General features: G+C 43.3%; 331 protein-coding genes, 3 tRNA genes and 14 pseudogenes (2 of these 348 cut by a window edge). 140 read left to right on the forward strand and 208 right to left on the reverse strand.

Going from position 1 to position 461,373, the window contains the following annotated elements:
- The 3 genes from ACZ48L_RS09525 to ACZ48L_RS09535 all read left to right on the forward strand — a co-directional run.
- Window positions 1–752 carry the 3' portion of an adenylosuccinate synthase gene (locus ACZ48L_RS09525; RefSeq protein WP_025790755.1) on the forward strand. The gene continues 526 nt to the left of window position 1, outside the view, so 752 of the gene's 1,278 nt are visible here — the last part of the coding sequence; the start codon falls outside the window, past its left edge; it ends in the stop codon at window positions 750–752.
- Window positions 753–1,329: 577 nt separating this feature from the next.
- Complete coding sequence (gene hisS / locus ACZ48L_RS09530) at window positions 1,330–2,688, forward strand: histidine--tRNA ligase (protein WP_025790754.1); 1,359 nt, start codon at window positions 1,330–1,332, stop codon at window positions 2,686–2,688.
- A 114-nt stretch (window positions 2,689–2,802) separates the two neighbouring features.
- Entirely contained in the window at window positions 2,803–3,825 is a 1,023-nt protein-coding gene (locus tag ACZ48L_RS09535) for an XAC2610-related protein (protein ID WP_025790751.1), read from the forward strand.
- 472 nt (window positions 3,826–4,297) lie between these two features.
- On the opposite strand, the gene ACZ48L_RS09540 is transcribed toward ACZ48L_RS09535, so the two are convergent.
- Window positions 4,298–5,506, reverse strand: a complete 1,209-nt coding sequence (locus tag ACZ48L_RS09540; RefSeq protein ID WP_025790749.1) for an L-serine ammonia-lyase — start codon at window positions 5,504–5,506, stop codon at window positions 4,298–4,300.
- A 139-nt stretch (window positions 5,507–5,645) separates the two neighbouring features.
- On the opposite strand from ACZ48L_RS09540, the gene ACZ48L_RS09545 reads away from it, so the two are divergent.
- The 3 genes from ACZ48L_RS09545 to ACZ48L_RS09555 are packed head-to-tail and all read left to right on the forward strand — an operon-like array spanning window position 5,646 to window position 7,749.
- Complete coding sequence (locus ACZ48L_RS09545) at window positions 5,646–6,314, forward strand: DUF4230 domain-containing protein (RefSeq protein ID WP_025790748.1); 669 nt, start codon at window positions 5,646–5,648, stop codon at window positions 6,312–6,314.
- A 4-nt stretch (window positions 6,315–6,318) separates the two neighbouring features.
- On the forward strand, window positions 6,319–6,990 hold the full coding sequence (locus tag ACZ48L_RS09550; RefSeq protein ID WP_025790746.1) for a DUF4230 domain-containing protein: 672 nt from the start codon (window positions 6,319–6,321) through the stop codon (window positions 6,988–6,990).
- 60 nt (window positions 6,991–7,050) lie between these two features.
- Window positions 7,051–7,749, forward strand: coding sequence for an MATE family efflux transporter (locus tag ACZ48L_RS09555; RefSeq protein ID WP_025790745.1), 699 nt, complete (start codon window positions 7,051–7,053; stop codon window positions 7,747–7,749).
- Here ACZ48L_RS09555 and ACZ48L_RS09560 read toward each other — a convergent pair.
- The gene (locus tag ACZ48L_RS09560) at window positions 7,729–7,977 is read right to left on the reverse strand and encodes a hypothetical protein (RefSeq protein ID WP_025790743.1); all 249 of its coding nucleotides are present in this window, start codon (window positions 7,975–7,977) and stop codon (window positions 7,729–7,731) included. The two genes, ACZ48L_RS09555 and ACZ48L_RS09560, sit on opposite strands and share 21 nt — an antisense overlap.
- Before the next feature lie 47 nt (window positions 7,978–8,024).
- A complete protein-coding gene (locus ACZ48L_RS09565) occupies window positions 8,025–8,594 on the reverse strand; it encodes an NUDIX hydrolase (protein ID WP_025790741.1) in 570 nt (189 codons plus the stop codon).
- Window positions 8,595–8,860: 266 nt separating this feature from the next.
- Here ACZ48L_RS09565 and ACZ48L_RS09570 point away from each other — a divergent pair, with 266 nt between their 5' ends.
- The 4 genes from ACZ48L_RS09570 (at window position 8,861) to ACZ48L_RS09585 (ending at window position 13,629) form a co-directional block, all read left to right on the forward strand.
- Window positions 8,861–8,983, forward strand: a complete 123-nt coding sequence (locus ACZ48L_RS09570) for a hypothetical protein (protein ID WP_257882146.1) — start codon at window positions 8,861–8,863, stop codon at window positions 8,981–8,983.
- A 773-nt stretch (window positions 8,984–9,756) separates the two neighbouring features.
- Window positions 9,757–10,074 carry a 50S ribosomal protein L21 gene (gene rplU / locus ACZ48L_RS09575; protein WP_008823177.1) on the forward strand — a complete coding sequence of 106 codons (318 nt, stop codon included), beginning with the start codon at window positions 9,757–9,759 and terminating at the stop codon, window positions 10,072–10,074.
- Window positions 10,075–10,090: 16 nt separating this feature from the next.
- The gene (gene rpmA, locus ACZ48L_RS09580; RefSeq protein ID WP_025790739.1) at window positions 10,091–10,381 is read left to right on the forward strand and encodes a 50S ribosomal protein L27; all 291 of its coding nucleotides are present in this window, start codon (window positions 10,091–10,093) and stop codon (window positions 10,379–10,381) included.
- Between the two features lie 860 nt (window positions 10,382–11,241).
- Entirely contained in the window at window positions 11,242–13,629 is a 2,388-nt protein-coding gene (locus ACZ48L_RS09585) for a TonB-dependent receptor (protein ID WP_025790738.1), read from the forward strand.
- A gap of 624 nt (window positions 13,630–14,253) precedes the next feature.
- Here ACZ48L_RS09585 and queC read toward each other — a convergent pair.
- Entirely contained in the window at window positions 14,254–14,907 is a 654-nt protein-coding gene (queC, locus tag ACZ48L_RS09590; protein WP_008823182.1) for a 7-cyano-7-deazaguanine synthase QueC, read from the reverse strand.
- 182 nt (window positions 14,908–15,089) lie between these two features.
- Between queC and ACZ48L_RS09595 the strand changes: the two genes are divergently transcribed.
- Both ACZ48L_RS09595 and ACZ48L_RS09600 read left to right on the forward strand, forming a co-directional pair.
- A complete protein-coding gene (locus ACZ48L_RS09595; protein WP_025790736.1) occupies window positions 15,090–16,340 on the forward strand; it encodes a phosphoglycerate kinase in 1,251 nt (416 codons plus the stop codon).
- A gap of 379 nt (window positions 16,341–16,719) precedes the next feature.
- Entirely contained in the window at window positions 16,720–17,091 is a 372-nt protein-coding gene (locus ACZ48L_RS09600; RefSeq protein WP_148295427.1) for a hypothetical protein, read from the forward strand.
- A gap of 450 nt (window positions 17,092–17,541) precedes the next feature.
- Here the strand turns inward: ACZ48L_RS09600 and ACZ48L_RS09605 are convergent, their stop codons facing one another.
- The 22 genes from ACZ48L_RS09605 to ACZ48L_RS09710 all read right to left on the reverse strand — a co-directional run bounded on the left by ACZ48L_RS09605 (window position 17,542) and on the right by ACZ48L_RS09710 (window position 41,933).
- Window positions 17,542–19,179, reverse strand: a complete 1,638-nt coding sequence (locus tag ACZ48L_RS09605; RefSeq protein ID WP_025790734.1) for a dipeptidase — start codon at window positions 19,177–19,179, stop codon at window positions 17,542–17,544.
- Window positions 19,180–19,195: 16 nt separating this feature from the next.
- Window positions 19,196–20,833 carry a M23 family metallopeptidase gene (locus ACZ48L_RS09610; RefSeq protein WP_025790732.1) on the reverse strand — a complete coding sequence of 546 codons (1,638 nt, stop codon included), beginning with the start codon at window positions 20,831–20,833 and terminating at the stop codon, window positions 19,196–19,198.
- A gap of 87 nt (window positions 20,834–20,920) precedes the next feature.
- A complete protein-coding gene (locus ACZ48L_RS09615) occupies window positions 20,921–21,127 on the reverse strand; it encodes a hypothetical protein (protein ID WP_025790730.1) in 207 nt (68 codons plus the stop codon).
- A 2-nt stretch (window positions 21,128–21,129) separates the two neighbouring features.
- Window positions 21,130–22,074 carry a DUF4296 domain-containing protein gene (locus ACZ48L_RS09620; protein ID WP_025790728.1) on the reverse strand — a complete coding sequence of 315 codons (945 nt, stop codon included), beginning with the start codon at window positions 22,072–22,074 and terminating at the stop codon, window positions 21,130–21,132.
- Window positions 22,075–22,082: 8 nt separating this feature from the next.
- Window positions 22,083–22,733, reverse strand: a complete 651-nt coding sequence (locus ACZ48L_RS09625; RefSeq protein ID WP_008823189.1) for a lipoprotein signal peptidase — start codon at window positions 22,731–22,733, stop codon at window positions 22,083–22,085.
- Window positions 22,733–23,116 (reverse strand): TraR/DksA family transcriptional regulator, encoded by a 384-nt coding sequence (locus ACZ48L_RS09630; protein WP_008823190.1) that lies wholly within the window; start codon window positions 23,114–23,116, stop codon window positions 22,733–22,735. Before ACZ48L_RS09630 ends, ACZ48L_RS09625 begins: the two co-directional genes overlap by 1 nt.
- Window positions 23,117–23,214: 98 nt before the next feature.
- The gene (gene ileS / locus ACZ48L_RS09635) at window positions 23,215–26,880 is read right to left on the reverse strand and encodes an isoleucine--tRNA ligase (RefSeq protein WP_025790726.1); all 3,666 of its coding nucleotides are present in this window, start codon (window positions 26,878–26,880) and stop codon (window positions 23,215–23,217) included.
- A 345-nt stretch (window positions 26,881–27,225) separates the two neighbouring features.
- Window positions 27,226–27,510: an STAS-like domain-containing protein gene (locus tag ACZ48L_RS09640; protein ID WP_242401675.1), complete on the reverse strand. Its 285-nt coding sequence runs from the start codon at window positions 27,508–27,510 to the stop codon at window positions 27,226–27,228.
- Window positions 27,511–27,550: 40 nt separating this feature from the next.
- Window positions 27,551–28,441, reverse strand: a complete 891-nt coding sequence (locus tag ACZ48L_RS09645; RefSeq protein ID WP_025790723.1) for a hypothetical protein — start codon at window positions 28,439–28,441, stop codon at window positions 27,551–27,553.
- A 112-nt stretch (window positions 28,442–28,553) separates the two neighbouring features.
- A complete protein-coding gene (locus ACZ48L_RS09650; protein WP_278575443.1) occupies window positions 28,554–28,985 on the reverse strand; it encodes a Fur family transcriptional regulator in 432 nt (143 codons plus the stop codon).
- 721 nt (window positions 28,986–29,706) lie between these two features.
- Window positions 29,707–30,684, reverse strand: coding sequence for a F0F1 ATP synthase subunit gamma (locus ACZ48L_RS09655; protein WP_025790722.1), 978 nt, complete (start codon window positions 30,682–30,684; stop codon window positions 29,707–29,709).
- A gap of 12 nt (window positions 30,685–30,696) precedes the next feature.
- Window positions 30,697–32,280, reverse strand: a complete 1,584-nt coding sequence (gene atpA, locus ACZ48L_RS09660; RefSeq protein ID WP_008823195.1) for a F0F1 ATP synthase subunit alpha — start codon at window positions 32,278–32,280, stop codon at window positions 30,697–30,699.
- Window positions 32,281–32,292: 12 nt separating this feature from the next.
- Entirely contained in the window at window positions 32,293–32,829 is a 537-nt protein-coding gene (locus tag ACZ48L_RS09665) for a F0F1 ATP synthase subunit delta (RefSeq protein WP_008823196.1), read from the reverse strand.
- Between the two features lie 6 nt (window positions 32,830–32,835).
- Window positions 32,836–33,348 carry a F0F1 ATP synthase subunit B gene (gene atpF / locus ACZ48L_RS09670; protein WP_008823197.1) on the reverse strand — a complete coding sequence of 171 codons (513 nt, stop codon included), beginning with the start codon at window positions 33,346–33,348 and terminating at the stop codon, window positions 32,836–32,838.
- 52 nt (window positions 33,349–33,400) lie between these two features.
- Window positions 33,401–33,640 carry an ATP synthase F0 subunit C gene (atpE, locus tag ACZ48L_RS09675; RefSeq protein WP_008823198.1) on the reverse strand — a complete coding sequence of 80 codons (240 nt, stop codon included), beginning with the start codon at window positions 33,638–33,640 and terminating at the stop codon, window positions 33,401–33,403.
- 212 nt (window positions 33,641–33,852) lie between these two features.
- On the reverse strand, window positions 33,853–34,953 hold the full coding sequence (gene atpB / locus ACZ48L_RS09680; protein WP_025790720.1) for a F0F1 ATP synthase subunit A: 1,101 nt from the start codon (window positions 34,951–34,953) through the stop codon (window positions 33,853–33,855).
- A 3-nt stretch (window positions 34,954–34,956) separates the two neighbouring features.
- On the reverse strand, window positions 34,957–35,364 hold the full coding sequence (locus ACZ48L_RS09685; RefSeq protein WP_025790718.1) for a hypothetical protein: 408 nt from the start codon (window positions 35,362–35,364) through the stop codon (window positions 34,957–34,959).
- A gap of 32 nt (window positions 35,365–35,396) precedes the next feature.
- Window positions 35,397–35,636, reverse strand: coding sequence for an ATP synthase F1 subunit epsilon (atpC, locus tag ACZ48L_RS09690; RefSeq protein WP_025790717.1), 240 nt, complete (start codon window positions 35,634–35,636; stop codon window positions 35,397–35,399).
- Between the two features lie 34 nt (window positions 35,637–35,670).
- Entirely contained in the window at window positions 35,671–37,197 is a 1,527-nt protein-coding gene (gene atpD, locus ACZ48L_RS09695) for a F0F1 ATP synthase subunit beta (RefSeq protein WP_008823202.1), read from the reverse strand.
- Between the two features lie 73 nt (window positions 37,198–37,270).
- Window positions 37,271–38,248 carry a 6-phosphofructokinase gene (gene pfkA / locus ACZ48L_RS09700; RefSeq protein WP_025790715.1) on the reverse strand — a complete coding sequence of 326 codons (978 nt, stop codon included), beginning with the start codon at window positions 38,246–38,248 and terminating at the stop codon, window positions 37,271–37,273.
- Window positions 38,249–39,447: 1,199 nt separating this feature from the next.
- Window positions 39,448–40,440: a glycosyltransferase family 2 protein gene (locus ACZ48L_RS09705; protein WP_464722069.1), complete on the reverse strand. Its 993-nt coding sequence runs from the start codon at window positions 40,438–40,440 to the stop codon at window positions 39,448–39,450.
- The gene (locus ACZ48L_RS09710) at window positions 40,437–41,933 is read right to left on the reverse strand and encodes an oligosaccharide flippase family protein (protein WP_025790713.1); all 1,497 of its coding nucleotides are present in this window, start codon (window positions 41,931–41,933) and stop codon (window positions 40,437–40,439) included. Before ACZ48L_RS09710 ends, ACZ48L_RS09705 begins: the two co-directional genes overlap by 4 nt.
- A gap of 56 nt (window positions 41,934–41,989) precedes the next feature.
- Between ACZ48L_RS09710 and ACZ48L_RS09715 the strand changes: the two genes are divergently transcribed.
- From ACZ48L_RS09715 to ACZ48L_RS09725, 3 genes are read left to right on the forward strand one after another with little or no spacing between them, the layout of a single operon-like run.
- Complete coding sequence (locus ACZ48L_RS09715; protein WP_025790711.1) at window positions 41,990–42,886, forward strand: glycosyltransferase family 2 protein; 897 nt, start codon at window positions 41,990–41,992, stop codon at window positions 42,884–42,886.
- Window positions 42,835–43,818, forward strand: coding sequence for a glycosyltransferase family 2 protein (locus ACZ48L_RS09720; protein WP_081767843.1), 984 nt, complete (start codon window positions 42,835–42,837; stop codon window positions 43,816–43,818). Before ACZ48L_RS09715 ends, ACZ48L_RS09720 begins: the two co-directional genes overlap by 52 nt.
- Before the next feature lie 29 nt (window positions 43,819–43,847).
- A complete protein-coding gene (locus ACZ48L_RS09725; RefSeq protein WP_025790707.1) occupies window positions 43,848–44,963 on the forward strand; it encodes a glycosyltransferase family protein in 1,116 nt (371 codons plus the stop codon).
- Between the two features lie 255 nt (window positions 44,964–45,218).
- On the opposite strand, the gene tilS is transcribed toward ACZ48L_RS09725, so the two are convergent.
- The 3 genes from tilS to ACZ48L_RS09740 are packed head-to-tail and all read right to left on the reverse strand — an operon-like array spanning window position 45,219 to window position 48,495.
- Window positions 45,219–46,571, reverse strand: coding sequence for a tRNA lysidine(34) synthetase TilS (gene tilS, locus ACZ48L_RS09730; protein WP_025790705.1), 1,353 nt, complete (start codon window positions 46,569–46,571; stop codon window positions 45,219–45,221).
- A complete protein-coding gene (locus ACZ48L_RS09735; RefSeq protein ID WP_025790702.1) occupies window positions 46,561–47,763 on the reverse strand; it encodes a class I SAM-dependent rRNA methyltransferase in 1,203 nt (400 codons plus the stop codon). Before ACZ48L_RS09735 ends, tilS begins: the two co-directional genes overlap by 11 nt.
- A gap of 57 nt (window positions 47,764–47,820) precedes the next feature.
- On the reverse strand, window positions 47,821–48,495 hold the full coding sequence (locus ACZ48L_RS09740) for a 3'-5' exonuclease (protein WP_025790700.1): 675 nt from the start codon (window positions 48,493–48,495) through the stop codon (window positions 47,821–47,823).
- A gap of 107 nt (window positions 48,496–48,602) precedes the next feature.
- Between ACZ48L_RS09740 and ACZ48L_RS09745 the strand changes: the two genes are divergently transcribed.
- The 3 genes from ACZ48L_RS09745 to ACZ48L_RS09755 all read left to right on the forward strand — a co-directional run bounded on the left by ACZ48L_RS09745 (window position 48,603) and on the right by ACZ48L_RS09755 (window position 53,283).
- Window positions 48,603–51,062, forward strand: coding sequence for an FtsK/SpoIIIE family DNA translocase (locus ACZ48L_RS09745; protein ID WP_025790699.1), 2,460 nt, complete (start codon window positions 48,603–48,605; stop codon window positions 51,060–51,062).
- A 72-nt stretch (window positions 51,063–51,134) separates the two neighbouring features.
- Window positions 51,135–51,749 carry an outer membrane lipoprotein periplasmic chaperone LolA1 gene (lolA1, locus tag ACZ48L_RS09750; protein ID WP_008823218.1) on the forward strand — a complete coding sequence of 205 codons (615 nt, stop codon included), beginning with the start codon at window positions 51,135–51,137 and terminating at the stop codon, window positions 51,747–51,749.
- Between the two features lie 34 nt (window positions 51,750–51,783).
- Window positions 51,784–53,283, forward strand: coding sequence for a DUF5687 family protein (locus tag ACZ48L_RS09755; RefSeq protein WP_464722070.1), 1,500 nt, complete (start codon window positions 51,784–51,786; stop codon window positions 53,281–53,283).
- A gap of 287 nt (window positions 53,284–53,570) precedes the next feature.
- On the opposite strand, the gene ACZ48L_RS09760 is transcribed toward ACZ48L_RS09755, so the two are convergent.
- The 3 genes from ACZ48L_RS09760 to ACZ48L_RS09770 are packed head-to-tail and all read right to left on the reverse strand — an operon-like array spanning window position 53,571 to window position 58,481.
- Entirely contained in the window at window positions 53,571–54,203 is a 633-nt protein-coding gene (locus ACZ48L_RS09760) for an AbgT family transporter (protein ID WP_025790697.1), read from the reverse strand.
- Entirely contained in the window at window positions 54,193–54,918 is a 726-nt protein-coding gene (locus ACZ48L_RS09765; RefSeq protein ID WP_008823222.1) for a DUF5932 domain-containing protein, read from the reverse strand. The genes ACZ48L_RS09760 and ACZ48L_RS09765 overlap by 11 nt, the downstream gene beginning before the upstream one ends.
- A gap of 20 nt (window positions 54,919–54,938) precedes the next feature.
- Entirely contained in the window at window positions 54,939–58,481 is a 3,543-nt protein-coding gene (locus ACZ48L_RS09770; RefSeq protein ID WP_025790695.1) for an ATP-binding protein, read from the reverse strand.
- Between the two features lie 148 nt (window positions 58,482–58,629).
- Between ACZ48L_RS09770 and ACZ48L_RS09775 the strand changes: the two genes are divergently transcribed.
- From ACZ48L_RS09775 to ACZ48L_RS09785, 3 genes are all read left to right on the forward strand, one after another.
- Window positions 58,630–59,697: a LacI family DNA-binding transcriptional regulator gene (locus ACZ48L_RS09775; RefSeq protein ID WP_008823224.1), complete on the forward strand. Its 1,068-nt coding sequence runs from the start codon at window positions 58,630–58,632 to the stop codon at window positions 59,695–59,697.
- A 15-nt stretch (window positions 59,698–59,712) separates the two neighbouring features.
- Window positions 59,713–61,005: a Na+/H+ antiporter NhaC family protein gene (locus tag ACZ48L_RS09780; protein ID WP_025790694.1), complete on the forward strand. Its 1,293-nt coding sequence runs from the start codon at window positions 59,713–59,715 to the stop codon at window positions 61,003–61,005.
- A 63-nt stretch (window positions 61,006–61,068) separates the two neighbouring features.
- The gene (locus tag ACZ48L_RS09785) at window positions 61,069–61,884 is read left to right on the forward strand and encodes a hypothetical protein (RefSeq protein ID WP_025790692.1); all 816 of its coding nucleotides are present in this window, start codon (window positions 61,069–61,071) and stop codon (window positions 61,882–61,884) included.
- Window positions 61,885–62,295: 411 nt separating this feature from the next.
- Here ACZ48L_RS09785 and ACZ48L_RS09790 read toward each other — a convergent pair whose 3' ends face one another.
- Genes ACZ48L_RS09790 through ACZ48L_RS09815 form a run of 6 tightly spaced genes read right to left on the reverse strand, consistent with a single transcriptional unit; the run spans window position 62,296 to window position 71,795 of the window.
- On the reverse strand, window positions 62,296–65,115 hold the full coding sequence (locus ACZ48L_RS09790; RefSeq protein ID WP_044113764.1) for a M16 family metallopeptidase: 2,820 nt from the start codon (window positions 65,113–65,115) through the stop codon (window positions 62,296–62,298).
- A gap of 36 nt (window positions 65,116–65,151) precedes the next feature.
- On the reverse strand, window positions 65,152–66,768 hold the full coding sequence (locus ACZ48L_RS09795) for a DUF6850 family outer membrane beta-barrel protein (protein WP_025790688.1): 1,617 nt from the start codon (window positions 66,766–66,768) through the stop codon (window positions 65,152–65,154).
- Complete coding sequence (locus ACZ48L_RS09800; RefSeq protein ID WP_025790687.1) at window positions 66,768–67,883, reverse strand: DUF4876 domain-containing protein; 1,116 nt, start codon at window positions 67,881–67,883, stop codon at window positions 66,768–66,770. Before ACZ48L_RS09800 ends, ACZ48L_RS09795 begins: the two co-directional genes overlap by 1 nt.
- Window positions 67,884–67,911: 28 nt before the next feature.
- The gene (locus ACZ48L_RS09805; protein ID WP_025790685.1) at window positions 67,912–68,418 is read right to left on the reverse strand and encodes a T9SS type A sorting domain-containing protein; all 507 of its coding nucleotides are present in this window, start codon (window positions 68,416–68,418) and stop codon (window positions 67,912–67,914) included.
- A 39-nt stretch (window positions 68,419–68,457) separates the two neighbouring features.
- Window positions 68,458–68,841: a hypothetical protein gene (locus ACZ48L_RS09810; RefSeq protein ID WP_025790683.1), complete on the reverse strand. Its 384-nt coding sequence runs from the start codon at window positions 68,839–68,841 to the stop codon at window positions 68,458–68,460.
- Window positions 68,841–71,795 carry a TonB-dependent receptor gene (locus tag ACZ48L_RS09815; RefSeq protein WP_025790681.1) on the reverse strand — a complete coding sequence of 985 codons (2,955 nt, stop codon included), beginning with the start codon at window positions 71,793–71,795 and terminating at the stop codon, window positions 68,841–68,843. Before ACZ48L_RS09815 ends, ACZ48L_RS09810 begins: the two co-directional genes overlap by 1 nt.
- Before the next feature lie 226 nt (window positions 71,796–72,021).
- On the opposite strand from ACZ48L_RS09815, the gene ACZ48L_RS09820 reads away from it, so the two are divergent.
- From ACZ48L_RS09820 to ACZ48L_RS09880, 13 genes are all read left to right on the forward strand, one after another.
- Window positions 72,022–72,255, forward strand: a complete 234-nt coding sequence (locus ACZ48L_RS09820) for a helix-turn-helix transcriptional regulator (RefSeq protein WP_008823233.1) — start codon at window positions 72,022–72,024, stop codon at window positions 72,253–72,255.
- Window positions 72,252–72,587 (forward strand): HipA N-terminal domain-containing protein, encoded by a 336-nt coding sequence (locus ACZ48L_RS09825; protein ID WP_025790679.1) that lies wholly within the window; start codon window positions 72,252–72,254, stop codon window positions 72,585–72,587. The genes ACZ48L_RS09820 and ACZ48L_RS09825 overlap by 4 nt, the downstream gene beginning before the upstream one ends.
- Window positions 72,584–73,531, forward strand: coding sequence for a HipA domain-containing protein (locus ACZ48L_RS09830; protein ID WP_025790678.1), 948 nt, complete (start codon window positions 72,584–72,586; stop codon window positions 73,529–73,531). The genes ACZ48L_RS09825 and ACZ48L_RS09830 overlap by 4 nt, the downstream gene beginning before the upstream one ends.
- A 737-nt stretch (window positions 73,532–74,268) precedes the next feature.
- Window positions 74,269–75,489 (forward strand): HD domain-containing protein, encoded by a 1,221-nt coding sequence (locus tag ACZ48L_RS09835; protein WP_025790676.1) that lies wholly within the window; start codon window positions 74,269–74,271, stop codon window positions 75,487–75,489.
- A gap of 55 nt (window positions 75,490–75,544) precedes the next feature.
- The gene (gene lpxD, locus ACZ48L_RS09840; protein WP_025790675.1) at window positions 75,545–76,585 is read left to right on the forward strand and encodes a UDP-3-O-(3-hydroxymyristoyl)glucosamine N-acyltransferase; all 1,041 of its coding nucleotides are present in this window, start codon (window positions 75,545–75,547) and stop codon (window positions 76,583–76,585) included.
- 5 nt (window positions 76,586–76,590) lie between these two features.
- Window positions 76,591–77,979: a bifunctional UDP-3-O-[3-hydroxymyristoyl] N-acetylglucosamine deacetylase/3-hydroxyacyl-ACP dehydratase gene (locus ACZ48L_RS09845; RefSeq protein ID WP_025790673.1), complete on the forward strand. Its 1,389-nt coding sequence runs from the start codon at window positions 76,591–76,593 to the stop codon at window positions 77,977–77,979.
- Window positions 77,980–77,995: 16 nt separating this feature from the next.
- Window positions 77,996–78,766, forward strand: a complete 771-nt coding sequence (gene lpxA / locus ACZ48L_RS09850) for an acyl-ACP--UDP-N-acetylglucosamine O-acyltransferase (protein ID WP_008823239.1) — start codon at window positions 77,996–77,998, stop codon at window positions 78,764–78,766.
- A gap of 10 nt (window positions 78,767–78,776) precedes the next feature.
- The gene (gene miaA / locus ACZ48L_RS09855) at window positions 78,777–79,688 is read left to right on the forward strand and encodes a tRNA (adenosine(37)-N6)-dimethylallyltransferase MiaA (RefSeq protein WP_464722071.1); all 912 of its coding nucleotides are present in this window, start codon (window positions 78,777–78,779) and stop codon (window positions 79,686–79,688) included.
- A 59-nt stretch (window positions 79,689–79,747) separates the two neighbouring features.
- Entirely contained in the window at window positions 79,748–82,276 is a 2,529-nt protein-coding gene (locus ACZ48L_RS09860) for a transglycosylase domain-containing protein (RefSeq protein WP_464722072.1), read from the forward strand.
- Window positions 82,277–82,300: 24 nt separating this feature from the next.
- Window positions 82,301–84,076 carry an AAA family ATPase gene (locus ACZ48L_RS09865; protein ID WP_464722073.1) on the forward strand — a complete coding sequence of 592 codons (1,776 nt, stop codon included), beginning with the start codon at window positions 82,301–82,303 and terminating at the stop codon, window positions 84,074–84,076.
- Window positions 84,077–84,079: 3 nt separating this feature from the next.
- The gene (locus tag ACZ48L_RS09870; protein ID WP_025790670.1) at window positions 84,080–84,640 is read left to right on the forward strand and encodes a hypothetical protein; all 561 of its coding nucleotides are present in this window, start codon (window positions 84,080–84,082) and stop codon (window positions 84,638–84,640) included.
- Window positions 84,641–85,176: 536 nt separating this feature from the next.
- A complete protein-coding gene (locus tag ACZ48L_RS09875; RefSeq protein WP_025790669.1) occupies window positions 85,177–85,593 on the forward strand; it encodes a helix-turn-helix domain-containing protein in 417 nt (138 codons plus the stop codon).
- Window positions 85,593–86,036: a hypothetical protein gene (locus tag ACZ48L_RS09880; RefSeq protein ID WP_025790667.1), complete on the forward strand. Its 444-nt coding sequence runs from the start codon at window positions 85,593–85,595 to the stop codon at window positions 86,034–86,036. The genes ACZ48L_RS09875 and ACZ48L_RS09880 overlap by 1 nt, the downstream gene beginning before the upstream one ends.
- A gap of 246 nt (window positions 86,037–86,282) precedes the next feature.
- Here the strand turns inward: ACZ48L_RS09880 and ACZ48L_RS09885 are convergent, their stop codons facing one another.
- Complete coding sequence (locus ACZ48L_RS09885; protein ID WP_008823246.1) at window positions 86,283–87,554, reverse strand: DUF3078 domain-containing protein; 1,272 nt, start codon at window positions 87,552–87,554, stop codon at window positions 86,283–86,285.
- 864 nt (window positions 87,555–88,418) lie between these two features.
- On the opposite strand from ACZ48L_RS09885, the gene ACZ48L_RS09890 reads away from it, so the two are divergent.
- The 4 genes from ACZ48L_RS09890 (at window position 88,419) to ACZ48L_RS09905 (ending at window position 95,853) form a co-directional block, all read left to right on the forward strand.
- A complete protein-coding gene (locus ACZ48L_RS09890) occupies window positions 88,419–90,029 on the forward strand; it encodes a CTP synthase (protein WP_008823247.1) in 1,611 nt (536 codons plus the stop codon).
- Window positions 90,029–91,954 (forward strand): membrane protein insertase YidC, encoded by a 1,926-nt coding sequence (gene yidC / locus ACZ48L_RS09895; RefSeq protein WP_025790665.1) that lies wholly within the window; start codon window positions 90,029–90,031, stop codon window positions 91,952–91,954. Before ACZ48L_RS09890 ends, yidC begins: the two co-directional genes overlap by 1 nt.
- A gap of 2 nt (window positions 91,955–91,956) precedes the next feature.
- The gene (gene dpp5, locus ACZ48L_RS09900) at window positions 91,957–94,122 is read left to right on the forward strand and encodes a dipeptidyl-peptidase Dpp5 (RefSeq protein ID WP_025790663.1); all 2,166 of its coding nucleotides are present in this window, start codon (window positions 91,957–91,959) and stop codon (window positions 94,120–94,122) included.
- Window positions 94,123–94,230: 108 nt separating this feature from the next.
- Complete coding sequence (locus ACZ48L_RS09905) at window positions 94,231–95,853, forward strand: MFS transporter (RefSeq protein ID WP_025790662.1); 1,623 nt, start codon at window positions 94,231–94,233, stop codon at window positions 95,851–95,853.
- A gap of 384 nt (window positions 95,854–96,237) precedes the next feature.
- Here the strand turns inward: ACZ48L_RS09905 and ACZ48L_RS09910 are convergent, their stop codons facing one another.
- Complete coding sequence (locus tag ACZ48L_RS09910; protein ID WP_025790660.1) at window positions 96,238–96,777, reverse strand: TFIIB-type zinc ribbon-containing protein; 540 nt, start codon at window positions 96,775–96,777, stop codon at window positions 96,238–96,240.
- Window positions 96,778–97,069: 292 nt separating this feature from the next.
- Here ACZ48L_RS09910 and ACZ48L_RS09915 point away from each other — a divergent pair, with 292 nt between their 5' ends.
- Entirely contained in the window at window positions 97,070–98,764 is a 1,695-nt protein-coding gene (locus ACZ48L_RS09915) for a putative transporter (protein ID WP_008823252.1), read from the forward strand.
- A gap of 508 nt (window positions 98,765–99,272) precedes the next feature.
- Here the strand turns inward: ACZ48L_RS09915 and ACZ48L_RS09920 are convergent.
- Window positions 99,273–100,064 carry a DUF4738 domain-containing protein gene (locus ACZ48L_RS09920; protein ID WP_025790658.1) on the reverse strand — a complete coding sequence of 264 codons (792 nt, stop codon included), beginning with the start codon at window positions 100,062–100,064 and terminating at the stop codon, window positions 99,273–99,275.
- A 3-nt stretch (window positions 100,065–100,067) separates the two neighbouring features.
- The gene (rfbC, locus tag ACZ48L_RS09925; RefSeq protein ID WP_008823254.1) at window positions 100,068–100,622 is read right to left on the reverse strand and encodes a dTDP-4-dehydrorhamnose 3,5-epimerase; all 555 of its coding nucleotides are present in this window, start codon (window positions 100,620–100,622) and stop codon (window positions 100,068–100,070) included.
- Window positions 100,623–100,761: 139 nt separating this feature from the next.
- Here rfbC and ACZ48L_RS09930 point away from each other — a divergent pair, with 139 nt between their 5' ends.
- Both ACZ48L_RS09930 and ACZ48L_RS09935 read left to right on the forward strand, forming a co-directional pair.
- Entirely contained in the window at window positions 100,762–101,751 is a 990-nt protein-coding gene (locus tag ACZ48L_RS09930) for an HU domain-containing protein (protein WP_008823255.1), read from the forward strand.
- Window positions 101,752–101,776: 25 nt separating this feature from the next.
- On the forward strand, window positions 101,777–102,322 hold the full coding sequence (locus ACZ48L_RS09935; protein WP_025790654.1) for an FHA domain-containing protein: 546 nt from the start codon (window positions 101,777–101,779) through the stop codon (window positions 102,320–102,322).
- A gap of 1,043 nt (window positions 102,323–103,365) precedes the next feature.
- Here the strand turns inward: ACZ48L_RS09935 and ACZ48L_RS09940 are convergent.
- The 6 genes from ACZ48L_RS09940 to ACZ48L_RS09965 form a co-directional block, all read right to left on the reverse strand.
- Window positions 103,366–103,869 carry an Lrp/AsnC family transcriptional regulator gene (locus ACZ48L_RS09940; protein ID WP_008823257.1) on the reverse strand — a complete coding sequence of 168 codons (504 nt, stop codon included), beginning with the start codon at window positions 103,867–103,869 and terminating at the stop codon, window positions 103,366–103,368.
- Between the two features lie 98 nt (window positions 103,870–103,967).
- Window positions 103,968–104,441, reverse strand: coding sequence for an ExbD/TolR family protein (locus tag ACZ48L_RS09945; protein WP_025790651.1), 474 nt, complete (start codon window positions 104,439–104,441; stop codon window positions 103,968–103,970).
- Complete coding sequence (locus tag ACZ48L_RS09950; protein WP_025790649.1) at window positions 104,438–104,989, reverse strand: ExbD/TolR family protein; 552 nt, start codon at window positions 104,987–104,989, stop codon at window positions 104,438–104,440. The genes ACZ48L_RS09945 and ACZ48L_RS09950 overlap by 4 nt, the downstream gene beginning before the upstream one ends.
- Window positions 104,986–105,501 carry a hypothetical protein gene (locus tag ACZ48L_RS09955; protein ID WP_025790647.1) on the reverse strand — a complete coding sequence of 172 codons (516 nt, stop codon included), beginning with the start codon at window positions 105,499–105,501 and terminating at the stop codon, window positions 104,986–104,988. Before ACZ48L_RS09955 ends, ACZ48L_RS09950 begins: the two co-directional genes overlap by 4 nt.
- A 377-nt stretch (window positions 105,502–105,878) precedes the next feature.
- Window positions 105,879–106,697 carry a MotA/TolQ/ExbB proton channel family protein gene (locus tag ACZ48L_RS09960; protein ID WP_025790645.1) on the reverse strand — a complete coding sequence of 273 codons (819 nt, stop codon included), beginning with the start codon at window positions 106,695–106,697 and terminating at the stop codon, window positions 105,879–105,881.
- A gap of 559 nt (window positions 106,698–107,256) precedes the next feature.
- The gene (locus ACZ48L_RS09965; protein ID WP_025790644.1) at window positions 107,257–107,730 is read right to left on the reverse strand and encodes an Lrp/AsnC family transcriptional regulator; all 474 of its coding nucleotides are present in this window, start codon (window positions 107,728–107,730) and stop codon (window positions 107,257–107,259) included.
- A 166-nt stretch (window positions 107,731–107,896) separates the two neighbouring features.
- On the opposite strand from ACZ48L_RS09965, the gene ACZ48L_RS09970 reads away from it, so the two are divergent.
- Window positions 107,897–109,021, forward strand: a complete 1,125-nt coding sequence (locus ACZ48L_RS09970; RefSeq protein ID WP_219491804.1) for a 5-methyltetrahydropteroyltriglutamate--homocysteine S-methyltransferase — start codon at window positions 107,897–107,899, stop codon at window positions 109,019–109,021.
- Window positions 109,022–109,450: 429 nt separating this feature from the next.
- Here the strand turns inward: ACZ48L_RS09970 and ACZ48L_RS09975 are convergent, their stop codons facing one another.
- On the reverse strand, window positions 109,451–110,158 hold the full coding sequence (locus ACZ48L_RS09975; RefSeq protein ID WP_025792647.1) for a response regulator transcription factor: 708 nt from the start codon (window positions 110,156–110,158) through the stop codon (window positions 109,451–109,453).
- 84 nt (window positions 110,159–110,242) lie between these two features.
- On the opposite strand from ACZ48L_RS09975, the gene ACZ48L_RS09980 reads away from it, so the two are divergent.
- The 8 genes from ACZ48L_RS09980 to ACZ48L_RS10015 all read left to right on the forward strand — a co-directional run bounded on the left by ACZ48L_RS09980 (window position 110,243) and on the right by ACZ48L_RS10015 (window position 118,908).
- Complete coding sequence (locus tag ACZ48L_RS09980) at window positions 110,243–112,459, forward strand: FAD-dependent oxidoreductase (protein WP_025792648.1); 2,217 nt, start codon at window positions 110,243–110,245, stop codon at window positions 112,457–112,459.
- Between the two features lie 169 nt (window positions 112,460–112,628).
- A complete protein-coding gene (locus tag ACZ48L_RS09985) occupies window positions 112,629–113,102 on the forward strand; it encodes an Ig-like domain-containing protein (protein ID WP_008823266.1) in 474 nt (157 codons plus the stop codon).
- Window positions 113,102–113,671, forward strand: a complete 570-nt coding sequence (locus ACZ48L_RS09990; protein ID WP_025792649.1) for a calycin-like domain-containing protein — start codon at window positions 113,102–113,104, stop codon at window positions 113,669–113,671. The genes ACZ48L_RS09985 and ACZ48L_RS09990 overlap by 1 nt, the downstream gene beginning before the upstream one ends.
- Before the next feature lie 13 nt (window positions 113,672–113,684).
- Window positions 113,685–114,470 (forward strand): HmuY family protein, encoded by a 786-nt coding sequence (locus ACZ48L_RS09995; RefSeq protein ID WP_025792651.1) that lies wholly within the window; start codon window positions 113,685–113,687, stop codon window positions 114,468–114,470.
- 9 nt (window positions 114,471–114,479) lie between these two features.
- A complete protein-coding gene (locus ACZ48L_RS10000) occupies window positions 114,480–116,435 on the forward strand; it encodes a TonB-dependent receptor plug domain-containing protein (protein ID WP_464722074.1) in 1,956 nt (651 codons plus the stop codon).
- A gap of 167 nt (window positions 116,436–116,602) precedes the next feature.
- Entirely contained in the window at window positions 116,603–117,538 is a 936-nt protein-coding gene (locus ACZ48L_RS10005; RefSeq protein WP_025792652.1) for a hypothetical protein, read from the forward strand.
- A 402-nt stretch (window positions 117,539–117,940) separates the two neighbouring features.
- Window positions 117,941–118,186 (forward strand): hypothetical protein, encoded by a 246-nt coding sequence (locus ACZ48L_RS10010; protein ID WP_025792654.1) that lies wholly within the window; start codon window positions 117,941–117,943, stop codon window positions 118,184–118,186.
- Complete coding sequence (locus tag ACZ48L_RS10015) at window positions 118,183–118,908, forward strand: SDR family NAD(P)-dependent oxidoreductase (RefSeq protein WP_025792656.1); 726 nt, start codon at window positions 118,183–118,185, stop codon at window positions 118,906–118,908. The genes ACZ48L_RS10010 and ACZ48L_RS10015 overlap by 4 nt, the downstream gene beginning before the upstream one ends.
- Before the next feature lie 303 nt (window positions 118,909–119,211).
- Here ACZ48L_RS10015 and ACZ48L_RS10020 read toward each other — a convergent pair whose 3' ends face one another.
- Window positions 119,212–120,186: an alpha/beta hydrolase gene (locus ACZ48L_RS10020; RefSeq protein WP_199897305.1), complete on the reverse strand. Its 975-nt coding sequence runs from the start codon at window positions 120,184–120,186 to the stop codon at window positions 119,212–119,214.
- Window positions 120,187–120,960: 774 nt separating this feature from the next.
- Between ACZ48L_RS10020 and ACZ48L_RS10025 the strand changes: the two genes are divergently transcribed.
- Window positions 120,961–122,166 (forward strand): MFS transporter, encoded by a 1,206-nt coding sequence (locus ACZ48L_RS10025; protein ID WP_219445161.1) that lies wholly within the window; start codon window positions 120,961–120,963, stop codon window positions 122,164–122,166.
- A 232-nt stretch (window positions 122,167–122,398) separates the two neighbouring features.
- Here ACZ48L_RS10025 and ACZ48L_RS10030 read toward each other — a convergent pair whose 3' ends face one another.
- From ACZ48L_RS10030 to ACZ48L_RS10075, 10 genes are all read right to left on the reverse strand, one after another.
- Window positions 122,399–123,556, reverse strand: coding sequence for a purple acid phosphatase family protein (locus ACZ48L_RS10030; protein ID WP_025792660.1), 1,158 nt, complete (start codon window positions 123,554–123,556; stop codon window positions 122,399–122,401).
- An 81-nt stretch (window positions 123,557–123,637) separates the two neighbouring features.
- Window positions 123,638–125,896 (reverse strand): beta-glucosidase BglX, encoded by a 2,259-nt coding sequence (gene bglX / locus ACZ48L_RS10035; protein ID WP_464722075.1) that lies wholly within the window; start codon window positions 125,894–125,896, stop codon window positions 123,638–123,640.
- Between the two features lie 19 nt (window positions 125,897–125,915).
- A complete protein-coding gene (locus ACZ48L_RS10040) occupies window positions 125,916–128,423 on the reverse strand; it encodes a glycoside hydrolase family 2 TIM barrel-domain containing protein (protein WP_464722076.1) in 2,508 nt (835 codons plus the stop codon).
- Between the two features lie 519 nt (window positions 128,424–128,942).
- Window positions 128,943–130,961 carry a cadherin repeat domain-containing protein gene (locus ACZ48L_RS10045; RefSeq protein WP_314694083.1) on the reverse strand — a complete coding sequence of 673 codons (2,019 nt, stop codon included), beginning with the start codon at window positions 130,959–130,961 and terminating at the stop codon, window positions 128,943–128,945.
- A 15-nt stretch (window positions 130,962–130,976) separates the two neighbouring features.
- Window positions 130,977–132,665: a RagB/SusD family nutrient uptake outer membrane protein gene (locus tag ACZ48L_RS10050; protein ID WP_314694082.1), complete on the reverse strand. Its 1,689-nt coding sequence runs from the start codon at window positions 132,663–132,665 to the stop codon at window positions 130,977–130,979.
- A 25-nt stretch (window positions 132,666–132,690) separates the two neighbouring features.
- Window positions 132,691–135,501, reverse strand: a complete 2,811-nt coding sequence (locus ACZ48L_RS10055) for a SusC/RagA family TonB-linked outer membrane protein (protein ID WP_025792665.1) — start codon at window positions 135,499–135,501, stop codon at window positions 132,691–132,693.
- Window positions 135,502–135,535: 34 nt separating this feature from the next.
- Window positions 135,536–137,296 carry a RagB/SusD family nutrient uptake outer membrane protein gene (locus ACZ48L_RS10060; RefSeq protein ID WP_025792667.1) on the reverse strand — a complete coding sequence of 587 codons (1,761 nt, stop codon included), beginning with the start codon at window positions 137,294–137,296 and terminating at the stop codon, window positions 135,536–135,538.
- Between the two features lie 10 nt (window positions 137,297–137,306).
- Window positions 137,307–140,741, reverse strand: a complete 3,435-nt coding sequence (locus ACZ48L_RS10065) for a TonB-dependent receptor (protein ID WP_025792668.1) — start codon at window positions 140,739–140,741, stop codon at window positions 137,307–137,309.
- A 29-nt stretch (window positions 140,742–140,770) separates the two neighbouring features.
- Window positions 140,771–141,736, reverse strand: a complete 966-nt coding sequence (locus tag ACZ48L_RS10070; protein WP_025792670.1) for a FecR family protein — start codon at window positions 141,734–141,736, stop codon at window positions 140,771–140,773.
- Between the two features lie 134 nt (window positions 141,737–141,870).
- Window positions 141,871–142,440 carry an RNA polymerase sigma factor gene (locus ACZ48L_RS10075; protein WP_025792671.1) on the reverse strand — a complete coding sequence of 190 codons (570 nt, stop codon included), beginning with the start codon at window positions 142,438–142,440 and terminating at the stop codon, window positions 141,871–141,873.
- Window positions 142,441–143,056: 616 nt separating this feature from the next.
- On the opposite strand from ACZ48L_RS10075, the gene ACZ48L_RS10080 reads away from it, so the two are divergent.
- A complete protein-coding gene (locus ACZ48L_RS10080; RefSeq protein ID WP_025792672.1) occupies window positions 143,057–143,464 on the forward strand; it encodes a MoaF-related domain-containing protein in 408 nt (135 codons plus the stop codon).
- A gap of 666 nt (window positions 143,465–144,130) precedes the next feature.
- Here ACZ48L_RS10080 and ppdK read toward each other — a convergent pair.
- Window positions 144,131–146,854: a pyruvate, phosphate dikinase gene (gene ppdK, locus ACZ48L_RS10085; RefSeq protein WP_025792674.1), complete on the reverse strand. Its 2,724-nt coding sequence runs from the start codon at window positions 146,852–146,854 to the stop codon at window positions 144,131–144,133.
- Window positions 146,855–147,059: 205 nt separating this feature from the next.
- Between ppdK and rlmD the strand changes: the two genes are divergently transcribed.
- The 3 genes from rlmD to ACZ48L_RS10100 all read left to right on the forward strand — a co-directional run bounded on the left by rlmD (window position 147,060) and on the right by ACZ48L_RS10100 (window position 150,151).
- The gene (gene rlmD, locus ACZ48L_RS10090; RefSeq protein ID WP_025792675.1) at window positions 147,060–148,484 is read left to right on the forward strand and encodes a 23S rRNA (uracil(1939)-C(5))-methyltransferase RlmD; all 1,425 of its coding nucleotides are present in this window, start codon (window positions 147,060–147,062) and stop codon (window positions 148,482–148,484) included.
- A gap of 247 nt (window positions 148,485–148,731) precedes the next feature.
- Window positions 148,732–149,847 (forward strand): porin, encoded by a 1,116-nt coding sequence (locus ACZ48L_RS10095; protein ID WP_025792676.1) that lies wholly within the window; start codon window positions 148,732–148,734, stop codon window positions 149,845–149,847.
- 136 nt (window positions 149,848–149,983) lie between these two features.
- Entirely contained in the window at window positions 149,984–150,151 is a 168-nt protein-coding gene (locus tag ACZ48L_RS10100) for a hypothetical protein (RefSeq protein ID WP_156098281.1), read from the forward strand.
- A 454-nt stretch (window positions 150,152–150,605) separates the two neighbouring features.
- Here ACZ48L_RS10100 and ACZ48L_RS10105 read toward each other — a convergent pair whose 3' ends face one another.
- Entirely contained in the window at window positions 150,606–151,688 is a 1,083-nt protein-coding gene (locus ACZ48L_RS10105) for a hypothetical protein (RefSeq protein ID WP_025792678.1), read from the reverse strand.
- Window positions 151,689–151,841: 153 nt separating this feature from the next.
- Here ACZ48L_RS10105 and ACZ48L_RS10110 point away from each other — a divergent pair, with 153 nt between their 5' ends.
- From ACZ48L_RS10110 to ACZ48L_RS10125, 4 genes and pseudogenes are all read left to right on the forward strand, one after another.
- A complete protein-coding gene (locus ACZ48L_RS10110; protein ID WP_219445201.1) occupies window positions 151,842–153,026 on the forward strand; it encodes an ATP-binding protein in 1,185 nt (394 codons plus the stop codon).
- A gap of 81 nt (window positions 153,027–153,107) precedes the next feature.
- Entirely contained in the window at window positions 153,108–156,686 is a 3,579-nt protein-coding gene (gene nifJ, locus ACZ48L_RS10115) for a pyruvate:ferredoxin (flavodoxin) oxidoreductase (protein ID WP_025792679.1), read from the forward strand.
- Between the two features lie 921 nt (window positions 156,687–157,607).
- Window positions 157,608–159,197: an IS21 family transposase gene (gene istA, locus ACZ48L_RS10120; protein ID WP_025792683.1), complete on the forward strand. Its 1,590-nt coding sequence runs from the start codon at window positions 157,608–157,610 to the stop codon at window positions 159,195–159,197.
- 6 nt (window positions 159,198–159,203) lie between these two features.
- Window positions 159,204–159,806 (forward strand): annotated as a pseudogene (locus tag ACZ48L_RS10125) (ATP-binding protein); the annotation flags it as partial.
- A gap of 18 nt (window positions 159,807–159,824) precedes the next feature.
- On the opposite strand, the gene ACZ48L_RS10130 reads toward ACZ48L_RS10125, so the two are convergent.
- Window positions 159,825–160,751, reverse strand: coding sequence for an IS982 family transposase (locus tag ACZ48L_RS10130; protein ID WP_006045714.1), 927 nt, complete (start codon window positions 160,749–160,751; stop codon window positions 159,825–159,827).
- Between the two features lie 103 nt (window positions 160,752–160,854).
- Between ACZ48L_RS10130 and ACZ48L_RS10135 the strand changes: the two are divergent.
- A pseudogene (locus ACZ48L_RS10135) lies at window positions 160,855–161,046 on the forward strand (ATP-binding protein); the annotation flags it as partial.
- A 113-nt stretch (window positions 161,047–161,159) separates the two neighbouring features.
- Here the strand turns inward: ACZ48L_RS10135 and ACZ48L_RS10140 are convergent.
- The 5 genes and pseudogenes from ACZ48L_RS10140 to ACZ48L_RS10160 all read right to left on the reverse strand — a co-directional run.
- Window positions 161,160–161,273 (reverse strand): annotated as a pseudogene (locus ACZ48L_RS10140) (Cas9 inhibitor AcrIIA9 family protein); the annotation flags it as partial.
- A gap of 22 nt (window positions 161,274–161,295) precedes the next feature.
- Window positions 161,296–161,757 carry a hypothetical protein gene (locus ACZ48L_RS10145; RefSeq protein ID WP_257879373.1) on the reverse strand — a complete coding sequence of 154 codons (462 nt, stop codon included), beginning with the start codon at window positions 161,755–161,757 and terminating at the stop codon, window positions 161,296–161,298.
- A gap of 353 nt (window positions 161,758–162,110) precedes the next feature.
- On the reverse strand, window positions 162,111–162,458 hold the full coding sequence (locus ACZ48L_RS10150) for a hypothetical protein (RefSeq protein WP_025792222.1): 348 nt from the start codon (window positions 162,456–162,458) through the stop codon (window positions 162,111–162,113).
- Window positions 162,459–162,598: 140 nt separating this feature from the next.
- Complete coding sequence (locus ACZ48L_RS10155) at window positions 162,599–163,066, reverse strand: DUF1896 domain-containing protein (RefSeq protein ID WP_025792221.1); 468 nt, start codon at window positions 163,064–163,066, stop codon at window positions 162,599–162,601.
- A 27-nt stretch (window positions 163,067–163,093) separates the two neighbouring features.
- Complete coding sequence (locus ACZ48L_RS10160; protein WP_025792220.1) at window positions 163,094–164,326, reverse strand: site-specific integrase; 1,233 nt, start codon at window positions 164,324–164,326, stop codon at window positions 163,094–163,096.
- Window positions 164,327–165,210: 884 nt separating this feature from the next.
- Between ACZ48L_RS10160 and ACZ48L_RS10165 the strand changes: the two are divergent.
- The 10 genes and pseudogenes from ACZ48L_RS10165 to ACZ48L_RS10210 form a co-directional block, all read left to right on the forward strand.
- Window positions 165,211–165,435: pseudogene (locus tag ACZ48L_RS10165) on the forward strand (site-specific integrase); the annotation flags it as partial.
- A 187-nt stretch (window positions 165,436–165,622) separates the two neighbouring features.
- Complete coding sequence (locus tag ACZ48L_RS10170; protein WP_025792218.1) at window positions 165,623–165,910, forward strand: DUF3853 family protein; 288 nt, start codon at window positions 165,623–165,625, stop codon at window positions 165,908–165,910.
- The gene (locus tag ACZ48L_RS10175) at window positions 165,907–166,137 is read left to right on the forward strand and encodes a hypothetical protein (RefSeq protein ID WP_025792217.1); all 231 of its coding nucleotides are present in this window, start codon (window positions 165,907–165,909) and stop codon (window positions 166,135–166,137) included. Before ACZ48L_RS10170 ends, ACZ48L_RS10175 begins: the two co-directional genes overlap by 4 nt.
- Window positions 166,138–166,448: 311 nt before the next feature.
- Window positions 166,449–166,682, forward strand: coding sequence for a hypothetical protein (locus ACZ48L_RS10180; protein ID WP_219524779.1), 234 nt, complete (start codon window positions 166,449–166,451; stop codon window positions 166,680–166,682).
- Between the two features lie 25 nt (window positions 166,683–166,707).
- Window positions 166,708–167,289: a hypothetical protein gene (locus tag ACZ48L_RS10185; protein WP_025792215.1), complete on the forward strand. Its 582-nt coding sequence runs from the start codon at window positions 166,708–166,710 to the stop codon at window positions 167,287–167,289.
- Between the two features lie 250 nt (window positions 167,290–167,539).
- Window positions 167,540–167,977 carry a hypothetical protein gene (locus ACZ48L_RS10190; protein WP_025792214.1) on the forward strand — a complete coding sequence of 146 codons (438 nt, stop codon included), beginning with the start codon at window positions 167,540–167,542 and terminating at the stop codon, window positions 167,975–167,977.
- A gap of 197 nt (window positions 167,978–168,174) precedes the next feature.
- Complete coding sequence (locus tag ACZ48L_RS10195) at window positions 168,175–169,479, forward strand: ATP-binding protein (protein ID WP_025792213.1); 1,305 nt, start codon at window positions 168,175–168,177, stop codon at window positions 169,477–169,479.
- Window positions 169,480–169,799: 320 nt separating this feature from the next.
- The gene (locus ACZ48L_RS10200) at window positions 169,800–170,153 is read left to right on the forward strand and encodes a hypothetical protein (RefSeq protein ID WP_025792212.1); all 354 of its coding nucleotides are present in this window, start codon (window positions 169,800–169,802) and stop codon (window positions 170,151–170,153) included.
- Entirely contained in the window at window positions 170,150–171,154 is a 1,005-nt protein-coding gene (locus tag ACZ48L_RS10205) for a toll/interleukin-1 receptor domain-containing protein (protein WP_025792211.1), read from the forward strand. Before ACZ48L_RS10200 ends, ACZ48L_RS10205 begins: the two co-directional genes overlap by 4 nt.
- Before the next feature lie 27 nt (window positions 171,155–171,181).
- The gene (locus tag ACZ48L_RS10210; RefSeq protein ID WP_159102213.1) at window positions 171,182–173,203 is read left to right on the forward strand and encodes an ATP-binding protein; all 2,022 of its coding nucleotides are present in this window, start codon (window positions 171,182–171,184) and stop codon (window positions 173,201–173,203) included.
- 358 nt (window positions 173,204–173,561) lie between these two features.
- On the opposite strand, the gene ACZ48L_RS10215 is transcribed toward ACZ48L_RS10210, so the two are convergent.
- Window positions 173,562–173,646 (reverse strand) — tRNA-Ser (locus tag ACZ48L_RS10215).
- Window positions 173,647–174,444: 798 nt separating this feature from the next.
- Window positions 174,445–175,383, reverse strand: a complete 939-nt coding sequence (locus ACZ48L_RS10220; protein WP_025792208.1) for a ribose-phosphate pyrophosphokinase — start codon at window positions 175,381–175,383, stop codon at window positions 174,445–174,447.
- 331 nt (window positions 175,384–175,714) lie between these two features.
- Between ACZ48L_RS10220 and nspC the strand changes: the two genes are divergently transcribed.
- Together nspC and ACZ48L_RS10230 are read left to right on the forward strand one after the other, a co-directional pair.
- On the forward strand, window positions 175,715–176,881 hold the full coding sequence (gene nspC, locus ACZ48L_RS10225; protein ID WP_025792204.1) for a carboxynorspermidine decarboxylase: 1,167 nt from the start codon (window positions 175,715–175,717) through the stop codon (window positions 176,879–176,881).
- A 59-nt stretch (window positions 176,882–176,940) separates the two neighbouring features.
- Entirely contained in the window at window positions 176,941–177,633 is a 693-nt protein-coding gene (locus ACZ48L_RS10230; RefSeq protein WP_025792203.1) for a DnaJ domain-containing protein, read from the forward strand.
- A 6-nt stretch (window positions 177,634–177,639) separates the two neighbouring features.
- Here ACZ48L_RS10230 and crcB read toward each other — a convergent pair whose 3' ends face one another.
- The 5 genes from crcB to ACZ48L_RS10255 all read right to left on the reverse strand — a co-directional run bounded on the left by crcB (window position 177,640) and on the right by ACZ48L_RS10255 (window position 186,130).
- Window positions 177,640–178,023, reverse strand: a complete 384-nt coding sequence (crcB, locus tag ACZ48L_RS10235) for a fluoride efflux transporter CrcB (protein WP_008823892.1) — start codon at window positions 178,021–178,023, stop codon at window positions 177,640–177,642.
- Between the two features lie 425 nt (window positions 178,024–178,448).
- Window positions 178,449–180,980 (reverse strand): DUF5686 and carboxypeptidase-like regulatory domain-containing protein, encoded by a 2,532-nt coding sequence (locus tag ACZ48L_RS10240; protein WP_464722080.1) that lies wholly within the window; start codon window positions 180,978–180,980, stop codon window positions 178,449–178,451.
- A 289-nt stretch (window positions 180,981–181,269) separates the two neighbouring features.
- On the reverse strand, window positions 181,270–182,577 hold the full coding sequence (locus ACZ48L_RS10245; RefSeq protein WP_025792199.1) for an inositol-3-phosphate synthase: 1,308 nt from the start codon (window positions 182,575–182,577) through the stop codon (window positions 181,270–181,272).
- Between the two features lie 53 nt (window positions 182,578–182,630).
- On the reverse strand, window positions 182,631–184,439 hold the full coding sequence (locus ACZ48L_RS10250) for an HAD-IA family hydrolase (RefSeq protein WP_455099187.1): 1,809 nt from the start codon (window positions 184,437–184,439) through the stop codon (window positions 182,631–182,633).
- Between the two features lie 167 nt (window positions 184,440–184,606).
- Window positions 184,607–186,130: a sugar phosphate nucleotidyltransferase gene (locus tag ACZ48L_RS10255; protein ID WP_464722077.1), complete on the reverse strand. Its 1,524-nt coding sequence runs from the start codon at window positions 186,128–186,130 to the stop codon at window positions 184,607–184,609.
- A 728-nt stretch (window positions 186,131–186,858) separates the two neighbouring features.
- Between ACZ48L_RS10255 and ACZ48L_RS10260 the strand changes: the two genes are divergently transcribed.
- The 3 genes from ACZ48L_RS10260 to ACZ48L_RS10270 all read left to right on the forward strand — a co-directional run bounded on the left by ACZ48L_RS10260 (window position 186,859) and on the right by ACZ48L_RS10270 (window position 191,248).
- Window positions 186,859–187,020 (forward strand): hypothetical protein, encoded by a 162-nt coding sequence (locus tag ACZ48L_RS10260; RefSeq protein WP_199897301.1) that lies wholly within the window; start codon window positions 186,859–186,861, stop codon window positions 187,018–187,020.
- 73 nt (window positions 187,021–187,093) lie between these two features.
- The gene (locus ACZ48L_RS10265) at window positions 187,094–189,400 is read left to right on the forward strand and encodes a hypothetical protein (protein WP_025792197.1); all 2,307 of its coding nucleotides are present in this window, start codon (window positions 187,094–187,096) and stop codon (window positions 189,398–189,400) included.
- A gap of 1,035 nt (window positions 189,401–190,435) precedes the next feature.
- Entirely contained in the window at window positions 190,436–191,248 is an 813-nt protein-coding gene (locus ACZ48L_RS10270; RefSeq protein WP_025792193.1) for a hypothetical protein, read from the forward strand.
- 1,029 nt (window positions 191,249–192,277) lie between these two features.
- Here the strand turns inward: ACZ48L_RS10270 and ACZ48L_RS10275 are convergent.
- The gene (locus tag ACZ48L_RS10275) at window positions 192,278–192,892 is read right to left on the reverse strand and encodes a DNA alkylation repair protein (protein ID WP_025792192.1); all 615 of its coding nucleotides are present in this window, start codon (window positions 192,890–192,892) and stop codon (window positions 192,278–192,280) included.
- 309 nt (window positions 192,893–193,201) lie between these two features.
- Here ACZ48L_RS10275 and ACZ48L_RS10280 point away from each other — a divergent pair, with 309 nt between their 5' ends.
- Window positions 193,202–193,456, forward strand: coding sequence for a hypothetical protein (locus ACZ48L_RS10280; protein WP_008823880.1), 255 nt, complete (start codon window positions 193,202–193,204; stop codon window positions 193,454–193,456).
- 940 nt (window positions 193,457–194,396) lie between these two features.
- Here ACZ48L_RS10280 and ACZ48L_RS10285 read toward each other — a convergent pair.
- Complete coding sequence (locus ACZ48L_RS10285; RefSeq protein ID WP_036868157.1) at window positions 194,397–194,687, reverse strand: DciA family protein; 291 nt, start codon at window positions 194,685–194,687, stop codon at window positions 194,397–194,399.
- Window positions 194,680–195,795 carry a DNA replication/repair protein RecF gene (gene recF / locus ACZ48L_RS10290; RefSeq protein WP_025792191.1) on the reverse strand — a complete coding sequence of 372 codons (1,116 nt, stop codon included), beginning with the start codon at window positions 195,793–195,795 and terminating at the stop codon, window positions 194,680–194,682. Before recF ends, ACZ48L_RS10285 begins: the two co-directional genes overlap by 8 nt.
- A gap of 142 nt (window positions 195,796–195,937) precedes the next feature.
- Here recF and ACZ48L_RS10295 point away from each other — a divergent pair, with 142 nt between their 5' ends.
- Together ACZ48L_RS10295 and ribH are read left to right on the forward strand one after the other, a co-directional pair.
- Window positions 195,938–196,612: a tetratricopeptide repeat protein gene (locus tag ACZ48L_RS10295; protein WP_008823875.1), complete on the forward strand. Its 675-nt coding sequence runs from the start codon at window positions 195,938–195,940 to the stop codon at window positions 196,610–196,612.
- A 6-nt stretch (window positions 196,613–196,618) separates the two neighbouring features.
- Window positions 196,619–197,095 (forward strand): 6,7-dimethyl-8-ribityllumazine synthase, encoded by a 477-nt coding sequence (gene ribH, locus ACZ48L_RS10300; RefSeq protein WP_008823874.1) that lies wholly within the window; start codon window positions 196,619–196,621, stop codon window positions 197,093–197,095.
- 394 nt (window positions 197,096–197,489) lie between these two features.
- On the opposite strand, the gene ACZ48L_RS10305 is transcribed toward ribH, so the two are convergent.
- Window positions 197,490–198,152 (reverse strand): RloB family protein, encoded by a 663-nt coding sequence (locus tag ACZ48L_RS10305; RefSeq protein WP_242401733.1) that lies wholly within the window; start codon window positions 198,150–198,152, stop codon window positions 197,490–197,492.
- A 26-nt stretch (window positions 198,153–198,178) separates the two neighbouring features.
- Window positions 198,179–199,426: an AAA family ATPase gene (locus ACZ48L_RS10310; RefSeq protein ID WP_025792185.1), complete on the reverse strand. Its 1,248-nt coding sequence runs from the start codon at window positions 199,424–199,426 to the stop codon at window positions 198,179–198,181.
- Window positions 199,427–200,106: 680 nt separating this feature from the next.
- Here ACZ48L_RS10310 and ACZ48L_RS10315 point away from each other — a divergent pair.
- From ACZ48L_RS10315 to ACZ48L_RS10325, 3 genes are read left to right on the forward strand one after another with little or no spacing between them, the layout of a single operon-like run.
- Complete coding sequence (locus ACZ48L_RS10315) at window positions 200,107–201,336, forward strand: site-specific integrase (protein WP_025792183.1); 1,230 nt, start codon at window positions 200,107–200,109, stop codon at window positions 201,334–201,336.
- A 28-nt stretch (window positions 201,337–201,364) separates the two neighbouring features.
- Entirely contained in the window at window positions 201,365–202,660 is a 1,296-nt protein-coding gene (locus tag ACZ48L_RS10320; RefSeq protein WP_315090018.1) for a tyrosine-type recombinase/integrase, read from the forward strand.
- Window positions 202,657–203,073 (forward strand): hypothetical protein, encoded by a 417-nt coding sequence (locus ACZ48L_RS10325; protein WP_025792181.1) that lies wholly within the window; start codon window positions 202,657–202,659, stop codon window positions 203,071–203,073. The genes ACZ48L_RS10320 and ACZ48L_RS10325 overlap by 4 nt, the downstream gene beginning before the upstream one ends.
- Before the next feature lie 181 nt (window positions 203,074–203,254).
- Here ACZ48L_RS10325 and ACZ48L_RS10330 read toward each other — a convergent pair whose 3' ends face one another.
- The 8 genes from ACZ48L_RS10330 to ACZ48L_RS10365 all read right to left on the reverse strand — a co-directional run bounded on the left by ACZ48L_RS10330 (window position 203,255) and on the right by ACZ48L_RS10365 (window position 213,790).
- Complete coding sequence (locus ACZ48L_RS10330) at window positions 203,255–203,734, reverse strand: hypothetical protein (protein ID WP_025792179.1); 480 nt, start codon at window positions 203,732–203,734, stop codon at window positions 203,255–203,257.
- A gap of 18 nt (window positions 203,735–203,752) precedes the next feature.
- A complete protein-coding gene (locus tag ACZ48L_RS10335) occupies window positions 203,753–205,954 on the reverse strand; it encodes a peptidase domain-containing ABC transporter (RefSeq protein ID WP_008446692.1) in 2,202 nt (733 codons plus the stop codon).
- A 56-nt stretch (window positions 205,955–206,010) separates the two neighbouring features.
- Window positions 206,011–207,516 carry a DUF6734 family protein gene (locus tag ACZ48L_RS10340; protein WP_009434704.1) on the reverse strand — a complete coding sequence of 502 codons (1,506 nt, stop codon included), beginning with the start codon at window positions 207,514–207,516 and terminating at the stop codon, window positions 206,011–206,013.
- A 212-nt stretch (window positions 207,517–207,728) separates the two neighbouring features.
- Entirely contained in the window at window positions 207,729–208,985 is a 1,257-nt protein-coding gene (locus ACZ48L_RS10345) for a DUF6734 family protein (RefSeq protein WP_008446699.1), read from the reverse strand.
- A 7-nt stretch (window positions 208,986–208,992) separates the two neighbouring features.
- Window positions 208,993–210,351, reverse strand: coding sequence for a radical SAM/SPASM domain-containing protein (locus ACZ48L_RS10350; RefSeq protein ID WP_008446465.1), 1,359 nt, complete (start codon window positions 210,349–210,351; stop codon window positions 208,993–208,995).
- A 97-nt stretch (window positions 210,352–210,448) separates the two neighbouring features.
- Window positions 210,449–210,604 (reverse strand): hypothetical protein, encoded by a 156-nt coding sequence (locus tag ACZ48L_RS10355; protein ID WP_009434700.1) that lies wholly within the window; start codon window positions 210,602–210,604, stop codon window positions 210,449–210,451.
- 83 nt (window positions 210,605–210,687) lie between these two features.
- Window positions 210,688–212,982, reverse strand: a complete 2,295-nt coding sequence (locus ACZ48L_RS10360) for a TonB-dependent receptor (protein WP_257898478.1) — start codon at window positions 212,980–212,982, stop codon at window positions 210,688–210,690.
- A gap of 178 nt (window positions 212,983–213,160) precedes the next feature.
- Window positions 213,161–213,790, reverse strand: a complete 630-nt coding sequence (locus ACZ48L_RS10365; RefSeq protein WP_008446642.1) for a hypothetical protein — start codon at window positions 213,788–213,790, stop codon at window positions 213,161–213,163.
- A 190-nt stretch (window positions 213,791–213,980) separates the two neighbouring features.
- On the opposite strand from ACZ48L_RS10365, the gene ACZ48L_RS10370 reads away from it, so the two are divergent.
- The gene (locus ACZ48L_RS10370) at window positions 213,981–214,736 is read left to right on the forward strand and encodes a response regulator transcription factor (RefSeq protein ID WP_008446719.1); all 756 of its coding nucleotides are present in this window, start codon (window positions 213,981–213,983) and stop codon (window positions 214,734–214,736) included.
- 9 nt (window positions 214,737–214,745) lie between these two features.
- Here the strand turns inward: ACZ48L_RS10370 and ACZ48L_RS10375 are convergent, their stop codons facing one another.
- From ACZ48L_RS10375 to ACZ48L_RS10385, 3 genes are all read right to left on the reverse strand, one after another.
- Window positions 214,746–215,495 carry a ThiF family adenylyltransferase gene (locus ACZ48L_RS10375; RefSeq protein WP_008446518.1) on the reverse strand — a complete coding sequence of 250 codons (750 nt, stop codon included), beginning with the start codon at window positions 215,493–215,495 and terminating at the stop codon, window positions 214,746–214,748.
- A 127-nt stretch (window positions 215,496–215,622) separates the two neighbouring features.
- On the reverse strand, window positions 215,623–215,913 hold the full coding sequence (locus tag ACZ48L_RS10380; protein ID WP_009434701.1) for a helix-turn-helix domain-containing protein: 291 nt from the start codon (window positions 215,911–215,913) through the stop codon (window positions 215,623–215,625).
- A gap of 27 nt (window positions 215,914–215,940) precedes the next feature.
- A complete protein-coding gene (locus ACZ48L_RS10385; RefSeq protein WP_007574553.1) occupies window positions 215,941–216,228 on the reverse strand; it encodes a helix-turn-helix domain-containing protein in 288 nt (95 codons plus the stop codon).
- A 431-nt stretch (window positions 216,229–216,659) separates the two neighbouring features.
- On the opposite strand from ACZ48L_RS10385, the gene ACZ48L_RS10390 reads away from it, so the two are divergent.
- From ACZ48L_RS10390 to ACZ48L_RS10415, 6 genes are all read left to right on the forward strand, one after another.
- Window positions 216,660–217,925 (forward strand): virulence-associated E family protein, encoded by a 1,266-nt coding sequence (locus ACZ48L_RS10390; RefSeq protein WP_025792167.1) that lies wholly within the window; start codon window positions 216,660–216,662, stop codon window positions 217,923–217,925.
- A gap of 182 nt (window positions 217,926–218,107) precedes the next feature.
- Window positions 218,108–219,082 (forward strand): toprim domain-containing protein, encoded by a 975-nt coding sequence (locus ACZ48L_RS10395; RefSeq protein ID WP_025792165.1) that lies wholly within the window; start codon window positions 218,108–218,110, stop codon window positions 219,080–219,082.
- 2 nt (window positions 219,083–219,084) lie between these two features.
- Window positions 219,085–219,519: a DUF3408 domain-containing protein gene (locus ACZ48L_RS10400; RefSeq protein WP_025792163.1), complete on the forward strand. Its 435-nt coding sequence runs from the start codon at window positions 219,085–219,087 to the stop codon at window positions 219,517–219,519.
- Between the two features lie 338 nt (window positions 219,520–219,857).
- Window positions 219,858–220,283, forward strand: coding sequence for a plasmid mobilization protein (locus ACZ48L_RS10405; RefSeq protein ID WP_025792162.1), 426 nt, complete (start codon window positions 219,858–219,860; stop codon window positions 220,281–220,283).
- The gene (locus ACZ48L_RS10410) at window positions 220,273–221,334 is read left to right on the forward strand and encodes a relaxase/mobilization nuclease domain-containing protein (RefSeq protein WP_025792160.1); all 1,062 of its coding nucleotides are present in this window, start codon (window positions 220,273–220,275) and stop codon (window positions 221,332–221,334) included. Before ACZ48L_RS10405 ends, ACZ48L_RS10410 begins: the two co-directional genes overlap by 11 nt.
- 84 nt (window positions 221,335–221,418) lie before the next feature.
- Window positions 221,419–221,700: a hypothetical protein gene (locus ACZ48L_RS10415; RefSeq protein WP_023926014.1), complete on the forward strand. Its 282-nt coding sequence runs from the start codon at window positions 221,419–221,421 to the stop codon at window positions 221,698–221,700.
- Window positions 221,701–222,115: 415 nt separating this feature from the next.
- On the opposite strand, the gene ACZ48L_RS10420 is transcribed toward ACZ48L_RS10415, so the two are convergent.
- The 26 genes from ACZ48L_RS10420 to flxB all read right to left on the reverse strand — a co-directional run bounded on the left by ACZ48L_RS10420 (window position 222,116) and on the right by flxB (window position 248,032).
- Entirely contained in the window at window positions 222,116–223,435 is a 1,320-nt protein-coding gene (locus tag ACZ48L_RS10420; protein WP_464722078.1) for a class I adenylate-forming enzyme family protein, read from the reverse strand.
- Window positions 223,425–223,655, reverse strand: a complete 231-nt coding sequence (locus ACZ48L_RS10425) for a phosphopantetheine-binding protein (protein WP_008823870.1) — start codon at window positions 223,653–223,655, stop codon at window positions 223,425–223,427. Before ACZ48L_RS10425 ends, ACZ48L_RS10420 begins: the two co-directional genes overlap by 11 nt.
- A 9-nt stretch (window positions 223,656–223,664) precedes the next feature.
- Window positions 223,665–224,924 carry an alpha/beta hydrolase-fold protein gene (locus tag ACZ48L_RS10430; RefSeq protein WP_025792156.1) on the reverse strand — a complete coding sequence of 420 codons (1,260 nt, stop codon included), beginning with the start codon at window positions 224,922–224,924 and terminating at the stop codon, window positions 223,665–223,667.
- Window positions 224,925–224,939: 15 nt separating this feature from the next.
- Window positions 224,940–228,464 (reverse strand): 1-acyl-sn-glycerol-3-phosphate acyltransferase, encoded by a 3,525-nt coding sequence (locus ACZ48L_RS10435; protein WP_025792154.1) that lies wholly within the window; start codon window positions 228,462–228,464, stop codon window positions 224,940–224,942.
- 2 nt (window positions 228,465–228,466) lie between these two features.
- The gene (locus ACZ48L_RS10440) at window positions 228,467–229,591 is read right to left on the reverse strand and encodes a lysophospholipid acyltransferase family protein (RefSeq protein WP_025792153.1); all 1,125 of its coding nucleotides are present in this window, start codon (window positions 229,589–229,591) and stop codon (window positions 228,467–228,469) included.
- A 245-nt stretch (window positions 229,592–229,836) separates the two neighbouring features.
- Window positions 229,837–230,706: an alpha/beta hydrolase gene (locus tag ACZ48L_RS10445; RefSeq protein WP_025792151.1), complete on the reverse strand. Its 870-nt coding sequence runs from the start codon at window positions 230,704–230,706 to the stop codon at window positions 229,837–229,839.
- Between the two features lie 240 nt (window positions 230,707–230,946).
- On the reverse strand, window positions 230,947–232,452 hold the full coding sequence (locus ACZ48L_RS10450; protein ID WP_025792150.1) for a phytoene desaturase family protein: 1,506 nt from the start codon (window positions 232,450–232,452) through the stop codon (window positions 230,947–230,949).
- Window positions 232,449–233,951 carry a phytoene desaturase family protein gene (locus tag ACZ48L_RS10455; RefSeq protein ID WP_025792148.1) on the reverse strand — a complete coding sequence of 501 codons (1,503 nt, stop codon included), beginning with the start codon at window positions 233,949–233,951 and terminating at the stop codon, window positions 232,449–232,451. The genes ACZ48L_RS10450 and ACZ48L_RS10455 overlap by 4 nt, the downstream gene beginning before the upstream one ends.
- Window positions 233,948–235,438, reverse strand: a complete 1,491-nt coding sequence (locus ACZ48L_RS10460; RefSeq protein ID WP_464722036.1) for a glycosyltransferase — start codon at window positions 235,436–235,438, stop codon at window positions 233,948–233,950. The genes ACZ48L_RS10455 and ACZ48L_RS10460 overlap by 4 nt, the downstream gene beginning before the upstream one ends.
- Window positions 235,435–235,830, reverse strand: coding sequence for an ApeI family dehydratase (locus ACZ48L_RS10465; protein ID WP_025792146.1), 396 nt, complete (start codon window positions 235,828–235,830; stop codon window positions 235,435–235,437). Before ACZ48L_RS10465 ends, ACZ48L_RS10460 begins: the two co-directional genes overlap by 4 nt.
- On the reverse strand, window positions 235,814–236,293 hold the full coding sequence (locus ACZ48L_RS10470; RefSeq protein WP_464722037.1) for a hypothetical protein: 480 nt from the start codon (window positions 236,291–236,293) through the stop codon (window positions 235,814–235,816). Before ACZ48L_RS10470 ends, ACZ48L_RS10465 begins: the two co-directional genes overlap by 17 nt.
- The gene (lolA2, locus tag ACZ48L_RS10475; protein ID WP_008823859.1) at window positions 236,268–236,891 is read right to left on the reverse strand and encodes a flexirubin biosynthesis/transport protein LolA2; all 624 of its coding nucleotides are present in this window, start codon (window positions 236,889–236,891) and stop codon (window positions 236,268–236,270) included. Before lolA2 ends, ACZ48L_RS10470 begins: the two co-directional genes overlap by 26 nt.
- Before the next feature lie 16 nt (window positions 236,892–236,907).
- Window positions 236,908–237,261, reverse strand: coding sequence for an EamA family transporter (locus tag ACZ48L_RS10480; RefSeq protein WP_219496779.1), 354 nt, complete (start codon window positions 237,259–237,261; stop codon window positions 236,908–236,910).
- Window positions 237,249–239,027 (reverse strand): beta-ketoacyl-[acyl-carrier-protein] synthase family protein, encoded by a 1,779-nt coding sequence (locus ACZ48L_RS10485; RefSeq protein ID WP_464722038.1) that lies wholly within the window; start codon window positions 239,025–239,027, stop codon window positions 237,249–237,251. Before ACZ48L_RS10485 ends, ACZ48L_RS10480 begins: the two co-directional genes overlap by 13 nt.
- Before the next feature lie 42 nt (window positions 239,028–239,069).
- Complete coding sequence (locus ACZ48L_RS10490) at window positions 239,070–239,339, reverse strand: phosphopantetheine-binding protein (protein ID WP_262498452.1); 270 nt, start codon at window positions 239,337–239,339, stop codon at window positions 239,070–239,072.
- A gap of 39 nt (window positions 239,340–239,378) precedes the next feature.
- Complete coding sequence (locus ACZ48L_RS10495; RefSeq protein ID WP_025792144.1) at window positions 239,379–241,112, reverse strand: beta-ketoacyl synthase N-terminal-like domain-containing protein; 1,734 nt, start codon at window positions 241,110–241,112, stop codon at window positions 239,379–239,381.
- A gap of 29 nt (window positions 241,113–241,141) precedes the next feature.
- The gene (locus tag ACZ48L_RS10500; protein ID WP_025792142.1) at window positions 241,142–241,570 is read right to left on the reverse strand and encodes an acyl-CoA thioesterase; all 429 of its coding nucleotides are present in this window, start codon (window positions 241,568–241,570) and stop codon (window positions 241,142–241,144) included.
- Between the two features lie 23 nt (window positions 241,571–241,593).
- Window positions 241,594–242,061, reverse strand: a complete 468-nt coding sequence (locus ACZ48L_RS10505; protein WP_025792141.1) for a hotdog family protein — start codon at window positions 242,059–242,061, stop codon at window positions 241,594–241,596.
- 16 nt (window positions 242,062–242,077) lie between these two features.
- The gene (locus ACZ48L_RS10510) at window positions 242,078–242,920 is read right to left on the reverse strand and encodes an LpxL/LpxP family acyltransferase (protein ID WP_025792140.1); all 843 of its coding nucleotides are present in this window, start codon (window positions 242,918–242,920) and stop codon (window positions 242,078–242,080) included.
- 22 nt (window positions 242,921–242,942) lie between these two features.
- Window positions 242,943–243,185 carry an acyl carrier protein gene (locus tag ACZ48L_RS10515; RefSeq protein ID WP_004353718.1) on the reverse strand — a complete coding sequence of 81 codons (243 nt, stop codon included), beginning with the start codon at window positions 243,183–243,185 and terminating at the stop codon, window positions 242,943–242,945.
- A 20-nt stretch (window positions 243,186–243,205) separates the two neighbouring features.
- Window positions 243,206–244,300, reverse strand: coding sequence for a FlxJ family methyltransferase (locus tag ACZ48L_RS10520; RefSeq protein ID WP_025792138.1), 1,095 nt, complete (start codon window positions 244,298–244,300; stop codon window positions 243,206–243,208).
- 2 nt (window positions 244,301–244,302) lie between these two features.
- Window positions 244,303–244,818: a hypothetical protein gene (locus ACZ48L_RS10525; protein WP_231553518.1), complete on the reverse strand. Its 516-nt coding sequence runs from the start codon at window positions 244,816–244,818 to the stop codon at window positions 244,303–244,305.
- Between the two features lie 26 nt (window positions 244,819–244,844).
- Window positions 244,845–245,408: a DUF4410 domain-containing protein gene (locus ACZ48L_RS10530; protein WP_025792136.1), complete on the reverse strand. Its 564-nt coding sequence runs from the start codon at window positions 245,406–245,408 to the stop codon at window positions 244,845–244,847.
- Between the two features lie 40 nt (window positions 245,409–245,448).
- Window positions 245,449–245,991 carry a hypothetical protein gene (locus ACZ48L_RS10535; protein WP_025792134.1) on the reverse strand — a complete coding sequence of 181 codons (543 nt, stop codon included), beginning with the start codon at window positions 245,989–245,991 and terminating at the stop codon, window positions 245,449–245,451.
- Between the two features lie 33 nt (window positions 245,992–246,024).
- On the reverse strand, window positions 246,025–247,254 hold the full coding sequence (locus ACZ48L_RS10540) for a beta-ketoacyl-[acyl-carrier-protein] synthase family protein (protein WP_036868105.1): 1,230 nt from the start codon (window positions 247,252–247,254) through the stop codon (window positions 246,025–246,027).
- Window positions 247,255–247,303: 49 nt separating this feature from the next.
- Window positions 247,304–248,032, reverse strand: coding sequence for a flexirubin biosynthesis SDR family reductase FlxB (flxB, locus tag ACZ48L_RS10545; protein WP_036868102.1), 729 nt, complete (start codon window positions 248,030–248,032; stop codon window positions 247,304–247,306).
- A gap of 552 nt (window positions 248,033–248,584) precedes the next feature.
- Here flxB and ACZ48L_RS10550 point away from each other — a divergent pair.
- Window positions 248,585–248,794 (forward strand): hypothetical protein, encoded by a 210-nt coding sequence (locus ACZ48L_RS10550; RefSeq protein ID WP_025792132.1) that lies wholly within the window; start codon window positions 248,585–248,587, stop codon window positions 248,792–248,794.
- Between the two features lie 1,860 nt (window positions 248,795–250,654).
- Here the strand turns inward: ACZ48L_RS10550 and ACZ48L_RS10555 are convergent.
- From ACZ48L_RS10555 to ACZ48L_RS10690, 28 genes and pseudogenes are all read right to left on the reverse strand, one after another.
- A complete protein-coding gene (locus ACZ48L_RS10555) occupies window positions 250,655–253,165 on the reverse strand; it encodes a TonB-dependent receptor (RefSeq protein ID WP_025793066.1) in 2,511 nt (836 codons plus the stop codon).
- 258 nt (window positions 253,166–253,423) lie between these two features.
- Window positions 253,424–254,641, reverse strand: a complete 1,218-nt coding sequence (locus ACZ48L_RS10560) for a transposase (protein ID WP_025793006.1) — start codon at window positions 254,639–254,641, stop codon at window positions 253,424–253,426.
- A gap of 421 nt (window positions 254,642–255,062) precedes the next feature.
- Complete coding sequence (locus ACZ48L_RS10565) at window positions 255,063–255,191, reverse strand: hypothetical protein (protein ID WP_257881951.1); 129 nt, start codon at window positions 255,189–255,191, stop codon at window positions 255,063–255,065.
- Between the two features lie 46 nt (window positions 255,192–255,237).
- Complete coding sequence (locus ACZ48L_RS10570; RefSeq protein ID WP_025793008.1) at window positions 255,238–255,675, reverse strand: hypothetical protein; 438 nt, start codon at window positions 255,673–255,675, stop codon at window positions 255,238–255,240.
- A gap of 14 nt (window positions 255,676–255,689) precedes the next feature.
- Window positions 255,690–256,349, reverse strand: coding sequence for a hypothetical protein (locus ACZ48L_RS10575; RefSeq protein WP_025793010.1), 660 nt, complete (start codon window positions 256,347–256,349; stop codon window positions 255,690–255,692).
- Between the two features lie 61 nt (window positions 256,350–256,410).
- A complete protein-coding gene (locus ACZ48L_RS10580) occupies window positions 256,411–257,013 on the reverse strand; it encodes a hypothetical protein (protein WP_025793013.1) in 603 nt (200 codons plus the stop codon).
- Window positions 257,014–257,122: 109 nt separating this feature from the next.
- On the reverse strand, window positions 257,123–257,296 hold the full coding sequence (locus tag ACZ48L_RS10585; RefSeq protein WP_159102226.1) for a hypothetical protein: 174 nt from the start codon (window positions 257,294–257,296) through the stop codon (window positions 257,123–257,125).
- A gap of 30 nt (window positions 257,297–257,326) precedes the next feature.
- Window positions 257,327–257,548, reverse strand: coding sequence for a NucA/NucB deoxyribonuclease domain-containing protein (locus ACZ48L_RS10590; protein ID WP_455094294.1), 222 nt, complete (start codon window positions 257,546–257,548; stop codon window positions 257,327–257,329).
- Between the two features lie 84 nt (window positions 257,549–257,632).
- A pseudogene (locus ACZ48L_RS10595) lies at window positions 257,633–258,223 on the reverse strand (RHS repeat domain-containing protein); the annotation flags it as partial.
- A gap of 66 nt (window positions 258,224–258,289) precedes the next feature.
- Entirely contained in the window at window positions 258,290–258,730 is a 441-nt protein-coding gene (locus tag ACZ48L_RS10600) for a hypothetical protein (protein ID WP_025793017.1), read from the reverse strand.
- 29 nt (window positions 258,731–258,759) lie between these two features.
- Window positions 258,760–260,265: pseudogene (locus tag ACZ48L_RS10605) on the reverse strand (RHS repeat domain-containing protein); the annotation flags it as partial.
- A 134-nt stretch (window positions 260,266–260,399) separates the two neighbouring features.
- Complete coding sequence (locus tag ACZ48L_RS10610) at window positions 260,400–260,660, reverse strand: hypothetical protein (protein ID WP_373272919.1); 261 nt, start codon at window positions 260,658–260,660, stop codon at window positions 260,400–260,402.
- Between the two features lie 182 nt (window positions 260,661–260,842).
- Window positions 260,843–263,104, reverse strand: coding sequence for an RHS repeat-associated core domain-containing protein (locus ACZ48L_RS10615; RefSeq protein ID WP_242401771.1), 2,262 nt, complete (start codon window positions 263,102–263,104; stop codon window positions 260,843–260,845).
- 1,084 nt (window positions 263,105–264,188) lie between these two features.
- Window positions 264,189–264,746, reverse strand: coding sequence for a hypothetical protein (locus ACZ48L_RS10620; protein ID WP_025793021.1), 558 nt, complete (start codon window positions 264,744–264,746; stop codon window positions 264,189–264,191).
- A 157-nt stretch (window positions 264,747–264,903) separates the two neighbouring features.
- Window positions 264,904–265,830: an IS982 family transposase gene (locus tag ACZ48L_RS10625; protein WP_006045714.1), complete on the reverse strand. Its 927-nt coding sequence runs from the start codon at window positions 265,828–265,830 to the stop codon at window positions 264,904–264,906.
- Window positions 265,831–266,901: 1,071 nt separating this feature from the next.
- Window positions 266,902–267,324: a hypothetical protein gene (locus ACZ48L_RS10630; RefSeq protein ID WP_025793038.1), complete on the reverse strand. Its 423-nt coding sequence runs from the start codon at window positions 267,322–267,324 to the stop codon at window positions 266,902–266,904.
- A gap of 220 nt (window positions 267,325–267,544) precedes the next feature.
- Window positions 267,545–268,099: a hypothetical protein gene (locus ACZ48L_RS10635; protein WP_148295470.1), complete on the reverse strand. Its 555-nt coding sequence runs from the start codon at window positions 268,097–268,099 to the stop codon at window positions 267,545–267,547.
- A 2-nt stretch (window positions 268,100–268,101) separates the two neighbouring features.
- Window positions 268,102–271,416 (reverse strand): RHS repeat-associated core domain-containing protein, encoded by a 3,315-nt coding sequence (locus ACZ48L_RS10640; protein ID WP_081767881.1) that lies wholly within the window; start codon window positions 271,414–271,416, stop codon window positions 268,102–268,104.
- Between the two features lie 1,135 nt (window positions 271,417–272,551).
- Window positions 272,552–272,975, reverse strand: a pseudogene (locus ACZ48L_RS10645) (RHS repeat-associated core domain-containing protein); the annotation flags it as partial.
- Window positions 272,944–273,390 carry a hypothetical protein gene (locus ACZ48L_RS10650; RefSeq protein ID WP_044114087.1) on the reverse strand — a complete coding sequence of 149 codons (447 nt, stop codon included), beginning with the start codon at window positions 273,388–273,390 and terminating at the stop codon, window positions 272,944–272,946. The pseudogene ACZ48L_RS10645 and the gene ACZ48L_RS10650, both read right to left, overlap by 32 nt.
- Window positions 273,356–282,544 (reverse strand): SpvB/TcaC N-terminal domain-containing protein, encoded by a 9,189-nt coding sequence (locus ACZ48L_RS10655; protein WP_464722039.1) that lies wholly within the window; start codon window positions 282,542–282,544, stop codon window positions 273,356–273,358. The genes ACZ48L_RS10650 and ACZ48L_RS10655 overlap by 35 nt, the downstream gene beginning before the upstream one ends.
- An 83-nt stretch (window positions 282,545–282,627) precedes the next feature.
- A complete protein-coding gene (locus ACZ48L_RS10660) occupies window positions 282,628–284,187 on the reverse strand; it encodes a T9SS type A sorting domain-containing protein (protein WP_464722040.1) in 1,560 nt (519 codons plus the stop codon).
- Window positions 284,188–284,223: 36 nt separating this feature from the next.
- A complete protein-coding gene (locus ACZ48L_RS10665; RefSeq protein WP_464722041.1) occupies window positions 284,224–285,414 on the reverse strand; it encodes a porin family protein in 1,191 nt (396 codons plus the stop codon).
- A 16-nt stretch (window positions 285,415–285,430) separates the two neighbouring features.
- A complete protein-coding gene (locus ACZ48L_RS10670) occupies window positions 285,431–286,153 on the reverse strand; it encodes a porin family protein (protein WP_025792489.1) in 723 nt (240 codons plus the stop codon).
- A gap of 386 nt (window positions 286,154–286,539) precedes the next feature.
- Window positions 286,540–287,118, reverse strand: coding sequence for a hypothetical protein (locus ACZ48L_RS10675; protein WP_025792491.1), 579 nt, complete (start codon window positions 287,116–287,118; stop codon window positions 286,540–286,542).
- Window positions 287,119–287,121: 3 nt separating this feature from the next.
- Window positions 287,122–287,532: a protein-export chaperone SecB gene (locus tag ACZ48L_RS10680; RefSeq protein WP_242401742.1), complete on the reverse strand. Its 411-nt coding sequence runs from the start codon at window positions 287,530–287,532 to the stop codon at window positions 287,122–287,124.
- Between the two features lie 2 nt (window positions 287,533–287,534).
- Window positions 287,535–287,792, reverse strand: a complete 258-nt coding sequence (locus tag ACZ48L_RS10685; RefSeq protein WP_025792495.1) for a hypothetical protein — start codon at window positions 287,790–287,792, stop codon at window positions 287,535–287,537.
- An 845-nt stretch (window positions 287,793–288,637) separates the two neighbouring features.
- Complete coding sequence (locus ACZ48L_RS10690; protein ID WP_025792497.1) at window positions 288,638–289,837, reverse strand: MFS transporter; 1,200 nt, start codon at window positions 289,835–289,837, stop codon at window positions 288,638–288,640.
- Window positions 289,838–290,796: 959 nt separating this feature from the next.
- Between ACZ48L_RS10690 and ACZ48L_RS10695 the strand changes: the two genes are divergently transcribed.
- Window positions 290,797–291,498, forward strand: coding sequence for a CPBP family intramembrane glutamic endopeptidase (locus ACZ48L_RS10695; RefSeq protein WP_025792499.1), 702 nt, complete (start codon window positions 290,797–290,799; stop codon window positions 291,496–291,498).
- Window positions 291,499–291,548: 50 nt separating this feature from the next.
- On the opposite strand, the gene sov is transcribed toward ACZ48L_RS10695, so the two are convergent.
- From sov to ACZ48L_RS10765, 14 genes are all read right to left on the reverse strand, one after another.
- Window positions 291,549–299,099, reverse strand: coding sequence for a T9SS outer membrane translocon Sov/SprA (gene sov / locus ACZ48L_RS10700; protein WP_464722042.1), 7,551 nt, complete (start codon window positions 299,097–299,099; stop codon window positions 291,549–291,551).
- Window positions 299,100–299,119: 20 nt separating this feature from the next.
- Window positions 299,120–299,737, reverse strand: coding sequence for a Holliday junction branch migration protein RuvA (gene ruvA / locus ACZ48L_RS10705; RefSeq protein WP_025792501.1), 618 nt, complete (start codon window positions 299,735–299,737; stop codon window positions 299,120–299,122).
- 634 nt (window positions 299,738–300,371) lie between these two features.
- Window positions 300,372–301,256, reverse strand: a complete 885-nt coding sequence (locus tag ACZ48L_RS10710) for a DNA-methyltransferase (protein WP_373274231.1) — start codon at window positions 301,254–301,256, stop codon at window positions 300,372–300,374.
- Between the two features lie 99 nt (window positions 301,257–301,355).
- The gene (locus ACZ48L_RS10715) at window positions 301,356–302,084 is read right to left on the reverse strand and encodes a hypothetical protein (protein WP_025792504.1); all 729 of its coding nucleotides are present in this window, start codon (window positions 302,082–302,084) and stop codon (window positions 301,356–301,358) included.
- Between the two features lie 891 nt (window positions 302,085–302,975).
- On the reverse strand, window positions 302,976–304,121 hold the full coding sequence (locus ACZ48L_RS10720; protein WP_008823831.1) for a DUF1735 and LamG domain-containing protein: 1,146 nt from the start codon (window positions 304,119–304,121) through the stop codon (window positions 302,976–302,978).
- 30 nt (window positions 304,122–304,151) lie between these two features.
- Window positions 304,152–305,279, reverse strand: coding sequence for a glycoside hydrolase family 18 (locus tag ACZ48L_RS10725; protein ID WP_025792505.1), 1,128 nt, complete (start codon window positions 305,277–305,279; stop codon window positions 304,152–304,154).
- 18 nt (window positions 305,280–305,297) lie between these two features.
- The gene (locus ACZ48L_RS10730) at window positions 305,298–306,938 is read right to left on the reverse strand and encodes a RagB/SusD family nutrient uptake outer membrane protein (protein WP_025792507.1); all 1,641 of its coding nucleotides are present in this window, start codon (window positions 306,936–306,938) and stop codon (window positions 305,298–305,300) included.
- Window positions 306,939–306,945: 7 nt separating this feature from the next.
- The gene (locus ACZ48L_RS10735) at window positions 306,946–310,056 is read right to left on the reverse strand and encodes a SusC/RagA family TonB-linked outer membrane protein (protein WP_025792508.1); all 3,111 of its coding nucleotides are present in this window, start codon (window positions 310,054–310,056) and stop codon (window positions 306,946–306,948) included.
- A 754-nt stretch (window positions 310,057–310,810) separates the two neighbouring features.
- Window positions 310,811–313,318 carry a zinc-dependent metalloprotease gene (locus tag ACZ48L_RS10740; RefSeq protein WP_455078086.1) on the reverse strand — a complete coding sequence of 836 codons (2,508 nt, stop codon included), beginning with the start codon at window positions 313,316–313,318 and terminating at the stop codon, window positions 310,811–310,813.
- Between the two features lie 100 nt (window positions 313,319–313,418).
- Window positions 313,419–314,117, reverse strand: a complete 699-nt coding sequence (locus tag ACZ48L_RS10745; RefSeq protein WP_455078087.1) for a peptidylprolyl isomerase — start codon at window positions 314,115–314,117, stop codon at window positions 313,419–313,421.
- Between the two features lie 906 nt (window positions 314,118–315,023).
- Window positions 315,024–317,441: a translocation and assembly module lipoprotein TamL gene (tamL, locus tag ACZ48L_RS10750; protein ID WP_278539063.1), complete on the reverse strand. Its 2,418-nt coding sequence runs from the start codon at window positions 317,439–317,441 to the stop codon at window positions 315,024–315,026.
- Window positions 317,422–322,548 carry a translocation/assembly module TamB domain-containing protein gene (locus ACZ48L_RS10755; RefSeq protein WP_025792509.1) on the reverse strand — a complete coding sequence of 1,709 codons (5,127 nt, stop codon included), beginning with the start codon at window positions 322,546–322,548 and terminating at the stop codon, window positions 317,422–317,424. The genes tamL and ACZ48L_RS10755 overlap by 20 nt, the downstream gene beginning before the upstream one ends.
- 613 nt (window positions 322,549–323,161) lie before the next feature.
- The gene (locus ACZ48L_RS10760) at window positions 323,162–325,807 is read right to left on the reverse strand and encodes a thiol protease/hemagglutinin PrtT (RefSeq protein WP_311563207.1); all 2,646 of its coding nucleotides are present in this window, start codon (window positions 325,805–325,807) and stop codon (window positions 323,162–323,164) included.
- Window positions 325,808–326,607: 800 nt separating this feature from the next.
- The gene (locus tag ACZ48L_RS10765) at window positions 326,608–327,201 is read right to left on the reverse strand and encodes a hypothetical protein (RefSeq protein ID WP_025792512.1); all 594 of its coding nucleotides are present in this window, start codon (window positions 327,199–327,201) and stop codon (window positions 326,608–326,610) included.
- Between the two features lie 324 nt (window positions 327,202–327,525).
- Between ACZ48L_RS10765 and ACZ48L_RS10770 the strand changes: the two genes are divergently transcribed.
- The 4 genes from ACZ48L_RS10770 to ACZ48L_RS10785 all read left to right on the forward strand — a co-directional run bounded on the left by ACZ48L_RS10770 (window position 327,526) and on the right by ACZ48L_RS10785 (window position 332,823).
- Window positions 327,526–329,613: a M3 family metallopeptidase gene (locus ACZ48L_RS10770; RefSeq protein ID WP_025792514.1), complete on the forward strand. Its 2,088-nt coding sequence runs from the start codon at window positions 327,526–327,528 to the stop codon at window positions 329,611–329,613.
- A 566-nt stretch (window positions 329,614–330,179) separates the two neighbouring features.
- Window positions 330,180–330,611 carry a dCMP deaminase family protein gene (locus ACZ48L_RS10775; protein WP_025792516.1) on the forward strand — a complete coding sequence of 144 codons (432 nt, stop codon included), beginning with the start codon at window positions 330,180–330,182 and terminating at the stop codon, window positions 330,609–330,611.
- A complete protein-coding gene (locus ACZ48L_RS10780) occupies window positions 330,608–332,281 on the forward strand; it encodes a S41 family peptidase (RefSeq protein ID WP_025792517.1) in 1,674 nt (557 codons plus the stop codon). Before ACZ48L_RS10775 ends, ACZ48L_RS10780 begins: the two co-directional genes overlap by 4 nt.
- Entirely contained in the window at window positions 332,281–332,823 is a 543-nt protein-coding gene (locus ACZ48L_RS10785; protein ID WP_025792519.1) for a 5-formyltetrahydrofolate cyclo-ligase, read from the forward strand. The genes ACZ48L_RS10780 and ACZ48L_RS10785 overlap by 1 nt, the downstream gene beginning before the upstream one ends.
- 782 nt (window positions 332,824–333,605) lie before the next feature.
- On the opposite strand, the gene ACZ48L_RS10790 is transcribed toward ACZ48L_RS10785, so the two are convergent.
- The 19 genes and pseudogenes from ACZ48L_RS10790 to ACZ48L_RS10880 all read right to left on the reverse strand — a co-directional run bounded on the left by ACZ48L_RS10790 (window position 333,606) and on the right by ACZ48L_RS10880 (window position 364,731).
- Window positions 333,606–336,320, reverse strand: coding sequence for an AAA domain-containing protein (locus tag ACZ48L_RS10790; protein ID WP_025792521.1), 2,715 nt, complete (start codon window positions 336,318–336,320; stop codon window positions 333,606–333,608).
- A 67-nt stretch (window positions 336,321–336,387) separates the two neighbouring features.
- Window positions 336,388–336,549, reverse strand: a complete 162-nt coding sequence (locus tag ACZ48L_RS10795) for a hypothetical protein (protein ID WP_159102219.1) — start codon at window positions 336,547–336,549, stop codon at window positions 336,388–336,390.
- A 509-nt stretch (window positions 336,550–337,058) separates the two neighbouring features.
- The gene (gene carB, locus ACZ48L_RS10800; RefSeq protein WP_008823811.1) at window positions 337,059–340,283 is read right to left on the reverse strand and encodes a carbamoyl-phosphate synthase (glutamine-hydrolyzing) large subunit; all 3,225 of its coding nucleotides are present in this window, start codon (window positions 340,281–340,283) and stop codon (window positions 337,059–337,061) included.
- A gap of 2 nt (window positions 340,284–340,285) precedes the next feature.
- Window positions 340,286–341,362, reverse strand: a complete 1,077-nt coding sequence (gene carA, locus ACZ48L_RS10805; protein ID WP_036870726.1) for a glutamine-hydrolyzing carbamoyl-phosphate synthase small subunit — start codon at window positions 341,360–341,362, stop codon at window positions 340,286–340,288.
- 41 nt (window positions 341,363–341,403) lie between these two features.
- A complete protein-coding gene (locus ACZ48L_RS10810) occupies window positions 341,404–343,314 on the reverse strand; it encodes an amidophosphoribosyltransferase (RefSeq protein ID WP_025792523.1) in 1,911 nt (636 codons plus the stop codon).
- Between the two features lie 95 nt (window positions 343,315–343,409).
- The gene (gene glmS, locus ACZ48L_RS10815; protein WP_025792524.1) at window positions 343,410–345,257 is read right to left on the reverse strand and encodes a glutamine--fructose-6-phosphate transaminase (isomerizing); all 1,848 of its coding nucleotides are present in this window, start codon (window positions 345,255–345,257) and stop codon (window positions 343,410–343,412) included.
- 168 nt (window positions 345,258–345,425) lie between these two features.
- Window positions 345,426–346,226 (reverse strand): polysaccharide biosynthesis/export family protein, encoded by an 801-nt coding sequence (locus tag ACZ48L_RS10820; RefSeq protein WP_025792526.1) that lies wholly within the window; start codon window positions 346,224–346,226, stop codon window positions 345,426–345,428.
- Window positions 346,227–346,354: 128 nt separating this feature from the next.
- On the reverse strand, window positions 346,355–346,561 hold the full coding sequence (locus ACZ48L_RS10825; protein ID WP_148295454.1) for a hypothetical protein: 207 nt from the start codon (window positions 346,559–346,561) through the stop codon (window positions 346,355–346,357).
- 254 nt (window positions 346,562–346,815) lie between these two features.
- Window positions 346,816–348,105: a histidine-type phosphatase gene (locus ACZ48L_RS10830; protein ID WP_025792528.1), complete on the reverse strand. Its 1,290-nt coding sequence runs from the start codon at window positions 348,103–348,105 to the stop codon at window positions 346,816–346,818.
- 169 nt (window positions 348,106–348,274) lie between these two features.
- Complete coding sequence (locus ACZ48L_RS10835; protein WP_025792530.1) at window positions 348,275–349,435, reverse strand: OprO/OprP family phosphate-selective porin; 1,161 nt, start codon at window positions 349,433–349,435, stop codon at window positions 348,275–348,277.
- A 487-nt stretch (window positions 349,436–349,922) separates the two neighbouring features.
- Window positions 349,923–350,714, reverse strand: a complete 792-nt coding sequence (locus ACZ48L_RS10840; RefSeq protein ID WP_025792532.1) for an acid phosphatase — start codon at window positions 350,712–350,714, stop codon at window positions 349,923–349,925.
- Window positions 350,715–350,872: 158 nt separating this feature from the next.
- On the reverse strand, window positions 350,873–354,046 hold the full coding sequence (locus ACZ48L_RS10845) for a hypothetical protein (RefSeq protein ID WP_464722043.1): 3,174 nt from the start codon (window positions 354,044–354,046) through the stop codon (window positions 350,873–350,875).
- Between the two features lie 362 nt (window positions 354,047–354,408).
- Window positions 354,409–355,330, reverse strand: a pseudogene (locus tag ACZ48L_RS10850) (IS982 family transposase).
- A 772-nt stretch (window positions 355,331–356,102) separates the two neighbouring features.
- Window positions 356,103–358,613 carry a TonB-dependent receptor gene (locus ACZ48L_RS10855; protein WP_025793066.1) on the reverse strand — a complete coding sequence of 837 codons (2,511 nt, stop codon included), beginning with the start codon at window positions 358,611–358,613 and terminating at the stop codon, window positions 356,103–356,105.
- Between the two features lie 261 nt (window positions 358,614–358,874).
- Window positions 358,875–359,796, reverse strand: a pseudogene (locus ACZ48L_RS10860) (IS982 family transposase).
- A 272-nt stretch (window positions 359,797–360,068) separates the two neighbouring features.
- The gene (locus ACZ48L_RS10865; RefSeq protein WP_025792904.1) at window positions 360,069–360,278 is read right to left on the reverse strand and encodes a hypothetical protein; all 210 of its coding nucleotides are present in this window, start codon (window positions 360,276–360,278) and stop codon (window positions 360,069–360,071) included.
- Between the two features lie 12 nt (window positions 360,279–360,290).
- Window positions 360,291–362,390 (reverse strand): adhesin, encoded by a 2,100-nt coding sequence (locus ACZ48L_RS10870; RefSeq protein WP_148295468.1) that lies wholly within the window; start codon window positions 362,388–362,390, stop codon window positions 360,291–360,293.
- A 329-nt stretch (window positions 362,391–362,719) separates the two neighbouring features.
- Window positions 362,720–364,465: a hypothetical protein gene (locus tag ACZ48L_RS10875; RefSeq protein ID WP_025792901.1), complete on the reverse strand. Its 1,746-nt coding sequence runs from the start codon at window positions 364,463–364,465 to the stop codon at window positions 362,720–362,722.
- Between the two features lie 62 nt (window positions 364,466–364,527).
- Complete coding sequence (locus ACZ48L_RS10880; protein WP_025792899.1) at window positions 364,528–364,731, reverse strand: hypothetical protein; 204 nt, start codon at window positions 364,729–364,731, stop codon at window positions 364,528–364,530.
- A gap of 909 nt (window positions 364,732–365,640) precedes the next feature.
- Between ACZ48L_RS10880 and ACZ48L_RS10885 the strand changes: the two genes are divergently transcribed.
- The 6 genes and pseudogenes from ACZ48L_RS10885 (at window position 365,641) to rbr (ending at window position 370,006) form a co-directional block, all read left to right on the forward strand.
- Entirely contained in the window at window positions 365,641–366,039 is a 399-nt protein-coding gene (locus ACZ48L_RS10885; protein ID WP_148295467.1) for a hypothetical protein, read from the forward strand.
- Window positions 366,040–366,144: 105 nt separating this feature from the next.
- Window positions 366,145–366,612, forward strand: coding sequence for a D-Ala-D-Ala carboxypeptidase family metallohydrolase (locus ACZ48L_RS10890; protein ID WP_008823801.1), 468 nt, complete (start codon window positions 366,145–366,147; stop codon window positions 366,610–366,612).
- A gap of 64 nt (window positions 366,613–366,676) precedes the next feature.
- Complete coding sequence (locus ACZ48L_RS10895; protein WP_008823800.1) at window positions 366,677–367,177, forward strand: HU family DNA-binding protein; 501 nt, start codon at window positions 366,677–366,679, stop codon at window positions 367,175–367,177.
- Between the two features lie 137 nt (window positions 367,178–367,314).
- Window positions 367,315–367,407 (forward strand): smalltalk protein, encoded by a 93-nt coding sequence (locus ACZ48L_RS10900; RefSeq protein ID WP_155815699.1) that lies wholly within the window; start codon window positions 367,315–367,317, stop codon window positions 367,405–367,407.
- Window positions 367,408–368,325: 918 nt separating this feature from the next.
- Window positions 368,326–368,424: pseudogene (locus ACZ48L_RS10905) on the forward strand (ORF6N domain-containing protein); the annotation flags it as partial.
- 928 nt (window positions 368,425–369,352) lie between these two features.
- Window positions 369,353–370,006: a rubrerythrin gene (gene rbr / locus ACZ48L_RS10910; RefSeq protein WP_025792895.1), complete on the forward strand. Its 654-nt coding sequence runs from the start codon at window positions 369,353–369,355 to the stop codon at window positions 370,004–370,006.
- A 449-nt stretch (window positions 370,007–370,455) separates the two neighbouring features.
- On the opposite strand, the gene ACZ48L_RS10915 is transcribed toward rbr, so the two are convergent.
- The 4 genes from ACZ48L_RS10915 to ACZ48L_RS10930 all read right to left on the reverse strand — a co-directional run bounded on the left by ACZ48L_RS10915 (window position 370,456) and on the right by ACZ48L_RS10930 (window position 378,315).
- Window positions 370,456–372,780, reverse strand: a complete 2,325-nt coding sequence (locus tag ACZ48L_RS10915; protein ID WP_464722044.1) for a bifunctional dihydroorotate dehydrogenase B NAD binding subunit/NADPH-dependent glutamate synthase — start codon at window positions 372,778–372,780, stop codon at window positions 370,456–370,458.
- A gap of 248 nt (window positions 372,781–373,028) precedes the next feature.
- Window positions 373,029–374,318, reverse strand: coding sequence for a serine--tRNA ligase (gene serS, locus ACZ48L_RS10920; protein ID WP_025792893.1), 1,290 nt, complete (start codon window positions 374,316–374,318; stop codon window positions 373,029–373,031).
- A 1,108-nt stretch (window positions 374,319–375,426) separates the two neighbouring features.
- Window positions 375,427–378,075 carry a fimbrillin family protein gene (locus ACZ48L_RS10925; protein WP_025792892.1) on the reverse strand — a complete coding sequence of 883 codons (2,649 nt, stop codon included), beginning with the start codon at window positions 378,073–378,075 and terminating at the stop codon, window positions 375,427–375,429.
- A 48-nt stretch (window positions 378,076–378,123) separates the two neighbouring features.
- A complete protein-coding gene (locus tag ACZ48L_RS10930; protein WP_025792890.1) occupies window positions 378,124–378,315 on the reverse strand; it encodes a hypothetical protein in 192 nt (63 codons plus the stop codon).
- 331 nt (window positions 378,316–378,646) lie between these two features.
- Here ACZ48L_RS10930 and ACZ48L_RS10935 point away from each other — a divergent pair, with 331 nt between their 5' ends.
- Window positions 378,647–379,693 (forward strand): type I asparaginase, encoded by a 1,047-nt coding sequence (locus tag ACZ48L_RS10935; RefSeq protein ID WP_025792889.1) that lies wholly within the window; start codon window positions 378,647–378,649, stop codon window positions 379,691–379,693.
- Between the two features lie 1,419 nt (window positions 379,694–381,112).
- On the opposite strand, the gene ACZ48L_RS10940 is transcribed toward ACZ48L_RS10935, so the two are convergent.
- The 3 genes from ACZ48L_RS10940 to ACZ48L_RS10950 form a co-directional block, all read right to left on the reverse strand.
- Entirely contained in the window at window positions 381,113–382,828 is a 1,716-nt protein-coding gene (locus ACZ48L_RS10940; protein ID WP_464722045.1) for a fimbrillin family protein, read from the reverse strand.
- Window positions 382,829–382,858: 30 nt separating this feature from the next.
- On the reverse strand, window positions 382,859–383,041 hold the full coding sequence (locus tag ACZ48L_RS10945; RefSeq protein ID WP_148295466.1) for a hypothetical protein: 183 nt from the start codon (window positions 383,039–383,041) through the stop codon (window positions 382,859–382,861).
- Between the two features lie 4,074 nt (window positions 383,042–387,115).
- The gene (locus ACZ48L_RS10950) at window positions 387,116–387,523 is read right to left on the reverse strand and encodes a hypothetical protein (protein WP_278576771.1); all 408 of its coding nucleotides are present in this window, start codon (window positions 387,521–387,523) and stop codon (window positions 387,116–387,118) included.
- A gap of 1,835 nt (window positions 387,524–389,358) precedes the next feature.
- On the opposite strand from ACZ48L_RS10950, the gene ACZ48L_RS10955 reads away from it, so the two are divergent.
- The 8 genes from ACZ48L_RS10955 (at window position 389,359) to ACZ48L_RS10990 (ending at window position 396,239) form a co-directional block, all read left to right on the forward strand.
- Entirely contained in the window at window positions 389,359–390,087 is a 729-nt protein-coding gene (locus tag ACZ48L_RS10955) for a hypothetical protein (RefSeq protein ID WP_081767869.1), read from the forward strand.
- Between the two features lie 224 nt (window positions 390,088–390,311).
- Window positions 390,312–391,052, forward strand: a complete 741-nt coding sequence (locus ACZ48L_RS10960; protein ID WP_044113970.1) for a hypothetical protein — start codon at window positions 390,312–390,314, stop codon at window positions 391,050–391,052.
- 79 nt (window positions 391,053–391,131) lie between these two features.
- A complete protein-coding gene (locus tag ACZ48L_RS10965; RefSeq protein WP_008823782.1) occupies window positions 391,132–391,794 on the forward strand; it encodes a ParA family protein in 663 nt (220 codons plus the stop codon).
- 17 nt (window positions 391,795–391,811) lie between these two features.
- On the forward strand, window positions 391,812–392,423 hold the full coding sequence (locus ACZ48L_RS10970; RefSeq protein WP_025792579.1) for a hypothetical protein: 612 nt from the start codon (window positions 391,812–391,814) through the stop codon (window positions 392,421–392,423).
- Between the two features lie 422 nt (window positions 392,424–392,845).
- On the forward strand, window positions 392,846–394,084 hold the full coding sequence (locus ACZ48L_RS10975) for a replication-associated recombination protein A (protein WP_025792577.1): 1,239 nt from the start codon (window positions 392,846–392,848) through the stop codon (window positions 394,082–394,084).
- Between the two features lie 120 nt (window positions 394,085–394,204).
- Window positions 394,205–395,155, forward strand: a complete 951-nt coding sequence (locus ACZ48L_RS10980; RefSeq protein ID WP_025792576.1) for a D-2-hydroxyacid dehydrogenase — start codon at window positions 394,205–394,207, stop codon at window positions 395,153–395,155.
- 257 nt (window positions 395,156–395,412) lie between these two features.
- The gene (locus tag ACZ48L_RS10985) at window positions 395,413–396,057 is read left to right on the forward strand and encodes a trimeric intracellular cation channel family protein (protein WP_025792575.1); all 645 of its coding nucleotides are present in this window, start codon (window positions 395,413–395,415) and stop codon (window positions 396,055–396,057) included.
- Between the two features lie 108 nt (window positions 396,058–396,165).
- Window positions 396,166–396,239 (forward strand) — tRNA-Arg (locus tag ACZ48L_RS10990).
- Here ACZ48L_RS10990 and ACZ48L_RS10995 read toward each other — a convergent pair.
- From ACZ48L_RS10995 to ACZ48L_RS11020, 6 genes are all read right to left on the reverse strand, one after another.
- Complete coding sequence (locus ACZ48L_RS10995) at window positions 396,205–396,585, reverse strand: hypothetical protein (RefSeq protein WP_081767868.1); 381 nt, start codon at window positions 396,583–396,585, stop codon at window positions 396,205–396,207. The genes ACZ48L_RS10990 and ACZ48L_RS10995 overlap by 35 nt on opposite strands.
- A gap of 873 nt (window positions 396,586–397,458) precedes the next feature.
- Complete coding sequence (locus tag ACZ48L_RS11000) at window positions 397,459–397,998, reverse strand: beta-class carbonic anhydrase (protein WP_025792573.1); 540 nt, start codon at window positions 397,996–397,998, stop codon at window positions 397,459–397,461.
- Between the two features lie 126 nt (window positions 397,999–398,124).
- Entirely contained in the window at window positions 398,125–398,436 is a 312-nt protein-coding gene (locus ACZ48L_RS11005; RefSeq protein ID WP_008823775.1) for a helix-turn-helix domain-containing protein, read from the reverse strand.
- An 18-nt stretch (window positions 398,437–398,454) separates the two neighbouring features.
- Entirely contained in the window at window positions 398,455–399,003 is a 549-nt protein-coding gene (locus ACZ48L_RS11010) for a hypothetical protein (protein WP_008823774.1), read from the reverse strand.
- 223 nt (window positions 399,004–399,226) lie between these two features.
- Entirely contained in the window at window positions 399,227–400,324 is a 1,098-nt protein-coding gene (locus ACZ48L_RS11015; RefSeq protein ID WP_008823773.1) for an Mrp/NBP35 family ATP-binding protein, read from the reverse strand.
- A gap of 146 nt (window positions 400,325–400,470) precedes the next feature.
- A complete protein-coding gene (locus ACZ48L_RS11020; protein ID WP_219447460.1) occupies window positions 400,471–400,830 on the reverse strand; it encodes a hypothetical protein in 360 nt (119 codons plus the stop codon).
- 685 nt (window positions 400,831–401,515) lie between these two features.
- On the opposite strand from ACZ48L_RS11020, the gene ACZ48L_RS11025 reads away from it, so the two are divergent.
- The 5 genes from ACZ48L_RS11025 to ACZ48L_RS11045 are packed head-to-tail and all read left to right on the forward strand — an operon-like array spanning window position 401,516 to window position 410,569.
- Window positions 401,516–404,824, forward strand: a complete 3,309-nt coding sequence (locus ACZ48L_RS11025; protein ID WP_464722046.1) for a SusC/RagA family TonB-linked outer membrane protein — start codon at window positions 401,516–401,518, stop codon at window positions 404,822–404,824.
- A gap of 21 nt (window positions 404,825–404,845) precedes the next feature.
- Window positions 404,846–406,459 carry a RagB/SusD family nutrient uptake outer membrane protein gene (locus ACZ48L_RS11030; protein ID WP_464722047.1) on the forward strand — a complete coding sequence of 538 codons (1,614 nt, stop codon included), beginning with the start codon at window positions 404,846–404,848 and terminating at the stop codon, window positions 406,457–406,459.
- A gap of 20 nt (window positions 406,460–406,479) precedes the next feature.
- Window positions 406,480–407,379 carry a zinc-binding metallopeptidase gene (locus ACZ48L_RS11035; RefSeq protein ID WP_025792571.1) on the forward strand — a complete coding sequence of 300 codons (900 nt, stop codon included), beginning with the start codon at window positions 406,480–406,482 and terminating at the stop codon, window positions 407,377–407,379.
- A 17-nt stretch (window positions 407,380–407,396) separates the two neighbouring features.
- Window positions 407,397–409,130, forward strand: coding sequence for a DUF4302 domain-containing protein (locus ACZ48L_RS11040; RefSeq protein ID WP_025792570.1), 1,734 nt, complete (start codon window positions 407,397–407,399; stop codon window positions 409,128–409,130).
- Window positions 409,131–409,141: 11 nt separating this feature from the next.
- Window positions 409,142–410,569 (forward strand): BACON domain-containing protein, encoded by a 1,428-nt coding sequence (locus ACZ48L_RS11045; RefSeq protein WP_025792569.1) that lies wholly within the window; start codon window positions 409,142–409,144, stop codon window positions 410,567–410,569.
- A 2,000-nt stretch (window positions 410,570–412,569) separates the two neighbouring features.
- Here ACZ48L_RS11045 and ACZ48L_RS11050 read toward each other — a convergent pair.
- Window positions 412,570–413,034: a MaoC family dehydratase gene (locus tag ACZ48L_RS11050; RefSeq protein WP_008823766.1), complete on the reverse strand. Its 465-nt coding sequence runs from the start codon at window positions 413,032–413,034 to the stop codon at window positions 412,570–412,572.
- Between the two features lie 328 nt (window positions 413,035–413,362).
- Between ACZ48L_RS11050 and feoB the strand changes: the two genes are divergently transcribed.
- Window positions 413,363–415,849 carry a ferrous iron transport protein B gene (gene feoB / locus ACZ48L_RS11055; RefSeq protein WP_025792567.1) on the forward strand — a complete coding sequence of 829 codons (2,487 nt, stop codon included), beginning with the start codon at window positions 413,363–413,365 and terminating at the stop codon, window positions 415,847–415,849.
- A gap of 937 nt (window positions 415,850–416,786) precedes the next feature.
- Here the strand turns inward: feoB and ACZ48L_RS11060 are convergent.
- The 3 genes from ACZ48L_RS11060 to ACZ48L_RS11070 form a co-directional block, all read right to left on the reverse strand.
- Window positions 416,787–417,392 carry a DUF4738 domain-containing protein gene (locus ACZ48L_RS11060; RefSeq protein ID WP_025792566.1) on the reverse strand — a complete coding sequence of 202 codons (606 nt, stop codon included), beginning with the start codon at window positions 417,390–417,392 and terminating at the stop codon, window positions 416,787–416,789.
- A 68-nt stretch (window positions 417,393–417,460) separates the two neighbouring features.
- Window positions 417,461–418,684, reverse strand: coding sequence for a BaiN/RdsA family NAD(P)/FAD-dependent oxidoreductase (locus tag ACZ48L_RS11065; protein ID WP_464722048.1), 1,224 nt, complete (start codon window positions 418,682–418,684; stop codon window positions 417,461–417,463).
- A gap of 29 nt (window positions 418,685–418,713) precedes the next feature.
- Window positions 418,714–419,205, reverse strand: coding sequence for a pyridoxamine 5'-phosphate oxidase family protein (locus ACZ48L_RS11070; protein ID WP_025792565.1), 492 nt, complete (start codon window positions 419,203–419,205; stop codon window positions 418,714–418,716).
- Window positions 419,206–419,616: 411 nt separating this feature from the next.
- On the opposite strand from ACZ48L_RS11070, the gene ACZ48L_RS11075 reads away from it, so the two are divergent.
- Window positions 419,617–419,811: a hypothetical protein gene (locus ACZ48L_RS11075; RefSeq protein WP_025792563.1), complete on the forward strand. Its 195-nt coding sequence runs from the start codon at window positions 419,617–419,619 to the stop codon at window positions 419,809–419,811.
- Between the two features lie 285 nt (window positions 419,812–420,096).
- On the opposite strand, the gene ACZ48L_RS11080 is transcribed toward ACZ48L_RS11075, so the two are convergent.
- Both ACZ48L_RS11080 and ACZ48L_RS11085 read right to left on the reverse strand, forming a co-directional pair.
- Window positions 420,097–421,983, reverse strand: coding sequence for a hypothetical protein (locus ACZ48L_RS11080; protein WP_464722049.1), 1,887 nt, complete (start codon window positions 421,981–421,983; stop codon window positions 420,097–420,099).
- 42 nt (window positions 421,984–422,025) lie between these two features.
- A complete protein-coding gene (locus tag ACZ48L_RS11085; RefSeq protein ID WP_025792562.1) occupies window positions 422,026–422,223 on the reverse strand; it encodes a hypothetical protein in 198 nt (65 codons plus the stop codon).
- 1,329 nt (window positions 422,224–423,552) lie between these two features.
- Between ACZ48L_RS11085 and ACZ48L_RS11090 the strand changes: the two genes are divergently transcribed.
- Together ACZ48L_RS11090 and ACZ48L_RS11095 are read left to right on the forward strand one after the other, a co-directional pair.
- Window positions 423,553–427,323: a T9SS type A sorting domain-containing protein gene (locus ACZ48L_RS11090; RefSeq protein ID WP_025792559.1), complete on the forward strand. Its 3,771-nt coding sequence runs from the start codon at window positions 423,553–423,555 to the stop codon at window positions 427,321–427,323.
- Between the two features lie 10 nt (window positions 427,324–427,333).
- Complete coding sequence (locus tag ACZ48L_RS11095; protein WP_008823754.1) at window positions 427,334–427,495, forward strand: hypothetical protein; 162 nt, start codon at window positions 427,334–427,336, stop codon at window positions 427,493–427,495.
- Window positions 427,496–429,242: 1,747 nt separating this feature from the next.
- On the opposite strand, the gene ACZ48L_RS11100 is transcribed toward ACZ48L_RS11095, so the two are convergent.
- The gene (locus ACZ48L_RS11100) at window positions 429,243–430,946 is read right to left on the reverse strand and encodes a thiol-activated cytolysin family protein (RefSeq protein ID WP_025792557.1); all 1,704 of its coding nucleotides are present in this window, start codon (window positions 430,944–430,946) and stop codon (window positions 429,243–429,245) included.
- A gap of 408 nt (window positions 430,947–431,354) precedes the next feature.
- Between ACZ48L_RS11100 and ACZ48L_RS11105 the strand changes: the two genes are divergently transcribed.
- The 3 genes from ACZ48L_RS11105 (at window position 431,355) to ACZ48L_RS11115 (ending at window position 433,412) form a co-directional block, all read left to right on the forward strand.
- On the forward strand, window positions 431,355–431,846 hold the full coding sequence (locus ACZ48L_RS11105; protein ID WP_025792555.1) for a MarR family winged helix-turn-helix transcriptional regulator: 492 nt from the start codon (window positions 431,355–431,357) through the stop codon (window positions 431,844–431,846).
- A gap of 685 nt (window positions 431,847–432,531) precedes the next feature.
- The gene (locus ACZ48L_RS11110; protein WP_025792552.1) at window positions 432,532–433,014 is read left to right on the forward strand and encodes a hypothetical protein; all 483 of its coding nucleotides are present in this window, start codon (window positions 432,532–432,534) and stop codon (window positions 433,012–433,014) included.
- A 5-nt stretch (window positions 433,015–433,019) separates the two neighbouring features.
- A complete protein-coding gene (locus ACZ48L_RS11115; protein ID WP_008823750.1) occupies window positions 433,020–433,412 on the forward strand; it encodes a hypothetical protein in 393 nt (130 codons plus the stop codon).
- 77 nt (window positions 433,413–433,489) lie between these two features.
- Here the strand turns inward: ACZ48L_RS11115 and ACZ48L_RS11120 are convergent, their stop codons facing one another.
- A complete protein-coding gene (locus tag ACZ48L_RS11120; RefSeq protein ID WP_025792551.1) occupies window positions 433,490–434,401 on the reverse strand; it encodes a hydrogen peroxide-inducible genes activator in 912 nt (303 codons plus the stop codon).
- A gap of 205 nt (window positions 434,402–434,606) precedes the next feature.
- On the opposite strand from ACZ48L_RS11120, the gene ahpC reads away from it, so the two are divergent.
- Complete coding sequence (gene ahpC / locus ACZ48L_RS11125; RefSeq protein WP_008823748.1) at window positions 434,607–435,173, forward strand: alkyl hydroperoxide reductase subunit C; 567 nt, start codon at window positions 434,607–434,609, stop codon at window positions 435,171–435,173.
- A 102-nt stretch (window positions 435,174–435,275) separates the two neighbouring features.
- The gene (ahpF, locus tag ACZ48L_RS11130) at window positions 435,276–436,835 is read left to right on the forward strand and encodes an alkyl hydroperoxide reductase subunit F (protein WP_464722050.1); all 1,560 of its coding nucleotides are present in this window, start codon (window positions 435,276–435,278) and stop codon (window positions 436,833–436,835) included.
- A 338-nt stretch (window positions 436,836–437,173) separates the two neighbouring features.
- Here ahpF and ACZ48L_RS11135 read toward each other — a convergent pair whose 3' ends face one another.
- Window positions 437,174–438,715 carry a DUF438 domain-containing protein gene (locus ACZ48L_RS11135; protein WP_025792550.1) on the reverse strand — a complete coding sequence of 514 codons (1,542 nt, stop codon included), beginning with the start codon at window positions 438,713–438,715 and terminating at the stop codon, window positions 437,174–437,176.
- Between the two features lie 207 nt (window positions 438,716–438,922).
- Between ACZ48L_RS11135 and ACZ48L_RS11140 the strand changes: the two genes are divergently transcribed.
- The 6 genes from ACZ48L_RS11140 (at window position 438,923) to ACZ48L_RS11165 (ending at window position 446,476) form a co-directional block, all read left to right on the forward strand.
- On the forward strand, window positions 438,923–439,822 hold the full coding sequence (locus tag ACZ48L_RS11140) for an HAD family hydrolase (RefSeq protein ID WP_081767867.1): 900 nt from the start codon (window positions 438,923–438,925) through the stop codon (window positions 439,820–439,822).
- A 548-nt stretch (window positions 439,823–440,370) separates the two neighbouring features.
- Window positions 440,371–440,443: transfer RNA gene (locus ACZ48L_RS11145), tRNA-Met, on the forward strand.
- Between the two features lie 393 nt (window positions 440,444–440,836).
- Complete coding sequence (locus ACZ48L_RS11150) at window positions 440,837–442,633, forward strand: M6 family metalloprotease domain-containing protein (RefSeq protein ID WP_025792547.1); 1,797 nt, start codon at window positions 440,837–440,839, stop codon at window positions 442,631–442,633.
- A gap of 450 nt (window positions 442,634–443,083) precedes the next feature.
- Window positions 443,084–443,812, forward strand: a complete 729-nt coding sequence (locus tag ACZ48L_RS11155; protein WP_036870557.1) for an HAD family hydrolase — start codon at window positions 443,084–443,086, stop codon at window positions 443,810–443,812.
- 676 nt (window positions 443,813–444,488) lie between these two features.
- A complete protein-coding gene (locus ACZ48L_RS11160) occupies window positions 444,489–444,704 on the forward strand; it encodes a hypothetical protein (protein WP_464722051.1) in 216 nt (71 codons plus the stop codon).
- 44 nt (window positions 444,705–444,748) lie between these two features.
- Window positions 444,749–446,476: a fimbrillin family protein gene (locus ACZ48L_RS11165; RefSeq protein ID WP_464722052.1), complete on the forward strand. Its 1,728-nt coding sequence runs from the start codon at window positions 444,749–444,751 to the stop codon at window positions 446,474–446,476.
- Between the two features lie 87 nt (window positions 446,477–446,563).
- On the opposite strand, the gene ACZ48L_RS11170 is transcribed toward ACZ48L_RS11165, so the two are convergent.
- Window positions 446,564–447,145: a DUF417 family protein gene (locus tag ACZ48L_RS11170; RefSeq protein ID WP_008823725.1), complete on the reverse strand. Its 582-nt coding sequence runs from the start codon at window positions 447,143–447,145 to the stop codon at window positions 446,564–446,566.
- Window positions 447,146–447,351: 206 nt separating this feature from the next.
- On the opposite strand from ACZ48L_RS11170, the gene ACZ48L_RS11175 reads away from it, so the two are divergent.
- Entirely contained in the window at window positions 447,352–448,251 is a 900-nt protein-coding gene (locus ACZ48L_RS11175; RefSeq protein WP_025792539.1) for a Cbp1 family collagen-binding glycoprotein adhesin, read from the forward strand.
- A 1,073-nt stretch (window positions 448,252–449,324) separates the two neighbouring features.
- Here ACZ48L_RS11175 and ACZ48L_RS11180 read toward each other — a convergent pair.
- A pseudogene (locus ACZ48L_RS11180) lies at window positions 449,325–449,653 on the reverse strand (transposase); the annotation flags it as partial.
- Between the two features lie 389 nt (window positions 449,654–450,042).
- Here ACZ48L_RS11180 and ACZ48L_RS11185 point away from each other — a divergent pair.
- The gene (locus ACZ48L_RS11185; RefSeq protein WP_025792977.1) at window positions 450,043–450,471 is read left to right on the forward strand and encodes a hypothetical protein; all 429 of its coding nucleotides are present in this window, start codon (window positions 450,043–450,045) and stop codon (window positions 450,469–450,471) included.
- Between the two features lie 16 nt (window positions 450,472–450,487).
- Here ACZ48L_RS11185 and ACZ48L_RS11190 read toward each other — a convergent pair.
- A pseudogene (locus ACZ48L_RS11190) lies at window positions 450,488–450,808 on the reverse strand (transposase); the annotation flags it as partial.
- 297 nt (window positions 450,809–451,105) lie between these two features.
- Between ACZ48L_RS11190 and ACZ48L_RS11195 the strand changes: the two are divergent.
- The 6 genes from ACZ48L_RS11195 (at window position 451,106) to ACZ48L_RS11220 (ending at window position 454,370) form a co-directional block, all read left to right on the forward strand.
- Window positions 451,106–451,612: a hypothetical protein gene (locus ACZ48L_RS11195; RefSeq protein WP_242401769.1), complete on the forward strand. Its 507-nt coding sequence runs from the start codon at window positions 451,106–451,108 to the stop codon at window positions 451,610–451,612.
- A 199-nt stretch (window positions 451,613–451,811) separates the two neighbouring features.
- Window positions 451,812–452,048 carry a hypothetical protein gene (locus ACZ48L_RS11200; protein ID WP_025792973.1) on the forward strand — a complete coding sequence of 79 codons (237 nt, stop codon included), beginning with the start codon at window positions 451,812–451,814 and terminating at the stop codon, window positions 452,046–452,048.
- 10 nt (window positions 452,049–452,058) lie between these two features.
- Entirely contained in the window at window positions 452,059–452,670 is a 612-nt protein-coding gene (locus tag ACZ48L_RS11205) for a hypothetical protein (RefSeq protein ID WP_219524907.1), read from the forward strand.
- 243 nt (window positions 452,671–452,913) lie between these two features.
- Window positions 452,914–453,492, forward strand: coding sequence for a hypothetical protein (locus ACZ48L_RS11210; RefSeq protein ID WP_025792972.1), 579 nt, complete (start codon window positions 452,914–452,916; stop codon window positions 453,490–453,492).
- Window positions 453,493–453,654: 162 nt separating this feature from the next.
- The gene (locus ACZ48L_RS11215; protein WP_159102223.1) at window positions 453,655–453,831 is read left to right on the forward strand and encodes a hypothetical protein; all 177 of its coding nucleotides are present in this window, start codon (window positions 453,655–453,657) and stop codon (window positions 453,829–453,831) included.
- Complete coding sequence (locus ACZ48L_RS11220; RefSeq protein ID WP_044114048.1) at window positions 453,828–454,370, forward strand: hypothetical protein; 543 nt, start codon at window positions 453,828–453,830, stop codon at window positions 454,368–454,370. The genes ACZ48L_RS11215 and ACZ48L_RS11220 overlap by 4 nt, the downstream gene beginning before the upstream one ends.
- Before the next feature lie 37 nt (window positions 454,371–454,407).
- On the opposite strand, the pseudogene ACZ48L_RS11225 reads toward ACZ48L_RS11220, so the two are convergent.
- The 5 genes and pseudogenes from ACZ48L_RS11225 to ACZ48L_RS11245 all read right to left on the reverse strand — a co-directional run.
- Window positions 454,408–454,641, reverse strand: a pseudogene (locus ACZ48L_RS11225) (transposase); the annotation flags it as partial.
- Between the two features lie 26 nt (window positions 454,642–454,667).
- Window positions 454,668–455,009 (reverse strand): hypothetical protein, encoded by a 342-nt coding sequence (locus ACZ48L_RS11230; RefSeq protein ID WP_025792968.1) that lies wholly within the window; start codon window positions 455,007–455,009, stop codon window positions 454,668–454,670.
- A 113-nt stretch (window positions 455,010–455,122) separates the two neighbouring features.
- Window positions 455,123–456,166 (reverse strand): T9SS type A sorting domain-containing protein, encoded by a 1,044-nt coding sequence (locus ACZ48L_RS11235; protein WP_025792966.1) that lies wholly within the window; start codon window positions 456,164–456,166, stop codon window positions 455,123–455,125.
- Window positions 456,163–456,399: a T9SS type A sorting domain-containing protein gene (locus ACZ48L_RS11240; protein ID WP_148295469.1), complete on the reverse strand. Its 237-nt coding sequence runs from the start codon at window positions 456,397–456,399 to the stop codon at window positions 456,163–456,165. The genes ACZ48L_RS11235 and ACZ48L_RS11240 overlap by 4 nt, the downstream gene beginning before the upstream one ends.
- 332 nt (window positions 456,400–456,731) lie before the next feature.
- A pseudogene (locus tag ACZ48L_RS11245) lies at window positions 456,732–457,051 on the reverse strand (transposase); the annotation flags it as partial.
- Between the two features lie 625 nt (window positions 457,052–457,676).
- Here ACZ48L_RS11245 and ACZ48L_RS11250 point away from each other — a divergent pair.
- From ACZ48L_RS11250 to ACZ48L_RS11260, 3 genes are all read left to right on the forward strand, one after another.
- Window positions 457,677–458,423 (forward strand): hypothetical protein, encoded by a 747-nt coding sequence (locus tag ACZ48L_RS11250; protein WP_242401768.1) that lies wholly within the window; start codon window positions 457,677–457,679, stop codon window positions 458,421–458,423.
- A 54-nt stretch (window positions 458,424–458,477) separates the two neighbouring features.
- Entirely contained in the window at window positions 458,478–459,167 is a 690-nt protein-coding gene (locus ACZ48L_RS11255; protein ID WP_025792962.1) for a hypothetical protein, read from the forward strand.
- Between the two features lie 685 nt (window positions 459,168–459,852).
- Window positions 459,853–461,373 carry the 5' portion of an outer membrane beta-barrel family protein gene (locus ACZ48L_RS11260; protein WP_314696290.1) on the forward strand. The gene runs 768 nt beyond the window's last position, so 1,521 of the gene's 2,289 nt are visible here — the first part of the coding sequence; it begins with the start codon at window positions 459,853–459,855; the stop codon falls past the right edge of the window.

The raw sequence follows: 461,373 nt of genomic DNA on the forward strand, positions 1-461,373 counted from the left end.
TTGGTTGGACTGACTTTGAGGGCTTTGAAGAGACTGAAAAGCTGTGGATGGAAGGCATAGAGTACATGAAAGGCTTCCAATTCGTCGACTCTGAGCATGAGATTAACAACCTCTTACGCAGCGGAAAGAACATCCTTTGCGAAGGAGCACAGGGCACAATGCTTGACGTTGACTTTGGTTCTTACCCCTTCGTAACCTCCTCTAACACCATTTGTGCTGGTGCTTGCACAGGCTTAGGCATTGGTCCTAACAAGGTAGGGAACGTATATGGCATTATGAAAGCTTATTGTACACGTGTCGGAGCAGGTCCTTTCCCAACGGAATTGTTTGATGAAACAGGTAAGAAGATACGTGACCTTGGTCATGAATATGGTGCCGTTACAGGGCGTGAACGCCGTTGTGGATGGATTGATCTTGTACAACTTCGCTACTCAGTGATGGTTGATGGCGTCACAGAACTCATCATGATGAAGAGTGATGTGTTAGACAGTTTCGAGACAATCAAGGCTTGTGTAGCTTACGAACTGCCTGATGGTACACGCACAGAGGAGTTCCCTTACGAGATAGATGACGTCAAACCAATCTATAAAGAGCTGCCAGGTTGGAAGCAAGACATGACCAAATGCAAGTCGGAAGATGAATTCCCACAGGCATTCCGTGACTATGTGAGCTTCTTAGAACAGTATCTTGAGACGCGAATCGGCATCATCTCTATCGGTCCTGACCGTGAGCAGACGATTGTAAGGAAGTAAAATAACTGTGAATAGTTGACGAGTTGACAGGTTAATAAGTTGGTAAGTCAAGTGTTTAGTAGCTCAATTGGCAGGTAAATAGTCGACAAGTTGATGCTGAATAAGTGGATAAGTCGAGTCTTTAGTTGGTTAATTGAAGTGCGAAAAGCTGATAAGTAGACAGACAAAATGTACAATTGAATCTGCAAAATACAGTAATCAGAAACACAGAACAAGGCATTTGACGGAACATCCATAGCCCTTTCGAGTCCTCAACAACAAGGAAAGAGGATATAAAACAAGGCTTTTAGCGGAACATCCATAGCCCTTTCGAGTCCTCAACAACAAGGGAAAAGGATATAAAACAAGGCATTTGATGGAACATACATAGCCTTTTCGAGTCCTCAACAACACGGGAAAGGGATATAAAACAAGGCTCTTGATGGAACATCCATAGCCCTTTCGAGTCCTCAACAACAAGGGAAAAGGATATAGAACAAGGCTCTTGACGGAACATCCATAGCCTTTTCAACTCCTCAACAACCAAAGAAAAAACCTCCAAGAGGCTTTCTTTAACTTCAAAAAAATAATAAAAAGAATGGCAAACAAACCCTCCATACCCAAGGGAACACGTGATTTCGGTCCCGAGGAAATGGCTAAAAGAAATTATATCTTCGACACTATAAAGCAAGTTTATGCCCTTTACGGCTTCCAACAGATTGAGACTCCAGCAATGGAGACCCTCCATACGCTGATGGGAAAGTACGGTGAGGAAGGTGATAAGCTGCTTTTTAAGATTCTAAACTCAGGAGATTACCTCAAATCGGTCAGTGATGACGAGCTGAAAGAGCGTAATACGCTCAAGATGCAGACCAAACTCTGCGAGAAAGGACTACGTTATGACCTCACAGTTCCCTTTGCTCGCTATGTTGTTATGCATCGTGAAGAGCTCCAACTGCCGTTCAAACGCTATCAGATTCAGCCCGTTTGGCGTGCAGACCGCCCACAAAAGGGACGTTATCGTGAGTTCTATCAGTGTGATGCAGACGTCGTTGGGTCCGACTCTTTGCTCAATGAAGTGGAGCTAATGCAGATTGTTGACACCGTATTTACTAAGTTTGGCGTACGCGTTCAGATAAAGATCAACAACCGAAAAATACTCACCGGCATTGCAGAAGTAATGGGTGAGAAAGATAAGATAGTAGATATCACCGTTGCAATAGACAAACTTGACAAGATAGGACTCGACAATGTCAATGCCGAACTACGTGAGAATGGTATCTCAGAGGAAGCCATTGCCAAGCTACAGCCCATCATTAAGCTTGAAGGAAGCAACGATGAGAAGCTTGATGTCATTGCAGAAGTACTAAAAGAGAGCGAGATTGGACTCAAAGGCGTTGAGGAAACGCGCTTCATTCTTGACACTTTGAAGACATCATGGTTGAACAATGAAATACAACTTGACCTCACTTTGGCTCGCGGACTGAACTATTACACAGGTGCAATATTCGAAGTTAAGGCACTGGATGTGCAGATTGGCTCCATAACTGGTGGTGGTCGCTATGACAATCTCACGGGAATCTTCGGCATGCCAGGGCTCTCTGGTGTTGGCATTAGCTTCGGTGCAGACCGTATTTATGATGTTCTTAACACCTTAGACCTCTACCCTAAAGAGAGTGTTCAGGGTACTCAACTCCTCTTTATCAACTTTGGTGAGAAGGAAACAGCCTACTGTCTGCCTATCATTGCAGCTGCTCGACGTGCCGGAATACGTACGGAGATGTTCCCAGACAGTGCAAAAATGAAGAAACAGATGAGCTATGCCAATGCCAAAAACATTGGTTTCGTTGCCCTTGCAGGCGAAACTGAAATGCAGGAAGGCAAGATAACACTGAAGAATATGTCCACAGGTGAACAGGAACTAGTCACACCTGAGGAGCTAATCAATAGATTTTAAAGGTTCTCCCCCTCCCTAATTTAAGGGAGAGGGGGGCTTTTTTTTTGAATAATTTGTATCCATATAGTTGATTAACAAGATACAAACGGCAACAAACTACATTAACCTCTACCAATGAAGAAAGCCCTTTTACTTTGTTTTCTATTATCGGGTTGGATACTTTCAGCCCTCGGTCAGGCATCATTTAACATCGATGGCTTTTCAAAACAATACTATGGAAAGGTTTATTTTGCTGATACATCCGCACTTACTTCTGCTGGTTGGGTAGAAGTTTATGACCGTATTACGAACAAGAAACTCATCCACGTGGATGCAGATGAGCTCTCATTCGACCTTCATGATGGGGAGATTAAGCCTAACATAGCTGAGATTCCTTATGGAGAATACAGTGTCTTGCTCTATCAAGATTATAATTTTGACGGTAAAAAGGACTTTGCCATCATGGACGGGTTCAACAGTTGCTATCAAGGACCATCCTTTCTGATCTATTTAGCAACGGAGAATGGCTTTCAATTTAGTGGCGATTTCACGGAATTAGCCCAGGATTTCTGTGGAATGTTCAGCGTAGATTATAAAGAAAAGACGTTATCTACGATGACGAAAGATGGTTGTTGCTGGCACCAGTTCTCAAAATATATTGTAGAGGATAACAAGCCTAAACTTATCAGAACATTCACTGATAACCTAAAAAACGACCCTCTTCGCATTCAAACAACTGAAGAATGGGATGGTAAAAAGATGGTTGAGAGCGTATCAACTAGCATAAACCTTAAGAGTGAGAGCGTTGAAAACTATTTCAAGTTTCATGTAGATGCGATGAACAAGAGTATCATTCTTTATAATAAGAATGGTCATACGCTCAATTATGCCATCATGGATGACAAGAAAAATGTAGAGTTCTACTATCCTTCTGATGATTCCGACCAATCAGAAGAGTTCACCTATAACAAGGAAACGGGCAGCGTTTCTTTCGAGAATAAGGATACCTCTTACACCATTTATGAGAAGTCTGGCAAGTTAGGCATCAACATTACCTATAAAGGGAAGACCCATCAGTGGGTTGGAAATCCCAAAAGTAGAAAAGGAAGCATCGGGAAACTGTTAAGAGTTAAGTTGGATAATGTCGTCTATCAATAATCAAATGGTTAGTAATCCCTCAGTTGTCACTTCTCAAACTCCGCATTATCTCACCACACATGACAGCCGATAAGGAAGAGAAAACGTACAGCGAATCCCGCATGAAAGACCCTTTCAGAACCCAAAGACAAAGAAACACCAACAGGGAAAACAACTTTACAAAAATCAATCGACGATTAGCAGTAAAACGAAAGAAAACCAATAAAAACCGACTTTGTAACTCATAGGATATCAAAGGGTTATGAAGAGGCTTTCAAAAGACGCCCTTTTGCATTGTAAAAGGGCGTCTTTTACATGTCAAAAGGGCATCTTTTACAACGTAAAAGGTGCCCTTTTGCAACGCAAAAGAGCACCTTTCAAAATATAATTGTGAATTAATCTTACATTGATTACTTCTTAAACCGTTTTCAAACGTATAGAGAACAACATCAGAATGGGTCAGGTATCCTTCGGAAGAAGACCTGACAAGTCGTTACATCTCATAATCCTTAGCCAGTCCACCAGCACTTGTCTCCTTATAAAGGGACGGAATGTCATGTCCCGTCTGCTTCATAACCTCAACCACACGGTCGAAGGAAACACGGTGTTGACCGTCACTGAACGTTGCATAAAGCTGTGCATCAAGAGCCCGACAAGCAGCAAAGGCATTGCGTTCGATACAAGGAATCTGCACAAGACCACACACTGGGTCGCACGTCATACCAAGGTGATGCTCCAAACCCATCTCTGCTGCATATTCAATCTGTGAAGGACTACCGCCAAACAGTTGGCAAGAAGCAGCTGAAGCCATGGCACATGCCACACCAACCTCGCCTTGACAGCCCACTTCAGCACCTGATATGGAAGCATTATACTTCACTATGTTACCGAACAATCCAGCTGTTGCTAGTGCGTGAAGAACCTTTGTTTCAGAGAAATCATGTCCCTTTGCAAGATGATAAAGTACTGCTGGAACAACGCCACATGCCCCACATGTCGGTGCAGTAACAATCGTTCCGCCTGATGCATTCTCCTCACTCACAGCCAAAGCATAGGAATAAACCATTCCACGACTTTGCAAAGACGGTTTGTAACCACGTGCCTTAACATAATAAGTTGCTGCCTTACGTGCAAGATTCAATGGACCGGGCAAAGCCCCTTCACTGTCCAATCCCCGTTCAACAGCAGCCTGCATGGTGTACCAAACCTCACGAAGATAATCCCAGAAGTCGTCATCTTCACACTGTTTCACATACTCCCAGTAGCCACGTCCGTGATGTTCGCACCATGCTTGTATGTCTTTCAGCGTGTGAAGGTCGTATACTGAGGTGGTAGTAAAGTAATCTCCCTCTGCTTTTCCTTCTGAAAGAGCACCTCCACCAACGCTATATACCGTCCATTCATCCGTTGGTTTAGCATCAGAACCAAACGAACGGAAAAGCATACCATTAGGATGATAAGGCAGAAAGACCTCGGGTTCCCACACAATCTCCACTGGTGCCACCTTCTTCAGTACGTCAATGATAGCCTTATCCGTCATGTGTCCCTTTCCCGTAGCAGCCAGGCTGCCATACAAAGTCACCTCAAAGCGCGCTGCTTCGGGGTGTCTACCAGCGAAAATGACGGCTGCTCGCTGTGGTCCCATCGTATGACTGCTTGACGGTCCCTTACCTATTCTGAATATTTCGCTTAATGATTCCATTCTTCTTTATCCTCAATACAATTCTTTTATTGGGTTACAAAAATACAAAAAAATACATCAATACGACCGATATATAGGGAAAAAGATAAGTAACATCATATCTTTTTAGTACCTTTGCGCCGTTCCATACACTATAAAAATGAAACGGATAACAGTCATAATGCTATGTACGTTGTTGCTGACAAGCGCATGTACAAACAAAAAAGCTACCGAAGAACCTAAGAAAGAGGTTCTCGACACCATTCCAATGCTGGTGACGCAGGTGCAACAAAGCTCACGTCTCTACACTACGGAATATCGTATTCACAAGATTATCACACATGACGACGAGATGAAACTGTCTGGTTCGATCATGAAAAAGGACTTCAGTGTCAACCTTCCGTTGGGCGAACGCCGCATAGCTATCCCTATGGATGCCACGCTGAAGGCATATATTGACATGTCAACCTTCAGTGAAAAGAACATACAAAAGGATGGAAAGAAACTCATTGTCACCCTACCCGATCCGAAGATTGTGCTCACTTCAACGAAGATTGACCACAAGGGGGTGAAGGAATACGTTGCTCTGACGCGCCGAAACTTCACCGATGCCGAGCTGACAAGCTATGAAGCGCAGGGAAGGAAGCAGATATTGAATGCTATTCCACAAATGGGTATCATCCAGCAGGCACAGGAAAGTGCTGCACGACAACTCGTTCCGATCTTCACAACGATGGGATATAAGGATGCAGACATCACTATTTCGTTCCGAAAGAAGTTTACTCTGCATGATCTTCCATCATTACTTGACACAAGAAAGGAGGGCTAAAACGATGGAAAAGAAAACTGAAAAAGAAACCAGAAAGCAGAACCAGAACAGTCTGCAAAGCTATAAAGAACGCTCGTCGAAGGGTTTTACACCTCGACTATTGGCTATTTTGCTTACCCCATTGGTTATCATTGCCATTGTGGGAGGTGTCATCTGGTATCTCAACTCCAGCAATTCACTGGGCTTAAGTACTGATGATCACATCGATATCACGCCTACACAGATACAGGAAATACAGAATATAGGACAGTGGGAGTTCCTTTCTATTAACGATGAAGAGCTCATTGACACCGTCAGTCGTGGCTTTTTCTCTGACAGTGAGCTGGTTCGTATCTATTACGGAACCGTTCGTCTGGGTATAGACCTTCGTCAGGCAGGTCCCCAATGGTTACATGTTGAAGGTGACAGCATCATCGCTATGCTCCCACCGATCACACTTCTCGAGCGAAACTTCATTGATGAAGCACGCACACGGTCGTTCTTTGAGAAAGGAACATGGACCGATGGCGACAGAGAACAGCTCTACAAACGTGCTTACAGGAAGATGTTAAAACGTTGTTTTACACCTGAAAACATCAAGATAGCAGAAGAAAATGCACGTCAACAGTTCATGCAGTTCCTCCGTTCTATGGGATATAAAAAGATAAGAGTTGGTTTTGCAACCGACAGAAAATGATGTAAGTCATTGTAATACCACATCATTAGCATCATAAGACAAGGAGAATAACAAAGGATAATGTCACTGTCAGAATCACAACAACACGTAGAAAGCATGACAGAAGGCGCCCCTTCACGCGCCATTATTAGGTTTGCCATACCGCTCATTCTCGGTTATTTATTACAACAAATGTACCTGATTATTGATGCTGCAATAGTGGGTCGATGGATAGGGGTGGGTGCATTGGCTGCCGTGGGAGCATCCAGTAGTATCATGTTCCTTGTCATGGGCTTCTGCAACGGGTCCTGTGCAGGCTTCGCTATACCTGTAGCACAGGCGTTCGGAACGCGTAAACTCCAACGAGTAAAGACTGGTGTGAATGATTCTATGTGGATTATGCTGGCATATTTTGCCCTTACCGTCATCATCATCTACCCCTTTGCAGACGAGATGATGATGCTTTTCGTCAATGGAAATGAGCAGGAAGTAATCAACAATGCAGCACGATTGATGCGTATTTGTAACTGGTTCTATCCTTCTTTGGGCGTTCTTGTTATCCTCAGATACAGTATTCAAGGCCTTGGATACAGTAACTTAAGCATGATGAGTGGCGTCATGGAGATGATAGCACGCTGTGGTGTGAGTATCTGGTTGGTACCTGCACTGGCATGGACGGGCGTTTGTTATGCCGATCCTGTAGCCTGGGTAATGGCTGATCTGTTCCTTATTCCTGCCTATTTATGGCTCATGAGAAGACTAAAGAGACAACTCGGATAGTGTTTTTATCGCCTCTTTCATGTCTTCAGCAAACCTGTTATGCGTGAGAAGGAACTCCTCTCGCCCATTGGCTAACCGTTTATAAAGCTCAGGACTCATCTCATCAACATACGAACTGATGGCATATTCAATGTCATCCTTTTGTCGTTCACTGTGTGAATAGGCATAAACCTGATACTTCTGATGGAAGAAACAGTAAGCCGACTCTATACTATCTTTTGTTATCATAAGCTCATTCTTAAAGGAATTACTCCTTATCTGATTTATAAAACGAATCAAAACTCGGTTGAAAAGAACTTCCAAAGCGGTGCAACCATCAGTGCTTGGATGAACTCACCACGTATCAACATCTGTTTAACTTCCTGCTTTGGACATAAGAGAACATCAATATCTTCCGTATCATCCAGATGCTGTTCGCAGGTTTTTCTCACCTTTTTGGCATAGAAACAATGGCAAAGATTATCCATAACACCAGGGTTTGGAGCTACAGTCATTATCTCTTTCCACTCTCCACCAGTGTAACCTGTCTCCTCTTCAAGCTCACGTTGTGCTGCCTCTAAGGGTGTCTCACCTTCTTCCATCACACCAGCACAGATCTCAGTAGACACTATGTCCAGTCCATGTCGGTACTGTCTCTCTAAGATAATATCCCCTTCTTCGGTCTCTGCAATGACATTTACCCATGAAGGATATGACAGAACGTAATATTCTTCATGCACTCTGCCGTCTGGCAACTGCACCTTATCACATCTGACTCGCATCCATGGACGGTCAATAAGCTGCTTGGAAGAAAGCGTTTTCCACTTCATTTCCTCGTTATTTCTTAGCTTTTTATCCTTTGTCATGCCTACTAACATTGTTCTTTTGTTGGTACAAAGATATCATTTCCTACCTTAATAAACAAATAAATCAATGCTTTAAAGAGGGGTAAAGGGGGTATTTTATAGAAAGAAAGAGGTAAAATGTCGAAAAGATTTCGCATTAATTGACAACCAACTCACGACATTTTCACTATCTTTGTACAGGAGATAATAGGGGGAAATCTGCTATCCCATATACTCAAACCTAACCATTTAGCCCTTGAAACATAGGGAAAAGAAAGGAGAACTCTATGATGAAACGCAAAGCAAAGATGCACAATGAACATGAATTCGACCTGGATAACATCTATCAAGACGATGAACGCCAGATTGATATTGCGACCGATCATCCGTTTGAAGTGCTACATAGATAGACATCTGATACTATGTCATGTCGCATTTCTGTAAATCAGACCTTCGTCTTCGGATGAGATAACTGTCTGTGCCCTGCACTTTTACCATAATATACGGCAGTAACAGTACAATGATGTAAGGCCTTCTGAAGAAGTATTGGCTCCTCTTTCAACAGGAAAGAATTATGATGGAGCCCTTCACGGCATTCGTTTCTGATGTCATTATTGTGGAGTGTACAGGGCATTTGTTTGTATAATACGTAGCTTTAGCACCATTTCTGTATTGTCCCAAATGGTGTTTTAAATGCCAATGAACCAACAACACACTGTTCTAATGTTGTTTTTCCTATTCCTTTTTTATATGTTTTAAAGACCAATAGACCAATAAAACACAATCATCGTCTGCTTATCCAACGTCCTTTTTTCGATATTTTGAAGACCAATAGACCAACAAAACACTATCATTATCTGCTTATTTTATCCCATTCTTATGGTGTTTTCAACCCTAATAAACAGACAACACTTGATGAAAATACAAGGAAAATCACATGAATAAATATGAAAATACATTTATATAAATACTTATTTATATGATAAAACCACACCTTTTAACGACCAAAAGTAGACAATAATACACTAATTATTGTTAATAACACACAAAAACAATATATCTATTAAGTTCCATAACATTATTTTTTATTAACTTTGCAGCCGATTATGCCGTCTTAGGCTCAGAACAAGTGCTGGAAAGATGCTCAGCCGCCTGACGGTAAAAACCCGTTTACAATAATAAAATGTACGCAATTGTAGAAATTAACGGTCAGCAGTTCAAGGCTGAGGAGGGCAAGAAGCTCTTCGTAAACCACATCAAAGATGCGGAAGAAGGCAAGACTGTTGAGTTTGACAAGGTGCTGTTGGTAGATAACAACGGTGCTGTCACAGTAGGTGCACCAACTGTTAATGGTGCGAAAGTAGTAGCTGAGGTAGTAGCTCCTTTGGTAAAAGGCGACAAAGTTATCGTGTTTAAGATGAAGCGTCGCAAGGACTACAGAAAGAAGAATGGTCATCGTACACACTTCACTCAGGTAGAAATTAAATCAATTAACGCTTAAAAAGGAGGACTCAAGAATGGCACATAAAAAAGGTGTAGGTAGTTCTAAGAACGGCCGTGAATCAGCTTCAAAGCGTTTAGGTGTTAAGATCTGGGGTGGCCAGAAGATTGTTGCGGGCAACATTATAGTACGTCAGCGCGGCAATAAGCACTTCCCAGGCGAGAATGTTGCACAGGGTAAAGATGACACTTTGTATGCTCTTGCAGACGGAGTTGTCTACTTCCACAAAGGAAAGTTCAACAAGAGCACTGTCTCTGTCCTTTCTGAGGAGGTTTACGCTGCGAAGACTGTAAAGCCTGAAGCTTAAGCGAACAACAAAAAAAACTATTCCAAACAAACAACATAGTCCCGGTTCTCTGCACAGAGACCGGGATTTATGCGTTTATAAGGGCGACGTTTAAAACCTAACTTGACTACTACAAGCATACACATAAGCGGAAACTACTACCCTCCTGCTATCCAATAACAACTCTACTGATAAAGAAACTGTGATTCAATAGATAGAAAACCACGATGTTACAGATGAGAAACTGCTATGCTACAGATAGAAAACAGTGATTCAATAGATAGAAAACTATAACGCGACAGATGAAGAGATAGATATCCAATTGATGGAAAACAGCTATGTTATAGATGGGAAACTGTAACACCGTAGATGAGGAGATTGATATCCAATAGAAGAGAAACTGTAGTGCAACAGATGGGAAGAGCGACACCCACAGATGGGAAACAATGACATGAAAAACCAAGCGTAAGATGATAATTATAGACAGAAGCAACAGCCAATAAGTAATGCTTAAATTGAAGAAGAACACAGATTATGTAAAACTTATTCATGGTATCAAAAGTAGAAGGGCGTCTTTCACATTCTAAAAGATGCCCTTTTGTACTTCAAAAGGGCATCTTTTACCATGCAAAAGGGCGTCTTTTACTATGCAAAAGATGCCCTTTTACTTTGCCCTCTATAACCTATTGATTATCTGAACATTACAAATCGAGAAATTGATCATTTCCTCGTAAAACAGACATGTAGACAGATTGTATTCTGTAAGTATTTTATCAAGCCATTCAAAGAGCCCCTCACCATCATTTTCCAGCAAGAAAACGAACGTGTTACTTTCTGTGTTTATATCACAATAATATCTATAAGTGCAACGTTATAAGTACATGATAAGCAAGAATTTCCCCAAATATATACTCCTACTGCTGTGCTTTGTGAGCAGTCAGATAGCCTTTGGACAATCATTCACACTACAAGGAAAGGTAGCAGACAAGGACGGTAACCCCATTGAACTGGCGTCTGTAATGGTCGTTTCACAAGGAAAACTCTCCATGACCAACCTCAAAGGCGAATTCACTATGCAGCTACAGAGTGAAGACTCTGTCAAGATTCGCTTCTCAATGGTTGGATATAAGACCAAGACAAGGGTACTTCATTGGCCAAAAGGGAAGCAGACTTTACTCGTACAACTCTCTGATGACAGTCAGTTACAAGAGGTAGTTGTTGAGGGAAAAGCCAAACAACACGGTACGACAGAGGAACTTGACGTGAAGAAAACGAAGCAAGGTCCATCGGCAACAGGCAATGCTGTTGAAGAATTAGTACAGACTCAAGCCGGCGTTTCCACCCATTCGGAGCTTTCATCACAGTATAATGTTCGCGGAGGAACCTTCGATGAGAACTCCGTATACATCAATAATGTTGAAGTTTTCCGTCCTTTCCTCGTCAGAAGTGGGCAACAAGAAGGCTTATCAGTCATCAATCCTGACATGGTTGACGGCATCGGATTCTCCACAGGAGGCTTCGAAGCAAAGTATGGGGACAAGATGAGCTCTGCTTTGGACATCACTTACAAACGTCCGAAGAAGACAGAAGCATCCGTTTCAGCCTCCCTTTTAGGTGCCAGTGCTTACCTTGGACTGGCTACAAAGAAGTTTACTTGGACCAATGGTGTGCGCTATAAGACCAATCGTTACCTCCTTGGATCACTCCAAACAGAGGGAGAATACCGCCCATCGTTCCTTGATTACCAGACATATTTATCATGGCAGCCGAACAAACGATGGCAGATTGACTTCATTGGAAATATCTCTGACAATCATTATAACTTCAAACCAGAGGACAGAGAGACCAACTTCGGTACGCTACAGAACGTAAAGAAGTTCAAAGTTTACTTCGATGGACAGGAGAAAGACCTCTTCCGAACCTTCTTCGGATCACTTGCTATCACTCGACATCTTACTCCCCGAACTGACATTTCACTGCTTGCTTCAGCGTTCACAACCCGCGAGCAGGAGCGATATGACATACAAGGACAGTATTGGCTCACACAGACTGAGACGTCAGAGAACCTTGGTGTAGGAACATATATGCAACATTCACGAGACTATCTCAATGCAAACGTGAAGAGCTTGAAGCTCATGATGCAGCACAGAGCAGGCAAACACAAGATTGAAGGTGCGTTGACGTATAAGTTGGAGAAGATTACAGAGAACTCTGCAGAGTACGAATATCGTGATTCAGCAGGCTATAACATACCACATACGGGTAAGGATCTGAAGATGATCTATGCCCTTCGTGCACGTAACGAACTGAATGCTAAACGCTTCGAGACGTATCTTCAGGACACATGGAACTTCCAGACACGTGATTCCATACCCACTCTCTTCACACTGAACTACGGTGTTCGCTTCTCACATTGGAGCTTTAACGGCGAGAGTCTGGTGTCTCCACGTGCAGCACTGACCATCACTCCGGGCTGGAATCGTAACCTTAGCTTCCGCATTGCGGGTGGTCTTTACTATCAAGCTCCGTTCTATAAGGAGTTGAGAGACACCTCTTTGATAAACGGAATCACCTATGCTACACTCAATCAGAAGATAAAAGCGCAGCGTTCTATCCATGCCATAGCCTCTATGTCATACCGTTTCCAGATGCTCGGACGACCGTTTAAGTTCACTGCCGAGGCTTATTACAAAGCTATGTCACGCCTTATCCCCTATTCTGTGGACAATGTGAAGGTCACTTATTACGGCGATCAGAATGCTACAGGCCATACTGCCGGACTCGATTTGAAGCTCTTCGGAGAGTTTGTCCCTGGTGCTGACTCATGGCTAACATTAAGTTTCATGAACACAAGGATGAAGTTGAATGGCAAGACTATCCCTCTTCCAACCGACCAACGATATGCGTTGAACCTCTACTTCACCGACTATTTCCCAGGAACAACACGTTGGCGGATGTCACTGAAGCTTGCATATGCCGACGGATTACCATTCTCTGCACCGCACAAGGAACTGGAAGCAAACCCATTCCGTGCTCCAGCATACAAAAGAGCAGACATAGGTATGAGTTACAGACTGCTGGATAACAGTGACGGAAGCCGTAACACAATCTTCAAAAACATATGGTTGGGCATTGATTGTCTGAACCTTTTCGGAATCAATAACGTCAATTCATATTACTGGGTGACCGACATTGCAGGGCAACAATACGCCGTTCCGAACTATCTTACAGGCAGACAGATCAACGGTAGGGTTACTATCGATTTCTAAAACATACCCTATTAAAAGGTAGCGACTCCATCGTCAACTATCTAAAAACATAAGCAGAGAAAACGAGATGTATGTGTTTTACATATCGTTTTCTCTGCTTTTCTTTTGCTTTCTCCAGTACTTCATGTTGCTTTTGTGCGTGTATAACCATATTATCTAAGCGTGATAAAGTATTATCTAAGCGTGATAATTAATTATCTAAGTCTGATAATACTTTATCACACTTAGATAATTTGAAAACATACACGCCTTATAAAGACAAAACAAGGGCATAAAGAAGACACAAAACGGTATAGACCAGAACAAAAGACCACATATAAACGCAGAAAGGAATACACTTTAAACAGGCGTTAATACCCACTTCCTTGCTTCAACACATGCTTAAATACCATTCGAAAGCTATTCATAAGAGGCAAGAATATGGACAAAAACAAAATAAATCAGGCATATACGCTGGCTTTTATACCATCAGAACACAAAGCTGATCAGACTGTTATACCTTCTCTTATACCATCCAAAACAAATCAAGCTGCAGTAGATTCACTGCAGCTTGATCGTATTTTCACTCATTCAAGTTTTACATTTCAGAAGAGAAAGCACATGCTTCCACCATCCAACACCGTGTTATTCCTCATAGACAGTAGGGTCATTGACACCCGCGTCAGCAAATGCCTCCTTGCGTTCCACACATGTTCCGCACTTGCCACAATGGACATCAGAGCCCTTATAGCAGCTCCATGTCTTGCTATAATCAATCCCTAAAGCAGCGCCACGACGCACAATATCAGCCTTTGTGATATTCGTATAAGGAGCTTCAACCCGTACATTGACAAACGTACCAGCCTCTGTTGCACCATTCATAGCACTGATAAACTCCGGTCGACAGTCTGGATAAATAACGTGATCACCACCATGATTGGCAATATACACCCTCTTCAGCTCATGACTCTCCGCTATTCCCGTTGCTATCGCCAGCATGATTCCGTTTCGGAAAGGTACCACCGTCGACTTCATATTCTCCTCTTCGTAATGTCCTTCAGGTATTGCTGCAGCACCATCCAGCAACGAACTCTTGAAATATTGATGCATAAAAGAGAGCGGAATGGTGATATGTGGGATGCCCAACTTATGACAATGATACTCAGCAAAGGGCAATTCCTTTGCTCCATGGTTCTGTCCGTAATCAAAAGAGATAGCTAAGGCTATCGTTGAAGCCTTGTCATAAAGCAACGTTATGGAGTCGAGTCCACCACTAACGATAATAACTGAATCCTTCATTTCAATCCTATTAAAATTCCTAACACTACACCCAATAACAAAGAAGACCAGTCGTCACCTTGTCAAGTGTAGCCTATTTTAGTACAAAATTACAAAAAAGACAGTATAACACTTCCCTAATCCGCTAAAAATTAGTATTTTTGCGGTAAGATAATTATTACATAATAAATAATAAACAAGACATGAAAATTAACGATTTCAACTTCGCTGGACACAAGGCTATCGTCCGCGTAGACTTCAATGTGCCATTGGATGAGAATGGTAACGTAACCGATGATACCCGTATCCGTGGTGCATTGCCAACTCTTAAGAAGATTCTTGCTGACGGTGGTGCGCTCATTATGATGAGTCACATGGGCAAACCAAAGGGTAAAGTGAAGCCAGAGCTTTCACTCAGCCAGATTGTTAAGAACGTAAGCAAGGCTCTTGGCGTTGACGTAAAGTTTGCTAAAGACGCAGGAAATGCTGAAGCTGAGGCTGCAGCCTTGAAGGGTGGAGAGGCTCTTTTGCTTGAGAATCTTCGCTATTATCCTGAGGAAGAGGGTAAGCCAGTTGGTGTTGAGAAGGGCACACCAGAGTATGATGCTGCAAAGAAGGAGATGAAAGAGCGTCAGAAAGAGTTCGCTAAGAAGCTCGCTTCATACGCTGATGTATATGTAAATGACGCTTTCGGTACTGCACACCGTAAGCATGCTTCTACTGCAGTGATAGCTGATTACTTCGATGCAGACCACAAGATGCTCGGTTATCTTATGGAAAAAGAAGTTACAGCCATTGAGAATGTGCTGAAGAATGCTAAACATCCATTCACAGCTATCATCGGTGGATCAAAGGTTAGTTCAAAGCTTGGTGTTATTAAGAACCTCCTTGACAAGGTTGATAACCTCATCATCGGTGGTGGTATGGGCTATACTTTCATCAAAGCACAGGGTGGTAAGATCGGTAAGTCACTCCATGAGGATGACTTGATGCCTGAGGCATTGAACGTAATTGCTGCTGCTAAGGAGAAGGGTGTAAACCTTTCACTGTCTGTTGCTACTGTTTGTGGTAAGGATTTCTCAAACGATACAGAGCGTAAAGTATTCCCAATCGATCAGATTCCTGATGAATGGGAAGGTATGGACGCATCTGAAGAGAGTATCGCAGCATGGAAGAAGATCATCATGGACTCTAAAACAATCCTTTGGAATGGTCCTGTTGGTGTCTTCGAGTTCGAGAACTTCGCAAAGGGTACTGGCGAAATCGCTAAGGCTGTAGCACAGGCTACACAGGAGAATGGTGCTTACTCACTCGTTGGTGGTGGTGACTCTGTTGCTGCTGTCAATAAGTTCGGTCTTGCTGATAAGGTTTCTTACGTTTCAACTGGTGGTGGTGCAATGCTCGAAGCCATTGAAGGTAAGGTTCTTCCAGGCGTAGCTGCTATTGAGAAGTAACATTAAAGAAGGAGAATTAATCCTCTCATCATAACGGAAAAGCCGCTACTTCATCACGAGGCAGCGGCTCTTTTTATTCTTATAAAAGCATAAATCAATCTGTCTTTACCTTACTTGAATCCCTCCTTCTATCCTTACTGTGAAAGCAAGTTCAGCTTGTTTACAAAAGAAATATTTATTCAACAGGTAAGAATGGATTATATATTAGGACCGATTATAATACGCTCTGAAAAGAAAACATCCCTCAGTCTACATTAGATATTCATAAAGTAACTACAAGTTTAAATCTTTAAGGTATAACAAAGGAAAGATAATAAGATTCCAACAGCTTAATACCAAATTCTATTCTATCATGGAGAAAGGAAAAAACATAAGAACAATGGATAAGTGGACATTGTTTAATAAGACAAATAAGAGTAAACTATTTGTTCTCATAAACAGTTTTGCAGTAGTACTTCTGCTAACAAGTTTCTTTGCAGAGAAGATATTTCCAGGCTTGAAAGATGCAAATATATTCATGAAAGGTATATGGGAAATAGGGCTATGGGTGGCACTTATTATCATGTTCCTAAGAGAACTCTATGTTTTAATAAGGGATTTATGCACTGAAGAAGAACGGTTGTTGCATATGGTAGCTTGGCTAAGATTCTGTATAATGACAGCTATATATAGCGGTTTTGCCTATTGGAATATCACAACTTATGGTAATATAGATAACTTCCTAACATTAATCAGAAGTTATTTCTCTTGATAATAGGAGGTAAGTCTGTTTATTTTGCTGTATTTTGTAGCATATATCTTCTTCGTTTCTTTGCAGGAATGAACAACTTCAGTAGAGCTTATGAGGAGCAATATTAGATTTGCTGTCACTACTGTCATGTGATATACCTATTAAAACATACTTATTATCAGCATATTACACAATATGTTAAAAGTGACAGGAAAGTAAATTAAAACATTGTTGACCTTTAAGCTGGTTATCAGATATAATTTAAGGCTGAACTCCTCATATGGAATTCAGCCTTTTGGGTAGTCTTTATACAAAAGCAGAAGATGCCCTTTTGCGTTGCAAAAGGCTGTCTTCTACAATGCAAAAGGGCATCTATTAAATTTGAAAGGAGATTTGATTTTACAATAAGAACTTATTAAGTCCTTTCTCCACTATGGTGACTGATCGTGCAGAACAGTCTCAGCCGTCACCTTACTTAGTAGGCATGAGGAATCTATCTCCTGTCTGCTTAACGATCTGTTGCTTGAAATAATTGCTGTAACCAGGACGCTTAACACGTTCGCCAAGCCCCGTCTTCGTACGAAGGAACTGACCATCTTTCTCTGGTTTGATAGTCATATCATTGAATTTCACAATGAGATAGGTTGCCAACTGGCGCCAACGAGCTATCATCTCATCACTCTTCTCAACAGAATAGTCATTAAGATACTTCACGGCAGCTGCCTTGTCAGAGTTATAAAGCGACAAAGCTTTCTCTTCAACACCCTTTTGTGCTGCGAAATAAGAGTTCTCCAAAGAGTCACGAACCTCCTTTAAGGCTGGGAAAAGCTGTGAATAACGTGGATAAACCATGTTACTTACCCAGTTGCAAACCCAGAAAGCATTCTTATCAGAGAAGGTAACGGCGTCAGCACCAGGTGTATTGAAGCACTCAGCACGAACAGTATTGCTACAATAGATAGGAACGTAAGCAACCATATTCCCATCATCATTGCCAAACCACAGTATACCACCGATCTCACGAGGCAACCATGAACGCAGTTGGGCTACATAAGAGAAGCCGGTCTGCTGTGTTGAAGTTGGTCGTTCGTTGAAGTATTTCTTTCCATCCACCTCATATTGCAGTGGTGTTGGACGATAAGGACAATCCCAGATACCCTGTGCAATGTCATTGTCGAGTGCTAAAGCTGTTCCCTCATAGTGGTCGCGCATGCAGTTTTCCATGATGGCTACATCCAGCTTCTTGTCTGGTTGAATCCACAAAGGCATGTCTTCAGCCTTCGGATCCTTGCCAAGTGCCCATGGCAACCAATGTGACATGTCCTTGAAATGATTGAAGAAGCTCCATACACGGGCATCACACCAACGCCGACCACCAAAGGTTGGCTCAGCATATGCCATCTTCCAGTTGAAATCTTTATCCTTTCCGGTGAACCAACCCTTTGAACGTGCAAAGCTGATGCAGTTCTTTGACGTAATGACTTCAGTATTATAGGTTGAGAACTGACCGATACGGCTCTGGTTAGCATGACCAGAAATCATACCATCAGGTATACGAACAGCAACCCAAACCACCTTTTGTTTCTTGTCGCCACCGCATCCTTGCATCTCAAGCAACCATACTTCATTAGGGTCAGCAATAGTAAATGTCTCGCCTTCTGAGTTATATCCATAGGTCTCAACCAATGAAGTCATTACCTTAATGGCCTCACGTGCAGTCTTACTGCGCTGCAATCCGAGGTACATCAATGAACCATAGTCAATCGTTCCGGTCTTATCAACCATCTCTTCCCTACCCCCGTATGTTGTTTCACCAATGCTTACCTGATACTCATTGATGTTTCCAATGACGTTATAGGTCACTGGTGCTTCAGGGATAAAGCCATGACTCTCATGCGTATCATAATCGATAATCTCCCGACGGTCACCTTTTGCATGCGTTCCGGCAGGATAATGACACAGATTTGTAAACAAACCATAGTCATCAGCATTGTAAGTTACGAGGACAGAACCGTCCTTTGTTGCTCCTTTTGTCGCAATGAAGTTCGTACATGCATTGGCATACGACATCAATGACAGGAAAAACAGTGTGATAAATGTTTTCTTCATAATCTTGATTTTAACGTTAATACTTTATCTTTGTTACAAATTCTCGACGATTGTCACGGTTGTCTACGGCTGAAACCTTCAGTGTTCGCTCCTTACCAGTGCGCTGAACAGGTGTCTCAGTGAGGTCGCAGAAGAAGACTTCCTTGTTCTTTCCGAACTCAAGAAGAATAAATTCTCCGTCTACAGAAGCCTGATAAGCTTTCAGTCCACTGCCTGAATCGGTTATTTTAAAGAACAGATGGCGTGGATCAAGGTTCATCTTTGTAATCAAAGGTGCCGTCTCATCAGATGTAAGGAAGTAGATATCTGACAGTTCACGGAAGCGTCCTTTGACCCAACCATTGGTATAAATGCCGCCACAATAGGCTGACGGACCACCTCCTGCAGCACTATTTCGGGCTGCAATGTAAAGCTTTTCAGGATTACGGATACCATCTTTTGCCTTGATGTTTATCTCTGCATAATTGAATAAAGGATAGGGAGCTTTCGAGAAACTATAGCCCATAGAGAGCGCATTGCCCATTGGAACAGTACGCATCAGCAACCATCCGTCCTTAGCAAGAAGCCCTTTCTGAATGTTCAATCGCACACCATCAGCATTAATACGATTATCTTTCTTACAATAAAGAGGAAGTTCTCCCTCTGGTTTTGCCACAGATGGTATTGCTTGTGGCTCACCATGGACCGTAAATTCCTTCACTGTCTGATTACCAAAGGCATCACTAACCACATAACGAAGGTGATAATCACGTTGCTGATTGAAGTTAATGATACCTCTGTCAGCACCAGCCCGAAGGATGGGAAGCGTGTTTCCAGGTTCAATGAATGACTTCATAAACCATATTTTCGTATGAAGGAAATGGTCATAGTCGCCCCATGAGTTCACCATACGGTTACAACTGACAGGGATATTATTCACATCTGAAGAAAAAACGAGCTTTCCGTCGCAGTAAAGGCGGGTGTAACGCACACCATAATTATTATAAACAGAATCCATATGGTCATTGGCTCTTATGCCAAAGCCCACCTTTCCCCATGCCTGGAACCGTCCTTTATCAAACGTAAAGATACGAGAATCAGAGGAATGTTGGAACACTCCCTCCCCAGGTTGTGGGTAAGACTTAAAAGAATAGACTGCTGGTGCTGTCTTATCCGTGATAAAAGACTTGAGAAAATTGAGTGGATCACAAAGATTATTGCTCTTTGTTTTGTGCATTTCTAAGTGGATATGTGGTCCTTTGGATGCTCCGGTATTACCACTTAAGGCTATAAACTGCCCCTTCGCAACAGGGAATTCACCCGGTCGGAAGTGTATTTCGGCAGCAAACTGATGGTGTGCATACTGCCATTTCTTCACAGCTGCTTCAATCTGAGGTGCGAAACGGTTCAAGTGAAAGTAATAACTGGTATAGCCATTGGGGTGTGTTACCATCAAAGCATGCCCATAACCGAACTTCTCAACGATAGCTCCTGAGACATAACCATCGGCAATTGAATAGACACCGAGGTTCACTTCTCGCTCTGTTTTCACGTCTACTCCACCGTGAAAATGGTTCGGACGCGGTTCACCAAAGTTACCTGCAAGCTGTACAGGAACATGGACTGGAGAGCCAAAAGACAATGCTGATAAAAGAAAACCTAAGAAAAAATTCATTCACTTATTATCAAACTCACTATTATATCATTTATATTAGAGATGTGTATGGCATAGATAATACTCTGTCAGGTAGTCTTCAAAGTTCTATACCAAAGGATTTCCATCCATATAAGCACGTCGTTTACCTTCAGAATCAGGCTTTACGACAATCGTGCCGACGTACCATTCCGTCATAGGAAGCTCTTCTTTAAGAGACATTATAGAACAAACAACACTATTCTCTATCGTCACAACTCCTTGTTCTGTCCGCCCTTCAGGAGCAAGAACAACATTAGCAGCAATCCTCCTCATCGTCATGGATGGTTTGGAATACCCCTCTCACGCATGGCATCCGATGGTGTTCTCGTTGGTGGAGCAGCGTCTGGAGTAGGTGGTGCAGGCGTCGGAGTGACTGGTGCTCCACCTATCGTACGGATTGGATCTTGGTTATTCACAGAGTCATTGGGCGTTGTTGACTCCCCTTTACGTACATGCATACGCACAAGATGAATGTTCCTCAATATCAAAAGCTTGAAAGTTGTAGTGGGTTGTTGGCCCTTCAGCATCAGGAAATAGCCCCGAATGTGTTTTATTCGGAGAGAGTCGCCACTGTCAATGGTCAGTGTCTGATGTGAATCCGACGATATTTGTTGATACTGAGTATTGATACTATCATTCGCATAGGTGACAGATAGCACAACAACAGCATTACGCATACCCTCCTGAACGATAAACTGTGAATCGAAACTGAGCACAAGACGGTCGCCTTTATGGTAAGCAGTATCTGCCTTTATGTCGAAGACTTCACGGTCAACTGAGGCATAAGGCGATAAGATCAGTGTACGATTACCACGCCAAACATCCGTTGTGTCACCCTTAGAGGTTATATCTCCGTATTGAGAAAGCTCACTTTCAGACGCTCCTTGTGCCCTAGCCTCATTCTCAAGACGCTTTGCAAGGTCCTCATAGATGTCATGTAACTTATCTGTATGCCGCATATAATAAAGGAGAGAGGCATCAAACTTCTCTTCAGACACGTCATACTTCTTCATTACTGCTAACTTAAAAGCTTTCTGTCTGACGTCAGAAAAGCCTGTCTGATTGACCATTGCCATCGACAAATGGTAGTCATAAAGCATATCTTCCATCTCAGATGGCTGAATAATATCTGATGGGATAGATGGTTTACAGCCAACAAATAACATTAAAACTGTAAACAGACAGCTAAGAGTAATGAACTTTATGCAGTTACTTTTCATTTGTTTTCTCAATCAACCTTTGCCTCTTTAACGGGTGTCCAACCATTAAAATCCTTGCGGAAAGCAAGTAATATGGCAAATACACCTACTGAAATACAAGAGTCAGCGAAGTTAAATACGGGTGAAAAGAATATGAACGACTCTCCACCCCATAATGGAAACCAATCGGGAAAGGTACCATGAAACAGTGGAAAATAGAACATATCAACAACCTTTCCCATCATCATAGGAGCATACCCTTCGCCCCATGAGACCAATGTAGAGGGTGTTGCACCCGGTAAATAATAAGGTGTCGATGCCGTAAAGATCTGACCGTAAATCAAGGAATCAAAGATATTACCAGCAGCACCAGCACATATCATTGACAAAACAATGATATATCCCATACGCGCTCCACGTTTGATACGGTCGGATATGTACCATATAAGGAAGCCAACGGCAACAATTCGGAAGATGCTCAAGAAGAGTTTACTCCCGAGTTCCATTCCCCATGCCATTCCATTGTTCTCTACAAACTCTATCTGAAACCAATCAAAGACATGGATTGCCTCCCCTAAATTCATGTGAAGCTTGACAGTCACCTTGATGATCTGGTCTATAATCAACAGCAGAACAATCAATGATGCGGCTGTCAAGCTCTTCTTTTTATTGCTATACATTAATGGTTTTTGTTTGCTTCTTTGGATGCAACACTAAGTGTTGCATGTGGAACGATGCGCAGACGCTCCTTTGGAATGAGCTCACCTGTGATGCGATCGATACCATATGTCTTGTTATTGATGCGCACAAGAGCTGCCTGCAATGCCTGAATAAACTTCTGTTGACGTTGTGCCATTTGGACTAATTCCTCCTTTGTTTGGTTAGAACTGCCCTCTTCCAACGCCTTATACGTAGGTGATGTATCGTCTACATCATTCGTATTCTTGTTCATCAGAACCTTCATTGTCTCCTCATAATCCGACTTAGCTACGGCTAATTTATCATTTACTATCGAGCGAAACTCCTCGAGTTCCTCATCGGTATAACGCTTTTTTGCTTCCATAAGTTAAATTGAATTAGGTTATTTAAAGTTTTTATAGCTCTTATGTAAAGAGGGGATCGACTCTTGTTAAGAGTCAATCTCCCTATTCTTATTTATATTTATATCTTCTTTATCTCGATATGAAGCTTGAATTCATCGAACTCAACCTCAGCTCCTGCATTCTCAGCAAGCGTGATTTCATCCGCAAGAACTTGTGTCTTAATCAGTTCACCGAATGATTCTACTGCATCTTGAGCCTCCTTGCGTGGTTCGATAGTTACCGAAATACGGTCCGTTATCTCCAAACCAGTCTCCTTACGGAGATTCTGTATACGGTTAATGAGCTCACGTGCCATACCTTCACGACGTAGTTCATCCGTCAGTTCCACCTCAAGTGCAACCGTTAAGTTGCCTTCGTTGCTTACCAACCAGCCTGGAATATCTTCTGAAATGATGTCTACATCAGCTGCTTCAACAGTGATTGGCTGACCATCAAGCTCGAAGTTGAATACTCCAGAAGTCTCTAATGCTGCAATTTCATCCTGTGTCAGAGCATCCATACGTGCTGCAACCTGCTTCATGAGTTTACCAAACTTCTTACCCATGACGCGGAAATTACACTTCACCTTCTTCACTAAGAGACCTTGACCTTCAACAAATGTAAGGTCTTTAACGTTCACTTCGTGTTTGATAAGGTCGGATACAGCTTCTATATGCTTCTTTTGTGTAGCATCAACTGCAGGAATCATGATCTGAGCTAATGGCTGGCGAACCTTGATATTCACCTTACGACGGAGTGCAAGTACCATAGACGTGATGCGTTGTGCCATATCCATGCGTGCTTCAAGGTCGCTATCGATAACTGATTCATCAGCTATTGGCCAACGATCAAGGTGAATACTCTCCTTCGAACCACCCAGATCCTGATACAACTGGTCAGCATAGAAAGGTGCAAACGGTGCCAAGAGGCGTGCAACTGTCATCAGACAAGTATACAATGTGTCATAAGCACTCTTCTTATCAGCGCTCATCTCCTTACCCCAGAAGCGTTTACGGTTCAGACGAACATACCAGTTACTGAGGTCATTGTTAACGAAAGCATCAATAAGACGTCCTGCACGTGTTGGGTCAAAGTCCTCTAATTCAGCTGTAACACCCTTGATAAGAGAGTTGAGTTTAGAGATGATCCAGCGGTCAATCTCGGGTGCATCAGCCTTAATAGGTTCACATTTAGCTGCATCGTAACCATCAACATTGGCATAAAGTGCGAAGAAGCTATACGTATTATATAATGTACCGAAGAACTTACGACGACATTCATCAACACCTTCTGGGTCGAACTTCAAGTTATCCCATGGCTCACTGTTCGTCATCATATAGAAACGTACAGGATCAGCACCGTACTTATGCAGCATCTCAAATGGGTCTGTAACATTGCCGACGTGCTTACTCATCTTGTTACCCTTGGCATCCAGCACAAGACCAGATGATATAACGTTCTTGAAAGCAACGGAGTCGAACACCATTGTAGCAATGGCATGGAGTGTAAAGAACCAACCACGTGTCTGGTCAACACCCTCATTGATGAAGTCAGCAGGGAAGAATGCTGGTGGAACAGCTACCCCTTTATAGGAAGAATGTACGAGCTGATCACGATATTCTGCCTCTGTCAGCCCCGTCTTCTTTAGTCCTTCAGCATTGATTTCACCCTCAAATGGATAGTGAAGCTGTGCATATGGCATAGAACCACTATCAAACCACACGTCGATAAGGTCGGCTTCACGATGCATTGGCTTACCTTCTTCGTTTACAAGGACGATATCATCAACGTAAGGACGGTGCAAATCAATCTTGTCATAGTTCTCCTGACTGAAGTCGCCAACCACGAAACCTGCCTCCTTCAGTGGGTTCTTATCCATCACACCAGCGGCAACAGCCTTCTCAATCTCTGCATAGAGCTCCTCTACAGAACCAATACATTTCTCACCACGGTTCTCATCTCGCCATATAGGCAATGGTGTTCCCCAGAAGCGTGAACGGCTAAGATTCCAATCATTAAGGTTCTCAAGCCAGTTACCAAAGCGTCCTGTACCTGTTGATTCAGGCTGCCAACGAATCGTTTTATTGAGTTCAACCATCCGTTCCTTCTTCTCTGTATCCTTGATAAACCAACTATCGAGTGGATAATAGAGTATAGGCTTGTCCGTACGCCAGCAGTGTGGATAGTTATGTACGTGCTTCTGAATGTTGAAAGCAGAACCTTCCTGCTTCATTTCCATACAGATGATGATGTTCAGGTCCTCTGCTTTCTCTGAAGCTTTCTTATCCCATACACCATCAGGGTTGAACTTTGGATCATAAGAATTCTTCACATAGTCACCTGCATGATGGCCGTATGCCTTCTCATCAACACACGCCTTGACGAAATTCTTGTCGAGTTCGTCTATTGGATAGTACTTACCTTGCAGGTCAACCATCGGACGTGTTTCGCCTTTCTTTGATATAAGATAGAGTGCAGGGATATTAGCATCCTTGGCAACCTTGGCATCATCGGCACCAAACGTTGGTGCAATGTGCACGATACCCGTACCATCTTCAGTCGTTACATAGTCACCAAGGATGATACGGAAGGCTTCACTCTCCATCTCAACGAACTTATCACGTCCGTCTTCACCTGTGAATACTTTCTCTGGATGAGCCTGTGCATAGTCATTTACAAACTTTGGAGCAAACTCTCCAGCCTTTTCAACAGGCTTGATCCAAGGCATGAGCTGCTGATAATGCAGTCCTTCAAGCTCTGTACCCATCACTTTGCCTACGACACGATAAGGAACATACTTGTCACCACGCTCATAAGCAGGCAGCTCACCACCGTCTGTTATCTCGCCTTCTGGCTTCAGATAGGCTGAAACGCGGCTTGAAGCGATAACGATAGTCAGTTTCTCAGCATCATAAGGGTTATATGTTTCAACAACATCATACTCAATCTTCGGACCGACACACAATGCTACGTTTGAAGGAAGGGTCCAAGGTGTTGTGGTCCATGCCACGAAACAAGGCTTACCCCATGTCTCCTTAGGCAGCTTTGCCTTCTCTGCCAGCGTCTTCCAGTCGGCAGATGGGATAGCAAACTGTGCTGTTACGGTTGTATCCTTCACATCACGATAGCAGCCAGGCTGGTTCAATTCATGGCTTGACAGTCCTGTTCCAGCACCTGGAGAGTAAGGTTGAATGGTGTACCCTTTGTAAAGCATCCCTTTATTATAGAGCTGTTTCAAGAGCCACCATAGTGTTTCGATGTACTTATTATCGTAAGTAATGTATGGGTGCTCCATGTCTACGAAGTAACCCATCTCCTCTGTCAACTGTTTCCACTCTGCAGTGAACTTCATTACGTTCTCTCTACACTTGTGATTGTAGTCCTCTGTGGAGATATACTTATCTGAATTATGGTTGTCGATATCCTTCTTTGTGATACCCAACTCCTTCTCTACGCCCAGTTCGACAGGTAATCCGTGCGTATCCCAACCCGCCTTACGGTGAACCTGGAATCCTTGCATGGTCTTGTAGCGGTTGAAAGTATCTTTAATAGAGCGTGCCAGAACGTGGTGAATACCAGGGTGTCCGTTGGCAGAAGGAGGTCCTTCAAAGAAGATGAACTGTGGTTCACCCTCTCGCTCGTCAATACTCTTGTGGAAGATGTCATTCTTCTCCCACTCTTTCAACACTTCTTGATTTGTGCTTACAAGGTCAAGTCCCTTGTGTTCGGCGAATTTCTTAGCCATTTTTCTATCTTATTTTGCTGATTTTCTAAATGTATGCAAAGATACAAATAACTACTGAAACTACCAAACTTTTTGGTTGTATGAAAGATAAAGGCGTCCATTTAAGATAATGTAACATAGTAGGGTAAAAATAGAGATATGACCAATTACGATTTATTTACATCAAATATTTAAAACAATGGTAAGTATTAGAGCTTTCAAAAAGAATTTGTTACCAATGAAATATGATGTTATGAGAAAAGAAAAACCGCACCCCTTGAAACAGGATACGGCTATAAGTCTATGGTGAAATACTTTATTATAATTACAATTTTATATATAAACAAAGATTATATCTTCAAAGGATTACGCATCTTTTGGGGTTTCATCATAGCGAAGTAGATAATCTTTCAATCTATCTGCTTGCTGCTTTGTTATCTTTAAAAACATGATATGTTTTTTTAAAGTAGCCATATCATATTCATCAATGATTCTGCCGATTGACACGTTTAAGAACATAGAAGGTAATGAACTTACTCCTTCCATATTTGCAACAACCTTCTCATCAGATGCAATTGCACCTACAATAGTATTGTAAAAAGTGTTTCCAGCCTCTGGCAAACTATTATGTGAAGCTAAAACTTCTTTCATATTCACTGTACACATAATCGTCTTGATTTAATTAAAACATCTAAAACTCAAACGAATCAAGTATTTCCACATCATCCATTTGGGAAATATCAACTTCAAAATATAACAGAGTTCCAGGGAAATCAAAGTCAATATCATAAACTCTTTTATTCCCTTGCATATCATATTTATCTTTTTTCTTATATAAAAGGAGAGCACGACCACTGCATAGCCTAGAGGAATCTGTACTTGATAAGATATTATCTAATCCCTTTCCTTTATTCCATTTTGCTGATTTAACTGTGAAATTGTTCTCAATTGCTTTCAGTAAAGCTTGCTTATCATCTATAATCGAAGGAACATACTTCTTTACTGATCGGACAATCCCAATCCCGAAATCTGATATTGCTGCGTATAATACATGCGTATCTTTATCATAAAAAATCAAAGAAAAAGCATTATTACCTGCCGAAGCATGGTCAAATACATTATAAAAAGCTTCTTTCAAACTTAAGCTAATGGCACTTAAATCCTTATTTCTGAAGTAATTGTTTTTTAAATATTCTTCAACTCGCGCTGCAAAAGGTTCTTTTTCTCCATCAACAATCCGCCATAGATTAAAAATATGAGAGGAATCTGCCGTATCAACATGATTCTTTTGCCCTGACCAATAATCTCGGAAGCGTAGTTCATTATAAATATAATTAGCTACAGATGGGTTGTTCCAAAACAAATTAGCTTGCCAATTATGATCTGAAAGAAATTGTATAAGGCACGCTAAAGTAACCAAATGCATTGGCATCAAGTCCTTAACCGCTATATCAGTACCAAAGGAAATGAAGACTTGAATACCATTCCCTTGGGAATTGTACCTCTGATAAGAGTCAACTATCAGCTTTAACCATTTTGGCTTATCAGGTGTTGCGAAAAAGATGTTGTTTTCTTGCGGCATAAGAATGCATTTTTGCAAAGATAACAATAATACCTTAATTACACAACACTTTAATTTAAATACCTCCTTTAACTATATAAATAATCTAAATTTGCAGTTATCTTATAGTTGATTAGCTGACTTTCTCTACAGCTTCCATAGCTGCTAAGCACTTAGGGCAGAGTCCTTTGTAATAAAGCTGGGTGTCATCAATTCGGAAACCTTCGCCAATTTTGCCTGTGTACTTCGGCATTGCCATTGCTTCAAAGTCATAAACCTTCTCACATTTCTTGCAGAAGAAGTGAGCATGAGGCTCTGTCACACCATCGTAACAAACGCGATGATCATCAATGGTTATCATTGATACGGCATGATATTCGGACAACATGCGCAACGTGTTATAAACAGTTGTACGGCTTACTGTCGGCAACTGTTTCTTCAATGCAAGGAACACATCCTCCACTGTTGGGTGGGTATGATGCGTCAAGAGATACTTCATAATGGCTACTCGCTGTATTGAAGGGCGAATACCTAACTCTATAAGTCTGTTATATGCAGAATCCACACTTTATTCTTTTAAGTTTCTAAAAAACGATACACGTGATTTTACCTTGTTAATATACGAATTCTAAGGACAGTGGCACGTAATTACTTGGTGCAAAGATACAAAAAAGTAATGACAGATAGATATAAACAATTGAAAAAAATACAAAATAATAGAATTTACTTGACGCTTTGTCACATACAGATTGCATATATAGCTCTATATGAAAGCAACATACATGGTTATCAACAAAGCATTTTACATAACGAAAAGCTGTATTTAACGGATTAATATCTGGCAGGAAACATAAGATAAAATATCAGTGTTTGAAGTGCCATCTACGTCTTCTTAATCATGATTGGACAGACACTTTTTTGTAAGAACAAATTACATTCGGTTTTTAAACAAGGCTCTTTTACATTCTAAAAGGGCGTCTTTTGCATGGTAAAAGATGCCCTTTTGACGTGTAAAAGGTGCCCTTTTGCAACGTAAAAGACGCCCTTTTAGAACGTGATTTGCAACTTGTTGACTGTCTGATGGTTACAAAGCAGTTTTTAGAGTCATTTCTTCTGAAATCTACTTTATGCTCTATAAGTTTTTGTAAGGTTATTTCTTTAAGAGCAATTGACTGACTAAGAAAGGACAAAACACACTTTAAGAACACGAAAAAAGAACCGTATCAACAGTTAAAACCATTGATACGGCCCTTATAATATAGGTTATAAACCTCCCGAAAAGAGGATTAATTGTTTACTGTACCACCAACAATATCGAGCAATTCCGATGTGATGGCTGCCTGACGAGACTTGTTGTACTGAAGACTTAGCTCTTTAAGCAACTCATCAGCATTGTCTGTTGCAGTCTGCATTGCCACCATTCGAGCTGCATGCTCAGAGGCATTGCTATCAAGAAGTGCCGTATAAACCATCAGATGGAGCAACTTCGGGACAAGCGTTTGTAAGACAGTGTGCAAGTCTGGCTCAACAATGAAGTCATCATTCAGCGGAGTAACAGTGCTAGAATCATTCTTCTTCTGCGCTGCCACGCCCTTCTTCTTCATATATTCCTGCGCCTCCTTGCTCGTAAGAGTTGAAGTAAGATCACGTTCTTTGTCTGCATTCAGCTCTTCAGTGAGGTCAATAGGAAGGAAGACCTTACGTGTAAGAATCTGACTACCAGCACTCTTGAAGTGATGATAAATCATCTCTACCTTGTCAAACTCACCCTTAAGCCACTTCTGCCCCACCTCTTTGGCAATCTCCCGGCAATCTTCTGCATTAGGTTTCTCAGCCAATTCAGGATAAGGACAGACACAGGTAAGACCACGTTTCTTGGCTGCTTCTGCTACTTTACGCCCTATAGGATAGATAACTATATCCTCATTGGTCAGTCCTTTAGAATGATATTCATCCACAACCTGCATCAAAAGCTTGATGACATTGGCATTGAATCCACCGCAAAGAGAACTGCTGGAGGAGAAAACGAGCAATGCGACACGCTTAACAGGTCGTTGTACGTCGAACTGAGTATCAGTGTTTGGCGTAGAAACGAGGAACGTTTTCAGTATATGCTCGAGCATTGCTTCGTACGGAAGCATGTTCTCTATGGCATTCTGGGCATGGTGCAACTTACTCGATGCAACCATCTTCATCGCACTTGTTATCTTACGAGTGCTCTGAACACTTGCCATACGAGTCTTGATTTCCTTTAAAGATGCCATTCTCTATACCTTTTATTTATATTGTCCGTCAATATTTGCAATGACTTCTTCAATGACTTTGATTGAATTGTCTGACAGATTACCTGCTGCAAGGTCGTTAAGTACATCAGCATGGGTTGAACGCATGCTCTCAAGGAACTGATCCTGACACTGGCGAACCTTATCAACTGGGACGTCACGCAGCAAGCCATGCACACCACAATAGAGGATTGCAATCTGCTCACCTACTGGCATTGGACTGTATTGTGGCTGGATAAGCAACTGAGTATTCTTACGTCCACGGTCAAGAGTCATCTCTGTGACCTTGTCCATATCGGAAGAAAACTTAGAGAAAGCTTCCAACTCACGGTACTGTGCCATGTCAATCTTCAACGTTCCGGCAACCTTCTTCATACTCTTTACCTGTGCCGAACCACCTACACGGGATACAGATATACCTACATTGATGGCTGGACGGAAGCCTTGATTGAAGAGATTGGTCTCCAAATAGATCTGTCCGTCGGTAATAGAGATAACATTCGTTGGGATATAAGCTGATACGTCACCAGCCTGTGTCTCAATGATTGGCAGGGCTGTTAACGATCCACCACCCTTTACATGACCCTTCATACACTCTGGAAGGTCGTTCATCTTCTCTGCAATCTCCTGCTGATTATTGATACGTGCAGCACGTTCCAACAGACGAGAGTGGAGATAGAAGACGTCACCAGGGTATGCTTCACGACCTGATGGACGACGAAGAATCAATGAAACTTCACGGTATGCAACCGCTTGTTTTGACAAATCATCATATACAACGAGGGCTGATAGACCTCTATCGCGGAAGTATTCACCGATAGCAGCACCTGCAAACGGAGCATAATACTGCATAGCAGCTGGATCAGCAGCCGTTGCACTGACAATAATAGTATAAGGTAATGCACCGCGTTCCTTTAAGTTTTGAACCAGAGTTGCTACTGTTGAAGCCTTTTGACCAATGGCAACATAGATGCAATAAACAGGATTTCCCTCTTCATAGAAACGCTTCTGGTTGAGAATTGTGTCAACGGCAATGGCAGTTTTACCCGTCTGGCGGTCACCAATGATAAGCTCACGCTGACCTCTACCAATAGGAATCATTGAGTCAACAGCCTTCAAACCAGTCTGCAGAGGCTCCTTTACGGGCTGACGATAGATAACACCTGGAGCCTTACGGTCCAATGGCATCTCGAAAGAATCAGTCAAATCAATATCGCCTTTACCATCTATAGCCTCGCCAAGTGGATTCACTACACGTCCCAAGAAGTTATCATTGACACGGATAGAAGCAATACGGTGAGTGCGCTTCACGCTCTCTCCCTCCTTAATGCCCACCGTTGGACCAAGGAGAATACAACCAACATTGTCTTCTTCCAAGTTCATGGCAATCGCCATGGTGCCATTTTCAAATTCAAGCAACTCATTGGCTTCAGCATTACGAAGTCCATAGACACGTGCAACACCATCACCGACAGTGAGAACTGTGCCGACTTCATCAAACTTTTCCTCTGAGTTGATGCCTTGAAGCTCCTTTACGAGAATCTCAGACACCTCACTTGGTTTAATTTTATCTGACATGTTATTACTTATTTACTTTTTTAATTGTGTGAGGATAGCATTCAATTCACTCTTAACACTGGCATCCATCCTGTATGTATCATACTCAAGTATGAAGCCACCAATGAGTGATGGATCGGTTTCTGTGATGAATTCAACTGTACCATGTGCTCTATCTTGCACCAAAGCCTTCATCTTGTCTTCCATTTGGGCGGAGACAGGAGTGGCAGTGATTACCTTTCCGCTAATGATATTTTTCATTTTACGGTACAGAGTGACATAGTCATTTGCCATAAACTGCAACAAATCCTCTCTATCTTCCTTCATTACAAGAGAGAGAAAACTCCGAATTAGTTCAGGACAGTTGTCACCGCAGGCCGTTTCCAGTAGTTTACGCTTCTTCTCTTTAGAAAGCATCGGGTTCTCTATCGTCATGTGGAGTTCAGGAATCTGCAGGAAATTCTGGGCTAAAGTCTGCATAACAGCAAACACCTTATCCTCTATTCCCTGCTCACATGCCGCCTTCAAGAGTGCACGAGCATATCGAACAGATATTACACCTGTATTCATAAGCGATTATTTACTTTCCGTTCCTTTAGAAGAAGCAACTTCATCCAATAAGCTATCGATAAGCTGTGACTGCTCAGCTGAGGTAGACAGTTGCTTACGCAATATCTTTTCAGCTATCTGAACAGAGAGTTCTGCTACCTGTGACCGTATGTCACGTATGGCAGCTTGCTTCTGATTCTCAATCTCAGCCTTTGCTTCAGAAAGGATACGAGCACTCTCTTCGTGTGCTTTCTCCTGTGCCTGACCAACTATGGCATCACGTGTCTCAGACGCTTCACGTAGTATCTGCGCCTGCTTTTCACGTGCCTCCATAAGCAGCTCCTCACCTTGTTTCTGAATATTAGCAAGCCTCAAGTTGGCTTCCTCAGCCTTGGCTAAGCTCTCATCTATATACTCCTTACGCTCATTCACCATCTTGATAATAGATGGGAAGCCCCATTTCCATAAGATGAAGAAGACCACAAGGAAGACAAGAGTCATCCAAAAGAGCAAGCCAGCATCTGGCAATAATAATGACATAAGCTGCTAAATTACTTTACTTACTAAGTTGTTAAATCTCTCTTTGCGTGGTTTAAAATACGCAAAGAAGAGCAATAATTGCTGCGAAGAAGGCAACACCCTCAACCAATGCAGCTGCAATAATCATTGAAGAACGAAGGTCTCCGATCTTTTCTGGCTGGCGTGCTATTGCATCCATGGCCTGACCACCAATACGACCAATACCAAGACCTGCGCCAACGGCTGCGATACCTGCACCAATAGCGGCGCCTAACTTTGCAGTTTCTGCTGCTAATAACAATGAAGTCAACATAGTTTTCTTTCTTTTAATTTATTAATTACTTTGTTTTTAATTTCTTTTTAATCTGTATCTGCTGCAACAACAAAATGAACTTACTACTCATTAACAATGAAAGAATTATCCTTTTATGCCCAATTACAACATATCTATTGTAGAATCACAGACCAAATACTTTGGACTAATGACCTATTTATTCTCTACTTCATCAACTACACTTCCGTTTATTACTCAGCTTCAGCCTCGTGTACACGTGCTAATGAAATGAAGACAGCACTCAACATGGTGAATACCAGTGCCTGAATGAAGCTTACAAGTATCTCAAGTAACATCATGAAGATACTCATTCCCACACTGACAACCGTCATTGACGAACTGAGTATTACACCCATCGTCGCCATGATAAAGATGATACACGTCAAAGCAAGTGCTATTGCGTGGCCTGCCATCATGTTGGCAAAGAGACGGACCATCAATGCAAACGGTTTAGTAAAGATACCAAATATTTCAATTACCGGCATCAATGGCACAGGAACCTTCAACCATGCAGGTACATCAGGCCAAAAGATATCTTTCCAATAATGCTTTGTTCCAGAGAAATTCGTTACTAAGAACGTACATATAGCAAGGAAGAATGTAATGGTAATGTTACCCGTTAGGTTACCACCACCCGGTGGGAAAGGTACTATACCCATGATGTTTGCAACGAAAATAAAGAAGAAACAAGTAAGCAAATACGGTGCATACTTATCTGATTCCTTACCCAATGTAGGCTTGATCACCTCATCATAGACATACATTACAAACATGTGCATCAATCCTGTAAAGCCTTTAGGAGCCTTATCCGTAACCTTATGTTTACGACACCAGCTTGCTGGAATCAAAATACACAGCACAAGAAGGATTGCATCAATGAAAAGCACACACACCGACTTGGTGATTGAGAGGTCCAAAGGTCGTATTTCCGTCCCATCTGGTTGTAATTCAACAATCCTACGTTCGTAGTTACCTTTTGTAGCAATGAACAAATTCGGATTGTTCTTACAAGGACGATACCCTGCATGTGGACCTTTCTCTATTGGTTCTTCGGCAAAATCTTCAGCCCAACCAGTGTACCAACCGTCTGATGTTTTCACAATTACAGGCAAATTGATAATCACAGGCTTGTCACCAATATTGGTTACATGCCACTCATAAGAGTCTTTGATGTGTCCCCACAATATACCTTGTAGGTCAACTCCACCTCCTTTGCTCTCTGACGCAGCTGCACCAGGAACCAAAAGGAAAAGCATCAGTATCATACAAAGTAAATGCTTGAGATATTTCATGCGTTAGTTTTTAATTTTATTGTTCTTTTCCAATCTCGCGAAATAGATCGTATCAAATGCCAGAAGCACAAGATAGAATATCATAAAGATAACTGCAAAGCTGATAATCTCCTGTCGATTCTTTACTACCAAGGCATAAACCAAGATGACTAAGAATGCCAACAACATGCGTAAAGCAGATGCTGCAAGATAAAATTTACCCAGAACAGCAGGAGACTGTATGGCGATTGCCTTCCAAGCTCCACCATAGATGGAAGCCGTAAGGAGTGAGAATACGGCACTAATGGTCAGCATATGAATATAAGAAGAGCGCATAACGCACTGCACAACGAGCATGCCAATGAGATAAAGTGCAGCTATCAGCCACAGACTTATCTTATAATACTTCTTATATACCTTATTATAATCCATTTAAGCTACGCCTTCTTATCAGTCAGCAACCTTTATACTTCAACACAAAGGCTCACTTCATTCTTCTTTACCTCGACGAAACCGCCAACGATATGAAGCTCCTTCTTCGTGCCTTTTACGCTATATACTACCCTACCAGCATCCAGTGTAGAGATGATTGGTGCATGGTCTGTGAGGATTTCAAACTCCCCTAATGTTCCAGGAACCAACACACTATCCACCTCACCACTGAAGATTATCTTCTCGGGAGAAACTATTTTAAGTGTCAACATAGACAATTCAACTTTTATTTCGTCAGAGAAGTAATTATGCCTTCGTTGCTTCCAAAAGTTGCTTAGCCTTCTCCTTAACGTCTTCTATCGTACCAACATTAAGGAAAGCCTGCTCAGGAAGGTCGTCAACCTCACCGTTAAGGATAGCATTAAAACCCTTGATGGTTTCTTCGATAGGAACCATAACACCCTTAACACCCGTGAACTGCTCAGCAACAGTAAATGGTTGAGACAGGAAACGCTGTACACGACGGGCACGGTTTACAACGAGTTTATCATCATCTGACAACTCATCCATACCCAAAATAGCAATAATATCCTGCAACTCATTATATTTCTGCAACAACTGCTTTACTCTTTGTGCACAGTCATAATGTTCCTTACCAACAATCAGTGGGTCAAGGATACGTGAAGTACTACCTAATGGGTCCACAGCTGGATAGATACCAAGCTCCGTTATCTTACGACTCAACTCGGTTGTAGCATCCAAGTGCGTAAAGGTTGTAGCTGGAGCAGGGTCAGTCAAGTCGTCAGCTGGCACATAAACAGCCTGTACTGATGTAATTGAACCATGCTTTGTAGAAGTGATTCGTTCCTGCATTGCACCCATTTCACTTGCTAAAGTTGGTTGATAACCTACGGCTGAAGGCATACGACCCAACAAGGCAGACACCTCAGAACCAGCCTGTGTGAAACGGAAGATATTATCAATGAAGAACATGATGTCAGCTGCTTCACCATTCTTACCACCATGATCGCGGAACTCCTCTGCAACAGTCAGACCAGACAATGCCACTGATGCACGTGCCCCAGGTGGCTCATTCATCTGTCCATAAACAAGTGTTGCCTGTGATTTCTGCAGTTCTTCGGAATCAACAAGTGACAAATCCCACTTTCCTTCATCCATTGCCTTACGGAACTTTTCACCATAACGGATAACACCAGATTCCAACATATCACGAATCAAGTCATTACCTTCACGTGTTCGTTCACCAACTCCGGCAAATACAGAGTAACCATTGTGTCCCTTTGCAATGTTGTTAATCAACTCCATGATAAGCACGGTCTTACCTACACCAGCACCACCAAAGAGACCAATCTTACCACCTTTCATATAAGGCTCAAGCAAGTCAATCACCTTAATACCCGTCTGTAGCATCTCCTTATGTGTAGAAAGATCCTCAAACTTCGGTGCCTCACGGTGAATAGGATAAGCTCCCTCCATCTGCAATGCAGACATACCGTCAATTGGCTGACCAATAACATTCATCATTCGACCCTTGATCTGCTCGCCGGCGGGCATGACGATAGGACTACCTGTTGGTACAACCTCTAATCCACGTTGCAAACCATCAGTGTTGTCCATAGCTACACAGCGTACAGTATCTTCACCAATCTGCTGCTGAACTTCGATAATCAAATCTTGCCCATCAGCCTTCTTTACGCGCAGGGCATCATAAATATTAGGCAAAACCTTCTCTGGATTCTCTCCCTTTGTATCGAAATAGACATCGATAACAGGACCGATAATCTGGGAGATACGCCCATTAATCTGTGACATAAATATCTTTATTGTTTTTTATTATTATTTCCTATATATAATAAGGTGACAGCCACGCTTATTTGATTCGTCATCAGATACTCAGTTCATCAAGAACCTTAATGAGTTTTCTGTCGAATGGCTTGTCCGAACGAATGGCTTCAGACAGTGGGACATAGACTACTTCGTTGTTTCTTACACCAACCATAATATTACGCTGTCCCTGCATGATGGCTTCTACAGCCCCAACGCCCGTACTACTTGCTAGGATACGGTCACGTGCTGACGGACGTCCACCACGCTGAAGGTGCCCAAGTATGGATACGCGCACATCATAATCAGGGAATTCCTTGCGTACACGATCCGCATAATACATGGCTCCACACTTTGGACTCTCAGAGACAATGACAATACAGCTTCTCTTAGACTTTCTGATACCACGTTCCATGAATCGTGCTAACTGGTCTACATCCGTTGAATCCTCCGGGATAATAGCAGCTTCTGCACCACTTGCGATAGCTGAATTCTGTGCAAGGAAGCCCGCATCACGACCCATCACCTCAACAAAGAAGATTCTTTCATGGCTCTGAGCAGTATCACGAATACGGTCAACACACTCCACAATAGTATTCATCGTTGTATCATAACCAATGGTACTGTCCGTACCGTAGAGGTCATTGTCTATCGTACCCGGCAAACCGATACAACAGAAATCATGTTCCTGTGCGAACTTCATTGCACCCGTCAACGAACCATTACCACCAATAACCACCAAGGCATCAATACCTTCTTTTACAAGATTATCGTATGCTGTCTTACGTCCTTCAACAGTTGCAAAGGCTTTTGAGCGTGCAGTCTTGAGGATTGTACCTCCCTGACCAATGATGCCACTGACATTTTCTGTAGTGAAAGGCTTAATATCATCTGTTATCAAACCATCATATCCACGATAAACAGCCTTTATTTCAAAGCCATTGTAAATACCAGCTCTGGTCACTGCACGTATAGCAGCATTCATTCCTGGTGCATCACCGCCTGATGTCAGAATACCTATTGTCTTTATCTTTGCCATTTCCGTACTCTTTATCCTTTTAAATAAATCTTGCACAAAGATAAGAAATAAATGACATATAAACAACACTGATTACAAAAACTTAAGAATAAGTCCCAAAATAAACGTTGTACCTATGGTAAAATAGGGCTTCTTCTCATAGAAAAATCTTTGTAAAATACTTCTCTATCCTTCCAGTTTACTTACCTTTTAATGATGATTAAGCAACAAACTCTCATCAGGACAAGCCATCATCTACACATAAATTCAGCTTTCAGACATGATAGCATCATAAAGACTACACTTCTGGATAGAAGGGAAAACAGAGAAGTGTGATGTGCATTATACTTGCAAACACTGCCCATATTATTACTATAAAACCCCTAATTTAGTTTTAATTATAGTTGCTGTCACTTTTAACACTTCGTGTATTCAGTTTATTATCAGGTGTTTAAAAGCAAATAAGGCATGACAGAAGTGACAGTAAAACTGAAAAATGAGTTTTCATCTGCCCTCACTACTGTCAAAGATAAGCATACTTATCACAGTATATATCCATTGAACATTTAGCAGACAGAAGAAAATCATGTGCTATAAAACCGCTTAGGGTATTGTCTTCAAAAAGGTAATGACATCTTCTTCTCATCAGAAACCAACTCTCTATGCCCAACACCTGGTGGAAACTATGGCTGAATCACCCTTCCTCTAACAACAAAGTTACTTGAAAACAGCAAGATTTTACAATGTGTTAGCCCTCCCGAACAATTGGTGTTTACCATCAGCTCCACTGGTGCGGAGCATCAACACCAGTGGTGCGGGGCTGCAGCACATAAGTAAAAGACCGTAAAACATACCGTACTTTATCGACATGACATAATAAAAAGAGTAATCTTTCAGAATAAAAAGAGTATTTTTCAAAAATAAAGAAAGTACCCTTCGGAATAAAAAGAGCACTTTTTAAAAATAAAGAAGACAACCTTTCAGAATAAGAAGAGCAACCCTTCAAAAATAAAGAAAGCACCCTTTAGAATACAAAAGGGTAATCCTTCAGAATAAAGAAGAGCAACTTTCAGAAAAAGAAAAAGCAATCTTCAGAATATAAAAGAGCATGCATTGTTGTGTCAAAGAGAACAAGCTCAACAACACAGAGCTATTTTGTACCGTACAAATATGGGTTATAAGCATTGAGATCAAGGATAATCAAGGACCCGAAACAAGTCTTAAACCTTTTGTTCTATGTTCTTATTAAAACATCCTCTTAGCCAGAAATATAACTCTTCTTGCATACAAAACAACTTCCATGAGCATCTAAAGGGTATATAACCGAACTTCCGACGAATATTATTGTCCAATAAACGTATGTCTATCGACTGCCAAACATGCTTCATTATCTCCTTTCCATACAGTCTGTCAGCCATAGATAGTTCCTCACGATGCAGGTAATAGAAGAAATAAAGCCCCACAAGATTCAGCCAACGCACGTTCTCATAACGACGAATCACATCAGATGATGCACCGATATTTATAAGTTGATTACGTAAAAGCTCCTTAGCAAGAAGGGAATCAAAGCGTCTTACACTTGCACGATGCGTCACCGAACCCCCATGCTGACGGTAAAAATACGTACCATCACACTGCTTCACTATCCTGGAACGCAAATAATGAATGTGTGTTACATTCTCATCGCTGTATGCTTTTAGTGTCTCATCATAAGGAAACAACTGATGAAGCTCGCGCCGAACGGCATAAACACCATGTATTTTCCATGTCAGACTCTCCTTGAAAGCCTCTTCTCCCGTCAGCGTTTCAAAGGGTTTCATCTTGTATTCCTGCTCTCTTCCGTCCGTAAAATGCAGGACAACACGAAACAGAACCGTGTCAACTCCGTCCTCAAAGGTATCATAAACCTTCTCAAGGGCATCCCTTGCAAGCCAGTCATCACTGTCAACGAAACAGACATACTCACCCGTTGCCTGGCGAAGTGCCACGTTTCGTGCATGCGCAAGTCCTGTATTCTCCTTCAAGAAAGTAGGTTTAACACGCTGATCCCGCTCTGCATACTGCTGAAGGATAACTGGGGAGGCATCAGTCGACCCATCATCAACGCACAAAACTTCAATATCTGTCATCGTCTGTGCCAACAAAGAATCCAAACACTGTGGCAGATAATCAGCCGTATTGTAGACTGCAACGAGTACACTAACCTTTGTCATGACCGAGAAAACTTGTTTCTTATTTTACTAACCAGAGTGTTCCACATACCAGTCTTAGACTTTATGACACGCAAAGAGACCACTGAACTGGCACAACACAGTACACTTGCAACACCCCACCTTATCCATTGTACATCAGAACGCACACAAAAGAAGACAAGGATGCCCAATGTTAGCTGCAGGAAAGCATAGAACAGAACCACCGTCGACATGCGATAAGCATAATGATGATGGGCATAGACATAGACAAGGATGAAATGTAAGAAGCCCGTCAGTGCTATTCCAACACCTGCACCGAGTATTCCCCACTGTCGAAAGCCGATAATGACCAAGACAACAAGGACTACATCATAAGCTGATTCCAACAATAAATAAGAACGGGAGTCACCCTTTGCCAATGGGATATACTCTACAGGGAGGCGTACCGCACGCATATACATGGCGAGGGTGAGCACCTGTGCCATGCCAAGGGCAGGCAGAAACTTATTTGAATAAAGTGAGAGTATCAGCTGAGGAAGAAACAACAAGAAGAAAGAAAGCAGTGGTGAGATAAGAAGAAGCGTCACTTCTACTTGCCTATTAACAGTTTGATTAAAGGTAAACTTTAAGTTATTAACTCCTGAAAGACGTGGGAAATAATCGGTTTCCATAGCCGAAAAGACCATTCCAGCATAGACCATCGTCATCATATAAGCGGAGTTATAGAAGCCAACAGCCTCTATGTCGGCAACATTATTAAGGTAACTACGAATCAGAAGGTCAGCTCCCGATCCCAAGATACCTGCTATCACAAATGCCGTTCCCAACCGAATCATTCCCCAACCCTTGCTTAAGACTGTCCAACGGAGCGATACACGAAGTGGATAAAGACGATAAGAGACAAGGATTGTCAGTATCATCTGTACCAAAGCAACCAATATCAGCGATGGAACAATGGCTGCATTGCGGAAGAAATAGTAAAGAGGAACCGTCAGAACAAGTGCAAAGAGAACGTTCAACACGGATATTACAGCCAACGAACGTAGCTTTCTGACAGCTTTAAGGATGGCAAGTTCACCGCCAGAGAGCGCCGTTAGCGCAACAACGGGCGCCAAAAGAATGAAATGTAACGTGTGTCCGTTCCACGAAAAGGTGTATTTACTAAGCAAAGGACTTAGTATTATACAAACAAAAAAGCCCAATAAGGCAGTCAACAAGCTCCAAGAACGAACGAGGGTGATACCTTCTTTCAGTTTTTCTTCATCCTTTCGGTCATAATCTTCTGATATATTGCGCACTGCACTCATAGAAAGACCGAAGTTAGTGGAGTCACTTATGAAGCGAACAGTAGTGTTAAACAAAGAGATAAGACCAACCCCCTGTGGTCCTAACAGCACTGCCACCAGTTTGTTCCGTACGATACCAATCAGCACGTTAAGCCCTTGTACACCACCAAAGAGGCCCGTGTACTTCAAAATATGTAGATATCCGCCTGTCTTAGGACTATTTTTCATTACTTCATCTAACGCATATAAAAGTTTTTTATTATATTTGCAAGAAATATATATGTATGCTTTTATCCATCATCATACCCATTTATAACGTTGAGGACACGCTCAGACGATGTCTGATGAGCGTCCTTCCACAGGTTGATGACACGATGGAAGTGGTGCTCATTGACGATGGTTCGACGGATTCTTCTGCACTTATTGCTGAAGAAATGATACGAAACAGGACGGACTGCACACTCATTCACCAGGCAAACGGTGGACTTTCAGCAGCAAGGAACGCCGGTATAGAGCTGGCAAAGGGGGAGTTTATAACCTTTGTCGACTCTGATGATTTCGTTGCTGACGGTACTTACAAGGACTTGGTGGCTGTGCTTACTGCTCATCCCACCTATGATATCCTTGAATATCCTGCCCTGGTGCATTACGGAAGCAAGTCGAAGGAGCACTTGTTGACCTTCTCTGATGCCGTAATCAGCGATATTCGGGACTACTGGTTGGCTGGAGGTCATCGCCATACATACGCTTGCAACAAGGTTTTCCGGCGTGAGCTGTTCAACGAAATACGCTTTCCTGTGGGCAAAGTGTTCGAAGATACGTTCACTTACCCCTACCTTCTGCAGCGTGCAAAGACTGTAGCAACTACCTCAAAGGGACTCTATTACTACTGTCAGAACGACAAAGGCATCACGGCAAGAGCCAAAGGGAAGGAACTAAACAACCTTCTTGAGGCACATCTCACGCACCTTCATCTGTGGGGAGAGCTGACTCCAGCCTACTATCAGGCATTGGTCAACATACAGATGGATGTCTATGAAGCCACACATGCCGACCCCATCCTCCCTCTTCTACCCTATAAAGGAACATTAAAACTCTCTATTCTCCACTTAATAGGATTAAAACGCTTATGTCAACTCAACCAATTTATACACAGGATGATGAGAAGAAACCGCTCGTAAGTTTCATCATCACGTATTATAACGAGTCTGTTGACATGCTGAAAGAGTGTGTCAACAGCATCCTATCACTAAGTCTTAATACAGCAGAAAGGCAGATCATCGTCGTTGATGATGGCTCTGACGTGTCTCCAATAGACCTTCTCATTGAGCTTTCTTCGGACATTATCTATGTCAGGCAGCCCAATCTGGGACTCAGTCGGGCACGTAACAGGGGAATAGGCATAGCGGAAGGTAGCTTCATACAGTTCGTTGACGCTGATGATTACCTGTTGACAAACACCTATGAGCAATGCCTTGACATCATCAGATACAAAGAAACAGACATGGTTCTCTTCCAGTCTACTGGTTCAACAACGTCCACTCCACACTCTGAAGCGGACGGACCGATGAGTGGAACAGACTACATGGCACATCATAACCTACGTGGTAGCGCCTGTGGATACGTCTTCAGGAAAGCCATTCTGCATGACTTGCGCTTCCGGGAAGGTACGTTGCACGAGGATGAAGAGTTCACTCCGCAGCTTATGTTACGTGCAGAGAACATCTATTCAACCGAAGGAAAGGCTTATCACTACCGTGTACGCAAGGACTCCATCACACATAAGACGGACAAACGGTGGCGCATGCGACGGCTGATGGATGCTGAACAGGTCATCTACAGACTCAAGAATAAGGCTGACCATCTGCCCGTCAGCGAACGGATAGCAATGGAACGACGCATCGCACAACTGACAATGGACTATATATATAATGTCATCCGAATGACACATGACGCCACTCACCTCGACAGAGTGCTGCAACGTTTGACAAAACATGACCTCTTTCCGCTGCCCGACAAGCATTATACGAAGAAGTACCAATGCTTCCGTATGCTCGTCAACACGGCTATGGGAAGAAAGATACTCATGCTGGCACTACGCGTAAAGGGATAGAAAACGGAAAAATAAAGCAAGGAGCAGCCATGAAAATATTACTCATTGGTGAATACAGTAACGTACATAACACGCTGGCACGTGGACTTCGGGAACTCGGACACACCGTGACTGTCATCTCAAATGGTGACTTCTGGAAGAATTATCCACGTGACATTGACGTCAGCAGACGCCCTGGGAAGTTAGGAGGAATGCTCCTTCTGGCAAAGATCTATGCGCTTCTGCCCTGCATGCGAGGCTATGACATCGTGCAATTCATCAATCCTTTGTTCTTCGAACTTAAGGCGAAACGCCTCTATCGGATATTTAAATACCTCAAAAGGCACAACCAGAAGACCGTATTAGGCGGTTACGGAATGGATGCTTATTGGGCTTATGTCTGCTCAAAGGACATGCCTTTGCGTTACAGTGACTTCAATATAGGGAAGGAACTGCGACAGAATGAGGAGGCAATAGCCGAGAGAGAAGACTGGATTGGTACGGATAAAGGACGTCTGAACCTACTGATGGCTGACCAATGTGACGGGATTGTGACGGGACTCTACGAGTACTGGCGGTGCTATGAGCCGTTTTTCCCAGAGAAAACAACCTTTATTCCTTTCCCCATTGTCATTGGAAAGGAACCCGACATACCACAAGAAACACCCGAAAAGCTGAACCTTTTTATTGGAATAAGCAAGAACCGGTCAGCCTATAAAGGTACAGATATCATGCTGCGGGCTGCAGAAAAGGTGAAGAAAGACTTCCCCGACAAGCTCAATCTTAAGGTTGTGACGGGCTTACCATTTGATGAATACGTACGAACCATGATGGGCTCGGATGCCATCATGGACCAACTCTATAGTTATACTCCATCTATGAATCCCTTAGAAGCTATGAATCATGGGGTTATATGTATTGGTGGAGGTGAACCAGAGAGCTATGAAATACTCGGAGAGACAACCTTAAAGCCCATCATCAACGTCCTTCCAACCTATGAAAGCTGTGTGGAAGAACTGACAAAACTCGTCACAGACCTGCCACGCATCCCTCAACTGAGACGTGAAAGCTATGCATATGTGCGCAAACACCATGATCATATCAAAGTGGCAAAACAGTACATTACCTTCTATGAATCACTGTTCAGCAAAGCAAAGAAACGCTGACAGAAATAGCATCAGAATAGGATTATGTAATGAAAAATACCATATAAGAAAGTAATACATGCTCTTTTGCATTGTAAAAGGTGCCCTTTTACAACGCAAAAGGGCGTCTTTTACAAGCCTATTCATAACTCCTTGATTATCTAAATGTTACAAAGCTGATTTTTCTTGATTATCATTCATTTTGTCGCTTACCAACTCTTTATTTTTGTAAGGTTATTTCTTACATAGTAAATGCATTACCTTACAGTGTTGAAATCAAAGAGAAGATGCACTTTGGAGTAGTTCTATTCGGAGTCTGTCCGTAGTCTTTGGCGTGATTTTAAAACGGTCATTGATGCGCAAACCAACAACCCACACAATCTCATCTGCAGCATTAACCAGTACCATCTGGTCACGTTTCTCAAAACGATTGCGCTTAAGATTGGTGAGAAAGTTGCTCACCAACTGACTACCCTGCATACCCAACGGTACGAAACGGTCGCCCTCCTGAGTGCGGCGCAGCGTCAATGGGAAACGAACAAGCGATGCATCAAGGTCGGCAACCAAAGGATTTCTGGAAAAAACAGTCCCCTCTTCCCCCCGAATAGCAGTCTCTGACAGGCGAAGCGAGTATTTATCATCAAAGACATAACGTCCCTTTTCAGGCAGAACAAGCTTTGAACGCCCCTCCGTCTGGCGCTGATGCACATAAATAAACCCACGGTCGTGCGTCAGTTCATGCGTCGTTGAGGTCCATATCTGTCCCGTCTGCCCATCCGTATGTCGACCAATCTCTTCAATCTGTGCCGTTGTGAAGCCCATAGGCTTCAGTACATGGAAAAGGAAATAAGTAGGAACAGGAAATGATTTGACAACTGACAAATCAATTTTTATGGATTCTCCAGACTGCAGGACACCCTTCTTCACAGTCTTTTCAAGTGAGTCCTGGAGAATGATATTAGCATCTGTGAGGTGCTGGGCAGTGGTTAGAATAGCATCATTTACCGATGGATTAATCTCTTGAAGTAAAGGTATAATGTTCAAACGTATCTTGTTACGCACTACATCATCAATCATATTTGTACTGTCAGTGACATAGTTTACTTTTCGTTCTTCAAGATATTGCTCAATCTCCTGACGTGAGACGGAGAGCAAAGGACGAATGATACTGTTTGCATCAGGACTGATACCCATCATTCCAGACAGTCCTGTACCCCGCAGAAGATTGATAAGAATAGTCTCAACAGAATCCTCTTTATGATGACCCACACAGATAGCGGCAGCCTGAAGGTCATCCTTCAACTGGAAAAAGTATTTATAGCGTAAGTCACGTGCTGCCATTTCGATACTTACCTTATGCAAGTCAGCATACTCCTTTGTATCGAAATGGGCAATATGAAGCGGTATGTTCTCCCGTTCGCAAAGCTCTTTGCAATACTGCTCGTCCCTCAAACTCTCCTCACCACGTAGATGAAAATTGCAGTGAACAGCCTCTATGGAATAGCCCAACTCCTTGAGAACGAGAAGCAATGCCACACTATCTGCACCACCAGAGAGCGCAACAAGATAGAGACCATCAGCCTTCAGCAGGTGCTTTTCAGCAATAAATTGCTTTACTTTATTCAACATAGAGCACCAATCCCTTCAGATATTCGCCTTCAGGATGATATATATTAATAGGGTGATCAGCAGGTTGATGAAGCTGATGAAGTATCCGCACCTTACGTCCAGCCTGTGCTGCAGCCGTGAAAACAGCCTGTCTGAAATTGTCTTTCGTCACCACTTGCGAGCAACTGAACGTGAAAAGGATACCTCCAGGTTTGATTTTCTCGAAGCCTTTGACGTTCAATCGGGTGTAACCGCGCAGTCCGTTCTTCAGCGCTTTGCGGTGTTTAGCAAAGGCAGGAGGGTCCAAAACAATGAGATCATACTTACCATCATGGTCGTCAAGATACTTAAAAGCATCCTCGCAGATAGCCTCATGGCGTGAATCACCAGGGAAATTGAGATCTACATTCCTATTGGTCAGCTCGATAGCCTTCGCTGAACTGTCCACGGAATGTACCACTTCAGCCCCACCACGCATAGCATAAACGGAGAAACCACCCGTGTAGCAGAACATATTCAGAACGCTTCTGCCCTTTGCATAACGCTCCAACAGACTGCGATTCTCACGCTGATCAATGAAGAAACCTGTCTTCTGACCCTTCAACCAGTCTATATGGAACTTCAAACCATTCTCTATTGCGATGTTGTTATCCGTATCCCCATAGATGAAACCATTCTCTTGACCCAGTTCAGCCTTATAAGGAAGTGTCGTTTCACTCTTATAGTAAATGCCATCCAACTGATCATCCATCACCTTCACGAGTGCTTTTGCAATCACTTCACGGCACACATGCATACCCACGGAATGAGCTTGCATGACTGCAGTCTTGCCATATATATCGATGACAAGCCCCGGAAGGTTATCGCCTTCACCATGTACAAGACGGTAAGTGGTGTTCGGATAAGGTCGGATCTCATCCCCTTGTTCACGTACAACACCTATAGAACGACGCACAAGAAGCGCTGCACGCAGTCGGTTTTCCCAAAACTCATCGTCAATAGCTACGTCATGGAAAGACAAAACACGCACGGCGATGGAGCCAATCTGGAAGTGTCCGATGGCAATGAACTTGTTATCGTGCGTCATTACACGGACAATGTCACCTTCCTCAAGCCCTTCTTCAATCTTATTAATAGCTCCAGAGAAGATCCAAGGGTGGAAACGAAGAAGGCTATCTTCCTTTCCCCGCTTCAGATATACTTGCTTATACATAAATGAATGGTCTTATATTATCAACAAAAAAAGGCCGCTTAACCCTTTTGTTAAGGATTAAACAGCCGCTGTTTTCTTATTTTCTTCAGTTTCAACAGGTACATTCTGCTCCTTTGGAGGAACGACAATGAGTTCGTAATCACCCGTACATTTCAGCTCGTGGAGCCGTTCATAGAGTTTGATACACGTCCATGCATCCGTTGAAGCATAGATTTTCTGCTTGTCATTGAGTATCTCATTCTCCCAGTTTGAGAGCTGTTCACGCTTTGTAATACGCTCATGGAAGACGTTCGCATAGAGCTTTTGCAGGCTCATATCCTCTATTCCCAAAGACTTTACATAGTCTTGTAGGTCGATAAAGTAGCCCGGTTTGAAGTCACAACGTTGGTGTAACATCAGCATATCATCCGTCAGAGAGAGTCCGACTTTGGGCACTGTTGTATCTTCAAGGAAGCGTTTGATGCAGTCAGGGATACCTATCAGGTTGAGACGGAAGAGGAAACAGACCTCTCTGTCACATGCCTGAAGGAGTGCAACCTTGCGATGTTGCCCCTTCTTAAACACGGGTCTGGTCTCTGTATCAACACCTAGGATGTCTCTCGACAGCAGGTAATCGACAGCCTTCTCAGCCTCTGTTTCAGTCAGAACAACAACAATTTTACCGGGGAAGGTAACCCTTGGCAATTGAGAAATCTTGCTTTTATCAAACTTATTGTAAAGTACTGTATTCATTTCAGATTGCATACTGATTTGCAAAATTAAAAAAAAAGTCTGAAATCGTATGCTTATATGGCACGAAATTATTACTTTTGCAGGGATATAAAACTAAGTATTGGTAAATGGCAAGGAAAAAAACTGAACGCAAAAGCAAAACTTTCAGCGAAGCAATAGGAATAAATAACATTATTAACGACAAGACTGGATTCGTCATGGGACTGATTCTCCTGTGCGTAGCGTTGTTTATTTGCATTGCTTTCTTTAGTTATTTCTCCACTGGACAGGCTGACCAAAGCTTAGTAACTGACCTCCGACCGGGTGAGGTTGAGAACACCGGAAGAGAGTTTCAGAACTATTGTGGATCCATAGGAGCACTCCTTTCCTATGCACTTATCTCACGTTGCTTCGGTATTCCAGCGTTTATCATCCCTATGTTCATCATTCTTTGTAGTGTAAGAATGATGGGTGCATACAAGAAACTGAACCTTTGGAAATGGTTCTTGGGCATGGCTTTGGTGATGATATGGCTATCCATTACCTTTGCAAAGTTCCTCACTCCACTCATGGGAGACCAGGTTTTCAACCCAGGAGGAGACCATGGTGCCTTCTGTGTGCAGTACATGGAAAACCTTATTGGACCTCCCGGACTGGTCGCTATACTTGTTATTATCATGATAGCCTTCCTTACTTACATCACATCTGAGACCATTACAGTGGTCAGGAAGGTGCTGAACCCTATTGGATATATCCGTGATAAGGTGAAGTTTACTGTGGTAAGCCATGATAATAAGGAAGCTAATGATGCTTATGATACCATCATTCCTGCAGCAGAACAGGATGATGTGCAGGATGAAACAGAGGAAAACAACCATACGGAAGCCATAGAACTGATGGATGAAACGGTTTCTGAGCCAGTTGAAATGGAGCCTATCATCAGCAAAAAAGCCATAAACAAGCGTGAAAAAGAGGCTGAAGAAGATGGTCTTACGATGACTGTTGACACACCAAACAACGAAGAAAAGGCAAGCGGACGTACTGTTGCAGATAACAATATGCCTATGACTCCTATCAATCCTCGTGAGCCTTTCACACGTTGGAAGTTCCCAACACTCGACTTATTGAAGGAGTATGACTCTGATTCTAAGACCAGTTACGTGGATAAAGAGGAGCTGGAAGCCAACAAAGACCGTATCATCAAGGTGCTGAATGACTTTGGTGTACAGATCAGAAGCATACGTGCTACGGTTGGACCGACCATCACACTCTACGAAATAACGCCTGCACAGGGTGTAAGAATATCCAAAATAAAGAACCTTGAGGATGATATTGCGTTGAGCTTAGCAGCCATTGGTATCCGAATCATTGCTCCTATGCCGGGTAAAGGTACCATTGGTATTGAGGTACCAAACGCTAAACCAAACATCGTCTCTATGTTTTCAATCCTCAATTCCAAGAAGTTTCAGGAGTCAAACATGGAGTTACCCATCGCATTGGGTAAGACAATCACCAACGATGTGTACATGGTTGACCTCGCAAAGATACCCCATTTGCTCGTAGCAGGTGCTACTGGACAGGGTAAATCAGTGGGATTGAATGCCATTATCACCTCTTTGCTCTACAAAAAGCACCCCAATGAGCTTAAGATTGTCCTCGTTGACCCTAAGAAAGTGGAGTTCAGTGTGTACGCACCTATCGCTGATCACTTCATGGCAGCAGTGGAAGAGAACGAAGAAGAACCCATCATCACCGACGTACAGAAGGTTGTTAAGACACTCAAAGGGCTCTGTGTGTTGATGGATGAGCGTTATGACCTACTCAAAGCAGCTGGTGCACGTAACATAAAGGAATACAATAAGAAGTTCCTGAACCATCAACTCAACCCCGAAGAGGGCCATGACTTCATGCCATACATCGTCGTTATCATTGATGAGTTTGGTGATTTGATCCTCACAGCAGGTAAAGAAATAGAGATGCCTATCACCCGTATCGCTCAATTAGCACGTGCTGTAGGTATTCATATGATTATAGCTACACAGCGACCTACCACAACTATCATCACTGGTAACATCAAAGCGAACTTCCCAGGACGTATTGCTTTCCGCGTAGGTGCCATGATGGACTCTCGAATCATCCTCGATAGACCAGGTGCTCAACAGCTTGTTGGACGTGGAGACATGCTCTATCTCAACGGAGGAGAGCCTGCCCGCGTGCAATGTGCATTCGTTGACACACCTGAAGTAGAGAATATTACGAAGTTCATAGCCAACCAATCAGGTCCAGTAAGCCCTATGGAGATTCCTGAACCAGCATCAGATGATGCAGCAGGAGGCGGCGGTGCGCTCGATACTCATAGCCTTGACCCTCTATTTGAGGATGCTGCACGTGCCATTGTGCTCAATCAACAAGGGTCAACAAGTATGATTCAGCGTCGTTTCTCTATCGGTTACAACCGTGCAGGACGCCTTATGGACCAGATGGAGAAGGCTGGAATCGTTGGAGTTGCACAGGGTTCAAAGCCTCGTGAGGTACTTATTGGTGACGAGATGAGCCTCGAAGCCCTCCTGACAACGCTGAGAGGATAATCCAAACGACCAACGCAAGAACAGAAAAAGGATATTTTAGAAACACAAGATAAACTTAAAAAGGTTCAGAAAATGAAACAGATTAAGTATTTATTGATGATTGTTGCCATCGTAATAAGCAACAACATCTTCGCACAGAATGCCATTAAGGCTAAAGAATGCTTAGACAAAGCAACAGCAATCGTGTCCAATCAGGGTGGTTTAACAGCGCGTTTCGCCCTCTCACAGACAGGACATGTAGGTAGGATATCAGGCACAATCTCCGTGAAAGGAGCAAAGTTTGTTGCTGCAACACCACAGACAACCATTTGGTTTGATGGTAAAACACAATGGTCATATATGAAGTCTACCAACGAAGTAAACGTCTCTAACCCCACAGAGGCACAACGTTTGTCAATGAATCCATATAGCTTGATGACCATGTACAGGCAGGGTTACACTCTTAATATGACCTCTGAAGGTGGTGCATATGTTGTTTACATGAAGGCAACGAACCCTAACAGAAGTGTCTCTGAGGCGTATGTGACTGTGAGCAAAGCCTATCAACTGCAGAAGATCAGAATGAAACAAGGCAAGAAATGGACCACTATCACAGTGTCAAACATACAGAAGAAGAACCTATCAGATGGTATCTTCACCTTTAATAAGAAGAGATATCCTTCAGCAGAGATTGTCGATTTAAGATAATCTCGCTGCCTTTTCAGAGCCTAAGAAACACACTATGACATACTGGGATGCTATAAAAGTCCTACATAAACACCTCCTTCTATCAGACAGAAGGTCGTTAAAATGGAAAGCCAACACGCTAGCTAAGTTCTTTTACTACGTGTTGGCTATCATTTTTTGTGGTTATCTGGGGCTTATGGCTATGGTGTTTGCAACCATGGCAAGGGAGGAAAACACAGCAGGATACCAGTTTGTATTCTTCATTCTTCCACCTCTTCTTATCCTCGACTACGTCATAAGGACAGGATTCAACCAGAAAACGATTCTTCTCGTACGCCCCTATCTCTTGCTCCCCATACCGAAATATGCAAGTGTAGACTATCTTATCATCCGTGAAGTAACACGTCTTTATAACCTCTCATGGCTCTTTTTCATTATTCCCTTTGGTCTTTTATCAGGAATAAGCCATCAAGGCATTGGCTTTATGATAGGTTATACGGTGGTTTGTTACCTCTTTTTCCTCATCAACGGACTCTTTTTCCTGCTTACACAGACACTTACAACACGTCACTCCATTTGCTGGTTGCTGCCAGCAGGCGTCTACACACTCCTTACTGTCCCACCCTTCCTGACTGAATTCTTAGGAAACAAAGCTGATTTCTATAGCCAATTAGGCTATAATATGGCAACTCACAGTCTACCAACCTGCGCCATTCTCCTTCTGATATTGGTACTTCTTGCCTTTATCAACCGTAAAATCATCTTCCGTTACGTATATGAAGAACAGTTCAATGGGGAGAAGAGCAAGGCAAAAACAAACCTTCACCTCACCTTCTTAGAGCATTTCCATGAGACAGGAGAGTTCCTTAAGCTGGAAGTACGAAGCATTATGCGTAACAAAAACATCCGTAAAGCGTTCTTTATGGGTACCTTAGCAGTGATCATCTACAGTTGTTTGATTATTTTCAACAATGATGTAGACCTCAATACCAACTCTTTCTATCTCACTTACAGCTTTAGTATCTATGGAGTGACAATTCTTAGCAAAATAATGTGCTACGAAGGCAACTACATGGAATGCCTTATCATGCAGCGAAAGAGTATCTATCAACTGCTATTAGCCAAATATTACTTCTATTCGGTACTGCAAATCATCCCGTTTCTGGTGTTCCTTCCTGCTGTTTTCATGGGTAGACTGAACTTTGGGACACTCCTTTCTTATGCCCTTTTCGCAACGGGAGCCTGTTATTTCATACTCTTCCAGATGGCTATATATAATAAGGTGGCAATACCATTGAACCAAAGTCTGACGGGAAAGACACGTTCGGAAACACCATACATCCATATTTTTGTCACCATAGGCGTACTTCTCGTGCCCCTACTCCTCATCGTTATTGGTAACAAACTACTCAAAATGCCAACCGCAACAAACCTTGTTATGGCACTCATCGGACTCTTCTTCATTGCTACACACCAACTTTGGATAGCCCGAATATGCAGGAGAATGGAGAAAAGGAAATACGAACAACTGGAGGGTTTCCGCACTTCCCGATAGCTACTGACAGTCCTTCCTACTTCATTTAGCCAATGATTGTGTTTTATGAAACAATCTTACAAAAAAGAAAGGATACTCAACGGTTGAATGAACGAAAACCAATAAAAACCGACTTTGTAACCTATGGATAATCAACGGGTTACAAACAGGCTTGTAAAAGACGCCCTTTTGCATTGTAAAAGACGCCCTTTTACACATCAAAAGATGCCCTTTTGCAATGCAAAAGGGCATCTTTTACTACCTCAAAGGGCACATATTAAAAACAGAAAGGGATTTTTTATTACATATTAAGTAGATACTCCCACTTGGAAAACATAAAGAACCGACATGTAAAGCTCCACGCCAAACACATAAATGGGAAGATATTTCGCCGTAGTCTCAAGTCCTACAGCCAGCATTTCCTGCAGTTTCTGTACGCTGTTTATCGTTCCGCTTGTCACACCATAGGACAATGACATAACCAATAGTATGAAAGACAACGTTGGAATGAGACTCACCGAGAAGTTACTTGGGAACAACTGCCCCGTAACACTCAGCAAAATGGCATGCGGAACAACTGTAAGTAGAAGCATAATGACGATTGCCAATAAGAATTCAACCAATGCCAGGCGAAGTCCGATACGCTCCCGATAAGCCAATTCGGTGTTAACCCGCCCCTTAGAGAAAGCATTTCGCAGTGCATCATAGAACTTACTATGCACAAAAACACCACCCGCGATGCTTGCAGTGATAAAGTAAACGAGCAATGGTGTCAGCTGATTAGCCACGAAAGAACCAAACAACCAACGCACTCCCTCCGTACTAAGCAGGGAACGCAACGGCAAATCAATGGCTGCTGCAGTGATCAGCCACGACAGAAATATTAGTAATATCTGAGCTATTGCAAGTGTAAGGACAATGTATCCAAGCTTACTCTTCATCAGAATGTAGGTTATCAATATCTATGATTCTCAACTCCAAGGCACGCACAACAAGTCTTGTTGCGTTGACACTCATGCCGTTGTTTCCTCCAGGGAAGAGCTTCTGAACCAACTCATTCTGCCTTTTCTCCAGACTCTTCACGCCGAAAGGCATACCACGAAGGTTCGTTATCTGCTCCTTTGTATAGCCAAGAGCAAGGTGACGGAGGAACCTTTCGTCGTATTCATCAATCTCATAGCTCACCATTGCTTCCTGATGCATCAGCAAACTGTTCACACTCTGTTTGAAACGACCGACGATTTTCTCCAGAATGGGTTGGTTAAAGACCATTCTTTTCCCCGAAATGACACTCGCAACATCGCTACGTGTGAGCAACTCACCACTTTTCAGACAGATTCCATCGGCACCTGCATCAAGAACATCGACCCATAGCTTCTCATTTAGTATCTCTCCCGTGAAGATAAGCACCTTAACATTAGGGTGAAGTTCCTTTGTCTGTCGGCAGATCTCCACTCCAACCGTTGTTGAACCACCCAATCCTAAGTCAAGAAGAACCAAGTCTGGCAGTTGCTGCTTAATCAGTTTCCAGTATGCAACCTCGTTCTCTGCTGTTCCAATGACCTCCGCTTCAGGGATTTCATTACGGAAAATACCTTCCGTTCCTTTGAGTTCCAAGGGTACATCCTCGACAATAATTACTTTAAACTTCTCCATTTCTGTATATCTTTTTATGTTTATTTTGCTTTCGACAATACGATGTCAATCATTGTTCCATCCTCTGTTCGTGACGCAGAAATGCCACATCCTCGCTTATTAGTAGCCTCTCCGTTATCTCTTGCAATCTGTCTGCAGATGTAAAACATCAGGTTTTCTGCCGATGGAGAGAAGAGATTCCGACACGCTTCATCCGTCAGTCGTAAGGCAGACATGAGCACATGCAGGATGATATATCCTCCCTTCTTCTCTTCAGAAGTAACAATCAAAGGCTGATTATCATTCTTCAGGAAAAGAATGTCAAACATATAAACCAGCAGGTCAGGGTCGCCCAAGATGGCTGGGACAGGTGTTTCAGGTGTAATGAACTTATTGGCAGAAACCAAATCAGCAAGGATGACAGGGTGAGCAACCAGCTTTGTGTTCTCAACCTGGTGCATAGCCTGCTGGCTAAGGATAGAGTAAAGCTCCTTATAGTAGACTGCCAGCTCGTCAATCGACTCCAATTGTTTCTCCCTTTGGTCCACAAGTTGACGGATACGGGAGGGATAATACATCGTCTCATGCTTCAAAGTAGAGAGACAATTGTCCAGAATACTATTGCTAATGTGCAGACGTTCGTTCTCATATTCCACACATCGAGCCTCATCTTCAAGCAGTTCGATGTTCGATTGGCTCTTTTGATTCTTCTCATTTGCCTCGAAAAGAGTCTCTTGAATCTGTGAAATGATGTTCTTAAGACGCTCTGGGAAACGGCCGCTGTCGACTGATTCCACACTTCGGAGCTTCTCTTCAACACTCACATTGCTAAGCAGTACGGTGTTGATATGCTTCACTTGCTCTACACTGAACTGATAAGAGAGACGCCGACGGTAATACATCAGATAGTAAACAGGGAGGATGAGGAGCAGCAACAGTACGAGCAAGACAATCGCTACATTCTTGTTCGTCTCTGATTTCATCATCATCCGACAATAAGCAGCTAAGGTGTTATCAGCCGATTTCTCCTTGAAAAGATGCGTAAAGACGGAGTTGTTGTACTTATATAAATCCCACTTGTGCAGTGCAAGCGCCGCTATGGCACTCTCATTGCGCAGGTCGAGGATGATATCATAGTTCATTGGAATACTGTCATGATACCATTTTATCTCGGCAGGGACGTTAGACAAACTGCCAATCTTCTCTAAAAGCAACTTCCCATGAGGATGTAAACGAAGGTATTGCTTGTTCAAATAGTTCCTACAAGTATCTGCATAGGCAAGGGCAAGGGCATAATCGCCATTGATATTACAGAAATAAGTGGAGTCAGCATAGATACCTGCTAACCCTATATAATCGTGTTCGGCAAGGGCTTTCACCTTGTCTGTTGTATGTGTTGGGCGCTCTCCATAGCTCAATAAGGAACTTACTGAGAGTAAAACAACCAATAAAAGTCTGCTGATTCCTTTGGGTAAACGGAAGAAGAAACGACTTCCAACACCCAATTTACTATCAACGCCAATTGTACAAACAGAGAAAATCTGGCTAATTTTCTTGTATTTATTAATGATTCCGTTGCAGTTCATCAGTCCGAAACCATGTGAAGTATTCTCTGGAAGGTCGAGGATTATCTTGTGATCAAAGATGTTTTCCTGCTGATCCTGCGACAATCCGCAGCCTGTATCACTGACAGATATCTCGACATAGTCGGGTTCTTCGGTCGAACTTATCGTCACTTCACCACCTGCTTCAGTGAACTTTCGGGCATTATCAGCCAACGTATTGACCATGAAAAGCGTCAACACCTGGTCTGCTTTCACCACAGCACGGGTGTTATCAACCCTCAATTTCACTCCTTTCATTGCAAAACCCATGCGTCCTTTCTTCACAATATCAAAGATATTCTGCAATGGGAAGCTCTCAATATGCAGTGAAAGATGTCCCTGACGGAGCTGAATCCACTCGGTAAGAACCGTGTTCAACTCATCAATCTTATCCGTTAGCTCCTGGATATAGGTGTAACGCTCCTGCTGAATGGCTGCATCCTCACCGCCTTTCTTAAGCTTATTGATCTCATGAAGCATCCGATCGATAAACGGAGTGACGTTATTGACAAGCGTAACCTTAGCCCGTTGCTCCAGATTCTTACGTTTATTGTCAACAAGATGGAGCTTACTGATGGTTAATTGTTCGGAAACTTCGTCGTACTCGTCCTCCAATTGCGCCATATATTGCTCATTATCGCGCTTCCATTGCTCCAAAGGAACAAGCAAATCATCCAATGATTTACGGCTATCATTGCGTCTTCTGAGATAATGAAGGACCAATAAGAGGAAGATAATGAAGACAATTGCAAGTCCAATGGCCATGATCATCAGGTTCAACTGCTTGGAAGTCTGCTCCAATTGACCTGCTCGTGACTCAAAGTAACGGTCCTGACGTGTCTGTTCCTGTAGGTCCAGATAGGCATTTCGGTTGAAATCACTTGCCTGTTTGTCGTTCATTGAAGAATAAACAACACTCAACTGCTCACGAATAGACGCCACAAGGTCGGGTGCTTGTTCGATAGCTCGGTTCTTACGGAGGGCATTCTGCAGACAGATTAACGCTGATGGATAGTCATGTATATGCCAATAGCAAGACGCTAACGTACGGTATGAACCCGCAATCTGATATACATCACCATACTTTTGGAACAGATCCAACGACCGTTGTGCCAGGTTTCCTGCAAGTAAACTGTCTGGCATGTGGTCTATATTGATGTATTGTATGGAAGGAAGGTTATGCTCTATGAGTATATCCCGGCTTGCTTTGTTCTGCAGATGTTCACTAAGTCCCTGCAAAGAGTTCGCCTCCCAGTAGGGATAATTGTGCTGTCTGGAGAGCATATAACAACGTATCAGATAGTCAAACTCCTTCTGATTGATTTCTTCCTGTGTCCCATTGGTAATGATTCCACCTGCTCCGACGTTGTAAAGGTACGACAGGAACTGTCCAATATCCGTCTGAATCTCTCCATCTGGGTTGATATTCTTCAGTGCATTGACGGAAGGTTGCTCCAAACCAACGTAGAAATAATAGATAGAAGTGACTATATAAAACTCAGAACGGGCATAGACCATACGCCTTTTCATGCGCTCTGACAGCAGACGTTCGTCTTCTTGGATACGCCGAAGACGCCATACTGCCTTCTCATAGTAGTCATAGAACTCCTTATTTCGTGACTCTCGCTGACACAAACGCATGAATTGTACGTCCGCAATCAGCAGTTCCACTTGGTTATCGGTACTGTTTAACACCTCTTCCAAGCGTTCATAAGCCTTTGAAAAGTCCATCCGCATCAGGTCACAGAAGACCAGATTGTTCAGTGCTTCAGCCTTTCCAGCACTGTAACCATCGGAAAGTGCGAGCGCTTTCTTGGCATAATACCTAACGGAATCAAGGTTTCGATAATGGGAAACATAAGCTTTGTCATTGAGTTCATCCACTTCCTGACTGTGTTGTGGCGTACATGCCGCAACAAAAAAGAAGAGAATGAGTATCAATGTCCCACCAATAAACTTATGTAACCTGTCTTTATACATTGAAATAGAAATAGAACGCAAATGTACAAAACTTTCTCCAAACTGCCATCAAAAGTCCTTCTTTTCATCAAAAACTATGACTGTGCTTTCACACATTCCAACAATTATTATTAATTTTGCAACATAAATATAATCACTATATGGTATTATGGCTGAGAAAATAAGGATAAAGGACATTGCAGAGCGGGCAGGTGTGAGTGTAGGAACAGTGGATCGAGTACTCCACAAACGCCCTAATGTATCGGCTTCAGCACTAAAAAGAGTTGAAAAAGCACTCGAAGAGATGAACTATCAACCCAACATGTATGCCAGCGCATTGGCATATAACCGCAGCTACAAGTTCTATTGTTTGATTCCGAAGCATGCCAGTGAGGCGTATTGGGACGAGATTGAGATGGGAGCCATGAAGGCTATAGAGCAGAGAAGAGACTTTTATCTCGACCTGGAGATAATGTATTACAGTCGACTCAGCCCAGATTCGTTCATCGAAACCTATAAGAAATGTCTCTCTTATAACCCTGATGGTGTGATATTAGTGCCTACAACGTTAGAAGTAACACGCCAGTTCACAGACGAATTACACGACCGTAACATCCCGTTTGTACTACTTGACTCCTATATGCCAGCCCTTCAGCCACTGTCATTCTATGGTCAGGACTCTATCCAAAGTGGACATTTCGCTGCCCACATGCTCATGCTTATTGCACGTCAAGAGACGACAATCATGCTCATGAAGCAGACAAAAGACGGAAAGATGGCGAGCCGTCAGCAGGAAAACCGTGAGGTTGGATTCCGTGATTATATGAAAAATAACTTCCCAGAGGTGAAGATTGTGGAGGTAAACCTCCCTCTTGACGAGGAGAAAAAGCAGTATGACGGAATCTTAGAGAAGTTCTTCAGCAAGCATCCGGAGGTCCATCACTGCGTTGCACTGAACTCTAAAGCACACATAGTAGGCGAGTTTCTCCTGAAAACAAAGCGTCATAATGTTCAGATTATGGGCTATGACATGGTGCATAAGAATGCCGATTGTCTTCGTGCTGGTAGTATTTCCTTCCTCATAGCACAGCATGCTTACCAGCAAGGGTACTTCAGTGTTGATTCACTCTTCCGTGCAATCGTACTTAAAAAGAAGGTAGAAGCCGTCAATTACATGCCAATAGACTTACTAACACAGGAGAATATTGATTTCTATCATCGCTCTTGGGTACAATAAATAAAGATAAAGAAAGTGACAGAAAACAGAAAAGGACTCTTAGCGCTCAGTCCACTTGTAGTATTTATCATACTCTATCTGGTGACATCTATCGTCTCCGGAGACTTCTATAAGGTACCGATAACCGTGGCTTTCATGATTGCGAGCATCTTTGCAATAGCCATTTCGGGTCGTTATCCACTAAATAAACGCATTGATATCTATAGTAAAGGTGCCAGTACGGACAACATGATGATGATGCTATGGATATTTGTACTGGCTGGTGCATTTGCTAATTCGGCTAAAGAGATGGGTAGTATTGACGCAACTGTCAATCTTACGCTGTCCATTCTCCCTGACAACATGCTGTTGGCGGGGTTCTTTCTTGCTGCTTGTTTCATCTCTATAAGCATCGGAACGAGTGTAGGTACGATCGTAGCTCTCACCCCTATCGCTGCAGGAGTGGCTACTTCCACGGGTACACCACTACCTTTTGTCGTCGCAGTAGTTGTTGGTGGCTCGTTCTTTGGCGATAACTTGTCGTTCATCAGCGACACAACGGTGGTCGCAACACGTACACAAGAGTGCCGAATGGCGGATAAATTCAAGGTAAACTTCTTCATTGCAGCCCCTGCAGCAGTCGTTATACTCATTGCTTACATCTTCTTAGGAACTGATATCCACCTCCTTCATCAGGCAGGTAGCATTGACATACAGAAGATTATCCCCTATATGGCGGTTCTTATCTGTGCCGTTCTGGGGATGAATGTCATGGCTGTACTCACCATTGGCATACTCCTGACGGGTGTCATCGGCATAGCTGACGGCACTTATGACGTCTACGGATGGTTCGGAAGCATGGGAACAGGTATCACAGGGATGGGCGAACTGATCATCATCACTATGATGGCAGGTGGTATGTTAGAGATAATCAGGGAGAACGGGGGTATTGATTACCTCATAAAAATCATCACACGCCATGTCAATAGCAAGCGGGGAGCAGAGCTGACAATAGCTTTTCTCGTCAGTCTGGTGGACATCTGTACTGCCAACAACACCGTTGCCATCCTCACAGTGGGGGGAATAGCCAAGCAGATAGGCGACAAATACGGTGTCGACAACCGTAAGGCAGCCAGCATTTTGGATACTTTCTCCTGCTGTCTGCAGGGTATTATCCCTTACGGAGCACAGATTCTTATGGCAGCAGGATTGGCAAAAATAAATCCGGTAAGCATTGTTCCTTACCTTTATTATCCGTATGTCTTAGGCGTTTTTGCCCTACTCTCCATCCTTTTCCAGTATCCACGCCGATACTCAAGGGCACAATAATCACACAAGAAGTAACACTCATAGAAAGGAAAACGAGATATGCAGTCTACAGAAACACCAGGAATGGATGTCATACAGCGTAACTTCTTCCGCATACTTAGCTCGGGAGCATTCAACAGTCAGTCAAATATTGAACCGATGTCACCCTTCAAATGGCGTCGATTGATGCAGATGGTGGATGCCCAACAGGTTATCCCTGTCTTCGTAAAGGGTATCAATAAGCATTCACTTGACGAGGGATTGCGCCTGCCTGACAGTATCATAGCTGATATAAAAGCAAGGATGAATGATAACAGAACGCTCTCAGCGAAGGTTCCTGAGAAGGTTAGGCTGAGCAGCAGACTGCTGAATCATCGTCTGAAGGGTATCATTCACAACGAATTGCACAGCATTGACACGTCAATAGAGGCGCTCGACATTCTGAAACTCATTGTCTCTAACTCACAGTCTATGCTCACACGGGGAATGGACCTCGACGGAATCATCACCCTTGGACAGTATTTGAGGACACGAGGGGATAAGGTTGACTTTGTGAAACTGGATGCTTGGCTGAGTAGTCTGATGCTTCATCCCATGGCAGAACTACAAGGAAACATTCTTATTTCGGTGTTCGGATTCGATGAAGACGAGCTTCCTTTCGTCACGAAATATGACCAGAAGGCTTATAAACTGACCCTTCGTAGTGTCTCCGACCTTGCTAAAGACACGGCACAGGAGTGGCATTTTAAGCAGAACTCTGCTGGTTTTGTCCGTAACAACGGGGCTGTTTTGCGCCGTAATCTTCGCCGAAGTCTGCGTTATGTGGGCTATGCACCACTTGAAACGGTCAGCAATTTCGCCAATAACTTCGTCAGAAGTCTGTCTGAAATAGAGGAATAACGGGCATAAACCACCAAGAGCGGAGCCTCCAAAGCTACTTCACTGAAGAGGAATCTGTCTAACTAATACGGTGTAAAACACCTATTCTTACAGGTCAACACGCCCTCTCCTATCGTACAAAAGGTATTGCTGCAGTAATCAACACCAGGTGCTTCTGTCCCACAAGATGACGATGATTAGACTTTAAGAAATAACCTTACAAAAGGTAAGCTACCATGAACGACAAAATAAACCAGAATCAAGAAAAAACGACTTTGTAACCTATAGATTATCAAGAGGTTACAAACAGGCTTGTAAAAGGTGCCCTTTTGCAATGTAAAAGACGCCCTTTTACACATCAAAAGATGCCCTTTTACATTGCAAAAGGGCATCTTTTAGAAGCCAAAAGGGCATGTATTGTTTTCCCTACTACTATTTATCTTTACAAGAAACCATTGTAACCTCAATGCGACGTTTGCTATTGAGGAGGTTACGGGCTACTTGTTGCACATCAGATGACGTGATGTTACGCACCAAAGACTTATAATCCTTATCGAAGTCTATGCCATGGCGCAACTGATTATAAGCCACAAAGAGCCAGTAATCATTCGTTATGGCAGCCTGGTCATACTGCTTCAGAAGGTATTCCTTCACCTTCTGCAAGCTGACAGCTTCTGGTCCTTTGCGTGCAATATGCTCAATCTGTCCCGTGATAATAGGCATGACAACGTCATACTTATCAGGATCGGTGTCGAAAGCAATCTTCAATAGTGCGTGAGGATTGCTTGATTGCTCAAGACTCTCCTGCAGTTTGACACCATATACTCCACCCTTTTCCTCACGAACGGAATCAGTATAGGCAATGGACAGTACCCGTTTGAACACATCCAACGCCAGATCAGCCTTTGCAGTGTATGGTTCATCCCACGTATAGAAGATGCTTACGCGTGCCAAAGGTGTCTTCATCTGCTTCTCAAAGCGATGCGTCTCATTGCAGTTACGTACATCAGGATAGCTTTTCACGAACGATTCCTTCTTACCTGTTGCTGGTAGCGATGCAATATACTGCTCCAAGAGAGGCTGAAGCTGACTCAATTCTATGTTACCCATGATGATCATCTTGAAGTTTGACGCATTACTGAAGCGCTCCTTATAGATCTGCAGTACACGGTCATAGTTCACCTTATCTATAGAAGAAGCCTTGACGGGCTGCACACGGGGTGAGTTTCCATAGACGATAGAGGCTATAGAGTCATTGTAACTGACGTTAGGACTTGCCTCACGGTTGGTCAGGAACGAGCGCATTCGGTTGAGTTCGGCATTGAAAGCCTGGTCATCACGACGCAGATGGGTGAAGTAGAGGTAAGTGAGTTCGAAGAGTGTACGCACGTCTTTGAGGGATGATGACCCACTGATGGACTGTGTCTCTATGCCTACACCAGCGTTGATACGTACTGTTTTGTCAGACAGTACCTTGTTCAACTCCGTAGAACTGAAACGCCCTACACCCCCTTCCTTCACGGCAGTGGAGATGAACTTCGTATTGAGAACGTCCTTATCAGGATAGAGAGAGCTACCTCCTTCCCCGAAGAAGTTCATCACTACAGCATCTTTCTGGTAGTCGGTCTTCTTGAAATAAACCTTCACACCGTTGCTCAAGGTGAGCTCTGTCATTCCGTGCAGGGCTGGTTTCTCACTCACGATACGTCCTTTCTTTGGCAAGACTGGGATGAGCTTCTCGTCCAAACGCTTCTCAACGTAAGCGGGATAAGTCTTTTTCTGTGCATCAAGAACCATCTTTTCCAGTTCAGCATCAGATGGAATCTTCACCTCAGGCTTGTCAGGAGCATAGACAACCAGCACCTGATTGCGGTCAGTGATGGCTTCACGCATAGCGGCATTGACCTCTTTCAGTGTCACTTCACGTGAGAACTGCTCGTCAAGTTGCTTGTTATAAGCCTCAGAAGTGATGGGTTCAGCATCGAGGAAGTTATATTGTGCACGTCGAACGTAATAGGAATTACGACGATCATTGCGTTCATTGAACTGTCTGTCAATAACTTTCCGACGGAAAGCCTTGGCTCTTTCGAGTTCAGAAGGGGTGAAACCGTGTTGGCGAATCTGCTCAATCGTACCGATTGCAGCATCAAATGACCCCTTGATGTTCTCCTGTCGTGCACCGAAAGAGAGCGTAAAGGCATCCTTTGTCCTACTGACAAGGAACTGCCCGATGCGTGCTGAAGCACTCAAACAAGGCTTTGGGTTACGGTCCTGCATCTCATCAAGGCGTTCACCAACCATGTATGCTATCAAATCATCCACATATCCGTCACGCTGATAGCGTATTGTAGACTTCTCAGCATCAGGTGTTGCATCCCGTTTCATGTAGAGTGTGACAAGCATGATGGGTTGTTCGGAGTCTTTCAGCGATGCAACAATCATCTTGTCGTTGTCATTTACAGGGTAATAGTTGCGCTTTGCGGCATTAGCAGGCATCGGAATAGAAGAGAAAACAGCCTGAATCTTCTTCTCCATCTGGTCTACATCCACATCACCTACAACGATAATAGCCTGCAGATCGGGGCGATACCACTTGTGATAGTAGTCACGTAGCACCTTATAAGGGAAGTGATCAACAATCTCCATCGTACCAATTGGCATGCAGTCTTCGTATTTTGTCCCCTTATATATAATAGGTAGAGCCTGCTCCATCAGTCTTTGTGATGCCATACCAGCCCTTCTCGTTCGCCATTCCTCATGAATCACACCGCGTTCCTTGTCTATTTCCTTGTCATCAAGGTCCAAGTAATGGCTCCAATCATGCAGAATGAGCAGCGTTGAGTCAACAACTGCAGGGTTCTTTACGGGTACTGCGCTGACGTTATACACCGTTTCGTCAATGGAAGTATAGGCATTCAGATTCGTACCGAACTTGATTCCGTGGGCTTCACACCAATGTACGATGCTCGGAGAGGCATCTGTATTCTTGAAATTCTTACTCCCGTTGAAAGCCATATGCTCAAGAAAGTGAGCCAGACCACGCTGGTCAGGGTTCTCAAGGATACTCCCTACACGTTGTGCAATGTAGAAATCGGCAATCCCTTTCTCCTTGTTATTATGTCGAATATAGTAGGTCATACCGTTCTTCAGACGTCCTATTCGGAAGCTGTTGTCGGTGGTGACGTTCTGTGCCAGTGCTCCTGTGACCAGCAGAAGGAGTACGAAAGCATTGAAAAATCTTCTTTTTATCATTGTTACTTATATCTTTTTGCGTTTAGAATAGCCTCATCAGAAGGTGCACCCAACGGTCAGCCGCCCCACGGTATGGTTCTTCCCGACAAGGAAAACATTGTCATCGCAGGCGTGACGATGGCTGAAGTCGAGGGCAATATAAGTCTTCATACGCGTTGAAGGAAGAACGAAGGCATACTTAACACCCATGTTGAGTGCATATTGTGGTGCCGTAAGATACTTGTATTCACGATACATGAAGGCTTCCATGACGGAAAATCCCTTCTGTTTGTCTGATGGTTTAGCCATCGTTTCATCCTCGAAAGCATCTCCAGAGCCCGTTTTGTAAGCATAACCAGCCTGTAAACTGAACACTCCTTTACGCATGATAACATTACGAGAGAGGCTCATATAAGGTTCAGTTGTACGTAAATCCTGTCGGCGGAGGTATGGATAGAGGTAGCCAGTCTGCTTTCTTTGTGAGAAGTTAAGTCCTGTTTGCACCGTCCATAACGGCAGTTCTCTTACGATTCTGTAATATCCTGTATAGCCAATGTGCACCTCATTCCATGCTTTGTTCACACTTTTAACAGGGTTAAGATACTCATAATAACTTGCACCCTGGGTATTCCGATTCATACGATAGGCTGTCATGTCATTGACAAGATTCTCACTTGAGAAGCTAAAGTCAAGGTTATGCACCTGACGGGACAGCTTCAGAGAGAGTCGGGAATGGTAATTGAAGAGGTGACTGTGGTGGTTAGCATAGACAATCGTGTAGGGTGACTTGCGTCCGTAATAGCCTTTCCGATAAGAATAGTCCATATCATTGAACCAAGAAAGGCTGGGTAGGATATCCCAACCAGCCTGTATTCCTATGCCATGGTACTCACTTAACAGTGGTTGTTCCCTACTATTATCAGTGAAACCAGTATTTCCGAACTGTTCAAGGGTCCCAATCCAAGGACCATAGTTGATGTATGACACATAATCTTGCGCACTTGTGGCATACGTACTGAATGCTAAACTCTGCGTATTGCGCCTATATGCGTAGTTCAAACCAATGCTTACAGCATGTAAAGGGACATAGACACCTGCTGAAACGGTCATATCCATCAGCTTTGTCTTGTGTCTTAGATCCTTGTATTTAGCTATGTTTGCAGCCGTAAAGTCGAACTTTGCACCCAGGGAAAGCCCTTTATAGAAGTCCCATGACAGTGCTCCAACGAGCTGATAGGTATCCCGATGCTTCGTACCAGCATGTGTCAGAGAGTCCTCAACGATGTCAAATGGCAAGCGAGAGGTCTGCGCAAAGGCTGAACCTGACATGTCATGACCAGAGAAATTGTCGTATTTCATACTCCCTGACATGACGATCTTATCCGTCAAACGATAGAAAGAAGCCACCTCAGCACCAGCTTGTAGGACACGAGGGGAGGCATCATAATTGACGAAACCACCCTTCCCGTACTGTACATACAGCTCAGCCATGGAGACATTCTGCGTCTTGAAGCGTGATAAAGCAGCTGCATTACGACTCAAAAGCCATGGGTCAGCATTGCTGATGAAGCTGAAATCACGGTGAAGCAGACTGTCTCTTAACGGTTCTTGTGCGTTGATACCGATTGAGAAGAGTGTTCCTGCCAGTACGATTGATAGGAGTCTACGCTGCATTACTTAAGAGAAGACTGTGTACGTTCGTGGAAATCGTTTGATGAATTGTTTGTATCCATGTACACAATCTTGGCACCTTGCTTCATAGAAGCTTCTGCATCAATATGGCTGGGGTCGTTACCAAGGGTGTAGTTGTAGACTAATTTACCCTCATTACCAGCAATCTTCTTCGTTGCATCAGCATCAACATTGCGGTAAACAGTGTGCCCTGTGCGGTAAGTCTGTACTACATAACCAGCGTCAACATCGTCTCCAAAGCGCTTTTTGCTTGTACCTACGTTAGTATCTTGGTACACTTCAACACCATCAAGGATCCATTCTGTCGGCACTTTCAGCACTGCATTCACTGGAGTCTTAGCCTTTCCAGGTGCATAAACAATGTTATCTACATTCTTAGCAAAGGCTTCTGGCGTTGTATTCTTCGTCTGGAAGATGAAGAAAGCAGGTGAAGTCTGACTCAAAGGCCATGCATTTCCCTGTCCAAAGCGCACTGCTTTCAGGTAATGAGACGCTGGAATGACCTCAGAAGGTGTAGGATAATACATCTTATTGTCATATCCTGAATTTGGATCGTACATGGTGTAGTAGTCTTTATTTGCATAATTGACACTCTTAGAGTAAGTCTTTGTATTGTCAATTGCGCCCATACAGCTCACAACAACCTGTGAATAAGGTTCAATAACAAGTGAATTAGGGAAATACCAGATACCATTTGTTGCTGGAACCCACCCTTCTGCGACGTAAGAAGGCTGTGTTGCATTTGCAGTATACCAATTATTGGCTACGGAATGAGCGTTATAAGGGTCTAATATGCCCACAGCAAGGTTGCTGATGACCACCTTTTCACCACTATTGTTATACAAAATGAATCCTTTGTCACTCTGAAAAAACTTCTTAGCATCCGTATTATACGGTACACCTGTGGTATAAAGTTCCTTTATTATGACCTGATCAGCATTCTTATCTGTGGTCTGGAACGTCACATTCTTTACCTCTGAAGCAGGGAAAACCTGTACTGTACCGTCCTTATGTGTCACAACCATGTTCCATGACTGTGCGTTAATGTTGCAGACAAAAGCCATTATTGCAACAAAGAGAAGTAATATTCTTTTCATATTCTGTTTGTTTTTATTCCTTTAAAGATTACTGATTAACGAACTTAAAGCTCCTGGTTGGGGTGCGAAGGATGTAGATTCCTTTAGGCAGAGACGACAGATTGAGTGTCACATGACCTGCTGCATCAGCACGAACGGCACTGATAAGCCTTCCATTAAGGCCATATATACCCACGTTAGCACCCTCTTTCAAACCGCTGACTTCAGCATTATGGAAAGAGAACGACGGTGTTGCAGCCTCTTTATCAGTGCCTTTACCAGGCAGATTATTGATACCTGCCGTCACATTCCTTTGTATAAAGCTATACTCTAACACGTCTGTCAGTGCCGTGGAAAGTGTCTTTCCGTTACAGGTAACAACCAGATTGTTCTGTTCAAAGGTAACTACAGGCTGTGAATCCAGCGGAAATTCCGTCTTCGCACCATTCGTTTCGGTCAATACAAGAAAGGTTGCTAACCACTCTTGTGCATGACTTTGCAATGGCATGAGCGACAAAAACAGGGCTATAAGCCCCATAAAACTTACTTTATTCATAAACTTTGAAATTAATTATCCTAATGTTTTATACTCCTATCAATGGACGATTCGCTTCTTCGACATCACCAATGGCAGTGTAACCACACGTGATGAGTCAGACGAAACAACAACTTGTGCCCTGCTTCCATTGAAGAAATAACGATAGTCATACGTCTCTTTACGGGCTGAACAACTGATCTTGTACAGTCCAGATGGTACACGAAAGTGGGCTACACCAGCAGCATCCGTACTGTCGACGAAGGTACTTGCCACCCCATCCTGCAGTTCAACACGCAGTCCGTTATGTGCTCCATCATAGGAAGAGGGGAACTCTAACTGCACATCCAAGCTGAGAATATTGAGCCCTTCATCGTAGTCGGCACACGAAACAGCCACCATCAACACCATGAAAGCTACAAACCAATAACTTATTTTCCTCATTATATCTTCAGTCTTAACGATAGTCCATAATAGAAACTTGGTACATAGCCACTGCCAAAGAGGCTCGTCTCGAGTCCAGTCTGTGTGGAATGAACCTGTGAAAGGGTGTTGAAGAAGTTGTTCGCATAGAACGATACCGACACATGACGCCCTATTTCCTTCGTCACACTGAGGTTTGCCGACCAGTAAGCACTCAGTCTGTTGGGGTTCAATGTATATGGATAATTCGTGCGAACCACCAACTGTGCCAGGTCATTAAACAGTCCTCTGTCATTCGTTTCAGCCCAACGTAGCTTCTCCGCAAAGGGTATCAGCACATCAGGAGCATCCCATGTACTGTAATATTCAGGGTAAACGATCACCGTCTGGTTCTCCGTTTTACCATCATAAGGTACTCCGAAATATTCATTTCCACTACTTACAACATACCCACGACTGCTTGTTGCCCTACTGAAAGCATAGAGAGAGCTTTCTAAACGCAGTGCTACGATGAGGCGAATCTTAGGAATATGCGTCGTAATAGTGGCATTAAGGTCCACCTGACCACTCACTGAACCATTCGAAGCAGAAGCATTTGCAGTGTAATTGGTTGTTGTTGCCGCTCCACCTCGGTAGTATCCGACGTATTGATACAGTATTCCGTCACTCTGACGGGTGTTAAGTCCTACAGGAACATCGGCAAAGAGGGTCTCATCCTGTGCCTTATAGTGATAATATTTACCATCCAGCCGCACCTGCGTGCGCAGTGTTTTGATCTGTTTGAAGTCTACTATCCACTCCAAACCATACCTCTGCAGGGCATCAGCATTGACATAACGGGTATTGGTAACATAGGTATTACGCTCCTCATAACCCAATGTTACAGGCGACTTCACCCCACTTGCATCACTCACCGTTACTATTCCCGTCTGCGGATCAATGCTGAAACGGCGGTCAGCAACGACTATCCCACTCCTTTGAAGCATTGCTGGAGAAGTGTATTTATAGGTGAATGGTGTGTAAACATCCGTCGCCATATAAGGATTAGACACCTTACTACGGAAGAAAGACAGACTGACATCAGCTATCTTCGTGCGCCATTCCACACCCAAATCCCACTGATCAGCCCGCTGCCATTTAAGATTAGCATTGTAACGAGCCATGGATGGATAGGTGTAAAAGGCATAATAGGAACGGTTATCGGCATCACTCGTGGATGCAAAAGCCAACATATCACGATAAGAAGGGGATGGATAGAGCACCTGGAAGCTTGGAAGTTTCACGCTTCTACCCCATCCTGCGTGCAAAGTCATACTGTTAAGCCAGCTGTTCTGCCCAAAACGGAAGACATAACGAGCGTTCATTCGAGGGGAGAAACTACCTACAGAGCCGTATTCCGACCCTGGAACAGAGGTTATATCCTCACGTATTCCGGCTGTCAGCTCGGCATTCTGCCGTTCGTTCACATCCATAGAGAGCTTGTCTTCAGCATAGATTGCGATGTTATTCAGCGATGGTAAGGCATCATAACGATACTCCCTCCACGAAGGAGCATAGCGCATATCGGCATAATAAGTGCCACGTCCACGGTTCATACTACTGGTCCATTCGCCACCAACAAGCAGTCTGTTGCGGAACTTACCGAATGCTTTACTCCAGTTAGCTTTCATCTTCAGACTGTAATTCAACGGTTTAGAATCATTGAATCCACGCAGATACCAATAGCCAGTAGGTCCGAGAATGATGTTTGCCGATGGGTTTCTGTCGTAGTCTTCAGCAATGTTATACCCCTCTGTCAGCGTATGAATATAAGGTTGTGTGGCGTTACTGCTCTCATTGGTATAGCTCTCAGAGAGTCGATCAGCATAGGTAAAAGCTGCCGTAAGGTCAACGTTCGTAATCCAACGCTTATTCAACAGCCATCCAAGGTGTATGCTTCCACCAACGTTATTGTCCTTTACCTTATTATAATCATCGAGACTTCGGTCGGGATCAGCTTTCGAATTATATCCTCCGATACTACCATTTAATCCCACTTCCAGCGTCAATGGCAACGACTTCTTCATGAAAACATTCATGTAACGCAGTGAGAGGACATTGCGTTGATAGGCTGTATAAGGTGAAGCAGCATCCAAGAAGGAGCGTGCATGCTCTATAGAGAAGTTCAATAAGCCTGCATTACCACCCAGGTCTACGCCCTTGTGCAATGCTATCTGGCGTGTATGCTGGTTGATGCTACCCTCAACGATGAAGGGGGAACTGCCCCTACGCGTCTTCACCTTTACCACTCCGTTGGTCAGATCACCGTATTCTACGGATGCAATACCAGGCACTACCTCCACACTCTCTATGTTTGAGGTACTCACACTACGTGTACTTACACCTGCCGTCTCGCCCATTGCAGCGTTGTTACTCAGTCGGATGCCATCTACTTCCACGGCTGTTCCAAACGAAGCATTGCCCCTTTCCAATGTCCCACTACGTAAGGTCAGCTTGCTATCGTTCATCAATGAAGGGTTCACACTCTTACCTCCCGGCAACAATTGGGCTATATCACTGAGGGTCATAATCTGCTGATTATCCAGCGTTTTACGGTCAATGGTGTAGGAAGTGGTTATCTCATCCTTCTTCCGATGGGCAACAACCTGTACCTCATCCAGCAGCAAATTGTCTTCAGCAAGGCGCACATTCTGCGTTGCACCACCAGCATTGACCATGACAACCACGGTCTGATTCGCATAACCCATGCAGGAAAATACTGCCGTATACTTTCCTTTAGGTACGTTTTTTATCGTGTAATTACCCTTTTCGTCCGTAAAAGCATAGAGCCGATTCTCCTTTAATGTGACAGTAGCATAGGCTATTGGCTTGTCATCAGCCTTGCTTGTGACATGTCCAGTGAGGTCTTGCGCCATAGTATTAATGCTCAAAACACAGAAAAGGATAGACGTTATAATCTTGTAAATAGGGTTCATCGCGTGCAAAATTATAAAGATTTAATCAAAGTTACAATACCCATAAGTAGGTATAGGATTGTTAATCCTACACGGAAAGACCGTAGCGGACAGCAAGAAAGACCCACCCAACACTCCCGAACGGGTATAAATCGGTTAACAAACCATAAATTTATACCCGTTCGGGAGTATTCTTTTGCAAAACAAAAGATTATCATTACATTTGTACCCGATAAGGTATAAAAGCATGGAACAAAACGAATTATCACTTACCATCAAGCAGTTGCGCAAGGAATACGGACTTACACAGGAGGATTTAGCCTTCAAATCGGGAGTCGGTTTACGCTTCGTGCGTGAGATGGAGCAAGGAAAAACAACATTGAGAATGGACAAAGTGAACCAGGTTCTCCTGTTGTTCAGTCTGCATTTAGGTCCCGTTCCCATCGTAAAAGAAACCCCTAAAAGCCCCTATAAGCAATGAGACAAGGTTCAGTTTACGTCAATAACGAGCTGGCGGGTACTATCATGGAGGATGAAAACGGCTATAACTTTACTTATAACCAAGTATATTTAAAGAGTAAAAGCCCCATCCCCGTCAGCCTTACACTCCCTCTGAGTGAAGAAACATACCACAGTAATGTACTGTTTTCCTTCTTCGACGGATTAATACCAGAAGGATGGATGCTCAATATAGCAGAAAGGAACTGGAAAATAAGCAGGAAAGACCGCATGGGACTGCTCCTTTCCTGCTGCCAAGACTGTATAGGTAACGTGAGTATTGTACCCATAGAACAAGGAAAGGAAGAGAGATGAAGAGATGTTTGTGCTGCTATAAGCCACTGAATGCTGGTGAAATAGATTATCATCCACACTGTGCTAAAGAGCTGTTCGGCTCTGTAGAAGTCCCCATATTGCCCTATACACGCAAAGATATCAATGACCTTGCACAGATAGTAGTGGGCCAACGAACAACAATGACAGGTGTTCAGGCTAAGCTATCAGCAGATATTGAACATGACGAAGCTGGTAATGCACAGCGTTTGACCATTGTGGGCGTCATGGGAAAGTACATTCTGAAGCCACAGACAGAAAGGTTTGGGAATCTACCAGAGATAGAAGACCTCTCAATGCACCTTGCAGAGATAGCACGAATACCGGTTGTTCCACACGCACTCATCCGCTTTGCAGACGGTGAACTGAACTATATCACACGAAGAATAGACCGGACCAAGGATGGCAAGAAGCTCCCAATGGAGGATATGTGTCAACTGAGTGGGAAACTAACGGAACAGAAATACCAGGGAAGCTATGAGATGATAGCACGCTTAATAGACCAATATTCCAGCATAGCACAGTTAGATAAAGTCAACTACTGGCAGCAAGTGGTGTTCTCATGGATTATTGGTAATGCTGATATGCACCTTAAGAACTTCTCTCTCTACAGTCCTAAAGGAGGCAAATACATACTTACCCCTACCTACGATCAGGTTTCAACCAAAGTGGTAATGCCTGAAGACAGGGAGGAAATGGCACTAACACTCAATGGATTCCAAAAGAAACTCCTCGTATATGACTTCCGAGAAGCAATGCTATTGACAGGTATTGATGAGGTTGTAGCCAACAGAATCCTATCGAATTTTGCCCAATTTAAAGACAAGTGGATGGGATGTATTGAGGCATCGTTTATCAGTGATGATCAAAAAGAGCAATTCAAAGCGTTAATAGAAGAGAGATTGGAGCGGTTGAACGAGCAGTAAAGCCACTGAAAAGTGGACTTTCTATCTATTACGAAATATCCTTACACAAATCAAACGGTGTTTGTTCGGTTTTCAATGGAAAACCTCTTATTTTCAGCTTTGTAACTAATGGATTATCAAGAGGTTACAAACAGGCTTGTAAAAGGTGCCCTTTTGCGTTGTAAAAGACGCCCTTTTACACTTCAAAAGATGCCCTTTTACTTTGCAAAAGGGCATCTTTCACTATGCAAAAGGGCGTAGATTAAAAAGCGATAGGTAAATTATATTACAAAAGCCTCGCCTTAACCCATGCTGCAAAGAGAGTATTTCAAACATGAAACAGTGTGCTATACACAAACCGAGAGTGCCAAAAAAACGCGTTTGTCTGCATGAAGACACACTGTATTCTCCGTGCTCTTGGACACAGAAATACCGCTCATGATGAGCGCAAAGAGAGCACATTACTGTTTGCTTTTTCGACTTATTAAGGTGTTAAAGGATATGATTCCTATTCTTCATTATAATCAGTTGATAAAGAATCATACTATATATTTTTATTAAAGTTCCACTTTTAATGATTTACTTAACCTTGAAAACACATGATTCAGGCATATCACATCAGACACACTCCCCCTACGAGGAAACACCGGGAGGGTCTTTTTTCTCTGTATCTTTCTTCTCTTACATTATAATATATTACCTTTGCAGGGACTGATGCGCTCGGTTTCCGTCATTAAGAACCAGAAATTCAAGAAAAGATGACCGACTATAAGATTATCAACGACCCCGTCTTCGGGTTTATAAAGATACCACGTGGCATACTGCTCGACATTGTTCGCCATCCGCTCATGCAGCGACTGACACGCATTCGGCAGCTCGGACTGACACAGGAGGTATACCCTGGGGCGCAACACACACGCTTTCAGCACTCACTGGGAGCTCTTCACCTCATGAGTGAGGCGCTGATCTCACTGCAACAGAAAGGAATATTCGTCTTCGACAGTGAGGTTGAGGCAGTTCAAGCAGCCATTCTCATGCACGACATCGGGCACGGTCCTTTCTCACATGTACTGGAAAACACACTGATCAGTGGCATCACACACGAAGAGATATCACTGATGATGATGGACCGCATCAACAATGAGATGCACGGAGCACTGACTCTGGCTATCAATATCTTCAAAAATGAATATCCCAAACGCTTCCTTCATCAGCTCATCTCCAGTCAGTTGGACATGGACAGACTTGATTATCTGCGCAGAGACAGCTTCTTTACGGGTGTAACGGAAGGAAATATAGGCTCAGCACGTATCATAAAGATGCTCAATGTGGTGGATGACGCCCTCGTTGTAGAGTCGAATGGCATCTATTCCATAGAGAATTACCTCACGTCCCGTCGTCTGATGTACTGGCAAGTGTACCTTCACAAGACCACCGTGGGCTGTGAAAACGTTCTCATCAACGCCCTGCACCGTGCCAAAGCATTGGCAGCAAAGGGCACAGAGCTATTTGCTTCCCCTGCCCTACGGTACTTCTTATACAACGATGTGGATGCCAACAGCTTCCAATCAGACGCAAAAGCATTGGACAACTATATCGAACTGGACGATAACGACATATGGAGTGCGCTGAAAGTATGGCAGCATCATGATGACAAGATACTTTCTCTGCTGGCTTCGAACATTGTCAACCGAAGACTGTTCAAGGTGGAAGTGCGGGAAGAAGAACCCACAGAAGAAGAGATTCAGGCATTAAAAGCATCCCTATCAGCGACCTATGGCCTTGAAGAAGCCGACTGTCAGTACCTCATGGGAGTAAATAAAGTGCAGAAAGACATGTACAATCCTTTCGATGACCACATCAGCATCCTCTACAAAGACGGCACACTGAAGGATATTACAGTAGCTTCAGAGATTCTAAACATCGAACTACTCTCCAAAAAAATATGTAAATATTATCTCTGTTATCAGAGATTCTAATAAAAAAACTATATCTTTGCACAATTAATAACACTTTAAATGGTATTATAAAACAATGGAATTCTCCGCAAAGCAGATATCACAATTCATCCAAGGGCGTGTGGAAGGTGATGAAAACGTTACCATTAACACCTTTACCAAGATAGAAGAAGGAAAGAAAGGAGCTATATCATTCCTCGCAAACCCTAAATATACACATTATTTGTACGAGACTGAATCATCAATAGTACTCGTTGATGAAGATATCCAGCTGGAGAAAAAAGCCAAGCCAACACTCATTCGCGTGAAGAACGCACGTGACTGTGTGGCAAAACTGCTGCAACTTTATGAAAGTATGAAGCCCAAGAAGCAAGGGATTGACTCTCTTGCCTTCGTCTCACCCAAGGCTACGATAGGCAAAGATGTCTATATCGGAGCCTTTGCTTATATTGGTGACGGCGTCACTTTGGGCGATGGCTGCCAGGTTTATCCGCACGCTACGATCATGGAAGGTGTGGAACTGGGAAAGGAATGCATCATTTATCCGAACGTAAGTATCTACCAAGGTTGCAAGATTGGCAACAATGTGATTCTTCATTCAGGGTCAGTCATCGGCGCTGATGGCTTCGGCTTTGCACCAAACCCAGCAACAAACAGCTATGATAAGATTCCACAGATAGGCATCGTAACCATAGAAGACAACGTAGAGATTGGTGCCAACACATGTGTTGACCGCTCAACAATGGGCAGCACATACGTGCGGAAGGGTGTGAAACTCGACAATCTCGTACAGATAGCACACAATACTGACATCGGGGAGAACACCGTTATGTCAGCACAGGTAGGTATTGCTGGTTCTACAAAGGTAGGACAATGGTGCATGTTTGGCGGGCAAGTGGGTATCGCTGGGCATATCAACATTGGTGACAAGGTGTTCCTCGGAGCACAATCGGGTGTACCAGGTAGTCTGAAGAGCAACCAACAACTCATCGGAACACCCCCAATGGAACAGCGTCCGTACTTCCAATCACTGGCAATCTTCAAACATCTGCCAGATCTTTATAAGCAGTTGAACACCTTACAGAAGGAAGTAGAAGAACTTAAAAAGAACAAATAACATACATGGATACAATCAAACAGAAGACACTAAAAGGGAGTTTCTCTCTCTTTGGAAAAGGATTGCATACAGGATTGAGCCTGACTGTAACGTTCAACCCTGCCCCAGAGAACACAGGATACAAGATACAGCGTATTGATTTGGACGGTCAGCCTATCATAGATGCCGTTGCAGAGAACGTTGTTGACACACAACGCGGAACGGTTCTGGCGAAAGGTGATGCACGTGTGAGCACTATTGAGCACGGAATGTCAGCCCTTTACGCTATGGGAATAGACAACTGTCTCATCCAAGTGAACGGTCCTGAGTTCCCAATCCTCGATGGTTCAGCTGCAATGTATGTCGATAAGATCAACGAAGTGGGGATTGTTGACCAGAATGCACCGAAGGATTACTACATAATTCGTAAGAAGATAGAGATAAAAGACGATAATGGATCTGTCATAACGATACTTCCTGATGAGGAATTCTCCATCACTGCGATGTGTAACTTCGAGTCAAAGTTCATCAGTAGTCAGTTTGCTACACTGGATGACTTCAGTACTTACGCAACAAAAATAGCCCCTGCACGTACGTTTGTGTTCGTTCGTGACATCATGCCACTGCTACAAGCAAACCTCATCAAGGGTGGTGACTTGGACAATGCCATAGTAATCTATGAGCAACAGGTACCACAAGAGAAGCTGGATCAGCTGGCTGACCTCCTGAAAGTGCCACGTATGGATGCTAACAACATAGGATATATACAGCATAAACCACTACAGTGGGATAATGAATGTACACGTCATAAGCTGCTCGACATCATTGGTGACATGGCATTGATAGGAAAACCTATCAAAGGACGCATCATTGCAACACGTCCGGGACACACTGTCAACAATAAATTCGCCCGTCTCATGCGCAAAGAGATACGCAAACACGAGATACAGGCACCAAGTTATGACCCAAATGAGGAGCCATTGATGGACAATATACGCATCCGTGAGCTCTTACCACACCGCTATCCAATGCAATTAGTGGACAAAGTGATAGCTATGGGGTCTACAAGTGTTGTCGGAATCAAGAACGTTACGAGCAATGAACCATTCTTCCAGGGACATTTTCCACAGGAACCCGTGATGCCAGGAGTACTCCAAGTGGAGGCAATGGCACAGTGTGGAGGTCTGTTAGTGCTCTCTCAGGTGGAAGAACCAGAGCGTTGGTCGACGTATTTCCTTAAGATTGACGACGTGAAGTTCCGTCAGAAGGTTGTCCCAGGAGACACTCTTCTCTTCCGTGTAGAGCTCTTAGGTCCTGTTCGTCACGGCATCAGCTCTATGAAGGGATACATGTTCGTTGGTGAACGTGTCGTAGCTGAAGCAACATTCACCGCACAGATAGTAAAGAATAAATAATAACAAGATACGAGAAATGAACCAGATTAGTCCTTTAGCCTTTGTTCATCCAGAGGCAAAACTGGGTGATAACAACATCATTGGTCCGTTCTGTTACATTGACAGGAATACTGTTATCGGCGATAACAACGTATTTCAGAACAGTGTAACCATACACTTTGGTGCACGAATCGGCAACAACAATGAGATATTTCCTGGTGCAAGTATCTCTACTAAGCCACAGGACTTGAAGTTCAAGGGCGAAGAGACACTTTGCGAAGTGGGTGACAACAACTCTATTCGTGAGAATGTCACCATCTCAAGAGGTACCGCTTCAAAGGGAACAACAAAGGTTGGCAGTAACAATCTGCTGATGGAGTCGGTGCATATCGCACATGATTGCGTCATTGGATCTGGTATCATCATCGGTAATTCTACGAAGTTTGCTGGGGAAGTGACTGTAGATGACTGTGCAATCATCTCAGCAAACATCCTTTGTCATCAGTTCTGTCATATCGGAGGATACGTCATGGTACAAGGAGGAAGTCGTTTCTCAATGGATATTCCACCTTATATTATAGTAGGTAAAGAACCTGCTCGCTACATGGGAGTAAACCTTGTAGGACTTCGCAGACGTGGTTTCTCTAACGAATTGATAGATCTTATCCACAATGCTTACCGTCTTCTCTATGGTACAGGGACACGGGCTGAGAACATTCAGAGGATAAAAGAAGAGCTGGAAGTTACACCAGAGATTCAGCATATCATTGACTTTGCTGAGGCTTCACAGCGTGGTCTAATCAGATAAAAGACCTGATTTGAAGGACAAGACATTAATTGTCATCACAGGACCAACGGGTGTTGGCAAGACTGAAGCAACACTTCAGATTGCCGAACACTATGGTATTCCAATCATAAATGCCGACTCCCGACAGATATTTGCAGAGATTCCAATAGGGACAGCAGCCCCAACGGCAGAGCAACAACGAAGGGTGAAGCATTACTTTGTGGGGAATCATCACATAGAAGATTATTATTCGGCAAGCCTTTATGAGCAGGATGCATTGAAAATCATTGATGATTCTAAATCGAAGGTAGCTCTTTTGTCGGGTGGTTCGATGATGTATATCGATGCAGTATGTAAGGGTATTGATGATATTCCTACCATTTTACCCTCCATTCGGGAAAAGATGAAGCGACGATTGGAAGCAGAAGGACTGCAGGAGATGTGCAATTTGCTCAAGAAACTGGACCCTGAACACTGGGAAATAGTAGACCGTAACAATCATAGGCGTGTCATCCATGCACTTGAAGTGTGTCTACAGACTGGCAAAACATACACATCCTTTCGCTCTGACACCATCAAAGACCGCCCATTCAACATCATTAAGATTGGATTAAACCGTGATCGCGATGAACTTTATGAGCGAATCAATCAGCGAGTAGTGGCTATGTTGGATGCAGGAATGGTTAATGAGGCTTTGAAAGTATACCCTAAACGAGAGCTCAATGCCCTCAACACCGTTGGATATAAGGAACTTTTTGAATATTTAGATGGACTAACTACAATCGATGAAGCCATCTTCAAGATACAAAGTAACACCAGAAGATATGCCAGAAAACAACTAACTTGGTATAAAAAAGATGTTGATATCAAATGGTTTCACCCTGATAACATTGAAGAAATCTTAAAATATACTCGCACTCTCCTACAAAACCCGAGTAAATAAGTAATTTTGTAAAGAACAAAAGATAAGGAATTTGTCCTGGACACGTAGACTATCAATCAATGATTAAGAAACTCTTTCACATCATAAAACGCATTGTACGGGGGCTATTAGGCATCTTTCCGTGGTATATAAACCTCTATAAGGGCCGTGCATGGTACACAAAAGCTGCCGTAGGAATCGTATCTTTCATCGTAGCAATCTTCCTTTACTTAGGTATGGTAGATACAAACTTCCTCTGGTTGTTTGGAAAATCACCTGGATTTGTCGAGATTAAGACCCCACCAACCTATGCTGCATCTGAGATTTATAGTGCTGATTCAGTCCTTATCGGTAGGTTTTACAAAGAGAATCGTACTCCTGTGAAGTATGAAGAGGTTAATCCTGCATTCTGGAATGCCCTCATCAGCACTGAAGATGAGCGTTTCTACAGCCATCATGGAATAGACTTCATGGGAATAGGTGGTGCCATTAAAGACGCATTAACCCGTGGTGACGGACGTGGAGCATCAACTATCACGCAGCAATTGGCTAAGAACATGTTCCGTGTTCGTACTCAATACTCCACCGGTTTACTTGGTCATGTGCCTGGATTGCGCATGTTAATCATGAAAAGTAAGGAGTGGATCATTGCAGTTAAGCTCGAACTCATCTATTCAAAGAAGGAGATTCTGACGATGTATGCCAACACTGTCGACTTCGGAAACAACTCCTTCGGTGTCAAAACGGCTGCAAGAACCTACTTCAACACCACCCCTGCGAGGATGACCATCGACCAAGCAGCCACATTAGTAGGTATGCTGAAGGCTACAACCTACTATAATCCTATCACACATCCTAAGAATTCTATCGCAAGACGTAACACCGTATTATATAATATGGTGACACATAACGTCTTGCCACGTGCCCAATACACCCAGCTTTCACACCGTCCTCTGAAGTTAGACATACATGTTGAGGAGAATTATGACGGTCAGGCACAGTACTTTAGGGAGTATATTTCAGATTACTTAAAGGACTGGATGAAGGAAAATGGGTATGATTTATACAGCAGTGGATTGAGGATTTACACCACCATTGACACCCGTTTACAGAAATATGCAGAGCAAGCTGCAAAAAAACAGATGGAGAAAGTGCAGCAAACTTTCAACAATCACTGGCGTGGTATGCAGCCTTGGCGCGATGCTAAGGGCGATGAAATCCCAGGATTCATTGAGGGTATTGCTGAACGTCAGCCCTTCTATAAGAAGTTAGTACAGAAGTATCCGAACCATCCGGACAGTGTTTTATACTATCTGAACAAACCTCATAAGGTTAAACTCTTCGACTATGAGAAGGGAACTATAGAGAAAGAGATGTCCTCAATGGACTCTATTCGATACATGGTGAAGTTCATGCACTGTGCAATGGTTGCTATGGAACCACAGTCAGGGGCTGTACGTGCATGGGTAGGAGACATCGATTTCAAGACATGGAAGTATGATAAGGTTGTTGCGGAACGCCAACCTGGCTCCACCTTCAAACTCTTTGTCTATTCAGAAGCCATCAATCAGGGGCTGACTCCTTGTGATAAGCGTCGTGATGAGTACATTAGTATGCAGGTTTTGGATAAGAAGACGGGACAGATGAAGACCTGGACGCCTCACAATGCCAATGGAAGATTCTCCAATGACAGCATAACTCTGAAGGCAGCCTTTGCCCGAAGCATCAATTCTGTTGCTGTTCGACTCGGTCAAGAGATGGGTATTAAGAACATTATCCGTACCGCTCAAGACATGGGTATCAAGAGTCCGCTTGATGATGAGCCGTCATTGGCATTGGGATCAAGCGACGTGAACCTCCTTGAACTGGTCAATGCATACTGTACAGTGGCTAATGATGGTGAGCATCACGAGCCTGTTGTCATAACACGTATCCTCGATAAAGATGGCAATGAGGTGTATGTTGCACCACGAGAGCATAACAAAGCACTCCCTTACAAGACGGCTTTCCTCATGCAACAGATGCTGAAAGCTGGTGTTAATGAGGGTGGCGGAACCAGTCAGGCACTACGTCAGTACCTCCCAACTACCGACACTGACTGGGGAGGAAAGACCGGAACGTCTAACAATCACTCTGATGCTTGGTTCATGGCAGTAAGCCCTAACCTTGTTGTTGGTGCTTGGGTAGGTGGCGAATACCGCTCTATCCACTTCCGAACAGGCGCCCTCGGACAAGGATCAAAGACCGCTTTGCCTATCTGTGGTAACTTTATCAACAGCATAATGCGTGATAAAGCGTTCCAGAAGTACCATGCTAAATGGCAATTAGACCCAGATGAGGACATCGACATATCTATGTATGGCTGTCAGCAGCCCGTTACTCACCGTCAGATACCTGACTCTCTGCGTTCACATAATCGTAACTTGAGACAACGAGAGAGTGAAGAAGAGCTTGAAGAAGGTGGTGAAGCAGGCGGTGAAGAGGGAGGTTTCGAACTTGAACCCATACAACCAACGCCGCCAGAGCACCGTGGCAACAACTCAAGTAACGAGACACCAAGAGCCATCAAGCCCATGAAACGTCCAAAGAGTGAGGACGTTGAGATATAAAAAGCTCCTTCATGAGCAAACAGAATGTCGGAAAAGAAAACAACAATAGACATCAATTCTATAGACTTAGATAATCCGGAGTTGCAGAAAGCACTCCAGATTATCCAGTTCACACACAATTCCCTGTTCCTGACTGGTAAGGCTGGAACGGGGAAATCTACGTTTTTAAGATATATTTCTGCAACCACTAAAAAGAAACATATCATCCTTGCACCCACTGGTATTGCTGCTATCAATGCCGGCGGAAGCACCCTTCACAGTTTTTTCAAGCTTCCTTTTCATCCCTTAGTGCCCAATGACACCCGTTATTCGGCACGCAATCTGCGTGGAACGATGAAGTATAACGGTGATAAATGCAAACTCCTGCGTGAGGTTGAACTGATTATCATCGACGAGATAAGCATGGTTCGTGCTGACATCATCGACTTCATTGACAAGGTTCTACGCATCTATAACCGTAATATGCGCGAACCTTTCGGTGGAAAACAGCTCCTTTTGGTGGGAGACATCTACCAGTTGGAACCCGTATTAAAGGAAGAAGACCGTCGAATCCTGCAGCCTTACTACCCCAGCAGCTACTTCTTTGATGCAAAGGTGTTCCAGGATTATCCACTCGTCAGCATCGAACTGAATAAGGTTTACCGACAGACTGACCCTACGTTCATCTCCATTCTTGATCATATCCGTACCAATCAAGTCACTGATACCGACTTCAATCTTATCAACCAGCGGGTCAATGCCAGTCTTTCACCTACTGAAAATGAAGGGAAAGAAGACTTCACCATCACGCTATCAACCAAGCGTGACACAGTAGATTGGATAAACAACGAGGGATTAGACAGCCTACCCGGCAGCCCCGTCATGTTCCAAGGAGAGATAAAAGGGGAATTTCCAGAGAGCAGTCTGCCCACTCCTATCGAGCTAAACCTCAAGGTTGGCGCACATATCATGTTCATTAAGAACGACATAGAGAGGCAATGGGTCAACGGAACATTGGGTGTTATCATCGGAATAGATGAAGAAGAAGGTATGCTTTACGTGCACACGGAGGATGGAAACGACCTACAGGTACAACGTGAGATGTGGGAAAACGTACGCTACCAATTCAATGAAACCGAGCAGAAGATAGAGGAAGAACAGATCGGAACATACGTCCAATTCCCCATAAAGCTGGCATGGGCTATCACCGTACACAAGAGTCAAGGACTGACTTTCCGCAATGTGAACATTGATTTCACGGGTGGAGTCTTCGCAGGAGGGCAGGCTTACGTGGCACTATCACGCTGTACGAGCCTCGAAGGGATTACCCTTAAGGAGCCATTGCGTCGCAATGAAGTGTTCGTAAAGGCTGAAGTACTGCAGTTTGCACGCCATTATAATGACAATAACCTCATCTCTAAGGCACTAAAGCAGAGCAAAGCCGACAAAGAATACTATGATGCAGCACGTGCTTTTGATGAAGGCGACTTCGATAGCTTCCTTCGTAGCTTCTTCCTTGCCATCCATAGCCGTTATGATATTGAACGACCAGCTGCTAAACGGTTTATAAGACGCAAGCTCAACATCATCAACAAACTGAAAGAAGAGAACAAAAAGATAAAAGAGGAACAACGTCAGCAACAGGAATTCCTAAAGAAACTATCCGTTGAATACGTCATGATGGGAAAGGAATGTGAACGTGAGGGCATGGTTGATGCTGCTATTGCCAACTATCAAAAAGCCATTGAGCTATATCCTGACAACCCAACGGCACAGAAGCGACTGAAGAAACTCGATTCAAACAGAGACAGAAAGGAGTAAACAATGAGTAAACAAACGAAGTTATCACGGATTATCAGTACAATAATCCTCGGAATCATCCTTGTCATTGGAGGTGTTATATCCTGTAAGCACAGCCATACCATAGAGGGACAAGGCGAAGGTGACACCGTTGCAGCAAGTGAATTCGAACCACAAGGGGCAGAGAAGAAGCTGTCAATCAACCTCAACAGCATCACATCTGTGAGGTTCCCGAAATATAAACTGTCCAAAGCAACGCCCATTATCCCCGACTCTATCAGCATGGCAGCCGACGAAGAGACGGTAAGCAGTGGTAATTATGCGGCAACATTGATTCTTGATACCATCCCAAACAAGGATTTCTACGACCGAGTAGATGCTGCAGCACAACATGACACATGCTGGTCCATCAACAAATTTGCCTACACTTATCTCCATCGTGACAAACAAGGAGGCATGTATAAGATAGTCTTCAGCAAGGGCGGTACGCAGATCTTCGTCACACATGTGAACAGAGAACTGGCTAAAATCGCTACAACACCAGGGAAAGAAAAGGGTAAAAAGGATAAAAAAGCAAAGAGATAAAAGCCTTAACTCCCCTTTTTTATCCATCATAAGAGTAGTAAATTGTAAAAAGAAATCATAGTATATAAATCAATACATGCCCTTTTGCACTTCAAAAGATGCCCTTTTACATTGCAAAAGGGCATCTTTTATCATGTAAAAGGGCATGTTTTACAACGTAAAAGGGCGTCTTTTACAACCCTGTTTGTAACTACTTGATATTCCAAAGGTTACAAACTTCATTTTTCAAGATTATCACCTATTTTGCATACAAAACCCTCTTACATTTTGTAAGATAATCTTCCCACATCTCTATATGTGCACAAACGAAACCAAACTGAGAATAAAAAGATATAGATAAGTTCATCTTCAATGCCATCAAAAACAGATGCAAATAGACTGTCAGAGCACAGAATACAGTAACATAGATACAAAACCGACTCTTATTCAACACGATTAGGAAGAGTAAATAACATTTGTTAAAATAGAGAATAAGTACTGAAATATTTGCATATATCCGAATTATCGCGTAAATTTGTGGCATAAAGGCATGGTGTATGAGTAATAAAAAGAAAACCAAGAACGTCTTAAATGACCTTCTATCAAAGATAGATAAGGTTGCACTTAAGAAGACTAGCAATCGTATGATGATTGCTTTAAAGATAGGAAATGCACTGAAGAACAGTGGCTTATCACAGAAAGAATTCGCCAAGAGATTACATAAATCAGAATCGGAAGTATCTTCCTGGCTCTCTGGTGATAGGAACTTCACAATTGATACACTCACTGAAATATCATTGATGTTGAACATTTCATTGTTAGACACATCTATGAACAACGTGTGTACACTGCCTTCTACTGTGTTTTTACCTATAAAAGACAAGGGTACTAATGCTGAGATTTCTATGAAATCCCAATGGACTTGCCATTTAGGGTACATTGATTGTAAGTCAAAAGTTCAAAAAGTAGGCTAATGAAGAGTGATATAAACATAGAATATGGCATCATTGAATTACAAGAAGAATCGTATAAATTCAATTATGACATCGACCTTTCACAACTAGACAAAGCGAAGTTAGAATTCCAATTTGAGCACAACATAAGCGTATCTACCCAACCGGAAGGTGTCATTATTACAATGCGTGTGCATCTAATGTACAATGCAGAGGAAGTGATTCTACAAGGTGTTAGGGCTGTATTTGCTGTCAAACCATTCCATAATTTCGTAAATGAGATTCAAGAAGATGGTTTTGAGGTTACCAATCCTTCCCTTATCGATACTTTTATAAGTGTATGTATTGGTGCTATCCGTGGTATGTTGGCAAAGAATCTTAAAGGAACGCCTATAGAAAGTGTGGTATTACCCTTGGTTCCAATGAAGGTTATTAGTGCCAATTCAACCAAAAAGAAGAAATAATACTATCCCATTTACAACGCATCAGATAAAACATTAGCAGCAATTTCCCTCATATTACGGAAATTGCTGCTAATGTTTTCTTATTGAATAATAAACCCTTTTCCTACCAATTCATAGAAGATTTATAAAGAGTTTCGGGCTGATTCATAAGCCATATACCAATCCTCTACTAACGATGTACCCTGAAGAACTAACGAAATCAGCAGAAATCAAGCCACAATCTTCAGACTTCAAGCTCTGAAAACATCAGAAACTGAACTGGAAACCAACGGATGCGAACTCCTTCAACTGGAAGTAAGCATGACGTGAATCACGTGCTACACCATCGTCAAAGCGCGGATAAATAAACAGCTGAGTTGATATGTAACGGTTGAATTGGAAGGAGAATGTATTCTCCCACTCCACCTCCGAACGCCTATAAGTGGTGTAACCATAGAGTCGGGTACGCCATGTGAGCATCTCCAAGAGCTTCCATTCCAAATCAATTGTGCACTCCGAACCGAAGTCATGTAGGAAATGATGACCCGTTCCGATACCCAATCGGTCTGAAAGTTCAAGCATTCGAGTATATTTCAGGTTATAAGCAAGAGGCGCAATATGGAATGTTCCCTTCAAACGATGGCCCAACCAGTCGGCAGAATAGTCCATACCAAGAGAGATATTGATGTTTGCTGGGGAGAGAAAAGCCGAATAAACCGTTGGATCATTCGAACGATAAGACTTCCCAAACTGCGTATATCCGATGAACTGAACGGTGTAATACCATTTCTTTGTGGCTTGTAGACCGAACTTTGAAGTAAGACGAATGAGGTCATCTGTACTCTTCACACTGTGCAAAGAGTCGGAACGGCTACTCTGCATACCATATTTCAGCTCCAATCGGTTACTCCATTTCACCTTTTGTTTATTGTTATAATTGGCGTCCATGACGACTGCAGCAAGGGCAGCATAGTTACTTTCACCACCTTTATACCAGTTGTCCGAGACGTAATTCTGCAAGAACTGCAGGGAATAGCTGCCACTGTAAGTCCAGAAATTAGGACGTACGACCATCACTTCCACAGGTACTGTGGCTGGTTCTACAGGCTTATCGTTCACCTTTTCAACCAAGTGTACGTCATGAACAATCGGTTGTTCTATCTCATTCAGCTTTGTCTGCTGTGCCTGAACAGCATCATTTGTTGTCCAAACAAGGTCGGGACGCGTCAGATAAAGTCGCATCAGTTCCGTGTCATAAGAGCTCTCGGGCTTGCCAAGGGAGAACATATTCCCAGCAACATCCCTATAGAATGTCAACGGAAGAAACAGTCTTGAACTCCCTCTCCCACGGATTTTCGATTGCTTTTTCGTGTTTTTTACGCTAAAGATACTGTCCTTCAGCCATGCCAGAGAGTCGGCATACTGTTTGGCAACACCTGTCGACGGCACGTCATCCTTGACCACTGACACACGACGTTGCTGTGCTGCAGCACCCAAACTAACTAAAAAAAACACTGAAAGTAAGATCCTTAATCTCATTATAGCATGCTTAATTTTCTGCAAACTTACATCAATTTTTTCGAATAAAGAGCTTCTTTGACAGAAAAATAAGTGTTTTAAACCATCTTACCACTCATTAAACCTACAAAAACACAGAACAGATGCGCTTATTTTCTATCTCTTTCCAACTAAAACTGCAGCAAGAGAAGCAATGTAAAAGCATGTTTTTCCAGCCTTCAATCACAACAAATTAAGTTGAGAACCACACCCAATAAGAAGGTAACACAAGCAGACTTAAAAGAAGATATATGAGCGATTACAGAAGAGAACAAATGCTACTTTTGTAAAACAAATTACCAATTGATTTTTAAAAGAGGCTCTTTTGCATTCTAAAAGATGCCCTTTTGCAATGTAAAAGGTGCCCTTTTGACGTGTAAAAGACGCCCTTTTGCAACGTAAAAGACGCCCTTTTACAAGCCTGTTTGTAACTAACTGAAAACTATAAGGTTACAAAGTCGGGGAAAGACGATTATCCTTCATTTCCCATCCAATAGCATTTCAAATATTGTAAGTTTATTTTGCCACGCAAGAATACCACTATTTTACCGAAATAACATCGACAGAAAAAAACACACAATTACGAATATTCAGTACGATTACCCCCACTTTGGAACAGAAATTTACAAAGGCATGAAAAACAAACAACCCATTTAATCCCGTCATAATGAAATCATTGTACAAGAAAACATCCCACAATTACACGATAAAACAGAAGCAAAAGACAGATGAAAAAATAATTGTTGGATAACAAGAGTATTCTATGGAAAATTCGTATCTTTGCACATTAGTTTGAAACCAACGATAAACGTTTTACAAAGACAATAATTAAACATACATACAATCGTGGCTGAAACAAAGTATATCTTCGTTACTGGTGGCGTAGTTTCCTCACTTGGTAAAGGAATTATCTCGTCATCTATTGGCAAGCTTCTTCAAGCGAGAGGCTACAACATCACCATCCAAAAGTTTGATCCATACATTAACATCGACCCAGGAACGCTGAATCCGTATGAACACGGTGAGTGTTACGTGACTGTTGATGGGATGGAAACCGACCTCGACCTCGGTCATTACGAACGCTTTACAGGTATCAAGACCACCAAAGCCAACTCTATGACAACGGGACGTATCTACAAAAGCGTCATAGACAAGGAGCGTCGGGGTGATTATCTTGGCAAAACGATTCAAGTTGTACCGCATATTACGGACGAAATAAAACGAAACATCAAACTACTTGGACAGAAATATCACTATGATTTCGTGATAACAGAAATCGGAGGAACGATTGGTGACATCGAGTCAGCACCGTTCCTGGAGGCTATCCGACAGATGAAATGGGAACTAGGGAAGCGTGCTATCAACCTTCACCTGACGTATGTTCCTTATCTGAAGGCTGCCGGTGAGCTGAAGACAAAGCCTACACAGCACAGTGTTAAGGAACTGCAGAGTGTGGGAATACAGCCAGATGTACTTGTTTTGCGCACAGAAAAGCATCTTGATGACGACATCCGCAAGAAGGTTGCAGCCTTCTGTAACGTCGATTTCGACTGTGTCGTACAGAGTGAGGACCTCCCTAGCATCTACGATGTGCCTATTAACATGCTCAATCAGGGCTTGGACGAAGCCATTTTACGTAAGTGTGGTGAGCAGATCGGTGATAAACCAGCTCTCGGACCATGGAGAGAATTCCTCGATAGACAGCGTAAAGCAACGAAAGAGGTACACATCGGACTCGTCGGGAAGTATGATTTGCAGGATGCTTACAAGAGTATTCGTGAAGGATTGTTGCAGGCTGGCGTTTATAACGACCACAAAACAATCATTACTTTCATCAATTCAGAGGAACTGACAGAGCAGAATGTAGAAGAAAAACTCAAAGGTCAGGATGGTGTTGTCATATGTCCGGGCTTCGGACAACGTGGTATTGAGGGAAAGATTATCGCCGCTCACTATACCCGTACACATAATATCCCAACCTTCGGTATCTGTCTTGGTATGCAGATGATGGTTATTGAGTTCGCACGCAACGTCCTTGGATATAAAGATGCCAACTCACGTGAGATCGACGAGAAGACTCCACACAATGTTATTGACATCATGGAGGAGCAGAAGAACATCACGAATATGGGTGGAACGATGCGCCTTGGAGCTTATGAATGTGTGCTCCGTCAGGGTTCACATACGTTCAACATCTATAAACAAGAGCACATTCAGGAGCGTCACCGCCACCGTTATGAGTTCAACAACAGCTACGAGAAAGAGTTTGAGAAGAACGGTATGATGTGCGTCGGACGTAATCCGGAGAGTGAACTCATTGAGATTGTTGAGATACCAGGGCTGAAATGGTACATCGGTACACAGTTCCATCCAGAGTATCAGTCAACGGTTCTCCATCCGCACCCACTCTTCTTAGACTTTGTAAAAGCATCAATTGAAAATCAGAAAAAGAAATAATGGATAAGAATACTATCGCGGGCTTTGTCTTGATAGCCCTCGTTCTCTTTGGATTTGCATGGTGGCAGCAGCCATCAGCTGAACAATTAGAGCAGCAAAGAAAGGAATTCGTGAAGGATTCTATCGCCGCTGCGAAGAAAACACAGGCTGCAAAGGTTGCAGCAGCAAAGCAAGTACAACAGAAAACAGCTGCTGCAGCTGACACGACTGCCCTGTTCCACACTGCATTGAACGGTCAGGCACAGGACATTACACTGAAGAACAGTAAGGTGGAACTGACCTTAAGCACTAAAGGTGGTGTCGTTAAGAAGGCAGTTATCAAGAATTATGTAGGCCATGATGTCACCGTTAAGGATGGATCTAAGGACCAGAAGAACGTTACACTGTTCAGTGGTGACGACCAAAGTCTGAACTTTATGTTGGCAACAAAGGATGCTAACATCGAGACAAAGGACCTTTTCTTCACTCCAACGAACGTTACTGATACCACAGTAACACTCACTGCAACAGCAGGAGCAGGCAAAACGCTTACCTTAAACTATACGTTAGGCAAGGATTATCTGCTCCATATGTCTCTACAGGCAGATGGAATGAGTGGTATGTTCGCCCCGAACTACAACCAAATGGATATCAACTGGCAGGATAAATGCCGCCAGCAAGAGCTTGGTTTCACGTTCGAGAACCGTTATGCTACGCTTACCTATAAGAAACATGACGGTGGAACAACACAGTTAAGTGAGACTTCAGAGAAGGAAGAGACTACGGAAGAGCCTTTAGACTGGGTGGCTTTCAAGAATCAATTCTTCTCTGCTGTGATGATTTCAAAGGATAATTTCGCGCAAGGAGCCAACTTGAAGAGTACACCTTTGGACAAAGAGACACACTATCTGAAGGATTATGAGGCAAACATGAAGGCTGCTTTCGACCCAACAGGTAAGCGTCCATCAGAGTTTGAGTTCTATTTTGGGCCTAATGACTTCCGCCTTTTGCAGGCAGTTGAGAAAGAAAGCAGATTCCATAAGGACCTTGATATGCAACGATTGGTTTACCTTGGTTGGCCACTGTTCCGTATTATCAACCGCTGGTTTACGCTTTACGTCTTCGATTGGTTGAGTAAAATCTTCCCAATGGGTGTCGTATTGATCCTCATCACCTTATTATTAAAGGCCATCACCTACCCTATGGTGAAGAAGAGTTACATGAGTTCTGCAAAGATGAGAGTGCTCAAACCAAAGCTCGATGAGGCTACAAAGCAGTTCAATAAGCCTGAAGATCAGATGCAAAAGCAGCAGGCAATGATGCAGAAATACTCTGAATACGGAGTCAGTCCGCTATCCGGCTGTCTGCCAATGCTCATCCAAGCACCTATCTGGATCGCCATGTTCAACTTCGTTCCGAATGCTATTCAGTTGCGAGGACAAAGCTTCTTGTGGATGAAAGACCTCAGTACATACGATCCTATCTTCTCTTGGGACCACAGTTTGTGGCTCATTGGCGACCATATCTCACTGACTTGTATCCTCTTCTGTGGTGCTAACCTGCTTTATTCATGGTTTACTATGCAGCAACAGAAGGACCAGATGGTGGGACAACAGGCTGATCAGATGAAGATGATGCAGTACATGATGATGCTCATGCCACTCTTCTTCTTCTTCATGTTCAATGATTACTCATCCGGTCTGAACTTCTATTACTTCGTTTCTCTATTCTTCTCAGCTGCCATCATGTGGGCATTGCGCAAGACAACAGATGATTCGAAGCTATTAGAGATACTCGAAGCAAAACGAGAAGAGAACAAAAAGAACCCTAAAAAGACGAGCGGTCTTGCTGCACGCATGCAGGCTTTACAGGAAATGCAGAAGAAACAGCAAGAAGATCTACGCCGTAAGCAAGAACAACTAAACAATAAAAAGAAGGGTTTATAGCCATGAACAAAAATCTAACTATCGCAATGACCGCCGCAATGCTTATGGGTGGCGGCGTTGCACAAGCACAAGACGTGAACATCGGAAAGAACAACATCACGCTGAAAAGTGACCTCATGACACCTGAAGCCTTATGGGCTATGGGGCGGATTGGGGCTGCACAGGCATCACCTGACGGCAAGAAAATCGTCTATCAGGTGGGCTATTACAGTGTAAAGGAGAACAAAGGACACCAAGTTCTTCATGTTATGGATGCCAATGGCAAGGATGATCGCCTGCTGACGACCACTGCCAAAAGCGAGACTGACGCTGCCTGGCTCGACAATAACACATTGGCTTTCCTCTCAGGGGGCCAACTTTGGACGATGAATGCAGACGGTTCAAACCGAAAACAGCTCACACATTCTGATATAGATATCGAAGGATTCCGCTTCTCACCCGACCGAAAACGTGTCGTTCTCATCAAGAGTATACCTTATTATGGTACTATCAAGCAGAATCCATCCGACCTTCCTAAGGCTTCTGGTATGGTCATCACCGATATGAACTACCGCCATTGGGATCATTATGTGACCACAAATGCACATCCTTTCGTAGCAAATGTCACTGCAAACGGGGTAGATGCAGGAGTTGATGTACTGGAAGGTGAACCGTATGAGAGCCCTTTGGCACCATTCGGAGGCATCGAACAGATCGACTGGAGCAAGGATTCAAAGCAGATTGCATACACTTGTAGGAAGAAAGAAGGCACCCAATACGCCATTTCTACCGATGCCGACATCTATTTATATAATGTAGAGACACGTCAAACGGTGAACCTTTGCAAGCCAGCTGGCTATGTTGAGCCAAAGATTGATGCAACAAAGAGCATGCGCAACCAGGCTGTTAACCATCAGAAAGGTGATATGAACGTAGGTTATGATGTGAATCCTAAGTTCTCACCTGACGGTAAATACATTGCATGGCAGAGCATGAAGAACGACGGATATGAGAGTGATCGCAACCGTTTGTGCGTATATGATCTGGCAACAGGCAAGAAAACATACGTCACAGAGAGCTTTGACTCAAATGTAGATGACTACACATGGGCACCAAACTCTAAGGATTTATATTTCATTGGAGTATGGCATGCAACTGTGAACATCTATCAAACGAACCTGAAAGGTGATGTCAAGCAACTCACAACAGGCGACCATAACTACGTAAGCATCTCACTTTTGGGCAACGATGGTAAGAAACTGCTTGCTATTCGTCAGAGTATCCGACAGGCAAATGAAGTGTTTGCTGTCATACCAGCCAAGAAAGAGAAGGCAAGTGAGCAGGTTCAGCTCACCTTTGAGAACAAACATATCTACGATCAGTTGGCACTTGGCGATGTACATGACCGTTGGGTGAAGACAACTGATGGTAAAGAGATGCAGGTTTGGGTAATCACTCCACCCCATTTCGACCCAAATAAGAAGTATCCTACCCTACTCTTCTGCGAAGGAGGACCACAAAGTCCGGTGTCACAGTTCTGGAGTTACCGTTGGAACTTCCAGATAATGGCTGCCAATGGGTATGTTATTATCGCACCAAACCGCCGCGGTCTGCCTGGATATGGCAGTGCTTGGAATGAAGAAGTAAGTACTGACTGGACCGGACAGTGCATGCGCGACTATCTATCAGCCATTGATGACGCTGCCAACAACCTACCTTACGTAGACAAAGACAGACTCGGTGCCGTTGGCGCATCCTTTGGTGGATTCTCAGTTTACTTCCTTGCAGGTCATCACAACAAACGTTTCAAGTGCTTTATTGCCCATGATGGTGCTTTCAACCTTCAGAGTATGTACACTGATACAGAAGAAGCTTGGTTCAGCAACTGGGAGTATGATGATGCTTACTGGAACAAAGACCAGAGCGAAGCAGCCAAAAGAACATACGCAAACAGTCCACATCTTGATGTAGACAAGTGGGATACACCAATCCTATGTATACATGGTGAGAAAGACTATCGCATCAATGCCAACCAAGGTATGGGTGCTTTCAATGCTGCACGCCTACGGGGCATACCAGCAGAGTTGCTTCTCTATCCTGATGAGAACCACTGGGTACTGAAACCACAGAATGGTATTCTATGGCAACGCACCTTCTTCAACTGGCTTGACCGCTGGCTTAAGAAGTAATCATAACCGACAGTTAACGAGTAAACAAGTAGACAGGCAAACAAGAAGAATGACGCTTCGAGTGCTAAGGCTTGTGAACTCATACACGAATAAACTAATCATTATATTATGACTGATAAGATTCAAACTACGTTGAGAGACTCCGCAGCGATGCGTTGGACGGCTCTCCTATTATTGTCCCTAGCCATGTTCTGTGCCTATATCTTCGTGGATATCCTTTCACCTATTAAGGAATTGATGCAAGAACAGAGAGGTTGGGACTCAACAGCCTTCGGTACTATGCAGGGATCAGAGACCTTCTTGAATGTCTTTGTATTCTTCCTTATATTCGCAGGTATCATCCTCGACAAGATGGGTGTACGCTTCACGGCGATTCTTTCAGGTGCTGTGATGTTGACAGGTGCACTCATTAAGTACTATGCCATCAGTGATAGCTTCGCAGGAAGTGCACTTGATATCTGGTTCACAGACCATCTTAACCACATCCCAGTATTCGAACAGTTAGGTGTTTCGCCATTCTATGAGGGCATGCCAGCCTCTGCAAAGGTTGCAGCATGTGGTTTCATGATCTTCGGTTGTGGAACGGAAATGGCAGGTATCACCGTCTCTCGTGGTATCGTAAAGTGGTTCAAAGGACGTGAAATGGCGTTGGCAATGGGTTCAGAGATGGCTCTGGCACGTCTCGGTGTTGCTACATGTATGATTTTCTCACCGTTCTTTGCTAAGCTTGGCGGACATATTGACGTCTCTCGTTCCGTTGCTTTCGGTGTGGTTCTCATCTGTATCGCATTGATGATGTTTGTTGTTTACTTCTTCATGGATAAGAAACTCGACAAGCAGACAGGGGAAGCTGAAGAAAAAGACGACCCATTCAAGATCAGCGACTTGGGCAAAATCCTCACCAGTATGGGTTTCTGGCTTGTTGCTCTACTCTGTGTTCTCTATTATTCAGCTATCTTCCCATTCCAGAAGTATGCTGTAAACATGCTCCAGTGTAACCTTACTTTCCATGAGTTACCTGCTGATTCCTTCTGGGCATCATCCAGTGTGACCATCGTTCAGTATGTTATCATGCTCGTTGTAGCTGCAACAGCCTTCATGTTTAACTTCATGAAGAACAAAGCAATGAAGAATTCAATGCTTTGTCTGTCTATCCTTAGTCTTATTGTTTACTGTTACATGGGTTACATGAGACAGTCTGCAGAATCCATCTTCGCTGTGTTCCCACTCCTTGCAGTAGGTATCACACCGATCCTCGGTAGCTATGTAGACCACAAGGGTAAGGCTGCTTCCATGCTTGTTTTGGGTTCATTACTGCTGATTATCTGTCACCTCACCTTTGCTTTCGTTCTTCCTCAGTTCAAGTCAAGCCAGGTTGGCGGTGTCATCGTAGCCTATGTAACCATCCTTGTATTGGGTGCTTCGTTCTCACTTGTGCCTGCATCATTATGGCCAAGCATACCAAAGCTGGTTGATGCAAAGATCATTGGTTCTGCATACGCACTGATTTTCTGGATTCAGAACATCGGACTTTGGTTGTTCCCATTGCTCATTGGTAAGGTATTGGATAAGACTAACGTTGGTGTTACCGACCCAACCAAGCTCAATTACACCGCTCCTCTTATCATGTTAGCAGGTCTCGGTGTCATCGCACTCTTCATTGGTCTTGCCTTGAAGGTCGTTGACAAGAAGCGTCACCTCGGTCTTGAGGAGCCAAACATCAAAGAGTAAGACAGCGTAACACACGCATCAAAGAATAAAGATCATCCCCATGCGCATCCTAAAGATGTGCATGGGGATTTTCTTTTCATCATGTTTCAGAATATTACCTATAAGCTCTGCAGCAATTACAAATATCTTTACAGAAAAGTATTGTCCATCTTCTATAATTCATTCCCAAGTCCTTCATTTTCGCATTTGTAACCTATAGAATATCAAGAGGTTACAAAGAGGCTTGTAAAAGGTGCCCTTTTGCATGGTAAAAGACGCCCTTTTGCAACGCAAAAGGGCATCTTTTACTTTATAAAAGAGCATAGATTAAAATGTCTATGGGAAGAATTCTTACAAAAGAAGGGGATAAATCAAGAACTGGAAGGCTGATTAGGACAATCCAGTCTACAATGAATTCTTAATTTCAATATAGTTTTTGAAGAGCCATGAATGACCTTCTGCAACGAGTTTCACAACTTCTGCACAGATAAACAGTCCGATAAACACCGACAAAATAAACAGAAGACTGAAACCAAAGAATATCCACAGATCGCCATCAGCATACTTCTCCTGAAACCTGCGAAGCCATGATGACGTTGTGACAGTGGCATTCTTCAGCGTCACACCAGCATGAAGGGAAGCCTGAAGAACATGTTGGGATGCACCATTGAGCTTAGCACGCATCTCAGCTAACTTCTCCTTAGTAGGCATACTGATGACATGCGTCTTTGCCACAGGCATGTTTTCCATCTTTTTTGCCTGTACTGGGGTGACGTCAACCAATGGAACTACCGACCGTGCACGCGTACGTGACGGTTTAGGAGGGTCGAATCTGCAAGTCAAAACATTACCGCAGTAAGGGCAACGATACTTCATTGTCCCGTAATTCTCCGCTTCAGCCACAAAATCGCGGCCACATTCATTGCATTTGACAGTATACCTCATGACGTCACAAAATTATAAAAAATACTTGAATTCACTGCATGAATCCTAAGAAAACCATACGTCAGTATATAAAAAAGGTGAGAAAGGAGTTCTCGGAAGAGCTACAGTTCTCACTTAATTATCCACTATCCAACCCGTCAAGAAGACGGTTTTTCCCCGCTAATAACAAGCACTGTGACTACAGATAAAACCTATACTTACCATTTTGGACAAAGTAAATGAAAATTACACACCGTTCCTTAGATTATATGCAAGTAAATAATTACCTTTGCAAGCAATAATAATAATACTTATGGATTGGTTAACAAATTTATTTAAAGTCCAGGACACGGTAGCCCATATCGTGTTACTTTACTCCATTGTCATTGCCTTTGGTGTCTACTTAGGCAAGTTGAAGATCGGAGGAATCTCACTTGGTGTCACCTTTGTGCTCTTTGTCGGCATCTTAGCTGGCCACATTGGCTTCACAGGTCCACTGCCTGTACTGAACTTTCTTCAGGATTTCGGCCTTATCCTGTTCGTCTTCATGATTGGTTTACAGGTAGGACCAGGCTTCTTCGAGAGCTTCGGAAGAGGCGGTATTAAGCTTAATTTACTGTCATGTGTGGCTGTAATGCTCAACATCAGTGTGATGTTTGCCTGCTATTACATCTTCTTTGACACCAGCAACTTCCGTAATCTGCCCATGATGGTTGGTACTCTTTACGGTGCTGTCACCAACACTCCAGGTCTTGGTGCAGCCAGTGAAGCCTTGCACAGTGTGTTCAAACAAGGGATGGACTTCGACATTGCTTCGGGTTATGCATGTGCTTATCCTCTCGGAGTGATTGGTATCATCGGTGCAACACTTGCCATTAAGTATATTTGTAAGGTAAATCTGAAAGTAGAAAACGATAAACTGAACGAGGAAGAGGCTGAGAATCCACATTCAAAACCTCACTCTATGTATCTTAAAGTAGCCAATGCCTACATCACAGGTAGGACACTTAAGGAGATATCAGAGTTCCTTAACCGTGACATTGTCTGCACACGTATCATGCATGAAGGCGAGTTGAAGGTGCCAAACCGTGACACTGTCTTCGAGATGGATGATGAGATTCTCATCGTTTCTGCCGAAGGTGACGCTGCAGCCATCAAGGCTTTCATTGGTCCGGAGATAGTTGTTGACTGGCATGAAGAGGACCAGCCACAGCCAATGATCAGTCGACGCATCGTCATAACGAACAGTTCTATGAACGGAAAGACACTGGCTAAGATGCATCTTGGTTCTATCTATGGCGTCAATGTGACACGTATCACACGCCAGGGTATGGAACTTTTTGCCAGTCGTAACCACCACTTCAACGTTGGTGACCGTATCATGGTTGTCGGACCAGAAGAGAATGTGAACCGTGTTGCCGAACTGATGGGTAACTCTGAGAAGCGTTTGAACGCTCCAAACATCGCAACCATCTTCATAGGTATCATCGTTGGTATCCTCTTCGGTAGTCTTCCAATCGCCATTCCACAGATGCCTGTACCTCTGAAGCTTGGTTTGGCAGGTGGTCCGCTTATCATTGCCATCCTCATTGGGCGTTTCGGATACCGTATGCACTTAGTAACTTACACCACAACATCGGCAAACATGATGCTACGTGAGATGGGGTTGGCGCTCTTCCTCGCCTCTGTCGGTATCAAAGCAGGCGCAGGATTCTGGGAGACAGTGGTACAAGGCGATGGTCTGAAGTATGTATATACAGGCTTCCTCATCACGATTATCCCAATATTAATCGTCGGAACAATAGCCCGAATGAAGTATAAATTCAATTACTTTACCATCATGGGTATGATTGCCGGAACCTATACTGACCCTCCAGCACTGGCTTATGCCAACTCAATCTGTACGGGTGAGGCACCAGCCATTGGCTATTCAACGGTTTATCCGCTAAGTATGTTCCTCCGAATCTTCACTGCCCAGCTGATAGTTCTGTTCTTCTGCGGGGCTTAGGTACGGATGATTGAACAGTAAAGGGGACACATCAGGTGTAATAAACACATATCATTCACATATGAATAGCACCTGAGTCATCCACATACAACCAACTAAAAACGTTGGTAACAACACCAAACAGGGGGAGTACTCATACCGAGTACTCCCTCTGTCCGTATCTATTGGCAATCAAAACATTCCCTGTTATCCTTCAAAAATACAGTTGTCTTCCATCAATCCTACTCTCTTTACCCCATATTTGTCCAACTCCTAGATAGCATCAATTCTACATTTGCGGTCTTTTCTATCCCCTTCTTCATCGCAGCAAACACCTGAAAAGAAGGCAATAAATACCAGAGAACAAGGCAATAGCATGACATATTAAAAGTAATAGCAAGCCTATTTGAAACTAAACTGCTTTTTTGTAGAGTTAATTTAAGCATGAAAGAGATGGCAAACAAAAAGCTGTAGAGAAGCATGCGTATGCCTTCTACAGCCTTCTTATGTATGAATAAGGAGCCAGATGCTACCTTAATTTCTTTGTAATCTTACCATCTGGTGTTATACGAAGCTCAATAACGTAGCTTGTGGAAGCATCAGGAATACCGATGATAACGTCATAATAGAGTGCTTTATCATCTGCATGCGTAAAGTAAAGCTTCCTAAGAATACTCTTTTCAAGGAAGTCTTTGCTGATAAGTGACTGGAACTCCTGCTTCCGAAAGTTGTGTGAGAAGACGAGTTTGTCATGGTTCAGCAGGTTCACTAACGCCACATTGTCGAGATACATATTATCAACTTCAACTCCATCATCGTTATATGTCGACTTAATAACCTGGTCCGACGTTGTTTCTACATGTACTTTACTCTGGAAATAGCCCAGATCTGTGCGTACAATGGTGTCCTGTGACTGTTCATCAAACGTGTTCATCGCATAGACATGATAGTTGAAGAACGTCAGAAGGGTCTTGTCTCCACTCTTTACCAACCGTACTTCGTCACCATTTTGGTTCAGAAATTTCAGCAGATGTGGTGCCTGTTTCGTTATCTTATATCCATTAATGTGCTGTCCTTGTAGGTAGAGCGTGTCCTGATAGATCCAGAAACGCACCGGCATACTGGCTGAATCAGGATAGAAAATACTGTCACCCTTTGCCAACATAGCTGGGTCACTGCTCTCTCCATTCGTCCATATGCCCTGCATCATCTCCTTTGCCTGCTTGTCTTCATGCGACATCTGATAGCCAGCATCTCTGTTTCTGCAAGCCGACAAAGCCGAAAGCGCCACTAATATATATATAATAATGTGACTTTTCATATACTATTCAAACAGCTTAGCATCCTTCAATGCAAAGCCTTTATTGAGATCTTTGTCTGACAACAGCACGTCCTTAGCGTCAATAGGCCACTTGATACCAATCGTTTCATCATCCCAACGAATGCTGGCTTCAGCCTGTGGAGCATAAACATTGTCCACTTTATATGTAAATATAGCTTCATCCGAGAGAACAAGGAAGCCATGTGCAAAGCCACGAGGGATGAAGAACTGACGCTTATTGTCCTCAGAAAGCTCCACCATAACATACTTTCCAAAGGTTGGAGAGCTCTTGCGGATATCTACAGCCACGTCAACAACGCGCCCTTTAATCACTCTTACGAGCTTAGCCTGTGAGAAATCACCAGCCTGATAATGCAGTCCACGAAGAACACCATAGCTTGATTTCGACTCATTGTCCTGTATAAACTCTACGTGATGGCCCACATGTTCGTCGAATTCTGCCTGTTTGTATGACTCAAAAAAGTAACCACGCTGGTCATTAAACACTCTAGGTTCGATGATCCAAACCCCTTCAATCTCGGTCTTTATATATTCCATAGGTTATTTTAATTTTACCTTTCGCAAAGATAAAAAGAATTATTGACATGTAAAAGGAATATAAACTTTTTCATTCTATCGAGGATATTTTAAGATACGACACTTGCCTCTTTCAAATAAAATAACTAATTTTGCAAACGTGACAAAACTCGAACGACATATAGAAATCCTCCTTTTGAAGAATGACTGTGTCATTGTTCCGGGGTTAGGTGGCTTCGTTGCGCATCATATCAAGGCACGATATGATGAACAGGACGGCATGTTTCTGCCTCCTTATCGCACCTTAGGATTCAATGCACAGCTGACGATGAACGACTCATTGCTCGTGCAATCGTATGTCGATGCCTATGATCTTAGCTATCCAGAGGCACTGTCACAGATAGAAGAAGAGGTTGCTGAACTCTATCATACATTAGAGAATGAAGGATGTGTAGAGCTCAATGGCCTTGGAAAACTTTATACTAACGCCGAAAGGAAGCTACAGTTCGAGCCTTTCGAAAGCGGTATTCTTACTCCGAACTACTATGGTTTAAGTAGTTTCGAACTCCCATTACTACGTCTCAAGCGTGCTACTGATGCATCAGCCATTGCCGATGCCAGTGCAAACAAGCATAAAGTAATATACATTGATGCTACGAACAAGAAGGATAAGCGCATCAGTATCAGCGTGAAAGCCTTCCGTAACAGTGCTGCTGCAGCTGCTTTGCTGGCTGCAACACTCCTTATTGCGTTCCCAATATCCAACCGTAAAGGTCTGCCGGAGCAGCAAGTGAAGAGCGGAGTACTGTATAACATCTTCGATTCCAGCGACACTTCCAATGCTTCTGCACAGGTACGACCAGTCAGAACTGCCACTGTTGAAGCACAAAGGAGTCTGAAGAAACCAGAAGAAAACCCTCATTACTGGACGATAGTACTGGCAAGTCATGTCACAGAGCCCAATGCTCGAGCTTACGTTGAGTACTTCCAGAAACGTGGATTCAGTGAGACACGTGTCTATGAGGGCGTTGGCAGCATCAAAGTTCTTTATGGTTTTTACGCAAGTCAGCATGAAGCTTACGCTAAATTGAAGTCTATGAACACAACACCGGGCTTCAAGAAAGCATGGGTTCTTGAGATTGGACAGTAACAACGATTATTTATTCCCTTTATTTATGAAACGTGTCAGATGTCCGAAGTGTGATAACTTCATCACATTCGACGAAACAAAATACAGTGCAGGGCAGCGCCTTGTCTTTCAATGTCCCCAGTGTGGGAAGGAATTTGGTATCCGTATAGGGGTCTCAAAACTAAGAAAGACACAGAAAGAGGAGAACGAACAGCCTGATACTGACGCTGATGAAGGTAAGTATGGAACACTGAATGTGATTGAAAATGTGTTTCATTATCGGCAGATTATCCCTTTGAAAATGGGTGAAAACGTCATCGGACGCTATCAAAAGGGCAATCCTATCAACTGCCCCATCGAGACTGTAGACCCCAGTGTGGACATGACGCATTGTATAATCACCGTTAGTCGCAACAAGAAGGGTAAGCTTCAGTACGTATTACGCGATGGTCCGTCGTATACAGGTACGTTTGTCGACAATGAAATCCTTGGTGATCGGGAGCGAAGAGTCATCAGTGGGGGTACGCTTTTCACCATTGGTGCAACGAGTATCATCCTCAATACACCAGAAGAAGAGGCTGAAGAGAAATAGAAAAGTAAAAAGATAGGAAGCGGAAATACGCCTTAGCACTATAAAAAAGAGGAGTATAATAAGGATAAAAGACTGCTTAGAACAGTAAAAAAGCAAAAGAGAAAAAAGATAAAAACTAAATAATAAAGACAAAAGGATAAGGACACATGTCCTCGTTGGTCCGCATTGGAGAGCATAGAGAGCGGAAAAACGAGGGAATGTGTCCTTATTTCTTTCAATAAAAAAGAGCAATTTATCTTTTGATATATCCTCTCCAGTAGACCAATATGAGGATTTTCTGATGAGAAAACATTGTAAAACACCAAGAAATGATTCTCCATAAAAAGGCATTGTAGGGCTTCAGTACCACCTCTCCATAAGTCTTCTTTATCAGAAGAAATACTCCAATAATCTATTCGGGAGTCTAAGAAAGATTCCCAAACATAAAAGTTCAATAACTAATCAACCACCATAGAGAAAGTAAAAAACCAATGAAGAATACGTAAAAGAAATTCATAATAAAATCCTATCGATAACCTTTGGATTTTCAAAGGTAGACAAATTGGATTGTAAAAGACGCCCTTTTGCATTGCAAAAGATGCCCTTTTACACTGTAAAACATGCCCTTTTGAACCGCGAAAGGGCACCTTTTACTTTGCCACTTATAAGCTATTGATTATCTGATGGTTACAGATTCGCAAAAAGAACGAATCCCCTTCCTACTCAATTATTAGGCATTCTTTTTATTGTAAGATATTTTCCTACAATGTAATCTGCCATTCTTTTCAAGGTATCAAACAAGATGATGCAATACAATTCAATAAAGAAAACAATTCAGACAGTAGCATATATAAGCATTATCAACCAAGAATCACAAAACAATAGCCCCTAAATCAACCTAAAAAACAGTTGCCTTCCTTACAAAAAAAGTACAAAAAAAAGGTACGTCACACCGACGTACCCATTCATCTTTTCACCTTTGAAGACTGCAATCAATGCCCACTACATTCTCAATAATAATTCAAATATAGTCTTTGTCTTCTATGTTTTTACTACAAACAATCCTATTCTTCCTCGTCATCAGAGAGAATCGTATCCGCAACACGCATACCACTGATAGGCAGAGTACGGTCGATAACAGCATTGTAAGAGATAGAACTCTCACTACGTGACAAGCCTAATGGTTGCAGTTTGTCATGAATAATCTCCATAAGATGGTGATTGTTATAAGCATACATCTTCAGGAAGAGGTCATACTCACCTGTTGTATAGTGGCATTCAACCACCTCTGGAATCTGACGGAGTGCCTCAACGACATCATCAAACTTCTCTGGATTCTTCAAATTCAGACCTATGAACGCACAAGTTTCATATCCAATACGCTCTGGATCAATAATAAATTCGGAGCCTTTCAGTACTCCAAGGTTCGTTAATTTCTGTATTCTCTGATGAATTGCAGCGCCACTAACGTTGCAAGCTCTTGCTACCTCAAGGAAAGGAATTCGTGCATCTTCAGCAATAAGACTCAAAATCTTCTTGTCAAGACGATCTAAACTTCTGTGTGCCATTTCTTATTTTCTTTGTTATTTGGGACAAAATTACAAAAAATAATTCAAATACCAAAAGGAAAAAGATAAAATTACTACGGATTAGAACATCATCTTCCTTAGTACTTGATACTGTGACTCATAGTAGCAGAGAAGTTCACATTGAGGACATTAGCTTCCCGAAGCATCTGTTTAATGTCAAGTATAGTCCCCATATCTGCCCTACGATCAGCTTTAATACTCACACTCAATGCCTTACGATCTTCAGGAGGCAGTGAAGCAGAAAGGTGCAGAAGATAATTCTTTATTGCGGGTATTGTTGTGATTTTATCATTCAGTTGTATGACAATATTCTTACTTATTGCCTCTCCTTTTTCGTTCATTGGATAGCCAACATATATATACTGTACACTCGATTTATTGACCAGTCGGGAGAGTTCTGTGGCTGTTGGCACTTGATATTTGACGTGTACCGTGGTCTTACGCATGTGTACAACGAGCATGAAAAAGAAGAGAATTGAGAATATTAGGTCGGGCAATGAAGCTGTGTTCAGTGCAGGAATCTCATGATTACGTCCACGATAGAAACTCATTCTGCCCCTCCTTTCTCCGTTGTTGTTGGTTTATTTGCTGATACAGCATAGACTTCTGATACCCGAATAGGTACCTCATCAGCAATCTGTTGTTGCTGTTCAGTACTGCAAAGGTCAAAAGATTTACCAAAAAGGTCGGATGCTTTACTGTTTCTAACGGCATTATAAGCTGCAACAAGTGCATTCTGAACATGCAGATAGGTATCATAAGATGCTTTACGGTCGGTCTGTAATTGTATGAGATGGCTCTTTCCGTTAGCATTAACGAACTGTTCAGTACGCTGACGTATGTCCTTCATACTGACATTCTTACCATCCATAGTAACCTTATTATTAGCATCTATCGCCAAGCGGATGACCTTTCGTCCGTCAACAGCAGTCTGTTGCTTCTGTTCTTTCTCCATAGGTGGAAGCTGACGGGCTATCCCTTTGTCGAGATCCATTGATGAAGCGACAAGGAAAAGAATCAACAACATAAACGAGATGTCCGCTGTTGACGTCGTATTTAAGCCTGGCACCTTACGCCTTTCCCGCTGTCGGAACATCATTTCATGCGCTCCTTTCTATAATAACGTGTAGCTCCGAAGATCACAACACCTGCTGCACAGAGCAGAAGGAACAACGAACTGTTGACAAACATGTCCGAAATGCGTAGCAAGAAGGTGTCCGAGAAGTTCTGACCGTTGATAATCATCGTCTTTGCCGAGCCAAAAACAAACGTCAGAACAAGGCAAAGGAAGGTTGTACCATATACGATTGTAGTAATCTTTCGTGCTGGAACACCATTTGAAAGACGCTCATTATTACGTGCAAGACGTACACTTCGCACTGCTGCAATGCCTGCTGCAACAACAGCAATACCGAATAAGAACCACATGAAACCAATCAATAAATCAGTCAACATGGGTGCATTGAAAGATGAATCGGCTGCAAAAGGTTCATCAAAACCTATGAGATAAAAGCACAGAAAGACTGCAACCACAAGCCCTACCATCACGTAAAGTATGCGCTGTGATATGCGTTCTTCGTCCATTTTTACCAATCCTTTTATTTTCTTCATTGCTAAAATCGGTTATTTTTATGGGGAGTTAGAGAAGCCAAAGGAGCCAAGAGAAGCTACGCTAAAGGCTCTGTTGTGAGTTAAAAGGAGCCAAGAGAGTAAGACATCAGCCCCAAACTCCATTCTCAACCTCACACGCACGGTATGCTCTCAATACTCTTTTCCTTCTCCTTTTGAATGATAATAAACGAGAGAAGCGCCTCATCTCCCCCACTTTTTGAATGAGAATAAACGAGAGAAGCTACTCTTTTCTTTCTCCTTTTGGGTGAAAACAAGGGAGAGAAGCTACTCTTTTCTTTCTCCTTTTGGGTGAAAACAAGGGAGAGAAGCTACTCTTTTCCCTCTTTTTATGGATAAGAATAAGCGAGAGGAGCTACTTATTTATTCACTTTATACTTCATTATCGCATCCAAAAGGGAGATAGCTGACTCTTCCATCTGGGCTGTGATATGCTCTATTTTAGAGAGGATATAGTTGTAAAACACCTGCAATACCAAGGCAACAATGATACCGAAGATGGTTGTTATCAATGCTACTTTCATACCAGCAGCAACGATTGTCGGACTGATATCCCCTGCTTCCTGTATCTGATCGAATGCCATTACCATACCAATCACCGTTCCAAGGAATCCCAATGACGGTGCCATGGCGATGAAAAGCGTGATCCAAGAGCAGCCTTTCTCAAGGTTGGCACTCTGAACACTACCATATGAGGTGACGCTACGCTCTATATTCTCTATGGAATCATCAATACGAAGCAAGCCCTGATAGCATATTGACGCCACCGGACCACGTGTATCACGACTCAGATCCTTTGCTCCTTCAATGTCACCAGCAACGATCTTATCCTCCAACTTACCCATAAAACGTTTCGCATCAATCTCTGAAAGACTCAGATAGATGATACGTTCTATGCAGAAAGCCAGTCCCAGAACAAGTGCCAAAGCGACAAGTGACATGAAACCGGCATTACCTTCGATGAACTTCTGCTTGAGTTCCTGATGAAAACCTGCGTTCTCTTTGTTCGGTTTTGCCGTTGTCTGGTCAGCAACTCCCGTTTCATCAAGTGCTGCATCAGACAAAGTATCAGCACTTGCAACAGTCGTTTTAGCCCCAGCAACCTGTGCTGACGCCATCATTGAGCAAGAGAAAGACAGTGTTGTTATTATTGCGAATACTGCAATTAGTTTCTTCATAACCATAAACCAGTAGTGGTCTCCTTATTTATTAAGACGTTATTCCCATTTACCAAGGCGTCATTGCCTCTTTATTATCTGCGCAAAGGTATATAAAAATGTAATAACCGCCAAATGTAACCTTGAAATAATGATTTGTCAATGGGTTTTTGAAGCGTTTCGTTCTCTTCCCTTTACGGTGCTAAAAGGGGAATGAAGGATATGCCATCAGGGCTTTGTTATAAAAGAACTACCCATGAACAACTCTATAAAAAACATACTTTATGCCACTGCCACAGGGTAAACAGGAGAACCATTACTACTCCTATCTAAGTTTAAAATTACTTTGCTGTCACTTTTAACATATCCCATAAGCATCTCATTCCTAACGTTTTGAGAGCTAAAAAAGGGTGACAGCAGTGACAGCAAACACAGAAACGGAGAAAGAACAACCCCGTTCTGCCACCCTGTTGACTACCCACAGAGAACAGATTAAGGACAAATGTCCAATCGCTTTTGCACAAAACCTTTCTTCTTTAAGTACAATTCCGTCCCACAAACGAAGTAAATGGAGGAGTCCTTACACTACAGGTACACCACGTGTGTTCTTTGTTTCATCAATAACAAAGATACTATGCAGACTTCCGATACAGTCTATCGTACCCAAAGTGTTGAGCATAAACTGCTGATAACGCTTCATATCACGTGCATAAACCTTAATGAGGAAGTCGTAATCACCACTGGTATTGTAACACTCCGTTATCTCATCTATACTCTGAACAACATCCATGAACTCCTGAATCAGCTCTTGTGTATGCTGCTTCAGACGGATGTTACACAGCACCATGATGCCATTCCCCACCCTATGTGAGTTGACAACAGCCATGTAACGCTCGATGTAACCCTCCCGTTCCAACCGCTTCTGACGCTCGAAAACGGGCGAGGGAGAGAGGTGAACACGGGCTGCAAGCTCCTTAACTGTCAAGTGTGAATCACGCTGAAGGATACGAAGTATCTTCTTGTCTATATCATCTAACTCTGTATTGTACTCCATTTCAAAAACTATTCATTATGCAGAATAATATTCTGTCATATCTATTAAATTGCGGCAAAGTTAGTATATTTTCCCGAATAACACCGAATATTTTGAGAATAAATACCTTTTCCATAACTTTGCAACCACAATCAACAATGACAATCAAAATAAAAAGAAAAAGAATATGAGTAACATTAGAACCCAAGCACCATACAGGGCTGACATCGTAGGAAGCTTTTTACGTCCAGAAGAACTGAAAGAAGCAAGAAAGAAATTCAAAGAAGGACAGATTAGCCATGCCGAATTGAAGGCTGTTGAGGACCGTCTCATCACCGACCTCATTGCCAAACAGAAGGCACACGGGCTGAAAGTGATTACTGACGGAGAGTTTCGCAGAAGCTATTGGCACTTGGATTTCATGTGGGGACTCAATGGTATAGAGGAGATTGAACTTGAACATGGATACCAATTCCACGGAGAAGAGACCACACCAGGCTCTATTCAGCTGACGGGACGCATCTCTGGTGAGAACCATCCATTCGTAGAACACTTCAAGTTTGTGAAGCAATTCGAGGAAGAAGGGGTTACTGCACGACAGACAATCCCTGCTCCTGCACAGTTGTTTGCCGAACTTTTCCGAGGTGAAAATACAAAGAATACGTTGAAATACTATCCCGATACGGATCTACTGATAGAGGATATTGCCAAGGCTTACCGCCAAGTGATTGCTGATCTGCATGCTGCTGGATGCCGTAACATACAGTTTGACGACTGTACATGGAGCATGGTGGTTGACAAAAACTTCTGGAAAGCTCTCGGAGGAGACAAAGATTCACTCGAGACTTTGGCTAATAACTATCTGAAGGTAAATAATCTGGCACTCGAAGGAAGACCGTCAGATATTGCATTCACCACTCATACCTGTCGAGGAAACTATCATTCCACCTACGCAGCAGAAGGAGCTTATGATCCCGTTGCACCGTTCGTCTTCGCAAAAGAGAATGTTGATGCTTTCTATCTGGAGTATGACGATGCCCGTTCTGGCAGCTTCGAACCACTGAAATATATCCCTGAAGGTAAGATAGTAGTGCTCGGACTCATCACAACCAAGCGTCCTGAACTTGAAAATCCTGACGAAATAAAAGCCAGAATAGCTGATGCAGCACGATACATACCGCTTGAGAACCTCTGCCTCAGTCCACAATGTGGCTTTGCTTCCTGTGAGATTGGCAACAAACTGACCGAAGCTGAACAGTGGGCAAAGATTGATCTTGTACAGAAGATTGCCGCAGAGGTGTGGGGAAAATAGAAGAGACTGCAGATAATGGGGACAAAGACTGAATGCCGATGAATCCATTATCGCAAGTTAAGAAATACTCTTACAAAGAGAACAAGAGTATTGTTAGTAAAACAAACGAAAACTAAGAAAAACCAACTTTGTAACCTATAGAGTATCAAAGGGTTACGACGTGCTTTCCAAAAGGTGCCCTTTTACGTTTCAAAAGGGCACCTTTTACACTGTAAAAGGGCATGTTTTGCAATACAAAAGGGCGTCTTTTACAATGCAAAAGAGCATGTATTGAAAAGCACAAGAGGAATTAATTTGACAAAGGGGAACATTACCTGCAATAGCATAAACGCACTTTGAGGCATTTTTCATCAGGTATTCAGGCTTCTCTGCACAACACATGAACGCATATGAAGACCGTTCTACGTCTTTAATTCCAACTCGTTATTATCAGATAAGCCCCTTTCTTCTGGCAATATTCACAGCTTCAATCATACTCCCTGCCCGTAATTTCTCCCGTATATTCTGCCGATGTCGGTTGGCAGTATAGATACTTATGAAAAGCTTCTGGGCAATTTCCTTGCTGGAAAGGCCTTCACTGACAAGCAGAAGGATTTCTTTTTCCCGTGGAGTTAGCTGTGGAACGGTTTCATTCTCTACGGAGATAGGGACAATTTCACCCGTAACACAGTGCTTCATATGCACACGTACGGGCAGATTATCCCCCTGTTCGGGAGCGATTTCTATGATACCCAGTATCAAACAGTTGTCCTCCGTCACCTCCATAAACTGCCGCTGGTGAATCACTCTCCTATAAACGCCATCAGGAGCCAAGCCCCTATACTCATAGATACATTTATATTGGGTTTGCTCTTCTTTGGGAAGTGTGGAAAGAAAAGTGGAGATTTCAGCGTCAATCTGATTCTTAAGTGCCAAGTCGTCTGGGTGAATACGATCCGTAAGGGGGTAATCCTGAACCTTATCACTACCTTGTTCAGGGATATCATCATAACCAAAGAGAGAGAACTTGTCGGAGATAAAGTAATAATGCCCGTACTTATCCACTATATAAACAGCGTTATTACCTATCTCGGAGAGCATCTCAGCATAGGGAATATACTTCTTGACAAGTGCCTCAAGAGGATGGGTAGTGTTCATTTTCGTAAATGGTTATTTCTGCGTATTGCACCTTTTGAGGTACAATAGTAATTTTGCACCAAAGTTAAGAAAATATTTCAAGAAATGAAAACATACAATAGTATTATTATAGGGAGCGGCTTGGGAGGTCTGACAGCTGGTGCATTACTTGCTCTTTGGGGTAAAAAAGTCCTGGTACTTGAGCAACATTACATAGCGGGAGGATGTGCTACAGCCTTCAAACGCAAGGATTTCCTCATGGAAGTGGGGCTACATGAGATAGACGGTCTGCATGAACAGGATTTCAAACGCCCCATAATGGAGTTGTTAGGGCTCTTCGATGGGGTTGAATTCATAAAGATTCCCGAACTATACCATATAAGAAAAGGTGGCTTTTCGTATGTCCTGCCAGAGGGAAAGCAAGCAAAAGAACAACTAATACGGGATTTTCCTAAAGAGGGAAAGTCCATCAATGACTTCTTCATCACCATAGAAAAGTTGTATAAAGAAATGCATCAGATGCCTCGTAGTAAGTGGTTCAGACGACTGATATCCCCCTTGATGCCCTTACTCTACCCTACTATAGCCCGCACTTCCCGACTCACTGCAGGTGAATGGCTCGACCAACACTTTAAGGATAAACGCCTAAAAACTATTCTTACAGCTAATATGTGCTATTATACTGATGACCCATTCAACCTGTCTCTGATGTACTTTCTGGTGGCTCAAGGCAGCTATCTCAACGGTGGAGGACACTTTGTAAAAGGGGGTTCACAAGCCTTGTCCAATTACTTAGTCCACTTTATTGAGCAACATGGTGGTCAGGTGCTCACGGGGAAGTACGCTAAGGAGATACTGATAGAGAACAACCGTGCTGTTGGGGTTGCCTATCAGGACACTTTCAACAGAACAATTCCTATGGAAAAGGTCTATGCAGACACCGTGATTGCCAATGCTGCCCAGCCCAATGTTGCCCAAATGCTACCCGAACCACAGCGCAGTGCATTACAAAAGAGGATCGGCAAACTAAGACCAGCATGCTCCTTGCTCTCTGTTTATTTAGGATTTAATATTGATTTGAGGGAGTTGGGGGTTACACATTATTCTAATGTGATTCTCAACAAAGCACTAAAATCACTCAAAGACATGAAAGACGATGCACACAGTCCATGGGCTGAACGGTCGTTTACATTCGTCAATTACGGGGTGATAGACGCTCAGTTATGTCCCAAAGGGAAGAGTTTCGGAGTCATCTGCACTACTGATTACTTAGCCGATTGGGAGAAACTTGATGATAAAGACTATCAGAAACAGAAAGAAGTAGTTGCAAGAACACTGTTGAATCGGTTGGAAAAAGAATATCCAACCATACTGAACTACTTGGAATATTACGAAGTAGCAACCCCGAAAACCATTCATCGTTATACGCTCAACCCTGCAGGTACCGCCTATGGATACGTACAATCCACAGGTCAGACAGGACCATCGAGAGAAAAAATGACCGCATCCCCTGTAAGAAACCTATACTTCTCCTCTGCCTGGGCACCATCAGGAGGTGGTTATTCTGGGGCTATTTACAGTGGATTCTTTACTGCTAAAGCGATGAACAAAGCCGTTAAATGGTGTAGCTACACACCTTCTAAGATCGAAGACACCCGTAAAGTAAGTCTCTTAAGCAAGGAAATCATCTCAGATAACACCTTGTTACTGACCTTCGAGAAGCCCAAAGGACTGACATATAAGGCTGGACAATATGCCGTATTACAACTACATACACCCCAATACACGCATCTTGACATGCCTTTGCGTCCCCTATCAATGGTCTCTCACCCCTCACAGGACACGCTGAAGTTTGCCATGCGCATCAGTAACAGTGCCTTCAAGAGAAGTATAATGGATATGTCCGTGGGTGATCAGGCGACAATCTTTGCACCAATGGGTGATTTCACCCTACGAAACAAGGGTCATGTGGTGTTCTTTGTAGCAGGAATAGGCATTACACCTGTTGTCTCTATGCTCAAGGAATTGGAACTACAGCATTTCATTGGGCATGTAACGTTGTGCTATTCATGTAAGAATGAATCGGCAGCTGCCTTCCACAAGGATTTAAAACAATGTTCTTTACCCAACTATACCTATCTACCTGTCTTTACACAGACCCAGAAACGCATAGATAAGACCTATATTAGCATGCATATTCCTTATCTTTTAGACAGCCAATGCTATATCGTTGGTACGTGTCCATTTGTAAAAGAGATAGAGACTATCCTACTTGAACAGGGCGTTCAGAGAGAATCTATAGTGAAAGACGACTTCAATTAAGAGCATATTTCCGAGTGATTACACCATGAAAGAGACGCTATTTAAACGTTTACCATCGTCTATTGGGGGCATAAAGTAATGAGAAATCATAATAATTGGGTATTGCAGCCTATCTATATAATAATTATCTTTGCACCCAATAATAATACTTAACAATATAATAAGTTACATGAAAAAAGTTTTACGTACACTTACACTCGCCTTATTGGCACTCTTCGCCAGTACGACAGTTCGTGCTGCCGATCATGTGAAAGTAAGCGAGAAAGACGGAAAGACCACTATCTTTGCCCTGTCTGACGACCCTACAGTAACTTTTACGGCTACTGATCTTGTCATAACAGCAGGCACAAAGACCGTGAACTTCCCTCTTACAGAAGGTCTTACCTTCGAGATTATCACAGAACCAACAGCTATTCAAACCGCACCTAACGCATCACGTGACGTGCGCTTCACACTTGACAACAGCGTTAAAGGTGAAGGATTACAACCCGGAAGCACTGTTGCTGTCTATCGCATTGACGGTCAGACAGTAGGTACAGCGACCGTTAACAGCAACGGTTCTGTGGAGATTCCGCTCAATGGACTACGTGGAATCTTCATCGTTAAATCATCAACTAAATCATTCAAATTTATCAAGAAGTAATGAAAAAGCTTTTTACACTAATAGCAATTGCCCTCATGGGGGTAGCAAATCTGCAGGCACAGACCGTAACTATCAATAAAAAGGATGGTTCAAGTGTAACTTTTGAAACAAAAGATATAAAAGATATCAAGTTCGTACCTGCTGCTTCAAGTAATGAAGAGGTATATACAGGAAAAGGAACCATCAAGATTGGAGGTATGTTTGGTCCTTACGAATCTAAAGGTTCATCCTATACTATCGTTAAAAATGCCAACGGTACCATCACCGTTATGGTTGCTGAAGAGAAATATGAAGGCTTACCTGTAATGGGTAACACGGTCATTGGCACATATACTGTGAAGAATATAGCTTATGATGAGGCAACAAAAACCTACTCACGTGAGCTTGCTAAGGATGGCATCAAGGTACATGTGAAAGGTAATACCATGGACAAAGACCTTGACTTCATCAAACCAAGCAAGATAACAATTAAGTTTGTAGGGACTAATTCCATCTCTGTTAACTCAGTATATCAGTTCACTGGTATGCCAATGGATATCAAAGCAGAGTTCAATGGTCAGAAGAAATAAGTCTGAATGACCTATGCATAAAGCATTAAAGTCGATAAGACTCCTTGCTGGTGGTGTCATCCTGTTGATGGCATCAGCATGCAATGGGGTCTTTGATGATATATATGACACACCTTCCAACGCCACAAACGTCATGCAAGGACAACTCTTTGTGAACGCAACAAGCTGGAAGGACTGGTATTATGTTGACTTCGACTCACTGCAACAGTATGTTGAACGAAAGGATACGGCTGGTTTGCAGAGGGCTCAGACCGTCTTCACAGCTTATCCAATACCAACAACCGGAGCACCATCTGACGGAAAAACGGGTTTATATTCCTATTGGTTCGATGTCTTTGGAGAGGGGATCTCAAAGTATGAACGGCGTGGTTACACACCAACAGGGGCACAACCAGAGCCTGCATCATGGAGTCTTGCATTCCATCGGAACAATGTTCGGACGAACGGAGGAGCGGTGTTGGAAACCCGTTACACCTCCCTTGACGAGCTACCAAAGAACAGTTCGGAGTTTACAGGAGCTGTTTTCACGGGTGATGAGTGGAGTGAGTCGGAGGTTTGGGCTGACCAATCACAGATGTTATCAGGGATTATTGGCTGCCAGGGTATCACTATTAATAAGGTGTTATCATCCTGGTTACGCATCAATATTCCTCCTATGCCTCCTCAGTTTACCCTGAACAGTCATGTGTTTATCATCCGATTGAAGAACGGAAAGTACGCTGCTGTACAGTTAAAGAACTACATGGACACTTCAGGAACAAAGTGTTGGTTGACAATTAATTATAAATATCCATACTAAACCCACGTTATGAGGTCTTCAATACTTATCACTGTCATTGCTTCCTTACTTCCTTTGACGGGCTGGGCAGAGGTTTTTCCTGACTCTCTTGCCGCCCCCATAGAGATGGAACAGGTTGTAGTGACGGGTACACGTACGCCGAAATTGCTTGCCAACACCCCCGTTCTGACGAAGGTTATATCGGCTGATGACATCCGAAAGGCCGATGCCACGAACCTACATGACCTATTACAACAAGTCATTCCAGGCGTAGAATTCTCCTATGCCATGAACCAACAGGTGCACATGAACCTATCTGGCTTTGCCGGACAGAGTGTCCTTATCCTCGTTGATGGCGAACGATTGGCAGGTGAAACGATGGACGATGTGGACTTCACACGCATCGGTATGCAGAATATTGACCATATAGAGATTGTCAAAGGAGCTGCCTCAGCCCTCTACGGATCGAACGCTGCGGGTGGAGTTATCAATATTATCACGAAGAAAGGAGTACGAAATTTCGCACTAAACGTCAACGCTCGCTGGTCGAAACACAATGAACAACGATACGGTTTATCCCTTCAGCTGGGGAAAAAGCAATGGAATAACTTGCTAACTGTCAACAGAAACAGTGTAGATAACTACAATGTCACCAACGGACTGCACCCTATCACACGCGTCATTTCCACGATATACGGTGATAAAGTATGGGATTTCAAGGATCAACTGTCGTATTCTCCGAACGAAAAGATAAAGATAACAGGACGAGCAGGTTACTTCTTCCGACAGATGACACGTACAGAAGAGGTGCCAGAACGCTACCGTGACTTCACAGGAGGACTGCGTGGAGAGTGGAAACCAACGGAGAATGATGAACTTTCGTTGGCTTATTCCTTTGATCAATACGACAAATCAGACTATCAACGCATCACACGTCTTGACATAAGAGACTATTCCAACGTGCAAAACAGTGTCAGATTGCTTTACAATCACACTTTCTCAGGGGGTAATGTACTGTCGGTTGGTACCGATTTCATGCACGATTATCTCTTCAACACAAACATTGAAGGTCATACACGTACGCAGGATGCCTTTGATGCATTCGCCCAATACGATTGGAACATTAATAAACAATGGGAGATTGTAGGGGCTTTGCGTTACGATTACTTCTCGGATGGACACGTATCACGCCTTACTCCGAAACTCAATCTACGCTATCAGCCCATCCGAAACCTCAATATCCGACTCGGATATGGCATGGGATTCCGTGCTCCAACACTAAAGGAGAAGTACTATAACTTCGACATGGCAGGTATCTGGATAGTAGAAGGTAACCCCAATTTGAAGCCAGAAGTGAGTCATAACATCAACCTTTCAGCTGATTATACCAAAGGACATTACAACTTTACGGTGAGTGGTTACTACAATAAAATTGATAATAAGATAGCCACGGGAGCACCTTTCTATAAGTCAGCAACCGACATTATGCCCCATCTTCCCTATCTAAACCTCCAGAATTATAATGTTATTGGAGCAGAAGCAACGGTACAAGGACGATGGAGCAACGGTATTACAGCACGTCTGGCATATGCTTACACAGACGAACACCTACCCAAGAACAAGGCAGGAGAGTCTGTAAACAATCAATATATCCCTGCTCGTAAACATTCAATGACGGGACATATTGACTGGGATCACCAGTTTTCACAGCATTATGGATTAGATATTAGCTTAGACGGACGCTTCCTTTCGGCTGTTGACAACTATGAATTCGTTGATTATTACGACATATCAAAAGGTATCAACACCATTCATTACCCTGCATATGTGCTCTTCAAGCTGGCATTAGTCCAACGTTTCGGTAAGAAAATAAAGGTTTCTCTCGCACTCGATAACCTCTTTAATTATAAACCAGAGTACTATTATCTCAACTGTCCACTGACAGATGGTACGAAATTGATGGTAGGAGTGAGTGTAGATATATAGGAAAGAGACACCAACTTCTCCCCTTCCACGAATGGGAAAGGCTGCTATTACAGAGAAATAACCTATGAGATGGGTATGATTAGTACGTCATTTACTCACGTATCTACCGTAGAGAGTCCTATAAACATACAGAAAAAGAAAGATTGTAACAATGAAATAATAATATAATGGAAGTCCAAACATCAAACATTGAAGACCAAAGCACAAAGGAGAAAGGTCAGAAATCAAAGAAAATATACCCTTGGCGAGCCATCGCTTCGTTCCTTCTTGTATTGTTTACGATGCCATTAGGGCACGCAATCATGATACTAATGGAGAAGTTTATGGACCCTACAGCCGTTCATTATGCAGGTTTCACAATGGGATTCGTGGGGTTGATAATGGTAATCATTGGTGTATTCGTCAAGGGAGACACCCGACAGACCCTCTGGGGGCTCATTGGTGGACTGCTTTTCTGGACGGGTTGGGTAGAGTTTCTCTTCCTTTACTATGCCCGGAGATATGGTGTTCCACCAGAGATAGAGAACGGTCAGGTAGTAACCAAACCCGAATATCTCATCATGCCAGCCTCCTTTGGAATGTGGATGATGGTCATGACAATGTATATCTTCAGTACAAAGAACGGTTGTGACTTCATCACTTGGATACAGAAAAAGTGTTTTGGGAAGCGCAAACAACAGATTGTCTTCCAGCCAATGACCCGCCATACCTCCATAGTAACGTTCATGGAACTGAACATGATGCTATGGGCTTTATACTTATTGTTGATGTTTTGCTACGATAAGAACTTCCTTGGCGACCACCATCCCGTGACTTATCTTGTTGGTGTCAGCTGTCTTGTTGGGTCATTATTCATGTTCAAACGCCAGCTTTTCCTGGCTTCTTGGGGTGCAAACATCCGTATGGCGATTGCTACAGTGATTATCTTTTGGACTCCAGTGGAGATCCTTGGGCGTATAAACTTCTTCCATGAGTTCTGGGTTGAACCAGAGAAATACACGTTCCTCATGGTCTGTATCCTCATCGCTTTCATCTTTTTACTCCTCTATTTCTGGTTTAAAGCATCAAAAAGGAGGAAGTTCAAGAGTCAATCAGTGGGCTAATCATCCCGTCTCATACCGTCTATAGAAGCATTAAAAGGCACGGGAAAGAAAGAAAAAAGGCTATTATGACTTTCAGAAAATGTGCATAATAGCAATAGAACAGGGGCAAATGCCTTCGTCTATCCACAACATCAACTATCACGTGGACAGTCGAAAGCATTTGTCCCTATGCTATATATACGCATCCCACCTCATATATAACACAAGATGAAACGCTCTTCCAGACATCAGATACCTAAGAATCGAAAGATAACAAACGAAGAAAAGAAGGCATTTACATCCACATCACAATGATGGTCAGGGCTTCCATAGACAATCATCAACCTAAGATCGTCAAATGAAATATTTGATTTCCACCAGTGTTTTACTGAAGACAAATCCCTATCTTTGCAGAGAATTATGATGAAAATAGATACAACCAACATGTGTTCACACCTCCAAAAGAAGCTTTTTGAGGAGGATGGAGTGTATTATCCCGTGTGGAAAGCAATGCAGAAGGACGGAGAGTTAACAGCCGTTGTGCGCTCCCGACAGTTGCATATCTACAGAAACGGGAAGAAGATAATGGTCCTTGCAGGCAAGGCAGCACCAAAGATTATTCGTGAAGACAACCTCAGCGAGCTGTTACCAAAGGAACTACTGAGATGAAAAAGGCAATCATCATGGGTGCCAGCAGTGGTATCGGACACGAGGTGGCACGACTACTTATCAACGAAGGATGGACTGTTGGAGTGGCAGCACGCCGCATTGAGAACTTGACCGCCCTACAGAACAGTGCGCCGGAGCGGGTCTTTACGGCACAGATAGATGTGACTGAGGAGCATGCAGATGCCTCTCTCTCAGCGTTAATAACACAGATGGACGGAATAGATATCTATCTTCACGTAGCGGGAATAGGATGGCAGAACCCATCACTTGAGCCAGAAAAGGAGATAAAAACAATGGAAACCAATGCCACGGGCTTCACAAGAATGGTGGGCGAAGCCTATCGCTACTTTGCAGAACACGGTGGTGGGCACATCGCTTGTATCACTTCTATAGCTGGAACAAAGGGTCTTGGACCTGCTCCAGCATACAGTGCTACGAAGGCTTTGCAGAACACTTACCTACAGGCTTTGGAACAATTATCGCTCACTAAGCACCATAACATTAGGTTTACGGATATCCGTCCGGGCTTTGTTGACACTCCTCTACTCTCTGGAACCGCGCACTTCCCAATGCTAATGACTACGGAACATGTGGCAAAAGGCATCATAAAAGCCATCAGACAACGCCGTCACGTATGTGTCATCGATACCCGTTGGCGCATCCTTACGTTCCTTTGGAGACATATACCAGACTGGATTTGGAGACATATCCGCCTTGCGTAAGACAGAATGGATAACAGACAGAATGATATAAAGATATGTTTTTCCAATGATATGCAAAAGAACAGAAGACAGAATGACATAAGAACATATTTCTTTTAATGACATATCTTCTTTAATGATATACAAAAACAAAAGGTACAGGTGTCGCTCCTGTACCTTTTTTCTTAATATATCATTATGTATATCACATCTTCTTACATGCCAATACGGATGCATCCAACCGTATTTTATAAGGAGAAATGTCATTAAAAGGAATATGCCTTTATACCATTCCGCCTGCATATCCCTTCTGAATCTTCAGTCTTATTTACTGGAATGTCCCAACAACACCTCTTTAAAAAACTTCGTTGCAACAGAGACAGGGAGCAGAACGTTCTGTGAGAAGTAGTGGTCAAAGCCCTTCAACAGTACGATCTTACCATTGGGATTATCACGAAGATAAAGACTACTGGTGACATATGGTTCAAACTGATCCTCCGTTCCGTGAATGACATACAGCTTTCCTTGATAGCCTTTGGCTGTCTCGAGGATGTTCAATGTCTGTGCAGTCTTAAGCCATTTACCACCCATTGTGTGTCCCATCACCTCAAATGTTGCTGGGATATTGTTCGGATCGAACTTGAAACCAGAGAATTCGCCACGTTGAGCATCGTCCTGAATGGCTACAGCTGGGGCAAAGAGCACAACACTCTTTATCTTGTTCGTCCCTTCTCTGCCTGCAACCATTGAGGCAATGACACCTCCCATGGAGTGTCCGGCAAGCGAAATGCTACTTACAAAGTCGAGTTTACGAGCATAATTCAGTACCTTTTCAGCATCAGCCTGCAGGTTATTGAAGTCCATATCAACGATATTTCCCTCACTTTTACCGTGCGAATTGAAGTCGAAGCGCAACGATGCGATACCATTCTCCTGTAAACTGTCAGCCAAAGCAGCGAAAAGCGTGTTATCCTTGTCGCTTCCCAGTCCGTGCATGATAATGACCAAAGGCACCTTTGCCCCTTGTTTCATCTCTGGAACCTCCAGTGTAGCAGCCAGCTTTCCCACACTTCCTGGAATCGTCACTTCTGTTTTTCCCGTCCATACATCCTTTTCCATGACTGGTGCAACCGTTGTCGCTGTCGTCTTCGTGGATGTTGACGTCACTTTCCTCACGGGTTTCGCAACTCTTGCAGTCCTTGTTACAGACTTTTTAACAGGCTTTCTCGTCTGTCCATAAGCTGATACTGTCAGCAGAAAACAGAACATCAATAGAATCCAACTCTTGCTTTTGTTCATTGTTTTAGTATTTCTTTTGTTGTTAATAACCATTCATCACAAAGGAAAATAACCCGTTCTGCAAGACGGAGGAAGCCTTGCTGCTCTCCGTCTGACGGGTTAACTCTTCGTTCCTGAAATCATCTTTACGCCACAAAGATATACTTTTTATTCTGTATCGCCCCACATTCTCCCTCACTTTCTTTGTGTAATCGAAAACAAAACGGCAAAGCAATAACTGTCATGGCATGCACCCTCAAGTAGTAATATCCCCCCATCACTTGACAAACAGACCACTTTTAAAAACCTCAACAGCAGCAAGAGGAATATCCATAACCAACCAAGAACAAACCCATAGAAAAGCTCTCGCACCTCCCCTTACCACCCCCTTTTGTAAGAAAGATTCATAACCGCAAAACAATACATGCCCTTTTGCTATGTAAAAGACGCCCTTTTGCATTGCAAAACATGCCCTTTTGATGTGTAAAAGGTGCCCTTTTACAACCCAAAAGATGCCCTTTTACAACCCTCTTCATAACCTCTTGCATCACAACAAGTTACAAAGGCGATTTTTAAGCATCATCTTTGAAATCACGAAAAATCGGTTTCTGATTTTGTATTGATATTTCTTAACCACATAATTCCTCACCATAAGGTTTTCAGTCATGCCCATCATCATTGCTCATCCTCTACGATTGAGATAAGAGACAGTAAGCGGTGCGGAATTATTCAGGCTGAAATTCGCTGATTATCATCAAAAGATATAACTTTGCATGACGAAAATAAAAAGGACTGATGGAGATAAATAGCAAAACAGAAAACAAGAACATAGAACGGACAGCCTTTGGGATTCTACTCACAGTAAGCTTCTGTCACCTCTTAGATGACACCATGCACTCAATGCTTCCTGCGATCTATCCTATGCTGAAAGACGAATTCGGGCTAAGCTTTCTACAGATAGGTATCATCACATTTGTACTACAAATCACCTCTTCAATCATTCAACCTTTCGTTGGATTATACGCTGATAAGCATCACAGTTGGTGGCAGTTACCTGTGAGTATGATATTCACGCTTATCGGTATCTTCATGCTTTCCTATGCCAATAGCTTCTATGTCATCCTGCTGTCGGTATCCCTCTTCGGATTAGGCTCTTCCATTTTCCATCCTCAAGGTTCGCAAGTTGCACAACAAGCATCAGGCGGAAGGAAGGGATTAGCACAGAGTATTTTCCAGGTAGGAGGCAACGGTGGCTTTGCGTTAGGTCCTCTGTTTGCAGCCCTTATCGTGATACCTGTGGGGCTAAGTGGCGTCCGTTGGTTTGCATTCATTGCCATTCTCTTAGCCATTATACTGGTATATATAGGAAAATGGCACGTCAAACAGACCAAGAAAGTTCATAAGAAGAGTCGGACACAATGGACCACAGCAAAGACTTACAGCCGTTATCAGATCTATGGTTTTGTGTTTATCCTCTTCGTGTTGATGTTCTCTAAGAACTTCTATACAGAGAGTATGACCAGCTATTTCACGTTTTTCCTGATAGAGAAGTTCGGTATTTCCATTCAATATTCACAGGTTTGTCTGTTTGTTTTCCTGGCTGCAGAGGTTGTCGGGACGCTCCTTGGCGGATGGATTGGTGACCGTTACGGACGTAAGAATGTGATATGGTTTTCCATTTTCGGTGCTGCCCCCTTCACCATCATGCTCCCCTACATCAGTAGTCTGGCGGGTACCATCCTCCTCTCAGCCCTCATCGGACTCATCATTGCATCCGCTTTCTCAGCTATTCTCGTCTATGCCACCGACTTAATGCCCAATCATATCGGTACGATAGCAGGTATCTTCTATGGTCTTTCGTTCGGACTTGGTGGTGTTGGTAGCTCTTTCTTCGGCTGGTTAGCAGACCAAACAAGTATTCTTTTTGTATTTAAGGTCAGCACTTTACTCCCCCTCTTAGGTATCATTGCACTCTATTTGCCCAAGATGAAGCGCGAATAATACGAGGTAAAACCATTCCTTTTGTTCCCGTAACGACCGTCTTTGTCTGCTGATTCATAAGTTCCTTACCCTAAGAAACCTACTGAGAGCATTGACAGTAACAGCAAACGAAGAAGGGAAAAGACTTCGTTTCCCAGGCATAGACAATGCATCATACAACAAAAAGGGCTAAAACCAAAAGAAGGTTTTAGCCCTTTACATTATATAAGAAGAGAGTGTATGAAAGCAATTCTTACTTTAATGGGAATGTGAAATGCTTCTTATCTTTCCCATTCAGTCCCACATAATCAACGTCCATCTTACCGTTTGCAATGTGACAAAGCAGATAAGTATTATTACTATTGACTAAGTTCGGGAAGTTAATGATCTCATTTGGTTTCTGGAAACCAAAGGCATGAAGGTGTGCAGAGAGCATCACTGAGACGTTCATCTTGTTCAATTCGGGTACGAAAGTCTTCTGCATATGATAAGGACCATGCCAGTTCTCAAGTGTAGGAGGCATGTGAGAGAATACCACTAAAGGATATTTACCAATCTTATGTTCCTCACGAAGGCTGCGCAACCACTTTGTCTGCTCTTCACGATACTGATCATAAGCCACTATACCACTGTATTCAATGTCCTCATCAGGCTTGTCTTCACCCGAATCAATAAACAAAAAGTCGATGCCAGCCACGTGTTGCAGTCGGTAATACTTCCCGTTTCGTGTTGGGAAATACCGATAAAGATAATCCGCAAACTGCCCTCTCAGCTCATGATTGCCACGGTTGAAGAACAAAGGAGTGTGTGTAGCGAACATCTGAACACACGTATCCAAGTAAGCTTCCATCATGTGTTGCTGACTTCTAAGGCGGTTTGACATGTCACCATTGAGCAAAACGAAATCGAGTTTATTGAAGTCTATGTTCTTACATAGCTCCTTCATGAACTGAGCACGTTCATGAATATCATTCAATACCAAGAAAGTTATCTCCCGAGGGTGGGCAGGGAAAGTCGTGAAGTCGTAGGGTTTACCTCTCCACACATCGGTACAAGCCACTTTACCAAACGTCACCCAATCATCGTAACGCCACTCTGCTACCTCCTGAGTGAACACCCGATAACGATACTTTATGTTAGGTTTCAACCCCTCAATATGCACCTTATGCACACTATCTGTAAGCACTTTGCGCCCTTCAAAGATATCATAATAACGTGTCCGAGCCTTTCCATAGAAATGATCCGACCCTTCTGGAGCCAGTTCAACCCATGATAATCCGGGCTTATCTGTTACCCAAACAATGGTAACACTTGTGCTATCCATATCGCAAATCCATGGTCCGTGGGTGATACCTATACCCTTGACGCTGACAGACAGCAGCAACATTAATGCTAACAATAAATGTTTCATGTACTTTGATCTTTATTTTTAAATTGTATTTTAGTCTTTAAAAGATAGTAGAAGTAATACTTTAAGGAAGCAAGAGCACTGCTATTTCTTCCACAGAACCTCCTTTTTCTGCAGCTCTTCACTGTTTTTTCCCACCATAACTTCGAACATTCCAGGTTCAACAATGTACTGCATGTTGTTATCCCAGAACCCTAAATCACGCACATTGACGGTGAAGACAACATGCTTGGTTTGTCCTTTGGGGATAAAAACCTTCTCAAATCCTTTCAATTCCTTTACTGGTCGAACCATGGAAGCAACCTTATCAGCAACATAAAGTTGGACTATCTCCTCACCATCATAGCTTCCCGTATTGGTGACATCCACTGAAACCTGCAGTGAACCATCAGGATTAAACTGCTGAGGACATTGCATCTCACCGTAAGAGAACGACGTATAACTCAGTCCATAACCAAAAGGATAAAGGTTTTTGTTAGGAACATCAATGTGACGAACAGTAGAACTGTAAGGCATATCACCTGGTCTGCCAGAGCGTTTATAATTATAATAGTTAGGAATCTGTCCTTCCGTAAGAGGGAAAGAGGCTGTCAACTTACCGGAAGGGACGGCATCACCAAAGAGAATATCAGCCACTGCGTTGCCACATTGAGTACCTGGGAACCATGCTTCTACCAATGCATCAGCCTGCTTATCTACCTTTTCCAAACACAAAGGACGCCCACTCATGAGGACAACGACAAGTGGTTTGCCTACTTTTCGGAGTGTATCGAGCAACGCTTCCTGCTGTCCCGGCAGACGAAGGATCGCCCTACTGCGTGATTCTCCACTCATTAAAGCCTTCTCACCCACCACTGCTATGATGACATCACTCTGCTTTGCTGCCTCAAAAGCTGATGAAAACTCATCTTTAGAAGGAGCTAAGAAGTCACAACCCTGCACATATTGCAGTGAGACATTACTACCAAGCTTGTTCTTTATACCGTCCAATACAGTCACAACATCGGCATCTTCCCCTCTTGCCTTCCAAGAACCCATTACCTCAGAACGGTTATTTGCCAGAGGACCGATGAGTGCAATACGCTTTGTTTGCTTGGAGAGAGGAAGCGTGGCATTATCATTTTTCAACAGAACCATTGAAGAAACTGCAGCTTTTCGGGCTAAATCAATCATTGACTGAGAGCGAACTACCTGTCGTTCCCGCTTGTTATCAAGGAAACGATAGGGATCTTCGAACAGTCCTAAGGCATATTTAGCACGTAAGATGCGCTCAACAGAAGCATCAATGGCTTGTAAATCAACCTTACCACTCCGCACATCTGCCTCTAAACAACGGTTATATAAACCGTCAGTCATGTTCATATCCACCCCAGCCTTGAATGCCATGAGGGCTGCATCATCATCTGTTTCAGCCACACCATGTGCCTTTAACTCCTGAACTGCATTCCAATCACTCACTACAAAGCCTTGGAATCCCCACTGATGACGCAACAAATCGGTCATCAACCACCGATTGCCAGTAGCTGGTACACCATTAACACTGTTGAAAGCAGACATGAAAGTCTTCACACCAGCATCCACACAAGCCTTGAAAGGAGGGAGATAAACCTCGGATAAGGTAGATAAAGAAAGGTCTACAGGGGCGTAGTCACGTCCTGCCTGTGGTGCTCCATATGCTACGAAATGCTTGGCACAGGCATACACAGAGTTAGGTTCTCCTATGTTCCATTGGAACCCTTTCACCCGTGCAGCAGCTATTTTACTTGCCAGATAGGTGTCTTCTCCTGCCCCTTCAACGATCCTTCCCCATCGAGGATCACGTGCAACGTCCACCATAGGGGCAAAAGTCCAATGGATACCAGAGGCAGATGCCTCTATAGCAGCAGCCTTTGCCGTCTCAAACATAAGCCCTAAATCCCACGAACAGGACTCCGCCAGAGGTGTAGGGAAGATTGTTTTGTAACCGTGAATGACGTCGAAAGCAAACAAAACGGGAATCTTCAACCGTGACAACTGCATGTTTCGTTGCTGCAGTTTCCGAAGATTATCAACCCCACCGACATTCAAAATGGATCCAACCATACCCCTTTCGAAGAGCGAATCAGTAAGAGAACCACTCTTAGGACCCGTCAGAAGCTCTCCTCCTACATACTGTGAGAGTTGTCCTATCTTCTCTGTTAACGTCATTTTCTTCATGAGATTCCTCACAAACAACGTCTCTTTATCTGATGAACGCACAGCCTTCTTCACGGGTTTCTGCGGAGAATCAGGTGTTATGTCATGGGCATTACCCACCAAAAGGCTACCCATGACAAAGGAAAGAGCTATAATACAACGTTTCATATACCTTGAGATTGAATGTTTACTTAGATGTTATACGAAGAGTCTGGGGCTGTAAATCAACACCCTTTGCCGTGAGTTGAATGTCTGAAGGTGTCTTACCAGACTGTATTACCACCATACATTTACCATAGAAAGCATGTCGCTCACTGGCTTTAAAGCGTTCCATAGAGAAAGGACTACCATTGTCAACACCTGCAATCGTGGCATCTCCCGTCAAAGAGAAGATGATATTATTATCTGCCCAAGGACATAAATTACCATCTTTGTCAACCACTTCCACCGTAACAAACGACAGACTGCGTCCATTTGCCTTGATCAATTGACGGTCAGGAGTCAACCGAATGTGGTGAGGGGCACCTGCTGTTCTGATGATTTTCTCAGCCGTTACATTACCATTCTTCCGTGCAACGACACGTACTTCACCCGGTTCGAAGTTCAAACGCCATGCTACATGATACTCATGATCATTCTGTTTGCGGCGTACACCCTGTGATTTTCCATTCAAAAAGAGCTCCACTTCATCCGCCTTATTATAGTAACACCACATGTCAATAGGCTGACCTTCTATCCAGTTCCAGTGCGGGAAGACATGCAACACAGGCTTATTGGTCCATTCACTCTGGTACAAATAGTAAGAATCTTTGGGGAAACCAGCCAGGTCAACCAAGCCAAAATAACTGCTTCGAGCAGGGAAATTGAAAGGAGTTGGCTCTCCTATATAGTCAAATCCAGTCCAAATAAACTGTCCAGCACAGTAAGGTGTATGCTTAACTACATCCAAAGTCTGTTCATGTGTAGACCCCCAATAAGCGCAAGAGTTATCATATGATGAGCAACGGAAGGTGGGATCAGTGAACGGACGCTTCTTTGTTGGCAGTCGGAAGAGCGAATCACTTGGCATCTTATAGTATCCACGTGTTTGTAAAGCAGACACTGTTTCCGTCATGATGAAGGGCTTTCCAGGGAAATTCTGTGGTACATCCTTCACCTTTTGTTGATGATAATTGAAGCCAATCACATCCAAAGCACCACTCTTAAACAGGTTATTCTCTGGCGACACCTCATTACATCCTGCCGTAATGGGTCGCGTTGGGTCATAACTACGTACGATAGCAGCCAGCACCTGTGTGAGTTTTGCATTCAGATTGAGCTTGTCCCCCTGTGTCAATGCAGCCTTGCTACGATTGTCATTGAGCAGGATATTCACGTCTTCCAATGCCATTCCCTTGTTATCCACCTTGTTCCACTGCTCCAAAACCTCATTACCAATACTCCAAATGACAATGGAAGGATGGTTACGGTCACGTAAAACCATATCACGTAAGTCACGTTCAAACCATGTTTTGAAATATAATGAGTAGTCATAAGGCGTCTTTCCCTGCAGCCAACTGTCAAAAGCCTCATCCATAACGAGCACTCCCAGACTGTCACAGAGGTTTAAAAGCTCAGGAGAAGGGGGATTATGAGAGCATCGGATGGTATTGACACCCATCTCTTTCATCATGATAACCTGCCGATGAAGGGCGTCTTCATTGATTGCAGAGCCCAGACATCCTAAGTCACCATGCAGACAAACGCCATTGATCTTGATGTTTTCACCATTCAAGAAGAAGCCTTTTGCCACATCAAAGTGTACCGTTCGTATACCGATAGTCGTGGTATCACAATCCAACACCTTACCATTCTCTATCAATTCGGTTGTCATCTTATAGAGATAAGGGGAAGAAAGCGACCACAGATGGGGTTTGCTGATGCGCATTTGCTGACTTACGAGAGTGCCCGAAGCAGCCGTCTGACCACCTTTCGATGTCTGTGCAACAAGCTGATGGTTAGCATCCCATATCTTCTGACGCACTACGAAGCGGCGATTTAAGCCACCGGGATTCTCTATTTGTGTGTTGACTGTGATGTTCCCAACACCCTTTTTCAACTCAGATATAGCCTGTACGCCCCATTCTGCTATGCGAACATCGGATGATTTAGACAAGTATACATGTCTGTAAATGCCACATCCAGTGTACCAACGGCTGTTAGGCTGTTGTGAATTGTCAACTTTCACGGCAATAACATTATCACCTTGCTTGTTAAGAAAGGGCGTAAGGTCATAGCTAAAGCTGATGAAACCATAAGGACGTGTCCCCACAAGCTTGCCATTCACATAGACTGATGTACACATATAAGCCCCATCCAGATGAATACTGTAACGGGATTTGGCATCGTTATCCTGTAAAACCAAATGCTTCCGATACCACCCTATACCCCCAGGTAGCGCACCTCCAGTAGCACCAGAGGGGTTCTGACAATAGAAATCACCTTCTATTGCCCAGTCATGTGGCAAATCTAATAATCGCCAATGGCTGTCATCGAATGTTATCTGCTGTGGAGAGTCATCCTGATAAAGAGAGAATCTCCAGCCATTATCCCACAAATGACGTTCAGCTGACTGTCCTGACAATGGCAGAAGACAAAGTAAGGTCATCAGAAAAGGATAGATATAATGCTGGAAATGATTGCTAAAAGTCTTCATTTTCAATAGAGGTTCTTATGAATTATTCGTTAATAGAATTGTTATTATTGGATGATTAGTGAGTAAACATTGCTCTTCGGAGAAGCATAAAGGCTACCTGTACTATTGTGCTAAGCCTTAGCTCCACATGTGCGGGGCATCAGCACCACATGTGCGAAGCCCCAGCACCACACGTGCTAAGCCTTAGCACCATTGTGAAAGACGGGCTCTTATTCTCCATTATATGCTGATTTGTAAGATACTTATAATCAATCTCGTACGCAAAACGATTATTGTAAAGCTATACAACGTAATGCATCAAGTAACCATTTGTCTCTATCTCCTATGAGAAAGCATGCCCCTGACTGTAGGAACACTGCCCCACTCAGAGGTTCTACAACTCTATCCAATACCCCAAGCACCCTAAAACGAGATGTTATGATGGGGTTATCGGATAGAGATTGCTTCAACATGATATTAGAGACAAAACCTAAGAGTTACACAAATCAATTATATATTATCTATGAAATACAAACTTCTTTAGGGTACTTCGATTGTAGCCTTCTTCGTAACGAAGTCGATTGTTATCTTGGTTCCAGCCTTCCAGACATAGTCTTTATTAGGTTCACCCTCGCCATTCTTACGATATAGGAAGGCACCTGTCTCTGGATCAATATATACCTCACGCTTCCAAGAACCGAACTTCTTAACGTTCTGGAAAGCAGGGATGTTTGGATAGATTCTCATTCTACCGCCCTTTGCAAGCGTTGCAGACATCGTCCGACCGTCAGGATTCGTCGTAAACTCTACTGAAGCACCACCACAATCGCCCGAAAGGCTCAACGGCTGGATGTCAATTTCACGAGAATCTAAGCCTACATATATAAGGTATATACCATTATCAGCCACGACAGCCCTATCGTTTACCACCTGATAACCCTCCGCTTTCTTCAATTTAGCAAAGTTACCCTTACCATATGCCTTGTCAGTAGAGAACTCTAAAGCCTCTCCACCAGGTATATAAGAGATGTAGAACCAACGGGAATTACCAGCATATCCATTCTCCATTGAGACAACAGAAGCAGCATTCCAATCCCAGTTTCCAAAGCTATTGCCTGTCATGTAAAGCTGAGGAACGCCCTCAGGGATAAGGTTCTCTGGCGTAGTACCACCGAAATCAGCCGTGTTATTTGCCATGTTCATCCGCACGGTAGTACCCTTGGTGACAGGTAATGCCGGCATATTATCAACCGATGTACCAGGGTAGACAATCTTTCCATTGCGTATTGAGAACTGCATCGTTGTCCAATTACGGGCATTGTTATTGGAAGTTGCAAAGAGATTCAGCTTACCTGTCTCAGTTGTTTCCACTGATAAGTTCTCCCCATTGACGGTCACAGGCTGCTCATTATCTCCCAATGCCGTTCCTGAAGCATATACCTTCGGAGTCTCAAAAGCAATGAGTTTACGGTCCAAGTTCACATAAACAAGATAGAGTCCAGAAGTATTAACAGTGGCTTTTCCGTCACTATTCACGGTAACACCCTGCATTGTCTGCAATGAAGAGAACGCTTGTGAACCGTCTTTTGCCATTGCCCACTCAACAGTTTGTCCAGCCTGCAGATAACATAGTCGCCAGAATTCACCATTCCCAACAGCACCTACAGGAGCCATCTGCACAATATTGGCAGTGTTCCATGCGCCAAAGTTACTTCCTCCCATGTAGAGATCGTCAGGGAATCCCGTCACTTCAACACCCTTACCACCCATACGCGCCTCGAACTTATCCGTCAAAACACTATATTTTATCTGAACACTGTATTGTCCTTTCAGTGGGAATTTAAGCTTCACATCCGACTGGTTAGTGAGTGGCTGATAGTCTGCTGTCAGCTGATTGGTACGTTCTGCCAAGGCAGTTCCGGTGTAAACAGCAGACACTGTGTCCTGTTCGCTCTCACTATCACGCAGATAAAGCGGCGCTCCATCATTCATATTGAACACATATCTGCCCGGTAACAACTGCTGTGTAGAGTCCTCATTGCTCCAAGTTACCACATGCGTGAGGCGGTCATAAGTAACCTTACTCAAGCCAACAGTGGTACTTCCCTCCGTTGTAAGTGCATTCTCACCCTGCATAGTAAACTGAACAGGAATGATCGTAAGCTCCTTTCGCTCCTTATTAACAACGATCTGATAAAGTCCTTCAGCAGGAACAGTGAAGCCTTCACCCCCTTCTGTCAGGTTAAAAGCCGTTGCATGAGCATTGGAGAGTGAGATATCAGTTCCCTTCCCATAGGTAACGGGTTGTCCGTCAGTCCCTACAAATGATATCTGAAAGCGTCCTTCCTTCTTCAACCATGCACGAATACTAAACATATTTGCATGAGAACCAGACTTCAACCTACCCGTTTCAATGGGTACAGAGAATTCAGAAGAGCTCCCAGAGAGGTAAATTCCTTCAGGAACATTCACCACTTCATCATATGCTATGTTGTTTTCGGTACAGGCTACCACGCATAACACGGATAGCATCACCACTATATTCTTTAATCTTATCATGACTTTCCGATTTTATTACCAACCTTTATTTTGTTCCCAATGATGCAACTTAAGTACCTCTGACTGTGGTATAGGATACCAATACATCTTGGGTTGAAATACTCTTTGCTCTACCTGAACAGGTGAATAAGTAAAGTTACCAGCATCATCTTGCGTTATCTTTACGCCCTTAACAGGTGCTCCAAGGGTTGAAGAGGCAACCTTCCACCGACGAACATCCCAGAAACGATGCTCTTCAAAAGCCAGTTCCACACGACGCTCATGGTGAATCAACGTGCGCATCTGCTCCTGTGTGAGTCCAGAAGGGACATCAGGCAATGACACACGTTCGCGAATCTTGTTCAGATAGACGGCAATGTCAGGGTTCGTTGGGTCATATTCATTGAGCGCTTCTGCATAGTTTAAGTAGATTTCAGCCAAACGGAACAATGGTACAACATGCCCATCGCTTCCTCCACCCGTCTGGATATTGACGTTCTCATTGAGGAATTTGCGCAAGTAATAACCCGTTTTTGTTGCATTAGGGTTGGGCATTGCATCGGCACCCCCTGGATAAGTAGCAATCCTTTTGCCCTTAAACAAGACACCATTCATCAATACCGTTGCTAACAAACGCTCATCTCTGTTCTCAAAAGGGTGTGCAGCTTTAACAGGATCACTCCAATCAAAGGCTGTTCCATCAAGCATTTCATAATCGTCTATTAGGTTTTGAGAAGGGTTAGTACCGCCCTTTCCGCCATAGCTTATAGGGAAATTGCTCTTTTCAAAGTCTGAATTGGAAGGGTAACGCCGTACGAATATATACTCTTTATTCTGGAAATCATTCTTAAAAAGGTCATCGTAAGCTGGTGCTAACTCGTATTGATTGAGGTCTATTACAGCCTTAGCAGCATCGGCAGCAGCCTTCCACAAAGTAGCATCCGAAGGCTTGTTAGCCTCGTCTATATCACCAAAATCAACATAAAGAGGACTGGCTGCATAAAGCAACAGACGACTCTTCAAAGCCAAAGCAGCTCCTTTCGTTGCACGTCCAAAGGCATCATTCATGTTACGCCATGGTGTCAACTCTAATGAATCAGCAGCTATGTCACAGTCATTGGCAATGAACTCCACTACTTCTTTCATCGTTGGACGTGGTGTATCACTGTAATCTTTATTGATATCTAATGTCGATTTGATGATAGGAATAGGTCCGTAACGTTTCAATAATTCGAAATTGAAGTAGGCACGGAGGAAGTGTGCCTCAGCACGCCACATACGTATATCCTTCAAATTATTCTCATATTCCACCCGTTTTGCTGGGTCTAACCGTGAGATATCAAGATTAATATGATTGGAATTCTCCAATAATGTGCAACACTTTGCTATACCTGCGAAGTAACGATCCCATACATTATCAGGATTACTTAAGGCATTCCATGAGCCATTATTGAACTGTTGGATGTTGGAAGACTCTATTGCAAAACAAGCATCATCAGTGGCAGCACCCAATAAAGCACCACCCGAGAAGCGGTTCAGCCCTTCTGGGAGTAGTGAATAAGCATACGTAAGGTATTGCTTGGTACGATTGTAGGAATCGAACGTTGCTGTCTTGTCGATAAAGGAATCCTCTTCACGATCCAAAAAGTCATTGCATGAGCAGAGAGTAAAGGCACTACCAACTGCCATGGAGACGAAAACGTATCTGAAAAACTTTGTGTTCATAAGATAAAATTCTTAGTTAAAATAATTAGAATGCAAGCCTTAATCCCACGCTAACAGTACGCATTAGCGGGTAGCTTAAGATGTTATCTTGCTCGGCATCACCTAACTTTCCAAGGTGATCAAGCGTGAATAAGTTGGTTGCATTCACATAGAAATAAACCTTACTTAGGCGTAATGCATGTGAAACGGCATCTGAAAGCTCATATCCCACTTGTATATTACGCAGTCTAAGGAAGCTTCCGTTCCTTCTCCAGAAGGTAGAAGAACGATAGTTATTACTGAAATCGACTGTAGAAAGTCTTGGGTAAGAGGCATTAGGATTGGTAGTTGTCCAGCTGTCAAGCGCCAGATTGGATGCCGTACCATTGTTTTGGAAAGAGTAGACACTTGCTCCACGCAAATAGATATCACGTTGTGCAACACCTTGGAACAGTACACTTAAATCGAATCCTTTGTACTTTAAACCACCGCTGAACATATAATTCCATGCAGGAACAGTAGCATTGCCAACGGGATGTGCATCATTCTCATTGACAATCTTGTCTCCATTATAGTCCTTGTACTTAATGTCTCCAGGTGCAACATGCCCAAACTGAGGCTGTGGAAGATTAGCTTTCAACTTACCATTACTGTCAAAATCATCAACGCTATAGAAACCTTCTGCCTCTAAAACGATAGGTTTCCACACAGGATTACCTTTCTTATAGAGATAACTTTCAGCCTGAACGTCCTCCCCTTGTTCCTTTACTTTGCTCATAGCATACCATGTTCCAGCCTCAGCAAAGTAAGAGATCTTATCGTGAATCTTTCCTTCGTAGCGTACTTTGAACTCAAAACCATGATTCGAAACCTTACCAATATTCATCAAAGGCAGAATGTTTCCATAGGAAGCACCTACTATACCGAGTATGCGAGAATAAGGAAGTGCAAGGATTCCAGATTGCTCTTCATTGAAGATATCAAAGTTTATAGATAGGTTTTTATATAAGGTTGCATCAATTCCTACATTGAAAATGCGCTTCTTCTCCCATGAAACGGAAGGGTTAGCCAAGGTCTTTTCTGTGAAACCAGCGGACTGTGAGCTACCAGTTCCGAAGAGATAACTCCCGCTATTACCATATGTCTCATTATAAATATACCGCGCTGAGGTTTGATTATTACCTGTTATACCATAAGAAGCACGAACCTTCAAAGCATCAACCCAAGCCAATGACTTCATAAAAGACTCATTGCTTACAACCCAAGCAGCCGACAATGCAGGGAAGAAACCAAAACGATTTCCACGTGCATAGTTATCTGTTCCCATATAGGAAGCTACCAATTCAGCTATATATCTCTTATCAAAGTCATAGGTTAAACGGCCTGCAAAGTTCACATAACATTCATCATTGCGCACGTTATATACTTGATAACGGTCGTTTGCCATCATGAACATAGCATGTAAACCATGCTTACCAAAGCGGCGTTGATAGTCAATCTGTGCCTGTAAATCAATTCTTGAATCACTGGTTCTAAACCCTTCTGTTGAGGTCAAAGCAGCATCTGAACCATATTGTGTGTAGCTATAAACAGGATTATTGTCTGCATCTACACCCGTTTGTGTAAGAGAATACCGTGCATAATTCCTTGTCTTAGGAGATGTTTCAGCCATAAAATTGTGATAACCGAACATAACCTTGGCACTCAAGCCACGTACAAGGGCACTGAAATCATACTGAAGTCCAAAGATAACTTGTACAAAACGAGAGTTCTCTTTATACAATCCACGGTTCAAGAGGTTTGCAACAGGATTGGTGTAGAGGGATGTTCCGCCTATACTTCCATTCGGATTGTAAATAGGAAAAGCATTAGGTGGCGTGGTCCAGATGGAGTTTAGATAGTCACCAGCACCACCACCGCCGGGTGTTGTACGCTCTGCAAAGCTGACTGCAGAGTACAATGACGCACGGAAATAGCGTGTGATGTCTACATCTAAGTTAGCTCTGAAGTTGTAACGTGCGTAATCAACATTGGCATTCTCACGTGCTTTAGAGTCTGTACCACGGTAGATTCCTCCGTTCTGCATCAGTCCTGCCATCACATAATAGTTCAGACCACCACCTCCACCACGGAAGGATAGCTCTCCCATCGTCAATGGAGCGGTGTTCTTATACAGTTGTTTCTTCCAATTTACGTTTGGATAGAGGTATCCATTCGTACCCGACTGATAAGCTGCAAGTGCATCTGAAGAATATATAGGAGCCTTTCCATCATTGATAAGTGCCTGATTATACAAGCTCGCATACTGATAAGAATCCATTGGGGTGTCCATGATTGTTGGCATCTGAAGCCCCGTTTGTATGCGGAAACCTATCTTAGGAGAGGAATGAAATCCCTTCTTTGTTGTGATCAGCAATACCCCATTAGCTCCTCTTGAGCCGTAAAGTGCCAAGGCTGCAGCATCTTTTAAGAGGGACACTGACTCTATTTCTTCTGAGGAAAGGTTATCTAATGGTGCCTCAAAGCCATCAATAAAGACCAACATCTGCTGGTTTCCATTGAAAGAACTGACACCTCTCGTAAACATATTCTCCATATAGAAGTCATAACCGGGCTCTCCTGACTTCTGCAAAATAGACAGTCCTGGAAGCATTCCCTTTAAGGAATTACCCACTGTTGGTGACGTAATATCCATGAGACGTTCACCCTTTACCGTAGATATTGCTGCGGATTGTGCCCAAGTAGGTTGCTTTCCATAGGCTATATGGGTCTCTGTTGTGTCTGAGACAGTTTGTGCTTTCACAGGCGCACATAGCTGCATGAGTGCACAAATAAAAATAGAATATCTATATTTCATTGTTCTGTTGTTTTACATTAAGGTTTACTTGATACTACCATCCAGGGTTTTGGATAAGATAACCCTTGTTGACTTCCTTCTGATCAATAGCATATAAGTAACAGTTATCATTCCAGAAACGATGCTCAAAGACATACGGTTCGTAATGGATATGCGTCTTATTACCATCTGTTGAACGAATTCTTAAGCCATAGAACTTACCCTTCATCACTCCTTCATCACCTGCAATACGCCATCTTCTGATGTCCCAGAAACGATGATCTTCAAATGCTAACTCCACAGAACGCTCATTACGCAGCTTCTTACGGAATGCTTCTTGTGTCATATTTGCAGGGAAATCTGGCATACCAGCACGTGAACGAATGGTATTTACAGCATCATAAGCTGCCTGAGGAGGAGCACTCTCATACTCATTCAACGCCTCTGCATAATTAAGATAGAGCTCTGCTAAACGGAAAACGGGCCATTGAACATTAGCGGTATTGCTACCATTGACATGCAAAGCACGTGGAACCCACTTGTGAAGTAAGTGACAAGTACGGTCCATAGCAGACTTCTCTGACCCACCATCAAGGAAGTTTATAAACGGAATCTCATCGTTCCAACTGCTGCTATGGTAAGCTACTGTCTGCTTAAAACGTGGATCAAGACTGTTGTAAATATCAATGAGATTATCCCCACCATTCATGTTCCAGTCTGCAGGCTGCCCATCGGCGCGCTTCTCATAGTGCTGAACGAAGTTGAAAGTGACGTATAATCCAGCATCACCCCATGCCTTATTCATAGCCCAAGTAGGGAGGTTAGCAACCAACGGACGGCTGGTTGTCTTGAAGTTTCGGTACTTCATATTCCCCAAAATGATTTCCTCATTATCAGGTATTGTCCATACATCTTCATAATCTTTATCAGGGTTTCCTGTGTTATGAATCTTATAATGCCCTGAAGCTAACGCTGCATCAATGGCTGCTTTGGCTGCATCAGCTGCCTTCTTCCACCGTTCTCTGTCATAATTCCCATACCCAATAAGATTCTCATGACCTGGGAATGACATATACGGAGTACTGGTATTGAACAACGGACTGGCTGCATAGAGCAATACTCTTGCCTTTAAAGCCAAGGCTGCTATACGTGTTGCACGTCCTAACTTCGCATTATCGGTATAGTAATCTGGCAGATATTGTGTTGCACGATCACAATCAATAAGGATTGAGTCAATGCAATCTGAGAAGCTGTTCCTTGGACGTTGTGAGAAGTCAGTAGGGTCAATGACATCTCTAACGATAGGCATACCACCATAACGATAGACTCCTTCCCACAACAACATGGCTCTCATGAAGTAAGCTTCACCCGTCGTACGCTTGTTGAAATCAGGGTCTCCCTCATCAAAAGGTACCTCATGAATACGCTTTAAGATAAGGTTTGCAACACGCATAGTATGGTTTCTCAAATAGAACCGACAGTCTTCATCCCATGGGAAATTGGTGTTTGTATGGTTTCCTGCATTCCATGCGGCATTGCCCATAGCCCATGTTGCTACGTCTTCTCCCTCATCACAGGCTGAAGCCAACGTAGAAGACGACAACAAACGACGGTCAGTATTGCTACTACTCATACAGAATCCGTAAGGCATTCCCTCTGCATAAAGCGTCGTCAAGAGCTTCTCTGCATCAGCACGGGTAGCGAAAACTTCATTCTCTCCGTAGTCAACAGAGGGTGGAGTCTCCAAATAATCGGAACAACCTATTAGGAAAATGGGAGCAATTGCCCATGCTATATATTTACTTTTCATTTTCATATGTAGGGTTTTAGAATTGAATGTTTAGGCCAATGTTATATATCTTCTGCAATGGATAGGTGTTAATCTCTGTCGCACCTCCCTTAGATGGGGCTTCAGGATCAAGGTCAATGACATCCGTCCAGGTAAATAAATTAGTCCCACTGATATAAAGACGCAAGCTCTCTAAGCCTAAAGCCTTTAACTGTTTCCTGTTAAAGGTATATCCAAGCTCTATGTTCTTCAGACGAAGATAGTTGGCATTGCGGATCCAGAAGTTTGAATCCTGGTAGTTATTGTCGGTATCACGAGATGGACTCATGGACAGACGTGGGAAGTTGATAGGCTCTCCATTGTCATAACGTTCCTGTGTCCAGCGGTCCAATATCAATGTTTTGGCACTGTTATGTCCTACAACAAATGGCCATAATGCCCTACCGAAATACTTAATAGACACATGATCAGCTCCTTGGAAAAGTGCTGAGAAGTCGAAACCACGCCAGTTACAGCCGAAAGAGAATCCATAAATGATCTCTGGAGTAGGTGAATAGCCGATAGGTACCATGTCATACATATCAATCTTTCCGTCTTTGTTCACGTCGACATAGCGCATATCTCCAGGCTGAAGACGGTTACCATTCCAGCTACTAACGGGCCGATCAAGGGCATTTATCTCTTCCCATGTGTTATAGAAGCCGTCGAAGAGAAGACCATAGAACTGTCCTACGCGTCTTCCTGTACGCATCTGATAAGCATATTTCTCTGGTACTTCATCCTGGAAGAGAATCTTGTTGCGTGCAAAAGAGTAATTGAACCGACCCCAATAATTAAAGTCACGGATGTTATTACGATAGTTAACATCGAGCTCAAAGCCTGAGTTCTCCATCTCACCCATATTGTAAGCTGGCAACGTAGCACCTATTAACATCGGTGCAGTGTTTCTGTCTGAAAGGATATTATTGCGTCGTTCCTTGAAATAATCAAATGAAACGGTGAGGTGATTCTTCAAAAGATTGACGTCAACACCTAAGTTTAGCTTACGGGCTTTCTCCCATGTAAGCAACGGATTGCCCAAACGTCGTTCCTCAATCATCTGGGAATAGTACGGATTGGATGATGAACCGAAGTTATAACCAGAAAGGTTGCCACTCGTTTCTCCATATACGGAAGGGAGATATAGGAAGCGATCACCACCGATTTTATCGTTACCAACCTCACCATAGGTCCCTCTCAGCTTCATATAAACAAGCCAATCATTCTTTGGGAAGAAAGGTTCTTCACTGACAATCCATCCTACAGAGACTGCTGGGAAGAAGCCAAAACGACGACCTGGAGCGAAGTTCTCTGTACCGTTATATCCCATATTGAATTCTGCCAGATAACGGTTGGCATAGCTATAGGTCACACGGCCAACGATTCCTTGGTAGGCATTGGGGACGAGGTAAGCCAGACTGGGTGCATAATACTTGCTCTGGTTATAAAGCAACAAGGCTGTTGTGTTGTGCTTACCAAAGGTTTGATTGTAATGTAAACCTACCTCAAAGTATACTTTTCTGTTCTTATTATAACTGAAACCACCACCCCATGTGCTGGATTCGTTCTGTGGAACGAGGATAACCTGTGTCGGATCACTCGGATCTCGCTTAGGAACAAAGGTCTGCATCGTCTTCACTGAGAAGCGTTTACTGTTATAATAGCTGTCGTAAGAGGTGCTGGCATGAACGGACAAGCCTTTCAACAGCAGGCGCGAAAGGTCATAATCGAACCGCAAGGTAGTATTGATTGTATTGGCAAAGATGTCGTTATAACCATTATTCAACAGTGCTTGCCATGGGTTTTCATCGTCAATTGTGTTTTCAAGACGTACCAGTTTGCCATCTACCATACCGGGAGTTCCCAGTGGAGTAGCCCATGATATCTCCTTCCAAAGCTCACTGTTGCCAATGCCTGGGGTATGGATATTGTTGATCTGGGCGGACAACTGTACAGTGGCTTTGAAGTCTTGTGTGACATCAAAGTCGAGGTTTGAACGGAAATTATAACGTGTGTCAGAAGCATTTACGTCATGGTCACGGTCAATCTTGGTGTACTTATACATACCACCTTGACTGAAGAAACCTGCTGAAATGAAGTATTTCACACGGTCAGTACCTCCCGAAATGTTGAAGTTATGCTGTGTACGCAAAGATGTCTTACGCAGGAATGTACCCACCCAGTCCGTACTTGGATGCATGATAGGGTCACTTCCATCACGATACAGCTGTATGTCCTGTTCCGTGAAACGTGGCACATAGGATGTTCCTTTGGTGTAGGCGTCATTCTTCAGGGCTTCGTTATACATCTCACAGTACTGTGCACTGTTCAGATAATGGGGCAATGCTGTTGGCGATTGGACTGCCATGTTTCCTGAATAGCTCAAGTGTGGCTTGCCTTTCTGACCTTTTCTCGTTGTGATAAGGATTACTCCATTGGCACCACGCACACCATAAATGGCGGTTGCAGAGGCATCTTTAAGAATACTTACTGACTCTATTTCGTTCGGATCAAGCCCGTTGTAGTTCGGACGTTCCACTCCATCAATCATCACCAAAGGGGCTGTATTGTCTGAAAAGGTGCTCACACCACGAATCAACAACGTGGAATTGTCCTCTCCAGGAGCACCACTGCGCTGCATAGCAATAAGACCTGGCATCTTACCCACGAGCATATTACTGATGTTTGCCTGTGGAGTTTGCACTAAGTCTTTTGTTGATACGGATGCAATGGCACCTGTTACGGTTGCCTTTTTCTGTGTTCCATAACCAACAACAACGACCTCATTGAGTGCTTGTGCCTCATCTTCTTTGAGTACTATGTTCAGGTTTGTACTGCCTTTCAGTGCTATCTCCTGGGTTGTAAAGCCGATATAGGAGACCAGGAGGGTGCCATTGGCAGGAACATCCAAGGAGAACTCGCCATCGGTATTGGTGACTGTACCAATCTTCGTACCCTTTACAAAGACGCTTGCACCGATGATGGGCTCACCATTTGCCTCCTTAACAAGCCCCACAACCTTATGTTTCTCTGGTGTGGTCTGGGCTTTCTCACCTGCGGGTTTAGCCTTCTTTGCCACTGAGGGCTCTGCTTTCTCCTTCGATGCGGGGGCTGGGTTCAGAACAATCGTGTTGTTATTGAATGAGAACTGGATGCCTAAAGGGGAGAAAACATAGGACAATGCTTTCTCAACTGACCAGTTATTACAGACGATTGACACCCGAGTCTTGGGATTAAGAACGGTGTTACGATACACGAAAGTGTAACTTGTCTGCTTCTCAACCTGTCGAATAAATCGACTAACTTCTTCATTTTGAAGATCAAGGCTTACATTCCCATGCTGCGCCCACAGTGTTACAGGGACTAAAAGTAGCCATACAAACACTGCGAAGCGGAGGAAATGATACCGCTTACTGTTTAAATTGTTTGTCATTTTATTTAGGTTTTAAGTCTTCTTTGTTATTATTCTATGGTAACGTGATCATGATTTATATGGTATTTGAAGCCGTATTGCATACTCAAGGAGTGGAGAACACTCTCTAAAGTCTCATGGTAAAAGGCTCCTGTCAGCTTGTCTTTAGGTAGATGATGATTACGTATTTGGATGGTGACACCGTACCAGTTCTCTACTTCTTTCAGCACTTCGCCAAGCGGTTGACTGTTGAAGGCAAGGTAACCGTCCTTCCATCTTGCATCGGTCGACCCGTCATTGTCGCAGATAGTGACATGGTGTGACGCCAGCTGGTAAATGGATTTCTTACCAGGATAGAGCCGATAGTCTTTGGCAAAGGCACTGGAAGAGAGGCGGACAGCACCCGTGAACAGGGCGGTCTCAATGACTCCTTTGTGATAACGGACATTAAACTGTGTGCCTAACACCTCTATCTGCATGTCATTTACCTTGACACGGAACGGACAGGAAGGGTCTTTGGTGACGTCGAAATAGGCTTCTCCTTTCATCAAAACAACCTCACGGTGTTTACTGGGCACTACGTTGTAACGCAACTGACTGTTACCGTTAAGGCTGACACGTGTTCCATCTGGTAAAGTTATTGTACTTTTATTTCCTGCTTTCACACAGACGTAAGTGTAAACAGGGGCTGTAGGTGTAAAAGATTCATACCATAAGTAACTGCCAGCGGCTAAAGAAATAATCAGAATCAGCATGGATGCAACACGCAACAGTCTGCGAGCACGTGAGTGCCACTTGTCTTTTCGTATCTCTTCATGGATGTTCCGTAAGACCTTTTGCTGCGATTCGTAAGTCATCCGTGCCGACTCTGACGAAGAAGAGAAGTCCTCACACATCAGGTTCCACAGCTCTTCATCTGAGACAAAGGGAACCTGACGCTTTAAGTCTTCTAACTCTGAGGGGGTTAACTCTCCCGACAGATAGCGCTGATATAATTCTTCTATTCGTTTCTCCATGCATTATTTTACTTCTAATAACATATACGTGAAAGCATAAAAATGGTACTTGAAAATAACATTTATTAACTTTCTTGTGCTATTTATCCCCCCTCAGAACACTGACAGGCGTAAGAAAAAGGGCACAACGTGCCTTAAGAGAAATAATAAAGTAAAAGGATTACGATGCTTGACAGATTCTTCTTGAATAATTTCAATGTGGATGTCAAGGAGTTTTTCACGGTTTGTGAAGATAAATTCAGGGACTCTGCTATCTCGTTTATAGGCATATTCTTCTCGCGACTCATCTCATAAATAAGACAGGCACGCTTCGATAACAGCTTCTTGGTTTGCTGCACACGGTCAACAAACTCATTGTAAGCAACCTGCTCATCGGGAGTTGGGAAGGAAGAAAGCTTATTGCACGCCTGCTGATAATCGTCAAAACTGATCTTTGAGACCTGCTTTCTGAAACTATCGATGATCAGATTCCTGGCAATAGTAAAGATTAAAGCATGCACATTACCGTAGCAATCAAGCTGTTTGCGCGACTTCCAGAGCTTTAAGAACGTCTCTTGAACAATATCCTCCGACAGCGTTCTATTCTTTGTCTGCGCTAATACGAAACTATAAAGCTTGTTGGAATAAAGGGAATACAACTCTGAGAAAGCCTCATAAGAACCTTTCTGCAACTGTTCGATGTATTCGTTATAACTGTCTTCCATTTAAATAGAAATAGTACCGATGGGTAATGGTAAAGATTTTACACAACTTATGATTTGAAAATGGTTCTCCTTTCGTCTCCTCAGAATAGTCTTTCTTTTTTAATTATAAACCATTGTAAGCAGCTAAAGGAAATCATTTCATAAGGGATTCAGGTCCGTTAAGGTCTCACTCACAGTGCTTGGACCAGCAATAGCCTTGCAGATTGTTCGCCTTTTCCATATAGTTGATCTGTATTCTATTTTGCAAAAGTATATATTTTTTTTGATTTTGCAAATAAAATAAATATCTTTTATATTTAATCGTTCAGGAGTTTTTACTCCAAAAATACGTCTTTGGGGGCATTTTATATATTAAAATGAATGTCATAATACATTACAAGATGAAACAATAAAACACTAAATGAAACCCAAGAAACGAACGATGAAAAGATGGTTGATGGCAATGGATGGAACGAATGGGAAGAGAAGCTGTGATACAAGCTTATGAGTGTTGTCAGAAAAGGTATAAAAGGGATTTTCTATATGTGTTATTTACCAATTTAAAAAAGAAAATATCAACTTTGTACACATAACAGATTTAAATGATTCAGACACATAATATTAAAACTAAAATGAAATGAAAAAGAATATTATCGCATTGACTTCTTTAGCTTTTTTGGCATCAGCTTGCTGCTGCAAACAGGACAAATGCAATACACAAGACCATGAAATAACGCTTATAGGACATAAGGCTTTGCTCTCCTACCCTTGTCTTACAGCCAATGTTAAGTATCTGAATGACAGTACAATCTATTGGAAAACCACTGATGAAAAGGACAGTGTGGCAGAAGGAACAAACCGAATGGTAATGAAAAAGATTGATGGTACGAAGTTTTTCGTGAGCTGGATTGAGAAGGACGGGACCACTGTAAGTCAGGTAATCGACTTGGAAAAGAAGACTGTTGAGGCGTTCCTGACCTTCGATGATGCAAAGGGAAAACGCATCGCACAAATGTTGGAAGGGACATACGAATTGGATAAATAAGACACATTCGCTTGTCGTTCATAGGTGAACAAACAAGGCTCTGTACACCATAATAATATAAGTTGGATAAGAAATGGGATTGAAATGAACGCCACTTAGCATCCGACTTTTGTAAGAAAGATTCATAACTGAAAAGTAAAAGGTGCTCTTTTGCCATGTAAAAGATGCCCTTTTGCATTGCAAAACATGCCCTTTTGAAGTGTAAAAGACGCCCTTTTACAATGCAAAAGGGCGTCTTTTAGAACGGGTTTTGTAACTGATTGATAAACAAAAGGATACAAAGGCATTTTTTCTTCATAGCGGTTGGATTTGCAAACATACACCCTAAGATTATTGTAAAGATGTTTCTTAGCAACTGATAAGTAATCATTGACAAATGGAAGAACGCATAAATGTACAAGGGACAGTGACCTTTGAGCACATAAAAGGAGGAAAGAAGTCAAACGATCAGTAGCCATTGGACATATAAAGGAGGAAAGAAGCCAAAAAAACAGTAGCCTTCAGGCATATAAAAAAGGAAGAGAAATCAAAGGGACAGTGACCTTTGAGCACATAAAAGAAGGAAAGAAGTCAAACGATCAGTAGCCCTTCAGGCATATAAAAAAGAGGAGAAGCCAGACGACTTCTCCTCTTTTTTATTCTATTCTCTATATGAATAGAGTCGGTTTACATCTCTTCCACTGCTGCCTGTGCCGCTGCCAATCGTGCGATTGGTACACGGAAAGGTGAACAGCTGACGTAATTCAAGCCCACTCTGTGGCAGAACTTAACTGAACTTGGTTCACCACCATGCTCGCCACAGATACCACATTTGAGGTTCTTACGTGTCTTACGACCCTTCTCAACACCCATCTGGATGAGCTGACCAACACCCTTCTGATCGAGAACCTGGAATGGATCGACATCCAAAATCTTCTTTTCAAGATAACTTGGAAGGAAGCTTGCGATGTCATCACGGCTGTAACCGAAGGTCATCTGGGTAAGGTCGTTAGTACCAAAGCTGAAGTATTCCGCCTTCTCTGCAATGACATCAGCTGTCAAAGCAGCACGAGGAATCTCAATCATTGTACCAACCTTGAATGGAACTTCAACACCTTCCTTCTTGAAGAGCTTTGTTGCTGCCTTACGAATGATGCTCTCTTGGATATCAAGCTCATTGACAATACCAACCAATGGTACCATAATCTCTGGCTTAGGGTTATATCCTTCTCTCTTCAATTGGATAGCTGCACCAAGGATAGCCTTGGTCTGCATGGCTGTAATCTCTGGGAATGTGTTGCCCAAACGACAACCACGAAGACCCAACATTGGGTTGTGCTCGGAGAGAGAATTCACACGACTCTGAATGAACTGTACGCTCACACCCATCTCTTGAGCCATGATCTCCTGACCTTTCAGGTCATGTGGAACGAACTCATGCAATGGTGGATCAAGCAAACGGATGTTTACTGGCATGCCATCCATGCACTTGAGAATACCGTAGAAGTCCTGCTTCTGGTAAGGAAGGAGCTTATCAAGAGCCTTCTCACGCTCCTCTGTGGTATCAGCAAGAATCATCTCGCGCATCGCTTTGATCTTCTCATTCTCGAAGAACATGTGCTCTGTACGACAAAGACCAATACCTACGGCACCGAAGTTACTTGCTACTTCTGCGTCATGAGGTGTATCTGCGTTGGTACGTACAACCAGTTTACTGTATTTCTTACAGAGATCCATCAGCTCAGCAAAGTCACCTGTCACTTCTGCAGGGCGTGTCTTTACTTCTCCAGCATAAACTTCACCTGTTGAACCATTCAATGAAATATAATCACCTTCACGGACAATTGTTCCGTCAATCTCTACTGTTCGTGCCTTATAATCAACCATAATAGCACCAGCACCACTGACACAACACTTACCCATACCACGTGCCACAACAGCTGCATGAGATGTCATACCACCGCGAGCAGTAAGGATTCCTTCTGCAGCAGACATACCAGCGAGGTCCTCAGGAGAGGTTTCTATACGTACCATGATGACCTGATGACCATCCTCATGCCACTTTGTAGCATCTTCAGCAAAGAACACTACCTGACCACAAGCGGCTCCTGGTGATGCTGGAAGACCACGTGTCAACACATGTGCCTGCGCTAAAGCCTCCTTATCAAAGACTGGGTGAAGGAGTTCATCGAGCTTATTTGGTTCGCAACGGAGAAGAGCTGTCTTCTCATCAATCTCACCTTCATGCAACAGATCCATGGCAATCTTAACCATAGCAGTACCTGTACGCTTACCGTTACGTGTCTGTAAGAACCAGAGTTTACCCTCCTGTACGGTGAACTCCATGTCCTGCATGTCGTGATAATGCTTCTCTAACTTGTCCTGTAGAGTATATAATTGCTTGAACAAGTCAGGCATTGCTTCCTCCATAGAAGGATATTTGTTCCGTCTTGTCTCCTCATCGATGTTCTGTTGTTCAGCCCATTGCAGAGAACCTTGCTTTGTAATCTGCTGTGGAGTACGGATTCCTGCTACAACATCCTCGCCCTGTGCATTGATAAGATACTCACCATTGAAGAGGTTCTCACCAGTACCTGCATCACGAGAGAAGCATACACCAGTAGCTGAAGTGTCACCCATATTACCGAAGACCATCGCCTGAACAGTTACAGCTGTACCCCATTCTTGTGGGATTCCTTCCATCTTACGATATAGAATAGCACGCTCATTCATCCATGAATCAAACACTGCACAGATGGCACCCCATAGCTGTTCCATTGGATCATTAGGGAAATCCTTACCTGTTTGGTCCTTGATTGCTTGCTTGAAAAGTACAACGAGCTGCTTCAACTCCTCAACAGTCATTTCGTTGTCGAGCTTAATACCACGCTGAGCCTTTACCTTCTGAATGATTGCCTCAAATGGATCAATATCTTCTTTATTGACTGGTTTCATGCCCAGCACTACGTCTCCATACATCTGTACGAAGCGACGATAGCTGTCAAAGGCAAATCTTTCGTTACCAGTTTTCTGTGCTAAACCAACTACAACGGTGTCATTAAGACCGAGGTTTAGAATGGTATCCATCATACCAGGCATTGATGCACGTGCTCCAGAACGAACACTGACAAGGAGAGGGTTCGTTGGATCACCAAACTTTGAGTTCATAAGTGTCTCTATATGATGGACACTGTTCTCTACTTCTGCCTTTAGTAAACCTATTACAGTCTTCTTACCCTTCTCAAAATACTCGTTACAAACGTCTGTGGTAATGGTGAAACCTGGAGGAACAGGAACTCCGATGAGGTTCATCTCCGCTAGGTTAGCGCCCTTACCACCAAGAAGATTTCTCATATCGGCCTTACCTTCTGCCTTCCCATTACCGAAGGTATAAACTCTTTTTTCGCTCATAGTTATAAATGATAATGTATTTTAGTTATTATATCCTAAGTGCAAATATACCAATAAAAGGGTAATTCAACAAACTTTTTAAGTAAAATTGCAAACTTCACCTTACATTTTTGCATTGTTAGCGAGCACAGATTGCATTAAACAAGCATAGCATATGGCAAACAGGAAAAAATCATTAACTTTGCAATGAAATACAAAACAGATTATGAGTAGAAAGAGAAAGCCATTCCCTATACTTGAGAATGTCACGATAGAGGCTGTGGCAGCCGAAGGTAAATGTATCACACACGTAGATGATAAAGTGGTATTTGTCCCCTTTGTTGTACCTGGCGACGTTGTAGATCTGCAGATACGGAAGAAGAAAAAGAGCTATTGTGAGGCTACCGTCGTACGCTTTATCAGCAAGAGTGCTATCCGTGTGGAACCGATGTGTGAGCATTTTGGCATCTGCGGTGGCTGCAAATGGCAGAATCTTCCCTATAGTGAACAATTAAAAGCCAAGCAACAGCAGGTGTATGACCAGCTGAGTAGGATTGGGAAAGTGGAACTTCCGGAGTTCCAACCCATCATGGGTTCGGTGCATACGAAGGCATATCGTAACAAACTGGAGTTCGGATGTGCCAACAAACGTTGGTATACAGCAGAAGAACTGCAGGCTTTACCAGAGGGAGTTGGCTTATCCGAAGGTGCTATTGGGTTCCATATTACGGGGGCTTTTGATAAGATTTACCCTATTGAGAAGTGCTGGTTGATGGATGATCTGTGCAACGAAATCCGTAACGATATCAGGGATTATGCATTGCAAAGTGGGATGACTTTCTATGATATCCGTGCACAACACGGGTTGTTACGTGATATTATGGTGCGCAATTCCAATACAGGTGAATGGATGGTGCTTGTACAATTCCACTATGATGAGGACGGAGACGATGAACGGGCAAAGGCTTTGATGCAACACATTGCCGACCGTTTCCCTCAGATCACCTCTCTTTTCTACGTAGATAACCAGAAAGGTAATGACACATTCAACGACCTTGACCTCACAGTCTTCAAAGGTAAGGATCATATCTATGAGACTATGGAGGACCTGAAGTTCAAGGTTGGACCTAAGAGTTTCTATCAGACGAACACGGAACAGGCGTATCATCTATACGCCGTAGCAAGAGAATTTGCCGATCTTACAGGCAATGAACTTGTCTATGACTTATATACTGGTACAGGAACAATAGCCAACTTCGTTGCTAAAAATGCCCGTAAGGTCATTGGTATAGAGTATGTACCGGAAGCCATTGAGGATGCTAAGGTTAATTCTGAGGTAAACAAGATCAGTAACACACTCTTTTACGCAGGTGACATGAAGGACATTCTGACCGAAAGCTTCATCCAAAAGCACGGTCGTCCTGATGTTATCATCACTGACCCACCACGTGCCGGCATGCATCCTGACGTTGTTAATGTCATCCTTGGGGCACATCCGGAGCGTATTGTATACGTCAGTTGCAATCCATCGACCCAAGCACGCGACCTGGCTTTGTTGGATAGTGAGTACAAAGTAGCTGCTGTTCAACCTGTCGATATGTTCCCTCATACACCCCATGTAGAGAACGTTGTCCTACTGAAGAAGCGATAAGATACACAGACTTCTCCCTGTGATAATAACTGTTATTATCATGAGGAGAAGTTTTTGTTTTTATCTTTAACGGTGAATTTACACCTTATTAACATAGTAGTCTTTCATCTTCTTCAGAAAGAATAATGCCATAAAACAATAAAATAAGTATATTATTTTGTACTTATACCCTAAAATATTATCTTTGCAACATCGATACTTGAGAATGAATCTGATATTATTATCCTAAATCAACATTCATATAATTATGAAAAAAACAGTTCTTTCAGCAGCCCTATTGCTATGTTCTATCGTGGGCAATGCGCAAGCTCCCAAATGGGTGAGCAACGTTAAGCTGTCTGGATTTGCTATTGTACAGTATCAGTACAATGGAATGAAGGCAGACAAGTCTAACACTTTCAATCTTCGTTTAGGTCGTGTATCGCTTGATGGACGCATCCTTGATGATTGGTATTGGAAAGCACAGCTGCAGTTTAATGGTAATACTTCCACCTTAGGAGCCTCTCCTCGCTTGGTAGACCTCTTCGTTGAGTGGCAGAAGTATGACTTCTTCCGTGTGAAAGTGGGACAGTTCAAGAACCCATTTACTTTCGACAACCCTATTCACCCTATTGATCAAGGCTTCATGGGAGTAGGACAAAGCATCTCAAAGTTGGCTGGTTTCGCCGACAGAGCAGGTGCTCACCCTTCCAATGGACGTGACATTGGTTTGCAGGTACAAGGTGATCTCATTAAAAATGCAGCCGGAAGAAACCTACTTCACTATCAAGTAGGTGTCTTTGATGGTCAGGGAATAAACGTAAAAGACGTTGATCAGCAGAAGAATATCATCGGTGGTATATGGGTTATGCCTGTTGAAGGACTCCGATTGGGTTGCTTTGGCTGGACAGGTTCCTATGCTCGCAAGGGTACATGGACTGATGATGCTGGCAATCCACAGGCTGGTGTGCGCAAATTGCAGCAGCGTCGTTATGCTTTCTCTGCCGAATACAAAGCCAATGATTGGACATTACGGTCAGAATATGTGCACTCTACGGGTTACGCCTTTGCTAAAAGTCTTTCTCATACGGATGATGCTGCAGCCAAAGACTGTAGCTTAAGCAGCAACGGAGACAAGGCACAAGGTGTGTATGCACTTGTCATTGCACCTATCATTCGCGAGAAACTACATGCTAAAGCACGTTATGACATGTACCAACCATCGGAAGGTGCTGCAAAACAGCGTACACAGTATGACATGGGACTTGACTATCAGTTCACCAAAAGCTTACAATTAAGTGGGTTCTACTCTTATGTTCACGATCGTAGTTTAGCCGAACCAAACTACTCTATGGTTGATGTTGAGTTGAGTTTCCGCTTTTAAAAAAACATAAAATATACGGATATATACACGATATATCCGTATATTTCCGTATCTTTGTCCATCACGAAGATTTGAAACCAAGGGGAATTTAGTTTTACACTTAGGTTCCTTTGTATTTAGAACATAATCGGTAACGATGGCAAAACAACGATACGACTATACTAATCATGGGAGAGGATTTCATAACAATGCCACCTCACAAGCAGCACGGCGGCGCAAGAAGCTGAACAGAATTCTGCAAATCGTGGGAAGCATCGTGGCTATTGGCGTTCTCCTCGCAGTTTATTGGGTTTACAGTCACTGATAAACCCTCTCATCACTTATCATTCTTTGTACTATTTTTATCTGTGAATTAATTGCTGTTTCATACGCTATTCCAGGATAAAACATATAAACAAAGAAATCAAGTATCTTGATAATTACATAAAGGTCTTGGGCTTTTTTATGTAATGTATACCTCCTTTCGCTCCTTTAAAAGCTATCTTTTATCGCCTGAAAGATATGCTTTCTTTTTTTTAGCTATAGGCGAATCCTTTTATAAACCACCCTCTCTTGCTTTTCCATAGGTATCATATTGGTGTGTGCACACTGATCATTCTCTGTTGTGCGGATGCTTAGCACATCATGTGCGGACGCTTAGCACAACGTGTGCGGATGCTTAGCACATATGGAGCTAAGCATCCGCACCAAAATAAGAAAATATCTTTTATCAATCAAGGTATGGTACAAGACCGTCTGAAAGAAAGCTTTTAAAACCGCTATTCCTTGTGTATTGTGTGCAAATGATAGTGCGCACCATCATAATCAACCCGCATCATTCGTTGCTGAAACCGCTCTTCCTTTGAAAGAGAGAGTGCCACATGTCCCATGGTTCGGCGCAGATTAATCTCAACAACGGGATGAACAAAGAAGCCCGAAGGGGTGTCTGCAGCAGTGTTCTGATTAGCAACGACCATCATATCAACCCCTAACGGTCCCTGATATTTCCCTTTTAAATGATCATTCAAGAGCTGTGTAAGATGTTCGGCAAGACGGTCTAAGACCCTATTGTCAACATACGGTGCAAGCATCTGCCGTTTTTCATCCTCCGTTGACAGACTGTTCCCAACGTAAGCCCCGTTGATGGTGTGGAAAACCGATAGTCCTGCATAATGTACACCGGCTGCATCAACAAAGAATTCCATCCCGAAATCCTTCATTTTGTTGTAATAAGGTTCAACCATTATACCCCCTTGTTGAGAGATAACTCTGGCTGCCCAGCTCGTAATAGCTGCATCCATCGCCTGATCAATGTACCTTACACCACGCCCACTACTGCTCCAAGGGGCTTTGATAATAGCCTTCCCAAAAGACTGAATAACATCCTTCAGTGCTGGAATACTCTCCACATAGAAAGCCTCACCACACAAGAAAGGAAGCTGCATGTCCTGCTGTAGTTGCTGAAGAACATGTGCAGAGAACCTTCTGTTGCTAAGTGTTCTTATCTCGGAAAGCTCCGCATCAGATGGTAAAACATCTTCATGAATCCCGAGTTTCATAAGCTGGAATTTTATAGCGGAGTCCCATCCCCATGGCGAAACAGATTCTATATCATCCGCCACGTTGGCAACCTCATCCTGACTTATGAACCTTACACGCTGCACATGTGCCATGAATCGACGCGCATGAACCATTGCAGAGGTAGTATTCCCCACCATAATACAGTCTCCATCCTTTGCCCACAGTGCCGGTAAGTAGTCAAGATCATAGCGCAACTGCCTACCAGCGTGTGGCGGTGTAAAGTACTTATTATCATAGGATAACGCAATATCGTGCTCGGGATTGAATATATGTAAAATCATTTGTTAGCTACTTGTTTGCCATGCAAAGGTACTTTAAAGCAAATGTACCGCAAAATAAAAACAAAAAAAATCATTTTTTGCCATCTATAGTTTGCAAATTAAATAAATAAGTAGTAACTTTGCATCTGATTAAGTATTCATAACGAGAACAAGATGGACGCATTCTTTCGCACTCATACATATCTGGTGGAGCATGTATATGCTCCCGTGCGCCGTCGGCTCATGGATGAAATAGACTGGACCGACAGGATGATTGGTATCAAAGGGACGAGAGGCGTTGGCAAAACTACCTTCCTTCTGCAGTATGCAAAGGAACGATATGGAGCGACAGACCGTCAGTGTCTCTATGTGAATATGAACAATTTCTACTTTCAAGGTAGAGGTATTGCCGACTTCGCAGGGGAGTTTTATCGTAACGGGGGTAAGGTACTGTTGATTGATCAGGTCTTCAAACAGCCGGAATGGAGCAAGGAACTCCGTCGATGTTACGATTATTACCCTAAGTTACAGATTGTATTCACGGGTTCAAGTGTCATGAGATTGAAGGAAGAGAACCCTGAATTGAATGGAATTGTAAAGAGTTATAACCTCCGTGGCTTCTCTTTTCGGGAATATTTGAACCTCCAGGCAGGGCTGAATCTTGAACCTTACACACTGGATGAGATACTGCTTAACCACGAGAAGATCATCAAGAAGATTCTACCACAGGTCAGTCCGATGAAGTTTTTCAAGGATTACATACACCACGGGTTCTATCCTTTCTTCCTGGAACATCGTAATTTCTCGGAGAATCTGCTCAAGACCATGAACATGATGACCGAGGTGGACATCCTACTCATCAAGCAGATTGAACTGAAATATCTCACAAAGATCAAGAAACTCTTCTATCTTCTTGCATTGGATGGTCCCAAAGCTCCGAACATCAGTAATCTTGCAAAAGACATAAACACAAGTCGTGCAACGGTAATGAACTACATAAAGAACCTTGCCGACGCCCGATTGATAAACATAGTCTACCCTGTTGGACAGCAATACCCGAAGAAACCTGCTAAGGTAATGCTGCAAAACTCCAATCTGATTTATGCTATTTATCCCATTCAGTTGAATCAACAGCAGTTGATGGAGACATTCTTTGTCAATGCTTTATGGGAAGACTGCAAGGTCAGTCAAGGTAACAAGGATGGCAATTACATCGTAAATAACAACAAGAAATTCAAGGTTTGTGATGCAGAGAATGCCAAGATACGCATCAGCTCAGACACAACCTATGTAAGATATAACACAGAAGTGGGTAAAGGAAACTGTATCCCGCTATGGTTAATGGGATTCCTCTACTAGGAATAAGATCAAAAACATTAAGAAATCTGTTGAAAATCAGATCAAAAACATTATAATAATATTCATTTAATAAATTTCAAAATGGCTAAAGAAAAGAAGTTTATCACTTGTGATGGTAACGAAGCAGCCGCTCATGTGAGCTATATGTTCTCTGAGGTAGCAGCTATCTATCCTATCACTCCATCATCTCCTATGGCTGAACACGTTGATGAGTGGTCAGCACGTGGACGTAAGAACCTTTGGGGTCAGACTGTAAGCGTACAGGAGATGCAGTCAGAGGGTGGCGCAGCAGGTGCCGTTCACGGCTCATTGCAGTCAGGTGCTCTCACGACAACCTTCACCGCATCACAGGGTCTTCTATTGATGATTCCTAACATGTATAAGATTGCCGGTGAGCTTTTGCCATGTGTATTCAATGTTTCAGCACGTACACTTGCAAGTCACGCACTTTGTATCTTCGGTGATCATCAGGACGTAATGGCTTGTCGTCAGACTGGTTTCGCACTGTTCTGCTCTGGTTCTGTTCAGGAGGTTATGGACCTCTCTGCAGTTCCTCACCTTGCTTCATTGAAGACTTCTGTTCCTTTCATCAACTTCTTCGATGGTTTCCGTACATCACACGAGTATCATAAGATTGAGTGTCTTGACCAGGAAGACATCCGTCCATTGGTTGATGAAGAGGATATTAAGCGCTTCCGTGATCGTGCAATGACACCAGAACGCCCAGTAGTACGTGGTACCGCTGAGAACCCAGAGACCTTCTTCACACACCGTGAGGCAAGTAACTCTGCATATGAGAACGTACCAGAGGTTGTTGAACACTATCTCAATGAGCTCACAAAGATCACTGGTCGTGAGCATCACCTCTTCGATTACTATGGTGCTGAGGATGCTGAGAACATCATTATCTTGATGGGTTCTGCAACTGAAGCTGCTCGTGAGGCTATCGATTACCTCATGTCTCAGGGCAAGAAGGTTGGTATGGTAGCTGTACACCTCTATCGTCCATTCTCTGTTAAGCACTTGCTTGCAGCTGTTCCAAAGACTGTTAAGCGTATCGCAGTACTCGATCGTACTAAGGAACCAGGTGCAGAGGGTGAGCCATTGTACCTCGATGTGAAGAGTGCTTTCTATGATGTAGAGAACAAACCATTGATCGTTGGTGGTCGTTATGGTCTCGGTTCTGCCGATACTACACCTGCTAAGATCATCGCTGTATACGACAACCTCGAGTTGCCAGAGCCAAAGGATCACTTCACCGTTGGTATCGTTGATGACGTTACCTTCACTTCTCTGCCAGAAGTAGAGGAGATTCCATTGGGTGATAAGAGTACTTTCGAGGCTAAGTTCTATGGTCTTGGTGCTGATGGTACCGTTGGTGCTAACAAGAACTCAGTGAAGATTATCGGTGACAATACCGACAAGTACTGTCAGGCTTACTTCTCTTACGACTCTAAGAAGTCAGGTGGTTTCACCTGTTCTCACCTCCGTTTCGGTGATAGTCCAATCCGTTCTACCTATCAGGTAAACACTCCTAACTTCGTTGCATGCCACGTTCAGGCTTACTTGAACATGTATGATGTAACACGTGGATTGCGTAAGAACGGTACATTCTTGCTGAATACGATCTTTGATGGTGAGGAACTCGTACACTTCATACCTAATAAGGTAAAGCGTTACTTCGCTAAGAACAATATCACCGTTTACTATATCAACGCAACAAAGATTGCACAGGAGATTGGTCTTGGTAACCGTACCAACACTATTCTGCAGTCTGCATTCTTCCGTATTACAAATGTTATTCCTATCGACCTTGCTGTTGAGCAGATGAAGAAGTTCATCGTTAAGAGCTATAGCATGAAGGGACAGGATATTGTTGATAAGAACTATGCTGCTGTTGACCGTGGTAACGAGTACAAACAGTTGACTGTTGACCCTGAATGGGCTAACCTTCCAGACGATGCAGCTAAGGCTGACGATGCTCCAGCATTCGTTAAGGAACTCGTTCGTCCAATGAATGCACAGGCAGGTGACCTCTTGAAGGTTTCTGACTTCGTAAATCATGGCACTGTGGATGGTACATGGTCAGTGGGCACTGCAGCTTATGACAAGCGTGGTGTGGCTAGCTTCGTTCCAGCATGGACACCAGATAACTGTATCCAGTGTAACAAATGTGCATTCGTTTGTCCTCACGCTTGTATCCGTCCATTCGTATTGGATGAAGCTGAGAAGGCTGGCTTCAATGAGCCAACACTTGATATCCTTGCACCAAAGGATCTTAAGGGTATGCAATTCCGCATCGAAGTATCTGTTCTCGATTGTACAGGTTGTGGTAACTGTGCTGATGTCTGCCCAGGTAAGAAGGGTAACAAGGCTCTCGCTATGACACAGTTCGTTGCTGGAGAGGAAGAGGCTACACGCCGTGCAGCTGACTGGAATTACCTCGTTAAGAACGTTAAGAGCAAGCAGAACTTGGTAGATATCAAGTCAAATGCTAAGAACTCTCAGTTCGCTCAGCCTTTGTTCGAGTTCTCTGGAGCATGTGCTGGTTGTGGTGAGACTCCTTACGTAAAGCTTGTTTCACAGCTCTTCGGTGATCGTGAGATGATTGCTAACGCTACAGGTTGTTCTTCAATCTACTCAGCTTCAGTACCTTCTACTCCTTACACAACTAATGAGGAAGGTCACGGTCCTGCATTCAACAACTCATTGTTCGAGGACTTCTGCGAGTTCGGTATGGGTATGGCAATGGGTAACAAGAAGATGCGCGAGCGTATCGTCGTACTCCTTAACGGTGCTATGGCTGATGATCACGTATCTGCAGAGTTCAAGGAAGCTGCTCAGGAGTGGCTCAACAACATGAACGATGCTGATGCTTCAAAGGTTGCAGCTGCTAAGCTGAAGCCATTGATCGAGGCTGGTGCAGCAAAGGGTTGCCCTGTATGTGCAGAGCTGAAGACACTTGATCACTATCTCGTTAAGCGCAGCCAGTGGATCATCGGTGGTGACGGTGCTTCTTACGATATCGGTTACGGCGGTCTCGACCACGTCATCGCATCTGGTGAAGACGTTAACATCCTTGTCCTCGATACTGAGGTTTACTCTAACACGGGTGGTCAGAGCTCTAAGTCTACACCACTCGGTGCTATCGCACAGTTCGCTGCTAAGGGTAAACGTATCCGTAAGAAGGACCTCGGTTTGATGGCAACAACCTATGGCTATGTATATGTAGCACAGATCGCTATGGGTGCTGACAATGCACAGACATTGAAGGCTATCCGCGAAGCTGAGGCTTATCCAGGTCCATCACTCATCATCGCTTACTCTCCATGTATCAACCATGGTCTGAAGATCAAGGGCGGTATGGGTCGCAGTCAGGCTCAAGAGGCTAACGCTGTTGCTTGTGGTTACTGGCATCTATGGCGTTATAACCCACAGTTGGCAGAGGAAGGAAAGAACCCATTCTCTCTCGACTCTAAGGCTCCAGATTGGACGAAGTTCCAGGATTTCCTCCACAGTGAGGTTCGTTTCCTCTCTGTTCTCAAGGCTTATCCAGACGAGGGTCAGGAACTCTTCAACGCCTGTGAGGAGATGGCAAAGCTCCGTTATCAGAGCTATGTCCGCAAGACTAAGGAAGACTGGAGTGAGGAAGAGGCTTAAGAGCATCCTTACAAAAGAATATAAAAGAAAGAGGTTCCTCGATAGGAGAACCTCTTTTTTTCGTGCATAAGTAACAAAAAATATCATCACATACTGAATAACAAACAAAACACCTTTAAATAGAAAAATCACTTTGTTATACAAACTTTTTGCAAGAAAGAAACATTTAATAAGAAAATTTATCTATCTTTGCTGTGGACTTCCAGTACGTCTGTGTGTAGATGTGCGTTACAAAGAGTTCAACTTTTAAAAAGAGCGTTTTGATATTATCCTGTTGAGAAATCTGGACAATTTCTGTAACTGGGGATAGTGGCAATAACGCTCACGCTTGGGATTATTGTACCCTTAACTAAGGGAATAATATACCTCAATGCGTGGGCTATTGTTTATTATTCAGTTACAGGCAGTCCAGAGCCTCTCGACAATAATGACAATAGTTCCCACGCTTTTTCCATTTACCTAAATAGTAACTGCTTACTTCTGGGAAACAGTTGGCAAAAAGACATAGTATGCCAATAAAAATGATTAATGGATTTAATGAAGATAAACTTTTTATCCTTTATGCCTACTTATGTAGGTACGAGCATAAGATAAAGGGTATCAACACTTTAAAAGAACTTACTTCGATGTACCCTAATCTTCACAAGTTGGAGAGTTTGATTTCTTCTTTTTCATGTCACATCGTAAAACGAGAGTCTATGCCTGCTATGGGACTTCTAGCTTTACCTGATATACTATATATGGAAAAGCCACACTAATTTGACCCACCCTGGCAAGTATTTTAGACCCAGTAAGGTTAAAATAATGAGACCCACCTCACCAAAATAAGAATGACCCTTTGAAACGCTAGTTTTTTAGGGTCATTTTGTAGTTTTGTGTTACTGCCCTGGCCGGCATTAAAAACATAAAACTATTATTTATATGACAAAATTAAAGAATTTATTGCGCTGTTACGCATCTGGTATGGGAATAAGAAGTATTTCTAGTACTTTCCATATATCTCGTAACACCCTCCGCAAGTATGTCCGTAAATTCCAAGAAAGTGGCTTGTCCATGGAGCAAATTCTGTCGCTTTCAGATGATAAGCTAGCGGACTTGTTTTCAGATGGGCATTCTCGTAACCGTCCGCCTTCTGCTCGTAAGTTGGAGTTAGAGGCACTTGTTCCTGATTATGTGAAACGGCTTAGCAAGAAGGGTGTTTCTATCTTATCTCTTCACACGGAGTATCTCAAAACTCATCCTAATGGTTACCAGTATTCTACTTTCAAACACGCAATCCATGCCTACAGATGTCAAACACAAGCCGTAGGACATGTAGAGCACCTTGCTGGCGATCAGATGTATATTGATTATGCGGGTGATAAACTAGAAATAGTCGAAGAACAGACGGGTGAGGTGCGGAAGGTAGAGGTTTTTGTGGCTACCCTTCCATGCAGTCATTACACCTATTGCGAGGCAGTGTGGTCCCAGAAGAAGGAAGACCTTATCGTTGCTTGCGAGAATGCTCTTCATTTCTTTGGTGGTATACCCAAGGCTGTTGTGCCTGACAACTTAAAATCAGCCGTTATCCGCAGTGATCGTAATGAGCCTGTTATCAATGACGACTTCGCTGCTATGGCTGAATTTTATGACATGGCTGTTTATCCAGCTAGGGTGCGCCGTCCCAAGGACAAGGCACTGGTTGAGAATGCTGTAAAGCTAATGTATCGGTCGGTATATGTAGATATTGAAGGGCAAATTTTCCATAATCTAGAATCACTTAATGTTGCTATACGCACATCTTTAGAAGCATTTAACAGCCGTAGATTGAGTGGGCGTAAGGAATCCCGCCAAGAACTATTTGAGGAAATGGAAAAAGATTTTCTTCGTCCTCTTCCTACCGCTCGCTATCAGATGAAGTCTAGAAAATCTGCTACTGTCATGGCTAATAGCTTCGTTATGCTAAGAAAGCATAGTTATAGTGTTCCAACAGAGTATATCGGCAAACGTATGGAGCTTATTTACGATAATGACAATGTTCAAATCTACTATGGGTTAAAGTTAGTTACCATCCATCAGCGAGATGATACTCCCTATACCTACTCACAGAAAGATGCACATAATCTTCCTGGTCATCATGGTAGCTTTGAAAAGGATTTGGAGGAAATATATCAACGGGCAGGGCAAATAGACAACATCCTTCTGCTTTATCTCAAGGAAGTCGCTACGCAGATGAAATATCCACCAAAAGCCTTCCGCTCTTGCCGTGGTATCATGTCGCTGGAGAAGAAGTATGGCATGGCTCGTCTAGTAGCAGCTTGTAACTGTGCCTCGGAAGGACGACGCTATGGCTATAATGAGATAAAGGATATACTACAGAAGGGTGATGATGCTTCCTATATATCTATGGATGAAGATAATATGGAGCTATCTCCTGAATATAAATCAAAAACTCATAAGAACATACGAGGCAAGGATTATTTCTCAAAGCAATTATCCAATAATAACAATAATAGCAAACAATTAAAGTAAACAACTATGGAACTAAATAATAATAAGACAGCACCTATTGTGCAAGAAATGGATAAGAATCAGTTATCTCTTGATTTAATGCATAGAATGAAGCTTACGGGTATGGCAACTGCCTTTGAAGAAAGTCTAACAACTACAATTGCAGATACTATGACACCAGATGCCTTTTTATCATGGCTCTTATCTCGAGAATGGGACTATCGTTCCGCAGCTGCTATTGAAAGACTCATAAAATCAGCAGGGTTTAGATATAAAGCCTATCCTGAGCAAATAGATTATAATATCAATCGCAACCTTAGCCAAAACAAAATGGAGAGAATACTCTCACTTGATTTTATCAAGCAAGGACGCAATATATTTATTACTGGTTCATCAGGGACTGGTAAAAGTTTTATCGCTACAGCTATAGGCTATCATGCTTGTAAAAATGGTATTAGAACGATGTATGCTAATATGTCAAAATTACTAGGGATACTTAAAGTCGCCAAGAATAAAGGAACGTTAGAAACAGAGCTAAAGAAGATAGAGCGATGTCGCTTGTTAATCCTCGATGATGCCTTCCTTGTACCTGTAGATGCAAAAGAGCGTCCTATATTACTTGATATTATACTTGAGTTCGGGATAAGTTTAGTATGAAAAAAGTTCCAACTGCCTTGATTTTTCCACATACACTGGCAGTGCCTCTGGCTTGTTCTCAAAGAAGCAGTATGCTGTAAGGGCAGAACACAAGTTCATGATAAAGTTGTGTATCGAGCGGTGTCTTGAGTGAACAAGGTTGGCTTTGTTCTTGAGTAGTTCGTTAATGCACTCGATAATGTATCTTTTCCTCAGCATAATCTTGTCCCACATAGGCATCAGTTTGTTCTTCATCTTAGCCTTGAGCCCATGAACGAGTTGGATACCTTGACTGAACAGACTATCAAAGAGTTCCTGCTTGATGTACCCTCTATCAGCAAAGATCTTCCCAAATAAGACCTTTGCAAATACCGTCCATACCCTGCTATCTCTGTCATCCACATTTGCTCCTGTAAGACAGAACGTTATCACTTCACCAGAATCATTGCATAGCAGGTGCAGCTTGAATCCATGACACCAGCCCATGGTACCCTTTCCGTCCTTGGCGAGGCCGGCAAAGACTTTGTTGTAATATCGTCGTACATTGTGACATACGGGTATCATTGTGCTGTCAACGAATGTTATACCCGTACACTTGCCGAAGGCATAGAGCTTCATGAACAGCATCATCTTAAAGAACACTCTTGGCATGAGTTCAACGAAGCGGTTATAGGAAACCGCGTCGGGAAAATCCTGACGCATCACCCCTTTGACCCAATTCAAATAATACTCCTTGAAATTGCGATATGCGCCGAAATGATAGCATACCAAAATGGTCATAATCTCACTTTCCGAGAGTCTGCCCTTGCGGTTTCGGTAGCGTTTGCCGTCACTGTTATGGGACGGTAGACGCAGGTTTTTCGCTAATTCGGCACTCAAATTCTTATCAAACTCGTCGATTATACAGAAAATTTCAGTAACTTTGTCCTTGGTAATCATCGTTCAAAAATCTTGTAATCTATTGATTTTCACCTATAAAGATACGAATTTTTGACGAGATTACCAACTTTTTCAAGCCTTTTCTTATCCCGAACTCGCGTAAATTATAGAAGATAGGCATGAAAGGAAGTCGATTATCATATCTTCTCAACTTCCTGTAGACAACTGGTATGATGCAATAGGCGACCCTACCGTGGCAGATGCTGTACTAGATAGAATTGTGCATACCTCATATCAAATAGAACTAACTGGAGAGAGTCTTAGAAAGATAAAAGCAAAGAATATTACCAAATAATAGCGAAATAAAATGACCCACCCGACCAGGGCATTTAGTGGGTCAATAATAAATCGTTTTACTGGGTCTAAAATACTTTGCCAGGGTGGGTCAAATTAGTGTGGCTTTTCCAACTCCTCGATATTCTTGTTCGGTTTCATCAAGTTAGGGGCAAACAAGGGGTCTGTCATAGCACGCTGATTAAGATACTCGGCTATTGTCCGTGTGAAATGTTCTGTTCCTTTCATTGTCGTATATGTTTTGATGTTGTTAATACTTGGGAATTTCAACTATTTGATTGATACGTCCATACAGGTAGGCTCTTAGGCTTGTTCTGTCGGGTGCGTAATACTCTGTCCATTGTCCGTACTGATTGACAAGATATTTCTTCAGTACATCAAAGAAGTCAAAGCGATAGCCTTGTAGGGGAACGGCAGTACGGAAGTAGGTATTAGAGTTCACTGCTTCACATAGCCAATTCTTTTCCTCACGGCTCATACGCTCGCCACAATAGAGTTTCACACGTAGGAGATATACTTTGCTATTACAAAGGCTCTCCAAAGGGGGAACGTCCCATTGTACAAACTTAATTGCCAACACTTGCTCACTTTTTTCAGCCACAGGGTTAATGCGGTAATGAGAGGAGGAGCTATATCCTTTTCTGTTCATCGAAGATGTTGTATTTGGCTTTCCCTTCGGTCGCCCTCTTCGAGTTCCTTTTTGCTTATCCATAGCGACATTTTTTTTATGCGTCCAAAGATCGGAGTATGCTGATTCCTTTTTGTAGCAAAAAAGAGGTAGCGGGGCGGGCTTACACAAGGTTTTGGCGGAAAATACTACCCGTAGGTGTGGAGATTTTCCAGACAAACCAAGCGGCTTAGGACCTTGGGAAAGCCACAAGCCCCGTACTACCTTTGCGGATAAAAAGGGAACAGCATCCGTCTTCTTGTCATCGCATATCGTGGAGCATAGGAAAAGAAGCAAAAGTGCAACAGCCGTAGTGGAAAATAGAAAAGGTGGCTATCTCAAAATACGAGATAACCACCTAATGAAATAACATGAAAGGTATTACAGAGCCGTGCTTCTCAAAGCACGCAAAGCAGGATGGCACAGAGAATTACCAGCCAGAAGAGAATGCTCAGCAGCGTAATTGTCACTTTTAGAATTACCCTGACTATAAAGCGTAGTATCAGAAAACCTGCAATGACAGAGACGGCAGTTACGACTTGCGGTGTTACCATCTTCGAGATAAGCCAAATGACACCGATAACGATGGAAAGCAGGGTGGCTAGTTCGATGAAGCGTGTCCAACCGAAACGACGGACTTGCTTGGGAGAAATCGGCTGCTGCTTGTTCTTATCGGTTTTGTTCGATGCGTCTGCCTTGATGAAGGCAGGTGTGTGGACATCTTGATTCATGATGATTGTATTCATATCGGAGCTTTTAATAGTTTCAAGAGCAATAACAAGATGCGCAGGCTACACAAAGACAAGTGTTAGTACAAACTCTTGGCGTGTGGAGCGGAGCGTTTATCTTGGCTCTTGACACTACAAAAGCTCCCGATGGTGTCACATCAAGTCATGTTCTCACCGCCTATCGTTGGCAGACCATTGACCTCAATGATCAGAACGATTGTCCCTGTCAGTTCGGTGTAGAGTTTCTCATACTCAGGACTTGCACCGAAGTCATCTGACAGCTCATACTTGTCGAAAACGCTTTGCACAGCCTTGTTCTTCAAAAGTATCGGGGACAGTCTTTCGGGGAGTGGGGAGGGCAATTCTTTCTCAAACTCATTCTCCAAGACAGACACAAGCGTATCATACTTTGAAAAATGCAGTCCTCGATGCAACACTTCGCTTGCCATACTCTCTGCTTCGGGATGCGAGAAGCCTTGTGCCACGGCATCGCAGTAAGCCGTCAGAGCCTCGTCTGCTCGAGCGGTTACAAACGCATTGTCATTCTCTCTCTCTGGGAAATGCTCTCCGAGATACGCTTCTAACTTCAGACGGAAGTAGGAAAGTTCTTTCTTTGTCGTTGTCATAATTTCAAAGTTTTAGGGTTATATACATTATTTTGGGGAAATGCCTAATGCCGTATTGAAAGTACCCAACTTGTCAGCCAGTTCATCCATATCGTGTTCTATCTTCTTATTGGTAATACGGGCGTAAATTTGCGTTGTCTTGATGTTGGTGTGTCCTAACATCTTACTTACGGATTCGATGGGAACTCCCTTGGATAGTGACATCGTGGCAAATGTGTGCCGGGCGAGGTGGAAGGTCAGGTTCTTTTTGATACCGCAAATATCGGCAATTTCTTTCAGATAACTATTCAGTTTTTGATTCGTCAGCATGGGGAAAAGTTTGCCGTCACGATAGGTCTTGCCACTATATTTTGCAATGATGCTCTTGGGTATATCAAGTAAAAGAACGTTGGTCTCCACGCTCGTCTTCTGCCGCTTGGTCATTATCCACTGCTTGCCGTTGAGCGTGACGATGTTTTCCGGAGCGAGGTTGTACACGTCTATGTACGCAAGTCCCGTGAAGCACGAGAACACGAACACGTCCCTTACAAGTTCCAAACGACCGATGCCGAAATCTTTGTTGGCAATTTTAAGGATTTCCTCGTCTGTGAGGAATCCACGATTGACCGGTTCCATGTGAAAACGGATGTTGAGGAACGGATCATGGTGCAGGACACCAAGTTTCCTGCCCAGAATGGTAATCGTCTTGAAGGTTTTCATCATCCTTGTGGCGGTGTTGGGATTCTGCCCGACAACCGTTCGAAGATAAATATCAAAGTCGTGTATGATAATATAGGTGAGTTCTGACAAGCGTATGTCAGACCGACCGTATTTAACACGAAGGAAATTTGAAAAGTGTTTCTTGCAGACGTTGTATTTCTGTAAGGTTGCAGCTTCGACCGACACGCCTACCTGCCGTGCAACGTCACTGTTGTGCTTGTTGAAGAGGCTCATTAGGGTGTCCACATCCTCCTTCTTACCAAGATACTCCGACTTGATACGCTCCAAGGACACCTCGTCCGTCATCTCGACTTTCTTGAAGATGGTCTGGAGTCCGCTCTGAATGTTGTCAAGTTCGAGGTTGGTGGAAAGTGCTTCAGTTGTCCTTCCCTTCAACCGTTCCTTCTCCCTGTCCCATTGGGACTGTTGGACAGCAATGCCCGTCGAGCCAATTGAAAGTCGTTCATTGTTGAGATAGATTCTCAACATTACGGGTGTTTTACCCTCCTTGTTCACATAGTTGCTTCTTAGATAGAAGACTGCTCTGAAAATGGTTTTCATTTGCGCTGCTGTTTTTTAATTGTAGCCATGGAAAGGAAAGTTGTAGCCAAAATTCAATAATTGTAGCCAGCTTCTAATAGAATTGTAGCCAAAAGATTGAATTATTAGCGAGATAAACTTCTGTAACCACGCTGCAAAGTTCGACATATTTATTTGAATAACAGCAATTTGCGTGTACTCTATGCGTACTCTGTACGAACTCTTGGCTACAATTTTTATTTTGCCTCAAAAAGTGTAGCCAGATTGTAGCCATTGTAGAGTATTTTGGGAGTTTCCGCTGCTTCTGTACATACTCTGAAAAGTAGGATGGGTATAAAAGAAAAGTATCATAACTACTTGTAGCTATGATACTTACGATTTTCTTAGATTTCTCTCTGATGTTCATTTCAGAGTACCTAAAGCGGAGAGAGAGGGAAGCGGACATCTATACAAAATCATTAAAGATTTATATCAAATCATATCAAAATTATCAGAACATCAAGAAGTTACTGATATAATTTGATATGACATTTTATTTTTTGATAACTTAGGTTCTAATACTCCGTGAAAAAAAGTGGGTCAAGCAGTGGGTCAAATTTTAGGGGGTTCAAAAATATCTACATTATTTTCATAACTTGTGAGGTTTTGAGAAAATATTTTACAATAAGTAAAAGTGGGTCAAAAAGTGGGTCAAATCTAAATGTTTGTACGCTTGCGTATAGATGTAAATCTCATATTAACAGTGTATATTATGCAATTATATTATTGAGATATCGGTAAAATCTTATACTTAAAAAAGGAGAATTGCTCTCATTAAAGTAACTATATTAATAGAATTCAAAAGTTGGTAGTTTACCTAAGATAGTTTCTAACTATAACCTCTATCTTCTTTATTTTTAAAGACAACCCATTACGAAGGGAATAAACGAGTTGATGTGGTTAAGCCTAAATATGAACTTGTTGGAACCCGTTGTGGACGACGTACTTTCATCTGTACCGCATTGGCCAAAGGCATACCACCAAGCGTGGTGATGAAGTGGACAGGTCATAGTGATTATAAGGCAATGAAACCTTATATAGATATAGCAGACGAAGTGAAGTCTGAATACATGAAACAGTTTGATGAATAGAAAAATAGCTCGAAACGATGCTGTATGAAATAAATTTGCTTATCTTTGCAATGTCGTTTCGAGACACTTTAATACATTTTGTCGATTTGGCAAGATAGTTTTCTTCCCGACAAGCTTTTATTCTAATCGTAACGATGACAGTGGCCCATATGTGCCCATTGTGTCTATATGTATTAAAGTGTAAAATATGAAACTATCAGAATCATTCCTACAAACTCCTTTGGCGGAGCTATCAGTAAAGGATTTCGTTTCTCTTATGTCAGAGTACAAAAGAGGGGGCGAAGCTACGTCAGAAAAACTTTTTGATGAAGATGCCTGGGTCTCTGGCTACAAGTCGCTTGCCAAGTATCTTCATTGTAGTGTGCCTACCGTGTGCCGCCTTGTAAAGAGTGGCAAAATCGATCCTGCTATCAGAAAGATCGGTGCTACTTATTGGTTTGACAAAAAAATAATACGTGATTTGATGAAGGTATGATGACTTGGAAACAGCTTCTTAGCATAGCTATCCTACCACTTTGGGATATGATTAGATATAGAAGGAAAGCCGATCCTTTTGACATCTTACTTATTATAGTGGCAATACACGATCAAATGATGAAGACTAACCATAACAAATCTGCAAAGGCTTATGAACAAAATGGTGAAGAGGATGTATTATCTGCTGTATTGCTTAAGAAAAAAAGGAGTTGTATGCCTTTCTAAAGAATGGATTATATTCTTTCCATACAATCAAGACCCTAATGTAATCAAACAGATAAGTTGTCTATGCCACGAGTTTCATTTTCATGTTCAATTAGAAATCTAAGTTATGATTAAGGGTATTAGCAAGTTTAACCGAGAGATTAAATTCTTATTCGAACTTCTTACGATATTTATTTTAGAGAAGTGGATTGGTAGGAAAAATAAGGATGCCCCAGACGTACTCATAGTAGTTCCGGCGATAGTCGTTGCACTTGTATTCGGTGCTATAAACTCCTGTTTTACGACCAATGATGATGCCCTAAGTGATGACGATGAAGAAAATCTACACACTCTACCAAACTAACAATCCCAATACACTTGGTGGCTACATGACTTACAACACATTGAGTGAGGCCTTTGATACCATAGGGAGGATAGGCTTCGATGGAAAGTTGATAGACACCATCACTGCCGTAACTATGGTCAATTCTGAATGGTGGCATGGCCATCGGACAGGGTGCGTTGCCGAAATAATTTCGCAAGGAGTTATCTATAACTATAGTTAGAAAAAAAATTAAAAAGACATCACAAATGCACAACGAAAACAAAATTTTGGTAACCGATATTGGTGAGATTGATGAAGTAGAAGTCATTTTTGATGATGATAATAAGCCATATTTATATTCTTATGGTGGTGACGACTTTTATAGACTTGATGCGCCAGATAAGTTCTTCGATAATAAGGAACAGGCCGAAGAGTATGTGAGAGAAAATATCGCTCCTTTTGACAGAAATAAAGTCAAAGAGTATCTTACTAAAAGATATAAAGATTCTGGCATCAGTGATATAAAAGATATTTTACCTGATAGTCTCATCAAGGAGTACTTGAACCACTCCCTTCACATAACAGACTTGGGGTGGATCCAATGTGCTCTTCTTAAAAATGCACTAAAGGGTATTTTATGTGTAAATGCAATTACTTTCAGAAAAGAAGAAGTTGCATACATCAAGTATAGAGAACACGAATGGGTTGAAATTACATTAAGAGATGGCACAAAAGTAACACCTCGAAATGAAGATGAAAATACAATCATTCGCTGGTGCTTCGGAGGCAATCCTACTGGAGTCTATTATACGAATATCAAAAAACCTGTGGAAACAGAAGAAGAATAAGCAAAGAATAAAAAATATAGAACATGTTGACAAGTTCAATCATCAAATTAGACAGACCTTACCCCATTGTATATTATAAGGGAAGGTTGCTGTTACAAGTAGGTACTCTTTTGGTTGTTTCCGACAAATTAGTAGGTAGATTTCTTGATTTATCGCATTTTAACCAAGAAGCATACCTTATTTTGTCTTACAAGGCCAGACAGTTTGGAAATCCGCCGTGTGATCAAATTCTCGATGAGACAATGTCGATATGCATGAAAACGATGAGGTTGAATTAACCGATGCAACACAACATCTCGAATGGCACTGTGATTATGCAGATGGGAAATTTGACTTTGAGTTACTTGATACCTTGCAAGATTATAATTGCTCGATACGACATATAAAGGATATTGATGGAGGAGAATTTAAAATAGAGCTCTTCATAGATAAATACGGTAATGGAAAGAAAGCCGTAAGAGCCTGGGCAATGAATGGCTCTCTGTTTTTCTATGCAGAGATTAAAGATACCATACCTGAAACTGCACAACAGATTATTGAGGAAATAAGTTTCTACTCGCAATATATCGATGTTGAGAACTTCAAATGGACTTTCACAAGTGAGATACCACGGGAAGAGCCTTATATTACCGCACTGAATGAATATATTAACTGCAATTTGAAAGAGAAAACACATAATTCATCGTGATCAACAATCGAAAACTGTGACAATGATACAAAAAAAGAAGATAGCATTTAGTGAAGACCTATACATATTCTCACCTTTATAACCGAAAAACATTGCAGTGATACAAAAAAAGAAGATAGAAAATTATGATAATTCAATTATTTTTTCCATCTTTGTAACCGAAAGCTGTTACAGTGATACAAAAAAAGAAGATAGATATGGAGATTAGAAGGGACAGATACCTAAATAAGCTTATCGCTAAGAAACAAAATGGTATGATTAAAATCGTTACAGGCATACGCCGTTGCGGTAAATCATACCTTTTGAATCATTTGTTTAGACAACATCTTCTTGCATCTGGCGTAGGCGAAGAAGATATTGTGATTCTTTCGCTGGATGAAGACGTAAACGCCAAATATCGTAACCCATTTGAACTTGGTAAATATATTAGGGAAATATGTGCCGACAAGAGCCGCTATTTTTATGTACTCTTGGATGAGATCCAAAAGGTGGATAGTATTCAAAATCCTTATCTACCAGACAATCCTGATGAGAAAATTAGTTTTGTGGATGTGCTACTTGGACTGAAAGAAGAACCTAATATCGATTTGTATGTCACAGGTAGTAACTCCCGAATGCTTTCAATGGATATTCTCACTGAATTTAAGGATAGAGGTGAAGAAATCAGAGTCAATCCATTGACCTACGATGAATTTGTGTCTGCATATCAAGGGGGCAGTCGATTGGCCTGGACCGAGTTTATGATGTATGGGGGTATGCCCTTTGTGATGCATAAGGATGGACACGCAGAGAAAGCGGCTTACTTACAGGGACTTTTCGAAAAGACCTATATTACGGATGTGATAGAGCGCAACCAGCTCAAGGCAAGCAAAAATGTATTGGAAGATTTGTTGAATTATCTTGCATCATCTGTGGGCAGTCTAACTAATGCTACCAGGCTAGAGAACACCTTTAAATCAATAAAGAAGCAAAATATCGCACATCAAACAATCTCTGCTTACATCGATCATTTTATAGACGCTTTTATCATTAGGAAGGCAGAACGTTATGATATAAAAGGACGCAAATACATTGGAGCACAGCAAAAATACTTCTTCACAGATGTAGGTCTCCGCAATGCACGCCTGAATTTTCGTCAGCAAGAAGAAAATCATATCATGGAGAATATCCTCTATAATGAACTTACTGCTCGTGGTTTCAGTGTGGATGTAGGTGTCGTTGAAACTATGGTTACTAATACTGCAGGTAATCGTCAACGGTCACAACTGGAGGTTGACTTCGTTTGTCAGCGTGGCCACGATCGCTATTATATTCAGTCCGCCCTCACTGTTGCAGATGAAAACAAACGTTTGCAGGAGATCAACTCACTCACCAAGATCAACGATTCATTCATCAAGATAGTTGTGGTTAAGGATTATATCATACAATGGCACGATGAAGCAGGTATCTTATATATAGGAATCGAAGACTTCCTGCTCAATTATATCAATCAGATGGGGTAAGAATGCTCACCAACTGTATAAAGGTATGTAATATCCTCATGTATGGATAGCGTCAACCAGTGTTACAGCGTAAATTCTCTCCACCTCGCAGTTGAGGGTAAAGCAAACTAATAGAAGCATATCTGTAGTAAACATCATTGGGAAATTATCTTGTAGAAATGAGCCTAATCTAACGATAAAGGTGTAAGATTATATAGTATGATAAACTCATCAAAACTAATTTTGTGCCTTATGAAAGTTTTTTGCTACATATTTCACATTAAGTCTGCTATTGTTGTGGATTATTTCGTATTTTTGTGGAGTTATTAAATAATTCGATTATGATAGCATCCGTACAATATAATGATTTGAGAGGGACAGCTGCAGCAGATGTCTCTGATTTTTATATGAATTCTCTTCAAAATTATTTGATAGAAAAATTTAAGCAGTATGATTCTAACAGGTATGTTTGTAAGGGCTGTACCCTTTGGATAGGTGGGCAAAATGCAAAGCCTCATATTACTGTGAGTTACATATGTTGGGATCGTGATCAGTATAAGTATGTACGTTTTTACCCCTCAACAGATTTAACTTTTGAAGAGATATTTTCCATGTTCAAACGATTTGAAGTCGTTATGGGAACGGATATAAATGAAGTAGAAGTAAATGAAGACGATACATTAGATTTGAAATGATGGAAGCTCAGAAGTCACCTTATCCACCCTTGGCCATTAATATTATTGCTGGTATAATGGCTACGAAGGACGCATATTCGCAGAATTACCTTAAAGGAACAGAGTTGGTGAATTTATTTCAGTCACTTGGATTTCCTGATGACTATACTTTTGTAGAAGGTCGAGGAATTCAAACTTTAGATTTTGGAGAGGGCCTTTCACGTTTAGCATATACTCAAAAACGTCTTGCAATGATAAATGAATCTTTGCAGATGCCCATTGCAATTCAAAAGTTTATAGAAAGAGTCAAGGAACCAAAAGAAGCTTCAAATTCGATTCAAGAAGTTTTAAGCCGTTATAGCATACCATTGTTTACCCAAAAGAACTCTATAACTGAAAAAAATGAAGATGCAAATAATTCTGATAATGCAGAGTCAGAGGGTAAAGTTCAGGAAAAATTGCTTTTAGAAAAAGAACAATTAAAGAATGAACAGAGAAGACAAAAAATGGAACAATCAATACTGGGAGAAATACCAACTGACCGTCCTGTAGTTTTCATAAGTTATTCGTGGGATTCTAAGGAACATCAAAAATGGGTGGCAAAATTAGCGGAGGGATTAACAAAAGCAGGTATTTATGTTTTACTTGACCAGTATTTGGAGGATGGTACTTTGCTTCCTCAATTCATGGATTTAGGGATAGATCGTGCCGATAAGGTTCTTGTTATAGGTACAGATGAATATCTAGTAAAATCTTACGACCAAGGGACTGGTGTGGCTTTTGAGGATTGTATTATTCGCTCTCAAATTTTTCAACATTTAGGCTCAAAAAAATTTATCCCATGTTTGAGAAAAGGAGAATTTAAGACGGCATTTCCTATAATAATACGTAATAATAAGGGGCATAATTTCGTGGAAGATAAAAATTTTGAAGACGAGCTTGAAACCTTATGTCGGGAAATTTGGCAAAAGCCAAAGACTCATCGCCCAACATTAGGAAACATCCCAGATTACGCAAAATAAGATTCGGTAGAAATGGTAAAAATGCACATGAAAACTAATGCTCGTATTGTGAGCAAGGTTCTAACACGCAATAAAAATACATTTTATGCTTTAAAGGAATTAATAAATAATTCCATACAGGCTAATGCAACTTCTATAAACATAAACCTCATCCCATCTGAAAAGGAGGAGAGCGATTGGCAATATCATAAAATTGAGCGAATCCAAATTATTGATAATGGGCAAGGGGTCCCATATACAAAATTTCCTAAAAGTATATTGGAAATTGCAACAGATAACAAGCCTAACGGATTTGGTGTAGGTAGATTTAGTGGGTTGCAAATAGGAAGTAATATGCGCATTTCAACAGTTGGGTACGAAAAAAGCGAAAACATTTTTACTCGTACAAATGTTGAATTTGATATTTCTCAATTTGAGAAAGACGACTTATCTACTATAGACTTTTATGTAGACCACGAGAAATTGTCGTCTCCAGCTACTTGTGGATATGAAGTAGAAATATTTAATTTGTTTTCAAATAGAGAAAAGTGTTCTCCAAGAAACAAATTGGGAACTGATTTTCTACCTGAAAATTTTAGTTTTAAGTTGTTTCAACATTATCCATTGTATATCTTTGAGGGAAAAGTACAATTTGTGGTAAATGGGAATAAATTAAAGCGTTCTGATTTTGTTAAGAGTACTCCTAAGTTACAAAAGGTGACGTACACTGATCCTTTTGGGAAGGAACATGAAATAAGATTGCAATATTTTAATCTAAAATTAGAAGAAGCAAAAGTTAGGATTTTTGTACAGTGCAATAATGGTGATATTCAATCTACTGCATTGGAGTTAGCATACAATTCAATGTGGTATGCTCCTTCTATGGGTACACAGTATATTCTAATCGAATCAGATTATTTAAGTCAAGATTTTGTTGACAACAGTATACTCGGTGGTCTAAATAATGATTGGCAGGCACTATCACAGTTTCTCAAACGAACAATCGATGAGTTTTTTAAGAAGGATAATAGCAAATTTACTTCTTTTATTAAAAAATTAAAAGAAGACAAGCACTATCCCTTTTCTTCAGAAGAAGCATCATTGGTTCCATTAGCTGCAAGTGTTTTTGAGCAGAGTGCCTTTATATTAGAAGAGGACCTGCATCTTTTGAATCGTAATGACTCAAATCGGGCTCTTATATATCTATTGCTGCGCAAGGTTATAGATGATGGTGATCTTTCATTTATTATAAATCATGTTGTCGGGTTAAGTAAAAAAAGTAGGTGTAGTTTAATTGATTTGTTAGACAAGACAAACCTTGAAGAAATTATAAACTTTTCTTCACGTATAGCAAACAAACTACAAAGTCTAGAATTATTGGAAAAAATAGTTTTAAGTGAGACTGATAAGCATATTGAATTATATAAAAAGGTCGCCAACACAATTTTTAAGAATTCATGGATTTTGGGTGATGAATATTTAAGTTCTATACCAACTCAGCCCCAACAGGGTATTACAAACGTGTTAGAGGGGCTATTCTCGAAGTATATACCTCAAAAAGTCACTAAAAAATATACTGCTATCACAGGCTGTAAGCCATCTGTTAGAAAGCTGATAAGCCAAATTACCTTCAATGAACGGCGATTAGATTATAATAAGAAGGAGCTCTCTGTGGTTATTATTTTTGCACCTGCAATCCAAATAGGTCAACCTGAAACTGTTTGCATTGAGAGCTTTTTATACGAGTTGGGTAATAATAATGAGTATTCGAAAAGTAACACAATGTTTAAAATCTATTTTGTGGCGTCAAAATTAGATGCTTTCGCCCGACAAAAGATAAATGCGTCTACGTCTGAGCATTTTGTGTACCCAAACATGAATTCTGGTAATGATAATATACGTTCATATTTGATGGATTGGGCATCTTTAATAGATTACAATCGTGAAAAGTTGTCTTGTGCTGCAGAAACTTTAAAAATGAATAGAATCGATGTTGAAACTGCTTTCTTACAAGAATATCCAGACTTATTTGAAGGAAAGAACAAAGCTCAACTAAGAGTTATAAAGTAAATTTTAATTAGTATAAGATTTTATCTAAGCAATATGTTCAAAAGTTCTATCTAGTCATAATAGAACTAATAAAAAATATGAGATAAGTATTCAAAAAAAATGATTACTTATTATCCGTAAGAAGAACTGGGTCGGGAGCCCCAGTTCTCTTTGCATTAATCTAATAGTCCATTAAGTCGTCCTTTATAGTGACATATAGATATAAAGCCATTGTAGAGTATTTTGGGAGTATTTACCCCCTCTGTACGTACTCTGACAAGAAGAATAGATATAAAAGAAAAGTATCATAACTACTTGTAGCTATGATACTTACGTTTTTGTTAGGATTTCTCTGTTGGTCTGTTCAGAGTACCTAAAGCGGAGAGAGAGGGATTCGAACCCCCGGTACCTCTCGGTACGACGGTTTTCAAGACCGTTGTAATCGACCACTCTACCATCTCTCCAGAAGGTGTGATTTGTAGTCAACCTGCTTCCTTGTTGAAAGCGAGTGCAAAGTTATGAATAATTATTGAGACTGCAAAATATTTAAAAGAGAAATTTCAGAAGAAATGATTTTCTTCATGATTGAGGTGTATTTCGTGTGCTTTATATTGGATTTTTCATGGCATTCTTATGTGTCTAAAGCAAAGGAGGGGATGTATTCCATGTGCAGTAGGTAGTAATTTCCATGCCATTCGTATGTACCTAAGACAAAGGAAGGCTAGTTATTCCCATGCCATTCTTACATGTCTTAAGCAAAACAAGGGGTGTATGCCATGTGCTCTATATAGGAATTTTCATACTATTCTTACATGTCTCAAGCAAAACAAGGGGTGTATACCATGTGCTCTATATAGGAATTTTCATACTATTCTTACATGTCTCGAGTAAAACAAGGGGTGGATTTCATGTGCTTTATATAGGATTTTCCATGCTATTCTTACGTGCATAAAGCAAAGTGATAACACAAAGACTTTCATAAAGCGAACTTCATAAACACAATTACACCTTAGACAAAAACCATCCTCTACGTGAACTATTCTGAATCATTTTATGATAGATCCTTCTTTCTCTAACGACAAACGATGCTCACAAACACAACATACCGTATGATGATGAACAATCTATAACGTGGGCTATGAGCACAAACACAGGAACAACACACAGCAGATGCCACAGTGAGGAAGAGGCTTCAAAAGGAAAAGAGCTGACCAATAATGGCCAGCTCTTTTGTTAAACAAAAAATGATTGCTATGTCTTTACTATATAAGGTATTGACTTGAAATACTTTCGTTATTAACAACACGCTCGATGGTGTGGGCAAACATATCAGCGACTGATATTTGTTTTACTTTTGAACAGCGATCTGTGTAAGGAATAGAGTCCGTGAAAACGATCTCCTCCAATGCTGAAGCCTCAACACGTTCAGTAGCAGGACCACTCATCACACAGTGTGAGGCGATGGCGCGAACACTCTTTGCGCCAGCCTCTTTCATGATGTCTGCTGCCTTGGTGATGGTACCTGCCGTATCAACCATATCATCAACAATGATGACATTCTTATCTTTCACGTCACCGATGATCTGCATCGTGTCAATAACATTGGCACGTGCACGGGTCTTGTTACACAGAACCAGCGGACAACCCAGATACTTTGCGTATGTATTGGCACGTTTTGAACCACCCACATCAGGACTGGCGATGACGAGATCCTTCAAGTGTAAGCTCTGCACATACGGCAGAAGAACACCACTTGCATAGAGGTGATCAACAGGAACATTGAAGAAACCTTGGATCTGATCAGCATGAAGATCCATCGTCATGAGGCGGTCGATACCTGCTACACTCAGCAAATCAGCCACCAGTTTAGCGCCGATGCTCACACGTGGTTTGTCTTTACGATCCTGACGAGCCCATCCAAAGTAAGGCATTACGGCGATGATGTGCCGTGCAGAAGCACGCTTTGCAGCATCAATCATCAGGAGAAGCTCCATTAGGTTGTCAGAGTTTGGGAAGGTACTCTGCACAAGGAACACGTCTTTACCACGGATACTCTGCTCATAAGAGACTACGAACTCACCATCAGAGAAGCGCGTCATCACAAGATTACCAAGTGGACAGCCAAGGCTGGCACAGATTTTCTCAGCAAGGTATCTCGTCTTTGTTCCGGAGAATACCAAAAAAGAGTTGTTTTCACTCATTTCTTTTAGTTCTTTTTTATTGATAAGGTATGATCTTTATTGCAAATAAATGGCATCACGAAGCAACTCGAAAATCCTGCAATAAGCCGACTTTCCAAGTACTACCTGATGATGAATAAAACGGAATAGGGTACAAATAAAGCGGGGGATAACAACCCTTCGAGACATGGCAACGTGCCCATTTCTCCCCGAAGAACATTCTTTTATCCTTGTCTTCTTCCACAAAAACCGCGGACTTAGTCATAATGACCAGTTTCATGCTTTACTTTATTTGTATTGCAAAGGTAGAGATTATTTCCCAATTCAGCAAATTTTTCCTTATATTTGCACCATGAAAATAAATCCATTAACTTATGCCGAGCTCTCCCGACCAATGTATATACTGGAAGAGCAACGACTCCGAGAAAACCTGAAGCTTATCAGTAACGTAGCGAAAGAGGCTGATGTAGAGATTATTCTGGCGTTCAAGGCGTATGCTTTGTGGCGTACTTTCCCTGTTTTCCGTGAGTTTATCAGTGCCACAACGGCTTCATCACTTTATGAAGCCCGACTTGGATACGAGGAGTTCGGCGCACCCACACATACTTTTTCACCTGGTTATACCGACTATGAGATTGATGACATCGCCCGTTGTTCGTCGCATCTTGTCTTCAATTCGCTCACACAATATGGGCGTTATCACGTCCGTGCACGATTGGAGAACGAGCATCTGAGCATCGGACTGCGTGTCAATCCTGAGTATTCGGAGGTTGAAACACTCATTTATAACCCTTGTGCACCGGGTACAAGGTTTGGTATTTCGAGTGATAAACTACCCACTACGTTGCCAGATGACGTTGATGGCTTCCACATTCACTGTCACTGCGAGAACGGAAGTGATGCTTTCGAGCGCACATTGGAGCATATTGAGGAGAAATTCAGCCCATGGTTCCGTCAACTGAAGTGGATAAACTTCGGTGGAGGACATCTTATGACGCGTAAAGACTATGATGTTCCACGCCTCATCCGCACCCTTAAGGGCTTCCACAAACGTCATCCATGGTTGAAAGTGATACTTGAACCAGGCAGCGCATTCGCTTGGCAGACCGGACCACTTGTCGCTCAGGTGCTCGATATAGTAGAAGATCACGGCATACATACAGCCATTCTCAACGTAAGCTTCAGTTGTCACATGCCCGATTGTCTTGAGATGCCCTACCATCCTACCATCCGTAACGCCCGACTGGCTGATGAAGACGGTGCCGCTCAGGGGCTTCACACCTATCGGCTCGGTGCCAACAGCTGTCTGAGTGGCGACTGGATGGGGTCTTGGACCTTTGATCATGACCTTGAGATTGGAGAGAATATCATCTTCGAAGATATGCTTCATTACACCACAGTGAAGACAACTATGTTCAACGGCATCACCCATCCTTCCATAGCCTTGCTCCATACGGATAACGAACTAGAGATACTTAGGGAATACACCTACGAGGATTACCGTGATAGAATGGACTAATGGCACGCTCTTTGCTATATTTTCATCGAGAAAAACAATAACAAAGGAGAAGAAAATATATGGCATTTATAGACTATTATAAGATATTAGGCGTTGACAAAAACATTCCTCAGAAAGACATTCGGTCGGCTTACAGGAAGCGCGCAAAGCAGTTTCACCCCGACCTTCACCCCAATGACCCTAAGGCAAAGGCAAAGTTCCAGGCGCTAAGTGAGGCTTTCGAGGTGCTTAACGACCCTGAGAAACGAGCAAAATACGACAAATATGGTGAGCAATGGCGCAATGCTGATGCTTACGAACAGGCTGGAGGATTCGGCGGAGGAGCAGCCGGCGGAGGCGGAGGCAGTCCGTTTGAAGGCTTCGACTTCAACAGTTTCGGCGGAGGAGGCGGTGGCTTCAGCAGCTTCTTCCAGGACTTATTCGGTGGCGGAAGGCGTCGTTCACAGGGCTTTAGCACTGGTCAGGCATACGGCAGATCGAACCCTGGGCAGATGGAAGCTACTGTTGGCATCGACATGTACACGGCTCTTCTGGGCGGTGAAGTGGTCATTCAGCTCTCAACAGGTCAGAAACTGAAACTGAAAGTAAAACCTCTGACACAGGGCGGAACGAAGGTTCGCTTGCGTGGAAAGGGTTACGACCGTGGCGATGGTACCTTTGGCGACCTCATCATCACGTATAACGTGAAACTCCCCGATCATCTTTCTGACCATCAGAAGGAACTCCTGGAGCAGATGAGAAGGGAGGGATAAGCCCGTTTATCGTAAACTGATAACGAGCTGTCTGCCTGCCAAAACGGCAAGAAAGCCTAACGCCAATGAGGCGAAAACATACAAGGCGGAGGTGGTAAGACCATCTCCGCCTTTTATTATACCTACATTTTCGTTCATGAACGTAGAGAAAGTGGTGAATCCACCACAGAATCCTGTTGTCAGAAGAAGGCGCACTGCAGGACTGATTCCCCCATTATCGCTTGGCAATGAGGCGAAGATCCCAATCAGAAAACAGCCCAACACGTTCACAACCATCGTCCCTAAAGGGAACGAACCTGCAATGGCAAGCTGCACATACTTTGATATTACCATGCGAAGGCTGCCACCTACGAAACTCCCAACACCTACTAAAAGAATATCTTTAAACATTGTTCTATGATTTTTCCTGTTGTTCTGGACAAGCGGGACAGCTCCCGTCGTCGTCCGACTATACACACTGTTGCGTCCTCTCCTACCCGACTTCTTTCCCCAATCGCGTCAACTGTCATGCCGCACGAAGACGCATCTCAGCTCAAGAAACGGGCTCGATAGCTTACTATGAAATAACCTTACAGTTTTCAAACGCAAATCTCTTCTCCAATCATCTGTTTCCTTTCAAAAACGCCTTGGTAACCTTCTCTTCATCAATCAGTTACAGATAGGCTCGTAAAAGACGTCCTTTTACCCTTCAAAAGGGCGTCTTTTACACGTCAAAAGGGCACCTTTTACATTGCAAAAGGTGCCCTTTTAAGATGCAAAAGGATATGTATTGCCATCCCATCCATGATTTTTCCTTACATTCAAGGCACCCGATCTTAGAACACAAGGTTGAATCCGAACCTTATTCCGTTCTTCGATATGCCCGGCATATGTGTGTATGTGAGGCGTCGAACATAATCAACCTCCAGACATTTGAAGATGTTATGCACCCCCACCACAAGCTCCAGGTAAGGGTCACGGGTCATGATGTTTGTCCCTTCAGGGAACTTATACAGTTCAGGGTCATTGATATTCTTCGGCAAGTAAGGGTTGTTCTTGTCCGTCAAGTGCCCCCACATACCCTTGAAAGCAAAGTATTCACGCCACTTCAGCTTCTTTATCAGTGGCAAACGGTTGAAGAGTTTTCCCTCCAAGTCCCATGCAAGATTGAACTGTGCATAACGGTCGTTGAGGAATTCCAGGCTCTCCATGAGGTTGAAAGTCTCAAGATGCTCAAAGTAAGAGGTGTTCACCGGTGGCGTAATGAGGAACGGGAACGGCACTTTGTTCCATTGTGCACCCGCCTGCAGACGTGTGTCAACATGTCCCCAGCTGCCCAACCAGAAACGTTTATACACTGAAACCTCCGTGAGATTCGTGTTAAAATCACTTCCAAGGAAGTTCTGTATGCCCATAGTGTGGGTTATCTTGAACTCAGGAGCATCGAGATTCACAGCCATTCGTTGCTGTTTCGAGTTGACATAAGACTGTCCCGGACGGTAATCTAGCCCGACAATCAACTCCGTCATGCGCACTTTATCCACCAGAGAGCCATCCATCTTCTCATAGATGAGCTTCCCTGTCGGCACATTACTCTCCGTTCTCAGCTCCACACTGGTAGCCAATCCGTAGTCAGTCTCCCACATGAAGTTCAGCTTCTGTCGGTTGATGAAGGCCATCTTCTCCACTTTCACGGGTCGGAAGGTCATGAAGATGTTGTCTTTATTGTGTACAAGATACTTGTCTGAAGGTGATTCCACATCCTTATTCGACTCAAATGAGAGCGTACGGATAGGGAATTCAATCGGCTGATACTCTGGTTTATTGAACGAATAAGTCACCTTCGCATCGTAATAGCTTCGGTGTGACTTCGTTCCATAGGCATAATAGCCTTCAAAGAACCAGTGTGGATTGAACTTTGCAGTGGTCCTTGCCGATGCACGCAGACGTATCCCATCGACGAAGTTCTTGGAGATAAACGTGTTAACCGGTCCTATGTCCACCTTACTTGGAGTCTTCTCCGATCCTGTTTCGACGAAGTTTTCAATCAAAGCCTTCGATGCAAACATGATCCATTTGAAGTGTTTTGTCTTCGACATGTTCTTGATGAAGGAGTCCATACCAGCCTCACTCTTTGTCAGTTTGGTTGTTCTGTGGTCTGCCCAGAAGTCATTGTCGCGCATCTTAGCAGCTGCATCATACGTGATCTTAGCCTTTCCCTTGAAGAGTTTGTCTGCTATCGGAGCGAAAGAATAGTTGGTAAGCCCCGTTGTTCGTATGACAATGGCATGCTGGAGGAAGTCGGTCACCTTGAGTTCGGCAACCATATTGTCCGTTGTCAATGCCCATTCCCCATTCGGAAGCTTGGTATATTCCTGCTGGAACTTCATGGCATCAACGAAGTTTACACCCGTATTGGCAGGCAACTGCATGTCACATCGCTTCACGTGCAACGAACTATCGTTGAGCACATACAGCTCACCACGGAAACCAAAGTCCTGCTGATTGGCTGGCATAAACTGCAGTCGGATGCACTGATCTTGGTTCACGTAAACCGTATCATCGATATAAAAATGATAGAAAGAGATGGCTGTAGAGCCTATCGGAGAGGGGAATCGTTTCTGAAGTAGGTTAATCTGGTCATCATAAAGGTTGATATCTTTGAAGAGATCCTTCACAACCGTGTTCATCGCTTCGCCCGTTTGAATGAGTTTTGAGATACCTTTCGTTGATTGTCCAAGCACAATGTCCTTCTCATCACGCGGATCTTTGCGGTAAATGTGCTGTGTCAGCGTCTCATCAACAGATATCGGGAGGATGAGTTTATTGTTATACGGACATGTTTCTACCTGATCCAGGAGCCAAGGAGCTTTCTTAAACATGGATCCTTCGAGGTCATCTGGGGTCAGATTGTTGATAGCCATCGTCACCTTCTGGTACTTATCATACTGGTAGAAGTCGTGGTTCTCAAGGTGGGTCTGCTTCTTTGCCGCTATGACACGCCGCATCAGCTCCACCGCGGGATTGTCTTTTCGGGAATACTTATGCCTTCTTTTCGCCTTGACCACCACTCCTTGCAGCTGCTTTGAGTCGGGAACAAGTGAGACGTTCAGCGTCATTGGCGTACTGTCTGTAATCTTTATGCGGCGTGGTTTGTATCCCACTGATGTCACAGTGAGCTGCTCTCCAGCCTGACGGACGATGCTAAAGTGGCCTTCAGCATCCCCTGATGCACCGATTTTCAGCCTTTGATAGAGTGCATTAGCGTACGGAATGCTGTCTCCTGTCTGTGAATCAATGACGTAACACTGCAGCATTGTACTGTCAACTACGGTTGGTTTCGACATTTCTTTCGCTAAAGAATCCATCAACTGCAGTAGAGAATCCTTCTCAATGGCTGCAGTATCTCCCTCAACAGTCATGGAGTCGATCCTCACGGGCAGCGTATCAGCCTTCACAATGACCGAGTCGAGTGGCTGCGCATGAAGAAAGACGGAGGAAAAGAGCAATACCAGACTCACTAATCCTAATGCTCTTCCCCTTCGCCTCTCAGAAAAATTTGAGAGAAATGATATGTTTTGTATCTTTAGTTTCGAATGTATATTCATCTTGTAGTTTAGTTTTAGAATGTGTGGAGGGCTGATATCCTGTCATCCTTTAGTCTATTTCTTCATCAGCCTCATAGCCTCCCATCTCCCTGATGGCATTCTTCAGCATCGTATACTGCTCAAAGAGATTGTTCACAGGCTCCTCTTCACGTGTGTAATCGTGCATCGGACTCTTCAGGAAGAAGCTCAGGAAGCGTTGTATACCGTATCTTCCGGCACGTGCAGCAAGGTCGGACAGCAACGATAAGTCGAGCAATAGCGGTGCTGCAAGGATGGAATCACGACACAGGAAGTTGATTTTTATCTGCATCGGGTAGCCCATCCATCCGAAGATATCAATGTTATCCCATCCTTCTTTGTTGTCATTACGTGGCGGATAGTAATTGATTCGTACCTTATGATAGATGTCTCCGTAGAGATCTGGTTGGTCATCTGCCTTACAGATGGTCTCCAGTGTTGAGAGTTTGCTCACCTCTTTGGTGTGGAAGTTAGCCGGTTCGTCGAGCACTAAGCCGTCTCTATTGCCGAGGATATTGGTTGAGAACCATCCTGCCAAGCCCAGATTACGGGTTTTGATGATAGGTGCAAAGCCCGACTTCACGAGTGTCTGCCCTGTCTTGAAGTCCTTTCCAGCTATCGGCATACGTGTCTTCTCTGCCAATTCCCACATCGCTGGGATGTCAACAGTGGTGTTTGGAGCACCCATAATGAAAGGACATCCTTCCTTCAAGGCGGCATAAGCGTAGCACATAGACGGTGCTATATGTTCCCGATCATCCACCTGCATGGCAGCTTCGAGCATTGCGAGCGTCTTGTGATGGCGTTCATCATAAGGCACATAGATCTCTGTTGATGCTGCCCAGATGACCACTACCCTCTCACATCCGTGTGTTTCTTTGAACTGACGGATGTCTTCCCGCAGCTGTTCCACCATGTCCCAGCGTGTCTTACACTGTTTCACATTGTCGCCATCAAGGCGTTTTGCGTAGTTTTTATCGAACGCTGCCTTCAGAGGTTTGATGCTTTCAAGCTCCTCACGTACGGGTTCTATGTCCTTAGCCTTCAACACTTCGGCATAAACAGTAGCCTGATAGGCGTTCTGTGGATACACATCCCATGTGCCAAAGACAATGTCCTTGAGGTCAGCCAAGGGCACAATGTCTTTGTAATGTAGGTATTTCTTGTCTGATCCGCGCCCAACACGGATCTTATCGTATTGGGTCATGGAGCCAATAGGCTTCGTCAGACCCTTCCTTGTCATCAAAACTCCAGTCATAAAGGTTGTTGCTACGGCACCACAACCAACGACCATGATTCCTAATTTGCCTTCTGCAGGCTTTACGTTCGTATTCTCCATCTTTCGGATTTATGTAGTATCTTATAACGGTTCAAAGGTTATTATATTGCTTTTCAGCCGCTTATTCTTTCTTTTAATTTATCTTTCACAACCAATAATTCGGACAAATCATGGATGATAACGTCTGCTATGCAGTCGGATGGTTCGTCATCTGTCCATCCTTCTCCTTTTATCCATACGGTCTGACAGCCTATGCTGTGTGCCGGAAGGATGTCCTTTGTATAGCTGTCTCCCACAACTACCGCATCACTGGGGCTCACGCCCAACGTCTCTGCAGCCCGTTGGAAGATGTCAGGGTCGGGTTTCCGGACACCAACGACGGCACTCTCGGTCACAGTTTGGAAAAGATTGGACAATCCGAACTCCTTTAATACGACAGACATGTTGCCATAAAAGTTGGTGACTAAACCTAATCTGTGCTGCTGTTTGAGCTGTTGAAGCACATGTTTGTTTGCTTCTATGGTTGTTTTCACCTTATTATATAGGTCTGCCAACAGGCGCGTTTGCATCTTTCTTGCCGTTTCTGCATCCACATTCAACCATCCTTGTGCAGACAGATAATCAAATTCTATCTGCAGTTTTGCCTCTAACATCTGTCGGAAGGTATATTCTTTCTTTATGATGGATTGCTTTCCTAATGTCCTTTCGGCATATACATAGGCTTCACGGAACTGTGCTTCACTAACAGGGATGGCTTGTCTTTCATACCCATGCCACAGCATTTTCCCCCAATGGCAGCCTCCTGTGTCGAGTGTTCCACCAAAGTCGAAGAGGTAAGCCACGCTCTTCTCCCTGTCCGTTGCCCCTTTTTCAGAATTGAAAAGAAGCCTGTTGAGTTCCTCCCGACAGAGTGCTTCGTGCTTCTTATGCATGTAAACGTAAGCCAGATTGAGCAGGGTTACTTCCACAAGGAGGTACACCCACGGACAATTCAGCAGACAAGTGACATAGACAAGGATACCTCTGCAATTGAAAGTCAGCAGATTGGTGAAGGGCATCAAGGGTCTGCTCCCGGCAAGGAAGCGGTCTTTGAGGTCCTGTGGCACCTGTTCAATGCTCCCATATCGGGCTAACAATGCTTTGTGAAAACGTTGGAAGTCGGGCGTGCGATGCTCCTGACTCTTGCAGTAATGCTGGTAATTGAAGTGGAAAGCACGGTCCCAAAAGACGTCTTTCTTCCCTTTCAAGCTTTCCACAATGGCGTGTTCTTTCTCGTAAGAGTCCAACTCCGACCCTGCTCTTCCTTTGAGAAAATAGAGGTGAATCTGCCTGTAATAGTCGCTCAAGGAGCATTGTGGAGAATGGGAAAGGAAGCCTGCCAGGGCTGCTAATGCCAGTCCCCACAGTCCCCAGGACATCGATGTACCGGGTATGGGTTGGTGCCATATACGCAGAACGATGGCAAGATAGATGGCAACGAACCACACATCACCGGCGAAACCATCCAGACAACGTCCCTTCATGGAGCGTTGATTGGTGAGTCGGGCAAGCTGTCCGTCGGTGGAATCACAGAAGTTTGCCAGCATCAGGAGGATGATACCTATTATATTATGTAGGGTATCGGTGAAGTAAAACATCACTCCTGCCCCCACACCAAGGAAGATGGAGAGTATCGTTACGGCATTCGGAGTGACACCAAGGCGGCGCCATAACAGGGCAAAAGCCAGTCCGATGGGACGTGTGAAGTACACATCCAACCACTCTTCCGTATCTTCCGACTTGAAAGAGGCATGGAGAAGGGTGCGGAAAGAGGAGAGGGAGTCTACCTTATAGTCACTTCCTGTCTCGCTCTTCTCCTCTCTCTGCGTGGAGAGGGGAGTGAGATGCTCTGTTGATGATGGTTTATTTGTATCTTTTGTCATTGTCTTACTCGGCGTATGCCCTTATGTTTTAAGGGTTGAAGATGTGTCTTTTATCCTCCATAGGGTTTTGTTTTGGGGATGGAGAGCTATATAAATTGCCTTTAACAGATGGGGTTACGAGTAGTCTGCAGCCGCCTTCCGTTCTCCTATCCGTACATCCTTTCTTCTTAAAAGGACTTGGGACGGCTTTTCCTTATACCGTCCTCTCCCAAGCACATCACCATCTCTTCCCTACATCTTGAGAAGCTGGGCCAGTCGTTAAAGTCGATGATGACATACGTGCCATTGCTCTTGACGATGGCATCACCCCCATAAACGGGCGTTTGAAGCAGACGGGAGAGGTGTTCAGCGTCCTGCTTTAACCGTTCCATGGAGAAGGGATAATGCTGTGCTGTGCCGTTGAGGGCTTCGTCACCGAACTTCGTTTCGCCGTCGTCCGTAGGATAATAACGACGGAAAAAGTCGGCTCCTTCCACACCATAGAACTTCACAAGGTCGCCTGTCACATGTGCCTGGACGACGATATCGGTAACACCTCGCTGCCGAAGGTCGGTCTTTGCCTGTGCTAATGCTTCTTCATCCTTGCAGAAACGAACATCCTCCTTACTCTGTGCAGCACCGTCGCCACGTTTCACCCAGTAGCCATCGGCTCCCGCATCGGGTGGAAGTGGGAGATGATGCATCTGCATCACCTTATTTATATTGCTCCTTTGGCAGGCTCTGACACCTGCTGTGGGGTTGATAACCGTCACACCAGCAGCCTCAAGGGTTGACAACCAGCTTAACGCTGCCTCACTGCGTGCCATGGAATAGACCGTCTTTATCGATGCAGGAAGCTGATAACCTGCCGTTATCTCTTCCTCACTGACAATCGGTGCACCACCTAACTGTCGGCTCAATGCCTGCAGAACGGCTAAGTCTTTGTCCACGGAATGGGGCGAAAAGCACCGTGCGCGTTGTATCAACAGGCACCGACAGCACCGTGATTCAGCCTTTCGGATGTCGGAGGCATGGTCAATGTCGAACACATGGGTGAGCGGATAGGCTTCAACCTGCAGCCCTTCTGCCACCAAAGCACGCTGGAAATTGCGCATGCGGCGCTCTCCCCGTGCTATACAAGCATCCAGAACGGCGAGCGTACGGGGTGTTAACCCGTAGATGCCGGCTGAGATGTACCGACTGTCCGCCTGTGGTGTGTCGTAATATCCCGTGACTTTCATCTGCTCGTCAACGCCCACATAGAGGGGTTTCTCGTCGTCAATGTAATCCGTTACACCCATCAGTGCATCCATCCCCTCGGCTGTCTTGCCACTGAACGTGCGGACGTAACGGGCAAATTCATGCTCATCAAAGATGGTGTCAACGGTGGTCAGCACAAAGGGTTCGTCCCGAAGATACTGGCTTAACACGTGGAAACTGTGCATGGAACTGGGTGTCGACTGAATGACGAAACGCAGGGGCACGGGCTGACCTGATAGTCCTTCGTTCTGAATGTCCACCAGATGGCGTGCCACATCGGTCATGTGCTCGTTGCAGATGACGACAATCTCCGTGGCATGGTTTGCCAGGAAGATGCGCAACAGACGGTCGATGAGACACTCACCGCCCACCTTCACCAATGGTTTCGGGGCTTCCACACCCTCCGCACGCAGGCGTGAACCGTCGCCTGCAGCTATGATTGCGAACTTCACTTGCCTTTCTCTTACGTTTAATGTGTTCTATAATCCAGATGCAAAGATAGGAAAATATTGGGAATAAACAGTATTTATGAGTTATTTGCTGTCGCTGGTCTGCTGAACAATCTATTACGTTTGCCGTTTCGTCTACTGCTTTTGCTTGCCGCTCTCTGCCTGCTATAAAACCAGCATTGACCACCGTCCGCCAGACGCAGGAGAACAGTAAATGTAAAAAGAATTGGTAGTAGGGTTTTCAATAGGTGCTCTTTTGCATTGTAAAAGACGCCCTTTTGCATTGTAAAACATGCCCTTTTACACGGTAAAAGATGCCCTTTTGAAGTGCAAAAGATGCCCTTTTACAAGCCTCTTTGTAACCCTTTGTATCTGAATAGGTTACAAAGGCGGTTTTCAACGGTTTCGGTTCATTTTGCAGACATGAGTCTTTCACATTTTGTAAGATTATTGTCAAATCTGCACAAATTCCTTCTTCGTGAGCATAGAAACCTACAAATATCAGACCATTGTATAGGTATTTTTTTACTATTTAACAAAAAAATTTGTTTGTTTGTATAATTTTCATTACCTTTGCACCCGCATTCGGGATTATAGTACGGTTTCATCGGTGAGATGGACCGCCTATTTTTAATGTGCATTCTTTACACAAGCCACTGTAAACATTGCACCATTAACCTAAAAGAACGATTCCCAAAATAAAAAAAAACAAATATTAAAATCCACAAGAAATGATGAAAAAAGATTATGTAAAGCCTGTATCAGAGGTATTAAGTCTCTATACAGAGGAGCTCATGGAGGGAGGTTTCCATGCTGCAAGTAACCTACATGGAACTATTGAGTCTGGTGAAGACGCAGACGATCCTGAGGAATCTAACCCAACAGCTTTCTAAGATTAAAAGACTATTTTTAAACGTTATGGGATAAAAAGATATCCCAGCACATAATTAAGTATTAAGAAAACAAATGAAGAAATTACTTTATTCATGTATTGCTTTCTGTACATTGGTACTCGCAGGTTGTGCTGACCAAGATGTTGCAGAGACAAATGCGACTAATAACGATGGACCTGGTGTAAAGGTTTCTATGACTATGGAGGGTGAAATGCAGAGCGATGCTGCTGCAGCAACACCTAACAGTCGTGCTATTGGCTATGAAGTAGAGGACAACGATGGTTTCCCAACCGCTAAAGGTCTTTACAATGGTGTTGGAGCAAGTGCACAAGAGCTTGCTACAGGTACAAAAGTTCCTGTTGTGCTTATATTCAAAAGTGATGCCTCAGGGCAGCCTGTAACAAAGGTGAAGACAATGTGGACTTATACACAGGGTGGTAAGTTGACATTGGAACCAAGTGAGACTTTCGAGATGAAAAGCGGTACTAACCTTAGCCAAGGTACATGGTATGTATGTGGTATCTTAGGTGGTGACTTGGACAACACCAACAGCAACGTTAAGTTCGATGGCTTCGTTGATGGTTATACACCAAAAGATAACTCTGGCAACAAGACAACATTTGGTGCAGACATTCCTTATATCTTTGGTTGGCGTAAGTTGGAAACGAACCAAGCAAAGAAAACCATCAAGACTAACCACGCTGTTAAGTTCAAGCAGTTTGGTTCTATCGTACGTTTGAAGGTTACTAACAATACTGGTTTCGGCATCAAATATGATGGTGTTCGTATCATCACAAGTAACATTCTCGTTGGTCAGTTCGACCTAAGCTCATTTGATAATGTCGCAACTTCAGACCTTGCTGATACACAAGATGGCGTCCTCAATGATGCAACATCAAATGATTATAAAAAGGTATTCAAGGCATTTAATTTCACTCAGCGTGCTACTACTGATGCTAAGATAACAAGCTTGGCTTCAACAAATAAGTTTAGCATGCACAATGACCTTAGCTATTACGATTATAAGTTTAATGACTTCGTAACACTTGCAAATGGTAGTTCTGCTACAGGTTATGTATATGTATGGATGGCTCCTAAGCAGCAGACTGTGAATATATACAATAAACAAGAAGGAGTTGGTAGTCCTGTTGAGACAAAACAAATCTCTAAAACACAGTTCATGTTGATGGCAATACCTACAGAGACAAGTGCAGGAAACAAGGTTGTACCAACATCTATCAATATGATACCAGCTTATGGTACACGTGCTGACTATGTGTCAGGTAGAAACTATCCAGCTAAGGGCAGTGTTGTATACAACTTCCCTCCATTGAGCTATATTGCTAAGCATAGCAACTTTGGTACAGAAGCAGAACTGTCAAATGCCGCTACCCAAGATGCTGCACATACAGAGACATATTCATACAGTGAGATAGAGAGTAACGTTAATAACTCTGCAAAGGTTCCTGCTGGTTATATGTTTGCACACCATGAATATTGGCGTAGTATTCTTCCACAGTTCTATGGATTCTCTGGATTCCGTAATAATGGAACTACATATAACTGCTCTATGGGTATAGTATCACCAGCAAGACTACCAGGTTGGAATGAAACGAAACTTGTTTTCCATTCTTACTCTAAGGGTGTAAGAGATAGCCAAGGAAATCTAATAGCTTATATGATTGGTTTGTCAAAGCAACCAGACTATATAAGCAGCACTGTTGAAGGACAAGCTTACCAAGGTTATGCCAAGAATCCTTTAACAAGAGCAAGTTCTGGTGCTTTCGAATCAGCACCATGGATTGATAAGAATGACTATCGTTATGTTATGCGCTGGGAAGACAAGAATGGTAATGCAATTCTTAAACAGCGTTATCTTGGTCCACGCTTTGTACTTGATATGGACGATATAGCAAATGAAGACTTCTGGGCAGCACCAATTACTGGTACATATCCAAATGATGTAGAACGTATTGTTCCTTATACAGGTATATATGATGTTGCAGCAACTCTAGATCCCTCAAAACCTGCTGGTTCAAAAGAAGGACAAACATGGTGGTACTTTAATACTAACACTGTTGGTAAGTGTGCACAATATTGGACACCAGATGATGCACCAGTTGGTGGACGTTATGCAACTCAAGCTCCTAGTGGTGGTGCAATGCAAGATAATGCCCACCAAGCACCAAAGTTGTCTGTAACATTTAGATATTCAGTTGTTGCCGATGATGTAAGTGGATTCTTCAACTGTTATCTTTACACACGTACGCCATTAGAACAGGATCATAAGAAGTCTTATGTAAATGACTCACGATTTGTTGAAGGTCTCATTATGAAGGCTCCTGTTCGTTTATGGAAGACAACTCCATACGCTGATTAATAAATTAATAAGCCAACATTAGAATCTTCTATATAAGATTAGTATCTGTAATTGCTCGAAAGGGCATTACAGATACTTTTTTTATTGTCATATAATTAGCTAAGAGAGCTATAGGAAGAAAGAAAATATATTTCTTTTTTCTTGAAAAATATTTGGAGTTATCAATTCAGTTGCTTATCTTTGCAACCGTTAACGGACGAAAGAATTTAGACAAAACCACTTCCTCATTGGATAAAATCATAATAAATGAGGATAAAACTAAATCCAAATTTAAAAGAACAAGCCTGCAATAAACAAAGAAAATATACAACTTATAGCTGTATTAACAGCGTTATTACTATGACATATTAATACAAACTTGGGGCAAAAACATATGGCTTAGTCACTTATAGGTAAAAGAAAGGATAACAAGATTCGACCCAACACAGCACAAAGCTAAGATATAATGTTGGGCGCTAACAGCTAGTCCTGATTCCACGTGAGTGGAGTCAGGATCTTCTTTTTTATGAAAAGGCAACCCAACAACCATTGTTCTTATCGCTAACAGCGCACGTCCTCAATCTTTTTTCCTGACAAAAAGCACGACAGGCTGCGTGCTTCTTCATCGGGTTCAGCGCCAATGGTTCTGCACTTTGCCATTTGCCGCATTATCCTCTCATACACTTAATTATCAAAGTTGCTGTCACTTCTGTCACGGAAGAAGCACAGATAACGAACTGAATATAAACTATCTAACGCCAAATGTTAAAATGACAGCAACTAAAATGAAAACTATATTAGGGGAAAAGTAGCCCTTCTTTTCCGCTTCCTATCAGTAGATGAAAATGGAATTGACGTGTTTACAAGGAGACAAGGAAAAGCGTTATCACCTAAAAATAATGGTATGAACCTTACGAATCCTACCCACTCTCTCCTCAACTTTTTATCAAAAAAGTTTGGAAGTTTAGGTTTTAGTATATACTTTTGCACCACATCTGAAGCAGGACACTGCATGCAGATATACCAAAGAAAGCAATTTGAAAGGAAAAGATATATATGAAGCGACAAGGACAAACACTATCGTTGAAGAATCTAACAAAAAGTAACGTTTGGGACATTCAGGAAAACGATGTCTTCCGCCTATGGGCACAAGCCGAACGTGACGCAGATTTGAGGGATAACGAGCGTCATTACATAGACGTTATTAAAAGTGCTTTCACCATAGAGGAGGTGAAAGTGAACAGACCCGAGGTCATAAAGAAGTATGAAGCACGTGGTTGCCAGGTGGGTGAGATACGTCTGGATGAGGGCACAAAGGTGAAATGGGCATTGAAGAAGAAGCCTATCCTACGTGTGACCGACCTTACATGGGAGAACATTCATCACGTCTCAGCACATAAACTCATTGAAGTTCTGGAACGTAACTTCGGTGGTGGATGGGAAAGTCTGCCACAGAGTGTGCAGGACATTATCCTCAGTGGGTTCGACGTAAGTACCACTACCCTACCTACAGCACGACTGAAGAAGCCAGGTGGGTTGTATGATAAGAAGGTGGCTGACGGCTATGAGGTGCTCGAGATATCAAAAGGAGCATGGACCGAGGCTATCTTTGCCAAGGAGAAACCAATGGATGTAGTGACTCGTACGAAGTTCCCAACACCTGAAGAGCTATCGAAAGAAGATGATCTTCTTGATGATGACGATGAGGATCTGCCAGAGGATGAGGACGAGAAGAAGCGTAATGACGAAGATGACGAGGACTTTGACGAGGACGAACTGACCGAGGAGAGTTATCGTACTACCTTCGATACCAACCCAGAAGAGCTGGACATACAAGCTGATGAGGTTGGTGATGATGATGACTTCTAATCTTTTAGCAAATAAAAATAAAGAGGAGTACCCACCAGGATACTCCTCTTTATTTATTAAAGTGATTTAAATTAGTTCTTCTTCGCCTTACGGGCAAGTGCCTCACGACGAGCTTTTTGAATCTGAAGGAAACGAGCATCGACAGTGCTATCGTATTCCTTGTTCATTGTGATTAGTCTATCCATACAATAATCTTGTTACCTTAAATACCTAAACGATTGCAAAGATACGAGGTTTCGTGCATAAAAGCCGTAGAAATATACCCTGAAAATATAAGCTTATACGATTTTATTGATGCATATCAACGGGTTTGACGCACGTCAAAAAGATGCATAAAACAAGAGATAACCTACTGATTTTCTTGCAAATAAGGTACTTTGGTAGTAACTTTGCACCTGTAAAATTAGGGTAAAAAGATTAATAACCGCAGAACCAAAGGGGTTCCGCACAAAGAAGAAAGGAAAAGATTATGTTAACATTAGGTATTGTAACCATTGTTGCAGCAACTCTTGCAGAGGCTTTAATCATTGCTAAGCAGATTGATTTGGGCGAATAGAGTTGTCTAAAACAAAAGAAAATTCAACAAGAAAGCTACTTGAATCGTTCTTCAGTAGCTTACAAATAAAAAGAAATAAGCCGTTACATCGCAAGATGTAGCGGCTTTTCTTTATCTCATTCCCTTATGTATATCATTGAAAAACACGTCCTTATGTCATTCTGTCTTCCAAGAATCCAACCTTATGTCCTTATATATGTCATTAAGAAATATGTCCTTATGGCATTCTGTCTTTAAAGAATCTAACCTTATGTCTTTATGTATGTCATTAAGAAATATGTCCTTATGTCATTCTGTCTTCAAAGATTCCAACCTTATGTCCTTATATATGTCATTAAGAAACATGTCCTTTTGTCATTCTGTCTTCAAAGAATCCAACCTTATGTCCTTATATATGTCATTAAGAAATATGTCTTTATGTCATTCTGTCTTTAAAATATGGCATTAAGAAATACGTCCTTTTGTCATTCTGTCTATAGAAGATCAAGGTCCTTCAACGCTCTTTTCGCTACTGTCTCAAGCTCTTCACCAAGTTCACAGAAGCTCAACACACAGTTATATGCAGCATGTTTCAGCGGCAGGTTATCCCCTTGCAGCGTCACATGAGCCTGATCAAGGAACTCATTGATGCCTCGTTCGTTAGGTTCAAGACCCTGAGCAAACAGTCGAGCAAGCAACTGATAGCCACAAAGCTGATACATATCCTTATCCGAAGCAATCCACTGATATGCCAGAGAGGGTGCAAAACGGAGGTGTTGCAACAGATGGAAAGCCAGCAGTTCAGCCATCTCCTGCGTCCGAACACGCTCCATCCACACATCAACCAGGTCGTTATCCATCCGTTCAGCAGGCATAATCAGCGTTGCCAACACCTGACATTCACGTATATCTTCCTTCCAAAGTTCAATGGCAAGGTCGTAATCTTTCCCGTATTCTACTGCCATCTGCTGCAGTTCGGGTACGGGAACACCCCAGTTTATCTTATATTCAACACCCTTCTGTCGCATGGAATGGGATGCCACACCATTCATTAACAGGCGGAAAGACTGCTTTATCTCCTTGAGTTTCTCGTGTGTCTCTTCTGTCATATTGCTTGTTTTTAATGTCGTTTAATGGTTCATTCCTCAACGCTTATATATATAATAAGGTGGGAAAGGACTACAAAAGTACGTTATTTTTTTGATTATTCATGGTTTTAGAACCGTAAAAAGCAGTGCACACAGGGGCAGAAAGATTGGAAACAGATACACAAAAATACTTCCGTTTGCAAGCGGAATCACTTGACAATATAAACTATTTTACTTAACTTTGCGCTTTCATGCTATCATCACCATGCACGATACTTACGAAAACATGAACAAACCGTAAGCTTTCAAAGCACAAAAGCCATCAAAAATATGAAGATAATACTGGAGATTTTCCTAATAGCAAGTGCACTGTTTCTATATGGGTGCATCGCTTATGTAGTGTTTTTCTTCGCGAAAAACATATATCTGGCTATCAAAAATAAGAAAGATTTGGAGTTAAAACCCTTCATCCTGCGCATGGCAGTAGGTGCTATGCTGGGTGGACTGTTCGTTTATGGCGTGTGTAATCAACTCAGAATCAGTACGATCATGGGGCTGTTGAGAGACATCAGCACCCAGTTCTAAGAACATTTCAACAAACAAAGAGAGCGCGATAGGATTCCTATCGCGCTCTTTACTTATTTTTATTGACTTGAAAAGTCTTGTTCTATGCTTGACTTTTGGTTCGCGCCTCACGGCGTTCCCCAATCATCTTGCATCATTGTTATCCTTAAAACCAATCTTACTTATTACCTTAACTAAACCTATTTAATGTTATCTGAACAATCTCTTTTGTTCTACCTTAAACTTAATAACTAAAAACCTAAATCTATTACTACTAACCTAAACAATCTTTTTATTTGTCTTTTGACGATGCAAAGGTACAACTGTTTGCGCACACAACAAAACTTTTACGCATAAAAAATCAGTTATTTAGCATTTTTTGATATGTATCAATACTCTTAAACACAACGTTTTCGGTTCTCAATGGGGTAACTATAACCCACTTTATAGCAGGAGAATGCCCTGCAGCAAGGGATTTTCAAACGTTTAAGACCTCATGAAAACAGATGCGAAAGGATGAATGGACAAGATACGTAACAGACTTATTCACGCTTTGATAGACAAGGAAAACACATAGGGTCATCGCCACTTGCTGGCATCATCATGCACTTTCTATCTCTCACCAGAGCAACAAACACATACGTCCCACCATGCGCTGACAAGAGAATATACGAAGGAAAACAACGTCTTTCTCTATGGTTTACTAACTGAGAAATAGTATTACAAAAAAGAAGAGGTAGTAAAAGCGAAATAAGGAGATATCACATGAAAATCGTCTTTGTAACCAATTCAAACACAAAGGGTTACAAAGAGGCTTGTAAAAGGGCATGTTTTACAGTTCAAAAGGGCACCTTTTACCATGCAAAAGGGCATGTTTTACACCGTAAAAGGGCGTCTTTTACAATGCAAAAGGGCGTAGATTGAAAAGCGAATGGGAAATAAATTGACAACGAAACGTCTTTTAATAGAATCTGATCTCTGTGATAATCATTGATCCAACGGCTGCATTGAGCTTCTTGATGAGCTCCGTCTGCATCATACTAAGGTCGGCACGCAAGGCAGGATTGATGATTTTCACGAATAAAGTCTGGTTTCTTATGAACTTCTCCTGCGTATATCGTGCCACAGTCTGCCCTGCCACAGTGTCCCAAGCATCAACCAATCGCTTCTGGAGGAGCGGCGTTTCCAATCCCTCCTGTCGCAGAAAGCTGTTGAGAACAGCATCCAAAGGTTGCACTTTCCGCCTAAACATGCTTGTCCTCCCGCTCGTTTATCTCGCCATTCTCAACTGAGAAGAGCTTATAACTGAACCCACTGCCCTGCAGAATCTTATCTAAATGGTCACGATTGGTGTCGGTTATGAAGATCTGACCAAAGTCATCGCCCGACACAAGACGTACGATCTGCTCCACTCTACTACAGTCTAACTTGTCAAAGATATCATCCAAGAGCAGCAAAGGGGTATTATTACCTGCCGTACGACGCAGAAAATCAAACTGAGCGAGCTTCAATGCCAGCACATATGTCTTGTTCTGACCCTGACTTCCCTCTCTTTTCATTGGGTAACCACCCAGTTTCATCACCAAATCGTCCTTGTGAATGCCATGAAGAGAGTAGCCCATGATACGGTCTTTGGCACGATCCCGCTGGATAACATCCAACAACGGACCACGCTGACAGTGTGAAACATACTCTAATGTCACCTGTTCACGGTCGCCAGAGATGGTCTGATAGATACGCTGAAACACTGGTGTGAGTTCTTCAACAAAGGCTGCGCGCTTCTGATAGAGTGTCTCTCCATGTTCAGCCATCTGCATTTCAAGCAGTTCCAACAGTGTCCCGTCGGGTTCATCCTCCTGTTTCAGCATACTGTTACGCTGCTGTAACGCCTTGTTATAGCGTGTCAGCGCATCCATATATAGGTTATCATACTGCGAGATGACCACGTCCATCAGTCTTCTTCGCTCCTCACTGCCCCCTTCAATGAGGGTTGCATCGGCTGGAGAGACGAAGATCAACGGTACAAGACCAATGTGTTGAGAGAGTCGTTTATACTCTTTCTTGTTCCGTTTGAAATGCTTTTTCGTACCACGTTTCATCCCACAGTACACCTGTTCCTTCTCTCCTGCATCCGAAACATAGTCTCCCTCCAACACAAAATAGTCGGCATCATGGCGCATAACCTCAGAATCCTTTGGGTTGAAAGCACTCCTACAGAACGAGAGATAGTACACTGCATCCAGCAGATTCGTCTTTCCTTCACCATTATGACCGATAAAACAATTCAACTTAGCCGACAAATCAAGCGTTGCCGTCTGTATATTCTTATAATTAATGATGGAGAGTTTCTTTAATTGCATAGTTGCAAAGATACCCCTTTTCCCTCCAATAAAAGAAAAAAGTCGTTGATAAATTTCAATATGTGCGACTTTTTGATTAATTTTGTCGCGCTATTAAGCACACCTTATATTATAGAATAGAATAAAAAACATCATAATCAAAATGGCAAACAAAAAAGAACAGGGTACATACGAAGAGACCCTTAACAATTCTGAAGCCGTCTTCTTGAAGTACAAGAAGCAAATCTTTATCGCAGTGGCTGCCGTCATCATCGTCATTGCAGGTGTGATTCTTTATAAGAATTACGTATCAGCTCCACGTGAAGCTGAGGCAAGTACGGAGCTGGCAAAGAGCCAAATGCTCTTCAATGCACAGCAGTATGACCAGGCATTGCCAGGTTTCCAGAAGGTACAAAGCGACTATAGCAGTACTGATGCAGGCAACCTTGCCAACCTTTACATAGCACTCTGCTATGCACATCAGGCTAAACCAAACTGGGCAAAGGCTTTGGAATATGCTGAGAAGTTCAATACTTCAGATGATGAAATGATTAGTCCTGCTTCACAGATGGCACTCGGTGACATCTATGCTAACAATAATCAGAATGACAAAGCAGTTGATTGTTTCAAGAAAGCAGCCGACATGGCAAACAAAGAAGCAGCTGATAACATCAACTTAAGCATTGCTCCTTTGGCATTAAAGAAGGCTGGTATCCTCCTCGAAAGCGAAGGAAAGAAGGCTGAAGCACTTGAGATTTACAAGAATATCAAGAAGACTTACGTCAATGCTCCTATCTATCAGGAGATTGATAAGTACATAGAACGCGCTTCAAACTAATCCTTTATGGCTACAGAGCTTCATCATTTATCCGACTACGATGAGCAAAGCGTTCCGGATGCAAGCAACATGTGCTTCGGAATTGTCGTGGCTGAATGGAACCCAGAGGTAACAGGTGCACTGCTCGATGGCGCTGTTAAGACACTGGAAAAGCATGGTGCCATCCCTGAAAACATCCATATCAAAACCGTTCCGGGCAGCTTTGAGCTCGTATATGGTGCACAACAGATGACAAAGAACGATGGTTTCGATGCCATTATCATACTTGGAAGTGTCATTCGGGGCGAGACTCCACACTTCGACTACATCTGTCAGGGCGTGACTTATGGTATTGCGCACCTCAATGCCACACAGAATATCCCCGTTATATACGGTCTTCTCACCACCAATGACCTGCAACAGGCGAAAGATAGGTGCGGTGGCAGACTCGGAAACAAGGGAGATGAATGTGCTATTGACGCTATTAAGATGGCGAAATTCTAAGCATTTGATTCATTTATAACGCATAAACAAAAGGCAGCAGAACACGGAATAACATCCGTTCTGCTGCCTTTTTTGTGCCGATTGGGTAAGTCTTATATCCCGTAATGCCCTGAAAAGCTATTGAATACCACTAAGAAAATAAAGCAACCAATATCACATTAAGGTTATCGAGGGTGACGATGGGAATTGAATACCACTAAGAAAATAAAGCAACCAATATCCTTTAAGAATGCTCATTCACCATGAATATTACAGCATCATTAACCTTCCACAACTGTATTTGCCAACTCTCATTTCAAATTAAAGGTCAAATGAACAACCCTTACTTTATATTTCATGATCCCAAAGTGATATCATTCACAACCCAATCAGCACCATCCAACCCTTAAAAAGACTACAACACCCGTTCTGGATGCTTCAATTCATCAATCAACAAGTCTACTTCCGTACGTGGATTATGCTTATCGAAATCTGTTCGTTGGGCATATCTCCCTCGAATCTGGCGTGCCCACGCACAAGCTTGCTCCTCATTTCCATACTCTTTTAGATGCTTTAAAATGTCAGTAGAAGCCTTATCATATTTGTAAGTCCGCTTTTCTGAAGCCTTCCTTACAACCGATTCTATCATACTGATATACTTCTTGCGTTCCACACCAGTACTAATATTCTGAAAATGTAGGCAGTACCAGAGTTCAAAAGATTCATTGCTCCAAGCACATTTCATACCTTCTTTCTTTGCATCTCGAATCGCTTTAGTGAAGTCTTTGAACTCATCTTTATCAAAGACAAGCCATATTCTGTCGAATTTCACTTGCCGTCTAGACTCCAATTCATCCCGCATCTTCACAGCTTCAGCCACCAATTGGCACGTACCTCGTCCACATCCTTTGATAACAGAGCCTACTGTTTTGACTTCCGACCATCGGTCTTTGATGAAAGATCTAAAGTAATTCGGCTCTGTATCAGTCCCTTCACATACTATCAAGAAGCGAGCATAGACGGCTCTGTCACCTTGTTTTCGCCCTCTACTAACCAGCGGTTTACGGTTTTTCATCATCTTTCTCATGGTTATTCAAAGCTATTTTATCGGATGAAAGGGATTGCTCCGTAACGCCCATTGATGTAATCATTCTCGATATCACGGTCGTTTCGCACCTTGAAATCAAGCAAAGAATAAAGGTCACTCGCCTCCGTTGCATCCTTTTCAGTAAACCAAATCTGGTCCCTACGCAGATACTTCGTATCGAGTAAGTGCGTATCATGCGTTGTGAAGACAAGCTGTGCACCATGCGGATTGGTCTCCTTATCCATAAACAAACGCACAATTGCACGCGTCAACATAGGATGAAGCTTAGCATCCAGTTCATCAACAAAGAGCACATTACCACCCATCAACGTCTTAAAGATAGGTCCCGACAGTTTGATTATCTTGTTTGTTCCGTTCGATTCCTTATCGTTTGCACGGAAAGTTGTCTGACCAATAACAGACCCATCAGCACCGTAAACATGGTGTGTAGTTACCACTTCCATCACCTTATAATCACCAACTGGCTCTTGAACCATAAACGGGAAACCCGACAACTGCTCCGTTATCTCTTCCGGAACCTCTCTTTCCTTCACCTCAATATTGGTAAATCCCAAATCAAGCTTCTTGAAAAGCTTCACCGCATCATCACGACCCTTAAGGTGTTCCTCCAACATCTTGAGCGTAACATGCCCATATCCATCCTCGTCAAGTCCCGAGATGACATTACAGCACTTCACGTTCTTGATGAGCTTTTGCGATGTCTGACCGTTCAATTGTGCCACAAGTGAAAGGAAAAGTCTGTTTCCTGTCGTTGCAGACTCCTTGCCCTTCCCTTCAGGAAAGTAAGTAGCAGAGATGGAAAAGTCCTGCTTTTCCCTGCGGAAAAGATAGTGTTCCTTGGCTCCTGGTGCTATCTTACGTTCAAAAAGCCACTCCCCTTCAATCGTTTTGCGCGTATATTCAAATCCATATCTATAGACAGTATCCTCCAAAAGCAACTGAATTTCAAAGGTTGTAGGTGCTTCTGCCGACTTTTCATCAAGCAAGAACGGCTCATAAGCAATGCTTTCGTCTGGATTTAGCCGTACATTATTATTAAGAACACGCTTAAACGTCCCGAAAGCCTTGATGACATTGGTCTTCCCACTGGAGTTTGCTCCATAGAGAACGGCTACTGGAAGGAGGCGGAAGCCACCTCTTTCGATAATGGAATCAGAATGTTCCTTGATCTGTCCTGCTTCCATCCGAAGGCTCTTTGTGTCCCTAAAGGAACAGTAATTACCAAAACTGAAATTGATAAGCATAGTATTTTCCTTTCTGTTTTATCTGCCACAAAGGTATGAATTATTTTTGGTTTTATCTCATTTTGCGAGATTTTTTCTCAAAATTTCCATCATTTTACTATTTATTTTACACTTATCTGTATTTTAAGGGGTAATCATATGGGTGCTGGAGGACGTGTATTTGTCTGACGAGCCCAAACGACTTGCCCGAGTAGGAAGCTCCTTCATGATTCCTTTGTCAGCCCTTCTCAGACATGGGACACAAGCATTCAATTGTAAAAGAGATTCATATTAGAAAATAAAAGGGCGTCTTTTGCATTGTAAAAGATGCCCTTTTACGTTGCAAAACATGCCCTTTTACACATCAAAAGGTGCCCTTTTGCAACGCAAAAGAGCACCTTTTAGAATGCAACTAATCCTTGAAAAGGAAGAAAAATCGAAGTTGGTGTAAACTGACTGATAATGAGGAAGAAACGAAACGATTTGCGTAGAAGTGCTCTTTTCAAAAAGGGCAGGAATATGCAGATTTAGGCAGAAGTTCAGTTACCAAAGCATTACCTGATTTTGAGATAGGTAACGATGAAGTAATGTTCGGTAACTGAATTATTTTCGCTCGTGTGGCTGTTGCTGCGGTCGGCAGTTTTCTGCATAAGTGAGGAACGCTTTAATTCGGGTAACTTTGCCCATAAAAATTAAAGCGTATGAAACAAGAGAAAATGAAGGTGTTGCTCTACCTCAAAAAGAGCGGTCTTGACAAGTCGGGCAAGGCTCCCATCATGGGGCGTATTACACTTGGAAGGAGTATTGCACAGTTCAGTTGTAAACTCTCCTGCAACCCCGACTTGTGGAATCCACGAGAGAGCAGAATGGATGGTAAGAGTCGTGAGGCGGTGGAGATAAACGGTAAATTGGAAAATCTGCTGTTGTCTGTTCAGTCGGCTTATCAATCTCTGCTATCCAAAGGTTGCCTATTTGATGCAGCCGATGTGAAAGAGCTGTTCCAAGGGAGCGTACAGACACGATGCATGCTCATTGAAAGGCTGGATATGCTCATTAAGGAGAAGGAAAGCCATGTTGGTATAGACATCAAGGAAGGAGCCATACACGGCTATCACTCTACCCGAATTCATTTGCAGAAGTTTATTCAACGGAAATACAAGGTGACAGACTTGGCTTTCTCACAGCTCACAGAGAACTTTATCTATGAGTTTGGGCAGTATTTCTTAGGTGAGTGCGGTTTTCAAGAAAGCACATTCTATAATGCAGCCACGCATTTGAAGACGGTATGCAGGTTGGCTTACCGTGAGGGATTGGCTGATGTACTTCTATTTGACAAAGCCAAAATTAGCAAGGGCGACAAGAGACTGCCCAAAGCATTGGACAAGGAAGCATTAGACAAATTGAAGGCTCTCAACTTTGAGGGCTTGGAGGAGGAAATGGAAACTGCAAGGGATATTTTCCTCTTTGCCTGTTATACAGGTGCTGCTTATTGTGATTTGATGGAACTGGACAAGTCCCATCTTGTGCGTGACGACGAGGGTAGCCTTTGGCTGAAGTTCAACCGCCACAAGACAGGCGTATTATGCCGTATCAAACTGCTGCCCGAAGCCATAAGGCTGATGGAGAAGCTCCACAGCGATGGAAGGGAAACATTACTCCCCTGTATCAAGTACAAGAACTATCAGATCTGTTTGAAAGCCCTGCGGCTTCGTGCAGGCATATCGTTTCCCTTTACCACACATACGGCAAGACACACCTTTGCCACGCTTATCACGCTTGAGCAAGGAGTGCCAATAGAAACGGTGAGCAAGATGCTGGGACATTCGAACATAAGCATGACTGAACGCTATGCAAAGGTTACACCCCAAAAACTCTTTGAGGAGTTTAATCGTTTCCTTTCTTTCACGGAGGATATGCAGATGAGTCTTTAGCAATAGACATATTAAAACTAAAATCATTATGAGAAGTACATTCAAGACTCTATTCTATATCAACAGACAGAAAACAAAGGCAGACGGCAATACCGCCATTCTCTGCCGTATCACCATCGACGGAAAGAGCACAGCCATTAGCACAGGTGAAGAGTGCAATCCCTCCGAGTGGAACACCAAACAGGGTTTGACAACCAATAGGAAGACCAACCAAAGAATCAATGAGTTCAGGGAATTGATAGAAAAAACCTATCGGGACATACTGACGAGGGAAGGAGTGGTAAGTGTGGAACTTATCAAGAACCGTTTGCAAGGCATTGCCACTAACCCCACCACGCTCCTTGCAATGAGCAAGGCAGAACTGCAATCCGTCAAGGAGAGTGTTGGCAAATCAAGGGCAGAAGGGACTTATCTGAACCTTTACTATTCTGATAGAAATCTCCGAGAATTTATCGAAAACAAAGGAGTACAAGACATATCTATCGCCACCATTACGGAGAGTTTGTTCGAGGAATACCGCTTCTTCCTGAAAAAGCGTGGGCTGAAAGCATCGACTGTCAATACCAATCTCTGTTGGCTGAGCCGACTGATGTTTCGTGCGGTGAGCAGGAGGATTATCCGCTGCAATCCGCTTGATAACGCCAAGTATGAGAAGGATGAAAAGAAGATACGCTTCTTGCAAAAGGGCGATGTAATGAAACTTATGGCAATAAGTATGAATGACAAGGAAGCAGAGTTGGCAAGACTGATGTTCATCTTTTCCTGCTTCACAGGCTTGGCTATCTCAGATATGGAAAATTTGAAATACAAGCATATCCAAACGGCAGCGGATGGACAGATGTATATACGCAAAGAGCGTCAGAAGACAAAGGTTGAGTTTGTCGTGCCGTTACATCCCATAGCGGAAGCTATCATCAACTATTATAGGAAAGAGCTGGCAAGAAACGAAGAACAGCAGACGGTGAAAGAAAAAGGCGACAGCCTTGTCTTTCAACCTCATTGCAGCCGTAGCGTGATGGGCAAGAACCTGAGCATCGTGGGTAAGGCTTGCGGTATCAGACAGAGATTGTCGTACCATGTTGCAAGGCATACCTTCGGTACGATGAGCCTAAGCGCAGGAATACCTATTGAGAGCATAGCCAAGATGATGGGGCACGCTTCCATATCAAGCACTCAAGTTTATGCGCAGGTAACGGACAACAAGATTTCGGAGGATATGGACAGGCTTATTGCCAAACAATCGGCAAAAGATAAAGAAACTATGGAGAGAGAGGCTTTTGAACTTTTGGATACATCAATCTGTAAAATGGAAGAAACGGCATGAATACGAACTATAAACAAAGGACAATGACTAGCACGGAGAATCATCGTAGCTATTTTGATTGGGGCTGCAATATGCAGGTCATTCGCAAGGGAAACGGAGGGATAGCCATGACAGAGAGTGAACTTGTGAGGTTCTTCGGTGTAACGTGGGGCAAACTTAACCATAGACTTCAAACGATAATAAAATCCTCCAACCTACATCTCGATGAGAGGGTTGCAGGTGAGGAAGATATTTATGCAAACGAACAACTAAAAGGTTATGCTCCGCTCTATCCGCTTCCTGTCATCATCGCCCTGTCTTTTCAGTTGGACAGCACGGAAGCCCATTTATTTAGAGAGTATCTCTGTGAGAGATTGCAGAAACCTGCATCCGTGATAACACCGATATTTCTGCTCGGTAACACGAATAACTAATGATTATTTCTTATCTTTCCTTTTTCTTTCACCGATTATATCTTACTACATTACTACAATAGGAGTTAAAGCGGTGAAAGAAAAAGGATTAACGTGTAGTAAAATACCCGAAACAATGGTACTACGCAGTAACTACAACTGCCCTTCTTCTTTCACCGCTTGATTACGATTAAAAAGGAAATTATATGATGTTTGTTATTTGCCTGACAATCCTCTGAAGTATGCTTTCATTGCTTACAAGTATAGATGCGGTGCCTGTCATTCCGCTGATGAGATTATACTTGCAATCTGTTATCCTTACCTGTGCCGTGAACACGTTGCCTTCTGCCGTTTGTAAGGGTATATGCGATGTGGCTGTTATTACACCATTTGCAACTCCGTAGGTTTCTGCATCGTAACCCTCAAATTCGATGTTTACCGTCATTCCTCTCGCTAACGTATTTACGTATTTATAGGGAACGGCGATTGTGCCTTGACGGGCATTTGTCATCTGTACCTTTGCACTGATGGTTTCAGGATAAGGTATAAAGTATGCACCTGCCAGTAGTCCTAATATTACAACAGTGATAATCATGATGCCATAGCGTACAATTTTTGACGGTATCTCGCCAATGATGTGCCTTACCTTCTCGCTGCGGAGTTCTATCTTGTCGTCTACCATAGTTGTTTTTCCTTTACGTTAGTTTCCTAACTCCAATTGATTCTTTACAAGATTGTAGTATGCACCACGCTTTGCCGTGAGTTCCTCGTGGTTGCCAATCTCGACCACCTTGCCTTTATCCAGTACCACTATTTGGTCAGCATTCTTCACCGTGCTTAGTCGGTGTGCTACGATAACTACCGTCTTGCCTTTGTAGAACTCATCCAGATGCTCCACAATCATGCGCTCGTTATTGGCATCGAGCGAGTTGGTGGCTTCATCAAGGAAAATATAATCGGGGTTCTTGTATACAGCTCTTGCTATCAAGATACGCTGTTTCTGTCCTTGACTCAAGCCAACGCCATCGCGACCAATCTTAGTGTTGTATTTTAAGGGAAGTCCCATTACATAGTCATGAATACAAGCTATTTCGGCTGCCCTTTGCAATCGCTCCTTGTCAATCTCACCATCATCTACGGCTATATTCCTTGCTATACTCTCGGAGAATATCACACCGTCTTGCATCACCACGCCACACTGTCTGCGCCACCACTTCTTATTTAGCGTATTTACACCTGTTCCGCCTATGGTGATTTGTCCTCCCAATACGGGATAATAGCCCAACATCAGTTTGATGAGGGTGGTCTTTCCGCTACCCGACGCTCCGACAATGGCAGTTACCTTACCTTTGGGGATTGTGAGGCTTACATCATCAATGATGGTTTTCAATGCGTGAGAATCGTACTTGAAGTTTACGGCTTCAAGGTCTATGCCTTGATTTTTTTCTTTCACTGCCATTTCCAATCCTTGCTTTCCGTTCTCATCATCCATGCGGTGGATTTCATTGATACGCTCAAGACTTATCTTCACATCCTGCACCGAATAGAAGAAACTCATCAACTGCTCGACAGGTGAGTTGAGTTGCCCAATGATATACTGCACGGCAAGCATCATACCCAGCGTGAGCTGTCCGTGAATGACGGCTGTGGCTGCCACCACGGTGATTACGATGTTTTTCAGTTCGTTGATGAATATGCTACCAGCCTCTTGTGTCTGTTGGAGTTTAAGGGATTTCATCTGCACTCCAAAGAGGTCTGCCTGCACGTCCTCCCATTCCCAACGACGACGTTGTTCACAATCTTGGAGTTTTATCTCCTGCATAGAGGTGATAAACTCGTAGGTCTTGTTGTTGTTGATGGCTTGCTGCTCGAAGAGTTCGTAATCAAGTACTTTTCTGCGCCTGAGGAAGAGTGCAAGCCAACCGCCATAGAGCAGACTACCGAGCATGAAGATGGTAAAGACAAGCCAATTATAGGATAGCAGCACGATGCTGAACACCACAAAGGTAAAGAGGGAGAACACGATGCTAAGTGTCTTTTGAGTTAAGAACGTGTTCACCCTACTATGGTCACCCATACGCTGCATAAGGTCGCCCATCAGTTTAGTGTCGAAGAACGACATCGGCAGTTTGAGCAGCTTGATGAAGAAGTCACTCACAAGAGAAATATTGATCCGCATAGAGATATGCAGTAAGAGCCAACGACGGATAAAATCAATGGCAGTACGGCTCATGGTAAGGACAAGTTGTCCCAAGAGTATTAACCAAATAAAACCGATGTTCTGGTTTTTGATTCCCACATCCACAATTGATTGCGTGAGGAAAGGCAGGATAAGTTGCAGCAGACTGCCCACAAGTAAGCCTAAGACTATCTGCCCAAAGTGCTTTCCGTATTTTTTGACATAACCGAAAAGAAACTTGAGTGAGCGTTCTTCTTTCAGCTTGGATTCTTCTTTAATATTATTGTTATCAAGTAACTGAGTAGTACTGCAAAGCATAGCGATTCCTTGCTCTTTATCTTTCAATCTTGTACTAATCCAATGACTCTTAAATTCCTCTAAATTATATTTAATTAATCCTTTACTAGGATCTGCTATATAAAATCTCTTGTCTCTTCTTATTTTATATAGTATTACAAAATGATTCTGATTCCAATGGAGAATACAAGGTAACGGATATTTGGATAAATTGGTAATATCTATCTGGGTACAAATCGTATCAAAGCCTAGGTAATTTGCAGCTTTACTTAGTCCCAATAAAGAAATTCCTTCTGTAGTTGGCGTACATAGTTTTTCTAAAAAAGATAAAGAGTATCTTTTTCCATAATATTCGCATATCATTTGTAGGCATGTAATACCACATTGCATAGAATCGTATTGATGTAAGAAACGAATATGTTTCATTAAACTGTGAGCTTTAGCATTAATATTTCAATAATAGTCAAAAATAAAACTGGACGTTAGATATTCGATATTGTTAAAATACAGTTTTCTATCATCCGGTAAATAATTCTTTCTACATATCTTAAATTAGCTTCATACTCTTCTTTACCATATTTGTTTTGTGATAGTGCACAAACATTATCTATTATATCGGAGGCTGTTGCTGTATGCTCCTGTAGGAGATAGTCTATAATAGTTTCAACCGTTCCACGAGCAACTACTTCATAAACTGTTTGACGAAAAGCATCTGGTATAGTTACAACTTTATACATTTTATTTTCAATTTTTTGATTTTTTGTAATATACATCAATGTTTCTGATGATATATCTGTCAAGCTAATAAAAGGATTTAAAATAAACTGACAATTACTCTCATATAATCTCTCATTTTCCCAAAAGCTATTAATGCAAGTATACTGCTTTTTAAAAAATTCCTTCTTATTATCTTCTAGTTGTTTCTCAACTTTGATGCACGTGTTGTCCAGTTTCTTAATTTCGGTATAGATTCTTTCTTTCATTATTTTTCCTATATCATAATTTTTAGAAACTTTAAAACTACGTGACCTTTCTAATATTTCGTTGGAAGTCCTGTAATGATGGATATAAGGAGTATCTATAAAATTCAGATAATTAGATATTGGGATACCGCCATGCTGGATATATGTATTGATTATATGATGATGTAAAGCAGGATCTATTTTTTCTAGAAGCCTTGATGCAAAAATTTGTGCATCATTTCTTTTTTTTATATTTCCAAGCATATGACAATAGCCGTGTTTTTTCAAACACGACATATCAAGATTCATCCAATCAAACAAAGTACTTAATTTTTCACCTTCAGTGCAGTAGCTTATAGTTTTATTATATTTTTGAGCTAGGCAATAAAAGAAAAGTTGCTCGTAAACAGAATTTATAAAACCGTCATGATTAAGTTTCAAAATCCTATCATTGTTATATATAAATCTATATGCTTGTTCTGTGTAGTATTGAATGAATTTCACATCATTTCCTCCGAGTACGCCTGCATTAGCCACACTAATAATCTTATTTTTAAGCTCTATATCTGCAAAATTGGGAATTTTTCCTCCAACTTGTATGAAACGATCTATGCACTTACGATTATACAATTGATCGTCATACTCAATATTTTGTGCGAATAAGTCTGCTTTCCAAAAGGAATCTGGTAAGCTGTCATACAACAAAAAATCACAATCTACATGTAAAAATGGTTCATGCTGTTCACTGTATGTATATAATTTTGGCAAAGCCCATAATTCATAGCCAGAATACCCTTCCATAATATTCGGAATTGTTACTATCTGATCATAAGGAATACACAATTCTTCAACAACTTTTTTAGCTGTGGAATTGCAATACAGCGTAACATGACCATAATGCTGCTTTAGTAAAAGGCAACTAATAGCCATAGTTATCCAATGAAATTCAGGTGAGAGAAATCCTGCTTTATCGAACATAGGATCTTCATCTGTGGAGAAACTGTAATATGTCTGTAAAAACCTCATGTATGCAATAATATTAATAAAACAAAATCTTTTTCTAAAAATACCTTTAAGCTACTAACAAAAACCTTAATTTTAGGTTGTATAAGTATTAAACCTTCTGAGTGTATATGACTATATAATTAGTACACTTAAAATACATTAGTGTAGCATTATGCTCATGCCACCAAAGTATTAATTATAAAGTATGCACTATGTTTTGTTATTTTATGGTGTCATATAATTAATACATTATCAAATAATCCCTTGCGAATACTTGTAATTAAATATTCTTGTTGAAAGGGATTCAAGTCTGTTATTATTTCGTTTAACCGAATAGGCTTCCTAAATATTTTAAGTAGATTTGTCATAACAGAGTCGTATTTTATATACACATTCTGCGCAAGATATGTATTGTATGTTTTTAGATATCCCTCCTGTTTGCATTCCTTTTTATCAGGTAATGTTGAAACTTTTTTATTACTTATGAATTTAACATCAGGAGAAATTGAAATTATAGAGTTTAATAAGTCTCCATTAGATATTTTTTCATATTCTATTGCTCTTTTCTCATACTCACTATTTGCAATACCTTTTAGTGTGATTTTTTGACAAATATCATTTTTATGGCATACATAGAGTATTCGGTCAAAATACTCTGGATACTTCCTATACATTTGCCTAATGATATAGCTATTACAGCGTGGATGACTTTTGTAATTCATTATGTGAATATAAGGATGATTGTTAGCTTCCACTACTTGGTCAGGGACTGTTCCCCAAGGCATAACAAAATCCTTAACAACACCCTTAATAAATGTTTCAACCTTGATTCTTTTTGTATGTGCTAAGGCATAAAAAATCCATTGTTCAAAAACAACATTATAAAGAAACTTCTTGTCTGACTTTCTTATACTATTAGCATTGCTTGATAAAAAATCTTTAACATATTCAATGTACTCTTTCCAAAAGAACACATTATTACCACCCAATACCCCTGCATTATATGAATGTATATTATTTTCACCGAAACATACTCTCATGTAATCAGGAATTATCGCATTGCATGATTTCAAATGGTTTAGTACTAACATGTAGAAATTTGAATCGTTTTCTTCATGCTGGGCTACTAAGTCTGCTGTTAATAAGCGCTTCTTGAGCGCTTCCTTGCAAAACACATCACAGTCTATATGCAAAAAGGGAGCATTTTGCATACTATATGTTTGAATTTTAGGGTAACAGTAAAAATCCCTATACTCATTCTTGATGTCATCCAATATGAAGTATGTATCATATGGCAATAGAAACAAATCTTTAAATATATGTTTTAACTCAAAATTTGTATACATACAAAGGGGTATTTGTGGGTTATACTCTTTTAAGAGTAATCCACTCAATGCTATTGATAGCCAATTGACTAGTGGAGATAAATAACCTCCGCAAAAGTTCAGTCCATAACTTCTTAACTGACTATATGTTTGAATTATATGCATTATGTTATTATTTTATATGGTTAAGTCTGTATATAGCATTTATTAGCATGCGATCCTCTATATTATATATAAACATAGGGCATCTAGGTTCTTTCTCATATAATGCAAGTGGACATAATCCTCCACATAAAGGATAATACTTACAATCTTTACACTGTTTAATCTGACCACTTAACAACATGTGGGGAATGGTCGCTAAGGCACTATTTTTGCGCTTATTACCTCGGTTATGTATATTGCCCAAATGCAATGGACCTCCTAAATATCTTGTAGAATAGGCTGTCTCCGAACAGTCGTAAATATTACCATAAGCATCATACATTAAGGACTCTTTCATTGTCCCAATACATATATAAGGCCCACTTCTGTGCGGAAGAATCTCTGTTCTAAAACCATGCGTTAGCATATAAAGTATATACTCTGTAGACTTTTTCCCAATTATCTTCCATGTCTTGGCATCACCAGCACCATTGTTTGCCCATGAAACAACACATGCACAATAAAAACGAATTTTATCCTGCATCCCATCATTGTACAGTTTATGTAAAAGTGGAATAACACCATCTATATTACTTTGATCAATATTACATCGAATGGTTATCATGCATTTAGTCTTATCATAGTATGGGCTTGAGACTATAGACTTTAAATTGTTGTATAATTTAACAAAAGTTCCTTTACCGCTACACGTGAAACGGTGCTTGTCATGGAATTCCTTATCTCCATCTATTGTTATTTCTATCCTCCTGCAATTAAATTGTTCCTTTAACTCTCTATATACATCTGGCGTGAGTATATAGCCATTTGTAGTTATATGAGATAGATTTTTAATCTTATGCTTATTTGTCAGAATTTTTATATGCTTATTGATTATACGCATTTTATCTAAGGCGCATAACGGTTCTCCTCCAAACCATCCTATTTCCATGTCCTGATAATCATGTGCAGATAATTTAATATCAATCTGTTTGATGAGACATTCTATGGTATCTATACTGATTTCTGCATGGTTGTGCTCTTGACCACAATAGTTACAAGCAAATTGACATTTATCAGTTGGTTGAATGGACATATATAGGTGCTCACTATGGTACTGTCTTTGCTTCTTTAAAATCTTTTGGTTTTCTATGTTTATTGATCTAAACTCGTCTTCTTCCTTTGGAACAAGCACCTTTGCTTTAATTAATAACTCCATTGTATTTTTGTCTATATGCCTAAAATCTTCATTGATGACAGAATTATAGGTGTTAGCTGATACAAAAATGTTTTTTGCTGTTCTTCCAGAAAAGAAGAGACCTAATTGATGTCTCTTAATGTGATATAAATTCTTAAATAAATATGCTGAGAGTTTAAGTTTATTTTCCATTTTCTATGTTATAATATTAGAAAAAAGGGAATGCTATTGTCGGAGTAAAACTCACGCTCCTGAGTTAGCATCCCCTAATACTCATTTTGTAACTGTCTTAGTGACAATTACCGAATGAACAGTTACCATAGTAACCCCATTCTGCTCCTCCGTATAATTCGTCGGCCTGCTCTTCGTTCAAAATAATGCAATCTTGATCGATTTCTTTCAACATGGACTCATCAAGGAGCTTTTTTAAATTAATTTCTGCCATAAGGCTAAAAGTATTTAATAACGTCTACTCTTTTAAAGATTTTCGACATCCTCTTTATCTGTACGTGAATTTATATTTATCTGCTACTTCGTTGTTGGCACAATACCTGCATCAGTATCAGAGTTATGAATACGTTGGTTCACCTCAGAACCGTGCTTTCCAAAGTTCAGGTTGAAATGAAAGTCTATGCCAAAAACCTTACATAGATTTTTCGACCATACCATTTGATTATAAGGAGCAAGATGGGAAAGATTTTCTACAGACATTTCATAACGTGAACTGAAGATGTTCTGCAACTGGAGTTCTACACCCCATTTTTCTCTATTGTACCCAAAAACTATACTATGTGATTTCTCATCTTTGTTAAGTGTCTCCCCCCACAGGCTATGAAAACTTGTCTCAAGATTGGCGCCTACATACCAATTCTTGTACATTCCCATTAAGTTGGCACGCAAGCCCCAGTTAGTATGTGTATGCGTATAGGTATTGCCATTGCTGATATAGCGATTGACAAATGGGGTAAATTGGATGGACATATAATCCCTCCAAGGTTGTACTTTTAGGTTTATTTGAGAGTTCAGACGATGGAAGCCTCTTTGATTGGCATAACTCCTAACATAGAAGCCATTCGAATAGGTTGTTTCTTCCATATATGGTTTATCATCATAGCTATAACGAGTAAACCATTCTGCACTAATATATTTTGTTCCTACGCTAATTGATAGTTCATTAGAGAAAAATCTGACCGCCTGTAGATTTGGATTTCCACGGCGTATTTGGTAAATGTCTATGTGTTGTTCAACATCGCTTAATTCGGCAAGTGAGGGTGCGTAGCCTCCCATGTAGGCTTTGTAGCGTATTGACAGATAATTGTTGAAACGGTACCCCAGCTGAATAGTTGGACGAAATATATATTTTACCTGTTTGGCATTTCCTTGGCTAACATAGGTTCTCATAGCACCTACACCTACCATATAATCCAGTTTTCCTAACTTTGAAGCCCATTCTCCAAAACCATAACTCTCACCTGTATTCATCTTTACGCTTGAGGATGTGTTTCCATCATATGCGTTTTTTGTGTACATCTGCTGATGTCGCAGACCGAATGACAATCGCGAATCCTTGATTTTCTGCTCGTAAATAACTTCAGCTATGGTCGAATATTTATTGCCATTGACATGGGAAGTTATTTCCTGCACAGCATTCCCCAGAGATTGGCGATATAAACGGTCGTTTTTAGTATTGATATATGTTCCTATCAGGTCAAAGAACAGATGCCGATCCTTGGTAAACTCATGCTGATAATAAATATCTAACGATGGATTGTTGCTCCTTGACTTGGTGCGGTCCTTGATATCGAATGTATTGCTATCCTGAATAAGTTTGGAATTTCTATCAGATACCGCATGAGGCGTATTGTTATATAAATCACGAAAAGTAACACTCAATATGTTTCCGCTATTTATGTAATCGTATCCTATGGATAGATTGATGTTGTCATATCGTGCCTTTGTCTTTTGCCCTATCTCATAGTTACTGATACTGGGGGTCGTTGCATGGAAAGCCTCCATGTTTTCACGTAACCAGTTTACATCACGTCGATTCCAGTTTACAGATGCCTTGAAGTTTGACTTACCTACATGATAATTACCCGATAACTGATAATCTCCTATACCTAAGGGATTGATAGTGTTCATAAACTCTCCGGAGATGCTTCCACCATTCTTCTTTTCTTTTAAGATAATGTCAATTACGGCAGCTACATTTCCGTATCTTAGACCAGGATTATCATGATATTCTATTCTCAATACGTCTGCCGGCAAGAGAGCCTTCACCTCCTGTATCTCTGCCTTTACACCATTAATACGTAACTCTACGGCATCCCCCATAGTGGTAGTCACCTTACTGTCAAGCGTATTTACAGAGATTCGTGAAAGCTGAAGATGCTGCAACAAACTTAAACCATTGCTTGATGTTTTTTGCTGAAGCAGATTAGGGATAATTATTTGGCGGTCAGCTTTTTGTATTACGTTGTTGGCGATCACTGTAACGTCATTAAGCTGCTTACTTTCTGGTTCCAACATGATTGTACCCACCGAAAGGTGCTTAGAAATGTTTTGGCATTTAATTTCCTGCGTAGAATACCCAACAAAAGATATCCTTATTCTATAGTTCTCTCCTTCATGCGTATTCAGTTCAAAGCCGCCATTCATATCAGTTACTACTCCACTAATCATCTTATTTTCGCTTTCACGAAACAACGAAACCGTTGCAGCTGGTAATGGTTGCTTGTTTTCATCTACGACCGTTCCCGTAGTTTGTGCAGCAAGAATACCATAGCAGCCAGACATGAGCAACGTGAGAATTTTCTTTTTCATAAACATTATATTATTTATTATATGTATTGTCTTATTATAATTTTGGAGTCAACATCATGATATGCCGACAACTTTTCTTGTCTTTCGATGTTGCAAATGTATTGGTTTCTCCAAATTATATCGTTACACTTTTGTGTAATTCTGAATTTGTTGTCTGAAATATTACACAAAAGTGTAATCATGCAGCCTTGCAAAGTTCACCATACTTTGAAAAGAACCCCATTATACCTCTCTTACTGGAACATACAGGAACAGTTTCCGATGTCAGGTAATCTATGGATTTCCCTATTTGACGTGTGCCAAATCCCAAGCCCTTCATTACTTTCAATAGTTTGCTGTCAATCTCTGCTATCATATAGCTGTACTTGTCCTCTACTATCGGTTTTACTGCCAATGCCATTAGCCGCTTGAACAATGTCAATGTGGATATTCCCGAATCCTTTGCAACGGCAAAGCGCCCGATATGCCAAAAACTATATTTACTTTCCCCGTGAATAGCATTCAGTGGATTTATTCCGTATATTTTTTCAATAGGAAGAGTCTTGTGTTTATCCCAATGGAAACTCCTGATGCAGCCAATTATATTCCCAAAGGCATCCCTTGCAATATAAATATGAGATTTGTTATCATACAGATATTCCTCTTCTTCAAGCACTGATTTGATATCTTCATTTACTTCTTTCTCTGTAAATGAAGATAAGTGATGGGAGTAATTTTCCTTGACCACAAACTGTGCTATTTCCAACAGACTCGTTTTGTCTGCCATGAAGATAGCGTAGTCCTTAAATGTTGCAATCTGTTTTTCCATAATGCTTTTTGTTTCTTGATTTATATGGCAAAAATACTTCTTATGCAAATATCACCTATTACACTTTTGTGTAAATCTTCATTTCTCTCTTTGTTTTTTACACTTTTGTGTAATCTTTTTGCGGTATTTCGCATTAAAAATGTACTTTTGTAGTGAAATATATCAGAGAATCTTAGCACGTTTAGCATATATGACAGACATAAAAGATTTCTTTATAGCATCGAACACCGTGCGTAATGCACCAGATTACGATTCAAATGTATTGTCAACATTGATTCATACAGTAGAGTCCTTTGCACGTGTAACCTATCAGAGCATTTATTTGATAGACTATTATAAGCAGGAGTTTCTTTATGTATCAGATAATCCTTTGTTTCTTTGTGGTCATACAGCAAAGGAGGTGAAGGAATTGGGGTATAGTTTTTATTTGAAATATGTACCAGAGGAAGAACTAAAAATGCTTGTTGAGCTGAATAAAAGTGGGTTTAAGTTCTTTGATACTTTCGACAATGTTGATAAATACCAATGTTCCATGTCATATCATTTTCATCTGAAGAGTGGAACAAAAAGTAAGTTGATTAATCACCAGCTTACTCCCATTCTATTGACAGATGAAGGCAAGATATGGATTGGTATGTGTGTCGTATCACTATCTTCACATAAAACAGTGGGACATGTAGAGTTTCACAAAAAGGGTAATCTTAACTATTGGAAATATTCTTTCGAAGGGCATCGGTGGAAAGAACGTGATGGAATATCACTCAAAGAAGAAGAACTTGAAGTGCTACGGTTATCAGCAGCAGGGCTTACCATGACGGAAATTGCGAACAGAATGTGCCGCTCGTTAGATTCTATCAAAACCTATAAACGCCACGCCTTTGACAAATTAGGCGTGACGAATATCACCGAAGCTATTTCAAGAGCTACCTTAAACAAACTCTTCTGAAAAAATAACTTACGGCAAAAGCGAAGAGAGATAGAATTTAGGAAAATAGTTCACAGGTTTTCCTGTAGCAAGATTGTACATTGCCGTTGTACACAAGCCTGCTGCAATCCATGATGCTATGGACAGTTGTGGAGGTGGAAGCATTTCGCTTTCCTTTTTATATTGGGTTACAATTTTGTCTAACCACTCTTTAGGTTGATTCCAAAAAGCCCCGTGTCCAGTAACATACTCAGCTACCTTTAATTCAAATCCCTTTGGCTCTTCAGTCAGTTCAGATAAAGAATGCCCCAATGGGTCTACAACCGTAACAAAGCCAGCCCAACCAAAGTTGTATGGGTGCAGTACTGGGATTTTTCTTTCTTTGCAAATTTCATCAAAGACGAATGGAGTTTTATCCTTAAAGTCCAATGCATTGATGGCTACATTATGCCCATTCAGCATCTCTTCGATGTTATCAGGGTTAAGGAACTCTGTATGGTAATCTATCTGTGCATCAGGATTGATGCTTAGCAAACGCTCAGCCAAGCACTCAGCCTTGTATCTGCCAATATCATTCTCTGTATAGTTCTGCCTGTTCAGGTTGCTTTGCTCTACCTTATCGCCATCAACAATGGTAATATGCTCGAAGCCAAACCGCAAGGCACATTCTGCCACAATGCTGCCGATACCTGCACCACCAAGGAATATCTTATAATCCTTTATCACACTTTGCTCTTTCTCACTCATATAGAGCCTGTTTCTGCTGTATCTTTCTTCCATAATGAAACAATTATTTTAGGCAAAAGTAGATGTAATAAAGCATATATACATTACACAAAAGTGTAATAATCAATCACATTGTTGATTATTTTAGATTTTATAACATATTCAGAAGAGAACATGTTTGCTACTCCTTATAGTTATCCTCCAACAACCTTTCCAAATCCGACTCCTTATAGAGTATCTTCCCTGCAAACTGAGTATAGGGGATAATTCCCCTATCCCGATAGTCCTGCAAGGTGCGAGGACTGATATACAGCCTCTCGCATACTTCTTTACCTGTGAGGAAATGTTCTCCACCAAACAGCGGTTTGTGGGTCTGTGCTACTTCCTTTATCCTTCTACTTACACTGCTGATAGCGGACAGCACCACCTGCATATCGTCAGCCTCCATGTTTAAGTCCCTTACCTGTTCCATCGTTCTCTTGTCTTATTTCTCGTTCTTTTATTTGTCTGTTTTTGATTTCTCCGATTTTGTCTGTAACAGCCATTCTACATCCTCACGCTTGTAGTAGCACTTATGCCCGATTTGGGCAAAGGGCAAGACACCCGTATCACGATAGTGCTGTAAGGTACGCTTGCTGATGTTGAGCAGCCTGCACACATCCCCGTTGTGCAGCCAATCGGTATGCCTGCTTTGTTCCCCGAATGCCTTGTGGCATGTCTCGGCAAGGCTGAGTATCTCGTTCCTCAGCTTTGCCCAGTTTGAATCCGTAATGATAAAATATCCCATAATTTTATTGTTGTTTTGTTTGTAATTCCTTTTTGTATTGCGCCTTAATGCACGTTTCTGTCTGCAAAAGTATGATGTGTTTGCCATACTTCAAAGCACGAGAGAGCAGCAAGGAAATACAGGGAAAAACAAGGAAAAGACAAAGGGATTGTCGCTCTCTTTCTTTGCCTCCATACTCCATTTTATCATATCCGTTTTATCTGACGCAATGCTATTCGGATTGGAGCAAATAAACACATTCCTTTCTTGCATCATTTCTATACTTGTCCTCTTGTTTGGGGCTTAAATCCATGCTTTCCGACAGTTTCCTACCTGAAATCCGTGAGAAATTCATTGCCAATGTGCGCAACATTATGCAAGCACTCTCCGAATGCTTGGCACTTTCCTGTTCTCTTCATAACTTCACTCTTTGAAACCAAACCAATCATATAATGAAGAAGAATGCAGATAAAGGCAAATCTGAGGGCGGAAACAGCGAATTTCATACAAGAAGGAAGTTTTCCAAGAACTCGGAGATAGAAGCCTATCTCTCCTCTCGCTATGAGTTCAGATACAACACGGTATTGGGACGAACCGAATACCGCAGAATGAATAGCAGCGATTTCACAAAGGTGGGGCGCTATGAAATCAACACGCTCCGCAGGGAACTTGACAACGATGTGGGGATTATCACATCTTCCGACAACCTCTATTCAATTATCGAGAGCAGCTTCTCTCCACGTATCAATCCCATACAGGAGTATTTCAAGGGATTGCCATTGGTGGATGTAAGCAGTAGTTCTCCCTTTTCATTGAAAGCGATTCCCGATTTGGCAAGCTGCGTTGTTGTCCGTAATTCTAACAAATGGTTGCCGTATCTTACCAAATGGCTTGTGGCGGTGGTCGCCAATGCGATGGACGACCGTGAGTGCCGTAATCATACCTGCCTTGTGTTGACAGGTGAGCAGGGCAAGTTCAAAACTACATTCTTGGATTTGCTCTGTCCCCCAGCACTGCACGGTTACAGTTACACAGGAAAAATATATCCGCAGGAGAAAGACACACTCACCTATATAGGACAGAACCTCATAGTAAACATCGACGACCAACTCAAAGCTCTAAATAAACGTGATGAGAATGAGCTGAAGAACCTCATTACCTGCCCGATGGTCAAATACCGTATGCCCTACGACAAGTATGTGGAGGAACATCCCCACTTGGCAAGTTTCGTTGCATCGGTGAACGGCAATGATTTTCTTACAGACCCTACAGGAAGCAGACGCTTCCTGCCCTTTGAAGTTCTTTCCATAGACATAGAGAAAGCCAAGCGTATTTCAATGGACAATGTCTATGCTGAAGCCAAAGCCCTGTTAAAGTCAGGTTTTCGCTATTGGTTTGATGATGATGAGATTGCCGAACTATACAGAGAGAGTGAGGACTTTCAAGTACAGACTGCAGAGATGGAGCTTTTGTTGCGTTGTTTTGAAAAGCCAACGGAGGATGAAAGTTATTCGTTAATGACCACTACGGAGATACTCACTTATTTGGGCGTTTATACTCACCAACCACTTGTTGCCAAGCGTATGGGCGAAGCCTTGAAGAAAGCAGGATACATAAAGGTGAGCAAACGAAGAAACGGTAGTAGCCCCATCTATGTCTACAAGATTAGGAAAATCTTGCCATGCCCGCTCCTTCAAACTTGTAGTAGCCAAATGTAGTAGAATGTGTAGTATTGTCTTATACTACAAAGTAATACTGATTATCAATCACTTATCACAAAATAGTATGTAGTAAGAAGAAAGATGAAAAAGTTTGGAGGGGGAAAACTTTGGAAAAGGTAAAACCCCAAAAACAGATAAACATAAATAATTATCATTCAACCCATTAAAGTATTAAAACAATGAAAGAAGAAGATTTATCACGTATCAAGCGATACCCCATCGTGAAGTATCTTGAAAGGAAAGGCATCAAGCCTGTACGTAGGACACCTTCCTATGCGCTGTACCGCTCACCGCTCAGGGAGGAAACGCATCCGAGTTTTAAGGTGGACACTGAGAAGAACCTTTGGATAGATTATGGCGAAGGCAGGGGCGGAAGCATAATCGACCTCTGTATGCGTATGGAGGGATGCACGCTATCGGAAGCCATCCGTCGTTTGGGGCAGAACGCTCCCGATAATAGCACATATAGTTCTCTTAATGACTTCGTGTCAAATAATTCCCAACCTGTAATGGCTGTAAATGGAGCAAGGAGACTGATAGAAATATCAGACACCCTACCACCACATTTTCAGGAGTACCTTACAAAGGTGCGTTGCATCAACTTGGAAAAGGCTATGCCTTTCCTCAAATGTATCAGCTATGAGGTAAGGGGTAGGCACTACCAAGCCATTGGCTTTGCCAATCTCTCTGGCGGCTATGAGCTTCGGGACGACAAGACGTTCAAGGGAACGATAGCTCCGAAGGACATTACTCCGATATTCACGGATAGAGCGGAGCCAGTATGTATCTTTGAAGGCTTCATGGACTTCCTATCCTTCCTTTCGATGAAAGAAGAGATTACCAACCACTGCTTTGTGATGAACTCCGTGAGCAACGTGGCAAGGACTATCCGTTATTTGAATGACCGACACCTCACCCATATCCGTGCCTTCCTTGACAATGACGAAGCAGGACGGAGGACTGTTCAAGATTTCATAAAGGCAGGCTTCCATGTTGAGGATATGAACATACATTACAAAGACTTCAAGGATCTCAACGAATATCATGTCAGCCGTGTCCGTGAGCAGCAGAAACGGAAAGCGCAGAAACAGACACACATATCAATTACAGGACAAAACAAGAAATCAAAACAAGTCAAACTTAAAATGAAATAGAAATGGAAATGGAAACTATGATGAGCGACAAAGACCTTTCATGGTTCTTGGGTGTGGAAGATGAAACAGAGAACGAATCTACTTCACAAGAAGCGACTGCGGTCCCTGAAAGAGAAAGCCCAACAAACAAGCAGGATACAGAGAATACCATGCACTCCGAGCCTGCACGGAATGCTGAGAACGTAACCATTCAGAAACGCATCAGTGCCAAGATGAGAAAGAAAACACTTGAAGCCTACAAGCAAGCCTATCTTGTGCCGACCAAGTTAAACAACCGTAAGGCAGTCTATCTGAGTAGGGAAACACAGGAGCGTGCCGACTTCATTGTGCGTAGATTAGGCGACAGGGGCAGCAACCTTTCAAGCTTCGTTGAGAACATCGTTCGTCAGCATCTGGAGGAATATGGTGAGGACATAGAGAAATGGAGAAGACTGTAAGCCGTAAGAAAAGGTAGACGGTTTTCTGGAAAAAGGTCTACCCTTTCTTCAAAATAGGTCTACCTTTTCTTCTTCGGTTTAGTTCTCTGTGAGAATGCCACGAATGCAGTTAGTCATAGAATGCACGGCATTCGTTTTTAAGCTATAAAACGTTTTAAGCGTAAATGGTTTGTTCGGTAGCATTGCAAGACGTCAGTTTGTACCCACAAACTGCACCCAGCTCCCCTCGTTAGATTGTCGGGGAGATAAGACCGTAATCACTCCGTTCTCATCGGTTAGTATTCAAGAATTAAGAGACAATGAATCATCTATAATGATTAACTTTCAAAGAAACTTATATGAACAGATATAATAAAAAGATTGCCAAATGGCAGCAACAGAATAAGGAAGAGCAGAAGATGAATAAGACAGAGTTCATCAAGGTAAGATGCACCTTAGAGGAAAAGCAACGTATCAAGTCAAAGGCGGAAAGTGCGGGGCGTAAGTTCTCCGATTATTGTCGGGAAATACTCCTTAACGGAGAAGTGGCAGCCGTTCCTAAGATGACCGACAATGAAAGGGAAGCCATTACCATTCTCCAGCATACAGGAAGGTTCTATGGGCAGATTTCCAATCTCATCAAGGTCAAGGATGAAAGGTGGGTACATATCACAAAGAACCTTTCACTATGTGCCAAAGAGGCATTTAAGCGGTTTTACGACCCTCATTTTCGTGTGGATGATGAGATATATAAGGTCTTAAATATGAAGAGAGATGATAGGTAAATGCAAGGCGATAGCGCATGGTAGCACGGCTTTGGACTATATATTTAGGGAAGGCAAACTCGGCAGTCGGCTTGCCTTCCACAACCTTTGCAGCAGGGAGCCAAAGACTATCTACGAGGAAATGAAAGTGGTCAGCGACTATAACAACCGTTGCAGGAACAAGTTTCTCCGCATCGAAATAGGCATCGCACCGCAGGACGAGAAAAGACTGCCTGTATCCGAGCTTATGGGAATAGCTCATCTGTTTGCCAAGCGAATGGGACTTGACAACCACCAATGGGTAGCGGTAACGCACAAGGACACCGACAACAGGCATATCCATATCATTGCCAACCGCATCAGTCTGTACGGAGAGGTCTATGATACCACCTTTGTGAGCAACAAGGCAGCAAAAGTGGCGGAGGAAATAAGCAGAGAGAAAAACTTGACTATCGCAAAGGAGGTCAAGGCGGAGAAGAAATACCAAAAGTCAAAAGCCAATCTAACGAGAGAACAGACAAAGCAGCAGGTGCAGAAGATTTGTTATGCCTTGCTTGAGAAGTATAAAGATACAGGTATCACGGGGCATTCCATGTTCCTTTACGAGTTGAACAAGAACAGCATCACCATTGAGCGCATGAAGAACAAGCAGGGCAAGGTCTATGGTTTGAAGTTCTCATTTGGCGGACAATCTTTCAAGGCATCGGAAGTGGGCAGGGAGTTTGGCTACCATTCCTTGCAAAAGAATTTCGAGGCAAGTCAGAAAGCCGAGACGAATGTATCTGCCCAAGTAATACGCAAATCGTCAGAGCATACAGATACTAAGGATGCTGGCTATCAACTCGTACCCCCAAGACTTTCATACAGCCCACGAGCAACGGAGGATACTCCACAAATCGCACAGGCTATAAGAGCGGTGGCAGATACAGCTATCAGCGCAGCCGATGAATTGGTGGAGGGAGTAGGTGGAATGATTACGCCAATGACACATGGCGAGGACTATGCCGAGACCGCATGGCAACGTAAGCTCAGATACCAAGCCAATAGGAAAAAGAAAGGACGAAGGCTGTAGAAAATTTGAATAGCAATACTTTCATTGTTGGCACATTATTTGCTAGTTGACAATAAGAATTTATTAACTATTAATACAAACAATATGGAAAGAACATACAATGTGCTGTTAACCTACGATATAGATAGCAGACATACCGAAGTTAGGAATACATTAATTGAAGAGTATGGTTTTAAGGATATAATCATAGGTAATAATGGTACGAGGTGTTATTTGCCGAATACCACATTACTAAAGAGAAATACCACCAAGGAGGATGTCCATAATATAATAAAGAACGTATGTAAGATGCTTAATGCAAATCTAAAAAGGACTATTTCCTCAGAATGTTCAAACTGGATAGCATTACAAGGCGAAAAGTTTTAGATTTGTAAGTAGAAACTATAAGTCCAACCACTTGTTTCATTCAAGCTGGTAAAATTATGTGTGTTTTTCATCAAGAACGCTTGTTATTCGGTAACAAAGTATTATCTTTGCAGATAGAATAACAAGCGTTCTTTGTTAGGTAGAAAACAGCAACTTGAAGTAGCTCGCTCGTTTCCAAATCGTTACCTGTTTAGTTATACCAACAAGGTAACTTCTTTATTTTCAATTAGATACAATTTTATAATTAATTACTATGCCATTTGTAACTGTTTGATTATCTATAGGTTACAAAGACGCTTTTTATCTGTTTTCGTTTGTCATGCCATCATAGCCCTCAAAAAACTGTAAAGTTATTTCTGAACTAAACATTCCTTATCATCTTATGATAGAAAGGAGGACTGACGGGCAACTGTTCTTACACCTTTTTCGATGCAGTGACATACGACTTACGGTCTATCTTCCCATTAAAGGTACGGCGGATAACCGTGGACTCTTCATAGAGAAGTGGCACTTTATAGGCTTCAAGTTTCTCTTTAAGGAACAGAATCAACTGTTTCTTATCGTAATCAGCATGTGGTACGACTATCAACTTCACCACTATACCCATCACTGGGTGCTCAGCTGGAATGCAGATACAGTCTTTCACACCGTGGAAAGCCAACGCCACATCCTCCACTTCAGACGGTGCGACCTTGTATCCGCCCACATTGATGGTGTCATCGCCCCTACCCTGGAGGCGCAAACGCCCTTCATCATCAATGAAACCCAAGTCGGCTGTCGTCACAACACCGTTTTGCAGCACACGCCGCGTAGCCTCTTCGTCCTCCCAATAGCCAGTCATCAGCGTCAATCCCTTGCAGGCAACGTGCCCATCGGACGTAATGAAGAACTGAGAATGGCGCATAGCCCGTCCCACACAACCAGCAAGACACTCGCCATCGTTGAAGTTATACGTAGAGATAATACCCGTTTCCGTCGAGGCATAGGTGTTGAACAGTCTACTCATAGGTAGCAACTCACAGAATTTCCGCATATCCGAGGCAGCCATTGGTGCTGCTCCCGTCTCAATGAAGTCCACCTTCTGGGCAACCTTCTGTAGCTCCTTAGCCCACAGAGTGATGAGCATTCGGATGGCAGCAGGGACAAGGAACGTTGCAATCTTCCCCTCCGTACGGTCTATAACATCGAAGAATGCTTTGATATCCTTCATTCCGTCGATGATATGGATGGTTCCTCCGACGTAAATCGTTGGGTAAACCTTCGACAAACTACCGATATGATTCAGCGGACCATTGATGATAAACGTCACATCAGAGCTGAATCCCTGTGAGAAAACAAGGTTCTCGGCGTTCGCCCATATCGTCTGATGACTGATCATCACCGCCTTGGCATTGCCCGTAGTACCCGTAGTAAAGAGGATATCAGCCACCCCTTCAGGTGCAGAACCCCGTGAAAGACGTGCTGAATATTCGTCCAGCTTACCCTTCGGAAGGTCCTTATGCAGCGGAACAGCCACTGCTCCAGCCACGTGAACGGCAAAATATGCAATGAGAAAGTCGGCTGTTGACGTAGCAACGAGGGGCATCAATCGCCCCTTCATATCCCCCATAGCATCCACTTTCGCCATCACTGCCTGCCACAGTTGCCCATAGGTATAAGCCTCATCACCACAGATAAGTGCCGTCTTATGGGGTTGTTGCTCAGCGTTCTGCCGCAGTTTATCCTCAATCTGCATCCTTACCGAGTTTTGTTTTTACGAGTTCCACCAGACTATCAAGCGACTTGAAGTTCTTTGGTGTCACATCTTTACGGTCCAATTCAATACCATACATGTCAGAAAGTGTCATCAGAATCGTTGTGATTCCAAGCGAATCAAGCTCCTGAAACAGGAAATCTGAATCGAAATCTACGATTGGCAACACCTCTTCTAATCTCTTACGAATCTCTTCTTTCATATCTTTTACTTACTTATTCTTGAACAAACGAGGGAGAAAATTCAGCAGATAACGGCGCCAGTTCTCCCATGTATGACCGCCAGAGGTCTCATTATACATATAGATACAGCCCATTCGTGACAGTCTGGAACGGTATTTATCAACAAAAGGCTTCAACGGATCACTCTTACCAATGGCTATATAATAGAGTGCTGGAGGGTTCTGGAACTCCCGTTGCAGCTTCTTGTCGAGGTTCTTATACATGTCAACATCCGTCAGAAGAGGCCTTTTCTCGTCGTATCTCTGCTGCCATTGCGACGGCATATTAGCCATAAACTTATCCAATCCACGTGTGAATCTGTCCAACGACTTGATGTTTCCGTTGGTAAGGAAGCTCACTGACTGCGGAGAGAAGAGCCCAACGTAATCGAAAAGGTCGGGATTGTTCGCCGTAATGGCTATCGTGTGCAGTCCACCCATCGACAGTCCGGCTATTGCTCGGTGCTTTTTGTCGTTCAAAGTACGGAACTGATGCTCAATAAAGGGCATCACCTCCACTGGGAAAGCCCGTTCTGTACGTCCCAACCATGAGGAGACATTCACGTGCAGAGCCTTTGTTTTCATGTAAGGACTGTGCCCTGGAGCCGCGTCCTGTTCGGCTATTCCGTTCGGCATGACGACAATCATCGGCACAGTCTTGCGTTGAGCAATCATGTTATCCATGATTTGTGCCAGTCTGCCCATGCCCAACCACGCCAGTTCATCACCTCCTGTACCATGCAGAAGATACAGAACCGGATAACGTTTCTGTGGATTCTGCTTGTATTCAGCAGGCAGATACACCGACAAACGGCGCTGTTTCATGTTCTTATCAAACTCCGAATGATACCACAACTGCTGTACCGTACCATGCGGAACATTGTTATCCATGTAGTAAGAACCAGGATATCCACCCACAACAAAGTAACTCAACGAGTCGTCAATGTCGCATACCACGTTCGAATTCAGGGGGTCTGTAACCATCTTCTTACCACCTATTGCAAAACGATAGGTGTACATCTCCGACGGGAGAGGTGCTGTCCTATAAACCCATGCACCGTCTTTTCCCACCATAGACATAGGCTTTGGGAACGAACCTTCTATCGTTACGTGCTTCACTTGCTTGTTAACGTAACGGAAAGTAACCGTCCTGTCACCGTCCACAAACGGCATACGTTTGTTTGAAACCGTCTGTGCTGACGTCACAAGGGCGGCAAATGAAAGGATGAATGTACATAAAATCTGTTTCATATCACCTGTGTTTTATCATAAACTTATAATCTTTATCCCTGCTTTCTCTGCCTCTTTCATGTCCACATGGTCCGTAACCTGAAGGTTATCGGCTATCCCCTTGGCACAATAAGTGAGCAGAGCACGCTTGCTTTCATCCTCTTCCAGCACCGTGACCAGCGTTGATGGATGCACCAAAGCATAGAGAAGTGCAAACTCACCATGGTCGTTGTTCTTTATCAAGACGGCAGAAAGGCTCTCGGATGTGTCTATCCAACGTGTGAAACAGTCGTTCCGTTTGATGTTCTTATGCACCGAACGATAGATTTCCACACCCTTATAGCAATACCGATCCTCAACAAGTGGAGCGAAATAAGCTGCCGTTTCAATCTCACGTGCCAGTCTTTCATACTCCTTTTTATAGAAAGCATGCACACGGGAGGTCATCTCTGAATAAGTGGTATGCCCATCCTGGCGCACCCGTTCATAGCCTTTCACCGTGATAGAGCCCGTGAAAACCTGGGAACTATTGCGTGGTAGAACCACGTTAAGCCCATGAATGATGAGCGGTTGGATGTCAAGTCCATAACGTTCAGCCAACAGGAACGCCCCTTTATGGAACCTACTGATGGTTGAACGGTCGTTACGTTTACCCTCAGGGAACACCACCAGATTGTAACCGTGGACTATGTAGTCCTTGATAAGTGCATCATTGATGGCGTTTTTATCGTCTAACGTAATGAAACCGTTCCACTGATAGATCTTTCGGATGACCCTATTACGACTCACTTTACTGTTAGAGACGAGGATAGTCTTCGGACTTAACGCCATGAAGACAGCCGAATCGAGCATGGACTGATGGTTACAAACGATGATGGAAGCCGTACCGAAGGTCTCTTTTGTTATCCCTTCAACACGGAATCTGACGCCTGGGATGTGGCGTAAGTCGAACAAGAACAATCGCTGTTGGTATCTTCTGAACCATAGTCGGCGCTTCTCCGACTGCGGCAAAAGCCCAAAGAGGATGAATCCCAACACGTAAACCGTTATCAACTGACTAAAGAATACGACAGCACAATAGCCCATCACAACAAGATTCTTTAGTCTTAGGGGTCGGCGTCTGTATGCTCCTCGTGTCTTAACAAGGATGTTGAAGATCAGTGGAGGGAAGATATAAGCCATCAAAACAACGGAGAACATACCCGCAATGGTCACCTCTGCCAGTGAATGGAGTGCTGGATGACGTGCTATGATAAGCGTTCCGATACCGATAAACATTATCAATGCCGAGATAATTATCGAGTGTTTATACGATGCAAGCATCTTTCTTCGATACGCATACTCGTACATTGATCCTTCAGTCATGAAGATAGTATAGTCGTCACCCTGCCCAAATATGAACGTGGCAAGGATGATATTGACAATATTAAACTGCATTCCACACAGTGACATGATACCTAATATCCACAACCAGCTCACTGCCATAGGCACGAAAGAGAGTAAAGCCAGCTCCAGATTACCAAAGGAAAGCCACAAGAAGAGGAACACTATCAGTCCACAAGCAAAGCCAATGTAATTGAAATCACTGGAAAGATGATTGGCAATGGCACTGTTCATGCTCGTAATATCAAAGCTAAAACAGTCCTTATCAGCCAGTTTCGCCTTCACTTGTGGCATATCTTTGTCCTTAACAGAGAGCACATTGACGATGTTATACCGTCCTTCCGCCTTGTCAACACTGATGTTTCCAGCGAAAAGGGTCGTTGTCAGCGGAGCAAAATATGCTGGTTGCTGTGGCTGATAACGTTTGTTGAGCAGTGAATAGTAGTCATTGAAGCTGTCAGGAGCAAAGCCTTCCGCCTGCATGGCAGCCCGAAGTGCCGTCGTCAGTTCGCTCTTGTGGCGTTCAATAAAGCGCTCCCACAGTCCCAAACGGCGCTTCTGTTCAGCCTTCGACACGACAAACTGACTACAGGAAGAGTAGTCATGCACCACCTTTTCACGTACCAATCGGTCCAAAGAAGGCTGCAAACGCTGGCTCTTCTCCAATGCTCCGTCCATCGTAGAGTCACTTGTTACGGTATAAACCTTCTGATATCCACCGTTCACTGTCATCATTTTCTGGAAGTAAGCCATGTCTTCTTTCTGCTCATCGGTCATGTAATTGATGTTAGACATGTTCGCATCAAACCGTGTTTGGAAGCTGAAATAACCGAAGATCAGCGTCAAAACGACGACAATAGCCACAAATACGGGCTTATTCTCCAATGAGACATCACTCAAACGGTCGAGGAAGGTGTGCTTAACCTCCTTTGTTTCCTTCGTGATATGCGGCAGATAAACCAGAACAAAGACGATTGTACCCACCAAAAGGAAGGAGCTGAAGAGCCCTAAGTCCCTTAATGCCACCGACTGTAACGGCACAAGGGCAAGGAAAGCACCAACGGTTGTGACGTTACCCACCAACAACGGCATGACAATCTCACGCAATGCGCGCTTCTTATCAGGTGTGTGACTGAGGTGAGCAATGAAGTGTAGCGGATAATTGACGGCTATACCGAGTATAACAGAGCTGATTCCGATGACGATTATAGACACACTGTCATGGAACAAAGCCAACCCTCCCATGGCGAAGAGCCATCCCCAGGCAATGGAAAGGACGATGAGTGAGATGTTCCGAACGCTACGTAACGTGAAAAGCAACAGTGCCATGATAAGCGTTACGGCAATGATTACCGAGAGGATACTGTCCGATTTTATCTGGGAAGCATTCCCAACGGCTATCACCGGACCGCCAATAATATGTACATCAAGGTTCTTTGCATGTGATAGTGCCCGTTTTCCACATCCTTGCAGCATGTTAATCAGCTGCGTATTGTTCTCCGTTTCGCTTGCACCATAGGGTGAATCAATCATCACAATGGCACGTTGCATATCAGGAGAGAAGATGTGTCCGTCATAAAGTTCATACTTCAAACCCGTGTCCGAACGCTGAAGTTTCTGCACAACAGGCGTAAAGAGGTTCAGTGGGTCACGCTGTATGTTGTCCGAAAGGATGTCACCAGCAGGGAACATCAGCATCTGCTTGTCTTGCTGAAGCTGCTTTTCAACGTATCCGGGACTACGAAGAGCACTGTCCATACGGGCATAATCATGCTCAGTAAGGAAGTATGGGATGTTCTGATAGACGAAGTTCGTCACGGAAGTCATCTTCTCCAAGTCCACTTGTGACGTCATGTTCTGCACGATATGCGCCGTATCAGCCCGTTGAACCTCATCAACAAAGGCGTCAACAGCCGTTACCATGGCGTCAGCATCCCTCTTTGTCGTGTCCCGATACTGGAAAACGGCAAAGATTTTATTTGCTCCTGATATGTCCTGATACACCTTCAGCGCATTATGATGGTTGCTATCCACGGGTAGAAAGTCGGCAATATCCTCCTTATAGCCCAACCGTAGCACTGAAACAGTCAGCAACAGCGTAACAACGACGAACGAAACCAACCCCACAAGGCGGTGTTGTCGCAGATAATCATATAGCTTCAGTATTGTTTCTGTCATCCTTATTTATTGTTTACCGGGTTCGAATAAATCCCCAGGAATATGTCTTTGAGCTTGTCAACGTCGCAGGTGTCATACTGTTCCAGCGTCTGCAGACGTTTTAGGAACGCTTCTTTCTCTGCCACGGTGTAGCAGTGTTTGTACTTTGTTGTACCGTATCGCAGGTCATAGGCTATGTAATTGTTTGGATAAAGCCTATAAGCAGCACGGATACGACGGTCTATCAGGCGTGCCACCTGCTTGTGATAATCGTTATTTGTCAGTCCATCAAACTTTGAAAGTTCGGCATAAGAGAGGGGTTCACATAGTTCAAAGTGCACGCGTCCCTTCTCTTGTACGATGCCTGTGAGGATGCTGTTGAGGTCTTCCCCAGGCTTTTTGGTGTATTTAGAGAACTGTGATTCATAGAGTTCGAGCGTCTTAAGCACGTCACAAGGCTCCCACTCGTAAGACACAGCAATGGGAACGATGTGCAAATCATCAATGGCTTTGATCTTATCTTCGGCACATGACATGCAGAACATCTTGATAATACCCTGGTCAGTGACGTCGTTACCATCCTTCGTCCTACCGTTTCGCTGAGCAATCCATGCCGATTCGCCTTTCTCAGTGATGACATAACGAATGTAATCAGACAGATGTCGGGAGCTACGATAGAAGTCTTTGATGTTGTTTCCAGGCCGTTCCACCTTGAACATCTTGTTACATTTACCGATATCTATCACCAATTGATTAATCATCAGGTTGGCTCCGAAGGTTATTTCAGTTGTTTCAAAGTCCTGCGTAACGAAGTAATACTGCAGCAAACTGGAGTCTAACATGATGTCACGATGGTTAGATACGAAGAGATAGTGCGTCTCTCGACTCAGTTTGTCAAGCCCCGAACAGGTAAACTTCTTAATACTGTGCTCTATGACCCGCTCATTGACCATGCGCATCGTCTCCGTTTGGAAGTCACGCACGGTCTTGTAGTCTGCTATACGCTTGCGAACCGCCTCCAAAGGCTCGTCCGGATAGACGTAAGAGGCAAGGAGTGGGAAGGAAGAACTATTGGCTATGCGCACCATAGCAGCCGGAATCTCCTCTGCATTGTACGGTCGGATGTCATCAAACTGTGTCTTCTCCATTGCTGTATATATCTTTAATTGTTCTTTAAAAGGTTGTCTCTCTTATGTGTTCCATACTCTGAAACAAGCTGTTCTGCGCCCTTGTAACTGTCCTTGTCACGTCTTTTGCAATGCGTTCTCTGCCTTTTCGGAAAATTACAAGCGGCTTGTAATACTTCTACAAGGCGTCTGTAATACTATTACAAGGCGTCTGTAATCTTATTACAAAGGCTTTGTAATTTCTTGTATTACGGCAGATGACACTGTCAACGACGCTTCTCCAGTCTGCGAAACCACATCATGAACGCCTCTTTCCACTGTCGGCACTCTGCCGTTCCCTTATGGTTGGAAGCTCCAAAGCCGTGTCCTCCTGTCTTATATTGTATGTAACGATGGGGCACATGCTGTCGGGTGAGTGCCGAATCGAGCAGTTCTGAATTGTGATAGTGCACGATGGGGTCGTCTTTACAGTTGACTAAGAACACCGGCGGACAGTCCTTCGGCACATGACGCTCCAAGGATAGTGAATCGCGCAACTGCTTATTGCGCAACCGACTGTCGCCCAACAGAGCACGACGGGAACGCTTATGGACACAAGGTTCAACCATTGTGACGACGGGATAGACGGGAACAACGAACCACGGGCGCTGCTCTCGGGGTAACAACTCAGCTGCCGACATCACCAGATGACCACCAGCCGAGAAGCCCATTGCTGCCACACGTGAGGCATCAATGCCCATTTCCTGAGCATGTGCCTTGACATATTGCATCGCACGTTGCAGGTCATTGAGTGCATCAGGGTACCGATTGCCACGGAAGACATAACGATAAGGAGTCATGAAAGCCCCTACTCCTGCCGTCCGATAGTGCAGAACGAAAGCCGAGATACCATTGCGTTGCAGCCATTCGCCCACATCCTTGCCCTCAGCACCCATGTCATGCCACAGATAACTACCACCCGGACAAACAATAACGGCAACATTCCCCTTGCCTTTTGCCAAGTATGGCGTCATCATAACAGTCTTTCCAACCGCCGTTCCTTGCCATATATTAATCCGTTGTGGCTTCTCCTTCTGTGCAAAAGTGCAGAGAGAGAAGAGCAATGCCACCAGGATAAGCGTATAATATCTCTTCATTTCAAACTTTGTTTTGTGGAGTTGACGAGTTGATAGGTAGATGAGTTGACAAGTTATTGGTTAATCTTCTCCAACTGAATCAGCGATAACATACAACTGAATTGATGTATCTCCTCCAACCCACTTAGTCGTCCTATCCATCCTGATCTCCTCCCACATACGCCCTGTTTGGCACATCCCAGTGTCTACGTTCCTGTCCTTTCGGAGAGCAGTTGGGGGTGAAGCTGGTTGGACTTGGGACTAAGACTGGTCGTGATTGGGGTTGAGTCGTCTTATCACATAGTTCCTTCCCAATATCGCCTCAACGGTATTTATTGCCGTAAGGGGCACACCGCAGAAGCCAGGAAGGTTGTTATACTGTCCCGTAAGCAGCAGGTTATCAACCTTTGTCACCACAGGTAACTGTGACAGAACAGTGTTCTTATAGTCCTTACTGAAGCCACACATCGTCCCATCCTTGGCTCCGTAATAGTCACGAATGGTGAGTGGAGATGCCGTATTGACCTTATCCACACAGGCATTGAAGCCCGGATGAATCTCTTCTATGCGTTCGAGGAGTCTCTGTGCCTGCTCTTTCTTCCACAGTTCATAGTCTTTTCCTCTTCTGCCGACGGTGGTCTGCGCCCATTTCTCCACCTCATCAAATATCATTGGTGCCGTAATAAGTGCCTTGTCAGCATATTTCCCTTGGTTATCTTCAGGAGGTGTCATGAAAAGAAAGCCCAACGGCCATGTGTCATGGTGCTCCCCAAAGTGCCACACCTTATCGTATCGGGTCATGTAATACTCTGAATGATTGATGTAAGGGAACGTCTCTGGCTTGAATTTCACATATACAGAGAAGGCAGAATAGGCATTCGGGATGTCGTTAAGCCTGGTCCGATAAGCCTTGGGGAACGCCTTTTCAGACAGCAAAGGGAGCAAAGTACAGGGATGAATGGCTGAGATGTAATGGTCAGCACGGTACTCTTGCCCCTTCGTAGACCGTACATAATCAACGTGACGGTTGTTTACTTCCACCCATTCTGCGCCCTCATTGCATCTGACCTCGCCTCCTGCCGACTCAATAACAGACACTAACAGCTGTGCAAAGCGGTCACTTCCACCCACAAAGCGGCTCGCCCCCTGCATGTAAAGCACACTCACGATGGCATGAACATAAGCAGGTGTTGCATCAGCCATGCCCCCATAGAGTGGATTCATGTATGCAACGACATTGCGAAGCTTAGGGTTCTGGATGTATTTCGCGATGAAAGCATCAGCAGCAAGGTTGAATTCCTCCGAATGAACAGGGAAGAAATCATTGGAAGGACGCAGATAAAAGAGGTCGACTTCATCCGTCAGACGGTGTACAGCATCCACATAGGCTTCAAGATTTGACCGTTCTTCAGGGAAATGTTCAGCCAGAGAGCTGACAAATCCCTCCTTACCTTTCTTTATATGGTAGGTTGTCTGGTCCTCAGCAAAGTAGAGACTGTCCGTACAATCATCGTCAACGTCACGCAAATGCACCTTATCTGCAATGCCGAGATACTCACAAATACGATAGATATTACCCCCAGGACGCATCCCACCGATGACATGCATACCCGTATCGAACTTCATTCCAAAGCGTCGGAAGTTCTGAAGTCCACCGCCCGCAGTGTCGTTCTTCTCCAAAACAGTGACCTTAAAGCCCTCACGAGAGAGGATAGCACCCGCAAAGAGTCCACCCAATCCACCACCAATTATCACAGTTGTCTTCATTCGTTAGCCTCCTTTATCTGTTCATAGATGGTCTTTGCCGTCAACAACTCACTGCAAGTGACAATCGTTCCCACCAAAACGCCCAGCATTCCATGAGAGTTGATGTTCTGACCAGTGAGGTAAAGGTTCGGAACCTTCGTACGTTGCGGTACCCGACAAGCACTGCCCAGACTGATATCCTTAGCATTGCCATACATTGATCCACCCTCCGTTCCAGTGTAATCAAGATAGGTCAGCGGTGTGGAAGTATAGTAATTCTGTATCTGGGAACGTATGTTGGGGAAGTGTTCTTCCAACACATCGAGGAGTCGTTCAGCCTTTTCGCGCTTGAAATCCTCATAGTCTTGTCCTCTTCTCCCGACCTTTGTACCCTTCCATTGCTCCACATCAGCCATCTGCATATAAGAAAGGATGACGCCCGTAGAGGCATATTGCGTGTCACCTTCTGGACAGAAGTGCATGTAAAGGAAGCCTTTCGGCCAACTTTCTGCCGTGTACCGTTCACAATCCCACGGTGTATCGCCTTGATAACCATAGTAATTATAGTTGAGATAAGGGACCGTCTTCTCCTTGAAATGTAAATAAACAGAGAAGCCACCTACGGTTTGTGGGATGTGATTGATACGCTTGCGGAAGGCAGGACGAATCAGTTTCGTGTCTAACAGTTCCAAGGTACGCATTGGATGGGCATCAGAAATGATGATATCACAGGGCAAAGTATCTTTTCCATTCACCTCTACTCCAACGGCATGTGTGTCATCACAGATGATACGGGTCACCTTCTTACGGGTCAGGACCTCGCCTCCATAACGGTTGATGGTACCCATTAAGGCTGTAGCAATGCTGTCACTACCCCCTTTAACACGGAAAGCACTCTGGTTATAGAAGTCCATTATGAAGGCATGTGTGGCAAAAGGTGTCTTGTTTTTCTCTGCTGCATAGAGCGGAAGGTTGCCCACTAGGACCTTAGCCAACACAGGATCGGTGATTATTTCATCAATGACAGCATTGATAGAACGCAGCTGATACTCCATATTCAACGGTGAATCAGAGTCTGCATACTTAAGAGAATGGAGTGAAGAAGCATTGGCAATCTCCTCAATAAGGTCGTAATAACGAACGAGATTGTCATGCTGGGAAGGGAAATACTCGGTCATCTGCTTGAGAAAAGCCTCTCTGCCATTGGCAAAAGCATACTTTTTCCCACCCAATACCACGACATCATAACCTTGAGGATCAAGCTGTGAGAGCGTCACGGTCTTGTCTATCTCCAAGTAACGCATGAGCTTATCAAGGGTCTGACCATGTGCTGCACTGCCTATGAAGTGCATTCCTGTCTCGAACTTTGCGCCACGACGGGAGAAACATTGCAGACAACCACCCACCTGAATGCCCTGTTCAAGTACGGTAACGGCATATCCGTTCTTTGCAAGAATAGCCCCACAAGACAGTCCACCCAAGCCACTTCCGATGATGATAACCTTCTTCTGTTGTGTCATTGTTCCATTCTGTTAGCTATTTCTTCATACTTTTCTTTGTAACGTTTGCGCATTGTGGATGCCTGTTGCTTCAGGTCACCCATGGCAGAGAGCTCCTCTTGTGTCAGTGGTTTGTCCACTTCAACGAAGAATTTACCTTTATGGAGGTGCCAACCGGTCTTTGGAAGGATCTTACCAGGTCCATAAAGGACCATCGGAAGGATCTCTAATCCGAACTCACGTGCCATATAGAACGCTCCTTGATGGAACCTTCCGATACGACAATCCTTAGATCTGGTCCCTTCAGGATAGACCGCTATGCTGTAACCACGCTCTATCAATGAACGTAAATGGGGCATTATCTCATCCAATCCCTCCCTAACGGGTAGGTATTCTGCGTTCCGAATGAGTGAACCATAGAAGGGATTGTTCCATACCCAGGCATTGGTGAGGAAGACAATCTTCGGTGTGAAGACCAGCTGACACATCAAATCAAGATGCGACTGATGGTTACAAATGATGATACGGGGCTTGTTGAAGTCGATACCTTCAGCCACCTTATACTCATATTTCGTACCGGGTATGCCGTGATGGATCATCACAAAGCGTGAAGCATGATAGATAAGCTGATGCAAACGGTAACGACGACGCTCGGTCATCTTACCGAATTTCGTGTAAATCCATACGAAAGGAGTGAAGACAACCAGCGTGAAAAAGAGGAAAAAGAGTAAGGAATAAACCGTACGAAGGGTGGCCGTCAGTGCTCGCCACAGTCGTAAAGGAAGTCCATAGACCACAGCCAAGAAACAAAGGATGGTATTCAGAACACTGATACGTGCAAAATCCTTTCCCGGACGGAAATGACTTACACGCTCATTGCGCGGTGGATAATAGACTTGTATGGGTATTGGGACAAGCTTGACACCATGCCAAGAGGCGAAGACAAGCAGTTCCAGCTCCGCTTCATAGCGTGAAGTGAGCAATGACAGTCCGTACAAACGGTGCAGAGGATAGAGCCGATAACCTGTCTGGGTGTCAGGTAATGCCCTGCCTGTCTGTACATAAAACCAGAAGTTAGAGAACTTATTGGCAAAGGAACTACCCTTAGTACGATCTACACCCTCCAACTGTCGACTACCAATAATCAAGGATTGGGGGTGCTGTTGATTGGCTTTCAAGAAGAGTGGGATGTCCTCTGGATAGTGTTGTCCATCCCCATCAAGGGTGATGGCATAGGAAAAACCCATCTCTAATGCCTTTCTGAAACCCATCTTCAAGGCATATCCTTTCCCCCGATTCTGTGCATAGGAAACTATCGTTATACCATCAATGGCATGCAGAATATCGGTAGTACGGTCCGTACACCCATCTGTAACGACAATGACATCGTCACAGTAGAGCAGACACTTCTCCACTACTGTCTTTATCGTTTTGTCATTGTTATAGGTGGGAATGACAACACAGATACGCCTGTTTCGTAATTGTTTCTTCAGTTCCTCATTCATCATACAATCCTCAACACTAAGGAAATCTTTGCCATAGGCTTCTCTTCTGAGAGTACTATCAACTGTGTTTCAACACTTGTACCATCCTCTGATGTTACCAACTTCTTCACCTGATACGTGAGCTGTAACGTCTCATTGGGTGAGATAACAGAGAGGAACTTCACGTTTTTCACCTTCGTGATCATCAGCTTACACGGTGTGGAGCGTTGCTCGGAGAGTAGATCCTCGACAAGTTCCTTGCCCATTTGGACGATACATACACCCGGAGTGATGGGTTCACCAGGGAAATGGGCAGCATAGATAACACAAGAGGGAATCAGTTCGATGGCGTAATTCACCACCGGACCAACTCCCTCTTTACGGATTATCTTGTATAAATTATTCTTCAGTTGCATCGTTCTCTCCTTCTGTTATGTTGGAATTTTCCTCATTGCTCATCAATGAAAACTTGTAACTGATGTGATATTTCTCATCTTTATAGGTAGGATTACCTTTCAAAAGATTCTCCATAACATGCTGTAAATCACTCTTTAACACACGACGGATGTACCATTTATCGAGCATTGCAATGACTTCAATCAACTCAACCTTCTTCGTCTGGGGCTGATAGGTGAACTCTAATGCCGTGATACCAAACTCATTGAACAGGACACCATGATATACATCCGCTTCACGTACCATGATGGTGATGCCACTGAGATAGCCTTTTGACAGTTCAATGGTAGTGGCATACCTTGTTTTACAGCCTATACTGTCCGACAAAGGAGACTGCTGAACCGTGAGACTGTCCTGTGCTTGTACCGTCAGAGAGGCAAGAGAAAGCAGAAGAATACTAATTAACAGTAAATACTTTCGCATTAATAGGACTGTTTACTTTTACATTCATCATCTCAATAACAGTACGATCGCCACGCTTTTCTATAAGCTCAACCTTAGCAACCATTGCTCGTTGGCGGTTGAAATGAAGGACAATCTTCTGGAACATCTGCTGCATCTGCTTCTGCTGTGGATAGAGAACAGCGACATATTCGGTGGCTGATGAAGAGAGACTAACCTTGAAATCACGCTTGTCATTGAGAGCTTTTCCCACAACACTGTTCATCATTATGCGTGCTATCTCCTTGAAAAACTTGCTCTGATTGACGTTGATAACATCATTGCGATTGCCCTTACTGATCAGAACACGTGAGCCATTCAGTACGAAAGCATAGGCATAAGGCGAGGTATACTCCCAACGGAGCTTGTCACTTTGCTGGTAATACATCTTACCACGTGACACCATCTTATCATTCAACATGCGGAGATACTTCGTCTGTACAAAGTCGCATTGCATGGTTTTCATGCTTGCAGCGGCAGCTTCTATCTGCTGTCTTATCTTTGCCTCACTGACAGCTTGTGCTGAGACTGTCGTTGTGGCGATACAGAACACCACCAAAATTAATAATAACTTTTTCATTTTACATCTTATTTTTCTACTTGGCAATCAAGCAACAGCCTAATATTATCAGGCTCACTCCTACCCATTTCATCACAGAAACGGACTCATGGAAAAAGAGTATTGCCGCAAGAAGGCCAAATACATAACTCAAACTAATCATCGGATAAGCCACACTCAGGGGGTAATGCTTAATGATATACATCCAAAGTATGGAACTGGAACCGAATAACAGACCACTACAAGCAAACTGCCAATTCAACAAAAGGCTGCACCAGAACGTACGGGTCCATCCAAAGGGAAGCATTTTCTGAAGTGCAAACTTCAAAAACACCTGCCCTCCTGCCAACAGAGAACTCTGCAAAACGGATAAGATAACTACTCGCCACATGACAATACCATTGCGATAGCATGGATTGAAGGCAGCTCTTCTGCCCCATCCCGCTTCAATAATGAATTAAGAAGTGGAGTACTCTCATCATGACATCCCACAAGGACAGTCTTTGCCTTCCCTTCTTTTAATAGCATCTCTGCATCACGTAATGCCCATGATAAAGATGCTGTTCCCTGTGTATAAGTAACATTATAGCCGTGACAGTGGGTCTTAATGGCGATATTACTACCTATGGTGTTGTGTGTACTCTGCATGAAATAAGTGGGTTTCAACATTGTCTCACCCTCCTCTTTCATCTGTTCCAACAGTCGTTCGCTATATTCCAGACAACCATACATCGTCCCAGTGATGATGGCATCAGGCTTATCAACACCTGCTTGCGCCAATGCTTCCAAAGAAGAGAGCAACGAACTCTTCATTATCTTGCCCATACGACGTGCCTCTAAAGGCTTGACATACTTACGGATGTCTGCCAGTTGGTCCTCAGAAGTGAGCTCAACACGGGACAATACCTTAACTTCTTTCCGTGTTTCTACTGGCTCTTCTGTAGTCGTTGGATGGGTAGAAAACAATAAAGAAGAGTCGTTACCACCGAAACCAAAAGAGTTACAGAGCACGTTTTCCAACGTGACGCCCTGTTCACCTAAGGTCGGAGTAATACCCTTCTCCATCTGATGTGCCCAACCTAAGTTGGCTGGAACAAAATGATTCTGCATCGCTAAGATACAGATAACGGCTTCAATACTTCCTGATGCGCTTGTAGTATGACCCGTAAATGACTTTGTACTGGATATCAATGGGAGCTTATCGCCGAAGATTCGACGTAAAGAAACACCCTCACTTTGGTCGTTATTGGGTGTTCCTGTTCCGTGGGCATTGACATATTGAATATCTTTCGGACTGAGATGTGCCATATCCAAAGCCTCTTTCATAGCAAGATAAGCACCTTCCCCTTCTTCTGACGATGCCGTTTGATGGAATGCATCACAGGCATTTCCATATCCAGTAAGGTAAGCATGGGGTTTTACACCACGTTCATTGGCAGTCTCATCAGACTCTAACACTACGAAGGCAGCCCCTTCCCCTAAGTTAAGACCAGCCCGTGTAGCATCGAACGGACGACAACGCTCATGGTCAAGGATCATCAATGAGTTGAAACCATTGAGGTGAAAGCGAGATAAAGACTCTGTACCACCAGCGATAACGATGTCAGCTTGATGGTCTTTCAACAGTCGTGCACCAAACATAATGGCATTGGCAGCCGAAGAACAGGCTGTAGACAAAGTCGTTACTTCCGTGAAAATACCAAAGTAATCAGCCATGGTGTTCGTGCAACTGCCACAGTCATGATGCTGAAGGAAGGATACATTGTCATCTTCTTCAATATGATCGAAGCAAAGTTCAGTGATATCCATGCCACCAACGGTTGTACCAGAGACAAGTGCTATGCGCAGACTTTCACCCTTTTTCTTACGTACAAGGATGTCATCGACACTGATTCCTGCATCCGTTAACGCCTGGCGAACGGCTATGATACCCATCAGGGCTGTGCGACTCATCATCTGTGACACAGGGATTCCAGCCATCTCTTTCATCTGTTCGTTCGACAAATCAACCTCTCCTACAGGCAATTCACGATGAACTGATTGAAGATGTTTCATCATCCCAATACCACTCTGCTTCGTTGTCAAGGACTCTAACACCTCTTGTTTGTTAAAGCCAATAGCAGAGATTATGCCTTCGCCAGTAACTGCAATATTCATTTTATTGGTTTATCCGTTCGCTATTATTACCCCAAAGTGGCTTTATTTCTTTCGGTTCTTGCTGACATAGTCGGCTATAGAAGCGACACTGGTGAAGATCTTCTTGCCTTCAGCAGGGTCAGCCAACTTGATACCGTACTTCTTTTCCAAAAGGACTATCAGCTCCAAAGCATCAATTGAGTCTAAACCTAAACCTTCACCAAAGAGTGGTTCGTTCTCATCAATGTCATCAGCGGTCATCTCTTCGAGGTTCAAAGCCTCTATAATCTCGTCCTTTAATTCTTTTACTAACTCGTTCATTGTCGTGTCTATTTTATATATGATATGATTTTTCTGTTTTATTTTTCTTTATTATACCTTGTTGATAGATACTATATACAAGTCGGCTTCATAGTGTTCACGGTCTTCATAATCTATCCATCCCGTCAACAAACTTGTTGTTTGACTGTCTAAGAAAGCTGTTTGTATCAATGTCTGCATCTGCTCTTCATTCTTTTCCGGAAGAATATAGAAAGATGTCTCACCGTGATAGCCATTGCGAATGGCAATCTCACCAGTAACAATATTCGGCAAGGTATACACGAAGACAGAAGGACTTGGGAAGTAATTGTCCTTATCTGCTATCGAAGCTAAGTACTTCTTATCAGAGGAGATAGATGAAGAGCGGTTGAAAAGCACCACTCCCCGACTCCTCTGAAGTTCTTTGATAGATGTTTCGTCAGCCTTTTCTGCCTGCAGCAAGAGTTCTGAAGCGATGAAACCCAACCGACACAGACCATCCATTTTATAATACTTTGGATAGTCTCCTATCATCTGTTTATAGATTGTTGTGAGCAGACTCTTTTCGTTTGGTTCACCTTTGACAGGGAGAAGTCGACCGTCAAGCCATGCTCCTTCAGGAGTAATACGCACATGATACGTCTTTCTGAATACTGAAGGAACAGGATCTGTCACCGCTTTTGCCTCATTCAAAGACAAAGAAGAGCTTTCAACAGACTTCGCGTAGAGGGTTGCATTGCATCCGCCGAAGCCTGAAAGCATCTTGATGAAGCCTGTCTTATGGGTTGAACTGTGCTCTGCAGACAGTATCACTCTACCAGATACGCCCATTTCTTCATATCCACGCGTCCCTAAGACAGTGTGATCATCGACAGATTTCATACAGAGGATGGTCTCAAAGACGCCTGCTGCACCTAAAGAATGGCCGATATAACCCTTTAAAGCATTGACAGGGACATCAGAAAGAGCAGCTCTCTGAATGGCAATAGACTCCATCTGGTCATTGAAAAGCGTAGCTGTCCCATGTGCATTGATGAAAGCTAAATCATCTTTCCCAACGCTTTCCATCGTCTGTTGCAAGGCCTCAAGCAACCCTTCTGCCGTCTTTGACGGTGCACTGATATGAAAAGCATCATTCTTTATATGTCCATGTCCTATCGTCCAAACCCGTTTATCAGACTTGTTAGTAGCCTGCTCACCAGCGGGAAGACGACTGCTCAATACCACTGTTGCTGCTGCTTCACCTAAATTAAGACCCTGACGCTCTATGTCGAAAGGTCTACAAGGCTCTGCTGACATGGCATTAAGTGACTGAAAACCAGAGATAATAAAGCGTTGAGGACAGTCAGCACCACAGACAACAACATGATCATACGTTCCTAACTGTAACAGTCGGGAGGCTAAAATCATTGCAGCAGAACCCGAGATACAGGCATTACACACCACCACTGGGCGTGTCGTAAAACCTAACCGAGTGGCTATTCGCTGTGCTGTCTCACCCAAATAAAGGTTTTCATCGGCATCCTTGCCTAATCCTTCTATCGCTCCTTTGGTAGAACTCAGAATGAACACGGAACGGTCATCAGCCACATGTATACCCGAAGCCTCAATGGCTTTGCCTGCAGAACGAAAGACTAAGTCTTCAAAATCAGCTGACATCAAGGATGCCATGAAGCCATCTGGGATGCCATCCGTCATTGGAGCATAGGCACGAATAGCCGACTTACCAGCCTTTACAGCCTGGTAATTATCCTCTGAAGTATCACCCAGAGGGGAGATAATATTATCAGCTAAAACGTAAACCATGATTTCTTCTGATTCTTTCCTACACACTATTACTTCTTATCCACCTGTTCCCAGCGTTCTTTCCACTGCTGATAAAATGGAGGATTGTCCCACACTAACTGGTAGTTGAGGTCCATAAACACCTGCACGGAATGTCCTGTTGCTATCAGACTATCATCTTCCGCATCATGAATCTCATAGTCAAAGACTATCTTTGCAGCCTCTGTCGGACGATAGATGATGTCTATACGAGGTGTCATCCCGTATTTAATTGGCTTCTTATAGTGGAAGGAGAGGTCGACCAATGGAGCAAAATAGCCATGATCAAAGAATCCCATATATTCCAATCCATACTTCTTTCCAAATGCTTCACGTGCATCTTCAAAGTAAAGAGGATAAGAACCATGCCATACAACATTCATGGAATCAACCTCACTGAAGCGGATTGAAAATGTTTTTGATGCTTTTAATTCTTTCATTCAATACTGGATTTCTTTCTTTTTCAAGCTTCTTCTTGCTCCTTAACGGCTATCTTTATCTCGGATGTGACGAGCACTTTATCACCGCATGTTATGCTTGCTTCAGCCAATGTCATACCAAACACTTCTTCCTTCACCTCTACACGCGTCGTTATAACGTCTCCTACATGGGGCAAATCAATGACCTCAAAGTTACGGACGGCACCGATAAAGCCTAATTGAATTCCTTTCTTGAGAATGTATTTATTGACATATCCTATACGGGCGGCGCAGGTTTGGGCGATATTCTCCATCATACCTGAAGCGGAAAAGCGGTCATCATCCACAAAGATGTTGTTCTTCTGTACCTCAGTCTCTGTGACAGTAAGTGTCTTATCGAAATGTATCAGTGTACCAATCATGACGAAAGGCTCCTGCTGTGGCAGTAACTCATGTACGTCGATTGCCCGAAGTGCAGCTTCAGAAGGATTCGCTACATCAAAATTTACCATCTTCTTTATCATCAACTTATCGTGACCAGAAGTCATAGAAATTAAACCATTGCAAAGGATACTGTCGCACTCTGTGTTCAAGTTCCTTCACATAACTGTCTGCTAACTGCTGTATCTGCTGTCGACGAGGTGCGTGCTTGTCGTAAGAAAGACGTGCTACATATACCTTATAGTGCTTAGCAGACGTCTTCATGACATTGACTGCGAGGACATCCAGCCCTTTCATCGTTGCCACAGAGAGTGGACCAGCAGGGAAACGAGCCTCAGCATCCATGAAAACAGACGTCACCGACTTAGCTGAACCAATGATCCTGTCGGCTGGCATGCTCATGATTTCATTGTTATCCAATGCCTCATTCACAAGGAAAAGGTGGCTCATATCCTCCTTAACGGGTATCATACGGATGTTATGATGTCCCAAAACCTCTTGTCTTCCTGCCATCACAGTGGCTTTTTCACCCCCAAAGACCAATGCATTGAATCGTTTTGTCTTTGAGATAAGGGAGTAACCCGCCACCTCATAACAACCTATATGAGAACTGAAGATCATGAATCCTTTCGGTTCTGACTCTAACAGACGGAAGTGTTCGTACCCTTCGATATCCAAATGGAAGTGCTTACCTGCAAAGACTGCAAAGCGATCCACCACTACTTGACTGAACAAACAGTGATTGATGTAAACACTCCATGCTGCACGCAAACGCCCATAGCACAAGCGGTGACGGTAGAAATGATAGGCTGAGGTCCTACTATGGTTGGTATTCAGTAGCAGACAGACTGGTATAACGAAGAGGGATGTGACTAAATAGACCATCCGCACATCCAACCAGCGCAACGATTGTATCAGCAATCGATGCATCCAGCCACTGCCATATGTAGTGTTAGCCAACCTTACTCTCTATATAATCGCAGAACTGTGACAAAGTAACGACTCCCTGCATCTCCTCTGGTTTGATCTTAAAGCCGAAGTTCTTCTCGACAATAACGACAATATCAACAAAGTCCAGACTGTCAATGCCAAGGTCATCCTTCAGCTTTGCTTCCGGTGCAATGTTCTCTTCGTCAATCTCCAGATCCTCTATGAGGAAGTTTCTTACTTTCTCTTCAATTTCTTTTCTTTCCATTATGTGTTATACTTTATGATTTATTTCAACTTTACTTCCAGTATTGTGTGTCCTTGACCGATACCATCATGGGTGTCAACAACTCTCAATCCAGCTCTATCAATCTGCTTTATCATGTCATCAGAGTGATACATCTTGCTGTTTCCATTTGCCATAACAGTGAAATAGACGCTTGTCATGGTCAGACATAGTGATGCCGGTTCATACTTTTGTCGGTCCCAGAAGGTCTCCATTATATATAAGGTGGAATCATTCTTCATCACTCTGGCTGCCCGAACAAGGATACTATAGATCTCTTCTTCTGAGAAACAGTCAAGGAACTGGCTCATCCAAATGGCATCCCAGCTTCCTTGTGGCAGATCATTGTGTTCGTCAAGAATGTTTGTGGGATACCCGTTGATGCGCTCTGCACCCTCTTTCCCCTCGATATTCTTCTTCATCATTCCAATCTGACCGGGTAGATCAACGATTGTAACATTGACTTCAGGGTCATATTCAACACAGCGCAAAGCAAAACGCCCTGTGTTCCCACCCACATCCATCAGGTGTTTGGGATGTTTACCGAACACGATCTCCAAAGCCTTATCAAAGGAATGGTCGCTATAGAAATGGTCAAAACCAAACCAACTATCCTGTACTTGCTTATCAAGTTTCGACAATCCTTCATAGATTGTTGGCCAGTCACCAAGGGTTTTCAGACCAGCTGGCTTTCCTTCCTTTAATGCTTCATCAAGAAAGAACATGCCCCGATAGTTGACATCATGATTGAAATCGATATTCACACGTGTAGCTGGGTCATTGAGTAGGAACCAACCTGTCTTGGATATGGTGTATCGGTCAGTATCTTTATTCACCAAAACAGTCCCTGCACTCAGTGAAGCTTCAAGCAAAACCTTCAAAGCATACTCCGAGAGCTGCGTCTGTTTCACCAATTCATCCAATGTCAAACCCTCCAGACTGTCACGCAGAGCATCCAAGATGCCCCACTTCACCATCAGGCGAGACACCTGAAAAATGACGGGACCCCATGCTATATACTCTGCAAGACGTTGTGCTTCACGAGCAGAGAGCTGTTCCTGAGTGTATCTATCACTCTCTGATTGGAATAGATTCATCCTTATTTATTTGCCTTTCTTATTTCTCTTATAAATAACTTAGCGAAAGATTCACCTAAATCATCCATCGGATCCTTAAATGTTATCGGATCATCATAATCGCCATCATCAGACTTAAACACCATTGTTGCCTTGATCTTTTTGGTACTTACTTCACGTAAATAAGCAATACCACTGATACTTCCGTCTTTATAAACGATCAATGGGGTTAGAACAAGGACATATTTTGTGGCTCTGGTATGAGTTGTTGCACTAAGATCATGTTTAAAACCTTCCTCATTGAACTCCTTTACGAAATAGTCCAAAGAGCGTTCTTTCCAATCACTCACTCTTCTTCCAAGGGCTAAGAAGTCCTTAAAAGGAAGATCTTTTTTGTATTTAATCCTGGTCAAGTCCAAACTGACGCCAATAGTCTTCTCACCTTTCAGGCAACTAAGACTACCACTCTCTAGCCTTACACTTGCAAAACAAGATAAGTTCAGAAGTGTAAAAAACATCAATATGATAAACTTTCTCATACCTTATATAATATAAAGGGGTATAATTACTTTGCCTTCTTTATCAGCTTCACAACTTGTTCAGCCAATTCGCGATAGGTTTCAATACGGCGCTTCTCATTACCGTAGCCTGCACCAGCAACTCCATCAACATCAATAACAGCAAATGGCTGCTTCGTGTTCTTCTCATAGAGGTTCATCAGAGCACTCATGTGAGCATCACCAGCACCAAAGCCAATGAGAACTGAGACACCAGTACTACCATAATGGAAGTCTTTCACCTCAATAACTATGGTGTAGTCTGCCTCACTCTTCTTATCCGTGATTGTCACACTCTTCGTCTTGTCATTGAAACGCTCCATGAAGTTTGCTTCTGCACGTTCAAGTTCTGCCTTATAATCACGCTCCCACTCTTTGCCTTTCTCTTTCAAGAAGGTCTTCACATCCTGTCCTTCTAATGTCGCATGGCTATAGTCCCAAACAACATAAACTTTTGCTTTTGAGGTCTTTAGTTTAGAAAGTGAACCGCTCTTTAATGTTACATCAGACTTAGCAAACAGACTCATCACGCAACACACTACGAAAGATAATAATAATACGACTCGTTTCATAATAGGTAAAATATAAATTAATAATCAAATAAATATCCTCTTAAATGTCTAAGCCTACTGATAATTCTATACCACCAGCATTACGGTTTACAGTCCCGAAACCCGTCTCAACCTCACAGTTCTGGAACGTATAACCGAGAGCTGTGCTGATACCAAACTTGCTATGACCGAAATAGAAGTGACATCCTACTTGTGGAGCGATGTATAACCCTTCACAGTCTCCTATACTATAACCGACTTTTGTGCTAATGTATGGAGAGAAATTCTTACGCAATGCCTTATGAAATTCCACACGTGTGTCTACGAAAAGAGGAAAGCTCCAGCTTTCACTGTCCCACCAATAATTAACGGCTACACCACCACCGACAAAGAATTCTGGGGTGATCTGTACACCATGGGAAGTGGAAAGGAAGCTACGATTCTCTTTCACATCACCTGTTCCAAACACATAGCCTTCTGAAATGAATCCTCTATAACGAGGGGCTTGCTCCCAACCATAGCTTTCACCACTCTGTGCATTTACTACTGGACTGTAAAGTATTACAGCGATAAGAACCAATAAGGTCTTTACATACGTTCTCATAATAATATAAATTAAGTTTTTAGTTAATCTTCATTAGGCTTTGACCTTCTTAATGACCAGGGCAGAATTGGTTCCACCAAAGCCAAATGAGTTACTCAGTACGGTATTTACCTCGGTGTCAACGGTTGTTGTAGCAAGGTTCATCTTCTCTGAATGTTCATCAGGGTTCTCGAAGTTGATGTTAGGTGCTACGAAGTTATGCTGCATCATCAAGATACTATACACTGCTTCTGATGCTCCTGCCATCCAACACTCATGACCAGTCATGCTCTTGGTGGATGAGATGAGGGCATGTTTACCTTCAAACATACGGTTCAAAGCAATTGCTTCATACATATCTCCCTGGTGTGTACTCGTAGCATGGGCGTTGATATAGTCTATATCATCTGCCTCCATGTCTGCACACTTCAAAGCCCGAGTCATGGCAATAACACTCCCTTCATCGGATGGTTGACTGATACCACCACCATTACTTGAGAAGCCATATCCAACAACTTCTGCAAGGATATTTGCACCACGTGCCTTCGCATGTTCATAGTCTTCCAATACCAATGACGCTGCACCACCACTCGGTATGAGTCCATCACGGTCTCTATCGAACGGACGACTGGCTTTTGTCGGCTCATCCATATGAACGGAGAAAGCACCAAGTGCATCAAATGATGCCATTGAGTAATAGTTTGTCTCTTGTGCACCACCGCAGAGAACCATATCCTGAAGTCCTTGCTTGATCATCATAAACCCTAAGCCTATGGAATGGCTACCACTGGCACAGGCTGAACTGACCGTGAAGTTCACACCTCGCAGATGGAAGATGGTACTGAGATTCATGTTCACCGTTGAGTTCATCGACTGGAAGATGAGTCCATAACCCAACATTGCTGAGTCATGTTTCTCGTCCATTATCTTTGAGGCTTCAATGACAGGCTGGGCTGAAGAGTCGTTACCAAAGATACAACCTACTTCATTCTCCCGCAGATAGTCATCCGTGATACCCGCTTGAGCAAAGGCTTGCAAACTAGACATGTAAGCATAACGTGCTTCTTCCGACATACCAGCACGTATATGACGGTCGAGCATCTTCTTCGTGATGACTGGTTCTGCAACGACACCTGTCAATGCCGAACGATAGCCATAGGTAAGGCGTTCTTCCTGAATGCCTATGCCCGACTTTCCTTCATATAATGAATTCTTTACCGTTTCAAGGTCAGTACCAAGACATGACCATATTCCCATTCCGGTTATTACAACTCTTCTTTCCATATTTCTTTTTTAGAAGTTAGGGATATCTCATAACTTCTTTCACTTCTCATTAAGTATATAATCCTCCATTCACATTTATCACCTCACCTGTAACGTATGCAGCTGCATCCGAAGCAAGGAACGCCACAACGGCTGCGACCTCCTCTGGCTTACCAAAACGCCCCACAGGGATGAGCTTCTTCAGTTCATCCTCTGGCAACTCCTTCGTCATATCAGTCTGTATGAATCCCGGCGCTACAGCATTTACGGTGATGTTTCGTGGTGCTACTTCCTGTGCCAAAGCCTTCGTTGCACCAAGCAGAGCAGCCTTTGCTGCACTGTAATTAACCTGTCCAGGCATTCCTTTCAGTCCTGACAGTGATGTCATATTGATGATTCTTCCTCCATGTCTACGTGGCATCATGTGTTTCAACAGTCGACGTGTGATATAGAAGAAACCATTCATATTCGTATCCAAAACACTGTGCCAGTCGTCTTCCGACATCATAAACATGACATTATCCCTCCGGATACCTGCATTATTCACCAATACGGAGATGAATTCATCTGGATGAGCAGCTTCCCAACAATCAATAGCAGCTTCTATTGCCTTCGGATCAGCAACGTCAAAGGGCAGAAGTTCAGCATGACCACCTTTCTCCTCTATCAGTTGTTTCACTTCTTGAGCACATTCTGAATTAGAATGATAATTGATTATTATAGAATATTGTTCTGCTAAAAGCAAGGCTACAGCACGTCCTATTCCTCGTGAAGCACCGGTTATTAAAGCATATTTCATGTTTTATGAGCTTTTAGTTATTCGTAAATAGTATAAGGAATGCACCATATATTGTTATTTGTCGACAAAGGTATGACTTTTTTTTAAATTATATTATATCCCTTAGTATTTTTTCAGATTTCCCGTTTTACTATCTTCTCCTGAGATTAACGTACCAGATAGCTTTTATCCATTCTGAGAAACACACACATCTTTCACGCAACCTTGTGTTATCACACCCTCCCAATCCCCTATCTTAGTTTTGTTTTTAGTTGCTGTCACTTTTAACATTTGCAGTAACGGATTGAAAATTAGATAATTAGAACGCATAGGAAGATGACAGAAGTGACAGCAAATTTTCTTTCTTTCGTCTCCACCTCCATACTTATAGTTACACAGAACTGGAACAAATGAGTAGTTTCTTACCATCTCTACATACTGTTAGCTGGAAGTTGTGAGCAGAAATAAGCCTCTTTTCAAAACTGTCTGAATGAGTTCCAACAGTCGGGTACTCCCTCCGTCTGCATATATTCATACCATGACAAGTGGTAATTAGGAAACAGAGTAGTAGAAATGGAAAGTAAGTTTGTAGAAGCCTATGATAGAATACCACTTCAATGTATAAAAGACATTATTTTGAATGCTTCTGGCTTAAAGGAAGAAGAATTACGCAAAAACGTTAAAGCGCTTGTTCCTTTAAAAAAGATATCTAACTTTGCAACGCATTTAGAGCAAGTGCACTTGTTTGTTCCGACTTTCATACTGCACTTAAAAAAGAACTAAGAGGGATTACCTACGGGTAGTTCCTCGTTTTTATTTTATAATGATACGTGTGCAAAGATATGCATCCAAGTAACAACGTTTAGGCATTTTCTTAATAATCTAACGCGAGTACCACCCAAGGTAACATAATAGTAAAAATCCCTTCAAGTATACTCACCCACCACTTATCCTTAAGCAATGTAGCAAAGGAAGAGGCTGAGATTGTAATAAATGGTAGATATACAACCAGATACAGATAGAAAGGGGTGTTTTGTGCTATAGCTGTGATAAAGGAGACTAAAATGAAAATGAGAAAGGATATAATAACCCATATAAAGTAAAACAATAATCTACGTTCCATTTGTTATTTATCTATATTATAATTAACAGGTTCTCTAACACCTACGGATTTTAAAACAGAATCTATAAAATTTCCATTATTAGTGTGTGTAATAAAGTTAGGGCATAGATTGAAGGAAGAAACGAGAGACACCAGCCCCAACTGTGACTCTCCATCACAGCACAAAGAGACCTGTATCTCCTACACCACAACACCTCCTCCACCGTAAGACTTCATGTCCGCAGATTCCTATGTCATGTGTTATCTTAAGGCAAATATACAACTTTATTTTGTAAATGGGTATTTAGAATATGGGAAAACGAGGATGGATAAGGGTGCGTTGTGTGTTTAAATGTAACCAAACGAAAAGCATCAAAACCCCTAATTAAGTTTTGTTTTTAGTTGCTGTCACTTTTAACACTTCGTGTAATAGGTTTATATTCAGATGATTAAAGGCGATAACGGAGTGACAGAAATGACAGCAAAAACGGAAATGGTATACGGTAGGCTTTTGTCGTTGGATAGGAAAGGGCGACTGATAGTTATAAGATACGCCTGTTTTTGGTAAAACGCTCTGGTGCAGATCCTTGTAAACTTATCCGTCCTTCCAGATACCCACCGCGCCATTACGGACTAAGCAGAAATATATTTACAAGAGATGGAAGCTGCAAGTCCACAAATCCATGAGTCATGCAAAGCTTTCAGACTTGTATATCATTCTCTACCAAAGACTTACAAAAGTCTTTCTAAAAGGTGCCCTTTTACGCTGCAAAAGGACGTCTTTCACACCTCAAAAGAGCATCTTTTACCCTACGAAAGGGCATCTTTTGCCGTGTCAAAGTCCATCTGCTATTTTCAATTTATGAATCTTTATTACAACACTTCGAATGTCCTTGTTCTTTTCATAACAAGAGAGTATCTCTCCCTCTGCATTATTATAACAACACAATAGTCCGTTAAATATTATGCTGCATCATCAGCGAAACTAAATATATCATTTATCCTTTCTTTATTTAATGGCGTGTTCGGGCTTTTCTCGAACACGTCAATAATTCGTTGCGCGTAATAGGCATTGATCATCTTCGCTTTAAGGCGACCGATGGACGTACCAAGTTCCTTGCATATAATCTTCGCCACATTGAGTGCTGTGAATGAAGAGTTAAAAGCAAATTCAAGTTTTTTCTTGTCGCGTGCCTGACAATCGGTAAGACCTAGGAACTGCTTTGCGTCGCGAAAGCAAAACTCCTCTTGGAAACGTGTGGTGTAGTACTGAAATGCGTTTTGTAAAGTCTATTTATCGTAGCTTTCAATCATTACACCCAGCTTTTTAAACCCAAATCAATTGTAAGACCACTAATCACACAATTGATGTTGCTTACATTTCATCCAGTTTATCTTTTGTTGGCTTGTCGGCATCTTGCCTATGATATTGTTTGAGCGTAGTGCACCACATTTTCAATAACAACATCGGCAATGTGTCCAGCAATACACAAAATCAAAACAACTCTACCCACTGTTTTGGGGTAAAAAAGACATAATACCTAGTACGAAAACTTCACCCCAAGAAACAAACTGCGGGGTTGAGTAGGTCCGTAAACATAGTCGGAGGCACGCGAAGCCCCTTTATCCAAATCCTTTTGGTAAGCATCGAGCATGTTTTGCACCCCCGCACTAGCCTCAAATTTCACCTGCTTAGTTATGTAGAAATTATAGGCAAGCTTCAGGTTAAGCGTGAGAAACGCGGGAGTGTGCTCAATGATAGCAAAGTCGTTGGTGCGCTCGCTCCCCCCTTTGGGGTGGCCAACATACATTCTACCCGTGTAAACGCCCGATAACGATAGGGCAAAATCGATGGTGGGATGCACAGTGAGGGTGAAATATCCGTAGGTGTTGGGCGTTCGCAGCAGACGTTTAGTGGTTTTAAACTCGGGAGCAGCATCGTCGTCCCATTCTTCGGGCGTGCGATAACGGCTGCTTTGCCAAGTAAAACCAGCTTGCAATTGCGCCCACGACGAGAGCGAAGCCTTGCCCTCGAGGTTAATTCCATACACCGTTGCACCGTTAGAATTGAAGCGTTCTTCAACACGTGCGCCATCAATAATCACATCATCAGCCAGTTTGCGTGTAGCAAACATGTTGTTAAGGCGTGTGTAAAAGCCCTCAATAAGAACGTTGGTTTGTACTGTTCCAAAACTTTTATAGAGGTCGGCCGATGCACTAAAGCTGTGCGAACGTTCCTCTTTCAAATCCTTAGCCAACGTAATTTTCACACGGTCGCCATCAGCAATACGCGTATGAAGGTCTTCATCAAAAGCCTGTGGGGCTCTAAATCCGCCAGCGTAAGTAAGTCGGAAATTGGTGTTGGGCGTGGGATTGTAGCGCAGATTAACGCGCGGACTAAAGATAAGATGCGAGATAAGGTTGTGTTTGTCTAGTCGTCCGCCCAGAAGCAAGCCCCAATGGTTGTTTTTCCATTCGTTTTGAGCAAAGAAGCTACCAATATTCACGCGCTGTTCCATCAGGCTGTTGTAGCCCAGCGAGTGGTCTTTAATGCGGTCGTAGCTATATTCGGCCCCCACAACAAGACTCGAAGGCATGAACCACAGACGGTCGAAATTGTGCACATATTGCGCACCAGCTATGTAATTGATGTTATGCGTAAGGTTATAGGCTCGTTGTGCTTTGTCGTAGGCTTGCGCATCGGCCAGCGTTTGTTGTTGGTTGGCGGGCAGCGTGGCGGCATCGTCTTCGCTCATATCGAGGTTAAGTCCCAGTTTATAGGCTTCGTTCAAGGCCTTAAGTCCATCGGCAGCGGTGGCCAGTTCGCCCAGTCCGCCGTAATAACTCTTACGGTCAACGTTTTGAAACGAGGCATAAGCACTGAAATGTCCCTTACTATTAAGGCTAAAGAGGTCGTAGCCCAAACTTCCGCCGTTGATGGTATGTTCGATTTGTTCGGCAATATTGGCCTCGTGAGCAGGCAAGTAAAGTTTGTTTCCGCCACGTCTATACTCCTTCAAGCCGTGGTATTTAAGGGTTATTTTGGAGTAATCGGTGAGTCGGAAGAAAGAGCTAAGCCCCACGGTTTTATTATCTAGCGTGGGAAGGTCGGTGTAACCATCGCCATCGCGGTCGTAAGCAGCGCGGTGTCGGCTTTGTCCATAGAGATAAAACCCAGCTCTATTATTGGTTGTAACAACCGATAGGTTGCCCGTGGTGTTGTTGTCGAAAGCAGTAGAGCCATTTGTTGCGCCTGTGATGGTGTGCGCCACATCGGCCGAATTTTCGCTAGGTTCTTTGGTAATGATGTTGATGGTGCCACCAATGGCCGAAGCACCGAAGAGCGCCGAGCCACCACCGCGAACAATTTCAACACGTTGCACCATGTTAGAGGGTATCTGTTCGAGTCCATAAACACCTTGAAGGGCAGTAAACACGGGTCGCGAGTCGATTAATATTTGCGAATAATGACCATCAAGCCCATTGATGCGCACCTGCGAGAATCCGCAATTGGTGCAATTATCTTCGGTTCGCACGCCCGGTTGGAAGTTTAAACCCTGCACCAAGGTTGTAGAATGGGTAGATTCGAGCAACTTCGTGTCCAGAACATTCACAACCACAGGCGACTCACGTCTAAGTGTTTGACTACGATTGGCCGACACAACAACCTCGTCGAGCGCAATATCGTCGGGTTTGAGCATCACATTCAGCTCATGGGTATTATTTTTTTGCGTTGTTACCTCTTGTTTGTAAGCCCTATAACCCGCTGAGCGTACCTCCACAATCACCTTTCCCACAGGCAGATTTCGCAGCATAAAATGGCCATCGGCATCGGTGGTGGTAGTGATAACTGTACCCAAAACCAGCACGCTCGCGTGCGAAAGAGGATGTTGTGTTTTACTATCCACAACGCGTCCCTTAATGTTGGCTTCGGTATTAACTTTCACTTCGTTCTCGTGCCTTGCGTAAGTGGGCAGCGAAAGAACGAACGTAGCGGCGAAAACAAACGCTGATTTACATAAAATCTGTTTTACGGTTCTTTTCTTTATCATTTTAAATTGTTTTAAATTCAGGCATGTTCTGTAAATCTTCGATATAGTCACAGCACGCCCCATAGGGCTTTTTGTGACCTTATCAATGATTCTAGAGCTCGCCTTTGATTTGTTAATGCAAAGGTAGGATGTTGTAAGGAATAGTGCAATACCTAGAAGTTGGGAAAAAGCCTCACCCCTCTGCCCCTCTCCAAAGGGGAGCTACTCTTTCTACACATCTTTTTTAAGACTTGTATAGAAGCAATAGTCCGTTAAATATTATGCTGCATCATCAGCGAAACTAAATATATCATTAACACTTTCTTTATTTAATGGCGTGTTCGGGTTCTTCTCGAACACGTCAATAATTCGTTTGGCATAGTATGCATTGATCATCTTCGCTTTAAGGCGACCGATGGACGTACCAAGTTCCTTGCACATAATTTTCGCCACATTGAGTGCTGTGAATGAAGAGTTAAAAGCAAATTCAAGTTTTTTCTTGTCGCGTGCCTGACAATCTGTAAGGCCGAGGAACTGCTTTGCGTCGCGAAAGCAAAACTCCTCTTGGAAACGTGTGGTGTAGTACTCCACCACATCGCGTCCGTCCATACTCTCATCCGTACAGAAATACAAGCGCCGACTGCCATTAGGTAACTCGTGGATGACAAGTGACACGACCCTATGCAAGGACTTGCACCATGCCTTTAGCGCATAGGCTTTGCCTTCGGTCTCTCCTAAATCAAGCTCATTGACTTTGGATATGTCGATGTTCCTTACGTCAATCTTATCACCTTTGACACGAGGACGGCCAGGCTTTCCTGTAGGTTCCCCGTCCCACGTGTAGAACAAGGCTGCGTCATGACGCAAGCGGCTCACAACATGGAAGCCCATCTTCATTACCTTGTCGATGAAAGGTCTTTTGGAGAAGGCTGAGTCGGCGACAAGAACCTTGCTAATACACTGTAAGGCTACCTTGTCGTCCTCCAATACTTTGGCATACCAGTCGTATAGGCTCATCTCTTTTTTCTCCTCGTCTTTTTCCAATGTGGTCTGCACAGCCTTCAGCATCATACACTCATGCAAATCCACGTCTATCACACCGATGCCGAGAATCTTAAGACCGTGCTTTACAGCACCTGCACAGCCCGACCAAAACGTACCCACGTATGGGGTATGCTTCCCAGCCTTCTTGATGAAGCTTGGATCAATAACGATGGCAGTGCGACCCTTACCCTGCTTGAAGACGAAAGCACTCAGCCACATATTCATTTCGAGCCAGTTCACGCTGCGCTCTGCCGTCTGCCGATAGCATTGTTCGCCACGCTTTCCATAGCGTCCCATCTGCGTGAAATTGCATTTCCTTGGGATGACCATCAAAAGAAAAAGCATTTCCATGACGTTTGTTTGAATACTTTTGTTTAACTTTGCTCCATCGCCAGCACTAAATGCTGCTTTGCAGAGCTTCATATATCGGCTAATCAAGTTGGTTATCAGCATAAACTTTATTGTCTTTTTACATCTATAAAGTTACTGAAATTCAATGAGATAGCCGATTATATTATGTTATATTTTATTACCTAATTATCTCTTTTTTACAGACCTGTCATGTTTTCTTTCTGCCACAATACCTGTTAGCTTAGGGACGAAAGATTCGCAAACCACAAAATTTTAACGGACTATTGATTATAACAACACCATAAAAACGACCATCTTTCAATTTTCCTGTCACTCCTATCACTCCTCTCCACGTCTCAACGCATTGATAACAAAGCATTTATGTGAAATATTAAAAGTGACAGCAACTAAAAACAAAAACTATGTTAGGGGTTTAGAGTAACAATGGAACCTCTCGTTCATTTTTCGGCATAAATAACGCCTTTCCATTAGTGAACACCAAAAACATTGTATGAGTAAGTATTCAACATGCATTATCACTTAAAGCCATCAAGTGGTTGTTCTCATCCCAGTACATTCTCCGTTCTATATTAGGAATACTATCCTGGTTGCCGTTGGCATCAGAAGTGTAATGCTTAGAATCTATCTGCATAGGTGTGAATCATTGAGCTATAAGTATACCTCAGAAAATATTAGAGTTATTTCTCCTTTATCAATATGTCCATATATCTTGCCTCTACAGAAATAAAAGGATATAGCTTTTTGTATTTCTCAAAAGAATCTACCCATAATTTACTCTGTTTTAGCGCACTCGAAGTTGCTGCTGAATAAGTGATCAGTTTAGAACTATACATATGGTTACTTAATTCACTGTATCCATCACTATATGGTTCTACAAATATATATAAGCTATCTTTAGGTACTAGAAAGATATAGGCAGTACCAATATTAGATAGTTTGAGATAATTCTTTTGAGGTGGAAGAATCCCATAATACGAATATGGTATGACAAAACATCCACTATTCGTTTTCCAAACGGTTAAAGTTCTATCTCCTATCTTATAGAAGTGTCTAGTTTCATAAAAAAATATCAGGGCTCCTATAAATATAGTTATAAGACTAATATGTTTTCTCATTTTATATCAACAACCTATTTAAAGACAGACTTAAAAAAATCAGAGATTCTTTTCCAAGTATGTTCACGCCCTTGTTGTAAAATTCTCTGTACATCGTGTTGTTCTTGCCAGTATACTTTAATTCCTCTGTTATGACCAGCCTTTTCTGCAAATTGGCTAACCATAGCTTCTTTACTTGGTATACCTTGCTGAAGACTCTCCAACGCATCAAAAGCTTTACGTGAAGCAACCCAACCTTGCCCTGCTGTTCCAGCTACGTACCCTGCGCTATAATTACCGATGTCACGAGCTGTAGCATAATAGATTCTTCCATCTTGATCCTTAAAAGGCATCCCTCTATACATATATTGATCAACACTCTGTTTGCCTCTATTAGCTATGCCTCTTTTCTTAAAATCTAACGGTCTATTTCCATATGCATTACGCATATACGTTATGACATCAATATGACTTGAAGCTATTTCAGAATCAAAGAACTTTTGTCCAGAATGATCAGATGGGTTGATTACTGCCCCATAGACAACTTTATTCTCACTACTAAAAAAAGAGTACTTGGTAAGCATTTCACCTAAAACACCTACTCTCCTGCCATCATTAATTATATATATATTCCGATCTTTGTTAATTATTCCTCCTACGACTGTATATGTATTTTTTTTATTTTTTGTAACCATTAGGGATGGGAAATGTACAACTGAAAGCGTCTTTATGGAAAAGACCATACAGTGTTGTGTATTAATCCCAATAGATAGAGTGTGGATTGAGTTTCCTTGTTATTTTAATCTCCTTATCTACATCGGCAACTAACATTCCATTAGGTTTTATGCTATAGATGCCATTTGAATAACATAATAACATGGTGTCAATCCATAACTCTAATGAATCATAAATCATAATAGGATCTACAGATAATGTTACTTGTGGACTATAATAATATAGTGCTCCAATGGTTTTACTTTTCGGCGACAAATCAATCAGTATGGGATCTTCCATGATACCATTATAAATAAAAGGAAGCATCTTTCTATGTGCAAAAAAATTATCTGTTGTTACATCTAACATGTACAAACTCGTAGTAATTGAAACTTTTGCGGGATTCCCTATTGTGGAAAGTTTTACCTGATTATTTATATTAAAAAGAATATTCTCATCTGCCCCTGTAGCCCAATCATAAAAATCAAGTACCATTTGAAGAGGGCACATTCCAAGATTTGTAAGCACATGAGCAGTTTGATCTCTGTCAAAACCATCATTACCATCTCTTAACAATCTAAGAATGGGACTCTCTATTCGAGTTAATTCATCTTCCAGTAAATTTAATTTCTCCTTTAAGTTCATCGTAAATTATCATTATATTGTTGATACTGCATTTCTATACTCATTGATATTGTTGGCGGAACTATTATTGGAGTTACAGTCCTTGGAACTATCTTTTCAGCAATTGTGCCTATACTTTTAAGAATGCTACCACAGTTGTTCCTATTGCAATATTCTTAACAACATCTCGGTTGGGATGTATTTTCTCAGTGACAGGAACTGTAGAACCAATAGGAATATGCTGCTTTTCTTTTTTACTATTGTCAGGAACTAAAATAATTAGGAAATGGTCCCCTGTCTTCATATTATTACTTTTCACCAAAGTACTCAGATACTATCCATGAGATCGATTCTCTGATCTTGGAACTTGCATAACAGAAGCATTAGATCCACCTTCTTCTGTATGTGCATATGGGTATTCATCCCGATCTACTTGTGAGGAAGAAGATATTCCGCTGGCTTTCAATGCAGCAGTTCTTCTAGCAGCATTTATATTACTTGAATCATAAGTTAACAGCGTTGGATTACCTTTCGCAATACCTCTTTTATGATTCATGTATATATACTTCCATTTCTTTTCAGAGATATATACACGGACAGTTTTATTTCCTCCTTTTGAATTATTAGCATTCTCTCCTTCTTTACCAATAAGATCAATAAATCTTATAGGATTATTATCACAATATATATAGCTTGATATATTTGGATTCTTCTCCACCAACGGATCCACCCCATACCACAGGCTCGTAACTGGATTCAAGTACCTTGCACCATAATAGTACAAACCTGTTTCTTCATCGAACTGTTTGCCATTGAACTTATATGGCAGTTCTTCACTGCTACTATGCTCGTCAACCAACAGTTCACCGTATGGTAAGTAGGCATCATACTGTGTAATGTTGGCGTGATCGTCTGTGATGTAAGACGTTGAGCCGAGGTGGTCACTGTGATAGAAGAAGGTTTCTTCCTTGGTCGTGTCGTTATCCACGTAGCCATAGCCAGGCTGAGGATCCTCGGGATTGCTTGGGTCATTCCAGCTTACAGGTGGACCGGGGTTAGTATTCGGTGTAGTGTTGGGGCGTGGAGTCTGAATCCAACCCTGTGGCACATCATGGTTACCGAGTGTGTCAATGATAGAGTTATATCCTCGTTTTGTATTCTCCGGATCACCGTAAGCTCCCTTCATTGTTGGTACGCCAGGGGCAACACCCAGCTGTTTACCATAACCCTCATGCAGAATCTCGTTCTCGTAAGAAACATTTATAATAGATAATTTCAAATTTTATTTGTATGGTGTTTACACATGTTTGATGCTTTTCCTCTTGATCATTCTTCCTTTGTAATCTACATAAATATGAATTGTATCAGGCGGAGTCCTACTAGAAGTAATACTTATTATGTCATAATTTTTATTTGGTTTCAAAATAATCTTATGTGTACGAACTGTATCACCTTCTAACAGACATCCACTTAACACGAAATAGTCATCTGAAATATCTTTAATGTTTATATAATAAGCACCTTGTTTTGTTTCTTTTCTTTCTATTGAATAACACTCATCACCATCCTGACTATAAATTAGAATGTTTTCTATTTGATCATGGGTAACTGAGTAAACATACTGCCTCTGCTCACTAAGGTCTATTTTATTAACTTGATCTTTACAAGCATATATAATACAAAGCGCAAGAAGACTTATTATTTTAATAAATCTACATTTCCTTATTTTATGTACCATATAAATATTTTTTCATCAATAAATATTTATTATCTTCTTCCATTTTTGAATAGTTGTAAGATATTTTTAGGATTGAATTGATTCCACCACACATCTATCATTTTAATCTTTTGTGAATCTGTCATTTCGGTATTATTTATCAATGCAGATAAACCTCCTTTGTATTTAAGAGTTTTTGTAACAAAGTTATTAAATCTCATGAATACTTGTGATTTACTTATAGCCTCCTTTTCTTCAGGCACTTTGTCATGACCTGCATTAAAACTTCCTTCTTTAATAAAATATTTCAGATACATTTTGGCGAATTTACCTGTATATTTAAAATAGGATCCTGCCTTCTCTATATGTTTCAAGTGTCTCACTTCATGACTTAATAAATATAGCCATTCAAAAGTATTGTTAGAAAAATCGTTTTTCCCTAAGCTTTTATCTTCTTCAAAATAATTTCTAGTCATTATTGTGGATGCATACTTCGGATTGTCACCCAAAGTAATCGCACCTCCTGCCTCATCTGCTTTTGAAGAAAGAGGATACCATGGAAGTTCTTTTCCTAATCCTTTTTCCATTACATGAAGGTTTTTAACATATTCTTCTTGTACACCGCTAACCAAAGATAAAAGGTGTGCTACCGGCGCTGTTAACGTATAATAATCAGGGAGATAAAAAGGTGTTTTATGAAAGATAACCACATTTTTTGGATAAAGCCCTTCTATATCACTTAACTTTACCGGATTATCCAGTGTATACACATATCCACCCGTACTTACATACTTCTCTGCCAGCGGATCCACTCCATACCACAGACTGGTAACAGGGTTCATATACCTTGCACCGTAATAGTATAGACCTGTTTCGTCATCAAATTGTTTGCCGTTGAACTTATAAGGTAAGTCTTCACTCGATGAGTGCTCGTCTACAAGGAGTTCGCCGTATGGCAAGTAAGCGTCATACTGTGTGATGTTGGCTTTATCATCTGTGATATAAGACGTACTGCCGAGGTGGTCGCTGTGATAGAAGAAGGTTTCTTCTTTCGTAGTGTCGTTGGCAATGTAGCCATAACCAGCCTGTGGGTCATCAGGGTTACTCGGGTCATTCCAACTTACAGGTGGACCGGGGTTGGTATTCGGTGTGGTGTTGGGGTGTGGAGTCTGAATCCAACCCTGTGGCACATCATGGTTGCCGAGTTCTGTGAGAACGGCATTATAACCTACACCCGTGTTCTCCGGATCACCATACGCACCCTTCTCTGTCGGTACACCAGGGGCTACACCCACCTTCTTATAATACGCCTCCTTCTGTGTCTGAATCTGATTCATACGTTCTGCATAGTCCTGCTGACCAGCCGTTACGTATGAGCCGTTGCGTCCGTAGACGTTATTGAACATACCTGTTCCTATCCTTGAAGCGATTCGTTTGTCACCAATGAAGTAATGCTTCGTGAATCTATTCTTGTTAACAGAGAGGATACTTGCAGGATAAAGCGTGAAGTTATCCGTCTCATGGAATGTGATTCCTTGCGGTGCTCCGTTGATAAACGAAATATTGTACCAAAAGGATTGAAATAACTTTCTTCATCAGAATTCGTATATATCTGTTTATGTAACTTCCTGATGTTCAATATATAGTTTATACGCCTTATTGCCGAATAGTTACCAGATTAATTTTCGAGTCACCTGACTGTTAGATTGTTAACAGCTTCACCTTCTTTAAATAATTTATAGCCATCAGTAGCATATCCTCGCCCTATATATATAAACGACTCTGAAGAGACATCTTCCATAATATAGTCCTTAAAATAACATCCACCAAAGTCCATAGCATCCTCACAAACAACCCATAACGGATAATAAACATGGTACGAGTCTTTCGCGTACCCTGTATTTTTACATACCATGAAGCTACTTACATCAACGCCCTTTAGTGCTGGCATCGTTGTATGTAAATATATTGAATCTCCATAGCCCCCATAAATGCTGTCACCTATTCTGGTATAACCATCTATAGTTTCTCCATTTTTTAAGTGGACCCATTCTCCTTTGCTTTTATAGTTATATTTCTTTTCTTTGCAAGAAACTAAGAAAGCACATAATATGATAATTATAATGTAAAGTCTCATCTGCTTAGTCTTTTATATGTATACATCTTCAAAAATGAACTAGTCCAACTCATTGTTCCAATTCTGATACCAATATGGTTACTAATTGGAGAACGTCGATTAATTTGCCCAGTATTATAGTTATGAATAATACTTTGTATTTGAGAATCCTCAAGCTTACCTACATTTGCATAATTATGTACATGATTGTGTCTTAAATACCCAGTTTGAGTCATAAGATTACTATATAAATTAACAGTTCCATTATTTTCTATGTTTGCATCATCTAATCCTGCAGAATGCCCTAATTCATGGGGGATGGTCCGAGTGTTTGAACCATTTAGTAAACCTTTCACAGCTCTTGGTCCTACCCTAATATGTAATCCGTTTATATCACTATTAGCTAATATGGAATTACTTTCAAACCTATTTTGATCAACTATTTCGAAAACATGATCATCTTTTTGAATATCTTCAACAGAATTGACAACCCGTAAATTAATATTAGTTTTAACATTATATTTTTTCGAGGAGAAAGTATATCTCGATTCTATTTGTGCTTTTATTTGATCTCTGACTTTATTAATATTTATTTTCTTATCACTGGAGTTATTATAAACTACTCCTGTAACAGTTATAAGTACATTTGTTTTACCATCTTTATTTTTCGAAGTGTGGATATCCCATTTATTACCATCAGAATCTATTAATTTAATAGGATTATCTATACAAAAGACATAACCACTACTTTCAACATACTTCTCTGCAAATGCATCCACTCCATACCAAATACTTGCCATAGGATTCATGTACCTTGCACCATAATAGTACAAACCTGTTTCTTCATCCATCTCCTTGCCGTTGAACTTATATGGTAGGTCTTCACTGCTACTATGTTCATCCACTAACAGTTCGCCGTATGGCAAGTAAGCATCATACTGCGTGATGTTGGCGTGGTCATCTGTGATGTAAGACGTGCTGCCTAAGTGGTCACTATGATAGAAGAAGGTTTCCTCTTTCGTAGTGTCGTTGGCAATGTAACCATAACCAGCCTGTGGGTCGTCAGGGTTACTCGGGTCATTCCAGCTTACAGGTGGACCAGGGTTAGTATTCGGTGTGGTGTTGGGACGTGGAGTCTGAATCCAACCCTGTGGCACATCGTGGTTGCCAAGTTCTGTGAGGACAGCATTATAACCAACACCCGTGTTCTCCGGATCACCATACGCACCCTTCTCTGTCGGTACGCCAGGTGCTACACCCACCTTCTTATAGTACGCTTCCTTCTGTGTCTGAATCTGATTCATGCGCTCTGCATAGTCCTGCTGACCAGCAGTGACGTATGAACCGTTGCGTCCATAAACATTGTTAAACAGTCCCGTTCCTATCCTTGAAGCAACTCGTTTGTCACCAATGAAGTAATGCTTCGTGAAGCGGTTCTTGTTGACAGAGAGGATACTTGCTGGATAAAGTGTGAAGTTGTCCGTCTCATGGAAAGTAATACCCTGTGGTGCACCATTGATATACACACCTTCCATCGTACCGTAACTCTTCATGATACGTTCGCCGGCAGCGTTGTAAGTGTAACGGCTCGTCTTGCCGTTGTCAGAGAGTACCATGAGCCGGTTGTCCTCATCCCAGTACATCTCACGAGTAGTATTCGTAGAGTCGTTTGTTACCAGTGTAGGATTACCATTAGCATCATATGTGTAATGATCATGACCAATCTGTGTTGGAGCCGTCGGGTGGTTGCTGTCCTCGTACTTATAAGCAAAGTTATAAGACTTGGCAGTTGTCGTTGAGTCCACTTTCTGAACTTTTGTCAGCGGTTCACTCATCCGTCCGAACGACATCACCATATCATACGATGCACGCTTAGCCTTACCGTTTGCATGAACAAGGCGGTTCAACTCATCATACTCATACGTATGCGAACTCCTTCCTCCCAGCTTCGCCTTGTTGAGTTTCGTCAGCGACGTTGGGTTGGCAGCATTCGTAATGCCGAGGATATTGTCCACAGCATCATACTGGTACCTGTTTTCCATCACAGCCTGACCATCCGCTGTAAGGTTCATCACCTGCAGACGTTCACGCTGCTTGTCATATGTATAGGTGGTCTCTGTGCCATTACCGAGCTTTGTATAGACCGTATGACCCTCCTTGTCGTAACCTATCCTGTCAACAATAACGCTCTGACGTCCCTGTTTATTGCTCGTCAGGCTCTCCACCTGTCCAGCAGCATTGTAGTGATAAGTCACCACTTCACCGTCAGGATAAGTCATCGTCTGCACACGGTTCCAGCTGTCATACGTAGCACCATAGACATAAGTCCTGATATCCGCCACGCTCGCCATGACCGTACGGACAGTCTTCGTCACCTCACCCTGTCGACCGTAGTAGTAGGCTTCACCGCCCGAAGCATCCTCAACGAGGGCAAGACGACCGGCACGATTATACTTATCGCCAGCTTTACCATAGGTATAAGTAACACGATTAAAGAGGTTTTCTGGATAAAGCACCTCATGGAGTCGCTCGAAGTCGTAGGTGTAAGAGATGTAACCCTTGTCAGATATCGACTTCCTAAGCTCTGCCGTGAGTTTCGTCAGAAGGTTACCCGCTGCATCATAGGTCATATCCGTCTCACCAGCATCAGGATGATTCACCATCAGCTTCCGACCAAGCAAGTCGTAGGCATACTTCGTCTCCCTACCGTTAGGATGCTGAACTGTCATCACCTGACCAACAGGGTCATAGCTGTACTTCACCGTGATATCCTCACCACGAGCATGCTGCACCGTTTCACGGTTGCGCCCCTTGGCATCCGTATAGCTCTCCGCATGTCGTCCCAGTGCATCCGTGACTGTTGTCTGGAGCATCGGTTCACCGTCATGGCTGCCGATAGAGTAAGCTGTACGTGTCACACTGCCGTCAGCAAGCGTCACACTCGTGGTACGGTCGTGTGTATCATACTCCGTTTTTGCCTGCAGATCACCTGTAGCATGGTTGTAAGTACCAATATTACCATAGCTCTCCGTCATTGGATAATAAGCCACAATATTACGTCCAAAGGCATCGATAACAGCCCTTCCACTGACGATAGAGACTTTCTGATTGCTTCCACCAGACCACACCACACCCGTCTGCTTCGTTTGGACGGCACGCATCAGCGAGTCGGCAAAGGTATAGGTGTCAATGTTTCCTTCCTTAGAATAATGGATGGTATGTGCCTTACGCTCTGCAGGGAAGTACTCAAAGCGGATAGTAAACGGCTGACCGCTTTCAATCTCATACGGAGCACGAATCGTCTGCTGACGTCCTAAGGCATCGTAGGTGTATTCCATCTTCTGTCCGTTAAGGTCGGTGGTCTCAATCTTCTAGTTTATGGAAGACTCTTCCATCTTTTAATTTGTAGCAAATGATTCCTTTTTCTTTATCCCATATTATTTCCTCTATACCTAATAACGGTTGATTGCTCCCCTCTTCCGAATTAACCCCATTTTTAAAGGAAATGCTAGTGTCAGTCTTATCCAAAGCTACTTCATCAGAATATAAGCCGCCAAAAGAAATTTCAGAAACAAAGGTAGAATCCATATTTTTACTTATTATGAAGACACCTTGCCACCATTGAGTATTATGTTTAATTTTGAAATCTATAGATGCATTAGCTATATATTCATGTTGTCCTTCTATCCAGTTACAAGATTTCAAGTCTGTAATTGGAATGTGCACCTTATTAAAAATATTTTTTTTTATAAAAGCAAAGGTATCTATAGACAAACCATCTGAAAATAGTATATTTTCTTTTTTACCATAGATATTAATCCATTCCATCTCTTCTTCAGAAAGACGTATCTTTTTACAATATGGAAGGCCACAAGAAACTAAGCATAGTGCCATTAGTGATATATACCTGTTAATTTTCATATAAGCTTATTTAATTTGGAAGTTTGAGGTGGACAAAGTTGTCTATAGAATGGTGCAATAAATAGTCATTCGATTCTATAAGGATTCTTCTACTGTACGTTGTCAAACAAAAGTGTACAACTGCAAATATACAACTTTACTTGAGTTCGGGATAAGTTTAGTATGAAAAAAGTTCCAACTGCCTTGATTTTTCCACATACACTGGCAGTGCCTCTGGCTTGTTCTCAAAGAAGCAGTATGCTGTAAGGGCAGAACACAAGTTCATGATAAAGTTGTGTATCGAGCGGTGTCTTGAGTGAACAAGGTTGGCTTTGTTCTTGAGTAGTTCGTTAATGCACTCGATAATGTATCTTTTCCTCAGCATAATCTTGTCCCACATAGGCATCAGTTTGTTCTTCATCTTAGCCTTGAGCCCATGAACGAGTTGGATACCTTGACTGAACAGACTATCAAAGAGTTCCTGCTTGATGTACCCTCTATCAGCAAAGATCTTCCCAAATAAGACCTTTGCAAATACCGTCCATACCCTGCTATCTCTGTCATCCACATTTGCTCCTGTAAGACAGAACGTTATCACTTCACCAGAATCATTGCATAGCAGGTGCAGCTTGAATCCATGACACCAGCCCATGGTACCCTTTCCGTCCTTGGCGAGGCCGGCAAAGACTTTGTTGTAATATCGTCGTACATTGTGACATACGGGTATCATTGTGCTGTCAACGAATGTTATACCCGTACACTTGCCGAAGGCATAGAGCTTCATGAACAGCATCATCTTAAAGAACACTCTTGGCATGAGTTCAACGAAGCGGTTATAGGAAACCGCGTCGGGAAAATCCTGACGCATCACCCCTTTGACCCAATTCAAATAATACTCCTTGAAATTGCGATATGCGCCGAAATGATAGCATACCAAAATGGTCATAATCTCACTTTCCGAGAGTCTGCCCTTGCGGTTTCGGTAGCGTTTGCCGTCACTGTTATGGGACGGTAGACGCAGGTTTTTCGCTAATTCGGCACTCAAATTCTTATCAAACTCGTCGATTATACAGAAAATTTCAGTAACTTTGTCCTTGGTAATCATCGTTCAAAAATCTTGTAATCTATTGATTTTCACCTATAAAGATACGAATTTTTGACGAGATTACCAACTTTTTCAAGCCTTTTCTTATCCCGAACTCGCGTAACTTTATTTTGTAAATGCGTCTTTAGAGTATGGGAAAACGAGGATGGATAAGGGTGTTGTGTGTGTAAATATAACCAAGAGAAAAGCATCAAAACCCCTAATTAAGTTTAATTTTTAGTTGCTGTCACTTTTAACACTTCGTGTAATAGGTTTATATTCAGATGATTAAAGGCGATAACGGAGTGACAGAAATGACAGCAAAATCAAAAATGGTATACGGTAGGCTTTTGTTATTGGATGGGAAAGGGCGACTGATAGTTATAAGATACGCCTGTTCATGGTAAAACGCTCCAGAGCAGGTTCGTGTAAACTTACCCGTTCCTCCACATACCTCCGCACCATTACGGAATAATCAGAATTATGTTTACAGCGATTTGAAACTACGTGTCCACAATATCAGGAGTTATGCAAAGCTTTCAGACTTGTATACCATTCTCTATCAAAGACTTACAAAAGCCTTTCTAAAAGATGCCCTTTTACGCTGCAAAAGGGTGTCTTTCACACCTCAAAAGAGCACCTTTTACCATGCGAAAGGGCATCTTTTGCCGTGTCAAAGTCCATCTGCTATTTTCAATTTATGAATCTTTATTACAACCCTTCTTATGCCCTTGTTCCTTTCATAACAAGAGAGTATCTCTCCCTCTGCATTATTATAACAACACCATAAAACGACCACCTCTCAATTTTCCTGTCACTCCTGTCACTTTTCTCCACATCACAACGCATTGATAACAAAGCATTTATGTGAAATGTTAAAAGTGACAGCAACTAAAAACAAAAACTATGTTAACGTGAGTTCGGCGAAGTCAGAACAATGTAAGCCGTGTGTCAATGGTTCTTTGTAAATGTTTGTATATTAGCTCCTTAATATTACAACAAATTTCGCTAATCACTAAATTTATAGACGCTTATAATTCGTCGAACTCACGTTAATTTACTATTTTGTTCAAATATCCTTTTTAAGATAGGTCATTTCAGGATATGATTCCAATACAACATGTCATCGCTTTTCATCCCGTCACGCCACTTTCGAATATCTCTATTATATAAGAGAACTATGGCATCACGTTTATAAATATAATAGAGCAGAATATTTGCTGCATAGTCTGTTGTTTCGTCATTGAGCATGTGTATCCACTCTTTTTTCTTTAGCTTTGCTATAAGGCTTTCTTGCTTTGCAGATAACTTTACCTTTACACGATAGCCTATATCAATTATCGGGAAGCACGAATCGCAAGCTACCTTTTTTATTGAAAAATCAATATTTTTATTGTTTATAAAAGACAATTGCCTTGTAATAGAATCTTTTTCTTCTGATTGAGGTGTTTTGTGAGCCCCACAAGATGATATAAACATTACTAAAATCATTAATATTAATAATTTTGCTTTCATTTCTTTTTTCTCCTTCTATTTTGATATGCTTGTTGTAACATTCTTCCGTTATTTGTATATGTTGAAATATGCTCTGCAGAAGGCTCCACTATCCTTCTTAGATTCATATTCCTATTTTTTGAGTAATAATCAATTACCTGATTGAGAGTCTTATATTTACTCCCAGGGTATCATTCTTTCACGCAATCATTATAAAAGAGTAGACAACTTACCAAGTGTCTCATTGATTATTTTTAATATTACGGTCTCTTATTGGTGGAGCATGAAACTCAACTCTCTCTTTCAATAGGATTGTATCAGATCTTTCTGATATTCTTATTATAGTTCCATCATTCTGACTCTGGTATGCAGAAGCTTCCTTTAGGAAAAATGCGATGTTATCATCACATTTATCAATATTCGTTTTGTTTTTATTATAAGTCTTTAGAATATTCGATTGCTCATAAAGAAGGCCAGAAGATGACTGGATAAATATTAGTTTATCCTTATAATACTGCAATTGGGAAGGATATATTCTATATTTTGAAGGTAAACAATCCAAAGATGGACCAAGTAAAAAAATTATATTTTTACGTTTATATCCATTTCTCCAATTGTATTCAAAGTCTGTAATAAAAATCAAAGATTTGTATTTAGGATGGCGCTTTGCGTATTCATCAACTACAGATTTTACTTGACTACTGATTTGATTATTCAAATAGCCTTGTTGTTCCGGTCTACATGCCGTTAAATTTATGACAAGAAGTGATGCCAATATGTATAGAATTTTTCTCATATTCATTCTTTAAAAGACCATGTATTATTTGCAACATAAGAAGAGAAACTTTTATTAGATCTCAGAAATGTCGAAACTTTATTAAAAGGTTTAGGTAAATCATCTATAAAAGCTTGATGTTTGTTATTCTGAAGAATACCAGTAACCTTATTATCGTGACCAAGTACAAAGACGGGAGCCCTCATATCTTCTGCAAGCTTCCCATCGTATGCGTCATCCATGGAGTAATAGGATGGAGTTGGGTCGCCAGATGTATCTTGGTGCGTATGAATTTGTGCAACAACATGGTATACAACATTCCCTTTACTGACGGTATGATTCCCTATTTTATATCCGTATGCAGAAATTTTCGTCGTTCTACTGTCATTATTATAATCTGGTAATACAAGCACACTTCCGTTAGATAATAAGAAGCCTCCAACTTCTTTTCCTTGTGGATTACGTGGAACCTTATATAAGTTATTAGCATTATTCCACATATGGTTATAAGCATCCGACTCATGGCGGAATAAAATACTGCCATCATTCCTATATGATATCCCCCGTTTGTCATTCTGATAAGTTTCTCCCAGATATTTGAAGCCTCTCCGAGCATCACGTACACTTATATCCTTCTGTGAATGAATACTAGGATTATAATAAATTCCTTTTTTTGTTTGTATCCATCCTCTACCGTCAGGATCTTTTAAAACTATTGGATTATCACCACAATAGACATAGGCTCCTGTCATAAGATACTTCTCTGCCAACGGATCTACCCCATACCATAAACTCGTGACGGGATTCATATATCTTGCGCCATAATAGTACAGACCAGTCTCCTCATCGAACTGTTTGCCGTTGAACTTGTACGGTAGGTCTTCACTGCTGCTGTGCTCATCAACGAGGAGTTCACCGTATGGCAAGTAAGCATCATATTGTGTGATGTTGGCTTTATCATCTGTGATATAAGACGTACTTCCTAAATGGTCACTATGATAGAAGAAGGTTTCCTCCTTTGTAGTGTCATTTGGAATATAGCCATAACCAGCCTGTGGGTCATCAGGGTTGCTCGGGTCATTCCATGAGACAGGGGCACCGGGGTTGGTGCCTGGTGTCGTATTAGGATGTGGAGTCTGAATCCAACCCTGTGGCACATCATGGTTGCCGAGTTCGGTGAGAACGGCATTATAACCAACGCCCGTGTTCTCTGGATCACCATATGCACCCTTCTCTGTAGGTACGCCAGGTGCTACACCCACCTTCTTATAATATGCTTCCTTCTGTGTCTGAATCTGATTCATACGTTCAGCATAGTCCTGCTGACCAGCAGTTACGTATGAACCGTTACGTCCATAAACGTTGTTAAACAGACCCGTTCCTATCCTTGAAGCAACTCGTTTGTCACCAATGAAGTAATGCTTTGTAAAGCGATTCTTATTGACAGAGAGGATACTTGCAGGATAAAGTGTGAAGTTATCTGTCTCATGGAAGGTAATACCCTGCGGTGCACCATTGATATACACACCCTCCATCGTACCGTAACTCTTCATGATACGTTCGCCGGCAGCGTTGTAAGTGTAACGGCTTGTTTTACCGTTATCGCTTAAGACCATCAACCGGTTGTCCTCATCCCAGTACATCTCACGGGTAGTATTCGCCGAATCATTCGTTACCAGTGTTGGATTACCGTTGGCATCGTATGTGTAATGGTCGTGACCAATCTGTGTTGGAGCCGTCGGGTGGTTACTGTCCTCATACTTATAAGCGAAGTTATAAGACTTAGCAGTTGTCGTTGAGTCCACTTTCTGAACCTTTGTCAGCGGTTCACTCATCCGTCCGAACGACATCACCATATCATACGAAGCACGCTTAGCCTTACCGCTTGCATGAATAAGGCGGTTCAGCTCATCATACTCATACGTATGCGAACTCCTTCCTCCCAGCTTCGCCTTGTTGAGTTTCGTCAGCGACGTTGGGTTGGCGGCATTCGTAATACCGAGGATATTGTCCACAGCATCATACTGGTACCTGTTTTCCATCACAGTCTGACCATCCGCTGTAAGGTTCATCACCTGCAGACGTTCACGCTGCTTGTCGTATGTATAGGTGGTCTCCGTGCCGTTACCGAGCTTCGTATAGACCGTATGACCCTCCTTGTCGTAACCTATCCTGTCAACAATAACGCTCTGACGTCCCTGTTTATTGCTCGTCATGCTCTCCACCTGTCCGGCAGCATTGTAGTGATAAGTCACCACTTCACCATCAGGATAAGTCATCGTCTGCACACGGTTCCAGCTGTCATAGGTAGCACCATAGACATAAGTCCTGATATCTGCCACGCTCGCCATGACTGTACGGACGGTCTTCGTCACCTCACCTTGACGACCATAGTAATACGCTTCACCGCCACTCGCATCCTCTACGAGGGCAAGACGACCGGCACGGTTATACTTATCACCAGCCTTACCATAGGTATAAGTAACACGATTAAAGAGGTTTTCTGGATAAAGTACCTCATGGAGTCGCTCGAAGTCGTAGGTGTAAGAGATATAACCCTTGTCAGATATCGACTTCCTAAGCTCTGCCGTGAGCTTCGTCAGGAGGTTACCCGCCGCATCGTAAGTCATATCCGTCTCACCTGCATCAGGATGATTCACCATCAGTTTCCGACCAAGCAAGTCGTAGGCATACTTCGTCTCCTTGCCATTAGGATGCTGAACAGTCATCACCTGTCCGACAGGGTCATAGCTGTACTTCACCGTGATATCCTCACCACGGGCATGCTGCACCGTCTCACGGTTGCGTCCCTTGGCATCGGTATAGCTCTCCGCATGTCGTCCCAGTGCATCCGTGACTGTTGTCTGGAGCATCGGTTCACCGTCATGGCTGCCGATAGAGTAAGCCGTACGTGTCACACTACCGTCAGCAAGCGTCACACTCGTGGTACGGTCGTGTGTATCATACTCCGTCTTTGCCTGCAGATCACCCGTAGCGTGGTTGTAAGTTCCGATGTTACCATAGCTCTCCGTCATTGGGTAATAAGCTGTAATGTTACGTCCGAAGGCATCGATGACAGCCCTTCCACTGACAATAGAGACTTTCTGATTGCTACCACCAGACCACACTACACCCGTCTGCTTCGTCTGGACGGCACGCATCAGTGAGTCGGCAAAGGTGTAGGTATCTATGTTGCCTTCCTTAGAATAATGAATGGTATGTGCCTTACGCTCTGCAGGGAAGTATTCAAAGCGGATAGTAAATGGCTGACCGCTTTCAATCTCATACGGAGCACGAATCGTCTGCTGACGTCCTAAGGCATCATAGGTGTATTCCATCTTCTGCCCGTTAAGGTCGGTCGTTACAGACGGAGCATTCCAAAGACCATCATAAGCCGTGCTGGAGCTATAGCCGTATGCATCCTTGACACTTGTCACAAGACTATGATAGCGGTCGTCATACGTATAAGCATAGAACATACGCTGATGATTGTAGTTCTCCGGCTTCGTCATCCGTGTGATGTTACCATAACCATCGTAAGTCATGTTATAGACTGATGGCTTGTCACCGTTATACGTTGTCAAACGGAAGTGTACAACTGCAAATATACAACTTTATTTTGTAAATGCGTCTTTAGGATATGGGAAAACGAGGATGGATAAGGGTGCATTGTATGTTTAAATGTAACCAAACGTAAACCATCAAAAACCCTAATTAAGTTTATTTTTTAGTTGCTGTCACTTTTAACACTTCGGGTAATGGGTTTATATTCAGACGATTAAAGGCGAGAACGGAGTGACAGAAATGACAGCAAAATCAGGAATGGTATGTAATCGGCTTTTGTCGTTGGATGGGAAAGGGCGACTGATAGTTATGGGACACGCCTGTTCATGGTAAAACGCTCCGGTGCAGATTCTTGTAAACTTATCCGTCCTTCCAGATTCCCACTGCACCATTACGAGCTAATCAGAAATATATTTACAAGAGATAGAAGCTATGTGTCCACAAAATCAAAAGAAATGCACAGTATTCAGACTTGTATACCATTGTTTACCAAAGACTTACAAATGCCTTTCTAAAAGGTGCCCTTTTACCGTGCAAAAGGGCATCTTTCACACCTCAAAAGAGCACCTTTTACCATGCAAAAGGGCATCTTTTACCGTATCAAAGCTCACCTGCTATTTTCAATTTATGAATCTTTATTACAACCCTTCTTATGCCCTTTTCCTTTTCATAACAAGCAAGTACTTCTCCCCCTGCATAATTAGTCGAACATCATAAAAACGACTGTTTTTCAATTTTCCTGTCACTCCCGTCACTCCTTCCCATGTCACAATACATTGATAACAAAGCATTTACATGAAATGTTAAAAGTGACAGCAACTAAAAACAAAAACTATGTTAGGAGTTTAGAGTAACAATGGAGCACCTAGTTCATTTCTTTGCATAAATAACGCCTCTCCATTAGTGAACACCAACAACATTGTAAAAGTAAGGATTCAACTTGCATTATCACTTAAAGCCATCAAGCGGTTGTCTTCATCCCAGTACATCTCACGAGTAGTATTCGTTGAGTCGTTCGTTACCAGCATTGGATTACCGTTGCATCGTAGGTGTAATGGTCATGACCAATCTGCGTTGGAGCTGTCGGATGATTACTGTCCTCGTATTTATAAGCGAAGTTATAACTCTTGGCTGTGTTCGTAGAGTCTACCTTCTGGATCTTCGTCAGCGGCTCGCTCATCCTGCCGAAGGTCATTGCCATGTCGTAACTGGCGTTCTTCGCCTTGCCTGTAGCATGAATCAGTCGGTTTAACGCCTCATAGATATAAATGCGTATTGGTCTTTCTCCAAGAGTAGTTTCTTTACCTTGTACTTGACTTTGGTTCTTCTTCATTTTTTAGTTTCCCTGTGGAATCTGTCTGATAATATTTGACACCATACACTCTTCCCATTCCCATGTGCAAGACTCTATATCGAGTGTTGGGTTTCAATACGGCACGCTTTGGATTATTTACAACCGTATCAATGTTAGGAAAGCATGCCTCCACTTGATATTTCGAAGAAATATTATTTAGATCAAGTGTGTCAATTCCTTTTTCTTTCTTTTTTTCTTTTAACTCTATATCATAGGAATAAAATAATTCTTTTTCGCCATCAGGCTCAATATAAAAACTTAACATATCATACACGTAGAAAGTCTGTTTCTCTTCGTCAAACGTGAAATCATGATTGTCGCATGCACAAAGTGTAAACACTATTGTTACCAATATTATTCTATTTTTTATTGCTTGTCTGTTTTTTGAATTCATTCCACCATTTATTGATTTGTTCGATTTTGTCTTTCTCCTTCAGTTTGTCATTCTTAAACAAATTCTCGACAGATGCTTTGAAGTGTGTCGTAACGAACTCGCGGAAATCGTTATATGTTTTAGTCCCTTGCTCAGCCTCTATTTCGCGAGTAGCATCGTCGTGGTTGCCAGCCTTAATATAACCTGCTATTGTTTTAAGCAAATATTTTGTCAGATCCTTATCGCGCGCAATCTGCTTAATGTGTCCCACCTCGTGCGAGAATTGGCGGAACCAGAGGCCATAATCCTGCCCACCTTTGCTATTATCAAGATAATATGGCCCCACAAGGATTCGTGCATTATTGGGAGAGCTGCCAACTGTAATGCTATTGCCTTCGGGTTGAGAAATGAATTCTTCAAGCCTTGCATTCTTCACATACGTAATGGGAACGTTCGCTACCAAAGACAATAAGTGAGCGGCTGATTCCGTAAAGGTATAGTATGTTACTTCATGGGGTATCCCCATTAACGTATTGGCGGAGCCTACTGCTTGGTACAGAACAACGGTTTCGACATGTTTTACAACAATGCCCTTAGGGAACATTCCCATAACATCGATATTCGCAATTGGACTCCCGTTACAATATGTATACGAACTTACCGACACATACTTTTCTGTTAACTTATCCACCCCATACCAAATACTTGCCATAGGATTCATGTACCTTGCACCGTAATAGTACAAGCCAGTTTCCTCATCAAACTGCTTGCCGTTAAACTTGTACGGTAGGTCTTCACTGCTGCTGTGTTCATCAACGAGGAGTTCGCCGTACGGCAGGTAGGCATCATACTGGGTGATGTTACCCTTATCATCTGTGATGTAAGATGTGCTACCGAGGTGGTCACTATGATAGAAGAAGGTTTCCTCTTTCGTTGTGTCGTTGGCAATGTAACCATAACCAGCCTGTGGGTCACCAGGGTTGCTTGGGTCATTCCAGCTTACAGGTGGACCGGGGGTTGTATTTGGTGTGGTGTTGGGGCGTGGAGTCTGAATCCAACCCTGTGGCACATCATGGTTACCGAGTTCGGTGAGGACGGCATTATACCCTACACCCGTATTCTCTGGATCACCATACGCACCCTTCATTGTAGGTACACCAGGGGCAATGCCCTGCTGTTTATAATAAGCCTCTTTCTGCTTCTGTATTTGATTCATGCGTTCAGCATAGTCCTGCTGACCAGCCGTTACATATGAGCCGTTACGCCCATAGACGTTATTGAACAGACCCGTTCCTATCCTTGAAGCAACTCGTTTGTCACCAATGAAGTAATGCTTTGTAAAGCGATTCTTGTTTACAGAGAGGATACTTGCAGGATAAAGTGTGAAGTTGTCCGTCTCGTGGAAGGTAATACCCTGTGGTGCTCCGTTGATATACACACCTTCCATCGTGCCGTAACTCTTCATGATGCGTTCACCAGCAGCATTGTATGTATATCGGCTTGTTTTACCGTTGTCAGAGAGAACCATCAGACGGTTGTCTTCATCCCAATACATCTCACGGGTAGTGTTCGCCGAATCGTTCGTTACCAGTGTTGGATTACCGTTGGAATCGTATGTGTAATGGTCGTTACCAATCTGCGTTGGAGCCGTCGGATGGTTATTGTCCTCATACTTATAAGCAAAGTTATAAGACTTGGCAGTTCTCGTTGAGTCCACCTTCTGAACTTTTGTCAGCGGCTCACTCATCCGTCCGAACGACATCACCATATCATACGATGCACGCTTAGCCTTACCGCTTGCATGAATAAGGCGGTTTAGTTCGTCATATTCATACGTATGCGAACTCCTTCCTCCTAACTTCGCCCTATTGAGTTTTGTAAGCGACGTTGGGTTGGCAGCATTCGTAATACCGAGGATATTATCCACAGCATCATACTGGTACCTGTTCTCCATCACAGTCTGACCGTCCGCTGTAAGGTTCATCACCTGCAGACGTTCACGCTGCTTGTCGTAGGTATAGGTAGTCTCCGTGCCATTACCGAGTTTCGTATAGACCGTACGACCCTCCTTGTCGTAACCTATCCTATCAACAATAACGCTCTGACGTCCCTGTTTATTGCTCGTAAGACGCTCAACCTGTCCAGCAGCATTGTAGTGATAGGTAACTACTTCACCATCAGGATAAGTCATCGACTGCACACGGTTCCAGCTATCATAGGTAGCACCATAGACATAAGTCCTAATATCCGCCACGCTCGCCATGACCGTACGGACGGTCTTTGTCACCTCACCCTGTCGACCGTAGTAATAGGCTTCACCGCCACTCGCATCCTCTACGAGGGCAAGACGACCAGCGCGATTATACTTATCGCCAGCTTTACCATAGGTATAAGTAACACGATTAAAGAGATTTTCTGGATAAAGTACCTCATGGAGTCGCTCGAAGTCGTAGGTGTAAGAGATATAGCCCTTGTCAGATATCGACTTCCTAAGCTCTGCCGTGAGCTTCGTCAGGAGGTTACCCGCCGCATCGTAAGTCATATCCGTCTCACCTGCATCAGGATGATTCACCATCAGTTTGCGACCAAGCAAGTCATAGGCATACTTCGTCTCCCTACCGTTAGGATGCTGAACTGTCATCACCTGACCGACAGGGTCATAGCTGTACTTCACCGTGATATCCTCACCACGGGCATGCTGCACCGTCTCCCGGTTACGTCCCTTGGCATCCGTATAGTTCTCCGCATGTCGTCCCAGTGCATCCGTGACTGTTGTCTGGAGCATTGGTTCACCGTCATGGTTGCCGATACTGTAGGCTGTGCGTGTCACACTGCCATCAGCAAGCGTAACACTCATGGTACGGTCGTGCGCATCATACTCTGTCTTTGCCTGCAAATCACCTGTAGCATGGTTGTAAGTACCAATATTACCATGGCTCTCCGTCATTGGATAATAAGTCGCAATATTACGTCCGAAGGCATCGATAACAGCCCTTCCACTGACGATGGAGACCTTTTGATTGCTGCCACCAGACCACACCACACCTGTCTGCTTTGTCTGGACGGCACGCATCAGCGAGTCGGCAAAGGTGTAGGTATCTATGTTGCCTTCCTTAGAATAATGAATGGTATGTGCCTTACGCTCTGCAGGGAAGTACTCAAAGCGGATAGTAAACGGCTGACCGCTCTCTATCTCATACGGAGCACGGATTGTCTGCTGACGTCCTAAGGCATCGTAAGTATATTCCATCTTCTGCCCGTTAAGGTCGGTCGTTACAGACGGAGCATTCCAAAGACCATCATAAGCCGTACTGGAGCTATAGCCGTATGCATCCTTGACACTTGTCACAAGACTGTGATAGCGGTCGTCATACGTATAAGCATAGAACATACGCTGATGGTTATAGTTCTCCGGCTTCGTCATGCGTGTGATGTTACCATAGCCATCGTAAGTCATGTTATAGACAGAAGGCTTGTCACCATTATGAAGCACGATCTCCGTTATCTCACCGTTACCGTCCACCTTCGTGCTGCGTTCACGATAAGTCTTACCGCCACTGCTGACAGTGATATGGCTCGGAACACTGACAATATACTTGTCGGCTATCTTATGATAGTTGATATCTGCCTCTAAGCTATAGCCCGTTGTAGTCTCCTTATATCCCTGTAGGTTACCATAGTCATCGTAAGTATTGCTGACAGCAACCGAAAGACTGTCTCCACTGGCTTCATCAAAGTTACTCTGAACAAGCGTCTTTAGGGCAGGGAAGACAACAGCATCAGCCGTGTTATGACCAACGGCGAGTGTCTTTAGGTCGTAGTCATAGACAGCTCCCTGCAGTTTCTTTCCATCAGCGGTATAGAGATATTCACTCGTAACAAGTCCATGTGCATAGTAATCCCTGTTCTTGCCATAGGTCTGTACCGAGTAACGATAGAGTCTGTCACCGTTCTCTGTGTCTATCTGATTGGTACGTACCTGCTTGAAACCATAGAAGTCACGCTCACGACGGTCACGATAGCCACCATTATATTCGAAGGTATTCCTGCTTCGTACCGCTCCGTTCTCCTTGTATCCACCTGTCGTCTCAACCGATGACATCACCCAGCGACGTCCCGGCAAGTCGTAACTTGGAGTTGTCTGCTCATAGTTGATATTGATATGTCCGCCGAAAGGAAGCGTCACAGAGCGCAGCATGTTCGTTCTTCCCGTAAGGTTGCGATAAACAATAAGCTGCTTTCCTCCGTCAGATATGATAAGATCAGGTCTTCCATCGCCATCTATATCCCTTAAGGCAGCACTCGTACGGCTAACTCCACTTGACCAAGATTTGGTAACCTTAGCTGTAAACCTTAGTTTTAAAAACAGAATATGTATTGGAATGGAAACAGCAAAATTACCATATTGAGAAACGGACGTTGCCAATGACTCATTGAAACGACCTTGTTGTTCTTCGGAATAAGGAATAAATCCAGAACCCGTATTCAGCATTATGGTGAACTTTTCAGCATTACGAGTTACCATATCAGGTAAACCGTCGCCATTAACATCTATAAAAGATACATTATACTTTGTTGTTGTCTTCGTTCCATTAACACCAAAAGATATATCGGCATTACCGAGAACTTCAATGGATGTACCAAGTCCTGCACCCCATGTGCTATTTTCAGAAGACTCCAATGACGTAACACCGCTATTCTCTTCATTTGTAAAGTCATATCCAAGACCAAACTTCACTTTATCACCAAAGAGCATATCAGGAAGTCCGTCACCATTAAGGTCAGTCCAATCACTTTCTGTATGAGAGGTTCCAGAAGTAAAGTTCCCACTTGCACTCACAGACACACTGGAGATAGCATTACCATTGGATGAATTATGTCCATCACTACCGCCTGATGTTTCATCGTCTTGTGGTTTAGGGTTGATACTGATAGCTAAAGCACTCTTTGACGAAGCCCGTTTTGATAGACTAGCATCTGCTCCTATAGTAGAAGAACTTGCTTTAAATTTTGGTCGATTGACATTTAACTTCATGCGACCTTTCCCAAGTGTACCAGTTGCATTGGTATATTGAGTAACAATATTGCCATCTACCTCCTCTAACCAATCAGGATAACCATTACCATTGATATCCATTAGAGCCACCTTGCTATAAGAAGTCTGTGTACTCTTACTGCCACTGAGTCCTGCATAAGAGACTCCACCGCTTACACCATAGCCATTACTCTTTGACTCACTCATAAGTACAGGTGCAGACAATTCGCCCGCATTTTTAGCATAATGAACACTGTCAATTATAATAGCATCCTCGCCGATACGAGAACTACAGATTGTATCTAAAGAGACAAAGACATGCTCAGATCCACCAACATACATCCTCTTATTTGCATCATATCCCATAACAAAGAAGCGCTGTTCGTTGACAGGAGTAAGACTCTCTGCAAGTCTGTTCCCATCGTGGGTAGAATGATAATGCTCGGCTATATCCTTATATTTATCCCTGTCAATGGTCAGTGCTGATACTTCTATTGGCTGGGTGGCATAGGCCTTATTGCCATTATAGGCGAATTGTCCCCATCCTCGGTAGAGCCTTCCATAATCAACAGAGTTATACCCAGAGAATACACAAGCCTCTAACGTATCCACAAGAACACGCTGTTCAGCAATAACAACTGTGGATGTGGCACTTTGGTAAGAAAGGCTATCACGTAAGAAACTAACTTTAGCATAAGTAGATTTAGCTAATTCATTACTTATTGCAAAAGTAGCAGTCACCTTACCTGTATTTAATCGTTTAATAAGTGTTGTGTCTGTAACTACAATAGTATCTACCTTGAGCGTATTGGAAGTATTCAGACGACAAGTGTGATGCAATACGGGGAGTCCGTTTTGATCATGTAAAGTAAGGTAAACAGTAGTAGTATCTGTGTCATTCTTTTTATCTTCACGTACAACGGAGAGTGTTGGAACAATGAAAAGTTTAGGACGGTATTTCCTATTTAATACGGTAACACCCTGTTTCAACACTTTGCTCTCTGCTATACTAACAGGCTTGTTGAACATCCTACGAGATGCTACAAAACGTACACTTTCTTGGTCATCTTCATAATTATAGCTACCCGCCCATTGTACTTTTGTCCAATCAACTGGGGATGTGGTTGTAATTTCAAAGAAGAATGAAACAGAATCTTTCTCATTAATGTTACCAGTATAATCGTAGGAGCCATTGACTACACTATCAGCTGAAAGTTTAAGTCGTTTTACAATCGTTTCACCATGATGATCCAATCGTGTGACGATAAGTGTAACATCATCAGAAGTCTTCCCCTTCATATAAGGAGCGTGAAGCGTAACCTTACCAGTACGATTAAAAAACGCAATATTGTTTTCACCCTCTATATAATCAGCCTTGCTATTATATGTTTTTAAGTCTTCTGACAGATACCGATCCTTGCCAACAGGTAAAGAGACATAAGTAATTATAGGATTCCAAAGAACCTTATCATCCTCACCATCATATCGGGACTGAAGACGAAAGAATATTCTGTCTCCTGCTTTTACATCACAATTAAGATTGTTGGTTTTGCTACCAGCTTGTAATAAAGAGTCGCGGACCATAAAACCATCACTCTCATGTTGAATGCTGTAGATGATACCATCACCTTGATTGCTAAGTTTTTTTATAGTACTTTGTATGTTGACCTTGCCAGCAAAAGGTGCGCACCACATCCGGACGGCATCATTCAGGGGATATTCCTTTTCCAGGGAGTCACGGATAACCTTATAGTCTGGGATAAAATGTTTATCAATAGGAGCCCCTTCGCCAATAATAGGATTGGCAGTTACACTACTTGCTGGACTAAATACTGGTTTCCCGTCTACAATATGATTAAAATATACCTGACCATTGACAGCTATGTCCGTAAGACCATCACTGTTGAAATCATAAAGATAGGTGGTTGTCTTGTCTTGATCTTTTGAGTGTGTATAAGAAATTCCAACAGAGGCTTTAAGTTTACCTATAAGACCAACTTCAACAGCTGCATCAGCATTAAGAGAGCGACTGGTACTATTACCATCAGAGAAAGAGTTTACTCCTGATATCAATATTGTTTCTCCAAAGAGTAAATTCTTTCCATCTGCGCTCATGTTCTTACGATAGTAAAGTTTGTTACCTCGTTTGAAGAGCTTATCTGGCAACCCGTCACCATCAATATCTACAAAAGCAATTTTACCTGAATTTGAACTCTTACTATTAGAGATAGATGGACCTATATTTACTGTTCCAGCAGCGAAGCCAATACCTACCATTGTTCCATAACCCGTAGTGTGGCTTTTTGAAGCTCCACCACCAAGAAGACTTAGATTGTCATCACACCCACGAACCGAATGGCTGAGGAATGCCTCGTAATCTTCTCCTTCGGCCTTCCATACCTCTGCTTTAGAAGAGAAAAGTCCATTTCTAAGGTCATTGTAATAGTCAAAGGATTGTGTAGCAACCTTACCATCCCTACTATCGTTCTGATCAATGCTCTTTAGCAGTATTTTTCCAAACGGCCCTTCTTCATAGTTTAAGGTATAGCTGCGGAGCTGCTGACCATTATTCTTCACAGTGACCTTGCGGAGTAGCCCTTTGTCCTTTTGCATAATGCCAAGTCTTCCACTACTCGTTACATCTTTTCGGTCTGTGGCTATAGAGTCAATATCGAACTCAATACTATACAGTCCTTCCGACTCTCCGAATCCTGTCCAGGTATAGCGTTCCGGATAAAGATTATTGCCAGACTTCATGTAATGGAAAGCAGCAAAGTTTCCGTGAACATCGGTAACACGGTCAAGTGCCCATTTGATACGGTTACCCTTGGTGTCGGTAAGAGAAGTAGCATCACTGACATGACCACCATGACCACCATAACTGTAGACTGTACCATCCTTGCCTGTCACTTCCCAGTAATAGTTCTTCGGGCTGTTACCCTTTCGGATAATCCTACTGAAACCCCCTTCAGTCATTGGATAGAACTGCTTGTCAGCTTGTCTTGCCAGAGAATCAGTCCTACGATAGAGTCGGTCACTGAGCTGCTGTCCCATGAGAAGATAGCTCTCAGTCTCTGACTTATCATCAAAACGTGGCACACCCCATCGGGTCTCTATGTCAATGCTTTGTACAGGAAGACTCCATCCATAGCCAACAAAGCTACTACCACCCTCACTGCTGTACTGTAAGCCGGCACTTACACCAATATCATTACGCCCTGCAGGAACTTCGAAAGGATAGGACAGTGTTGCCGTACCATTCTGATTAGCTGATGGGGCTTCGATCTGCTGAATACCCGCTGCTGGGTCAGCAGCCTTCAGTTCACTGATACCTGTAGGGACATAATTCTGTGTTTCGGGACTCTCAGGAACTTTGATGATACCATTGATGACATCTGTAAAGTGAGAAGTCTCCGCCATTGCCACTTCACGTTTAGTATCAATACCTTTTGACTGGAGCATTGTCCAGCGTTGGTGTAGTTCATCATAATAATAGGTGTGGATATCATCTACGGTATAGCCTTTCGGTATCAACGTGCTGTCGTAAGGTACTGCGATACTTGCCAGATGATGGACGAAATGATTGCCATGAGGTAAGAAGCGATAACCTGACACCGTATCTGTTCTTGCCATCAATGTATCACAACCACCTGTAACGTTCACCATACCAGTAGGCAAGGTTGGTAGTTCACCTTTTCTAAGTGGTGTAATACTAAGAACTTTACCCTTTGCCATAGCCTCACGTGGTACGGCAAGCTGGGCTCGTCCAACATTGAGCGTATCGCTGTCGGAATTGGTAAAGAACTTACTGACGGTACGTTTGCCTAAGTCTGCAAAAAGTCTTGCAGATTTCCTGTTCGCCTTGTGAGTATCTACACGATTCCCCTTTTGATTTCTTACAACTTCCTTGGAGAATCTCTTCACAGAAGAGTTCTGTACACTGTCCTTGACTTGTGTTCGTAAGGAAGTAGCCTTTCGGGAAGTGCTATCTTTTTGTACAGAAGAGACTGTATCACTGGATAGAGAGTCACTGGTTACAGTTTCTTTAGTAGAACGATTACTTCCACCATTACAGGAGTTTAGTATGATTCCTGCTAGCAACAGGAACGGAAGGAGGAGTGAATGTGTAGAATACTTCATTATTCTTGCTATTTTGTTTCAGGCCTAAAGGTCCTCAGTATATATACTTGCGTTGGAAAATTTTATAAAGGATAAAAAGAGAATTACTTTCTCACCAGTTTAAATGTCCTTTCTTTGCTACCACTTTGCAGTGTCAATAGGTAAACACCCAGCTGTGGAAGATAGACTTTAGTGGAGAAATATGTATCTGGCATATTGGTCTGACGACTGACAAGAGCTCCACCCGTCGTATAGAGTGCCATGTCCAATGGGGCTGCTTCGCTCAGTTCCACCTGGACACCGACATATCCATTCGCCGTTGGATTAGGACTTACACTTACATTCGCAAAGAAGTCACTATTTCCATCGGAAGGATTCATGGAAGGAATTTCTGTGATACCCGTCTTAGATATCTGAAACTCATTCTCAGACTTATTGCCCACATGATCTGTCGTTGTAAGAAGGTATTTCCCTTCTATGAGTCCGTCAGCAGACTGTATGCTGTCACTTGTGGTACGATTGAAAACAGACATGTGTTCTCTCTGTAGGGTCATCTTGTAAGGGGCGATACCACCTGTTACCCTGACAGAAAGTGTTCCTGTGCTGCCGCTTTTCTCCGTTGGCTGCTTTACTTCTATTGTTGTAAACATATCTTTGGCAGCTCGTAGCGTGAACACATCACGTTTGCCTAACGGTATATTCTTAAAGACAATACTGTCACCAACAGTCGTATTTGCCTTATGATAGCTTAGAGTTTTGACAGGAAAGCTACCCGTTCCTGTAGGGTCAACGGCAAGATAGTAGCTCTCACCTTCTGCAAGAGGCTGTATCTGGCGTAGTTGCTTACCATCAGCTACAATATCAACATTAGGCTTGTCAACCCGTGTTGCTGCATTCATCCATCGTCTACCTAGCCACTTACCGTAGGCCTTACTCTGGCGGAAAGAAAGTTTGCCATTGTTGTCACCCCAAAGAAGACTCTCACCATCTTCAAGAGGCTTGCTCATACTGATTGTAAGGAAACCATCTTCCTCACAGCTCTTGGCTCTTGTCTTATGTAGGGCAGAGGCTTTGTCTGAGATAAGACCAGCTATACGGTGGCTATAGTCCTTGTTGGTATACCCATTCCAAATAACCTCGCTCCTTGAATTAAGGTAACTGCTGCGAAGGCTCACACCATATTTCAAAGCAAGATAGCTTTCCACACGGCACCGTTCTGTATCAGAAAGGCGGCGATCGAAGACTGTATATTCAACAGTTCTACCTTCAAGGTTCCTCACAGGCAACTTAGCGTTCCCATTCCGACCGATATGCAAAGTCTGACCATTCCCCATATTGGAAGAGGTCGTATAGCTATAAAGTCGCATTTCAGGCAATGAGTCCTTGGCATAATTCATGAATGTACCATCGCCAAGGTTAGCAGCACGTTCAGTTGTCTGTATACGGGTAATAGCTTTTCCACTTCCAAGAGACCATATTGCCTGCTCCTTTTCGCCATATACCTTACTTACGCCTATATAGGTAAGTCCAGCACCAGCAGAGACACGGACAGAGGTGGAATCGTGTGACCATACCATTGGCTTATCTACACCACCAGGGGTCTGAGCTGTAGCAGAAAGAGTGGATAGAAAGAAGAAAACTGCTGTGAGGTATTTATGTTTCATTTAAAGACCGTTTTAATATGATTGTAGTTATGCTGCTTATTTAGCTTTGCCAATAGGAAGACTGTAACCAATGGTAAGGCTGACAGTCTGAAGATTATTCATACGCTCCTGATAGCCATAGTCATTGGCACTGGTGCGGAGCATATCATTAAATCCGAAACCGTATTCCAGTCCTGCCTCAAGACCGTTCTTTATATCAACATAGCCAATTTTTATAGTAGGAATGAATGTCACTCGTGCTTTGACTGATTCTCTCAGATGATCCTGGATGCGTTCAGCCTGTTGTCGGTATACCTCTCCAATGCGGTCATTGGTGAAGTCGATATTACGGCTGCCAAACGGAATAGCGGCACTAATTCCTGCTCCCATATAGAATTTTGGAAAAACATAGAAACGAAGCAGGACTTGTGGAGTAATGAAATTATAATGAAATCGTGTAGTCTCGGTTACATTTTCAGGTATCTTATGCTCTGTCAGCTTGCTGAGAATACGGGTGTAATCAATGCCCAGCTCAGCACCTAATCTACGATATTGCCATGTTCCAAAGATTCCAATACGAGGACTTATACCACCACGTTCACTCATTGTGAAAGTAGGACGTATATCATAGTTTTCAATAATACTGCTTAATCCTGTTATCTTTGAGTAACCGATGCCCGTACGAAGTCCTATACGAAACAAGTGTGTGTAAGGATAAGAATATCTTTGGGCGTTCGAAAGATTTTGTTCTGTATTGGAAGAACTCGTTGAAATATTGCTTTCTGTTTTGTCTCTAGCAATATTATCCTCTCCCTTAATCACAGATTGTTGGACTGATTCAGTTTTTTTATTTTGCTGATTGTTTATATTATTTGTTCCGTCTGATGCAGGAACTGATGAAGAAACGCTTTGCCCCTTAGTACGTGATATCGTTTTAGTATACTTTGTTTTTCGCAGTGAATGATGTTTATAACCTCTTTTCGTATTTTTCTTCATGGTATAATGTGTCCGACTCTTTACCTTATTATAGGTATGCTTGGCGACGTTCTGTTCAGATAAAGGCGGTTGCTCATCTTTGATAATAGGTGGAGGTAAGGGCGTAGAATGGTTGCTTTTAATGGGTTGCTGAACTTCCTGTACCTCTTCTGGTTTGTCATTTTTGCAACCCATTGCAACGAAAGCGATTGCAAATATAACAAATATGATATTAAAAAGATGGTAGTTTCGTTTGTTAAATCTGTTATTCATAAGGCATTACAATGATTTACAGATTGAAAAGATAACTCACACTGAGTTCTATATTCTGACTGTGAGTTGCGTGTTCTGCCCAGTTATAGTCATTATGCTCTGTCTTGATAGTAGAGTTTAAACCATAAAAATAACGTAGGTCCACAGCCCAATGATGGTCTATTTCATATCCGAAGCCACCTCCAACAGCAATGTCTGGCTGTCCTGTCAGCTTCTCTTTCATTAGACGTTCCGTCTCAGCGACTGTGGCAAAATGATAGTTTGCAAACTTACTTTCTTCTTGATTACTCTCGTAAGATATGCCCTTACCATTAAGATTAGCTCCCGCACGTCCACCAATAGAGATATTGAAGCCTTTGCGCCAAGGATAAATCTTCAACAAAGCAGATACGCCAATGTAATTATAACGAGGTGTAACCTTATAGTTTAACTCCTTATTATCATTATAGACTAGTTGTGATGCCTTCTGCCAATAGCTAAATCCGCCTTCAATACCAATGATGGAACCATCGACATGATATTGAGCAAACACACCAACTGTTGGAGTAATTTGCCACTTGTCTTTGAAATTGTAATTGGAATAATAGTCTTCTGGAACAAGGATCTTATCCATTCCTGTGTTGACAGACATTCCACCACCTAAACGGACACCCAGCTTAAATGGTGCTTCTTGTGCAAAAAGATTAGTATTTACAAATAATAAGGTGGCGAGAATACCAATTTTAGGAGTTATATTCATTGTAGTAGTTGGTTTTAATTTCTGGAAACAAAATTATAAAAAATAAGAGTATTTACATAAAGATTCTTAAGTTTTAACATTAAATAATAAGAAAAGTGGATAACAGAGTTAGCAAGAAGAAATGTGTAACTAAAAAGTAAAGAAGGTAGAGACCCTAGTTAGAAGGACATTCACATAACAATTTAGTATCTTAGGTAAAATACTAATTATTGAAAAATACTAATCTAACGTGAGTTCGACGGGTTCAGAACGATGTAGGTTGTGTCAATGGTTCTTTGTAAATGTTTGTATATTAGTTCCTTAATATTACAATGAATTTCACTAATCACCAAGTTTATAGACGCTTATAATTCGGCAAACTCACGTTAATTATAATTCAGCAAGCTTTATATAGTAAGATTACCATTACGAGGATGTTCCTCCGTAACCTTAAAAGAACCTTTAAATAGGTTCTTCTTGAAAAAACAGATTTGTACCTTTCCTATTTGCGCTAAATATATACCACGTTTAGGAAAACGAATATTCGTGCTTTTGAAAGAACTCGGCACAGCTAGAATTCGTATAGCTTTATAATTAAAATCTGTATGTTCTTTTAAATATTTAAGGACCAAGGCGAAACTAACACTAGCACAGTTATTAAATTCTTTAACCATACGTGCCATCTCAACAAAATCATCAAAAGCTTTCAAATCACCTAAGAGATCATAGAGAAGGGGGGTATGAGCATCGTAAGACGTTCCACAAACAACATAACCTTTATTACTATATATAGTCTCGCCCCACCATCTTGCATCTTCAACACGAGTATCCCAAAAATAATAACCTTCACCAAGCCAAGGGGTTTTTGCACCCGTCTTTATCCTTCCCCGTTCGTCACGAAGAGTACAGAAATAGGGACCATGCTCCTCTATTTCCTTATTGTTATTACGATATTCAAGGGTTTGGTAGATTTTCGTAGGCTTCATTTGTCATTTAACGACAGAAGTTTTTTCACGGAGTTCTTCTGTAAGTCCCATTAAGTTTACTGTCGGTAATACTATTGGAGATGTATTTGCTTGAAGTGAAAGCGTACTAACAAAGGCTCTTATATATGGAAAAATTATGGCAAGACTATTCGGATAAAAGAAATCAGGAATATCATTAAACTTAATATCTCCATTGAAAACAAAAGATGCTATGCAAGAAACACTAACAACGACAGTGCCCGTCTCTTTACATTTAACAACTGTTTCAAAAGAAAGTTTATATCGCCTACTTCCCTCATCATACTTACCAGAGGGGAGAAAATGTATAAAGAACTCAGATTTCTTCGGTATATCAAAGTTTAAGGTTGCCTTAGTAAATCTATATTTGTCTAATCTAAATGCTACATCATTCATAATCATGCTGTCCTGCCATACTGTACTTTAGAATCTATATCATCAGTAGGGACTGTAAAATAACGATAGTTCCCACTCAGGAAGTCATCTGAACGGTTATATTCCATTTCGGTTCCAATATAACCTTTTAACATATCAGCATATTCCAACACATCAGGACCTATCTCATTAAGGTAGTCCCACTCAGCACTCTCTTTCTCAAGAATCTCCTTTGGAGTATTCTCGAAATAGCTCTTAAGTTGCTCAAGAAGTTTTCCCATCGTCCTTTATTTATTAGTTTGTTTCTGCTACAAAGGTATGATTTTCTCTTTAAATATCCTAAATTATCTACTTTATTTTATACTTATACCATGAACCTACATCAAAAACCTTCACCAAAAGATATATGCGTACAAGTATTCATTGAGTATAACCCAATGGAACGGAGGAAGGGAGGGAGTGTTCTGTTGTAAAGATTATTCCCATCTGCTTTTTAATCTACGCCCTTTTGTGTTCTAAAAGATGCCCTTTTGAAGTGCAAAAGGGCATCTTTTAATGTGCAAAAGGGCATGTTTTGCAATGCAAAAGGGCACCTTTTACAAGCCCGTTTGTAACCGATTGATAATCTAAAGGTTACAAAGGTGAAAAAGAGGGGATATGGTAGGGAAAGTGAAAGATGACGAAGCGGAAAGTGTAAGGATTTTTGTTGCTGTCCGTTCCGTTGTGTTTTTCGAAGGTAAGGTCAGTGTTCTTTGTCATCAGGGTAGCGGCTTTACCGATTCAAAAGGTGGGTAAACAGACTGAGAAACGGACGTGAAGAAGACGAAAGAAACGGCGGGATTGGCAATCAAAAATGTATCTTTCAGCCAATGATTTTTTAACGTTCCAACGACAGGTTACAAAGAATTAATTGTGTTTCAGCGACAGAATCATGACCAATAATATGGACCATGATGGATATACAGTAAGTAGAGATCCTACTTAATAGATTCAGCTCGCACGCTCTATGTCCTCCTTTAAAAAGGACAAAGAGCTTCACGAGCTGTAGAAGGAGAAGTTTTCAATTCAACTTATATCACTTCTCAAATGGATTACCAATATGCTTATGCTATAGAATAAGAAGTTTTTATCTCAACTTATAGCCCTTGAATGCATAGAAAAGGATATAAGAGAAGCTGACAAAACAGATCCCATACGCATATTGAATGTTGCTAACATCCTTAATAAGTCCGAACAACACAGTGATAACAGCACCACCGATAAGTCCCATTGTCATTAGTGATGAGCCCTCCTTGGTATATTTACCCAAGTCCATAAGAGCCAAAGGCCAGAATGCGGGCCACATCAATGAGCAGCCTAATGCCATGATACCTACAGCATAAATACTATAAACACCCGGGAGTAACAATACAAGTAGCGTTCCAAACAGTGCAACGAAGGAACAGATCTGTAAGGCTTTCGTCTGTGAAAGATACTTAGGAATAAGAATAATACCTGCGATATATCCTATACTGATGCTGATTGGGGTAATCCATGAGTACGTATGAGGATGAGGAAGACCTAATTCACTTGCATAATCTATAAGTGTACCCAAGACGATGGTCTCTGAACCAACATAAAAGAATATGGCAATTGCTCCAAGAACAAGATGTGGGAACTGGAAGACAGAATGCTTACTGTTTGCGTAGTCGGACACTGCTGAATCTGCATCGGCGTCATCTTCTCCAGCTGCTTTCACCTCTGGCAAGGGTGATATGAGTGCTACGACACCTAAGATTACAAATAAGCAGATTATAACCAAGAACGGTTTGTCAAGATCTTCCAAGCCAACACCGCCACTATTACTTGCAAAAAGAGCAATAAACAAAGGTGATACGGGCCATGCTAACTTGTTTATCATGCCCATAATAGAGATTCTTTTTGCTGCACTCTCCGTTGGTCCAAGGATTGTTACATAAGGATTTATGGCAGATTGTAGGAACGTATTAGCTGTTCCACAAAGGAAAGATGCCAATAAGAAGATAATGAAACTCCTTTCAGCTGCAGAGAGAATAAACACTCCGAAGGCTATAGCAAACATGGCAAAAGCCGTAGCCATCGTACGCTTATATCCAATTTTACTTATCAATAAGCCTGCTGGATAACCAAAGATAAGGAACGGTAAGAACGTAGCTCCTATGAGCATATAGGCTTCTGTGGACGAAACGCTTAGCGAAACCTTCAATACTGGTACTAATAAGGAATTGATTCCCAATGCAAAGCCACAAGTAAAGAACATGAAAGCAAGGAAAAGCATTGGAATAATGAAGTTGTTTTTTTCTTTCATAGAGAATCTTTTTTGAATTAAAAATTAATTGTTATGTTTTAAAAATCCGCTTTTTTTGACTACAGTTATCTTGAAAGTGCAAAGTTACTACTTTTTTTTAATAATAACATACATTATCTTTGCGTTGTTATTGAGTATATTTACACTTGCAGAAAAAATGGTAATACTTGATAGAAAGATAGTACATAATGTGCAAACCACGTGCTGTCACATCACATACACTGAGTTTAATCTACCATTTCATAGACATTCCGAGATACATCTAACCCCAAATGAATACAGACAACACATTAACGCTGAGAAAATCAGCAACCATATGAATATAACAACTGGTTCGCCGCAAGACTCAACACATAGTAAATAAGGGTGAATAACAACATAAAGCGAAGGCTATGCTGAGCTTATTTTGAAGAATCTCTGCGCTTTCTCTCCTCGCATTTGGGTGGAACGGAGGAAGGGGAGGACTGTTCTGTTGTAAAGATTATTCCCATCTGCTTTTTAATCTACGCCCTTTTGCAATGTAAAAGACGCCCTTTTGATGTGCAAAAGGGCATCTTTTGATGTGTAAAAGGGCATGTTTTGCAATGCAAAAGGGCACCTTTTACAAGCCTCTTTGTAACCTATTGATAATCTAAAGGTTACAAAGGCGGAAAAGAAGGGGTATGCTAGGGAAAGTGAAAGACGACGGAGCGGAAAGTGTAAGGATTTTTGTTACTCTTCGTTTCGTTGTGTTTTCAAAGTAAGGTCAGTGCGCTTTGTCATCAGGGTAGCGGTTTTACCGATTCAACAGACGGGTGAACAGACTGAGAAACGGACGAGAAAAAGACGAAAGAAACGGCGGGATTGGCAATCAAAAATGTGTCTTTCAGTCGGTAATTTTTTAATGTTCCAACGACAGTTTACAAAGAATTAATTGTATCTTTGCGACAGAACAAAGACTAATAACATTGAAAATAACTATGACAAACGTAACAAAATACTGGAAGAAGGCAGGCATGCCACTGCTTCTTTTCTATGTTATTGCGGTGGCATGCAGACTCGTTTCGCTTTACGTCTTACCCCGTCTGTTCCCTGACAGTTGCTCTTCCATCATCTTGCAGCTATGTGAAGGAGTGGGTCCAGCACTGGGAGCTGTGGTGGTAATGGGCATCTTTAAGAAGAAGTTTTTCTGTTCCATAGCAGGTAAATCATGGATACGCAGCCTTGCGTGTATCGTCTTCCCCACCCTGCTCTTTCTCATTTTCGACACGCATCACGGGCTAAGAACCTCCTTGGTGTTCTTAGGTTGCACGCTCTATGCTTTCCTTGAGGAAGTGGGTTGGCGTGGTTATCTAACGGGAGAGCTTGCAGCAATGCGCCCGATAAAACGTATCCTGACCATTACTGTCTTGTGGTTTTTCTGGCATTTGAACTTCTCTTTCAACATGAGTGGACTGATATTCTTCGCCATCTTACTGTTGGCTTCCTGGGGATTGGACCGGTTTGCACACGACACACGGTCTCTTTTGCTATGCGCTTGTGCCCATGGCATCTTCAATCTCTTCAAACATGGCAATGGAATCTTAGACAATTACCTGACGATTTCCTTGCTTGTGATATCCATTCTGTCGTGGTTCGTCATTTGGTATTGTCCCTTTAAGAAGAAGACTACCGCGCCTTAGCCGTCTTTTTTACGAATCACGAAGCAGGGAAAGACCAAGAGCGGTACGCCCTATCGGGTCAGACTGAGTTTCAGACTGACACCGAAGTCGTGCGTTGTAGTAGGATAACTGCCCGATGACAACAGTGGAGAGTTGATCTGCAGGTCGTAATAGAGGCTTGCCGTAACCAACCTACTCAGTGTATAGTCGCCCATAAAGGAGAACTTAAAGGCAGTGTTACCACTTGATGCTGCCGACGACAGCGATGCGATGTCACGTGTCAGCGATGCCTGTTGACGATAACTCATATCGAGACGGAGGTTCAAATCACGGTTCACCCCACCATTCTTGTTCGTCGAGTTATTGTCATTCTGATTGTTATCATTCTGCTTTTTCTTGCTTTTAACCACCCTTCGTGTTCCCGTATTGAAGAGATTGAAGTTATTTATCCTGTATCCAATGCCGATAACCCAGTCCTTTGACGTTGCTTCATTGAGCTGGATACTCGTCATTGAGAGCGAAAGGACACGTGTCTGGCGGTACTCCAGACGTGCCGTAAGGTCATTCTGCAACGTCACATCTACTCCAAGCAGCGGTGAGAAAGCCTCATTGATGCTCACTTGTGAGATGTTATACATTGAACTTGGCAATGGATTGCCCGTTGTAGCATCGGTGATGAAGCCCAAACCGTTCATGTATTCCTGCCAAGTACTGTAACTCTGGTAAGAGCCAATGGCAAAGATGCTGCGATAAGCATGGTTGATATTGATACTCTTAAACAGTGTCTCGAAGAACGGCAGGCGTGACAATCCACTGTAACGGATGGTCCAGTTCGGCAGCAGACTGCGTAAAGTAGGGAACAACTTCAGTCCGTTACCGCCCATACTGGTGTAAGCATTAAGGAAAGCAGGTATCATTACGTCCGCACTATACTTGTTTACGGCTCCGTTTGCAGGGTTATATGTTCCTCCACCATAGGCTGCTGGATAGGTAGAACCTTGATATCGAGCCTCAACAAGCCCACGATATTTCTCGAGCGAACCCACGAAACGGTCGAAGGTAGCACTGTGATACCCGTTATTAGCATCCCCCTGACTCTCGAAAGCCGTACCCAGAGAGAGCGTTGTCATGGTCAGCGTACCGCTTTGCGTGGTAGGATTGCCAGCATACATATACTGAATGCTACGTGAGGTGGTCTCCGTCCGACTGGCAGTAAGGTCAATCTTAAAGTCTCTGAAAGGCTCTAACGTAACGCGCAACTGCAGATCTTCGGTCTTATTGGTCGTTGCTGGTGTAGCAACACTGTCATTAACGAGTAGCCAATTATTATTACGAGCCTTGCCAATGTAGTCGTCATCAATGAGACCAAAGGCGAAATCGAGTCCCGGAGACATGGCTCCCGTTCCTCTTCTCTGCCCGAATGCCTTCCCGACAGTAGGCATGAAGCCCGGCAAAGCCATGGCATACTGGTTCCGATAAGAGACACTTGCATTACGAACCATCATCAATGCACGTGCAACATACTGTGCCGTCTTGTACCATCCCTTGTTCTCGAGTGGCTCCTTCGGTGTCACGGTGAGCTTCATACGTACGGCAGAGTCAGCCTTGTTATATACCTTCACCTGGTTATCGCCCACCTTCTTCCACTTTATCTGTATACTCTTTCCTGTTGCATCCTTGGCAGATACCATGAGTCGTTTGGTGTGTTTACCATGTGAGATGACAACGGCTGAGTCGGCATTGATGGTTATCTCCTGTTCAAAGCTCCGCTTATTCTTCGGCAGTTCCTTCTTCTTATTGTCCTGTTCCTCCTTCTTTTCCTTCTCTTTCTTCTTCTTTTCCTCCGGCGTCATTGGCTTCTTCGGCTGCAGACGAGGCTTTGTACGGTTGAAACGCTCGTTGGTTTTCTTAAGGAAAGGAACGTGATTATAGAGTCTTTCGAAGTTGAATGACCCGTTGATATTGAGCATACGGTTGCTCGTAATCGTATTTCCAAGTGACGTACCATCCTCCAGTTCCGTTCCACGTACCCACGTGTATGCCGCAGTATAGGTGGCATCAGCATTCACCCAGTCGAAGGCTGGAATGAGATTGAGTGGCAACTGATAAGAAAGGGTGAAGTTCTGTTGATAGTCAAGTGGCGTTCCGAAGTGCTTGATACTTGTCCAAACAGAGTCTTTCCACGCCTCATATCGGTCTGGATAGAGGTCCTTATTGACAGGTGTATACGGCTCTTCAATCTCCGCATGGGTAGCACTCTGGAAGTTCATGTGCAGGTTTCGTGTCAGATCCCACCGCAAAGAGAAGTCACGATTCCACAGGAATTGTGAGTTAAAGGTCAGAGGCAGCATGTTATTGACCGTTGCTTCCATGTCACGTTCCTGTAGTTCGTAGTAGTTTCGGAGCATCTCCGTGTTGAAAGTGATGTTCTGTGGCAACCAGTTGAGCCCGAAGTTCTTGAGGATATCAAACCATCTTGACTTCCCTTTGATGACTTTTCGGAACGGTTCCCATGTCTTATACACTGGAGTCCACGTATAGTTGACAGCTCCACGCCAGGTGTCTTCGTTCTCATAGACCGTCGTCTCACCCGTAGTATGTGAGTGCGAATGACTGTAAGAGAAGGAGAAGTTGGCAGGATCGTACGGCATTGGATGGCTCGTCGTTTGTATTCCGACACGTACATTAGACAAAGAGAAGTTCGTTGTCAGGCGTTTTGTCACCGCAATGGACTCTATGGAGTCGCGTTCCTGCCGGTTGGCAGCACCTTCCAAGGCGTCTTTCAGCTCCATATCCGTGTCAAGTGGGTTATACTTCGGACGGCTTTCGCTCTTCGTAACACTATAATATAAAGGTGCAGAGACCTTCGCTTTGTCTGGGAAGAACTTACCTAACTCAAGGCTTGTGGTGACTGAGACGTCCGTTTTGGTCTCTTGTTGCCGCTCATTGACGCCTTGTTCAATACCACCAAAGCCATCCGTGCTGTGGCTGGCATTGATGTCTACGGTACCAAAGTCGGACAACTGGAGGTTCAACTGCCCACGTGCAGCCCATCCACCTTCGTTGTTGAACTCTAACAAGCGCAATTCGTTCACCCATACCTCACCACTTTTCTGACTGCTTGCGAGGTTTCGAACACCAATGATCATCGTCTTCACCTCTCCCAACGTTGGGTTACCCATGATCGTAACACGGTTGGCTGGGTGCTCAGCGTCGTATATTGAGAACGGACGATTGTAACTTGCAGTACCTGCTCCACGTGCTTGGTTGCGTTGTTTCTTCACCGATGTGAGCAACTGCAAGGGTATATCCATCATGTTTTCCTCTGGCCATACAGCCTTACAACCCTCTGCTGTGTAGGTATCATACCATCCTGCAGGGGTTAGTTTCAGAGGTATCTCATACTCATAGTAGTTGTTTTTATAGTCGGAACCCAACCGAACGAACACTGCCAGCTGGTTATCAGTAAGGTTAGTGGTGTTCTGTTCGAAGGCATTGGCATGTACAAACATCTGCAGACGTTTGTATTGGCGCAGGTCAAGGGTCGTGTTTTTATATACAGCCTTCGACTCTCCAGTACCGAGATTGCTCACCGACATAGACAAAGCCTGCTCGTTTTGCTGAACAAGCTGTGGCTGACTTGGGTCCTGTCCACGGTCTATGCCAGGAGGAAGGGTGTAGTTTACAGGTACTTTATTGTTGTTTTCTTCAATGCTAACGGCGCTTACTGCCATCGTTCCAGAGGTAGATGCAGCGTTGGTAAGGTTCTGTGAATACTGTCTCCACTTACCACTTACGAGGTCGAACGTACCAAAACGCAGTACAACAGGCTTCTCAAAGTCGGTCAAGAACATACGCATGAAACGTATACTGGTGAAGTCGCTGATGTTACCCACACGCTTTTGGAACTCCTCCAATGGGATTCTGAACTGATACCAGGTCACTGTTTCGGACCCACCTTTGCGTAGTGCGGCAGATGCTGTACGCTTATCCACTATGAAATTCCTACCCACAACGAGGTCCTGTGGTCGGATACTGATATGATATTGATAGTATTTCTCATACTCATTCAGCGTATAATCCTGGTTGATATCCTCCACATCAGGTGTCGTTTTATAGGAAGTATCGTATCGTTCGTTGTTGTTATCGTTGTCAGGAGAGTTGCCTTGTGGGTTGTTGATACGCTTATAACGCTCCAAGATGGATGCCTTCTTTGCATCCCAATCCGACCCACGGAAGTAATGATAGTCATCATTTGAAGGGTCAGCCCATATAGAATCGAACACAGCTTGGTTCGTTCTGGCTCTTGCAGCAGTGAGAAAGTTCTGATAAGAAGCGAACTGTTGCTCCTCTTCATTCGTCAATCCGTCCAGACCTATGTCCTGTTTGGCTCTGCTTCCCTTTGATGTTGCGAAGGCATAGGTGATGGTTGACTGTGTAGGAATGCGTCCCCACTGCGTCGTTGTCCATGAAGAGCTACCGTCAACAGGCATTCCGCTCTCGTAAAACTTCTTCCCATCCTTAAGAATATCCTCTGAAACCTCACCTAAATCGATGTAGAAATCACCGCCATAGTGGCTTGCGTCGGGCTGAAGGTTCGAATAAATGAAGGGATCTAACATCCAAAACTCAATGTATTCGATGTTAGCTGCCTGGAAATCATTGGTATCGAGCTTGCGCATCATACCTCCCCAAGAACCTCTTGGGTCAGTAAGTCTACCGTTTGCATCGATGTTTGGGTTGAAGTTATACGGCCCTCTCTCCGTTGGATAGTACGCAAGATTGAGCACATTCAGCGTTGATATGGAGCCAGTATAGTTCAAATCACGGTTCGGGAAGAGCTCTCTGACAGGCACTTCACGCACATAATGGTTCGAGAGTTGCTCAAGGTCACTCTTGATATGTCCTGGTGTGAGTGAGCTACTACGGCGTGTGAACAACGGATCGATGTTATACCATGCCAGAAGACTGCGGTTAAAACCACTGCGAAGGCTTGTCTTATCCGTTGATTCCGGGAAGTCTGACGGTACACTTGAGATAACCCACGACTTCGGTTGACTCACGTCGATGGTGTTCTTTGTCCCCTCGAAGTCATCCAGATACGAAGCATTGTTCTGTGTTCCCTTGCTTTGTCCGGCAATAAGCTGGGCAAATTCTGCCGAGAACGTTATGTAAGAAGGCTGTGTAACATGCAAGAATGGAATCTTATTCAGCATATTCGTCAGCCATTGGCTTTCCTTTTTCCAGTTGATATTCAGTCCCCAGATGGTGTTATTGAGTGGTTCCGCACCCATATTCACCTTCGTTGTCAGTGGTTGTTCAGACAGATGCATGAACGTACCACCAATCTGGAAGTCCTTGGAGAAGTCATATTCCCAGTTCAAACCAAGCATTGTCTTGCGCTCTTGTTGGTAACTGCTCTGGCTTTCCAGCGATACGTTGACAGCTGTTCCGGCATCAATGATACTCTGATTCAGTATCGTTACCTCTCCAGCACTGTAGTCAACGCTGTAATCAGAACCCTCTGTCAGCGTGACACCACCGGCTGTTACGACCACCGAACCTTGTGGAACGTTATATGCACCAAGTGAGATGACGTTGGCAGCCGTACCCCGATACTGTCCAACAAGCATGTATTTATCTTTCTCTGCAATCTGTTTTGCAATGGTTTTTGTGGAGTCATAGAGCTCGGAGAAGACGTATTTATTGGCGATATTAGCTGCTACACCTTTCGCAAGGAGTGCCTTTCGGAGTCCTTCACCAAAGGGTTCAGCCAGCGGGAAGAACACTCTTCCGTTGTCAACGGTGTACCCTTCCACGTAATCAAAGTATCCATTGGCATGCGGATTATTGTTATTATCCAGGCGGTCAGCGCCAAGAAGGCGGATGATAGGCTGACTTTTCACTTGTGGTTCGGGGATATAAGAGAGATAAACACCTGTGGTATCACTCTGATACTTGACGTCTAAGCGGAATTTATCACGTTCAATGTTTGTCGAAAGGTAGTAGACGTTCTTCATCATCAGGTCCCAGTTGCCCTGTTTCGGGTTGTTACTGGTGTTCTTCAGTGACTTTACGAAGAGTGCTTCATTGATATCTGTACGGTCACTGGCGAACTCTCCCACCTGATAAGTTACTCCTCCATAGGTGTATTCATAGGCTACTGCCAGCACTTGGTCGGTCTGTAGTCCACTACGAAGTGATATATAACCCAGCGCACTATTGACAGTATACTCCGAACTGCTGAGCAATCGGGCATTGGCAAGCTTCTCATAGTCGTTTCCACCCACCAGTCCTGCACCGTCAAGGATGCTCGTCACCTGGTCAATGTTACGTGCTGCGGGATAGCCTTGTGCGATGGTGGCATACTCGGTGTTGGCATTATTGGCAGGAACAGGGCCTGTTCCGGCACCCCAAAGGTCGGTACGACTGACCTTTGTGTTCTCACCTAAGTCGGTCAAAGCAACGATATTACGGGTGTTACTGGTCGTTCCTGTCTTGTTAGTAACCCATATCTCCACACGGTTGATGGTTATTCCCGTGGTAAGGTTGGGTAAAGTCTTCATCGCAGCATCGTAGTTGTTACGGAAATACTGCGAAAGGAAGAAGTGACGGTTGTCCTCATACTCCGTAGCATCAATCTCAAAAGGAGTGAGTTGCTTACCTCCTCGTGAGCTAACGCTTTTGTTTGAGCTCTTCTTCTGTGACAGAACGGTCTGCAGTTTCAGCTTTCCAAACTGCATATCGGTACGTATACCGAAGAGGGATGTGGCTCCCTGAACAAGCGAGTTATTGGATGGAAAGGACACGTTACCACCTTCAACGAGTTTGATGATCTCGTCTTCTTTCCCTTCATACTTCAACTTGAAGTTCTGAGTATCAAAGTCAAACGTGGCGTCAGTGTTGTAGTTGAGGTTCATATTCACCTTATCTCCCACCTTACCATTGACGTTTAAGTTGATCTTTTCATCGAAGTCCATTGCCGTAGTACGGCGGTTTCGGATGGGTAATGAGGGATTATCGATGTTCTTTATGTTTCCTCCAAACTTCAGTTCTGCCGTTCCCTGTGTCTTGATACGTACACCACCGGGACCGAAAATCTTCTCTGCAGGACCCAGAGAGAAGTGCATATCTGTGAAATCAAACTTCTCTTTGCCTTTCTTTTGGAGTATTTCCTGGTTCTTAGAGCGGTAATAATCAGAGAAACTTCGCTTCTCACTCCACTTCCGATACTCCTCTGGTGTCATCATGATAGGGGCTGTCACGTAGGTATTCCCAATCTTATTGCCAATGATGTATCGGTCGAGTGTATCGTTATATTCCACGGTCTGCCGCATGTTCTCCGGACGACTGAGGTCGGTGGAGTTCTCTTTCAGATCGTCATAGGTGACGGGTGAGGTGCGTTGCACCTTCCATCGCGGGTGTAAAAGGGAGTCTGGGATCTTCTCATCGTCAATCTCCACGTCAATTTTCTTCGCCTTTTTCACCGTGTCTGGCGGTGCAATGGTGGTCAAAATCTTCTCTATTGAAGCGAAACCAAAGGCTCCACGTCCCCAGCTCAACAGACAAACGCTGCCAAGGAGGACGACAAGAAGGAGGAATATGTTATGGTATCTTTTCAAAAGCGATTGCGAATCACACTTTACTTAATCATCTTCAGAGCCATCTTTACAACCTGTTCAACAGGAAGATCGGGCTGTTCTGTCAGAATACTGACCACAACCTTTGCCGAAGGAGCAGGAGAAAAGCCTAACATTGTCAATGCACTGACGGCTTCATCCTTGATTCCTGCATCAACAGCAGGCGTCCCTGGCTGACTACTTACATGTAGTTCGTCGGCTACTCCGCTCTGCATGATCTTGTCTTTGAGGTCGACAATGATGCGCTGTGCCGTACGAAGTCCGATGCCTTTCACTGTTTTCAGCATCTTTTCGTCACCGTTTGCAATGACATTGCACAGTTCGGCAGGTGTCAATGACGAGAGAATCATACGTGCAGTGTTGGCTCCTACACCCGAAACGGTAATCAACAACTGATAAAGTGAGCGTTCCTGCTTCGTTGCAAAGCCGTAAAGCGTGTAGCTATCGTCACGTCCTCCCGTCATAATTGCCTCATGCACAAAGAGTTTCACAGCCGTTTTACCTTGTATAGCACTATAAGTATTAAGTGAAATGCTCAACGCATAACCCACGCCATGTGCTTCAACAACAGCCAAAGCAGGTGTAAGTTCGGTGAGTTCACCCTTGATGTATTCTATCATAATTCAAAATTCTTCACCTTGAGAAGCCCAAGGTGTGGTTGTATATACAGTCTCCTAAACGTAAGTTAGTTATCTTTTATTGTAGATACACTTCAAAAACTGCACCTTATAACACTGATTAAGGTTATTAAACAACCCTCATGTGCTATGTCATTATTTGCCCAAAGGAGACCCACAGACAACTTCGTTGCATCCTTTCAACCATGCTTTTTCTTTTAGAAAGCCCACCTTCACGCTCCGTGATGGGAGAGAAGGCTAAACGGAAAGGGATTCATTACCCGCCATAACACGCTCAGCAGAGAGGTAAGATGCACAGATGAAGCAAGAAGAAAGGCTGCACAGTGTCCTTTCTGGACAATAAATTCTTAGGGAACGGATGTGTTTTCGGGATTTAAACGATAGGGGAAAAATTACTCTTTTCCCCTATCTTAGTTTAAAATTAGTTTGCTGTCACTTTTAACATTTCATGTAATCACCTCATGTATAATGGGTTATACGACTACAAAAGATGACAGAAATGACAGCAAATGTGATTCTTCTCACTGGCTTCATCTCAATCCCTTACCCATCAACGCACCTACCTTCATCATAAAAAAGACGCATTTATGGCAATGCGGTTGTGACCACAGAGCCATCAGAAGGGTAAAGAACCATCCAGGAGAGGTGCTGCAACCGTTGTCTGCTCATGCTCCAACAGGCGGAGATCAGCAATATGGTGAGCCAGATCATCACGTCTACTCAACAGTTCAAGTTCCTCTCTCCTACCCCGTGACATCCTGCAAAACTCCTCTTCCTGCTCTATTCCGGCAAAACGACGACCACAGAGATTGGCTGCAATACCCGTAGTACTGGAGCCACTAAAGGGGTCGAGAACCCAGTCACCGGGGTCAGTGGAAGCAAGAATGATACGGGTCAGCACACTCAAAGGCTTCTGTGTAGGGTGTTTTCCTTGCGACTTTTCCCATCGTCCGATAGCAGGTAACCGCCACACATCCGTCATTTGCTTGTCGCCATTGAGATGTTTCATCAGTCGGTAATTGAACTTATGCGGCACACGTGGTAGCTTCCGAGCCCAGATAATAAACTCTGTTGAATAGGTAAAGAACCTACAAGAGATGTTACACGGTGGGTTTGTCTTCTGCCAAGTGATGACATTCAGAATCTTATAGCCCAGTTCCGTCAGGCAGTTAGCCACGGAGAAAATGTTATGATACGTCCCACTGATCCATATCGTACCGTTATCTTTCAGCTTATCACGGCACAGTCTGAGCCACTCACGGTTGAAAGTCATCAGTTCTTCGGGGCTCTTCCCCCTGTCCCATGACCCTTTATCCACACACACTACATGCCCACTCTGCAACGAAATACCGCCATTGGAGAGGAAGTAAGGAGGGTCAGCAAAGATCATATCAAACTTAAAATCAAACTCACGAAGCAGCTTGAAACAATCGCCATGAGCAAGGAGAAAGTCGTCTTTCTCCACTGTAAACACCTTATTTAATTTATCCTGTAACTTCACTTTGCACATCATTTCTGAATGCAAAGTTCCATAAAAGAAAATACAAAAAGGGCATTAGATCATTGTTTAAGTTTTGTGATCATAAAAGATCAATTCTCTTTAAATCCATCCTTTACGCGAGGTCTGCAGACAAAGCACATCATATTGTTTCACAATATCTTCATAAGAATGGAAAGTTATACGATTACGCACATTGTCAAAGGCTGAATGTTCCCTGACTTTCTCAAACTGTGCATGTCTGCTTTCAGATGCTACAATGATAAAACGGGTATTGAAGTCCTGTAAATCACAGAACTTTAGAAATGAATTTTGCATATCCGTAGAGTGCTCCACCTCAAACATACTATCGGGCATACCACGCTTATTGAACCATATTGCATCAACTGTACGGGCACGCGTCGTTAATTCTGGATATGAAAAAGGAGGTATCTTATTTGTGTCACACACATCTTTTAAGGGCTTTTCAAGAAACAAACGATTCTTATCTTGTGCTGGAATATAAGTCTCAAAGTGCTTCATTCGTCCTATCTCTGTGATGATTCCCTGATAATAACCATGTGTAAAGACTTCAGAACCTTTACTTGTTTTATCCTTTAAATCAAACTTTGACAAAACAATCTCACGACATTCTTCTAACGCCCACAGCCCTGGTTGCACCCTAAAGATCTTTGGTGACTTTTGAACTATTTGCCGAATAGACTCCTGCGGGGTCTTTGTTGCCCAATGAGAAGTGTCTACTATATGGTAAAGGTTACCTAAAGTTGAATATCCTCCATGCTTTCTCATAGCATCAACCACTTGGTCTGCCTGTGTATATTTCTTTGTCATAGAATGCCGTCTCTTGTCTGTTTTAAGTCATTTAAATAGTATTTACAGTGCAAATGTACGTAAAACATATGGTATTCCGTAGCTTTTTATTCTGAAAATCATCAGTTTAAAGGTCATTAAAAGGTGAGACAACGCCAAAGAAAGGATCATTGTTTAAGTTTTATGATCATAAAAGATCACATTTACAAAACAAACTTTAAAACGGTGGGACATGTCGTTTGAGGTGCTTCCTATGAGTGGTGCGGTTATCTATTCATGCCCACGAAAGCGGGAAAAGGGGGAGGGGAATGGGGCGGATGACAACAGGGTGAGGGCGGGGGGAGGATGGGATAAACAGGATGGGAGGGTGATGTGAGGAATAAGAAATAACCTTACAAAAAAATAAAAGGGTGTTGATGGCAAAACGAAGGATAATGGTGAAAAACGGGGTTTGTAACCTCCGCTGTATCAAGAGGTTACAAAGAGGCTTGTAAAAGGTGCCCTTTTGCGTTGTAAAAGACGCCCTTTTACACGTCAAAAGATGCCCTTTTACATTGCAAAAGGGCGTCTTTTAGAATGCAAAAGGGCGTAGATTGAAAAGCAGAAGGGAAATAAATTGACAAAGAAGGGGCAAAGGCGAAAGAACAAAGGGGGAAAGGGTAAAACTAAAAAAAAGGGGAATTGAAAAGGAAAAGGATAAGAAAGGGAAAGAGTAAAAGGTGCATTTGAAAAGAAAAAGGATAAAAAAGAAAGAGAGAAAAGGGGGTATTTGAAAGGGAAAAGGATAAAAAGGTAAACAAGAAAAGCCAGACTTGCAGGTGCAATCTGGCTTTTTACGGTTATTGAAACACTGTAGGTGCCTTCGCCAATGGCGTTATGTGCGATGGCAGGAAGGCACTACAGGACTGATGATTATTGCAGATCCTTTGCGGTGAGAGGCTGTGAGAGGTCATCAATCTGTATGCCGCTCATCGGACATTCGATACCCTTCGCAGCGTCTTTTATCTTGCCGTTCTCCATCTTCTCCGAACCATTCATCTTGAAATAGAGCTCCAGCCCATCCGACTTAGGGTCAACGCCCAGCATGTTCTGCTTGATCTGGTTCTCCGTACGAGCCACACTCCACACGCGAACCTCGCTCATGTGACCATAGAAAGGACGTTCGCCCCATGGGAAACCAGCCAGTTTACCGATGTTGAAACCGATGTCGGAGTTCGGGTCAAAGCCTGGAATGTTCCATGCAGACTCAGCCCATTTCACGCCATTGAGGTACATCACCGTCTTACCCGTAGCCTGATCAAAGGTCAGAGCCACGTGATACCACCTGTTGGTCTGCAGCTTATCGGGTGCTTCATAGTGTTGTCTGCCCGCAGCTTGCAGTATTCCAGATGGTATACCACCGCCAGTATCACCGACACGGAGTATCATTACGCCTTCAGTTCCCATGATGGTGTTGTTGCTACCCCACCATATTGAGTTGATCAGAGCCTCATAAGTGAACGACTTGAAGTGTGTTCCGGTAGGGAACTTCACGGAGATGTAACTTGAATAGAAGTTCGCAGCCTTGCCAATCTTGATGGGTTTGGCAAGGACAACATACATCACATTCTCGCCACTGATGGCAGTCACTGACCCGGAATGCAACTGAATGGGCAGCATATAGGTCTTACCCTCCTGCAACTGGTCGAGGTTATTGAGTGTCAGTGACACCTTCTCAGCATACACCTGACCAGCCTCAATGGTTGAAGCAGCCTTGCTGAAGGCAGCATTCTCCGGCTTGAAAGGAACGTAATTCGTACCGTACCGACTGTTATATGCCGCTACCAAAGCCGTATCCGCCAAGGTATAGGACACCTCAACAGCAGCGTTCTGCTTGTTGGAGAGACGTGATGTGATGTCAACCTCCGCTGAAGTGCCCGTGTCAGGCATGGAAACGCTCTGCAGATTGTTATCAAAATAAACCTTCTGCTTCAGCAAATCGCTCTCACTGTCTTGGCAACTCACCACACAGCATGCGGCGATTGCCACTGCAATATGTTTTAAAATATGCTTTTTCATCTTCATATTCTGTTTTTAAATTATGTAGGATTAAGGGTTATGAGGTTGTGTTGTCTGCCCCATTCTCTCCTTAAACACCTTCTGATTAATCTGTATAGCCTGTCGCATCCACTTATAGTTAGGTGTGTTGTCATAGTCGTTATCGAAACGATATGCACCAACTCCACCCTTATAACCCGTTGATGGCATGCTTGCAGCCTGCCTTAACAGTACGCCACCAGTCTTGAATGAAGCCTCAAAGTTATCGGTTGTGATGATGCTTTTCGGGTCTATTCCGAAGTTATCAAAGTTCGTTATACGCCCGTATGACTGGTCAATCCAATAGTCAACATAGCCATCCAACGCCTCAGTAAGTGCCCAGAAATGACCGTCGATACAGATCAGTCGGTGTCCCTTATGCTCTGGATCGCTCTTCGGACCAATGTATTTATTCATCTCTTTGACCAAATAAATGAGCTGCTCATTGGTGCTTAACGTACCGTCCATATCGAACACACCACTGCCAATCTCCCAGTCAATGTCATATCCATCCCAGTCATTGGCAACGAGAGAGTCGCACAATGCCTTTGCAAAACGAGCCAAAGCCTCCTTGTGATTATCGGAACCAATGACGCCATCGAAGCCCCAGAACTTCCAACGAGCCTGTTTCTTAGCCTCTTCAACACGTGCTTTATCAGTTGCCCAGCCTTCTTCTTCAGCCTGTTTCTCCACCTTTGTATACACTGAATCAGGTGTTCTGCCTTTGCCGATGTAGGACAAGAGCGTCACTTCCAACAGCTTTGTACCCTTCACTTTCTGCACAAACTCCTTGTCAGCCTTCTGCTCTGGTGTGATAGTAAAGCGGTTTGGCGCCCCACTCCACATGGAAACGATATCCATACTGTCGGGCATTGAGGTGAGATATCCTCTTCTGTACGTGCCAGCTGGTGACCAGTTGGAATACCAACCAAAGGCTACCGGACGCCCATAGTTGACAGCCTGCTGCTTATAAGCACGCAGTTCAGCATAATACTTCTCACTCTCGGCATTGTTCATTGTGTTATATCCACCGATATGGTCATACGGTTTGTTCTCAATGTCAGCCGTATCGCTACATCCACAGACGATGAATCCCGCCATCAGAAGCAGCAACAAACTAATATATTTAAAGCCTTTCATTTCTTTTTCCTTTATAGATTAATGATTCTTATTGTCCCACCACAGACGTGTTCCAGCCTTATCCTGACCGCCACGTAGCATCTGTCGTGCACTCTCAAGGTTGGCAATGTCCTCCGCAGAGGTTGATCTGTTTGTCGGATAACGCATCCTTCGGATACCAATCTCACTGTCAACCTCACCGTTACTGTAGTTGGTTATTGCGCTATGGAGCTTAGGATAGCCCGTACGACGATACTCTGTCCATGCCTCTTGACCGTTAGGGAAGAGGGCAATCCACTTCTGTATCATGATCTTCTCAAGCTTTTCCTCATCCGTTCCAGTCCATTCTGTCGTCGCTTGGGTCACTGCTGGGACGCTAACGTTGACACTTGGATTGGCAACTGACATGTTATAAGCAGCTGGTTGCAGCCCTGATTGCAGGTAAGCGGTGACCTCTGAGGTTGGGATACCATTCTCTTCGAATGACATTTCTATACCTTTCTTATATAGATCTTCGGCAGATTGCCCAACAGGGAAGCCATGTAAGGCTGCTTCGGACAGGAGGAAGTAAACCTCAGAAGCACGCATCCAGTAGGTTGGGGTCGTATTTGAGATGGCAGGACGTGATGTATTCTTGAACGTTTCGTTCGAATTGACATCATGACCAGTAGGTATTGCCATGTATTTGCCCATCGTTCCAACTGTCATAGCTTGTGAAAGCGAACTCGTATGGAAGTATTTTGCCAGTCGAGGGTCCTGATATCCGCCCAGATAAGCCAACATTGAAGAGCCCATACGGCACTCATTGTACTGATTAATGAGGTCATCAAAGTTGTTTTTGAATACCAATCCGGCTCCTTTCTCCATCTTTGCCTCATCCTCTTTGGCCTTCATCACACCGTAAGGATGGTTGATTGCCTGCATAGCATACTGACGTGAGAGCGCTGCATCAGCGTAGTAGACACGCATAGCAAGGCGCAACATCAATGAATTAGCATAGACAACCCACTTCCTAACATCGCCTCCGTAAACGGCATCTGCCTTTGGTAAGAGGGAAGTAGTACCATTATCGGCATATCTTGTCAGTACATCTACGGCATCAGAAAGCTCCTTGAACATCGCTTTATACACCTCTTCCTGACTGTCATAAGGCACTGTTATGAGTCCTTTTCCTGCCTCTTTATAAGGAATAGGGCCAAACATATCCGTTGCTTTGTGCCAAGCTGATATCTTAAGTATCTGTGCCAAGGCAAAAGCTTCAGGGAATTTCGTCTCCGTTTTACCCTTTAAATCCTGCCAGAGAGGCACAACTGTTGAGTAAGCCTCGGTATATGACGATGCCACCCACCCATCTTTGAGGAAGTAATTGAGGTTATTCGGACCGCCCCAGTTGTTGTTTTGCCCGAAATAACCACTCCAACAGTCGGCTGCAAGGTTGTAAGCAGTCTGGTATCTGTTCACTACTGACGTGCCATCTGCCTGTGTTCCGACGGGGAATACACACTTTTCCATTGCCGTTATAGGCCCACCAATGGTGATTCCGTCCATCATTCCTTCCTCAGGAAGCAGTTCGAATTCGTTCGTATTGACCTTTTCGAAGTCGCAAGCAGTGAGGGAAGAGAGTGCCAGGACAGCTATTATATATTTAGATAGCTTGTGTTTATATGCTTTTGTTGTCATCATTCTATTAGAATTTGAATTTAATATTGAAACCATAACTCCTCAAACTGGGCTGCATGAAATAGTCATTGCCTTGTCCATAGGTACCCGTTGACGCCGTAAGCTCTGGGTCGAAAGGTGCCTTACAGTATATCATCCATGGGTTAGTAGCCACGAATGAGAGGGTTAAGTCCTTGACAATGTTATTGAACCAACGTGAGTTGAACTTATAACTCAGTGTGAATTCCTGTATACGAATGTTCGTTGCGCTATATGTATAATAGCCTGCGAGGTCGTTTTCTCCTGTTGCCACGAGTGTATAATACTTCTTTGCATCATACAATCCTTGGTGAGGTAGCATCACACCCCCTGCATCTCGTGCATCAGCTGACGCCTTTGAGACACCGAAACGATCGAGCAATGCCTGTGTTGATGAGGTGACAACGCCACCGAAACGAGCATTAACAAGGAAGCTAAGTCCGAAGTTCTTATACGTGAAAGTATTGTTCCAACCCATCGTAAAGTCTGGTGTTGTCTTGCCAAGGTAGATTGGTTCAACGGTCTCGAGGCTCATTCCACCAGACGGACTGACGTTAACGAAGCCCTGATTGTCCTTTGCAAGCACCTTACGAGCATAGATATCATTGATCGTTCCACCCACTTTCAGCAACACTCGACCATTGTCTTTCGACACTTCAGGGATGTTTATGGGCTTAGGACTCAATGGATGATGATAGTCTTTCACCATTTCTTTGATCTCGTTGACGTTCTTTGAGTATACCAATGATGAGTTCCACTGCACTCCACCGAAGTTTTCTGTATATCCAAGTGACATCTCTATGCCTCGGTTCTCCACGTTACCAGCCTGCAGATAGACGGCTTTATAACCTGAACTCTCAGGCAATTCGCCAATGAAAGTCTGATTAAAGGTGTTTGATTTATACCATGTGAAGTCGAAAGAGAGCTTCTTCCAGAAGCGTGCTGTCAGTCCGAATTCATACGATTTCGTACGTTCTGCCTTGTAATCAGTGAAAGGATAGATGTCAGTTGACTTCAAACTACCGCCCACGATAGGTGTGGTGATGGTGCCAGGGGTCATACCTGAGCGTGAGACAGGCGAACCAACCTCAGTGTAAGAACCACGAACCTTCAGGTAAGAGATGAAGGATGGCAGCTTTGTCATCTCTGAAACGATGGCTGACATACCTATTGAAGGATAGAAGAAGGATTCCTCTGACGAGTTGACAAGGCGTGAGTTCCAGTCGTTTCTACCTGTCAACGTGAGGTAAAGCATACTCTTATAACCGATTTCAGCACTTGCGAAGGCAGCAACATTGCGTACCTTAGAGGCTCCACCGTCCTCACGTATCTTGCCATCGGTCGGTGCGATGTTGTTCAGAGAGAACTTATTAGGCACCAAGATGAGGTTACCACCGTAGCCACGGGTGAGGGATGCGTAGTCAGAATAGCTGTAACCAACGTTGGCAGCAAGGCTGATCTTACCGAAATGCTTATTGATATTGGCTATAGCATCAATGTAAGTCTGATGCTCTTTATAGTCATAATAGTCGTAAGCACCGTTCGATTTGGCGAAATAATCAAATGATGAAGCATATATCTTACGCTCACTTGTCATGAAAGTCTTATCCAAACGGATACGACCTGCCACACTTAACCAGTCGAAGATGTTATAAGTCAGACCGGCATTGAACATGAAACGGTCCTTATCATCAGGTGCAAGGTTGCGATAAGCGGTCCAGTATGGGTTCTGATTGGCGAACCTGCTGTCCATGATAGGCCAATACTGGGTTGGGAAATTGCGCACGTTGTTATAGCGTTCGAAGGTCTTGATGGCATCAAACGACTCTCCACGTGGGAAGAGATAGGCTGCAACGATAGGGTTCCAGTACTCTCCCTGCGACACCATGTTATTGTCTTTCTGCTTGATATAGGATGCTCCGAGGTCGAGTTGTACCCTGTTCTTGAACATACGTGAGGTGTTACGGATGGTGAAATTGTAACGGTCATACGTGTTGTTCGGTACGATACCACGTGAATTGGTGGCTGCAACGGAAGCGAAAGTCTGGTTAAACTCGTTACCAGTATTGACTGTCAGGGCATTGATAAAGTTCGTTCCTGTGCGGAAGAAGTCCTTCTTTGGATCGTAAGAACTTGGTGTTGCGAGCTTCTCACCCCAACTTTCATAGGAACCAAGCTTGTTTCCATACTTGTTTTGGAACTCTGGCATGAGCAAAGGGGAACTGAAATCGGCTGCACTTGAGAACGAAATCTCTACCCGTCCTTCCTTTCCTTTCTTCGTAGTGATGAGGATTGCACCGTTAGCAGCGTTGCTTCCGTAGAGTGCAGCGGCTGAAGGTCCGGCAAGAACGTTGATGCTCTCGATGTCTTCTGGGTTGAGATCGGCTATGCCTTCACTGCTAACACGACCCTCACCCATGATGCCACTGTCCGTACCACCACTGAAATTGAAGATTGGAATACCGTCGATGACATAGAGAACGTTGTTGTCTCCCTCAATGGACTTGGCTCCACGCATGATGACACGGGTTGCTCCTCCCACACCACTGGCGCTCTTCGAGATGTTAACACCTGCTACCTTACCGTTCAGGGAGTTAACGAAGTTGGCGTCTTTGTTGCGTGTCAGCTCGTCAGCACCTACCTTCTGAACGTTGTAACTCAATGCTTTCTCAGCACGTTTGATACCCAAAGCGGTGACAACCACCTCATTCATCGTGTTGGAAGTCTCCTTCATCGTGATGGCAAGGCTTGTCTTATCGCCCACGGAAACAGTCTGTGAGGTGTATCCAACATAGGAGATGACGAGCTTTGCAGCCGACGAAACGTTGATGGTGAAGTTACCATCAATGTCGGTTACGGCACCATCCTTGGTTCCTTCCACCATGACCGTTGCACCAATCAGGGGTTCTCCTGATGCGTCAACGACACGTCCTGTCACCTTATGCTTACCGTCTTGCTGCACAATCTGGCGCGTTGCGGCATCGGGTAAGCCTCCAGCGTTACCTACTGCATGGGCATTTGTCGGCGTCAAAGCCACAGACATGGCAAAGGCTACCGAGAAATACAGATGCTTCTGCTTTCTTTCGTAAAAATTTCTCATTAGGTTTAGGTTTTTAATTATTATATTTTAGGTTCCTAAGTTCTTGGTTATCAGGCGTAAATTACTGTGCCTAAATGGCTAAAAGAGGTGTTAGTTAGACACCATCGTTTGCAAATATAACACTTTATAAGGTTTTATCACTTACTTTATACTACTATTTAACGTTTATAAACATATTCTTTCCCCTCGCACATGATAATCTTCTGCCATAGAATCGTATGTCAGTTGAATAAAAAAAGGGGAAGATATGGGGGCTCCCCAAGCCCCAACAAAGGAGGGGATGTGCCTGGCGGGATGCGAAAAGCTGCGTGTTGGGAATATAACGGGATGAAGAATTAAACCCAAAAGTTCAACGTTCGGAACTCAAAATTACACCTTATAATATATAACCGCTCTACACCTAGGCTTATAAACTTGTATTCTATAGCCCGCAATTCGCCTACATGTTAAACTGCAAACAAGTGTTTATAGCTTGTATTTCGCCTGCTTGCCAACTTGCAAACAAGTTTCTATAGCACGCAATCCATCTGCTTGTCAAACTGTAAACAAGTCTTTATAGCATGCAATCCATCTACTTGTTAACTTGTAAACATGTATTTTATAGCAAACAACTTGTTTACTTTTTATCTCAAAGCCAGTCTACTAAAACTCTTAAACACCCAGTTATGCCTCTTTAAATACACTGGGGAATCTCGCTAATTGTTCTCCCTCTCCCTTCGGAGAGGGCCGGGGAGAGGCTGTATGAAACACCCCTTTACTTCACCGTCACTCTCCTTTCGCGGATGAGTTTCAGCTGTCGGAGGAGGTCATTGTAGTGCATCAGGTTGATACCAGTACTGTGTGCAGCCTGTATTTTACAGAATTTCTCAATCGTATCAAGCTGCTGTTCAGCATAAAGGAGCACATCCGACGATTGAATACGGTCGGCAGCACCAGCCTTTTCAGTCTTCACAGGGTTGAGAATAGCATTCAACTGCTCAACATAAGTGCGCTCCAGCATACGGCGTGTACGTGCTTTCACCTCCGAAAGACCTGTCAATGGCTTCCATACACTGCGGTAAACATCATTCAAGTAATCCTTGAACTGATAAGCACCCGGTGCTCTTTGGTCCTTGTAAATCTTATCCATCAGTGCAGGATTCAGCATCACCTTCAGCACACGAGCCTGCTCATTGCTGATGGCTTCCACCGCATCCGTACCCGAAATGTCGGTCATCGTCGTCGGATAGAGCCACTCTGGTGCATCGAAAAGCTGACGTGAGAGATAGTCTACAGCGTCCCTACCCTTCTGAGCAGGTGCCACTTCATACGGTTTCTGCCCCGGCATGTTGTTCAGATAACGCCCACCGACATTCTTCAGTACGTGGTTTGTATAGCGATTGAACTGACTTACGACGCTCTTCCACATCTCCATACGGTCCTCATATTGGTCATTGGGCTGCTTGGTCCATGCTGGTAACGCCACAATGATGCGCTTTAGGTTCTTGATACCATAATCACTCGCTTTCACATTGTCGTCACCGAGGTCCTCACGCTGGGCACGTGGGTCTTCATTCTTCCCTTCTCCACCGAACCAAAGACGTGGGTTCTTAGCCAGGATGGCTGTTGTCTCAGTCATCAAATGCTCCTTTTCGTCCTTCTCATCCTTGAATTCCGGACGGTATTGATAGCCCCAACGGATCGCCCACTTGTCATAATCGTTCACACGAGGGAACAGTCCGCGCTCTGAAATACCATCTTCTGGCTGCGCAACATAGTTGAATCGGGCGTAATCCATGATACTTGCCGTGTGACCATGCTCCTCAACCCACTTCTTATCACGTAGTTTCTCAACGGGAGTGGCGTGACTTGCACCCATATTATGGCGCAATCCGAGTGTATGACCCACCTCATGACTCGACACAAAGCGCACAAGTTCGCCCATAAGTTTGTCATCCATGTGCACCGTTTGTGCCCTTTTGTCGAGCGGTCCACACTGTGTCAGATACCATTTCGTCAACAGATTCATCACATTATGGTACCAACAGATGTGACTTTCGATGATTTCTCCACTGCGAGGGTCGACGATTCGCGGTCCATAAGCATTCTCAATCTCTGCCGGAAGGTAACGAAGTACGTTGAAACGAGCATCATCCACGCTCATCTTTGGGTCGTCTGGCCAGTCACGAGCTTGTATTGCATGCTTGAAACCAGCGGTCTCAAAGGCTGCATTCCAGTCTTCTATACCTTGCTTAAGATAAGGAACCCACTTCTTAGGTGTGGCAGGATCAATGTAGAAGACAATGGGTTTGACAGGTTCAGTGAGCTTTCCTTTGGCGTAAGCACGCTTGTCTTTCGGCTCTAAACGGAACCTTGAGATGAACTCTTCACGGTCAGTTTTCGTCTGTTCATCATTGAATATGGTGTATTTGTTGGTGAAATAGCCCACACGTTGGTCCCAAATGCGACGTTGCATAGGCGTTTCCGGCAACAGAACGATGCTCGTATTGAGTCCGATGGTCATTGAGCCCGTGCGAGAAGCAGGTGCTGAGCCCTCCAAACTGCCGTAGGTTCGGGTCGTAGCGACCTCCACATTGATGGGATAAACCTTCATTGTATCAATGAAAGTACGGTCAGCCTGCAGTCCTCCGAGCTTTAATTGCTTAGCATCCGATGTAGAAACGCTCACCACATTATTATCTTTTGCGAAGAGCGGAGTGACCTCCACCATCTGAGTATGCTTCCCTTTGTTGCGTCCGATGACCTTAAAAGCGGCGATGATAGGGTCGGCAGTGGATGCAGTCAGCGTCCTTGAGATCTTGCTTTTAGGGTCGGCTACCTGCGAAAGGACGTATGCCCTGAGCAGTAAAGTGTTGTTATCTCGCTGCTGAAAGTAGACCGTTTGCTCATTAACTTTCTCTCCTGCGAACTTCCCGAAGTTCTGTGGTACGGCTGTGAAGCGTGTCACTGCAAGCAGATAACGGCCCAGAACGGAGTCTGGAACCTCAAAATACCACTTGTCATCAATGTGTCTTACGGTGAAAAGACCTTCCTGAACACTTCCTTTTTTCTTAATTAATTGCTCGTAAGACGGCGTTTTGTCGTTGCCTTTAGCATCCTTTCCGTCGACTTTTCCCTTGTTATTTTTATCCTTGTCTGCCGTTGTCTGCTGATCAGTAGAGTCGTTTACAGCATAGTAAACATATCTTTCCGAAGCGAGTCCTGCACCCGTTCCGAACATCAAAGCAAGCAAACAGCCAGCTAATCTCTTATTGATTGTCATATTGGGTATTTATTGTTTAGGTATGCAAAGATAGTAAATTAATATATTTTCAATGGCGTTAATAAGTTTAAAGAAGTTAAAAGAAAAGCTTCATTCTCCTTTATTTCACTACCAGTGCTCTGCGTATTCGGGTGTCATTCAACGGACGATCGTTCTTGTCACCGGGCTGACGCTGGATGATATCAACGATGTCGAGTCCCTGAATAACCTGTCCGAAGACCGTGTATTGACCGTCAAGATGGGGCGTTCCACCCACCGTTTTATATGCTTCACGCACCTCTGGAGTGAGCTGAACAGTGCTGTCCGTGCGCTCATTGAGCCGTTGCTGCACCTTGTCGAGCTGTCCATCGGTGAACTTATATCCCCAAACAATATAGAATTGTGTGGCTGATGACTCCCGTTTCGGGTTGACATCATCGCCTTCACGGGCTGCACCCAGTGCACCACGATGGTGGAAAAGCTTCGGGAAACATATCTCTGCCGGCACGGTATAGGTCTCTGGCGTATCGCCAACTGCCTCCCCCGGCTTGGCATTCTTCGACCCCACGTCACCCGTTTGTATCATGAAATCCTTGATAACACGGTGGAACAACACACCGTCATAGGCGCCACTGCGCACCAGTCGTAGGAAGTTGTCACGGTGTTTGGGCGTCTCGTTAAACAGTTCTATGCGTATATCACCACTGTCCGTCTCAAGTAACACCTCGTGTCGGGGCGCATCCTGCACGGTCTGTGCCTGCATAGTGACCGCCGTAAAGGCAAGGAAGATTGCCAAAAGGGTAAAGATCTTTTTCCTCATCGTAGTATTTTTTATTTTGATTAACTATAACAATGTGACAAAGATAGGTATTTCTGATTAGAAAAACAACACCTATATACAGTTTTTTTCATCGAGGAGAACGACTCATGAGGGTATCTAACGGGAGCTGCGGACTCTATAAAAACCACAGCGAGGAGCCACGAGTAGGAACGTGAAGGATACAGGATGGGATGCTAAGAAATAACATTACAAAAAACAAAGGCGCATAGATGGCAAAACGAACGATGAGGGTGAAAAAACGCCTTTGTAATCTTCAAAGAATCAATAGGTTACAAAGAGGCTTGTAAAAGGTGCCCTTTTGCGTTGCAAAACATGCCCTTTTACACATCAAAAGATGCCCTTTTACATTGCAAAAGGGCATCTTTTAGAACGCAAAAGGGCGCAGATTGAAAAGTAAGAAGGAAAGGAATTGACAAAAGAGGAGCGGAACTAAGAAAAGAGAAGCGGCCTCCCCAAGCCCCTCCGAAGGAGGGGATGTGAGATAGGATACAGTGGATTGAGGTGGGGGACATAGGTCTTTATGGTAGTTTAAGTAGATGTGTCTTATATTATAAGGTATATATTTAAAGTGGTTATAGGGGTAAAAAATATTAGTGGGACACACTTTGACATTTCCAATAACACATTTGGCTTAACGACCTTTACTCCTTCAATTACTCTAACTCCCCATAATTTTTCCTCTAACTACTCTGACTTCTTTAACAATCAATAGAAAATACGTATCCCGCCAGGCACATCCCCTCCTCTGGAGGGGCTTGGGGAGGCACCCCCTCATGGCTTAGTGAGCCACCATATCCCACTGTTTCCTCTCACATCCCCTCCTTCGGAGGGGCTTGGGGAGGCACCCCTTTGCCCTTGGGGAGGCTTTACTTCCTCCCTTTTTCCTTAGAATGGCAATCCAATAGCAAGGTGGAGAGCCTGCGCATCACGGAACCGAGTGATGTTATAGAAGCCACTTCTGCCCGTTGAATAAGGGACATGCAGACCGAAACCCCAGTCGAGACGCACCATGAAATAGCCAAGGTCATAACGCAGACCGACGCCCGTTCCGAGTGCCATCTCACGCATTACGTTCTTTATTTTGAAGTAACTGCCAGGGCGATTGGGGTCATGGTGCATCGTCCACACATTACCTGCATCGAGGAAAAGGGCACCATAGAGAGAGCCCATGAGGTGGGGTCGATACTCAAGATTGACCTGAAACTTGATGTCACCCGTCTGTTCTACATACGAACGGCGCCGCATTGACGACCGATAACGCCCCGGTCCGATCTGTCGGGCATTGAAGGCTCGGATGCTATTGGCACCTCCTACGAAGAATTGTTCCGTATAAGGAGCAAACCGACTGTTGCCATATGCCCATAAAGCACCGATGTTTCCGTGGAGAGCAATGCTGCTTTTCTCCGTCAATGCCCACACCTTCGTGGCGTTTGTCTCCACCTTTACGAACTGTGCAAAGGGGTTTTTGAACAGCTCTTTACCCTTTTCACTCCATTTCCTGCCCGCTATGGCATAGCCAGCAGAGAGCAGATTGGAGGCTTCACTGACCGTTGTCCACACCTTCACAGGGCTCCGATAGGATGCAGGACTCATGAAAGTGTGCTGGAACATCATCTTCGGTATGAACTGATCAGCCATGGAAACCTCCAGATAAGGCATACTGTCAACAAGATGAATGTAACGATCCGTCACCTTATGCATATACTCATAGGTAAGAACAAGGGGTGAGAAGGAGTAACTGTTACGCTCGTTAGGCTGCCACTGATAGGTCAGTTCGCCCGAGACAACATGCCGTTTGAAGTATTTAGCACGGTTCAGCACGTCGACGGAAGCCTTCAGTGTTGTTGTAGGTGTGGTATAATAGATGCGTGGAGGTTTCGGTTTATACGTTATACCCAGTGCCTCTGCCCTTGCAATCTTCCTTTGTATACGGTCCCAACGCTTGCGTGGAGGGATGGCAAAGGGGTTGACAAGACGTGGAATCTGCAGACTTGTCTCCGCACCATACTCATAATTGTTCACGCCAAGACGGTCTCTGCCGTCGTCTTCATCGTTCCATGCCCACTCATAAGAGCCATGGAGACGCACATCAAACTTCTCTCCACCACGGAAAGCATTGCGTTTCGTCAGACCAACGATGACCTCTGGACCGAACCGTCCGCTTGTTTTGCCTTTCCCGTAAGCCTCAATATAGAAGTCATAAGGCTTGTCGAAGACACAATCTATAGCCACATCAAGCATGTGACAGGTGTCAGCAGAGTCGCGAGGGGTGAAGTTCAGACTCGTAGCAGAGAAGAGTCCGCTTGCGCTAAGTTGCCTTTGGCTCTTCTCTTGTGCCTCCGCATTGTAGAGCGTTCCTGGCCACATCTTCAAGTCATTGGCTATGGCTCGCATACGTAAGGGCATCCTCTTGCCGTTATAATTGACCATAAGGTCGCGGAAACGACTCTGACGTGTGAGTGAATCCATGAACTGTCGGCGCAGATTGACCGTTACCTTCCCTATATACCACCGTTGTAAGGCACGCGGATTGACCGAATCCACCATCTGCAGGCGCATATCTGCCTGTCCATGCATGCTTATTGTATCAGCCAGATAGCTGGCATAGTTGTTCTGATAATAGTAATATCCGTTGTTACGGAAGAGGTCTGTGATGCGTTTTCGTTCCTGTTCGAGTGTCAAAACATCAAAAGGATCACCGGGATGGATGACCGCTTTATCAAGATTCCGCCTTATCAGCGAGTCATTAGCAGGTGGGAAATTGGTGTAACGGATGCTGTCAATGGTCCAGAGGTGCCCCATGTCCACACTGTATTGCAGCTTCATCTTCTTCGGATTGCGCTGTGGCACCTGCTCATAGCTTATCTTTCCCTTGAAATATCCACGTTTCTTCAGGAGGTTTTCACCCACAGTGACACGCAGATCGGGGGTGGTAGAGCTCATCAAGACGGGCGATGAGCCGAACGTTTTGACCAACCATTGAGAGAAACGGGTGGTGTCTGGAGAGAAAGCATTCCATATCCAGAGACCTACAGGGAATGGAGAACGACGGCTCGGACTACCAAACAGAGCGGCATTGGGCTTCGTTGCCAACACAACATCCAACTCTTCCTGCACGGAAGAGAAGTGTTTGTTGCGCTCATAGTCCGTATATTGCGTGGGTTCCATCCCCGTATAGAGTTGTTCACCATCAGGAATAGCAGAGGTAGTGCTGCATCCTGACAGAATAGACAATAGGGATGTCAGGACCACAAGCCCTGCCATCCCTATTCCGATAAGGTGGTTATTGTTTCTTTTTCTCATTGACAAAATTGATTAACGAGTCCTTTCGCTCCTTCTTTGGTTGTGGAATGACGAGCGGACCATCGTCTTTTGAACGGAAGATGTCCTTGAAATGACGCAGCTTACGGCGCCATAGGATACCCGCACCAAACTCACTTAGGTTGCCTTCCAGCCAGTCATAAGCCTCACGCTCATAGTAAAGTTTGAAGTATTTCGTCTCCTTTTGGTTCAGTCTATACTCCATAGAGAAGTTGTCGAAGTATGCTCCATTCTCCTCAGAGAAGGTAGAACCGGTGGAGACACGTCCTCCCAAGATGATACGAAGACGGTTATCCCAGAAGCGTTTGGAGAACCTGAAGGTATAATCCGTGTGTAGATTACCATTCACATCAGCCGTACTCTCCATGTTTGCACTAAGGTCTAAGCCCATAGAGTTGAGTGCTTTGCCTGTAATAGCATTGACTTGTGTCTGCAAGAAGCTTGCTAAAGCACCGTTCATAGCCGTGTTCACGCTGGCAGAACTCTCTCCATCGAAGTACATTCCAGATGCTAACATCGTCACAGCGAGCTTCGATCGCTCCTCAGTGCTCTTGGTATTGAGGATACTTTGCATCTCTTGATCATCCGGAGCATCAATGATGAACTCGACACTTGGCTTCGGGAACTGCTTACGAAGCTTCACTCCACAGTTGAAATCGACTATTCTGCTGGTGCCAGAGGTCGTCGTTACGCTCGTTCTGACGGCTTCCGTAGCCGTGATATGTAGCTTTGGCTGCATCGGATCACCGGAGAATTCAAGGTAACTACCTTCCTTTATGGTGAAGGTTCGCAATGGAATGACTGGCATAGAATACTTCATCTGACCGTCATTGATGGTATACCGACCACGCAATAGCACCCCATTGGTTGGGTCATAGTTAAGAAGTAGACTGCCACCACCCACTAAATCGAGGTAATTCGACTGTTGCGGATCGAGTGCACAGACGATGTGTGCCTGCTCATCAATGTCCACTGCAAGGCGCATTGAGAACCCTGTGATGTCTGGACGACGTACCACATGCACCACAGAATCATTGAAATTGGTGAAGCGAACAAGCTCATTCAGTTCGTCATCTGATGCCAATGTCCCGTCACGTACCACATAAGTCATGTCCGTTGTGCCCAGAACATCAATCTTTCCAGCCAACAGTAAGTTGTTAACAGGTCCTGTCAGCTCACCCATAAAGTCGACAAATGCCTTGCCATATACCTCCGATCGTGCATTCTTCTTCGCATCAATGATCTGGAAATTCTTAGCATTTATCTGCGTATTCAGCTGCATATTGTCGAGATTTGAGAAGTCCAAAGACCCTGAAAGGGTAAGAGGTGACCCGTTACTGGAGAACATTTCGAAGTTCTCAAACTGTATTTTACTGTCTTTTATCAGTACAGGATCATTCGCAAAGCGCATCTTCAGACCGTAAGGGACGCTGACGAGATAGGCAGAATCAAGGTAAACCTCACCATTTATATCAAGGTTCTTGAGCGGACCCTTCACTGTTAGCGATCCTTCCCCATTCCCTTGGAGTCCTACTATTTGGTTAGGTACGAAGCCATTGACGTAGTTCAGCGGGAAATGGTCCATGGTTAGCGTTGCATCAAGGTCACCTTTATCCTTGCTATGATAGACCCCTGAGAGCTCACCTACCTCGTTTCCGTTCTTTGTTATCACTGCATCAACATAGTGGGAACCGTCATCCTTTGGCATATATACGAGCTGTGTGCCCACATCTCCCATAGGATTACCTTCATAAATGAGGTTCTTTATGGTCATATCACTGGACACTGTGAGGTCTTCTTTGGTCTTTACGATGTGATAATCACCATCCAACATACCCGACATCTTCGGTGCGAACGGCAAGACTGTGAACAGTTTACCCAGCTCGAAACGGTTCATTGAGATGGTAATGTTCTGCAAAGAGCTTTCGTCAGCATCGTCTGTCAACACCTGAACACCCGTCCCGTCATTGGCAAGCAGGCGCAGATCGGCTGACACACGATGGTCCCTACCGATGTAAATGTAGTTGGAATCATTCACAGCAAACGTCTTATAACCCAGTATTGACTGTGGTGATGTGACGGAAACCTTTATCCCTTGCCCCTCCATAGCTGACTGAAGAGCAAGGTCGAGACCCTTCTTCCCAGCGTTATCGAGGATGGTTATGTGGTTCTTTAAGCCGTGTTCATAGAACGAACCCTGCAGATATCCCCTATAAGGAAAGGTGTTGTCGGGGCGATTCTCCAGTGCTATATCATAGTTTACACGGTCACTGTCACTGCGAAGGGTGATGTTCACGTCATCAATCCGCAGACTGTCATAGACCAGAGAGTCCACTTTTATCGTACCATCCAATCCCTTCTGGGGTGAAGAAGTGAGTTCTATATCTGCCTGACGGAACACATATCCATTCTGTGCAAGCAGGTTACTGAAGAGATTTCCACGTCCACTGTGGAGGGTGAAATGACCTTTCGGCAGCTGATGGAGGATCGCTGGCTGGTCAATACGTTTGTTTTCAATCTGTGCTTGGAGTGTCTTTGCGATGCGCTGACCCGTCTTGACGAGTTTGTTCACACTGCTATTGAAGGCTGTACTGAGGTGGAAATCACCTGCAGTGATGCTGGTATGAACCGTATCACGCCTACTCATGAGGTCGACATGGACGTCACCCGGTGCGTAACTACGCTGCTGATCCTTCACTTTCAGGTCGCCTAAGACACCCCGAAGGGTCATTCCTTCACGTCCATCTGTACCGAAAGAGGCATTGGCAGCAAAGCTACTGGTGAGCGGATGGTCAACGATGCCGAGCTGATAGAGGTCCACATGCGGGAAAAGACCATTGACTGAAGCATCCAAACGCTTACCACGCATCGTGGCATCTACGTTGAAACTACCTTCCGCCAGTGACACCTGACCATCCTTGCGCAGCTCATTCAGGTGGAGATTGCCCACATATCCGTTGACAGCATAGGTGTTCTTGAGGTCGGAACGAAGCTCAAGATCGGCGTCAGCAGAGGTGATATAGTGTTTATCTACCATCCCAAGTGCCTGCAGATCAGCCTCTGCAAGACGACCTTTGAGGTGAGAATCAAGGTGATTATTACGTACATTGGCTTGCACATCGAAGTTTCCTGCAGCCAAGAGGCGTGCCTTTTTCCGTCCTTCCTCCGTGAGTCTGAAGTTACGAAGAGGCCCACTCACATGGTGATTTGCCTTCATATCGCTGCGCACATCCATGTCTGTCCATGACGAAAGGACGTATCTCTGCTGCATCAAGCCCAACGCATGGAGGTCAACACGGCGTAACCAACCTCGCAAATGACCATCAACGAGCTTCTGACTGAACCTTCCTTGATACGTAAAGTCGCCTGCTATCATCCTGTTTGAGCTCTGAACATGTGCCGAAATATGGTCTCCTTTCTTCGATATGTCACCGTTCAGACCGTCAAGGTCGTACTTCTGGAATCTGAAACGGCGTATTCTGGCTGTGATATTGACTGAAGCATGCGGACTAAGGAGGTCCGTTCCCTTTCCTTGTGCCTTCACTGTACCCGTGAAAGGTGACAGTCCCATGTGTGGAAGGAAGTTCTGTAGTGGGAAATTCGTGGCTGTTGCCGTGACACGATAGAGTGTTGTGGCTGGGTTGAAAGCACCTACTGCACGAATCTTTCCGCCTCCTTGCGTCAGAAGAACATTGCCTGAATAGAGGTTTTTACGTACATGCACCGTGGCATTCACGCCCATTCTCCGCGGTAAAGACACTGTTTTGCGCACGTCACGGGGCAATAATGCATTGACAAAGCCCAGGTTTGTGGCTGTACCTTGCAACTTTAAGTCACTGCGGAAGGGCTTTTTACCCATGAGATCGGCTACCCAACCAGTCCCAACGAGGTTGAAATACCCCGGCATAGCAAGGTGTAACTGTCGGAAAGAGGCTGAACGGAGATTGCCTTCCAGCCTTCCTTGCACCGTAAGGCGTGCCGATGGGATGGCACGATAGAGCTGTGAAGGGAGTGAAGAGAGGAAAGGAAGGAGGTCAGACTTGCTGACATAGCCGTCCAACTGTGTCGAAAGTGTTCCCGGATGGGTGTCGGAGAAGACATTGAGGTTCATCTGGAAACGTCCTGCCAGCTCTGTTCCGGGCATGCGAAGATAGATATTCGGCAGGTAGATACTCGTCGAATCAAGGGTGAACGGGCCGCGGAACTCACGCACAGTGAGTCCACTCTTCTCCTCCATGTGTGCCGTTCGCACCCTCAGATGCAGTCTTGGAGCAGCGTAAACCAAGGAATCAACGCCCAGATAGACGTTACGCATGGCGATATGTGCGGCATCAAAGCCTTTACGGGCTGGCTTAACGAAGTTCTGATCATAGTTCAGTGTACCACCTTGCCAGTCCAAATCCCCCACCTTATATATATTATCATGCAACTGGAGTTCGGCTCTTTGTGCCTGAGCCTTCTCGAATCGTGCACGAATACTCATCGTATCACCGGGCATATGCAGACGGAAATCAGTCTTGACAAGGGTTGCCCGGTCAATATTAATGTTCCAAAGAGGACGTTTCTTATGCGGATCCGTCGGGACAGTGTCGCCCAATGCGATGTCAATCCATCCCCCTTCCACATCGGCTTTGTTCACTCGTATGGAGTCAGTGGCAAGGTTTACGGCATGACTCACCACATGCAGACGTTGCAGATTGCCCCGTATGCGGAGGTCACCAATGAAGTTTACGGTATTTGTCTTGAGTTGTGTGAAGGTGAGTTCGTTCACCTCTACCCTACTTTCGAGCAAGGGAAGCAGCTGAACACTTGCCACCAGACGGTGCACATCAGCCACAGTGTCTTTCTGATTGGCTATGGAATCATTCTGTCGGAGCACTTTCAAACCGTCCATCTGGAGGTCTAAGGGGAAAGAAAGGGTGACATGGTCAATGCTCACATCCATGCCTGTACGGTCTGAAACGTACGCAGCAACACGCTTTACTGCCCAGTTCTGAACCGGCGGACAGTAAAGTAACGCTATCAAAAGGAGAAACAGTATGACAGGGGTTGCCACCACTGCTATCAGCCATTTCAGTCTTTTCTTCATACCTATCGTGTTGTTAATTTAGCTCTTTGAGCCACTCCGACCTTGCAAAGTAACACATTTTTTTTTAAATACAAGCGTCCTAAGGGGTTAAATAATGAAATAAAGAGGTGCTTTTCTCAGTGATATAAGGTTTACAAGGGGGTAGTTCTAAGTTCCCAACAGATTGTAAGAAGCGGAGATCAAGGTAGTAATATCCGCCCAGTATACGTTGGTGCAGACAACAATGATGAGACAAAGCCGCTTGATGCAGCGAAGGTTCATGTCTTCCAGAACATCCTAACGGAGGCTGGACGTAAGTATTAGGAGATGAAGGGAAGAACTTCTTTTGTAAGGATTCTTCCCATCCGCTTTTCAATCTACGCCCCTTTGGATTCTAAAAGACGCCCTTTTGCGATGCAAAAGGGCGTCTTTTGATGTGTAAAAGGGCATGTTTTGCAACGCAAAAGGGCACCTTTTACGAGCCTATCTATAACTCCTTGATAATCCAAGGGTTACAAAGTCGGCTTTCAGTGGTTTCCATCTGACAGATGAACCATAAGCACACAAACTTTGTAAGGGTATTTCAGAAGCCTCATCCCCCATTCTTTCACCGAAAGGGAGAGGCTCCTTCATCCTACCAACTCACCTTCCGAACGAGGTTACCTGCGGCAGTATTGGTGGTAATCTTCACGATGTAAGTACCGTGAGGCAGACTAATGGTGAGGTTATTCTTGCCTGCTGCATCGACACGCTGTACCAATGCACCGTTCAGACTGTACACGCTCACCGTCTGAAGTCCCGTCTGCTGGATGTTCAGCACACCCCCTTCGAAAGTGATGTTACCCTTTGTCTCGGTGGTGTTGATGCCCGTTGGCGTTATATCATCATCTGAATTATACGGTCCGTTGAGGACTCTTATGCAGTAAGGGTTCTCCCATTTCGGGAAGACATCTACGTCTTTTCCATCCAGATTCACGATCAATCCCACCTTATACCAGCGGCCGTTGACCAGCTGCACATTGTTTTTAGCCATCCAGATGCTATATACTCCTATGCCACTCTGCCCATCAGTAAGGTTGAGTGAGGATGGGTCGGCACCCAAAGGAACCACTCTTCCCGTCACCATATCCGTCAGTTGATAGCGCACAGGACCCACGTAGCCAGCAGCACCAACGACTTCAAACGACGCATGTAGGCGTGCTTTCTGCAGTGCTTCATAGTCAATCTCATTTCCATGACCCACTCCGTCGGCGTCTTCTACGCTGATTATCGTCGAACCAAAGAACTTTTCATTGCCCGTTTTGGCTATTGTGACGTACCAAGGCTCACGCATCTTGTAGTCTTTAACGTCTATTCGTGTGCCTACTTCTTTGTCAACGATGTAATGAGTGACGTCAGCTTTGATGCGAATCCTGCACTTCTGCCCCTTCACCTGGCGTGGAAGCGTCAGCGGAACATCGAAAACGGTGGTGCCATAAGGGTAGATGATAAGGCTACGTGACACCCCTGTGGACACCAACTGCCCTTTTTCGTCAACCACTTCAGCCCTGATGACACACTTAGCATCCCTTCCGTCGAGCTTACGAACAGCCAGATGCACCATGTTTCGTACGCCAATCTGGAGTGAATCCTCAAGGATTGGCTTCTCAACAAGCTGCAACGCAGGTTCGTTGGAGGGTAACTCATCATAGAGAACCTTACCGTTCTGCACCTCAAGGACGATGCGTGGTGCCATCTTCATGCGTGTCCATTGTCCCCATTTGCCGTCAGCTTTGCGCTCAGCATAGACCGGTGCGAGGGTATAAGTACCGTTTTTCAGGTTGGAAAGGTCGGCTTTGAAGGCGAGAGTATCGGCTGCCAGGATGTTATGAGCCAGTTCTCCACCCTGGAAACGGGCTACAGTATAACCGCCTTTTGCGTAATAATCAGACGGACAAGTACGCATCATATTGCCTTTTTCATCGTATATCCCGAGTCCGACATCGCCCTTGAAGGGTTTATCACCACGGTTATAGAAGTGGGTATATACCACCTTTGCATCAGCCGTTGGTGCTGTTGGCTTCGCTCCAAGGAAGTGCATATCACCCCCAACATCGAACGATAGCTTTGAAGTTTGCTCTCTTAAGGACTCTTCTATCTTAGGAACGCCAGCCTTATTAGGGTGTGCGAGGATGATAACAGGGTTGTATCTGAAGTCCAATAGTTGCTTATAATCCTCCTTTTTCTTAGCTACTAAGTTCAGAACAGACACTGCATAGTATCCATTACCATTGCCATACCATCCGAAATTCATATGAACCAGTCCGTCATGGTTGAACCCATCAGCCACCCAAGCATGTCCTCCGAGGTCTGAAGAACCTGCCATAAAGATTGGGAAGCCCTTCCTCAGCTCGCTACGCATAATGTCCAGGAAGCCAACTGGCGACTCTATGTCAAGGCTTATGGCTGCTACGTCATAGTCGAAGTAGGTCGCGAAGGCGTTCTCAGCATCGTTATCAGTAGCTCCACTACCCTCTTTTGAGTACTGCATGTTGGTTGCTATGCCCAGATCTCGCAGCAGTCTGGCTACGGCATCAGCCTGTTCTGCACTGTACTTGCCCTGCTGATAGACGGGAAGCATGCTCTGCCAGGCATAGGTTGACTTGGAGAAATCAGCCGAAAGGGTCATAATGGAGTCGCCTTGTTGCTGCTTGTAGCTGTTCTGTCCACGTCCATGCTCGGGCCATCGATGGTAATACATGATCTGCGACATGGCTGTTGCGACACAACCTGTGGGCACATCATACCCGAAGTTCAGTCTGTTGTTGAACGGCGCATGCTGTCCCCAGTAGGTTTTCAGCAGTGGTCTGACCTCGTCACCCGTTGCTTTCAGTGCCACGGCACGTGTGGTGAGCGACGGATGAAGGTTCAGTTGGCGATACACCTGACGGTAAGCACGGAGGAGATCGCGTACCCCTGAGTCGGCATTCGTCGTGTCTAACTTGCCATCATCACTGTAAGCCAGCAGCTCTCCCATGCCGTCATGGCCTGCAACAACTACGAAACCTTTGCCCCGATCGTCGTTGTATATATAATAAGGAGAGAGTTTTGCGGTGCGTGTCTGTGCCATTCGGCGCACCTGTTTGTTCACTTGCACGTAGCGTTCGGCTATGGCTACGGCTTCAGCCGGCGTCACATTGCCAGCAAAGGTCAGCGTTCCAGAGAGTAGAAAAACGCCCAACGAAAGGAGCATCAGGCTGTTTTTGCGTAATGTCCTGAAAACTTTAAGGTAAATCTTCATAATATATTAAATTATTATTACTATGTAAACAATCCTCTAAACGTTGTACAAAGTTACTGAATCCCCGATAAACAACGGACTCTGCAGCCCATCCTTTAATAAAAAATAAGTATGAGTAACATTATATTTTCTTTGCTTACACATTTTTCACTTCGTAATAATTCCTGCAAAATTGTGGTGGGTTGGTCGGTGAAGGCTTCTGTCTTGTAGGGAGAAAGGGTTGCATGACGATTGCAAAGTATCCTCTTTACGTGATTACGAAATAACCTTACAAAAAGTAAAGGCATATGGATGGCAAAACGAACGATAAGGGAGAAAAAACGACTTTGTAACCTCCGCAGTATCAATAGGTTACAAAGAGGCTTGTAAAAGGTGCCCTTTTGCGTTGTAAAAGACGCCCTTTTACACGTCAAAAGATGCCCTTTTACATTGCAAAAGGGCATCTTTTAGAATGCAAAAGGGCGTAGATGGGGAAACAGGAAGGAAAGAAATTGACAAATAACACCCCCAAAATACGGCCTCCCCAAGCCCCTCCGAAGGAGGGGATGTGCCTGGCGGGATACGGAATGCTGGTTGCTGGGGGATAGAAAAGGATGAAAAAATATGGCTTAAAGGTCAGTGTTTTATTCTCGAAATTATAAAGTTTAGAAGTCAAAGTATTGCCTTATAGCAGGCAATTCAGCTATTTGTCAACTTGTAAGCACGCAGAAAAAGCGGTCGGACTGTCACAAAAAAACCTCTCAACCCACCTTCTTTCGGTGGGGTGAGAGGCTCTTTGGCAACTCCCAGTTGCGCTCCATTCATGCCCGAACGAACTGGATGACCTTCTTAACAACCACCTCATTGAGGTCATGATCATCAAAAGTGGTCTCCGTAAGTTCAAGTTCTGTCAGCGTCAACTTCGTGATGCGCAACTTCGTATAGTTCGTTCCGCCAATCTTCATATAGAAACCATCGTCGTTAAAGCCGTAGTTTCCATCGTCATCTTTCTCCCATGAGCCGTTCTCTTTCTGCTCAAAACTCTGCAGTTTTCCCTCTGGTTGGAACTGGATTCGGATGTATCTATCGCCCAAATCCTCACGACTCAGTCCGGCAAGGGTGTCCAAATCGGCTATCTTACCATTGAGATAAGGGATGAGTTTATCGTCAAGTCGACGGTATTGTACTATCGTTTCTTTCCCCGTCTTTGGGTTTCTCAGAACTACATAACTACCATTTTCGGATGACTGCCATGTGCCGTGCAGCTTCAACTCCGTCTCTTTGTTATTTACAACAGTACTGTCACTACCTTTATAGTCTTCCTCTTCATCGCTGCTACACGAAGCAAACGTAAATAATCCTGCGAGCATCAGGAGTGCCCATGCCGCTTTTTTAAACAAATTACTTCTTTTCATGATTTCAATATTATTGATTAAACAGTGGCAAAGATAAGCCTATTACATCCAAACAGACGAAAAAACAGCTTGCTTTTAATTGATTTTTTCTTTATAACCCACTGAATAAAGCGAGGTTAACATTATCCTCTCCAGACGCCCGTGAGACGTTAAGGGGGATTAATAAGTGTAGAGAAATAAGGCAAAGAACGGTTAGGGGGATTGCAGAAAAGTATCAACACTGGTACAAACGCCGCAATAAATTGCGTTAAAATACACCTTATTATATGTAATATGTCCAATTTTTATGTTAACTTTGTGGGTTAATAAAGAGAAAGCAAAGACATGAATAAAGACATAAAAGAGGAGAAAGGGCGCGTAAACCCCTTCTTCTTACCCTATGATACGCCGCATGACACCGTTCCTTTCGACCGCATTGAGCTTGCCGACTATGAGGAAGCGATGATGGAAGGCATACGAAGAGAGAACGAACAGATTGAGAAAATCATCAATAATCCTGATGAACCAACCTTTGAAAATACCATTATTCCAGAGGATGAGGTGAAGGGAAGAAAGCATTATTACGACCTTCTGAGCAGGGTGGAGAGTGTCTTCTTCAATATGCTAAGCGCTGAAACGAACGACGAGATGGACGCTTTGGCGCAGAAGATGAGCCCTATCCTGACGAAACACAGCAATGATGTCAGTCTGAATCCAAAGGTTTTCGAACGTATCAAGTATGTTTACGAACATCACGGAGCACTTACTCCTGAGGAAAACCGCCTCTTGGAGAACAGCTATGACGGCTTTGTACGCAGTGGTGCACTGCTTGATGAAGCCGGAAAGGACCGCCTTCGCAAGCTGACAGAGGAGGCTTCGATGCTCTCCCTACAGTTCTCACAGAATCTTTTGAAGGAGAATAAGGCGTATACACTGCACATTACTGACGAAAAAGACCTCGATGGACTACCTGATACCGCACGTGAAGCAGCACAAGAGGCTGCCAAAGAACGCGGAATGGAGGGTTGGGTGTTCACCTTGGATGCCCCCAGTTACGGTCCGTTCCTTATGTATAGCACACGGCGGAAGCTGCGTGAGGAACTCTATATGGCGCATAACACACTCTGCATAAAGGACAATGACACGAATAACCTTAAGGTTTGTCAGCGTCTTATCAACCTTCGCAGAGAGATGGCACAGCTCTTGGGCTATGATACTTACGCCGATTACGTGATGAAATACCGCATGGCAACATCCGTAGAGAACGTATATAAACTGCTCAACGACCTCATCAAAGCCTATAAACCAACGGCGATTGAGGAACGAAACGAGGTGATTGCACTCGCAAAAGAGATGGAAGGCGACGACTTTAAGGTCATGCCGTGGGACGTAGCCTACTACTCTCACCAGCTGAAGATGCGTAAATACGACCTCGATCCAGAGATGTTACGCCCTTATCTGGAGCTTAACAACGTCATCAAAGGGGTCTTCGGACTGGCTACACGCTTGTATGGTATCACCTTCAAGGAGAACAAAGACATCCCAGTATACCATCCTGACGTACGCCCATATGAGGTGTATGACAAGGACGGGAGCTACCTTGCCGTGCTGTATGTTGACTTCCACCCACGCAAAGGGAAGCGTGACGGAGCATGGATGACCGAGTTCCAAGGACAATGGATTGACCGTGAAGGGAAGAATATACGCCCACATGCCTCGCTGGTGATGAACCTATCCAAGCCAACAGAGGACAAACCAGCACTGCTAAGGTTAGGAGAAGTGGAGACATTCCTGCACGAATTCGGACATTCTCTGCATGGTATGTTTGCCAATACACGCTTCGAGAGTCTGTCAGGGACGAACGTGTGGTGGGATTTCGTTGAACTTCCGTCACAGTTTATGGAGAACTTTGCAGTGGAAAAGGACTTTCTTCGCACCTTCGCCTTCCATTATGAGACAGGTGAACCGATGCCCGATGAACTGATAGAGAAGATCATTGCCAGTCGGAACTACGGTGCTGCAACGGCTTGTCTGCGCCAAGTGAGCTTCGGATTGCTCGACATGGCTTACTATACACAGCGTGATGAGTTCACTGAAGACATCATTCCTTTCGAGAAAAAGGCGTGGGCTGACGCCATTGTTGGTGAACAACTGCCCAATACTTGTATGACAGTTCAGTTCTCACACATCATGGCTGGCGGTTATGCAGCAGGCTATTACAGCTACAAATGGGCTGAGGTGCTGGATGCAGATGCCTTCAGTGTCTTCAAGAAAGAGGGTATCTTCAATCAGGAAACAGCCCAACGCTTCCGTGATAACATCCTCTCACGGGGTGGAACGGAACATCCAATGACGCTCTATAAACGCTTCCGTGGACAGGAACCAACCATCGATGCGCTGATAGAAAGGGACGGAATAGTACGGAAAAGCTAAAAGAAAAAAGAGCAAAAGGGTAAACAAAGTAGAGCAAAAGAGTAAACAAAGTAAGGTCAGACAGCAAGATTCAAGACTTGAAATCTGGGCTTTTGGGCTTGAAACGTTGAACTCTTAAGCTTGGAACGTTGGACTTTTGAGCTTGAAACGTTGGACTTTAGAGAGATAAAACATCAAGCGTTGAGCTTGAAACGTTAAGTTTTTGAGAGATAAAACACCAAGTGTTTGAACTTGAAACGTTGGACTTTTAAGAGATAAAACATCAAGCGTTGAGCTTGGAAGGTTAGTCTTTTGGGCTTGGAAACTTGGACTCTTGATAGATAAAAAATCAAGCGTTGAGCTGAGAAGTTGGGACTTTAAAAGGATTGAACACGAGGTTTGAGCATTGAAGATGAGCTCTTCATTCTTCCATTCCTTCGTTTTTTCACCCTTAAAACAGTAACACTCCCAGCCTCAGACATGCCCCTTCCGCACGCAATCTGCCCTCCCCTCCCCGCAGAAAGGGTGCAGAAAACAACCCAGAAGGGCTCAGAAAGGCATCAGAACTACGATATATTCTTACATAAATGATAACAAAACAAGATAAAAAACAGGACCTTCTCGACTATCGTTACCTACGTATGGCACGCATATGGGCAGAGAATTCTTATTGTCAACGCCGCCAAGTAGGTGCTTTAGTAGTGAAAAATCAGATGATAATCAGCGATGGTTACAACGGAACACCAAGTGGTTTCGAGAACATTTGTGAGGATGAAGCAGGTGTAACGAAGCCTTATGTGCTCCATGCAGAAGCCAATGCCATCACGAAACTCGCCCGAAGCGGGAACAACAGTGAGGATTCTACACTCTATGTCACAGCCTCTCCGTGCATAGAATGTGCTAAACTCATCATCCAAGCAGGCATACGCAGGGTCGTATATGGGGAGAAATACCGCCTCACAGATGGTATCGACCTACTCGAATGGGCAGGAATTGAAGTAGAATATAAGGAACTATGAACCAGAAAAAGAACAACCATTTCATGCCATTGGTGATGGCGCTCTGCGTTGTCGTTGGTATTATGATTGGTACTTTCTATGCCAATCACTTCTCAGGGAATCGCCTTAACATCATAAACAGTGGTAGTAGCCGCCTGAGTAACCTACTTCACATCATCGATGATCAGTATGTTGACTCCGTAAACATCGATAGTCTTGTCGAAAAGGCCATCCCTCAGATCCTGGCGGAGCTTGATCCGCACTCTGTTTACATCAGTGCGAAGGACGTTCAGCTTGCTACAGACGACTTAAAGGGCTCCTTTTCGGGTGTAGGTATTGAGTTTATCATCCGTGATGATACCATTCGTGTGCAGAATGTCATCAAGGATGGACCTGCCAACCGTGCTGGTTTGCTTGCTGGAGACAAGATAGTAAGCATCAATGGCAAGCCTTTCGTTGGTAAGATCGTCACCAATGAGGAGGCGATGCACCGTCTTAAAGGTCCGAAAGACTCAAAGGTTCTGATTGGAGTGAAGCGCTTTGGAGAGAAAGGAGTGAAGGTATTCACGGTCACACGTGGTGACATCTCCGTGAAGAGTATCTCTGCTTGCTACATGATCAATGACACAACGGGTTACATTCGGGTGAAGTCTTTCGGTGAAAGGACCTATGCAGAGATGCTTTCAGCACTGCAAACACTGAACATAGAAGGGGCTGATCACCTCATAATAGACCTACGTGACAACGGTGGAGGCATACTCGAAGCTGCCGTACAGATGGCAAATGAGTTCCTACCCAAGAACCGTCTGATTGTCTATACACAAGGAAGAAAGAGTCCAAGAGCCGAATATCGAAGCAATGGCAAGGGCAGTTATCAACACATTCCTATGGTTGTTCTCATCAACGAAGGTACTGCTTCAGCTGCCGAGATATTTGCTGGTGCGATGCAAGACAACGACCGTGCAACGATCGTAGGGCGTCGTTCGTTCGGTAAAGGACTTGTGCAGCAACAGATACAGTTCCCCGATGGCAGTATGATACGCCTCACTGTGGCTCGATATTACACCCCTTCAGGCCGTTGCATACAGAAACCTTTCAAGCCAGGGGACAATGCTGACTATGAAAATGACCTCCTTTCGCGTTATCGTCATGGGGAGTTCTTCTCACAGGACAGCATCAAACACGTCGGACCAGCTTACCATACACACAACGGACGCACCGTATATGGCGGTGGAGGTATCACTCCTGACATCTTCGTACCAGAGGATACGTCGCACGTTACATCCTATTATAAGGAGGCAGCGATGAGCGGTTTGATCCTGCAATACGCCTTTAACTACACCGATGAGCACCGTCCGATACTGAGTAAGTTCACGGAAATGATGCCATTAGCGAACTATCTCGACCGTCAGAACCTTGTGAACGACTTCGCAAACTATGCTGCGCGCTACGGATTACGGCGTCGGAACCTGATGATTATGCGGTCACATTCATTGCTACAGAACTACATTGACAGTAGAATCATCTATAATATCCTTGACGAACAGGCGTGGATTGAATACCTGAACCTCTCCGATGAGACGGTAAAGGCGGCACTGAACGTCTTCAAAAACCACACCAAGTACCTTGCTAAGCCGAGACATGTACCAGCAAGGACGGTCAGAAACACGCCACAAGCAAACCGAAGATAATGGAAAAACTATCGAAAAAAGATCTGAGAAAGCAAGTAAGGGCGGCGAAAGCACACTATACGGCGGAGGAACTGGTCGGACAATCCGACCCACTGATCCGCCAAGTACTTGCCCATCCACAACTACAGACGGCACAAACCGTACTGCTTTATAACTCAATGGCTGATGAGGTTGCTACACACAACCTCATCAGCCATTTGGCTTTAATGGGAAAAACGGTGCTGTTACCTGTCGTTATCAGCGAAACGGAGATGGAAATACGCCGCTATACGGGTCCCGACTTACTACGTATTAGCTCCTATGGCATCCTCGAACCTACGGGTGAGCCCTTCACACAGTATGAGAACATCGACTTCGCACTCATCCCTGGCATGGCTTTCGATGCTGATGGCAACCGCCTCGGACGTGGGAAAGGCTATTACGACCGCTTCCTTCCGCTCATGACAAGAGCTCGAAAAGTAGGCATTTGCTTCCCTTTCCAGTTCCTACCGCACATCCCCACGGAGCCAACTGACATGCCAATGGATGAGGTAATACACTAAACACCATGCCTTTTCTGGGAAGAAAAAATGGCAATATTGCCACTTTTTCTTCGCAAAAGACAATTTTTCGAGAACATAACAGGCACCTTACGAAGAATTTTTGGCAATATTGCCACTTTTTCTTCCTAACCTTGTAAGAACCAAAGTAGCATAAGCCAAGAACTGATTCAGTCCACATCCTACCGTTAATGCCCCACCTTCTCTGTAGGATTTGCCATACCCCACAAAGTAATCTCTCCTTCCCGAGGACCTCGGCGATATTCCTGGAAGACCAAGTTCTCCACTTTTCATCTGCACATTCTCTTCCCTTGAGGAGCTTGGGAAGGCTACTCTTCGAGGCTTGGGGAGACCGTCTGAGAAGCATGTTTTACTTTAATGTTGTCAATTTATTTTCTTTCTGCTTTTCGATCTACGCCCTTTTGCGTTCTAAAAGATGCCCTTTTGCATTGCAAAAGGGCATCTTTTGATGTGTAAAAGGGCATGTTTTGCAACGCAAAAGGGCACCTTTTACAACCCCATCTGTAACTCTCTGATAATCCAAAGGTTACAAAAGCGATTTTTCATGATTATCCTTCATTTCAGCATTAATGAGCTCTTCTGTTTTGTAAGATTATTTCCTTTAATCTAATCCTTAGGAATCAACACTTGCAATGGAGGTGAAAGGTTACACCATTGTTATTCTATGATAAACCATATAGAGCCCCATACACCATACAGTGACATACAGGAGTCATGTATATATGGGTTTATAAAGTACCAGAAAGTTCTTCAGGGGATAGCATTCACCCCATCAAAGATGAACTTAACAATGCCTTTAGAGACTCCACATTTACGGTATCCGTCGTTAATATACGATGTAGAGGGAGTCCGAACTTTGCCAAGAGTTTGTCCTTTAACGCATCACGCGTCACCTGTCCGCCTTGTCTCTTATGATAATACCAGCCATCGACCTCTATTACCAACAGTGGTCGTTTCGTCAAAGAGTTATAAACGAGGAAGTCTACATGAGACAAGCGATTGTTTGCAAACGCCTTTTCTTCCTCCGTAAGCACACTCCAGTCACTAATAAACCGTACTACAGGATAGTGGCACAACACATCAATATGCACCAAGCCCAATGCTGTAATGGCTTCCATAAGCGTATTATAAAACAGATTCTCCGAAATATAATCAGAGACAACAGGCTTATTGGCTAAAGAATCCAGCCGTTGTGAGGTGTATTGTTTATAGAGTAAGTCGAAAACTGAGGACACCTCACTTTGTCGAACCTCGAAGTTGTTGTAGCGAACATAGTCTATGAGCTGTGCAAGATTAGACTCCTCGGGCATTTTATTGCCATTGGTGACAACGTATAAATGTGTCTTCGCACGTGAAATAGCCACATTCAGAAGATTCGGATCATCGGAGAATTCAGTCGGTTTGTTATCCACCATACTCATAATTATGGTATCACACTCTCGTCCTTGATACTTGTGTACAGTGCTTGCAATATCCTTTCCCAGTACTTTGTTTATCTCATCTGCCTGCTGCCGATAAGGGGTTATGATACCAACAGACCCTGAATCTGCACACTGTGGCAATACTTCCTGCACAATAACATCAATCTCACGCTGATTAAAATGCCCACGGGCATGATTACCTTCAACTGTCTGTACCACCTGCAACACGTTATCTTCAGCGTTATCATCCGTCATTGCCACCAGTTCACCATTGTAAAAATGTTGATTACAAAACTCTATAATCTTTGGATGACAGCGATAATGTTCACGCAATAAGGTAACAGGGATGTCCTTAAAGACCTCCACGCAAGATTGTAGGAAGCTGTGTGTTACTTCATTATACCTATCATCAACTTTATATGTCAACTGAATTGCTTGCAGAGCAAGTGCCTCTTCCTGGCTTACAACGTTGGGTAACTGCTTGTCATCACCCACTATCACTGCTTTCATAGCACATGAAAGTGCCAGAGCTCCTGTCTTTATATCCACCTGTGAAGCCTCATCCATGATGACATAGTCGAACACCATATCCTTACTAATACAACTTTTTGCAGAATAGGTAGTACTCAAAACAACAGGATATTCCCGTAGGAGATCCTCCGTTTTGGCTTTTATGTTCTTGATTGTGAACGCTGTTCTTGTATCCGCACGATAATGTTCTGCTATCTCATTCTTTAATATCTGCAAAGAATAATCACGTAACAGCCTAAGGTTTTCCTTGATATCAACGGATTGTAAGGTTGATTCAACACTTTGCAATTCCTTCTCTATCTCAGCTTTGCGAACGATGTAATAAGCATTCTCTAAGCTGGCAATAACATCCGATACATCTTTCTGAAGGAAGGAAAACATAGGTAGTCCCAGCTTCAAAGCCCACTTTATACGGAAAAAAACACCGGGAATCTGCTTACTCTGCCTTATCTGATAGTAGCTGAGTAGCTCCATTATCTTACTGGAAGACTTACTATAAAGCCAATCACAGGCAATGCTGTTAGTCGCTAACTTCTCATTATATGTAGCCTCTTTTAGCAATGCATCATATTCAGCTCTGAGTTCTGCCTGCCGGAGTTGAGCACTGAATCCTTGGGAAACATTATTCAAAGCGTCTTTAACCCATTGTTTTACAGATGAAGAAGCATCTATATGCCACGATGACATATCGGGAAGAGGTTGCTGATCAGCAACAAATTCTTCCTTTTTCTGCACACTACCAAGCTTTGCAACAATGAATCCGAGCCCTTCATGCTCCAACTTCTCAGCTACATTATTTACCGCTGAGTTGTTATTTGAGACTACAAGTACTGTCTTCCCAGCTATTAACAAATTAGCAATAATATTAAGAATCGTCTGTGTTTTACCCGTTCCTGGAGGTCCTTGGATAACACTTACCTGATGTGTTAAGGCTGCCTCAACAGCCTCTTTCTGGCTGGTATTACAACTAAAAGCATAATAAACCTGCTTTGGTAGAGGGTAAGTCCTCAGCTCTGTCTTATCCCCAAGGAATTGTGCCAATGGTACATTGTCTCGCTTTACATCAACCAATTCATACTGTTTAGAAAGGAGATTGGTTTCATCATCAGCCATAAGACCTGTCTCATCGGCTAATTTACGCAGATAATCCCATAAAGAACTGCCGATTTTATCAATCGGTGTACGTGTTACATACACCTCACTCCCGTCCAGATTCTCAACGGAACCATTCGTATATGTTACTCGATAAAAAGTATAATGACCATCGGTGAAACGTAATAATTCAGCTACGTTGGTTATGTGTTTGTTCTGTATATACAGTCCTTTCTCCACAATATCAATGCGTTCGGGCTTACTAAGGTATAACAAACGTCCTTTATTGTAATTGAAAACCTTTGGTGATGACTTGAAACGTACCGTCCATAGCCCTTGATCATTCCTATTAATATAGGAGATTTCCTCGGTAATAAACATGCGTTTACTATCTAATCTCTCTAAATCAATCACCATATATTGTTGTGGATCCATGTGCTATTTATTTCTTTAAATGATATTGGGAACAATGATAGGAGTATAAAGTCAAGTGGAGCGGGCATCAGATGGTGTCCTTCGCACTGTCCAGTACGATGGCTTTCATCGTATCAACCAGCGTGGTATCATAGTGATCTTCGCCACGAGAGGTACAGGAATCGCAGGAAGTAAGCGTTGTTATCATCATCAATAAGAAGATGAAAGGTAGAATTAGCATTGTTTTCATACGCAATATGTGTTATTATAATAAGGTGAAAAGGAGGTGAAACATCAGGCTCAGACCGCTGAATTATCAGGTGGGAAGAGATAAAACATAAGTTGACAATGATGACATAGAAAGGTAAAGGGATGATGCATCACAGGGGGAAAAGCGATAAAACACTGGATGAACACACACTGCATCACAGGGTAAGGAGTGATAAAGCACCGAGTGAAAAACGCTGAATTATAAGGCAACAGAATATAAAGCAGCATTTAAAGAAAGCTGAAGGGGAAGAGAGACCCACGTTTTCAACAGGTCTACTCTCCCCCTTTTATCTTTGTAAGAAAGTCTTTTTAGGGATGTAACAACGATACCTCCCAGTCGTTTTCTGTACATCCCCTCCTTTTCAGAAGGGTTATGGAGGTCATCAACGACTATCAACCCCCGTCGCTTTCATCACATCCCCTCCTTCGGAGGGGCTTGGGGAGGCTCCCCTCCTCTTAGGACTCGGGGCTATCTTTCACCCCACTTTCTTAGTATTCTCCCCACGCCTTGATGTCGATATCATCCATGCTGACGTTGCAGAAAGCAGTGATGAACGCACTTGCCAGTCGACTGTTAGTAATCAAAGGAACGTTAAGGTCGATGGCAGCACGGCGTATCTTATACCCGTTAGTCAGCTCACGTGGAGTGAGATCCTTCGGTATATTCACCACCATATCAATCTTCTTCTCATGCAGAAGGTCGAGTGCCTGCGGTGCTTTTCCCTCATCAGAAGGCCAGTAAACAAGCGTATTCTCGATGCCATTCTCGGTCAGATACTTCGAAGTACCACCCGTTGCATAGAGTTCATAACCATGCTGCAGGAGCATTTTGGCTGCATCAAGCATCTCAGCCTTCTGCTTTGCGCCACCCGTTGAGAGCAGAACAGTCTTCTTAGGGATGCGTTGTCCGACGGAAAGCATAGACTTCAGCAGTGCTGTTGACGAGTCATCGCCTAAGCAACCCACCTCACCCGTTGAGCTCATGTCCACTCCCAGCACAGGATCAGCCTTCTGTAGACGGTTGAAAGAGAACTGTGACGCCTTGATTCCCACGTAATCGAGGTCGAAGAGGTTCTTGTTTGGCTTCTCAACAGGTACGCCGAGCATGATCTTCGTAGCCAGATCAATGAAGTTTAGCTTCAGAACCTTGCTCACAAATGGGAACGAACGACTCGCACGGAGGTTACACTCGATGACGAGAATATCGTTGTCGCGCGCCATATACTGGATGTTGAACGGTCCGTTGATGTGCAGTTGCTTTGCAATCTGCCTACTGATGCGTTTGATACGGCGCACTGTCTCCACGTAAAGCTTCTGAGGTGGGAACTGAATGGTGGCATCTCCGGAGTGAACACCAGCGAATTCGATGTGTTCAGAGATAGCATACGCCATGATTTCACCGTTCTGTGCCACGGCATCCATCTCTATTTCCTTTGCATGTTCAATGAATTTGCTTACCACAACAGGGTGATCCTCACTGACATTGGCTGCCAACTGCAGGAAGCGTGTCAGCTCATCCTTGTTTGAACAGATGTTCATCGCTGCACCAGAGAGGACGTATGAAGGACGAACGAGGACTGGGAAGCCCACCCGATCGACGAACTTATCAATATCATCCATGCTTGTCAGTGCGCTCCACTCAGGCTGATTGATGCCGTTTTCGGTGAGCATTGACGAGAATTTAGCACGGTCCTCGGCGTTATCAATGTCCTTTGCTGCCGTACCAAGGATAGGAACGTTCTGCTCATCCAGGTACATGGCAAGGTTATTTGGTATCTGTCCGCCCGTTGAGACAATCACTCCGTGTGGCGTTTCAGCGTCGATGATGTCCATAACACGCTCGAAAGTAAGCTCATCAAAGTAGAGACGGTCGCACATGTCATAGTCGGTAGACACCGTTTCAGGGTTGTAATTGATCATAATAGACCGATATCCCTGCTTACGAATGGTGTTAAGTGCCTGCACACCACACCAGTCGAACTCCACGGAACTACCTATTCTGTAAGCTCCAGAGCCCAGAACGATGACGGAATTACGGTCATTGCTGAACGAAACATCCGATGCTACGCCTGCATAGGTGACGTATAGATAGTTCGTTTGGGCTGGATATTCTGCTGCAAGGGTATCAATCTGCTTGACAACAGGCACGATGCCGAAGCCTTTACGCAGTTGGCGTACTATCAGCATCGCCTTGTGCATGTTCTGTTCTTCGCCTTCCAAGCCCACAGCACGTGCTATCTGGAAGTCGGTAAAGCCATAAACCTTTGCTTCACGCAGGAGTTCTTTATCGAGAGTGTTGATGTTTCGGCGCTTCAAAGCCTCATCAATGTCGATGATATGCTTGAGTTTATTGAGGAACCAACGGTCAATCTTCGTCAGATCATGTATCTGATCAACGGTATAACCCTTGTGCATAGCCTTCGAAATGACGAAGACACGCTTGTCAGTAGGCTCACGGAGCGCTGCATCAAGGTCGGGAATCTGCAGCTCTTTGTTCTCAACAAAGCCGTGCATGCCCTGTCCTATCATGCGCAAACCCTTCTGAATAGCCTCTTCAAAGTTACGTCCTATTGCCATAACCTCGCCCACTGACTTCATACTTGAGCCCAACTCCTTGTCAACACCACGGAATTTGCTGAGGTCCCAACGTGGAATCTTGCAGACAACATAGTCGAGTGCTGGTTCAAAGAAGGCTGAAGTGGTCTTGGTAACGGAGTTTTTCAGTTCGAAAAGACCGTATCCCATGCCTAGTTTTGCTGCCACAAAGGCCAGAGGATAGCCCGTTGCCTTACTTGCAAGGGCTGAAGAACGAGAGAGACGGGCATTGACTTCGATGACACGATAGTCCTCACTCTGTGGGTCGAAGGCGTACTGTACGTTACATTCTCCTACTATTCCGATGTGACGTACAATCTTTATGGACAGTGCACGCAGCTTGTGATACTCACTGTTGGTCAGTGTTTGTGATGGAGCAATGACTATTGACTCACCCGTATGGATACCTAATGGGTCGAAGTTCTCCATGTTACAAACCGTGATACAGTTGTCGTAACGGTCGCGTACCACCTCATATTCAATCTCTTTCCAACCCTTCAGGCTCTTTTCCACAAGCACTTGAGGTGAGAAAGAGAACGCTTTTTCACAGAGCGTGTTCAACTCTTCCTCGTTATCAGCAAACCCACTGCCCAGTCCACCGAGTGCATATGCGGCACGAACGATGACAGGATAACCCAGGGTCTTGGCTGCTGCACGAGCCTGTTGGATGTTTTCGCAAGCCTCACTCTTGATGGTTTTGACGTTGATCTCGTCCAATCGCTCAACGAAAAGCTCACGGTCTTCGGTGTTCATGATGGCTTTTACCGGTGTTCCAAGCACCCGTACACCATACTTTTTCAGTACTCCCGTACGGTCAAGTTCCACTCCACAGTTCAGTGCTGTTTGTCCTCCGAAGGACAAAAGGATACCATCTGGACGCTCCTTTGCTATGACGCGCTCCACGAAATAAGGCTGCACAGGTAAGAAATAGATCTGATCTGCAACGCCTTCTGAAGTTTGTACCGTAGCAATATTTGGGTTAATGAGCACTGTAGAAACACCTTCTTCACGCAATGCCTTCAACGCTTGTGAGCCAGAATAGTCGAATTCACCAGCCTCACCAATCTTCAATGCGCCTGAACCAAGTATCAGGACTTTCTTTATTGACTCGTCTTTCATTATTATTTCAGTGTTTCTACGAATTTATCAAACATAAAATCAGTATCAACCGGGCCTGAACAAGCCTCTGGATGGAACTGTGATGTGAACCAAGGGTTCTCCTTATGGCAGATACCTTCATTACTACCGTCGTTCATATTCACGAATAATTCCTTCCAATCGGTGCCCAACGTCGTTGCATCAACAGCATAACCGTGGTTCTGGGAAGTGATGTAACACTTCTCTGTTCCTACCATTCTGACAGGTTGGTTATGGCCACGATGACCGTATTTCAGCTTATATATCGTTGCACCGGCAGCCTTTGAGAGTAGCTGATTACCCATACAGATACCGCAGATAGGCTTCTTGCTCATGTTCATCTGCTTGCGAATGACCTCCACAGCATCGTTACATACGTCAGGATCGCCCGGTCCGTTGGCAAGGAATAGACCGTCATACTGCATGCCAGTATAGTCATAATTCCATGGTACACGAATCACTTCCACACCACGATTGATGAGTGAACGGATGATATTTGCCTTCACTCCACAGTCAACAAGGATAGCTTTCTTGCCTGCACCTTCATTGTAATGGATGATCTCCTTTGTAGAAACAAGGTCTACAAAGTTCACCCCTTCGTAGTCAGCCTCTGGTATATTGTCAGGCTCATCATCGAAGAGAATCTTTCCCATCATCACTCCATGCTCGCGCAAAACCTTTGTTAGTTCGCGTGTGTCGATGCCTGTTATGCCCGGCACATGCTCCCTTTTCAGCCATGAAGCAAGACTTTCTACACCGTTCCAGTGGGAATATTCCTCGGTATAGTCAGACACAATGATGGCTGAGGCATAGATTCTGTCACTCTCCATGAACGTTGGAATACCATTCTTCTCAATGGTGAAGGGTGGTACACCATAGTTTCCGACAAGCGGGAAGGTCATTGTTAGCAGCTGACCAGCGTAGGAAGGGTCGGTCAAACTCTCTGGATAACCCATCATGGCAGTGTTGAATACCACTTCACCTGCCACTGGTGCGTCATATCCAAATGACTTTCCATGGAATTTTGTCCCATCACTTAGGACTAAAGTTACGTTCCTCATTTTATTGTTTAATATTGTTGGATTGATACTTCTTTTGTGTTCTACGCCTCAGAAAGCGTGGGATGAACATGTTCATAATAGTTGATGAAGGCTTGATTGACCAACCTCATGCCGCCTGGAGTGGGGTAATTACCCGTGAAATACCAGTCACCCCGATGCTTAGGGATGGCATTATGGAGTCCTTCCACACTCTGAAAGACCAGTTCAACAGGTGTTGTCATACCCTCAGGGCGCAACATCTCAATGATTTTTCGGTTGATTTCATCAACGGTGAAGGGCTTATAGATAGCTCGAACGGCGTTTTTGATTGGGTTCTTTGCGTCATTCTTCGGCTTCTCAAGCTCCTTTTTGCATGCCTCATAGATCTCTTTCAACAGATGTTCCATACCCCTTTCGCGGATAAGCGCTATCGTTGCACGAAAGACACAGAACTCTTCCAGACGTGGCATGTCGATGCCGTAATAGTCAGGATAGCGTATCTGGGGTGCGCTGGAGACCACAACTATCTTCTTAGGGTGCAGCCTATCGAGGATACGAAGGATGCTTTCCTTCAGTGTTGTACCACGAACGATGGAGTCATCAATGATGACAAGGTTGTCCTTATAGGGCTGAATGCACTCGTAAGTGATGTCATAGACGTGCGAAGCGAGATCCTTTCGGGATGTACCCTCCGTGATAAACGTGCGCAACTTGATGTCTTTCCATGCCACTTTCTCTGATCTTACGTCCTGACGGATGATGTTATAGAGTTCATCTGGTGATGGATTATCGCCTAAAGCAGACAGTTGCTCCACCTTCCGGGCGTCTATCCACTCTTTAAATCCGTGTATCAGACCATAGAAAGCTACCTCTGCGGTATTCGGAATATAAGAAAGAACGGTGTGAGTGGTGTTATAATCCACTGCTTTCAACACCGGTTCCGTCAGTTGTCGACCCAGTTGCTCACGCTCTTTATAGATATCTCGGTCCGAACCACGTGAGAAATAGATGCGTTCAAACGAACAATCAGCTCGTTCTTTGGGCTCTAATATCTGCTGAAGAGAGCACTCTCCACGTCTGTTTACTATCAAAGCCTGCCCCGGTTGCAGCTCTTTTATGTCCTCACACTCAAGGTCGAAGGTGGTCTGAAGCACCGGACGCTCACTGGCAAGGGCTACTATCTCATCATCTATATAATAGAATGCGGGGCGAATAGCCCACGGGTCACGGATAGAGAACATCTCTCCCGACCCCGTCTGACCACAGATGACATATCCGCCATCGAAGTCTTCCATCGTTGTCTTGAGCACATTACTCATCTGGACATGCTCTTCTATATAATGTGTGATGTCCTTTTTCGTCAGTCCGAGCTTCTGTGCATCCACGAAGTTACGCTCCACTTCACGGTCCAGGCGGTGCCCCATGAGTTCAAGGAGCAGATAAGTATCACTGTAGATACGTGGACATTGTCCCTGATCAGTCAGCTTCTCGAAGATATCCTCTATATTGGTCATGTTGAAGTTACCGCACATACAGAGGTTCTTAGCCTTCCAATTGTTCCTGCGAAGGAACGGATGGACATAAGAAAGGCCACTCTTGCCGGTAGTAGAATACCGTAGGTGGCCCATATAAAGTTCGCCTGCAAAGGGAAGATTAGCTTTTACAAAAGACACATCAGACAGCTTCTCCTGTGAGAAGTCCTTATAGTGTTTGTGAACATTAGCGAAGATTTCAGTAACAGCATTCTTCCCTTCAGCCCGCTCACGGAACATATATTCATTCCCAGGTTCGGACGAAAGCTTCACGGAAGCAAGTCCTGCGCCCTCCTGACCACGGTTGTGTTGCTTCTCCATCATAAGATAAAGCTTGTTAAGACCGTACATCCAGGTTCCATATTTCTCCTGATAATACTCCAGTGGCTTCAGTAAACGGATCATCGCCACACCGCAATCCTCATGAATATTCTTTTCCATTAATAAGATGTTATGTCTTCCTTTAATATTTATTCTGCTACAGTTATCAAACGTACAGGTACGCACAGATATTGTGCGTACCGTGTATGTAAGTTCTATTCTACCGTTACCGACTTGGCAAGATTACGTGGTTGGTCAACGTCTTTGCCCTTGCAGACGGCGATATGATAAGCCAACAGCTGCAGAGGGATGGTTGCTACCAACGGTTCCAGGCAGTCCATGGTGTCAGGAAGTTCGATGACTGCATCGGCAATCTTCGATATTGTCGTGTCACCCTTGGTCACAATAGCTATCACCCTACCCTGTCTTGCCTTTATTTCCTGGATGTTACTGCGTACTTTCTCATACATTCCGTTGTGCGTTGCGATAGCAACAACAGGCATATCAGAGTCGATCAGCGCGATAGGACCGTGCTTCATCTCGGCTGCTGGATAGCCTTCAGCGTGGATATAGGAGATCTCCTTCAGTTTCAAAGCACCTTCCAGAGCTACCGGATAGCTGAAACCACGACCGAGATAGAGGAAGTTTCGAGCGTAAGTAAACGTACGTGCCATGTCGGCAATCTGGTCGTTCACCTTCAGAAGGTCCTTTATCATGGCTGGGATCTGCGCCAGTTCCTTCACCGTCTTGACGTATTCGTCATGGCTGACGGTGCCCTTAGCGTCAGCAAGCGCCAAGGCAAACATCGTCAGAACAGTAACCTGACCGGTGAAAGCCTTCGTTGATGCCACACCGATCTCCGGTCCTACGTGGATATATGTACCCGTGTCTGTGGCACGAGGGATGCTCGATCCGATGGCGTTACAGATGCCATAGATGAAGGCACCACGCGACTTTGCAAGCTCAACGGCTGCCAAGGTGTCGGCTGTCTCACCACTCTGTGAGATGGCAATGACGACATCCGACTCGCCAACAACGGGGTTGCGATAGCGGAACTCACTGGCATATTCCACCTCAACGGGGATGCGGCAGAAGGTTTCTATCATCTGTTTACCAATCAATCCGGCATGCCAGCTGGTGCCACATGCCACGATGATGATGCGTTTAGCATTGAGAAGCTTGCTGCGATGGTCAATGAGTGCACTGAGTGTGACGCGGTCATGCTCAACATTGATACGTCCACGCATGCAGTTGGTCAGGCATGCTGGCTGCTCAAAGATCTCCTTGAGCATGAAGTGAGGGTATCCACCTTTCTCTATCTGACCCAGATTTATGTCGACGGTCTGCACCTCTGGTGACAGTTTTTCATTGAGAATGTTCACCACCTTCAGCTCTTCTCCGAGTTTCATCACGGCAATGTTACCGTCATCAAGGTACACTACCTTGTCCGTATACTCAATGATTGGACTGGCATCAGAGCCTAAGAAGAACTCACCATCGCCGATTCCCACTACCAACGGACTTTGTTTGCGGGCTGCAATGATGGTATCTGGATGACGCTTGTCGAGCAATGCGATGGCATAAGCACCGATAACCTGATGCAAAGCAACCTGAACTGCCATGAGCAAACTGAGGTTTTTCTTTGTCTGTATGTAGTCAATCAACTGCACAAGCACCTCAGTGTCGGTCTCAGACTGGAACTCTATGCCCTTCTCCATGAGGTTATGCTTTATCTCTGCATAGTTCTCAATGATGCCATTATGGATGATGGCGAGGTTCTTCGACTGTGAATAATGAGGGTGAGCATTGACAGATGAAGGCTCACCGTGCGTTGCCCAGCGGGTGTGAGCAATGCCAATGTGACCCGTTATGTCCTTATCGGTGCAGAATTCTTCCAAGTCTGCCACCTTACCTTTCGTCTTATAGACACTGAGATCACCGTCTTCATTGATCAAAGCAACGCCTGCACTGTCATATCCTCTATACTCAAGACGCTTCAATCCCTTGATAAGAATGGGGTAAGCGTCGCGGTTTTTTCCTAAGTATCCTACAATACCACACATAAAAACTATTATCCTTTCTTTTTAAAAACGACCAAAATGGGAATATTCTCTCATCACTCTGAGCAACCGTTTCATACGGTGCTACGAGATTGGATGTTACAGAATATTCCCATTTCTTTAATATAATGCCACAGCCCAGGACGTTTTGTCCGGGGCAAGGTGTGCATGTTATTTTCTTAAAACACTTACCAGCAGCGAGGCGATGGACGTCACGATACCAATGAAAGAGAACCAGATGGTGGTTGAACTGCCGATACCGGAGTTCTTAGCCTTCACCGTGTTTGGCTCAACATAGAGGATATCGTTCTGCTGGAGATAGTAATAAGGTGAGTTGATGAGGTTTGCATCGTTGAGATTCAGGCGTACTGCATGCTTCTCACCCTTTGCATCTTCGCGTATCAACATCACGTTGTCACGTCTACCATAGATGGTTAAGTCACCGGCTTGAGCCAATGCTTCCATCACACTCATCTTCTCTGTTGACACAGGAATGACTCCTGGCTTGCCCACTTCACCCGTCACCGTGATGCGGTAACTGCTCATGCGCACCGTGACAATGGGGTTTTCCGTGCGTGCAAGGTAAGGTTGAATCTTACTCTTGATTAAGTCTTCACACTCCGACTTCGTCAGTCCACTGACGTGGATCTTACCGATTACGGGGAAATTGATGAATCCTGAGTTGTCTACAAGATACCCTTGCAATGAGCCACCACCAGCGCTCATCTGCTTGCCTGAGCCAAGCTGGTTGCGCACCTGTAGGTTAAAAGGTGCTGCTGCATCGGGATCTGTAGTGTTTACTGTAATGGTTAATTCGTCTTTTGGCATGATACGCGCATCAAACAGTCCACGTGAACCAGCCAGACTCGTTGAATCAATGTTCGTGAAATAAGGCACTCCCTTGCCGGAACCGCACCCTGTCAGGAACATGATCATAGCCGTAGCTACGAGGGAATAGATAATTTTTTTCATTTAAGTTATAGCGTGATTGTCAACTATCAACATTAATTTTTGCAAAAATACAATTATTTTTTGATAGCAACAAACGAATAATCATTTTTTCTCTATTTAACTTTTGCGAGGGTGAAATGAGTTGAATTCTACTGAAAGTGCCGCCTCTCTTGTCGCTTTTCTGGACGAAACGGGATGTGCTTTGCTGCCTTTTGGGAAAAAGGTATGGGGAGAACGGATGGGAAGATGGCGCAGGGTGGCGACTGATGATGCTGTCCGTGAGGGATGATGGGTATCAGCTGGGGGGTGAGGGGTGCTGTCTTCACACGGACCGTCCGAGGGATTGAATGCGCCATAGTAATGTTTTTCATAACAAGAAAATACCTTACAAAAAAGAAAACACGATGAACAGGAAAATGAAAGGAAATGGTGAAAAATCGGCTTTGTAACCTTTAGATTATCAAGGGGTTACAGATAGGCTTGTAAAAGACGCCCTTTTGCGTTGTAAAACATGCCCTTTTACCATGCAAAAGGTGCCCTTTTGAAACGCAAAAGGGCACCTTTTAGAATGTAAAAGAGCGTAGATTGTTTTCTCTACTGCTATTTTTCTTTACTTAATATCATCATAAGCGCGTATCGCTTGTAGGAAACGATTGTTCACATCATCGAATGTGTAGAGTCCATCGGCATTCTGTTGCAATCCTTTCAGCTTCAAAGCGTAGATCTGTGGAGCGTTCTGGAGGTCGAGAAGTGACATCTTCTTCAACTGATCAGTGCTCTGATAAACGATGTTTATACCCACATATGCCTTGCCGGAAGCGTCGACCCACTTCTCAAAGACGAGCTTTGAGCCGATTGGAGTCTTCTTCTCTATAGAGTTAGGGAGGGAGTATTCCTCAACGCCGAGTGCTGCATCAACACTTGCAATGTTGGAGTCGTGACCGCAGAGGAAGGTGAATTTACGTCCTTCAGCGTTCAGTTCGTCATACATATACTGCAGGAGTGGGTGCGCAACGTTCACAGCTACGATAGGAGCAGTGAAGAGAACGTCACCGTAAACATCCTTTATCTTGGCAATCTTTGTCCAGTCGTCACGTGTGATCTTGTGTCCGAAGGCTGCCTTTAGTTCGTCGGGTTCCTCGTAATACTGCAGGATGAAGGCATCAGAAGCAGAGTTTGCGTTCTTCAGTGAACCCTTCATTCCTGGCTCTTGGTTCAGTTCGAGTGTGATGCGGGTATCGTTGTTTACGAAGTCTTTCACCTCACCTTTCTTATAATAGTCACTCTGTTTGAGGTCGAGAACCTTTGAGATGATGTCGTAACTGTCCTTCAAACTCTTGTTGATACCAACGAGTCCTTCCTTTCCACCCATTGCTTCTATCTGCTTCATAGCCTCAGCACGGAAGGCTTCTGTGCTCTTTGTGAGACGTGGGAAGAAGATTGGGTCCATCTTAGATGGCACATAACGATGGTTCACACGCAGTCCTGCAACAGGCATGAAGCCGCCAGAGAAGTACTGTGCTGTGGCAATACAACGCTGCATAGAGTTGGCATAGACGTTCACTTCATCAACTGTTGGCACGTAGTTCTCGGTGAAGAGTCCTTCGTTGACCGTCCATTTGCGAAAGAACTGTCCCATTTCAGTCTCCAGAACACCGCCACGTAGTGTCAGTTCGCTGGATGCTGACGACCAGTTTGTCCACTGATGAGGAGTCATCTTGCTCAGTGCTGAGCCGTTTGTTGACAACGGTGAGCGGATGTTATGGCGTGACAGGATGACGACTTCCTTTAGTTTGTACTTTCCTTTGAAGTCCTGTGGGCGCTGCAACTGTGCCATTGCAAGGGATGGACACATGATGGCAAGCACCAGAAGAAGTAATAATGAATTTAGTTTACGCATGGTTATGTATTCTTAAAAGGGTCTCCCCCAACCCCTCCAGGGGATGGGATGTGCTGATAAGTATGGGCTTATCATGGTGTTGGGGATTACCGATTGTGTTTCCATCTATCGGTAATCCTTATGCAATCTTGTCTCCTTTCCCTTCGGAAAGGTTGGGGGAGGCAATTATTTAAAACTTAAACTGCAAACGTGTTTCAAGCATTGAAACAGTGTTGTTAGCGAAGGCTGCGTTGTCAGTAGCACGTGTGATAGAACCACGAACACGCCAGATCATGTACTTGTTGATGTAGTAGTTGAAGGTCAGTGACCAGTCATTTACCTTACCACCATAGATGTTTGCATCCTTATCGGTCAATGTTGAGTAGTTATAAGCAGCTACAAGCTCCATTGAACCTGGGTCTGGTGTAGCGATACCGGCGTCAGCTTTGGTATAGGTATAGCCCTGTCCCTTGATGAGATAACGCAGATTACTGTATGCACCCCACGCACTATAGTTAGGCATAGCATTGTCACGCTTGATACCAACATAGTAGTATTGAGCCTCAACACCGAAGTTTCCGCATGCAGCAGTGAGTTCTGGAGAGAACTTCCAGAGTGCCTTTGCGTCAGTGATGGTAGCTTCCTGTGCCATAACACTTGCTATACGGGTTGGGAATGGAGCCTTCAAGGTGTATGAACTATGGCTCAAAGCAGCTGTCTTATTATATCTTGGAGACTCGTAAGCACCGCTGATACCAACGTGGAAGATCTTTCCGCGCTCGGTCATTGGGCGCCAAATCAGACGTGTCATCACACCCCAAGCCTCGTTACCGAGCTTGTCTGTTGACATTTTCATGGCATCATTCTCTGCAAAGACAGATGCTGTAGCATGGAATTTCTCACCAGCATGAACGTACATAGCACCGAGCAGACGGCTATTGAAGAATGCTTGGTTAGCCAAAGGCTCCTCCATTGAGACCTTGAAGCTTGATGAAGTAGCACTCTGTTGACCGAACTGATGAACGAAATAACCTAACCTTACGAGGTTCTCTTTGTTGAAGTTATAATCAAGACTGATGTCCTTCAGTGACAATGCCTGGCGTGCATAACCCACGTCAACCTTTGCTTTCCACTTGCCATAGGTGGCACTTAATCCCACACGAGCATCTGGAATAGCCACACCATCATTGAGTTTCTGGTCCACAGACTCATCAGTTGAGTGCATAACACCTGCATCCATAAGGATACGTCCAGATGGTTTTACAACTAACTTCGGCTCATCTTCTTGCTGAGCGAAGGCTCCTGCACATGCCATAAGGCCACAGGTTGCGAAGAGAATTATTCTTTTCATAGGTTTAATTTTGGATAGAATAGGTGGTTCTTCATCCTTTCTTTTCTCTCCAAGGTGGGGAGAATCGTCGCCGGAAGGAGCCGGTTGGGATCTGAAAGTAAGGCTTCAGAACACCTGTTATTTCATTGTTTCGATGTTGCAAATTTAGATTTTGCTTCTTTATCCTCGCTGTTTTAACATGGAATATGTTGTTGATTACGCCCCTCTCCATGCGGAGAGGGGACGAGGATAAAGCCTTCTTTTGATTCAATGGGTTGCCTTTTTTAAATTAATTGACAGTCATCTTTTAATTAATTGGCTACCGCATATCATCTAATTGGCTGCCTTCTTTAATTGAATGGGTTACCTTTTTTGATTCAATCGGTTGCCATCTTTCAATTAATTGGGCATCTATTTGACCTAATTGGCTGCTATTTTTAATCTGATTGATTATCTTATATGATTTAATTGGCTACCTTATTCGATTTAATTGGCTACCTTATCCGATTTAATTGGTTGCCTTAAAGGTGCTCTTTGCAACCTTTCCTTCCTTCTGAAGTTTAGCAAATTCCTTCTTAGCCTTGGCAAGTTGAGCCTGGAAAGCAGGATCAGCATGGAGTCGAGCCACAACTGCTGCACTCACAAGGCGCGCTGCATCAACGTCACTCTGCCAGTGATAACCACAGATAACACGGCTTTGTCCCATCTGATAGCCACGCTCAAGGATCTCATTCTGGCGGTCAATGTTGATCTCAGCAAGCACTAATGCTGTCGCCCAACCTATGGCTGTGTGGCCAGAAGGGTATGAACCGTTGGTTGATAGTTCCTGCTGCTGCTCAGGATTGCAGGTCATCTCTTTATAGAAAGCGAACGGACGAACACGCATGTAATGGTTTTTAGCACTGCGAGTAGCCAAGTCTCCAGCGTCTTCACGCATGTTTAACACGAGCTTATATATCTCTGGAGTGGTCTCTTTGCTTATCTTTACACCGAAAGCCTCCGAGAAAGCGTTAGGCACACCATCACCTCCTACGCGTGCATCGGCTGCTGCCTGATCGCCACGGGGCGTGTTGCGCTGCATCTTTCCCCACTGATACTGTGCCTCATCATAGAGAAACTGAATGCTACCGGGCTGTGGTGGAGCAGGAAGAAGGTCTAATGAACTTACCTGTTGGCCATCCTGAAGATAATAAAGGTCGGGTTTCGTACGCACATCCTTAATCTTTGTTGCTGCATTCTGTGCGAAAGTCGTTACTGAAAACATTGCCAGTAGACCGACGAATAGAGTTTTCTTTGTCATGGGGTCTTTGGTTTAAATAGGTTTAAATTTATCTTCTTTTAAATAATTGGTTGTTGCAAAGGTAACAGAAAAGTATGAAAAAAATAGTTGCAATTGACATTTTCCCTGATAAACATCAATTGCAACTATATTAATTTACTGATAAACAGTTGGTTATATCATTCAGAAAGTTTGAGGATATAGTGTACAATACTTGCCTTTTCATGGTTGCAATACGCCTCTAATGCCTCTTTGTTGTCACCAATCTTACTGTGATAGAGTCGGCTGACGACGGGATTCAGGTTGCCATAGATGCCCAACATTCCCGGCAACAACGTGCGTTTCACTTTCGGAAGTGCCAGAAGGAGGGTCAACACACGTACCTGCTGACTGTTGGCATTGGTAAAATGGAAGATGTCATTGCACACTTCACGGTCTGTAACACTGAAAGATGCAAAGAATTCATTGTTCTTCCGACTTATTTCGTCGGTGATGTCACGTGTAGCAGACTCTATATCGGCAAAGAATTGGGTGTTAAATTTCCTGATTCGACGCTCTTCGTTCTCCTCAACAACCTGCTCGTGCACCTCGGCATACGATTGCATCAACTCCTGCAGACGCTCCATCATACGTATCTGCAGTACTCTTTCATGGATGATATGCAGCGAACGAAGCAGCAAAATACGGTCTCTGCCTTCCATATCATGCTCTGTCTCACGCAGTTCTGCCGTCAGCTGTGCCGTCATGTGGGGATAAGTATTGATGTTTCCCAGCTCTTCCAGCATACGGGTGACGAATGTTTGGATGATACTAAGCCCTTGTGGCGTAAAGATATTCTCGTATTCTGCCTTCACATGGGCGTAGTCTTTATACACTTCCGACATCGGTTTGCGCTGCATATTGTCGATGATACGTGCCGTCAGGAGGGCTATCTCGTCGTTCAATCCAGGGAGTATCAGTGCCCCATCAACCGACTTTCGAATCTTCTCCACCCGTTCCTTGAGTTCTTCTATGTGGTTGATCCACATGTCATTACGACTGCATTGCTGCTGAATCTCCTCTATTTCTTCCGTCTGACGGGCAAGAAGTGAGGATTCAATCATCGCTGAACGGTCATAGACATCAAACTTCTTGATGCGTTCTATCTGCTCATTGAGGATGTTCACCATCCTCAATGCGGCGTCACGGTTCATCTTCGCGATGCTTCCCGACAGTCTTGCGAGCTGCTCATTGGCTGCATGACTGTTGCGAGAGGTGGTCTCTATGCTGTCAATCTGCTGACATATCGTGTCGATACTCTCCCTTTCTGCCTCACTGAACTGCCCCTTCATGGCGACAAGTGGTACCAATCGGCGGTGTAGATCGTCCTTACTGGCTTGCAACTGGCGGTGTTCTATGCGGCGTTGGCGCAGATATCCTGCCAGAGCAATGGTGATAATGATGATAATACCCAGTACGATGAGCCCCAGAAGGTGAAGGTTGGGGGCATCACCATTGAACTCTATCCACGTAGCTTTGCCTTCTTTCCCTGGCTGAAGACGCAGAACACCGAGGTCGGAACCGGCATAAAGCACTCCATCACGCACGAAAGTGGCTTTGGAATTGAACCGAATATCGGCGAAGAGGAGCCCCTTGTCAATGAGTTTCTTACCACGAAGGACGTATTTATGCACACCTGTCTCGGGCAAAGTGTAGAGGATACTGTCGCCAATGGCAAAGAGTTGACTGCATCCGTCGGCTCTCAGTGAGTCGCCTCCCACAACCTGTAGCTCATGATTCGTGAGCAGAATGAGGTGCTGAGGAGTGCCTTTGTGGGTGGCAACACTGTTGATAAACACCTCACGAGCCGTCCCCGTGACGGGTTTCATACGGTCTCCACTGCCGATAAAGACACCATGATTGAGTGTAGAAAGCAACAGATGACCGCCATCCAGAGGCTGTGTGAAGGAGGTGATGTACTTATCACGCATGCAAGGAACGGTATCAACGTGCCCCTTCTGCATACTAATGGACAGCAGATAGTCCTGAACTCCGAGTAGGATACGCTGCTTTCCGGGCTGAATAGCCATCGTTGTGATGCGTGTCTCGGACTGACAGAGCACCTTCGGGTGGGCAAAGAGCTGATTGATAAGATAGCTTTTACCCGTCGTAAGCCTACAAAGTTGGTTGTTGGTGTTGTAATAAAAGAGGTTATCCCCCACTACTCGCATCTCAATGGGTTGTTCATTCTTCTCGAAATCATACACTTTCTCAGCCACCGTGTCGCCCTTCTGCTGGCGGAAAAGCTCATTCCGATTGTTCAGATAGAACGATGTAGCCTCGTCAGAGCATGCTGCTATGACGGGAGCATTGGTATTGAACACCCCCAGATGGTGTGGAATGTGCCATACGGCATACTCTGTGAGCACCACGGAGAAGCCTGTTCCGTCGTTGGGAATGACGATGTGGTGTGCACTTGAGGGAATGTTATGCAGCAAAGGGATGTTGATGAAACGGTGCTGATCGTCGGAAAGGAGGACACCAGAGGTCGTTATATAATAATGTGTAGCCCCAACCTGATAGTAAGCCAGCGCCGATTGCGGTATGGTTGTCGTCACAGCCTTACTCCCGTCAGCCTCTTCCGTGATGAGACGGTTGTCACTCAGACTGCAGAGTCTGCCGTTGTAGATACTAACCTGTCGGAAACTGGTGCCTTGATGGCGCAACGTAATCTCTCGGGAGCGCATGTTCAGTGCGATGACACCGTTCTGTGTGGCAGCAAAAAGCCACCGTCCGGCATGGCACAGACTGTTGACAAGGAACGGTTCGCCCGTCATTGCCGTTGCCGACTGTGCCGAAGGGTAGAGCAACCGGAGCCGTGCTGCCGCCTGATTCGTTGCCATAGAGTAGAGTCCCTGCGACGTAGCGATGAAGATAACACTGTCTGTCAGGTCGATATCATACGGTGAATAACGGTTGCCCTTGCGTGGAATGTTGAACGTAGCACGATGAATCAGCGTGTCACCAGCCATCTCCCATAGCTGCAGTCCCGCGTTGCGCGATGCTATCCACAGTCTTTGCGGATGCCGTAGGTCCCGTTCCACATCGTAGATACGGTCCAGTCCCGTGTCAAAACGTTGCCGTTTCTCCCCACTGACATGCCATATCACACCCGTCTCCGTACCCACCCAGTAGGCAGAGTCATCGGATGAGAGTGCCGAGAGCCGTTCCTCATAGTGGTATTCCTTCTCTGAGAACATGCGCACAGGAGCCTCCTGACGGCAACTGGTGATGCTGATGAGCAACAGAAACACTGCACACAACCACCACATAACCTCCATTCCCCTACTGTTATGATGGAAATTAATTGTCATTCTTTTCTTCTTTACCCTGCAAAAGTACTTAGAAAGATTGGAATAATAATGGAAGATAAAGAAAAAACACCCAGCATTCCGTATCCCGCCAGGCACATCCCCTCCCCCTGGAGGGGCTTGGGGAGGCCGTATTTTGAGGGGTTATTTTTGTTAAATTATTTCCCTTCTGTTTTTCAATCTACGCCCTTTTGCGTTGTAAAAGGGCATGTTTTACAATGCAAAAGGGCACCTTTTACGAGCCTCTTTGTAACCTATTGATTCCTTGATGGTTACAAAGGCGGTTTTTCGTCATTATCCTTTGTTTTACTATCCATATGCCTTCAGATTTTGTAAGGTTACGCCAGTTCGGGATAAGGGTTTGTTTAGAATAGTTCCAATTGCCTACTCTTTTCAATGCGCACGGGCAGTGCCTCGGGCTTATTCTCGAAGAAACAATATGCTGCTAATGCCGCACAGAGATTCATGAGAAAGTTATGTACGGAGCGATGGCGTGAATGGACAAGGTTGGCCTTGTTTTTGAGCAGTTCGTTGATGCATTCTATTATATATCGCTTGCGCAGCATCATCTTGTCCCACAAGGGCATAAGCTTGTTTTTCATGTTTGATTTGAGCCCATGAACGAGGTGGATGCCTTGGTTGAAGAGGTTCTCAAAGAACTCTTGCTTGATGTAGCCCTTATCGGCAAACACTTTGCCGTAGAGCACTTTGGTAAAGACCTGCCACACCCTAGGGTCTCTGTCGTCCACGTTTGCGGGAGTTAGGCAGAACGTGAGTACATCGCCCATCTCGTTGCACAGCAGATGAAGCTTGAAACCATGACACCACCCCCATCGTTCCCTTTCCGTTCTTGGCAAGTCCATCAAACACCTTGTTGGATTTCCTCCTCATGTTGTGGCATACGGGAACCATCGTACTGTCCACAAAAGTAATGCCCGTGCACTTTCCAAAACCTTGGATACGCATGAAGGCCATCAGGTCGAAGAACACGCGGGGCATGAGTTCCACGAAACGCGTGTAGGACACGGCCTTAGGGAAGTAACTTGCCAGATGCTCCTTGATGAAGAAGAGGTAATAGTGCTTGAAGTTGCGGAAAGAGCCAAAATGGTAGCACAGCAGGATGGTCATAATTTCGCTCTTGGACATCTGCCCTTTGCGGTTTCGCATGCGCTTATATCCCTCGTCTATGGGGGCGATATGTAGGTTTTTAGTTAACTCGGCATCTAAATTCTTGCAGAACTCATCCAATATACAAAATATTTCTGTAACTTTGTCTGTGGTAATCATCGCTATATATGTTTTGTAAGTTATTGATTTTCAACTATAAAGCTAAAAAATAATAGCGAGATTACCAACTTTTTAGAGAACTTTTTTATCCCGAACTGGCGTACCACTTAGTCTCAACACTTTGCAAAATGGTGCAAAATACACTGCGTTTTGCAGCAAAACGCACTGCTAACTCGTGCTAAACGCAAGGCTAAATGCAGCAAAACGCAAGGCGTGTGAGCAAAGGGCGCGACCCAATTTATGCAAAAACAACTGACGTGAACCACAAAAAAAGTGGGAAAAAGGCGCAATAAGCATAGAATTAGCACCTTTTTCTCACTAAAAACTCAAAAAGCAGCGCAAAAGTTATGATTTAAGCTCCTGCCTTTATGCAATATTCATTTTTGTGTTAGCGTGCTTATGCACAAGCACTTACACCATTTTGGTCTCGTTTGGGGCATTAAAAGCCTATTTTGGGGCATCGCCTACAGGCGTTTTTGCCTTTCTAGAAGTGGTGTAGTACTGAAATGCGTTTTGTAAAGTCTATTTATCGTAGCTTTCAATCATTACACCCAGCTTTTTAAACCCAAATCAATTGTAAGACCACTAATCACACAATTGATGTTGCTTACATTTCATCCAGTTTATCTTTTGTTGGCTTGTCGGCATCTTGCCTATGATATTGTTTGAGCGTAGTGCACCACATTTTCAATGACAACATCGGCAATGTGTCCAGCAATACACAAAATCAAAACAACTCTACCCACTGTTTTTGGTAAAAAAGACATAATACCTAGTACGAAAACTTCACCCCAAGAAACAAACTGCGGGGTTGAGTAGGTCCGTAAACATAGTCGGAGGCACGCGAAGCCCCTTTATCCAAATCCTTTTGGTAAGCATCGAGCATGTTTTGCACCCCCGCACTAGCCTCAAATTTCACCTGCTTAGTTATGTAGAAATTATAGGCAAGCTTCAGGTTAAGCGTGAGAAACGCGGGAGTGTGCTCAATGATAGCAAAGTCGTTGGTGCGCTCGCTCCCCCCTTTGGGGTGGCCAACATACATTCTACCCGTGTAAACGCCCGATAACGATAGGGCAAAATCGATGGTGGGATGCACAGTGAGGGTGAAATATCCGTAGGTGTTGGGCGTTCGCAGCAGACGTTTAGTGGTTTTAAACTCGGGAGCAGCATCGTCGTCCCATTCTTCGGGCGTGCGATAACGGCTGCTTTGCCAAGTAAAACCAGCTTGCAATTGCGCCCACGACGAGAGCGAAGCCTTGCCCTCGAGGTTAATTCCATACACCGTTGCACCGTTAGAATTGAAGCGTTCTTCAACACGTGCGCCATCAATAATCACATCATCAGCCAGTTTGCGTGTAGCAAACATGTTGTTAAGGCGTGTGTAAAAGCCCTCAATAAGAACGTTGGTTTGTACTGTTCCAAAACTTTTATAGAGGTCGGCCGATGCACTAAAGCTGTGCGAACGTTCCTCTTTCAAATCCTTAGCCAACGTAATTTTCACACGGTCGCCATCAGCAATACGCGTATGAAGGTCTTCATCAAAAGCCTGTGGGGCTCTAAATCCGCCAGCGTAAGTAAGTCGGAAATTGGTGTTGGGCGTGGGATTGTAGCGCAGATTAACGCGCGGACTAAAGATAAGATGCGAGATAAGGTTGTGTTTGTCTAGTCGTCCGCCCAGAAGCAAGCCCCAATGGTTGTTTTTCCATTCGTTTTGAGCAAAGAAGCTACCAATATTCACGCGCTGTTCCATCAGGCTGTTGTAGCCCAGCGAGTGGTCTTTAATGCGGTCGTAGCTATATTCGGCCCCCACAACAAGACTCGAAGGCATGAACCACAGACGGTCGAAATTGTGCACATATTGCGCACCAGCTATGTAATTGATGTTATGCGTAAGGTTATAGGCTCGTTGTGCTTTGTCGTAGGCTTGCGCATCGGCCAGCGTTTGTTGTTGGTTGGCGGGCAGCGTGGCGGCATCGTCTTCGCTCATATCGAGGTTAAGTCCCAGTTTATAGGCTTCGTTCAAGGCCTTAAGTCCATCGGCAGCGGTGGCCAGTTCGCCCAGTCCGCCGTAATAACTCTTACGGTCAACGTTTTGAAACGAGGCATAAGCACTGAAATGTCCCTTACTATTAAGGCTAAAGAGGTCGTAGCCCAAACTTCCGCCGTTGATGGTATGTTCGATTTGTTCGGCAATATTGGCCTCGTGAGCAGGCAAGTAAAGTTTGTTTCCGCCACGTCTATACTCCTTCAAGCCGTGGTATTTAAGGGTTATTTTGGAGTAATCGGTGAGTCGGAAGAAAGAGCTAAGCCCCACGGTTTTATTATCTAGCGTGGGAAGGTCGGTGTAACCATCGCCATCGCGGTCGTAAGCAGCGCGGTGTCGGCTTTGTCCATAGAGATAAAACCCAGCTCTATTATTGGTTGTAACAACCGATAGGTTGCCCGTGGTGTTGTTGTCGAAAGCAGTAGAGCCATTTGTTGCGCCTGTGATGGTGTGCGCCACATCGGCCGAATTTTCGCTAGGTTCTTTGGTAATGATGTTGATGGTGCCACCAATGGCCGAAGCACCGAAGAGCGCCGAGCCACCACCGCGAACAATTTCAACACGTTGCACCATGTTAGAGGGTATCTGTTCGAGTCCATAAACACCTTGAAGGGCAGTAAACACGGGTCGCGAGTCGATTAATATTTGCGAATAATGACCATCAAGCCCATTGATGCGCACCTGCGAGAATCCGCAATTGGTGCAATTATCTTCGGTTCGCACGCCCGGTTGGAAGTTTAAACCCTGCACCAAGGTTGTAGAATGGGTAGATTCGAGCAACTTCGTGTCCAGAACATTCACAACCACAGGCGACTCACGTCTAAGTGTTTGACTACGATTGGCCGACACAACAACCTCGTCGAGCGCAATATCGTCGGGTTTGAGCATCACATTCAGCTCATGGGTATTATTTTTTTGCGTTGTTACCTCTTGTTTGTAAGCCCTATAACCCGCTGAGCGTACCTCCACAATCACCTTTCCCACAGGCAGATTTCGCAGCATAAAATGGCCATCGGCATCGGTGGTGGTAGTGATAACTGTACCCAAAACCAGCACGCTCGCGTGCGAAAGAGGATGTTGTGTTTTACTATCCACAACGCGTCCCTTAATGTTGGCTTCGGTATTAACTTTCACTTCGTTCTCGTGCCTTGCGTAAGTGGGCAGCGAAAGAACGAACGTAGCGGCGAAAACAAACGCTGATTTACATAAAATCTGTTTTACGGTTCTTTTCTTTATCATTTTAAATTGTTTTAAATTCAGGCATGTTCTGTAAATCTTCGATATAGTCACAGCACGCCCCATAGGGCTTTTTGTGACCTTATCAATGATTCTAGAGCTCGCCTTTGATTTGTTAATGCAAAGGTAGGATGTTGTAAGGAATAGTGCAATACCTAGAAGTTGGGAAAAAGCCTCACCCCTCTGCCCCTCTCCAAAGGGGAGAGGGGGTGGTATGCTTGATGTCTTTCGTAGTTGTTACGCCAGTTCGGGATAAGGATTTGCTTAGAAAAGTTCCAATTGCCTAGTCTTTTCAATGCGCACGGGAAGTGCCTCGGGCTTATTCTCGAAGAAACAATATGCAGCCAATGCCGCACAGAGATTCATGAGAAAGTTATGTACGGAGCGATGGCGTGAATGGACAAGGTTGGCCTTGTTCTTGAGCAGTTCGTTGATGCATTCTATTATATATCGCTTGCGCAGCATCATCTTGTCCCACAAGGGCATAAGCTTGTTTTTCATGTTTGATTTGAGCCCGTGAACGAGATGGATGCCTTGGTTGAAGAGGTTCTCAAAGAACTCTTGATTGATGTAGCCCTTATCGGCAAATACTTTGCCGTAGAGCACCTTGGTGAAGACCTGCCACACCCTAGGGTCCCTGTCGTCCACGTTTGCGGGAGTTAGGCAGAACGTGAGTACATCGCTCATCTCGTTGCACAGCAGATGAAGCTTGAAACCATGACACCACCCCCATCGTTCCCTTTCCGTTCTTGGCAAGTCCATCAAACACCTTGTTGGATTTCCTCCTCATGTTGTGGCATACGGGAACCATCGTACTGTCCACAAAACTAATGCCCGTGCACTTTCCAAAACCTTGGATGCGCATGAAGGCCATCAGGTCGAAGAACACGCGGGGCATGAGTTCCACGAAACGCGTGTAGGACACGGCCTTAGGGAAGTAACTTGCCAGATGCTCCTTGATGAAGAAGAGGTAATAGTGCTTGAAGTTGCGGAAAGAGCCAAAATGGTAGCACAGCAGGATGGTCATAATTTCGCTCTTGGACATCTGCCCTTTGCGGTTTCGCATGCGCTTATATCCCTCGTCTATGGGGGCGATATGTAGGTTTTTAGTTAACTCGGCATCTAAATTCTTGCAGAACTCATCCAATATACAAAATATTTCTGTAACTTTGTCTGTGGTAATCATCGCTATACATATTTGTAAGTTGTTGATTTTCAGACATAAAGTTGCAAAGCAATGGCGAGATTACCAACTTTTTAGGGAATTTTCTTATCCCGAACTGGCATAAGGTTATTTCCTGCTTCTTATTCTCTTCCTCCCAACAATGAAGAAAGGCATCTTCTGCAATGCAAAAGATGCCTTATGGTTCGTCAGACGGTGCCCTAAGGATAGGGACTTATCTGCTTTTTGCTTAGCTTTTATGTACCTATGGCGTCATCGGATACACCCTTTAAGACTTAATGTTCCCAAGGATTATAGCCTTCATCAGCAAGGTCGAACCAGCCCGGTTTGGCTCCTACGCCGTCTTCTGGGTCTCCTTCGTGAATAGGACGTTGGTCGGTTGTACCGTCACCGTCATTGTCTACCTGTGAGAACTGTATGAGAAGTGAGCGTTCTACACCTATCTCCATCTCCTCTGTTATGGGTGTTACATATATCTTTTTCATGACTGTTCCTCCTTATTTGATCATTATTTTCTTGTGGTTAACAACATAGATTCCTCGTGGTAAGACGCCCATCTGTGATGCATCATCAGCCACTTTCTGTCCCTGCAGGTTATAGACAGCACCATGAGCAGGAGCCTCTGTGCCCTCGATGTGTAAGCCTTCGATGGCTGTCGTACTGCCCTGCAGCTCACCATCAATGGTGAAAGTGAGTGGTTTGGCAGGACTTGCCGCATTCACATTCGTTGCTATCCAGCATCTAAAGCCCTTCACTGGGAGTGCATTTGCGGTGTGATACCACTTTCCATCCTTAGCTCCCAGCACGTAAGAGTGGGCAGGAATGATGGTGGTTGTCTGATTAATCTGTGTTCCACAGAACTGAATATCACCCGAAACGGTTGTCGTCTGGTGTGCATTCTCTCGGAAGATGGGGGAAGGAACAGTAGGAAGGACAACATTATTAATGGTGTAATAAGGTGCCTGAACCGTCACTTGCGACCCGTCATTCAGCCTTTTCGAATAGCTACCCGCCTCAACATTCGCATTACGAGTAGTCTGCATGATATAGAGTTTGCAGGGTTCTATTACCGTAGCATCGTTATTTGAGAGGTCGACTTTCTCAAAATCAATACGTGAAGGGATGGCTGTATCCTGTCCTTTCAGTCGTGCCAGCTTTGCCTGTTCACCAAAGGCTGTCTTGAACTGAGCAGCAGTAAGCGACACGGGAAGTGTGATAGAGCTCCACAATCCCGTCTTGATAGTGCGCTTTAAGATAAGAGTATAGGCATTTGTTGGTACAAGAGCCTGCTTGGTAAGATAGTCGAGTGAGGTCTGCATCTCATCCAATACCATATCATTATCACCACAATACTTCAGCTGGAAGTTATCAAAAGCTGTCCAATCGAGTTCCTTATCAGAGCCTGAAACCTTGATTCCGATATTCAATTCGTCACCATCAGCAGGGACATAGACGAGGATTGCGTTGTTATATATACCCGTTTCAAAGCGTTTAGCAGCCTTGATGTAAGGGCTTTCAGTCCCTACATCAACCGCTTTATACGTCTTTGTCAGTTCTTCTTTGGTGTAGTTGAACTCCTTTCCAAAGACATTCAAATCATTAGAAACCACTGAACGACCATCGGAAGAGCCTGTAACATTAGCGAAAATACTTGCTTTCAGATTGCTTCCAGCACCTGGACTGTAGAAACCATCGCATGAAACACGATACCAACCCTTCTTCAATACGTTCACTTTCTGCGTTACGGAGCCATTTGCATGGGCGTTATTACCCAGGTTTCGGATAGATGCTATCCAGTAACTTCCGTACTGTCGGGTGTATTTATCAGGCCAAGCGTTCATCTGACCCATACCAACGTAATACGTATTAGGCTGTGCTTGATTGAAAGCATACTTCGTTGAGAGGTAATCTTGCTGCAAACCAGACACTACCCACTTACCTATTCCTTTGTGACTGCGCATGAAATCAGGGTCAGTCAGTAGGAAAGTAGCATCGGCAGGAGCCTCTGACGAAGCAAATTGAGCCTTGAAAGCGTCTTTAAGGTCCTGTAGTGTGATGAATTTCCATTGTGCATTGGCACCGTAAGAGGTTGGGTCTGTAGGATAAATGAAGCTCAATCGGTTGGAACCTGACGCTGTTGGATCAACAACAAGATAACGATTGCCATGCACAATGGCTGGTGTTGCATCGTTTTTGCAGTATAAAGTATAGGTCTTACTGCCCGAACTTGTTTCTTTAATGGTCCAATCAATATAGGCATTGGTGCTTATTCGGTCGCAGAACACCCTATCCCAGCTTGATTGTTTATCAGGTACTACATCTCCAGCGAGTACATGTGGGAATCCCAACATGTGTCCATCGTCCGTTTCGAGGACGCCTTCTATGTGATATGTATCGGCTGAAATCTTCGTTAACTTTAGTCTCATACCAACGTTATAGGCTGAGATACTGGTTCCCCAGATAGACCCAACGTTCAGGTATTTGCCTGTTCCGACATTGTACAAGTACACTGCATTCATGTCAGCATTGCTGTTTCCAATCACTGTTGACAGTTCATTACCCACCCATTTGTAGTTGGCATCCTGTCCTTGTGCCATAGAACGCGTTGAGCATAGTAATAGAATCATTACTGGCAAAATGAAAAATAGGTTTATTTTCCTCATCATAAAATAGTTTATTTAGTTAATATTCGTTTTGATTTGTACATAGATTGAGGGGCATAAGGGATGCTTCCATCCGCCTATATAGGCTTATATGCTACTCGGTTTGTATGCTGTTGCCTCTGTTTCCTCGCTCTGTCCTCATCAGATGGGGCGTGATAGCGATGCAGTTTGGGCTGGAGGCAGGAGGCTGACAAACAGGGTTAAAACGATAAAGAGAGAGGAAAACACGCCCGAGGCGTGCTCTTCTCTCTCTTATCATATCATCATTTCAGTAGTGGTGCACCAACTCTCTTGTCCATACGGCGCAGGATTAGCTTGTGATTCTCCAAGTCAATGATCAGTGCAAGGGCTGTTTTCTTACCGTCAGCACCGGCAAAAGCCGTTGAAGTCCAGTACATTCCCTGTGTGTTAAAGAAAGGACTTACAACCTGATGGGGTGTCTCGAGCTGTGTGGTTCCACTCCTATAAAGGAAGTCATAATAGCCTCTTGCTGGGAGGAATATCCTTTTTGTATTGCTATTGATCCCTGGTGTACGTTCATTATCAGCGTAAGATCTGTTCAGAGGGACGGTTGCCAAGTCGGTTGTCTCGGTCTTTTTGCGGTAATCAATCATTGGTCCTCCATAGGCTTTTGTCGGTCCGAAGTCTGTGAAATGTGATGCTGGTCTACCCGTTTTCTGCCTTAATGCTTCCAAAGTATCGAACCATACGCCACCATTATACAGATGATGATGGATGACATACATCTTTCCCATGTCTATGATAGGTGTCCCCTGCCATGCAAGCCACATGGCTCCGTTTGCCGTCATGGCATCCTTTGCGCTGCGTGTAGCGACATTTTGATAAACATTTGTGTTTGCTCCAGGTGTGGCATTGTACCATCTGGCATCTGAATCAGCATCAGGGAAGCCTTCAGTCTGCGTCACTGGGTCTTTAACAGGGAGCAGAAGCTGCTTGTCTTCATGTCCTTTCCAGAAGTATTCACCCACAGGTGCATCCCAAGTGTAGTAATCATCCCTTGAGAAATCAGCCAGTTTGATGTCGTGTTCAAGGTGACATGTCTTGCCTTCTTCCAACTTTAGCTTCTTATATATCTTCCGATAATATCCGCAACCATTGGTAGCTTGGTCAACAAGTGCGTAGTCTATCTTGACATTTGTGTATTCCCCCGGTGGCAGAACGATGATGATTCCGTTCTTTGTCACGTCTGCTGATGCTGGGATGGGTAAGCTTTCGCTGGGTGTTCTGCTGACCAACTGATTTCTCTCAAAGCGTTGCTTATAGTACCATATAGTTGTCTTCCGTGTGTCATTCGTGACGGTTGACACGGGACGGTCAGGTGCATTGTACTTCAATCCGTTGTCATCAAACTTGAAAGTACCGTTGATAAGCTGGTCAGCTTGTACGAAAACTGCCACTACACCAACGTCAGTTGAGAACTGATGTACTGAACTGTAGGGGTTCAGAACGAGGTAAGAGGCTTTGTGGGTGAGGTTGAAAGTGTATTTACGGTCAGCCGTCTTCGTTGCTACAGCCACACCACAGTCGCCATATTCGCCTATCTTTCTGGCGTCATTCGGTGCATCCTGAATCTGCTCTTTGGCAAAAACCACCTCATCAGCCTTGGTTGATTTCGAACCTGTATAGCGCACATTATAAGTGTTTGCAGACAGGTTCTCATTGAAAAAGAACTTCGTTCGTTCCACCTTGTCTGCTGCTGTGAGGTCGCTACGGTCGTTCTTCACGAGGTCGGTGCCGCCCGTTGTGCTCTTGTTCACCCATATATGGTCGTCTCCTGTCCAATAGAACTTAACGTGATTGGGGTCGGTTCCCGAACCGTTCACATATTCTCCTGCCGTGCGCGTTGGCGCATCTCCAACGGAGAATTCCGTCATATTAGCTGGCGACTGCTGCACTTTACCTGTTGTCTCTGCATCCTCTGACGAGCAGGCAGCAAGTCCAACAACAGTCAGAAACAGAAGGAATACTCTGTTTATAAGTCTTTTCATCGTGTTGTAAAATCGTTTTTTAGTGACCGTATCGTAGTTTATTTCAGTACAATCAGGTCGTGTTAGTTAATATCCTCGCCCTCTTCTGCATCAGAATTGTTCTGATCATAGGCGTTGTTATGCCCTGCTCCGAATTCCGTTGAGCCAGCCATCAATGACCATTCGGCATCTAAAGCCATCACCGAACATGACGGTGTGACATAGCGATGGCGTGCTGTATGCAACTCATCCAGCAGGATTCCATTTGATAATTTATGCTTTTGCATTCTTTTTTATTGGTTATATAGTCTTTGCTATCGGGTTTAATTTCGTTTCCTTGTCCTCCTCTTACGGAATGGGTAAGCCTCTATGGCTATGCATCTTACGTATAAGTGGCGGTGCAAAGTTATGAATATTTTTCTTATAAAAAAAAGTTTAATTAACAAAACTCCCGTGGTTTGATAAATATTAACAATGGTTTCAGCAGACTTTTCGCCTCCTTTGGAGAGGCTTAATGAAACCATTTCCATACTTCCTCTGCACCTCTCAATACCGACTAAAGCACCCGTAAAAGCCTGAACACAACCCCGGCACAGCCTCTCCCCCGACCCCTCTCCGAAGGGAGAGGGGCGTAATAAGCGGGATTCCCCTTGGGTTTTAGAGGCATTACACGGTTGTTGATAGCCTATTAAGTTTGATTTTAAAGATTGAAAGATAAATGACTTGCAAGCTATTAGCCATTCATTTTAACTCTAAATCTTACTACTTTAAAAATTAAAACACCAAACTTTGAGTTTAATTCTTCCTCTTTCCTTATTTTATCCTTCCATTTTCTATATGCTTCAAAGCATTCATTTGAACTATAAACCGTAGACTTCCAAGAATTAAACACAGAACTTTAAGCCCAATTTCTTCATCCTTCTATTTCCCCAACACCCAGCATTACGTATCCCGCCAGGTACATCCCCTCCCCCTGGAGGGGCTTGGGGAGGCCGTATTTTGGCGGTCGCCTTCCTTCTGAGTTCCGCCCTTCTTTGTCAATTTCTTTCCTTCTTACTTTTCAATCTACACCCTTTTGCGTTGTAAAAGACGTCCTTTTGCACTTCAAAAGATGCCCTTTTACACATCAAAACATGCCCTTTTACAATGCAAAAGGGCACCTTTCACAACCCTCTTTGTAACCTATTGATTCCTTGATGGTTACAAAGGCGGTTTTTATTGATTATAGTTGGAAAAGGAAGAAAATTGGGTTTACAGAATGTAAGGATATTTCGTGGTACTTATTATGTCCATCGGGGGATGATCGGCAGGGGTATTCGGTAGCTATAGGAGGGACGATTCGTGGGCAGTATGTGCTCACTTCAAAGTTACTCTGTGCTCACTTCACACTCAGTCTGCGCCCATATCGTTGTCAGTCTATTCCAGCTCCACAGTCACTCTGTTCCCACTCCTCATCGGATCCTACGGAGAAAGGCAACGGAAGCAGTGCCTTATACCTTATTATATATAGCCTTTTCAGGCGCATTTCGGCGTCTATTGCCAAGACTATTGTATTGACTATCCTACGTTTTCTTGACTTCGCCTTCGCAAGATAGTACCTTTGCAATGTCAATAGGGAGGAAAGGGGAAACTGACGGATGCGCCTATGGCAATCAGCCCCTGCCCGTTGATTGCTTTGTAAACTAAACTTCATCATCATTATGCAACACATAAACTACGAAGAACAGCTCTCTGAACACTTCACAGTGGGTGAGATGCTACGGTCGGGGACTGCCATAAGACTACGGATAAAGAACCTTCCGGGGTGTGATCCCTGCCAGCCGGGACTGTCGGAACAGACCGTTATCAGCAACTTGCAAGCCCTTTGTACAAAGGTTTTGGAGCCTTTGCGACGACAAATTGGGAAGGTTATTGTGACAAGTGGCTATCGTTGTACGGCGCTGAACCGTGCTCTTGAAGGCTCGGAGCAGTCGCAACACCTCTCGGGAGAGGCTGCTGACATCTACGTTTCGGGGCGACAGATGTGCCAGAAGTACGTCAATATTCTTCAACATACCGACTTCGACCAGATGATTCTCGAACCTCTCGACAGTCATTTGAAACGATGGATACATATCAGCCATCGACGAAACGGGGAGAATAGACACCAGATTATCGGTGATATATAATCATTGTGTTATATATATATGTATTCATTTCTTTATTTATTTACATTTTTAAATCTTTAATTTTATGTCAATCAATTATCGTTTGTACCAAGACAATCGTAAGAACAGTAAGAAAAAGGGGCATTGGTACGCCCGTACTGTAGTGACTAACTGCGTTGATATCAAGGCACTTGCAGCCCGCATCAGCAACAGCTGTACGGTGACTGAGCCTGACATCCTGGCTGTTATCTCGGCACTTGTGACTGAAATGAACTACGCGCTGACGCAGGGCAGCAAGGTGAAAGTCGACGGATTGGGAACTTTCCGTGTGGGAATCCATTCGCATGGGGTGGAGAAAGCCGACGACTTCAATGTTCAGAAGGATATCTTCAGTCCTCATGTGCTCTTCCTTCCAGCGTCAATGAAGGTCGGAACGAACAAGCGTGTGGCAACGTTACTCAGCAATCTGAAGCTGCAGGAGGCGGAGAAATACGTCGGTGCACCGAAGAAAGGGAAGAAGAAGGCGGCTGAAGGGGGCGCAGAAGGTACTCCCGGCGCTGGCGGAAGTGAGACGCACAACCCTTAATCAGTTCTTTAATGTCTAACCGTCTGTCGTCATCTGCCCCTTAACGGTGGGCGCATCTCATTGAAAATGATGACTTCACACAAACACATCACTCACCTTTGGGGCGGATGGGACAGACATTAATCATGCTTTAAATTATGAAACAATCAACTTGGAAACTCATTCTGCAAATCGCTGTGACGGTTATCACTGCCATCGCAACCTCTCTGGGTGTCACTTCTTGTAGGTAGACACGAAGGGAAAGGCGCCCCCCCATCGGCTCGCACACCGCACTTAACGCTCCGAAGGATAGTACACTGTGGCTCATGCGTACGCAGATGACACAGTAATCATGATAAAAAAACCTCTAAAACAAAACCCGTCTTGGGGTTAGACAGTCGTTAGTAATCTCTTATTAAAGATTAATTAGGCTGCCATAGGGTATTGACTATCAAGTGATTGCAAAGCCATCGCACGACAAATGAGTAGGTTTCAGCCGACTTCTAAGGAACATTCTTCCGACAATCAAGTAAGGTGTGTGCGACAAAAAGGGAGGGTCTTTCCCACCTATTGCGACAGATTGGGAGGTAGAGGGCGACAAATAGGGAGGTAATCTCGTGTTTTGTTCGTTTTATTTTACAAAACATTCATTTTCTCTTTGTCTTTCTCTCACTTCTCAATCTTTGTTTTCTGTATTACAATCTTTTGTGTACTTCATAACCATCTGTACCCTAATGGGTTATAAACCACTACGACAAATTAGTAGTATTGTTTCCTTATAGCATTCCATCTATATGCGACAAATATGGAGTTTGCTGAAAATAACGAAACTTTACACTTTTTTGTCGCCATTTATATATATATATATTCCCATGTTTATAGGAATAAATGTTTTTCCTTCTGTCCCCCAAAAGATTCCGTACAGCCCATCTTAACCTCCCATTTTCTTGTCATACACATTATAAATATGTATATTTGCATACAGAAATAAAAGCCAACTGATCATGAAAAAAGGAACGCCTGAGTAACCTTTTGCTTGTTAACGCTCAACGAAGTATTGTTTTCGTCCAAGGAAAACAAATTATAATCGATGCTGATGCTGCCCTTTTAATGATACAGATGTTACCCTTTTAATGATGCTGACACTGCCCTTTTAATATGGAGTAGGGACCCATCGCATCAATGAAGCAATGTGCAAGAATGCAGATAAGTTCCCTTCAGACTGTATTTTTGCTCTTAGAAAGGAGAGAATAGAGACTTTGCGGTAGAATAATTCGTCCACAAATCTTCCATCTAACATAGCTCCCTACCAAAATATTTACCAAGAAAGAACTCTATATATTGGGAATAATCCTAAAAAGAAAGAATGCGATAGCTGTTACATTTGCAACTGGGGAGTCTATCAGAAACGTACGGAAGTTAAAACGGGAACTATGATATTAACATCAAGGAAGGGCATATTTCCTAACTTTCCTGTCACTTCTGTCACACGTTATGGGGCTGTAAAGGGTTAAAACAGAGGTGATTAAGAGAAGTGTTAAAAGTGACAGCAAATGAAAACGAAACTATTTTAGGGAGTTATGGGGCTTCTATGGGGGGCTTTTTCTAGGGAATCCTAGGTTTCTTTCTGGGACCCCTAGGCTTTATACTTGTGTTCCTAGGTCCTTAGTTCTAGGGTGACTAGGGGTTAATCTAGAGCTCCTAGGGAGTTTATTCTAGGGGTCTTAGGGTTAATCTTGGATTCCTAGGCTTTTTGTTCTAGGGCTCCTAGGTCTCTTCTAGAACCCCCTTAGGTTTTAGTTCTTTTGTGAGTACAGGGCACAAGGATTATCATTGTTTGCTCATCTGAGGACTATATCCTTTCTTATGGGCAAACGGACAGGTCTTATGAGCCGACGGACAGGGATGGCAAAGCCCCCAAATAGTCAATAGTTTAAAGCTTTTTGATTCCTAACAGTTCTGCTTTTTTTGATGGATAATTCCTAATTATTCAACGTCTAAATAGCTTGTTTTCAGTAAAAAGATGGCTAAATGATTTGGAATATATCGAAAATAATTCATAACTTTGCACTCAGAAAGTTGAAATAATTACAAGAAACATATTCAATACGTATCCTACTGATTATCAATAGTCAGTATCGAAGCGTCGAAAAGGACATATACGTAAAAACATTAATATATAAATACAAAAACATTATGAAAGAAAAGTTTATTTGCACCGTTTGCGGTTACATCTATGAAGGTACTGAAGCACCAGAGGAGTGCCCACTTTGTCATGCTAAAGCAAACAAGTTCAAGGCTTTCAAGAGTGTAGAACTGAAGGGTACTAAGACTGAGCAGAACCTCAAGAATGCTTTCGCTGGAGAGAGCCAGGCACACACAAAATACCTCTATTATGCTTCAAAAGCAAAGAAAGATGGTTATGAGCAGATTGCTGCTTTGTTTGAGGAGACAGCAATCAACGAGCGTGAGCACGCTAAGCTTTGGTTCAAGTACTTGCACGATGGTGGTATTCCAACAACAACAGATAACCTCGCTGACGCTGCAGCAGGTGAGAACTATGAGTGGACAGACATGTACGCTAAGATGGCTGAAGAGGCTCAGGAGGAAGGCTTCACAGGTATTGCTGCTAAGTTCCGCAAGGTTGGTCAGGTAGAGAAACACCACGAGGAGCGTTATCGCAAGCTGTTGAAGAACATCAATGACAAGGTTGTTTTCTCACGTGATGGTGATTCAATCTGGCAGTGTCGTAACTGTGGTCACATCGAGATCGGCAAGAATGCTCCTAAGATCTGCCCAACATGTAACCACCCAGAGAGCTTCTTCCAGCTCCAGGAGAACAACTTCTAAGGTTGTAAAAACATTATAAGACCGTTGACATGGGTGTTGGTTCCCATGCGATAGCTACAACAACGGATATAAGGTAAGTGCCGGAGGCGTCATGCTTTCGGCACTTTTTTCGTTTGGTTTGCGGTGATGTACTACTTGTTTACATGCTCATCAAGACACAAAACAAGCTGCAGTCTTGCCCTATTGGGAATTGTTTACCGCTAATAAACACGGAGTTCGAGCATGAGAAGACCGTATTATTCAGCCTCATCGGCAAACATTTACTGTCTTCCCAAGCTACTTTTGCATTCTACAGAAGAGCTTCTGACACCTGAAAACCGGCTGAGAAATCCAATCAATGACGGATAAAAGCATCACGAATGAGCCCTGTGTCTCCCCCACCCCATTGTCTATTACCCGACAATAGGGAGCAGAATGATACAGGGCTCACGCTATATGATAAGTTGTTCTTACGCCTTCAGCTGTTCAGCCATGCTGGCTGCGGCACGCCGACCATCGCCCATTGCGAGGATAACGGTGGCACCACCACGTACGATATCACCTCCAGCGTATATCTCGGGACGGGAACTCTGCATGTTGTCATTGACAACAATGGTGTTCTTTCTGCCCAGTTCCAATCCTTCAACAGACTTAGGAACGAGCGGATTGGGCGATACTCCAACAGCAACGATGACCTGATCACAGTCCACGGTGATGGTCTTTCCCGTCTCAACAGGGCGTCTCCGACCGCTTGCGTCAGGTTCTCCGAGTTCCATTACATCCAATACTGCAGCACAGACGCGTCCGTTTTCATCCGCTTTATACTCCTTCGGATTGTGCAATGTCAGGAAGTTGATACCCTCTTCCTTGGCATGTTTCACCTCCTCAAGGCGTGCCGGCATCTCCGCTTCAGACCTTCTGTAGACCAGAGTGACGTCAGCACCGAGTCGTTTTGCCGTACGACAAGAGTCCATTGCAGTGTTACCACCACCGATGACGAGCACCTTCTTACCTATTATAATAGGTGTATCCGTATCCGGATTGGCTGCATCCATGAGGTTAACACGTGTAAGATACTCGTTACTTGATAGGATATTGATGGCGTTTTCGCCCGGAATACCCATGAAATTAGGCAATCCTGCACCCGAACCAACGAAGATTCCTTTGAAACCCTTTGCCTTCAGCTCATCGATAGAGATAGTTTTACCAATGATGGTATCAGTCTGGAAGTGTACACCAAGCCGACGAAGATTATCTATTTCAACATCAACAATCTTGTTAGGGAGGCGGAATTCAGGGATACCATACTTCAGAACGCCACCTATCTCATGCAGTGCTTCGAAGACATACACCTCATATCCACGCTTCACCATGTCTCCTGCGAAGCTCAAACCAGATGGTCCTGAACCCACAACAGCCACCTTGATGCCGTTGGATGGTGCTACTTCAGGCAGTGCAACCTGCCCACTCTCGCGCTCATAGTCGGCTGCGAAGCGTTCCAGATAGCCGATAGCGACAGCTGGCGACTTCATTTTAAGATGTATACAACGGCTCTCACACTGTTTCTCCTGTGGACAAACGCGTCCGCAAACGGCTGGCAGAGCTGATGTTTCCTTAAGAACGCGCGCTGCTTCCAGGAAGTTTCCACGTTCGATATTCTTGATAAACTTTGGTATTTGGATGTTTACCGGACAACCTTCTACGCACGATGGCTTCTTACAGTCAAGACATCTCTTTGCCTCTTGCATAGCCATCTCGGGTGTCAAGCCGATGTTTACCTCCTCCAAACGGGTCTTGGCACGATATTCAGCATCCAGTTCCGGCATCTTAACACGTGGGATTGCCACTCTCTCCTTGGGCTTCAACGCCTCGGGTTCAGTCTCATTGACGGCAGCAGCAACACCCTCCGACGCCTTCTTATCAGATCCCAGAGCACATTCCTCACCGTCTTTCTTCCCCTGATCGGCAGCAGCGTGTCCTGGTTCTGCAGCCCTGTTAGCCAGTGATTCCTCGTTCTTGAATGTCCCCATGCGCTTGAACATCTCGTCCCAATCCACCTGATCACCGTTGAATTCAGGACCATCAATGCAGACGAAGCGCGTCTTTCCGCCTATCGTCAGTCGACAAGCGCCGCACATTCCCGTACCATCCACCATGATGGTGTTCAATGACACGTCGTTAGGAATACCGTATTTCTTTGCCAGCAATGACGTGAATTTCATCATCACAGGAGGTCCTATCGCCAGCACTTTGTCCACATGTTCGCGCTGAATAACCTTCTCTACGCCCACCGTGACAACCCCTTTCTCGCCGTATGAGCCGTCATCGGTCATGATGATCACCTCATCCGAATACTCCTTCACGTCATCCACCATGATAACCAGCTCCTTCGTCCTACCCGCAAGGACGGATATCACTCTGTTGCCAGCCTTCTTCAGTGCCGTGAGGATGGGGAGAATGGCAGCAATACCGATACCACCACCGGCGCAGACCACCGTTCCGTAGTTCTCAATATGTGACGGAGTACCGAGCGGACCAACGATATCAGCCACCTCATCACCCACCTTCAGGTCGCAGAGCTTCGTTGATGAACGCCCCACCTCCTGTATAACCATTGTCAGTGTGCCCCTCTCCGGGTCAGCTTTAGCAATGGTATACGGCACACGTTCACTGTTTTTATCAACGCGTACGATGATGAAATTGCCTGCACGGCAGCTCCTTGCGATGAGAGGTGCTTCCACTTCAATGCAGAAAACCTTCTCCGAAAACTGTTTCTTGCTGATAATCTTGTTCATGATATACTGTTGTTTTTTATCCGACAGACCCCACGTCGTGCCCCTTTCGGTATGAGGAAAGATGGCGGAATACTGTCTTTGTGATATGTTAGTATGATGATTTGTTATTTGTTGAGCCCTTGTTCTAAGCTCTGTAGGTTTTCGTAGTAATAAACAGATGTGTAGAATCCACTTCGGGATTAGCAAATGAAAAGCCCTCTGTCCGTACCCCTCCACTTATCAGGAGAGGACGGCAGAGGGTTTTATTCTTAGTCCATCTTGTCGTCGAGCATCTCGAATCCGCAATAAGGAACAAGCACCTTCGGCACACGGATGCCCTCTGGCGTCTGGTTGTTCTCAATGATTGCGGCAACGATACGTGGCAAAGCAAGCGCCGAACCGTTAAGAGTATGGCAGAGTTCAATCTTCTTATCCTCTGCATGACGGTACCGACAGTGCAGACGATTCGCCTGATAGCTCTCGAAGTTTGAAACACTTGACACCTCCAACCAGCGTTCCTGGGCTGCACTCCACACCTCAAAGTCGTAGCAGATGGCTGATGTAAAGCTCATGTCACCACCACAAAGGCGCAGGATATGATAAGGCAATTCCAGCTTCTTCAGCAGTCCTTCAACATGGTTGAGCATCTCATCAAGTGATGCATAGGAATGCTCTGGCTTGTCAATGCGTACGATCTCAACCTTATCAAACTGATGCAGACGATTCAATCCACGTACATCCTTACCGTAACTACCAGCCTCACGACGGAAACAAGCCGAATAAGCGCAACGCTTGATAGGCAGATCCTTCTCGTCAAGAATCTCATCCCGGAAGATATTCGTCACCGGAACCTCAGCCGTAGGGATAAGATAGAGGTCGTCAAGGTTGGCATGATACATCTGACCTTCCTTGTCTGGAAGCTGTCCAGTGCCCAGTCCTGAGTCCTGATTAACCACCAATGGCGGCTGCACCTCCAGATAACCGCTCTTGCGAGCCTCGTCAAGGAAGAATGCTTCCAGTGCTCTTTGGAAGCGAGCCATCTTACCAATGTATAGCGGGAAGCCTGCTCCGGTGATCTTAACACCGAGGTCGAAGTCAACAAGATTGAACTTCTTCAGCAAGTCCCAGTGGCATTGTGCGTCAGCAGGGAGGTTCGGTTTCTCGCCACCTTCCTTCACAACGACGTTGTCACTGGCGTCTTTTCCCTCCGGAACATCATCGTTCGGAACGTTAGGAATGGTCAGCAGCACCTCCGTCATCTCCCTTTGCGCCGTCTCCATGATCTCATGTAGCGCCTTGTCAGCCGACTTCAGCTCAGCCACCTTCTCCTTTATATCGTTAGCTTCGTTGGTCTTTCCTTCTTTCATCAGCCCTCCTATCTGCTTCGAAAGTTGGTTCTGCTGCTGCTTGTTTGTATCAAGCTTCTGCTGAGTCTCACGACGCAGACGGTCATATTCCAGTACTTTCTCAACTGCCTCACGTGCCCCATTGAAGTGTTTCTTCTCCAATCCTTTGATTACACGTTCGGTCTCTTCACTGATGAGCTTTAATGTAAGCATAATAATTTCCTTTATAATTTTGATTCTGAGAGCAAAGTTACGAAAAAAATCGATAACACGATAAAATAGCAAAAGAAAACCGTTCCATGGAAAAATTATTATCTTTCCCGCCGTTTCTTGCCCCCCTGAAGGGCATAAAACCCAACAACTTGACGGCATGACACATAACAAATCATCCATCATAAAATATATCCTGACACATAAACACGCCCTTAAGCCGTGCGCTTAGCAAACAATTCACATCTTAAAGAACATACGTTTACGAATTGAAAAACCGTTGGGCTGCATGCTAAATAAACAGGTTTTACGAATTGAAAAGCCATTGGGCTACATGCTAAACGAACAGGTTCTACGAGTCAAAAAACCGACAAACCAGGCATTAAAAAACGCAAGTTTACGAGTTGAAAAACCGACAAACCAGGCATTAAAAACCCAAGTTCACGAATTGAATACCCCATTTTTTCTAACGACTTCTGTCCCTTCAACAACTCAAACAGCTCCAAAACCTTTACCCCTCATTAGGAAACACGTATCCCGACAGGCACATCCCCTCCTTCGAAGAGCTGTGGTCAACCGTCTTCTATCCCCCCCGTTTCCTCTCACATCCCCTCCTTTCGGAGGGGCTTGGGGAGGCTTTTTTTGTCAATTTCTTTCCTTCTTCCTTTCCCATCTACGCCCTTTTGCCTTCTAAAAGACGCCCTTTTGCATCGTAAAAGGGCATCTTTTGCAGTGTAAAAGGGCATGTTTTACAACGCAAAAGGGCACCTTTTACGACCCCATCCGTAACCCCTTGATAATCCAATGGTTACAAACCCGAAAATCAACCACAATCCACCCAAACCAGAACAAACAGGGTTAAGATTATGTAAGGATAATTCATACACTCCTCTTCACCCCCTCCCCTTGTCCCATTTCATCCTATCCCCTGTCTCATTCCACCCTTTCTCCTGTTCCCTTCCACTCCCTCCCCTATCTCATCACCCCCTATCACTCCCTCCAACCACCAGAAAACGTAACCCACAAAGCCCCTAAAACAAAACGACTGCACACTCCGAAGAGTCTGCAGTCGCTGATATTATCTTGTTCCTAATAGCAGGAACGCATCTGTTTATTCCTTGATTGGGAGAACATTGTAACCAAAGCCAGGATTAGTAAAATACTGTGCGTGTCTTTGTATCTCCAAATCATCATCAGATGTAGCAAAAGCATGGATGCTATAATAAGCCCATGAAACATTATTATTTAACTTAAATGCCTTCTCACTTGTCCAATAATACCCATAACCAGCATTAGAGAAGACAGGCGTATTATAGGCAGAACCACCCTCAGGGTTCAAACATCCCATACGCAAGGCTGCTCTTCTACGATCGGAAGTCAGCTTAGAGAAGTCTGCAGATCTTGGAACATGGAAGCCAGCAGGGCTTGGGTCATAAATCGTTTTGGTGAATGGACCAGAATAAGCTGTAGTGTGTGTATAATCACTTTCAAACGTTTTAGCCTCTGCATCCCAAAGGTTCACATACGTACGTTGTTCATTTGGATCATTATTCCAGTTAAAATAATCAGCCCAGAACAGTTTTCCATCAGGCATTGCACCAAAATGATTATTAAAACGACGGTAGTTACCCATAACCATAGGATGACTTGCAGCATACGTTAAGCTAATACCTACGTTATGTCCCCAGGGAGAAGAGGTAAAGCCAGTAGCCGCTGTCAATGGGTCTTTACGTCCCCACTGGAAGTACATTGCGCGTCCTTGAGCCTGCTCAACATGCGGTTTCTGAGTAAATACAACAGATGACGTCTTACCAGAACGTGGCTGTTTAAATGTTATTCTAATCTCACGATTCTCTGAATAGGTGGTACGCTTCCAGCTTGAAGGAATGAAACCGATTGGCTCATGCAGGAAGGTTTGTGACTGAACGTCGGCTACGTCAGAACCAGTTACCCATATATGCCAGCTCCAAACAATCGTTGAACCCTGCTTTACAGCTATGATAGCGTTACCGGTCTCAATGTTATTCTTATCAACTTCGAAGCTAACATAACCCGTCCTGCCCTGTCCTGAGACGGTAACATTCTTGATCATGCCAGTCTTACTCTGCCAGATTACTTCAGCACCATTTATGGTTCGTTCAATATATGAATAATTAATAGGACCGATACCATCTTTGAATTGTCCCAATGTCATGTCATTTGCGCCACCATCCTGTGTATGATTCCAGAAAGAAGCAGCGACATCATGACCGTCCACACGGCTGCTACCATAGTATAATGGGAACTTATAAGTACCTGGAGCAGAGACGATATAACAGTTAGCAGTGTTCTGTTTGCCATTGATCATAGAGAGGTCTTTGTTCGTTTCAGGCGTAGCTGACTTCAACTGAGCATTTCTATAAGCAACGAAATCAGCCTTATAGTCATCCTTAAAGGTCAACTTATTTGCTTCAGCACTTGTACCTCCGTTGCCAGAAGTCTTAAGGATTGCAGTTGCCAAAGCAGGTAAGGTTGTCCCAGCATCGTGCCAACCTTTCTCTGATTCACTTGCACTGTAAGTTCCTTCACGTGTCTCATACTTCGCAATCTGCCATGCTTCTGCCTTGTCACGGTCGGTCCCTGTATAGCCTTTCAAGTGGCTATAGCTGGTTACAGTGAATGGAAGGTCGAACTGGTTGTACTCTCTTTCTGTTCCGTTTGTTGGTGTAACGGTCAGGATAAAGTCACGGTCAGAGAGGTCTTTAGAGTTTGAAATGGTGTAAGTCTTTGTGGTTCCTTCAGCCCAAACCTTACCCGTTCCACCGATTTTTCCTTCCCAATACTTACCACTTGCAAAGGTAATCTTCACCTTAGCATCGTCTGGAAGGGTCTGAGGAATCATGAAGAACGTACCATCACCGCCGTTCATCACCGTTCCAGGGTTCTGTGCAGTAGAGAAAGTAGGGTTCAACGTAAGCGTATAGCTCTTCTTTGTTGTGCCAAGAGTCCATGTCTTGGTAGCGAGATCGTATGTTCCTTCACCGTAAACGTTCTGGATTTCGATCTTCTGTACCTGCTGGTTATAAGAGAGGTCGTTACCTATCTTAAACTGGATAGCCGTTGTGGCGTGTGTGAACTGCAATGGAACAGGTGTGCTAACATAAGTGTCGTAAGCCATATCAGCGGTCTTTGCCACCATGAGGTCAGCCTGTTGCTTCACGTCACTCTTAGGACTGAACTTGATAACAGGGCTCTGTGATGCACTGTAAGTAGCTGGACTGATCTGCTGGTCAGCGTCCTGTGCAGCTGGATAAACGGCATAGAACTTCAGCGTTGAAGCCTCTGACTTGCGCCACTTCTTAGGTGTTACCATCGTTCCGTTGGCATTCACCTTCTCATTATATATATAGTCAGGTGACACTCCACCGTTCTTACATGCGAAAACAGTGAACTGTCCGTCGATAGAAGTCTTCATCGTACCACGTGTAGCAGGGCTTTGCTGCACAGGATTAACACCCTCAACGGTGCTCTCCTCAAGCACAAAACCTTTGGCATCAGCACCTTGCAGTGCTACAGTGTGGTTCTCATAAACCTCAGGAGCTTTGGTCTTAGGCAGTGAAGCATCAGACCTGTCCTGCACATCGCTCATGTTGAACGTGATACCATCAGTTGGTTTCTGTGGGTCCTGGGCAGTGTCTACATCGCTACATGCCACAAGGAAGCTGGATGTCAGGGCTGTTAAGCCTAACATCATACGTGTGAATAAGTTTCTTGAATTCATTTTTTGTTAGTCGTTTTCTTAATGCTTGTTAGTAACTCTCCTACTTACTTATGGCTGTGGTGTGCTGGTATCGCTACCTGATGCATCATAAGTGTCGCCATCTAAGTCCTCTTCTCCACCATCTACACGCGGAGTTACGGATGGGTTAAAGGTCGGATTTGTTCCTGAACCTGCCATGATGATAGCCTCACATGGCACATTAAACTCCCTCATTGAGGGTGCTACATACTTTTTTCTCATATCAAATAATTATTAAATAAGTTATCTCTTTACAAATAGAATACAATAGAAATTCTTTTATTTTTAAGTGGCTTGCACTGCTAAGTAGCTGAAAACTTACACATTACGTGGATAATTCGGTGCAAAATTACTACTATTTTTACATCTACAAAACTAATAAATGTTAAATCTTTAAGGGCGTATATTAATTTTAACAAATGCCATTTAATTTCCGTAACATTATGTAACAGAAATCATTAGCCTAATAATAAGGAAAAGAAAAAAGTATATATAGAATAAAGAACGGTGCATATTTTTTTATTATCTTTGCAAAATAACAAACTGATACATTATGACGAGAACAAACAAAGTACTGCTAATCTATACTGGAGGAACCATAGGTATGGGTCATAATAAGGTGACAGGAGCACTGGAACCACTTGACTTTAACCACCTTGTTGACAACGTTCCTGAGTTCAGACTGATACCAACTGAAGTGGACACTTACCAGTTTGACCCTCCAATAGACTCTTCTGACATGACGCCACAACGGTGGGCACAGCTCGTGAACATCGTCTCTGAACGCTATGATGACTATGACGGATTCGTAATCCTGCATGGTACGGACACCATGGCATTCACTGCTTCGGCGCTATCGTTTATGTTTGAGAACCTCACCAAGCCTATTATCCTCACGGGATCACAGCTTCCTATCGGACAGTTGCGCACGGATGGGAAGGAAAACCTCATGACAAGCCTCGAACTTGCATCTGCTCATCATGCCGATGGGACGCCAATGGTACCGGAGGTGTGCATCTATTTCAGTGGACATCTGCTGCGTGGCAACCGTTCAACGAAGCAGAATGCAGATGAATTCAATGCCTTCGACTCGTTCAACTATCCGCATCTCTGTGAGGCTGGAGTGAACTTTACCTTTGACGAACACCGTATTCTGAAGCCCGACTATACACGTCCGATGATTCCACATACGGATCTTAACGCGAATGTGGTTATCTTTTCGCTCTTCCCAGGCATTGAAGATGACATCGTGAAGCATGTCATTGACGCTCCGGAACTGCGTAGTATCGTCATGAGATCATACGGAAGTGGGAACGCACCACAGAAGCCTTGGCTGATGAACATGCTCAAAGAGGCATCACGCAGGGGTATTGTCGTGGTGAATATCAGCCAATGTATCAGCGGACAGGTTGAGATGAGCCGTTACGATACGGGTTATCAGCTGAAGGATGCAGGTGTTATCAGTGGTTACGATAGCACGGTAGAGGCTGCTGTTACGAAGCTTATGTATCTTCAGGCACTCTATGATGACCCTGAAACCATACGCCAATACATGAAAAAAGCCATCGCTGGGGAGATAACAATCTCTGGGGAAAAATAAAAAGAAGTCTTAGGGAAATTAGAAAGAAGCCCTAAAGGAAAGAGAAAAAAGCCTCAGGGGAAAGTAAAAAGGTGAAATAGTAAAAGGGCAAAGGGCTGTGCTTAGCATTCAAGCCAACACCTTAAGAAACACAATCTGTTAACTTGTAAACCCATAAACACATCAAAAAAGACAGAAAAAAACAAACGGGCACATCAGTAAACTGGTGCGCCCGTCTTAGTTATAGTGGCCATTTAGAGTCAAATAGTTTTAAATGTGTATCGGTTTTACACAAGAAAAAAATAACTCACTGTACTATTAATACAACTATAGATATATTAATACGTACCCGAAAAGCATTAAAATCTTTCTTTTAACATTAATAAAACTTTTGTATCAATAATGGACAACTTCCTTATGGGTACTTCTCCCGTTCGTACTTTGCAGCATATGCCCTCTGCATACCTTATTCATTAAGGGGACGGAAGGGGTGTTGGAAGTAGACGGAAAGGGTAATAAACACGCTGAAGCAATTGGGTTTCGGCATTGTTCAATGGTATTACTGATCACAACCAAGCCACACGAAAAACAATTTCAGCACCGTCTGATGCACGATTCACCATCATCCGACACAGCATCAGGGGTTGTTTCGCAAGTGAAAGGATGGGATATAAGTAGCGAAGTGCTAATTTTTGACAAAAAAGATGGTGTTATTTAACACTCAACCCACCCGATTTTAACAAACAAATTGGATATCTTTGTTAAGTATACTATATTCTTTTAACAATCATGACAGTAAATTTTAACTTCGAAGCAACCACCTTTTAACAAATATGAGGGGTCGTTTTAACATGAAAACTACCCACTCTTCATAAACAAGGCTGTAGCTTTTGAAATGAAATTCAGCACACACTGACAAACGAAACCATGGGGCTGGATATGAGAACCATCTCCTCCTGATAAAGAAAACGATAGGGATAAACAGGGAGGTCAGCACGCTCTCATAAACAATACAGTAAGGTTTAATATAAAAACCACGCTTTCTTGCTCAACAATACTGTAGGCTTTAATAGGAAAAGGCACGCTATCTGACTGATAAAACGGCTGGCTTTAACAGGAAAAGGCACGCTATCTGACCAACAGGACGGTGTGATTAAAACAAGCTGGGGGCTGTATTTACAACATAAGACATGCTGCTTCAGCGGAAAGGATAGCATGACAGTGCAAGCCTGCTGCGCACCTTTACGATATGTCTGATGCTTCTTAAACGGTAAAAAAGAATGGAAGCCAGAGGTATAGTATATCCTCTGACTCCCATAACTATCGTTTTTCCGTGGTAATTCTTCTCCCTTCAACGATGAAAGGGCAAGGGGGAGAGTCACATTTCGAGAACTGAAGGGGACCGTTTCCATATCCCCGTGCACTCTCCCCGATTACCTTTTATTTTGCATATACAGGACGAATGCTGTACATACTCCACTTAGGATTGTTCGTACTACGGCTTCCGCTGACTGTTCCAGGGAAGAAACAACCGTTCGTCATATAGTAAGCTGAGAAGGCTGTTGCCAATCTGTAGTCGCATGACTTGCCGTCAGATGTCCAGTAAAGAGCCTGAGAACTTGGACGCTGGAGGCGTGGTGCACCGTCATTATACTCGGTGTATGCACCTGCACATGGCAGGAATACGCCCTTGTCGATATCCTCTTTTGTGAAGTGCTTCATACGTGTACAGTTTGCTTTTCTGTAGTCTCCAACGTAGATAGCATTCGTTTGATTGGTTCTACCGATAACTCTTCCGTTCTTATCAAGTACCTTTCCCTTGAGATGCTCAGGTACTGTAGGATCGAAGAGCACACCTACTACAACGTTTCCATTGTCAATATAGTATCCCAGATACTCTCCTGTCTTCGCCATCAGCTTACGGAAATCGTTCGTTGTAGGCAACTTCCAGTCACCCTTTGATGCATAATAAGCAAGGTCACCATAGCAGTCGTTCAGCTGCTGACCCTGGATATTACCCGTATAAGTTGAGTAATAACGCATTGCATCATGGCTATAGTTGTGCGCATAAGCGATGTTTCCCCAACGGAAGTGGTCGAAAGCAACACAATTGAACGCACGTGGGAGGAACTCTGGATAGAGATTGAATGGGTCATTGTTCGTATAGAAGTAGTCCCAAGCATTCTTTGCGAGGCGATAACCTTCTACCCAACCATTCTGATGTTCTGTTGGTTCGTACTGAAGATTGTACTTTCCCCACTTCACACCGTCTATTGGAATGAATGGATCAGGGTCTTTTACAGTGATGGTGTAAGGATAATACTTCGCTTTCTCGTAGTTATACTCCTGCTCCATAGTAGCGTGGAATGTTATTCCACTCTTGGTCTGGATGATAAAGCTGGCTCTGAGATGCGCATCAGGTAGCAACGCAATGTCGAAATACTCAAGTGGCTTGTCTGCTGTAACAGTCATTTCGCCCTTGTTTGTATAGGTAATCTGACCTGTTGAGAGGTTAAAGTCACCGTCAGTATAGATGTTCTTGATCGTTACCTGTGTCATATCCTTAATGGGTTTACCATTAAAGATAATGTTCAAGCGAATAAAACAGTACTGCTTATTCAACGTAAAGTCTTCCCATGCACTGTGTCCGTCACTCTGGATATTCTTCAGTTTACCCCATATGTAGTCGAAGTACTTGAAGTTTGCTATCGTTCCGTTCTGATGTCCAGTAACAGGTTTACCATTAACGAGAATGGTATTCTCTTTCAAACCAAGCGGAACAATACCCATAGGAGTCTCCTTCGTGTTATAACGGAACGGATAGAAGAGCGCCAATTCATCGCCTTCTTTCCAATGGATATCACCTTTGAACTTAGTATAAATACTGTCGTCTGTAGCCGTCAAATAGTCATAACCCTCTGGATTTGTAATGTTATAAGCTATGAGTCGGTCGCCAGCCGTCCACTTATTACGACTTGAAATGTTCACGTCCGTACGTGTTTGTGGACCTTCTTTAGGGGTAAGCGTGAATGCACGAGTAGATGATGTCTCTGGGTTTATCACCTGAGATTGTTCATTGTTCACCTCGGTTGAACATGCTGCCAAGCCGAGAACTGCCAGGCTAATTAGGGCTGAGTAGATAGTCTTAATGGTCATGTTTTAGAATTTAATTAATTAAACATATAGTTAATTCTCTTCATTTTCGTTTTCATCTTGATCATCCTCATAATCAAAAGGATTAGTCTTGGCATGATGACCACCACCGCCACCACCAGTTCCAGGGGTAAATCCACCATTATTGCCACCACCGGTACTAGTCAATAGTGCACACTCCGTTTCAACTTTCGTACATTCAATGTACGGTTTCAAATACTTTTTAATTTCCATTTGAGTAACTTTATGGTTTTAATCTTTTGAATTATATCTCAATTTGTATGGTAGAATGATTATCGTTACTTGTCACATGTCGGTCGTTATACGACTTTATTAGTGGTAAGTGGCATACAATAGGAGTTATTACCTTCTTGTTTTGATCATTCCGTCACCTCGTTTCTTTCTTGCCTTGCCCCTTTTCATATTTTACAAGGGATGAGCTGGCATGGTGACTAAGACCAGTCGTCTTCGTTTCTTTGGGTTACATGAGTAATCACGGTGCAAAGGTAAGTAATAATTATACATGGAGTTTTAAATTTACTTATAAAATTTATTAATTAACATTGCGCACAAAAGCGTATAAAAATGTAATAGTTTCATAAGCGTTACACTATTAAAACTTCATTAAAACTCATATCCGACATATCGTAATTGTGGGTAAACTGACAACCACGTGGGATGCTTTCAGGTCATAACAACTCGTCTTCCATAGCTCAACCCTCTCTCTCCTCTCCAACCGAAGGGGGTATGGGAGTAATACTTTTTCCCTATTTTATTTTTATTTCATTTGCTGTCACTTTTGCCTTTTCGGATAACTCTCTCATCAACAACCCTCTCCAGAACACAAAAAGGTGACAGGAGTGACAGGAAAAACAAAGAATGAGATTTTATTTGACAAGACATTGAGCTGACAAGTAGACGAATTTTGAGTTGACAAGCAAATGAATTGCGTTCCATAAGATACAAGTTTACGAATTGACAACTCAACGACTTGCACGTCACAGAACACAAATTCTCAACCTGACAAGTAAGCAACTTGTGTTTTCTATGAACCGAATTACCTGCCATAGGATATATGTCATCGAATTGACAACCGACCGACTTACCTGCCACAAAATACAAGTCGTCGACTTAACAAGCAACCAACTTATGTGTCCAGGAGAACAAGTTATGTGTTATCGGATACAAGTTCTCGAGTCAACAAGCAACCAACTTATGTGTTCAATAGACCAACTTACCTACCACAGAACACGAGTCATCAACTTAACAAGCAACCGAACTATCTGCCAAATGCCATCGCCCTGCCCACTAACCTTCAAAGTTTCGAGCATTAAACATTAGACTTTGATCCATTTTCCTTCCCCTTTCCTTTATCCCAACATCCAACATCAGATCCCCACCAGGCACATCCCCACCACTCGAAGAACGTGTACAAGCCAACAACAACAGACTCCCAACCACACCCAATTTGTACATCCCCTCCTCCGGAGGGGCTTGGGGAGGCTCCCCCTTTGGGCTTGGGGAGGCCCCTCCTCTCCATCCTTCTTCCTCCTATTATATGTAAATTCTTTTCTCAACCCTCCTTTCTTGTCGTCCAATGGCGCAACATTCCCTGCACAAAACCCTCCCTTTTTGTCAACGCTTTAGTACTGTAAATAATGTAAAATACTAATTATCAACAGTATATATACTTTTATTTACAAAATAAAAGTCCATGAAAAATCAGCGCATTCACCCCTACTCCACTTTAGATAACTAAAGATTGCGGAGAGAAAAAGCGTAAAAATTATGTATTTTGTCTACTTTCTTCATCTAATAAGCCAACTCCTTCCCTATCCGTCGCACCTAAACTCCCAACATGTCGCACCATACCCCCTAACACTTACCATTCTGTCGCACCATACTTACCTATCTGTCGCACCATACTTACTAATATGTCGTCGCTAACTTCCCATTGTGTCGTTAGTCGTCTGTGTAACTTTCTGAACTTAAAAGAGTTACATCCTCCTAAATAATATCTTATAAAGATATACTAATGATAATCTAATCTGAAGAAGAATTTTTGTGTTTTAAGAGAGAAGAGATTCTCTTCTGTGTGGGATGATGACTTTAACTAAGAGGTTTTGGTGCGACCCTCCCTATTTGTCGCAGTTGTCTTTTGCGCTTCGTTTTTCCGTACGTTGTCGCTCCCTCTGCTATGGTGCTTATTGGTTTATGCGCCAGCGGGTTGCGCCATTGTCGATGATGGGCAGTACAATGAAAATCGTTTGACAGGCTGAGTGGGCTGCATCGGTAAAACGACTGACCGACTTGCGCCGTACGTTAGTCTTCTTATCGTCCACCAATTCACCCCTTTTTCGGGTCCTAATCTACGTTGTTTTGCTGTTGAGTTTTTACTCCCTTTTTGTCGTTTCTCTGTTTTTCAACCCCTGAAATTTACCTTTTTATCCTCCGTTTTACATCCTTCAATGGTGACAAAAAGGGAACATATAGACTCATAAATACCCTTTTATGCTATAATTTAAGTACTTGATAATTCGAATGTTATATCTTTCTGATTGAATGAAAGATTAAACTGTAAACAAAACTTGTCACTTTTTTGTCGCCGTTCGTCTTTAATGCACTATGTAAATATACTGATTTTCAATCATTTATCATCTTTCTATAATTATATAAAATCACTTCCCTATTTGTCGCACATCCCTTTTGCCCGAAACATGTTCCTATTTTGTCGCATAGTTTGCCCCACTCTATAATTCACTTTCCTAAAAAACACTCCCTTTTTGTCGCTTTTCTGCTTTCTTATCCATAGAGTTTTTACTCCCAATATGTCGTCGCACTGCTGCCCAGTAGCCGTCTTCTTTCTGCAAAAGAGCGGCGAAATTAGTAAAATACACCCTGATTTTATGGCTTTACATTTGGTGTTTTCAATTTCTTCAGCCTTACTTTTGGGGCTTGATTCTCATACGCGTTGTGTGAAATTGGCTCTTAATTCGGAAACTACATATTGATTTTTTTGCAGCAAATTCTTATTATTTCATCCTCTTTTTTCCCGATAATCTATCTCGATCAATCCTATTTATGCGTTTAAAATTACCCGTCTTACAAGTAAAATCACATTCATTTCTGACACTAAAAGTTGATTTTCAATCCTCCATTTCTCATTGTTTTATCTCTTATTTCTCCCAATATTTTATTAGTATCAGCCTTATTTTTGATTCTAAAATCGCATGAATTACATGCAAAATAACCTTCATTTCAGCCGCTAAAAATTAAATTTTAACCCCGTATTTCTCCTTATTTTATACTTTATTTCTCGCAATATGTTATCGAGATCAGCCCTATTTTTGTGTCTAAATTCACCCGACTTGCGAACAAATAAGCCTTTATTTCTGACATTACAAAATTGAATTTTAACCTTTATTTCCTCTTATTTTATACTTTACTTCTCGCAATATTTTATCAAGAACTGCCCTATTTATGGTTCTTAGATCATACGAATTACATGCAAAATAACCTTTATTTCAGATGGAAAATACAGTCTTCCAAACCTCCATTTCTCCTTGTTTTCTTTTCCCAAGACTATTCACGACACCCCGCCAGGTACATCCCCTCCCTTCGGAGGGGCTTGGGGAGGCCGCTCTTCGGGCTTGGGCCGTTCCTTCTGAACAATCTTTACATTTCCTCCCCCTTATTTTTTATTCTTCCTCCCCCACCCTTCTTTTTCTCTCTTTGTAACCCTTAGATTCTCAATGAGTTACAGTTGGTGTTGTAAAAGGGCATGTTTTGCATTGCAAAAGGGCGTCTTTTACATCTCAAAAGGGCATCTTTTACCGTGCAAAAGGTGCTCTTTTACAACCCGAAAGGGCATCTATTGAAAACCAATCATGAAAAATCTTGTCATCAATAGCCCCTTTCAACTGTCCAAAACGTACTGAAAAGCATTCCAACCGTTTATCCTCACCTACTCATAGCAGTCCACAACAGCAACTTCCCTCCTTCATCTTACAGTAGTAATTTTGTCCTTTCTTTTTCTCATTTCGATTTATATACACTATCATCTCTGTGTTACCGTGTCCGTTCTGAGATAGGATTGGGCGTTAGATACAATGATTACAGGGGTGATTTGTATAAGGATAAGGCAGTATTCTTTGTCTCTTATGCCGTAGTATTGCGATAATTCACGCTTATTTCATCATGGGGCTGAACTTATTTACGGTTCAGCCCCTTTTTTCTGGTAAAGTTTTTGCACAGTACAAGCTCATCCTTCTTCCTTTTTCAATAGGGAACTTACAAGTATTTTAACAGTAAATCATCGTCCCCAACCACATCCCGCCAGGTACATCCCCTTCTTCGTAGGGGCTTAGGGAGACCCCATCCCCCCTTTCCTTTATTCCTCTCCACTACTATATAAAACGGCAACTTCCTCACTCTTTGTCGTCCATCACGCTGAAATATCCCCTTCAACAAGTGAAAAACATCGCTTCCTCCAGTACTCATCACCAGCAAACCACGACTCCCAACCCTACTTTGCCAGGCACATCCCCTCCTTCGGAGGGGCTTGGGGAGGCCGCTCTTTCCCCCTTTCTTTTTCTCCTTTGGGCTTGGGGATGCTCTCCTTTCATTTTTCAAATATTTCCGTCCACTCCCCCACTTGCTCTCAAATATTGAAAATATGAGCACGTTATTTTCCGTCAAAATACCCCTTTTTTGTCCTTCACTGCAGCAGCTGATGCTTTTGTCGACCAATTCATTACTTTTTATTTCCTCTCTTCTCTATCCCCTAATACCTTCTTGCTCTCCTTCTTCCTATGTTTATTCTTTACCAGTTTCACCCGATCATTATGCTTTTCTGTAACCGTATAATAATATAAATATATATAAACGGATTAATTTATTTACTTTTTTATAGCTTTAATTCTTATGTTATTTATTCGTTTCTTTAAAGATGTATATAATTAAAAACATGTCTATTTACTTATGTTGTTATGTTTATACTTGAAAGAATATAAACGTAAATATATAAATACATTGTTGTATGCTTATTTATTTGTTTCCTTATTTATATCTATAGTTATTTATATGATAGTATAAAAGAATAAATAATTAAATATATACTATATGTTTGTATCTTGTTATATCGATATAATATATAAATATATAAATGAGTAATATTTTGTGTTTGGTGTTTATTAAGAATCTATTTCGTTCTGGTTTAATTCCTTTTTCTTTTCTTCTTCGTCTTTTTTTCTCCAGCCTTTTTGGCTCATTATTGAATCGTTTATATGTGTTTTATGAGTGTTTTACAGTTTAATACTTCTCTTTTCTTGTTTTCTGCCTACTTGTTTTCTCTTCTTCTTGTTATATAGTTGCGCCTAATTGGACTTAAATACTTGACTACGTGTTTTATATATAATAATATGTATATATATTTATTGTGCGGTTTTAAGGTCTTTCCCGTTCTAATAGTATTGCTTTTTACTACTTCTCTTGTGCTAATCCCTGACTTCTCGGATGCTCTTTCTTTTCTCTCTTTGTTCTGAAGTGTTTGCTACTTTAGTCTCAATGATTACCTGTAAAGTGCTCTTTATTAATATATTATATATTTATACTTTTAATTATTTATATCTTAAACAGTCTTCTTTGTCATACTTAGCTGCAGCTTTATACTGCTTTCTCAGCCCTGTTCGGTACGCTTTTAAGCTTTTCACAAGTAGTCTTCCCTCACTCCATTGCTGCTGATATGTCTTTTTCTTTTCCTCTGATCCTGTTTCTTTTCTCTGTGTTTTGCAGCCCTTCTTGTCTGCCCTCTCTGTCTTATATGGGTCGTTATTCGTTTTTCTTTGGTGTTGCTTCTCTCTTTATATTTAGTCGCTTTTTCTTCTAAAACACTAATAATTAATTTTCTATATATTTGTTTGTTTATTTAAATATATCTGATTAGTGATTATTCTGAATGCCTTCTGGTGTGCTTTTCTGTCTCTATCATCTTACTTTCTTTGCTTTTCTTCCTGCTCACGGCAGCTTTGTCGGTGCCCTTTTGTTCTCCTTATGATCATTTGCTGGCTGCTCCTGACATATTCCTTTGGGTATAGTGCAGGATAAGTCCCTCTTCTCGGTCTTTTCATCTTTTGTTCCTTCGGTTCTAATAGCAGTATAATTTGTATTTATTTATATGTTTAGATGAATGTATGATTATATAAAGCATGCACTATTATCTATGTTTTGGTTTTATAATACATAAATATATAAATAAGTATTATATTTTGTTTTATCATAATTCTTCTCGTTTCTCTTCTTTTGTTTGCTTCTCTTTTCTCTTTATTTGTTTCCTTAATAAGATAAATATATAAAAGTATAAGTATGTGGAAATGTATTTAATCTTTTACTTTTTTCTCTTTTTATTTTTATCATTAAAAACATTTGAATGTATTTGTTTGTTTCAATAATTAAGTGTATATTTGCATGTGTATAAATATAATGGCGCATTTATGTGCTTATTTATCTGAATCTATTTAAATATAAATATATAAATGAAGATTAAAAAGTTCCTTGTTAGCGGTTTTCAGGGTGAGACATTAAACTGGGCAATAGGACTTTTGGTTGCTTTCAGTCTGGTTAGTATGATTGACCATTGGACTGGAACGCCGAATGATGGACAGAGTTCTTTCGTTGAAGCCTTTGCTACTATGCAGAGTGCATCGCCCATTCAGATTGCTGAAGCAGTATTGCTCTTAGCCACTCAGTTGACAATGTGGGAAGTGCTTCGCAGATGTTTGCATAAGTCGGGACACTTCTTCTTGCAGTTGGCAGTGATCGTTCTGATGGTTTTGTCGCTTCTTGTGACAGGTGTCTCTTGTTATCCTGTCAGCGATGTGACGGCAGATGGTAATCTTGTTCCAGCCATGTCGCACACGGAAATGGTGCTGCGTAACATCCTGGACAATAGTTATATTGCGATATTCTTTACCAATCTGTTTCTTGGAATAGGGCTGATTCGGAAGTTCCGCGGTATGATTCGCCTTTACGGTTGGTCGGTTTTCGTTTGTCCGTTGCTCACTTCACTTTGTAATTTCACTTACCTCTATATATATAATAATGTGGGGGGTGTGACGATGACAGCCATTCAGACTTACGGAACGATCTTCACTTTGATTGGTTTCGTGCTTAGCTTGCTGCCATTTATTGCGCTTCGTGCTTCGATGACGACAGAGATTACGGAGGAGGAGAGTGCTAATTCCGACCTGAATGCTTATCATTGATGCTTTGAAGGTAGTCGGATTTTGCTCTGATTGATAAATATTGGTGATTTAAAGGCTTTTATTTCTCTCATATTTTCAGTATTTACGGGCAAATGGCGGAGCGCTTAAAAATATCGCAAAAATGAGCCTTGATAGGGTAGGGGATAGTTGACAAAATGAAAGTTTATGGTACGTTTGTTTGTGGATTGTTACATCAAATAAAGCTTACGAGTACTTATTGAGATATGAGACATAGCAAAAAGTTAACTTTTTTACCTGTAAGAAGATTCGAGGAAAACCTCTCAACGGGGCTTTCAACACTCTTTTTTCTCGGTGTTTTGGTTGATTTGTTAGCACTTTTCAGTCAATCAGACATCATAAACGGTGGAATTTTCACTGCAGAACAGAACACAACAGCCGATTATATATCAGCTTCTTCCGAGCTTTTGGTCGGTTTCTCTTTGGCAGGAATCGCCTTTTTGTTGGGTCATATCACGTGTAGGGTAGGGAAAAGGAACTTCAGATGGCGCAAAGTGAGTTGGCTTTCTTCCATTTTAGGTTGCACTTTGGCTTGCGCTTCATTGTGTAGTAAAGTTGGATTGTTCTACTTTACCGATGAAGACTCCGACCTTTTCTCTTTCTTTGATGGTGCCAGTACACTGTTCTGGATGATAAGTTTGCTCGCTTATTTCCTTGTTTTGGTGATGATAAGAGGTTTATCAACCGACCGATTGTACCATTTAGCCAACCGAGCGTTGGTCTTTTCGATTCTGCTTCTACTCTTTGTGGGAGGTTTCTTGCTCCCTATTCTTCTCTTTAACTTGTCATTGACAGTTTATTTAGTGGTAGCTTTGGTGTATATTCTACTCATTTCGGTACTTGGGATGACATGGAGAAGAATCCTTTCTTTGTCCTCTTACCATTCAGAAGAGGAGGAAACAGAAGACAAAAAGCTTAAAAAAACATCCTACGAAGCATATACATAGGTTTTTATGTTATTACTTTAAGATGTATAAACATAAGAATATAAAGGCTTGAAAATAAGAAAATATAAATATATAAATAATGAAAAATAGGAAAATAGTATTTGCAAACCAGAAAGGTGGAGTAGGGAAGAGCACGCTGTGCATCCTCTTTGCCAACTATCTTGCATGGAAAGGGAAGTCCGTATGCATAATAGATACCGACCTACAGAAGACCATTCTTATGCAACGCCAGAAGGATACACAGATCTATGAAGACTGGGATGAACCTTATAACGTACAGGATTTCGATGTCACCGACCCCGAAACGATGCAGCAACTCATGGATTCTGCGGCACAAGTGGATGGTTATGTGCTCTTCGATTCACCAGGTAACATCAGTGAAGACGGTCTGGCGCCACTCTTTGTGGATGCTGATTTCATCGTTTGTCCGTATGAATACGAAGACAAAACACTTGATTCTACAGGCGTTTTCGTACAGGTTCTCAACGCCTTACGCGAACATAACCCACAGATGCATGCGCAAATCTTCTTCGTTCCGAACCGCATTGACCCCCGTATTGGTACTGCTGACGAGCAGATGATGTGGCGTGAGACAGATGATCTCTTCGGAAAATTCGGAAAGGTTACACCCGTTGTGAACAGTAGGGCAGCGCTGAAAAGAACGAATACCTTCGAACTTTTGGCAACACAACGTGATGCTGTGAAGAAAGCTTTTGAGTATATGATAAAGAAAATGAAGTAAGAATAGATAAATTAACTATGGCAAAGAAAAAAACAATGGTTGTGATGCCTGGTGGACTTGCTGGTCTGGCACATAACGCACAGAGAGGTAGCGATACCCCATCGGCAACAAATAACGACGAGAACGTTGCAGCTGAAGAGGCTAAGAAAGCTGAAGAGGCAGCTGCTGCAGAGGCAGAACGCATGGCAGCAGAGCAGGCAGCAGCAGAAGAAGCAGCAAAGAAAGAGGCTGAAGCAAAGGCAGCTCAGCAGCCTGTTCAGGCTGAAAGCTTCACACGTCATGCTGCACAGACGGCGCAAAATGACGTCAAAGACCGTACAGCACCAGCTGCAAAGAAGCTCCCAAAGGCTGAAGGACGACAGTTGGCACGTGAATATACGATAGCAAAAGACAGTGGTGAAGACAGCTGGCAACTGTTCCTCGACCTCGCTCGGGACTATAAAGCACGTGATTCAAGGCTTGCGACGGTGTATATTGACTCCGATCTGAAGAGCGTTCTCGACCGTTTGAAGTCGGCATCAAGTATCAAACTGCCTTCAACAGCACTGCTTAGCGCCATCGTAGCACGCTTCGTTTTCGACCACGAGAAGGATATTAAGAACGCCATCTTTGGTGAGAGTCTGTTGTAAAAGGTGTGTCTGACGCTGCAGGAAACAGTAGAAATTCCCTGCATTGTCTGCAAAATTGAACAGTAAAAGGTGGGGTTGACGCTGCAGGAAACAGTAGAATTTCCCTGCGTTGTCTGTAAAATTGAACAGTAAAGGTAGTGGCTGGCACTGCAGGAAACAGTAGAATTTCCCTGCTTTATCTGTAAAATTAAACTGTAAAGGTAGTGGCTGACACTGTAGGAAATAGTAGATTTTCCTTGCTTTTCCTGTAAAATTGAACAGTAAAGGTTGTGGTTGATGCTGCAGGAACAGTTTTCAGAGCAGCTGACAGGGCAATCCTGACGGGTCATATCAGCCCAGAAAGCATTTAAAAGGGAGTGGGATCCTTTGCATTATGCAAATATTTCACTACTTTTGTAACAGTAAAGAATTAAGCGAAAGATATGGAACCATTGGCTGAACGCATGCGCCCCCACACGCTCGATGAGTACATCGGACAGCAACATCTCATAGGGGAAGGAGCTGTACTGAGGCGTATGATAGACTCAGGACACATATCATCGTTCATTCTTTGGGGACCTCCCGGTGTCGGGAAGACCACCCTTGCGCAGATCATAGCACATCGTTTGGAGACGCCGTTCTATACTCTCTCTGCCGTAACGAGCGGTGTGAAGGATGTACGAGACGTCATTGAGAGGGCACAGAGCGGACGTTTCTTCAACTCCGTGTCGCCCATTCTCTTCATAGATGAGATTCATCGGTTCTCCAAATCACAGCAAGATTCACTCTTAGGGGCTGTAGAAAAGGGAACAGTAACGCTCATCGGCGCCACAACAGAGAACCCTTCGTTCGAAGTTATACGCCCGTTGCTCTCCCGTTGTCAGCTTTATGTGCTGAAATCTTTGGAGAAAGACGACCTCCTGAAGCTCCTTCACCGTGCGATAACGGAAGATGTTGAACTGCAGAAACGCGACATCCAACTCACTGAGACGGCTGCTTTGTTGCGTTACAGTGGGGGAGATGCACGCAAACTGTTGAATATCCTTGACCTCATCGTCAGTGCTGAAGCTGGCAAAACAGTGGAGATCACGGACGAGATAGTTGAAGAACGCCTGCAACAGAACCCCTTGGCATACGATAAAGGGGGCGAAATGCACTATGATATCGTGTCGGCATTCATCAAATCGATACGTGGTGGCGACCCAGATGCGGCACTTTACTGGATGGCGCGTATGATTGAAGGAGGCGAAGACCCACAGTTCATTGCACGACGGGTGGTCATCAGTGCCTCGGAAGACATCGGACTAGCCAATCCCAACGCCCTTCTGCTTGCCAATGCAGCCTTCGATGCGGTGATGAAGATCGGTTGGCCAGAGGGCAGGATACCCCTTGCTGAAGCTGTTGTGTACCTTGCCATGTCGCCAAAAAGCACCTCTTCCTACCGCGGAATCAATGCTGCGCTGGCTGAAGTACAGAAGAGTGGCAACCTACCCGTACCTCTTCACCTGCGCAATGCACCAACAAAGCTGATGCGAGACCTCGGCTATGGCAAGGAATATAAGTATCCACCCGATTATCCGGGGCACTATGTTAAACAACAATACATGCCAGACGGACTCACAGATGTCAGCTTCTGGGAGCGACAAGAGAATGATAAAGTAAACAGAAATAATAACAAGTAAAACGTAATAACACACCCCATAAAACGTAATAGTTTCTCCACAGAATGGTGAAGGCAATCCCATGACAAGCCGCCTGACGCGCGGTCATCGTGGAGAAGGGCAGGGGAGGGGCTCTTAATCATGAAAATAGTAATACTCGACTGCCATGCAGTCAATCCCGGAGACCTCTCTTGGGATGAGATAAAAGGTCTTGCCGACTGCACCGTCTACGAACGTAGCAAACCCGAAGAGGTGGTGCAAAGGGCGAAAGATGCCGATGCCATCCTTATTAATAAGGTCAATATCACCCGTGAACTACTTGCACAACTGCCACGGTTGAAGTACATTGGTGAGCTGGCAACAGGTTATAACAACATTGATCTCGATGCTGCTCATGAGCGAGGCATCACAGTTACGAACATTCCGGCATACAGTACGGACAGCGTTGCACAGCATGTCTTTGCACTGTTGTTGAACGTTACCAATCGGGCTGACCACTATGCAGAGGCTACACGTGAGGGAACTTGGAGCCGACAGCTCGACTTCTGCTACTGGGATTCACCGTTGATTGAACTGTCAGGGAAGACAATGGGCATCGTCGGACTGGGTCACATCGGTTGTAAAGTGGCTGAGATTGCCCATGCCATGGGGATGGATATCTCTGCAGCAACAAGCAAAAACAGTAGTGATCTACCAGAATGTATCCGTAAAGTGACCATGGAAGGACTCTTCAGTACATCCGATATCATCACGCTGCACTGCCCTCTTACGGCTGAAAACCACCATATGATCAATGCCAAGACACTGGCAATGATGCGTCCGGGAACGATCCTTATCAATACCGGAAGGGGTGGATTGATTGATGAAGAAGCTGTGGCAGCAGCACTCGAGAGCGGACATCTGCGTGCTTACTGTGCCGATGTGCTGGAACAGGAACCCCCTCGTGCCGACAATCCACTGCTCCGTCAGTCCAATGCCTACATCACTCCGCATGTCGCATGGGCTACACGTGAAGCACGCAAACGCCTGATGGACATCTGTGTGGAGAACATCAAACGCTTCATGGCAGGTGAACCACAGAACGAAGTATAGGTAAAGAGATTTTAAAAGACACTGCAGTGATGCAGCAAAATAGTTTTTCAATATATTAAATTATGGTATTATGCCACCCGTCAACCCATGGCAGGCGTGTAAGGGGAGGGAGTATCAATCATCTATAATACTGCTGATGCGTGGGAAAGGGCATCCTTGTCCACCCCACACGTAGGCAACACCACAGGCAGACGGGATGTCTATCCTTCCTTTATGGACATTTGATGCACCCAAAGGGGTGGCTTTTTTTCAGGATTATGATATACAACGACCCACAACTTGCACATACACTCCAGGTCATTCTGGAGTTTCTTGGAACTTTCGCATTCGCCATTTCAGGTATCAGACATGCTGCACAGAAGCATTTCGACTGGTTTGGAGGCTACGTCTGTGGCTTTGCTGTCGCCATAGGTGGCGGTACAATCCGTGACAGTATGCTGGGTGTACGCCCGTTCTGGATGACGGATATCATGTATGTTCTCTGTACTGCATTGGCGCTTTTGCTCGTTATTCTGTCACGAAAGTGGATAAAACGACTCAGCAATGCCTGGTTTGTGTTCGACACATTGGGCTTGGCACTCTTCACCATAGCGGGTATTCAGAAGACACTTGCACTCGGTCATCCCTTCTGGGTGGCTATCATCATGGGCTGTATCACGGGTGTGGCAGGTGGAGTGATACGTGACGTACTGCTTAATAACGTGCCCGTCATCTTCCATAAGGAGATCTATGCCGTCGCAAGTGTGACCGGAGGAATCGTCTATTGGGCACTCTTCTCCCTCGGATTGAGCCTTCCGTGGGTTATCGTCATCACCTTCCTCACGGTCTCTATAATCCGTTTTGTTGCAGTAGGTTACCACATTTCCCTACCAACACTGCATGCTGAGGATGAAAAAAAATAAGTAAAAAAGATACGTAAACATTTGGTAGAACCAATAAAAAGCCATACCTTTGCACTCGCAATTCAGCAATAAGCCATTAGGTACATGCTGAATGTAACCATTAACAATGGTTCCGTAGCTCAACTGAATAGAGCACTTGACTACGGATCAAGAGGTTACAGGTTTGAATCCTGTCGGAATCACAAAAGGAACACTCGTCTTGAGTGTTCCTTTTTTTTGTGTTTTACGGTTTATGATGCTTACAAATACGTTGTGAAAGGTCATAAACCGCGTTTCTGCAGACGTCCTGTTATTATCCATCGGTGTGATATCCTGCTTCGTCTTTGTGCTCCTCCCCACCGCTGATGGATGCGCATCAGCGGTGCAATGCAGCACACTTTCTTTATTCGACGACGATGTTAAAGCCCACAAGTACTGCTTTTGGGGATTGACAAGTAAACGGGTTAAATGCGACAAAGCATATTTTTTGAACTCTAAACCTTTACCCATTAAGAATAGACAAGCGCCCTTTAAGCCCAATTTCTTCATCCTTTTATCTCCCCAACCCCCAGCATTCCGTATCCCGCCAGGCACATCCCCTCCTTCGGAGGGGCTTGGGGAGGCCCCCTCTCAGGACTTGTTCAGCCACCCATATCCCACCGTTTCCTCTCACATCCCCTCCTCCGGAGGGGCTTGGGGAGGCTTTATTTGTCAATTTCTTTCCCTTCCGTTTTTCAATCTACGCCCTTTTGCGTTCTAAAAGATGCCCTTTTGCGTTGTAAAAGGGCATCTTTTGACGTGTAAAAGGGCATGTTTTGCAATGCAAAAGGGCGTCTTTTACAACCCTCTTTGTAACCTATTGATAATGCGGAGGTTACAGAGCCGGTTTTTGATGATAAGGAGTTGATTTGCGAACAATGGTGCAGTATAAATTGTAAGGGTATTTCAAACAGCCTGAACATATCCCCGAAGCAGCCTCTCCCCGGCCCTCTCCGAAGGGAGAGGGAGAACAATTAGCGAGATTCCCCGATGTATTTGAGAGTGCATAAAACGGTGTTTGAGGATTTTTGTGGAGTGGTTTTGGGGTTAAAAAGTGAATAATTTGTATACTATAGAATAAGAAATTACGCGTTAACAAGTAGACGGTTCGCGTGTATAAGATGCGATTTTATGAGTTAAAAACAGATAGTTTGTGTGTTTCAAGCTATTAGTTTAAGTTTTAAACTCTACAACATCGAGAATTAAACCTCGAACTGTGAGGTTTAATTCTTCATCTTTTTATCTCCCAACTCCCAGCAATCCGTATCCCGCCAGGTACATCCCCTCCTTTCGGAGGGGCTTGGGGAGGCTACTCTTCGGGCTTGGGGAGGCTCCCCCTTCTGCTGTGCTTGGGCTTCCTTTCTCTCCCCTCTTTCTTATTATTTATCCCACTTCCTCAAGCTCTCCAGTCCTGGAGTTGATGATGAATCCGCGCACAGTGACATCCTTTGGGACGAGCGGATGTTGGCGAATGGCATCCACTGTGCGTCGAACACTGCGTGGTGTGTCGTGGAAACCGTCAAGATATTTGTTCAGATCGACGTGCTTTTCAGCTTCACGAATGTCCTCTTCACTTATCCCACGTTCGCGCATCAGCTGCAGGAAGTGGCTCGCATGCATGTCGCACGCACCACATCCTGAATGGTGAATGACCATAATCTCCTCGCAGTCAAGCTCATAGATAGCAACGAGAAGTGAGCGCATCACCGAGTCATAGGGTGTCAACAGTGTTCCACCGGCTACTTTTATGATTTTTGCATCACCGTTTTTCAGTCCGAGCGCACGTGGTAAAAGCTCCGTCAACCGTGTGTCCATGCAACTGACAATCGCCAGTTTCATGTCTGGTTGTCCACTTGTTTCATAAGGCTTATAGCCCTTTTCGGCAACAAACCGTTGGTTGTATTGTAATATTTCTGAAATCATAAATCTTTTAAGTGCATCTTAATGAGTAAACGGGATATCGCTAACAAGCCCCTTTTTTCAGCACATCCCCACCTTGCGAAGCGGCTTGGGAAGGCTGTTTTTCCACCTTCCCAGTCCGTTTTCAGCCTACTCCGTCCTCACAATCTTTGTGGAAAGGAGCTGCATGGAGAGTGCATTTTCTATCTTAGCGAGCGTCTCTATAGAGAGGTTTTCCCTTCCTTTCAGAATCTTTGAGACGTATTGCTGACTGCAGCCCATGCGTTCGGCAAGTGCCTTCTGTGTCAGATGAGATTGTTCCATCTTGTCGAGTATAGCCATTGCGATACGTTGTGAGTACCTCATCCATGACTTGTTTTCTCGTCTGTATTCTGCTTCTTCACGCCAATGTGACGGCGAATCAGACTGATAAGCCTCTAATTTTTTAATGGTTGTGTTCATTGTCTACCTCCGTTTCCTTTATGTATTACGTATGTAATCTTCGAACGAATCATCGTCAATGACATCCTTTTCTAACAGAAAACGGCGGACTTTCTCCATTTTTACAAGCTCTAATTGAGTGTGTTCTCGTTCCTCCATCTTCAGCGTTAGTTTGATCGCCCCACCTGTAATGACGTAAACACCTTCGGAAAGCCGTATGGCGTAGATGCGTAACCATGATGAATGGCGTTCTTTCCGTATGGGTTTTGCCTTCTCTTTTCCCAGTAACATCTCGGATGTTCGGAAGTTTTCTAAAGGGTGGAACAATGTTTCTATATCAGTATCAGGGGATAAATCTAATATCAAACATTGTAGTCGATCACTGTCTTCTATTGTATCTTCAATCGCTTGGTTTATGTTTGTAACCTTAAAATAGGCAGTGAGATCACTCCAATTTTCCTTAAAGAAACTACGAAGCCATACAACATCACTCCATTTATCAAATAAATTGAAGAGTGCATTGTCAGCTTCTCTATCGTAGCGGACAGCCCATAACTTACCGTTCTCTGTTATTTTATCAAATGTCATATCTCAGATTGTATGCCACAAAGATAAGTATTATATTCGAATTTCACAACTTCTGAGTTGTAATTTGCACTTTCTTTATATGCAAAAAAAGCAAGTAAACGAATTGTTTACTTGCTTCTATATCTTAATGAACTATCTTTTATCCTTGAAAATCAGTCCTTTTTTTCTTGATTTTTATTCTTTTACCATTTTGCTTTCTCATTTTCCCCAGTCCGTTTCCTGCCTATTCCGTCCTCACAATCTTTGTAGGTGCCTGCTCTTTATTGCGTCGATTGACAACGGTAACGACAGCCTGTGCCAACGAGAGGAACGCCTGGCCGGTCATTGTGTCGGGCTTTGTGGCAGCCGGCGTACCCTTGTCACCGTTCTCACAGATGCTCTGTACGATTGGGATCTGTGCCAGCAGTGGGCATTCCAGTTCCTTTGCAAGGTTCTTACAACCGTCCTTTCCGAAGATATAATACTTGTTTTCAGGTAGTTCGGCAGGTGTGAACCACGCCATATTCTCCACCAATCCGAGGATAGGGATGTTCACTTTGTCATTCCGATACATGTCGATACCCTTGCGGGCATCAGCCAATGCCACGTTCTGTGGTGTCGAAACGATCACTGCTCCCGTGATGGCAAGCGTCTGCATGAGCGTCAGGTGGATATCACTTGTCCCCGGTGGCGTGTCGAGAATGAAGTAATCAAGTTCTCCCCAGTCGGCATCTGCGATGAGTTGTTTCAGTGCTGACGTCGCCATACCACCCCTCCAGAGTGTCGCAGTGTCGGGGTTTACGAAGAAACCGATGGACAAAAGCTTCACGCCATACTTCTCTACAGGCTCGATAAGCTGTCGTCCGTCCTTCTCAACACCGTAGGGGCGCACATCCTCAACGCCAAACATCTTCGGCATACTGGGTCCGAAGATATCCGTATCCAGTAGTCCTACCTTGTAACCGAGCTTTGCCAGGGCGATAGCAAGGTTGGCAGAGACGGTGCTTTTGCCCACTCCTCCCTTGCCAGAGCTCACTGCGATGATGTTTTTTACTTGTGGAAGGAGCTTCCCAACCTCTGGTCTTGGTGCGCTTTTGAACTCCGTTTCAATCGTCACTTCCACCTCTTTACCCACAGAATAGTGTATCTGTGCTTCTGCCGCCTTGATGGTCGACTTAAGAAAAGGGTCTGTTTCGCGTGGGAAGATGAGTGTGAAGCTCACCTTATTACCGTTGATGCTCGGTGTGTCAGCAAGCATCTCACTCTCAATGATACTCTTCTTTGTGCCCGGATAGATCACCTTTTCCAGTGCATCTGTTATCAGTTTCGGATATAATGTCATAAGTTTTGTATTTATCTTGTTTGTTTTTTTACCTAATTATATGTTCTGTTTTGTTGTTCGGAAGTCACGATTCTGATGGGTAATAACCGATTTAAATAACCCTTCTCTGGTTTCTTTTCTGCAAGAAAGGGTGGGGGCGTAGGTGCTTATTTTCCGTAGTTTTCCCACTCCTCCATCGCCTTTTTCCAGTCGGTCATCTCCCCTTCAGCAATGGCTTTCTGCTCCCTTTCAGCCTCGTCGTGTGCCTTGTCACGTGCCCTTTTCGCCTTCATGTCAGCGATGGTGGCGTCATCCAGAATCTGTATAGCCCCCCGCTGTATTGCCAGTTGCAGTTCCTCTTCACCGAAAGCCTTACCCGGTTCGTTGAAGTCAGAGATATTAAACTCGTATATCGTGCGCAGATCATGCCTTACCAGCTTTTGTTTAGCGCGGTTTCCGGCGTTCTTCAGTCGCAGGAGTTTTGCTATTTCCTTTATCTCGTTTTGTGCGAATTTATTTCTTCCCATTGTTGATGGATGTGTAATTATTGACGAGTTGCTTGCCTATTTGCCATTTTTTCGGGTTAATAAGTAGCCATGCAGCTTGCTTATTTGCCCATTTTACGGGTTTATTAAGTAGTCGGGTAGCTTGCTAAAGGACATCGTCCCAACCGCTAACCCTTTGCTTTTTATCCTTTTACCCTTTTATTTTTTCCCTTTCAAAGGTAGCAATAATATTCTAATTCTGCAAATAATGTACCTAAACGCAGTCTTTTCATCCTGTCAAGGTTTCCTTTTCACGTCGGGAAAGAGAAGCGAGTGGGGCAGGAAAAGTTACGATATTAATGTCAATATTTTATTCTTAATTTATGCATAACCTTTCATGAAAACAGCATTTTCATCTATGAAATAAAAGAGAAGACCACCTTTTTGCAACGATTATGTAATTTTCTATATGAAAAGTTTGCGTTTATTATCAATAATTCCTAAATTTGCAATCGATGGTATTATGATATACTAATCAAGCAAAAATATCGTGAAATTGAAGGAAACACATGATCTTGACGTGAACTAGTTAAACTCTCTCTATATATAATAAGGTGAATCTCTATACTGGTGGCAGCTTAAGAAGCTATTATCACATGGAAATCCTCCTAATACAAGTTGAAGAAATTGAACACAATAAACCAAAAATGTTAAATTATTGAGATCTATGGAGAAAAGATTTACTCTCTTTTTGTTTGGACTATTGTTGTCTATTGGGACGGCTTTCGGGCAAACAAAGATTACAGGTACCGTAGTTTCTCAGGGCGATGGTGAGGCCGTTATTGGTGCATCTGTCATGGTTCAAGGAACACAGACAGGTACTGTTACCGATATTGACGGTAAATTCTCACTTGATGTCCCTGCTGGTAAGAAACTCGTAGTCAGCTACATCGGTATGGTGACACAGACATTGACACCGAAAGATGGGATGAAAGTAACTCTTGCTACCGATAACCACTCTCTGCAAGAGGTGGTTGTGACGGGTATGACACAGCAAGACAAGCGTCTCTTCTCTGGTGCTGCCACGAAGATTGACGCCTCAAAGGCTAAGATTGATGGTATGGCTGACGTCAGTCGTTCGCTTGAAGGACGCGCTGCCGGTGTGAGTGTGCAGAACGTTTCGGGTACCTTTGGTACGGCACCAAAGATCCGTGTGCGTGGTGCAACGTCTATCTTCGGCTCTTCAAAGCCGTTGTGGGTTGTTGATGGAGTCATCATGGAGGACATCACAGACGTTGATGCCAGTGCCTTATCATCAGGTGATGCCAAGACATTGATATCCTCTGCCATCGCAGGACTGAATGCTGACGATATCGAAAGCTTCCAGATTCTGAAGGACGGATCGGCAACTTCCATCTATGGTGCACGTGCTATGGCAGGTGTGATCGTTGTTACAACAAAGAAAGGTAAGTCTGGTCAGAGCCATTTAAGCTATACAGGTGAATACACGCTACGCCTGAAACCAAGCTATAAGAACTTCAATATCATGAATTCTCAGGACCAGATGGGTGTCTATCAGGAGCTGCAGCAGAAGGGATACCTTAACTATGCTGAGATTGCCAACGCTGCAACGAGTGGTGTTTATGGTAAGATGTATCAGCTGATATCACAGTATAACCCTGTGACAGGTCAGTTCGGACTGGAGAATACGATAGAGGCGCGCAACGCATACCTGCGTGCTGCAGAGTATCGTAACACCAATTGGTTTGATCAGTTGTTCTCTACAGCCATCATGCACAACCACTCTGTGAGCGCATCTGGTGGTACGGACAAGGGTCAGTACTATGCTTCTCTCTCTGCAATGATGGACCCAGGATGGTATAAAGCAAGTCGGGTACAGCGTTATACAGGTAACCTTAACACCACTTATAACATCAATAAGCGGGTAGGAGTGAACCTTATTGCCAATGCTTCCTATCGTAAGCAGCGCGCACCAGGCTCATTGAGCCAGAATCTTGACCCAGTAACGGGTACGGTGAGCCGTGCTTTCGACATCAACCCGTACTCTTATTCGTTGAATACGTCACGTACGCTCGACCCTAACGAGTACTATACACGTAACTATGCACCGTTCAATATCTTCAACGAGTTGCAGAATAACTACATGGACCTTAATGTTCATGACTTCCGTATACAGGGAAGTATTGACTATAAGCCTATTCCTAAGGTGAAACTGACTGCTCTGGCAGCTGTCAAGAGTGCCGTTTCTTCTATGGAACACCGCATCACAGAGCGTTCAAACCAGGCGCTGGCTTACCGCGCTATGGCAACAACAACCATCCGTGATAACAACTCTTACCTCTATAAAGACCCAGATGACATCTATTCTCTGCCAGTTTCTGTCCTCCCTGTAGGTGGTTTCCTGGATAAGACAGAGAACAGTTTCTATGGTTGGGACACACGTCTCTCTGCTGCATACAATGATGTTATCAATGATACACACATCATAAACCTGTACGCAGGTGTGGAGTCGAACAGTGTAGACCGTAAGCAAACATGGTTCCGTGGTGCTGGTATTCAGTATTATAATGGTGAGGTGGCATCCTTTGATTACCGTGCTTTCAAGAAATGGCAAGAGCAAGGTACGGATTACTTCGACCTCTCCAACCGTCACATCCGTAGTATAGCATACTTCGGTACAGGTACATATTCTTATAAAGGACGCTATCAGATGACTGGAACCTTCCGCTATGAGGGTACAAACTATCTGGGTAAGGCTACTTCAGCACGCTGGTTGCCAACCTATAACGTGTCTGGTGCATGGAACGCACATGAGGAAGATTGGTTCAGTAAGGTGTTCAAGACAGCCTTGACACACGCTACTTTCCGTGTGAGCTACTCTCTTACGGGTGACCGTCCACCGGTAACCAACTCGTTACCTATCTTTAGAGCATTGGTGCCTTGGCGCCCATTCACCTCTATCCAGGAGACTGGTTACAATGAGACAGTGGGTAACAAGCAACTTACTTATGAGAAGAAAAATGAGTTCAATATCGGCTTCGAGCTTGGATTCCTTAGCAACCGTATCAACCTGATAACGGACTTCTACTGGCGTCGGAACAGTGATTTGATCGGTTATGTGAACAGTCCAATCTTAGGATCTTATAACCTTGCCAACGTTGCATCAATGAAGTCGAACGGTGTCGAGGTATCTCTTACTACGCAAAACATCAAACAGAAAGACTTCTCTTGGGAAACAAACTTCATCTTCTCATGGACACATAATGAGATTACAGACCTCTTCTCACATGCTCGTATCTTAGACCTTGTGCAGGGAGAAGGCTACAGTCTCGTGGGTTATCCTGCCAATTCCATCTTTAGTATACCGTTTGCAGGACTCAGTCATGAGGGCTTGCCACAGTTCTATGATGAGAATGGAAACCTCACAACATCGGGTATCTATCTCCAGGAACGTGACCCAGACAAGGTGAGATTCCTAAAGTATGAAGGTCCAGCTGACCCAACGACAACAGGATCTCTTGGTAACGTGTTCCGTTATAAGAACTGGGATCTGAACGTCTTTATCACCTATAGCTTCGGCAATAAGGTGCGTCTCGATCCTGTCTTCAGCTCTCGTTATGATGATATGGATGCCTTACCAAAGGAATTCCGTAACCGTTTCGTACACGCAGGAGATGAATTTAAGACGAATGTACCTGTCATTGCCAGTCGCAGACAGCGTCAGAACGACCCTGATCTGAGAATTGCTTATAACTGTTATAACTATTCTGATGCGCGTATTGCTAAGGGTGACTTCATCAGAATGAAGGAGATTTCACTTGGATATAGCTTCCCTGCTTCACTGATCAACTACATCGGAGTGAACAGTATGTCACTGAAGCTGCAGGCAACGAACCTCTTCCTGTTCTATGCAGATAAGAAACTGAATGGTCAGGACCCAGAGTTCTTCAATACAGGTGGTGTAGCTGCACCAACACCAAAGCAGTTTACACTGACTTTGAGATTAGGTCTTTAATACGCATAAATGATATTTAACATGAAAATCAATAATATTATATATAAAGGTACACTACTGGCTGCATCCGTAGCCATGCTGGTTTCCTGCTCCGACTTCCTGGATACGATGCCAGATAACCGTACCACGATGGACGAACCAAGCAAGATCGCAGGACTGCTTGTTACGGCTTATCCTCAAACATCTAATGTGTTGATAAACGAACTCATGTCGGATAACATGGATTATATGGGACCTCGTAACAGTCTGGGCGACCGTGAGGGGGATCAGATGTTCTTCTGGCAGGAGGATAAGATCAATGGTAATGACTCTCCAGACCATATATGGTCAAGGCATTACAACTGTATTGAACAGGCTAACCAGGCTTTGGCATCTATTGAAGAGCTGGGTGGAGCTAAGACAGAGGAGCTTCAGAACACGAAGGGCGAGGCATTGTTGCTGCGTGCTTACAACAGTTTCCTGTTGGTAAATGAGTTCTCTATGGCTTACAATAGCAAGACCAGCGATAAGGACATGGGTATTTATTATAGTACAAGTCCGGAGAGTCTGACTGAGATACAGACTCAGACCAACCGTGGGACAGTTGCTTCGGTCTATGAAATGATAGCGAAAGACATCGAAGCGGGTATCCCTTTGATCAATGATAACTATAAAGTGCCTAAATATCACTTCAATAAGAAGGCGGCATATGCCTTTGCTACACGCTTCTACCTGTATTATGAGAAGTGGGATAAGGCTAAGGAATATGCAGATAAGTTGCTTGGTAGCAACCCAGGAGCTTACCTTCGCGACTATCGTGCACTGCAGGCAATACCGCTCAGTACGTCAGATCAGGCTGTGAAGATTGCTGAAGCATATTGTAATGCGAGCTTAGATTGTAACCTTCTTATCCAGACAAGCATCAGCAATGCAGGCTTTGCACTGGGTCCATGGGTCTACTATAAGCGTTATTCCCACACGAACTATCTCTCAGAGACGGAGTGTATAAAGAGTGATAACATATGGGGAGGTACCAATACCATCATCTGGAGACCGTTTACAGTCAACCAAGGCGAGGCAAACTTCGCTCTTAAGATGTGTCTTCCACTTGAGTTTGAAGTCACGAACCAGGCAGCAGGAACGGGTTATCGTCGTGCTTTGAACGTCAGTTTCTCTATGGGAGAGGCGCTTTTGAACCGTGCTGAGGCTGAAATCATGCTCGGTCAGAATGATGCAGCATGTGCTGACATGACCATTTGGATGAAGAATTACTTCAATACGACCAAGACTTTGACGCCAACCAGCGTAAAGACATTCTTTGAAGGAGTACGTTACGCCTATGATGATACGGATAAGTTAGTGCCAAGTATGAAGAAACACTTGCATCCAAGGTTCACTATCGACAAGGAAGGATCGGTACAGGAGGCACTACTTCAGTGTGTTCTCAACCTCCGTCGTGTGGAAACACTGCATCAAGGGTTGCGTTGGTTTGACATCAAACGTTACAATATTGAGATTCCTCGTCGTCTGATTGGTTCTGATGGAAAGCCATCCAAGAACCTCGATTGGCTGAAAAAGGACGACCCACGACAGGCCGTTCAGATTCCTCAGAGTGCACATGAAGCGGGAGTAGCATTGAATCCACGTAACAATTAATTAATGAGGAGGACAAAAGAATGAGAAAAAATATATTCGTTTTATCGTTATTGGCTGTAGTTGCCGTGGCCTTTACCGCTTGCTCTGAAGATGAATTGTCAGGCGAAAGCGTTATAAAGAACCCAGCAACAGCACAGACTCCTTTCGATAATTGGTTGCATCGCAACTTTGTTATGCCGTACAATATTCAGATACAGTGGCGTTATGAAGACAACGAATCAGACATGGCATACTATGATGTGCCAGCCGATTCGGCACAGTCTGTCGAACTTGCACGTATCATAAAGTACACTTGTGTTGAGGCTTATACCAAAGTTGCGGGTATAGACTTCACCCGTAAGTACTTCCCAAAGCTGTTTAGTTTCCTCGGAGAGTTCGAGTATTCAAACAACGGCTCCAAGAAATTGGGTACCGCTGAAGGTGGAAAGAAGATCCGTCTCTTGGGTGTTAACTATGTTGATGAGCTCAAAAAGAGCCGTGCAGGACTGGATGAGTATTTTTTGAAGACCATTCATCACGAGTTTGTACACATCCTTAACCAGACGAAAGACTATCCTCGTGAGTTTGATAAGATTACTCCGAACGGCTATGTGAACGATGCTTGGTCATCAGACGAGCGTAAAGACGGCTATCTGCCACGTGGTTTCATCACGAATTACGCACAGAAAGAGGCACGTGAAGACTTTGCTGAGATGGTCAGTACCTACATTGTTTCAACTCCAGAGAAGTGGGAAGCAATGATGAAAGAGGCTGAAGGGACAGACAAGTCGGGCCGTGAAGCCATTGAGAAGAAGCTCGCCATCTGCAAGTTATACTATAAGGAGAACTTTGGTATCGACCTTGATAAGGTTCGCGATGCAGTCATTGAGCGTGAGAATGATGTTGTCAACGGGGCTTATGACCTACGAAGTCTTAATTAATTTAGAATGAATCAATTATGAAAGCAAACAGAATATTTATATGTCTTATGCTTGCCCTGCCGGCACTCTTCCTGCAATCATGTCTGAAAGATCAGGAGGATGTCTTTGACAAGTCCTACTCTGCTCGTATGGAAGACTTCCTTCAGCAGGCACAGGACTCATTGGTCAACGCTCCATATGGGTGGGCTTTCGACTATTATCCAGAGGAAAACCGGGCTTATGGTGGTATCGCTTACACGGTGAAGTTCACAAAGAATGATGCTTCCGTGCGTTATGAGAAGAAGCCAGACGATGGTGCTATCACCTCATTGTACAAGATGAAGAGTGACGACGGACCCGTTTTGTCCTTCGATACATACAATGCTTTTATGCATTTGTACGCCACCCCGGCTGTTGGAGAGTATCAAGGACAGCAAGGTGACTTTGAGTTTGTCATCGACAGTATCGGCAAAGGCGTCATCAAAGTCCATGGTAAGAAGTCGCTCAACACGATGTATCTTCGTAAGTTGACCGAGGATCCTGCTGAATATATGGATAAGGTGACTGAGATTAGCAGCTTGTTCATCTTCTCTGACATTGAGTTGAGCGTTGGTGGCAAGCCTTATCACTTCGTCATTACCGACCCATCAAACCGTCAGATGGCTGTCTATGACGGCAGCACATTGGTGAAAACGGTGGCTTATCTCTTTACTGATAAGGGTTTAAGACTCTATGAACCAGTATCGCTCAATGGTGTTCCTGTACAGGAGTTTATCCTTGATAAGGACAATTCTGCCGTCAAAGTAGAGGGTGCAGAAGTAACTAAGACAGCCGTAAACCTTGACATTATTGCCAAGCTCATCGGTCGATTGAGCTTCACAAATGGTGAGAAGACCATCACAAAGACCATTCCTTTCCTCAATAAGGTTGACATCTCTTGTGATGCTTCATGGGTACATCTCTCTAAAGACGGCAACCAACTGACGATAAAGGTTGATGCTAACCCTGTCGCAGTGAATGCACGTGGCGGATGGGTGACACTCTCGAATGGTTATGTTGAGAAGAAGATACAGATCACCCAGTACGATCTTCCTGCTCTGTTGGGCAACTATCAGGTATCACTGACCTACTATAACTTCGACAAGAATGGCTTTGCTAACGGTACGTTCAACGGTGTTATCCGTTACACTACACGTGGTGGCGAGAGACATTTCTACCTCTTGGTAGAGGGTGTCAACGGTGTTAACTACCGCTTCCCACTTATTTATATACAGTCAATCAATGCCTTCTTGATGCAGTCTGGCCAACGTGTGACTAAGATTGAATATTCGAATGCTACTTACTTCATCGGAAATACATTCAATATCAATGCGAAGAATGGTACGGGATACAGCACAAATGCTTACAACCTGATCAGCTTCAATATCGGTGATGACGGTAAGATTAGCACTGCACTCACTGGTGGTCCACTGTTGTTTGCCGACAAAGAAGGCAATCTTGAGGCCTCTCAATACAGTATTGAGCGTATCGTTCTGAATGCATACACCTCTGAACCGTTTGGTAAAGACAACTTAGATGGCTGGTTCGACCAGTGGTTGAATGTCACTTTGGTGAAGAATCCTTCTTCTTCTGCCAAACCTTCTATCCTGGAGGAGGGCAACAATGAGAGCACTTCTCTTACCCTTCCGGCTTATGTTCCTAACCAGATCACACGTTACAACAGTAACCTTCACCTGGCACCACAGGCGAATAAACAGTTCAGAATCAAATAAGTTAATGCTTTATGAAGAAGATATTTAGTATTTGTTTAATATTAGTTGTTGCTGTGGGCCTTGTTGCCTGCAGCGACAACGACGATGCAGGAAACAGCTATCTGCAGGAGAATACTATCAAGGTTATTGCTTCTAACCTCACTTTCTCCCCTCTGGCACAGACGGGCGGTGTGAAGTTTACGGCGCCTGCAGGCTCTACGGTGAGCGTTGATGAGGATGGAAGTGCATGGGCAAAGGCTGAAGTGCGTGGCGACTCTGTCGTTGTCAGCGTCTCTCACAACCCTCGTCTCGACTCCCGCAGTGCTATCCTGACCATCAAGAATGGTACTGATTTCGTCCATCTGTCCATCCTTCAGGCTGGTGCAGAGTTCAGTTATAAGGGTCAGAAGGTCTTCCGTTTTGCTTCTGATGATGCACAAACCATTACGTTGCCTTTCACTTCTCTCGGTGCAGACCCTGTCTTAGAGAGTCCTGACACGGCTGCTTTGGAGAGTGTTGAACGGAAGGATAGCGCCTTCATCGTGAAGGTTAAGCCTAACGAAACAAACCAACTGCGCAAGCTGAGTCTGTACATTAAGAATCAGGGACGCGTTGATACTGTGTTTGTTATGCAAGCTGTGCTGAAGGATTTTACCAGGATGCCAATAGCAATCGTGGCTTACGACCTGTTGAAGATGAATGCCAGTGTGACCGATCTTAGCCAGTTAGTAAGGGAGATACATGGTCATATCAAGATAGAGAATGCTGGTGCTAACGAGTATCCAAAGTTCGTTTGCGAAGATCCAGAGGAGGAACACATTCTCAAAAACTTGACTTTGGCTTATCGTCCAGAGACCTTTACCTTCGTTGTCTCTGCTGGTGCTGTTGTCAATCAGAGTGCTATCACGACGGGCGACGATGCTGGTAAGACGTTAGAAAGCCGTACCACCATCTGGGATAGTAATATCTATAACTACATGGGGCTATGGAGTGACAAGCTGAAAGAGGCTGTCAGCAAGGGCAAACTGACTGAGGCTCAATACCAGGAGATATTGAAGACGTATATCCCACAGGTCTACTTAGCTGCTGCAAACAGTAAGCTGACGATGCTCATCAACATGGATTACGATTTAACGAAGGGTATGACAATCGGTACATTTGAGGATGGTGGAGCGCAGAACCTCGCCTATGCTAAGTCATTACAGGTCCTGAAGGACATCGGTTACACTCCTATTGCAGGCTTCGAAGCCAACATGATGGGTATAGATGCCTATGTTGTAGGCTCGGGAGCAAGCAAGATGAAGAGTCAGGTGGCGTTGTTAGCAAGTCCAATGCTCTTAAGTATCAATGATATGGTGAACAATGCCAAGGCTGTTCAGGCTTTCCGCGCTCGCACAGCATCGTTCTCTTTGCTGCAGGCAAAGGCTCTGGCGGCTAAGGCTCAACGTTTGAAAAGATAGAAACCCCACTTTTGAAATAACTATTTTATAATAGTTAGATACTAGATTTCGGTGGAGGTCTCGCAGCGATGCGCGGCCTCCTTTTTCGTTTATGGGCGGAGAGAGTGGTGCGATATGCACGCTTCCTTCCCCGATTGTCCAAAGAAAAGTAGCCTGAAACATACCCGATACAGCCTCTCCCCAACCCTCTCCGAAGGGAGAGGGGGGTAAAAAGGAGCCTCTCCCCGGCCCTCTCCGAAGGGAGAGGGAGAACAATTAGCGAGATTCCCCGATGTATTTGAGAGGACGGAATGAGGAAAAAGCAGCCTCTCCCCGTCCCTCTCCGAAGGGAGAGGGAGGATAATTAGTGAGATTCCCCTATGTATTTGAGAGTGCATAAAACGGTGTTTGAAGATTTTTGTGGAGTGGTTTTGGGGTTAAAAAGTAAACGAGTTACGTGCTCTAAACTACGAATTTACGAATTAACAAAAGGTTATTTGCAACCTAAAAACCACGAATTTACGAATTAACAGATAGGTGGTCTGTGTGCGACAAAGCATATTTTGACCTCAAAAACTTTAGACCTTGAGAATTAACCCATGAACTTTTAGCTTTAATTTCTCCCCCTTTTATCTCCCCAATACCCAGCATTCTGTATCCCGCCAGGCACATCCCCTCCTTCCGAAGAGCTTGGGGAGGCGGTTAATAGACTAACAACCTCACCCTTTTTCAGTACATCCCCTCCTTCCAAAGCGGCTTAACGAGGTCACTCTCGGGGCTTAGTGAGCACCCATATCCCACCGTATCCTCTCACATCCCCTCCTTTCGGAGGGGCTTGGGGAGGCTCCTTCTCTTTTCTGAGTTCCGCTCTTCTTTTGTCAATTTCTTTCCCTTTCCTTTTCCCATCTACGCCCTTTTGCGTTGTAAAAGATGCCCTTTTGCAATGTAAAAGGGCGTCTTTTGATGTGTAAAAGGGCATGTTTTGCAATGCAAAAGGGCACCTTTTAGCAGCCTCTTTGTAACTAACTGATTCTCTATAGGTTACAAAGACGGTTTTTAATGATAATGAGCTGATTTGCGAACAATAGTGACGTATAATTTGTAAGGGTATTTCAGAAAGCCTGAACAGAAGCTCGACAGAAGCCTGTAACACACCCGATACAGCCTCTCCCCAACCCTCTCCGAAGGGAGAGGGAGAACAATTAGCGAGATTCCCCGTTGTATTTGAGAGGACGGAATGGGGAAAAAGCAGCCTGAACAGAAGCCCGAACAGCCTCTCCCCAGCCCTCTCCGAAGGGAGAGGGAGGATAATTAGCGAGATTCCCCGGTGTAATTTAGGATATATAAAACGGTGTTTGAGGGTTCTTATAGATTGTTTTTTAAGTTGAAAAGTAAATAAGTTGCATGCTCAAAACCACGAATTTACGAATTGAGAGATAGTGAATTGCAGGCTATAAACTACGAATTTACGAATTGAGAGATAGTGGATTGCAAGCTAAAAACTACGAATTTACGAATTGAGAGATAGTGGATTGCGTACTAAAAACTACGAATTTACGAATTAAAAAGTAGGTGAATAGCATGCGATAACTACGAGTTTACGAATTAAAAAGTAGCTGATTTGCGTGCAATAGAATAAACGATTACGAGTTAACAAGTGGATGGTTCGCGTGTATGAGATGCGATTTTATGAGTAAAAAACAGGTAGTTTGTGTGTTTCAAGCTATTAGTTTGAGTTCTAAACTCTACAATATTGAGAATTAAACCTCGCAGTTTGAGGTTTAATTCTTCTATCTTTTATCTCTCCACCCCCCAGCAATCCGTATTCCGCCAGGCACATCCCCTCCTTCGGAGGGGCTTGGGGAGGCAACTCTTCAAGCTTGGGAAGGCACCCTCTCGAGGCTATTCAGCCACCCATATCCCACCGTATCCTCTCACATCCCCTCCTTTCGGAGGGGCTTGGGGAGGCTCCTTCTTCTCAGTACTTGGGCTCCTTCTTTTCGGAGCTTGGCTCTCTTTTTTTACTCAAAGTAATACAAGAAGGTGGCGATACCTTCCAAAGCGGGTTTGCGTTCACCCTCTATTTCAATCTGGAACTTGATACCTGCCTTACAGATACCACGCAGATTCTCGATAGAATCGAGTGAAGCAACGAGGCGAATGCGTGAGTTTACAAGGACAGGACGGCCGAAGCGCATCTTATCCATACCATAATTAACCATCATTTTGAGGTTATTCACCTCAATAATCTCCTGCCACATGTGTGGAAGAAGCGACAAAGTGAGGTATCCATGGGCGATAGTACTCTTGTAAGGGCTCTCCACTTTCGCGCGTTCGGGCTCAACATGAATCCACTGATGGTCGAGTGTAGCATCTGCAAAGAGGTTAATTCTCTCCTGATCAACGAGCAACCACTCGCTTTCACCAATCTTTTCGCCCAGTCGGGCAGCCAGTTCCTCGTAACTGTTTACTGTTAATTTTGCCATAATTGTAAATGTTGTGTGTCTGCAAAATTAATAAAAAGATTACAGATTACCAAACTGTTACCATGGAGAGGGGGGATGACGAAAGGCACGGTACAGGTGTTTTCCTTAAGTTGTAGACGGTGTTTTCCCTACCTATATATAGGTATTTTTCACGCAAGCGGCTCACATATCAACTTTTTTCAGTACTTTTGCTAATCCTCTGTGAGGCTCTGTTGCATGCGGAAAGCCGATGCATCATGTGCCCACAGACGGCAGAATAAAACATAGCGAACGAAGAAATCATAACCCAGAAAGTAGAAAAAAGAGGTTATGAAAGAGGAGAATCAACATGAAACTATCAGATTTAAAGACAGGAGAGACAGGTGTTATTGTGAAGGTTTTGGGTCATGGAGGCTTCCGAAAACGAATCATTGAAATGGGATTCATACAGGGAAAGCAGGTTGAAGTACTGCTGAATGCACCGTTGCGTGACCCTGTTAAATATAAAATCATGGGCTACGAGGTGAGCCTGAGACACAGTGAAGCCGACCAGATCGAGGTTGTTAGCGCTGAAGAGGCACGCCAGTTGGAACAGGCTAAGGCTGATAATGAACCGCAGCAGGGTGCCCTCTCCAATAATATCCCTGATGAATCGGACCACGCACTGACGCCTTCTGAACTCACCGATGCCGCCAATAGCAAGAGCAAAGTCATCAATGTGGCACTCGTTGGTAATCCAAACTGTGGCAAGACGTCGCTCTTCAACTTTGCTTCCGGTGCACATGAGCGTGTCGGGAACTACTCGGGTGTGACGGTAGATGCCAAGGTAGGACGCGCCAACTACGAGGGTTACGAGTTCCATCTCGTTGACCTTCCTGGCACATACAGCCTCTCTGCCTATAGTCCGGAGGAACTCTACGTGCGCAAACAGCTTGTGGAGAAGACGCCAGACGTGGTCATCAACGTCATTGATGCATCCAATCTGGAGCGTAATCTCTACCTTACGACACAGCTGATAGACATGCATGTGCGCATGGTTTGTGCTCTAAACATGTTCGATGAGACCGAACAGCGTGGCGATAACATTGATTATCAGAAGATTTCGGAGCTCTTTGGAGTGCCAATGGTGCCCACTGTGTTCACCAATGGACGTGGTGTCAAAGAGCTTTTCCGCCAGGTTATCGCCGTTTATGAGGGCAAAGAAGACGAGACATCACAGTTCCGTCACATCCATATCAACCACGGTCATGAGCTGGAAGGGGGTATAAAGAACATTCAGGAACACCTGCGTGCATATCCCGACATCTGCCAACGCTACTCAACACGTTATCTTGCCATCAAACTTCTGGAGCATGATAAGGACGTAGAGGAACTCATCAAGCCCCTCAAAGACTCGGATGAGATCTTCAAACACCGGGACATCGCCGCACAAAGGGTGAAGGAAGAGACTGGAAATGAGAGCGAAACGGCTATCATGGATGCGAAATACGGATTCATACATGGTGTCCTTGAGGAGGCAGACTACAGTACTGGACAGAAGAAAGATACCTATCAGACAACGCATTTTATAGACCAAATACTCACAAACAAGTACTTTGGCTTCCCAATCTTCTTCCTTATCCTCTTCATTATGTTCACGGCAACGTTCGTCATAGGGCAGTATCCGATGGATTGGATTGATGGTGGAGTATCGTGGTTGGGCGACTTCATCAGCTCAAACATGCCCAATGGTCCTGTGAAAGACATGCTTGTCGACGGAATCATTGGTGGTGTGGGAGCCGTTATCGTCTTCCTTCCACAGATTCTCATCCTCTATTTCTTCATCTCTTACATGGAAGACAGTGGTTATATGGCGCGTGCTGCCTTCATCATGGATAAGTTGATGCACAAGATGGGGCTGCATGGGAAGTCGTTTATCCCACTGATCATGGGCTTCGGGTGCAACGTTCCTGCCGTAATGGCTACCCGAACGATAGAGAGCAGACGCAGCAGACTGGTGACAATGCTCATCCTTCCACTGATGAGTTGCTCTGCCCGACTACCTATCTACGTGATGATTACAGGCTCATTCTTCGCCTTGAAGTATCGTTCCCTTGCTATGTTGTCACTCTATGTCATTGGTATTCTGATGTCGGTCATCATGAGTAGGGTCTTCTCCCGCTTCCTTGTGAAAGGTGAGGACACCCCGTTTGTCATGGAGTTGCCGCCGTATCGCTTCCCAACATGGAAGGCTATAGGGCGTCATACATGGGAGAAAGGAAAACAATATCTGAAGAAAATGGGAGGAATCATCCTCGTTGCATCCATCATTGTGTGGGCCTTGGGCTACTTCCCATTGCCTGATAAGCCCGACATGGGGCAGCAGGAACGACAGGAACACAGCTTCATCGGACAAATCGGACATGCTGTTGAACCCGTCTTCCGCCCACAAGGATTCAACTGGAAGCTGGATGTTGGACTGCTTGCAGGCGTTGGTGCGAAGGAGATTGTGGCTTCAACGATGGGTGTTCTCTACTCTAATGACGACAGTTTCAAGGATGATAACAGCTTTAGTAGTGAGGGTGGAAAGTATGTAAAGCTACACAAACAAATCACACAGGACGTGGCTAACCTCCACGGTGTCAGCTATAATGAGGCAGAACCGATAGCCACTCTGACGGCATTCTGCTTCCTTCTCTTCGTCCTTCTCTACTTCCCTTGCATCGCCACCATCGCTGCCATCAAGGGCGAAACGGGCAGTTGGGGTTGGGCTTTGTTTGCTGCTGGCTATACAACGCTCCTCGCTTGGGTCGTCAGTGCCATCGTTTTCCAAGTCGGAATGCTGTTCATAGGGTAAGAGAGAGTGGAAAAAACAGCCTGAAACACACCCGACACAGCCTCTCCCCCGCCCCCTCTCCGAAGGAAGAGGGGAGTAATTAGTGGGATACCCCGGTGTGTTTAAAGAGGACGAAATGAGGAAAAAAAGCCTCTCCCCGGCCCTCTCCGAAGGGAGAGGGAGGACAATTAGCGAGATTCCCCGGTGTATTTGAGGAGGATGGAGTGAGGTAAAGCAGCCTCTCCCCAGCCCTCTCCGAAGGGAGAGGGAGAACAATTAGCGAGATTCCCCGTTGTGTTTGAGGAGACATAAAACGGTGTTTGAAGGTTTTAAAGAACTGGTTTTAAGGTTAACAAGTAAACGAGTTGCCTGCTCTAAACCACGAATTTACGAATTGATAAGAGGTAATTTGTATGCTATAAACTACGAATTTTCGAATTACAGATAGGGGAATTGCAAGATAAAAACTACGAATTTACGAATTGGCAGATAGTGAATTTGCGTGCTTTAAACTACGAATTTACGAATTCACAGATAGATGAATTGTAGGCTATAAACCACGAATTTACGAATTACAGATAGTGAATTGCGGGCTATAGCATAAGATATTACGCATTAAGAAGTAGACGGTTCGCGTATATAAGATGCGATTTTATGAGAAAAAAAATAGTTAGTTTGTGTGTTTCAAGCTATTAGTTCGAGTTCTAAACTCTACAATATTGAGAATTAAACCTTAACCTTTGAGGTTTAATTCTTTTTTCTTTTATATCCCCAACTCCCAGTATTCTGTATCCCGCCAGGCACATCCCCTCCTTTGGAGGGGCTTGGGGAGGCACCCCCTTCAGGCTTGGGAGACCGCATTTCGAGGTTTAGTGAGCACTCATATCCCACCGTTTCCTCTCACATCCCCTCCTTCGGAGGGGCTTGGGGAGGCTTCTTCTTTCCAGTGCTTGGGCTCCTACATCCCCTCTTCCTCAGCCATTTCGTCTTCCGTCTTAGGCTTTGCGGGTTGCACCTGGTCACTACCCGTGTCGAGTTCTACGGCATCCGTGATGTGCAAACGACCCTGATTATCAATCGTAACATCAATGGGGACATACTCATCACTGTTCGGATCGGGTGAACCAACACTTGCTCCAAAGAAGAGTTTGTTGCCCTCTGCACGGTCGAACATAAACCCTACGAGCGCTCCTTCACGCCCATATTGATTGTCAGTAAAGGCTCTGAAGTCAGCTTTTGTGAATGTTTTATCATAGAAAGACGAACCATCCTGGCGCAGAATCTGCAACTGTACCTTATTATCATAGTACTTCCTTCCGTCCTCATCAGTTGTTGTTTCAAGTGATTTATCAGCAAAACGGCGGATACGAATGGTGTAAACGCTGCCCATCCATTGCACCTTCTTCTCGTATTTGAAGTCGGACAGACTCTGCGGATTGCGTGGAGTCTTGGGCTTAGGGGCTATCTTTGTGATGATATCGTTTGTCTTACGCTCTTTTTTACATGCGCTGCAACACAGCAGGGCGACTCCCATGAGGAGGAAAGAAATAAGTTGTTTCGTCATAACTTGTCTAATATTCCACCTGCAAAAGTACGCATTTTATCCGAATTAAACAACAAGATGGCGCACAACTAACACTCCATGGCTGCCTTTTCACCGGCTATGTAGCCTGTGGTCCATGCTGCCTGGAGGTTGAAACCACCCGTTATGGCGTCTATGTCGAGTACTTCTCCGGCAAAGAAGAGACCTTTGCACACCTTACTTTCAAGTGTATTCTGATCGATATTGCTAAGACTCACACCGCCACAGGTGACAAATTCGTCACGAAAACTACCCTTTCCGCCAATCGTGTATTGGTCGTTGACAAGCGTTTCAACCAACTTGTTCATAGTCTTTTTCCCTATTTCGCTCCACGGTTTGGTCACATCAACCCCTATTTTATCAATGAGATAGAGCCAGAGACGGGCTGGTAAGCCGAAGGGATGCAGTGTTCCGACTTGCTTTCGTGGGTTTATCAGTGCGAGATCTGCCAACTCCTGCTCCACATCCTGCCTGCTTCTGTCGCCTGTCCAGCTGATAGCGAGGGGCGAACGGTAGTCGTTTTCGGCAAGAAAGCGGGCTGCATAGGACGATAACTTCAGTGTTGCCGGACCGCTTGTGCCCCAGTGTGTGATGAGCAAGGGTCCCATTGCCTTCATCTTCGTCCCTGGAATGGACGTCACAACGGGGTCAACGACGGTGCCCATGAGGCTACAAAACGCCTTATCCTTAATGGTAAACGTGAAGAGAGAGGGCACTGGCGACTCTATTTCGTGCCCCATGCGTGCCAGATAAACCAGTCCGCGGGCATGGGGAGAGCCTCCAGTAGCAATGATAACACGGTCGAAGTAACGTTTTTCTCCGCCCCCGAAGTGCAGTTCGAAGCGTCCATCGGCGGTGTGATAGATGTCTTTCAGCTGACTTCTGCAGCTGATCTTCACCCCCAAAGAGGCTGCCTGACGTGTCAGACAGTTGATGATGGCAAGTGAATCCTGCGCTTTCGGGAAGACACACTCGTCCTCTTGCGTCACCAAAGGTACTCCTCGCTGTTCAAACCAACGGTAAGTATCCTTATAATCGAAGACGTTGAAGAGTCGCTTCATCAGTTTATCCCCACGTGGATAAGCTTGTTTGAGATCGGTGATAGCGGCAAAACTGTTCGTCACATTGCACCTTCCGCCACCCGTCACCTCGACCTTTGCCAGCACTTTTGATGCCCTTTCAAAGATCGTAACGTTTGCTTTTGTATTTGTTTTTCGGGCAGTAATGGCAGCCATGAAGCCTGCTGCACCACCGCCAATGATGGCTATGTCCATAGTAAAGAGTAGATTGTTGAGAAGAAGAATTAGTCTGGTGTATGCACTTTTTTACGCTTTCCGCTGAACTCATTGAAGTCTATTCGGATGATTTCAACGCGATGGAAGCTCTTATGAGCATACTTATCACCAATCTCTTTGAAGTCGGCTGACAGCTTATCAATGAGCAAATGCAATGCATGCATCTTCTCTTCGTCCGACAGATGGATTCGTGCTTCACCGAAGAAGATGGCACTTTCATACTCCGTTGTGAAGTTACGAGGCAACAGGTTCACGTTGCCAATGATGCAAAGTGACACCTTTGGATTCTTCTCAATGGCTTGTAGCTTGCGTCCCTCAGGTGCACAATGGATGTAAACGCTATGGTCTCCGTCCCAAACAAAGTTCACTGGGATACCGTAACCGGCGTCATCAGACACCATACTCAGTACTCCATACTCTCCATCACGTAACAATTCCAACGCCCGCTGCTCATCCATTAGACGGTCCTGACGGCGTACCCGGTCATTTACATACTTCATATTAGTCTATATTTACATGTAAAAAGAAAAAACCTTGACTGATTCCCATCACCCAAGGCTTAAATACTAAAACTAAATTAACCACTAAAAAAACTTGATGCAAAGGTACGAATAAAATCCGAAAAAGCAATAAGCGCACAACCAATTATGCACAAAACCGTATATTTTTAACACAATTTAATCAGTAAATGCGGTTTTATTTCAAATCAATGCACATATGATGCAATATGGTTAGATATGTGTGCAGAAAGAAAGGAAATACATCTTAATTGAAAAAAAACGACACAGAGGAAAGTTTAAAATTACATAAACATGTGCATTTCGCACTAAAAAAATATTATATTTTCGGTGTTTTATGCAAGACAGAGGGACAGATGGTATTAGACAGAATAACCTTTTGTTTTAGACAGAATGAACATAAAAACATACTTCAATGACAGATTCCTTAATGCTCTATCACGTGATGACGTGCTTCGGAGGGCATATACCTTATTATATAATGACCTTGGGAAACGCACGGGACAACCTATACATTGGGTGGAGAAGACAGAAAATATAAAAAGAAATGGTAGTGAGGAAAACAATACATGCTCTTTTGCATTGTAAAAGACGCCCTTTTGCAATGTAAAAGGGCATGTTTTGCAATGCGAAAGGGCACCTTTTACAACCCCATCTGTGACCTATTGACATCCCGAAGGTCACAAAGTCGGTTTTCGTCCCTTTCCCCTTGTATTGCCGTTGTGCGCCTCTTGTTATTTATAAAGATACTTCTTAGTACATAAGAGTTGATGTGCGGTGAGCTGAAAGCGCGTAATCTGAAGTATAATAAAAAATGGTATACAGTCCGACTGCATACCATTTTCTATTTTAAAGTGATGTAATTCTATCGTCTTACCAGATCTTTAACGTGTTCTGAAGGTTCTTATAATCCTGGTCGAGTACAGGTTTGTGGTTTGAATCTTCCTCACCTGATATCCAAACAGGGCGGATAGCCTTAGCCTGACCCTTAGCATTTGGAGAGATTTTCCATTCTGTTGGACCAAAGAGGAAGTCTCTTGACAAAGCCACTGTGTTGGCGGTTGAGGTCATATACTGTCCATATGCACCTGCTCTATACGTCATATCTCTATATCCCATTGTAGGAGATAAGTCCATACGTCTACCCGTAATAGGCAAGAACAAACCCTTGTTTGCACGTACAAGTGCCGTAACATTGGTGTACTTATAGAGCGAATTAACCCTTGTTGGGAAGGACTGTACTCTTATAGCACCAGCCGTTGTGAAGTATGCACCATATACAAATGTACCTTGTTCTGTTATACAGTAAGCTGGGATAGCATTGGCTTTGTTATACAAGTTAGTGATGTCTGCTTCGGTTGGCATACGATATTTCTGTTTTTTATCCGCTGTATAATAACGTACAATGTCACCAAACTCAGCACTACTTCTGTCTACTTCTTGATGTATACCAAACAGCTTAGGAGCATAGTATTTATCTACAGTAATATCCCTAGGAGTGTATGTACCCTTGTCTAGTTTGAGGGCATCAACAATGTCACCAAAGCGGAAAAGGTCTACATCATCAGTTGTTTGTGTAGGTGAACTCTCGAACTGTGATGACTGAAGTGTGCCATTTGCTGCTGGTTTACGGTTGCTTCCGAGCTTCACCGCACGGCGTGAAATCCACCATTGTGCTGGTGCTATACCCCAGTAACCACCGGTCTCTGGACCGTAATGGATGAAGTTTCCTGTTGCCCATTTGATGCCTTGTACCTCAACATAAGGCTGCGGTAACACCTCTGGCATACTCAAAAGGTCAGTGTGATATACCTTTCCTTCATCGAAAGTGATGCTTGCATACTCCTTCTTATAGCATTTATTACCCACGTAAACCATGATGAGTACATCGGTATAGGTGCCTGGAAGGAGCGAAATGTATGTATATTTCCCACCTGCAGACGATACCTTCTGACCCGTAGGAGGGGTAACAACGATGTTCATACTCTCATCAGCTGGGTTGTTCGTAACGAAGCTTCCCGTTGAGAGATTGAACACATCAGACCCCTTTACATTTGAGATGTAAACAGAATCGATGTTGGTTAGAATATTATTATTACTATCTGTGAAACGCAAACCCCACAAAGAGACGATACGTTTCATATCTCCAATACTCACATTCAGGTTCGAACCGACGATGCTTTTTGGCTTAACCTTCTTGTATTGGTAGTCATATAACTTGCCGATTGTCTCTGCTGTACCGTCCTGACGGGTCAGGTTCAACGCAAGAAGGTTTGATATATGGTTGACCTCATCATGGTAAGGTTTACCGTCGTCCTTGCCCGTTTCCGTAACAGGTGCAATGCTTTTCCCCACTGCATCAGCTGGATAGAAGAAGCAAAGGTCGTCCGTTGCTTTCACTTTTGCATTGCCCTTGGCTGCTATCTGACCTGTAAACGTGCTACCTTTACCGCTCTTATCGGCTGCGATAGTCCAGTAAGAAGTACGTGTATTGCTTGTTCCGTCACTTGAAACGAAGGCAATCAGCTTGTCACCTGCAGCCCATGTAGAGTGCAATACCTTCTTATTTGTAGCGTCAACGCTAAGCACACGACTACCAGGTTGGTTGTCTTGAGCAGCGTCAACATCAGCTGTGACATTATAAACATTCGCATTTGCGTCGCCACCTGCCGCACTGTCAATATCGTCCGACTGGCAAGCTGTGAACGCCGTTGCCATCATTCCGGTGATGGCAAGGAGCAGAATCTTTGTCTTGTTCATCTGTTATAGGTTTTTCTTCATTGTTAATTTTCTCTTAATCTCTTATTCTTGCTCACCCCATGTCTGTACTTTGGCTGCATTAAAACCCGAGAATGGGTTCGTACCCTGGTTGTTGCCACCTGTTGGATCACCACCCTCTGTTGGGTCTGGGGTTGAAGCACTGATTGTCATCAATGAACTTTCTGCGGCAAGAAGAACCACAGTTGTGTTGGGTCTACGATAAGTTTTCTTCGTTGTCATAGAGCAATTATTTTTTAATTTCCGCTTTTAAAATCCTGAATCCTTAGTAAATATGTATATAGAATATACGTTTTCTGTGATAATTTAGCACTATTTATCAAAATAGCGGTGCAAAGGTACGAATAAAAATCGAATCTGAAATAATTTCAATCAATAATCTTCTTGACGCAAATCAAAAAGTGTTTTGAACCTAAAAAACACATGTTCGTCATGAATATGACGACCCCTGCAGATGTTAATCACTTAAGCCTAAGGAGGAAACACTCGCCATTGCCCTTGCAGAGGAGCGTGTCCTCACAGACGGTTTGCACCCTTCCCCATCACAAACCACGGACGGGAATCCACCGCCTTTTGCCCTCTCCGGGTGTTAACAGTAGATAACAGGATTTAATAAAATAATCTTACAATTCGCAAGGGCTTATTGATTACAAAACGAAGGATAATCATTAAAAATCGCCTTTGTAACCATCAAGGAATCAATAGGTTACAAAGAGGGTTGTAAAAGGTGCCCTTTTGCATTGCAAAACATGCCCTTTTACACATCAAAACATGCCCTTTTACATTGCAAAAGGGCATCTTTTACAACGCAAAAGGGCGTAGATGGGAAAGCAGGAAGGAAAGAAATTGACAAAAAACGGCCTCCCCAAGCCCCTCCGAAGGAGGGGATGTGAGAGGATACGGTGGGATATGGGTGGCTCACTAAGCCTCGAGTTACGGCCTCCCCAAGCCCCTCCAGGGGGAGGGGATGTGCCTGGCGGGATACGGAATGCTGTGAGTTGGGGAGATGGAAGGAGGAAGAATTGGACTTAAAGGGTGTTTGTTTATTCTTAATGGTCAAATGTTTATAGGTCAAAAATAGGCTTTCTCGCATGCAGACCGACTATCTGTTAATTCGTAAATTCGTAGTTTTTAGCTTACAGTTCATCTATCTGTTAATTCGTAAATTCGTGGTTTGGGGCACGCAATGCGTACGGTTGGGGAGGCGATTGTTTGTCAATTGAAACAAAAAATCACATAGATAAAAAGTAATTTAATCTTATTAACAATGGCGCAACTAGTGCTGTGGCACACAGATTTATGCATAAATGAATAAAAAAAGATTTAACATTAAATCGTGATAGTGTGCTTCTGAAACTCAAAAAGAGGGCGTAAAACGCTGTGAGAAAGGAATGTTCATGGTTTAAACGAATATGTTAAACAACATTAATAACACTGTGTTGGTACATATAATACGCAATTTTATTCATAATTTTGCAACCGAATAACTTGCTTCTTGACTAATAACACATTTACTTTTTTTATAAATAACATTTAAACGAAGATTAAAAAATGAAACCAAAAAGGACATTTTTAGGCTTGCACCATTGCAAGTTGTATGCCCTTACATTCTTGCTGGTCATGGGATGTATCAACTCCTTTGCACAAACTGGCAGTAAGGCTGTAAAAGTAACCATTAGTCCTAAATCAGGAAACATCATCTCGACGCGCTCAGAGAGTGCACTTGAGGCTGGTTCGGAAGGTGGGTATGGATCGCTTTTTATCCACAATCAAGCCCCACTTACGTACACAACAACCGACCAACCAGTGTTTTCTGCCGACGGATTGATGCGTAATCACACGGGAAACATTCGTTTCTACGACCACAACACCACCAGTATTGACGATGACAGAGTGGTACACATCACGGGTATCTTTAACTCTTTCGCTGCTCTGGCAGTGCCAAAAGGATACCGCATCACGAAGTACACCATCCGCATCAAGAACAATCTGAAAGGTAGCTATGGGCAGGCTGACTACGAAATCTTGAACAAATCCTTCCAATACTCCGATGGTTCACAGAAGCTAACATGGCGACAGACGTCGGATTGGTACTTCGGTGAGATTCCACAATCGGACGTTGCGACGGAGAATGCACGCAAAGGCAATTCCAATATGCACTGGATTGGTACGCCAATCAGAATCTATCACACTGGTGACGGTAAGACAAAGACCTACGAACTGACGCGTGGTAACGGTACAACGGATAACCTTGGCAACGTGATTTACTTCACTTTCATTGGTGATCACAGCACTTCCAACACGCTCGCAGGCTTTGAATACGAGTCATTCGAGGTTGATATCGCTCCGGATGTGGAGTTCCCAGTGTCTATTTCACCGTCAAACGTGTCGGAAGAGTTGACCAATCTCGTGGAGAATGGCTTCGAAACACGTAAGATTGATGTAGGAGAAATCAAACGAATAGAGAAGAATGGCAAGAAGTTCCTGGCTTATATGCCAAGCAATATCAAGCAGATGGAAGCCACGGTGAAGCTCTTTCACGAGTCAGCCGTTGAGAACGGAACATGGAAAAAGACGACAGGAAGCAATCAATACATCTCTGCTTTACAGTCGGGAAGCACCAACTGGAATGCTTTGAAGAGCGGTGTTTACTACATAGAAGCACCTACAAAGATTGTGAATACATACGCTGACGGGACAACAAACACCGTCCCTGTGGGCTATCGTATCACTGGTGCAACCTTTAAATATACGTATGGTACGAGTCAATCTGGTGGTCAACGGGGCTTCAGAATCAAGAAAAAAGGGGTGAATGCATACCTTAACAGGTACCTGCAATGGACCTCTTTAGCCTCCAGTTGGGAGCAAGATGCCTTGGGACGTATCTACATGCAGGGTACAGGTGGGACGAAAACCTATCTCACAGTAGGGTCACGCACAGCGTCAAACGACTACTCCATCACGACGACAACAAACATTTCAGCTGCCAGTATGAACTGGTTCTTCGATACAGAAGGTAGACTTTACAACCTCAACTATGGTTCAAGATACTATCTAACGTATGTTCCTGGAACAGCTTATCCCGCTGCACAGACCGTACTTTCCTATTATTCACGTGGTGAATACCCCAAACGAGAGGCTGCAGGGTCGTCTTTCACACCGCAGAACTTCACCTTGAAGATATACGATAAGACCGGAACGACGGTTGAAAGGACTGAAAACGTGTCGGCAACCAACAGCAATGGCACTGTCAGCATTGATGGTTTGAACAACGATGCAGTGAAGTTTGCAATTGAAAACACCACCGGTATGGCGTTAGTGAACGTAGATGTGAAGATGGAACCATTGAATCCGTATGTCAGTACGGCTGATATCGTGTGCACAGGAGCGCAAGGTGAGGAGATGACACGTACGTTTACGAATGCAACAGACTTCAAAATGGGTGGCGATCTCTTTGTTTATAAAGTGCCACTGGGCTTCTCAACGCCTTCACAAGGTACTTTCTCCTTCCGCAATCTGAAGTCACTCTTTGCCGATGAGACCTACCTTAACTGTGATCCTCGTGATGGAAAGGTGCGTTATAGCTTTGTAGGTTCGAAGTATACACCCGTCAATGGCAACGATCTTTACGGTAGTGGATATGACCCGAACCACTCTTATCTCGACAAAATAGACGTGAATGTGGCTGGTAATAAGGCTTTCTTGTTCAATAATTCGGCGGAGCTCGACCGTAACAGGAACACCCTTTCGACGCTTTACCTTACTGAAACGCCGTTCAGTGCAGCTGCTTATACAGCACAAGGGGGTAACTTCAACGCTGCAAACGCTGTGGTACAGATAGGCGAAACGAAGACTCTTTACCTCTTCACAAAGGACGAAACGCGATACAACATTGCTCCAACGAAGAAGGAACAGCACGATGCTTATGCCTATTACACCACGAATATCGAGCTGACAACGGGCAATTACACACCGAAAGTGGAGTGGACGAAGATCTATGACAAGACCAATTACTACAAGACGGCTGCTGATCAGGACAACGAAGAGGCAATGTATGGGGCGAAGATCACAACCACTGATGCCGGATTTGACACAGAAGGCAACGCTTCCTATGGCTATCTGACACTCTCACAGATAAAAGATGCCATGACAACGGCACTCGGTGGAACCAATGCTCCAGCGTCATTCGACCAGATATTGTACGTTGACAACTCCGAACTCTTCAGTGTTGTGGGTAGCACGAATGATGCTTCAACGGGCATAATGAGCATGAACACGTTCCGTAATCCACTGGCTAAGAACGCTATCATATACCTCCCTTACCGTTCAGCAGCACAGGCAACGACACACAATGTGGCTGTTATGAAGGAAGGAAGTACAACGGATTTCACCTCACCTGTCGACTTCCAGCTCATTGATAAGAATCCTTTCTTTGCGCCATTCAGCATCCAGCTCACTGCAGATAAGTATGCTACATACGCACGACAGGTGACTTATCAGGGTTATGGTACCGATACTTATGCATCTATTGTACTACCTTTCGCACTGACAGTGGATGCCAATGGCGAGCATAAAGACGACCTCGGCGGCTTCTATGAGTTCACCGTTGGAAAGATGAAAGACAACGGACTGACTTACACCAGTACGCCATCCATGCAGGGAACGGACTATCATGCCACGGCACAGTTCAGTAAACTAACGGCTGATGCAGCTGCAAACACGGATTACATGGTGCGCCTTCCTCGTACAAATGCCACTCCGCAGGTGCTCTTCACAGTACGTCAGAAGGGAGCTTTCATTGAGAAAACAAACTCGAAAAACCAGCTCATAGCGGGCGAAACGGTACAGAACACACTCGACGGGGCGGCAGCAAACCTCACAAGTTACCACACTTATTCGGGTGTAAGGATGAACAAAGCAACGAATCAGGACGTGTTCTACTTCTCATATAATAAGTTTGTTGCCCTTCGAAACCTGCGCAAAGACGTGCTCTATCAGTGGCCTTTCCGTGCCGTTTATAAGTTTAACGGGTCGCCAGCAGCGGCAGCTAAGGCGTTCACAGCAATGGAAATAGCCTTCGATGACACCACAGATGACAAGACACCAACGGGTATTGACGAACTGAACAACGATGTGACGCTGGCTGTTACCACAACTGATAACACCATCATCACCAAGAGTAAGAAGGATACGGAGGTGAGAATACACAGTCTGACGGGACAGATGGTGGCAAGAACCACAGTGAAAGCTGGTGAGACACGTGCCTTCCACGTGCCGACAGGCATATACATCGTAAATGGAAAGAAGATAACCGTAAAATAAAAAGATAGCAATGAAGAAAATATATATACAGCCTTTGGCTACCATTCATCATGTAAATATAGAATCAATCATGATTGAAGCGTCCGACCAGGGTGACCATGCGGAAAGTAAACCCAACCCATTTGAGGAAGATCAGGTAAGTGATTGGGATGAATGGGAGCGTGAAGAGTAAGGGAAGAGGCGGCCTCCCCAAGCCCCTCCGAAGGAGGGGATGTGAGAGGATACGGTGGGATATGGAGGCTCACTAAGCCTCGAGAGTGACCTCATCAAGCCCCTTTAGAAGGAGAGGATGTACTGAAAAAGGGTGGGGTTGTTAGTCTATTAACAGCCTCACTAAGCCCTTCCAGAGGAGGGGATGTGCCTGACGGGGTACGTATTCCCGATGAAAAGTCAGAATAGTTGGAGGAGTTAGAGTTCTAAATGGCATAAAAACCGTTACGTCAAAAGCGTTGTTGGAAATCCGAAAGGGTTTCCCACGAATGGTTTTTAATGACTATAAGTACTTTAACTCCTCTAAATATTAAAGCGCAATTCGCTTGACTTTTAAATCCTAAAATCCATTGTTAAGAGTTCAAATCAATATCTTAAAACACACAAATCATCTACTTGTTAACTCGTGATCTTTTATGCTATTGCCCGCAATTCATCTACTTCTCAATTCGTAAATTCGCAGTTTATAGCATGCAATTCATTATCTATGAATTCGTAAATTCGTAGTTATCGCTTGCAATTCACCTATTTGTTAATTCGTAAATTCTTGTTCTATAGCATACAACTAACCTATCTCTCAATTTGTAAATTCGTAGTTTAGAGCATGTAACTTGTCTATTTTTCTTCTTCAGAACCAGCCCCCAAAAACGCTCAAACACCGTTTTATGTCCTCTCAAATACAATGGGGAATCTCGCTAATTGTCCTCCCTCTCCTTTCGGAGAGGGTCGGGGAGAGGCTGCTTCGGGTGTGTTTCAGACTGTATGAAATACCCTTACAAATTACACATCACTATTGTTCGCAAATCAACTCATTATCGTTAAAAATCGCCTTTGTAACCTTTGGATTATCAGTTAGTTACAAACAGGCTTGTAAAAGGTGCCCTTTTGCATTGCAAAACATGCCCTTTTACACATCAAAAGATGCCCTTTTACATTGCAAAAGGGCATCTTTTAGAACGCAAAAGGGCGTAGATGGGAAAAGGAAAGGGAAAGAAATTTACAAAAATAACCCCCGAAACGCGGCCTCCCCAAGCCCCTCCAGGGGGAGGGGATGTGCCTGACGGGATACAAAATGCTGGGGGTTGGGGAGATGGAAGGAGGAAGATTTAAAGCTAAAAGTTCATGGGTTAATTCTCAAAGGTCAAATGTTTAGAGGTCAAAAATATGCTTTACCACACACAGACCGCCTATCTCTTAATTCGTAAATTCGTGGTTTATAGCAGGCAAATAACCTATCTGTAATTCGTAAATTCGTGGTTTTTATTTTGCAATTCACCTAACTGTAATTCGTAAATTCGTAGTTTTTAGCTTGCAATTCATTATCTATGAATTCGTAAATTCGTGGTTTGAAGCATGCAAATAACTATCTCTCAATTCGTAAATTCGTAGTTTATAGCAGTCAACTCGTTTACTTTTTAACCTCAGAACCAGCCCCCCAAAACTCTCAAACGCCGTGTTATGCACTCTCAAGTACACCGGGGTATCTCGCTAATTGTTCTCCCTCTCCCTTCGGAGAGGGCCGGGGAGAGGCTGTTTCTTATCTAAAATAAAAAACCCCTAAGGGCCTGGGAGCGGCTCTTAGGGGTTGTTTCATTACCCGAAAAGACTGTCTGTTCCGACAGAAAAGAGAGTCTGTCACAGTCCTGAGGGGCGGAGAGACAAAGTCGTTATATGCCTCTCCTTGTTTTAATCACTTAAAAAGGATCACATTATTTATTGAAAAATTTCATATCAAGCACCTTCACATAGGTGTGAATCTTGACGTTCTTGTTGTTGCTTTCCAGCACGAATATTGGGTCATCGCCCTTGTATTTCGTGTAGAGAGTACCCAGTGTATGGGTAAAGGTAGTACGTCCGAAGTTGTAATTGTAAATACTTCTTGTTGAATGTAGGTCGCTAACAAATGTCATCTTCTGGTGGTCAACAAAGTCTTCAAGGCTCTCGTTAGGGTCTTTATCGAACTCAACGGTAACGATTCCACCAAAGCCTATTGGGTGCATGGTCTCCTTTTTCTCACGATAACTGAAGTAGAACGGGTTAGCTTGACTGATCTTTACCAGCTCATTGTCCTGTCCGTTGAGAGAAAGACTGATGCTTCCCCACAGTCCAGCCTCACGGTCAAGGTTAGGGAATGGACCTGTGTTTGTACCAGAGAAGCCAAGAACCTGCAGCTGCATGCGTACTTTCTTGAACTCAGGAACGAAGTCGCGCTGTGTAACAGTGAACTCATTGCTTGTTACAACACGTGCCTGTGAGTTGTCAACTGCGTAACGTAGTGAGAAACTGATAGGAGACATCTGTTCCATTGGTATGTCTGCGTTGAGGAAACGTTGGAAAGAATCGATGTCACCCTTGAGCACTTCCTTCTGAATTGTCTGTCCTCCACCGAGTACAGTGATGCGGATATCACAGTTAGCAAGTACCTTGCGATAGTGAAGAGACTGGTCGGCTGATACGCTTACGTCGACACCTTTGATCTGATTCATCGCAAAATTGATAGCTTCATCCACAACTTTCTCGTCCTCATCTGACTCTACTGAGAGGTAGATGATACGTCCATAGTTGATGTTAGAGATGTAAACTGGCTGGTAACCGTCCAGCGCTTCTTTGTCGATTGACTCAAAGATGTTACCTTTCTTAGGTGCATCTGTTGACACGGAGAAGTACTTCTGGATCAGACGAGCAAGGATATGGTTCTTCTTTTTGTTAAAGTTGAACCCGAAGTTCAGCGATCCATTGGCAACAGGAGAGTTCACTGCGACACCCAGTTTGGTGGCAAGTTCCTCCTGAGAGTTGATCTTTTCAACGCTCTCAATGGTCGTAATAGGTGACTCTTTCCACTGCATGTTCGCCCACTTGTTCCATACTTCTTGGTATTCACTCTTACGAATGTTGTGAACAGTAGCCGATGTTTCCCTTGCTTCTTGTGGGTTTGCAGGGCTCAAATTGATTGAGAAAGTCACGTCACCTGTCTCGTGTGAAGTGATGATAGCATAGGTACCGTTTGCGATAGTACCACCTTTGAGCACACAACCAGGGTAGATAATGTCGCTTGTTGGGTCGAAAAGGAAGCTTTCATCGAACGCTTGCGTCATCTTATACCTACGTGTTGTCTTTACCCAACTACCTGGAATGCCGTTCAGTACGCCCTTTTCTTCAGTCTTCGAAGTACCTTCGTCAACTGGAACTGTCGTACCATCATCGGACGGAACAGGGTCCGATGCGCGTGACATCATTGGCGCTAATGGTAGCGTCCGCAGATAGTTTTGAATCTCTCGGGTGTTGTCAAGTACCCTTTCTCCTGTGTCTTCCTTGGTTCCAGTGAGTTGTCCGTCCTGCGAACATGAACCGAATGTGACGGCAAACAGTGCCAATGAGACTGGCAAGACCGCCTTTAAAAGATTCTTTTTCATTCTTGTGTAATTTTAGGTTATCATAAAAAGTAAATAAAACTATATTAAATCCTTGGCCACCACAGTTACTTTTAACGACTGTCTGCTCTGCGTTGAAACTATTAATGTTCACATGATATCATTACAGAGAGACTATCTCGTCACTGCGATTGTGCAAATTTATATAATTATCCTTTACCTTCCACGTCTTAGAGGCTTGTTTTCCAGTTTTTTACGTTACGTTAATCAAACTTCATTTAAAAGGCCTTTTTTGCTTATATAATGTTAAAAAAGTATGCGTATCGTCTGCGATAGTTGGAAAATTTTTGTACCTTTGCACCAGATGTGAGAATTATTAACTTATTAACCCGGCAACTATGTGAATAGGAACCGGCGGTTTATGCACAAGACACAAGAAAGATTTGTATTATGGTATACGACCAACTAAAGCTTCAAAACCAGCTTTGTTTTAGACTTTACACGGCGAGTCGCCTTGTAACACAGACTTATTTCCCGATTCTTGAGAACATCGGGATCACTTATCCACAGTATCTTGTCCTCATGGCGCTATGGGAAGAGGACGGAATGAAGGTGATGGAACTGGCTCACAAACTGTTCCTTGACTCGAATACCGTCACCCCTCTCGTGCAGCGTATGGACAAACTCGGGATCGTAAAACGCGAGAAAGGAAAGGTTGATGGCCGTGAAACGTATGTCCACCTTACTGAAAAGGGCAAGGAACTGCAGGAGAAAGCGAAGGATGTTCCATCTTGTATGCTCGAAAGAATACTTACTGAAGCCATGCAGATGGAGGATATTAAGGCTCTTTCAACGCAACTTGACAACCTCATTGATAATCTTTCTGAACAGAGAGAGCAGGTGAAGCAGGCTGCGAAAGAGGAAAGAAAGGTGAGGAGATAACAACAGCACAGACGCTTAACGACTAAGCATCTTCAGCCTATAGTGGGCGGATTGAAAAGCCATTGAATGTAGATAAGTGTAAAACTATTTCCCATTTGTTTTTCAATCTACGCCCTTTTGCTTTCTAAAAGGTGCCCTTTTGCAATGTAAAAGATGCCCTTTTGAGGTGTAAAAGACGCCCTTTTGCATTGCAAAAGGGCGTCTTTTACTTTGCTGTTTGTAACTCATTGATTCTCTTTTTGTTACGAATGGCGTTTTAAACGGTTTTTCCTTTAATGGCAGCGAATCGTGGTTTGTTTTCTGTAAGGATATTTCTTAGCCTGCACAGGTTCGGCTTTTGTAGGCTGAAACTAGGATGCCTAGGATAACTAGGATGGTCACTAGGGCGTTGAAACTAGGGTGCCTAGGATGGCTAGGATGGTCACTAGGGCGTTGAAACTAGGGCGCCTAGGATAGCTAGGATGCCCATTAGGGTGCTGGAACTAGGGCTCCTAGGATGGCTAGGACGCCTACTAGTACACTGAAAGATACATATTATCCCAAAAAACCTTAAAAAAAGTGCAGTCAAACGGCAGTCGTTCATTCTTTTTTCTTAATTTTGTAACATACCTTATTATGTGTATTGCTCCCTGCAGCAGGGACAATCGTTGTACAGACCGTGATACATAACAAACAAAAAAGAAATATGAAGAAGATTCTACTGCTTATCATGACACTCATCGTCAGCATGACAACCTTCGCACAAAGCGACATAGTATCGGTTGCTGACGCAATAAAGATTTTCCAAACCAAGACCCTCTACACCGGACAACAGGTGCTGGAGAAACAAGGTTATATATATAAAGGTATATCAACAGACAGCTATGGCAAGGATCATAACTGGGTTAAGAACATGAATCTGACGAAGGATTTCGTGCCAACTGCCTTCGCTAAGGGCAATTCCAGTATGGTTCAACTTGATAATAGTGGGAAGACAGTCTATGTTTATGTCTTTAATCGCACAGCCTTTGCCGGTCTTCAGGCACAGGTAAGGGCTATGGGATATGACATGGGAAAGGCTGCCAAGTCATCAAAAGGTACGCTCATCTGCACCAAAGACAACCAGCCTACCATCACTTTCATGACCCTTCAGATGCCATTACCTTTCTGTATGCAGATCACTGAATAAGAATAATGAAGCAAAAACCAACCTATAAGAAACCCGTTGCAGCGTGTGCCATCATCCTTTTTGTTGGTGCAATAACCCTTGCTGTGCTCATGGAGACGCGCCAGATGGCACCTCCTCGGAAGTATGAAGTGGACATGTCGGGTGAGGTTATTGGTATCGACCATGGTCCGAAGACGCCTGTTCTGACGAAAGAAGAGGTGAAAGACGAAGAAGTAAAGGAGGAACGTAAGTCGGAATCTACCGGGGAAAAGAAGCCGAAAGAGGAGGATCAATCTTCTGAAACGGATGAACCGATCATCGTGCCGACTGTTCCTGGCGACCGTCCCGACGCTACTCCGTCTGTCAAAGTGCCGAAACCCGAAATCAAAAAACCTACGGTTGAGTCGATAGAAAACTAAAAAAGAGAGCCTCTGATGGGCTCTCTTTCTTTTTTATACCTTCTCTTTTTCCTTTTATTCTCAGCCTTTTCCCTCGTTTATTCCTCTATTTTCTGCACGTCTTCGGGCAGTGAATCCTTTATGCAGGCAGCCAGTTTGTTGAGCAGGGTGTGGCGGATGAAGTTCTTGGACGTGGCAAAGACGATGTCACGTGTGGGCACTGGATGGGCAAAAGGACGCACCAACGCATGCTGCTCCGTGGACAGTTGGGATACAGCAAGCTGTGGAATGAACGTCACACCCTTGCCATGTTCAACGATACGCATAAATGTTTCGATGCTTCCAAGGTTATAACTTCGCTTGCTGCGGGCAGCCGATTTAAGTTGACAAAACTTCACTAACTGGTCGCGAAAGCAGTGTCCTTCATCCAAAAGCCATAGAAATTCGCCCGAGAGATCAGCCGGTTTGATGTATTCTTTCTTATAGAGTGGGTCGTTTTCTGCCACATATCCCATGAATTGTTCACGGTAAAGTGGGGTGATATTCAGCTCCTCTAACCCTTCTACCTGTGCCAGGATGCCAGCGTCAATGCCCCCACTTCGCAGTGCTTTGAGCATCCCTTCCGTCTTCATCTCCGTGATACGAATATCCATTTCGGGGTGTTCGTTCATCAATTGTGGGAAGAATCGCGGGATGAGATACGGTGCTATGGTTGGCAGAACACCCACATTGAAGGTCCCCGTGAGCGACTGTCGTTCCTCTTCAACCGTCTGTTTGAGCTTCTTTGCCCTGTTGATTACCTTCCAAGCTTCCTCTATCACCGTCATACCAGCAGGTGTTGGGCGAATCGGTTGGCGCTTCCTGTCGAAGATCTTCACGCCCAGTTCGTCCTCCAACTTCTGTATCATAGAGCTGAGAGTGGGCTGTGTTACGTCGCAATAGTCGGCTGCCTTGGCAAAATGTTTCAGTCGATAGACTGCCATTACATATTCTAATTGTTGTAGTGTCATCGTCTTTTGGGATAAATAGGTCCTTACAAAGATAAATAAAAACATTCGAATGACCATGAAAAGTCCAGGATTTATAAGGCTTAGGACCACCTTGATAGATTTTTTCTATTGGCTAATAGATTTTATCTGTTGGTGAGAAAAGATATAGATAGTACCTTTGCATCATCAAATAAATAATTCATCAACAATTAAAAAACAGAATATAATGGAACCAATCATTAATGCACACGCACCAGAGTTTACTGTTCAGGCCTTTCAGAATGGCGAGTTCAGAACCGTATCAAACAAAGATATCGAGGGCAAATGGGCTCTTTTCTTCTTCTATCCAGCTGACTTCACCTTCGTTTGTCCTACAGAATTGGAAGATCTTGCAGACAAATACGAGCAGTTAAAGGGCATGGGTGTAGAGGTTTTCTCAGTTAGTACCGACACACATTTCGTACATAAGGCATGGCATGACGCATCTGATACAATCAAAAAGATTAAGTATACGATGCTTGCTGACCCTACTGGCGTATTGAGTAGAGGCTTCGGAGTGTACAAAGAGGACGAAGGTGTGGCTTATCGTGGTACCTTCCTCGTTAACCCAGAGGGCTTGATTAAGATTGCAGAGGTGCAGGATAACAGCATCGGACGTAATGCTGACGAGCTCGTTCGTAAGATAGAAGCAGCGCAGTTTGTGGCTACTCACGACGGCGAGGTTTGTCCTGCGAAGTGGAAGCAGGGTGGTGCAACCCTCAAACCAAGCATCGATCTCGTTGGAAAGATCTAAGCATTTTGACTAAACTAACGTAATATAAAAACATTATTAGTAAGGGTGGAGGGAAGAATCACACGTGGTTCAACTCTCCACTCATCATAAATAAGCAAGCCTATGTTGGATTCAAACATCTTAAACCAGGTGAGGGAAGTCTTCAGTTCGCTCACCTCTGATATAACACTCAGCGTTATTCGTAACAGTGCCGACGCACAATCAAAGGAGTTTACAGCCTTCATTGATGACATAGCATCCACCTCTGATAAGATAAACGCTACCTATGCCGAGGGCGATCACTTCTCTTTCAGCATCTTACATGACGGAAAACAGACGGGAATCAGCTTCCGTGGCATACCGAACGGACATGAGTTTACGTCACTTCTCTTGGCTGTTCTCAATGCTGATGGGAAGGGAAAGAACCTCCCTGACAGTGCTATTACGGCACGGATAAAGGCATTGAGAGGCAAGGAGATACGTCTACAGACTTACGTTTCACTGACCTGTACGAACTGTCCTGACGTGGTTCAGGCACTGAACGTCATGGCTTTGGCTAATCCGAACATCACACATGAGATGATTGATGGCGGACTTTGGCAGGATGAAGTGACGCGATTGAACATACAGGGTGTACCTTCTGTCTTCCTGAATGGTGAACCTTTCCACACGGGAAGGGGCGATCTGGGTATGCTTCTTGGGAAATTAGAGGACAAACTCGGTACGGATCACGATGCTGAAGCAGGTGGTGTAGAACATAATTATGATGTTGTTGTACTCGGAGGTGGACCTGCTGGTGCATCAGCAGCTATCTATTCGGCACGCAAAGGACTGCGTGTGGCAGTCGTTGCAGAGCGCATTGGCGGACAGGTCAACGACACAACGGAGATTGCAAACGTCACTTCTGTGCCGAAAACAACGGGTACGAAGCTGGCTGCCGACCTCAGAACGCATCTCAATGACTATCCTATCGACATCTTCGACAACCGTAAAGTGATGGCTGTCAACCTGCAGGAAGCAGTGAAAAGGGTGTCAGTAAGGGGCGGAGAAACCTTCCTTGCACCAGCAGTCATCGTGGCAACGGGTGCTAACTGGCGACGTTTAGGACTGCCAGACGAGGAGAAATACATCGGACATGGTGAACATTTCTGTCCGCATTGTGACGGTCCTTTCTATAAAGACAAGGACATTGCGGTCATCGGAGGTGGTAATTCGGGTATCGAAGCTGCCATCGATCTGGCTGGAATATGCCGACATGTGACGGTGCTGGAGTTTGCCGATTCGCTGCGTGCTGACGATGTCCTGCAGCAGAAAATGGCAAGTTTGCCGAATGTGGAGCTCTTCACTTCAACACAGACAACGGCACTTCTCGGTGACGGAACACGCCTGACGGGTATCCGAGTAAAGGACCGTAAGACCGAGGAGGAGCGTGACATAACGCTCGATGGTATCTTTGTTCAGATTGGGTTGATGCCGAACAGTGATGTTGTCAACGGTCAGGTGGAACTCTCACCACGCAAGGAAATCATCATTGATGCCACCAATCGCACCAACGTCAGTGGTGTTTATGCAGCTGGAGACGTGACAACGGTCCCTTATAAGCAGATTACCATCGCCATGGGCGAGGGTGCGAAAGCGGCTCTTTCAGCATTTGATGACAGGGTAAGGGGCGTTATTCAATAAGGAAGGGAGAACCTTTTTCATAGTACAAACAAGGGGTAGACGAATGTGTCTACCCCTCTTTTTATGTCCGTCAGTGATCAAACGGAAGTTATGAAATAACCTTACAGAATATGAAGCGCCCTTGTTGCCGAAATGAAGGATAATCGCCAAAAACCGACTTTGTAACCTTTAGGTTATCAAGCAGTTACAAAGAGGCTTGTAAAAGACGCCCTTTTGCATTGTAAAAGACGCCCTTTTACAACGCAATAGGTGCCCTTTTACAATGCAAAAGGGCACCTTTCACGATGCAAAAGGGCATCAATTAAATCCTGAACGCGAATTTTTCTTACAGTGAGCTATTACTTTTTCTTGGCGATAGCCTCCTTAATCATTATGATAACGGTCTTCTCGCCCAGTCCAGAACGCTCCCCAGCATCATGAATAGTAGCCTTCTTCAACATGATTTTTCCCAATGGTGTCTTCAGCATCTTAAAGGGTAGATAGCGTGAAGCCAGCTCATCTTTCACGTGAGGATAAGCCTCGAAGACATCGGCAAGGCGTGTCTCGGGGGTTATTTCTATGTCTTTTATTACTGTTTTCGGTGTTTCTTCTTCCTTTTCAGGCGCCTGTTCAGCTGTCTCTGCAGGCTTTTCTTCGTCCTTTCCAGCCCATGTGAGCAGTGTCTGTGAGCCTTCCAACGCACGGATATGCGTACAATCCTGCATCATTTCCAGTACACCACGGAACCTTCCTTGGGCATCTCGCACGGCAAAATAGATGATATAGATGAACATTCCTGGCTTGTTGATCCAGAATTCAGCCTTACTCTGTTCGCCACTACGGAACTTCTCAACGATCTCTTTTACGATGTGTACACTCTTACGGGGGTGACAATTCTCCACTTTTCTGCCGATAACGTTCTTTGAACGAGGGAAGACACGATGGTCAGTATCGGAATAGAACTTCACCAACTCATTCTCATCAACGAACGAAATGTCGACAGGCAGGTGCTGATAGATGAGGTTTATCTGCTCCAATGTGAGCTTTCCCGTTGTCACATCCAGCTCCTGTTGTGGTCCGGCAGCGTATCCGTACTTGCTGAGAAGTGCCTGAAGGTCAGCTGCAAAACCGTCTGTTGAGGCTGCAGGTGCCGTTGTTGTGGTTGTTGGTTTAGCCACATCAATGAATGCAAAACCAATCTCTTGGTCGCCATGTTTCATGTCTTCGAACTCAGCCGGTGTGATCAGCGCCAGCGAAGTGGGGTAGAGGATGGTCTCTTCCTTCTCCATCAGGTCGCGCGTATGTGCTATAATCTCCTGCTGTGCAGCGATGAACTCATCGTCTTTGTCGTCCAGCAGTAGCTGATAAGCAGCCTTTATCTCGTCCCGAATGAGGTCATCAAAGTTCCACATCGTCGTCGTTGGACGGTCGAAACCCTTCTTTTCGAGCAGCGGATAGAGCTGATTCTGCTTGCGTTGATAGTGTATTGGATACTCACGCAGCTTGTCATAAAGCTCCAACCACTGGTTCTTGATGAGCGGATATTGCACCAGATCCTCCACAGAGAGGAGCAGTTTGCGCATCTCATCATTCTCTTTATAATAATGTGCGATAGGATGATCGGCAGGAAGTTCAGGTCTACTGTTGTCCATAAAACCGTCCATGAGGTCGATGACCTTGCGCATATCCACACGTATACACTCGTCTTCCGACTCTGGTTTGAGGGTCTGTTCCACGTAAGCAAGGTGATACGGACGCACCGTTCCCACCTTTTCACGCATCAGTTTATGCGCCTCTTCAAGTGAAATCTGTCCTGATTCGTATTGATTTTCAATCTCTAAAAGGCGTTGCATCTTCTCCATATCAATCTTGGGAAGATGGTCTTTCATTTTATTTGTCATAGTCTTTTCGTCACTGATTATAATTCTTTCTGGTGCAAAGATACGAAGGATAATGCAGGTGAAAGATAACAAATGTTACCTGATAATGTTAAAAACGAATAGCAATTAGTTAAAAGATGTTTTCCGCTCGTTAGCTTTTTGTAACATGACACTCCCTTTTATCCATAAAATATGCTTACCTTTGTGGCAATAAAAAGAAGTAAAATAATGATTCATTCGCTCCGAGCAAGGCTCCAGAAGCTCTCCTTCCGAACGGGAGTTATCATCCTTTTGTGTTGTATTCCTTTCTATATCCTGTCGTTTGCACAGATGCTTTTACCCCTGTCAGTGGGCACAAAGGGGGTGTTATGGGCTGTGTTCTTCGGTTTGGCAAAGGCTGTCCAGTACACGGGAGTAGCCGTTTTGGGGGTGGAAGGATACCGACGAGTGAAGGATTACATAAGAGGTAAAAAGACAAAAACAGGGAAAATGGACGGAATAAAACTGGTGATTTTCGACTTTGATGGGACCCTTGGCGACTCACAACGGCTCATCACTGACACGATGTTGGCTACTATTGAACGGCTGAAGCTGCCCCGTCGGTCGCGGGAAGAGTGTGCCCGAACCATCGGACTGCCGCTTGCAGAGTGTTTCTCAAGCATCATCCCCATGACAGAAGAGCAGGCTGAGGAGTGCGCAGAGGTGTATAGTGAGATCTTCAACGTGAAGAATGTGCCCGGTGCAGTGCCTCCTTTCCCTGGCGTTTCGGAGACGATTAAGGCGCTGACAGCCAAGAAAATCCATGTCTCCATAGCCAGTAACAGGAGCCATCATTCGTTGCATACGCTGGTAAAGGATATGAAACTCAGCGAACACATCACCTTTCTTGTTGGTGCAGACGATGTTGTGCGGCGCAAACCAGATACTGAACCCATTGAGAAGACCCTCGATCACTTCCATGTAGCACCTCATGAGACGCTCGTTGTGGGTGATACGGAGTTCGATATCATCATGGGTCGTCGTGCAGGAACCCACACTTGCGGTGTCAGTTATGGTAACGGGACGCGTGAAGAGCTTGAGAAAGCAGGTGCTGAGCGCATCATTGACTCGTTGAAAGAGTTGGTGTAGAGTAGCCTCCCCAAGCCCCTCCGAAAGGAGGGGATGTGCTGATGACAGTGGGATTATTAGTCTATGTAGGTGTTTATTAAGCCTTAAGGGGATGCCTCCTCACGTCCTTCTGAAGGAGGGGATATGTCTGGCGGGATACGCAATGCAGCGTGTTGGAAATATGAAAGGATGAAAAATTACCCTCCACCGCTAATGTTTTAATTCCCCAAACCCTAAAGTTTGGAATTCCAACTAATACCTTAAAGCACAGAGTCCATCTACTTGTTAACTCGTCAACATACCACGTGAAGCACTTAATACCAATGGCTAATCTGCTAATTGTGCTCCTTTTACTATTTGATCTCTTTTCATTCCTATAATAAAGGTGTTAGGTTTTATCCTTTAACTCTCCTGCCTTATCTACCTATCATTGGTCTTTAACCTTTTAATTGTTAAAATCCGTTATTTCCTTTCACTATCTTTGGTTAATTAAGATGAAATGCTTAATTTTGCACTCGCAATTCAGTAATAGAGCGATTTATCTACGAATTGTTTTGGTTATTTAATATCGCGGGTTGGAGCAGTTGGTAGCTCGCCAGGCTCATAACCTGGAGGTCGCATGTTCGAGTCCTGCACCCGCAACTTATTTCGCAGGAGTTCTTGTTTCACAAGAGCTCCTTTTTTTTGTTTAATAGCATTCCTCCGCACTGCTATCTCTGCTCTAATCAGCATGTTATCCTTATGCTTCTCCTCTGTCAGTGGGTATGAAACGGTGGGTTTTTCTTGTGTTTTTCATCGCTCAACAGATGTAAAACGGTGGATTTTTCCTGTCTTTTTATTCAGAAAGGGTGATGTTTTCGTACTCGAAGGAGGGGGAGTGGGGGGCGGTTGGTAGGTGATGGCGGGTGGAGGGGTTTAGATATTTTTGTTGTTTTGACGGCTCTTTTTCTTTAAAAGTTGTATCTTTGCACGATAGTGAAGGGGGAAAGCCCCTTTGAAAGTAAAGCAAAAGAATTATCAACAATACCTGATAGTATGAAAAGAATATCTACTCTTTGTGCTGCATTGCTGATGGCAGCGTCATCGTTTGCCATTCCTGCACTACCAATATGGCGACTCGTGAGACAGGCTGACGGTACTTTCCTGAAGGTGAAAGCCGTTGGTGACGAACATTTTAACTACTGTGTGACGCAGGATGGTATACCCGTCGTTCCGCGTGGGGGCAGTTATTACTATGCACAGGCTAAGGAGGGCAGACTCGTGGCATCGACAGTGCTGGCGCATGAGGAGGGTCTTCGACAGGGCAATGAGGCGCAGACGGCTGTTGACATGGCTACTGTCAGAGGACTGGAAGCTAAGGCGCTGACGCGCTCAACACCCTTCGGACAACCGCGAACGGAGCCGTGGGCAGGGAAGAAAAAGGGCTTGGTGATCCTCGTTCAGTTCCAGGATACGAAGTTCAGGAACCCTGCTGACATCCGGACAAAGTCTACTTCGGAGAAGGATGTCAAGACTTTGTATGACCATATGTTGAATATGCCGGGCTATAAGGATGAGAAAAGCAACGCCATAGGTAGTGTTCACGACTATTTCCTCGACCAGAGTAACGGTACGTTCGACCTCTCGTTCGATGTCGTTGGTCCTGTTACGCTCCCTCAGCCATCGGAGTTTTACGGTGGACGGACCGAGGATAGCAATGATAAAAACCCTGCACAGATGATCATTGACGCCTGTAACGCCGTGAAAGGACAGGTGAACTTTGCTGATTATGACTGGGATGGCGACAAGGAAGTGGAGCAGGTTTATGTGCTTTATGCCGGTCAGGGTGAGGCAACGGGGGGTGATCCGAACACCATCTGGCCTCATAAGTTCGCGTTAAGTGACGCCGGAAAGTCGCCAATGACCATTGATGGCATCAAGATCAACACCTATGCATGCAGCAATGAGATTCTCCGTGCCGACGATAACGGTAGAGACAGAATCTTCTACATGGGTATCGGGACCATCTGTCATGAGTTTTCTCACTGTCTGGGGTTGCCCGATTTCTATGATACAAGGGGTGGAAAGAATGTCGGAACGGGCAAATACGACCTCATGTCAGCAGGAAGTTACAACGGTGGACCAGCCAGTTTGAGCAACGCTTATGAGGGTTCGGGCATCGGAACAGTGCCTGCAGGATACAATTCCTACGAGAAATCGTTCATGGGATGGCTCAAACCGAAGGAGCTGAAGGCGGAGAAGGTTGACGTTCAGGCGCTGAAAGGACTTGCTGAGGGCGGAGATGCTTACGTCATCTACAATCCTGAACGGGAGAATGAATACTATCTGCTGGAGAACCGGTCGGCTTATCGGTGGGACAAAGCACTGCCTAAGCATGGCTTACTGGTGCTGCATGTCGACTATGATGCTGCCTCATGGGCTCAGAACACCGTCAATGCACAGAAGTACCAACGCCATCCGAGGTTCACAACGGTGCCTGCCGACAATCTCCTGAGTAACCAGACGGAGGACAATGACACCTATCCTACGGCGCTGAACAACGCCTTGACGGCAACGAGCAGCCCTGCTTTCAGCTTCTATACAGGCTATCCTGTAGCTGACAAGGGCGGTGTGACGGGTATCACAGCGCATGCTGACGGCACTGTATCGTTCCGTTTCGCACCGCTAAACACCTCAACGGGCATCGCAACAGTGGGCATCGGAGCCGCCGAACCCGTAGGATTCTATACGCTGGACGGTACCTATCTCGGTACGAAAGCACCCGAAACCAGCACGCCACAGGTGCTGATTGTGAAGGATAAGGAAGGAAAAAACAGGAAGGTTGTTCGGTAATTCAGTGCTTAAGGCATGGGCTGGTGGGGCTTAAACATCAGTCAACCATTGCTTACGGCATGGTCAACCCGTGTTTACAGCATGGTGACCAAGCCGTTTGAAGGGCGTTAACATTACTCTACGCAACAGTGGTTTTTAAACTTTTATGATACTTTTATGATTTGTAGACAGATTAGATGGAAATGTGTATAATATTACCTTGCAATCTATTCTGTCTACATGCGTTATCTGCAAGTTTTACCTTTGAAACATAAAAGATGATGAAGAAAAACGCAATACACAATCATTTGAAAGTGTCTATGAATCAAATATATTTGCCTTTATATCTGACTAAACAAGTATTTATAGTTAAATATGTTTAAGAAAGTGCACCTATTGAAGAAAAAACTCTCATTATATGCAAGGTTATCATGGAAAAGACTTACTTTTACCAAAAATATTTTGAGGCCTATGAATGAGATAAAATTAATAGCATTTGATGCTGATGATACACTGTGGGGCTGTCAAAGTTATTTTGATACCGTTGAAAGAGCTTACTGCGAGGTGCTTGCTCCTTATGCTGATGCTGCTAAAGTTTCAAAGGCTCTCTTTGCAACTGAGTCGGCAAACATGCCTCTATTGGGTTACGGTAGTAAGGCTTTCTTGATTTCGCTAATAGAAAACGCAATCAATATAAGTGATGGTAAGGTGAAAGGGGACGAACTCGCGCTGATCCTTGGAGTAGGAAAAGAGCTGCTTCGGTTGCCTGGTAGACCCTTTGATGGGGTACGGGCGACGCTTGCTAAACTGAAGGATCTGGGGAATTATCACCTCGTTGTCTTCACGAAAGGTGAACTGCTCGACCAGGAAAGTAAGTTTGAACGGTCGGGGTTGAGGTCTTATTTCGATGACATCGTCATCGTTTCGGACAAGACAACGGATGCTTACTTCAAGCTTTGTGAACGGTTTAACACCCGAGTGGATCAGTTCCTGATGGTTGGAAACTCCTTCCGGTCAGACATAGAACCAGTTCTGAAGCTCGGAGGATGGGCTGCTCACATCCCTTCCGACTCCATTTGGAAACATGAAGTGGTGGAGGAATATGACCATCCGAACCTTATCCGACTGAATAACTTTGCGCAGTTACAGAGCCATCTGTCAGCTACAGGAACGATACTGAACGACTATAAGCCCTCATAAGGCAATGGTCTTTTGTGAAATAAACTCTTAAAAGGGTTTCAAGTGATGCCCTTTTGCTTTCTAAAAGGTGCCCTTTCGCAATGTGAAAGGGCACCTTTTGATGTGTAAAAGGGGATGGTTCGCACGTGTTATACACGTTGCTTAGGGGTAATGAAGTCCCCAAAGCACACGATACCTATATATATAATGGTGAGAAAGTAATCAGTTGAGAATTTCTTTTCTCATATTTTGACGAGCCAATAGGGGAGATTCTGCCCGATGGATAATCGCTGGTAGGGTACTGAGTAGCAGTATGTAACGATGAAAAAAACTTATAAAATGGATATAGGTTGAGGCTTTACCGCCCTTTGATAAATAGTCTTTCAGACAACATTATTTTGTATTTTTTACAAAAAATGTTTGTATTATTCGTGAATAAACATTACCTTTGCTCTCCGTAAATAACGAGTATTTCGTGAACGATTCGACTTTTTTTCTGCATGCCGATACTTCCTTTTATGGATTAACAAGGGCTTAAGACAAAGGGAACGGCTATGATGTGAGCACTGTGAGTTGACGGTAAGCGTACTTTCTCAGCTTCATTGCAGATTAAATTAACCCCCTATTCGGATTAACGCAAGTAATTATTCAGATAACAAAAACGAAAATGAAAAAGAAAATGTATGTAACTCCAGTCGTGGAGTTAGTATCCCTTGCGGCTGAACGTCAGCTGTTGGCAGGGTCTGGAGTGACTGTTTCAAATCAGAATTTACAGAACATGGGCAGTCAGACTATTGGTGGCGGCGGTACAACAACGTCTTCAAATCCTTACAGCTCGAGCGCAGGACAACAGAGCGGTAGCCAGTCGGCAGGTGCTAAATTCAGCGGCGGGATAACATGGTTTGGTGAGTAACGACGCGCGCTACTCAAGTGAAAACGAAATTAATTTAACGACAAATGAACAAGATTAAAATCCTCAGTGCATTCCTTTGTGCACTTCTAATGGGCTTTACCTCATGTGCTAACGACACAGAAGAAAGTACTAACGACTATCAGCCTAATGTCTCAGCAGCACGCGAGCTGACTGTGGGAATGGCAGATAACGCTACAAACAGTAAATCAAAATCTACAACATCACGTTCTGTCGTCAATCCAACGTTGGGCAATATGTGGCAATATGGCGATGCTTTCCTTGCTTATAACCTTACGGATGGTGGCGAATACAGTATGCTGACAGCCGAAAACGCTGGTATTCAGACTAAGATAAGAGGTAAGGTTACCTGCAAGCAGGGCGATGATATTGCAATGTTCTTCCCTTATATGAATGCTTCAACAGTGACGGAAGTGACGGGAGACAAGTCAAAACTGAGCCTGGACCTCAGTGGTCAGACGGGTAATCTCAACGAAACCGTCGGTGATTACAACACGATTACAAACTATGACTTCAGTTGGGGCAAGATTGAAAACGTCAAGGCGGTAGGTAGTAAGGCATCAGGCAATGTCCAGATGCAGAAGCGTTACGCCGTTCTTCACCTGAAGTTTGAGTGTGAAGGACAGCAGGTGAAGAACATCACGAGCGTGAAACTCACGAATATCGCAGGTAAGGCAGTGATGAATCTGCAGACAGGTGAGTTGGAGAATACCACTGACAAGGCAGGATTCACTGTTACTCCGAAGACCGCAGTTAATGAATTGAATGTCATTGTGTTTGCACAGAGTAACTTCAACCCTACTTTCTCTGTTGAGACAAACACGGGTAAGACTTACGGAGTGAAGATAACTCACAACCCACAAATCATCAATGGAGGATATTATGACCTTAATGTGCTGGTTGATGACACCACACCATGGATTGATATCCACGGTATTAAGTGGGGACGATACAACCTTCAGTATGACCCATCAGTAACTGAAGAGGGATGGGTGAGCGGATATTCACTTACAAAGAACCCATGGGATTACTTCTATACAGAGCCATCTGGATTGGCAGGACAAGGTTTGACGATGTCAACAGACTTTGAAAATGCTAAGTTCGACCACTTCCGTTGGGGCGATATAGCTGCTGCACATAACTATGGGGATAGTGGTCGTGAGAAATTTTACACAGGAACAGGTAATATTCAGGCGCAGAACATATCCAATAATCAGTACGGTGACCTTCCTTACTATGTATCTAAAGGGAGGTGGAAGTTGCCTACAAAGGCTGACTTTGACGACCTGATGGCTCATTCAGGACAGTATCTTGGCTATTACTATGATGGATTGAATACGGTCTATGGTGTCCTCTTCGATCCTACCGTAGCAGAGAGTCTGAAGGGAAAGGTGCTGGATAAGAATGACAATGTGCTGAAAGCATCAAATACAAATGCCTCAGCTGTCAACGTAGGGAAGCCTAACGAAAGTGGAAACAAACTGAAACAGTTTACAATCAGCGATATGAAGCGAGGCATATTCTTCCCATTCGCAGGAACATACACTGATTATAATGTTGGTAATCCAGTACTGAACAAACCTGGAAGCTGGGGTTCTTACTGGACAGCAAATGGTACAAATGCTAATCAGGCACAGTCCTTTACAGGGCAATACCTGAATAACGGACAGTTCTACCCATGTACAACAGTAGGTGTAAGTGCCCAGAATCCTAAGAAGAACATGTACAGCATCCGTCCTATCTATGCTAAATAATACAGGCTTATTGTAGGTTTGTAAATCTTTATAAAAACCAATGCGGGGAAAGAAAGGCTGCAAGCGCCATTTCTTTCCCCGCTTTTCTTATCGTTTTTTCAGTATCCTCTGTGCGCAATCGGCTAACACTACGATGGCGGAAGCAAGGATACACGTGTCTTTAATGACCAACCTTCCCGCACCAGTTAGTAGTGGGAAACCATGCTCACCACTGCCAAGATCGGGCACCCAAGCCTCTGGTGTGGTGACGAGGAACGACAGTGTACCTATCGTCATGAGGATGACTAAGCCCGAACCAACGAACCCAATCTTTGGGAACCATATGCCCAAGAGGGTTAAAATACCGAACGACATGATGGCAATACCCAGTCCGTGAGAGAAGGTGTAAGTGTTGTTCTCAACGTGCCACTGGTGCTTCTCCTTGTTGAACTCGCCTTCCTTCAACTTATAATCCTTGTATTCTGGAGCATTCTTCGTATAGAAGAAACTCATGAAAGGACTGTTGGCAACGAAAGGAACGATGCCTTCTGCCTCATAATTCCAAAATTTTAAACCACCAATCCATACGAAAATGATGAAGATGGCAATACGAATCAGGTGGATACCTGTAGCCTTCAACGACGCAGATACCTCAAGTACCCAATGTACTAACGATGTAATTTTATCCATAAAATAATTCTTTTTTCTTTAGTCGACTGTTTTAGTCATGTTAATAATTTGTATTCTCGGCTGCAAAGATAGGCAATACTTTCGGATGTTCAGCATGAAAGTTGTAAAAATTTCAATCTTTTTGCATTAATGTTTTTTATACTTTGTAAAAGGTTTATTTATTATTTTTCTCCTAACTTTGCACATATATTCAATAAATAATACGGATGAGACTCAAAAAAAAATCATGTTTTATAGTGCTCTTGGTGCTCTTCGTCTACTCTTCTTGTACGGAGGAGAAACGCCCAACACCACAACCTAAGGCACGCATAAACGTGACGCCGCAAACGAAAGAGGCTGCCGCTATCAGTCAGCTGACGGCTTCTATCGATGAGATATCAGCCAATCTGGATGTCATTTCGGCACGAGAAGGGTTGTTATACAAGACGACGGAGCATACAAACAAGAAGACGAAGATCATCCAACAGATACGAAGCCTGGGTGCATTGCTGGCTAAAAAGCAGCTGCAGATTGAAGAATTGGAACACAAGGCAAAGCAAGTCAGTGCACCCGTGGGCGACAATGCCACGGTTAATAACCTTAATAAGATGATCAGTTTCCTCTCTGGGCAGCTGAAAGAGAAGGGGGAACGCGTGACAAAACTTGAGAAAGTGGCTGTCAGAAAGGATGTCAGCGTGGCACAACTGAAGTATATCATTCAGAATCAAGCCAACAGTGTTGACGCATTACGCTATAGATTCAATATGTCTTCACTTGAACAAGAACTATCAAGGCTTAAGGCTAAGGAACGACAACGTAATGATGAACAAGGTGAAGTGTTCTATATCATGGCAGACAAGCAGACGCTTAAGGAACAAGGACTGCTGAAAACGTCGCTCTTCTCTAAGCGATTGGATAATAATAACATAACACAAGAGCATTTTACCAAGGCTGATAAGAAGGAATTAAAGCAACTTACGATAAACTCAAAATCGCCGAAAATCCTGTCAATGAACCCTGAAGGGAGTTACACGCTGACGGAGAATGAAGACGGAACAACGACGCTGACCATCACGGATGCGGATAAGTTTTGGAACGTTTCACGCTATCTCATCATCCAGGAGTAAGTCTGTAAGATATTTAATTTTACCCATTTAACAATACGTAGGGGGCTGTTGGTGTCTTAATCCGTGTTTCCCAAGGCATCGGCGGTCCCCGATTTCTATAACATTTGTTCTCAAGCAAGGTTTTATTTTTTGGCTCATCAACTTTTACTTTGTTCCTAATCAAATTCTAATTAGTTGCGGATAAGAACTTTATTTGTTGCAGCCTCAATTATAATTCGGTTCTGATTACTTCTTAATTTAACGTGAGTTCGACGAATTATAAGTGTCTATAAATTTGTTGTAATATTAAGGAGCTAATATACAAACATTTACAAAGAACCCATTGACACACAGCTTACATTGTTCTGACTTCGTCGAAATCACGTTAAGATAGTTTTTGTTTTTAGTTGCTGTCACTTTTAACATTTCTCGTAAATATCTTGTTGTCAAGGTGTTGAGCCATGTAGAAAAGTGACGGGAGTGACAGGAAAATTGAAAGGTGGTTGTTTTTATGGTGTTGTTATAATAATGCAAGGGGAGAGATACTCGCTTGTTATGAAAGGGAACAGGGCATTAGAAGAGCTGTAATAAAGATTCATAAATTGAGAATAATAGGTGGTTTTTTGTAAAGTAAAAGATGCCCTTTTGCATGGTAAAAGGTGCTCTTTTGAGGTGTGAAAGACGCCCTTTTGCACGGTAAAAGGGCACCTTTTAGAAGGGCTTTTGTAAGTCTTTGGTAAACAATGGGATACAAGTCTGAATGCTTGGTATATCTTGTGATTTTATAGACATGTAGCTTGATTTTCCTGTAAATATATTTCTGATTATTCCGTAATGGTTCTGTGGTATACATCGGGATGGATAATCTTACAAGGATCTGCGCCGGAGCGTTTTACCACAAACAGGCGTATCCCATAACTATCAGTTCCCCTTTCCACCCAAGAACAAAAGTCAATTACATCCCATTCCTGATTTTGCTGTCATTTCTGTCACTCTTCTTATGCTTTTAATCTCCTGATTATAAATTCATTACACGAAGTGTTAAAAGTGACAGCAACTAAAAACTAAACTTAATTAACGTGAGTTCGACGAAGTCAGAACATTGAAAACTGTGTATCAACGGTCCTTTGTACATTGATGCACGGCTTCTTTGGAAACAGGCAATAAGCAGCAATTGCCCCTAATAAATTGACGATGAAATTGTCAAAGCATCTATGTCTGTAGTGTTCCACCTGCACAATGTTCTTAAGTTCATCATTCATCGTCTCTATAATAGCTCTTTTTCTGAGTAAAAGCCTGTCCGAAACACTCATTAACGTTCCTTTCATGTTATTCTTTAATTTGGTAATAAGCTGTATTCCATCAGCGGAAAGCCTTTGAAAGGGCTCTTGCTGATGTAGCCTTTGTCTGCATAACTTCTACCTTTGTCGTCGTAGAATTACGATGATATTTTCTTTTTCCTGTAGGTATTAGCGTGTATTTGCTGTCATTGTATCAAAAAACTTGCAGAAGTCATCTGCCATACAAAATATTTCAGTAACTTTGTCCTCGGTGATCATAGCGATTTTTGTTTGTAATTGTTTGTAAATCAACACCTTAAAATTACAACAAATTTTGCTAATCACCAAATTTATAGACACTTATAATTCGTCGAACTCACGTTATTTTAGGATATGACTGGCATTGTGGTATTAATAGTGACAAGAAAGCACTAAGTGCAGGAAGTCTTTCATTGGGATGGGCTGACTATCTGTTCGGACCATCACTTCTAATACCAGGCATAATAGATATTTATCAACTAAAGCAATAAATATGAAAACATTAACTACAATAGTGCTTATGTGTTGCTGTATATTTTCAAGCTGCAAGCACGATGGCGATTTTTGCCATTATACTATAACATTCTATAACAATTCCGATAAAGAGGTTTATATATCCCCTTCTCTGGATTATCCTGATACAGTAAATGTTCCCAATTACCATGTGTTAGGTTTACCTGATATCTATAAAATAGCACCGCACGATTACAATAAGACTGCATTAGAAGTTCGCGATTGTTATGAAAAGACACTGAGAATCCATGAAAATGGAAAGATGGACACTCTGATGTTATTTGTTTTTGATGCTAACATATTGGAAACGAACAAAAGATACGATTATAATGCTGTGTTGCAAAGGATAGATGTGAATATTGAGGATTTAAGGAAATTGAATTGGATATTATCTTATCCTCGTAAATAACGTGAGTTCGACAAATTCAGAATAATGCGAGCTGTGTGTCAATGGTCCTTTGTACATTGATGCACGGCTTCTTTGGAAACAAGTAATAGGCAGCAATTGCCCCTAATAAATTGACGATGAAATTGTCAAAGCATCTATGTCTGGAGTGTTCCACCTGCACAATGCTCTTAAGTTCATCATTCACCGCTTCAATAATGGCTCTTTTTCTGAGTAAAAGTCTGTCTAAAACACTCATTAACGTTCCTTTCATGTTACTCTTTAATTTGGTAATAAGCTGTATTCCGTCAACGAATAGCCTTTGAAAGAGGTTCTTGCCGATGTAGCCCTTGTCTGCATAACGTCTACCTTTGACATCATAGAATTACGATGATATTTTCTTTTTCTGGTAGGTATTAGCGTGTATTTGCTGTCATTGCATCAAAAAACTTGCAGAAGTTATCTGCCATACAAAATATTTCAGTAACTTTGTCCTCGGTGGTCATAGCGATTTTTGTTTGTAACTGTTTGTTTATTAGCTCCTTAAATTTATAACAAATTTCGCTAATCGCCAAATTTATAGACACTTATAATTCGTCGAACTCACGTTATTTATGTACAAAAATCAGTTATGGCAGTGTTATTCAATTTGTATACTATGAGGAAGATTATTTTATCGACTACTTTGATAATATTAATTATAAATGCTTTGTCTTCATGTAATTGTTTTTATAAACGAAAGACTTTAAGAATTGCTAATAGTATATCTGCAGCAGAATCTCAAGGGCGAGGTGCGCTTGTGTCTATATATAAAACGGATAGAACTACAATAGTATTTGATAGTATATGTATTCACATAAAAGGATCATTTGTAGAACATCCGTATAATTACAGAGATTACAATAGTGAAGCATTAATAGTTGATAGAGATAGCTACCAATTTATAATTATTTTATCAGGTAGTGATAACTTGCAAAGCAAAGGTTATGGAGAAACTTGGGAAATAGATAACATTCCTGCATTTGAAGCACCGTACACGCTTAATTATTATTTTGAAAGGCAAGTTCCACCCGATACCATTGTGGTTACAATCTATGACATTCGTGATTTACCTAAGAAAAAAGTTATAAAGGAAATATCTTTTTACAAGTCACAATCACAATAGAGAACAGAATGTATAATATTAAAACAGCAAGACTATGGTAAACCATATATCGATTGTTTGAACTTACCCATACAAGGGTTTGCCCCAACACCCATATAAGGGTAACGGGCAATACCCTTATATGGGTATTAAAAGCCGTAAGCAATAAACAGGAAAGAATAGTGTTTTATATAGTTGATAACCATAAACAATTAAGAACATGCGTAGAAGTACTGGACGTTTTGAAATTCATATGAACACTATGGGATGGAAAATCTCCAATGAACATTATACGAAATGGAAGAAAAATGTTGGAAAATCTTTTAAAGCACCTCAAACTCGCGTTGCTCCAATGAATCTTGCTGGTGAGAAAAAACGTAATATGAATGCTGGAAAAACAAGATTAAAATCAACAGCTGTATACGGAAGAACTATTTTTTGGAAAGAAACTAAATAAAAGATTAATAATGAGATTTTGTGCTATATTGATACTTTCTGTGATTTCAATTCTAAATAGTTTAGAATTGAAATCACAAACTGTTGTAAAAATTTTAAGCAATGGTTGTAAGGTAGAGAGAAGTTTATTTCTAAACGAAAAAAAAATCGGGGTGTATAATAAACGAGGTAGATTGGTTAAATTGTCCGCAGATGATATCAAATATCAAAAGATATTTTTAGATCAATCTTATAGCCTGATTGATTATGGAATAATTCTAAAATATCCCGAGGTCATATATAAAGATGCGTGTATTATTGCTGATATTTTGTCAAGTTATGACCCAAGCGAAATCTTATCGTTTACAAAGCCTATAGGGGAGCGAAAAAAGATTTCTATACAAGATATCAATAAGTATTACACGTACCTTGATGCCAGTGTTGACTATGTATTTAGTATTAACATTATAGTCAAGGATAGTCTTATTACCCAATATAGTTATACTTACAAGCCCAATATGTCTGACGTCATTATTTCATATACATGTGTATTTACTTATGATAAAAATAATCGAATAGTAAAATTAGAAAAAATATATAGACGACACTATGAAACAAAAGAAATTATATATGAAAACAAATAACACACGATTTTTGGTAATGCTCCAAATGGGGAGTTGTCAAAATAAAAAGAACAACAAACCTGGCACGAAAACGCAAGCCACAATAGCTATAGAAAACAGAATGTATAACATTAAAACTGCAAGTCTATAACTATATATATAGTTTACACTTACCCATACAAGGGTATATTCCAACACCCATATAAAGGTAACGGGCAATGAGGATGTATCAATTTTGACACACCCTCTTATAAAAGAAGATATATGTGCAGATTTTTTTTACTATTTTGTTTTATAAGCGGCATCAACAGTTATTATAATGCAAAAGGCTTATCGCACAATATAAGTCAGGGCTTTGTAAGAGACACAATCTATACAACCTTTGAAAAATATGATAGGACCGTTGTGAGATATGAAAATAAAATTGTTAATCATATAAAACAAAAGGTTGTTATAATAGCAAAAGACAGAAATAATATCTGTAAGTCAGAAATTCTTTTTGTGGGGAGTATTCTCAATTCAGATAATGACACTATATCCTTTTTAAAAAAAGAAGATACATTTGGGCTAAAAGAAAGTCCTCATTCATCTGGAAATATTATTGTGTATAAAAATAGAATAAGACAAGGTTATTACTCAAATTTCTCCAAAGGTTTTTTTGTAAAAGTTGAAGATAATATTTTACATATAAAGGATGTGATGGAAGAAGATTTGAATGGGCAGCCTGTTCTTGGAATCCTCAATTTAATAAACTTTAAAGAGGAGATACCTCACAACATTTTTATATATTTAAATCAAGATGATGGAGACGAATATGTTTTTCATAAATATAACGATAAATAAGTTTCCTACAATTTAAAGTGGTAATTGTATATAGATATAATCGCGCATTTCCCCCATGAGGCGAAGACAATATCTATTGCAAACATTCCAGTGGCTAACGATAAATAAAAGAACATAGAACAAGCATTAACAAATGCGCTCCATAAGTTTGGCTGGAAGGATATGATTTCAGAAAAATACAGTAATAAATTATTGCCTCATACAAGTTCTGCAAGAGATAGGAGAATAGGAAGTAATCATTCCAATCATTTGCACTTACAAGGATTCAAACCCAATATAAAAACAGTAGAGTATATAAATGCTATTCCTGAAGTAGTTGTTATTGGAAAACGAAAATGAAAAAAACACTCCTTATATTGATTATTTTATCACTCCCCTTGATATCTAAGGGGAGTGATAACCTTGTTGCTGTTCTTTACTTAAAAAACGGCAGTTACGTATCATCTGATAGCGTATATACATTTCTTAATTTAGATGGAACTCTGTTTGATGAATTAAGATCAAGGAATGGCAATGAACCAACGTGTCTGAAAATAGATAGGGATAATGCGGTCTCATATTATCCGGATTTAATGATTTACGTCTTCTTTTGTAAATTATCACCAACCAGAAAGGTCCTTGTTAGGGTTGGTAATGATTGGAAAATATTAAAAACAAATAGTCCTTTTACAGTCTTACCTACGAAGAGGTATCTTTTATCCTTAGATATTCAGTTAAGAGTTGGTGATATTTTATACGATAAAAGAGATAAGGTGAAAGTAAAAAGATGTATAACACGTCATATTATTGACGCAAGAGGAGATTACGTCGCAGTTGAAATAAAGAAAAGGAAGTTATGGTTTCGATGGAAGAGACATTATCAAGTGATCCCTGATTGATTATTGTATAACTAATATTAACGTGAGTTCGACGAATTCAGAACAATGCAAGCAGTGTGTTAATAGTTCTTTGTACATTGATGCACGGCTTCTTTGGAAACAGGCAATAAGCAGCAATTGCCCCTAATAAGTTGACGATGAAATTGTCAAAGCATCTATGTCTGGAGTGTTCCACCTGTGCAATGTTCTTAAGTTCATCATTCACCGCTTTAATAATGGCTCTTTTTCTGAGTAAAAGTCTGTCTGAAACGCTCATTAACGCTCCTTTCATTGTATGTTATGACAATATCAGGTTTATTAAAAAAAATCAACATTGGTAATACTATCAACATAAGTTACATTATGCCCACTATAATGCTCAGCTAAAAGAACATATTTCATTCTACTTGACAGGAAAGTCTCGAAATTGGCAAAGTCATATGTTGTAGATTGTACTTTTGAAAGTAAATTCATGTTATTAGTCCCTCTAATATTGCCTATTTTGGCGAGAATATTTATAGGCAAAGAGTTTGGAAGTTGCTCTTCCCATATCTTACATGCATATTCAAATGCACCTCTCATAGAGTTATCCCAAAGTTCTTCGGGTTCATAAGTTACTTTAAACACTGTACCACCGTTAATTTGACGTACAATAGGCACATCTGTACGTTTTTCAATGTATTGGTCTAAGGCATACGAATCAGATTCTGTACTAGTTTGCCCCTGTGATGCTATTGTTTACATCGTAAGTAGCAATAAGAATAATGATTTTTTCATTTTTTGATAATTTTACATGAAACATACTTCCCTGTGGTAAGTAAAGCTTTTACATAATATAATCCTTTCGGTAAAAAAGAAATATCAATACAATTTGAAATTGTAGCACTTAGGACAAGATGACCTTCTGGAGAAAAGATCTTTATAGGAATTCCAAATCCAGAATTTGTATTGATATATATATTATTATTTTTATACGAGATGATATGATATACAGCATCATAATTCAAACTCTTTATATTTGTTGATTGGTTAAAATGTTCTATTGCAGATATAACATTAGAATCATTAATCAATTCTGTAGTATGTATTGTATCCATAGAAAAAACACTTCCATATTTATTAAGACTCATAATTTTGTAATACTGTCCCCAGTCCGCTTCATTGTACTGAATTGAGTATCCACTATCATTATCTGCGAAATTGATAGGAATATATACTAATGTATAATCTTCTGGAAATGTATTAAGAAATAAACTATCTTTTGTAGATTGAATTCGGACTAAGAAGCACTCGTCCATTGAATGTGAGGTAAAAGATACAGTTAGTTTTGCCTGATCATTATAGCAACATTGTTCATAGTTGAATGTGCCTTCAAGATTGGATCTAATAATTTTAGGTATAGATGGTAATACATTTACAAATATTGACATACTATCAACAACAACAGATTTATTATACAAAAAAATCACTGCATGATAATATATGGATGAATCTTTGCTACTTTCAATGCGCCTATATATTAAATCATTTTGTTTGAATAACGATGGAGTTATCGTAAAGTAAAAAGAATCATTTGTTACACTTTCTTTCATTAAAGGTGCGAATCTATTATCTTGCAACTCTATGCATAATTCCCAATCTAAGTTGTAATTTTCTTCACTATCAGGTTTAATTTTAAAAGACAGCAAATCTCCATCAAGAAATGCATGATCTGAAGTCACCTTATCGACATTATTGACAACTATATATCTGTCTAATACTTGGGCACTAGATACTATAGAATATATAAAGAAAGAGAGAAGAATAAAAAATCTCATTTCAAAAGCTTTGATGATTTGACTAGTGTATCTCCATTATAGAAATTCAATATATATATGCCAGAAGACATACTTATGGTTTCTTTAATATCTTTGATGGTCTTCAGGTAGAAACCATTAGAATTATATACTTTAATAGAAGTAATATTCTCTGTTGCCTTTTGGGGAATTATTCTGTTCGAAAGTTTTCTCTTTGCCGAGTTCGAAAGTGGAGGTAATTCTATGGTGTATATATCACTTCCATATTTATTGTATTATTACAGTAGTTTGGTAAAAAGTTGGTTATCAATCGCAATTTGCGAAAGACCTTTTAGTCGACTTTTCTTCATGTTATTTAAATTTTGTTGTTCCATTTTTGAATTATGTTTTTTGAAAAACAGGTTTGTATTTGCTGACAAATGTAAGTAATAAAAATCAAACTTCCAAATTTTCATATTCTTTTTACAACTGCCCTATAAAACTTTTTTCTTCTTCCCATTTTATAAGAAAGATTGCCTTTAAAACGATCATTTTAGGCATTATCCCTCCTATTATTTGACTAATTCTTAACGTGAGTTCGACAAATTCAGAATAATGCAAGCTGTGTGTCAATGGTCCTTTGTACATTGATGCACGGCTTCTTTGGGAACAGCTAATAGGCAGCAATTGCCCCTAATAAGTTGACGATGAAATTGTCAAAGCATCTATGTCTGGAGTGTTCCACCTGCGCAATGTTCTTTAGTTCATCATTCACCGTTTCAATAATGGCTCTTTTTCTGAGTAAAAGTCTGTCTGAAACACTCATTAACGCTCCTTTCATGTTACTCTTCAATTTGGTAATAAGCTGTATTCCATCAGCGGAAAGCCTTTGAAAGGGCTCTTGCTGATGTAGCCTTTGTCTGCATAACGTCTACCTTTGACATCATAGAATTACGATGATATTTCCTTTTTCTGGTAGGTATTAGCGTGTATTTGCTGTCATTGCATCAAAAAACTTGCAGAAAACGTCTGCCATACAAAATATTTCAGTAACTTTGTCCTCGGTGATCATAGCGATTTTTGTTTGTAACTGTTTGTATATTAGTTCTTTAAAGTTACAACAAATTTCGCTAATCACCAAATTTATAGACACTTATAATTCATCGAACTCACGTTAACACTACTGCTTTAATGTCTTTCCTAAACCCAAATCTCTAAGTTTGCAATATGAATTACAAACTTAGAGATTTGGGTTTAACTTTATAGATAAATTTAATAAAGAGAAAAGCAAGTTAATGAATCTGCAAATCTTAGTACATAAAAAAAGGAATCTGTACCTTTGTACACATAAACCAAATAACTTTTTACAACATAAAATAGGCGTTCTGATGACCGAATATTTTGAAGATTATCAGCTTCTAAGGGTTAAAGACCACTGGGTAATACAATATTATCTGATAAAGCATCAGAACTGTTATTAGCGAAAAACAAATAACACTTTACGTGAAATAACCTCCCTCTTCCTATTATTTATTAAATTAGAAACACAAAAATGATGAAACATCCCAAATCAAAGTTATTTATTGCGCTCGCATGTTTAGTCCTTCCACTTTTGTTTGCTTCATGTTCAAAAGATGAAGAAAACGCAAACGACCACATGCCTTTTGTTCCTATCGAACATCATGATTTCACAGCTGATATCCTGCAACCTAATATTAATTATTCAATTCCTATCCAAAGAGACGATGCTGACGATTTCTATTCTAAGGCTGTGGGCACATACGAGGGTACGCTAACCGTTTATGACCCTAAAACCAAACAGGTAATTCCTTCTAATTTTGATAATCATGTAAGCGTCCAACTCGAATTAGACTTACATAAGTTTAAACTGAATCCTGTTCCACTTCCTTTTACATTATATGCGTTAAAGAAGGACCAATATGCTTATGACATACTATACAAAATAATCAAAAATAAAACTTGGTGGAAGGAAGACAAGCTACGTGATGACCCCACAATACTCATTGGAAGAAACAAGAAAAATCCTTCAGAAGTGGCATTCCAATTGTATGACCCATATATGTTATTCTCACATTCATTCTATATCCAGCAGGATCGTTATGACTTGGTTCGATTGATTTTTAATATCTGTGGAACTATCAACAATACAACGAAAGAATTAACGGTTTACATAAAGCCTTCGGGTGCCTTGTTTCATGACGGTATGGTTAAAAACAATAAAATAAAAGCCGAATTCAACGACGTTTATTTTATATGTAAATTAAAGAAGGCAGCATAGGATAAACTAATTTCCCTTTTACAAAAAGAATAAACTATGATTAAAGAATAGATTATGAATAACAAGAATCAATACAACCTACTTTTCGCTCTTTTTCTACTGTTGGTAGGCAGCTTTGCCGTTTCATGTACGAAAGACGATGACGCTACGACAGACAACACCTCTAATTTTGCACCTATCAGTAGAGAAGAAGCAGTTAAAATACAGAATTCTTTACCCGGTAAGTATAGAGGTAATGTGCATGTTTACGACCCTTCAACCAAGAAAAATTATTATTCCAATTCAAGGCTTGACCTCGACTCTCTAATCATATACGATGACTACAGAGTTATCTATAGCCTTTTAACATTGCCACGCGACACGTATGAGCGGTTACACAATATTGACAAAACTGGGATAAACGATACACTACCAGGAATATATACTAAACGAGACGAAAAGAATTATTTAGGACTTGAGGGAATTCGTTTCAGCAGTCGCAACCAACAAGACAGTTGCGTATATCGGTTTGAAGTATCACGAGGGATAGTTGCCTTTATAGACCGAGGTCACAAAACAAAAAAAAATAGGATACTTAGAACTTATTTTAACGGCTACGGATATTATAATGTAAAAACAAGTAAGTTCAAAATTTATCTTCTTCCTTACAATGCATACGTAATACCATATTATGATACCTTTCAAACCACAAGAATTCCACTCACAGGAAGATATCTGGTTTATGAACTCACAAAGGTTCAATAAGGCGGACTGGTCCGTTAACTTTTGTCAGATAATTTCATAATCTAAAAATCAAAAGGGCGTTAATTCCATTCGAATTAACGCCCTTTTCGCTTATAAAAGATGCCCTTTAAGACGCTTACTAACGCCCTTTTGAAGTCCAATAAAGCCCCTTTTGCTTTACGGTTTTATAACTATTTGATTTTCTGTTGGTTGTAGAGTCGCTCTTTAACTGTTTTTTGTATGCTTTTTAAAGTGATTTGTTTAAGGGAGTGTAATGTTTTTTCAGGGTGGGGAAATGCGAGTAGACAAGTTAACGAGTTGCTTGCTAAGAAAGATAGGGTAATAGAAAGACAGAGTAACAGAGGAACAAGTTTTTAGTTAACAAGTAAACCAGTTGACAAGTTAACGAGTTGTTTGTCTACTTGCTGACCTATGCACTCAAAAACTCGTCACAAAAACGTTCTTATGTTACTCTGTCTTTTATTTACCCTGTCTACAAACAACTTGTAAACTCCATACTCATAAAATTATCAACTCAACATAAAAAATGACGTAAAAACAGCAACATATTGTTTTTATTGATATTTTTTACTACTTTTGTACCTTAGTATAATATATGTTTTATAAACCTAATATAAAAATACTATGTAATATGATAATGGTAAAATCTTTACATTCAATTTTGCAGTTCACACCTATAAGTTTTATGTTTCTTTTACTATCGAGCCAGCCTATGTATGCCCAGCAATGGCAGCTGAAGGGGAGGCTGGTGGAGAAGGTCAACAGGACTACTCCTTTGGATGCCGCCGAGATATTAGTAAGCCCTCTTGGCGGGGATGTCACTTCCTGCAGCTTATCGGATGAAGAAGGCAGGTTTGCTCTTTCGCTTTCTTCGGGCAAGTATGTGTTCAGATACCGACAGTTGGGCGATATTCTAAAGACCGACACCCTCGATGTGCAAGCCGACACCGATTTGGGTGATATTCCTTTAATAATAAAGAAATACACAATGAAGGAGGTAACGGTTACCTCTCAGCGCAGAATGCTTAGTCAGAAAGCCGGAAAACTTGTATATTTAGTTCAGAACAGTCCTTTTGCCCAGGGGTTCAGTACACGCGATTTACTTCATAATATCCCTCGCATAGACCCGACAAGCGAGGAGATAAAGATAATAGGCAAGAGCAATGTTCTTGTATTGGTGGACGGACACAGGGTTAATTTGGAGGGAAAGGATTTGGATATGTATTTGCGTACGTTACCCTCTGAGAACATTAGTAAAATAGAACTCATTACAAATCCTTCTGCCAGATTTGATGCTGCGGGTAACAGCGGAGTGCTGAACATTATCCTAAAGAGCAAGCCAGTAGGTTTTGATGGAAAAATTCACACATTGCTGACACAACGCACTCATTTTGCAGCCGAGGAGGGAGCTGACTTGTCGTTCTCATCAGGTAATTTTTCGGTAGAGTACAAAGTCGACAACTCCAACGAGAAACGCCCTCAGAAGATGGAAAGTTCTTACATCTATCCGACATACACACGTGTTACGAACGATTATACCCTTAACCGCTTTGACATATTGAGCCAGAATCTTAATAGCAGCTATCAAATAGGGCATGTAAAAATAGGATTCTTTTCCACTCTCAACCGTTCCCGTAATAAGGGCTTTCACAGGGGCGAAATGAACTTCAGTGATGGTTCTTATCCGTCGAACACCTATTCGGAGCAGACTCACGACAAGTATCGTTTGGAAACGATTTCCCCTTATGTGGAATGGAAGCTGGACAGCATAGGTAAGAAGCTAACGCTGAATTATAATTACATTCATTTAAGCGATGATGTCAACCAAGTGTACGATTCTGGCTCGGCTCACCTCTTTTCGAGCAGTTGGGACAATTACAGTAATGTGGTGAATACTCTCAGCGCAGACTTAAACCTTCCCTTTACGTGGCTGAACTTTGAGGTGGGTGGCAAGTACTCCCATTTCAGAACGAGCAACATTTCGGATTACGGAGGCAGCAATGGTTTCTTGTTCAAGGAAACAATAACGGCCCTCTATGCAGATGTTCACCGGAACTTTGGTCCTTTTTATGCCAAGGCAGGGTTGCGCTATGAGCATACAAGCAATAATGGGATAACGCTTGGCGGTTTAACCGTTTCCAATAAATATCATCATTGGTTTCCGTTCGCAGAGTTTTCCTATAATCCTTCCGACGACCATTCCTTC

The organism is Prevotella histicola (assembly GCF_055385135.1).

Coding starts and splice junctions, on each gene's coding strand:
- hisS (WP_025790754.1), top strand. CDS start 1,330: ATGGCAAACAAACCCTCCATACCCAAGGGAACACGTGATTTCGGTCCC.
- ACZ48L_RS09535 (WP_025790751.1), top strand. CDS start 2,803: ATGAAGAAAGCCCTTTTACTTTGTTTTCTATTATCGGGTTGGATACTT.
- ACZ48L_RS09540 (WP_025790749.1), bottom strand. CDS start 5,506: ATGGAATCATTAAGCGAAATATTCAGAATAGGTAAGGGACCGTCAAGC.
- ACZ48L_RS09545 (WP_025790748.1), top strand. CDS start 5,646: ATGAAACGGATAACAGTCATAATGCTATGTACGTTGTTGCTGACAAGC.
- ACZ48L_RS09550 (WP_025790746.1), top strand. CDS start 6,319: ATGGAAAAGAAAACTGAAAAAGAAACCAGAAAGCAGAACCAGAACAGT.
- ACZ48L_RS09555 (WP_025790745.1), top strand. CDS start 7,051: ATGTCACTGTCAGAATCACAACAACACGTAGAAAGCATGACAGAAGGC.
- ACZ48L_RS09560 (WP_025790743.1), bottom strand. CDS start 7,977: ATGATAACAAAAGATAGTATAGAGTCGGCTTACTGTTTCTTCCATCAG.
- ACZ48L_RS09565 (WP_025790741.1), bottom strand. CDS start 8,594: ATGACAAAGGATAAAAAGCTAAGAAATAACGAGGAAATGAAGTGGAAA.
- ACZ48L_RS09570 (WP_257882146.1), top strand. CDS start 8,861: ATGATGAAACGCAAAGCAAAGATGCACAATGAACATGAATTCGACCTG.
- rplU (WP_008823177.1), top strand. CDS start 9,757: ATGTACGCAATTGTAGAAATTAACGGTCAGCAGTTCAAGGCTGAGGAG.
- rpmA (WP_025790739.1), top strand. CDS start 10,091: ATGGCACATAAAAAAGGTGTAGGTAGTTCTAAGAACGGCCGTGAATCA.
- ACZ48L_RS09585 (WP_025790738.1), top strand. CDS start 11,242: ATGATAAGCAAGAATTTCCCCAAATATATACTCCTACTGCTGTGCTTT.
- queC (WP_008823182.1), bottom strand. CDS start 14,907: ATGAAGGATTCAGTTATTATCGTTAGTGGTGGACTCGACTCCATAACG.
- ACZ48L_RS09595 (WP_025790736.1), top strand. CDS start 15,090: ATGAAAATTAACGATTTCAACTTCGCTGGACACAAGGCTATCGTCCGC.
- ACZ48L_RS09600 (WP_148295427.1), top strand. CDS start 16,720: ATGGATAAGTGGACATTGTTTAATAAGACAAATAAGAGTAAACTATTT.
- ACZ48L_RS09605 (WP_025790734.1), bottom strand. CDS start 19,179: ATGAAGAAAACATTTATCACACTGTTTTTCCTGTCATTGATGTCGTAT.
- ACZ48L_RS09610 (WP_025790732.1), bottom strand. CDS start 20,833: ATGAATTTTTTCTTAGGTTTTCTTTTATCAGCATTGTCTTTTGGCTCT.
- ACZ48L_RS09615 (WP_025790730.1), bottom strand. CDS start 21,127: ATGAGGAGGATTGCTGCTAATGTTGTTCTTGCTCCTGAAGGGCGGACA.
- ACZ48L_RS09620 (WP_025790728.1), bottom strand. CDS start 22,074: ATGAAAAGTAACTGCATAAAGTTCATTACTCTTAGCTGTCTGTTTACA.
- ACZ48L_RS09625 (WP_008823189.1), bottom strand. CDS start 22,733: ATGTATAGCAATAAAAAGAAGAGCTTGACAGCCGCATCATTGATTGTT.
- ACZ48L_RS09630 (WP_008823190.1), bottom strand. CDS start 23,116: ATGGAAGCAAAAAAGCGTTATACCGATGAGGAACTCGAGGAGTTTCGC.
- ileS (WP_025790726.1), bottom strand. CDS start 26,880: ATGGCTAAGAAATTCGCCGAACACAAGGGACTTGACCTTGTAAGCACA.
- ACZ48L_RS09640 (WP_242401675.1), bottom strand. CDS start 27,510: ATGAAAGAAGTTTTAGCTTCACATAATAGTTTGCCAGAGGCTGGAAAC.
- ACZ48L_RS09645 (WP_025790723.1), bottom strand. CDS start 28,441: ATGCCGCAAGAAAACAACATCTTTTTCGCAACACCTGATAAGCCAAAA.
- ACZ48L_RS09655 (WP_025790722.1), bottom strand. CDS start 30,684: ATGGCATCTTTAAAGGAAATCAAGACTCGTATGGCAAGTGTTCAGAGC.
- atpA (WP_008823195.1), bottom strand. CDS start 32,280: ATGTCAGATAAAATTAAACCAAGTGAGGTGTCTGAGATTCTCGTAAAG.
- ACZ48L_RS09665 (WP_008823196.1), bottom strand. CDS start 32,829: ATGAATACAGGTGTAATATCTGTTCGATATGCTCGTGCACTCTTGAAG.
- atpF (WP_008823197.1), bottom strand. CDS start 33,348: ATGTCATTATTATTGCCAGATGCTGGCTTGCTCTTTTGGATGACTCTT.
- atpE (WP_008823198.1), bottom strand. CDS start 33,640: ATGTTGACTTCATTGTTATTAGCAGCAGAAACTGCAAAGTTAGGCGCC.
- atpB (WP_025790720.1), bottom strand. CDS start 34,953: ATGAAATATCTCAAGCATTTACTTTGTATGATACTGATGCTTTTCCTT.
- ACZ48L_RS09685 (WP_025790718.1), bottom strand. CDS start 35,364: ATGGATTATAATAAGGTATATAAGAAGTATTATAAGATAAGTCTGTGG.
- atpC (WP_025790717.1), bottom strand. CDS start 35,636: ATGTTGACACTTAAAATAGTTTCTCCCGAGAAGATAATCTTCAGTGGT.
- atpD (WP_008823202.1), bottom strand. CDS start 37,197: ATGTCACAGATTAATGGGCGTATCTCCCAGATTATCGGTCCTGTTATC.
- pfkA (WP_025790715.1), bottom strand. CDS start 38,248: ATGGCAAAGATAAAGACAATAGGTATTCTGACATCAGGCGGTGATGCA.
- ACZ48L_RS09705 (WP_464722069.1), bottom strand. CDS start 40,440: ATGACAAAGGTTAGTGTACTCGTTGCAGTCTACAATACGGCTGATTAT.
- ACZ48L_RS09710 (WP_025790713.1), bottom strand. CDS start 41,933: ATGAAAAATAGTCCTAAGACAGGCGGATATCTACATATTTTGAAGTAC.
- ACZ48L_RS09715 (WP_025790711.1), top strand. CDS start 41,990: ATGCTTTTATCCATCATCATACCCATTTATAACGTTGAGGACACGCTC.
- ACZ48L_RS09720 (WP_081767843.1), top strand. CDS start 42,835: ATGTCAACTCAACCAATTTATACACAGGATGATGAGAAGAAACCGCTC.
- ACZ48L_RS09725 (WP_025790707.1), top strand. CDS start 43,848: ATGAAAATATTACTCATTGGTGAATACAGTAACGTACATAACACGCTG.
- tilS (WP_025790705.1), bottom strand. CDS start 46,571: ATGTTGAATAAAGTAAAGCAATTTATTGCTGAAAAGCACCTGCTGAAG.
- ACZ48L_RS09735 (WP_025790702.1), bottom strand. CDS start 47,763: ATGTATAAGCAAGTATATCTGAAGCGGGGAAAGGAAGATAGCCTTCTT.
- ACZ48L_RS09740 (WP_025790700.1), bottom strand. CDS start 48,495: ATGAATACAGTACTTTACAATAAGTTTGATAAAAGCAAGATTTCTCAA.
- ACZ48L_RS09745 (WP_025790699.1), top strand. CDS start 48,603: ATGGCAAGGAAAAAAACTGAACGCAAAAGCAAAACTTTCAGCGAAGCA.
- lolA1 (WP_008823218.1), top strand. CDS start 51,135: ATGAAACAGATTAAGTATTTATTGATGATTGTTGCCATCGTAATAAGC.
- ACZ48L_RS09755 (WP_464722070.1), top strand. CDS start 51,784: ATGACATACTGGGATGCTATAAAAGTCCTACATAAACACCTCCTTCTA.
- ACZ48L_RS09760 (WP_025790697.1), bottom strand. CDS start 54,203: ATGAAGAGTAAGCTTGGATACATTGTCCTTACACTTGCAATAGCTCAG.
- ACZ48L_RS09765 (WP_008823222.1), bottom strand. CDS start 54,918: ATGGAGAAGTTTAAAGTAATTATTGTCGAGGATGTACCCTTGGAACTC.
- ACZ48L_RS09770 (WP_025790695.1), bottom strand. CDS start 58,481: ATGTATAAAGACAGGTTACATAAGTTTATTGGTGGGACATTGATACTC.
- ACZ48L_RS09775 (WP_008823224.1), top strand. CDS start 58,630: ATGGCTGAGAAAATAAGGATAAAGGACATTGCAGAGCGGGCAGGTGTG.
- ACZ48L_RS09785 (WP_025790692.1), top strand. CDS start 61,069: ATGGATGTCATACAGCGTAACTTCTTCCGCATACTTAGCTCGGGAGCA.
- ACZ48L_RS09790 (WP_044113764.1), bottom strand. CDS start 65,115: ATGATAAAAAGAAGATTTTTCAATGCTTTCGTACTCCTTCTGCTGGTC.
- ACZ48L_RS09795 (WP_025790688.1), bottom strand. CDS start 66,768: ATGCAGCGTAGACTCCTATCAATCGTACTGGCAGGAACACTCTTCTCA.
- ACZ48L_RS09800 (WP_025790687.1), bottom strand. CDS start 67,883: ATGAAAAGAATATTACTTCTCTTTGTTGCAATAATGGCTTTTGTCTGC.
- ACZ48L_RS09805 (WP_025790685.1), bottom strand. CDS start 68,418: ATGAATAAAGTAAGTTTTATGGGGCTTATAGCCCTGTTTTTGTCGCTC.
- ACZ48L_RS09810 (WP_025790683.1), bottom strand. CDS start 68,841: ATGAGGAAAATAAGTTATTGGTTTGTAGCTTTCATGGTGTTGATGGTG.
- ACZ48L_RS09815 (WP_025790681.1), bottom strand. CDS start 71,795: ATGAACCCTATTTACAAGATTATAACGTCTATCCTTTTCTGTGTTTTG.
- ACZ48L_RS09820 (WP_008823233.1), top strand. CDS start 72,022: ATGGAACAAAACGAATTATCACTTACCATCAAGCAGTTGCGCAAGGAA.
- ACZ48L_RS09825 (WP_025790679.1), top strand. CDS start 72,252: ATGAGACAAGGTTCAGTTTACGTCAATAACGAGCTGGCGGGTACTATC.
- ACZ48L_RS09830 (WP_025790678.1), top strand. CDS start 72,584: ATGAAGAGATGTTTGTGCTGCTATAAGCCACTGAATGCTGGTGAAATA.
- ACZ48L_RS09835 (WP_025790676.1), top strand. CDS start 74,269: ATGACCGACTATAAGATTATCAACGACCCCGTCTTCGGGTTTATAAAG.
- lpxD (WP_025790675.1), top strand. CDS start 75,545: ATGGAATTCTCCGCAAAGCAGATATCACAATTCATCCAAGGGCGTGTG.
- ACZ48L_RS09845 (WP_025790673.1), top strand. CDS start 76,591: ATGGATACAATCAAACAGAAGACACTAAAAGGGAGTTTCTCTCTCTTT.
- lpxA (WP_008823239.1), top strand. CDS start 77,996: ATGAACCAGATTAGTCCTTTAGCCTTTGTTCATCCAGAGGCAAAACTG.
- ACZ48L_RS09860 (WP_464722072.1), top strand. CDS start 79,748: ATGATTAAGAAACTCTTTCACATCATAAAACGCATTGTACGGGGGCTA.
- ACZ48L_RS09865 (WP_464722073.1), top strand. CDS start 82,301: ATGTCGGAAAAGAAAACAACAATAGACATCAATTCTATAGACTTAGAT.
- ACZ48L_RS09870 (WP_025790670.1), top strand. CDS start 84,080: ATGAGTAAACAAACGAAGTTATCACGGATTATCAGTACAATAATCCTC.
- ACZ48L_RS09875 (WP_025790669.1), top strand. CDS start 85,177: ATGAGTAATAAAAAGAAAACCAAGAACGTCTTAAATGACCTTCTATCA.
- ACZ48L_RS09880 (WP_025790667.1), top strand. CDS start 85,593: ATGAAGAGTGATATAAACATAGAATATGGCATCATTGAATTACAAGAA.
- ACZ48L_RS09885 (WP_008823246.1), bottom strand. CDS start 87,554: ATGAGATTAAGGATCTTACTTTCAGTGTTTTTTTTAGTTAGTTTGGGT.
- yidC (WP_025790665.1), top strand. CDS start 90,029: ATGGATAAGAATACTATCGCGGGCTTTGTCTTGATAGCCCTCGTTCTC.
- dpp5 (WP_025790663.1), top strand. CDS start 91,957: ATGAACAAAAATCTAACTATCGCAATGACCGCCGCAATGCTTATGGGT.
- ACZ48L_RS09905 (WP_025790662.1), top strand. CDS start 94,231: ATGACTGATAAGATTCAAACTACGTTGAGAGACTCCGCAGCGATGCGT.
- ACZ48L_RS09910 (WP_025790660.1), bottom strand. CDS start 96,777: ATGAGGTATACTGTCAAATGCAATGAATGTGGCCGCGATTTTGTGGCT.
- ACZ48L_RS09915 (WP_008823252.1), top strand. CDS start 97,070: ATGGATTGGTTAACAAATTTATTTAAAGTCCAGGACACGGTAGCCCAT.
- ACZ48L_RS09920 (WP_025790658.1), bottom strand. CDS start 100,064: ATGAAAAGTCACATTATTATATATATATTAGTGGCGCTTTCGGCTTTG.
- rfbC (WP_008823254.1), bottom strand. CDS start 100,622: ATGGAATATATAAAGACCGAGATTGAAGGGGTTTGGATCATCGAACCT.
- ACZ48L_RS09935 (WP_025790654.1), top strand. CDS start 101,777: ATGAAACGTGTCAGATGTCCGAAGTGTGATAACTTCATCACATTCGAC.
- ACZ48L_RS09940 (WP_008823257.1), bottom strand. CDS start 103,869: ATGGCACACAGAAGTTTAGATCGTCTTGACAAGAAGATTTTGAGTCTT.
- ACZ48L_RS09945 (WP_025790651.1), bottom strand. CDS start 104,441: ATGAGTTTCTATCGTGGACGTAATCATGAGATTCCTGCACTGAACACA.
- ACZ48L_RS09950 (WP_025790649.1), bottom strand. CDS start 104,989: ATGATGTTCCGACAGCGGGAAAGGCGTAAGGTGCCAGGCTTAAATACG.
- ACZ48L_RS09955 (WP_025790647.1), bottom strand. CDS start 105,501: ATGAAGAAAATAAAAGGATTGGTAAAAATGGACGAAGAACGCATATCA.
- ACZ48L_RS09960 (WP_025790645.1), bottom strand. CDS start 106,697: ATGAAGAAACTAATTGCAGTATTCGCAATAATAACAACACTGTCTTTC.
- ACZ48L_RS09965 (WP_025790644.1), bottom strand. CDS start 107,730: ATGGAGTACAATACAGAGTTAGATGATATAGACAAGAAGATACTTCGT.
- ACZ48L_RS09970 (WP_219491804.1), top strand. CDS start 107,897: ATGAGTAACATTAGAACCCAAGCACCATACAGGGCTGACATCGTAGGA.
- ACZ48L_RS09975 (WP_025792647.1), bottom strand. CDS start 110,158: ATGAACACTACCCATCCTCTTGAGGCACTTGTCAAGAAGTATATTCCC.
- ACZ48L_RS09980 (WP_025792648.1), top strand. CDS start 110,243: ATGAAAACATACAATAGTATTATTATAGGGAGCGGCTTGGGAGGTCTG.
- ACZ48L_RS09985 (WP_008823266.1), top strand. CDS start 112,629: ATGAAAAAAGTTTTACGTACACTTACACTCGCCTTATTGGCACTCTTC.
- ACZ48L_RS09990 (WP_025792649.1), top strand. CDS start 113,102: ATGAAAAAGCTTTTTACACTAATAGCAATTGCCCTCATGGGGGTAGCA.
- ACZ48L_RS09995 (WP_025792651.1), top strand. CDS start 113,685: ATGCATAAAGCATTAAAGTCGATAAGACTCCTTGCTGGTGGTGTCATC.
- ACZ48L_RS10000 (WP_464722074.1), top strand. CDS start 114,480: ATGAGGTCTTCAATACTTATCACTGTCATTGCTTCCTTACTTCCTTTG.
- ACZ48L_RS10005 (WP_025792652.1), top strand. CDS start 116,603: ATGGAAGTCCAAACATCAAACATTGAAGACCAAAGCACAAAGGAGAAA.
- ACZ48L_RS10010 (WP_025792654.1), top strand. CDS start 117,941: ATGAAAATAGATACAACCAACATGTGTTCACACCTCCAAAAGAAGCTT.
- ACZ48L_RS10015 (WP_025792656.1), top strand. CDS start 118,183: ATGAAAAAGGCAATCATCATGGGTGCCAGCAGTGGTATCGGACACGAG.
- ACZ48L_RS10020 (WP_199897305.1), bottom strand. CDS start 120,186: ATGAACAAAAGCAAGAGTTGGATTCTATTGATGTTCTGTTTTCTGCTG.
- ACZ48L_RS10025 (WP_219445161.1), top strand. CDS start 120,961: ATGGAGATAAATAGCAAAACAGAAAACAAGAACATAGAACGGACAGCC.
- ACZ48L_RS10030 (WP_025792660.1), bottom strand. CDS start 123,556: ATGAAACATTTATTGTTAGCATTAATGTTGCTGCTGTCTGTCAGCGTC.
- bglX (WP_464722075.1), bottom strand. CDS start 125,896: ATGAAACGTTGTATTATAGCTCTTTCCTTTGTCATGGGTAGCCTTTTG.
- ACZ48L_RS10040 (WP_464722076.1), bottom strand. CDS start 128,423: ATGAAGACTTTTAGCAATCATTTCCAGCATTATATCTATCCTTTTCTG.
- ACZ48L_RS10045 (WP_314694083.1), bottom strand. CDS start 130,961: ATGATAAGATTAAAGAATATAGTGGTGATGCTATCCGTGTTATGCGTG.
- ACZ48L_RS10050 (WP_314694082.1), bottom strand. CDS start 132,665: ATGAACACAAAGTTTTTCAGATACGTTTTCGTCTCCATGGCAGTTGGT.
- ACZ48L_RS10055 (WP_025792665.1), bottom strand. CDS start 135,501: ATGAAATATAGATATTCTATTTTTATTTGTGCACTCATGCAGCTATGT.
- ACZ48L_RS10060 (WP_025792667.1), bottom strand. CDS start 137,296: ATGAAAATGAAAAGTAAATATATAGCATGGGCAATTGCTCCCATTTTC.
- ACZ48L_RS10065 (WP_025792668.1), bottom strand. CDS start 140,741: ATGACAAACAATTTAAACAGTAAGCGGTATCATTTCCTCCGCTTCGCA.
- ACZ48L_RS10070 (WP_025792670.1), bottom strand. CDS start 141,736: ATGGAGAAACGAATAGAAGAATTATATCAGCGCTATCTGTCGGGAGAG.
- ACZ48L_RS10075 (WP_025792671.1), bottom strand. CDS start 142,440: ATGGAAGACAGTTATAACGAATACATCGAACAGTTGCAGAAAGGTTCT.
- ACZ48L_RS10080 (WP_025792672.1), top strand. CDS start 143,057: ATGAAAAAGAATATTATCGCATTGACTTCTTTAGCTTTTTTGGCATCA.
- ppdK (WP_025792674.1), bottom strand. CDS start 146,854: ATGAGCGAAAAAAGAGTTTATACCTTCGGTAATGGGAAGGCAGAAGGT.
- rlmD (WP_025792675.1), top strand. CDS start 147,060: ATGAGTAGAAAGAGAAAGCCATTCCCTATACTTGAGAATGTCACGATA.
- ACZ48L_RS10095 (WP_025792676.1), top strand. CDS start 148,732: ATGAAAAAAACAGTTCTTTCAGCAGCCCTATTGCTATGTTCTATCGTG.
- ACZ48L_RS10100 (WP_156098281.1), top strand. CDS start 149,984: ATGGCAAAACAACGATACGACTATACTAATCATGGGAGAGGATTTCAT.
- ACZ48L_RS10105 (WP_025792678.1), bottom strand. CDS start 151,688: ATGATTTTACATATATTCAATCCCGAGCACGATATTGCGTTATCCTAT.
- ACZ48L_RS10110 (WP_219445201.1), top strand. CDS start 151,842: ATGGACGCATTCTTTCGCACTCATACATATCTGGTGGAGCATGTATAT.
- nifJ (WP_025792679.1), top strand. CDS start 153,108: ATGGCTAAAGAAAAGAAGTTTATCACTTGTGATGGTAACGAAGCAGCC.
- istA (WP_025792683.1), top strand. CDS start 157,608: ATGACAAAATTAAAGAATTTATTGCGCTGTTACGCATCTGGTATGGGA.
- ACZ48L_RS10130 (WP_006045714.1), bottom strand. CDS start 160,751: ATGATTACCAAGGACAAAGTTACTGAAATTTTCTGTATAATCGACGAG.
- ACZ48L_RS10145 (WP_257879373.1), bottom strand. CDS start 161,757: ATGGATAAGCAAAAAGGAACTCGAAGAGGGCGACCGAAGGGAAAGCCA.
- ACZ48L_RS10150 (WP_025792222.1), bottom strand. CDS start 162,458: ATGAATACAATCATCATGAATCAAGATGTCCACACACCTGCCTTCATC.
- ACZ48L_RS10155 (WP_025792221.1), bottom strand. CDS start 163,066: ATGACAACGACAAAGAAAGAACTTTCCTACTTCCGTCTGAAGTTAGAA.
- ACZ48L_RS10160 (WP_025792220.1), bottom strand. CDS start 164,326: ATGAAAACCATTTTCAGAGCAGTCTTCTATCTAAGAAGCAACTATGTG.
- ACZ48L_RS10170 (WP_025792218.1), top strand. CDS start 165,623: ATGAAACTATCAGAATCATTCCTACAAACTCCTTTGGCGGAGCTATCA.
- ACZ48L_RS10175 (WP_025792217.1), top strand. CDS start 165,907: ATGATGACTTGGAAACAGCTTCTTAGCATAGCTATCCTACCACTTTGG.
- ACZ48L_RS10180 (WP_219524779.1), top strand. CDS start 166,449: ATGAAGAAAATCTACACACTCTACCAAACTAACAATCCCAATACACTT.
- ACZ48L_RS10185 (WP_025792215.1), top strand. CDS start 166,708: ATGCACAACGAAAACAAAATTTTGGTAACCGATATTGGTGAGATTGAT.
- ACZ48L_RS10190 (WP_025792214.1), top strand. CDS start 167,540: ATGCATGAAAACGATGAGGTTGAATTAACCGATGCAACACAACATCTC.
- ACZ48L_RS10195 (WP_025792213.1), top strand. CDS start 168,175: ATGGAGATTAGAAGGGACAGATACCTAAATAAGCTTATCGCTAAGAAA.
- ACZ48L_RS10200 (WP_025792212.1), top strand. CDS start 169,800: ATGATAGCATCCGTACAATATAATGATTTGAGAGGGACAGCTGCAGCA.
- ACZ48L_RS10205 (WP_025792211.1), top strand. CDS start 170,150: ATGATGGAAGCTCAGAAGTCACCTTATCCACCCTTGGCCATTAATATT.
- ACZ48L_RS10210 (WP_159102213.1), top strand. CDS start 171,182: ATGAAAACTAATGCTCGTATTGTGAGCAAGGTTCTAACACGCAATAAA.
- ACZ48L_RS10220 (WP_025792208.1), bottom strand. CDS start 175,383: ATGAGTGAAAACAACTCTTTTTTGGTATTCTCCGGAACAAAGACGAGA.
- nspC (WP_025792204.1), top strand. CDS start 175,715: ATGAAAATAAATCCATTAACTTATGCCGAGCTCTCCCGACCAATGTAT.
- ACZ48L_RS10230 (WP_025792203.1), top strand. CDS start 176,941: ATGGCATTTATAGACTATTATAAGATATTAGGCGTTGACAAAAACATT.
- crcB (WP_008823892.1), bottom strand. CDS start 178,023: ATGTTTAAAGATATTCTTTTAGTAGGTGTTGGGAGTTTCGTAGGTGGC.
- ACZ48L_RS10240 (WP_464722080.1), bottom strand. CDS start 180,980: ATGGATTCTTTAGCGAAAGAAATGTCGAAACCAACCGTAGTTGACAGT.
- ACZ48L_RS10245 (WP_025792199.1), bottom strand. CDS start 182,577: ATGGAGAATACGAACGTAAAGCCTGCAGAAGGCAAATTAGGAATCATG.
- ACZ48L_RS10250 (WP_455099187.1), bottom strand. CDS start 184,439: ATGACAAAAGATACAAATAAACCATCATCAACAGAGCATCTCACTCCC.
- ACZ48L_RS10260 (WP_199897301.1), top strand. CDS start 186,859: ATGATGAAAAAAGATTATGTAAAGCCTGTATCAGAGGTATTAAGTCTC.
- ACZ48L_RS10265 (WP_025792197.1), top strand. CDS start 187,094: ATGAAGAAATTACTTTATTCATGTATTGCTTTCTGTACATTGGTACTC.
- ACZ48L_RS10270 (WP_025792193.1), top strand. CDS start 190,436: ATGAAGCGACAAGGACAAACACTATCGTTGAAGAATCTAACAAAAAGT.
- ACZ48L_RS10275 (WP_025792192.1), bottom strand. CDS start 192,892: ATGACAGAAGAGACACACGAGAAACTCAAGGAGATAAAGCAGTCTTTC.
- ACZ48L_RS10280 (WP_008823880.1), top strand. CDS start 193,202: ATGAAGATAATACTGGAGATTTTCCTAATAGCAAGTGCACTGTTTCTA.
- ACZ48L_RS10285 (WP_036868157.1), bottom strand. CDS start 194,687: ATGTTTAGGCGGAAAGTGCAACCTTTGGATGCTGTTCTCAACAGCTTT.
- recF (WP_025792191.1), bottom strand. CDS start 195,795: ATGCAATTAAAGAAACTCTCCATCATTAATTATAAGAATATACAGACG.
- ACZ48L_RS10295 (WP_008823875.1), top strand. CDS start 195,938: ATGGCAAACAAAAAAGAACAGGGTACATACGAAGAGACCCTTAACAAT.
- ribH (WP_008823874.1), top strand. CDS start 196,619: ATGGCTACAGAGCTTCATCATTTATCCGACTACGATGAGCAAAGCGTT.
- ACZ48L_RS10305 (WP_242401733.1), bottom strand. CDS start 198,152: ATGATGAAAAACCGTAAACCGCTGGTTAGTAGAGGGCGAAAACAAGGT.
- ACZ48L_RS10310 (WP_025792185.1), bottom strand. CDS start 199,426: ATGCTTATCAATTTCAGTTTTGGTAATTACTGTTCCTTTAGGGACACA.
- ACZ48L_RS10315 (WP_025792183.1), top strand. CDS start 200,107: ATGAAACAAGAGAAAATGAAGGTGTTGCTCTACCTCAAAAAGAGCGGT.
- ACZ48L_RS10320 (WP_315090018.1), top strand. CDS start 201,365: ATGAGAAGTACATTCAAGACTCTATTCTATATCAACAGACAGAAAACA.
- ACZ48L_RS10325 (WP_025792181.1), top strand. CDS start 202,657: ATGAATACGAACTATAAACAAAGGACAATGACTAGCACGGAGAATCAT.
- ACZ48L_RS10330 (WP_025792179.1), bottom strand. CDS start 203,734: ATGGTAGACGACAAGATAGAACTCCGCAGCGAGAAGGTAAGGCACATC.
- ACZ48L_RS10335 (WP_008446692.1), bottom strand. CDS start 205,954: ATGAAACATATTCGTTTCTTACATCAATACGATTCTATGCAATGTGGT.
- ACZ48L_RS10340 (WP_009434704.1), bottom strand. CDS start 207,516: ATGAGGTTTTTACAGACATATTACAGTTTCTCCACAGATGAAGATCCT.
- ACZ48L_RS10345 (WP_008446699.1), bottom strand. CDS start 208,985: ATGCATATAATTCAAACATATAGTCAGTTAAGAAGTTATGGACTGAAC.
- ACZ48L_RS10350 (WP_008446465.1), bottom strand. CDS start 210,351: ATGGAAAATAAACTTAAACTCTCAGCATATTTATTTAAGAATTTATAT.
- ACZ48L_RS10355 (WP_009434700.1), bottom strand. CDS start 210,604: ATGGCAGAAATTAATTTAAAAAAGCTCCTTGATGAGTCCATGTTGAAA.
- ACZ48L_RS10360 (WP_257898478.1), bottom strand. CDS start 212,982: ATGAAAAAGAAAATTCTCACGTTGCTCATGTCTGGCTGCTATGGTATT.
- ACZ48L_RS10365 (WP_008446642.1), bottom strand. CDS start 213,790: ATGGAAAAACAGATTGCAACATTTAAGGACTACGCTATCTTCATGGCA.
- ACZ48L_RS10370 (WP_008446719.1), top strand. CDS start 213,981: ATGACAGACATAAAAGATTTCTTTATAGCATCGAACACCGTGCGTAAT.
- ACZ48L_RS10375 (WP_008446518.1), bottom strand. CDS start 215,495: ATGGAAGAAAGATACAGCAGAAACAGGCTCTATATGAGTGAGAAAGAG.
- ACZ48L_RS10380 (WP_009434701.1), bottom strand. CDS start 215,913: ATGGAACAGGTAAGGGACTTAAACATGGAGGCTGACGATATGCAGGTG.
- ACZ48L_RS10385 (WP_007574553.1), bottom strand. CDS start 216,228: ATGGGATATTTTATCATTACGGATTCAAACTGGGCAAAGCTGAGGAAC.
- ACZ48L_RS10390 (WP_025792167.1), top strand. CDS start 216,660: ATGAAGAAGAATGCAGATAAAGGCAAATCTGAGGGCGGAAACAGCGAA.
- ACZ48L_RS10395 (WP_025792165.1), top strand. CDS start 218,108: ATGAAAGAAGAAGATTTATCACGTATCAAGCGATACCCCATCGTGAAG.
- ACZ48L_RS10400 (WP_025792163.1), top strand. CDS start 219,085: ATGGAAATGGAAACTATGATGAGCGACAAAGACCTTTCATGGTTCTTG.
- ACZ48L_RS10405 (WP_025792162.1), top strand. CDS start 219,858: ATGAACAGATATAATAAAAAGATTGCCAAATGGCAGCAACAGAATAAG.
- ACZ48L_RS10410 (WP_025792160.1), top strand. CDS start 220,273: ATGATAGGTAAATGCAAGGCGATAGCGCATGGTAGCACGGCTTTGGAC.
- ACZ48L_RS10415 (WP_023926014.1), top strand. CDS start 221,419: ATGGAAAGAACATACAATGTGCTGTTAACCTACGATATAGATAGCAGA.
- ACZ48L_RS10420 (WP_464722078.1), bottom strand. CDS start 223,435: ATGCAGATTGAGGATAAACTGCGGCAGAACGCTGAGCAACAACCCCAT.
- ACZ48L_RS10425 (WP_008823870.1), bottom strand. CDS start 223,655: ATGAAAGAAGAGATTCGTAAGAGATTAGAAGAGGTGTTGCCAATCGTA.
- ACZ48L_RS10430 (WP_025792156.1), bottom strand. CDS start 224,924: ATGAAACAGATTTTATGTACATTCATCCTTTCATTTGCCGCCCTTGTG.
- ACZ48L_RS10435 (WP_025792154.1), bottom strand. CDS start 228,464: ATGACAGAAACAATACTGAAGCTATATGATTATCTGCGACAACACCGC.
- ACZ48L_RS10440 (WP_025792153.1), bottom strand. CDS start 229,591: ATGGAGAAGACACAGTTTGATGACATCCGACCGTACAATGCAGAGGAG.
- ACZ48L_RS10445 (WP_025792151.1), bottom strand. CDS start 230,706: ATGAAGAGATATTATACGCTTATCCTGGTGGCATTGCTCTTCTCTCTC.
- ACZ48L_RS10450 (WP_025792150.1), bottom strand. CDS start 232,452: ATGAAGACAACTGTGATAATTGGTGGTGGATTGGGTGGACTCTTTGCG.
- ACZ48L_RS10455 (WP_025792148.1), bottom strand. CDS start 233,951: ATGACACAACAGAAGAAGGTTATCATCATCGGAAGTGGCTTGGGTGGA.
- ACZ48L_RS10460 (WP_464722036.1), bottom strand. CDS start 235,438: ATGATGAATGAGGAACTGAAGAAACAATTACGAAACAGGCGTATCTGT.
- ACZ48L_RS10465 (WP_025792146.1), bottom strand. CDS start 235,830: ATGCAACTGAAGAATAATTTATACAAGATAATCCGTAAAGAGGGAGTT.
- ACZ48L_RS10470 (WP_464722037.1), bottom strand. CDS start 236,293: ATGCGAAAGTATTTACTGTTAATTAGTATTCTTCTGCTTTCTCTTGCC.
- lolA2 (WP_008823859.1), bottom strand. CDS start 236,891: ATGAAAAAGTTATTATTAATTTTGGTGGTGTTCTGTATCGCCACAACG.
- ACZ48L_RS10480 (WP_219496779.1), bottom strand. CDS start 237,261: ATGTGGCGAGTAGTTATCTTATCCGTTTTGCAGAGTTCTCTGTTGGCA.
- ACZ48L_RS10485 (WP_464722038.1), bottom strand. CDS start 239,027: ATGAATATTGCAGTTACTGGCGAAGGCATAATCTCTGCTATTGGCTTT.
- ACZ48L_RS10495 (WP_025792144.1), bottom strand. CDS start 241,112: ATGGTTTACGTTTTAGCTGATAATATTATCTCCCCTCTGGGTGATACT.
- ACZ48L_RS10500 (WP_025792142.1), bottom strand. CDS start 241,570: ATGAAAGAATTAAAAGCATCAAAAACATTTTCAATCCGCTTCAGTGAG.
- ACZ48L_RS10505 (WP_025792141.1), bottom strand. CDS start 242,061: ATGGTAAATTTTGATGTAGCGAATCCTTCTGAAGCTGCACTTCGGGCA.
- ACZ48L_RS10510 (WP_025792140.1), bottom strand. CDS start 242,920: ATGCATCGATTGCTGATACAATCGTTGCGCTGGTTGGATGTGCGGATG.
- ACZ48L_RS10515 (WP_004353718.1), bottom strand. CDS start 243,185: ATGGAAAGAAAAGAAATTGAAGAGAAAGTAAGAAACTTCCTCATAGAG.
- ACZ48L_RS10520 (WP_025792138.1), bottom strand. CDS start 244,300: ATGAATCTATTCCAATCAGAGAGTGATAGATACACTCAGGAACAGCTC.
- ACZ48L_RS10525 (WP_231553518.1), bottom strand. CDS start 244,818: ATGAGAAAGTTTATCATATTGATGTTTTTTACACTTCTGAACTTATCT.
- ACZ48L_RS10530 (WP_025792136.1), bottom strand. CDS start 245,408: ATGAAACGAGTCGTATTATTATTATCTTTCGTAGTGTGTTGCGTGATG.
- ACZ48L_RS10535 (WP_025792134.1), bottom strand. CDS start 245,991: ATGAGAACGTATGTAAAGACCTTATTGGTTCTTATCGCTGTAATACTT.
- ACZ48L_RS10540 (WP_036868105.1), bottom strand. CDS start 247,254: ATGGAAAGAAGAGTTGTAATAACCGGAATGGGAATATGGTCATGTCTT.
- flxB (WP_036868102.1), bottom strand. CDS start 248,032: ATGAAATATGCTTTAATAACCGGTGCTTCACGAGGAATAGGACGTGCT.
- ACZ48L_RS10550 (WP_025792132.1), top strand. CDS start 248,585: ATGGAAAGTAAGTTTGTAGAAGCCTATGATAGAATACCACTTCAATGT.
- ACZ48L_RS10555 (WP_025793066.1), bottom strand. CDS start 253,165: ATGATAAAGAAAAGAACCGTAAAACAGATTTTATGTAAATCAGCGTTT.
- ACZ48L_RS10560 (WP_025793006.1), bottom strand. CDS start 254,641: ATGCTGATAACCAACTTGATTAGCCGATATATGAAGCTCTGCAAAGCA.
- ACZ48L_RS10565 (WP_257881951.1), bottom strand. CDS start 255,191: ATGCAGATAGATTCTAAGCATTACACTTCTGATGCCAACGGCAACCAG.
- ACZ48L_RS10570 (WP_025793008.1), bottom strand. CDS start 255,675: ATGAGAAAACATATTAGTCTTATAACTATATTTATAGGAGCCCTGATA.
- ACZ48L_RS10575 (WP_025793010.1), bottom strand. CDS start 256,349: ATGGTTACAAAAAATAAAAAAAATACATATACAGTCGTAGGAGGAATA.
- ACZ48L_RS10580 (WP_025793013.1), bottom strand. CDS start 257,013: ATGAACTTAAAGGAGAAATTAAATTTACTGGAAGATGAATTAACTCGA.
- ACZ48L_RS10585 (WP_159102226.1), bottom strand. CDS start 257,296: ATGAAGACAGGGGACCATTTCCTAATTATTTTAGTTCCTGACAATAGT.
- ACZ48L_RS10590 (WP_455094294.1), bottom strand. CDS start 257,548: ATGAATCATAAAAGAGGTATTGCGAAAGGTAATCCAACGCTGTTAACT.
- ACZ48L_RS10600 (WP_025793017.1), bottom strand. CDS start 258,730: ATGGTACATAAAATAAGGAAATGTAGATTTATTAAAATAATAAGTCTT.
- ACZ48L_RS10610 (WP_373272919.1), bottom strand. CDS start 260,660: ATGCCAGCACTAAAGGGCGTTGATGTAAGTAGCTTCATGGTATGTAAA.
- ACZ48L_RS10615 (WP_242401771.1), bottom strand. CDS start 263,104: ATGACTTATCCTGACGGTGAAGTGGTGACTTATCACTACAATGCTGCT.
- ACZ48L_RS10620 (WP_025793021.1), bottom strand. CDS start 264,746: ATGAAAATTAACAGGTATATATCACTAATGGCACTATGCTTAGTTTCT.
- ACZ48L_RS10625 (WP_006045714.1), bottom strand. CDS start 265,830: ATGATTACCAAGGACAAAGTTACTGAAATTTTCTGTATAATCGACGAG.
- ACZ48L_RS10630 (WP_025793038.1), bottom strand. CDS start 267,324: ATGAAAGCAAAATTATTAATATTAATGATTTTAGTAATGTTTATATCA.
- ACZ48L_RS10635 (WP_148295470.1), bottom strand. CDS start 268,099: ATGAGAAAAATTCTATACATATTGGCATCACTTCTTGTCATAAATTTA.
- ACZ48L_RS10640 (WP_081767881.1), bottom strand. CDS start 271,416: ATGGAATACACCTATGATGCCTTAGGACGTCAGCAGACGATTCGTGCT.
- ACZ48L_RS10650 (WP_044114087.1), bottom strand. CDS start 273,390: ATGAATTCAAAAAACAGACAAGCAATAAAAAATAGAATAATATTGGTA.
- ACZ48L_RS10655 (WP_464722039.1), bottom strand. CDS start 282,544: ATGAAGTATTCTACACATTCACTCCTCCTTCCGTTCCTGTTGCTAGCA.
- ACZ48L_RS10660 (WP_464722040.1), bottom strand. CDS start 284,187: ATGAAACATAAATACCTCACAGCAGTTTTCTTCTTTCTATCCACTCTT.
- ACZ48L_RS10665 (WP_464722041.1), bottom strand. CDS start 285,414: ATGAATAACAGATTTAACAAACGAAACTACCATCTTTTTAATATCATA.
- ACZ48L_RS10670 (WP_025792489.1), bottom strand. CDS start 286,153: ATGAATATAACTCCTAAAATTGGTATTCTCGCCACCTTATTATTTGTA.
- ACZ48L_RS10675 (WP_025792491.1), bottom strand. CDS start 287,118: ATGAAGCCTACGAAAATCTACCAAACCCTTGAATATCGTAATAACAAT.
- ACZ48L_RS10680 (WP_242401742.1), bottom strand. CDS start 287,532: ATGAATGATGTAGCATTTAGATTAGACAAATATAGATTTACTAAGGCA.
- ACZ48L_RS10685 (WP_025792495.1), bottom strand. CDS start 287,792: ATGGGAAAACTTCTTGAGCAACTTAAGAGCTATTTCGAGAATACTCCA.
- ACZ48L_RS10690 (WP_025792497.1), bottom strand. CDS start 289,837: ATGAAAGAAAAAAACAACTTCATTATTCCAATGCTTTTCCTTGCTTTC.
- ACZ48L_RS10695 (WP_025792499.1), top strand. CDS start 290,797: ATGACAAACGTAACAAAATACTGGAAGAAGGCAGGCATGCCACTGCTT.
- ruvA (WP_025792501.1), bottom strand. CDS start 299,737: ATGATAGAATACATCAAGGGTGAACTCACCGAACTTACACCTGCTTTG.
- ACZ48L_RS10715 (WP_025792504.1), bottom strand. CDS start 302,084: ATGACAAAGAAATATACACAGGCAGACCAAGTGGTTGATGCTATGAGA.
- ACZ48L_RS10720 (WP_008823831.1), bottom strand. CDS start 304,121: ATGAAAAAGCATATTTTAAAACATATTGCAGTGGCAATCGCCGCATGC.
- ACZ48L_RS10725 (WP_025792505.1), bottom strand. CDS start 305,279: ATGAAAGGCTTTAAATATATTAGTTTGTTGCTGCTTCTGATGGCGGGA.
- ACZ48L_RS10730 (WP_025792507.1), bottom strand. CDS start 306,938: ATGACAACAAAAGCATATAAACACAAGCTATCTAAATATATAATAGCT.
- ACZ48L_RS10735 (WP_025792508.1), bottom strand. CDS start 310,056: ATGAGAAATTTTTACGAAAGAAAGCAGAAGCATCTGTATTTCTCGGTA.
- ACZ48L_RS10740 (WP_455078086.1), bottom strand. CDS start 313,318: ATGACAATCAATAAGAGATTAGCTGGCTGTTTGCTTGCTTTGATGTTC.
- ACZ48L_RS10745 (WP_455078087.1), bottom strand. CDS start 314,117: ATGAGGAAAAAGATCTTTACCCTTTTGGCAATCTTCCTTGCCTTTACG.
- tamL (WP_278539063.1), bottom strand. CDS start 317,441: ATGAGAAAAAGAAACAATAACCACCTTATCGGAATAGGGATGGCAGGG.
- ACZ48L_RS10755 (WP_025792509.1), bottom strand. CDS start 322,548: ATGAAGAAAAGACTGAAATGGCTGATAGCAGTGGTGGCAACCCCTGTC.
- ACZ48L_RS10760 (WP_311563207.1), bottom strand. CDS start 325,807: ATGAAGATTTACCTTAAAGTTTTCAGGACATTACGCAAAAACAGCCTG.
- ACZ48L_RS10765 (WP_025792512.1), bottom strand. CDS start 327,201: ATGAAAAGAAGTAATTTGTTTAAAAAAGCGGCATGGGCACTCCTGATG.
- ACZ48L_RS10770 (WP_025792514.1), top strand. CDS start 327,526: ATGAATAAAGACATAAAAGAGGAGAAAGGGCGCGTAAACCCCTTCTTC.
- ACZ48L_RS10775 (WP_025792516.1), top strand. CDS start 330,180: ATGATAACAAAACAAGATAAAAAACAGGACCTTCTCGACTATCGTTAC.
- ACZ48L_RS10780 (WP_025792517.1), top strand. CDS start 330,608: ATGAACCAGAAAAAGAACAACCATTTCATGCCATTGGTGATGGCGCTC.
- ACZ48L_RS10785 (WP_025792519.1), top strand. CDS start 332,281: ATGGAAAAACTATCGAAAAAAGATCTGAGAAAGCAAGTAAGGGCGGCG.
- ACZ48L_RS10790 (WP_025792521.1), bottom strand. CDS start 336,320: ATGGATCCACAACAATATATGGTGATTGATTTAGAGAGATTAGATAGT.
- ACZ48L_RS10795 (WP_159102219.1), bottom strand. CDS start 336,549: ATGAAAACAATGCTAATTCTACCTTTCATCTTCTTATTGATGATGATA.
- carB (WP_008823811.1), bottom strand. CDS start 340,283: ATGAAAGACGAGTCAATAAAGAAAGTCCTGATACTTGGTTCAGGCGCA.
- carA (WP_036870726.1), bottom strand. CDS start 341,362: ATGAGGAACGTAACTTTAGTCCTAAGTGATGGGACAAAATTCCATGGA.
- ACZ48L_RS10810 (WP_025792523.1), bottom strand. CDS start 343,314: ATGGAAAAGAATATTCATGAGGATTGCGGTGTGGCGATGATCCGTTTA.
- glmS (WP_025792524.1), bottom strand. CDS start 345,257: ATGTGTGGTATTGTAGGATACTTAGGAAAAAACCGCGACGCTTACCCC.
- ACZ48L_RS10820 (WP_025792526.1), bottom strand. CDS start 346,226: ATGAAAAAAATTATCTATTCCCTCGTAGCTACGGCTATGATCATGTTC.
- ACZ48L_RS10825 (WP_148295454.1), bottom strand. CDS start 346,561: ATGGCGCATTCAATCCCTCGGACGGTCCGTGTGAAGACAGCACCCCTC.
- ACZ48L_RS10830 (WP_025792528.1), bottom strand. CDS start 348,105: ATGCGTAAACTAAATTCATTATTACTTCTTCTGGTGCTTGCCATCATG.
- ACZ48L_RS10835 (WP_025792530.1), bottom strand. CDS start 349,435: ATGAAAAGAATAATTCTCTTCGCAACCTGTGGCCTTATGGCATGTGCA.
- ACZ48L_RS10840 (WP_025792532.1), bottom strand. CDS start 350,714: ATGACAAAGAAAACTCTATTCGTCGGTCTACTGGCAATGTTTTCAGTA.
- ACZ48L_RS10845 (WP_464722043.1), bottom strand. CDS start 354,046: ATGACAATTAATTTCCATCATAACAGTAGGGGAATGGAGGTTATGTGG.
- ACZ48L_RS10855 (WP_025793066.1), bottom strand. CDS start 358,613: ATGATAAAGAAAAGAACCGTAAAACAGATTTTATGTAAATCAGCGTTT.
- ACZ48L_RS10865 (WP_025792904.1), bottom strand. CDS start 360,278: ATGAAAAAGATATATGTAACACCCATAACAGAGGAGATGGAGATAGGT.
- ACZ48L_RS10870 (WP_148295468.1), bottom strand. CDS start 362,390: ATGGCACAAGGACAGGATGCCAACTACAAATGGGTGGGTAATGAACTG.
- ACZ48L_RS10875 (WP_025792901.1), bottom strand. CDS start 364,465: ATGAAAAGACTTATAAACAGAGTATTCCTTCTGTTTCTGACTGTTGTT.
- ACZ48L_RS10880 (WP_025792899.1), bottom strand. CDS start 364,731: ATGCAAAAGCATAAATTATCAAATGGAATCCTGCTGGATGAGTTGCAT.
- ACZ48L_RS10885 (WP_148295467.1), top strand. CDS start 365,641: ATGGTTACAAAGGCGGTTTTTATTGATTATAGTTGGAAAAGGAAGAAA.
- ACZ48L_RS10890 (WP_008823801.1), top strand. CDS start 366,145: ATGCAACACATAAACTACGAAGAACAGCTCTCTGAACACTTCACAGTG.
- ACZ48L_RS10895 (WP_008823800.1), top strand. CDS start 366,677: ATGTCAATCAATTATCGTTTGTACCAAGACAATCGTAAGAACAGTAAG.
- ACZ48L_RS10900 (WP_155815699.1), top strand. CDS start 367,315: ATGAAACAATCAACTTGGAAACTCATTCTGCAAATCGCTGTGACGGTT.
- rbr (WP_025792895.1), top strand. CDS start 369,353: ATGAAAGAAAAGTTTATTTGCACCGTTTGCGGTTACATCTATGAAGGT.
- ACZ48L_RS10915 (WP_464722044.1), bottom strand. CDS start 372,780: ATGAACAAGATTATCAGCAAGAAACAGTTTTCGGAGAAGGTTTTCTGC.
- serS (WP_025792893.1), bottom strand. CDS start 374,318: ATGCTTACATTAAAGCTCATCAGTGAAGAGACCGAACGTGTAATCAAA.
- ACZ48L_RS10925 (WP_025792892.1), bottom strand. CDS start 378,075: ATGAATTCAAGAAACTTATTCACACGTATGATGTTAGGCTTAACAGCC.
- ACZ48L_RS10930 (WP_025792890.1), bottom strand. CDS start 378,315: ATGAGAAAAAAGTATGTAGCACCCTCAATGAGGGAGTTTAATGTGCCA.
- ACZ48L_RS10935 (WP_025792889.1), top strand. CDS start 378,647: ATGACGAGAACAAACAAAGTACTGCTAATCTATACTGGAGGAACCATA.
- ACZ48L_RS10940 (WP_464722045.1), bottom strand. CDS start 382,828: ATGACCATTAAGACTATCTACTCAGCCCTAATTAGCCTGGCAGTTCTC.
- ACZ48L_RS10955 (WP_081767869.1), top strand. CDS start 389,359: ATGAAGATTAAAAAGTTCCTTGTTAGCGGTTTTCAGGGTGAGACATTA.
- ACZ48L_RS10960 (WP_044113970.1), top strand. CDS start 390,312: ATGAGACATAGCAAAAAGTTAACTTTTTTACCTGTAAGAAGATTCGAG.
- ACZ48L_RS10965 (WP_008823782.1), top strand. CDS start 391,132: ATGAAAAATAGGAAAATAGTATTTGCAAACCAGAAAGGTGGAGTAGGG.
- ACZ48L_RS10970 (WP_025792579.1), top strand. CDS start 391,812: ATGGCAAAGAAAAAAACAATGGTTGTGATGCCTGGTGGACTTGCTGGT.
- ACZ48L_RS10975 (WP_025792577.1), top strand. CDS start 392,846: ATGGAACCATTGGCTGAACGCATGCGCCCCCACACGCTCGATGAGTAC.
- ACZ48L_RS10980 (WP_025792576.1), top strand. CDS start 394,205: ATGAAAATAGTAATACTCGACTGCCATGCAGTCAATCCCGGAGACCTC.
- ACZ48L_RS10985 (WP_025792575.1), top strand. CDS start 395,413: ATGATATACAACGACCCACAACTTGCACATACACTCCAGGTCATTCTG.
- ACZ48L_RS10995 (WP_081767868.1), bottom strand. CDS start 396,585: ATGAAGAAATTGGGCTTAAAGGGCGCTTGTCTATTCTTAATGGGTAAA.
- ACZ48L_RS11000 (WP_025792573.1), bottom strand. CDS start 397,998: ATGATTTCAGAAATATTACAATACAACCAACGGTTTGTTGCCGAAAAG.
- ACZ48L_RS11005 (WP_008823775.1), bottom strand. CDS start 398,436: ATGAACACAACCATTAAAAAATTAGAGGCTTATCAGTCTGATTCGCCG.
- ACZ48L_RS11010 (WP_008823774.1), bottom strand. CDS start 399,003: ATGACATTTGATAAAATAACAGAGAACGGTAAGTTATGGGCTGTCCGC.
- ACZ48L_RS11015 (WP_008823773.1), bottom strand. CDS start 400,324: ATGACATTATATCCGAAACTGATAACAGATGCACTGGAAAAGGTGATC.
- ACZ48L_RS11020 (WP_219447460.1), bottom strand. CDS start 400,830: ATGGGAAGAAATAAATTCGCACAAAACGAGATAAAGGAAATAGCAAAA.
- ACZ48L_RS11025 (WP_464722046.1), top strand. CDS start 401,516: ATGGAGAAAAGATTTACTCTCTTTTTGTTTGGACTATTGTTGTCTATT.
- ACZ48L_RS11030 (WP_464722047.1), top strand. CDS start 404,846: ATGAAAATCAATAATATTATATATAAAGGTACACTACTGGCTGCATCC.
- ACZ48L_RS11035 (WP_025792571.1), top strand. CDS start 406,480: ATGAGAAAAAATATATTCGTTTTATCGTTATTGGCTGTAGTTGCCGTG.
- ACZ48L_RS11040 (WP_025792570.1), top strand. CDS start 407,397: ATGAAAGCAAACAGAATATTTATATGTCTTATGCTTGCCCTGCCGGCA.
- ACZ48L_RS11045 (WP_025792569.1), top strand. CDS start 409,142: ATGAAGAAGATATTTAGTATTTGTTTAATATTAGTTGTTGCTGTGGGC.
- ACZ48L_RS11050 (WP_008823766.1), bottom strand. CDS start 413,034: ATGGCAAAATTAACAGTAAACAGTTACGAGGAACTGGCTGCCCGACTG.
- feoB (WP_025792567.1), top strand. CDS start 413,363: ATGAAACTATCAGATTTAAAGACAGGAGAGACAGGTGTTATTGTGAAG.
- ACZ48L_RS11060 (WP_025792566.1), bottom strand. CDS start 417,392: ATGACGAAACAACTTATTTCTTTCCTCCTCATGGGAGTCGCCCTGCTG.
- ACZ48L_RS11065 (WP_464722048.1), bottom strand. CDS start 418,684: ATGGACATAGCCATCATTGGCGGTGGTGCAGCAGGCTTCATGGCTGCC.
- ACZ48L_RS11070 (WP_025792565.1), bottom strand. CDS start 419,205: ATGAAGTATGTAAATGACCGGGTACGCCGTCAGGACCGTCTAATGGAT.
- ACZ48L_RS11075 (WP_025792563.1), top strand. CDS start 419,617: ATGAACATAAAAACATACTTCAATGACAGATTCCTTAATGCTCTATCA.
- ACZ48L_RS11080 (WP_464722049.1), bottom strand. CDS start 421,983: ATGAACAAGACAAAGATTCTGCTCCTTGCCATCACCGGAATGATGGCA.
- ACZ48L_RS11085 (WP_025792562.1), bottom strand. CDS start 422,223: ATGACAACGAAGAAAACTTATCGTAGACCCAACACAACTGTGGTTCTT.
- ACZ48L_RS11090 (WP_025792559.1), top strand. CDS start 423,553: ATGAAACCAAAAAGGACATTTTTAGGCTTGCACCATTGCAAGTTGTAT.
- ACZ48L_RS11095 (WP_008823754.1), top strand. CDS start 427,334: ATGAAGAAAATATATATACAGCCTTTGGCTACCATTCATCATGTAAAT.
- ACZ48L_RS11100 (WP_025792557.1), bottom strand. CDS start 430,946: ATGAAAAAGAATCTTTTAAAGGCGGTCTTGCCAGTCTCATTGGCACTG.
- ACZ48L_RS11105 (WP_025792555.1), top strand. CDS start 431,355: ATGGTATACGACCAACTAAAGCTTCAAAACCAGCTTTGTTTTAGACTT.
- ACZ48L_RS11110 (WP_025792552.1), top strand. CDS start 432,532: ATGAAGAAGATTCTACTGCTTATCATGACACTCATCGTCAGCATGACA.
- ACZ48L_RS11115 (WP_008823750.1), top strand. CDS start 433,020: ATGAAGCAAAAACCAACCTATAAGAAACCCGTTGCAGCGTGTGCCATC.
- ACZ48L_RS11120 (WP_025792551.1), bottom strand. CDS start 434,401: ATGACACTACAACAATTAGAATATGTAATGGCAGTCTATCGACTGAAA.
- ahpC (WP_008823748.1), top strand. CDS start 434,607: ATGGAACCAATCATTAATGCACACGCACCAGAGTTTACTGTTCAGGCC.
- ahpF (WP_464722050.1), top strand. CDS start 435,276: ATGTTGGATTCAAACATCTTAAACCAGGTGAGGGAAGTCTTCAGTTCG.
- ACZ48L_RS11135 (WP_025792550.1), bottom strand. CDS start 438,715: ATGACAAATAAAATGAAAGACCATCTTCCCAAGATTGATATGGAGAAG.
- ACZ48L_RS11140 (WP_081767867.1), top strand. CDS start 438,923: ATGATTCATTCGCTCCGAGCAAGGCTCCAGAAGCTCTCCTTCCGAACG.
- ACZ48L_RS11150 (WP_025792547.1), top strand. CDS start 440,837: ATGAAAAGAATATCTACTCTTTGTGCTGCATTGCTGATGGCAGCGTCA.
- ACZ48L_RS11155 (WP_036870557.1), top strand. CDS start 443,084: ATGAATGAGATAAAATTAATAGCATTTGATGCTGATGATACACTGTGG.
- ACZ48L_RS11165 (WP_464722052.1), top strand. CDS start 444,749: ATGAACAAGATTAAAATCCTCAGTGCATTCCTTTGTGCACTTCTAATG.
- ACZ48L_RS11170 (WP_008823725.1), bottom strand. CDS start 447,145: ATGGATAAAATTACATCGTTAGTACATTGGGTACTTGAGGTATCTGCG.
- ACZ48L_RS11175 (WP_025792539.1), top strand. CDS start 447,352: ATGAGACTCAAAAAAAAATCATGTTTTATAGTGCTCTTGGTGCTCTTC.
- ACZ48L_RS11185 (WP_025792977.1), top strand. CDS start 450,043: ATGAAAACATTAACTACAATAGTGCTTATGTGTTGCTGTATATTTTCA.
- ACZ48L_RS11195 (WP_242401769.1), top strand. CDS start 451,106: ATGAGGAAGATTATTTTATCGACTACTTTGATAATATTAATTATAAAT.
- ACZ48L_RS11200 (WP_025792973.1), top strand. CDS start 451,812: ATGCGTAGAAGTACTGGACGTTTTGAAATTCATATGAACACTATGGGA.
- ACZ48L_RS11205 (WP_219524907.1), top strand. CDS start 452,059: ATGAGATTTTGTGCTATATTGATACTTTCTGTGATTTCAATTCTAAAT.
- ACZ48L_RS11210 (WP_025792972.1), top strand. CDS start 452,914: ATGTGCAGATTTTTTTTACTATTTTGTTTTATAAGCGGCATCAACAGT.
- ACZ48L_RS11215 (WP_159102223.1), top strand. CDS start 453,655: ATGATTTCAGAAAAATACAGTAATAAATTATTGCCTCATACAAGTTCT.
- ACZ48L_RS11220 (WP_044114048.1), top strand. CDS start 453,828: ATGAAAAAAACACTCCTTATATTGATTATTTTATCACTCCCCTTGATA.
- ACZ48L_RS11235 (WP_025792966.1), bottom strand. CDS start 456,166: ATGAGATTTTTTATTCTTCTCTCTTTCTTTATATATTCTATAGTATCT.
- ACZ48L_RS11250 (WP_242401768.1), top strand. CDS start 457,677: ATGATGAAACATCCCAAATCAAAGTTATTTATTGCGCTCGCATGTTTA.
- ACZ48L_RS11255 (WP_025792962.1), top strand. CDS start 458,478: ATGAATAACAAGAATCAATACAACCTACTTTTCGCTCTTTTTCTACTG.